419 protein-coding genes, 9 tRNA genes, 1 other RNA gene, 1 pseudogene and 2 riboswitches (2 of these 432 running past the window's edge) are annotated in these 450557 nt (G+C 71.7%); of the genes and pseudogenes, 179 read left to right on the forward strand and 251 right to left on the reverse strand.

What is annotated here, in order from left to right:
• The 6 genes in view from mutM to ACYVF4_RS01940 are tightly spaced (at most 56 nt apart) and all read right to left on the reverse strand, a layout consistent with a single transcriptional unit that may run on beyond the window.
• On the reverse strand, positions 1–670 hold the 5' portion of the coding sequence (gene mutM / locus ACYVF4_RS01915) for a bifunctional DNA-formamidopyrimidine glycosylase/DNA-(apurinic or apyrimidinic site) lyase (RefSeq protein WP_460719198.1). It extends 248 nt beyond the left edge of the window; the window shows 670 of its 918 coding nt (coding positions 1–670); it begins with the start codon at positions 668–670; the stop codon falls past the left edge of the window.
• Positions 663–1382 (reverse strand): ribonuclease III, encoded by a 720-nt coding sequence (gene rnc, locus ACYVF4_RS01920; protein WP_460719200.1) that lies wholly within the window; start codon positions 1380–1382, stop codon positions 663–665. The genes mutM and rnc overlap by 8 nt, the downstream gene beginning before the upstream one ends.
• Before the next feature lie 19 nt (positions 1383–1401).
• Positions 1402–1611, reverse strand: coding sequence for a 50S ribosomal protein L32 (gene rpmF, locus ACYVF4_RS01925; RefSeq protein ID WP_460719201.1), 210 nt, complete (start codon positions 1609–1611; stop codon positions 1402–1404).
• A 2-nt stretch (positions 1612–1613) separates the two neighbouring features.
• Positions 1614–2168, reverse strand: coding sequence for a YceD family protein (locus ACYVF4_RS01930; RefSeq protein WP_460720721.1), 555 nt, complete (start codon positions 2166–2168; stop codon positions 1614–1616).
• A 56-nt stretch (positions 2169–2224) separates the two neighbouring features.
• Positions 2225–2722: a pantetheine-phosphate adenylyltransferase gene (gene coaD, locus ACYVF4_RS01935; RefSeq protein WP_460719203.1), complete on the reverse strand. Its 498-nt coding sequence runs from the start codon at positions 2720–2722 to the stop codon at positions 2225–2227.
• A gap of 34 nt (positions 2723–2756) precedes the next feature.
• A complete protein-coding gene (locus ACYVF4_RS01940; protein ID WP_460719205.1) occupies positions 2757–4916 on the reverse strand; it encodes an ATP-dependent DNA helicase RecG in 2160 nt (719 codons plus the stop codon).
• A gap of 73 nt (positions 4917–4989) precedes the next feature.
• Between ACYVF4_RS01940 and ACYVF4_RS01945 the strand changes: the two genes are divergently transcribed.
• The gene (locus ACYVF4_RS01945; protein WP_460719207.1) at positions 4990–5586 is read left to right on the forward strand and encodes a 1-acyl-sn-glycerol-3-phosphate acyltransferase; all 597 of its coding nucleotides are present in this window, start codon (positions 4990–4992) and stop codon (positions 5584–5586) included.
• Positions 5583–6140 carry a 16S rRNA (guanine(966)-N(2))-methyltransferase RsmD gene (gene rsmD / locus ACYVF4_RS01950; RefSeq protein ID WP_460719209.1) on the forward strand — a complete coding sequence of 186 codons (558 nt, stop codon included), beginning with the start codon at positions 5583–5585 and terminating at the stop codon, positions 6138–6140. The genes ACYVF4_RS01945 and rsmD overlap by 4 nt, the downstream gene beginning before the upstream one ends.
• A gap of 3 nt (positions 6141–6143) precedes the next feature.
• Here the strand turns inward: rsmD and thiL are convergent, their stop codons facing one another.
• Positions 6144–7130 carry a thiamine-phosphate kinase gene (gene thiL, locus ACYVF4_RS01955; protein WP_460719211.1) on the reverse strand — a complete coding sequence of 329 codons (987 nt, stop codon included), beginning with the start codon at positions 7128–7130 and terminating at the stop codon, positions 6144–6146.
• Between the two features lie 53 nt (positions 7131–7183).
• Between thiL and ACYVF4_RS01960 the strand changes: the two genes are divergently transcribed.
• On the forward strand, positions 7184–7672 hold the full coding sequence (locus ACYVF4_RS01960) for a DUF3515 family protein (RefSeq protein WP_460719213.1): 489 nt from the start codon (positions 7184–7186) through the stop codon (positions 7670–7672).
• On the opposite strand, the gene ACYVF4_RS01965 is transcribed toward ACYVF4_RS01960, so the two are convergent.
• From ACYVF4_RS01965 to ACYVF4_RS01995, 7 genes are all read right to left on the reverse strand, one after another.
• Positions 7673–8764 carry a D-alanine--D-alanine ligase family protein gene (locus ACYVF4_RS01965; protein ID WP_460719215.1) on the reverse strand — a complete coding sequence of 364 codons (1092 nt, stop codon included), beginning with the start codon at positions 8762–8764 and terminating at the stop codon, positions 7673–7675.
• The gene (locus ACYVF4_RS01970; protein ID WP_460719216.1) at positions 8664–9809 is read right to left on the reverse strand and encodes an NAD(P)H-dependent glycerol-3-phosphate dehydrogenase; all 1146 of its coding nucleotides are present in this window, start codon (positions 9807–9809) and stop codon (positions 8664–8666) included. The genes ACYVF4_RS01965 and ACYVF4_RS01970 overlap by 101 nt, the downstream gene beginning before the upstream one ends.
• On the reverse strand, positions 9799–10569 hold the full coding sequence (locus ACYVF4_RS01975) for a lysophospholipid acyltransferase family protein (protein WP_460720723.1): 771 nt from the start codon (positions 10567–10569) through the stop codon (positions 9799–9801). The genes ACYVF4_RS01970 and ACYVF4_RS01975 overlap by 11 nt, the downstream gene beginning before the upstream one ends.
• Complete coding sequence (gene murA, locus ACYVF4_RS01980; RefSeq protein ID WP_460719218.1) at positions 10566–11954, reverse strand: UDP-N-acetylglucosamine 1-carboxyvinyltransferase; 1389 nt, start codon at positions 11952–11954, stop codon at positions 10566–10568. The genes ACYVF4_RS01975 and murA overlap by 4 nt, the downstream gene beginning before the upstream one ends.
• Positions 11955–12025: 71 nt before the next feature.
• Positions 12026–12622: a 3-isopropylmalate dehydratase small subunit gene (leuD, locus tag ACYVF4_RS01985; protein ID WP_460719220.1), complete on the reverse strand. Its 597-nt coding sequence runs from the start codon at positions 12620–12622 to the stop codon at positions 12026–12028.
• A gap of 1 nt (position 12623) precedes the next feature.
• Positions 12624–14102 (reverse strand): 3-isopropylmalate dehydratase large subunit, encoded by a 1479-nt coding sequence (gene leuC / locus ACYVF4_RS01990; RefSeq protein WP_460719222.1) that lies wholly within the window; start codon positions 14100–14102, stop codon positions 12624–12626.
• Positions 14103–14263: 161 nt separating this feature from the next.
• Positions 14264–15382: a TerC family protein gene (locus ACYVF4_RS01995; protein WP_460719224.1), complete on the reverse strand. Its 1119-nt coding sequence runs from the start codon at positions 15380–15382 to the stop codon at positions 14264–14266.
• A gap of 167 nt (positions 15383–15549) precedes the next feature.
• On the opposite strand from ACYVF4_RS01995, the gene ACYVF4_RS02000 reads away from it, so the two are divergent.
• Both ACYVF4_RS02000 and ACYVF4_RS02005 read left to right on the forward strand, forming a co-directional pair.
• The gene (locus ACYVF4_RS02000) at positions 15550–16104 is read left to right on the forward strand and encodes an RNA polymerase sigma factor (protein ID WP_460719226.1); all 555 of its coding nucleotides are present in this window, start codon (positions 15550–15552) and stop codon (positions 16102–16104) included.
• The gene (locus ACYVF4_RS02005) at positions 16101–17216 is read left to right on the forward strand and encodes a DUF4349 domain-containing protein (RefSeq protein ID WP_460719228.1); all 1116 of its coding nucleotides are present in this window, start codon (positions 16101–16103) and stop codon (positions 17214–17216) included. The genes ACYVF4_RS02000 and ACYVF4_RS02005 overlap by 4 nt, the downstream gene beginning before the upstream one ends.
• A gap of 49 nt (positions 17217–17265) precedes the next feature.
• Here ACYVF4_RS02005 and ACYVF4_RS02010 read toward each other — a convergent pair.
• Positions 17266–17341, reverse strand: a tRNA-Glu gene (locus ACYVF4_RS02010).
• A gap of 96 nt (positions 17342–17437) precedes the next feature.
• On the opposite strand from ACYVF4_RS02010, the gene ACYVF4_RS02015 reads away from it, so the two are divergent.
• The gene (locus ACYVF4_RS02015; protein WP_460719230.1) at positions 17438–18076 is read left to right on the forward strand and encodes an MBL fold metallo-hydrolase; all 639 of its coding nucleotides are present in this window, start codon (positions 17438–17440) and stop codon (positions 18074–18076) included.
• Between the two features lie 86 nt (positions 18077–18162).
• On the opposite strand, the gene ACYVF4_RS02020 is transcribed toward ACYVF4_RS02015, so the two are convergent.
• Genes ACYVF4_RS02020 through ACYVF4_RS02035 form a run of 4 tightly spaced genes read right to left on the reverse strand, consistent with a single transcriptional unit; the run spans position 18163 to position 22274 of the window.
• Complete coding sequence (locus ACYVF4_RS02020) at positions 18163–18432, reverse strand: HPr family phosphocarrier protein (RefSeq protein WP_460719232.1); 270 nt, start codon at positions 18430–18432, stop codon at positions 18163–18165.
• 25 nt (positions 18433–18457) lie between these two features.
• The gene (locus tag ACYVF4_RS02025) at positions 18458–20518 is read right to left on the reverse strand and encodes a PTS fructose transporter subunit IIABC (RefSeq protein WP_460719234.1); all 2061 of its coding nucleotides are present in this window, start codon (positions 20516–20518) and stop codon (positions 18458–18460) included.
• 32 nt (positions 20519–20550) lie between these two features.
• Positions 20551–21498: a 1-phosphofructokinase family hexose kinase gene (locus tag ACYVF4_RS02030; protein WP_460719236.1), complete on the reverse strand. Its 948-nt coding sequence runs from the start codon at positions 21496–21498 to the stop codon at positions 20551–20553.
• Positions 21495–22274 (reverse strand): DeoR/GlpR family DNA-binding transcription regulator, encoded by a 780-nt coding sequence (locus tag ACYVF4_RS02035; RefSeq protein WP_460720725.1) that lies wholly within the window; start codon positions 22272–22274, stop codon positions 21495–21497. Before ACYVF4_RS02035 ends, ACYVF4_RS02030 begins: the two co-directional genes overlap by 4 nt.
• Positions 22275–22371: 97 nt before the next feature.
• On the opposite strand from ACYVF4_RS02035, the gene ACYVF4_RS02040 reads away from it, so the two are divergent.
• On the forward strand, positions 22372–23280 hold the full coding sequence (locus ACYVF4_RS02040; RefSeq protein WP_460719238.1) for a phosphotransferase: 909 nt from the start codon (positions 22372–22374) through the stop codon (positions 23278–23280).
• 34 nt (positions 23281–23314) lie between these two features.
• Here ACYVF4_RS02040 and ACYVF4_RS02045 read toward each other — a convergent pair.
• The 7 genes from ACYVF4_RS02045 to ACYVF4_RS02075 all read right to left on the reverse strand — a co-directional run bounded on the left by ACYVF4_RS02045 (position 23315) and on the right by ACYVF4_RS02075 (position 31026).
• A tRNA-Gln gene (locus tag ACYVF4_RS02045) sits at positions 23315–23386 on the reverse strand.
• Positions 23387–23472: 86 nt separating this feature from the next.
• Complete coding sequence (gene gltX / locus ACYVF4_RS02050) at positions 23473–24984, reverse strand: glutamate--tRNA ligase (protein ID WP_460719240.1); 1512 nt, start codon at positions 24982–24984, stop codon at positions 23473–23475.
• A 10-nt stretch (positions 24985–24994) separates the two neighbouring features.
• Complete coding sequence (locus ACYVF4_RS02055; protein WP_460719242.1) at positions 24995–26323, reverse strand: MFS transporter; 1329 nt, start codon at positions 26321–26323, stop codon at positions 24995–24997.
• Positions 26324–26332: 9 nt separating this feature from the next.
• Positions 26333–27100, reverse strand: coding sequence for a fumarylacetoacetate hydrolase family protein (locus ACYVF4_RS02060; RefSeq protein WP_460719244.1), 768 nt, complete (start codon positions 27098–27100; stop codon positions 26333–26335).
• A 141-nt stretch (positions 27101–27241) separates the two neighbouring features.
• Complete coding sequence (locus ACYVF4_RS02065; protein ID WP_460719246.1) at positions 27242–28348, reverse strand: branched-chain amino acid aminotransferase; 1107 nt, start codon at positions 28346–28348, stop codon at positions 27242–27244.
• A 40-nt stretch (positions 28349–28388) separates the two neighbouring features.
• Positions 28389–29441, reverse strand: coding sequence for a 3-isopropylmalate dehydrogenase (locus tag ACYVF4_RS02070; protein WP_460719248.1), 1053 nt, complete (start codon positions 29439–29441; stop codon positions 28389–28391).
• Positions 29442–29478: 37 nt separating this feature from the next.
• Positions 29479–31026: an MFS transporter gene (locus ACYVF4_RS02075; protein ID WP_460719250.1), complete on the reverse strand. Its 1548-nt coding sequence runs from the start codon at positions 31024–31026 to the stop codon at positions 29479–29481.
• 76 nt (positions 31027–31102) lie between these two features.
• Here ACYVF4_RS02075 and ACYVF4_RS02080 point away from each other — a divergent pair, with 76 nt between their 5' ends.
• On the forward strand, positions 31103–31648 hold the full coding sequence (locus tag ACYVF4_RS02080; protein WP_460719252.1) for a TetR/AcrR family transcriptional regulator: 546 nt from the start codon (positions 31103–31105) through the stop codon (positions 31646–31648).
• Positions 31649–31651: 3 nt separating this feature from the next.
• On the opposite strand, the gene serA is transcribed toward ACYVF4_RS02080, so the two are convergent.
• From serA to ACYVF4_RS02100, 4 genes are all read right to left on the reverse strand, one after another.
• A complete protein-coding gene (gene serA / locus ACYVF4_RS02085; RefSeq protein WP_460719254.1) occupies positions 31652–33256 on the reverse strand; it encodes a phosphoglycerate dehydrogenase in 1605 nt (534 codons plus the stop codon).
• Between the two features lie 125 nt (positions 33257–33381).
• Positions 33382–33750: a bacitracin resistance protein gene (locus tag ACYVF4_RS02090; protein WP_460719256.1), complete on the reverse strand. Its 369-nt coding sequence runs from the start codon at positions 33748–33750 to the stop codon at positions 33382–33384.
• Positions 33747–34208 carry a DNA polymerase III subunit gamma/tau gene (locus ACYVF4_RS02095; protein WP_460719258.1) on the reverse strand — a complete coding sequence of 154 codons (462 nt, stop codon included), beginning with the start codon at positions 34206–34208 and terminating at the stop codon, positions 33747–33749. Before ACYVF4_RS02095 ends, ACYVF4_RS02090 begins: the two co-directional genes overlap by 4 nt.
• Before the next feature lie 67 nt (positions 34209–34275).
• Entirely contained in the window at positions 34276–34659 is a 384-nt protein-coding gene (locus tag ACYVF4_RS02100) for a hypothetical protein (RefSeq protein ID WP_460719260.1), read from the reverse strand.
• Positions 34660–34817: 158 nt separating this feature from the next.
• Between ACYVF4_RS02100 and ACYVF4_RS02105 the strand changes: the two genes are divergently transcribed.
• Positions 34818–38975: an nSTAND1 domain-containing NTPase gene (locus ACYVF4_RS02105; RefSeq protein ID WP_460719262.1), complete on the forward strand. Its 4158-nt coding sequence runs from the start codon at positions 34818–34820 to the stop codon at positions 38973–38975.
• 66 nt (positions 38976–39041) lie between these two features.
• Here the strand turns inward: ACYVF4_RS02105 and ACYVF4_RS02110 are convergent, their stop codons facing one another.
• Entirely contained in the window at positions 39042–39458 is a 417-nt protein-coding gene (locus ACYVF4_RS02110; protein WP_460719264.1) for a hypothetical protein, read from the reverse strand.
• Between the two features lie 125 nt (positions 39459–39583).
• Between ACYVF4_RS02110 and ACYVF4_RS02115 the strand changes: the two genes are divergently transcribed.
• Positions 39584–40978, forward strand: a complete 1395-nt coding sequence (locus ACYVF4_RS02115) for an NAD(P)-binding protein (protein ID WP_460719266.1) — start codon at positions 39584–39586, stop codon at positions 40976–40978.
• On the opposite strand, the gene ACYVF4_RS02120 is transcribed toward ACYVF4_RS02115, so the two are convergent.
• The 7 genes from ACYVF4_RS02120 to ACYVF4_RS02150 all read right to left on the reverse strand — a co-directional run bounded on the left by ACYVF4_RS02120 (position 40969) and on the right by ACYVF4_RS02150 (position 48761).
• A complete protein-coding gene (locus tag ACYVF4_RS02120; protein WP_460719268.1) occupies positions 40969–41172 on the reverse strand; it encodes a hypothetical protein in 204 nt (67 codons plus the stop codon). The two genes, ACYVF4_RS02115 and ACYVF4_RS02120, sit on opposite strands and share 10 nt — an antisense overlap.
• A 145-nt stretch (positions 41173–41317) precedes the next feature.
• Positions 41318–42343: a ketol-acid reductoisomerase gene (gene ilvC / locus ACYVF4_RS02125; protein WP_460719270.1), complete on the reverse strand. Its 1026-nt coding sequence runs from the start codon at positions 42341–42343 to the stop codon at positions 41318–41320.
• 111 nt (positions 42344–42454) lie between these two features.
• Entirely contained in the window at positions 42455–42964 is a 510-nt protein-coding gene (gene ilvN, locus ACYVF4_RS02130) for an acetolactate synthase small subunit (RefSeq protein WP_460719272.1), read from the reverse strand.
• Between the two features lie 3 nt (positions 42965–42967).
• Positions 42968–44773 carry an acetolactate synthase large subunit gene (locus ACYVF4_RS02135; protein ID WP_460719274.1) on the reverse strand — a complete coding sequence of 602 codons (1806 nt, stop codon included), beginning with the start codon at positions 44771–44773 and terminating at the stop codon, positions 42968–42970.
• Between the two features lie 44 nt (positions 44774–44817).
• Complete coding sequence (ilvD, locus tag ACYVF4_RS02140) at positions 44818–46524, reverse strand: dihydroxy-acid dehydratase (RefSeq protein ID WP_460719276.1); 1707 nt, start codon at positions 46522–46524, stop codon at positions 44818–44820.
• A gap of 9 nt (positions 46525–46533) precedes the next feature.
• Positions 46534–47328 carry a trehalose-phosphatase gene (gene otsB, locus ACYVF4_RS02145; protein ID WP_460719278.1) on the reverse strand — a complete coding sequence of 265 codons (795 nt, stop codon included), beginning with the start codon at positions 47326–47328 and terminating at the stop codon, positions 46534–46536.
• Positions 47325–48761, reverse strand: a complete 1437-nt coding sequence (locus ACYVF4_RS02150) for an alpha,alpha-trehalose-phosphate synthase (UDP-forming) (RefSeq protein WP_460719280.1) — start codon at positions 48759–48761, stop codon at positions 47325–47327. The genes otsB and ACYVF4_RS02150 overlap by 4 nt, the downstream gene beginning before the upstream one ends.
• Positions 48762–48852: 91 nt before the next feature.
• Between ACYVF4_RS02150 and ACYVF4_RS02155 the strand changes: the two genes are divergently transcribed.
• Positions 48853–49110 carry a hypothetical protein gene (locus ACYVF4_RS02155; protein WP_460719282.1) on the forward strand — a complete coding sequence of 86 codons (258 nt, stop codon included), beginning with the start codon at positions 48853–48855 and terminating at the stop codon, positions 49108–49110.
• Between the two features lies 1 nt (position 49111).
• Here the strand turns inward: ACYVF4_RS02155 and ACYVF4_RS02160 are convergent, their stop codons facing one another.
• From ACYVF4_RS02160 to ACYVF4_RS02175, 4 genes are read right to left on the reverse strand one after another with little or no spacing between them, the layout of a single operon-like run.
• The gene (locus ACYVF4_RS02160; protein WP_460719284.1) at positions 49112–50236 is read right to left on the reverse strand and encodes a PQQ-dependent sugar dehydrogenase; all 1125 of its coding nucleotides are present in this window, start codon (positions 50234–50236) and stop codon (positions 49112–49114) included.
• Positions 50237–50255: 19 nt separating this feature from the next.
• Positions 50256–51440 carry an acetyl-CoA C-acetyltransferase gene (locus tag ACYVF4_RS02165; protein WP_460719286.1) on the reverse strand — a complete coding sequence of 395 codons (1185 nt, stop codon included), beginning with the start codon at positions 51438–51440 and terminating at the stop codon, positions 50256–50258.
• Positions 51437–52105, reverse strand: a complete 669-nt coding sequence (locus tag ACYVF4_RS02170; protein ID WP_460719288.1) for a 3-oxoacid CoA-transferase subunit B — start codon at positions 52103–52105, stop codon at positions 51437–51439. Before ACYVF4_RS02170 ends, ACYVF4_RS02165 begins: the two co-directional genes overlap by 4 nt.
• A gap of 1 nt (position 52106) precedes the next feature.
• A complete protein-coding gene (locus ACYVF4_RS02175; protein ID WP_460719290.1) occupies positions 52107–52895 on the reverse strand; it encodes a CoA transferase subunit A in 789 nt (262 codons plus the stop codon).
• Positions 52896–53051: 156 nt separating this feature from the next.
• On the opposite strand from ACYVF4_RS02175, the gene ACYVF4_RS02180 reads away from it, so the two are divergent.
• Positions 53052–53837 (forward strand): IclR family transcriptional regulator, encoded by a 786-nt coding sequence (locus ACYVF4_RS02180; RefSeq protein ID WP_460719292.1) that lies wholly within the window; start codon positions 53052–53054, stop codon positions 53835–53837.
• Positions 53838–53850: 13 nt separating this feature from the next.
• Here the strand turns inward: ACYVF4_RS02180 and ACYVF4_RS02185 are convergent, their stop codons facing one another.
• The 10 genes from ACYVF4_RS02185 to ACYVF4_RS02230 form a co-directional block, all read right to left on the reverse strand.
• Entirely contained in the window at positions 53851–54777 is a 927-nt protein-coding gene (locus ACYVF4_RS02185; protein WP_460719294.1) for an alpha/beta fold hydrolase, read from the reverse strand.
• Positions 54774–55532, reverse strand: a complete 759-nt coding sequence (locus ACYVF4_RS02190; protein ID WP_460719296.1) for a 3-hydroxybutyrate dehydrogenase — start codon at positions 55530–55532, stop codon at positions 54774–54776. The genes ACYVF4_RS02185 and ACYVF4_RS02190 overlap by 4 nt, the downstream gene beginning before the upstream one ends.
• Entirely contained in the window at positions 55529–56227 is a 699-nt protein-coding gene (locus ACYVF4_RS02195) for a TetR/AcrR family transcriptional regulator (RefSeq protein ID WP_460719298.1), read from the reverse strand. The genes ACYVF4_RS02190 and ACYVF4_RS02195 overlap by 4 nt, the downstream gene beginning before the upstream one ends.
• The gene (locus ACYVF4_RS02200; protein WP_460719300.1) at positions 56211–57782 is read right to left on the reverse strand and encodes a class I adenylate-forming enzyme family protein; all 1572 of its coding nucleotides are present in this window, start codon (positions 57780–57782) and stop codon (positions 56211–56213) included. The genes ACYVF4_RS02195 and ACYVF4_RS02200 overlap by 17 nt, the downstream gene beginning before the upstream one ends.
• Positions 57779–58888 (reverse strand): branched-chain amino acid ABC transporter permease, encoded by a 1110-nt coding sequence (locus ACYVF4_RS02205; protein WP_460719302.1) that lies wholly within the window; start codon positions 58886–58888, stop codon positions 57779–57781. Before ACYVF4_RS02205 ends, ACYVF4_RS02200 begins: the two co-directional genes overlap by 4 nt.
• On the reverse strand, positions 58885–59760 hold the full coding sequence (locus tag ACYVF4_RS02210; RefSeq protein WP_460719304.1) for a branched-chain amino acid ABC transporter permease: 876 nt from the start codon (positions 59758–59760) through the stop codon (positions 58885–58887). The genes ACYVF4_RS02205 and ACYVF4_RS02210 overlap by 4 nt, the downstream gene beginning before the upstream one ends.
• On the reverse strand, positions 59757–60494 hold the full coding sequence (locus tag ACYVF4_RS02215; RefSeq protein WP_460719306.1) for an ABC transporter ATP-binding protein: 738 nt from the start codon (positions 60492–60494) through the stop codon (positions 59757–59759). Before ACYVF4_RS02215 ends, ACYVF4_RS02210 begins: the two co-directional genes overlap by 4 nt.
• Complete coding sequence (locus ACYVF4_RS02220) at positions 60491–61255, reverse strand: ABC transporter ATP-binding protein (RefSeq protein ID WP_460719308.1); 765 nt, start codon at positions 61253–61255, stop codon at positions 60491–60493. The genes ACYVF4_RS02215 and ACYVF4_RS02220 overlap by 4 nt, the downstream gene beginning before the upstream one ends.
• Positions 61256–61274: 19 nt before the next feature.
• Entirely contained in the window at positions 61275–62477 is a 1203-nt protein-coding gene (locus tag ACYVF4_RS02225; protein ID WP_460719310.1) for a substrate-binding domain-containing protein, read from the reverse strand.
• Positions 62478–62640: 163 nt separating this feature from the next.
• A tRNA-Lys gene (locus ACYVF4_RS02230) sits at positions 62641–62716 on the reverse strand.
• Between the two features lie 94 nt (positions 62717–62810).
• Here ACYVF4_RS02230 and ACYVF4_RS02235 point away from each other — a divergent pair.
• The 3 genes from ACYVF4_RS02235 (at position 62811) to ACYVF4_RS02245 (ending at position 64717) form a co-directional block, all read left to right on the forward strand.
• Positions 62811–63641, forward strand: a complete 831-nt coding sequence (locus ACYVF4_RS02235; RefSeq protein ID WP_460719312.1) for an inositol monophosphatase family protein — start codon at positions 62811–62813, stop codon at positions 63639–63641.
• Positions 63642–63660: 19 nt separating this feature from the next.
• Positions 63661–64242, forward strand: coding sequence for a hypothetical protein (locus ACYVF4_RS02240; protein ID WP_460719314.1), 582 nt, complete (start codon positions 63661–63663; stop codon positions 64240–64242).
• A gap of 307 nt (positions 64243–64549) precedes the next feature.
• Positions 64550–64717, forward strand: coding sequence for a hypothetical protein (locus tag ACYVF4_RS02245; RefSeq protein ID WP_460719316.1), 168 nt, complete (start codon positions 64550–64552; stop codon positions 64715–64717).
• Positions 64718–64721: 4 nt separating this feature from the next.
• Here the strand turns inward: ACYVF4_RS02245 and ACYVF4_RS02250 are convergent, their stop codons facing one another.
• Positions 64722–65063 (reverse strand): YciI family protein, encoded by a 342-nt coding sequence (locus ACYVF4_RS02250; protein WP_460719318.1) that lies wholly within the window; start codon positions 65061–65063, stop codon positions 64722–64724.
• 177 nt (positions 65064–65240) lie between these two features.
• Here ACYVF4_RS02250 and ACYVF4_RS02255 point away from each other — a divergent pair, with 177 nt between their 5' ends.
• Positions 65241–66530, forward strand: a complete 1290-nt coding sequence (locus ACYVF4_RS02255; protein ID WP_460719320.1) for a cytochrome P450 — start codon at positions 65241–65243, stop codon at positions 66528–66530.
• 21 nt (positions 66531–66551) lie between these two features.
• Here ACYVF4_RS02255 and ACYVF4_RS02260 read toward each other — a convergent pair whose 3' ends face one another.
• Complete coding sequence (locus ACYVF4_RS02260) at positions 66552–66812, reverse strand: hypothetical protein (RefSeq protein ID WP_460719322.1); 261 nt, start codon at positions 66810–66812, stop codon at positions 66552–66554.
• Between the two features lie 127 nt (positions 66813–66939).
• On the opposite strand from ACYVF4_RS02260, the gene ACYVF4_RS02265 reads away from it, so the two are divergent.
• On the forward strand, positions 66940–68373 hold the full coding sequence (locus ACYVF4_RS02265; protein ID WP_460719324.1) for an HNH endonuclease signature motif containing protein: 1434 nt from the start codon (positions 66940–66942) through the stop codon (positions 68371–68373).
• 222 nt (positions 68374–68595) lie between these two features.
• Here the strand turns inward: ACYVF4_RS02265 and ssrA are convergent.
• The 5 genes from ssrA to ACYVF4_RS02290 all read right to left on the reverse strand — a co-directional run bounded on the left by ssrA (position 68596) and on the right by ACYVF4_RS02290 (position 71945).
• Positions 68596–68965: a transfer-messenger RNA gene (gene ssrA, locus ACYVF4_RS02270) on the reverse strand.
• A gap of 153 nt (positions 68966–69118) precedes the next feature.
• Positions 69119–69904 carry an anti-sigma factor gene (locus tag ACYVF4_RS02275; protein ID WP_460719326.1) on the reverse strand — a complete coding sequence of 262 codons (786 nt, stop codon included), beginning with the start codon at positions 69902–69904 and terminating at the stop codon, positions 69119–69121.
• Positions 69891–70460 carry an RNA polymerase sigma factor gene (locus tag ACYVF4_RS02280; protein WP_460719328.1) on the reverse strand — a complete coding sequence of 190 codons (570 nt, stop codon included), beginning with the start codon at positions 70458–70460 and terminating at the stop codon, positions 69891–69893. The genes ACYVF4_RS02275 and ACYVF4_RS02280 overlap by 14 nt, the downstream gene beginning before the upstream one ends.
• A gap of 4 nt (positions 70461–70464) precedes the next feature.
• Complete coding sequence (locus ACYVF4_RS02285; protein WP_460719330.1) at positions 70465–71115, reverse strand: class F sortase; 651 nt, start codon at positions 71113–71115, stop codon at positions 70465–70467.
• Positions 71116–71123: 8 nt separating this feature from the next.
• Entirely contained in the window at positions 71124–71945 is an 822-nt protein-coding gene (locus tag ACYVF4_RS02290) for a DUF4397 domain-containing protein (protein ID WP_460719331.1), read from the reverse strand.
• A 130-nt stretch (positions 71946–72075) separates the two neighbouring features.
• Here ACYVF4_RS02290 and ACYVF4_RS02295 point away from each other — a divergent pair, with 130 nt between their 5' ends.
• The gene (locus ACYVF4_RS02295; protein ID WP_460719333.1) at positions 72076–72735 is read left to right on the forward strand and encodes an SIMPL domain-containing protein; all 660 of its coding nucleotides are present in this window, start codon (positions 72076–72078) and stop codon (positions 72733–72735) included.
• A gap of 17 nt (positions 72736–72752) precedes the next feature.
• Here ACYVF4_RS02295 and smpB read toward each other — a convergent pair whose 3' ends face one another.
• The 4 genes from smpB to prfB form a co-directional block, all read right to left on the reverse strand.
• Positions 72753–73229, reverse strand: a complete 477-nt coding sequence (gene smpB, locus ACYVF4_RS02300) for an SsrA-binding protein SmpB (RefSeq protein ID WP_460719335.1) — start codon at positions 73227–73229, stop codon at positions 72753–72755.
• An 82-nt stretch (positions 73230–73311) separates the two neighbouring features.
• Positions 73312–74226, reverse strand: coding sequence for a permease-like cell division protein FtsX (gene ftsX / locus ACYVF4_RS02305; protein ID WP_460719337.1), 915 nt, complete (start codon positions 74224–74226; stop codon positions 73312–73314).
• The gene (gene ftsE / locus ACYVF4_RS02310) at positions 74223–75260 is read right to left on the reverse strand and encodes a cell division ATP-binding protein FtsE (RefSeq protein ID WP_460719339.1); all 1038 of its coding nucleotides are present in this window, start codon (positions 75258–75260) and stop codon (positions 74223–74225) included. Before ftsE ends, ftsX begins: the two co-directional genes overlap by 4 nt.
• 76 nt (positions 75261–75336) lie before the next feature.
• The gene (prfB, locus tag ACYVF4_RS02315) at positions 75337–76446 is read right to left on the reverse strand and encodes a peptide chain release factor 2 (protein WP_460719341.1); all 1110 of its coding nucleotides are present in this window, start codon (positions 76444–76446) and stop codon (positions 75337–75339) included.
• Here prfB and ACYVF4_RS02320 point away from each other — a divergent pair.
• Positions 76445–77773 carry an MFS transporter gene (locus tag ACYVF4_RS02320; protein ID WP_460719343.1) on the forward strand — a complete coding sequence of 443 codons (1329 nt, stop codon included), beginning with the start codon at positions 76445–76447 and terminating at the stop codon, positions 77771–77773. The genes prfB and ACYVF4_RS02320 overlap by 2 nt on opposite strands.
• Before the next feature lie 15 nt (positions 77774–77788).
• On the opposite strand, the gene ACYVF4_RS02325 is transcribed toward ACYVF4_RS02320, so the two are convergent.
• Positions 77789–78166: a rhodanese-like domain-containing protein gene (locus ACYVF4_RS02325; protein WP_460719345.1), complete on the reverse strand. Its 378-nt coding sequence runs from the start codon at positions 78164–78166 to the stop codon at positions 77789–77791.
• A gap of 66 nt (positions 78167–78232) precedes the next feature.
• Here ACYVF4_RS02325 and trxA point away from each other — a divergent pair, with 66 nt between their 5' ends.
• Positions 78233–78613: a thioredoxin gene (gene trxA, locus ACYVF4_RS02330; RefSeq protein WP_460719347.1), complete on the forward strand. Its 381-nt coding sequence runs from the start codon at positions 78233–78235 to the stop codon at positions 78611–78613.
• An 87-nt stretch (positions 78614–78700) separates the two neighbouring features.
• On the opposite strand, the gene ACYVF4_RS02335 is transcribed toward trxA, so the two are convergent.
• From ACYVF4_RS02335 to ACYVF4_RS02365, 7 genes are read right to left on the reverse strand one after another with little or no spacing between them, the layout of a single operon-like run.
• Positions 78701–79159, reverse strand: coding sequence for a pilus assembly protein TadG-related protein (locus tag ACYVF4_RS02335; protein ID WP_460719349.1), 459 nt, complete (start codon positions 79157–79159; stop codon positions 78701–78703).
• Positions 79156–79617 carry a TadE family protein gene (locus tag ACYVF4_RS02340; protein ID WP_460719351.1) on the reverse strand — a complete coding sequence of 154 codons (462 nt, stop codon included), beginning with the start codon at positions 79615–79617 and terminating at the stop codon, positions 79156–79158. The genes ACYVF4_RS02335 and ACYVF4_RS02340 overlap by 4 nt, the downstream gene beginning before the upstream one ends.
• Positions 79592–79993, reverse strand: a complete 402-nt coding sequence (locus ACYVF4_RS02345) for a TadE/TadG family type IV pilus assembly protein (RefSeq protein WP_460719353.1) — start codon at positions 79991–79993, stop codon at positions 79592–79594. The genes ACYVF4_RS02340 and ACYVF4_RS02345 overlap by 26 nt, the downstream gene beginning before the upstream one ends.
• A gap of 11 nt (positions 79994–80004) precedes the next feature.
• Complete coding sequence (locus ACYVF4_RS02350) at positions 80005–80223, reverse strand: hypothetical protein (protein ID WP_460720727.1); 219 nt, start codon at positions 80221–80223, stop codon at positions 80005–80007.
• Between the two features lie 40 nt (positions 80224–80263).
• Positions 80264–81214: a type II secretion system F family protein gene (locus tag ACYVF4_RS02355; RefSeq protein ID WP_460719355.1), complete on the reverse strand. Its 951-nt coding sequence runs from the start codon at positions 81212–81214 to the stop codon at positions 80264–80266.
• Entirely contained in the window at positions 81211–82071 is an 861-nt protein-coding gene (locus ACYVF4_RS02360) for a type II secretion system F family protein (RefSeq protein WP_460719357.1), read from the reverse strand. The genes ACYVF4_RS02355 and ACYVF4_RS02360 overlap by 4 nt, the downstream gene beginning before the upstream one ends.
• The gene (locus ACYVF4_RS02365) at positions 82068–83180 is read right to left on the reverse strand and encodes a CpaF family protein (protein ID WP_460720729.1); all 1113 of its coding nucleotides are present in this window, start codon (positions 83178–83180) and stop codon (positions 82068–82070) included. The genes ACYVF4_RS02360 and ACYVF4_RS02365 overlap by 4 nt, the downstream gene beginning before the upstream one ends.
• Positions 83181–83378: 198 nt before the next feature.
• Here ACYVF4_RS02365 and ACYVF4_RS02370 point away from each other — a divergent pair, with 198 nt between their 5' ends.
• The 3 genes from ACYVF4_RS02370 to ACYVF4_RS02380 all read left to right on the forward strand — a co-directional run bounded on the left by ACYVF4_RS02370 (position 83379) and on the right by ACYVF4_RS02380 (position 84528).
• Complete coding sequence (locus tag ACYVF4_RS02370; protein ID WP_460719359.1) at positions 83379–83504, forward strand: hypothetical protein; 126 nt, start codon at positions 83379–83381, stop codon at positions 83502–83504.
• Between the two features lie 75 nt (positions 83505–83579).
• Positions 83580–83661 (forward strand) — tRNA-Leu (locus ACYVF4_RS02375).
• Positions 83662–83727: 66 nt separating this feature from the next.
• Positions 83728–84528, forward strand: coding sequence for a DedA family protein (locus ACYVF4_RS02380; RefSeq protein ID WP_460719361.1), 801 nt, complete (start codon positions 83728–83730; stop codon positions 84526–84528).
• A gap of 7 nt (positions 84529–84535) precedes the next feature.
• Here the strand turns inward: ACYVF4_RS02380 and ku are convergent, their stop codons facing one another.
• A complete protein-coding gene (gene ku, locus ACYVF4_RS02385; RefSeq protein ID WP_460719363.1) occupies positions 84536–85519 on the reverse strand; it encodes a non-homologous end joining protein Ku in 984 nt (327 codons plus the stop codon).
• A 76-nt stretch (positions 85520–85595) separates the two neighbouring features.
• On the opposite strand from ku, the gene ACYVF4_RS02390 reads away from it, so the two are divergent.
• Positions 85596–88139, forward strand: a complete 2544-nt coding sequence (locus tag ACYVF4_RS02390) for an ATP-dependent DNA ligase (protein WP_460719365.1) — start codon at positions 85596–85598, stop codon at positions 88137–88139.
• A 6-nt stretch (positions 88140–88145) separates the two neighbouring features.
• On the opposite strand, the gene ACYVF4_RS02395 is transcribed toward ACYVF4_RS02390, so the two are convergent.
• The 4 genes from ACYVF4_RS02395 to murI are packed head-to-tail and all read right to left on the reverse strand — an operon-like array spanning position 88146 to position 91268.
• Positions 88146–89057, reverse strand: coding sequence for a cation diffusion facilitator family transporter (locus tag ACYVF4_RS02395; RefSeq protein ID WP_460719367.1), 912 nt, complete (start codon positions 89055–89057; stop codon positions 88146–88148).
• Between the two features lie 14 nt (positions 89058–89071).
• Positions 89072–89683, reverse strand: coding sequence for an RdgB/HAM1 family non-canonical purine NTP pyrophosphatase (gene rdgB / locus ACYVF4_RS02400; protein WP_460719369.1), 612 nt, complete (start codon positions 89681–89683; stop codon positions 89072–89074).
• Positions 89683–90426, reverse strand: a complete 744-nt coding sequence (gene rph, locus ACYVF4_RS02405) for a ribonuclease PH (protein WP_460719371.1) — start codon at positions 90424–90426, stop codon at positions 89683–89685. Before rph ends, rdgB begins: the two co-directional genes overlap by 1 nt.
• Before the next feature lie 23 nt (positions 90427–90449).
• Positions 90450–91268, reverse strand: coding sequence for a glutamate racemase (gene murI / locus ACYVF4_RS02410; protein ID WP_460719373.1), 819 nt, complete (start codon positions 91266–91268; stop codon positions 90450–90452).
• Between the two features lie 56 nt (positions 91269–91324).
• Between murI and ACYVF4_RS02415 the strand changes: the two genes are divergently transcribed.
• Positions 91325–92653, forward strand: coding sequence for a nicotinate phosphoribosyltransferase (locus ACYVF4_RS02415; protein WP_460719375.1), 1329 nt, complete (start codon positions 91325–91327; stop codon positions 92651–92653).
• A 15-nt stretch (positions 92654–92668) separates the two neighbouring features.
• On the opposite strand, the gene ACYVF4_RS02420 is transcribed toward ACYVF4_RS02415, so the two are convergent.
• The 3 genes from ACYVF4_RS02420 to ACYVF4_RS02430 are packed head-to-tail and all read right to left on the reverse strand — an operon-like array spanning position 92669 to position 95533.
• Positions 92669–92935, reverse strand: coding sequence for a DUF3039 domain-containing protein (locus ACYVF4_RS02420; RefSeq protein WP_460719377.1), 267 nt, complete (start codon positions 92933–92935; stop codon positions 92669–92671).
• Between the two features lie 40 nt (positions 92936–92975).
• A complete protein-coding gene (locus ACYVF4_RS02425; RefSeq protein ID WP_460719379.1) occupies positions 92976–94544 on the reverse strand; it encodes a hypothetical protein in 1569 nt (522 codons plus the stop codon).
• On the reverse strand, positions 94520–95533 hold the full coding sequence (locus ACYVF4_RS02430) for an ABC transporter ATP-binding protein (RefSeq protein ID WP_460719381.1): 1014 nt from the start codon (positions 95531–95533) through the stop codon (positions 94520–94522). Before ACYVF4_RS02430 ends, ACYVF4_RS02425 begins: the two co-directional genes overlap by 25 nt.
• 191 nt (positions 95534–95724) lie before the next feature.
• Here ACYVF4_RS02430 and ACYVF4_RS02435 point away from each other — a divergent pair, with 191 nt between their 5' ends.
• The 3 genes from ACYVF4_RS02435 to ACYVF4_RS02445 are packed head-to-tail and all read left to right on the forward strand — an operon-like array spanning position 95725 to position 98811.
• Positions 95725–96417, forward strand: a complete 693-nt coding sequence (locus tag ACYVF4_RS02435; protein WP_460719383.1) for a phosphocholine cytidylyltransferase family protein — start codon at positions 95725–95727, stop codon at positions 96415–96417.
• 51 nt (positions 96418–96468) lie between these two features.
• Positions 96469–97434 (forward strand): hypothetical protein, encoded by a 966-nt coding sequence (locus ACYVF4_RS02440; RefSeq protein ID WP_460719385.1) that lies wholly within the window; start codon positions 96469–96471, stop codon positions 97432–97434.
• 9 nt (positions 97435–97443) lie between these two features.
• Positions 97444–98811: a maltokinase N-terminal cap-like domain-containing protein gene (locus ACYVF4_RS02445; RefSeq protein WP_460719386.1), complete on the forward strand. Its 1368-nt coding sequence runs from the start codon at positions 97444–97446 to the stop codon at positions 98809–98811.
• 10 nt (positions 98812–98821) lie between these two features.
• Here the strand turns inward: ACYVF4_RS02445 and ACYVF4_RS02450 are convergent, their stop codons facing one another.
• Complete coding sequence (locus tag ACYVF4_RS02450) at positions 98822–100120, reverse strand: CDP-glycerol glycerophosphotransferase family protein (RefSeq protein WP_460719388.1); 1299 nt, start codon at positions 100118–100120, stop codon at positions 98822–98824.
• A 111-nt stretch (positions 100121–100231) separates the two neighbouring features.
• On the opposite strand from ACYVF4_RS02450, the gene ACYVF4_RS02455 reads away from it, so the two are divergent.
• Positions 100232–101257, forward strand: a complete 1026-nt coding sequence (locus ACYVF4_RS02455; protein WP_460720731.1) for a glycosyltransferase — start codon at positions 100232–100234, stop codon at positions 101255–101257.
• A 9-nt stretch (positions 101258–101266) separates the two neighbouring features.
• On the opposite strand, the gene ACYVF4_RS02460 is transcribed toward ACYVF4_RS02455, so the two are convergent.
• Genes ACYVF4_RS02460 through ACYVF4_RS02470 form a run of 3 tightly spaced genes read right to left on the reverse strand, consistent with a single transcriptional unit; the run spans position 101267 to position 105645 of the window.
• Complete coding sequence (locus ACYVF4_RS02460) at positions 101267–102730, reverse strand: CDP-glycerol glycerophosphotransferase family protein (RefSeq protein WP_460719390.1); 1464 nt, start codon at positions 102728–102730, stop codon at positions 101267–101269.
• Entirely contained in the window at positions 102727–104010 is a 1284-nt protein-coding gene (locus tag ACYVF4_RS02465) for a CDP-glycerol glycerophosphotransferase family protein (RefSeq protein ID WP_460719392.1), read from the reverse strand. Before ACYVF4_RS02465 ends, ACYVF4_RS02460 begins: the two co-directional genes overlap by 4 nt.
• 42 nt (positions 104011–104052) lie before the next feature.
• A complete protein-coding gene (locus ACYVF4_RS02470) occupies positions 104053–105645 on the reverse strand; it encodes a S1C family serine protease (protein ID WP_460719394.1) in 1593 nt (530 codons plus the stop codon).
• 140 nt (positions 105646–105785) lie between these two features.
• On the opposite strand from ACYVF4_RS02470, the gene ACYVF4_RS02475 reads away from it, so the two are divergent.
• Complete coding sequence (locus tag ACYVF4_RS02475) at positions 105786–106985, forward strand: aminotransferase class I/II-fold pyridoxal phosphate-dependent enzyme (protein WP_460719396.1); 1200 nt, start codon at positions 105786–105788, stop codon at positions 106983–106985.
• Positions 106986–107039: 54 nt separating this feature from the next.
• Here ACYVF4_RS02475 and ACYVF4_RS02480 read toward each other — a convergent pair whose 3' ends face one another.
• Both ACYVF4_RS02480 and ACYVF4_RS02485 read right to left on the reverse strand, forming a co-directional pair.
• A complete protein-coding gene (locus ACYVF4_RS02480) occupies positions 107040–107852 on the reverse strand; it encodes a carbon-nitrogen hydrolase family protein (protein WP_460719397.1) in 813 nt (270 codons plus the stop codon).
• Positions 107849–108361 (reverse strand): DUF6328 family protein, encoded by a 513-nt coding sequence (locus tag ACYVF4_RS02485; RefSeq protein ID WP_460719399.1) that lies wholly within the window; start codon positions 108359–108361, stop codon positions 107849–107851. Before ACYVF4_RS02485 ends, ACYVF4_RS02480 begins: the two co-directional genes overlap by 4 nt.
• 93 nt (positions 108362–108454) lie before the next feature.
• Between ACYVF4_RS02485 and ACYVF4_RS02490 the strand changes: the two genes are divergently transcribed.
• Positions 108455–108528: transfer RNA gene (locus ACYVF4_RS02490), tRNA-Met, on the forward strand.
• 51 nt (positions 108529–108579) lie between these two features.
• On the opposite strand, the gene ACYVF4_RS02495 is transcribed toward ACYVF4_RS02490, so the two are convergent.
• Positions 108580–109047, reverse strand: coding sequence for a MarR family winged helix-turn-helix transcriptional regulator (locus ACYVF4_RS02495; RefSeq protein ID WP_460719401.1), 468 nt, complete (start codon positions 109045–109047; stop codon positions 108580–108582).
• Between the two features lie 84 nt (positions 109048–109131).
• On the opposite strand from ACYVF4_RS02495, the gene idi reads away from it, so the two are divergent.
• From idi to ACYVF4_RS02530, 7 genes are read left to right on the forward strand one after another with little or no spacing between them, the layout of a single operon-like run.
• Positions 109132–109683 (forward strand): isopentenyl-diphosphate Delta-isomerase, encoded by a 552-nt coding sequence (gene idi / locus ACYVF4_RS02500; protein ID WP_460719403.1) that lies wholly within the window; start codon positions 109132–109134, stop codon positions 109681–109683.
• A complete protein-coding gene (locus ACYVF4_RS02505; protein ID WP_460719405.1) occupies positions 109680–110735 on the forward strand; it encodes a polyprenyl synthetase family protein in 1056 nt (351 codons plus the stop codon). Before idi ends, ACYVF4_RS02505 begins: the two co-directional genes overlap by 4 nt.
• Positions 110732–111619 carry a squalene/phytoene synthase family protein gene (locus ACYVF4_RS02510; RefSeq protein WP_460719407.1) on the forward strand — a complete coding sequence of 296 codons (888 nt, stop codon included), beginning with the start codon at positions 110732–110734 and terminating at the stop codon, positions 111617–111619. Before ACYVF4_RS02505 ends, ACYVF4_RS02510 begins: the two co-directional genes overlap by 4 nt.
• The gene (gene crtI / locus ACYVF4_RS02515) at positions 111616–113190 is read left to right on the forward strand and encodes a phytoene desaturase family protein (RefSeq protein ID WP_460719409.1); all 1575 of its coding nucleotides are present in this window, start codon (positions 111616–111618) and stop codon (positions 113188–113190) included. Before ACYVF4_RS02510 ends, crtI begins: the two co-directional genes overlap by 4 nt.
• A gap of 2 nt (positions 113191–113192) precedes the next feature.
• The gene (locus tag ACYVF4_RS02520; protein ID WP_460719411.1) at positions 113193–113540 is read left to right on the forward strand and encodes a lycopene cyclase domain-containing protein; all 348 of its coding nucleotides are present in this window, start codon (positions 113193–113195) and stop codon (positions 113538–113540) included.
• Entirely contained in the window at positions 113537–113854 is a 318-nt protein-coding gene (locus ACYVF4_RS02525; protein ID WP_460719412.1) for a lycopene cyclase domain-containing protein, read from the forward strand. The genes ACYVF4_RS02520 and ACYVF4_RS02525 overlap by 4 nt, the downstream gene beginning before the upstream one ends.
• Positions 113851–114741: a prenyltransferase gene (locus tag ACYVF4_RS02530; protein ID WP_460719414.1), complete on the forward strand. Its 891-nt coding sequence runs from the start codon at positions 113851–113853 to the stop codon at positions 114739–114741. The genes ACYVF4_RS02525 and ACYVF4_RS02530 overlap by 4 nt, the downstream gene beginning before the upstream one ends.
• Positions 114742–114799: 58 nt before the next feature.
• Here the strand turns inward: ACYVF4_RS02530 and ACYVF4_RS02535 are convergent, their stop codons facing one another.
• Together ACYVF4_RS02535 and ACYVF4_RS02540 are read right to left on the reverse strand one after the other, a co-directional pair.
• The gene (locus tag ACYVF4_RS02535; RefSeq protein WP_460719416.1) at positions 114800–117736 is read right to left on the reverse strand and encodes a UPF0182 family membrane protein; all 2937 of its coding nucleotides are present in this window, start codon (positions 117734–117736) and stop codon (positions 114800–114802) included.
• 77 nt (positions 117737–117813) lie between these two features.
• Entirely contained in the window at positions 117814–118935 is a 1122-nt protein-coding gene (locus ACYVF4_RS02540) for a YlbL family protein (RefSeq protein WP_460719418.1), read from the reverse strand.
• Between the two features lie 191 nt (positions 118936–119126).
• On the opposite strand from ACYVF4_RS02540, the gene ACYVF4_RS02545 reads away from it, so the two are divergent.
• Positions 119127–120437, forward strand: coding sequence for a zinc-dependent metalloprotease (locus tag ACYVF4_RS02545; RefSeq protein WP_460720732.1), 1311 nt, complete (start codon positions 119127–119129; stop codon positions 120435–120437).
• A gap of 92 nt (positions 120438–120529) precedes the next feature.
• Positions 120530–121384: a hypothetical protein gene (locus ACYVF4_RS02550; protein WP_460719420.1), complete on the forward strand. Its 855-nt coding sequence runs from the start codon at positions 120530–120532 to the stop codon at positions 121382–121384.
• On the opposite strand, the gene ACYVF4_RS02555 is transcribed toward ACYVF4_RS02550, so the two are convergent.
• Both ACYVF4_RS02555 and nudC read right to left on the reverse strand, forming a co-directional pair.
• Positions 121266–122975: an ATP-dependent helicase gene (locus tag ACYVF4_RS02555; protein ID WP_460719422.1), complete on the reverse strand. Its 1710-nt coding sequence runs from the start codon at positions 122973–122975 to the stop codon at positions 121266–121268. The two genes, ACYVF4_RS02550 and ACYVF4_RS02555, sit on opposite strands and share 119 nt — an antisense overlap.
• A complete protein-coding gene (nudC, locus tag ACYVF4_RS02560) occupies positions 122972–123955 on the reverse strand; it encodes an NAD(+) diphosphatase (protein WP_460719424.1) in 984 nt (327 codons plus the stop codon). Before nudC ends, ACYVF4_RS02555 begins: the two co-directional genes overlap by 4 nt.
• Before the next feature lie 107 nt (positions 123956–124062).
• Between nudC and ACYVF4_RS02565 the strand changes: the two genes are divergently transcribed.
• On the forward strand, positions 124063–125298 hold the full coding sequence (locus ACYVF4_RS02565; protein WP_460719426.1) for a phosphotransferase: 1236 nt from the start codon (positions 124063–124065) through the stop codon (positions 125296–125298).
• Here ACYVF4_RS02565 and ACYVF4_RS02570 read toward each other — a convergent pair.
• Together ACYVF4_RS02570 and ACYVF4_RS02575 are read right to left on the reverse strand one after the other, a co-directional pair.
• A complete protein-coding gene (locus tag ACYVF4_RS02570) occupies positions 125220–128657 on the reverse strand; it encodes a UvrD-helicase domain-containing protein (protein ID WP_460719428.1) in 3438 nt (1145 codons plus the stop codon). The two genes, ACYVF4_RS02565 and ACYVF4_RS02570, sit on opposite strands and share 79 nt — an antisense overlap.
• A gap of 2 nt (positions 128658–128659) precedes the next feature.
• Positions 128660–131914, reverse strand: a complete 3255-nt coding sequence (locus tag ACYVF4_RS02575) for a PD-(D/E)XK nuclease family protein (RefSeq protein WP_460719430.1) — start codon at positions 131912–131914, stop codon at positions 128660–128662.
• 145 nt (positions 131915–132059) lie between these two features.
• Between ACYVF4_RS02575 and ACYVF4_RS02580 the strand changes: the two genes are divergently transcribed.
• Positions 132060–132284 (forward strand): DUF3107 domain-containing protein, encoded by a 225-nt coding sequence (locus ACYVF4_RS02580; RefSeq protein ID WP_460719432.1) that lies wholly within the window; start codon positions 132060–132062, stop codon positions 132282–132284.
• Positions 132285–132289: 5 nt separating this feature from the next.
• A complete protein-coding gene (locus ACYVF4_RS02585) occupies positions 132290–132580 on the forward strand; it encodes a hypothetical protein (protein WP_460719433.1) in 291 nt (96 codons plus the stop codon).
• Between the two features lie 13 nt (positions 132581–132593).
• Here ACYVF4_RS02585 and ACYVF4_RS02590 read toward each other — a convergent pair whose 3' ends face one another.
• On the reverse strand, positions 132594–133310 hold the full coding sequence (locus tag ACYVF4_RS02590) for a ferritin-like fold-containing protein (protein WP_460719435.1): 717 nt from the start codon (positions 133308–133310) through the stop codon (positions 132594–132596).
• A gap of 130 nt (positions 133311–133440) precedes the next feature.
• Here ACYVF4_RS02590 and ACYVF4_RS02595 point away from each other — a divergent pair, with 130 nt between their 5' ends.
• Positions 133441–134898: a DEAD/DEAH box helicase gene (locus ACYVF4_RS02595; protein WP_460719437.1), complete on the forward strand. Its 1458-nt coding sequence runs from the start codon at positions 133441–133443 to the stop codon at positions 134896–134898.
• A gap of 14 nt (positions 134899–134912) precedes the next feature.
• Here ACYVF4_RS02595 and ACYVF4_RS02600 read toward each other — a convergent pair whose 3' ends face one another.
• Positions 134913–135776: a PHP domain-containing protein gene (locus ACYVF4_RS02600; protein WP_460719439.1), complete on the reverse strand. Its 864-nt coding sequence runs from the start codon at positions 135774–135776 to the stop codon at positions 134913–134915.
• A 104-nt stretch (positions 135777–135880) separates the two neighbouring features.
• Here ACYVF4_RS02600 and ACYVF4_RS02605 point away from each other — a divergent pair, with 104 nt between their 5' ends.
• The 3 genes from ACYVF4_RS02605 to ACYVF4_RS02615 are packed head-to-tail and all read left to right on the forward strand — an operon-like array spanning position 135881 to position 140152.
• Entirely contained in the window at positions 135881–136900 is a 1020-nt protein-coding gene (locus ACYVF4_RS02605) for an endonuclease/exonuclease/phosphatase family protein (protein ID WP_460719441.1), read from the forward strand.
• 49 nt (positions 136901–136949) lie between these two features.
• On the forward strand, positions 136950–138365 hold the full coding sequence (locus ACYVF4_RS02610; protein WP_460719443.1) for an aminopeptidase P family protein: 1416 nt from the start codon (positions 136950–136952) through the stop codon (positions 138363–138365).
• Positions 138362–140152, forward strand: a complete 1791-nt coding sequence (locus ACYVF4_RS02615; RefSeq protein WP_460719445.1) for a gamma-glutamyltransferase family protein — start codon at positions 138362–138364, stop codon at positions 140150–140152. Before ACYVF4_RS02610 ends, ACYVF4_RS02615 begins: the two co-directional genes overlap by 4 nt.
• A 15-nt stretch (positions 140153–140167) precedes the next feature.
• On the opposite strand, the gene ACYVF4_RS02620 is transcribed toward ACYVF4_RS02615, so the two are convergent.
• Both ACYVF4_RS02620 and ACYVF4_RS02625 read right to left on the reverse strand, forming a co-directional pair.
• Complete coding sequence (locus ACYVF4_RS02620) at positions 140168–140812, reverse strand: alpha/beta hydrolase family protein (protein ID WP_460719447.1); 645 nt, start codon at positions 140810–140812, stop codon at positions 140168–140170.
• A gap of 98 nt (positions 140813–140910) precedes the next feature.
• On the reverse strand, positions 140911–141504 hold the full coding sequence (locus tag ACYVF4_RS02625; protein ID WP_460719449.1) for a YflT domain-containing protein: 594 nt from the start codon (positions 141502–141504) through the stop codon (positions 140911–140913).
• Positions 141505–141544: 40 nt separating this feature from the next.
• Here ACYVF4_RS02625 and ACYVF4_RS02630 point away from each other — a divergent pair, with 40 nt between their 5' ends.
• From ACYVF4_RS02630 to ACYVF4_RS02640, 3 genes are read left to right on the forward strand one after another with little or no spacing between them, the layout of a single operon-like run.
• The gene (locus ACYVF4_RS02630; RefSeq protein ID WP_460719451.1) at positions 141545–142828 is read left to right on the forward strand and encodes a magnesium transporter MgtE N-terminal domain-containing protein; all 1284 of its coding nucleotides are present in this window, start codon (positions 141545–141547) and stop codon (positions 142826–142828) included.
• The gene (locus ACYVF4_RS02635) at positions 142828–143388 is read left to right on the forward strand and encodes a DUF1003 domain-containing protein (RefSeq protein ID WP_460719453.1); all 561 of its coding nucleotides are present in this window, start codon (positions 142828–142830) and stop codon (positions 143386–143388) included. The genes ACYVF4_RS02630 and ACYVF4_RS02635 overlap by 1 nt, the downstream gene beginning before the upstream one ends.
• A complete protein-coding gene (locus tag ACYVF4_RS02640; RefSeq protein WP_460719455.1) occupies positions 143385–144521 on the forward strand; it encodes an Mrp/NBP35 family ATP-binding protein in 1137 nt (378 codons plus the stop codon). The genes ACYVF4_RS02635 and ACYVF4_RS02640 overlap by 4 nt, the downstream gene beginning before the upstream one ends.
• 513 nt (positions 144522–145034) lie before the next feature.
• On the opposite strand, the gene ACYVF4_RS02645 is transcribed toward ACYVF4_RS02640, so the two are convergent.
• Positions 145035–145433: a Sec-independent protein translocase family protein gene (locus tag ACYVF4_RS02645; protein WP_460719457.1), complete on the reverse strand. Its 399-nt coding sequence runs from the start codon at positions 145431–145433 to the stop codon at positions 145035–145037.
• A gap of 70 nt (positions 145434–145503) precedes the next feature.
• On the opposite strand from ACYVF4_RS02645, the gene ACYVF4_RS02650 reads away from it, so the two are divergent.
• Positions 145504–146139 carry an O-methyltransferase gene (locus ACYVF4_RS02650; RefSeq protein WP_460719459.1) on the forward strand — a complete coding sequence of 212 codons (636 nt, stop codon included), beginning with the start codon at positions 145504–145506 and terminating at the stop codon, positions 146137–146139.
• Positions 146140–146212: 73 nt separating this feature from the next.
• On the opposite strand, the gene ACYVF4_RS02655 is transcribed toward ACYVF4_RS02650, so the two are convergent.
• The 3 genes from ACYVF4_RS02655 to dapE all read right to left on the reverse strand — a co-directional run bounded on the left by ACYVF4_RS02655 (position 146213) and on the right by dapE (position 148778).
• Positions 146213–146386 (reverse strand): DUF3117 domain-containing protein, encoded by a 174-nt coding sequence (locus ACYVF4_RS02655; protein WP_076490128.1) that lies wholly within the window; start codon positions 146384–146386, stop codon positions 146213–146215.
• A gap of 98 nt (positions 146387–146484) precedes the next feature.
• A complete protein-coding gene (locus ACYVF4_RS02660; protein WP_460720734.1) occupies positions 146485–147594 on the reverse strand; it encodes a hypothetical protein in 1110 nt (369 codons plus the stop codon).
• Positions 147595–147707: 113 nt separating this feature from the next.
• Positions 147708–148778 carry a succinyl-diaminopimelate desuccinylase gene (dapE, locus tag ACYVF4_RS02665; RefSeq protein WP_460719462.1) on the reverse strand — a complete coding sequence of 357 codons (1071 nt, stop codon included), beginning with the start codon at positions 148776–148778 and terminating at the stop codon, positions 147708–147710.
• Positions 148779–148865: 87 nt separating this feature from the next.
• Between dapE and dapD the strand changes: the two genes are divergently transcribed.
• From dapD to ACYVF4_RS02685, 4 genes are all read left to right on the forward strand, one after another.
• Positions 148866–149822, forward strand: a complete 957-nt coding sequence (gene dapD, locus ACYVF4_RS02670) for a 2,3,4,5-tetrahydropyridine-2,6-dicarboxylate N-succinyltransferase (RefSeq protein WP_460719464.1) — start codon at positions 148866–148868, stop codon at positions 149820–149822.
• 43 nt (positions 149823–149865) lie between these two features.
• Positions 149866–150672, forward strand: coding sequence for a polyphosphate kinase 2 (gene ppk2 / locus ACYVF4_RS02675; protein ID WP_460719466.1), 807 nt, complete (start codon positions 149866–149868; stop codon positions 150670–150672).
• 77 nt (positions 150673–150749) lie between these two features.
• A complete protein-coding gene (locus ACYVF4_RS02680; RefSeq protein ID WP_460719467.1) occupies positions 150750–153143 on the forward strand; it encodes a GMC oxidoreductase in 2394 nt (797 codons plus the stop codon).
• Complete coding sequence (locus tag ACYVF4_RS02685) at positions 153140–154207, forward strand: esterase (protein WP_460719469.1); 1068 nt, start codon at positions 153140–153142, stop codon at positions 154205–154207. The genes ACYVF4_RS02680 and ACYVF4_RS02685 overlap by 4 nt, the downstream gene beginning before the upstream one ends.
• Positions 154208–154234: 27 nt before the next feature.
• Here ACYVF4_RS02685 and ACYVF4_RS02690 read toward each other — a convergent pair whose 3' ends face one another.
• The 8 genes from ACYVF4_RS02690 to ACYVF4_RS02725 all read right to left on the reverse strand — a co-directional run bounded on the left by ACYVF4_RS02690 (position 154235) and on the right by ACYVF4_RS02725 (position 162469).
• Positions 154235–155533, reverse strand: a complete 1299-nt coding sequence (locus tag ACYVF4_RS02690) for a citrate synthase (RefSeq protein WP_460719471.1) — start codon at positions 155531–155533, stop codon at positions 154235–154237.
• 199 nt (positions 155534–155732) lie between these two features.
• Positions 155733–156845 carry a succinyldiaminopimelate transaminase gene (gene dapC, locus ACYVF4_RS02695; protein WP_460719473.1) on the reverse strand — a complete coding sequence of 371 codons (1113 nt, stop codon included), beginning with the start codon at positions 156843–156845 and terminating at the stop codon, positions 155733–155735.
• Positions 156846–156864: 19 nt separating this feature from the next.
• Positions 156865–157185 (reverse strand): ferredoxin, encoded by a 321-nt coding sequence (gene fdxA / locus ACYVF4_RS02700; RefSeq protein ID WP_460719475.1) that lies wholly within the window; start codon positions 157183–157185, stop codon positions 156865–156867.
• A 10-nt stretch (positions 157186–157195) separates the two neighbouring features.
• Positions 157196–157600 (reverse strand): histidinol dehydrogenase, encoded by a 405-nt coding sequence (locus ACYVF4_RS02705; RefSeq protein ID WP_460719477.1) that lies wholly within the window; start codon positions 157598–157600, stop codon positions 157196–157198.
• Between the two features lie 22 nt (positions 157601–157622).
• Positions 157623–157937, reverse strand: coding sequence for an AzlD domain-containing protein (locus ACYVF4_RS02710; protein WP_460719479.1), 315 nt, complete (start codon positions 157935–157937; stop codon positions 157623–157625).
• The gene (locus ACYVF4_RS02715; RefSeq protein ID WP_460719481.1) at positions 157934–158674 is read right to left on the reverse strand and encodes an AzlC family ABC transporter permease; all 741 of its coding nucleotides are present in this window, start codon (positions 158672–158674) and stop codon (positions 157934–157936) included. Before ACYVF4_RS02715 ends, ACYVF4_RS02710 begins: the two co-directional genes overlap by 4 nt.
• Position 158675: 1 nt before the next feature.
• On the reverse strand, positions 158676–160589 hold the full coding sequence (gene typA, locus ACYVF4_RS02720; RefSeq protein WP_460719483.1) for a translational GTPase TypA: 1914 nt from the start codon (positions 160587–160589) through the stop codon (positions 158676–158678).
• An 83-nt stretch (positions 160590–160672) separates the two neighbouring features.
• The gene (locus tag ACYVF4_RS02725; RefSeq protein WP_460719485.1) at positions 160673–162469 is read right to left on the reverse strand and encodes a dipeptide ABC transporter ATP-binding protein; all 1797 of its coding nucleotides are present in this window, start codon (positions 162467–162469) and stop codon (positions 160673–160675) included.
• Between the two features lie 31 nt (positions 162470–162500).
• Between ACYVF4_RS02725 and ACYVF4_RS02730 the strand changes: the two genes are divergently transcribed.
• Entirely contained in the window at positions 162501–163109 is a 609-nt protein-coding gene (locus tag ACYVF4_RS02730) for a PH domain-containing protein (RefSeq protein ID WP_460719487.1), read from the forward strand.
• Between the two features lie 10 nt (positions 163110–163119).
• On the opposite strand, the gene ACYVF4_RS02735 is transcribed toward ACYVF4_RS02730, so the two are convergent.
• The 3 genes from ACYVF4_RS02735 to ACYVF4_RS02745 form a co-directional block, all read right to left on the reverse strand.
• Entirely contained in the window at positions 163120–164322 is a 1203-nt protein-coding gene (locus tag ACYVF4_RS02735) for an ABC transporter permease (RefSeq protein WP_460719488.1), read from the reverse strand.
• Positions 164323–165840 (reverse strand): ABC transporter permease, encoded by a 1518-nt coding sequence (locus tag ACYVF4_RS02740; protein ID WP_460719490.1) that lies wholly within the window; start codon positions 165838–165840, stop codon positions 164323–164325. It abuts the gene before it with no gap.
• Between the two features lie 163 nt (positions 165841–166003).
• Positions 166004–167845: an ABC transporter family substrate-binding protein gene (locus ACYVF4_RS02745; protein WP_460719492.1), complete on the reverse strand. Its 1842-nt coding sequence runs from the start codon at positions 167843–167845 to the stop codon at positions 166004–166006.
• A gap of 166 nt (positions 167846–168011) precedes the next feature.
• Here ACYVF4_RS02745 and ACYVF4_RS02750 point away from each other — a divergent pair, with 166 nt between their 5' ends.
• Both ACYVF4_RS02750 and ACYVF4_RS02755 read left to right on the forward strand, forming a co-directional pair.
• Positions 168012–168851: a CPBP family intramembrane glutamic endopeptidase gene (locus ACYVF4_RS02750; RefSeq protein ID WP_460719494.1), complete on the forward strand. Its 840-nt coding sequence runs from the start codon at positions 168012–168014 to the stop codon at positions 168849–168851.
• A 274-nt stretch (positions 168852–169125) separates the two neighbouring features.
• Positions 169126–170088 carry a hypothetical protein gene (locus ACYVF4_RS02755; RefSeq protein WP_460719496.1) on the forward strand — a complete coding sequence of 321 codons (963 nt, stop codon included), beginning with the start codon at positions 169126–169128 and terminating at the stop codon, positions 170086–170088.
• A gap of 146 nt (positions 170089–170234) precedes the next feature.
• Here ACYVF4_RS02755 and gcvP read toward each other — a convergent pair whose 3' ends face one another.
• From gcvP to ACYVF4_RS02775, 4 genes are all read right to left on the reverse strand, one after another.
• Positions 170235–173069, reverse strand: a complete 2835-nt coding sequence (gene gcvP, locus ACYVF4_RS02760) for an aminomethyl-transferring glycine dehydrogenase (RefSeq protein ID WP_460720736.1) — start codon at positions 173067–173069, stop codon at positions 170235–170237.
• Positions 173070–173137: 68 nt separating this feature from the next.
• Positions 173138–173521: a glycine cleavage system protein GcvH gene (gene gcvH / locus ACYVF4_RS02765; RefSeq protein WP_460719497.1), complete on the reverse strand. Its 384-nt coding sequence runs from the start codon at positions 173519–173521 to the stop codon at positions 173138–173140.
• The gene (gcvT, locus tag ACYVF4_RS02770) at positions 173518–174648 is read right to left on the reverse strand and encodes a glycine cleavage system aminomethyltransferase GcvT (RefSeq protein ID WP_460719498.1); all 1131 of its coding nucleotides are present in this window, start codon (positions 174646–174648) and stop codon (positions 173518–173520) included. Before gcvT ends, gcvH begins: the two co-directional genes overlap by 4 nt.
• A 43-nt stretch (positions 174649–174691) precedes the next feature.
• A riboswitch (glycine riboswitch) is annotated at positions 174692–174823 on the reverse strand.
• A riboswitch (glycine riboswitch) is annotated at positions 174824–174914 on the reverse strand.
• A gap of 55 nt (positions 174915–174969) precedes the next feature.
• Positions 174970–176145, reverse strand: a complete 1176-nt coding sequence (locus tag ACYVF4_RS02775; protein ID WP_460719499.1) for a MarP family serine protease — start codon at positions 176143–176145, stop codon at positions 174970–174972.
• Positions 176146–176264: 119 nt separating this feature from the next.
• Here ACYVF4_RS02775 and ACYVF4_RS02780 point away from each other — a divergent pair, with 119 nt between their 5' ends.
• From ACYVF4_RS02780 to ACYVF4_RS02805, 6 genes are read left to right on the forward strand one after another with little or no spacing between them, the layout of a single operon-like run.
• Complete coding sequence (locus ACYVF4_RS02780; RefSeq protein ID WP_460719501.1) at positions 176265–176984, forward strand: NUDIX hydrolase; 720 nt, start codon at positions 176265–176267, stop codon at positions 176982–176984.
• Between the two features lie 21 nt (positions 176985–177005).
• Positions 177006–178373: a quinolinate synthase NadA gene (gene nadA, locus ACYVF4_RS02785; protein WP_460719503.1), complete on the forward strand. Its 1368-nt coding sequence runs from the start codon at positions 177006–177008 to the stop codon at positions 178371–178373.
• Positions 178370–179983: an L-aspartate oxidase gene (gene nadB / locus ACYVF4_RS02790; protein WP_460719505.1), complete on the forward strand. Its 1614-nt coding sequence runs from the start codon at positions 178370–178372 to the stop codon at positions 179981–179983. The genes nadA and nadB overlap by 4 nt, the downstream gene beginning before the upstream one ends.
• Positions 179983–180858, forward strand: coding sequence for a carboxylating nicotinate-nucleotide diphosphorylase (nadC, locus tag ACYVF4_RS02795; RefSeq protein WP_460719507.1), 876 nt, complete (start codon positions 179983–179985; stop codon positions 180856–180858). The genes nadB and nadC overlap by 1 nt, the downstream gene beginning before the upstream one ends.
• Before the next feature lie 2 nt (positions 180859–180860).
• A complete protein-coding gene (locus ACYVF4_RS02800) occupies positions 180861–182006 on the forward strand; it encodes a cysteine desulfurase family protein (protein WP_460719509.1) in 1146 nt (381 codons plus the stop codon).
• Entirely contained in the window at positions 182003–182947 is a 945-nt protein-coding gene (locus tag ACYVF4_RS02805) for a glycosyltransferase family 2 protein (RefSeq protein WP_460719511.1), read from the forward strand. Before ACYVF4_RS02800 ends, ACYVF4_RS02805 begins: the two co-directional genes overlap by 4 nt.
• Positions 182948–182963: 16 nt before the next feature.
• On the opposite strand, the gene ACYVF4_RS02810 is transcribed toward ACYVF4_RS02805, so the two are convergent.
• The gene (locus ACYVF4_RS02810; RefSeq protein ID WP_460719513.1) at positions 182964–184877 is read right to left on the reverse strand and encodes an ABC transporter ATP-binding protein; all 1914 of its coding nucleotides are present in this window, start codon (positions 184875–184877) and stop codon (positions 182964–182966) included.
• A 121-nt stretch (positions 184878–184998) separates the two neighbouring features.
• Between ACYVF4_RS02810 and ACYVF4_RS02815 the strand changes: the two genes are divergently transcribed.
• Positions 184999–186525, forward strand: coding sequence for a DHA2 family efflux MFS transporter permease subunit (locus ACYVF4_RS02815; RefSeq protein ID WP_460719515.1), 1527 nt, complete (start codon positions 184999–185001; stop codon positions 186523–186525).
• Between the two features lie 30 nt (positions 186526–186555).
• Here ACYVF4_RS02815 and ACYVF4_RS02820 read toward each other — a convergent pair whose 3' ends face one another.
• Positions 186556–187398, reverse strand: coding sequence for a DNA-formamidopyrimidine glycosylase family protein (locus ACYVF4_RS02820; protein WP_460719516.1), 843 nt, complete (start codon positions 187396–187398; stop codon positions 186556–186558).
• Positions 187399–187713: 315 nt separating this feature from the next.
• Here ACYVF4_RS02820 and ACYVF4_RS02825 point away from each other — a divergent pair, with 315 nt between their 5' ends.
• Positions 187714–188262, forward strand: a complete 549-nt coding sequence (locus tag ACYVF4_RS02825) for a type 1 glutamine amidotransferase domain-containing protein (protein ID WP_460719518.1) — start codon at positions 187714–187716, stop codon at positions 188260–188262.
• Between the two features lie 71 nt (positions 188263–188333).
• The gene (locus ACYVF4_RS02830) at positions 188334–188645 is read left to right on the forward strand and encodes a DUF7882 family protein (protein ID WP_460719520.1); all 312 of its coding nucleotides are present in this window, start codon (positions 188334–188336) and stop codon (positions 188643–188645) included.
• 5 nt (positions 188646–188650) lie between these two features.
• Here ACYVF4_RS02830 and ACYVF4_RS02835 read toward each other — a convergent pair whose 3' ends face one another.
• Positions 188651–189097: a MarR family winged helix-turn-helix transcriptional regulator gene (locus ACYVF4_RS02835; protein WP_460719522.1), complete on the reverse strand. Its 447-nt coding sequence runs from the start codon at positions 189095–189097 to the stop codon at positions 188651–188653.
• A gap of 77 nt (positions 189098–189174) precedes the next feature.
• Positions 189175–190404, reverse strand: a complete 1230-nt coding sequence (locus ACYVF4_RS02840) for an MFS transporter (RefSeq protein ID WP_460719524.1) — start codon at positions 190402–190404, stop codon at positions 189175–189177.
• Between the two features lie 119 nt (positions 190405–190523).
• On the opposite strand from ACYVF4_RS02840, the gene ACYVF4_RS02845 reads away from it, so the two are divergent.
• Together ACYVF4_RS02845 and ACYVF4_RS02850 are read left to right on the forward strand one after the other, a co-directional pair.
• On the forward strand, positions 190524–191354 hold the full coding sequence (locus ACYVF4_RS02845) for an alpha/beta fold hydrolase (RefSeq protein ID WP_460719526.1): 831 nt from the start codon (positions 190524–190526) through the stop codon (positions 191352–191354).
• On the forward strand, positions 191351–192721 hold the full coding sequence (locus ACYVF4_RS02850) for a sensor domain-containing protein (RefSeq protein ID WP_460719528.1): 1371 nt from the start codon (positions 191351–191353) through the stop codon (positions 192719–192721). The genes ACYVF4_RS02845 and ACYVF4_RS02850 overlap by 4 nt, the downstream gene beginning before the upstream one ends.
• A gap of 13 nt (positions 192722–192734) precedes the next feature.
• On the opposite strand, the gene ACYVF4_RS02855 is transcribed toward ACYVF4_RS02850, so the two are convergent.
• From ACYVF4_RS02855 to ychF, 6 genes are all read right to left on the reverse strand, one after another.
• The gene (locus ACYVF4_RS02855) at positions 192735–193691 is read right to left on the reverse strand and encodes a helix-turn-helix domain-containing protein (protein WP_460719530.1); all 957 of its coding nucleotides are present in this window, start codon (positions 193689–193691) and stop codon (positions 192735–192737) included.
• A complete protein-coding gene (locus ACYVF4_RS02860) occupies positions 193688–193990 on the reverse strand; it encodes a DUF7882 family protein (RefSeq protein WP_460719532.1) in 303 nt (100 codons plus the stop codon). Before ACYVF4_RS02860 ends, ACYVF4_RS02855 begins: the two co-directional genes overlap by 4 nt.
• 231 nt (positions 193991–194221) lie before the next feature.
• Positions 194222–195193 carry a squalene cyclase gene (locus ACYVF4_RS02865; protein ID WP_460719534.1) on the reverse strand — a complete coding sequence of 324 codons (972 nt, stop codon included), beginning with the start codon at positions 195191–195193 and terminating at the stop codon, positions 194222–194224.
• A 38-nt stretch (positions 195194–195231) separates the two neighbouring features.
• A complete protein-coding gene (locus ACYVF4_RS02870; protein ID WP_460719536.1) occupies positions 195232–196122 on the reverse strand; it encodes an aldo/keto reductase in 891 nt (296 codons plus the stop codon).
• Positions 196123–196141: 19 nt separating this feature from the next.
• Positions 196142–196708 carry an alpha/beta fold hydrolase gene (locus ACYVF4_RS02875; RefSeq protein ID WP_460719538.1) on the reverse strand — a complete coding sequence of 189 codons (567 nt, stop codon included), beginning with the start codon at positions 196706–196708 and terminating at the stop codon, positions 196142–196144.
• 31 nt (positions 196709–196739) lie between these two features.
• Positions 196740–197813, reverse strand: a complete 1074-nt coding sequence (ychF, locus tag ACYVF4_RS02880; RefSeq protein WP_460719540.1) for a redox-regulated ATPase YchF — start codon at positions 197811–197813, stop codon at positions 196740–196742.
• A gap of 70 nt (positions 197814–197883) precedes the next feature.
• On the opposite strand from ychF, the gene ACYVF4_RS02885 reads away from it, so the two are divergent.
• The 3 genes from ACYVF4_RS02885 (at position 197884) to ACYVF4_RS02895 (ending at position 200587) form a co-directional block, all read left to right on the forward strand.
• Positions 197884–198540, forward strand: a complete 657-nt coding sequence (locus ACYVF4_RS02885; protein ID WP_460719542.1) for a methyltransferase domain-containing protein — start codon at positions 197884–197886, stop codon at positions 198538–198540.
• Positions 198541–198630: 90 nt separating this feature from the next.
• On the forward strand, positions 198631–199239 hold the full coding sequence (locus ACYVF4_RS02890; RefSeq protein ID WP_460719544.1) for an exonuclease domain-containing protein: 609 nt from the start codon (positions 198631–198633) through the stop codon (positions 199237–199239).
• Positions 199240–199288: 49 nt separating this feature from the next.
• On the forward strand, positions 199289–200587 hold the full coding sequence (locus ACYVF4_RS02895; RefSeq protein WP_460719546.1) for a DNA recombination protein RmuC: 1299 nt from the start codon (positions 199289–199291) through the stop codon (positions 200585–200587).
• 13 nt (positions 200588–200600) lie between these two features.
• On the opposite strand, the gene ACYVF4_RS02900 is transcribed toward ACYVF4_RS02895, so the two are convergent.
• From ACYVF4_RS02900 to ACYVF4_RS02910, 3 genes are all read right to left on the reverse strand, one after another.
• Positions 200601–200810 carry a UDP-N-acetylmuramyl pentapeptide phosphotransferase gene (locus ACYVF4_RS02900; RefSeq protein WP_460719548.1) on the reverse strand — a complete coding sequence of 70 codons (210 nt, stop codon included), beginning with the start codon at positions 200808–200810 and terminating at the stop codon, positions 200601–200603.
• A 124-nt stretch (positions 200811–200934) separates the two neighbouring features.
• Positions 200935–201924 carry a class II fructose-bisphosphatase gene (gene glpX, locus ACYVF4_RS02905; protein ID WP_460719550.1) on the reverse strand — a complete coding sequence of 330 codons (990 nt, stop codon included), beginning with the start codon at positions 201922–201924 and terminating at the stop codon, positions 200935–200937.
• A gap of 136 nt (positions 201925–202060) precedes the next feature.
• The gene (locus ACYVF4_RS02910; protein WP_460719552.1) at positions 202061–202270 is read right to left on the reverse strand and encodes a GntR family transcriptional regulator; all 210 of its coding nucleotides are present in this window, start codon (positions 202268–202270) and stop codon (positions 202061–202063) included.
• Positions 202271–202393: 123 nt separating this feature from the next.
• Here ACYVF4_RS02910 and fbaA point away from each other — a divergent pair, with 123 nt between their 5' ends.
• Both fbaA and ACYVF4_RS02920 read left to right on the forward strand, forming a co-directional pair.
• Entirely contained in the window at positions 202394–203425 is a 1032-nt protein-coding gene (fbaA, locus tag ACYVF4_RS02915) for a class II fructose-bisphosphate aldolase (protein ID WP_460719554.1), read from the forward strand.
• Between the two features lie 137 nt (positions 203426–203562).
• A complete protein-coding gene (locus tag ACYVF4_RS02920) occupies positions 203563–205080 on the forward strand; it encodes an HNH endonuclease signature motif containing protein (protein ID WP_460719556.1) in 1518 nt (505 codons plus the stop codon).
• Between the two features lie 95 nt (positions 205081–205175).
• Here ACYVF4_RS02920 and ACYVF4_RS02925 read toward each other — a convergent pair whose 3' ends face one another.
• The 3 genes from ACYVF4_RS02925 to ACYVF4_RS02935 are packed head-to-tail and all read right to left on the reverse strand — an operon-like array spanning position 205176 to position 207405.
• Positions 205176–205730 carry an MOSC domain-containing protein gene (locus tag ACYVF4_RS02925; protein ID WP_460719558.1) on the reverse strand — a complete coding sequence of 185 codons (555 nt, stop codon included), beginning with the start codon at positions 205728–205730 and terminating at the stop codon, positions 205176–205178.
• A gap of 32 nt (positions 205731–205762) precedes the next feature.
• A complete protein-coding gene (locus ACYVF4_RS02930) occupies positions 205763–206374 on the reverse strand; it encodes a DUF6264 family protein (protein WP_460719560.1) in 612 nt (203 codons plus the stop codon).
• The gene (locus tag ACYVF4_RS02935) at positions 206371–207405 is read right to left on the reverse strand and encodes a 4-hydroxy-3-methylbut-2-enyl diphosphate reductase (protein ID WP_460720738.1); all 1035 of its coding nucleotides are present in this window, start codon (positions 207403–207405) and stop codon (positions 206371–206373) included. The genes ACYVF4_RS02930 and ACYVF4_RS02935 overlap by 4 nt, the downstream gene beginning before the upstream one ends.
• A gap of 94 nt (positions 207406–207499) precedes the next feature.
• On the opposite strand from ACYVF4_RS02935, the gene xseA reads away from it, so the two are divergent.
• The 7 genes from xseA to ACYVF4_RS02970 are packed head-to-tail and all read left to right on the forward strand — an operon-like array spanning position 207500 to position 213972.
• Entirely contained in the window at positions 207500–208822 is a 1323-nt protein-coding gene (gene xseA, locus ACYVF4_RS02940; protein ID WP_460719562.1) for an exodeoxyribonuclease VII large subunit, read from the forward strand.
• A gap of 10 nt (positions 208823–208832) precedes the next feature.
• A complete protein-coding gene (locus ACYVF4_RS02945) occupies positions 208833–209066 on the forward strand; it encodes an exodeoxyribonuclease VII small subunit (RefSeq protein WP_460719564.1) in 234 nt (77 codons plus the stop codon).
• Positions 209066–209701, forward strand: a complete 636-nt coding sequence (locus ACYVF4_RS02950; RefSeq protein ID WP_460719566.1) for a DUF4245 family protein — start codon at positions 209066–209068, stop codon at positions 209699–209701. The genes ACYVF4_RS02945 and ACYVF4_RS02950 overlap by 1 nt, the downstream gene beginning before the upstream one ends.
• A gap of 44 nt (positions 209702–209745) precedes the next feature.
• A complete protein-coding gene (locus tag ACYVF4_RS02955) occupies positions 209746–210348 on the forward strand; it encodes a carbonic anhydrase (RefSeq protein ID WP_460720740.1) in 603 nt (200 codons plus the stop codon).
• Positions 210349–210385: 37 nt separating this feature from the next.
• A complete protein-coding gene (locus ACYVF4_RS02960) occupies positions 210386–211780 on the forward strand; it encodes a class II fumarate hydratase (RefSeq protein WP_460719568.1) in 1395 nt (464 codons plus the stop codon).
• A gap of 30 nt (positions 211781–211810) precedes the next feature.
• A complete protein-coding gene (locus ACYVF4_RS02965; RefSeq protein WP_460719570.1) occupies positions 211811–213319 on the forward strand; it encodes a sensor histidine kinase in 1509 nt (502 codons plus the stop codon).
• Positions 213316–213972, forward strand: coding sequence for a response regulator transcription factor (locus tag ACYVF4_RS02970; RefSeq protein WP_460719572.1), 657 nt, complete (start codon positions 213316–213318; stop codon positions 213970–213972). Before ACYVF4_RS02965 ends, ACYVF4_RS02970 begins: the two co-directional genes overlap by 4 nt.
• A 75-nt stretch (positions 213973–214047) precedes the next feature.
• On the opposite strand, the gene ACYVF4_RS02975 is transcribed toward ACYVF4_RS02970, so the two are convergent.
• The 4 genes from ACYVF4_RS02975 to ACYVF4_RS02990 form a co-directional block, all read right to left on the reverse strand.
• On the reverse strand, positions 214048–214758 hold the full coding sequence (locus ACYVF4_RS02975) for a hypothetical protein (protein ID WP_460719574.1): 711 nt from the start codon (positions 214756–214758) through the stop codon (positions 214048–214050).
• 126 nt (positions 214759–214884) lie between these two features.
• Positions 214885–216237, reverse strand: coding sequence for a PhoH family protein (locus ACYVF4_RS02980; RefSeq protein ID WP_460719576.1), 1353 nt, complete (start codon positions 216235–216237; stop codon positions 214885–214887).
• 188 nt (positions 216238–216425) lie between these two features.
• Positions 216426–217538 carry an aminotransferase class V-fold PLP-dependent enzyme gene (locus ACYVF4_RS02985; protein ID WP_460720742.1) on the reverse strand — a complete coding sequence of 371 codons (1113 nt, stop codon included), beginning with the start codon at positions 217536–217538 and terminating at the stop codon, positions 216426–216428.
• A gap of 61 nt (positions 217539–217599) precedes the next feature.
• Positions 217600–218385 carry an isoprenyl transferase gene (locus tag ACYVF4_RS02990; protein ID WP_460719578.1) on the reverse strand — a complete coding sequence of 262 codons (786 nt, stop codon included), beginning with the start codon at positions 218383–218385 and terminating at the stop codon, positions 217600–217602.
• A 112-nt stretch (positions 218386–218497) separates the two neighbouring features.
• On the opposite strand from ACYVF4_RS02990, the gene trhA reads away from it, so the two are divergent.
• The gene (gene trhA, locus ACYVF4_RS02995) at positions 218498–219223 is read left to right on the forward strand and encodes a PAQR family membrane homeostasis protein TrhA (protein WP_460719580.1); all 726 of its coding nucleotides are present in this window, start codon (positions 218498–218500) and stop codon (positions 219221–219223) included.
• Here the strand turns inward: trhA and ACYVF4_RS03000 are convergent.
• Positions 219208–219519: a hypothetical protein gene (locus ACYVF4_RS03000; protein ID WP_460719582.1), complete on the reverse strand. Its 312-nt coding sequence runs from the start codon at positions 219517–219519 to the stop codon at positions 219208–219210. The two genes, trhA and ACYVF4_RS03000, sit on opposite strands and share 16 nt — an antisense overlap.
• A 92-nt stretch (positions 219520–219611) precedes the next feature.
• Here ACYVF4_RS03000 and ACYVF4_RS03005 point away from each other — a divergent pair, with 92 nt between their 5' ends.
• Both ACYVF4_RS03005 and greA read left to right on the forward strand, forming a co-directional pair.
• On the forward strand, positions 219612–220004 hold the full coding sequence (locus tag ACYVF4_RS03005; RefSeq protein WP_460719584.1) for a DUF4307 domain-containing protein: 393 nt from the start codon (positions 219612–219614) through the stop codon (positions 220002–220004).
• Between the two features lie 83 nt (positions 220005–220087).
• Positions 220088–220579, forward strand: coding sequence for a transcription elongation factor GreA (gene greA / locus ACYVF4_RS03010; protein ID WP_460719586.1), 492 nt, complete (start codon positions 220088–220090; stop codon positions 220577–220579).
• Positions 220580–220582: 3 nt separating this feature from the next.
• Here greA and ilvA read toward each other — a convergent pair whose 3' ends face one another.
• Together ilvA and ACYVF4_RS03020 are read right to left on the reverse strand one after the other, a co-directional pair.
• Complete coding sequence (ilvA, locus tag ACYVF4_RS03015; RefSeq protein WP_460719587.1) at positions 220583–221839, reverse strand: threonine ammonia-lyase; 1257 nt, start codon at positions 221837–221839, stop codon at positions 220583–220585.
• The gene (locus ACYVF4_RS03020; RefSeq protein ID WP_460719589.1) at positions 221836–223029 is read right to left on the reverse strand and encodes an AI-2E family transporter; all 1194 of its coding nucleotides are present in this window, start codon (positions 223027–223029) and stop codon (positions 221836–221838) included. The genes ilvA and ACYVF4_RS03020 overlap by 4 nt, the downstream gene beginning before the upstream one ends.
• 93 nt (positions 223030–223122) lie before the next feature.
• Between ACYVF4_RS03020 and ACYVF4_RS03025 the strand changes: the two genes are divergently transcribed.
• The gene (locus ACYVF4_RS03025; RefSeq protein ID WP_460719591.1) at positions 223123–224352 is read left to right on the forward strand and encodes a winged helix-turn-helix domain-containing protein; all 1230 of its coding nucleotides are present in this window, start codon (positions 223123–223125) and stop codon (positions 224350–224352) included.
• Between the two features lie 32 nt (positions 224353–224384).
• On the forward strand, positions 224385–225284 hold the full coding sequence (locus ACYVF4_RS03030; protein WP_460719593.1) for a hypothetical protein: 900 nt from the start codon (positions 224385–224387) through the stop codon (positions 225282–225284).
• A gap of 11 nt (positions 225285–225295) precedes the next feature.
• Here ACYVF4_RS03030 and ACYVF4_RS03035 read toward each other — a convergent pair whose 3' ends face one another.
• The 11 genes from ACYVF4_RS03035 to ACYVF4_RS03085 form a co-directional block, all read right to left on the reverse strand.
• A complete protein-coding gene (locus ACYVF4_RS03035; protein ID WP_460719595.1) occupies positions 225296–226405 on the reverse strand; it encodes a DNA glycosylase AlkZ-like family protein in 1110 nt (369 codons plus the stop codon).
• 5 nt (positions 226406–226410) lie between these two features.
• Positions 226411–226977 (reverse strand): LemA family protein, encoded by a 567-nt coding sequence (locus tag ACYVF4_RS03040; RefSeq protein ID WP_460719597.1) that lies wholly within the window; start codon positions 226975–226977, stop codon positions 226411–226413.
• Between the two features lie 86 nt (positions 226978–227063).
• The gene (locus ACYVF4_RS03045) at positions 227064–228386 is read right to left on the reverse strand and encodes a D-arabinono-1,4-lactone oxidase (RefSeq protein ID WP_460719599.1); all 1323 of its coding nucleotides are present in this window, start codon (positions 228384–228386) and stop codon (positions 227064–227066) included.
• 104 nt (positions 228387–228490) lie between these two features.
• A tRNA-Leu gene (locus ACYVF4_RS03050) sits at positions 228491–228564 on the reverse strand.
• A gap of 27 nt (positions 228565–228591) precedes the next feature.
• A complete protein-coding gene (locus ACYVF4_RS03055; RefSeq protein WP_460720744.1) occupies positions 228592–230022 on the reverse strand; it encodes an NAD(P)/FAD-dependent oxidoreductase in 1431 nt (476 codons plus the stop codon).
• A 32-nt stretch (positions 230023–230054) separates the two neighbouring features.
• Positions 230055–231329 (reverse strand): S8 family peptidase, encoded by a 1275-nt coding sequence (locus ACYVF4_RS03060; RefSeq protein WP_460719601.1) that lies wholly within the window; start codon positions 231327–231329, stop codon positions 230055–230057.
• The gene (locus ACYVF4_RS03065; RefSeq protein ID WP_460719603.1) at positions 231326–231844 is read right to left on the reverse strand and encodes a DUF501 domain-containing protein; all 519 of its coding nucleotides are present in this window, start codon (positions 231842–231844) and stop codon (positions 231326–231328) included. Before ACYVF4_RS03065 ends, ACYVF4_RS03060 begins: the two co-directional genes overlap by 4 nt.
• 49 nt (positions 231845–231893) lie before the next feature.
• Positions 231894–232427, reverse strand: coding sequence for a septum formation initiator family protein (locus ACYVF4_RS03070; RefSeq protein WP_460719605.1), 534 nt, complete (start codon positions 232425–232427; stop codon positions 231894–231896).
• A 44-nt stretch (positions 232428–232471) separates the two neighbouring features.
• The gene (gene eno / locus ACYVF4_RS03075; RefSeq protein ID WP_460719607.1) at positions 232472–233752 is read right to left on the reverse strand and encodes a phosphopyruvate hydratase; all 1281 of its coding nucleotides are present in this window, start codon (positions 233750–233752) and stop codon (positions 232472–232474) included.
• Positions 233753–233846: 94 nt separating this feature from the next.
• A complete protein-coding gene (locus tag ACYVF4_RS03080) occupies positions 233847–234515 on the reverse strand; it encodes an O-methyltransferase (protein WP_460719609.1) in 669 nt (222 codons plus the stop codon).
• A 4-nt stretch (positions 234516–234519) separates the two neighbouring features.
• Positions 234520–235350, reverse strand: a complete 831-nt coding sequence (locus tag ACYVF4_RS03085; RefSeq protein WP_460719611.1) for an SGNH/GDSL hydrolase family protein — start codon at positions 235348–235350, stop codon at positions 234520–234522.
• A 108-nt stretch (positions 235351–235458) separates the two neighbouring features.
• Here ACYVF4_RS03085 and ACYVF4_RS03090 point away from each other — a divergent pair, with 108 nt between their 5' ends.
• Positions 235459–236703 (forward strand): APC family permease, encoded by a 1245-nt coding sequence (locus ACYVF4_RS03090; RefSeq protein WP_460719613.1) that lies wholly within the window; start codon positions 235459–235461, stop codon positions 236701–236703.
• A gap of 3 nt (positions 236704–236706) precedes the next feature.
• On the opposite strand, the gene hisS is transcribed toward ACYVF4_RS03090, so the two are convergent.
• The 3 genes from hisS to nhaA are packed head-to-tail and all read right to left on the reverse strand — an operon-like array spanning position 236707 to position 239799.
• Entirely contained in the window at positions 236707–237960 is a 1254-nt protein-coding gene (hisS, locus tag ACYVF4_RS03095; protein ID WP_460720746.1) for a histidine--tRNA ligase, read from the reverse strand.
• 31 nt (positions 237961–237991) lie between these two features.
• A complete protein-coding gene (locus ACYVF4_RS03100; RefSeq protein ID WP_460720748.1) occupies positions 237992–238615 on the reverse strand; it encodes a nucleoside triphosphate pyrophosphohydrolase in 624 nt (207 codons plus the stop codon).
• A 29-nt stretch (positions 238616–238644) separates the two neighbouring features.
• Complete coding sequence (gene nhaA / locus ACYVF4_RS03105) at positions 238645–239799, reverse strand: Na+/H+ antiporter NhaA (RefSeq protein ID WP_460719615.1); 1155 nt, start codon at positions 239797–239799, stop codon at positions 238645–238647.
• A 168-nt stretch (positions 239800–239967) separates the two neighbouring features.
• Between nhaA and ACYVF4_RS03110 the strand changes: the two genes are divergently transcribed.
• A complete protein-coding gene (locus ACYVF4_RS03110) occupies positions 239968–242658 on the forward strand; it encodes a phosphoenolpyruvate carboxylase (RefSeq protein WP_460719617.1) in 2691 nt (896 codons plus the stop codon).
• A gap of 6 nt (positions 242659–242664) precedes the next feature.
• On the opposite strand, the gene ACYVF4_RS03115 is transcribed toward ACYVF4_RS03110, so the two are convergent.
• Positions 242665–243264 carry a gamma carbonic anhydrase family protein gene (locus ACYVF4_RS03115; protein WP_460719619.1) on the reverse strand — a complete coding sequence of 200 codons (600 nt, stop codon included), beginning with the start codon at positions 243262–243264 and terminating at the stop codon, positions 242665–242667.
• 55 nt (positions 243265–243319) lie between these two features.
• Positions 243320–246943 (reverse strand): transcription-repair coupling factor, encoded by a 3624-nt coding sequence (gene mfd / locus ACYVF4_RS03120; protein WP_460719621.1) that lies wholly within the window; start codon positions 246941–246943, stop codon positions 243320–243322.
• 61 nt (positions 246944–247004) lie between these two features.
• Between mfd and ACYVF4_RS03125 the strand changes: the two genes are divergently transcribed.
• Positions 247005–247550: a hypothetical protein gene (locus tag ACYVF4_RS03125; protein WP_460719623.1), complete on the forward strand. Its 546-nt coding sequence runs from the start codon at positions 247005–247007 to the stop codon at positions 247548–247550.
• 4 nt (positions 247551–247554) lie between these two features.
• On the opposite strand, the gene pth is transcribed toward ACYVF4_RS03125, so the two are convergent.
• Together pth and ACYVF4_RS03135 are read right to left on the reverse strand one after the other, a co-directional pair.
• Positions 247555–248139: an aminoacyl-tRNA hydrolase gene (pth, locus tag ACYVF4_RS03130; RefSeq protein WP_460719625.1), complete on the reverse strand. Its 585-nt coding sequence runs from the start codon at positions 248137–248139 to the stop codon at positions 247555–247557.
• Between the two features lie 87 nt (positions 248140–248226).
• Positions 248227–248874: a 50S ribosomal protein L25/general stress protein Ctc gene (locus ACYVF4_RS03135; protein ID WP_460719627.1), complete on the reverse strand. Its 648-nt coding sequence runs from the start codon at positions 248872–248874 to the stop codon at positions 248227–248229.
• 218 nt (positions 248875–249092) lie between these two features.
• Between ACYVF4_RS03135 and ACYVF4_RS03140 the strand changes: the two genes are divergently transcribed.
• The gene (locus ACYVF4_RS03140) at positions 249093–249215 is read left to right on the forward strand and encodes a hypothetical protein (RefSeq protein WP_460719629.1); all 123 of its coding nucleotides are present in this window, start codon (positions 249093–249095) and stop codon (positions 249213–249215) included.
• A gap of 4 nt (positions 249216–249219) precedes the next feature.
• On the opposite strand, the gene ACYVF4_RS03145 is transcribed toward ACYVF4_RS03140, so the two are convergent.
• The 3 genes from ACYVF4_RS03145 to ACYVF4_RS03155 are packed head-to-tail and all read right to left on the reverse strand — an operon-like array spanning position 249220 to position 252444.
• A complete protein-coding gene (locus ACYVF4_RS03145) occupies positions 249220–250236 on the reverse strand; it encodes a zinc-binding dehydrogenase (RefSeq protein ID WP_460719631.1) in 1017 nt (338 codons plus the stop codon).
• 28 nt (positions 250237–250264) lie between these two features.
• On the reverse strand, positions 250265–251059 hold the full coding sequence (locus ACYVF4_RS03150) for an SDR family oxidoreductase (protein WP_460719633.1): 795 nt from the start codon (positions 251057–251059) through the stop codon (positions 250265–250267).
• Positions 251056–252444 (reverse strand): GntP family permease, encoded by a 1389-nt coding sequence (locus tag ACYVF4_RS03155; protein ID WP_460719635.1) that lies wholly within the window; start codon positions 252442–252444, stop codon positions 251056–251058. The genes ACYVF4_RS03150 and ACYVF4_RS03155 overlap by 4 nt, the downstream gene beginning before the upstream one ends.
• A gap of 195 nt (positions 252445–252639) precedes the next feature.
• On the opposite strand from ACYVF4_RS03155, the gene ACYVF4_RS03160 reads away from it, so the two are divergent.
• A complete protein-coding gene (locus tag ACYVF4_RS03160; protein ID WP_460719637.1) occupies positions 252640–253332 on the forward strand; it encodes a FadR/GntR family transcriptional regulator in 693 nt (230 codons plus the stop codon).
• Between the two features lie 6 nt (positions 253333–253338).
• On the opposite strand, the gene ACYVF4_RS03165 is transcribed toward ACYVF4_RS03160, so the two are convergent.
• The gene (locus tag ACYVF4_RS03165) at positions 253339–254766 is read right to left on the reverse strand and encodes a gluconokinase (RefSeq protein ID WP_460719639.1); all 1428 of its coding nucleotides are present in this window, start codon (positions 254764–254766) and stop codon (positions 253339–253341) included.
• Between the two features lie 107 nt (positions 254767–254873).
• Between ACYVF4_RS03165 and eda the strand changes: the two genes are divergently transcribed.
• On the forward strand, positions 254874–255521 hold the full coding sequence (gene eda, locus ACYVF4_RS03170; protein WP_460719641.1) for a bifunctional 4-hydroxy-2-oxoglutarate aldolase/2-dehydro-3-deoxy-phosphogluconate aldolase: 648 nt from the start codon (positions 254874–254876) through the stop codon (positions 255519–255521).
• Positions 255522–255635: 114 nt separating this feature from the next.
• The gene (gene gndA, locus ACYVF4_RS03175; protein ID WP_460719643.1) at positions 255636–257084 is read left to right on the forward strand and encodes an NADP-dependent phosphogluconate dehydrogenase; all 1449 of its coding nucleotides are present in this window, start codon (positions 255636–255638) and stop codon (positions 257082–257084) included.
• Between the two features lie 71 nt (positions 257085–257155).
• Here gndA and ACYVF4_RS03180 read toward each other — a convergent pair whose 3' ends face one another.
• The gene (locus ACYVF4_RS03180) at positions 257156–258070 is read right to left on the reverse strand and encodes a LysR family transcriptional regulator (RefSeq protein ID WP_460719645.1); all 915 of its coding nucleotides are present in this window, start codon (positions 258068–258070) and stop codon (positions 257156–257158) included.
• Positions 258071–258222: 152 nt separating this feature from the next.
• Here ACYVF4_RS03180 and ACYVF4_RS03185 point away from each other — a divergent pair, with 152 nt between their 5' ends.
• The 3 genes from ACYVF4_RS03185 to ACYVF4_RS03195 all read left to right on the forward strand — a co-directional run bounded on the left by ACYVF4_RS03185 (position 258223) and on the right by ACYVF4_RS03195 (position 264057).
• Positions 258223–261774, forward strand: coding sequence for a proline dehydrogenase family protein (locus tag ACYVF4_RS03185; RefSeq protein ID WP_460719647.1), 3552 nt, complete (start codon positions 258223–258225; stop codon positions 261772–261774).
• Between the two features lie 82 nt (positions 261775–261856).
• Positions 261857–262591: a response regulator transcription factor gene (locus ACYVF4_RS03190; protein WP_460719649.1), complete on the forward strand. Its 735-nt coding sequence runs from the start codon at positions 261857–261859 to the stop codon at positions 262589–262591.
• Positions 262588–264057: a sensor histidine kinase gene (locus ACYVF4_RS03195; RefSeq protein WP_460719651.1), complete on the forward strand. Its 1470-nt coding sequence runs from the start codon at positions 262588–262590 to the stop codon at positions 264055–264057. The genes ACYVF4_RS03190 and ACYVF4_RS03195 overlap by 4 nt, the downstream gene beginning before the upstream one ends.
• Here ACYVF4_RS03195 and ACYVF4_RS03200 read toward each other — a convergent pair.
• The 6 genes from ACYVF4_RS03200 to ACYVF4_RS03225 form a co-directional block, all read right to left on the reverse strand.
• Positions 264051–265616, reverse strand: coding sequence for an FAD-dependent oxidoreductase (locus ACYVF4_RS03200; RefSeq protein WP_460719653.1), 1566 nt, complete (start codon positions 265614–265616; stop codon positions 264051–264053). The genes ACYVF4_RS03195 and ACYVF4_RS03200 overlap by 7 nt on opposite strands.
• Positions 265617–265700: 84 nt before the next feature.
• The gene (locus ACYVF4_RS03205; RefSeq protein WP_460719655.1) at positions 265701–266564 is read right to left on the reverse strand and encodes an FAD:protein FMN transferase; all 864 of its coding nucleotides are present in this window, start codon (positions 266562–266564) and stop codon (positions 265701–265703) included.
• A 16-nt stretch (positions 266565–266580) separates the two neighbouring features.
• Positions 266581–267015, reverse strand: coding sequence for an FMN-binding protein (locus ACYVF4_RS03210; protein ID WP_460719657.1), 435 nt, complete (start codon positions 267013–267015; stop codon positions 266581–266583).
• Entirely contained in the window at positions 267012–268046 is a 1035-nt protein-coding gene (locus ACYVF4_RS03215) for a ribose-phosphate diphosphokinase (RefSeq protein WP_460719659.1), read from the reverse strand. The genes ACYVF4_RS03210 and ACYVF4_RS03215 overlap by 4 nt, the downstream gene beginning before the upstream one ends.
• Positions 268021–269490: a bifunctional UDP-N-acetylglucosamine diphosphorylase/glucosamine-1-phosphate N-acetyltransferase GlmU gene (gene glmU, locus ACYVF4_RS03220; protein ID WP_460719661.1), complete on the reverse strand. Its 1470-nt coding sequence runs from the start codon at positions 269488–269490 to the stop codon at positions 268021–268023. Before glmU ends, ACYVF4_RS03215 begins: the two co-directional genes overlap by 26 nt.
• Position 269491: 1 nt before the next feature.
• A tRNA-Gln gene (locus ACYVF4_RS03225) sits at positions 269492–269563 on the reverse strand.
• A gap of 101 nt (positions 269564–269664) precedes the next feature.
• Here ACYVF4_RS03225 and ACYVF4_RS03230 point away from each other — a divergent pair.
• On the forward strand, positions 269665–270195 hold the full coding sequence (locus ACYVF4_RS03230; RefSeq protein ID WP_460719663.1) for a MarR family winged helix-turn-helix transcriptional regulator: 531 nt from the start codon (positions 269665–269667) through the stop codon (positions 270193–270195).
• Here ACYVF4_RS03230 and ACYVF4_RS03235 read toward each other — a convergent pair.
• On the reverse strand, positions 270176–272011 hold the full coding sequence (locus ACYVF4_RS03235; RefSeq protein ID WP_460719665.1) for an ABC-F family ATP-binding cassette domain-containing protein: 1836 nt from the start codon (positions 272009–272011) through the stop codon (positions 270176–270178). The genes ACYVF4_RS03230 and ACYVF4_RS03235 overlap by 20 nt on opposite strands.
• Before the next feature lie 117 nt (positions 272012–272128).
• Between ACYVF4_RS03235 and ACYVF4_RS03240 the strand changes: the two genes are divergently transcribed.
• The 3 genes from ACYVF4_RS03240 to ACYVF4_RS03250 are packed head-to-tail and all read left to right on the forward strand — an operon-like array spanning position 272129 to position 274271.
• A complete protein-coding gene (locus ACYVF4_RS03240; protein WP_460719667.1) occupies positions 272129–273811 on the forward strand; it encodes an FAD-dependent oxidoreductase in 1683 nt (560 codons plus the stop codon).
• Positions 273808–274098 carry a metal-sensitive transcriptional regulator gene (locus ACYVF4_RS03245; RefSeq protein WP_460719669.1) on the forward strand — a complete coding sequence of 97 codons (291 nt, stop codon included), beginning with the start codon at positions 273808–273810 and terminating at the stop codon, positions 274096–274098. Before ACYVF4_RS03240 ends, ACYVF4_RS03245 begins: the two co-directional genes overlap by 4 nt.
• Positions 274099–274142: 44 nt before the next feature.
• Complete coding sequence (locus ACYVF4_RS03250) at positions 274143–274271, forward strand: hypothetical protein (protein WP_460719671.1); 129 nt, start codon at positions 274143–274145, stop codon at positions 274269–274271.
• 75 nt (positions 274272–274346) lie between these two features.
• On the opposite strand, the gene ACYVF4_RS03255 is transcribed toward ACYVF4_RS03250, so the two are convergent.
• From ACYVF4_RS03255 to ACYVF4_RS03280, 6 genes are all read right to left on the reverse strand, one after another.
• Positions 274347–275261: an ABC transporter substrate-binding protein gene (locus ACYVF4_RS03255; RefSeq protein ID WP_460719673.1), complete on the reverse strand. Its 915-nt coding sequence runs from the start codon at positions 275259–275261 to the stop codon at positions 274347–274349.
• Positions 275258–275968: an ABC transporter permease gene (locus ACYVF4_RS03260; RefSeq protein WP_460720750.1), complete on the reverse strand. Its 711-nt coding sequence runs from the start codon at positions 275966–275968 to the stop codon at positions 275258–275260. The genes ACYVF4_RS03255 and ACYVF4_RS03260 overlap by 4 nt, the downstream gene beginning before the upstream one ends.
• On the reverse strand, positions 275965–276633 hold the full coding sequence (locus ACYVF4_RS03265; protein ID WP_460719675.1) for an ABC transporter permease: 669 nt from the start codon (positions 276631–276633) through the stop codon (positions 275965–275967). Before ACYVF4_RS03265 ends, ACYVF4_RS03260 begins: the two co-directional genes overlap by 4 nt.
• Positions 276630–277457, reverse strand: a complete 828-nt coding sequence (locus tag ACYVF4_RS03270) for an ABC transporter ATP-binding protein (RefSeq protein WP_460719677.1) — start codon at positions 277455–277457, stop codon at positions 276630–276632. Before ACYVF4_RS03270 ends, ACYVF4_RS03265 begins: the two co-directional genes overlap by 4 nt.
• Positions 277458–277565: 108 nt before the next feature.
• Positions 277566–278915, reverse strand: a complete 1350-nt coding sequence (locus tag ACYVF4_RS03275) for a GNAT family N-acetyltransferase (protein WP_460719679.1) — start codon at positions 278913–278915, stop codon at positions 277566–277568.
• A 16-nt stretch (positions 278916–278931) separates the two neighbouring features.
• Positions 278932–279861: a 4-(cytidine 5'-diphospho)-2-C-methyl-D-erythritol kinase gene (locus tag ACYVF4_RS03280; RefSeq protein WP_460719681.1), complete on the reverse strand. Its 930-nt coding sequence runs from the start codon at positions 279859–279861 to the stop codon at positions 278932–278934.
• A gap of 159 nt (positions 279862–280020) precedes the next feature.
• On the opposite strand from ACYVF4_RS03280, the gene ACYVF4_RS03285 reads away from it, so the two are divergent.
• The gene (locus ACYVF4_RS03285) at positions 280021–281607 is read left to right on the forward strand and encodes a stealth conserved region 3 domain-containing protein (protein WP_460719683.1); all 1587 of its coding nucleotides are present in this window, start codon (positions 280021–280023) and stop codon (positions 281605–281607) included.
• Here the strand turns inward: ACYVF4_RS03285 and ACYVF4_RS03290 are convergent.
• On the reverse strand, positions 281555–282478 hold the full coding sequence (locus ACYVF4_RS03290; protein WP_460719684.1) for a phosphodiesterase: 924 nt from the start codon (positions 282476–282478) through the stop codon (positions 281555–281557). The genes ACYVF4_RS03285 and ACYVF4_RS03290 overlap by 53 nt on opposite strands.
• 116 nt (positions 282479–282594) lie before the next feature.
• Positions 282595–283440: a 16S rRNA (adenine(1518)-N(6)/adenine(1519)-N(6))-dimethyltransferase RsmA gene (gene rsmA / locus ACYVF4_RS03295; protein ID WP_460719686.1), complete on the reverse strand. Its 846-nt coding sequence runs from the start codon at positions 283438–283440 to the stop codon at positions 282595–282597.
• Positions 283441–283570: 130 nt separating this feature from the next.
• Between rsmA and ACYVF4_RS03300 the strand changes: the two genes are divergently transcribed.
• Positions 283571–284980, forward strand: coding sequence for a sugar porter family MFS transporter (locus tag ACYVF4_RS03300; protein WP_460719688.1), 1410 nt, complete (start codon positions 283571–283573; stop codon positions 284978–284980).
• Positions 284981–285041: 61 nt separating this feature from the next.
• Positions 285042–286349, forward strand: a complete 1308-nt coding sequence (locus tag ACYVF4_RS03305) for an MFS transporter (protein ID WP_460719690.1) — start codon at positions 285042–285044, stop codon at positions 286347–286349.
• Between the two features lie 39 nt (positions 286350–286388).
• Here ACYVF4_RS03305 and ACYVF4_RS03310 read toward each other — a convergent pair whose 3' ends face one another.
• The 3 genes from ACYVF4_RS03310 to rsmI all read right to left on the reverse strand — a co-directional run bounded on the left by ACYVF4_RS03310 (position 286389) and on the right by rsmI (position 289729).
• Positions 286389–287273 carry a TatD family hydrolase gene (locus ACYVF4_RS03310; RefSeq protein ID WP_460719692.1) on the reverse strand — a complete coding sequence of 295 codons (885 nt, stop codon included), beginning with the start codon at positions 287271–287273 and terminating at the stop codon, positions 286389–286391.
• A 4-nt stretch (positions 287274–287277) separates the two neighbouring features.
• Complete coding sequence (metG, locus tag ACYVF4_RS03315) at positions 287278–288855, reverse strand: methionine--tRNA ligase (RefSeq protein ID WP_460719694.1); 1578 nt, start codon at positions 288853–288855, stop codon at positions 287278–287280.
• A gap of 61 nt (positions 288856–288916) precedes the next feature.
• On the reverse strand, positions 288917–289729 hold the full coding sequence (gene rsmI, locus ACYVF4_RS03320; RefSeq protein WP_460719696.1) for a 16S rRNA (cytidine(1402)-2'-O)-methyltransferase: 813 nt from the start codon (positions 289727–289729) through the stop codon (positions 288917–288919).
• 138 nt (positions 289730–289867) lie between these two features.
• Here rsmI and ACYVF4_RS03325 point away from each other — a divergent pair, with 138 nt between their 5' ends.
• The gene (locus ACYVF4_RS03325) at positions 289868–290206 is read left to right on the forward strand and encodes a hypothetical protein (protein WP_460719698.1); all 339 of its coding nucleotides are present in this window, start codon (positions 289868–289870) and stop codon (positions 290204–290206) included.
• A gap of 8 nt (positions 290207–290214) precedes the next feature.
• Here ACYVF4_RS03325 and ACYVF4_RS03330 read toward each other — a convergent pair whose 3' ends face one another.
• The gene (locus ACYVF4_RS03330; RefSeq protein ID WP_460719700.1) at positions 290215–290739 is read right to left on the reverse strand and encodes a MarR family winged helix-turn-helix transcriptional regulator; all 525 of its coding nucleotides are present in this window, start codon (positions 290737–290739) and stop codon (positions 290215–290217) included.
• A gap of 134 nt (positions 290740–290873) precedes the next feature.
• Between ACYVF4_RS03330 and ACYVF4_RS03335 the strand changes: the two genes are divergently transcribed.
• A complete protein-coding gene (locus tag ACYVF4_RS03335) occupies positions 290874–292469 on the forward strand; it encodes a dolichyl-phosphate-mannose--protein mannosyltransferase (RefSeq protein ID WP_460719702.1) in 1596 nt (531 codons plus the stop codon).
• A gap of 7 nt (positions 292470–292476) precedes the next feature.
• On the opposite strand, the gene hemL is transcribed toward ACYVF4_RS03335, so the two are convergent.
• From hemL to hemE, 6 genes are read right to left on the reverse strand one after another with little or no spacing between them, the layout of a single operon-like run.
• Positions 292477–293826 carry a glutamate-1-semialdehyde 2,1-aminomutase gene (gene hemL / locus ACYVF4_RS03340; RefSeq protein ID WP_460719704.1) on the reverse strand — a complete coding sequence of 450 codons (1350 nt, stop codon included), beginning with the start codon at positions 293824–293826 and terminating at the stop codon, positions 292477–292479.
• Entirely contained in the window at positions 293823–294809 is a 987-nt protein-coding gene (gene hemB / locus ACYVF4_RS03345; protein ID WP_460719706.1) for a porphobilinogen synthase, read from the reverse strand. The genes hemL and hemB overlap by 4 nt, the downstream gene beginning before the upstream one ends.
• Entirely contained in the window at positions 294806–295762 is a 957-nt protein-coding gene (hemC, locus tag ACYVF4_RS03350) for a hydroxymethylbilane synthase (protein ID WP_460719708.1), read from the reverse strand. The genes hemB and hemC overlap by 4 nt, the downstream gene beginning before the upstream one ends.
• Positions 295759–296439 (reverse strand): hydrogen peroxide-dependent heme synthase, encoded by a 681-nt coding sequence (gene hemQ / locus ACYVF4_RS03355; protein WP_460719710.1) that lies wholly within the window; start codon positions 296437–296439, stop codon positions 295759–295761. Before hemQ ends, hemC begins: the two co-directional genes overlap by 4 nt.
• Entirely contained in the window at positions 296436–297713 is a 1278-nt protein-coding gene (locus ACYVF4_RS03360; protein ID WP_460719712.1) for a protoporphyrinogen/coproporphyrinogen oxidase, read from the reverse strand. Before ACYVF4_RS03360 ends, hemQ begins: the two co-directional genes overlap by 4 nt.
• Positions 297703–298758: a uroporphyrinogen decarboxylase gene (gene hemE, locus ACYVF4_RS03365; protein ID WP_460720752.1), complete on the reverse strand. Its 1056-nt coding sequence runs from the start codon at positions 298756–298758 to the stop codon at positions 297703–297705. The genes ACYVF4_RS03360 and hemE overlap by 11 nt, the downstream gene beginning before the upstream one ends.
• A 76-nt stretch (positions 298759–298834) precedes the next feature.
• Here hemE and ACYVF4_RS03370 point away from each other — a divergent pair, with 76 nt between their 5' ends.
• The gene (locus ACYVF4_RS03370; RefSeq protein WP_460719714.1) at positions 298835–300082 is read left to right on the forward strand and encodes a glutamyl-tRNA reductase; all 1248 of its coding nucleotides are present in this window, start codon (positions 298835–298837) and stop codon (positions 300080–300082) included.
• Between the two features lie 6 nt (positions 300083–300088).
• Here ACYVF4_RS03370 and ACYVF4_RS03375 read toward each other — a convergent pair whose 3' ends face one another.
• The 3 genes from ACYVF4_RS03375 to ACYVF4_RS03385 are packed head-to-tail and all read right to left on the reverse strand — an operon-like array spanning position 300089 to position 303406.
• Positions 300089–301957, reverse strand: a complete 1869-nt coding sequence (locus ACYVF4_RS03375; RefSeq protein WP_460719716.1) for a thioredoxin domain-containing protein — start codon at positions 301955–301957, stop codon at positions 300089–300091.
• Positions 301958–301985: 28 nt separating this feature from the next.
• Entirely contained in the window at positions 301986–302822 is an 837-nt protein-coding gene (locus ACYVF4_RS03380) for an aldo/keto reductase (RefSeq protein ID WP_460719718.1), read from the reverse strand.
• 2 nt (positions 302823–302824) lie between these two features.
• On the reverse strand, positions 302825–303406 hold the full coding sequence (locus ACYVF4_RS03385; RefSeq protein ID WP_460719720.1) for an ArsR/SmtB family transcription factor: 582 nt from the start codon (positions 303404–303406) through the stop codon (positions 302825–302827).
• A gap of 564 nt (positions 303407–303970) precedes the next feature.
• On the opposite strand from ACYVF4_RS03385, the gene hrpA reads away from it, so the two are divergent.
• The 3 genes from hrpA to ACYVF4_RS03400 all read left to right on the forward strand — a co-directional run bounded on the left by hrpA (position 303971) and on the right by ACYVF4_RS03400 (position 310393).
• The gene (gene hrpA / locus ACYVF4_RS03390) at positions 303971–307960 is read left to right on the forward strand and encodes an ATP-dependent RNA helicase HrpA (protein WP_460719722.1); all 3990 of its coding nucleotides are present in this window, start codon (positions 303971–303973) and stop codon (positions 307958–307960) included.
• Positions 307961–308021: 61 nt separating this feature from the next.
• On the forward strand, positions 308022–308963 hold the full coding sequence (locus ACYVF4_RS03395; protein ID WP_460719724.1) for a quinone oxidoreductase family protein: 942 nt from the start codon (positions 308022–308024) through the stop codon (positions 308961–308963).
• 104 nt (positions 308964–309067) lie between these two features.
• Positions 309068–310393 (forward strand): O-acetylhomoserine aminocarboxypropyltransferase/cysteine synthase family protein, encoded by a 1326-nt coding sequence (locus tag ACYVF4_RS03400; RefSeq protein WP_460719726.1) that lies wholly within the window; start codon positions 309068–309070, stop codon positions 310391–310393.
• A gap of 4 nt (positions 310394–310397) precedes the next feature.
• On the opposite strand, the gene ACYVF4_RS03405 is transcribed toward ACYVF4_RS03400, so the two are convergent.
• Complete coding sequence (locus ACYVF4_RS03405) at positions 310398–311726, reverse strand: M20/M25/M40 family metallo-hydrolase (protein ID WP_460719728.1); 1329 nt, start codon at positions 311724–311726, stop codon at positions 310398–310400.
• A 37-nt stretch (positions 311727–311763) separates the two neighbouring features.
• Here ACYVF4_RS03405 and ACYVF4_RS03410 point away from each other — a divergent pair, with 37 nt between their 5' ends.
• The 10 genes from ACYVF4_RS03410 to ACYVF4_RS03455 all read left to right on the forward strand — a co-directional run bounded on the left by ACYVF4_RS03410 (position 311764) and on the right by ACYVF4_RS03455 (position 322908).
• A complete protein-coding gene (locus tag ACYVF4_RS03410) occupies positions 311764–312747 on the forward strand; it encodes a Gfo/Idh/MocA family protein (RefSeq protein WP_460719730.1) in 984 nt (327 codons plus the stop codon).
• Position 312748: 1 nt separating this feature from the next.
• Complete coding sequence (locus tag ACYVF4_RS03415) at positions 312749–313603, forward strand: NYN domain-containing protein (protein ID WP_460719732.1); 855 nt, start codon at positions 312749–312751, stop codon at positions 313601–313603.
• A gap of 62 nt (positions 313604–313665) precedes the next feature.
• Positions 313666–314853: an ROK family transcriptional regulator gene (locus tag ACYVF4_RS03420; RefSeq protein WP_460719734.1), complete on the forward strand. Its 1188-nt coding sequence runs from the start codon at positions 313666–313668 to the stop codon at positions 314851–314853.
• A gap of 4 nt (positions 314854–314857) precedes the next feature.
• The gene (locus tag ACYVF4_RS03425) at positions 314858–315910 is read left to right on the forward strand and encodes a sugar ABC transporter substrate-binding protein (protein WP_460719736.1); all 1053 of its coding nucleotides are present in this window, start codon (positions 314858–314860) and stop codon (positions 315908–315910) included.
• 28 nt (positions 315911–315938) lie between these two features.
• Positions 315939–316907 carry an ATP-binding cassette domain-containing protein gene (locus tag ACYVF4_RS03430; RefSeq protein WP_460719738.1) on the forward strand — a complete coding sequence of 323 codons (969 nt, stop codon included), beginning with the start codon at positions 315939–315941 and terminating at the stop codon, positions 316905–316907.
• Positions 316904–318097 carry a sugar ABC transporter permease gene (locus ACYVF4_RS03435; protein WP_460719740.1) on the forward strand — a complete coding sequence of 398 codons (1194 nt, stop codon included), beginning with the start codon at positions 316904–316906 and terminating at the stop codon, positions 318095–318097. Before ACYVF4_RS03430 ends, ACYVF4_RS03435 begins: the two co-directional genes overlap by 4 nt.
• 156 nt (positions 318098–318253) lie before the next feature.
• Positions 318254–319345 (forward strand): substrate-binding domain-containing protein, encoded by a 1092-nt coding sequence (locus tag ACYVF4_RS03440; RefSeq protein ID WP_460719742.1) that lies wholly within the window; start codon positions 318254–318256, stop codon positions 319343–319345.
• Between the two features lie 76 nt (positions 319346–319421).
• The gene (locus ACYVF4_RS03445; protein WP_460719744.1) at positions 319422–320222 is read left to right on the forward strand and encodes an ATP-binding cassette domain-containing protein; all 801 of its coding nucleotides are present in this window, start codon (positions 319422–319424) and stop codon (positions 320220–320222) included.
• Entirely contained in the window at positions 320222–321487 is a 1266-nt protein-coding gene (locus ACYVF4_RS03450; RefSeq protein WP_460719746.1) for a sugar ABC transporter permease, read from the forward strand. The genes ACYVF4_RS03445 and ACYVF4_RS03450 overlap by 1 nt, the downstream gene beginning before the upstream one ends.
• Positions 321488–321651: 164 nt before the next feature.
• Entirely contained in the window at positions 321652–322908 is a 1257-nt protein-coding gene (locus ACYVF4_RS03455) for an endonuclease/exonuclease/phosphatase family protein (RefSeq protein ID WP_460719748.1), read from the forward strand.
• A gap of 71 nt (positions 322909–322979) precedes the next feature.
• Here the strand turns inward: ACYVF4_RS03455 and ACYVF4_RS03460 are convergent, their stop codons facing one another.
• Both ACYVF4_RS03460 and ACYVF4_RS03465 read right to left on the reverse strand, forming a co-directional pair.
• Positions 322980–325307: an HYR domain-containing protein gene (locus ACYVF4_RS03460; protein ID WP_460719750.1), complete on the reverse strand. Its 2328-nt coding sequence runs from the start codon at positions 325305–325307 to the stop codon at positions 322980–322982.
• A gap of 117 nt (positions 325308–325424) precedes the next feature.
• A complete protein-coding gene (locus tag ACYVF4_RS03465; RefSeq protein ID WP_460719752.1) occupies positions 325425–326954 on the reverse strand; it encodes an ATP-dependent DNA ligase in 1530 nt (509 codons plus the stop codon).
• A gap of 92 nt (positions 326955–327046) precedes the next feature.
• On the opposite strand from ACYVF4_RS03465, the gene ACYVF4_RS03470 reads away from it, so the two are divergent.
• Positions 327047–329977, forward strand: coding sequence for an aminotransferase (locus ACYVF4_RS03470; RefSeq protein WP_460719754.1), 2931 nt, complete (start codon positions 327047–327049; stop codon positions 329975–329977).
• Here ACYVF4_RS03470 and ACYVF4_RS03475 read toward each other — a convergent pair whose 3' ends face one another.
• Complete coding sequence (locus ACYVF4_RS03475; RefSeq protein ID WP_460719756.1) at positions 329978–330442, reverse strand: DUF3817 domain-containing protein; 465 nt, start codon at positions 330440–330442, stop codon at positions 329978–329980.
• Between the two features lie 91 nt (positions 330443–330533).
• Here ACYVF4_RS03475 and ACYVF4_RS03480 point away from each other — a divergent pair, with 91 nt between their 5' ends.
• Positions 330534–331643 carry a class I SAM-dependent methyltransferase gene (locus tag ACYVF4_RS03480; RefSeq protein WP_460719758.1) on the forward strand — a complete coding sequence of 370 codons (1110 nt, stop codon included), beginning with the start codon at positions 330534–330536 and terminating at the stop codon, positions 331641–331643.
• Between the two features lie 48 nt (positions 331644–331691).
• Here ACYVF4_RS03480 and ACYVF4_RS03485 read toward each other — a convergent pair whose 3' ends face one another.
• The 5 genes from ACYVF4_RS03485 to nrdH are packed head-to-tail and all read right to left on the reverse strand — an operon-like array spanning position 331692 to position 335735.
• Positions 331692–331841, reverse strand: coding sequence for a hypothetical protein (locus tag ACYVF4_RS03485; RefSeq protein WP_460719760.1), 150 nt, complete (start codon positions 331839–331841; stop codon positions 331692–331694).
• Between the two features lie 51 nt (positions 331842–331892).
• Positions 331893–332867 (reverse strand): class 1b ribonucleoside-diphosphate reductase subunit beta, encoded by a 975-nt coding sequence (gene nrdF, locus ACYVF4_RS03490; protein WP_460719762.1) that lies wholly within the window; start codon positions 332865–332867, stop codon positions 331893–331895.
• 32 nt (positions 332868–332899) lie between these two features.
• A complete protein-coding gene (gene nrdE / locus ACYVF4_RS03495; protein WP_460719764.1) occupies positions 332900–335053 on the reverse strand; it encodes a class 1b ribonucleoside-diphosphate reductase subunit alpha in 2154 nt (717 codons plus the stop codon).
• Entirely contained in the window at positions 335035–335496 is a 462-nt protein-coding gene (gene nrdI, locus ACYVF4_RS03500; protein WP_460719766.1) for a class Ib ribonucleoside-diphosphate reductase assembly flavoprotein NrdI, read from the reverse strand. The genes nrdE and nrdI overlap by 19 nt, the downstream gene beginning before the upstream one ends.
• A 5-nt stretch (positions 335497–335501) precedes the next feature.
• On the reverse strand, positions 335502–335735 hold the full coding sequence (gene nrdH, locus ACYVF4_RS03505) for a glutaredoxin-like protein NrdH (RefSeq protein ID WP_460719768.1): 234 nt from the start codon (positions 335733–335735) through the stop codon (positions 335502–335504).
• Positions 335736–336118: 383 nt separating this feature from the next.
• On the opposite strand from nrdH, the gene ACYVF4_RS03510 reads away from it, so the two are divergent.
• Positions 336119–337324 carry an MFS transporter gene (locus tag ACYVF4_RS03510; protein WP_460719770.1) on the forward strand — a complete coding sequence of 402 codons (1206 nt, stop codon included), beginning with the start codon at positions 336119–336121 and terminating at the stop codon, positions 337322–337324.
• A gap of 82 nt (positions 337325–337406) precedes the next feature.
• Here ACYVF4_RS03510 and ACYVF4_RS03515 read toward each other — a convergent pair whose 3' ends face one another.
• Entirely contained in the window at positions 337407–337829 is a 423-nt protein-coding gene (locus ACYVF4_RS03515) for a pilus assembly protein CpaE (protein ID WP_460719772.1), read from the reverse strand.
• A 54-nt stretch (positions 337830–337883) separates the two neighbouring features.
• On the opposite strand from ACYVF4_RS03515, the gene ACYVF4_RS03520 reads away from it, so the two are divergent.
• Both ACYVF4_RS03520 and ACYVF4_RS03525 read left to right on the forward strand, forming a co-directional pair.
• Positions 337884–338651 carry an alpha/beta fold hydrolase gene (locus ACYVF4_RS03520; RefSeq protein ID WP_460719774.1) on the forward strand — a complete coding sequence of 256 codons (768 nt, stop codon included), beginning with the start codon at positions 337884–337886 and terminating at the stop codon, positions 338649–338651.
• A 76-nt stretch (positions 338652–338727) separates the two neighbouring features.
• Entirely contained in the window at positions 338728–339519 is a 792-nt protein-coding gene (locus ACYVF4_RS03525; RefSeq protein ID WP_460719776.1) for a helix-turn-helix transcriptional regulator, read from the forward strand.
• Here ACYVF4_RS03525 and ACYVF4_RS03530 read toward each other — a convergent pair.
• Complete coding sequence (locus ACYVF4_RS03530) at positions 339482–339916, reverse strand: hypothetical protein (protein WP_460719778.1); 435 nt, start codon at positions 339914–339916, stop codon at positions 339482–339484. The genes ACYVF4_RS03525 and ACYVF4_RS03530 overlap by 38 nt on opposite strands.
• 132 nt (positions 339917–340048) lie before the next feature.
• On the opposite strand from ACYVF4_RS03530, the gene ACYVF4_RS03535 reads away from it, so the two are divergent.
• From ACYVF4_RS03535 to ACYVF4_RS03555, 5 genes are all read left to right on the forward strand, one after another.
• Entirely contained in the window at positions 340049–341245 is a 1197-nt protein-coding gene (locus ACYVF4_RS03535; RefSeq protein WP_460719780.1) for an acyl-CoA dehydrogenase family protein, read from the forward strand.
• Positions 341242–342513, forward strand: a complete 1272-nt coding sequence (locus tag ACYVF4_RS03540) for a DUF445 domain-containing protein (RefSeq protein ID WP_460719782.1) — start codon at positions 341242–341244, stop codon at positions 342511–342513. Before ACYVF4_RS03535 ends, ACYVF4_RS03540 begins: the two co-directional genes overlap by 4 nt.
• A 69-nt stretch (positions 342514–342582) precedes the next feature.
• Complete coding sequence (locus tag ACYVF4_RS03545; RefSeq protein WP_460719784.1) at positions 342583–342933, forward strand: gamma-glutamylcyclotransferase family protein; 351 nt, start codon at positions 342583–342585, stop codon at positions 342931–342933.
• An 83-nt stretch (positions 342934–343016) separates the two neighbouring features.
• A complete protein-coding gene (locus tag ACYVF4_RS03550; protein ID WP_460719786.1) occupies positions 343017–343910 on the forward strand; it encodes an arginase family protein in 894 nt (297 codons plus the stop codon).
• The gene (locus ACYVF4_RS03555; protein WP_460719788.1) at positions 343907–344377 is read left to right on the forward strand and encodes a SixA phosphatase family protein; all 471 of its coding nucleotides are present in this window, start codon (positions 343907–343909) and stop codon (positions 344375–344377) included. Before ACYVF4_RS03550 ends, ACYVF4_RS03555 begins: the two co-directional genes overlap by 4 nt.
• 190 nt (positions 344378–344567) lie before the next feature.
• On the opposite strand, the gene hutI is transcribed toward ACYVF4_RS03555, so the two are convergent.
• The 3 genes from hutI to hutH form a co-directional block, all read right to left on the reverse strand.
• Complete coding sequence (hutI, locus tag ACYVF4_RS03560) at positions 344568–345965, reverse strand: imidazolonepropionase (protein ID WP_460719790.1); 1398 nt, start codon at positions 345963–345965, stop codon at positions 344568–344570.
• Positions 345962–347593 carry a urocanate hydratase gene (gene hutU / locus ACYVF4_RS03565; protein WP_460720754.1) on the reverse strand — a complete coding sequence of 544 codons (1632 nt, stop codon included), beginning with the start codon at positions 347591–347593 and terminating at the stop codon, positions 345962–345964. Before hutU ends, hutI begins: the two co-directional genes overlap by 4 nt.
• 365 nt (positions 347594–347958) lie before the next feature.
• A complete protein-coding gene (gene hutH, locus ACYVF4_RS03570) occupies positions 347959–349536 on the reverse strand; it encodes a histidine ammonia-lyase (protein WP_460719791.1) in 1578 nt (525 codons plus the stop codon).
• A 61-nt stretch (positions 349537–349597) separates the two neighbouring features.
• On the opposite strand from hutH, the gene ACYVF4_RS03575 reads away from it, so the two are divergent.
• On the forward strand, positions 349598–350380 hold the full coding sequence (locus ACYVF4_RS03575) for an IclR family transcriptional regulator (RefSeq protein ID WP_460719793.1): 783 nt from the start codon (positions 349598–349600) through the stop codon (positions 350378–350380).
• 22 nt (positions 350381–350402) lie between these two features.
• Here the strand turns inward: ACYVF4_RS03575 and ACYVF4_RS03580 are convergent, their stop codons facing one another.
• The gene (locus ACYVF4_RS03580; protein WP_460719795.1) at positions 350403–350879 is read right to left on the reverse strand and encodes a YbaK/EbsC family protein; all 477 of its coding nucleotides are present in this window, start codon (positions 350877–350879) and stop codon (positions 350403–350405) included.
• 78 nt (positions 350880–350957) lie between these two features.
• On the opposite strand from ACYVF4_RS03580, the gene ACYVF4_RS03585 reads away from it, so the two are divergent.
• From ACYVF4_RS03585 to ACYVF4_RS03595, 3 genes are all read left to right on the forward strand, one after another.
• Positions 350958–352895 carry a heavy metal translocating P-type ATPase gene (locus ACYVF4_RS03585; RefSeq protein ID WP_460719797.1) on the forward strand — a complete coding sequence of 646 codons (1938 nt, stop codon included), beginning with the start codon at positions 350958–350960 and terminating at the stop codon, positions 352893–352895.
• Positions 352892–353968 carry a Glu/Leu/Phe/Val dehydrogenase family protein gene (locus ACYVF4_RS03590; protein ID WP_460719799.1) on the forward strand — a complete coding sequence of 359 codons (1077 nt, stop codon included), beginning with the start codon at positions 352892–352894 and terminating at the stop codon, positions 353966–353968. The genes ACYVF4_RS03585 and ACYVF4_RS03590 overlap by 4 nt, the downstream gene beginning before the upstream one ends.
• A 314-nt stretch (positions 353969–354282) precedes the next feature.
• The gene (locus tag ACYVF4_RS03595; protein ID WP_460719801.1) at positions 354283–355038 is read left to right on the forward strand and encodes a ZIP family metal transporter; all 756 of its coding nucleotides are present in this window, start codon (positions 354283–354285) and stop codon (positions 355036–355038) included.
• Positions 355039–355075: 37 nt separating this feature from the next.
• Here the strand turns inward: ACYVF4_RS03595 and ACYVF4_RS03600 are convergent.
• From ACYVF4_RS03600 to galU, 4 genes are all read right to left on the reverse strand, one after another.
• Positions 355076–355148: transfer RNA gene (locus ACYVF4_RS03600), tRNA-Ala, on the reverse strand.
• A 53-nt stretch (positions 355149–355201) separates the two neighbouring features.
• Positions 355202–356113 carry a large exoprotein gene (locus ACYVF4_RS03605; RefSeq protein WP_460719804.1) on the reverse strand — a complete coding sequence of 304 codons (912 nt, stop codon included), beginning with the start codon at positions 356111–356113 and terminating at the stop codon, positions 355202–355204.
• Positions 356114–356206: 93 nt separating this feature from the next.
• Entirely contained in the window at positions 356207–356836 is a 630-nt protein-coding gene (locus tag ACYVF4_RS03610; RefSeq protein ID WP_460719806.1) for a GNAT family N-acetyltransferase, read from the reverse strand.
• Positions 356837–356859: 23 nt separating this feature from the next.
• Positions 356860–357747, reverse strand: a complete 888-nt coding sequence (galU, locus tag ACYVF4_RS03615; RefSeq protein WP_460719808.1) for a UTP--glucose-1-phosphate uridylyltransferase GalU — start codon at positions 357745–357747, stop codon at positions 356860–356862.
• A gap of 66 nt (positions 357748–357813) precedes the next feature.
• Between galU and ACYVF4_RS03620 the strand changes: the two genes are divergently transcribed.
• From ACYVF4_RS03620 to mscL, 3 genes are read left to right on the forward strand one after another with little or no spacing between them, the layout of a single operon-like run.
• Positions 357814–358410 carry a 5-formyltetrahydrofolate cyclo-ligase gene (locus tag ACYVF4_RS03620; protein ID WP_460719810.1) on the forward strand — a complete coding sequence of 199 codons (597 nt, stop codon included), beginning with the start codon at positions 357814–357816 and terminating at the stop codon, positions 358408–358410.
• Positions 358411–358422: 12 nt separating this feature from the next.
• On the forward strand, positions 358423–358725 hold the full coding sequence (locus tag ACYVF4_RS03625) for an FmdB family zinc ribbon protein (RefSeq protein ID WP_460719812.1): 303 nt from the start codon (positions 358423–358425) through the stop codon (positions 358723–358725).
• Between the two features lie 22 nt (positions 358726–358747).
• Entirely contained in the window at positions 358748–359194 is a 447-nt protein-coding gene (gene mscL, locus ACYVF4_RS03630; protein WP_460719814.1) for a large conductance mechanosensitive channel protein MscL, read from the forward strand.
• A gap of 668 nt (positions 359195–359862) precedes the next feature.
• Here mscL and ACYVF4_RS03635 read toward each other — a convergent pair.
• Positions 359863–363594 carry an AAA family ATPase gene (locus ACYVF4_RS03635; protein WP_460720756.1) on the reverse strand — a complete coding sequence of 1244 codons (3732 nt, stop codon included), beginning with the start codon at positions 363592–363594 and terminating at the stop codon, positions 359863–359865.
• A gap of 164 nt (positions 363595–363758) precedes the next feature.
• Between ACYVF4_RS03635 and ACYVF4_RS03640 the strand changes: the two genes are divergently transcribed.
• Positions 363759–364316 (forward strand): methylated-DNA--[protein]-cysteine S-methyltransferase, encoded by a 558-nt coding sequence (locus ACYVF4_RS03640; protein WP_460719816.1) that lies wholly within the window; start codon positions 363759–363761, stop codon positions 364314–364316.
• A gap of 32 nt (positions 364317–364348) precedes the next feature.
• On the opposite strand, the gene ACYVF4_RS03645 is transcribed toward ACYVF4_RS03640, so the two are convergent.
• Positions 364349–365971, reverse strand: coding sequence for a solute symporter family protein (locus ACYVF4_RS03645; protein ID WP_460719818.1), 1623 nt, complete (start codon positions 365969–365971; stop codon positions 364349–364351).
• Positions 365968–366318: a DUF485 domain-containing protein gene (locus ACYVF4_RS03650; RefSeq protein ID WP_460719820.1), complete on the reverse strand. Its 351-nt coding sequence runs from the start codon at positions 366316–366318 to the stop codon at positions 365968–365970. Before ACYVF4_RS03650 ends, ACYVF4_RS03645 begins: the two co-directional genes overlap by 4 nt.
• Positions 366319–366448: 130 nt before the next feature.
• Between ACYVF4_RS03650 and ACYVF4_RS03655 the strand changes: the two genes are divergently transcribed.
• The 7 genes from ACYVF4_RS03655 (at position 366449) to ACYVF4_RS03685 (ending at position 372206) form a co-directional block, all read left to right on the forward strand.
• Entirely contained in the window at positions 366449–367300 is an 852-nt protein-coding gene (locus ACYVF4_RS03655) for a LuxR C-terminal-related transcriptional regulator (protein ID WP_460719822.1), read from the forward strand.
• 105 nt (positions 367301–367405) lie between these two features.
• Positions 367406–368011, forward strand: coding sequence for a DUF4956 domain-containing protein (locus tag ACYVF4_RS03660; RefSeq protein WP_460719824.1), 606 nt, complete (start codon positions 367406–367408; stop codon positions 368009–368011).
• Complete coding sequence (locus tag ACYVF4_RS03665; protein WP_460719826.1) at positions 368008–368841, forward strand: polyphosphate polymerase domain-containing protein; 834 nt, start codon at positions 368008–368010, stop codon at positions 368839–368841. The genes ACYVF4_RS03660 and ACYVF4_RS03665 overlap by 4 nt, the downstream gene beginning before the upstream one ends.
• Complete coding sequence (locus ACYVF4_RS03670; protein ID WP_460719828.1) at positions 368823–370595, forward strand: carbohydrate-binding domain-containing protein; 1773 nt, start codon at positions 368823–368825, stop codon at positions 370593–370595. The genes ACYVF4_RS03665 and ACYVF4_RS03670 overlap by 19 nt, the downstream gene beginning before the upstream one ends.
• A 95-nt stretch (positions 370596–370690) precedes the next feature.
• Positions 370691–371047: a histone-like nucleoid-structuring protein Lsr2 gene (locus tag ACYVF4_RS03675; protein ID WP_460719829.1), complete on the forward strand. Its 357-nt coding sequence runs from the start codon at positions 370691–370693 to the stop codon at positions 371045–371047.
• Between the two features lie 152 nt (positions 371048–371199).
• Positions 371200–371487: a Fe-S cluster assembly protein HesB gene (locus ACYVF4_RS03680; RefSeq protein WP_460719831.1), complete on the forward strand. Its 288-nt coding sequence runs from the start codon at positions 371200–371202 to the stop codon at positions 371485–371487.
• Positions 371488–371624: 137 nt separating this feature from the next.
• Positions 371625–372206: an ABC transporter substrate-binding protein gene (locus tag ACYVF4_RS03685; RefSeq protein WP_460719833.1), complete on the forward strand. Its 582-nt coding sequence runs from the start codon at positions 371625–371627 to the stop codon at positions 372204–372206.
• A gap of 380 nt (positions 372207–372586) precedes the next feature.
• On the opposite strand, the gene ACYVF4_RS03690 is transcribed toward ACYVF4_RS03685, so the two are convergent.
• On the reverse strand, positions 372587–373201 hold the full coding sequence (locus ACYVF4_RS03690; RefSeq protein WP_460719835.1) for a hypothetical protein: 615 nt from the start codon (positions 373199–373201) through the stop codon (positions 372587–372589).
• 112 nt (positions 373202–373313) lie between these two features.
• On the opposite strand from ACYVF4_RS03690, the gene ACYVF4_RS03695 reads away from it, so the two are divergent.
• Positions 373314–373493, forward strand: coding sequence for a helix-turn-helix domain-containing protein (locus ACYVF4_RS03695; RefSeq protein WP_376014082.1), 180 nt, complete (start codon positions 373314–373316; stop codon positions 373491–373493).
• Between the two features lie 77 nt (positions 373494–373570).
• Here ACYVF4_RS03695 and ACYVF4_RS03700 read toward each other — a convergent pair whose 3' ends face one another.
• Positions 373571–373894, reverse strand: coding sequence for a hypothetical protein (locus tag ACYVF4_RS03700; RefSeq protein ID WP_460719837.1), 324 nt, complete (start codon positions 373892–373894; stop codon positions 373571–373573).
• A gap of 295 nt (positions 373895–374189) precedes the next feature.
• Between ACYVF4_RS03700 and ACYVF4_RS03705 the strand changes: the two genes are divergently transcribed.
• The 8 genes from ACYVF4_RS03705 (at position 374190) to ACYVF4_RS03740 (ending at position 382633) form a co-directional block, all read left to right on the forward strand.
• Entirely contained in the window at positions 374190–375131 is a 942-nt protein-coding gene (locus ACYVF4_RS03705; protein ID WP_460719839.1) for a hypothetical protein, read from the forward strand.
• Between the two features lie 516 nt (positions 375132–375647).
• A complete protein-coding gene (locus ACYVF4_RS03710) occupies positions 375648–376433 on the forward strand; it encodes a hypothetical protein (RefSeq protein ID WP_460719841.1) in 786 nt (261 codons plus the stop codon).
• Positions 376434–376902: 469 nt separating this feature from the next.
• On the forward strand, positions 376903–377454 hold the full coding sequence (locus ACYVF4_RS03715) for a hypothetical protein (RefSeq protein WP_460719843.1): 552 nt from the start codon (positions 376903–376905) through the stop codon (positions 377452–377454).
• Between the two features lie 58 nt (positions 377455–377512).
• Positions 377513–378949, forward strand: a complete 1437-nt coding sequence (locus tag ACYVF4_RS03720) for a hypothetical protein (protein WP_460719845.1) — start codon at positions 377513–377515, stop codon at positions 378947–378949.
• A gap of 206 nt (positions 378950–379155) precedes the next feature.
• A complete protein-coding gene (locus ACYVF4_RS03725) occupies positions 379156–379944 on the forward strand; it encodes an ABC-three component system protein (protein ID WP_460719847.1) in 789 nt (262 codons plus the stop codon).
• Complete coding sequence (locus ACYVF4_RS03730) at positions 379937–380167, forward strand: ABC-three component system middle component 6 (RefSeq protein ID WP_460719849.1); 231 nt, start codon at positions 379937–379939, stop codon at positions 380165–380167. Before ACYVF4_RS03725 ends, ACYVF4_RS03730 begins: the two co-directional genes overlap by 8 nt.
• On the forward strand, positions 380167–381891 hold the full coding sequence (locus tag ACYVF4_RS03735; RefSeq protein ID WP_460719851.1) for a DUF2326 domain-containing protein: 1725 nt from the start codon (positions 380167–380169) through the stop codon (positions 381889–381891). The genes ACYVF4_RS03730 and ACYVF4_RS03735 overlap by 1 nt, the downstream gene beginning before the upstream one ends.
• A 196-nt stretch (positions 381892–382087) precedes the next feature.
• Entirely contained in the window at positions 382088–382633 is a 546-nt protein-coding gene (locus tag ACYVF4_RS03740) for a hypothetical protein (protein ID WP_460719853.1), read from the forward strand.
• Positions 382634–382804: 171 nt separating this feature from the next.
• On the opposite strand, the gene ACYVF4_RS03745 is transcribed toward ACYVF4_RS03740, so the two are convergent.
• The 10 genes from ACYVF4_RS03745 to ACYVF4_RS03790 all read right to left on the reverse strand — a co-directional run bounded on the left by ACYVF4_RS03745 (position 382805) and on the right by ACYVF4_RS03790 (position 401389).
• On the reverse strand, positions 382805–385543 hold the full coding sequence (locus ACYVF4_RS03745) for an AAA family ATPase (protein ID WP_460719855.1): 2739 nt from the start codon (positions 385541–385543) through the stop codon (positions 382805–382807).
• Between the two features lie 410 nt (positions 385544–385953).
• Complete coding sequence (locus tag ACYVF4_RS03750) at positions 385954–387339, reverse strand: DUF2130 domain-containing protein (RefSeq protein WP_460719857.1); 1386 nt, start codon at positions 387337–387339, stop codon at positions 385954–385956.
• A 93-nt stretch (positions 387340–387432) separates the two neighbouring features.
• A complete protein-coding gene (locus tag ACYVF4_RS03755; protein ID WP_460719859.1) occupies positions 387433–390582 on the reverse strand; it encodes a type I restriction endonuclease subunit R in 3150 nt (1049 codons plus the stop codon).
• Positions 390579–391292 (reverse strand): TIGR02391 family protein, encoded by a 714-nt coding sequence (locus ACYVF4_RS03760; protein WP_460719861.1) that lies wholly within the window; start codon positions 391290–391292, stop codon positions 390579–390581. The genes ACYVF4_RS03755 and ACYVF4_RS03760 overlap by 4 nt, the downstream gene beginning before the upstream one ends.
• Positions 391289–392452 carry a restriction endonuclease subunit S gene (locus tag ACYVF4_RS03765; RefSeq protein ID WP_460719863.1) on the reverse strand — a complete coding sequence of 388 codons (1164 nt, stop codon included), beginning with the start codon at positions 392450–392452 and terminating at the stop codon, positions 391289–391291. The genes ACYVF4_RS03760 and ACYVF4_RS03765 overlap by 4 nt, the downstream gene beginning before the upstream one ends.
• Positions 392449–394017 carry a class I SAM-dependent DNA methyltransferase gene (locus ACYVF4_RS03770; protein WP_460719865.1) on the reverse strand — a complete coding sequence of 523 codons (1569 nt, stop codon included), beginning with the start codon at positions 394015–394017 and terminating at the stop codon, positions 392449–392451. The genes ACYVF4_RS03765 and ACYVF4_RS03770 overlap by 4 nt, the downstream gene beginning before the upstream one ends.
• A 90-nt stretch (positions 394018–394107) precedes the next feature.
• The gene (locus ACYVF4_RS03775; RefSeq protein ID WP_460719867.1) at positions 394108–395949 is read right to left on the reverse strand and encodes an AAA family ATPase; all 1842 of its coding nucleotides are present in this window, start codon (positions 395947–395949) and stop codon (positions 394108–394110) included.
• Positions 395946–396848, reverse strand: coding sequence for a hypothetical protein (locus ACYVF4_RS03780; protein ID WP_460719869.1), 903 nt, complete (start codon positions 396846–396848; stop codon positions 395946–395948). The genes ACYVF4_RS03775 and ACYVF4_RS03780 overlap by 4 nt, the downstream gene beginning before the upstream one ends.
• Positions 396845–397858 carry a hypothetical protein gene (locus ACYVF4_RS03785; protein ID WP_460719871.1) on the reverse strand — a complete coding sequence of 338 codons (1014 nt, stop codon included), beginning with the start codon at positions 397856–397858 and terminating at the stop codon, positions 396845–396847. The genes ACYVF4_RS03780 and ACYVF4_RS03785 overlap by 4 nt, the downstream gene beginning before the upstream one ends.
• A 1368-nt stretch (positions 397859–399226) precedes the next feature.
• On the reverse strand, positions 399227–401389 hold the full coding sequence (locus tag ACYVF4_RS03790) for a GmrSD restriction endonuclease domain-containing protein (protein WP_460719873.1): 2163 nt from the start codon (positions 401387–401389) through the stop codon (positions 399227–399229).
• Between the two features lie 509 nt (positions 401390–401898).
• Between ACYVF4_RS03790 and ACYVF4_RS03795 the strand changes: the two genes are divergently transcribed.
• A complete protein-coding gene (locus ACYVF4_RS03795) occupies positions 401899–403035 on the forward strand; it encodes a tyrosine-type recombinase/integrase (protein ID WP_460719875.1) in 1137 nt (378 codons plus the stop codon).
• A gap of 210 nt (positions 403036–403245) precedes the next feature.
• Here ACYVF4_RS03795 and ACYVF4_RS03800 read toward each other — a convergent pair.
• Positions 403246–403317: transfer RNA gene (locus ACYVF4_RS03800), tRNA-Arg, on the reverse strand.
• Positions 403318–403665: 348 nt separating this feature from the next.
• Positions 403666–403980: a TraR/DksA family transcriptional regulator gene (locus ACYVF4_RS03805; RefSeq protein ID WP_460719877.1), complete on the reverse strand. Its 315-nt coding sequence runs from the start codon at positions 403978–403980 to the stop codon at positions 403666–403668.
• 155 nt (positions 403981–404135) lie between these two features.
• On the opposite strand from ACYVF4_RS03805, the gene ACYVF4_RS03810 reads away from it, so the two are divergent.
• Positions 404136–404498 carry a hypothetical protein gene (locus ACYVF4_RS03810; protein WP_460719879.1) on the forward strand — a complete coding sequence of 121 codons (363 nt, stop codon included), beginning with the start codon at positions 404136–404138 and terminating at the stop codon, positions 404496–404498.
• A gap of 69 nt (positions 404499–404567) precedes the next feature.
• Here the strand turns inward: ACYVF4_RS03810 and ACYVF4_RS03815 are convergent, their stop codons facing one another.
• Complete coding sequence (locus ACYVF4_RS03815) at positions 404568–405152, reverse strand: helix-turn-helix domain-containing protein (RefSeq protein ID WP_460719881.1); 585 nt, start codon at positions 405150–405152, stop codon at positions 404568–404570.
• 91 nt (positions 405153–405243) lie between these two features.
• Between ACYVF4_RS03815 and speB the strand changes: the two genes are divergently transcribed.
• The 4 genes from speB (at position 405244) to ACYVF4_RS03835 (ending at position 408735) form a co-directional block, all read left to right on the forward strand.
• Positions 405244–406209 (forward strand): agmatinase, encoded by a 966-nt coding sequence (gene speB / locus ACYVF4_RS03820; protein WP_460719883.1) that lies wholly within the window; start codon positions 405244–405246, stop codon positions 406207–406209.
• Positions 406210–406242: 33 nt separating this feature from the next.
• Positions 406243–406632, forward strand: a complete 390-nt coding sequence (locus tag ACYVF4_RS03825) for a YybH family protein (protein ID WP_460719885.1) — start codon at positions 406243–406245, stop codon at positions 406630–406632.
• 72 nt (positions 406633–406704) lie between these two features.
• A complete protein-coding gene (locus ACYVF4_RS03830; RefSeq protein WP_460719887.1) occupies positions 406705–408093 on the forward strand; it encodes a purine-cytosine permease family protein in 1389 nt (462 codons plus the stop codon).
• Positions 408094–408099: 6 nt separating this feature from the next.
• Positions 408100–408735, forward strand: a complete 636-nt coding sequence (locus tag ACYVF4_RS03835) for a cyclase family protein (protein WP_460719889.1) — start codon at positions 408100–408102, stop codon at positions 408733–408735.
• Between the two features lie 38 nt (positions 408736–408773).
• Here the strand turns inward: ACYVF4_RS03835 and ACYVF4_RS03840 are convergent, their stop codons facing one another.
• The 3 genes from ACYVF4_RS03840 to dinB all read right to left on the reverse strand — a co-directional run bounded on the left by ACYVF4_RS03840 (position 408774) and on the right by dinB (position 410740).
• Positions 408774–409079, reverse strand: a complete 306-nt coding sequence (locus tag ACYVF4_RS03840; RefSeq protein WP_460719891.1) for a helix-turn-helix domain-containing protein — start codon at positions 409077–409079, stop codon at positions 408774–408776.
• A 167-nt stretch (positions 409080–409246) separates the two neighbouring features.
• The gene (locus ACYVF4_RS03845; protein WP_460719893.1) at positions 409247–409411 is read right to left on the reverse strand and encodes a hypothetical protein; all 165 of its coding nucleotides are present in this window, start codon (positions 409409–409411) and stop codon (positions 409247–409249) included.
• Between the two features lie 132 nt (positions 409412–409543).
• Positions 409544–410740 (reverse strand): DNA polymerase IV, encoded by a 1197-nt coding sequence (gene dinB, locus ACYVF4_RS03850; protein WP_460719894.1) that lies wholly within the window; start codon positions 410738–410740, stop codon positions 409544–409546.
• Positions 410741–411111: 371 nt separating this feature from the next.
• Here dinB and ACYVF4_RS03855 point away from each other — a divergent pair, with 371 nt between their 5' ends.
• Complete coding sequence (locus ACYVF4_RS03855; RefSeq protein WP_460719896.1) at positions 411112–411894, forward strand: DUF2332 family protein; 783 nt, start codon at positions 411112–411114, stop codon at positions 411892–411894.
• A 23-nt stretch (positions 411895–411917) separates the two neighbouring features.
• On the opposite strand, the gene ACYVF4_RS03860 is transcribed toward ACYVF4_RS03855, so the two are convergent.
• Positions 411918–412541, reverse strand: coding sequence for a LysE family translocator (locus ACYVF4_RS03860; protein WP_460719898.1), 624 nt, complete (start codon positions 412539–412541; stop codon positions 411918–411920).
• A 97-nt stretch (positions 412542–412638) separates the two neighbouring features.
• Between ACYVF4_RS03860 and ACYVF4_RS03865 the strand changes: the two genes are divergently transcribed.
• Positions 412639–413100 (forward strand): Lrp/AsnC family transcriptional regulator, encoded by a 462-nt coding sequence (locus ACYVF4_RS03865; protein ID WP_460719900.1) that lies wholly within the window; start codon positions 412639–412641, stop codon positions 413098–413100.
• A gap of 86 nt (positions 413101–413186) precedes the next feature.
• Here the strand turns inward: ACYVF4_RS03865 and ACYVF4_RS03870 are convergent, their stop codons facing one another.
• Positions 413187–413768, reverse strand: a complete 582-nt coding sequence (locus tag ACYVF4_RS03870) for a hypothetical protein (protein WP_460719902.1) — start codon at positions 413766–413768, stop codon at positions 413187–413189.
• A gap of 244 nt (positions 413769–414012) precedes the next feature.
• Between ACYVF4_RS03870 and ACYVF4_RS03875 the strand changes: the two genes are divergently transcribed.
• Entirely contained in the window at positions 414013–414177 is a 165-nt protein-coding gene (locus ACYVF4_RS03875; protein WP_460719904.1) for a hypothetical protein, read from the forward strand.
• 11 nt (positions 414178–414188) lie between these two features.
• Complete coding sequence (locus ACYVF4_RS03880; protein ID WP_460719906.1) at positions 414189–414728, forward strand: GNAT family N-acetyltransferase; 540 nt, start codon at positions 414189–414191, stop codon at positions 414726–414728.
• 12 nt (positions 414729–414740) lie between these two features.
• Here ACYVF4_RS03880 and glsA read toward each other — a convergent pair whose 3' ends face one another.
• Positions 414741–415682, reverse strand: a complete 942-nt coding sequence (gene glsA / locus ACYVF4_RS03885) for a glutaminase A (protein WP_460719908.1) — start codon at positions 415680–415682, stop codon at positions 414741–414743.
• Between the two features lie 243 nt (positions 415683–415925).
• Here glsA and ACYVF4_RS03890 point away from each other — a divergent pair, with 243 nt between their 5' ends.
• Entirely contained in the window at positions 415926–417395 is a 1470-nt protein-coding gene (locus ACYVF4_RS03890) for an HNH endonuclease signature motif containing protein (protein WP_460719910.1), read from the forward strand.
• An 88-nt stretch (positions 417396–417483) separates the two neighbouring features.
• Here the strand turns inward: ACYVF4_RS03890 and ACYVF4_RS03895 are convergent, their stop codons facing one another.
• Positions 417484–418041, reverse strand: coding sequence for an SRPBCC family protein (locus tag ACYVF4_RS03895; protein WP_460719912.1), 558 nt, complete (start codon positions 418039–418041; stop codon positions 417484–417486).
• A 175-nt stretch (positions 418042–418216) separates the two neighbouring features.
• Here ACYVF4_RS03895 and ACYVF4_RS03900 point away from each other — a divergent pair, with 175 nt between their 5' ends.
• The gene (locus ACYVF4_RS03900) at positions 418217–418951 is read left to right on the forward strand and encodes a hemerythrin domain-containing protein (protein ID WP_460719914.1); all 735 of its coding nucleotides are present in this window, start codon (positions 418217–418219) and stop codon (positions 418949–418951) included.
• Between the two features lie 6 nt (positions 418952–418957).
• Here ACYVF4_RS03900 and ACYVF4_RS03905 read toward each other — a convergent pair whose 3' ends face one another.
• Entirely contained in the window at positions 418958–419359 is a 402-nt protein-coding gene (locus tag ACYVF4_RS03905) for a dihydrolipoamide dehydrogenase (RefSeq protein WP_460719916.1), read from the reverse strand.
• Positions 419360–419504: 145 nt separating this feature from the next.
• Between ACYVF4_RS03905 and ACYVF4_RS03910 the strand changes: the two genes are divergently transcribed.
• The 3 genes from ACYVF4_RS03910 to ACYVF4_RS03920 are packed head-to-tail and all read left to right on the forward strand — an operon-like array spanning position 419505 to position 422217.
• On the forward strand, positions 419505–420281 hold the full coding sequence (locus tag ACYVF4_RS03910; RefSeq protein WP_460719918.1) for an ABC transporter ATP-binding protein: 777 nt from the start codon (positions 419505–419507) through the stop codon (positions 420279–420281).
• Positions 420278–421579: an ABC transporter permease gene (locus tag ACYVF4_RS03915; RefSeq protein ID WP_460719920.1), complete on the forward strand. Its 1302-nt coding sequence runs from the start codon at positions 420278–420280 to the stop codon at positions 421577–421579. The genes ACYVF4_RS03910 and ACYVF4_RS03915 overlap by 4 nt, the downstream gene beginning before the upstream one ends.
• A gap of 17 nt (positions 421580–421596) precedes the next feature.
• A complete protein-coding gene (locus tag ACYVF4_RS03920) occupies positions 421597–422217 on the forward strand; it encodes a TetR/AcrR family transcriptional regulator (protein WP_460719922.1) in 621 nt (206 codons plus the stop codon).
• Positions 422218–422239: 22 nt separating this feature from the next.
• On the opposite strand, the gene ACYVF4_RS03925 is transcribed toward ACYVF4_RS03920, so the two are convergent.
• Entirely contained in the window at positions 422240–423151 is a 912-nt protein-coding gene (locus tag ACYVF4_RS03925) for a zinc-ribbon domain-containing protein (protein WP_460720758.1), read from the reverse strand.
• Positions 423152–423352: 201 nt separating this feature from the next.
• Here ACYVF4_RS03925 and ACYVF4_RS03930 point away from each other — a divergent pair, with 201 nt between their 5' ends.
• Positions 423353–424483 carry an acyl-CoA desaturase gene (locus tag ACYVF4_RS03930; protein ID WP_460719924.1) on the forward strand — a complete coding sequence of 377 codons (1131 nt, stop codon included), beginning with the start codon at positions 423353–423355 and terminating at the stop codon, positions 424481–424483.
• 87 nt (positions 424484–424570) lie between these two features.
• On the opposite strand, the gene ACYVF4_RS03935 is transcribed toward ACYVF4_RS03930, so the two are convergent.
• The 6 genes from ACYVF4_RS03935 to ACYVF4_RS03960 all read right to left on the reverse strand — a co-directional run bounded on the left by ACYVF4_RS03935 (position 424571) and on the right by ACYVF4_RS03960 (position 433600).
• Positions 424571–428209 (reverse strand): error-prone DNA polymerase, encoded by a 3639-nt coding sequence (locus ACYVF4_RS03935; RefSeq protein ID WP_460719926.1) that lies wholly within the window; start codon positions 428207–428209, stop codon positions 424571–424573.
• A complete protein-coding gene (locus ACYVF4_RS03940; RefSeq protein WP_460719928.1) occupies positions 428209–429924 on the reverse strand; it encodes a DNA polymerase Y family protein in 1716 nt (571 codons plus the stop codon). Before ACYVF4_RS03940 ends, ACYVF4_RS03935 begins: the two co-directional genes overlap by 1 nt.
• Positions 429924–430661 (reverse strand): hypothetical protein, encoded by a 738-nt coding sequence (locus ACYVF4_RS03945; protein ID WP_460719930.1) that lies wholly within the window; start codon positions 430659–430661, stop codon positions 429924–429926. Before ACYVF4_RS03945 ends, ACYVF4_RS03940 begins: the two co-directional genes overlap by 1 nt.
• 164 nt (positions 430662–430825) lie before the next feature.
• A complete protein-coding gene (locus ACYVF4_RS03950) occupies positions 430826–431323 on the reverse strand; it encodes an HNH endonuclease (protein ID WP_460719932.1) in 498 nt (165 codons plus the stop codon).
• Between the two features lie 348 nt (positions 431324–431671).
• Positions 431672–432586 (reverse strand): M23 family metallopeptidase, encoded by a 915-nt coding sequence (locus ACYVF4_RS03955; RefSeq protein WP_460719934.1) that lies wholly within the window; start codon positions 432584–432586, stop codon positions 431672–431674.
• A gap of 312 nt (positions 432587–432898) precedes the next feature.
• Positions 432899–433600, reverse strand: a complete 702-nt coding sequence (locus ACYVF4_RS03960) for a metal-dependent transcriptional regulator (protein ID WP_460719936.1) — start codon at positions 433598–433600, stop codon at positions 432899–432901.
• Between the two features lie 133 nt (positions 433601–433733).
• Here ACYVF4_RS03960 and serC point away from each other — a divergent pair, with 133 nt between their 5' ends.
• Positions 433734–434846 (forward strand): phosphoserine transaminase, encoded by a 1113-nt coding sequence (gene serC / locus ACYVF4_RS03965; protein WP_460719938.1) that lies wholly within the window; start codon positions 433734–433736, stop codon positions 434844–434846.
• 22 nt (positions 434847–434868) lie between these two features.
• On the opposite strand, the gene ACYVF4_RS03970 is transcribed toward serC, so the two are convergent.
• A complete protein-coding gene (locus ACYVF4_RS03970) occupies positions 434869–435357 on the reverse strand; it encodes a TetR/AcrR family transcriptional regulator (protein WP_460720760.1) in 489 nt (162 codons plus the stop codon).
• A 14-nt stretch (positions 435358–435371) separates the two neighbouring features.
• Between ACYVF4_RS03970 and ACYVF4_RS03975 the strand changes: the two are divergent.
• Positions 435372–435878: pseudogene (locus ACYVF4_RS03975) on the forward strand (fibronectin type III-like domain-contianing protein); the annotation flags it as partial.
• A 20-nt stretch (positions 435879–435898) separates the two neighbouring features.
• Here the strand turns inward: ACYVF4_RS03975 and ACYVF4_RS03980 are convergent.
• Both ACYVF4_RS03980 and ACYVF4_RS03985 read right to left on the reverse strand, forming a co-directional pair.
• A complete protein-coding gene (locus ACYVF4_RS03980; RefSeq protein WP_460719940.1) occupies positions 435899–436558 on the reverse strand; it encodes a DUF3027 domain-containing protein in 660 nt (219 codons plus the stop codon).
• Positions 436551–436934 carry a cold-shock protein gene (locus ACYVF4_RS03985; RefSeq protein WP_460719942.1) on the reverse strand — a complete coding sequence of 128 codons (384 nt, stop codon included), beginning with the start codon at positions 436932–436934 and terminating at the stop codon, positions 436551–436553. Before ACYVF4_RS03985 ends, ACYVF4_RS03980 begins: the two co-directional genes overlap by 8 nt.
• Before the next feature lie 129 nt (positions 436935–437063).
• Here ACYVF4_RS03985 and ACYVF4_RS03990 point away from each other — a divergent pair, with 129 nt between their 5' ends.
• Genes ACYVF4_RS03990 through ACYVF4_RS04000 form a run of 3 tightly spaced genes read left to right on the forward strand, consistent with a single transcriptional unit; the run spans position 437064 to position 440737 of the window.
• A complete protein-coding gene (locus ACYVF4_RS03990; protein WP_460719944.1) occupies positions 437064–437330 on the forward strand; it encodes a multidrug ABC transporter ATPase in 267 nt (88 codons plus the stop codon).
• On the forward strand, positions 437331–439052 hold the full coding sequence (locus tag ACYVF4_RS03995) for a helicase-associated domain-containing protein (protein ID WP_460719946.1): 1722 nt from the start codon (positions 437331–437333) through the stop codon (positions 439050–439052). It begins immediately after the preceding gene.
• A 32-nt stretch (positions 439053–439084) separates the two neighbouring features.
• On the forward strand, positions 439085–440737 hold the full coding sequence (locus ACYVF4_RS04000) for a DNA repair helicase XPB (protein WP_460719948.1): 1653 nt from the start codon (positions 439085–439087) through the stop codon (positions 440735–440737).
• A gap of 15 nt (positions 440738–440752) precedes the next feature.
• Here the strand turns inward: ACYVF4_RS04000 and ACYVF4_RS04005 are convergent, their stop codons facing one another.
• Complete coding sequence (locus ACYVF4_RS04005) at positions 440753–441181, reverse strand: hypothetical protein (RefSeq protein WP_460719950.1); 429 nt, start codon at positions 441179–441181, stop codon at positions 440753–440755.
• Between the two features lie 128 nt (positions 441182–441309).
• On the opposite strand from ACYVF4_RS04005, the gene ACYVF4_RS04010 reads away from it, so the two are divergent.
• Positions 441310–441861, forward strand: a complete 552-nt coding sequence (locus ACYVF4_RS04010) for a TetR/AcrR family transcriptional regulator (RefSeq protein WP_460719952.1) — start codon at positions 441310–441312, stop codon at positions 441859–441861.
• Positions 441862–441897: 36 nt separating this feature from the next.
• Here the strand turns inward: ACYVF4_RS04010 and ACYVF4_RS04015 are convergent, their stop codons facing one another.
• Complete coding sequence (locus ACYVF4_RS04015; protein WP_460719954.1) at positions 441898–443127, reverse strand: NAD(P)/FAD-dependent oxidoreductase; 1230 nt, start codon at positions 443125–443127, stop codon at positions 441898–441900.
• An 86-nt stretch (positions 443128–443213) separates the two neighbouring features.
• On the opposite strand from ACYVF4_RS04015, the gene ACYVF4_RS04020 reads away from it, so the two are divergent.
• The 4 genes from ACYVF4_RS04020 (at position 443214) to ACYVF4_RS04035 (ending at position 446833) form a co-directional block, all read left to right on the forward strand.
• On the forward strand, positions 443214–443870 hold the full coding sequence (locus ACYVF4_RS04020) for a helix-turn-helix transcriptional regulator (RefSeq protein WP_460719956.1): 657 nt from the start codon (positions 443214–443216) through the stop codon (positions 443868–443870).
• Positions 443871–443932: 62 nt separating this feature from the next.
• Positions 443933–444625 (forward strand): response regulator transcription factor, encoded by a 693-nt coding sequence (locus ACYVF4_RS04025; RefSeq protein ID WP_251450691.1) that lies wholly within the window; start codon positions 443933–443935, stop codon positions 444623–444625.
• Between the two features lie 93 nt (positions 444626–444718).
• On the forward strand, positions 444719–446404 hold the full coding sequence (locus tag ACYVF4_RS04030) for a sensor histidine kinase (protein ID WP_460719959.1): 1686 nt from the start codon (positions 444719–444721) through the stop codon (positions 446402–446404).
• A gap of 141 nt (positions 446405–446545) precedes the next feature.
• Positions 446546–446833: a WXG100 family type VII secretion target gene (locus ACYVF4_RS04035; protein ID WP_460719961.1), complete on the forward strand. Its 288-nt coding sequence runs from the start codon at positions 446546–446548 to the stop codon at positions 446831–446833.
• A 56-nt stretch (positions 446834–446889) separates the two neighbouring features.
• Here the strand turns inward: ACYVF4_RS04035 and groL are convergent, their stop codons facing one another.
• The 5 genes from groL to ACYVF4_RS04060 form a co-directional block, all read right to left on the reverse strand.
• The gene (gene groL, locus ACYVF4_RS04040) at positions 446890–448509 is read right to left on the reverse strand and encodes a chaperonin GroEL (protein WP_460719963.1); all 1620 of its coding nucleotides are present in this window, start codon (positions 448507–448509) and stop codon (positions 446890–446892) included.
• Positions 448510–448692: 183 nt separating this feature from the next.
• Positions 448693–448896 carry a cold-shock protein gene (locus tag ACYVF4_RS04045; RefSeq protein WP_460719964.1) on the reverse strand — a complete coding sequence of 68 codons (204 nt, stop codon included), beginning with the start codon at positions 448894–448896 and terminating at the stop codon, positions 448693–448695.
• A gap of 162 nt (positions 448897–449058) precedes the next feature.
• Positions 449059–449649 (reverse strand): LytR C-terminal domain-containing protein, encoded by a 591-nt coding sequence (locus ACYVF4_RS04050; protein ID WP_460719966.1) that lies wholly within the window; start codon positions 449647–449649, stop codon positions 449059–449061.
• A gap of 53 nt (positions 449650–449702) precedes the next feature.
• On the reverse strand, positions 449703–449948 hold the full coding sequence (locus ACYVF4_RS04055; RefSeq protein ID WP_460719968.1) for a DUF3263 domain-containing protein: 246 nt from the start codon (positions 449946–449948) through the stop codon (positions 449703–449705).
• A gap of 51 nt (positions 449949–449999) precedes the next feature.
• Positions 450000–450557, reverse strand: the 3' portion of a protein-coding gene (locus tag ACYVF4_RS04060; RefSeq protein ID WP_460719970.1) for a DUF2332 family protein. The gene runs 417 nt beyond the window's last position; 558 of the gene's 975 nt are visible here — the last part of the coding sequence; its start codon lies beyond the right edge, outside the window; it ends in the stop codon at positions 450000–450002.

Consider the following 450557-nt stretch of genomic DNA (forward strand, 5'->3'; position numbering starts at 1 on the left):
TCAGCGCACGCGTCGACAGCTCGCGCGCGGGCGTCTCGGGATGGATGCGGGCGGCCCACAGGGACTCGTCCGCGTAGATGTTCCCGATCCCGCTCACGACCCTCTGATCGAGCAGGACGCGCTTGACCGCAGAGTCCTTGCGGGCAAGGATCCGACGGAACGCGGCATCCGAGAAGGCGGGATCCAGCGGATCGCGTGCGATGTGCGCGACCTGCGCCGGGACGACGGGCGCCTCGGCGCCGAATCCGCCCGCGTGCCCGTCCGCGGTGGGGACGAGCTCGTCGATGGCCAGCGAGCCGAACGTCCGCTGGTCGGCGAAGACGACCGCGAGCTCGCCGTGGCCGGGGTGGGCGATGTCGAGCCGCACGCGTTCATGCCGTTCCGGTGGCGCGCCGGCGCTGCGCAGCAGCAGCTGCCCGCTCATGCCGAGGTGGCCGACGATGGCTTCCGGATGCCGTCCGCCCGGCTCGAGCGGCAGCCACAGGAACTTCCCGCGCCGCGCTGTGGCGTCGATGCGCCGACCGGTGACGCGCGCCTCGAAGTCGGCGGCGCCGCCGGGATGGCGCGTGATGCCGCGCTCGTCGTGGACCGTCGCGCCGACGATCAGGGCGCCGCGGACGGCGGGTTCGAGGCCGGCGCGGACGACCTCGACCTCGGGCAGCTCAGGCACGGCCGCTGAGTTCGCGCCACGCCTGCAGCGCCGCGGCCATCTCGGCCTGCTTCTTGCTGGTCCCGGTGCCCTGGGCGGTGGCGTCGCCGACGCGCACCGTCGCGGTGAAGACGCGGTCGTGGTCGGGGCCGGCCGCCGTCACCTCGTATGCCGGCGCGGCGTCGCCCCGGCGGGCGGCCAGCTCCTGCAGCGTGGTCTTGGGGTCGACGGCGGCGCCGACCCGCTCCGGGTCGTCCAGCAGCGGCTGGACCAGACGGAGGACGAGAGCGGCGGCGGCGTCGGGCCCGGCCGAGAGATAGGTGGCTCCGATCACCGCCTCCATCGTGTCGGCGAGGATCGAGTCCTTCTCGCGGCCGCGCGTGAGCTCTTCGCCGCGGCCCAGGCGCACGTGCGCGCCGAGGCCGATGCCCCGGGCGATCTGGGCCAGCGCCACGGTGGACACCACGCCCGCACGCCGCTTGGCCAGGACGCCCTCGTCGAGATCGGGGTGCGCGCGGTACAGGCGGACGGTGACCGCCTGTCCGAGGACGGAGTCCCCGAGGAACTCCAGCCGCTCGTTGTGGGGCGCGCCGCCGTGCTCGTACGCCCACGAGCGATGCGTGAGGGCGAGCGACAGAAGCTCGGGGTCGATGTCGACCCCGAGCTTCTGCGTGAGTTCGTGCGTCGCCGCGGACGCGTCGCCGCGGCGCGGCGCGGGAGTGACCCCGGTCACGATCCGCTGCCTGACCGGGTCAGACGTCGGCGACCTTGCGGCCCTTGTACTCCAGGAACAGCTCGGTGCCCTGCGAGTCGGTGACGACCTTCGCCTGGTGCGGGCGGCTGTAGACGACCTTGCCGTTCTCGACGGTCTTGACGAGCGCGGGGACCTCGGCCTTCCACTGCGCGCGGCGCGACCGGGTGTTCGAGCGCGAAACCTTCCGCTTCGGGGGGTTACCTGCCATGGCTAACTCTCTTCTGTCTTCTCGACGCCGGAGCGCGGCGCTTCGTCGTCGTGGTCTGGGGTGTAGTCCTGGAGCGCGGCCCACCGGGGATCGATGGTGTCGCTGTCAAGCGGACCGGTGCTCGCGGTCAGCCTCTCGCCCGTGGCCGGGTCCAGGCCGGGGCAATCCGGCTGACACACCGGCTGAAACGGAAGCGACAGGACGATCGCATCCCTGACGGGAGTTTCAAGATCCACGTGGTCGTCTTGAACCTCGAAGTCAGTTGCTTCCGAGCCAGGATACGCGAAAAGCTCCTGAAACTCGACTTCGACAGGCGCGGCGATGTCGATGAGGCACCGGCTGCACACTCCGCGGTAGCGGGTGTCCACGCTCGCCGACACGAGGATCCCCTCGTGCACGGACTCCAGCCGGACGTCGACGACGACCGGCTCGCCCGCCTCGACGGCGACCAGACCCTCACCCCACTTGTCGGGCGCGGGCGCCTCGATCGTGAGCTCTCGCATCTCGCCGGCACGATGCGAGATGTCGCGGATCTGCAGGGCGAACGGCCCCGTCACATGCTTTCTGACCACGATCACCCATCGTACCGTCGCCGGCGACGACGGCTCCGGACTCAGAGACCGCGCGCCCCGGTGTCCAGGAACCGCGCGACCGCCGGCGGCACGAAGGGGGCCACGTCGCCGCCGAGGGCCGCCACCTGCCGCACGAGCGAGCTCGAGACCATCGCATGGGCGGGGTCGGGCAGCAGGAACACCGTCTCGACGTGCGCGAGGTGCCGGTTCACGATCGCCATCGGCGTCTCGTAGGCGACGTCCACCTGCGAGCGGATCCCCTTGACCAGCACTCCCGCCCCGACGTCGGTGGCGTAGTCCACGAGCAGACCCACGCTCCACGAGGCGACGACCACCTCACCCTCGATGTCGCTCTCGGCGATCGACTGCTCCAGCAGCGCCAGCCGCTGCGCGATGGGGAGCATCGCCTCTTTGCCCGGGTTGTGGACCACCAGGACGTGCAACTGGTCGTAGAGGCCGGCCGCCCGGCGGATGACGTCGAGGTGCCCCAGCGTCGGCGGGTCGAAGGATCCGGGGACGACGGCGATCCGGCTGTTCACCCCGCCAGCCTAGCGGGATGCCGCATCCCGGCCGTCAGCTCTTGGCGAGAGCCGCGCGCTCCTGCATCCCCACCCGGCGCTCCAGCGCCGCCGCCAGCTCGGGGTGGCCGGTCAGGGTCGGGTCCTCGGCCAGGACGGCGTCTGCCGCCACGCGCGCGCGGGCGATCAGGTCGGCGTCGGCGACGACCCGCAGCAGCCGCAGCGACGAGCGGGCGCCCGATTGCGCGTCGCCCAGCACGTCGCCCTCGCCGCGCAGCGTCAGGTCGACCTCGGCCAGCGCGAACCCGTCCAGCGTCGCGGCCACGGCCTCCACGCGCTCGCGTGCGGGGGTCCCCTGGTCGGCTTCGGTGACCAGCAGGCACAACCCGGGCACGCCGCCGCGCCCCACGCGCCCGCGCAGCTGATGCAGCTGCGACACGCCGAACCGGTCGGCCTCGAGGATGACCATCGTCGAGGCGTTGGGGACGTCGACGCCGACCTCGATGACGGTCGTCGCCACCAGCACGTCGATCTCGCCGCGGGCGAAGGCCTGCATGACGGCGTCCTTGTGGTCGCCCGGCATCTTGCCGTGCAGGGTCTCCACGCGAAGGTCCGCAAAGGCGGGGTGGCGGCTCAGCAGGTCGGCGACCTGCACCACGCCCCAGCGGGTGCGCGTGGCGGCCGCGGCGTCCTCGATGAGCTCGTCGTCGGTGTCGTCCTTGCTCTGCGCCTCGGCGTCGATGGCCGGGCACACCACGAACACCTGGTGGCCGCCGGCCACCTCTTCGGCCGCCCGCTCCCACACCCGCGAGAACCACGCCGGCTTCTCGGCGAGGGGCGCCACGAACGTCTGGATGCCGGCGCGGCCCTCGGGCATGGTCCGGATGGTGGACACGTCGAGGTCCCCGAACACCGTCATCGCCACCGTCCGCGGGATGGGTGTGGCCGTCAGCACCAGCACGTGCGGCGAGGTGCCCTTCGCGCGCAGCCGCTCGCGCTGCTCGACACCGAAGCGGTGCTGCTCGTCCACCACCACGAGCCCCAGGTCGGCGAAGGTCGTGCTCTCGCTCAGCAGCGCGTGGGTGCCCACCACGATGAGCGCCTGGCCGGATGCCGCGCGCAGCGCCGCCTTGCGGCGCTCGGCCGCGGTCATCTGGCCGGTGAGCAGCGTCGGCATGAGCGCGGGAGCGAGCGCGGGCCCCAGCATCCGCGCGATGGAGCGCAGGTGCTGCGCGGCGAGCACCTCGGTCGGGGCGATGAGGGCGGACTGGCCGCCGCTCTGGGCGACCTGCAGCATCGCCCGCAGCGCCACCAGCGTCTTGCCCGAGCCGACCTCGCCCTGCACGAGCCGGTTCATCGGCCAGCCGCCCTGCAGGTCCCGCCCGATCTGGTCGCCGACGGCGACCTGATCCGGCGTCCGCTCGAAGGGGAGCGTCGCATCGAAGCCCGCGAGCAGCTCCCCCGGCGGGCGGGCGGTCGCCGACATCGCCCGGACGAACGCGCGCTGCTGGAGCAGCGCCGTCTGCAGCAGGAAGGCCTCGTGCATGCGCAGCGTGTCGCGCGCGGGCTCGACCTCGGCGATCGCCTGCGGGCGGTGGATCTGCTCGATCGCGGTGCGGGCCGGCAGCAGCCGCTCGCGCGCCCGCACCTCGGGCGGCAGCGGGTCGGGCACGTCGCCGAGGCCGTCGAGCACGAGATCGACGATCTTCCTGATCTGCCAGCTGGCGAGGGTGGACGTGGCGGGGTAGAGCGGGATCGGCACGGTCGCGTACGCGGCGGCGTTGACCTGCGCCTCGAGAACGTCGTCGAACAGCTCGTAGTCGGGGTGCGTGAGCTGGGCCGCGCCGCGGTACTCCCCGACCTTGCCGGCGAAGATGCCGCGGCGGCCGACGGTGAGCTCTCTCGCGCGCCAGGCCTGATTGAAGAACGTGAGCGACAGGAAGCCGGCGCCGTCGCCGATGACGACCTCGAGCAGCGAGCCGCGGCGGTTCTGCATGCGCCGCTCGGTCACCTTCACCACGTCCGCGACGATCGTGACGGGTTCACCGATCGGGAGCGAGGCGATGGGGGTCAGCTCGCCCCGCCGGGCGTAGCGCCGCGGGTAGTGGCTGAGCAGGTCGCCCACCGTCCGCAGGCCGAACGCGCGCTCCAGAGCCGATGCCGCCTTGCCGCCGACCGCGCCGTCCAGCCGCGAGTCGAGGGTGAAGGACGACATGCTGACGAGTCTAGGCATCGCCGCCGACAGCGCGTGCGGCCTTCGCCCAGCCGCGGGCGCGTACCGTGGGCCGGTGATCCGTTCTCTGCTCGCGCGCCTGTACTGGACCCTCAGCCGGTGGCGCCTGGTGACCTCGCCCGCCCCCACGCGCCCGACCGTGCTGATCGGTGCGCCCCACACGTCGAACTGGGACTTCGTGCTCATGCTCGCCATCTCGTGGCGGCTGGGAATCGACGTCCGCTGGCTCGGCAAGGACAGCCTCTTCCGCGGGTGGCGGGGTCCGGTCATGCGACGCCTCGGCGGCATCCCCGTCGATCGGCGGAACCCGCAGAGCGTCGTCGCCGACGTCGTCGCCCGGATCCGCGGCGGCGAGGTGTTCGGCCTGGTGGTGACGCCCGAGGGCACGCGCGGCTCGGGGTCGCACTGGAAGTCCGGCTTCTACCGCATCGCGCGGGACACCGGGATGCCGGTGACCCTCGGGTATGTCGACCGCACCACGATGACGACCGGTCTCGGCGTCACGCTCGATCTCACCGGCGACGTCGCGGCCGACATGGACCGCATCCGCGCGTTCTACGCCGACAAGGCGGGGCTCCGCCCCCACCTGCGCACCGAGCCGCGGCTGCGCGACGAGGACGGCACGTCGGCCGGGACTATCGTGAACCCGTGACGCGCATCATCTCGGGCCGGGCGGGATCGCTGACCCTCGAGGTCCCGGGCTCCGGGACGCGTCCGACGAGCGATCGGGTGCGGGAGTCCCTCTTCGGCGCCCTCGAGGCGGCGGACGCGATCGACGGATGCCGCGTCCTCGACCTGTTCGCCGGCTCCGGCGCGCTGGGGCTCGAGGCCCTCAGCCGGGGCGCCGCGAGCGTCGACCTCGTCGAGAAGGCGCCGCGGGCGGCCGCGGTGCTCGAGCGCAACGCCCGCAAGGTCGCCAGGTCGGTCGGCACGACGTCGGCTCGGGTCCACCGGGCGGGCGTCGAGCCGTGGCTGGCATCGGCCGGGGGCACCTACGACCTGGTGTTCCTGGATCCCCCCTACGACGTGGACGACGCCGCGCTCACGACGATCCTCACTCTGCTCGTCCCCCGCCTCGCCCCCGGGGCCCGGGTGGTGATCGAACGCGCCGGGCGCTCCCCCGCGCCCGCCCTTCCCGACGGTCTCGCGCACGTGCGTCACAAGCGCTACGGCGACACCGCGCTGTGGTGGGCGGAGCCCGTCTGAGCGCTACCCGCGGTCGGCGTTCCAGTCCCGGTACGGGTCCCATCCGGTGCGCCCGTCCCACGGGGCGCCGTCGACGAGGACCGGCACGTCGCCCCGGCTCCGGACGGAGCCGATGACGCGGAAGCCGTCCGGCAGCGTCGCCCCCACGGGGAACGTCGCCAGCAGCGCGTGATCCTCGCCCCCGGACAGCGCGGTCGCCGGATCGTCGCCGAGCCGGGCGCTGTCGAGGTCGATCGTCACCTCGGATGCCGAGGCCATGCGCGAGGCATCCAGCGCCAGGCCGTCCGACACGTCCATCAGCGCGGTGGCGCCGGCCGCCGCGGCCACCGGACCGAGGACGATCGGCGGAGACGGACGCAGCTGCGCGCGGACGGCGCCGGCGTCGGCGCCGAGGGACGCCGTGTCGACCGGCAGCGGATGGCCGGCGGCATCCGTGAATCTGTCGAAGAGCACCCCGAGCCCGCGCGCCGCCTGTCCGACGTCGCCCGCCACGGCCACGACCTGCCCGGGGCGGGCGCCGGAACGCAGGACGGGCTCCCGGCCGTCGAGCGAGCCCAGCGCGGTCACGGCGACGGTGAGGACGTCCGACACCGTCAGGTCGCCGCCCTCGACCGCGCAGCCGGGGGCGAGCTGCTCGCACGCGGCGCGCAACCCGTCGGCGACCGAAAGCACGAAGGACAGCCGCGTGTCCTCGGGAAGGGCCAGGGCCACCAGCAGCGCGGTCGGGCGCGCGCCCATCCCGGCGATGTCGGCGAGGTTGACAGCGGCGGACTTCCACCCGAGGTCGAACCCGCTCGTCCACGCCAGGCGGAAGTCCGGCCCGTGGACGAGGGTGTCGGTGGTGGCGACGACTCGGCCGTCGGGGGCGTCGAGCACGGCGGCGTCGTCGCCGGGTCCCACCGGGGCCGACGACGGGCCGAGCCGGCCGAGGACCGCCCGCAGGATCTCGGCCTCGGACAGGTCCCCCACGCGCGGGTCGTCATCGCTCACCCCCTTACCGTAGCCCGGCCGGACGGCGCGGCCGGCCGGGTTAGCCTGAGGGGGTGCCCGTCCCCGCCCGTCGCCTGACCGCCGCCCTCGTCGCCGCGGCACTGGCGACATCGCTCGCCGGATGCTCGTCGACGGTGGCGATGCAGCCCGCCCCGCAGGCCGAGGACCCGGCGTGCGCCGAGGTCGTCGTGCGGCTCCCCGACGCCGTGGACGGACAGGAGCGGCGCTGGACGGACGCGCAGGCCACCGGCGCGTGGGGCGACCCCGCCGCGGTGCTGCTGACGTGCGGCCTGGAGCCCCCCGGTCCCACCACCGATCGCTGCATCACGATCGGCGGCGTCGACTGGCTGGTGGACGAATCGGAGTCGCCGCGGTTCCGCCTGACGACCTATGGGCGGATGCCGGCGGCGCAGGTCTATCTCGACAACGAGGTCGTCTCGCCCAACGAGGTGCTCGACGCGCTCGCCGGAGCGGTCGGCACGCTGCCGCGCACGGGCGCGTGCACCGACCCCGAGGGCCTCGACGACGCCGCCGAAGGGTAGCTAGCCGGCCGAGCGCTTGAGTGCGGTGTCGATGAGGTCCGAGATGAGGTCCGGATAGGTCATCCCCGACGCGATCCAGCACGTGGGGAACATCGAGATCGGCGTGAAGCCGGGCATCGTGTTCACCTCGTTGACGTAGAACTCGCTGCCGGTGAAGAAGAAGTCCACGCGCGCGAGTCCCTCGCCGCCGACCGCCTCGAACGCGCGCACCGCGATCCGCTGCATCTCGGCGAGCTCGCCGTCGCCGAGGACGGCGGGGCACACGAGGTCGATCCCGGGGGCGCCGAGGTACTTCGCCTCGAAGTCGTAGAACTCCCGGCCGGTGATGACGATCTCGCCTGCCACGCTGACGCGCGGAAGGGCGCCGCCCGGGGACTCCAGCACGCCGCACTCGAGCTCGCGCCCGGTGATGGACTGCTCGATGAGGACGGTGCCGTCCTCGGCGAAGGCGACGTCGAGCGCCCCCTCCAGCTCGTCCCATGCCGAGACCTTCGACACACCGACGCTCGACCCGGCGCGGGCCGGCTTGACGAAGACGGGCAGGCCGAGCGCGCGCACCTGCGGCTCCCACAGCTCGCGGTCCCGGGTGCGGGTCGTCCGCGACAGGGTCACCCACGGCACGACCGGCACGCCCGCCGAGCGCAGCACGCTCTTGGTGGTGTGCTTGTCCATCCCGATGGCCGACATCAGCACTCCGGCGCCGGCATACGGGATGCCGAGCAGCTCGAGGAAGCCCTGGATGGTGCCGTCCTCGCCGAAGCGGCCGTGCAGGATGGGCAGCACGACATCCACGTCGCCGAGCGAGCGCTCGCCGTCGGCGTCCACGACGCGCAGCTCCCGCGACGCGGCCGATTCGGGCCAGCGGATGCGGGTGCCGTTGTCGGCGACCTCGGGCAGCTGCTCTGGGTCCAGGGCGAACTTGCCGGGGTCGTCGTCCTCGAGGACGTACGCGCCGTCGCGGGTGATGCCGATCGGGATCACCCGGAAGCGGTCACGGTCGATCGCCCGCAGCACCCCTCCCGCCGTTGCGGAGCTGATCGAGTGCTCGCTGGAGCGACCGCCAAAGAGCACCGCCACCGCCGGCCTGTCCATTCTGCGTCCTCTCCCCCTGCGGGGTGTCGTCGTCTGTCGTGAGGTGCGGCGCGATGTCGCGCGGGTTCATGGTGCCGTCCAGCACCATCTTCACCTGCTCGACGATGGGCATCTCCACGCCCACCTCGCGCGCCAGCTGCAGCACGGGCGCGACGGATGCGAGCCCCTCTGCGGTCTGGTTCATCTGCTTGACGACGTCGTCGAAGCGGTAGCCCTGACCGAGCAGGCGCCCGGCGGTGTTGTTGCGGCTGAGGGGCGACTGGCAGGTCGCGATGAGGTCGCCGAGCCCCGCGAGCCCCTGCAGGGTCTCGGGGTGCGCCCCCTGCGCGACGGCGAAGTCGGTCATCTCCACCAGTCCGCGGGTGATGATCGAGGCCTTGGTGTTCTCGCCGTACCCCACGCCGTCGACGATGCCGATCGCCACCGCGATGAGGTTCTTCAGCACGCCGCCGAACTCGGTGCCGATGACGTCGGTGTTCACGAAGCTGCGGAAGTAGCGGTTGCGGGCCCGCCGCGCCACGGCATCCGCGGTCTCCTGGCTGGTCGACGAGATGACGGCGGCGGTGGGCTGCTCGCGCGCGATCTCGAGCGCGAGGTTCGGTCCCGAGGCCACGGCGATGCGCGCTGGATCGCAGTGCAGCTCCTGCTCGATCACCTGGCTCATGCGCAGCCCCGTGCGGCGCTCGACGCCCTTCATGAGCGACACGATGGGGACGTCCGAGGATGCCACCAGGGGACGCACGGCCTTCAGGTTCTCGCGCAGCGACTGGCTGGGCACCGACAGGTACACCTGCTCGGCGCCGTCCAGCGCCTCGGACAGGTGGTGCGTGGCGCTCATCCCCCGCGGCAGGTTGATGCCGGGCAGGTATTCGCTGTTGCGCTTGGCCTCGCGGATCTCGTGGGCGAGCTCGGGGCGGCGCGCCCACATGATCACATCGGCGCCGCCGTCCGCGAGGATCTTGCCGAAGGTGGTCCCCCAGCTGCCGGCACCGAGCACGGCGACGCGCGGGAGCGGTGCGGGCCTGGCGTCGTATCTACGGCTCAAGGCGACCGGTCTCCTTCTGCCCGTGCTCGGCGGGGTTCCAGCGGGTTGCCGGCGCCGGCTCGCCGCGAAGGACCGCGAGCTCCGCCGCGATGGCTGCCATCACCTTGTCCGTCGCCTGCGACAGCACAGCGGGCTGCTGCCCGCGACCGGCGAACTCCGAAAGGTCGACGGGGTCGCCCACCGAGACCTGCACACGCTTGCGCAGCGGCCACACGCGCAGCTTGCCGTAGCGCGGCAGGATCTCTTGCACGCCCCAGTGGGCGAGGGGGATCACCGGGATGCCGCCGCTGAGGGCGAGCCGGACCGCACCGGTCTTGCCGCGCATCGGCCACAGCGCCGGGTCACGGGTGAGCGAGCCCTCGGGATACACGATGACGCCGCGGCCGTGCGCGACCAGCGTCTCGGAGGCCGCCATCGTCTGACGCGAGGACGACTGCGACGCGGCGCGCGCGACCGGGATCATGCCGGTTGCGCGCAGGATCGCGCCGAGCAGCGGGACGCGGAAGAGGCTCTCCTTCGCCATGAAGCGCGGAGCGCGTCCCATGCGCCACACCGCGACCGCGACGATGATCGGGTCGATCTCGCTGACGTGGTTGGGGGCGAGGATGAAGGCCCCCGAGCGCGGCAGCTTCTCGGCGCCGCGGACCTCGATGCGCGCGAGCAGCCCGGTGAGCGGGATGACGATGGCCGCGAGCGGCCAGAACAGGCTGGGGCGGGTCTTCTCCTGGGAAGCCCGCGGCCGGGAGGTCGCCACGCTCAGCCGATGACGTCGAAGTCGGCGCCGAGGGCGTCGAGCTTGGCGAAGAACTTCTCGTACCCGCGGCGGATGATGCCGACGTTGCGCACGATCGACTCCCCCTCCGCCGCCAGCGCGGCGATGACGTAGCTGTAGCCGCCGCGCAGGTCCGGGACCTCGACGTCGGCGCCGTGGAGCGGGGTGGGGCCGTTGATGACGGCCGCCTGCTCCAGCGCGCGCCGGGGCACGCGCCGATCGGCACTGGCGATGCCATCGGGGTGGACGACGATGTCAGCGCCCATCTGCACGAGCGCCGCGGTGAACCCCAGGCGGTTCTCGTACACGGTCTCGTGGACGACCGAGCGCCCCTCGGCCTGGGTGAGGGCGACGATGAGGGGCTGCTGCCAGTCGGTCATGAAGCCCGGGTGCACGTCGGTCTCGACCATGACGGGCTTGAGCGGCCCGCCGCGGCGGAACTGGATGCCGTCCTCGCGGACGTCGAACCATCCGCCGGCCTTGCGGAAGACGTTGAGGAAGGTCAGCATCTCCTGCTGCCGCGCTCCGCCGACGAAGATGTCGCCGTCGGTGGCCAGAGCGGCGCACGCCCAGGATGCCGCCTCGTTGCGGTCGAAGATGCAGCGGTGGTCGTAGCCGCGGAGCGTCTCGACCCCCTCGATCAGGATGACGCGGTTGGGCTCGTACGAGATGATCGCGCCCATCTTCTGCAGCACCGCGATGAGATCCATGATCTCGGGCTCGATCGCGGCGTTTCGCAGCTCCGTGGTGCCGCGGGCCTTCACCGCGGTCAGCAGCACCTGCTCGGTGGCGCCGACGCTCGGGTAGGGCAGGTCGATCCGGGCGCCGGTCAGCCCGTCGGGGGCGGTGATCCGGATGCCTTCGTAGGTCTTGTCGACGATCGCCCCGAACGCGCGCAGCGCATCCATGTGGAAGTTGATCGGACGGTCGCCGATGCGGCAGCCGCCGAGGTCGGGGATGAGCGCCTCGCCCAGCAGGTGCAGCAGCGGCCCGCAGAAGAGGATCGGGATGCGGGAGGCGCCGGCGTGGGCGTCGATCTCCTCGAAGTGCGCCGACACGGCGCCGCTCGGGTCGAAGACCATGCTCCCCGGCTCGTCGCCCTCGGTGACGAGTACGCCGTGCACCTCGAGCAGCGAACGGACGACCTGCACGTCGCTGATGTCGGGGACATCGCGCAGGGTGCTCGCCGTCTCGCCCAGGAGCGCGGCGACCATCGCCTTGGTGGCGAGGTTCTTCGCCCCCTTGACCTCGACGCGGCCGGTGAGCGGTCGCCCGCCCCGGATCCGCAGGGTCTCGCCCTTGACGTCCCTCTGGCTGGCCGAATCGGCCGGGTTCGCCGAGTCGGCGGGATCAACGCTGAGCAGCGACTTCATCCGGTGGACCTCACTTGTGTCATCGAGCGTGGCTGTCGATGCGCCGGCCGTCGATGGCCGTCGCATCCGGCTCAGCGGACGGGGAGCGTCCGCGGCCGCCACGCCTCGCGGCGCGCCTCGAACTGCGCGATGGATTCCTCGTTGCGCAGCGTGAGCCCGATGTCGTCGAGCCCTTCGAGAAGCCGCCACCTAGTGTAATCATCGATGTCGAAAGGCACCGTGAGGTCACCGAGGACGGCGGTGCGCGCCTCGAGGTCGACCGTCATGCTCACGCCGGGCTCCGCCTCGACGCGGGCCCACACGGCCTCGATGTCGGACTCCGACACGACCCCGGTGACGAGCCCCTGCTTGCCGGCGTTGCCGCGGAAGATGTCGGCGAACTTCGGGCTCAGCACGACCGCGAAGCCGTAGTCGCGCAGCGCCCAGACCGCGTGCTCGCGGCTGGAGCCGGTGCCGAAGTCGGGGCCTGCCACCAGGATGCTGGCCCCGGCGAACGCCGGCTGGTTCAGGACGAACTCCGGATCCTGCCGCCAGTTGGCGAACAGCGCGTCCTCGAAGCCGGTCTTGGTGACGCGCTTGAGGTAGACGGCGGGGATGATCTGGTCGGTGTCGACCGCGGAGCGCTTGAGCGGGGCGACGACGCCGGTGTGGGTGGTGAAGGCGTCCATGTCAGGCCTCCGCTCGGGCGCTGTGCGCGGTGATGTCCGCCGGGATGCCGGCATCCAGGTCGGCGGGGCTCGAGAGCGTGCCGCGCACCGCCGTGGCCGCGGCCACGAGGGGCGAGACGAGGTGGGTGCGACCGCCCTTGCCCTGGCGTCCTTCGAAGTTGCGGTTGGACGTGGACGCGCAGCGCTCCCCGGGAGCCAGCTGGTCGGGGTTCATCCCCAGGCACATCGAGCAGCCCGCGAAGCGCCATTCGGCGCCGAACTCCTCGAAGATCCTGTCGAGGCCCTCGGCCTCGGCCTCCAAACGCACGCGCGCCGAGCCCGGGACGACCATGACGCGGACGCCCTCCGCCTTGCGGCGGCCCTTGACGACCGACGCGAAGGCGCGCAGGTCCTCGATGCGGCTGTTGGTGCACGAGCCCATGAAGACGGCATCCACGGGGATCTGCTTCATGGGGGTGCCGGCGCGCAGGTCCATGTACTCCAGGGCGCGCTCGGCGGCGGCCCGCTCCCCCGGATCGGCGATGCCGGACGGATCCGGCACGGCGTCGCTCAGCGACACGCCCTGCCCGGGGTTGGTGCCCCACGTCACGAAGGGCTCGAGCTCGTCGGCGTCGAGGAAGACCCCGGCGTCGTAGACCGCGCCCTCGTCGGACGGGAGGGTCCGCCAGTACGCCACCGCGTCGTCCCAGTCCTGTCCCTCGGGGGCGTGCGGACGGCCCTTCAGGTAGGCGAACGTCGTCTCGTCGGGGGCGACCATGCCCGCGCGGGCGCCGGCCTCGATGGACATGTTGCACATCGTCATGCGCCCCTCCATCGACAGCGAGCGGATCGCGCTGCCGCGGAACTCCAGCACGTAGCCCTGGCCGCCGTTGGTGCCGATCTTGGCGATGACGGCGAGGATGATGTCCTTCGCCGTCACGCCGGGGCGCAGTTCGCCCTCGACGGTGATCGCCATGGTCTTGAAGGGCTTCAGCGGCAGCGTCTGGGTGGCCAGGACATGCTCGACCTCGCTGGTCCCGATCCCGAAGGCCATCGCGCCGAAGGCGCCGTGGGTCGAGGTGTGCGAGTCGCCGCACACGACGGTGATGCCGGGCATGGTCAGCCCGAGCTGAGGGCCGACCACGTGCACGATGCCCTGCTCGCGGTCGCCGAGCGAGTGCAGCCGCACGCCGAACTCGGCCGCGTTGCGCCGCAGTGTCTCGATCTGGGTGCGGCTGGTGGGGTCGGCGATCGGCTTGTCGATGTCGAGCGTCGGGGTGTTGTGATCCTCGGTGGCGATCGTGAGGTCGAGGCGGCGGACCGGACGGCCCTCGGCGCGCAGCCCGTCGAAGGCCTGGGGGCTGGTGACCTCGTGCACGAGGTGCAGATCGATGTAGATCAGGTCGGGCTGACCGTGCTCGCCCCTGACCACGACGTGGTCGTCCCACACCTTCTCGGCGAGGGTGCGGGGGCGATCGGGGATGCCGGCGGTGGTGCTCATTGCAGTCGTTCTCTCCTCGGAAGGGGACTGTGCCCGGTGGCTGTCGGCCCGCGACGGACTCCGCGACGAGTGAGGCCTAGAACGAGGACTCGCCGCGGCCGCTAAGGAGGAGGCCAGCGATCCGCACTCGCCCAGGGTAGCACCGCACGATCCGCGCGCCGTCAGCGGCGGTCGGGGCTCGGCGGCTGCTCGACGGTGGGGGGCGTGCCCTTCTCGTCGGCCACGACCGCCGCCGCCTCCTCGGCGCGCGAGGCCCCGGATCCGTCGGGGAGGGCGGGGCCACCGGCATCCGTCGTCGCTTCCGCCGCCCGCCGAGAAGAGACCAGGCTCGCGCCGGTGGCGACGATCATGGCGGCGACGATCACCGCGAGCGACACCCACGTCGAGATCTCGGGCGCCCACTCGACGTGCTCGCCGTTGTTGATGAACGGCAGCTCGTTGACGTGCAGCGCGTGGAAGAACAGCTTCACGCCGATGAAGGCCAGGATGAACGCGATGCCGTAGTGCAGGTACTTCAGGCGGTCCAGCAGGCCGCCGAGCAGGAAGTACAGCTGGCGCAGCCCCATGAGCGCGAAGAGGTTCGCGGTGAAGACGATGAACGGGCTCTGGGTGATGCCGAAGATCGCGGGGATGGAGTCGATCGCGAAGACCAGGTCGGTGAAGCCGATGGCGATGAAGACGAGGATCATCGGCGTCCACATCTTCTTGCCCGCGACGACCGTGCGCAGCTTCGAGCCGTCGTACTCGTCGCTGATGTCGATGAAGCGGCGGAGGAAGCGCACGATGCCGGTCTCGGCCTGGGCGTCGTCCTCGTGCTTGCCGGGGAAGGCCTGGCGCCACGCGGTGTAGACCAGGAACAGCCCGAAGAGGTAGAAGATCCAGCTGAAGTTCTCGATGAGGGTCGCCCCCAGCAGGATGAAGATCCCGCGCAGGACGAGCGCGATGATGATCCCCACCATCAGGACCTCCTGCTGATAGCGACGGGGCACGGCGAACTGGCTCATCAGCAGGACGAACACGAAGAGGTTGTCCACCGACAGGCTGTATTCGGTGAGCCAGCCGGCGATGAACTCGCCCATCGCGTCGGGGCTCGCCGTCACCCACAGCATCACGACCGAGAAGATCAGCGCGAGCGAGACGTAGAAGACGACCCACAGGGTCGCCTCTTTCATCGAGGGGATGTGCGGCCGCTTCAGGATGAGCAGCAGGTCGGCGACCAGGATGAGGCTCAGCACGACCAGCGCGCCGATCTGGAACCAGGCGGGGATCTCGAAGCCCACGGGAGCCTTTCGAAGAAGAAGGGGGAGGAACAACGAGGATACCCCGCTGGATGCCGGCATCCGAGGTCGCAGAACACGAGACGAAACGCTCCCCGGCGACACTCCTCCGGTGAGAGACAATGATCACACCCGCCGCGCGGAGGCGGTGGCGAGCCGGGGATGCGCCGATGAGCGAGGACGTGGTGGACGACGCCGAACTGGTGCGAAGCGCCGCCGGCGGCAGCGAGCACGCCTTCCGGACGCTGTACCGGGCATACGTGCGACCGGTCTACTGGATCGCGCACGGCCTCGTGGGAACGGCGTCGGACGCCGAGGACGTCACGCAGGAGACCTTCCTGGCGGCGTGGCGCAAGCTGCCGGATCTGGAGCTGGCCGGGGAGTCGCTGCTGCCGTGGCTCGCCACCATCTGCCGGTTCCAGGCCGCCAACCGCATCCGCCGGCTCGCCCGGGACCGCGTGCACACCGAGGCCGCCGCCGACGAGACCCTCCGCGACACCGTCGACGTCGAGCAGCAGGTGATCGCGGCGGACCTCGCCGCGCGCATCTTGCGGGAGGTGGGCCGGCTCAGCGAGCTCGACCGCGAGATCTTCCGGCTCTGCGCGACCGAGGGATATGCCTATCAGGCCGCCGCCGATGAGCTCGGGGTCGGCCACGCGGTGGTGCGCAATCGTCTCTCCCGGATCCGCACGCGGCTGCGGACGAGCGTGAAGGAGAGCACATGAACATCCAGCATCCCGTCGCCGGCGATCTTCCCCCGCTCGACGACGAACGCATCGAGGTCATCGAGCAGGAGCTGTTCGCCGGCATCGCGCGCGATCGTGCCGCGACCGCCGCGAGACGCCGGCGCCGCGGCACGTGGTGGGTCGCGGGCGGCGCCGCGGCAGCGGTCATCGCCGTCGCCGCCGTCATCGCGCCGAATCTCGGCGGCGTGCTCGGCGTCGCGGACGGCGCCGGCGGCAGCGCCGTGGCCCCCCAGTACGACTCCGGCGTCCCCGATGGATGGGCCGCCGACGGCGGGGCTGCGGACAGCAGCGGAGGCGGCGCGAGCGCTGAGTCCGGCGACGAGTCCGGCGGGGACCTCGACGGCGGCCGCGAGATGGTGACGACGGCTGCCGCGAGGCTGGTTGTGCCCGACGTTTCGGACGCGGCCCGCGAGATCGCGAAGGCCGCCGAGGCCCGGCAGGGCTACGTCGAGTCGATGAACGTGGACGTCTCGGTGCCCGACACGCGCGCCGGGACGGAGCCGGGCGTCATCACCGACGGGGACGCCGTCTACTACCCCTACGCGCCCGAGGGGGCTTGGATCACCGTGCGCGTGCCCTCGGCCGAGCTGTCGGGCCTGACCGACGAGCTGTCCGAGCTCGGCGAGGTCACCAGCTCGACGGTGAACCGCCAGGACGTCTCGGATCAGGCACGGGATCTGCGCGCCCGCATCGACGCCGCACAGGCGTCCGTGGACCGCCTGACGGCCCTCATGAAGGAGGCCGGGGACCTGTCCGACCTCATCGCCGCCGAGACCGCCCTCTCGGACCGGCAGGCGATGCTGGAGTCCTACCAGAGCGAGCTGGAGTGGCTCGAGCGGCAGGTCTCGATGTCGTCGCTGACGGTCACGCTGGTCCCGGACGTCGAGATCGCCGAGGCCGACCCCGCCGGCTTCGGCGACGGCCTCGCGGCGGGCTGGAACGGGCTGATCGCGACCCTCAACGGCATCGTCATCGCCCTCGGCTTCCTCCTGCCGTGGATCGTGGTCCTGGGGCTGATCGGCCTGGGCGCGTGGGCCCTCGTGCGGATCGTCCGCCGGCGTCGCAGCCGGCGGCGCGCCGAAGCCGGCTGATGCCCGGAAAAGCCGAAGAGCCGGTCCTTTCGGACCGGCTCTTCGGTGTTGGTGACCCCAGCGGGATTCGAACCCGCGTTACCGCCGTGAGAGGGCGGCGTACTAGGCCGCTATACGATGGGGCCGCTTACGCAACCGTTCGATTATGGCATGCGATTCCACACCCGCCAAATCGAGACGGGTGCTTGCCGCGCCGCCCGCGCCGGCGGTTGACTCGGCACATGCGAGTCACCAAATTCGAGCACGCGACCCTCACGCTGCAGGAAGCCGGCAAGACCCTCGTGGTCGATCCGGGATCGTTCACCGCGCCCCTGTCGGAGCTGGAGCAGGTCGTCGCGGTGGTCATCACCCACGAGCATCCGGACCACTGGACTCCCGACCACCTCGAGCGGATCCTGAAGAAGTTCCCCGACGCCCTCGTCTACGGTCCCGCCGGCGTGGTGGCGGCCGCGGGCGACATCGACGTGCACGAGGTCGCCCCCGGTGACGAGGTGATGGTCGAGCCCTTCCGGCTGGCGTTCTTCGGCGGCAGGCACGCGGTCATCCACGAGTCGATCCCCGTGATCGACAACGTCGGCGTGCTCGTCAACGACGCCTTCTACTACCCCGGCGACTCGTGCGCCGTGCCCGACGGCGTCGAGGTCAAGCTGCTGGCCGCCCCCGTCGGCGCTCCGTGGCTGAAGATCGGCGAGGCGATGGACTTCGTGCTCGCGGTCGCGCCCCGCCAGGCGTTCGGGACGCACGACATGACGCTGTCGCGCATCGGCCGCGACATGGGGCGCGCGCGCCTGTCCTGGGCCACCGAGCAGGGCGGTGGGGAGTTCCTCGCCCTCGATCCGGGCGACAGCACCGACGTGTGAGTCATCCGGCACCCGCGCGAAACGGCGGATGCTGCGGCTCGGGCCGCGGCATCCGCCGTTCTGGTTCGTCGCTCAGGCGACGCGGGTCACTCCGCGTCGAGGTCCGTCTCGAGCAGGGCGACCAGTTCGTCCAGCGCCTGCTCGGCACCCTCGCCCTCGGCCTTCAGGGTGACGACCGTGCCCTGCGAGGCGCCGAGTCCCATGAGGGACAGGATGCTGCCGGCGTTGAGGTCGGGACCGCCGTCGACGGCGATGGTCACGGGAACCGACTTCTCTTGCACCGCCTGCACGAACAGCTTCGCGGGCCGGGCGTGCAGACCCGAGCTGCTGGCGATGGTGGCTTTGCGTTCTGCCATGTCTACTCCTCGATTCTGGCGGACGTCATGCCGCGACGGCGGCGGGGATCGGCTCGTCGGCCGGGGTGGTGACCCGGCGCCGCGCGAAGCGCTTCAGCGCGACGACGACGAGGGCCGACACGACCGTACCCGCCGCCAGCGCGATCAGGAAACCCCAGACCGGGTTGATGGCGAAGAAGACGAAGATGCCGCCGTGGGGCGCCAGCGACTGCACGCCGAAGGCCATGCTGAGGGCTCCGGTCACCGCGCCGCCGACCATCGAGGCGGGGATCACGCGCAGCGGGTCGGCTGCGGCGAAGGGGATCGCGCCCTCGCTGATGAAGGCGGCGCCCAGCAGCCACGCGGCCTTGCCGTTCTCGCGCTCCACCGGGGTGAAGGCGCCGCGGGCCAGGACCGTCGAAGCCAGCGCCATCGCCAGCGGCGGGACCATGCCCGCCGCCATCACCGCAGCCATGATCAGGTACGGCGCGGCGTTGCCGGCCGATGCGGTGGCAAGCCCCGCGGTCGCGAAGGCGTAGGCGACCTTGTTGACCGGTCCGCCCAGGTCGAAGCACATCATGAGGCCGAGGATGATGCCGACGACGACGAGCCCCGAGGTGCCGGCCATGCCGTTGAGCCAGGCGGTGAGGCCCTCCATCAGCGACGCGATCGGACGGCCGAGGAAGAGGATCATGAGGCCCGACGCGACGATCGAGGCGAGGAGCGGGATGATCACCACCGGCATGAGGCCCCGCAGCCAGCGCGGCGCGGCGAGGCTCGAGAGCCACCACGCGACGACGCCCGCGAGCAGCCCGCCGACGATGCCGCCGATGAAGCCCGCGTTCATGAGGACCGCGACGGCGCCGGCGACGAAGCCGGGGGCGATGCCCGGGCGGTCGGCGATCGCGAAGGCGATGTACCCCGCGAGCGCGGCGACGAGGAAGCCCATCGACGTCGCCCCGATCATGAAGAACACCGAGCCGAGGTAGAGGCCGACGCTGCCCAGCAGCAGGTCCTCGCCACCGGCGGGCAGGTTCCACAGCGAGTTCTGGGTGATGATCGTCCCGGCGTTCTCGGTGACGTCATAGCCGCCGAGCAGGAAGCCGAGGGCGATCAGCAGACCGCCGCCGGCGACGAACGGGATCATGTAGCTGACGCCGGTGAGCAGGATCCGCTGGATGCGGCGACCGAACGACAGCGACTCGGCGGGCGCGGCCGCCGCTGCCGCCGCGGTGCCGGCCACACGGACCGCGTTCGGGTCCTGGGCGGCGGCCACCGCGTCGGCGACGAGCTTGTCGGGCTGCTCGATGCCGCGCTTGACGCCCGCGCGGATGACGGGCTTGCCGGCGAAGCGCTGCGGCTCGCGCACGTCGACGTCGGTGGCGAAGATGACGGCGTCGGCGTTGTCGATGACATCGCGCGGGAGCGCCTGATAGCCGCTGGAGCCCTGCGGCTCGACGACGACGTCCACGCCGTGCTTCTTGCCGGCGGCGACGAGGGCGTCGGCGGCCATGAAGGTGTGCGCGATCCCCGTGGCGCAGGCGGTCACCGCGACGATGCGCGCGGGACGGCCGTCGATGGTGAGGGCCGAGCCTGCGTCGGCGGCGGCCGGTGCGACGGCGGGCGCGGGCGCGGGGGCCGCGGCGGGGGCCTGCCCCTCGCCGATGGCGGCCTGGACGATCGCGACGACATCCTCGCGCGACTGCGCGGCGCGCAGGCCCGCGGTGAAGTCGTCCTGCATGAGGCTGCGGGCGAGCTTGGACAGCACGGCCAGGTGGGCCTCGGCCGCGCCCTCGGGCGCGGCGATGAGGAAGACGAGATCCGCCGGGCCGTCCGGTGCGCCGAACGCCACGCCGGGCGAGAGGCGGGCGAAGGCGAGCGAGGGCTGGGTGACGGCGGCGCTCTTGGCGTGCGGGATGGCGATGCCACCGGGCAGCCCCGTCTCGTCCTTCTGCTCGCGCGCCCACGCGTCGGCGGCCAGCGCCGCGCCGTCGGTCGCGCGGCCGGTCGCGGCGACGCGGTCGGCGAGAGCGCGGATGACGGCGGCTTTGTCGTCCCCGAGTCTCTCGTCGAGGCTGACGAGCTCCGTGGTGATGGTGTCGGACATGGTTACCTCCGTGGTGGTGGTGGGTGTGGGAATCAGTTCAGGCTGGTGACGGGGATCTCGGCGGTGGACAGGTCCCCGGGGCCTGGGGCCTGCGTGCCGGGGAGCGAGGCGGCGGCGGCGCCGTAGCGGATGGCGCTGACCAGCGCCCCTTCGGGGCCCTCCCCCGCCGCGTCGGCGATGAGGAAGCCCGCGAGGGAGCTGTCGCCGGCCCCCACGGTGCTGACGACCCGGATGGGCGGCGGAGCCGCGGACCACGCGCCCTCGGCATCGACGTACACCGCGCCCTGGGCCCCGAGGGTGACCAGGGCGGCGGCCACCCGGCCCGGGACCAGGTGCCGGGCGATCCGCAGCACGTCGTCGGCGAGGGGCGTCGCCGGGTCGAGTTCGATGCCGGACAGCTCGCTCAGCTCGTGCTCGTTCGGCTTGATGAGGTCGGGGGCGCCACCGGCGACGACGGCGCGCAGCGCCTCGCCCGAGGTGTCCACGGCGATACGCGGCGCGCCGGCGCCGAGAGCCGCCCGCACGGCGGCGATGACGTCGACGTAGAACCCCGCCGCGGCGCCGGGCGGCAGCGAGCCGGCGAGCACGAGCCACGTCGCGCCCCGGGCGGCGGCGACGGTGGCGGCGACGACGGCGGCGAGTTCGGCGTCGTCCAGGCGGGCGCCGGGCAGATTGATCTTGGTGGTGACGCCCGCCGGGTCGGTGAGGGTGAGGTTGGCGCGGACGTGACCGCGCACCGGCACCCGCACCGCGTCCACCCCGGCCGCGCGCAGCGCCCGCTCGAACGGGTCGTCGGCGGCCAGCGGCAGGACCGCGCGCGAGGGGACACCCGCACTCGAGACCACGCGGCTGACGTTGATGCCCTTGCCCCCGGCATCCTCCCTGGTCGACGTCGCCGCCTGCACCTCGCCCGGGCGCAGCGGCGAGGGCAGGACGACCGCTCGGTCGAGCGACGGATGGGCGGTGAGCGTGACGATCATGCGACCCACACCTCGACGTCGGCGTCGCGCAGGGCGGCCGACAGCTCGGCGTCGGGCTCGGCGTCGGTCACCAGCACGTCGATGTCGCCGAGGTCGGCGAAGGTGACCAGCAGCTCCCGGCCGAACTTCTCGCCGTCGGCGACGACGACCACGCGGCGCGCGGCGCGGACGATCGCCCGCTTCACGGCGGCTTCGTCGGGGTCCGGCGTGCTCAGACCGAACGTCGCCGAGAGGCCGTTGGCGCCGACGAAGGCGATGTCGGGGCGCAGCATGCCGATGCCGCGCACGGTCTCGGCGCCCACGGCGGCGGCGGTGGCCGGGCGGACCCGGCCGCCGATCACGGTCAGCGCGGTTCCCGGCGAGCCGGCGAGCTCGGCGGCGAGGCTCAGTGCGTGGGTGACGATCTCGATGTGGCCCGAGGCGAGCCGGGGCGCGAGCTGCTGGGCGACGGCGGCCGTGGTGGTGCCGCCGTCGAAGTACACCGACCCGCGGAAGCCCTCGCCCACCGCCTGGGCGGCCTGACGGCCGATGGCCGACTTGCCGGCGCCGTGAACGCCCCGACGTTCGGCGAGCGTGGGCTCCGTCGTCGACCCGCTGCCGGCGGGGACGGCGCCGCCGTGGACGCGGCGCAGGATGCCGGCGGTCTCGAGCTGATCCAGGTCGCGGCGGACGGTCTCTGTGGTCACGTCGAAGCGCTGGGCGAGATCGATGACGCTCACGCGGCCGTCGTCGCGCAGCCGCCGCTCGATGAGCTGCTGACGCTCCGCTGCGTACATTCGCACCCCTCCTTGGATTTCCCACACAGTACAACACATTCCCACACAAAACAACACTCTCGGCAGGAGGGTGCCGCGAGGCGGCTAGGGTTCGGGAATGGCCGACACACCCGCCGCCGACATCGACGTCGACGAGGCGACGGTGCGAAGGCTCCTTCGAGGGCATCCGGATGCCGTGCGCTCGGGTCTGCCGGACCTTCCCCTGGCGCCGGGTCCCGAAGGCTGGGACTGCTCGATGTGGCGCCTCGGCGACGATCTCGCCGTGCGGCTCCCCCGCCGCGCGGCCGCCGCGCAGCTCATCCGCCACGAGCAGCAGGTGCTCCCCGCGGTGGCGGAGCGGCTGGCACCCACCGGCGTCCAGGTGCCGTCACCGCTCGTTCACGGCGCGCCGACACCTGCCTTCCCCCATCCGTGGTCGGTGGTGCCGTGGATCCGGGGCGGCAGCGGCATCGCCGTCCCGCGCGCCCACCGCGACGCGTGGGCGGTGCCGCTGGCGGCCGCCCTGACCGCGCTCCACGTGCCCGCACGCGGAGACTTCCCCGTCAATCCGTTCCGCGGAGTCCCTCTGGCCGCTCGCGACGACGTCGTCGGCGGCCGACTCGCCCGCGCCGCGGCGTCCGGGCGGCTGTCCCGGGCGCAGGCGGCCGCCCTGTCAGGCGCCTGGCGGCACGGACTCCGCGAGCCGGCGTGGCCCGGCGCCCCGGTGTGGATCCACGGCGACGTGCATCCGGCGAACCTCGTCGCCGAACAGGGAGCGCTGCGCGGCCTGGTCGACTTCGGCGACGTGACCGCCGGCGATCCCGCGTACGACGTGGCCGCCGCCTGGATCGTGTTCGGTCCGCGGGGGCGCGCCGCATTCCTCGACGCGATGGCCGCCGACGCGGCGACCCGGATAAGGGCGCGGGCGTGGGCCGCGGCCGTCGCCGTCCTGCTGGCGGAACGCAGCGACGACGACCCGGCGTTCGCCGCGCTCGCGCGCGAGATCGTCACCGAGGTGCGGGAATGAGAAAACCCCCGGATTCCCGGGGGTTTTCTCGAAGCTGGGGTACCTGGACTCGAACCAAGAACAACTGAACCAGAATCAGCCGTGTTGCCAATTACACCATACCCCAAGGCGTTCAGCCGAAGCCGTGCCGAAGATCGAGTCTAATCGACCCGGCGCGCTCAGCCAAACCGGCCGGTCCGCCGGGCGCGGCGCTCAGCGCGCGGCGACCAGCGCCCCCAGGCGGCGGATCGTCTCGGCCTTGCCGAGCAGCTCCATGGATTCGAACAGCGGCGGCGACACCCGGCGGCCGCTGAGGGCGACCCGCAGCGGCCCGTAGGCGACGCGCGGCTTCAGCCCCAGGCCGTCGATCAGCGCGCTCGAGAGCGCCTCCTGGATCGCCGCCGTGCGGAATTCCGCCTCGGGGATCAGCTCGAGGGCGGACACCGAGGCGATGAGCACCTCGGACGCGTTCTCGGGCAGCGTCGCCACGGCGTCGTCGAGATAGACGACGTCGTCGGTGAAGAGGAAGCCGAGCATCCCCGTCACGTCGCCCAGCAGCTGCACGCGCTCCTGCACGAGCGGGGCGGATGCCGCGATGAGCCCGCGCTGCTCGGCGGTCGGCTCGTCGGCCACCAGGCCCGCCGCCGCGAGGTAGGGGACGATGCGCGCGGCGAAGTCGTCGGGCGCCAGCATCCGGATGTGGTCGCCGTTGATGGACTCGGCCTTCTTCTGGTCGAAGCGGGCCGGGTTCGGGTTCACGTCCGAGATGTCGAAGGCGGCGATGAGCTCGTCGAGCGAGAACACGTCCCGGTCCGCGCCGATGGCCCAGCCGAGCAGGGCGAGGTAGTTCAGCAGGCCCTCGCGGATGAAGCCCTTCTCGCGCTGGAGGAACAGGTCCGCCTTCGGGTCGCGCTTGGACAGCTTCTTGTTGCCGACCTCGCCGAGGACGAGCGGCATGTGGGCGAAGCGCGGGATGAAGGTCGTGACGCCGGCGTCGACGAGGGCCCGGTACAGCGCCAACTGCCGGGCGGTGGAGGGCATGAGGTCCTCGCCGCGGATGACGTGGGTGATGCCCATGAGCGCGTCGTCGACGGGGTTCACGAACGGGTACAGCGGCACTCCCCCGGCGCGCACGAGGACGAAGTCGGGGAAGGACCCGGCGGGGAAGGTGACTTCGCCGCGGATGAGGTCGACGTAGGTGAGGTCCTCGTCCGGCACGCGCAGCCGCCACGCGGGCTGGCGGCCCTCGGCGCGGAACGCGGCCTTCTGCTCCTCGGTGAGGTCGCGGTCGTAGTTGTCGTAGCCGAGCTGCTTGGCGCGGCCGTTGGCCTCGTTGCGCGCGTCGATCTCTTCGGCCGTGGAGTAGCTCTCGTACACGGCGCCGGCGGCGATCAGCTTGTCCAGGACCTCGCGGTAGACGTCGTGGCGCTGAGACTGCCGGTACGGGGCGTGCGGGCCGCCCTTCTCGACACCCTCGTCCCAATCGATCTCGAGCCACCGCAGCGCCTCGAGCAGCTGCTGGTAGCTCTCCTCGCTGTCGCGCGCGGCGTCGGTGTCCTCGATGCGGAACACGAGGGTGCCGCCGTGGTGCCGGGCGTAGGCCCAGTTGAACAGCACGGTGCGGATGAGACCCACGTGCGGCAGGCCGGTCGGCGAGGGGCAGAAGCGCACGCGCACGTCGGCGCCGGTCGCGGTGGTGGTGCGGGGATCGGGTGAAGCAGGCATCCGCACAAGTCTAGATGGCGGCGGGTGGCCCCGCCGGAGCCGCCGGCACCTGCGGGCCCGCCTCGGCGGCGGGCACGCGGCCGAGGGCGACCAGCGCCGCCGTGGCGATCACCGCGACGCCGACGACGAGCGCGAGCCCGCCGTAGCCGATCCAGGCCAGGACGAACCCCGACCCGATGGCTCCCACGGCGCCGACGAGACTCATCACCAGGTCGCTGAGCCCCTGCCGGCGCGTGCGGTGGTCCTCACCGGAGGCCTCGGTGAGCAGCGCCGAGCCGGCGACGGTGGTCGCGCTCCAGCCGAGTCCCAGCAGGATCAGCGCGACCGTCACTGCCGAGGTCGCGTCCTGCCCGAAGGATGCCGTCACGAGCGACGCCGCGAGGATCACCTGGCCGATGAGGATCACCGGCAGCCGCCCCAGGCGGTCGGCGAGGATGCCGAAGACGGGCGAGAGGGCGTACATCCCGGCGATGTGCAGGCTGATCGTGAGCCCGATGACCGTCAGCGACGCGCCCTGGTGCAGCAGGTGCACGGGGGTCATCGCCATGATCGACACCATGACGCCGTGGGCGGCGGCGATGGCGAAGACGGCGTAGCGGGCAGCCCGGGGTGAATCCGGCTTCGCGATGACGGATTCCTCGGACCGCGACGCGGCGACGACCCGCTGTGCCAGCAGCAGCGGGTCCGGCCGTAGCGCGGTGAGGAAGAGCAGGATGCCCAGCACCTGGGCGAGGGCGGTGATGAGATACGGCCCCGTGAGGGGCGGCATCCCCACGAGCCCGCCGAGCGCCTCACCCGGAGCGGTGAGATTCGGGCCGAGCACGGCGCCGACGGTCGTCGCCCACACCACCACCGACAGGTCGCGGCCGCGCGTGGCGTCGGTGGCGAGGTCGGCGGCGGCGAACCGCGTCTGCAGGTTCACCGCCTGCCCCGCCCCCACGAGCCCGAAGGCCGCCAGCAGCAACGGGAACGAGGACAGCCCCGCCGCGACGACGACCAGCACGACGCCGATCAGTGCGAGCGCCATGCCGGTCGCCAGCGACAGCCGCCGGCCGCGCCTGCGGGCGAAGGCGGCGAGCGGCACCGCGAGGAGCGCCGTGCCGAAGGTCACCGCCGCCGCGGCGAGCCCCGAGAACGCCTCGTCGCCGGACACCTCGGCGGCCAGGACCGCCCCGAGCGACACCGTGGCCCCGAACGCCAGGCCGCCCAGGACCTGGCCGGCCGACAGGATGCGGACGGTCCGCCGCTGGACGGCGGCGATGTCCGCGGGGCCGAGGCCCGCGGCATCCGTCGCCGAGCGCTCGCCGTCGGGTGATGACGGATGCCGGGGCTCGGGCACGGCGGTGCCTCAGGCGTTCCGGGCGGGGTTGCGGAGCGTGCCCAGGCCCGCGATCTCGACCTCGACGGTGTCGCCGGCGACGAAGGGGCCGACGCCCGCTGGAGTCCCCGTGAGGACCACGTCGCCCGGGAGCAGCGTGAAGGCCGCCGAGGCGTAGGCGATGATGTCGGCGAGCGGGAAGATCATGTCGCTGAGGGGCGCACGCTGACGGGTCTCGCCGTTGACGCGCGTCGTGAGGACGGCGTCCCCCGTCGGGTCGAACTCGGTCTCGATCGCGGGGCCGAGCGGGCAGAACGTGTCGAAGCCCTTCGCCCGCGCCCACTGCCCGTCGCTGCGCTGCAGGTCGCGGGCGGTGACGTCGTTGCCGATGGTGTACCCGAACACGTGGTCCAGCGCACGCTCGGCGGGGACATTCTTCGTCACCCGCCCGATGACCGCCGCGAGCTCCCCCTCGAAGTCCACGCGCTCGGACTGCGGCGGCAGCACGATGGCGTCGCCGGGGCCGATCACCGAGGTGTTCGGCTTGAAGAAGAGCATGGGAGCGGCCGGGACGTCGTTGCCGAGCTCGGCGGCGTGGTCGCGGTAGTTGCGGCCGACGCACACGACCTTCGAGCGCGGGATGACGGGGGCCAGCAGCGCGACGTCGGCGAGCGGGATGCGCTCCCCCGTGGTGTCGAACCCGGCGAACAGGGGGTCGCCGGCGAGGACCACCAGGTCGGTGTCGTCGACGATCCCGTAGGTGATGGCTCCGTTGTGGCTGAAACGCGCGATCCTCACCCGTTCACCCTAACGACCTCGCGCCGCCACGACCCTCCCCGACCGCGAGACTGCATCTCTGCGGCCAGACGGTGGTCCCAGACCACGGTCTCGGCATGGAGTTGCAGTCTCGCGGATGGGGAGGGGGGTTCGGGATGCCGCTCAGGCGTCGAGGCGGAGGAGCCAGTCGTGGCGGTCCTCGCGGCGGCCGTACTGGATGTCGGTGAGCTCCTCGCGCAGCGACAGCGCCAGCTCGCCCGTCGGCTGCTCGTCCAGGAAGTCCCGGCCCTTGAGGACGCCGATCGGGGTGACGACGGCGGCGGTGCCGCACGCGAAGACCTCGACGATGTCGCCCGAGGCCACGCCCGAGCGCCATTCCTCGAGCGAGACCGCGCGGCCCTCGATGGTGTGGCCGCGGTCCTTCGCCAGCTGAAGGATCGAGTCGCGCGTGATGCCCTCGAGGATCGACGGCGACTGGGGGGTGACGATCGTGCCGTCCTTGTACACGAAGATGACGTTCATGCCGCCGAGCTCTTCGACGTTGCGGTCCTGATCCAGGAACACGACCTGGTCGCAGCCGTTCTCGTACGCCTCGGACTGCGGCAGCAGGCTGGCGGCGTAGTTGCCGCCCGTCTTGGCCGCACCCGTGCCGCCCTTGCCGGCGCGCGCGTAGTCCTCGCTCAGCCAGATCGACACCGGCTTCACGCCGCCGGTGAAGTACGCACCGGCGGGCGAGGCGATGACGTAGTAGCCGACCTTCTTAGCCGGGCGGACGCCGAGGAACGCCTCTTTGGCGAACATGAAGGGACGCAGGTACAGGCTCTGGTCGGCGCCGGAGGGCACCCACTCGCCGTCCACTGCGATCAGCTCGCGCAGCGACTGGATGAAGTAGGGCACCGGGAGCTCGGGCAGCGCCAGCCGCCGCGCGGAGCGCTGCAGGCGGCGGCCGTTCTGGTCGGGCCGGAAGGTGTGGATGGAGCCGTCGGCGTGGCGGTAGGCCTTGATGCCCTCGAAGATCTCCTGGCCGTAGTGCAGGACCGCCGCGGCGGGATCCAGCGACAGCGGACCGTAAGGCTGCACGCGGGGGCGGTGCCAGCCTCCCTTGTCGGACCAGCACACGTCGACCATGTGGTCGGTGAAGTGCGTCCCGAATCCGGGCGCGGCGAGGATCTCGGCGCGACGCTCGGCGGAGGCGGCGTTGAGGTTTCGCGACACCTGGAACTCCAGCGGAGCGAGGCCGGTGTCGGGGTCGGAGTCGATCATCGTCATGTGTTCACGTCCTGGCTGATGTGCGGCGGCGAGGTCTAGGTTACGCCTGGAGCCGATCGCGGATCGCGTCACCGATCCGCGCGGTGCTGCGGTACGCGTCGCCGCGCTCGGCGATGTCCTGCTCGACGGCGCGGGTCACGCGGGCGGACTCCTCGGTGAGGCCGAGGTGGTCCAGCAGCAGGGCCACCGAGAGGATGGCGGCGGTGGGGTCGGCCTTCTGCTGCCCCGCGATGTCCGGCGCCGAGCCGTGCACGGGCTCGAACATCGACGGGAACGCGCCGTCCGGGTTGATGTTGCCCGACGCGGCGAGGCCGATGCCCCCGGTGACGGCGCCGGCGAGGTCGGTCAGGATGTCGCCGAAGAGGTTGTCGGTGACGATGACGTCGAAGCGCCCCGGGTCGGTCACGAGGTAGATGGTCGCGGCGTCGACGTGGATGTAGTCGACGGCGACGTCCGGGTGCTCGCGGGCCACCTCGTCGACGATGCGCTTCCACATTCCGCCGGCGTGGACGAGGACGTTCGTCTTGTGCACCAGGGTGAGCGAACGGCGCCGGCGCTCGGCGAGGGCGAAGGCGTAGCGCACCACGCGCTCGATGCCGTAGGCGGTGTTCACGGACGTCTCGTTGGCGACCTCGTGGGGCGTGCCGGTGCGGATGGACCCGCCGTTGCCGACGTACGGGCCCTCGGTCCCCTCTCGCACCACCACGAAGTCGATGTCGCCGGGATCGGCGAGCGGCCCCGCGGCGCCCGCATAGAGCTTCGAGGGCCGCAGGTTGACGTAGTGGTCGAGCGAGAACCGCAACTTCAGCAGCAGCCCCCGCTCGATGTTGGCGTCCTTGAGGCGCGGGTCGCCGGGCACGCCCCCGACGGCGCCCAGCAGGATCGCGTCGTGCGCGGCGATGGCCGACAGGTCGGCGTCGGTGAGGGTGTCGCCGGTCTCGAGGAACCGGGCGGCGCCGAGCGAGAAGCGCGTCGTGTCGAAGCGGACGTCGCTGCCGGCGGTGGCGGCGGCCAGGACCTTCTCGGCCTCGGCGATGACCTCGGGACCGATGCCGTCACCCGGGATGACGGCGAGCTTGACGACGCGCGACATCGCTCTCCTCGTGCTCGTGGGGGCGCGCCCGCGCGGCTCAGTGGTCGCGTGCGGGCGCGGTGCGGGACCCTCCCAGAGTAGTGGCCGCCACGACGCCCGCGAGGACGACCAGACCGGCGCCGAGCGCCGCGGTCACCCCGACCCCCTGGTCGAACGCCGTCGCGGCCGCGTCGCGGAGCGCCGCGCCGGTGACGGCATCCAGCCGCCCCGCCTCGTGCACGGCTCCCGCGAGCGTCTCGCGCGCCGCGGCGGCAGCGTCGCCCGGGATCCCGTCGGGGAGCTCGAGGCGCACCCGGTAGAGCGCGGTCAGGATGCCGCCGAGCACGGCGGTCCCGAGCACCGCCCCGAGTTCGTACGCCGTCTCGGACACGGCGCTTGCCGCCCCCGCCTTCGCCGGCGGCGCGCTCGAGAGCACGAGCTCGTTCGAGACGGTCTCGGCGATGCCGATCCCGACGCCCAGCGCGAGGAAGGCGACGACGAGCACCCACGTGGGCGAACCCGCCGCGGTCGCGGCGACCGTGGCGTACGCCGACGCGGACACCGCGAGGCCGGCCGGAACGAGGATCCGCGGCGGCAGGCGCCTGCTCAGCGGCACCACCGCGAGCCCCGCCAGGATCATCGCCACCAGGCCCGGGACGAGGGCCAGGCCCGCCTGCAGGGGCGACAGCCCCGCCACCAGCTGCAGGTGCTGCGCGACGAAGAAGAGGAAGCCGACGAGGGCGATGACGCTCAGCAGGTTCACCAGAAGGGCGCCGGTGAAGGTCCCGCGGGCGAACAGCGACATGTCCAGCATGGGCGTCGCGGCCCGACGCTGCCGGCGGACGAACAGAACGCCGAAGACCGCACCGGCGGCACCGAGCAGCAGCGGTATGACGCCGAATCCGTGGACGGCGGCCTCTTTGATCGCGAAGACGACGGGGACCATCGCGGCCATCGACAGCGCGATCCCCACGACGTCGACCGGTCCCGGAGCGGGATCCCGGCTCTCGGGCACGAGGATCGGCGCGAGCAGCAGGAGCGGGACGAGGACCGGCACGGACAGCAGGAAGACGCTCCCCCACGAGAAGTGCTCCAGCAGGATGCCGCCGACCACGGGGCCGAGGGCTGCTCCGGCCGAGAATCCCGCCGCCCAGATGGCCACGGCCAGGCGTCGCTGGTCCCGGTCGGTGAAGATGCTCCGCAGGAGCGAGAGCGTGGACGGCATGAGCATCGCCCCGAAGACCCCCATGCCGGCGCGGGCGGCCACGAGCCAGACCGCGGCGGGCGCGAAGGCGGCGGCCACCGACACCGCGGCGAATCCGGTCGCGCCGATGAGCAGCATCCGCCGTCTGCCGAAGCGGTCCCCGAGGGAGCCCATCGTCACCAGCAGACCCGCCAGCACGAGCGGGTACGCGTCGATGATCCACAGCTGCTCCGCGCTGGAAGGGGCGAGATCCAGGGCGATCGAGGGCAGCGCGAAGCTGAGCACGGTGTTGTCGACCGAGACCAGCAGCACGGGGAGCATCAGCACCGCCAGAGCCGCCCATCCGCGCCGGCCGACGCGACGCGGCATCGCCGTCGGCATCGCGATCGTCTGCTGCGCCATAGCGCGCCCCTTTCTTAACCGTCCAGCCGGTATAGTATCAGAGGCGCACCGATAGCTCCTCGCTACGATCGACGGCATGAGCAGACCTCCCCTGGCCCGCGAGAGAGTCCTCGACGCGTTCGAGGCGATCCTCATCGACGACGGCGAGCGGGCGGCGACCATGGATGCCATCGCGCGCGCGGCGGGGGTTTCCAAGGGCGGGCTGCTGTACCACTTCGGCGCGAAGGACGCCCTCGAGACCGCGCTCATCGAGCGCCTGGGCGCGCTGGTCGACGCCGACCTCGCCGCCATCGCCGCCGCCGACGAGGGGCCCGTGGCCTACTTCCTGCGGTCCAGCGCGATGGCCGGGGACGCGCTCGATCGCGCGCTGGTCGCGGTCTCGCGCCTCGCGCAGGGCGGGCGCGCCCCGGCGGTCGCCGCCCTCCGGGACATGCGGGAGCGCTGGAGCGCGGCGATCCGCCCGCACGTGTCGTCGGATGCCGCGCACGACCTGGTGATGCTCGTCAGCGACGGGCTCTACTACAACAGCACCCTCGACGCCGAGGGCGTGCCGGGGGTGGTCCCTACCGGCCGCGACATGGACGCCCTCATCGGGATGGTCCGGCGCGCGGCCGGCGGGTGAGTCTCAGGACTCGGTGATCTCGATCTGGCGGAAGAGATCCGCCTGGATGACCGAGCTGACCTGCTCGAGCAGCTCGTCGGGGACCGGCGAGTCCACCGTCAGCACCGACAGCGCCTGACCGCCGGCGTTGCGCCGCGCGATCTGCATCCCGGCGATGTTGATGCCCGCCTCGCCGAACTTCTGCCCGTAGACCGCGACGATGCCGGGGCGGTCGGTGTAGAGCATGACGATGTGGTGCTGCTCGATCGGCAGCTCGATGGCGTAGTCGTTGATGCCGACGAGCTTCTCGACCTGCTTGGTGCCCGTCAGCGTGCCCGACACCGACAGCTGCGAGCCGTCCGACAGCGCGCCGCGCAGGGTGATGAGGTTGCGGTACTCGTCGCTGACGTCGTCGACGATGAGGCGCACGTCCACTCCCCGCTGCTCGGCGAGCAGGGGCGCGTTGACGTACGAGACGGTCTCGCTGACGATGTTGGTGAAGACGCCCTTGAGTGCCGCGAGCTTCAGCACCGACACGTCGTAGCTGTTGAGCTCGCCGTGCACCTCGACGTCCAGGCTCGTCAGCGGCGAACGCGCCAGGGCGGCGAAGATCTGCCCCAGCTTCTCGACCAGCGGGATGCCGGGACGCACGTAGGGGTCGATGACGCCGCCGGCGACGTTGACCGCATCGGGGACGAGGTCGCCGCCGAGCGCGAGGCGGACCGAGTTGGCCACCGAGACGCCCGCCTTCTCCTGCGCCTCTTCGGTCGACGCGCCGAGGTGCGGGGTGACGACGACGTTGGGCAGGTCCAGCAGCGCACGCGCCGTGCCGCCCTCGGCGGGGGGCTCGCTGGTGAAGACGTCGAGGCCTGCCCCGGCGATCTCGCCAGAGACCAGGGCGTCGCGCAGCGCCTCTTCGTCGATGAGCCCGCCGCGGGCGACGTTGACGACGAAGGCCGACGGCTTCATGAGGCGGAACTGCTCGGCGCCGATCATGCCGGTGGTCTCGGGGGTCTTCGGCATGTGGATGGTCACGAAGTCGCTCTGCTCGAGCAGTTCGTCCAGCGTCACCAGCTGGACCCCCAGCTGCTGCGCACGGGCGCTGGTGACGTACGGGTCGTAGGCGACCACGCGCATATCGAAGGCCTGCAGCCGCGCGGCGATGAGCGCGCCGATGCGGCCGAGCCCGATGATGCCGACGGTCTTCTCGAACAGCTCGGTGCCGGTGTAGGCGCTGCGCTTCCACTGCCCGGCCGCGAGCGACGCGTGGGCGGCGGGGATGCGCCGCGCGAGGCTCAGGATGTGGCCGACGGTCAGCTCGGCGGCCGAGATGATGTTGGAGGTCGGGGCGTTGACGACCATGACGCCGGCGGTCGTGGCCGTCTTGATGTCGACGTTGTCCAGGCCCACGCCCGCGCGCGCGACCACCTTCAGCACCGGGGCCGCGGCGATGGCCTCGGCGTCGATCTTCGTCGCGGAGCGGATGAGCACCGCGTGGGCGTCGGCCAGGGCCGCCAGCAGCGCGGGGCGGTCGGTGCCGTCGACGTTGCGGACGTCGAAGTCGGGCCCCAGCGCGTCGATCGTGGCGGGAGAGAGCTCTTCGGCGATGAGGACGACAGGCTTCGTCACGGTGATTCCTTCGAGACGTGCGCGATCGCGCGGTGCAGAGGGATGCAGCGCCGCGCAGCGAGGGGGCGCGCGTGCATCAGCCTAGCGCGGGTCCCGGTGGGCGCCCGACCGTGTGACGCCGGGGGTCAGCCGATCAGCGCGGTGGTGTTGAGGGTCGCGTACGAGACCACGTCGAGCCAGAACACCGCCACGACGGCGAGCCCCGTCAGCATCAGCACCGCCAGGTGCGGCGCCGGCCGCCGGTATCCCAGCGCGAACGCGGCGGCCCACACGAGCATCGGGAAGACGGCGGCGAAGATCCACAGGAACCAGCCGAGCGCGTTGAGCGTCAGTCCCAGGTCCCCCGCCACACGGAGGGTCTCGGTGAGGTTGCCGACCGCGTTCCACACGGCGTAGGCGTAGAAGAGGCCGAAGGCGCCCGCGATCGCCGCGACCGCCCACGTGGCCGTGCGCCGGGCACGGGGGGTCGCGGCATCCGTCGTCGGCCCGGTCATCGCCCCACCGTCCCGATCATCACGAAGGGCCACGGCACGAGCATGACCGCGCCGGCGACGAGCCATGCGATCCGCACCCACGCCCGCGAGTCGCGGGTGAGCAGCAGCGTCGCGCCGAACCAGATCGGCGCCGCGAGCACGGCGAGCCAGAAGCTGCCCTGGAACATCACGTCCGCGACGAGGTACTGCGCCGCCCCCTGCAGGCGCAGCCCGCCGACGATCCAGCCGATGGCCCACAGCGCGTAGATGCCGCCGAGCACCCCCAGGGTGATGAGCAGCGCGCTGCCTATCGGCTCGCTGTCGCGCTCCGCGGGGGCGTCGTGGACAGAGGCCTCCGGCGCCGAGGGGATCCGCTCCGTCGGCGGACGCTCTCTTCGCGGGGGCGCCTCGCCGACCTCCAGCGTCGGATCCTCGTCGCCCGACCAGCTGAGCGCGTCGTCGTCCGGAGTGCTCCTCACGATCCCACCCTAGCGAGGAGAGCGAACGGGATGCCGGACCACGCCGTCCGGCATCCCGCCGGTCCCCTCACCGCGACGTCACGCAGCGCACACGCTCCGTCCCGTTCGGGGCGGCCACCACGGCGTGCTGCAGGCACCCCGCCGTCCACCCCACGACGGCGGCGGCCTCGCGCAGGAGGATCCGCTCCGCGCGATCGGCCGGCATGGCGGCGAAGCGCTGCGCGCGCTCGGCCTGCAGCCGCTCGATCTGGCGGTCGATGCGGTCGGCGGGACGGTCGGCGTCGACACCCGCAGGCACGGGCTGGACCTGCGCACCACGGGCGGCCGGCGCCGTGTCCGCGGCGGGGACGGCACCTGTCTGGCAGCCGACGATCACGAACGACAGCGCCGCAGCGCCGACCGTGGCGGCGATGACGCGGCGGGTGATGGTGTTGCGGTTCTCGGTGTCCATGACACCCTCCTTGGTCTGCGGCCCGTACCCCGGTGGCCCGGGCTGCATATCCACCGTCGCGCCGGCCGATACCCGCGGATCGCCGGACGATATCCGCGCGATATCCGCCGGTGACGGGACGTCTTGACGACGCGCGGGACCGCGCCCACACTTCCCTCATGACGGTCAGGGTTCTGGGGCCGATGGACGTCGACGCCGCGCTGGGTCCGCGGGAGCGGACGATGCTCGCCGCGCTCATCGTCCGCCGAGGTCAGGCTGTCGCCCCCGGGGAACTGGCCGAGGCGTGGTGGGGCGAGCAGGCCCCGCCGACGTGGGCGCAGCAGGTGCGCAATTCGATCGCGCGGATCCGGGCCCGGCTGGGCCGTGATGCGGTGGAGACGATCGGCACGCAGTACCGGCTCGGTCTGGATGCCGAGCAGATCGACGCCGTGCGCTTCGAGGCGCTCGTCGTCCGCGCGCGGGCCCACGCGGTGCAGGGCGACGACGACCGCGCGATCGATGCCTATCGGCGGGGGCTGGCGCTGTGGCGAGGCGCGGCGTATCCCGAGCTTGCCGAGTGGGAGCCCGGCGCAGTCGAGGCGGGCCGACTGCAGGAGGTGCGGCTGGCCGCCGAGGAGGAATTGCTGGACGCACGCCTGCGGGTGGGCGAGCACCGGACCGTGCTGCCCGAGGCGGAGCGCCTCGTCCGCGAAGACGCGCTTCGCGAAGACCGATGGGCCATCCTCGCCCTCGCCGCATACCGGTCGGATCGTCAGGCCGAAGCGCTCGGGGCGCTCCGCGCCGCACGCCGTCGGCTGGATGAGGAGCTCGGCATCGAACCCGGCGCGCGGCTGACCGCTCTCGAGAAGGCGATCCTGCGGCAGGACCCGGGACTCATGGCCCCGGAGCCGTCCGCGGCAGCGAGCATCGAATGCCCCTACCCGGGGCTGCGCCCCTTCGGACCCGAGGACGCGGAGCTCTTCTTCGGCCGCGACGACGACATCGACGCGGTGCTCGATCGCGTGCGGCCGGGCGAGATCGTCGTCGTCGCCGGCCCCTCCGGCACAGGCAAGTCCTCGCTCGTCCTCGCGGGAGTCGCTCCGCGCCTGATTGCGGCCGGCCGCGGGGTGGAGGTCGTACTGCCCGGCAGGGACGCTCCCTCGGACGTGCGGTCCGCCGCCGCCCGCGCTCGTGTGGTGATCGTCGACCAGGCCGAGGAGCTCCTCGCCCCGGGCGCGGTCGACGGCGAGGAGCTGGGACGGGCGTGCGCCGACGTCCTCGCCGACGGGACCGCGCTCGTGTTCACGGTGCGCTCCGATGGCCTGGACGCGCTTCGTGCGCTGCCGCGCATCGGCGACGCGGTGGGATGGGGGGTCCTCCTGCTCGGCCCGTTGTCGGCCGGGGGTTTTCGCGAGGCGATCGAGACTCCCGCCCGACTCTCGGGTCTGCGCGTCGAGGCCGGGCTGATCGAGCTGGCGCTGCGGGATCTCGGGGATCGGCGCGGCACGCTCCCCCACCTCTCCCACGTGATGCGCGAGACCTGGCGACGTCGCGAAGGCGGAGTGCTCACCGTGGACGGGTACGAGGCGTCGGGCGGAATCGCAGGCGCCATCGCGCAGTCCGCCGAGTCGGTCTATCGCTCACTCGACGCTGCGGAGCAGCAGCTGTGCCGCGCGCTCATGCTGCGTCTGGTCGCCCGCGGAGCGGACGGCGTCTCCACCCGCCGCCGTGTGGCGTCCGCTCCGCTGCTGGCAGACGCGGGGCGGCGGGCCCTGGTGGAACGCCTGGCACGCGCCCGGCTGCTGACGGTCGACGAATCGTCCGTGGTGGTCGCCCACGAGGCCGTCGCGACGGCCTGGCCTCGGCTGGACGGCTGGCTGGCGGAGGACGCCGATCACGGCCGGGTGGCGCGCGCGGTCGAGTCGGCCGCCGAGGCGTGGGATGCGGACGGACGGTCGGATGCCGATCTCTGGCGGGGCGCGCGACTGCACACGGCGCTCGCATGGCGCGCCCACGGCGCGCCGGATCTGACGGAGGTCGAAGCGGACTTCCTCGAGTCCTCGCGCGCCCTCGAGTCCGCGGATGCGGACGCACTTGCCGAGCGGGCCCGCCGCGACAGGAGGCAGAACCGCAGGCTCAGGTGGGCGCTGGGGGGCGCGGCGGGGCTTCTGGTCGTCTCTCTCGCCGCAGGCGTGGTCGCGGTCGGACGCTCCGTCGAGGCACGAGCCGCGGCCGAAGACGCGCGCGTGGAGGCTCTGGTGGCGACATCGCTGTCGCTGCGCGCCAGCGACCGGGCGGTCGCGGCCCTGCTGGCGGCCGAGGCCCATCGGCGCTGGCCGGATGACGGCCGGGTCCGCAGCGCCCTCTGGGGCATCGCAACGGGCTCGGACGGCCTGGTCCGCACGTGGGTGGGCGGGGACGACGATCTGGCCATGGCCCCGATCCCCGGAACGCGGGCCGCCGTCGTGGTGCGCGGCGACCCCCCTCGCGTCACCGTCGTGGACATGGACACCGGCGCCGTCGTCCGCGAGCTCGAGGCGGGTCTGCGTGCCGGCGAGACGCGGTGGGGACGCACGCTCGCCGTCAGCGAGGACGGCCGTACCGTCGTCGTGCAGACCCCCGCGTGGGCCGATCCCGGCGTTCCCGAATCGTGCTGTGTGAACGTGGTGGAGTTCGTCGACCTCGACAGCGGCGAGCGCCTCGCGGGATCGGACGCCTACGATGTGCGCACGACGGGAACAACCCTCATCAGCCCCGACGGCACGCACGCCTACGTCGGTCATCCGATCACCGGCGATCTGATGCGCTTCAGTGCTGCCGAGGTCGACGCGCGCGCTTCCTCACCGGCAGCGTTCGAGGATTACACCGGCGAGCCCGGTCGCTACGACGCCATCTCGTGGCTCGGCACGGGAGACATCGCCGTCGGTCGCGGGGACTCCCTGGCCGTCTACGACCCCGAGTCGCTCGAGATCCGGACGACACTCCACCTCGGCCAGGACCTCGCAGAGCATGCAATGTCGGCGTTGGGAGATCGCGAGCTGGTCGTGTCGGGAAGCGACGGCATCGCGCGCGTCGATGCCGTCACCGGGGACATCCTGTGGCGGGTTCCCTCCCCCGGGGGCGTGCCCTGCTTCTCGATCGCCGTGGAGAGGGAAGCCGGTGTGCTTCATTGCGCCCAGCTCGGGGTGATCCGGCATGTGTCCCTCGAGACCGGAGCAGTGGGCGGGTCGATGATGCGCCTCCAATCGGACACGGCCGGCGCCATGACGATTCTCGACGACAGCTCGGAGCTGTTCATCACCACCGGCTCGGCAGCGTCGCTGTGGCGGACGGATGGATCGGGTGCGGGGGCCCGGATGGTGGCGGCGGGCCGGGTTCCCGGCGACGACTTCGGACTCGATGACACCCACTTGGTCACCATGCGCGCGACGGACGACGGCGAGGAGTGGATGCTGTGGGATCTCGCGACTGACCGGTCCACCGGAGACTCCGCCGAGTATCTGGCCTGGCTCGACGATCGCCGGCTCGTGCGCTTCGATGACGGCAGTCCCCTCGCCATCGCCGACGCCCGCACCGGCGCGGGAACCGACGTGGACCGTCGACTCGCGGCACGGATCGCCGAGGACGACGGCTGGGCGATCGCCGCGCCGCCCGGTCCCGACGCGTTCGCCGTCCTGGAAGACGGTCTGGCACCCTTCGACCCCGCGACGGGCCAGCCGACGGGCAGGACGCTGCGTCCGCCGTGGGAATCGGGTTTCGGACTCAACAGCGTCACGCAGTCCGCGGACGGGACGCGAGCGGCCGTCACCTGGTTCAACATCGACGACCAGCGCACCCAGACGACGATCTTCGATCCGGCGACGGGCGTCATCGTCGCCGACGGATTCTTCCACTCGGAGGGGGCCCGCTACCTGCCCGACGGGGACCTGCTCGTCGTGAGCGACGACGCCCTCACCCGGCATGACCCGGACACGCTGGAGCCGGTCGGATCGCTGCCGAAGCCGTTCGGCGGCGGGACGACGATACAGGTCGCCGCAGACGGCCGGACCGTGATGGTGACCGGGTGGGACAACCGCGTGTCGCTTTACGACCTTGCCGCGGGCGTGATGCTCGGTGATCCCCTCGACACGACCTCGCCGATCATGGGCGGGGGCGCCCAGCTGTCGCATGACGGGCGACTGCTCGCCGCCGCCACCGACCGCGGCGTCGTCCTGTGGGATCTTGATCCGGCAGCCCAGGCCGAGGCCGCGTGCGCTGTTGCCGGTCGTGAGCTGACGGAAGTCGAATGGCAGACCTACTTCGGAGGGGAGCCGCAGCGACCCACCTGCGGTGCGTAACCGGCATCCCGCGCAGACGAGACCGCCGCCGGATCCCGGCGGCGGTCGTCGTTCCTGCCCTGCGCGTCAGCGCGCGATCAGCGGGTCGGGCACGACCAGCGGACCCGGCGCCTCGGCGTCGTCGCCGTCTGCCGCGCGGTCCATGCGGTCGGCGACCACGGGGGGCTTCGGCGTCGTCGCCTGCTGTCCCGCGGCGGCGCGGTCCATGCGGTCGGCCGTCATCGGCGTGACGGGCGAGTTCGCACGGGCTGCTGCCCGCTCCCGGGCGGCGTAGAGCTCGGCGAGCCCCTCCAGCCGCTCCTGCGCCGCGCGGTTTGCCCGCTCGACGTCGACGGCAGCGGGGACGCTGCCCTGGTCCACCGGCGGGACCGTGCCCGCCTGCGGCGTCTGGCAGCCGGACAGCCCCAGTGTCAGTCCGGCGGCGAGAGTGATGGCGGCGACCGAGACCATGCGACCCCGGGTTCCGCGTGCGATGGTGCTCATCGACGTGCTCCTTTTCATCGAGCCGAACCCCACATCCGGCTTCATCGACAAAGAGGTCGCTCCGCCGTCCCTGATACGCCGCGACCGCTCTTGACGAGGTCGGCTCCGGGGTCTGTGATGTGGACATGGCGGCTGTCGTCGATGTGGATGCCGACTACCTCGTCGTGGGCGCGGGAGCCATGGGCATGGCCTTCACCGACGCGCTCGTCCGCGCCTCCTCGGCGACCGTCGCGATCGTCGACTCCCGGCATGCGCCCGGCGGACACTGGCTGGAGGCGTATCCCTTCGTCCGGCTGCATCAGGCCTCCGCGTTCTACGGCGTCGCCTCGACGCGGCTGGGAGGCGGGCGGCTGCAGGTCTCGGGGCCCGAAGCCGGCCTGCACGAACGGGCGACCGGTCCGGAGGTCTGCGCGTACTACTCGGCGGTGATGCAGGATCTCGTCGCGACGGGACGGGTGACGTTCTTCCCGAGCTGCGATCGGATCGGACACGACGTCTTCCGCTCGCGGGTGAGCGGGCGGCTCCACCGGGCGAGGCGCGCCCGCGTCGTGGACGCGACGTACCTCTCCGGCCGGATCCCGGCCCGCACCCCGCCCCCGTTCGATGTCGAGCGCGGTGCGCGGGCGGTGCCCGTCGGCGATCTCGTGCACGTCGAGGGCGCGCCCGCACGGTATGTCATCGTCGGCGCGGGCAAGACGGCGATGGACGCCGTCGTCTGGGTGCTGCGGAACGGCGTCGCCCCGGACGCCGTCACGTGGGTGCGGCCGCGCGATCCGTGGGTGCTGAACCGCGCCGTCGTGCAGCCGGACCCCGCCGTCTTCCTGGCGATGGGCGCAGACACCCTGGAGGCGGCGAGCGAGGCGACCTCGGCGGACGAGCTGTTCCTGCGACTCGAGGAGCGCGGCGTGATGCGCCGGATCGACCCGTCGATCACACCGACGATGGCCAAGACGCCGACGCTGGCGGACTGGGAGCTGGACCTGCTCCGCCGTGTCGAGGACGTCGTGCGACGGGGCCGGCTGCGGGCCGTGCAGGCGACGAGGCTCCGATTCGACGACGGGGATGTCGCCGTCCCCGCCGGGAGCCTCATCGTCCACTGCGCGGCGGGCGGTCTGGCGTACCCGCCGCTCGTCCCCATCTGGCAGGCCGATGCGATCCGGCCGCGGCCCGTCCGCGTGGGGTTCCCGTGCCTCGGGGCCGCGCTGTGCGGCTACGTCGAGGCGACCCGCGCGACGGACGACGAGAAGAACGCGGTCTGCCGTCCATCGCCGTACGCGGACACGCCCACCGACTGGCTCCGGATGCAGATCATCGGGGCGGAGGCGTCGCGAGCGCTGGGCGGCGAGCCCGACGTCCGGGCGTGGGCGAACGAGACGTGGCTCAACCCGGCGCGCGTGCCCGCCGAACGTGCCGGCGACCCGGCCGTCGTGACGGCCGGGTCGCGGTTGCGCGCTGCTGCCGGGCCTGCCCGGGAGCGCATGGCGAGCCTCCTCGCGGCGTCGGGCGCCGCTCAGAGGTAGCGGGCTCGCGCCACCGGCCGCGCGGGCCGGAACCACAGACCCGCGCTCGGCCGGGCCTGGACCACCGGTCGCTCCGGAACGAGCGCCGCCCCGCGGTCTGCCAGCAGCCGGCGCGTCCGGTGCTCCTGCTCGAGCTCGGCCTGCCGCTGGCGATGCGTCGCGGCCGCGACCTGCAGCCACATCATGCCGTCCATCGTCATTCCCTTCCTCAGGTCGCCCCAGACGACCTTGCTGTTGAGGAGGTGCCGGCGATGCCGGTGATACCAAAAGGACCCCCGCTCCCTGGATGCGGGGAGCGGGGGTCGTGAAGCCGAGCTTGTGTGCTGGCTGCCTATCCGATCAGCGCGCCGCGCTTCCCTCGGTGTAGTCCTCGTCCTGCTGCTTCCATGCGAAGAGCGCGCGCAGGTCGCGGCCGACCTCCTCGATGGGGTGCTGGGCGGCCTTCGCGCGCAGCGCCTGGAATTCGGCGCCGCCGTTGTCCTGGTCGTCGATGAAGCGCTTGGCGAACGCACCCGACTGGATGTCGGCGAGCACGCCCTGCATGTTCTCCTTCACGCGCGGGTCGATGACGCGCGGGCCCGACACGTAGTCGCCGTACTCGGCGGTGTCCGACACGCTCCAGCGCTGCTTGGCGATGCCGCCCTCCCACATGAGGTCGACGATGAGCTTCAGCTCGTGCAGCACCTCGAAGTAGGCGATCTGGGGCTGGTAGCCCGCTTCGGTGAGGGTCTCGAAGCCGTACTGGATCAGCTGCGAGACGCCACCGCACAGCACGGCCTGCTCGCCGAACAGGTCGGTCTCGGTCTCTTCGGTGAAGGTCGTCTTGATGACGCCGGCACGCGTGCCGCCGATGGCCTTGGCGTAGGACTTCGCGAGGTCCCAGGCCTGACCCGAGGCGTCCTGCTCGACGGCGATGATGTCCGGGATGCCGCGACCGGCGACGTACTCGCGACGGACGGTGTGACCGGGGGCCTTGGGGGCGACGAGGATGACGTCGACGCCCTCGGGGGCCTGGATGTAGCCGAAGCGGATGTTGAATCCGTGGGCGAAGGCCAGCGTCTTGCCCGGAGCCAGCTTGTCCTTGATGGAGTCGTTGTAGATGCCGCGCTGGTGCTGGTCCGGCGCGAGGATCATGATGACGTCCGCCCACTCGGCGGCGTCGGCGACGGACTTGACCTCGAAGCCCTCCTCCTGGGCCTTGGCCGTCGACTTCGACCCGTCCTTGAGGGCGATGACGACCTGGACGCCCGAGTCGCGCAGGTTCTGGGCGTGGGCGTGGCCCTGCGAGCCGTAGCCGACGATCGCGACCTTCTTGCCCTGGATGAGCGAAAGGTCGGCGTCGTCGTCGTAGAAGATCTCAGCCATCTTCGTGTTTCTCCTTGATTGATTCCGGTCTGTGCGCGAGCGGAGCCCGCGGTGTCGGTCTGGTTCCGGTCGGTGAGCGAGCGAAGCGCGACGAAACGCTCTGGATGGGGGTCAGCCGCGCAGGACGCGCTCGGTGATGCTCTTGCCGCCGCGGCCGATGGCGAGCAGGCCCGACTGGGCCAGCTCCTTTATGCCGAACGGCTCGAGCGCCCGCAGGAAGGCCTCGACCTTGCCCTTGTCGCCGGTCGCCTCCACCACCAGCGCGTCGCCGGCGTAGTCCACGACGGACGCTCGGAAGAGGTTGACGACCTCGAGGACGTTCGAGCGCGTGGCGTTGTCCGCCCGCACCTTGATCAGCACGTGCTCGCGCTGCACGGATGCCGCGGGATCGAGCTCGACGATCTTGATGACGTTGACCAGCTTGTTCAGCTGCTTGGTCACCTGCTCCAGCGGCAGCTCGTCCACGTCGACGACGACCGTGATGCGGGACAGGCCCGGCACCTCGGTCACCCCCACCGCGAGCGACTCGATGTTGAAGCCGCGGCGGGCGAACAGTCCGGCGACCCGGGTCAGCAGACCCGGCTTGTCCTCGACGAGGAGGCTCAGCACGTGGCTCGACATGGCTCAGTCCTCCTGCTCGTCGAAGGCCGGCGAGTGGTCGCGGGCGTACTGGACGTAGCTGTTGCTGACCCCCTGGGGCACCATCGGCCACACCATGGCGTCGGCGCTGACGACGAAGTCGATCACCACGGGGCGGTCGTTCGTCTCGAGGGCGGTCTTGATCGCGGCATCCACGTCCTCTTCCTTCTCGACGCGCAGCGCCAGGCACCCGTAGGCCTCGGCGAGCTTGACGAAATCGGGGATGCGGATGGTGTCGTGCCCGGTGTTGAGGTCGGTGTGCGAGTAGCGGCCGTCGTAGAACAGCGTCTGCCACTGGCGCACCATGCCGAGCGAGGAGTTGTTGATGATCGCGACCTTGATCGGGATGTTGTTGATCGCGCAGGTGGCGAGCTCCTGATTGGTCATCTGGAAGCAGCCGTCGCCGTCGATCGCCCACACGTCGCGGTGCGGCTCGGCGACCTTGGCGCCCATCGCCGCCGGCACAGAGTAGCCCATCGTGCCCGCGCCGCCGGAGTTCAGCCACGCGTTGGGGCGCTCGTACTTGATGAACTGCGCCGCCCACATCTGGTGCTGGCCGACGCCCGCGGCGTACACGCCCTCGGGACCGGTGAGCTCGCCGATGCGGCTGATGACGTACTGCGGCGACATGAGACCGTCGCTGGTCGGGGCGTACCCCAGCGGGAACTCGGTCCGCAGGCCGTCGAGGTAGGACCACCACTCGGCGGTGTCCGCCGCGGCGCCCTCGGCGACGCCGCGGTAGGCCACGTCGAGGTCCACCAGCACGTCGCGCACGTCGCCCACGATCGGCACGTCCGCGGTGCGGATCTTCGAGATCTCGGCCGGGTCGATGTCGACGTGCACCACCTGGGCGTGCGGAGCGAACAGCGCCGCCTTGCCGGTGACGCGGTCGTCGAACCGGGCGCCGAGCGCGACGATCAGGTCGGCCTCCTGCAGCGCGAGGACCGCCGGCACCGTCCCGTGCATCCCCGGCATCCCGAGATGCTGCGGGTGGGAGTCGGGGAAGGCCCCCCGCGCCATGAGGGTCGTCACGACGGGCGCGCCCGTGGTCTCGGCGAGGGTCAGCAGCTCCGCCGACGCGCGGGCGCGGATGACACCGCCGCCGACGTACAGCACGGGCTTCTTCGCGTCGCGCAGCATCTGCGCTGCCGCGAGGATCTGCTTGCCGTGGGCCTTGGTGACCGGGCGGTAGCCGGGCAGGTCGACCTTCGGCGGCCAGACGAACGGGGCCTCGGCCTGCTGGGCGTCCTTGGTGATGTCCACCAGCACGGGACCCGGGCGGCCGGTCGAGGCGACCTCGAAGGCGGCCTTGATGGCGCCGGGGATGTCCTCGGCCCTCTTCACCAGGAACGAGTGCTTGGTGATCGGCATCGTGATGCCGACGATGTCCGCCTCCTGGAAGGCGTCGGTGCCCATGAGGTTCGAGAACACCTGGCCGGTGATGCACACCACCGGCACCGAGTCCATGTAGGCGTCGGCGATGGCGGTGACGAGGTTGGTCGCGCCGGGCCCGGACGTCGCGATCGCGACGCCGGTCCGCCCGGATGCCGCGGCGTAGCCCTCGGCGGCGTGACCGGCGCCCTGCTCGTGGCGGACCAGGATGTGACGGATCTCGGAGGTGTCCATCAGCGGGTCGTAGACCGGCAGGATCGCACCGCCGGGAAGACCGAACACGTCGGTCACCCCCAGCAGCTCGAGGGAGCGGACGACCGCCTGCGCACCCGTGAGCACGGGCGTCGAAGCGGTGCGGGCGGGAGGCCGGGGAACGGCCGTGGCGGTTTCGGCGGGCATGGTGTGGATCCTCGTGGAGTGGGAGGGGCTGTGTCGAAGTGCCGTCAGCCCGTCACCGCGCCCTGGGCTGCAGAGCGCACGAGACGGGAGTACTTGGCAAGGACGCCACGGGTATAGCGCGGGGGAAGGGGCTCCCAGCCGTCCCGGCGGGAGCTCAGCTCTGCCTCGTCGACGAGTAGGTCGAGAGAGCGAGCCGCGATATCGACCCGTATCAGATCACCATCGCGCACGAAGGCGATGGGACCTGCGTCCACCGCTTCGGGTGCTATGTGGCCGATGCACAGTCCGGTTGTGCCGCCTGAGAATCGACCGTCCGTCAAGAGTAGTACATCTTTTCCGAGGCCCGCGCCCTTGATGGCGGCCGTGATGGCCAGCATCTCGCGCATGCCGGGACCACCCTTCGGGCCCTCGTAGCGGATGACCACGACGTCGCCGGCGGTGATCTCGCCGGCCTCGAGCGCGTCCATCGCGGCGCGCTCGCGCTCGAACACGCGGGCGGGGCCCTCGAAGACGGCGGCGTCGAAGCCCGCGGTCTTGACCACGGCACCCTCGGGTGCGATCGAGCCGTGCAGGATCGTGATCCCACCGGTGGCGTGGATGGGGTCGTCGAAGCGGTGGATGACGTCGCCGTCCACCGGGTCCGGGTCGAGGTCGCGCAGGTTCTCGGCGAGGGTCTTGCCGGTGACCGTGAGCGCGTCGCCGTGCAGCAGGCCCTCGTCGAGCATCGCCTTCATGATGACGGGGATGCCGCCGTGCCGGTCGACGTCGTTCATGACGTACTTGCCGAACGGCTTCATGTCGGCCACGTGCGGGACCTTGTCGCCGATGCGGTTGAAGTCGTGCAGGTTCAGCTCGACGTCGGCCTCGCGCGCGATGGCCAGCAGGTGCAGGACGACGTTGGTCGAGCCGCCGAGGGCCATCGCCAGGGCGATGGCGTTCTCGAACGCCTCGGGTGTGAGGATGTCGCGCGTGGTGATCCCCTGGCGCAGCAGGTTGATCACGGCCTCGCCCGAGCGGTGGGCGAAGTAGTCGCGGCGACGATCGGCCGACGGCGGCGCGGCGGAGCCGGGAAGGCTGAGGCCGAGCGCCTCGGCCACCGAGGCCATCGTGTTGGCGGTGTACATGCCGCCGCAGGCTCCCTCGCCGGGCGCGAAGGCGCATTCGATGCGCTTGAGGTCCGCCTCGCTCATGCGTCCCGCGAGGCACGCTCCGACTCCCTCGAAGGAGTCCACGATGGTGATCTCCTTGCTGGTGCCGTCGCTGAGCTTGACCCAGCCGGGCGCGATCGACCCGGCGTAGAGGAAGACGCTCGACAGGTCGAGGCGCGCCGAGGCCATCAGCATCCCGGGGATCGACTTGTCGCAGCCGGCCAGCAGCACGGTCCCGTCCAGGCGCTCGGCCATGACGACCGTCTCGACGGAGTCGGCGATGACCTCGCGCGACACGAGCGAGAAGTGCATCCCCTCGTGCCCCATCGAGATGCCGTCCGAGACCGAGATCGTGCCGAACTGCAGCGGGTAGCCGCCGCCGGAGTGCACGCCCTCCTTCGCGCCCTGCGCGAGCCGGTCCAGGCTCAGGTTGCAGGGCGTGATCTCGTTCCAGCTCGAGGCGATGCCGATCTGCGGCTTGTCCCAGTCGTCGTCGCCCATCCCGACGCCGCGGAGCATGCCTCGCGACGTGGTGGCCTCGATGCCGTCGGTGATGACCCGACTGCGCGGTTTGATGTCGATGGAGTTATCCGGCTGGGGCATTCTCGAAGTCTATTCCCGTCGGCGCGCGCGCTCACGCGCGAGTGTCATGAGCAGGTCGGCGAAGGCGGGGATGTCGGCCACGATGACGGATGCCGCGGTCTCGCGGTCGCCCACATGCACGCCGACGTCGCCGTCGCCGAGGCTGCGCAGCGCGTCCTCGTCGGTGACGTCGTCGCCGGCGAAGAGCACCGCGTCCGCGCCGACCAGGTCGCGCAGCTGCGCCACCGCGCCGTCCTTGCCCTCGTGGCGGAAGGCGTACTCGACGATGTTGTGCCCCGTGCGGCGACGCCAGTGCGGCGCCTCGGCCGAGACGATCCGGTCGACGGCGTCGTAGGCGGCCTGCGCGGTCCCGGCATCCGCCCGCCGCGTGTGGACGCCGAACCCGAAGGACTTCGGCTCGATCCAGATCCCGGCCATGTCCGCCGTCGCCGCTTCGGCATGGGAGCGCAGCCGGTCGCGCTGGGCGACGTCGGCGGGGTCGTCGTCGACCGTGAGCGGCCCCTCCCCCGGCACCCACACCTCGGCGCCGTGGGATCCGGCCAGATGCACGGGCGAGTCGTCGTCGTGCTCGGCGATTTCGCGCAGATCGTGCAGGCTCCGGCCCGAGACCAGCGCGACGACGGTGCCGTCGACCGCCGTGAGCGCCTCGACCGCCTCGCGGGCCGCCGGCAGCATGCGGGCGTCCATCGGCTCGTCCTCGAGCGGCGAGAGCGTGCCGTCGAAGTCCAGCGCGACCAGCAGCCGGTCGGCGGCGGCGAGCCGCGACAGCGCCGCGCCCCACCCGGACGTGCTCGCGCCGCTCATGCGAACGTCCGCTGGACGGGAGCCTTGGCCTGCCGGGCCCGTTCGAGGGCGTCGAGGAAGCTCTGCGACCACCGCGCCACGTCGTTCTCGAGCACCTTGCGGCGCAGGGCCCGCATGCGTCGGCCCTGCTCCGCCGCGGGCATCTCGATCGCACGGACAATGGCGTCCTTCACTCCCCCGATGTCGTGCGGATTGATCCGCACCGCACTGGCGAGCTCGTCGGCCGCGCCCGCGAATTCGCTCAGCACGAGGACGCCGCGGTTGTCGGTGCGGGTGGCGACGTACTCCTTGGCGACCAGGTTCATGCCGTCACGGAGCGCGGTGACCAGCATCACGTCGGCCGCGAGGAACAGCGCCACCATCTCTTCGCGCGGATAGGACTGGTGGAGGTAGCGGATCGCGGTGTGGTCCATGGTGTCGAACTGCCCGTTGATGCGGCCGACGGTCAGCTCGATCTCGTCCCGCAGGTGCATGTAGGACTCCACGCGCTCGCGACTGGGACTGGCCACCTGGACCAGCGTGACGTCGCCGACGTTCACGCGGCCGTCCTCGAGCAGCTCGCCGAACGCCTTCATGCGGTGGCGGATGCCCTTGGTGTAGTCCAGCCGGTCGACCCCGAGCAGGATCTTCTTGGGATTGCCCAGACTCTCGCGGATCTCGGCGGCGCGGGCACGGATCTCGGGCCGGCCGGCGAGCTCGACGTAGCTGGCCGCGTCGATGGAGATCGGGAAGGCGCGGGCCAGGACGATCCGCTGCGTACCGTCCTCATGCGGCACGGTGATGCCGCTGGCCTTGGTGGTGTAGTGGTGCACGCGCCGGACCGCCCGCGCGAAGTTGCCGGCGTCCGCCACCCGCTGGAAGCCGATCACGTCTGCGCCGAGAAGTCCGTCCAGCACCTGCCGGCGCCACGGCAGCTGCGAGTACAGGCCGTATGCGGGGAACGGAATGTGGTGGAAGTAGCCGATGGTCAGATCGGGCCGCAGATCCCGCAGCATCTGCGGGACGAGCTGCAGCTGATAGTCCTGGACCCACACCGTGCCGCCCTCGGCCGCCGCCTCGGCCGCCGCCTCGGCGAACCGCCGGTTGACCCGGACGTACGACTCCCACCACACGCGGCGGTACCGCGGCGCGGCGATGACATCGTGATAGAGCGGCCAGATGGTGTCGTTCGAGAAGCCCTCGTAGTAGTTCTCGACCTCTTCGGCCGTCAGCGTCACCGGCACCAGGTGCGTGCCGTCGAAGTCGAACGGCTCGACGTCCAGGTCGGCGCGCCCGGCCCACCCGACCCACGCGCCGTCGGCGTCGCGCATGACCGGCTCCAGCGCGGTCACCAGACCCCCTGGGGAGCGCCGCCAGGCGTCCTCGCCGGTACCGCCGCTCACGTGGTCGACGGGCAGTCGATTGGCGACGACGACGAAGTCTGCCTGGGTCACAAGGCCTCCTGGGTGTGGTGTTTTGCCAGGCTAACAGCGCGCCTGTCAAGGCCCCGGCGGTTGACATCGACGGTTCGATAGCGTTGGGGGCATGCGCACGTACGTCTTCCGCACCGGCCTGTTCACCGCGATCACGAGCGGAGTGACGCTGTTCCGGGGTCTGCGCAGCGGCGAGTTCACGTGGCGCACGGCGCTGGCCTGGCTGAGCTGGGGCATCACCCTCGCGCTCGCGATCGGCGCGATCATCGATGCCCGCCGGGCGGCCCGCGGCGAGATCATGCCCGGCGACTCCGCCGCCCACGGCAAGGAGTCGGAGCTCGTCCAGAAGCGCCTCAAGAAGAAGCGCTGAGTCAGCCCGGCGGCAGCACCGCCGGGTCGACCGCGACGATCCGGTCGTCCCCCTCGGCGGGGTCCCCGCGGCCGTCGGTGTTCCCCGTCAGGATCCACAGCGCGCCGTCCGGCGCCGCGGCGACATCGCGGAGCCGGCCGAGCTCGCCCGCGAGGTGGTCGGCCGCGACCCCCGGGTCGTCCACGTCGACCGCCCGCAGCACGCGCCCGCGCAGATTCGCGATGTACAGCGTGTCGCCGAGGACCGCGATCCCCGAGGGGCTCGCGGTGTCGGTCGCCCACTCCTGCACCGGGTCGATGAACCCCTCGCCGCCGCCGGAGCCCTCCACCTCGGGCCAGCCGTAGTTGCCGCCGGCGACGATGACGTTGAGCTCGTCGAGCCGGTCCTGGCCGAACTCGCTGGCGAACATCCGCCCGTCGGCCGCCCACGCGACACCCTGCACATTGCGGTGTCCGAGGCTGTACACCGGTGAGTCCGGGAACGGGTTGTCCTCGGGGATGCCGCCCGCGGGCGTGAGCCGCAGGATCTTGCCCGCCAGCGAACCCGGGTCCTGCGCGGCGGCGGGGCTCCCGGCATCCCCCGTCGTGACGTACAGCATGCCGTCGGGGCCGAAGGCGAGGCGGCCGCCGTTGTGGGTCGACGCCCGGGGGATGCCGTCGATCACGGTGAGCGGGTCGGACAGAGTGAGCGCGCCGGGCTCGCCGCCGAGCACGTAGCGCCGGACGCGGTTCCCCTCCGCGACGCTGGAGTAGACGTACACCGCCGCACCGTCTGGCGACACCGCGAGGCCGAGGAGCCCGCCCTCGCCGCCGTGGACGACGTCGTCGACGACGGCGACCTCGCGCGGCTCGCCACCGGGCAGGAGCTCGAGGATGCGGCCGGTGTCGCGCTCCGAGACGAGCGCCGAGTCGCCCACCACCGCGATGGACCACGGGGCGTCGAGGCCCGTCACGACGTCGGCCGGCTCGGTGGGCAGCCCGGGCTCCGCGGACGGCGGGGTGGCGGCGACGGGGGGATCCGGGCTCGCCGAGGGCGCCGCGGGCGCCGCATCGCAGCCGGTGGCCGCGAGGGCCGTCGCGACGACGAGCAGGACGACGCGCGTGGTGCGCGTCGCCCTGCCCGTCATCGCCACGTCCGCCCCGGTGTCACCGGGTGAGGATGAGGGCGTCGCCCTGCCCGCCGCCGCCGCACAGGGCGACCGCGGCGGTGCCCGTACCCCGCCGGACGAGTTCGTGGACGGCGTGGACGACGAGACGGTTGCCCGAGGCCCCGATGGGGTGCCCGATCGCAATGCCTCCGCCGTGCGGGTTGACCACGTCGTCATCCAGGCCCAGCTCGGCCTGCGACCGTGCGACGACCGCGCCGAACGCCTCGTTGATCTCGACGACGTCGAGGTCGGCTGGCGCGATCCCCTGACGCCGGCACGCCTGCTCGATGGCCCGCGCCGGCTGCGCGTGCAGCGAGTTGTCGGGACCGGCGACCTGACCGGCGGCGCCGACGACGGCCAGCACGTCCCAGCCGCGCTCGTCGGCGTGGGAGCGGGTGGTGAGCACCACCGCCGAGGCGCCGTCCGAGATCTGCGAAGAGTTGCCGGCCGTGATGGACCCGCCCTTGGCGAAGGCAGGCCGGAGCCCCGCGAGGGTGTCGACGGTGGTGTCCGGCCGGACGCCCTCGTCGCGCGTGACCACGACCGCGTCGCCCTTGCGCTGCGGGATCTCGACGGGCACGATCTCGGCGTCGAAGACGCCCGCCTGCTGCGCCGCGGCGGCGCGCTGGTGCGAGCGTTCGGCGACCTCGTCCTGCACCTGCCGGGTCACGCCCAGTCGCTCGTTGTGCCGCTCGGTCGATGCGCCCATGCTCTCGGCGTCGTAGGCGTCGGTGAGGCCGTCGTAGGCCATGTGGTCCAGCACCTCGACCGAGCCGTATGTCCAGCCCTCGCGCGACCCCATGAGCAGGTGCGGCGCACGCGTCATCGACTCCATGCCGGCCGCGACAACGACGGTCGCGTCGCCGAGGCGCAGCATGCGGGCGGCGTCGATGACGGCGGTTAGTCCCGACAGGCACACCTTGTTGACGGATGCCGCGTGCACGTCCCAGCCGATGCCGGCGCCCACGGCGGCCTGGCGGGCGGGGTTCTGCCCCGCCCCCGCGGCGAGGACCTGGCCCACGAGCACCGCGTCGACGGCGTCGGCGGGGATGCCGCCGCGCTCGAGGGCTCCGCGGATCGCGGCTGACCCGAGCTGCACGGCGGTGAGGGCCGAGAGCTGGCCCTTCAACCGGCCCTGCGCGGTGCGGGCGGCGGCGACGATGACGACGTCGTCGTGGTTCATGACACCACCCTAAGCTCGTCGGCGCGCAGCGCGTCGGCCACTCGCAGGTCGGGCTCGGTCGCGGCGATCACCTCGTCGACCGTGACGCCGTCGGCGACCTCGACCAGGACGAGGCCGTCGGCGGTGACGTCGATGACGGCGAGGTCGGTGATGATGCGGTCGACCACGCCCTTGCCGGTGAGGGGCAGCGAGCACTCGCGGACGATCTTGGCCGAGCCGTCCTTGGCGACATGCTCCATCAGCACGATGACCTTCGCAGCCCCGTGGACGAGGTCCATCGCGCCGCCGGGGCCCTTCACCATCTTCCCCGGGATCATCCAGTTCGCGAGGTCCCCGCGCTCGGACACCTGCATGGCGCCGAGGATCGCCGCGTCGATCTTGCCGCCGCGGATCATGCCGAAGCTCAGCGCGGAATCGAAGAACGCCGCGCCGGCGAGCGTCGTGACGGTCTCTTTGCCCGCGTTGATGAGGTCGGGGTCGACGTCATGCTCAGCCGGGTACGGCCCGACGCCGAGGATGCCGTTCTCGGACTGCAGCACCACCGTCACGCCGTCGGGAACGTGGTTGGGGACGAGCGTGGGCAGCCCGATACCGAGGTTGACGTAGGCGCCGTCGGCGAGCTCGGCCGCGGCGCGCGCGGCCATCTGGGCACGGGTGAGGGCCATGTCAGGCTCCTTCCGGGGTCTGGACGGGCGCCTGGACGGTGCGCCGCTCGACCCGCTTCTCGATGTCGGTGCCCACCTCGACGATGCGGTGGACGTAGATGCCGGGCAGGTGGATGCTGTCGGGGTCGAGTTCGCCGGGCTCGACGAGCTCCTCGACCTGGGCGATGCACACGCGCCCGGCCATGGCCGCGAGCGGGTTGAAGTTGCGGGCCGCCTTGTTGAAGACGAGGTTGCCGTGGCGATCGCCGCGCAGCGCGTGGACGAGGGCGAAGTCGGTGACGATGGCCTCTTCGAGGACGTACTCGCGCTCCCCCGCGCCGAGGTCGAAGGTGCGGACGTCCTTGGCGGGCGACGCGACGGCGACCGAGCCGTCGGCGGCGTAGCGGCGCGGCAGCCCGCCTTCGGCGACCTGGGTGCCCACGCCCGTCTGCGTGAAGAAGCCCGCGATCCCCGAGCCGCCGGCGCGCAGCTTCTCGGCGAGCGTGCCCTGCGGGGTCAGCTCGAGCTCGAGCTCGCCCGACAGGAACTGCCGCTCGAACTCCTTGTTCTCGCCGACGTACGACGAGGTCATCTTGCGGATGCGCTTGGCCCGCAGCAGCACGCCGAGGCCCCAGTCGTCCACGCCGCAGTTGTTGCTCACGACGCTCAGGTCCGCGGTCCCCTGCGCCAGCAGCGCTTCGATCAGGGCGATGGGGTTGCCCGAGAGGCCGAAGCCGCCGACGGCGAGGCTCGCGCCGTCGGGGATGTCGGCGACGGCCTCGGCCGCCGTCGCCCAGGTCTTGTCGATCACGTGTGCTCCTTCGCTCGGCCCGCGCCGCGCCGAGAAGCTGCTCGGCGCACGATACTCCGATGTGTCTCGGGCGCTGAGGCGATTCTCGACCGCGGGGGGCGGCGGGCGCACGCGGCTGTTTGCCATGTGGCGCCCCGCGCGCGTAGTGTCCACATCGTGGACTTGAACGCGACAACGGTGCCGGGGACGCAGTCGGTCGCGCGCGCGGCGCGCCTGCTGCGGCTGGTGACGACGGCCGGTGACGAGGGGGCGTCGGTGGCCGACCTCGCCGCCCGCGCCGAGCTCACCCGCCCCACGGCGCATCGGCTGCTGGCCGCCCTGCGCGCCGAGGGTCTCGTCGACCAGGACGACGAGACGGGCAGATGGATGCCGGGGCCCGAGCTGTACCTCATGGGCACGGTCGCGGCATCCCGGTACGACGTGACCTCCGTCGCGCGCGACATCGTCCGCTCCCTGGCGGTGCGGACCGAGGAGAGCGCGTTCCTCTCGGTGCGCCGCGGTGACGAGACCGTCTGCCTGCTGCGCGAAGAGGGGAGCTTCCCCATCCGCTCGTTCGTGCTGTCAGAGGGGGTGCGCTTCCCCCTGGGCGTGGCGTCGGCGGGGCTCGCCATCCTCGCCTTCCTGCCTCCCCACGATGTGGACAACTACTTCGCCCGGCATCCCGAGCTCGAACAGCGGTGGGGGCGGCCGCACGGCGAGGCGAGGCTGCGCGCGCGGCTGCGCGAGACGCAGGAGCGCGGCTACGCGCTCAACCCCGGACTGATCGTCGAGGGCAGCTGGGGAATGGGCGCGGCGGTCTTCACGCGCGAAGGCCACCCGCAGTGGGCGCTGAGCCTCACCGGCGTGGAGTTCCGCTTCACGCCCGAGCGGGTGGCCGAGCTGGGGCGCACGCTCCTCGCGCACGCACACCAGCTGACCACCCGCATCGCCGCCGCCCGGTGAGTCCGCCGGTGGGTCAGCCCACGCTCGCCGCCGCGGCGGCGAGCTCCTCCCGCACCGCCGCCGCGACGACGTCCGCTCCCCCCGCCGACATCACGATCGTGTAGTGGTTGTACCCGTCAACCCGCTCGTGGCGGATCTCGGGATGCGACGCGAGCATGCGCGTCAGATGCGCAGGCGCGTACAGCCCCGGCGGCTCGTCCTGCAGTCCCCTCGGCACCGACAGGAACCGGGTCGGATGCCGCAGCCCGTCGAGGGCGGCGGGCAGGGCGTCGCCGGTGTTCATGTCCAGCGTGTCCTCGACCGTAGTGCGGTAGCTCGTCGCGGGCCGAAGCGAGCCGTCCCCGGCGTCGACGAGGTCGTAGCGCAGGTACTCTTCGAGCTCGGACGTCCACTGCCCGGCGAAGGCCGGATGCCGCTGCCAGAACGCCCGGTACTCCTCGGGGTCGGCGAAGCGCATGGACAGCCGCGCGGCGGTGGGACCGAGGATCCCGGCGACCAGCGCGTCGGCGTCGAGTCCCGCGGGGACGTCGAGCGGCAGCCCGCCGTCCACGAGCACGAGGCGCGTGACGCGGTCCCGATGCCGGTGGGCGAAGACCACCGAGACGAACCCGCCCATGGAGTGGCCCACCACGAGCGCCCGCGCCACGCCGAGGGCGTCGAGCACGGCGGCGAGGTCGTCGGCGTGCGCGGCCATCCCGGCGGGCCCCTGGACGCCGTTGCTGCGGCCCCGGCCGCGGAGGTCGGGGGCGATGACGCGGACGCCCGGCAGCCGTGCGGCGACGAACGGCCACGCCCGGTGCGAGGCGGTGACGCCGTGCACGAGCAGGACGGCGGGGTCGCCGGGCGACGCGGTCTCGGGCTCCCAGATGCCGACGCGCAGGTCTCCGCCGGCGACGGGCACGTCCGTCGTGCGGTAGCGGTGCGCTGCGGGACCGCTCATCGCGCCGTCCACCCGCCGTCCATCGTGTACGAGGCGCCGGTGACCATGCCCGCGGCATCCGAGGCCAGCCAGCCGGCGAGCGAGGCGACCTCATCCGGTTCGATGAGCCGCTTGATGGCCGTCTCGGTGAGCATGATCTTCTCGACGACCTCGCTCTCGGGGATGCCGTGGATGCGGGCCTGGTCGGCGATCTGCTTCTCGACCAGGGGCGTGCGGACGTAGGCGGGGTTGATGCAGTTGCTCGTGACGCCCCGCGGGCCGCCCTCGAGCGCGGTGACCTTCGAGAGCCCCTCGAGGCCGTGTTTGGCCGAGACGTAGGCGGATTTGAACGCCGAGGCGCGCAGCCCGTGAGCGCTCGAGACGTTGATGATCCGCCCCCACCCGCGCGCGTACATCGCCGGCAGCGCCGCCCGCACGAGCAGGAACGGCGACTCCAGCATGAGCCGCAGCAGCAGCCGGAACGTCTCGGGGTCGAACTCCTCGATGGGGCTCACGCGCTGGATGCCGGCGTTGTTGACGAGGATGTCGACGTCGAGGTCGACGCTCTCGAGCGCCGTCGTGTCCGACAGGTCCACCACCCACGCCTCGCCGCCGACGTCGGCGGCGGCGGCCTCGGCCGCCTCGGCCTGCAGGTCGGCGACGATCACCTGCGCGCCACGCCGGGCGAACTCGTGGGCGCAGGCCAGGCCGATGCCGCTGGCGCCGCCGGTTATCAGGGCGCGCCTGCCGGCGAGGTCGTGGGATCGTTCGGTCATGCGGGTCCTCCCGGAGCTGCAGGGTCGTGGGGTCGTGCCTGCCCGGGGGCGAGGGCGTTGTCGATGAGGCGTGCGAGGGAGTCGAAGACCCGGGGGTCGAGGCTCGCCGGCGGGCGGCCGTGGGCGTCGCGCTCCCACAGCAGGAAGCGCATGCCGATGAGCTCGCCCATGCCCATGAGCGCCCACGCGGTGGCCTCGGCGTCGAGGTCGGGATCGACGTCGCCGACCTGCTGCGCGGCGCGCAGTCCTGCCTCGTAGCCCTCGACGATGCGGGAGTAGTGCAGCCGCAGCACCTCGGGCGAGACGAACTCCGCCTCGCGGACGACGCGGTACAGCGCCGGGTGCTCGGCGGTGAAGCGGAAGAACCCCGCGAATCCGGCGCGCTCCGCCTCGAGCCGCGTGGCGGCTCCGGCCATGGCCTCGGACATCGAGTGCCGCACGCGCCTGTTGAGGTCGATCACGAGGGCCTCGAAAACGGACTGCTTGCTGTCGAAGTACAGGTAGAAGGTCCCGAGTCCGATGCCGGCGCGCTCGGTGATCTTCACGATCGACGCCTCGTGGTACCCCTGCTCGGCGAAGACCTCTTCGGCCGCCTCGAGCAGGCGGCGACGGGTCGCCTCGCCGCGCTTGGTGAGGGGGCGGCCGGTGGCCGGCGAGACGATGGCCTCGTCGCCGTCGTCAGCGGGAAGGCTCATGGCTCTCCTTGCTCATGATCGTCGTCGCCAGGGCGCGCAGCCGTGCGCGGGCGAGCTTGTCGATGGTGGACCTCGGCAGCGACGTCACGACGGCGACACGCGTGGGCACCTTGAAGCCGGCGAGATGGCGGCGGGCGTGGGCGGTCACCTCGTCGGCCGAGAGGGCGGCGCCGGCCACCGGCACGACGAAGGCGAAACCGCGCTCCCCCCACACCGCATCGGGGACGCCGACGACGGCGGCCTCGGCGATGAGGGGGTGACGGCGCAGGGCCTGCTCGACCTCGGCGGGCGCGACGTTCTCGCCGCCCGAGATGTAGATGTCCTTCAGCCGGTCGACGATGGTGTGGATGCCGTCGGCATCCCGGTGCGCGAGGTCCCCGGTGCGCAGCCACCCGCCCGCCCGCGCTGCGGCGGTCGCGATCGGATCGTCGAGGTAGCCGGCGAAGACGCTCGGTCCCCTCACCCACAGCTCGCCCGTCGCCTCGCCCTCGAGCGGCAGGCCGGTGTCGGGGTCGGCGAGCCGGACGGTGACGTGCGGATAGGGGCGGCCGACGGCGCCGGGCGCGCGGCGGCCGTCCTCGGGCGCGAGGTGGAGCACGTTCGGGCCGGCCTCGGTCAGGCCGTAGCCCTGCGTGAGGGCGACGCCTCTGCCGGCCCACGCGCGGCGGGTGTCCTCGCCGGCCGTGGCGCCGCCGACCAGCGCGATCCGCAGCGACGACAGGTCCGCGGCATCCCAGCCGGCCTCGCGCGTGAGCAGCTCGTATTGGGTGGGGACGCCCATCATCGCCGTGATGCCCCGGTCGGCGATCAGCTGCAGCGCGCGGCCGGGGTGGAACGAGCGCTCGAGGACCACGGTGGCCCCCGCCCACCACGCCAGCAGCGGCTGGCAGTTCCACGCCGCGACGTGGAACTGCGGCAGCATCGCCAGCACGACGTCGTCGGCGGTGAGGGGCAGCGCCTGCGAAAGCGCCAGGTTGTTCCAGAAGCAGTTGGCGTGGGTGAGGACGACGCCCTTGGGGGCGGCCTCGCTGCCCGAGGTGAAGATCACCAGCAGCGGGTCGTCGTCGCGGACGGGCCGCCGGTCGCGGGGCCGGGACGAGCGCGGGCAGTCCGCCTCGATCCCGGCGGTCCCGAGGGCCGCCACCGGCACCTCCGTCCGGCCCGCGGCCCGCAGGGCGTCGCGGGCGAGCGCGGCGTAGTCCTCTTCGACCAGCAGCAGGGCGGGGCCGAGCCGTGCGATCAGGGTGCCGAGCTCGGCGGGGGTCAGCCGCCACGACAGCGGCACGAACGCCGCACCGGCCAGCGCGCACGCGAAGAAGGCCACGACGTGATCGGTGGAGTTGCCCGAGACGGTCGCGAGCCGGTCGCCCGGACCATAGCCCGCCGCCCGCAGCCTGCCGGCCAGCGCCGACGCGCGCGCGGCCAGCGTCGCGTAGTCCACCCGCACGCCCCGGTCGTCGATGGCGATGCGCGCCGGCGAGACAGCCGCGCGGTCGGTGAGCCACCGGCCGATCGTGTGCGCGCCGTCGTCCGGACCGTCGTCCTCCCACCTCATGCGCGCGCGGCCTCGGGGGTCTCGGCCTCGGCGTCGTCCATCGCGTGGAGCGTCGTCCGCGTGCGCTCGCCTCTGCGGCGGCGCAGCCACGCGTCGATCGTCCCGGCGATGCCGCCGGGCAGGAACATCACGACCAGGATGAACAGAACGCCCAGCAGGAAGAGCGGCTCGGACAGCGGGATGCGCAGGACGTCGGGCAGGGCCGCGATCGCCTCGGATCCCGCGAGCACCGTCAGTCGCTGGTCGAGCAGGGTGTACAGCACGCCTCCCACGATGGCACCCCAGCGGAAGCCGACGCCACCGAGGACGACCATCACGAGGACCGTGATCGTCAGATCCGCCGAGACCGCCCGTGGCACGGTGCCGGACTGCAGCAGCATGTAGGCCACCCCGGCCAGCGACGCCAGCGCCGCGGCGATGACGAAGACGACCAGGCGCACGCGGTAGGGGCTGAGCCCGAGCACCCGCACCCGCTGCTCGTTCTCACGGGTCGCCCGCGCGAGGTGACCGAGGCGCGAGGAGTCGACCCACAGCGTCACGAGGTACACCACGACGAGCACCGTCAGGCACAGCCAGTAGAGGTTCCGCGTGTTGAGGACGCCGACGAGCTCCGCGGGCACCTGCGAGGTCTCGAGGCTCAGGCCCTCCTCGCCGCCGGTCACCCCGGAATTGCGTCGCACGAGCACCGACCCCGCCTGGGCGAAGGCGAGGGTCACCATCGCGAAGGGGATCCCCGAGACCCGCATCGCCACCGCCCCGGTGACCAGCGCGATCAGCATCCCGCCGACGAGTGCGACGAACACCCCCGGCCACATCGGCACGCCGAAGTGCTCGAGGGCGATCCCCAGCCCGTAGGCGCCGGCGCCGAAGTACAGCGCGTGGCCGAAGGACAGCATCCCGGCAGAGCCGAGCAGCAGGTTGTACGACAGCGCCAGCGCGGCGAACACCATGCACAGCGACAGCAGTGCGAGGGTGCCCGGCTGATACGTCGGGGTGGGCAGGATGCCGGGGAGTGACAGGTTCAGCAGCGGCAGCACCGCCATGAAGGCCACGAGCACCCCGCCGGCGGCCGTCGGCGCCCAGCGGGCGATGTCGGCGCGGTTCATGCCTTCCTCCCGAGAAGTCCGGACGGGCGCACCAGCAGCACGACCGCGAGCAGGATCACCACGATGAAGTCCCCCGTGCCGCCGAGATAGGTGTTCGCCACCTGCTGCAGCACCGCCACCAGCACCGAGGCGATGGCGGCGCCGGTGAGGGATCCGAGCCCGCCGACGACGGTGACGATGAAGGCGAAGATCAGCAGGGTGGCGCCCATGTGCGCCGAGACGTAGCTGGTGTAGTGCATCGCCATCACGCCGCCGATGCCGGCCGCCGCCCCGCCGATCGCGAAGACGAGGGTGAAGGATCGCCGCACGTCGATGCCGAGCGCCGTCACCATGGCGCGGTTCTCGACCCCGGCGCGGATGATCATGCCGTAACGGGTGCGCTTGAGGAACAGCACCAGGGCCGCGAGCACCACGAGGGCGACGGCGATCAGCACCCAGTACTTGTTCGGGATGCGGGCACCGAGGACGTTCGTGGTCTGCGTCAGCCACGGCGGCCCGGCGATCGTGAGGGCGTCGGTCCCCCACATCCCCTCGAACAGGGCCACCGCCGCGAGCGAGAGCCCGACCGTGACGAGCACCTGCTCGATGTGCCGCTCGTAGAGCGGGCGGATGAGGACGAGCTCGGTTGCGGTGGCGAAGATCGCCCCGACGAGGGCTCCGACCAGCAGCGAGATGAGGAAAGAGCCCCAGGATGCCGCGCCGAGCGATCGCGCGACGAACCAGCCCAGGAAGGCGCTCAGGGTGAGGAAGGCGCCGTGCGCGAAGTTCAGCACGTGCATGAGGCCGTAGATGAGACTCAGGCCGCTCGCGACGAGGAAGTACAGCGCTCCGAGGCCGACCCCGGTGACGAGGGTGAGGACGAGGGTGCTCATCGCGTCTCGCTTCCGTCGTGCGGCGCGGGCGTCTCGGCGTGGACCCCCAGCAGCCGCCGGGTCAGGTCGGGATCGTCGAGGATCTCGGCCGCCGGCCCGGTGTGCACGACGCGGCCGCCGCTGATGACGACGGCATCCCGGGCGAGCCGGCGCACGACGTCGAGGTTCTGCTCGACCAGCAGGATGGGGACGGTCCTGGCCGCCTCGGCGAGGGCGTCGGCGACCTCGCCGACGATCTTCGGGGCGAGCCCCTTCGTAGGCTCATCCACAAGCAGGAGCCGGTTGTCGTTGAGCAGGGCGCGGGCCACCGACACCATCTGCTGCTGCCCGCCCGAGAGCGTGCCGGCGGGCTGGTCCTTGCGGGCGACGAGGTCCGGGAAGAGGTCCGCCACGAACTGCCGGCGCGGCTCCTTCTGCCGCTCGGCGAGGGCCAGGTTCTCGGCGACGGTCAGCTTGGCGAAGACCTCGCGGTCCTCGGGCACGTAGCCGACGCCGCGCTGCACGATCCGGTGCGTGGACAGGTGGTCGATCCGCTCGCCGGCGAGCCGGACCTCGCCGCGCCGGTGGATGAGCCCCAGGATGCCGCGGAGGGTCGAGGTCTTCCCGACGCCGTTGCGGCCGAGGACGGCGGTGACGCCGCTGGCCGGCACCGAGAAGGTGACCTCCTCGACGACCTGCTGCCCTGCGATGGAGCACCCGAGTCCCGTGACCTCGAGGATCGGCGCGCCGCTCATGCCGCCGTCCCCAGGTACGCGCTCTGCACGGTGGGGTCGGCCATCACGGCCTGCGGGGTGTCGTAGGCGATGATCGTGCCGAAGTACATCACGGCGACCTTGTCGACGAGCCCCATGAGGACGTCGATGTGGTGCTCGACCATGAGGACCGTGCACCCCTTCTCGCGCTGCAGGTCGCGGATGTTGGCCACGAGCCCGGGGACATCCCCCGAGCCGACGCCGGCCATCGGCTCGTCCAGCAGAACCAGCGAGGAGTCCGTGGCCAGCAGCACGGCGATCTCGAGCTTGCGCTTGTCGCCGTGCGAGATGTCGCCCGCGAGCGCCTCTGCCTTGTGGCCGAGCCCGACCGCCTCGAGCGTCTCGCGCGCACGCCGGGTGGCGGCATCCGTCGATCGGGGGAAGCGCAGCAGCGAGGCCGAGCCGCCGAGGGCCACCTGCGCGGCGATGCGCGCGTTCTCGAGCACGCTGACCCGCGGGAAGAGGCTCGAGGTCTGGAAGGTGCGGCCCAGCCCCGCCCGCGCCCGCGCCGCCACGGAGTGCTCGGTGACGTCCTCGCCGTCGATCAGCACGCGGCCGGACGTGGGCGCCAGCAGTCCCGAGACGACGTTGAAGAGCGTCGTCTTGCCGGCGCCGTTGGGTCCGATCACACCGACGAGGGAACCCGCGGCGACATCGAGGGCGACGTCCTTCAGGATGGTCGCGCCGCCGATCTGCAGGCCGAGGCCTTCGACGCGGAGCGCGGACGGGGCGGAGCTGTTCATGCGGTGACGCGCTCCCGGCTCACGGCGCCTCGGCGGGCGCGACCTCGTCGGCGTCCACCGTGTCGACCAGTTCGGGGACGAAGGTGTCGCCGTCGGCGACGAGGCGCACCTGGTACATCTGCTGCAGCAGGGCGTGGTCGCTCTCGCGGACCGTCATCGTCCCCTTCGGTCCCTCGAACTCGTAGCCCTCGAGCGCGTCGACCATCGCCTCGACGTCGCCGTCGCCCTCTTCGATCGCGTGCACGATCATGAGCGCGGCGTTGAAGCCGTCGGGGCTGAAGAGGTCGGGGGTGCCGCCGGCGGCTTCGATCGCCTCGATCATGGCGGCGTCGACCTCGCCGTCGGACGCCCCGGGGAAGTAGTGGTTCAAGAAGCTGATCTTCTCGGATGCCTCGCCGTAGGCCCCGAAGGTCGCGGCGTCGCCGAGCCCGGTGACGACGGGCACGTCGTCCATGACGCCCTGCTGGCTCATCGCCTGCCACATCGCGCCCGAGGTCGCCCCCGCCCACGCGACGAAGACCAGGTCGGGGTCCCCGGCGAGCACCTGCTGGGCGAAGGGTGTGAACTCGGTGACGTCCTCGGCGACGAGCACCGAGTCCACCGTCGCGCCCTCGGCGCCGAGGATCGCGTCGACGGCGGCGAGGTTCCCCTGGCCGAAGGCGGTGTCCTGCGCGAAGACGGTGATCTTCTTGCCCTCGATGTCGTCGAGGAAGGTTCCCGCGGTCGCGACGTCCTGCGCGCTCTGGCGGCCGGAGCGGAACGTGTAGTCGTTGATGCCGGTCAGTCCGTCGGCGGCGGCGGGCCCCGAGATGTAGAGGACCTTGTTCTGCTCGGCCTGCTCGGCGACCGCCAGCGCGACCCCCGAGGACGCGGTGCCGGCGATGATGCTGACCCCTGAGCCGATGAGCTCCTTCACGGCGGTGACGGCCTTGTCGGGGTCGCCGGCGTCGTCACGGTACTCGACCGTGATCGCGGTGCCGTCGACCTCGCCGGTGCCGTCGGTGGCGTAGTCGAGGCCCGCCTTGAAGGCATCCAGGTACTGCTTGCCGTACCCGGCGAGCGGGCCGGACTCGCTCGTGACGATGCCCACCGTGACCTCGGCCGGGCCCTCGGCGTCGTCGCCACCCGAACCGGCGCCGCCGGCCTGCGGCGCGCAGGCCGCCAGGACGAGGGCTGCGCCGGTGGCCACCGAGCCCAGGAGGATCTTCTTCGTAACCCGCATTCGCGTGCCTTTCGCCATTGGAAGGAAGCCCGGAGGCTAAACCTGAAAACCGATTCAGGTATCCGTAATCTACGAAGGCTATGCGGGCGAAGTCAAGCGGCGGCGCGCGCGGACGCTCGAAAACGCGAGAAGGCGGCCCCGTCCGGGACCGCCTTCTCGACTGTGGTGCACCCCCAGGGACTTGAACCCTGAACCCACTGATTAAGAGTCAGTTGCTCTGCCGATTGAGCTAGAGGTGCGTGATCCGCGACGTGGCGAACCGAGGGTCAACACTAGCATCACGATCGCCGTTACCTGAAATCGGGACGCCCGCGCGCGGTTTATCCTTGAGGGGTGTCCTCCCCCCGTGCAGCCGTCGAGTTCGACGCGCCCTATGACCGGGACCTGACGGCCGACCTCGAGCTGGCGCTCGCCCTGGCGGATGCCGCGGACGCGGCATCCATGTCACGCTTCGACGCGAGCGATCTGGACGTGCAGACCAAGGCCGACGCGTCGTTCGTCACCGAGGCCGATCTCGCCACCGAGCGCGCGATCCGCGACCTGCTCACGCGGGAGCGGCCGGCGGACGCCGTGTTCGGCGAGGAGTACGGGGTGACCGGTGAGTCGGCCCGGCAGTGGGTCATCGACCCGATCGACGGGACGTCCAACTACCTCAAGGGCATCCCGATGTGGGCGACGCTCATCGCGCTCCTGATCGACGGCGTCCCCCGCGTCGGCGTCGTCAGCCAGCCCGCCCTCGGCCGCCGATGGTGGGGCGCCACGGGTCTCGGCGCCTGGACGGCCTCGGATGCCGGCGGACCTCGCCGCCTGGCCGTGTCGCGCGTGGACGACCTCGCTCGGTCGAGCGTGAGCTTTCAGAGCATCGCGCAGTGGGACGAGGCGGGCAGGACCGACGCGCTGCTGCGACTGACCCGGGCGGTGTGGCGCGACCGCGGCTACGGAGACGCCTGGCCGTACATGCTGCTGGCCGAGGGACGGCTGGAGCTCGTAGCCGAGTTCGATGTCAAGGAGTACGACATCGCCGCCCACGTGCCCATCGTCCTCGAGGCGGGCGGACGCTTCACGTCCTTCGACGGTGACGACACCCTCTCGGCCCGATCCTCGCTCGCCACCAACGGCGTGCTGCACGACGCCTTCCTCGACCTGGTACACGCCACCGACTGACCCCGCACGGAGCCTCTCGATGACATTCCCCCGCCGCCGTCACGGCGCCGCACTCGCCCTGCTGGCCGGCGTCCTCGCCGTCTCGGCCTGCTCCGCACCCGCGGACCCGCAGACCCAGCCCGAGCCGACCACCACCCCGGTGCCGGTGGACACGCCCGTCGCCACTCCCGGCGGCACGCCGGCTGCCGAGCCCGCCGGGGATCCGACGTGCGAGACGATCATCCCCGCCGACATGGTGGCCGAGTTCGCATCCATCGGCTGGACGGTGCAGGAGCAGCCGTTCTACGCGGGCGACGTCGAGCTCAGCGACGGGATCCTGTGCGTCTGGGCGGACTTCGAGGGCCCAGCCGGCGATCACCTGCAGATGTTCGGCTGGTCCGAGATCTCGGATGAGGATGCCGCCGCGGCGCAGAAGTCGCTCGAAGCCCAGGGCTGGCTGCGCGAAGAGGACGCCGAGGGCGTCTACATCACCGAGAACCCCGACACGACGATCGCCACCGACGACGAGGGGTACGGCCTGACCTACCTGTTCGCCGAGGGCACCGTCACCCAGGCCGACACCAAGCAGGGGCTCGTCCTCATCGAGTGGCCTCCGCGCTGAGCTCCGCCGAGGGCGAGGCTGATCTTTACCACCCGCTTGGATTCGCTGAGGTGAAGTTGCGGGAATACCGCTACGGATAAGAAGCTTGCGCGGCTAGTCTCCCGTTTTGAGAGCACAGGAAGCTCTCAGGAAACTGAGACTGGGGAGATTGCCTTGCGCAGAAGCAAGACGATCGGCGCTGCCCCGGCGCGCGCGCGGCGGTACACGGCGGGCGGCGAAGCGACAACCCCCTCCGTCGCCGATCGCGGTCACCATACGCTCGACAACCGCAGGGCGCCTCAGCTCCGCACCACTCGAAAGGAATCCTATGGACAGCACGCCCATCCCGCCGCTCTCTCCGGAAGAAGAGGGGAACCCCGCGAGCGACCTGAAGACCGACGTCATCAAGGACGTCGAGCGAGAGCACACGATCACCTCGGACGTCGTCGGTCCGCGCGCGGAAGACATCCCGGACGAGAAGTCGGATCAGGGCTGAGGGGTCACGCCACGGGGTCGAACTGGAACTCCCGCAGCTCCTGCGGGCAGCGGCACGCCCGGGCGATCCTCGCGGCCCACTCGACGGCATCCTGTCGTGTGGGCAGCTCAAGCACGGTGTAGCCGCCGTTCGGAACCTCAGCATCGTCATAGCCGCCGTCGCGGACCCCGCCGTCCTCGGCGACCGTCACGACGCCGACACCTTCATTGATGCCACCGCCGAAGACATAGACGCCGGCGCGCTGGGCGTCGCGGATCACGTCGTGGGCGGCCTCTGCGACCGCCGGGAGCTCGTCGTCCGAGACGTCCATCGCAAAGCTCGGGAACGAGATCAGGTACTTCGTCATCGCGGTCCTTTCCGACGTGTCCCATCGTTAGCACACTCTGCCCGTTAGCACACTCTGCCCGTTAGCACACTCTGCCCGTTAGCACACTCGGCTCGATAGCACACTCGGCTCGATAGCACACTCGGCGGCAGAGGGAACCCCCTGTCCCGAGCGGAGCGTCCTTGACAGCGTGGAGGCATGCCCCACCCGCTGACGGATCAATCCCTGTCCATCCTGACCCGAGGCTACGACTTCAGCGCGCACATGTGGCAGCAGGCGCGAGCGGGCGCGAGGGCGGTGCCGATGCGACTGCTCGGTCACGACGCGCTTCTCGTCCGCGGCGTGGAGGGCGTCGACGTGTTCTACGACGACTCCCGCATCGCACGGCACGGCGCCATGCCCGCGTTCATCCAGGAGACGCTGTTCGGACACGCCTCGATCCACAGTCTCGACGGCGCCGAGCACCGGCATCGCAAGGCCGAGTTCGTGGACGTCCTGTACGACGACGCGCAGGTGGCGCGGCTCGCGCCCCTTCTCGAATACGAGTGGCGCAGCGAACTCGACGAATGGGTCGGCGGCGGCGAGCGGTCCGCCTATGACGCGGCCGTGGGCGCGCTGGGACGCGCGATCCTGCGGTGGGCGGGCATCCCGGGGACTGCGGCGGCGAAGACCAGGTGGGCGGCCCGGCTCGCGCAGATCGTCGACGGGTTCGGCGCGCCGTACTCCCCCGCCTTCGTTCTGGCGCAGCTCAACCGGCTCTGGTCGGATCGCCATGCCACCGCGCTGATCGACGCCGTCCGCGAGGGAGTGCTCGACCCCGCGCCCGGCACCGCCCTGCACGCGTGGGCGACGTACCGCGACCTCCGCGGCGATCTGCTGCTGTCGCGCACGGCCGGCGTCGAACTGCAGAACAGCGTCCGCCCGATGATCGCCGTCGCGCGCTTCGTGGCCTTCGCCGCGAAGGAGCTGCACGATCATCCGCAGTGGCGCGACCGGATCGCCGCCGAGTCCGCGGCGACGGGCGCCCTGGTCGACAACCCCGCCGCGATCGCGTTCGCGCAAGAGATCAGGCGGACGGCCCCCTTCGTCCCGATGCTGCCCGGAAAGACCATCGCCGCGGTGGAGCTGGACGGCGAACGGGTGGATGCCGGGGAGCGGGTCGTCCTCGACATCCTGGCCACGAACACCGACCCGCTCGCGTGGGACGACCCCGAGGTCTTCCGGCCCGAGCGCTTCGAAGGCGTGTCGGACTACGAGGCCCTGCGCGCCTTCGTCCCCCACGGGGGCGCCGATGTGAGGACGGGCCATCGCTGCCCGGGCGAGAAGCTCGCGATCGCCGGGCTCGCGGCGGGGGTCGCCGCCCTGAGCGATCCCCGCGTGACGATCCTCGGATCCGGTCTCGAGGTGAACCGGCGGCGGCTGCCGACCAAGCCGGCATCGGGCGGACGCGTCCGATCCTCGACGGCGGCGCGCTGCCCGTTCCACTGAGGGATCGGGCGCGGACAGCCGTCACGCCGGGATGAAGAGGTTGCCCACAAGGAGCGGGACGTTGAACGCGGTGGCGGCACCGCCGGCATCCGCCCCTGCCATGAGCGGCGTGATCAGCAGACTTGCGGCGATCAAAGGGGCCGACGTGACGCCCAGCCCGAATGCCGTCCATGCCAGCGCGCTGATCCGCGATCGGTCGCGCGCGATCCGCGGGCCGAGCTGCCGGTCCAGAGTGAAGCCGATCGCGACGCCCAGAATGATGCCCAGCGCGTAGTAGATCATCGTTCCCACCTCCGCGGTGTGGGGTTCCACGCTAGGCGGCGACGCGAGCGCGATGCCGGGTCGTTGGTCCCACGAGGGCTCTACGTCTGTTCGAAGGAATGTCCGAGGCCCTGCGCATACTGGATCCATGACCGATCCCGCCCCCGACGAAGCCGCTGCGACAGCGGTGACGCGTCTGGGTGAGATCGTGCCCGAGGTCGTCGACATCCGCCGGCAGATCGCGGCGCTGCAGGCGCGCGAGGCGAGCGTGCTGGCTCGCGCGTCGGCCGTGGCCGCAGAGTGGGCGGATGCCGGTGCCACGGTGTCGGACGCGGACCTCGCCCACCGGACGGTGGCGGCGGAGCTCGGCGCCGCGCTGCGGGTGTCGGACCGCACGGTGCAGCGTCAGCTGCACGAGGCGGAGCGGCTCGTCGGCGGCTTCCCGAAGACGATGGCGTCCCTCGCCGCCGGCGGCATCTCGATGGCCCACGCCCGCATCATCGTCGAAGCCGGCGAACGCATCGTGCGGGACGAGCTGAGGGCGGAGTACGAGGACACCGTCCTCCCCTACGCCGAGGCCGAGTCCGCGTCGCGGCTGCGCCCGGTCGCCCGCCGCCGCGCCCAGTGGTTCCTCGAAGAGACCGTCCGCACCCGGCACCGGGTCGCCGCCCGCTCCCGGAACGTCATCGTGTTCGATCTCGACGACGCCATGTCCGAGGTGCGCGCCGTGGTGCCCAGCGTCCTCGCCCACGGCATCCATGACCGTCTCACCACCATGGCACGCGACGTCGTGGATGCCCAGGCGCAGGCGATCCGCGACGCCAAGGTCGCCGCGGCCGCCGCCGAGAGCGACGCCCGCCGCGCCGTCGGCGACACCCTCGCGTTCGACGCCGACGAGATCCAGCGGCTGACCGACGCCGCGAAGCAGGCGCGGGCCGTCGTGGACGACCTCGTCGCCGCGCGACGGTCGATGAACGCCGTCCGCGCGGACCTGCTGGCCGATCTGCTTCTGGCCGGCGACCCCCTCGCCCACGTCGGCACCCGCGAGACCGGACTGGCCGCCATCCACGCCACCGTCCAGGTGACCGTCCCCGTCCTCAGCCTCATCGACTCCCCCCTCGACGACCCGTTCGACGCGACCAGCCTCGCCGGATACGGCCCCATCGACCCCGACAGCGCCAAAGAGCTCGCCGCCGGCGCCCCCGGATGGGAACGGATCCTCACCCACCCCGTCTCGGGCAGCGTTCTCGCCGTGGACCGCTACCAGCCGAGCGAGAAGATGCGGCGGCACCTGCGCATCCGCGACCAGCACTGCCGATTCCCCGGATGCCGCAACCCCGCCGCACGCAGTGATCTCGACCACACCGTCGACCACGCCAAAGGCGGGGCAACAGCCCACACGAACCTCGCCCACCTCTGCCGGCGACACCACACCCTGAAACACCACACGCCGTGGACCGTCGTGCAGCAGCGCGGTGGGGTCCTGGAGTGGACGAGCCCCACCGGCCGCGTCTACCCCGACCATCCGGTATCCGGCGTGCAGTTCGCCACCGACGCCGAGTTCGACCCCGCACCGTTCTGACCACCGGTCGTCGGGCGTGCGTTTCGTCTCGCTTCGCTCGCTCAACGACCGGGTCGGGGCGACAGGGTGCGCCGTCTCGCTTCGCTCGCTCAACGACCGGGGGTCGGGGCGACGGGCGGGCGTTTCGTCTCGCTGCGCTCGCTCAACGACCGAAACGAGACGAGGCCCCGACCGCCGTGCGTGTGCACGATGGTCGGAGCCTCGAATCCCTGTGACAGCGGTTGGTGGAGATGGGGGGAATCGAACCCCCGTCCATTGCTGAATCTCTGCGGTTTCTCCGGGCGCAGTCTGTACGAGCGTTCTACTCGGCCCCGACCTTTGTCACAGACACCTAAGTCGACAGGCCCAGTCTGGAAAGAGTCCCGCGCGGCGTCCAGACGCCACCGCGCAGCTAGATCCCTAGATGACGCCAGGACCCGTGTCGGGATCACACACGGACTGACGGACTATCGGGCTCGCTTAGGCAGCGAGGGCGAAGTCGGACTGCTTCTTTTCGGCAGTTATTGGTTTGCAGGGGGCGTTCACGAGATAACCCTGCATCCTCGGCCCGCTTCACGCAGATAGGCAGGCAATGTCGAAACCGATCATCCCCTGGACCTCGAATCGAGGTTGTTCCTTCTTGCGAAGGGCCGCTGTCACACTGTGGAGTTGCCAAGCCGGATGCCGCTGCATCCGAGCACATCAGGATACAACGGATGCCGGCGCGCCGCCATTCCCGGCAGGCGTCGGCGCGCCGGGAAGGTGCTCAGGCGAAGTCGAGCTCGCCCCGGACGATCGAGTCGCCGGAGTGGGTCGGGTCGCCGTCCTCGGGCTCCTGCGAGATGTCGACCAGGACGTAGTCGCGGATGTCGACATCCTCGGGCACGGCGAACTCGCCCTCGGTGCCCTCGAGGATTCCCAGGCTCACGATCGCCGTGGCGTCGGCGGTGATGAGCCACACCTCCCGGTAGCCGGTGCCGGCCTCATCGTCCTCGAGCTCGACGCGGACGACCTTCTCGCCGTCCTCACCCTCGACGACGACCGCCGAGCCCTCGGCACCCGGATGGTCGGGGAAGGCGGCCAGGTTCGCCGAGGCGACCTGCACCACCTGCGCCGGCCGGATGAGCGCCCACGTCCCGACGACGGCGAGGACGACAGCGGCGCTGGCGGCGAGGGCGAGCATCAGCCGGGACAGCCGGGGGCCCGCCCCGCCGCCACGCGGGGCCGCGCGATTCCCCGCGGCGGCCGGCGCCGCGTCCGCGGCGGTCGGCGCGGCCACGGGAGAGCCGGGCACGGCGGTGACCGGCATCCGCCTGTCGTCGACCGGAACAGTGGGCGCGGCGATCTCGGCGGCGATGCGGTCCCACACTCGCTGCGGCGGGGCCTCGAGGCCGCCCATGCCTACGGTGGACTTTCCGACGAGCACCGTCCGGCGCAGTTCGGACAGCTCGAGCGCGCACTCGGGGCAGGCGGCGAGATGTGCCGTGTCGGCGTCGCTCGCGGGCTCGCCCAGAGCGACCAGAGCGATCTGCTCGGGGTCAAGGTGCGACATGGCTCACCTCCAATCGGCTCCTCAGTCGGCTCAGACTTCTACGTATATGGCTTTTCACGGTTCCGAGCGGCATGCCGAGCCGGTCGGAGATCTGCTGATGTGTCAGATCGTCGTAGAACGCCAGCCGGACGACGTTCCGCGCATCCGGTTCCAGTCTCTCCACTTCGTCCGCCATCAGCAGCCGGTCGGCGAGATCGATGTCCGAATGGACCAGTTCGTCGCCCGCGGTGCGCTGCAGCTCTTCCTGCAGAGCCTTCACCTTGGCGCGAGCCTCGTGCGTGTCCGCGATCCGCCGGCGGGTGATCGCCACGAGCCACGTCGACAGCTTCGCCTTCGCAGGATCGTACGACGTCCGCGACGTCCAGGCCGACACGAAGACCTTCTGCGTGACGTCCTCGGCATCGCCCCGGTCGCCCAGCGACCGCAGCGCGAGGGTGAAGACCAGGGGCGACCACCGCCGGTAGACCGCCGCGAGTGCACGCTCGTCACCTGCGCGGAACCGCTCCGCGATCTCGGCCTCGTCGGGTTCTTCCACGAGTGCCTCTCCCCTCGTCATCACGTCAGTCATCGCCGGAACCGGCCGGCGATGCGACGGCGACGACGTTGTCGGCGTACCGACCGGTCGCGCTGTCGAACTCTCCGCCACACGTGATCAGGATCAGTTTGTCGGTGCCCGAACGCGCGAACACGTCATTGACGGGAAGGTCCGCCTTGGGGTAGTACGTCACCGAGTCCACCGTGTAGCGATGAGTCGTCCCGGCCTCGTCGACCACCGTGACCTCGTCTCCGCCGCCGAGCTCCCGCAGCCGCGCGAGCGGACCGATCGGGTAGTCGGGCGCATCCACGTGAGCCGAGATGACCACGTTGCCGTCGGGGCTGGACGGGTCCGCCCCGAAGCGGTACCACCCCCCGACCGCAGGGTCCTCGTTCAGCTCCATGAATCCGCCTTCCTCGACGCCGACGGGGGTCACCGGGATGTCGACCGAGATCGCCGGCACGGCGAGCCGGACCGGAGGCACGGACCGTCGTGGCGGCGCTGGTGTCGCCGCCACGACGGGCACATCGACCGACGCGGTCGGTCGTGGCGCCGCGCTGGCCGAAGCCGCGCGGTCCGTGGTCGCGGGTGCGGTCTCGGGCTGACCTCCGCACCCGGACAGGGCGAAGACGACCACCCCGGCCAGGAGTACCGGGATGATCGTCTTCGCCGACATGTGGGCGATCAGCGGTTCGCGCGGGCCCGGGCGAGGACCGCACCGGTGGTGCCGGCGGCGGCGAGCAGGGCGAAGGCACCCACGAGCAGGAGCGCCTGCATCATGGCGTCGCGCTCGGCGAGCTGGCCGCCGGTGCCGGAGTTCACGCCCTCGGGAGCCGAATGCAGGCCCTCGATGGTCTGGACGGCGATGTCGAGGTTCTCGTCCTCGAGGCTGCCCCACGCGTAGACGATCGTCAGCACCCCCTCCTGGACGTCGACGGGAGCCGGACCGATGACCGGGTCGGTGGTGCCGGCGGCGGCCACCGAGGCGTCCACGGTGCCGGCGGCGAGGTCGAGCGAGGCCTCATCCGGGTTCGCCAGTCCCTCGATCACGGGGCTGCCGCCGGCGAGCACGTCGACGGCAGGAGCCGCGGCGGTGTGCCGGACGGTGAGACGGCCCTCACCGGCCGCGGTCTCGGAGATGTCGTTCACGAAGGGCGTGACGGTCGGCTCGCCGGCCTCGTCGAGGTGCGCCACTGCGGTGTAGCTGGTGTTCGCCTCGAGGGTGACCGTCAGGGGGCCGAGGACCGGCGCGCTGTCGTCGGTCGCGTCGGGCGCGGTGAGGGCTACCTCGTAGTCGCCCGCGGCCAGGTCGAGGGGGCCTGCGAGATCGCCCGGCTGGAAGTCGTCGAGGGTCAGCTCGCCGTTGACGTAGACGTCGACGGGGGTGTCGGGGATGCCGTGCAGCACGTACAGGTCGGCGGTGGTCTCCGAGATGGCGTGGGCCGGGGTGATCAGGCCGAGAGCGGCGACAGCGCCGACGACCACGCCCGTCATGGTCTTTCGCATGATGTTCCTCCAGTTCGAGGCGACCGTGCGTCGCCCGTCGGATGGGTATTCCGGGACCCCCGCCTATTTGGATGCACCCGAATGCACATCGACCGATCCGGATGCCGGCTCCCCGGCGTACCATCACGGCATGAGCGACGTCGTCATCACCGTCCGCGGACAGCACGAGACCACGCGGACGCCCGAGCGCGCCGTCGCCCACGCGAGCGTCGCCGCCGACGGCCGGGACCGCGGCGAGGTCGTCGCCCGCGTCTCGGCGCTCGCCCGCGCGGTCCAGGACGACCTCGCCGCCCGGCAGGAGGCCGGCGCGGTCCTGGAGTGGTCGAGCCAGCGGATGGCGGTGTGGTCGGACAGGCCGTGGAACGCCGAGGGCAAGCGCCTGCCGCTCGTCCACCACGCGTCAGTCGACGTGACCGCCACGTTCGGCGACGTGTCAGAGCTGTCGTCGTGGACGAACTCGGTGATCGAGCACGACGGCGTCCGCCTCAGCCACATCCAATGGCAGCTCACGCCCGACACCCGCGCGCGCGTCGAGCAGGACGTCGCCGCCGCGGCGGTGTCGGTGGCCGTCGCGCGCGCCACCGCGTACGCCCGGGCCCTCGGCCTCGGCTCGGTCGTGCCGCTCGAGGTCGCGGACACCGGTCTGCTGTCGGCGCCGGATCAGCCGCGACCCGAGCGGATGTTCGCGCGGATGGCGGCCGACACCATGGGCGGCGGGCCCGAGATACGGCTGGAGCCCGAGGACATCGTGGTCACGGCATCCGTCGAAGCGCGCTTCGCCGCGCACTGACTCGCGTCAGCGCCGCGTCAGTCGCCCATGCGGTTGCGCGTGCGCATCGCCCGCTCGGCCTCGCGCTTGTCCTGCCGCTCGCGCAGCGTCTGGCGCTTGTCGTACTCGGCCTTGCCCTTGGCGACGGCGATCTCGACCTTCGCCCGGCCGTCCGAGAAGTACAGCTTCAGCGGGACGAGGGTGTAGCCGCCGGCTGAGATGGCGTGGCTGAGCTTGACGATCTCGTCCTTGTGCAGCAGCAGTTTGCGCACGCGCTTGGCTGAGTGGTTGGTCCAGTGGCCCTGCGAGTACTCGGGGATGTGCACGGCGTCCAGGAACGCCTCGCCGCCGTCGATGTAGGCGTAGCCGTCGCTGAGGTTCGCCCGGCCCTGACGCAGGGACTTCACCTCGGTGCCGGTGAGCACCAGGCCCGCCTCGTACGTCTTCTCGATGTTGTACTCGTGGCGCGCCCGACGGTTGGTCGCGATGACCTTCTCGCCGCGTTCCCGGGGCATGGCTCTTCTCCTCGTTCGCGCTCGCGCGCCGACATCATGGCCGCGCGGGGCGCACGGCAGCCTGTCAGTCTAACCCGTCCGATCAGGCCCGCAGCCAGCGGCGGATCGCGAACCCTGCCGACAGCGCCGCCAGCAGCGCCCCGATGCCGATGAGCACCGGGATCACCAGCCACGCATCGTCGATGCCCACCCACGTCGTGACGAACTCCACGCGACGCCGCAGATAGCCGTCCACACCGAAGTGGATGCCGGCGATCACGGCCCCGCTGGCGAGCAGGGAGCCGAGCAGGGCGGCGAAGACGCCCTCGAGGATGAACGGGGTCTGGATGAACCGGTTCGACGCGCCCACCAGCCGCATGATGCCGATCTCGCGCCGCCGCGCGTACGCGGACAGCCGGATCGTCGTGGCGATCAGCAGGACGGCGGCGATGAGCATCAGCACCGCGATCCCCACCGCGATGTACGTTCCCACGGTCAAGGCCGAGAACAGCGGTTCGAGATACTGCAGCTGGTCCTCGACGCTCTCGATGCCCTGCGTCCCGCTGAAGGCCTCGATGATGACGTCGGCCTGCCGCTGATCGATCAGGTTGATCCGGAACGTCTCGGGCAGCTGATCGGGCGTGATGACGCTGGCGTAGTCCTCGCCGAGCAGGTCGATGACGTTCTGGTACGCCTCCTCCTGATCCTCGAAGCGCACGTCGCGGATGAGGGGTGCCAGCGCCGGTCCCGCCAGCTTCGCCTCGACCTCGGCGAGCTGCTCGGGGGTCGCCGCCCCGTCGGTGCACGTGGGCTCCTGCGAGATCTCGGTGCACATGAACACCGCCACCTGCGCGCGGTCGACCCAGTAGTCGCGCATCGTGCCGATCTGCATCTGCATGAGGATGGCCGCGCCCACGAACGTGAGCGACACGAACGTCACCAGCACGACCGAGATGACCATCGACGCATTGCGACGGAGCCCGGTGAACGCTTCACCGAGGATGAGCCCGACCCTCACGACGTGGGCCCGACTTCGTGATCGGGTTCGCCGTCGCCGAGTCCCAGCCGGTCGGCCAGTCCCAGCTCCGAGACCTCGACCTCGGCGATGTCCGCGATCGGCAGCGGCTGGGTGGGCGCCTTCACGATCGGGGGCGTCACGACCGGGGCAGGCGCCGTCTCGGTCGGGGTCTGCGGGGTGGCGCCGGCGGTCTGGATCGTGGCGCCGGCGTCGTCGGCGGGCGACGCGGCAGAGTGGGCATCGGATGCCGCGGCCAGGGCGACCTCGCGCTGCACCTCGAGCACCGCCGTCAGCGCCGCGACCGCGGCGGCGCCGCGCGCGGGCTCGGGGGCGAGGCTCGGCAGTCCGGACGTGTCGCCGTAGCCGCCGTGCCGTTCGTCGCGGACGAGCTCTCCGCCGCGCAGCTCGATGACGCGGCGCTGCATCTGGTCGACGAAGCCCTTCTCGTGGGTGGCCATGACGACGGTGGTGCCGCCGGCGTTGATCCGCGCGAGCAGCTGCATGATGTCCACCGACGTGGCGGGGTCGAGGTTGCCCGTGGGCTCGTCGGCGAGCAGGACCTGCGGGCGGTTGACCAGGGCGCGGGCGATCGCGACGCGCTGCTGCTCACCGCCGGACAGCTCGTGCGGCAGGCGCTTCTCCTTGCCGTCCAGGCCCACGAGGGCGAGGACCTCGGGCACCGCCTGGCGGATGAAGGGCCGAGAGGACCCGATCACCTGCAGCGTGAAGGCGACGTTCTGGAAGACCGTCTTGTTCGGCAGCAGCCGGAAGTCCTGGAACACCGCCCCGATGTGGCGCCGGAAATACGGCACCTTCCGGTTGGACAGCGTCCGCAGGTCCCGGCCGAGGACGACCACGCGGCCGTCCGTGGGGGTCTCCTCGCGCAGGATGAGGCGCAGGCACGACGACTTCCCCGAGCCGGAGGCGCCGACGAGGAAGACGAACTCGCCGCGCACCACCTCGAAGTCCACCTGGTGGAGGGCCGGATGGGCGGTGCCGCGGAAGCGTTTCGTGACGTTCTCGAACCGGATCATGGCTCAGCCAGCCTAAGCGCGCTCGCGCCGGGGATGTTCCGCGACACCCGCGGGCCCGGCATCCGGTGTCAGGCGATCAGTCGTCGTCCTTGCGCTTGCGCCAGCGGATGCCGGCCGCGATGAAGCCGTCCAGATCGCCGTCGAAGACGGTGGCGGGGTTGCCGACCTCGTGGCCGGTGCGCAGGTCCTTCACCAGCTGCTGGCCGTACAGGAAGTACGAGCGCATCTGGTCGCCCCAGCTCGCGGTGATGACACCGGCGAGCTCCTTCTTCTTGGCCGCCTCCTCTTCGCGCTTGAGCAGCAGCAGGCGGGTCTGGAGGACCCGCATCGCGGCGGCGCGGTTCTGGATCTGCGACTTCTCGTTCTGCATCGAGACGACGATGCCGGTCGGAAGGTGGGTCAGGCGCACCGCCGAGTCGGTCGTGTTCACCGACTGGCCGCCCGGGCCCGAGGAGCGGAAGACGTCCACGCGCAGGTCGTTCTCGGGGATCTCGACCTCGACGGCCTCTTCCATGACGGGGATGACCTCGACCGCCGCGAAGCTCGTCTGACGCTTGTCGGCCGAGCCGAAGGGGCTGATGCGCGCGAGGCGGTGCGTGCCGGCCTCGACCGACAGGGTGCCGTAGGCGTAGGGGGCGTCGACCTCGAAGGTGGCGGACTTGATGCCCGCGCCCTCGGCGTACGAGGTGTCCATCACCTTGACGGGGTACTTGTGACGCTCGGCCCAGCGCAGGTACATGCGCAGCAGCATCTCGGCGAAGTCGGTGGCGTCGTCGCCGCCCGCGCCCGAGCGGATCGTGACGACGGCGGAGCGCTCGTCGAACTCGCCGTCCAGGAGCGTCTGCACCTCGAGCTGCCCGATGACGTCCTCGAGCTCGGCGAGCTCCTTGCGGGCCTCGTCGGCGGAGTCCTCGTCCTCCATCTCGACGGCGAGCTCCACGAGCACCTCGAGGTCGTCGAGTCGCTGCTCGATCTCGGCGATGCGCTTGTACTCGGCCTGCCGGTGGCTGAGGGCGCTGGTGACCTTCTGCGCCTTCTCGACGTCGTCCCAGAGGTCGGGGGCACCGGCCTCTTCGCTGAGGCGGGCGATCTCGGCCTGAAGCGCGTCGACGTCCACCACCGCCTGGATGTCGGAGAAGGTGGAACGCAGGGCCTGGATGTCGGCGGAAAGATCGAGCTCGAGCATGACACTCCAGACTAACGTGGATGCGGTGGCCGACCGCTCCCTTCGCGCTCGGGACGTGCTGTGGGGTTTCGGCCCGATGGTCTACGCCCCCACCGTGCTGTTCGCCCTCGGCGAGGGCGCGGTCATCCCGCTGATCCCCGTCATCGCCGCGCGGCTCGGCGCCGACGTGGCGACGGCCGCGCTCGTGGCCTCGGCACTCGTGGTCGGCCAGCTGGCCGGCAATCTTCCCGCCGGGTGGGCCGTCGCCCGGCTCGGCGAGCGGTTCACGATGGCCGGCGCCGGGATCCTGGCCCTCGCGGGCGTGGCCGGGATGGCGCTGGCGCCCGTCCTCGGCGTCCTCGCGATCTCGGTGTTCGTCATCGGGTTCAGCGCGGCCGGCTTCGGCCTGGCGCGCCACTCGTTCATGACCACGCGCGTCCCGCCGGCCTTCCGCGCCCGGGCGCTGTCGCTGCTGGGCGGCTCGTTCCGGCTGGGGATGTTCGTCGGGCCGTTCGTCGCCGCCGCGCTGCTTTTCGCGTTCGGGGTCGAATCCGCCGCAATCTGGTTCTTCGGCGTGTGCCTCATCGCCACCGTCGTCCTCGTCCTCGCCGGCCCCGACCCCGAGGCCGCCGCCGCGGCGCAGGACGCGCGCCGGGCGCCTGCGTCGCCGGGCTCCCCCGCGGCCGACGAGACCCTCGCCGAAGACACCGGCGAGCCGGTCACCGGCTCGGTGCGGACCGTCGGGCGGGCGGGGGTGTTCGCCACCATGCGCCGCCACCGCGGCGTGCTCGCGCGGCTCGGCGTGGCCGCGGCATCCCTGTCCGCCGTGCGCTCGGCGCGGCAGGTGGTGCTTCCGCTGTGGGGCGTGTCCATCGGGCTCGACGCGCAGACCATCGCCCTCGTCGTCGGGATCTCGGGGGCGATCGACTTCGCCCTGTTCTACGCCAGCGGCCAGGTGATGGACCGCTTCGGCCGGCTGTGGGCCGCACTGCCGGCGATGCTCCTGATGGGCGCCGGCTTCGCGGCGCTGTCGGTCACGCACGACCTCGATCAGTCGGCGATGTGGTTCGCGATGTTCGCGGCCGTGCTCGGCGTGGGCAACGGGCTGTCCAGCGGTATCCTGCTGACCCTCGGCGCCGACGTCGCCCCCAAGGACGACCCCGCGCCGTTCCTCGGCTCGTGGCGGACGCTCACCGACGCGGGCGGCGCCGCGGCGCCGCTGGTGGTCTCGGCCGTCGCCGCCGCCTTCTCGCTGTCGGTCGCGGCAGGCGTCATGGGCGCGGTCGCCCTGCTGGGCGCCGGGGCGTTCCTGCGCTGGGTGCCCCGGTTCGTGCCGGGTCGCGAGTGATCGGGGCGCGGGCGATCAGTCCTTGACGATCGGCAGCCCGGTCGCCGCCGCGGCGCGGTCGATGCCACCGGCATCCGTGACGTCGTCGAAGCCGGCCGCCTCCATGATCTGGACGGCCTGGGCCGAGCGGTTGCCGCTGCGGCAGTAGACGACGTACTCGCCCTCGGGGTCGAACTGCGCGATGTCGGATTCGAAGCTGCCCGATTGCAGGTTGACGTTCACGGCGCCGTCGAGGTGGCCCGAGGCGTACTCCATGTCGGTGCGCACGTCCACGACCACGGTCCGCTCGGTGACCTCGATCCGCGCCGCCGCGGGGGCCGAGGAGCAGGACGCCAGCCCCAGGCCGAGGGCGGCGAGAACGGCGACGGAGGCGAGAGCGGAGCGGATGCGCATGGGGGCCTTTCGGGAAGGAGGAGGCGAACGATGCCCCACTATACCCCCTGGGGTATAGTGGATGCCATGAGCACCCGTGAGATCACCATCGACAACATCGCCCAGACCATCGAAGACGGCGACATCGTGCTGCTGGACTTCTGGGCGGCATGGTGCGGACCGTGCCGCGCCTTCGGCCCGGTCTTCGAGAAGGCGTCCGAGGCGCACGACGACATCGTCTTCGGCAAGATCGACACCGAGGCGCAGCAGCAGCTCGCCGCCGGGTTCCGGATCACGTCGATCCCGACCCTCATGGCGTTCCGCGAGGGCGTGCTCGTCTTCTCGCAGCCCGGCGCCCTCGCCGCACCGCAGCTCGAGCAGGTCATCGACGCCGTGAAGGGCCTGGACATGACCGACGTGCACGCGCAGGTCGCCGCGGCGAAGGCCGAGCAGGCCGCCCAGGCGTGAGCGGACACCTGAGCTCCGACTCGGGCTCCGCGCCGAACACGCTCGGGTTCCCCGAGGCGCGGCAGCGCATCGAGGTGTAGTCACCGCTCAGCGCAGGGCGGTGCGGCTCGTCGCGGTGGACTGCAGCGGCACGCCGTCCGGGACGAAGAGCGTCAGCACCGGGGGCCGCCACGCGGTGGCGACGGTCACACGGGCGGACACGCCGTCGGGCGTCCCCGCCGCCGTGAGGCGGACGGCGGGGTCGATCGACTCCACCAGCAGGCCCGCCTGCGCACGCACGCCCACGTCGTCGAGGCGTGCAACCGGCGCCCCGCCCGAGACCGTGAGGGTGAACGAGTCCGCGGCGGCGAGGGCCGCGGCATCCGCCACCGAGTCGAGACGCTTCTGCGCGAGGTACAGGCTCGTCGCATCCACGCACACGAGCACCGCGACCAGGGCGAGAGCCGCGTAGCCGAGGGTGAGGATGAGCACGCTGCCGTCCTCGTCGTCCCGCGTGGTCGCCGCGCGGAGGCGGCCACGGACGATCCGCCGGATGCCGGGCGTCACGGCGCGCTCCAGAACCGCGACACCCGCTGCACGGCCGTCGCCTCGATCGGCACCGCGACGGCGCGCTCCCACCCCAGGACCTCGGGCACCAGGGGAAGGCGGACGCGTGAGGACACCGTCACCGTCAGGGTCGCCCCGGCTGCGGGGCACGGCGTCCCTGCCGGGCGGCACTCGAGCTGCACGCCGACCGCCGCCGGATCGAGCCCGTACTGGGCGACGACGGAGTCCACGACGCGATTGGAACGCTCGCGCGCGTCCGAGGCGCCGCTGGAGGTCGCGATGGTGCGGGCGAGGTGGCGGGCGCCCGCCTCGGCCCCGAGGGCCTGCCCCTGGACGATCCCCAGGACGGTGACGAGGTAGACCAGCGGAACCAGCAGGATCAGCCCGACGAGGATGAACTCCAGCGCTGCCGAGCCCCGGTCATCGCCCGGTTCACTCCAGTGTCTCGCGGGGGGCATAGGCACTCACCTCCAGCGCGCGGGGCACACCGAGCAGACCGACGAGGGGCAGCGTGGTGCGCACGGTCACCTCGACCGCGGGCGCGCCCAGACGGTCGGTGAGACCCGCGCGCACGTCTCGCGCGTAGTCGCCGCCGACGGTCCGCGCGATGATCTGCCGCGTCCGCTCGGCGCCCTCGGCGGGCGTGGTGTCGGCGAGCGCGCCGTGGAACGCCCCGTCCACGGCGGCATCGTGCACCACGTTGCGGATGTAGACGGCCAGGCCGAGCTGCAGCACCCCCAGGGTGAGGACGGTCAGCAGCAGGCCGACGAGCACGAACTCCACCGCCGCCGAACCGCGGTCATCCGCACCCCCGCGGGCGGTGCGCACCGGCATCCGCCTCACACTCAGAAGCCCGAGACGCGACTGATCGCCTGCTCGAAGAGCCCCGCCAGCGCGGGACCTGCCAGCGCCCAGATCACCACGACGAGCCCCGCCGTCATGAGGGTGATGAGCACCCATCCCGGCACATCGCCGCGCTCGTCGGCGGCGAGGTCGCCGATCTCGTACCGGCACCGGCGGACCAGCCGTCCCACCGCGGTGCGGATCACTCTCGTCACTGCCATCGGGTTCGCTGTCATCGCAGTTTCCTTCCGTGAGTTTCGGTCAGCCGACGCCCAGTCGCAGCATGAAGATCCCGGGGAACACCGCGAACAGCACGCTGAGGGGCAGGATGAGGAAGACCAGGGGTACGAGCATGTAGATCTCGCGGCGGCCCGCGCCCTCGATGAGCGCGCGCTTGGCCGCCTCGCGCGCATCGCCGGCCTGACTGTGCAGCACGTGGGCGAGCGGAGCGCCGCGTTCGATCGCCGCCACGAGCTGATCGACCGTCCGCGCCAGGGCGGGGATCTCGAGGTCTGCGCCCAGCCGCGTCAGCGCGTCGGGCAGCGGGGAGCCGGTGCCGACGGCCACGACCACGCCGCGGATCTCGGCGGTCAGCTCGCCCGCGCCGACCTCGCTGACACGACGCAGCGAATCAAGGATCCCCTCGCCGGCCGACAGGCACAGCGCGAGGAACTCCAGGACCGTGGGCAGCTCCTCCTCGATCCGGCCGATGCGGGCACGAGCGGCGCGCGTGAGCAGCATGTCGCACCCGGCGACACCGGCGACTCCCCCGACCAGCGGCAGCAGCCACACCGTCGCGGGCGATCCCGTCGTCACCGCCAGGACCACGGATGCGACGCCGCCTGTCACGACGCCGAGCAGCGCCCACGCGAGCTGCCGCGCACGGAAGGCCTCGGCCGTCTCGTCGCGGCCCGCCTGCCGCAGGCGCCGCTGCACCGCGGCCGACCCCGACAGCAGCGACCCGCCGCGCGCGAGCAGCCCTCGGACGGCATCCCGGACGTCCAGCGGTCCGAAGCCGGCCGGGCGGATCAGCGAGGTCCCCGCCGGGTCGGTGATGTCGCGGATGTAGGGGGCGATCCGCCGCGACAGCGACGGCGCCCACCACCGCGGCGCGAGGGACACCAGCAGCGCCACGCCGACCGCCAGCGACGTCCCGAGAACGACGGCGAGGGCAGCGGCGTCCAGTCCCCCGGCCGGTTCCAGCGCGCTCACCCGAACCACCGCCGCGGCTCCGGCAGCCGACCCAGCCGCAGCATCACGCGGAAGGCGACCACGGACACCGCCGCGCCCCCGACGACGAGCGCCGCACCCTCGGGCGTCGAGTAGGCGCTCGCACCCTCGGGGCGCAGCGCGAGGAGCGCGAGGATCACCCACGGCGCCGACACGCCGAGGACCGCGGCGCCGCGGATCCACGACTGCCGCGCCTCGACCTCGGCCCGCAGCATCGCGTCGGCGCGCACCGAGGTCGCCAGCGCCCGCAGCACGGGGGTGAGCTCGGTTCCGCCGACCTGCCGCGCCATCCGCAGCGTCTCGACGATGCGGTCGGCGACCGGGTCGGCGAGCCGGTCCTTGAGCGCGCGGATGCTCGAATCGAAATGCCCGGATGCCGCGACATCGCGGCCGAACGCGGCGAACGGCGGTCGCAGCTCGGCGGGCGCCGACGCGCCGAGGGCGGCCACGGCATCCGGCAGGGACATGCCCGCGCGCACCGAGGCGATGAGCAGGTCGCACACGTCGGGCCACAGTCCGCGCCGCCGCCGCTGCAGCCGCGACGCGCGCGCACGCAGCCACGCGAAGGGAGCGGCCGCAGCGGCGATCCCCGCGAGGACCGCCAGCGCGGTGACCGTCGTCACGAGCCACGCCGACGCCGCGACGACGATCCCGGCGGCGACGGCCAGCGCGACCACGGTGCGCCCGCGCACCCGGGAGAGCCCCGCTGCGGCGAGCAGCCGCGACAGGCGCGAGGCGGCCTCGACGGGTCGGGGCCGACGCGGGTCGACGGGCCAGAGCCACGGCGAGACTGCCAGCAGGATGCCGGCGGCCAGCGTCGCGCCCCACAGATACGTCACGGCCGGCCCGCCCGGTAGAGCGTGCGGGCGGTCACCGCCGCCCCGTCGACCCCGTCGGGCTCGACGATCTCGGCGACGCGGCGGAATCCGGACGCCGTCCGCTCGCAGTGCACCACGAGATCCACCGAAGACGCCACGGCGGGCAGGACGAAGCCGGCGTCGATGTTGCGGCCGGCCAGGAGCGGCAGCGCCGCGAGCTTGCCGAGCGCCTCGCGTGCCGAGTTGGCGTGGATCGTCGCGGCGCCCGGCACGCCGGTATTGAGGGCGAGGAGCAGGTCCAGCGCCTCGGCGTCGCGCACCTCGCCGACCACGAGGCGGTCGGGACGCATGCGCAGCGCCTCTTTCACGAGGCGCCGCAGCGACACCTCCCCGGTGCCCTCCAGGCTCGGCTGACGCCCCTGCAGCGCGACGAGGTCCGGCGCGGCCACCGCCAGCTCGAAGGTCTCCTCGACGGTCACCACGCGGTGATCCGGCGGCGCGGCGGCGATGAGCGCCGCGAGCATCGTGGTCTTCCCGGCATGGGTGGCGCCCGAGACCAGGATGCTGCGCCCGCCGGCCATCGCGTCGGCGAGCAGCCGCGCGACGTCGGCGGGAAGGGAGCCCGCGGCCACCAGCCGCTCCAGGTCGCGGAAGGCCGGCAGGAACTTCCGGACGTTGACCGCCCAGTGCCGGCGGGTGATGTCGGGGATGACGACGTGCAGACGACTGCCGTCGGGGAGCGAGGCGTCGACGAAGGGCTGACTCAGGTCGACGCGGCGGCCCGTCGCGTGCAGCATCCGCTCGACGAGATCCCGGACGGCCGACTCGCTCAGTGTCAGCGGCAGCCGCTCGGACACCCCGGCGCGGGCGACGAAGATACGGTCCGGGGCGTTTATCCAGAGCTCCTCGACGGTGGGATCGTCGAGGTAGGCCTGCAGGGGTCCGTAGCCGGCCACCGCAGCGAGCACCTCGCGCACGCACGCCGACTCGTCGTCGACGGGCGCCAGACCCCGCGCCAGGGCGTAGTCGTTGTGGCGGCGCACCTCGGCACGGGCGATGTGGGCGGCGAGCTCCGGATCCCGCGCGGGATCGGCTCCCTCCCCCCGCAGCCGCTCGCGGACGCGCTCCACGACGGCGACCGTCGCCGCGTCGTCGAAGGCGCGGGGCGCGGCGACGGACGCGCGGGAGGCGGCGGGCGGGGTCACCCGAGCATCCTCGCAAGAGCGGACCGCGCGGCCCGCAAGTTATCCACAGCCGTTCGCGTTCGCCGTAGATTCCTAGAACCGCTCGACCGATGCCGCATTCCGGCGACCAGGAGGACAATCGAAATGGCCCGCGACACCAACAAGTACGGCTTCGGCAAGTTCCTGCTCGACGTGATCCTGACTCTCATCACCGGAGGCCTGTGGCTGATCTGGATCTTCGTGCGCGAGATTCGGGGCCTCCGGAAGTAGACATGGAATCAGCGATCTGACCGCGGCGCCGTCCCCGATCGCAGGTTGCGTGGACACGTAGAATCGACTCACCTCGCGGGAGTGGTGAAATCGGCAGACACGCAGGATTTAGGTTCCTGTGCCTTCGGGCGTGTGGGTTCAAGTCCCACCTTCCGCACGGTGCGTCGCCGTTTCCGGACGCGTCATCCGCAAAGAAGCCCACGACCGACGGGAACCGCCGCCCTTGCAGTCCATAGCCCTCATCCCCTGGCTCGACCCCGCCGCGATCATCGCCGCCGCCGGCCCGTGGGCGCTGCTGGTGGTGTGCTTCATCGTCTTCGCCGAGACCGGCCTGCTGGTCGGCTTCCTGCTGCCCGGCGACACCCTGCTGATCATGGCGGGGCTGCTCTCGCACCCCATCGCCGATGCCCCGAACGGCGTCTTCGGCGTGAGCGCGTGGATCGTGGCGCTCCTCATCGGCCTGTCCGCCTTCGTCGGCGGCGAGGTCGGTTACCTCATCGGCCACAAGGGCGGCCCCGCCGTGTTCGAGCGCAAGGAATCCGGCGTCTTCAGCCGCCGTAACGTCGAGCGCACGAACGCCTTCTTCGAGCGCTACGGGGGCCTCACGATCATCCTCGCGCGCTTCGTGCCGATCGTGCGCACCTTCGCCCCCGTCGCCGCCGGCGTCGGCCACATGCCGTGGCGCCGCTACAGCCTCTACAACTTCATCGGCGCGGTCATCTGGGGCTTTGGGCTCACCATGATCGGCTACGGCATCGGGTTCATCCCCTTCGTCGGCGAGTTCGTCGCCGAATACATCGACGTCATCCTGCTGGCCGCCGTGGCGGGCACGGTCATCTTCGTGGTGTGGCACTACTTCGCCGAGCGCCGCAAGGCGCGCAAGGCCGAAGCAGCCGGCGAGGACGTCGTCACCGACGCGATCGAGGCACGCCAGCTCGTCCTCGACCCCGAGGTCCTCGAGCGCGGCGCACAGCACCCCGCGCCGCGCGAGGACGGCGGCGAGCGCCGCCCCGACCAGGGCTGAGCGGGCGCTACGAGGCCTTCGCGGTCTTCTTCTTCGCGGCGGGCTTGTCGGCCGTCGACTTCTTCGCGGCCGGCTTGCTCGTGCTCTTGGCGGCGGGCTTCTTCTCGGTCGTGGAACTCTTGGGCTTGTCGTTCTTCGCGGATGCCGCACCCCCGGCATCCGTCACAGAGTCGCCCTTGCCGGAGCCGCCGGACCCCGCTCGCGCCGCGCGGGAACGCTCGACGCTGGCGCGGAGCGCCGCCATCAGGTCGATGACCTCGCCGCCGTGCTCCGCCTCCTCCTGCTCGCCGAAGGTCTCGGCGGTGTCGACCGCGTCGCCCTTCTCGAGCTTGGCCTCGATGAGGGTGCGGAGCTCCTGCTGGTACTCGTCGGCGAACTCCGACGGGTCGAAGTCGCTCGCGAAGCTCTCGACGAGCGAGGCCGACAGCTCCAGCTCCTTCGCCGAGATGCGCACCGGCTCGTCCAACGACGGGAAGGCGGCCTCGCGGACCTCGTCGGCCCACAGCAGCGTCTGCAGCACGAGGACATCCCCCCGCACGCGCAGCGCGGCCAGCCGCGTCTTCTGGCGCAGCGAGAACCGTACGATCGCCGTCCGGTCGGTCTGCTCGAGCGTCTTGCGAAGCAGCACGTACGCCTTCGGCGAGGCCGAGTCGGGTTCGAGGTAGTACGCCCGGTCGAGCGTCAGCAGGTCCACCTGGTCGCTGGGGACGAACTCCACGACATCGATCTCGCGGCTGCGCTCGGCCGGCAGCGACGCGAGGTCCTCCTTCGTCAGCACGACCGTCTTCTCACCGTCGTCGTACGCCCGGTCGATGTCGCTGTACGGGACGACTTCGCCGTCGATCTCGCAGATGCGCTGGTAGCGGATGCGCCCGCCGTCCGCGCTGTGCACCTGGTGCAGCGGCACGTCGTGATCCTCGGTCGCGGAGTACACCTTCACCGGCACGTTCACGAGCCCGAAGGTCAGCGCGCCCTTCCAGATCGCCCTCATCACACCAGTACACACCTGTCACAGCATCCGCGGCTACCCCGGTGCCCGCGGGCGCCGCGCACGGCAGGATGGGCGGATGGGCTCCGCGCGCGCGAAAGGATCGGCCGATCAGCTCGTGAGCGTCGGCGGCCGCCGCCTGCGGGTCACCAATCTCGACAAGGTGATGTATCCGGCCACCGGCACCACCAAGGGCGAGGTGATCGAGTACTACACCCGCATCGCACCCGTGCTCCTGCCCCACATCGCCGGCCGCCCCGTCACCCGCAAGCGCTGGGTCGAGGGCGTCGGCACCGACGACCATCCCGAACCGGTCTTCTTCGCCAAGGACCTCGAGCCGGGCGCGCCGGCGTGGGTGCCCCGGATGCCGATCCCGCACTCGAGCGGTACGAAGCACTATCCGCTCGTCGAGGACGTCGCCACCCTCGTCTACCTCGCCCAGGTCGCCAGCCTCGAGCTGCACGTGCCCCAGTGGCGCTTCACCGCCGGTGGCGAGCGCGGCGACGCCGATCGCCTGGTGCTGGACCTCGACCCCGGTCCCGGCACGGGCCTCGCCGAGTGCGCGGTCGTGGCGGAGTGGGCCCGGACGATCCTCAGCGACATGGGGCTGGAGCCGTTCCCGGTCACGAGCGGCAGCAAGGGCATCCACCTCTACGCCGCGCTCCCGCCTGGCCACTCCAGCGAGCAGGCGAGCGCCCTCGCGAAGGAGCTCGCGCGCGCCATCGAAGCCGATCATCCCGACCTGGTCGTCAGCAGCATGAAGAAGACCGAGCGTGCCGGGCGCGTCCTCATCGACTGGAGCCAGAACAACGGCGCCAAGACGACGATCGCGCCATACTCGCTGCGCGGCCGGTCGCACCCCGCCGTCGCCGCCCCCCGCACGTGGCAGGAACTTGCTGACCCCGGGCTTCGCCACCTCACCTTCGACGAGGTGCTCGGGCGCGCGGCATCCGGAGACCCCCTCGCCGCACTCGGCGAAGCCGCGGCGGCGGGATCACGTGACGCGGACGGGCCCCTCGCGCCGTACATCGCCAAGCGCAGTGCGGCCCGGACCCCCGAGCCGGTGCCCGAGCACCCGGCCGCGGACGCGCCCGCCGGGGACGCCCCGATCTTCGTCATCCAGGAGCACCACGCCAGCCGCCTGCACTGGGACTTCCGGCTCGAACGGGACGGCGTGCTCGTCAGCTGGGCCGTCCCCCGCGGGGTCCCGCCGACCCCGCGGCGCAACAGCCTCGCGATCATGACCGAGGACCACCCGATGAGCTACGCCACGTTCGAGGGGACCATCCCGGCGGGCGAATACGGCGGAGGGACGGTCACGATCTGGGATGCCGGACACTACGAACTCGAGAAGTGGCGCGACGACGAGGTCATCGCGACCCTTGAGGGCCGGCCCGGCGGCCCCCTCGGCCGCGTCCGGCTCGCGCTCATCCGCACGGCCGGCGAAGGCGAGAAGTCCTCGTGGCTGCTGCACCGCATGAAGACGGATGCCGCCGGCCGCCCTCAGCCCGACGCCGCCCCCGTCGTCCCCCACCCTCCCTCCCCCCGGTCGCTGAGCGAGCGCAGCGAGACAAGGCGCACCCCCTCCCCTCCCCGGTCGCTGAGCGAGCGCAGCGAGACGAAGCGCACCCCGCCCTCCGGCACCACGCGCCCCATGCTCGCCACCGCTGCCACGCCGGCGCTCGCGCGGATCGCGGCGGAGCGCTGGGCGCGCACCGACGGCGGAACGTGGGCGGAGGCGAAGTGGGACGGCATCCGCGCCATCGGGGTGTGGGACGGCGCGCGCCTGCGCCTGTTCGCGCGCAGCGGCAACGAGCTCACCCACCGCTACCCCGAGCTCACGGCCACCGACGTCGGGTTCGGCGAAACCCCGGCGGTCATCGACGGCGAGCTCGTCGCGCTCGAACCCGACGGCAGGCCGAGCTTCCCGCTGCTGCAGACCCGCATGAACCTCGAGCGGCCGGCCGACATCGCGCGCGAGGCCGCGCGCACGCCCGTGCGCTACTACCTCTTCGACATTCTCGCGCGCGGCGACCGGGACCTCACGGCGCTGCCGCTGCGCGAACGCCGCGAGGAGCTCGAGCGCCTGGCCGCCGCGACGGTCCCCGCGGTGTCGCTGCCGCCGGTCTTCGACGACCTCGACGCCGCGCTCGAGACCAGCGAGCGGCTGCGGCTGGAGGGGGTGGTCGTGAAGGATCCCGCCGGGCGCTACGAGAGCGGGCGGCGCTCCGAGTCGTGGCTGAAGGTCAAGCACACCCGCACCCAGGAGGTGGTGATCGCGGGCATGCGGCCGGGCCGCGGCGGGCGCGCCGGGACGTTCGGTTCGCTGCTGGTCGGCATCCCGGATGCCGAGGGGACGCTCCGCTACGCCGGCCGGGTGGGGACGGGCTTCAGCGACCGCGCGCTGACCGCCCTGCAGCAGGCCCTGGCTCCCCTGCGCACCGACCGCTCGCCCCTCGCCGACGTGCCGTCGCTCGACGCGCGGGACGCCGTGTGGGTCCGCCCCGAGCTGGTCGGCGAGGTGGAGTTCGCGGAGTTCACTCCAGGCAGCATCCTGCGTCACGCGCGCTGGCGGGGCCTGCGCCCGGACAAGACGCCCGACGAGGTCGTCCGCGAGTCCTGAGACCCCTCACGCGTGGGCGTCGTGCTCCACGTGGCCCGCGGGCTCGAGCTGGAAGGTCGAGTGCTCGACGTCGAAGTGGTCCGACAGGCAGTTCTGCAGACGACTCAGGATGCCGGCGGCCCGGCCGTCCGCGAGCGCAGCGTCCTCGACGACGACGTGCGCGGTGAACACCGGCGCGCCTCGCGTCAGCTGCCACACGTGGACGTCGTGGGCGGCGACGACGCCGGGCGTGGCGAGGATGTGCTCGCGGATCTCGCGCACGTGCGTTCCCGCCGGCGCGGATTCGGTCAGCACCGAGGCGACCTCGCGCAGCAGCACCAGCGCGCGCGGCACGATCATCGCCGCGATGAGCAGCGAGGCGATCGCATCGGCCGGCATCCAGCCGCTGACGAGGATCACGACCGCCGCGACGATCACCGCGATCGACCCGAGCAGGTCGCCGAGCACCTCGAGGTACGCACCGCGGACGTTGATGCTCCGCCGCTGCGCGGCGCTCAGCAGCCACAGCGAGATCGCGTTGGCGACGAGCCCGACGACGGCGACGACGAGCATCGGACCGCCCGCGACGTCGGCTCCGGCCGGGTCGACGAGCCGGCCGACGGACTCGGCGGCCACCCACACCGACAGCGCGACGAGGATGACCGCGTTCACGAGGGCCCCGAACACCTCGGCCCGCTGATAGCCGAAGGTGCGCCGGTCATTCGCCGGCCGCGCGGCCACGACGCTCGCCACCAGCGCGACGACGAGCGCGGCGGTGTCGGCGAACATGTGCGCGGCGTCGGCGAGGAGCGCCAGCGAGCCGGTGAACACCGCCCCGATCACCTGCACGACCATGACCGTGGCGGTCAGGACCAGGGATGCCGTCAGCAGCCGCCGGTTGTCGGCGCCGCGGATCCCGCGCGGGGCGTGGTCGTGCATGCGACCAGGGTAGGTCAGAGACCCTCGAGCAGGGGGGCGAGCGCGGCGAACGCGCGGGCGCGATGGGACTCGGCGTTCTTCTCCCTCGCGGAGAACTCGGCGACGGTGCGCTCGGTCCCCTCGGGGATGAAGACGGGGTCGTAGCCGAAGCCGCCCTCCCCGGCCGGGGCGTGGGCGAGGCGTCCCGGCCACACCCCCTCGACGACGTCCTCGCGGGAGGCGTCGCCGGGGACGACGAGCGCGATGGTCGAGACGAATCGCGCCGTGCGGTTCGGATCGGCGATGTCGGAGAGCTGATCCAGCAGCAGAGCCACGTTCGCGCCGGCATCCTTCGCGTGTCCCGCCCAGTAGGCGGAGAAGACCCCGGGTGCACCTCCCAGGACGTCCACGCAGATGCCCGAGTCGTCGGCGAGCGCCGGAAGGCCGGTGTGGGCGGCCGCTGCCCGCGCCTTGATGAGCGCGTTCTCGGCGAAGGTCACGCCGTCCTCGACGGGCTCGGGGCCGTCGTACGAGATCACCTGCAGGTCGGGGCGGACCTCGGTGACGATCGCCTGGAACTCCTCGACCTTGTGGGGGTTGTGGGTGGCCAGGACGATCTGGGCGATCCCGGCGACGACCTCGGCCATCACTCCCCCTCTGCGGCGAGCGCGGCGACCTGGTGCTCGCGCAGGGTCGCGCAGCCGGCGACCCCGAGCTCCAGCAGCGCGTCGAGTTCGCGCTTGTCGAAGGGGGCGCCCTCCGCGGTCCCCTGCACCTCGACGAAGAGCCCCCGCCCGGTGACGACGATGTTCATGTCGGTCTCGGCGCGCACGTCCTCGACGTAGGCGAGGTCGAGCATCGGCTCGCCGTCGATGATCCCCACCGACACCGCCGCGACCGAGTCGAACAGCACGTCCGCCTTCTGCGCGATGAACTTCTTGCGCCGTCCCCACTCGATCGCGTCGGCGAGGGCGACGTAGGCGCCCGTGATCGCGGCGGTGCGGGTGCCGCCGTCGGCCTGCAGCACGTCGCAGTCGATGACGATGGTGTTCTCGCCGAGTGCCTTGGTGTCCACGACCGCGCGGAGGGCGCGGCCGATGAGCCGCGAGATCTCGTGGGTGCGCCCGCCGATCCTGCCCTTCATGCTCTCGCGGTCGTTGCGCGAGTTGGTCGCGCGGGGAAGCATGGCGTACTCCGCCGTGACCCACCCTTTGCCCTTGCCGGTCAGCCAGCGCGGGACGCCGTTGGTGAACGAGGCGGTGCACAGCACCTTGGTGCCGCCGAACGAGATGAGCGCCGATCCCTCGGCGTGGGCGCTCCAGCCCCGCTCGATCGTGACGGTGCGGAGCTCGTCGGCGGTGCGGCCGTCGGCACGGGCGGTGTCGGTCATGGGTCTCCTGTCGGGGTGCGGTCTCAGCGGGGAAGGTCGATGGCGCCGGTCTGGACGAGGCGGACCGTGCTCACCTCGCGTCCCATGAGCCGGTGGGCGAGATCGAGGAAGTCCTCGGCGGAGTCGCCGGTGGCTTCGTACACGTGGGTGGGGACGGCGCCGGGTCCGGCCAGCAGATCCCGCGAGACGAGCTGCCGGTAGACGTCCTTGGCCGTCTCGGTGTCGCTCGAGACGAGGCTGACGTCGGGTCCCATGACGTAGCTGATCGCCCCCTCGAGGAACGGGTAGTGCGTGCAGCCGAGGACGAGCGTGTCCACGCCGGCATCCCGCAGCGGCGCGAGGTACTCCTCGGCGACGGCGAGCACCTCGGGCGTGTCGGTCACGCCGCGCTCGACGAACTCCACGAAGCGCGGGCACGCCTGCGCGAAGACCGTCAGCCGCTCGTTCACGCCCAGCATGTCCTGGTACACCCCCGACCCGATGGTGCCCGCGGTGCCGATCACGCCGATCCGGCCGTTGCGGGTCGTCGAGATGGCGGTGCGGACGGCGGGGCCGATCACCTCGACCACCGGCACGTCGTAGCGCTCCCGCGCGTCGCGCAGCATGGCCGCCGAGGCGGTGTTGCACGCGATGACGAGCATCTTCACGCCCTCGTCGATGAGGGTGTCGAGCACCTCCAGCGCGTAGCGGCGGACGTCGGCGATGGGCTTGGGGCCGTACGGCGAGCGCGCCGTGTCGCCGATGTAGAGCAGGGACTCGCGCGGCAGCAGCGAGGACACCGCACGCGCGACGGTCAGACCGCCCACACCCGAGTCGAAGATTCCGATGGGCGCATCCTTCACGATCGACCAGCCTACGCCAGGGCGTGCCGGCACCCCGCGGCGTTTAGGCTTGCCCCATGACGGCCCGCAGTTCCGCCCTGCTCACCGATCGCTACGAGTTGACGATGCTCGACGCGGCCCTGCGGGACGGCACCGCGCACCGGCGATGCGTCTTCGAGCTGTTCGGGCGCCGCCTGCCCGGCGCCCGCCGCTTCGGGGTCGTCGCCGGCACGGGGCGCCTGCTGTCCCTGCTGAGCGACTTCCGCTTCGGCGACGACGAGCTGCGCTTCCTGCGTGACGAGCGGGTGGTGGATGCCGAGACCCTGGCCTACCTCGAGGACTACCGCTTCACCGGGTCGATCACCGGCTATCGCGAGGGCGAGCTGTACTTCCCGGGCTCGCCGATCCTCACCGTCGAGGGCACCTTCGCCGAGGCGGTGGTGCTGGAGACCCTCGCACTGTCGGTGCTGAACCACGACTCCGCCGTCGCGACCGCCGCCGCGCGCATGAGCGTCGCCGCCGGCGACCGCCCGCTGGCCGAGATGGGCTCGCGGCGCGCCGGCGAGTCCTCGGCGGTCGCCGCCGCCCGCGCCGCCTTCATCGCCGGGTTCACCTCGACCAGCAACCTCGAGGCGGGCCGCACGTGGGGCATCCCGACGATGGGGACCGCCGCGCATTCGTGGACGCTCCTGCACGACAGCGAGGAGGACGCCTTCCGCGCCCAGGTCGAGGCCCTCGGCACCGGCACGACGCTGCTGGTGGACACCTACGACATCCGCCGCGGCGTCGAGACGGCCGTCCGCGTCGCCGGCACCTCGCTGGGCGGGGTGCGCATCGACTCCGGAGACCTGCCGACGGTGGCCGCCGAGGTGCGGGCGCTGCTGGACGAGCTGGGCGCGACGTCGACGCGCATCACCGTGACGAGCGACCTGGACGAGTTCGCGATCGCCTCACTGGCGGCATCCCCCGTCGACGCGTACGGCGTCGGCACGTCGGTCGTCACCGGATCCGGCGCGCCCACGGCCGGCATGGTGTACAAGCTCGTGGCGCGTCAGGATTCCGGCGGCGGCTGGGTCGGCGTGGCGAAGGCCTCGACCGACAAGGGCTCCAAGGGCGGGCGCAAGGCGGCGTTCCGGTCCCTCGAGCACGGCACCGCCGTCGCCGAGACCGTCGTCGTCGCCGACGGCTTCGAAGACCTCGGCACGGCGGCCGACCACCCGGACGCCCGTGCCCTGCAGGTGGCGCTCGTCGAGGGCGGCGAGGCGGATGCCGGGGCGACCGGCCCGGCGGGCGTGCAGGCGGCCCGCGCCCACCATTCGCGGGTGCGCGAGGAGCTGCCCGTGCGGGCGCTGGCGCTCAGCCGGTCGGACCCGGCGATCCCCACCGTCTTCCGCGACGCGGGCTGACGGGCGCCGCTGCGCTCAGCCGCCGAGCGACTGGTAGATCTCCTTGCACGTGGGGCACACCGGGAACTTCTCGGGATCGCGGCCCGGAGTCCACTTCTTGCCGCACAGCGCGCGCACCGGCTTGCCGGTGATGGCCGACTCGAGGATCTTCTCCTTCTTCACGTAGTGCGAGAAGCGCTCGTGATCTCCGGGCTCGATGTTCTCTTCGCGGATGAGCTCTTCGAGCTCTCGGTCGAGGGTGGCCAGGCCGCCCTGATCCGGGCTGTCGAGGGGGGTGCTCATGGAGTGACAGTGTAGTCGCGCGCCGCCCACGGCGGTCGGGTCACGTGGACTCGGCGAACTCCATCAGCCGCCCGCCGCGACGCTCGAAGACGAGCGACCCGACCGCCAGGCCCGCCACGAGCACGCCGGCGCCCGCGACGACACCGGCCCACAGCGCGTCCTCGGCGGCGGCGATGTCGACGGTGACGGCGCGCCAGCTGAGCCAGATCGCCGGAGCGGCCGTCGCGATCGCGCCCGCCAGGACCAGGGCCTGGGCGATGCCGCCCGACGAGCCGGTGCGCTGCGGCTGCTGGAACGGGCTCTCGCCCGGGCGCGAGACGGCGTACGGGGCGAGGGCCGAAGAGATGCTCGACAGGCCCAGCCCCGCGAAGAACAGCGCGGTGCACACACCCGCGAGCGCCGGAAGCAGCGCCCACCGGCCGTGCAGCGAGATGGCGACGGGGATCGCCACGGCCAGGAGCGGCACGCCGATGAGGATCACCGGGACGAGGCGGCCCAGCCGGTCCGAGATGCCGCGCACGCCGCCGGCGATGTGCATCCACACCGCCGTGGAGTCGTACGCGAGGTCGTTGTGCGGCAGCCAGCCGAGGAACAGCGCGGCGAAGGGAACCGGGACGAGCACGACGAGTTCCAGCGGGACCCCGGCGATGAGGAGCGGGACCATCGTGACGGCCGCGGCCACCGGGATCACCAGGACGTTGGCGATGTAGCGCCGGTCCTGGAACCAGTAGAGCAGGCTCCGTGCCGCGATCGCTCCGCCGGGGGTCCCCGGCGCGACGGCGAACCACCCGAGCCCCGCACGCTCGCGGGCCACCACGGGCCGATCCGCGGTCGTGAGGACGCGGTGGACCAGCCACACCCACAGCGCACCCAGGACGGCGACCGTGCCGAGGGCGACCAGCAGCGCCAGTCCCGCATCCGGCGATCCCATCCCCTCGAGGGCCGGATACGCCCACGCGGCACCGAGGGGGGTGAGGGCGAGCAGGTCCACCGCTTCGACCAGCTGGGTCGGGACGGACCCGCCCCACTCCAGCGACGACAGGAACACACCCACGGGCACCACCACGACGACGACCGCCAGGACGAACAGCCCCGACAGCTCTCGCGAGCGCCTGCCGGACAGCACCATGGCCGCCAGGATCATGCACACCCGGGCGAGAAGGACGCACGTCAGGATGCCGAGGATCACCCCCGTCGCGACCGGCACCGTCGCCGCACCGAGGGCGGTCCACGTCACGCCCGCGCTGACGGCGAGCGCTGTGAGGGCCGCCACCGGCACGCTCACGAAGCCCGCGACCACCAGCAGGAGCGCCAGCCGGCGCGGCGGCACGCCCAGCAGCCGGAATCGCCGCGGGTCCATCGGGTCCGCCGCTCCGCCCATGAGCGGCGCGAGGGCGAAGCCGAGGGTGACCGCGGAGCCGGCGAACACCACCACCGCCAAGGCGACCATGGGCGTGTCGTCGCGCAGCGACAGCAGCGCCCAGCATCCCGAGACGATCGCCAACGCGAGGAAGGTGAGGCCGATGACGACGCGCGTGACGTGAGCGGCACCGCCGCGCAGGGCGCCGAGCAGCAGCGCGACCCTCAGTCCGAGAACGTGTGCAGCCACTCCAGGCCCTCCACGTCGCTGAGGCCGCCCGCGAGCTGAACGAAACGCTGCTCCAGCGTGAGCTCGCCGCGCACCTCGTCGACGGTCCCCTCGGCGAGGACCTGACCGGCGACGATCACCGCCACGCGCGTGCAGACGCGCTCGACGAGGTCCATGCCGTGGCTCGAGAGGAGGACGGTGCCGCCGTGGGCGACGTAGGTGGCCAGGATGTCGAGGATGACCGCGCTCGAGACCGGGTCGACGGCTTCGAACGGCTCGTCGAGCACCAGCAGCCTCGGAGAGTGGATGAGCGCGCCGGCGAGCATCACCTTCTTCAGCATGCCCGCGGAGTAGTCCGACACGACGCGGCCGAGCGCCTCGGTCAGATCGAAGGCGCGCGCGAGATCGACGGTGCGAGCCTCGACGACGGCCGGCGAGAGGCCCCGCAGCACGCCGTAGTAGTGCAGCAGCTGACGCCCGGTGAGACGGTCGAACGTCTGCAGCCGGTCGGGCAGGACGCCCATCATGCGCTTGGCCGCGAGCGGGCGCGCGATGGCGTCGACGCCCGCGACGGTGATGCTGCCGTGATCGGGTCGCAGGAGGCCCGCGATCATGGACAGCGTCGTCGTCTTGCCCGCGCCGTTGGGTCCGACGAGGCCGTAGAAGATGCCCGCCGGCACCGTCAGGTCGACCTCTTCGACCGCGCGCGAACCGCCGAAGCTCTTGGTGACCGCCCTCAGCTGCAGGACGGGCGCGCTCAGGTCCGGCTCGATGGGCGGGAAGGAGTCCGGCAGCCGGCCCACCTCGTCATCCGCACGCGGCTCCGGCGGCGCGTCGGCCGCCGCGGCGGGGTTCTGCGGCAGGGGCGGGCGCGGGGGCACGTCGAGTTCGGAGGGCAGCGGCGGCGGCGGGCCGGGGTGATCGGGCAGGCGCACGACGCGGGGGCTCGCCAGCGCGCCGTCCGGCTCGGCCGGGTCGGCTTCGTGGGGAACCGGAAGCGACGCTGTCACCGCACCAACGTATCAAGCGCCCGCCGCGGGCACCGGTAGCGAATCCGGCGCATCGGCCGCTTTATCACGAACAGGCAACGGTCGTCCAGCTTCCTGCGGGTTCCCAGGCGGGATCGCTAGCATGTCCCCCGGCACGAAGGGGTGTCTGTTCGGTGAACCGACGATTAACCACGCACTCCAGGAGCAACACTGTGACTCTTCAGACCGTCATCCTCGCGGCCGGCATGGGCTCGCGACTCGGCCGAAGCCTGCCCAAGCCGCTCACGCAGCTGAGCGACGGTCGCAGCATCATGCAGCAGCAGCACGACAACATCCGTGCGGCGTTCGGCACCGACGCGAAGATCACCACCGTGGTCGGCTACCGTGCCGAGACGATCGTCGAGGCCTTCCCCGACGTGGACTACGTCTACAACGACCGGTACGACCAGACCAACACGTCCAAGAGCCTCGTCCGCGCCCTCACCACCACCGGTCGCGCGGGCGTGCTGTGGATGAACGGCGACGTCGTCTTCGACCCGCGGGTCCTCGGCCGGGCCATCGCGCTCATCGAGCAGGACCACTCCTTCGTGACCGTCAACACCGCGAAGGTCAGCGACGAAGAGGTCAAGTACACCGTCACCGAGGCCGGTCACATCGACGAGCTGTCCAAGACCGTCAGCGGCGGCATCGGCGAGGCCGTGGGCATCAACTACATCTCGTCGCGGGACAAGAAGGCCTTCATCCGCCAGCTGCAGCGCGTGGACGACCAGGACTATTTCGAGCGCGGTCTCGAGCTCGCCATCGCCGAGGACGGCGTGCGCATCCTTCCCCTCGACATCTCGGACCTCTACGCCGTCGAGGTCGACTTCGCCGAGGACCTGGAACGCGCGAACCAGTTCGTGTGACGTTCGTCAACCCCGGAGGCGCGATCAGCTCGCGATCCTAGGATCGGCGGGATGACCGACAAGGTTCACCGGATCCACTCCCTGCCCGGGGACGCCCCCTGGCAGGGCGGCCTTCCGCCCGCAGGCTCGGTCGAGCACCCCGCGCTCGTCCGCGTCCTCGACCGCGTGCTGGCGATCCAGCGCCCCGTGGTGGTGGCGCACCTGCGCAGCATCCGCCTGCGCCATCCGCACGCCGACCCGCAGACCATCATCCGGATCCTCGACCGGCGCTACCTCGCCGCCGTCACCGCCGGCGGCGCCGCGGTCGGCGCAACCGCCGTCGTGCCGGGGATCGGCACCGGCATCACCCTGGCGCTCGGCGGCGTGGAGACCGTCGGCTTCCTCGAGGCGACGACGCTGTTCGCCCAGTCCGTCGCCGAGGTCCACGGCATCCCCGTGGCCGACCCCGACCGCGCCCGCGCGCTCGTGCTGACCCTCATGCTCGGCAAGGAGGGCGTCGACCTCGTGGGCCAGCTCGCGCGCCAGGCGTCCGGCCAAGGGCAGACCCGCGACCGGTACTGGGGAGAGCTCGTCACGAAGTCGCTCCCCCGCGCCGCCGTGGGACCGCTCGTGGATCGGCTGAAGACGGCGTTCATCCGGCAGTTCGCCGCGCAGGGCGGCGCGTCGCTGCTCGGAAAGGCCCTGCCCTTCGGCGTCGGCGCCGCCGTGGGCGGCGCCGGCAACCACATCCTGGGGCGCCGGGTGCTCGTCGCCTCGCGCCGCGCCTTCGGGCCGGCTCCGGCGGCCCTGCCACCCGATCTCGAACCGCGCCCTGGCGCGCTGCGGCTCGAGTCGGCCGCCGCCGTCGGCATCCGACGCGCCGGCGAGGCGGTGGGCGGAGCCATCGCCGAAACGGCCCGCCGCACCGGCGCAGGCGTGGGCCGCGTCCTCGGGCGAGGGCGCGGACGGCGCGAATCCGGGGACGAGGATCCGCAAACGCTTGCAGATGTCCTCGACACCGACCGGGCGCGGCCATAGTCTCACTGCATGGACGACACGCTGGGGTGCGTCGCGGCATGGATGCCCCGACAGCGCTGGTACGCCGGCAAGGGCCGCCTCCCCTCCCTGCGTCTCGTGGCGTCATGGTCGATGGACTCCCCCGGTCATCCGGGGGCGCGCGTGCGCACGCTGCTGCTGTCCGACGAGAGCGTGCTTCCGCACGTGCTCTACCAGGTGCCCGTCGTCGAACGCGACACCGTCGCGGTGACGGCATCTCCCGACGACGTGATCGGGAGCCCGCGCCCGGGCGCGACGCTGGTGGACGGACCGTCCGACCCCGCCTACACGAGCGCTCTCGCACGCCTCGTGACCGTCGGCGGTGCCGTCGGCGACGTCGCGGCCGGCGCCGTCGGACGCCCGCTCGACCCGGCCACGTCATCCGGTCGCCGCGAGGCCGCAGTGCTGCGCGGCGAGCAGTCCAACACCTCCGTGGTGTTCCGCGGCGGCGAACGCGGGTTCATCTGCAAGATCTACCGGCAGGTCAACAGCGGCCTCAATCCCGACATCGAGCTGTCGGCGGCCCTCTCGGGCGCGGGGTCGCGGTACGTTCCCGCCGTCGTCGGCGCCGTCGAGGGCGCATGGACCGACGAGGACGGCCGGCCCGTCACCGGGTCGCTCGCCTTCGCCCAGGAGTTCCTGCCCGACGTCGAGGACGCCTGGCGCGTCGCCCTGGCCTCGGCGGCGGTCGGTGTGGACTTCTCGCGCGAAGCGCGCGAGCTCGGCGCGGCGACCGCCCACGTGCACGACTCGCTGGCCAGGCTCTTCCCGACGCGCGAGGCGACCGCCGCCGATCGCGCGGCCACCGTGGGCGCGTGGGCGCGCAGGCTGGCCATCGCCATCGCCGAGGTGCCCTCGATCGCAGACCTGCGCGAGCAGATCGAGTCGGTCTACGAGGTCGCAGAGGAGGTCGCCTGGCCGCACCTCCAGCGCATCCACGGCGACTACCACCTGGGTCAGGTGCTGCACGTGCCGAACCGCGGCTGGGTTCTGCTGGACTTCGAGGGAGAACCCCTGCGTCCGATGCCGGAGCGCACGCAGCCCGACCTGGCGCTGCGAGACGTCGCGGGGATGCTGCGGTCCTTCGACTACGTCGCCGGCTCCCTGCGGCTCGATGACCCCGAGCGGGCGGCCGACCTGCCGCAGCGCTGGGCGCGGGCCGCCCGGGACGCCTTCGTCGAGGGCTACGCCGACGAAGCAGGCGAGGACATCGACGACGTCGGCGCTCTGCTGGCCGCGCTCGAGCTGGACAAGGCGGTGTACGAGAGCATCTACGAGTCGCGCAACCGGGCGACGTGGGTGTCGATCCCGCTGCGCGCGATCGAGCGCCTCGTCGTGCGCCACGAGAGCCTCACCTGACGCGCGGCGATCACAGCACCGGCGTGTCCATACCCGTCTCGTCGAGCTCCGCCTCGTCGGTGTCCGGCTCGTCCGGATCCTCGGACAGCGCGCGATCGTGCCACTGGTCCCAGCGGTCCATGAGCGTGGCGATGGCGCCCTCGAACCGCGCCGTGGCAGACCCCGGCGCGGTGTCGCCGAAGTAGTGCCGCACCCACGAGTCCAGCCGCGACACGGCGTCCGGATCGGACAGCACGCGGTCGACCTCGTCGACGATGTGCGGCGCGCGCGACGCGGTCAGCCATTCGCACGCCGACAGATAGCCGTGCGTGTCGATGAGGGCCGCCCGGTCGGCCGGGCGCGTGATGAGCAGCGGCCTGTCGGCGGCCAGCCGGTCGTACACCATCGCCGAGATGTCCACGATCGCGACGTCGGCGGCGGCGAGCTGCCACCCGAGCTCGGGGCCGTGGTCGTAGACGTGCTGCGCGGCGGGGTCGGCGGCGTTGGCCGCCTCGATCGCCGAGACGATCCGCCGATGCGCCGCCCCGTACGCGCGGTCGACGACCCCCGACCGCGGATGCGGGCGGTACAGCACCCGGTGCCTGCCGGTGGCCAGCAGCGCGGTCACCAGCGCCTCGCCGTGGGTGGCGATGGAGCCGTAGTGGGCGCTGGGGCGGTCACCCTCCCACGTGGGCGCGTACAGCACGACGGTGCGCTCGTCCGGGGTGTAGGGCAGCGCGCCCGAGTAGTGGTCGGCCTGCGGGCGGCCGATGGCGATCGTACGCGCATCCAGGTCGTAGTCCCACAGCACCCGCCCGAGGCGCTCCCGGGCGGCGTCGCCGGCGATCAGGGCGTAGTCGTAGGCCTTGAACTGGTTGGTGGTCATGTACATCTTGTCGGACTCGCCGTGGTTGATGAACACGTGCCAGCGGCGGCCGTAGCGGAACATCTGGAAGTTCCGCGTGTTCTGGTTGACGTAGAGGACGACGCGGATGTCCTGGGTCTGCAGGAAGTTCTCGACATCGCGGACGGTCGGCGCGAACGCCACCGGCAGCGCACCGTCATCCAGCAGGGCGCGGGCGCCGGTGGCGTTGCGGCTGAGGACGACGACCGGCCACCGCGATGACAGCGCGGCCAGCGGCTTGTACCACTGGCGCATCTGGTACATGTTCACGGCGCCGTCGGCGAAGTACACCGCGATCCTGAAGTGCGACGGGGGGTGCGGCGCGCCGGCTGCGAGCGTCCGGCGCACATCGATGACGGCGGCGCGACCGGCGACCGCCTTCCGGATCAGCGTGACAGCCTTCCGCGCGTCCGAGACGATGCCCATCCCTCCAGCCTACCGAGGGGTCCCCATGACATGATCGGGTGCGTGCCAGAGCCCGATCGTCCCCGCCGTCGCGCGCCCGCGCTCCCCGCGGACGCCGGGGTGACGTACGTGATGCCGGTGCTCAACGAGCGGGAGCACCTGCGCACGGCCGTCGCCTCGGTCCTGGGCCAGGAGCTCAACGGTCCCGCCGAGCTGATCCTCGCGCTGGGACCGTCCACGGACGGCACGACAGAGCTCGCACGCGCTCTGGCCGCGCAGGACGAGCGCATCACGCTGGTCGACAACCCGGCCGCCGACATCCCGGTGGGACTCAATCTCGCCATCCGCGCCGGACGCCACCCGGTCGTCGTCCGCGTGGACGCGCACTCGGAGCTCGAGCCGCAGTACACCCGGGACGCGCTGCGGATCCTGCGCGAGACCGGCGCCGCCAACGTCGGAGGGCTCATGCGCGCCGACGGGCGCACGCCTTTCCAGCGCGCCGTGGCCCGCGCCTACAACTCTCCCGCCGGCCTGGGCGGCGGGGCGTACCACGGCGGCGCCGAGGCCGGCGAGGCCGAGTCCGCGTATCTGGGCGTCGTCCATCGGGCGGTGCTCGACGAGGTGGGCGGATTCGATGAGTCCATCCGGCGCGGCGAGGACTGGGAGCTGAACCTGCGCATCCGCCGGGCGGGGTACCTGGTCTGGTTCGACCCTGCGCTGTCGGTGACGTACTGGCCCCGTGACAGCTGGCCGCGCCTGGGTCGCCAGTTCTTCGCGACGGGACGCTGGCGGGGGGAGCTGGTGCGGCGATTCGGCCGCGGGAACTCGCTCCGCTTCTTCGCCCCGCCGCTGCTGGTGATCGATCTCGTGCTGGCCGTGGTCGTCGCCGTGATGCAGGCGACGGGTGTCTTCGCGCCGGGGTGGTCGGCCGCAGCATCCGTGGTCTACCTGCCGGTGGCCGCGTACGTGCTGCTCGTCGTGGCCATCGCCGCGGGCCCCGGCGGCGGCGCGTCGCTGCGCGACAGGCTGTGGACGATGGCGGTGCTGCCGACGATGCACCTGTCGTGGGGCACGGGGTTCCTCATCGGCGTCGTCCGCGGCGCGCACGGCACCGTCGACACCTCGCGGCTCGGCAGCCGCAACACCCCGCTCCCCTGAGCGTGGCCGTCAGCCGGCGCTGACGAACCCCTGGTCCAGGATGCGGGCGACGACGCGCTCGGCCGCGGCGCCGTCCTCACGCGCGTTGAATCGGGCCCGCCACCGCTCGTACGCCGCCGCGTGCCGCGCCGGATCGGCGGCGAGTGCCGCGACGAGGTCCTGCTGGCTGCGCACGACCGGCCCCGGGGCGTGGGCGACGAGGTCGAAGTAGAACCCTCGGAGCTCGCCCCGGTAGTGCTCGAGGTCGGGCACCAGGAAGTACATCGGCTTGCCGGTGACCGAGAAGTCGAACATCACCGAGGAATAGTCGGTGATCAGGGCGTCCGCCGCCAGCAGCAGCTGTGACGTGTCGGGGTAGCCGGTGACGTCGACGACGCGCGGACCGGCGCTGTCCCGGCCGGGAAGGAGGGTCCGCGAGTGCCCGCGCACGAGCACCACGGCGTCGGCGGCGGCGGCGAGCGCCGCGGGATCGACGAAGTCGACCATCTCGGTCCGGTCGTCCCGCCACGTGGGCGCGTACAGCAGCACCCGCTCACCGGGGGCGATGCCCAGCGCCTCGCGCACCGCCGCGCCGTCACCGGTGACGAGGACGTCGTTGCGGGGGTAGCCCTCGACCCATACCGGGCGACGGGCGAAGGCGTAGGCCCGGCGCAGGATGCCCGCCGCGTACGGGTTCTGGGCCAGCAGCACGTTCCATCGCCGCGACTCCTTGATCACCGCCGCCCAGCGCCGCGGCGCGAACCCCGGGCGGTGAAGCGCCAGCCGCTTCAGCGGCGTCCCGTGCCACGTCTGCAGCACGACCTGCCCGGGACGGCGGACGAACCGACGCCGCAGCCAGTCGTTGACCACGAGCAGGCGCGCCGCGCCCCGCGCCTGCCACCACTGCGGGCTGCCCTCGACGACGGCGACGGCGCCGTCGGGGACCTCGACCGACAGGTCCACCACGCTCCAGTACCGCGTGACGCCGGGCGCCCTGCGGGCGAGCTCGCGATCGATCGCCAGCGGATTGCAGCCGGCGATGCGCCCGTAGAAGCTCTCGAAGAACACCGCGTTCTCGAGACCCGAGACACCGGCCGCGTAGCGGCGCTCGAGAGCGTCCTGACCGTACCCGGCGTCGTAGGCGGGGTCGACCGGCGGCCCGACGTGAACCACGCCGTCGCGCACCTCGGCCCGCAGCGTCCCGAGCTGCTGGAGCGGCACGTCCTCGCAGGCGGCGTCGCCGGCCCCCCCGTCCTCACCCGCGACGACCTCGATGCGGTACTCCCCGCTCGGCAGCGGCAGCTCGGGTCCGCCCCACCGCGCGGCGCGCAGCGGCACGACCGCGCGCCAACCGTCGTCCTGCCCGCTGACCTCGCCCGTCACCCGCGCGCGGGCTCCGGTCAGGGCCACGGATGCCGGCGGCACGCCCGGCCCGGTCAGCTCGAGGGTCGCCGGACCCGCCGATGCCTCGGACGAGAAGCGGGCCTGGATCATGTGTCTCCCCTCGATGCCCCACGGCGGGGATCCCGGCGCTCGAGCCGGGCTCGGATGGCACGGTACACCCTCGCGGCGTTGCCGCCGTCGCGGTAGGCGTGGACGCGGGCGCTCAGGTCCGCGGCGCGCCGCAGGCGGGTCTCGCGCTCGGCGGGATCGGCCAGCAGGCGCTCCAGCTGCCCGGCGGCGCCGTCCCACGACGCCGCGGCATCCGGGGCGATGTCGGAGTACCGCCCGTAGAACCCCCGGCGCAGGGCGTAGTCGGTCACGTCTGGCGCCAGGAACACGACGGGGAGCGGAACGAGCGCGGAGTCGAAGACGAGCGAGGAGTAGTCGGTGACCAGGGCGTCCAGGCCCGGCAGCAGCGGCGTGACGTCGCGGACGACGTCGGAGCCGAGGTGCCGCACACGGCCGGTGGGCTCGGGCTCGCGATACTCCCCCGCGCCGAGCGGGTGGGACCGGATGAGCAGCACCGCGTCGGCCTGCTCGAGGACCCCCCGCAGCCGCTGCCACTGGGCGGCGGTCGGGACGGCCGGGTCGGGCTCGCCGTCCCGCCACGTCGGCGCGTAGAGCACGAGCTGTGTCCCCTCGCCGATCTCGCCCACGGCGGCCTGCAGGAGCCGCCTGGCGGCGCGGCGCCGCTGGTCGGGACGGCCGGCGGAGAGCACGTCGACGCGCGGCTCACCGGTGACGGGCACCTGGGAGTCCGCGAGGCCGAACGCCGATTCCAGGCGCCCCCGCACCAGGTGCGAGGCTGCGGGGATCAGGCCGATGCGGCGCGTGGCCCCGCGGTAGAGCGTCGCCATCAGCCGGTCCGCGATGCCTCCCCCCAGGAGCGTCCGCAGCCGGGAGGGAAGCCGCACCGTCGCCGGGGAGTCCAGCCCGATCCGCTTGAGCGGGATCCCGTGCCACAGCTGCACGACGAACGCGCCGGACACGGCGTAGCGGTTGGCGTCGCCGAAGCCGTGCGTGACGACGACGACCGCCGCCCGGGCCGTCCGCCACCAGCCCCGCAGCGAAGAGCGTCGCACCGACGGGATGCCGTGGGCTGCGGCATCCGCCTGCTCGCGGTCGTCGGCGGCGAGCCACACCGCGCGCACGCCGTGGGACTCGGCTTCGCGCCACAGGGCCAGGGCGCCGTCGGCGACGCCCACCGCGCAGCCGAAGACCCATTCGTCGCGCGTGCGCGGGATCAGCGCGGTGCCGATCCGTCCCGCCGTGTACAGCGGGATCGCGGCGATCTTCCGCGCGTTGCCCGCGCCGAACGAGAAGGACGCCACCCGGCGAGCCTATCGCGCGGGTGGCGTCCTGCTCCTGACGGGTCAGCCCGCGAGTTCGCCCAGCGTGACCTCGGCCTCGAGGGTGCGGCCGTCCCGGACGTAGGTGACCGTCGCGTCGCTGCCCGCGGCCGCGGCGCGCACCTGCGCGGTGAGGTCGACGGAGTCGGTGATGGGGATGCCGTTGAAGCCGGTGACGATGTCACCCACCTGCAGCCCGCCCTCGGCGGCCGCGCCGCCCTGGGTGAGCTCGGCGATGTAGGCGCCCGTGATCGAGGTGCCCTCGACGTATGCCGCGGACTGCACGCTGGCACCGAGCAGCCCGTGAGTGGCAGAGCCGGTCTCGATGATCTCGTCGGTGATGCGCTGGACGATCGTCGAGGGGATGGCGAAGCCGACCCCGATGGAGCCCGCCTGCCCCGACGAGCCCCCGGCCGACGCGATCGCGACGTTGATCCCGATCAGCTCGCCGGCGGCGTCGACGAGCGCGCCGCCGGAGTTGCCCGGGTTGATCGCCGCGTCGGTCTGGATGACGGCGATCTTGATGGACTCCGAGGACTGCGAGCCCTGCTGCCCCTGGCCGAAGTCGAAGAAGAACGGCGGGGTCTGCTCCTGCGAGCCGTCCCCTCCCCCGTCCTCGCCGCCGCCGTTGTCGGGCGCGGCCGCCGAGGCGATCTCGATCGAGCGGTTGAGGGCGCTGACGATCCCGGTCGTCACGGTGTTCGCCAGGCCGAGCGGAGCGCCCACCGCGACGGTCTCGTCGCCGACGTTCAGCGACCCGGAGTCGCCGAACTCGATCGGGGTGAGGCCCTCGGCATCCTTCAGCTTGATGACCGCCAGGTCGTAGGTGGGGTCGGTTCCCACCACCTCGGCGTCGTAGACGGCGCCGTCCGAGGTGGTGACGCGGATCGCGGCGTCGCCGGTGGCGCCGTCGAGGGTGACGACGTGGGTGTTGGTGACGACGTAGCCGTCCGAGCTCAGGACGACGCCGGATCCCGTGCCGCTGCCGCTGCCGCCGCTCGCGGCGACCGTGACGACGCTGGGGACGACCTTCGCGGCGATGGCGGTGGTCTGGGTGACCGAGCCGTCATCGTTGACCGTGACGGTGGCGGGGCCGGATGCCGGGGCCGACGCCGAGGTCGAGAAGAGGGTGACGCCGGCGTAGGCGCCCCCGAGGCCGGCGGTGCCGCCGACGAGGGCCGCGGCCACCAGCAGGGCGGCGACCTTGCCGGCGCCGGTCTTGCGCTCACGCGCCGCGGGCGCGGCGGGCGCCCCGTCGTCCAGGGGGACGGTGGGCTGGGTGTGGTGGGCGTGCGGGTCGGCGGGGTGGTCGGCCGCGTGTCCGAAGGCGCTGTGCGCGCCGGCGGGGGCGGTCTGCCCGGCGGCGGGCGCCGCTCCCGGGGCGGTCCAGCCGGCGGGCGGGGCGTAGGCGGCACCGGCCGGGTAGCCGCTGGGCGGACCGGGGCGGGCCGGGGCGCCGTCGGCGGGCACGGCCCACGAGCCGGTCGGGGGCGCCGGCGGCGCGGGGGGCGCGGGCGGCGCGGGCGGCACCGACTCGGCCGCGCCGGAGTCCGGGCCGGGGGCCGGGGCCGGCTCGACGTTGTCGTTCTCGGGGCGCTCGCCCGGGGTGTCGCTCATATTGCTCCTTCTTCCGACCGCTGTCCGCTGCCGGGCACGGGGTCCTCGACGGGTGTACACACTGTGCCGCGGCATCCTGTGTGTTTCTTATGCCGAGGTTGAGTCCGGTCTATGGGATCGGAATGGGTAGCCTCGGTGCCATGCGACACATTCCCGGAGGGTGGCGCCGCGCGGCGGCGGGAGCGGGGCTCGTCGGCGAAGACGGCACCGTCCGCTCGACCATCTTCGCCGAGATGTCGGCCCTCGCGGTCCGAACCGGCGCGATCAACCTCGGTCAGGGCTTCCCCGACGAGGACGGGCCCCGCGTCGTCCTCGACGCCGCACGCGAGGCCATCGCGGCGGGGGCGAATCAGTACCCGCCGGGCCGCGGCATCCCCCAGCTCCGCCAGGCGATCGCCGACCACCAGCGCCGGTTCTACGGACTGGAGCTCGACCCCGACACCGAGGTGCTCGTGACGGCCGGTGCGACCGAGGCGCTCGCGGCGACGCTGCTGGGGCTCATCGAGGGCCCGGACGACGAGGTCGTCGTCTTCGAGCCCTTCTACGACGCCTACGCCGCCCTCGTGGCGCTCGCCGGCGCCCGGCTGGTCACGGTGCCGCTGCGCCGGCCCGACTTCCAGCCGGATCCCGAGGAGCTCGCCGAGGCAGTGAGCGACCGCACGCGGATCATCCTGGTCAACGACCCGCACAATCCCACCGGCACCGTCTTCAGCGCCGAGGTCCGCGCCGAGCTGGTGCGCCTGGCCGACCGGCACGATGCCATCCTCGTGACCGACGAGGTCTACGAGCACCTCGTGTTCGACGGCGCGCACGTGCCGCTGGCGACGCTGCCGGGGGCGGCCGAGCGCACCGTGAGCATCTCGTCGGCGGGCAAGACGTTCTCGACAACGGGGTGGAAGATCGGCTGGCTCACGGCGCGGCCCGAGCTGGTGGAGGCGGTGCTGGCGGTCAAGCAGTTCCTCACCTACGTCAACGGCAGCCCGTTCCAGCCCGCGATCGCCGCGGGCCTGGCGCTCGGCGACGACTTCTACGACGGCGCGGCGGCAGCGCTCCGCCACAAGCGGGATGTGCTGGGCGCGGGGCTGCGCGCCGCCGGGTTCGCCGTCTCGACGCCGGCGGGGTCGTACTTCACCGTGGCGGATGCCGCACCCCTGGGCGCCGCGGACGCGCACGAGTTCTGCCTGAGCCTGCCCGAGCGCGCCGGCGTGGTCGCCGTGCCGCTGACGGCGTTCGTGACGCCGGAGCACCGCCCGCAGTACGCCGGCCTCGTGCGCTTCGCCGCCTGCAAGCGCCTGGACGTCCTCGACGAGGCGGCGCGCCGTCTGGCGGCGCTTCGCTGAGCAGTCCGGCGGTCCGGCTCCGTCCCCCGCTCCGGCTCCGTCCCCCGCTCCGGCTCAGTCCGCCGGCACCACCCGGAAGCGGCGCAGCCGCAGGGCGGGGTTGACCCGCCGCACCCGGGCGACGGCACCCAGATCGAGATGGGCCACCGCCACGTCGGTCGCGGTGCCGACCGCGGCGATCTCGACCCCCTGGGGATCGACGATCATCGACGCACCCACCCCGAGGGGCGGCGGGTGATCGGCGGCGGCGATGAAGACGGTGTTCTCGATCGCGCGGGCGTGCAGCAGCGTCCGCCAGTGGTGCTCCTTGAGCGGACCCCGCACCCACTCCGCCGGGACCAGCACGACATCGGCGCCGGCGTCCACGAGGGTGCGCGCGACTTCGGGGAAGCGCACGTCGTAGCACGTCATGAGGCCGAACCGCAGGCCGCGGTGCTCGAACGTCTGCGGCTCGGCGATCGCGCCCGGCTCGATCCAGTCCGATTCCCGCTGGCCGAAGGCGTCGTAGAGGTGCAGCTTGCGGTAGACGGCGAGGACGCCGTGCTCGCCGACGGCGACGACGGCGTTGCGCACGCGGTGGCCGTCGGCCCCCCGCTCGACCATCCCCGCGACGATGACGACGCCGTGCTCGGCCGCGAGTCCGGCGAGCCGGGCGGTGAAGGGCCCCTCGAGGTCCTCGGCGTGCTCGGCGAGCGAGGAGTCGAACGGGTCGACGAAGTAGCTGGAGTACTCGGGCAGCACGACGACCACGGCGCCGCGGGCCGCGGCACCCGAGACCAGCTCCGCGATCGTCTCGAGGTTGGCGGCGGCGTCGGCCGCGGGGGCGAACTGCGCCACCCCCACCGCGAGGGTGTCGGCCGCCGTCACCGCTCGCCCCGTGCGCGCCTGCGCGCTCGCACCACGAGCGGGGCGACCACCCACGCCGCCGCGATCACCACGGCCAGGGCCGCGAGCGCCGTCCACGCGGCCTGATCGCCGACGACGACGTCGAAGACGAAGGCGACCACGCCGACCAGCAGCAGCGACACGGTGAGCAGCGCCGTCAGCAGCGCCGCGTGACCGTAGGCGACCACCTGCAGCTTCGCGCGCTGACGGAACAGCACGCGGTGAAGCGCCACGGGCGCCAGCGCGATCACGGCACTCAGCGCGGACAGCACCACCAGCACGAGGTAGACGAACCGCTGGCTGGGGTTGAGGTCGGCGAACGCCGGCTGGAAGGCCAGTGCCAGCAGGAAGCCGGTGAGGATCTGGGTGCCGGTCTGCAGGACGCGCAGCTCCTGCAGCACCTCGCTCCAGTTGCGGTCCGCGCGCTCCTCGGGGGTCTCGTCCCGGCCTTTCGTGCCGCCGGTGGCGTTGCGCTCTCGGGGGGATGCCATGCCCACATCCTGGCCGCCGGCCGCGCGACCGGCAAGCGCGCGCGGGGCCGATTCGCGACCTCGCAGAACCCGTGCTAGGCTTTCCTCTTGTGCCGCGGGGTGGAGCAGCTCGGTAGCTCGCTGGGCTCATAACCCAGAGGTCGCAGGTTCAAATCCTGTCCCCGCAACGAATGAAGAAGGCGTCCCGCTCGGGACGCCTTCTTCTTTTTCCCGCCGTGCTACCGCGTCACGGCATCGCTGAGCTCGCCCAGGAACCGCGCGAGGAGCCCGAGCTCCGCATCCGAATACGTCTCGGCGACCCCCCGCATCGCCTGCAGCCGCTCGCCGAAGTACGAGAAGAACGTCTGCCTCGACAGCGGCGTCAGCACGATGATGCGCGCCCGCCGGTCGTGCGGGTGCGGACGCCGCTCGACGTGGCCCGAGGCGGTCAGCCGGTCGAGCAGCTTGGTGGTGGACGCGCTGGAGATCCGCAGATGCGCCGCCACGTCGTGGGGGCTGACAGACTGACCTTGCTGCTCCCGCATGATGAGCATGCGCAGGGCCGACAGATCGGAGGCGTTCATGGACATGTCGTCCTTCATGTCGCCGTTCATGCGGTCCATCGCGTCGCTGAAGGCGCGGACGGCGTACAGCACGTCCAGCACAGCACGCTCGTGGTCGGTGCGAGGCTGCCACGGTCCGGTCATTGTGGACACCACCCCCGCGACACTTGTATCATCGACCGCACGCCGATCGCTAACTAAACTAGCGAATTGACAGGGAGTCCCGACATGACCGATGCCGACCAGGTTGTCCTCCTCGATGACGAAGGCCGGGCGATCGGAACAGCGCCCAAGAGCAGCGTCCACGGGACCGACACCGCCCTGCACCTCGCCTTCTCGTGCCACGTCCTCAACTCCGACGGCGAGGTGCTGGTCACCCGTCGCGCCCTCGACAAGAAGACGTGGCCCGGGGTCTGGACCAACTCCTTCTGCGGGCACCCGCGACCCGCGGAGCCGGTCATGGCCGCCGTCCACCGCCGCGCCGACTTCGAACTGGGGCTGACGCTGCGCGACGTGGAGCTCGCCCTCCCCCTCTTCCGCTACCGCGCGACCGACGCCACCGGCATCGTCGAGCACGAGGTGTGCCCGGTCTACATCGCGCGCACCGACGAGCAGCCCACGCTCAACCCGCTCGAGGTCGTCGACGCCCGCTGGGTCGACCCGCTCGAGCTCGCGGCGTCGCTGCGCTCCACCCCCTGGGCCTTCAGCCCGTGGCTCGTGCTCCAGGCGCAGCAACTCCACCTCTTCGACGACGTGGCCGAGCGCCGCCGCGCCTCATGATCCCCCGAACAGCCCGCCCCGACCTCGACGAGGTGATCGAGGCGGCGATCCAGCGCATCCGCGTCCGCGCCGACGGCCTCGGCGAAGGGTTCGCCGCCCTCACCGACGCCGTGGGCCGCGCCGCCCGCGGCGGCAAGCGCTTCCGTCCGGTACTGGTGTGCGAGGCGTTCGAGGCCTTCGGCGGCCACCCAGGCGACACCCGCGCCGTCCATCAGGTCGCCGCGGCGTTCGAGCTGCTGCACGCGGCGTTCGTCGTCCACGACGACGTCATCGACCACGACACCATGCGCCGCGGCATCCCGAACGTCGCGGGCGAGTTCCGCCTGCGCGCCCGGGGCCTGGGGGCGGATGCCGAGGGCATGGCGCTCCTGGGCGACGCCGCCGCGATCCTCGCCGGCGACCTGCTGCTGCACGAGTCGCTGCGGATCGTCGCACTGGCCGACATCCCCGCCGCCGCCCGCGCGCACGTCCTTCAGCTGCTCGACGACGCCGTGTACGTCTCGGCGGCGGGCGAACTGGCCGACGTCGAGAACAGCATCGTGGACCGCGACGCCGACGCCACCGACCTGCTGGCCACCGCCTTCAACAAGACCGGCGTCTACTCCTTCCGCGCTCCGCTCGTGGCCGGTGCCGTGATCGCCGGGGCCGGCGAGGACGAGCTGGCCGAGCTCGGCCGGTCGGCGGACCGGCTGGGTCTGGCGTTCCAGCTGGTGGACGACCTCATCGGCGCGTTCGGCAGCGCCGAGCAGGCCGGCCGGGAGTCCGGCGGCGACCTGCGGGAGTCCAAGCGCACGCCGCTGGTCGCCCTCGCCCGACGCACCCCGGCGTGGCCCCGCGTCGGATCCGCGCTCGCCGTCGCCCACACCGGACCCATCGCCGTGCGCGAAGCCCAGCGCGCGCTCGAGGACAGCGGGGCGCGCCTGCAGCTGCGGGACATGGTCGATCAGACTCTCGACGAGGTGCGCCGCGCCGCCTCGTCCGGCAGCCTCCCCGCCCCCGCCGGAGCCCTGCTGCACACCCTCGCCGACGGCATCCAGGAGCGCGTGCCGTGACGGGCGCGACGCACCGCGACGGCGACGCGACCGGGCTCGCGCTCTACGACGCCGTCGCGCAGGACGCCGCCGAGACCGTCATCGCCCGCTACTCCACCTCGTTCAACCTCGCGTGCCGTCTGCTGGGCCCGAGACCGCGCCCGCACGTGCGCGCGGTGTACGCCCTGGTGCGCGTGGCCGACGAGGTGGTCGACGGCCCCGCCGCCGCCGCGGGACTCGGCGCCGAGGCGCTGCGCGAGGTCCTCGACGCGCTCGAGGACGAGACGCTCGCCGCGGTCGGACGCGGCTTCAGCGCCAACCTCGTCGTCCACGCCTTCGCCCGCACGGCCCGCGAATGCGGCATCGGCGACGACCTCATCCGGCCCTTCTTCGCCTCGATGCGCACCGACCTGTCCACGGCGTCCCACGACGACGCCTCGCACGACGCCTACGTGTACGGCTCGGCCGAGGTCGTGGGGCTCATGTGCCTGCAGGTGTTCGTCAACGCCGGCTCCCGGCATCCGGAGCAGGCCCCGCCCGCCCTCGTCGACGGCGCCCGGCGCCTGGGCGCGGCGTTCCAGGACGTCAACTTCCTGAGGGACCTCGACCACGACGCCGCCGCGCTCGGCCGCGACTACCTGGGCCTCGGCGACGGCCGGGTGACCCGCGCGCAGGTGCTCGATCGCATCGATGCCGATCTCGCCGCCGCAGCGGCCGTCGTCCCCGACCTGCCCGCGGACTGCCGCCGGGCAGTCACCGCCGCGCACGACCTGTTCGCCGAGCTGTCCGCCCGGCTCCGGCGGCCGCGCCGGGCGGGCGTCCGCGTCCGCGTCCCCGACCCCGTCAAGGCGCGGCTGGCAGCCCGCGCCGCCCTCGGCTTCGCCCCCAGAGAGGTCCGCCCGTGAGAAAAGCGCCCACCCCGCCCGGATCCGCGGTCATCGTCGGCGGCGGCATCGCCGGCCTCGCCACCGCCGCCCTGCTGGCCGAGGACGGCTGGCGGGTGACGCTGTGCGAGGCGCGCGAGGATCTCGGCGGCCGCGCCGGCTCGTGGGAGGCGGACGGGTTCCGCTTCGACACCGGACCCAGCTGGTACCTCATGCCCGAGGTGTTCGACCACTTCTTCCGGCTGCTCGGCACGACCGCCGAGGCCGAGCTCGACCTCGTCCCGCTGGATCCCGCCTACCGGGTCTACGGGCAGCCGGGCGCCCACGAGAACCCCGGCGCGATCGACATCCGCTCGGGCCGGCGCGAGGCCGTCGAGCTGTTCGAGGGCATCGAGCCCGGCGCCGGCGCGAAGCTGGACGCCTACCTGGACTCCGCCGCCGACGCGTACGACCTCGCCGTCACGCGCTTCCTCTACGACACCTACGAGACCACCGCCGGGCTGCGCGACCCCGCACTCCTGCGCCGCGTGCCGCAGCTGGCGCCGCTGCTGACCCGCACGCTGTCCTCGTACATCGACAAGCGCTTCGCCGATCCGCGCCTGCGTCAGATCCTCGGCTACCCGGCCGTGTTCCTCGGCGGGTCGCCCTTCGGCGTCCCGAGCCTGTACCACCTGATGAGCCACCTCGACCTCGACGACGGCGTCCTGTATCCGCAGGGCGGGTTCACCGAGATCATCGCCGCGATCGAACGGCTCGCCCGCGCGCGCGGCGTGGTCATCCACACCGACGCAGAGGTCGCCGAGATCCGCACGAAGGATGCCGTGGCCACCGGCATCCGCCTGGTGGACGGTCGCACGTTCGACGCGGACCTGGTCGTCTCGACCGCCGATCTGCACCACACCGAGACGGCGCTCCTGCCGCGCGAGCTGCAGACCTATCCCGAGCCGTGGTGGGACGACAAGACCCCGAGCCCCGGGGCGCTGCTGCTGCTGCTCGGCGTCGAGGGGAAGCTGCCCCAGCTCGCCCACCACACGCTGCTGTTCGCGGAGGACTGGCGGACGAACTTCGACGACATCTTCGGCGAGGACCCCCGCATCCCCACCCCCGCCTCGCTGTACGTGTGCCGCCCCAGCGCCACCGACCCGTCGGTCGCGCCCGCCGGCCACGAGAACCTGTTCGTCCTGGTCCCGATCCCCGCCGACCCGCACATCGGGCACGGCGGCGTCGACGGGGACGGCGACCCCGCCGTCGAGACGGCGGCCGACGCTGTCATCGCCCAGATCGCGACGTGGTGCGGCATCCCCGACCTCGCCGATCGCATCGTCGTCCGGCGCACGATCGCCCCCGGCGACTTCGCCGCGGACCTGCACTCGTGGCGCGGGAACTCCCTGGGCCTGGCGCACACCCTCGCCCAGAGCGCGATCTTCCGGCCGCGCAACGCCTCGCGGAAGGTGCGGGGGCTGGCGTACGCGGGCACCTCCAGCCTGCCCGGGATCGGTCTGCCGATGTGCCTCATCTCGGCGGAGCTCGTGCTCAAGCGGCTGCGCGGGGATCGCTCGGCCGGTCCGGTGGCCGAGCCGGCGAAGGTGTGAGGATGCCGGGACTGTACCTCGCCGCGATCCTGGTGTCGGCCGCGGGCATCGCCACCCTCGACGCCCGCTTCCGCCTCGCCGCCTTCCGCGCACCCCGTGCGACGCTGTGGGCGGTGCTCATCGGCGTGGCGTTCTTCCTGGTGTGGGATGCCGCCGGCATCCTCACCGGGGCGTTCTTCAAGGGCGAGAGCCCGCTCTTCCTGGGCATCGACCTCGCCCCCGAGCTGCCGCTCGAGGAGCCGGTGTTCCTGGCCTTCCTCTGCTACCTCGCGCTCGTCGTTTACGGCGCGGCCACCCGCGTCCTCGACCGGCGCGACTCCCCCGCCGCCGAGCAGAGGACGGGCGCGTGACCTACACCCTGGTGAACCTGCCCTTCCTGGCCGTCACCGCCGTCGTCGTCCTCGCCACACTCCGGCATCCGAACTTCGGCCGTCGCATGGCGGCATCGGCGATCGTGGCAGCGGTGCTGTTCGTCCTCACGGCCGTGTTCGACTCGATCATGATCGGGTCCGACCTGGTGCGGTATCCGGAAGAGAACAACAGCGGCCTGCGCATCGGCCTGGCACCCGTCGAGGACTTCGCCTACGCGCTGTGCGCCGCATTCGGGGTCCCCGCCGTCCTGACGCTGGTGACCGCGCGGCGCCGCGAGCGGCAGTCGTCGTGAGCACGGCGCCGCTGACGGCCGGCCGCGTGCTGCGGGAGCTGTTCGTCTCCTCGCGCCCGGTCTCGTGGATCAACACCGCCTACCCGTTCGCCGCGGCCTACGTGCTCACGACCCGCGAGATCGACGTCGTGCTCGTGGTGGGGACGCTGTTCTTCCTCGTGCCCTACAACCTGGCGATGTACGGCATCAACGACGTGTTCGACTACGAATCCGACCTGCGCAACCCCCGCAAGGGCGGCGCGCACGGCGCCGTGCTGGACCGGCGCATGCACGCCGTCACGCTGTGGGCTGCCGCGCTGACGTGCCTGCCGTTCGTGGCGTTCCTCGTCGCGGCGGGCTCGCCGCTGTCGTGGCTCGTGCTCGCGGCGAGCCTGTTCTTCGTCGTCTTCTACTCCGCGCCGCCGCTCCGGCTGAAGGAGCGGCCGTTCGCCGACTCCGTCACCAGCAGCATCCACTTCTTCTCGCCGGCGGTGTACGCGCTCGTGCTCGCCGGCGCGGTGTGGACGTGGCAGCTGGTGGTCCTGCTCGTCGCGTTCGCGCTGTGGGGCGTCGCCTCGCACGCCTTCGGGGCCGTGCAGGACGTCGTCGCCGACCGCGAGGCGGGGATCTCGTCGATCGCCACCGCCCGCGGCGCCCGCTGGACGGTGCGGTTCGCGTTCGCGTGCTACGCCGCGGCGGGGGTCACGGTGCTGTTCACCGCGTGGCCGGGGCCGCTCGCCGCGCTCGCAGCCCTCCCCTACCTCGCGGCGGTCTGGCCCTACCGCTCGGTGAGCGACGAGACCGCGCACACCGCCACGCGCGGGTGGCAGTGGTTCCTGTGGCTGAACCAGTTCGCCGGCTTCGTCGTGACGATGCTCCTCATCTGGTACGCCCTCACCACGCAGTGAGGCCGACGCACGAGGACCCCGGCGCCGCAGCTCCGGGGTCCTCGTGCGTGAGGGGGGGTCAGCCGTTCGCGGCGCCCTCGTCGCTCAGCTCGAGCAGGCGGTCGATCGCGTCGGTGAGGCGCTCATCGGCCTCGCCGTACGCCGTCCAGTCGCCGTCCTGCAGCGCCGCGTCGCGGTCGAGCATCGCCTGGCGCGCCTCTTCGAGCGCGGCCTGGTAGTCGTCCAGCGGCACCGTCGGCTGCTCGGGATCGGTCGGCTCGGCGGGGTCGGTCGGCTGGCCGGGGTCGGTCGGGATCGGCGCCGGATCGACCTCGCCGTCACCGGCGTTCGCCCCCGAGTCGCCGCCGAACAGCTCGTCGAGCGCCTGGTCGAGGGTGTCCTCGAAGGCGATGTTGTCGCCGAAGGCCACCAGCACCTTCCGCAGGGTCGGCAGCTGGGTTCCCTGCGACGCCTGCACGAAGACGGGCTGGACGTAGAGCAGTCCGCCGCCGACGGGCAGGGTCAGCAGGTTGCCGTTGAGGACCTCGGACTGCCCCTGCTGCAGGATGTTGATCTGCGACGAGACGGCCGTGTCGGAGTCGAAGCGGTTCTGCACCTGTCCGGGACCGGGGACCGTCGTCTCGGCCGACACCTCCAGCATGCGGAGCTTGCCGTAGTCCTCGGCCTTCGTGCCCGCCTCGCTTCCGGCGTTGGAGTCCACCGCGAGGTAGCCCATGAGCACGTTGCGGCTGGCCGTCCCCGCCTCGGACGACGGGATGAAGGTGGTGAACATCGAGTAGGACGGCTGGTCCTGCCCCGGCATCTGCATCGTCAGGTAGTACGGCGGCTGCAGGCGCGCGTCGGTCTGCGGGTCGTTGGGGGTGGCCCACGCGTTGTCCCGCTGGAAGAACGCCCGCGCGTCGTCGACGTGGTAGACGCCCAGCAGCGCCCGCTGGATCTTGAACAGGTCCGTCGGGTAGCGCACGTGGCTCATCAGGTCAGCGGACATCTCGCTGATCGGCTCGAGCGTGGACGGGTAGATCTTCTGCCACGCCTGCAGCAGCGGATCCTCCTCGTCCCACGCGTACAGCGTCACCGACCCGTCGTACGCGTCGACGGTGGCCTTGACGGAGTTGCGCACGTAGTTGATGTCGTCGAGCGTGAAGCGCGGCGCGGTGTTGTTGGAGTCCGCGATCGCCTGCTGCAGGCTCACCGTCGTGGAGTAGGGGTAGTTCGCACTGAGGGTGTAGCCGTCGACGATCCACACGATGCGGCCGTCCACGACGCTCGGATACGGGTCGCTGTCCAGCTCGAGGTAGGGCGCGACCTTCTGCACGCGTAGCGCCGGATCGCGGTCGTAGAGGATCTGCGACTCCTCGTTCACCGAGTCCGAGAACAGGATCTGCTCGGACTGGAACTTCAGGGCGTAGATCAGGCGGTTGAAGACGTTGCCGATGCTCGGGCCGCCGTCGCCCTCGAACGTCGTGCGCGTCTCGTTCGCCCCCTCGGGCCCCGACGGGTAGTCCAGCTCGATCGGCTCGGTCCCCTCGGGCGCCCCGACGATCGAGTACGGCGGCGAGAACTCGCCGAAGTACACCCGCGGCTGGAAGTCCTCCTGGTCCGAGAGGAAGCCGGCCGCCGGGATGCCGCGCTCGAGGAAGACGGGGTTGCCGTCGTCGGTGCGCTCGTTGCCCGCCGCGGCGACGATGCCGTAGCCGTGCGTGTAAACCAGGGTGTTGTTCTGCCAGTTCGAGGCGGCGCCCAGCTGGTCGACGTTGAGCTCGCGCACCGACACGATGGTGTCCTGCGACTGCCCGTCGATCTCGTATCGGTCTACGTCCAGCGGATCCTGGAACTGGTAGTACGCGCGGTACTGCTCGATCTGGCGGACGGTCGGGCCGATGATGGCGGGGTCCATGATGCGGATGGATGCCGTCGTCTCGGCATCCGCGCGCAGCTGGCCCTCGGCGGCATCGGTCTCGGCGGTGAAGTCGCTCTTCTCGAGGCCGTCGATGCCGTACGCGGCCTTGGTCATGTCGAGGTTGCGCTGGTAGTACTCCGCCTCGAGGGACAGCTGGTTCGGCTGGACCTGGAAGGTGCGGACCACCCACGGGTAGCCGACGCCCACGACGATCGCCGAGACCACCAGCAGCGCCGTGGCGATGAGCGGGTAGCGCCAGCGGCCGATCACGGCCGTGACGAAGAACAGGATCGCCACGAGCACCGCGACGATCGCGAGCACCGTCTGGCCGGGGATCACGGCGTTGGCCTCGGTGTAGCCGGGGCCGGTGATGCGGCCCATGCCGCCGGGCTCGACCATCGTGCGATAGCGGTCGAGCCAGATGCTCGCACCCTGCACCAGCAGGTACAGGCCCGCCAGCACCGCCAGCTGGATGCGCGCCGACTTCGAGATGCGCAGCTCCCGCTGGCCCACCCGCACCGAGCCGTAGAGGTAGGACACCGCCGCGGTGACGAGCAGGCACACCAGCAGCACGGCCGAGACGAAGCCGAGCAGGGCGCTGTAGAACGGCATCCCGAACAGGTAGAAGCCGGTGTCGAGCCCGAACTCGGGGTCGACGTCCGAGGTGGCGACCCCGTTGATCCACAGCCACGTGGTCTCCCACTGCGCCGAGGCCGAGAAGCCGGCGAAGAAGCCGAAGAAGACCGGGATCCCCCACATCGCCAGGCGTCGCAGCGGCTCGACGACCTCCTGGTAGCGGTCCAGCTGCGAGCTCAGGCGCGCGTAGACCGGGCGCAGCCGGTACGCGAGCTGGATGGCCAGCCACACCGGGACGGCCATGCCGAGGAACCCGACGGCGAACATCGCGGTGCGCGCGATCCACTGCGTGACCAGGACCGAGTCGAAGCCGAGCTGCTCGAACCACAGCCATTCGGAATAGAGGTTGGCGAAGACGAAGAAGGCCACCACGAGAGCGGCGATGACCGCCAGCGAGATCGCGATGACGCGGCGGGCGGGCGAAGGTGTGGCCGGGGTCGGCGCCGAGGTCGTGGTCACCGTTCCATCCTAGGCGGCGGCAGCGACCGCCCCTCCGCTCGGCGGCTGGGCGTCAGCCGAGACCTCAAGCCCCGCTGTCAGGACGTGCAGGTCGCCAGACCCGACGTGTCGCCGCCGGTCGAGACCGCGTCGAGCACCTCCAGCGCGTCGTCGAGGGTCTCGACCGAGAACACCCGCAGATCCCCCGGGACGTGCCCGACGACCTCGTCGCAGTTCTCCTGGGGTGCCAGGAACCACGTCGCCCCGGCATCCACCGCACCCCACATCTTCTGACGGATGCCGCCGATCGGGCCCACCTCGCCCGTGCCGCTGATGGTCCCGGTGCCCGCGATCCGCTCGCCGCCGGTCAGCTCGCCGGGGGTCAGGACGTCCACGAGACCGAGGGCGAACATCATGCCCGCCGACGGTCCGCCGACGTTGTCGAGCTGGATCGTGACGTCGAAGGGGAACTCGTAGTCGGTCATCAGCGTGATGCCCAGCAGCAGCGTCTCTTCGCCGTCGATCTCGGTGCGGCGCGGCGTCACGTCGACCTCGCGCTCGTCGCCGCCGCGCTGCACGGTGAGCGAGACGGGGTCGCCGCCGCCGTCGTTGACGATCTTGCGCAGCGAGTCGGCGTCGCGGACCGCGTCGCCCTGCGCGGCGACGATGACGTCGCCCTCCTGCAGGATCCCCGTCGCGGCGGAGTCGTCCAGCAGCGAGTACACCGTCAGGTGGGGCGAGACCTCGTAGCCGAGCTCGGTGAGGGCGGCCGCCGTGGCCTCCTTCTGGGAGTCGACCATGAGCGCGGAGCTCTCCTCGCTGCGCTCCTCGGCGGTCTGCCCCTCGGGGAAGACGGTGTCGATGGGCATGACCGCGCGGCTGGGGTCGAACCAGGCCAGCGAGAGCTCGAACCACGACGGCGTGCGCTCGCGGTTGCCGACCACCTGCACCGTCAGCAGGTCCAGCGCGCCGCTGGTGGCGTGGGTCTCGGCGCCGTCGACCGAGATGAGCGGCACCTCGGTGCCGTCCGCCGTCTCGGCGGCGCCCAGGGTGTTGTAGACGGGCCCCGGCCGCTGGATGACGTACGACGTGGGCAGGAAGGTCAGCACGAGCAGGACGATCATGGCGGCCGACAGCGCCCAGATCCCCGCGGACATGGCGCGGTTCATGGGCCGCCGCGGCGGCGCGGACACTCGGGGGTTCTCGTCGAACAGCGCCACGGGGACCTTTCTCGCCTGGTCGTTCGCGACCGGCGTAAGAGGTTCGAGGACCTGCCGGGCAGTGCGATGATTCTCGCCACTAGCGTAGAACGACAGCGCCCCGACCCGGCTGAAAGGCGGCTGAAGTGACCGACGAGGACCGTCCCGACGACCAGCGTCCCGAGAACGACTTCCAGGAGCTCCTGCGCAGGATGCTCGGCGGCGCCGCCGGCGACATCGACCCCGAGGCGCTGTCGCGCCTGTCGGGCATGCAGATCGACCCCGCCATGATGCAGACCGTCATGCGCCACCTGCAGGGCGCGTTCTCGGGCACGGACGACGGGATCTCGTGGGAGATGGCCGAGCGTCAGGCGCTGCACATCGCCAACCAGGACGGGCAGGGGGTCACCGCCGGCCAGCGCACCGACCTGGATCAGGCCTTCGCCCTGGCGGGGCTGTGGCTGAGCGAGGCGACGACGATCTCGGAGCTCGCGACGACGCCCGCGCCCCTCACCCGCGGCGGCTGGGTCTCGGCGACCCTGCCGGTGTGGCAGGAGCTGGCGGAGCCGGTGGCCACCAGCATCGCCGACGCCATGACGCGCAGCCTCAGCGAGCAGGCGCCCGAGGAGATGCAGGACATCGTCCAGGGCGCCGGCAGGCTCATGCGCACCGTCGGCGGCTCGCTGTTCGCCTCGCAGCTCGGCCAGGTGGTGGGCGAGCTGTCCAAGGAGGTTCTGAGCGGCGGGGACGTCGGCATCCCCCTCATGCCCGACGGGCAGGCCGCCGTCCTGCCGCAGAACTTCGCCGGGCTCGGTCAGGAGCTCGAGATCCCCGACGACCAGCTCGCGCTCTACATCGCCGCGCGCGAGCTCGCCCACGCCCGGCTGTTCCGGCACGCCCGGTGGCTGCGGCTGCACGTCATCTCGCAGGTGACCGAGTTCGCCCGCGGCCTGCACGTGGACACCGAGGCCCTCGAGGACCTCGCGTCGCGGTTCGACCCCTCGGACCCCGGCGAGCTGCGCCGCGCGCTCGAGAGCGGCGCCCTGCTGCCGGCGCGGACCGAGGCGCAGGAGCTCGCGCTGTCGCGCCTCGAGAACCTGCTGGCGACCGTCGAGGGCTGGGTCGACGTCGTGACCGCCGACGCCACCGGACGCCTGCCGTCCGCGGAGAGGATCGCCGAGGTGGTGCGCCGCCGGCGCGCCGTCGGCGGGCCCGCCGAGCGCGCCCTCGGGTCCCTCGTCGGCCTCGAGCTGCGGCCGCGACGGATGCGCGAGGCCGCCCGCATGTGGCGCGCGGTCACCGACGCCGTCGGCGTCGCCGCCCGCGACGCCCTGTGGGACTACCCCGACCTCATGCCCACGGCGGACGACATCGACGACCCGAGTGCGCTGGTCGCCCGGCTGCAGGCCCACGCCCGCGGCGAGCGGGTCGCCGGCGACGAGATGGACGAGGCCCTCGAACGGCTCCTGTCCGGCGAGGACCGGCCCGACGAGGGTTCCCCCGAGGACCACCGCCCCGTGTGACCTCTCCTCCCCAGCCGCCCTTTTCGCGGCCGGGGAGGCCGCGCCTGTGGACAAGCCCGGCGCGCCGACGACCCGGCCGCGAGGATCGACGCATGCTGCGCCTGGACCCCGCCCACCCTCCGCTCTGGCGATCCGAGGACTGCGTGCAGTTCGGCGTCGACGCGCGGGCTCGCGTGGAAGCACCCGCCGCCTGGCAGGAACGGTGGCTCACCGCGCTCGAGTCCGGCGCCGCCCCCGCCGACCTGGTCGCCCTGTCCCGGGCCGACGGCATCGACGACGCGCGGGCGCAGCGCTTCCTCGACCAGCTCGACCCCGTCCTGCTGCGGAGCACGCAGGGCGCCCGGCGCGTCGTGGTGGAGCTCCCCGCGGATGTCCCCGGCGCCGCGGCGGACGCCCTCGTCCGGGCGCTGCAGGACGCCGGACTCGCCGTCGGCATCGACGTCCCCGGCACCTCTGCCGCCGGCATCCCGGCCGTCCGCGCAGACGGCGACCGTCCCGTGACCGTCGTCGTCGCCCACCACGTGGTGGACCCCCGGCGCGCCGCCGCCCTCATGGCCGGCGACGCGGTGCACCTGCCGATCCTCCTGCATCCGGGGGGCATCGAGATCGGGCCGCGCGTCGAGCCCGGCCGGACGGCGTGCCTGGCGTGCCTGGCCGCACGCCGCCGGGACCTGGATCCGGCGTGGCCGCTGATGGTCGCCCAGCTGCTGGGTCGCCCCGCACCCACCGTGGCGGCCTCCCGGGCGGCCGAAGCGGGACTGGTCGCCGCCGCCCTGGTCAGGGCGGATGCCTCGACCGCCCGCGAGCCCCGGACGCGATCGGTGCTGCTCAGCGACGACGCGCTGCGCCGCCGGACCCGCTGGCACCGGCCGCACGCAGCGTGCGGGTGCCGATCTCTCGCAGGAACCGGGACGGCTGACGTCCCCGAGGGCCCCGCGCCCAGCTGAGCCACAGCGTGCGCGCGGCCCGCGTGACGCCGACGTACGCGAGGCGGCGCTCCTCGTCGACCTGCTCGAAGGTGGTGGCGTACGAGATGGGCAGCAGCCCCTCGGCCAGGCCCACCAGGTGGACGTGGTCCCACTCCAGGCCCTTGGCCGCGTGCAGCGTCGAGAGGGTGACCGTCCGGCGCGCGGGCTCGTCGTGGGTGCGCGCGCGGGCGGTGAGCTCGTCGGTGAAGGCGCGCAGCGTCGTCCCGGGCTCGGCCTCCTCGGCGAGGCGCAGAATGGCCGCGCGCGCCTCCCACGCATCGCGCAGGGCGCCGCCGGCCGCCGGCGGCTCGTCGGTGAGCCCGAGCGAGCGCAGCACGTCGCGCACCGCGTCCACCAGTCCCTGCGCCAGCGGCGCGACCGATGCACCCCGCAGGGCCATGACGGCCTGGCGCACCTCGGGGAGGTCGAAGAAGCGCTTGCCCCCGAGCACCGTGGTCGCGATGCCGGCCTCGGCGAGCGCCCCCGTCAGCTCCGCCGACTGCGCGTGGGAGCGGTACAGCACCGCGATCTGCCGGGGATCGACCCCCTCCCCGATGAGCCCCGCGATGCGGCGTGCCACGGCGCGCGCCTCGTCGGCGTCGTCGTCGTGGTCGCTGAGGACCGGCATCTCGCCCGCCGCATCCCGCGCGGGCACGAGGTGCAGCGCTCCCGCGCGATCGCGCATGAGCTCATTGGCGACGTCGAGGATGGGTCCGTCCGAGCGGTAGCTCGTCTCGAGGCGGACGACGCGTGCGTCCTCCCACCGGCGGGCGAAGTCCAGCAGGTAGCCGGCGTCCGCACCGGCGAACGAGTAGACGGTCTGACTCGCGTCGCCGACGACGCACAGGTCGCGGCGGTCGCCGAGCCACAGCTCCAGCAGCCGGTGCTGCAGCGGCGAGACGTCCTGGAACTCGTCGACGGTGAAGTGGCGGTACTGCTCGTGGACGGCTCGCGCGACCTTGGGCTCCGCCTCGAGCATGCCCGCGCACGCCAGGAGCACGTCCTCGAAGTCCAGCTGCCGGCGCTCGTCCTTGAGCTTCTCGTACGCCCGCTGCAGCGCGACCACACGGTCGATCCCCAGCCGCCCGACGCCGTGCGGGCGGGCCGCGGCGTAGTCCTCGATGCTGCGCATCGAGACCTTGCGCCATTCGATCTCGGATGCCAGATCCCGCAGGGTGGGCAGGTCGGGGTCGATGCCGATGCCGTCGGCCGCGTGCGCGAGCAGCCGCACCTTGTTGTCGACGATGGCGGGCATGGTGTCCCCCGCGAGGGTCGGCCAGAAGTAGTTCAGCTGCGCCAGGGCGGCCGCATGGAACGTGCGGGCGGAGACCCCCTCGACGCCGAGCGCGCGAAGCCGGCCCCGCATCTCGCCCGCCGCCTTCGCGGTGAAGGTGACCGCCATCACGCGGCCGGGCGAGTACGCACCGGTGTCGACGCCGTGCGCGATCCGGTGGGTGATGACCCGCGTCTTGCCGGTGCCGGCGCCCGCCAGCACCGCGACGGGACCCCGCAGCGCCGCCGCGGCCTCGCGCTGCTGCTCGTCCAGGCCCGCCAGGGCGTCCGCGTTCATGCGCGCTCCCCCGTGCGCGCCGAGACGCCGCGAGGCGTCGAGGCGACCCACTCGCTGATGAGGCGATGGGCGATGGAGGCAGGGCCCGGGAGGGTCGCGGCCCCCGTCCCGCCGAGGGCGTCCGCGAGCTCGTCGCGCGTGAACCACCGCACCTCGACGATCTCGTCGCCGTCCGCGCGCGCCGCCCGGTCGTCGCGTGCGGCGGCGAGGAAGCCCACCATCAGCGAGCGCGGGTACGGCCACGCCTGAGACCCGCGGTAGCGGACATCGGTCACCTCGACGCCGGCCTCCTCGGCCACCTCGCGGCGCACGGCGGACTCCAGGGACTCCCCCGCCTCGACGAATCCCGCGAAGCACGAGTAGCGATCGGCGCCCCACAGCGCGTTCGAGCCCAGCAGCAGCCGATCCCGCGCCGCGCTCTCGACGGCGACGATGACGGCCGGGTCGGTCCGCGGGAAGTGCTGGCGTCCGCAGTCCGGGCATCGCCGCGACCAGCCCGCCTCGATGACCGCGGTGCGGGCGCCGCACGCGGGGCAGTGCGGCGCCTCGCGCAGCCATCGGCCGAGACTGACCGCCGTGACGAAGGCCGCGGCGTCGGCCTCCGTCAGCGCACCGGCCGCCGCGCGCAGACTCTGCCACCGAGGGGTGTCTTCCGCACCCGCAGGCGCGTCGTCGGGCAGCACCGCCACCAGCAGCGCCGCCCTGTCCCGGTCCCGTCCGAGGAAAGCCCAGTGGACGTCGTCGCCCTGCGCCGCCGCGTCGTCAGCCGTCGTCCAGTCCAGTCCGCCGTCGTCGCGGAGCGGCGCGGCGTCGCCCGAGACGAGCAGCACGCGCGTGCCCGCCGCCTCGCGCAGCCGCTCCACCAGACCCGGCCCGGCGCGCTCGTCCGCGGCGCGATCCAGCGCCTCGGGCGGCGCATCGGCACCGGGCTGCGAAACGGCGTCCCCGGTGAGGTGAGACGACGGTTCGAGGGGCGGCATCGGGGTCCTCCGCGGGTCGGGAGCGTGGGCGGGCAGGGGTCGCGGCGGCTGATCGGGCCAGGGCGTGGCGCGGCGCCGCGCGCTCGCCCGCGACCTACCCTGGGCTCATGGCACGCTCTCCCCTCACTCTAGCCGCGGCCGTCACCTCGGCCCTTCCGCGGGTCGGCGTCGTGGGTGCCGGGGCTCTCACCGAAGGCTCGAGCGGACGCTACGACTCCGCCATCGCCGATCTCGACGACGGCCGCCGCGTCGTCGTGCGCGCTCCCGTCGACAACGACGCAGCCCAGGAGCTGGCCGCCCAGTCGCGCGCCCTGCGCGCCCTGACCCCGGGCGTGCGCAACCTGCTGCCCTTCCGCGCTCCCGAGCTGCTCGGCGAGGCCGCCCTCCGCGACGGTCGCGTCACGGTGGTGGACTTCCTGCCCGGCTACCGGGTGGATGCCGCCCATCTGCCCCCCGGGCGGGGCGCCGCGACCTCGCTCGGGGCTGCGCTGGCAGCGCTCCACGCTCTGCCGGCCTCGGTGGTCCGCGCCGAAGGTCTGCCCGTCCGCTCGCCCGAGCAGATCCGGGCCGACGCCGCACGGCTGGCCGATCGCGCGGCGGCGACGGGCAGCGTGCCGGCGGCGCTCATCGTGCGCTGGCGGCGTGCGATGGACGAGGGGTCACTGTGGCGCTTCGAGTCCTCGGTCGTCCTCGGGGGGGCGACCGCGGCGGCGTTCCTCTTCGAGGACGTCCACGACGTGCCCCGGGTGACGGGCCTGCTCGACTGGCACGGTCTCAGCGTCGGCGACCCCGCCGTGGATCTGCAGTGGCTCGCCTCGGCGCCGGACGCCGCCGACGACGTCTTCGCGGCGTACGTGGGCGCGAGCGACCGCGCGCCCGACGCCGCGGTGCGCGAGCGCGCGCGGCTGTACGCCGAGCTCGAGTTCGCCCGATGGCTCGTGCACGGCCACGACGAGGGCCGGGAGGACATCGTCCACGACGCCACCGCGCTGCTGGAGTCGCTGTCGAGCTCGGTGCGCGGCCTGGACTTCGGCGCGGGCGCCGGAGCCGACGTCGACGACGCCATCGCGCTCCTCGGGCGCGTGCCCGGCGGCGCGTCCCACGCCGACACCTCGATGCAGACCGATGCCTACGACCCGGGTGTCCTGGGCGAGTGGGTGGGCGACGACGGCGAGACCGGCCCCGTCGACGTGGCGGACCCGCCCGCGCAGGCGTCCGAGCCGACGCCGAGCGTGCCGCGACTGCACGACCCCGAGACGATCCCTCAGGGCGACGACGAGCTCGAGGCCGAGCGCGCCTCGCGCGCCGCGTTCCAGCGCTGGACGAGCTCCGCCTCGGAGTAGACGCGGTCGGAGCGGATCACCAGGTCGTCCGAGACGTAGTACAGCGCGACGTCGATGCGGTCCAGCGGCACCCCGTGCCGCTTGTGGTACGCGACGCGGTACAGCGCCAGCTGCAGCATCCGCTCGTCCTTCTCGCCGTCGTCGGCGGGCGGGCGCCCGGTCTTCCAGTCGACGATCTCGATGCGCCCGCCGCGATCGGCGCGGCGGTAGACGGCATCCAGCTTGCACACCACGTTGACGAGGCCCGCCGCCCCCTGCAGCGCGACGTCGATCTCGGTCTCCACCTCGATCGGCTGCAGCCCGGCCCATTCCGACGACAGGAAGATCCCGGTCAGACGCGCCATCTCGGCGGCGTCGGCCAGGGCGGATTCGCTGTCGGCCTGCTCGTCGTCGCTCTCCCACAGTCCGTCGTCGAGCGACGCCGCGCGGCCCACGAGCCCCGAGCGCTGCTCGACCCACGCGTGGAACAGCGTGCCGATGCGGGTCTGGCGGTAGGGCCGCTCGGGCAGCGGCCGCAGGATCGCGCGGACGGTGCCGTCGAAGTCCTCGACGAAGTCCTTGAAGCGGGATGCCGCCACCCGCGAGGGCGGAGCACCCGGCGCGGGCGCGGACCGGGCCGCCCGCTCGCGCAGCAGCAGGTCCAGCTCCTCGGTCGGCCGTGTTCGCGCGGGCCCGGCCAGGGCCGCGCGGACCTCGTCCGCGGCACGCCGGACGTCCGCGGAGCGGCCGCCCAGCGGATCGAGGGGCCACCGCAGGGTCGCCCCGGCGCGGTCCGCGTACGGGTTCTCGTCCCCCTCGTCGACCTCGATCGGGTCCAGGCCGAGCGCCTCGATGATCTGATCCAGGTACGGGCTCGGCCGGCGGGGTTCGCGCTGGCCGCCCCACCGGGAGCCCGTCAGCAGCAGGTCGCCGCGCGCGCGGGTCACCGCGACGTACGCCAGCCGACGCTCCTCGGCCTCTTGGTGCTCGCGATTGGCGGCCTTGAAGTCGCCGATCGCCTTCTGCAGTCCGCGGCGGTCGCCGGGGTCGCGAGGATCCCACCGCAGCGACGGCAGCGCGTCGCGGTCCCCGCGGAACCGGTAGGGCACGACGCCGTAGCCCAGCCAGCCGAGGGTCGTGCGCGGGCGCTTGGGCAGCTCGTCGGCGACCATCCGCACCACGGCCACCGCATCCCATTCCAGGCCCTTGGACCCGTGGATCGTCAGCAGCTGCACCACTCCGGGCTCGGGCGGCTCGGGGCGGGGCATCAGCTCGTCGGTCTCTTCGGCGTGGTCGAGCCACGCCAGCAGGCTCGAGACGGAGCCGCGCTCGTCCGAGGCCAGGAACCCCCGCACCTCGTCGACGAAGGACCGCAGCTGCGCCGACGCCAGCCGGGCGGGGCCGCGCGTCTCGTTCGCGGCGAGCTCGATGTCCAGGCGGAGCTCGAGCTCGATCTGGCGGATGAGCTCGGGGATGGGATGGCCGACGAGTCCGCGCAGCCGCTCGAAGACGGCGCCGGCCTCTTTGATGCGGCGCACCCCCTCGGCGCTGAACTGCTCGAGCAGCCGGTAGCCCGCCGGCAGCGCCCGGACGACGTCGACGGCGTCGACGATCGACACCTGCTCATCGGACCCGACCGAGACCCGCAGCCGCCGGATGAGGTCCTCGGGCAGCCGCGAGAAGGACACGTCGCGCTCGGCCAGCGTCCGGGCGAGGTCGTGCAGAGCCGCCATGTCGGCGACCCCGACGCTGAACCGCGGGCCGACGAGCAGCCGGATGAGGCTGGAGCCCTGACCCGGGTCGCTGATGACACGCAGCGCCGCCACGACGTCCACGACCTCGGGGGTGGACAGCAGGCCGCCGAGCCCCAGGATGCGGTGCGGGATGCCGCGCGCGGCCAGGGCGTCGGCGAAGACCGACATGTGCCGTTTCGCCCGGAACAGGATCGCCCCGCTGTGCGGCGTGCCGGCGGCGGCTACGGCGTGGTCCCGCCGCACCCGCGCGAACCAGTCCGCCACGGCGGCCGCCTCGTCGTCGATGGTCGGCGCGAAGACGCGATCCACCCGCCCCTCGCCTGCGCCCGGGCGCGGGGCCAGCGGCGAGACGTCGGCGTCGACCCCGCCGATGAGCGCGTTGGCGGCGTCGAGGACCGTGCGGTTGTTCCGCCAGCTGACGCTGAGGGCGTAGCGGCGGCACGGCGTCCGGCGGGCGAAGTCCCGCGCGAAGGCGCGGAGGTTGTCGGCGCTGGCGCCCCGCCAGCCGTAGATCGACTGGTGCGGGTCGCCGACGGCCATGACGGCGGTGTCGTGGAAGACGGCGGCCAGGAGCTCGGTCTGGATGACCGAGGTGTCCTGGTACTCGTCGAGCAGGACCACACGGTACTGCGCCTGCAGCTCGGCGGCCACGTCGGCGGAGCCGGTCACGATCTCGAGCGCGCCGGCGACCTGGTCGGCGAAATCCAGCGCGGAGCGCGCCTGCTTCGCGCGCGCGTACTCGCGGACGAGGTCGGCGAGGACGGGCAGGCCCCCCATCGCCGCGTGGAACTTCTCGATGTCGCCGGGGTTCGCGAGGGCGGGATTTGTCAGCGGCTCCAGCGCGGCGGCCATGTCGCGCCCGAAGGCGGCGAGCTCGTCCAGATCCACCCGGTTGTCCAGCACCTCACCGGCCAGGCGCTGGACCGCGTCGACGACCGTGGCGAAGCGGTCCTCGCGCGCAGCCAGCCGCTCGTCCACCGCCGACACCACGACGCGCCGGGCGGTCAGCCACGAACCGGACTGGCTGAGGAGCGTCGCCTCGGCATCACGCCCGATGCGCGCGGCGTGCTCGCGGACGATCGCGTCGGCGAAGGCGTTGTAGGTCGAGACGCGGGGACGCAGCAGCAGGTCCTCGCCCGAGTCGGCGTCGGCGGGGGCGGCCGCCCCGCACTGCAGGGCGAGGCGGTCCAGCTGCCCGTGCAGCGCGGCGGTGCGCGCCCGCTCCGGCTGCGCCCTCACGTGCTCCCACAGGGTCGACAGCTCGCCCGAGGCCGCGAGCGCCGGCACATGCTCGAGCAGACCGCGACGGGCGTACTCGCCGACCCGGGCCAGTCGCGCGCCGATGCGCTCGCCGAGCTCTCCGGCGGCCTTGCGGGTGAAGGTCAGCCCCAGCACCTCGTCGCGCCGCACGTGGCCGTTGGCGACCAGCCACACCACGCGGCCGGCCATCGTCTCGGTCTTGCCGCTGCCCGCGCCCGCGATGACGAGCGCCGGATCGGGGGACGCCTCGATGACGGCGCGCTGATCGGCGGTGGGCTCGGGCAGCCCCAACGCCGCGGCCAGCGCGGAGGCCGACAGCGGGCTGGCGGTGGGCCACACGGACCCGGTGGTGGTTTCGAGCTGCATGGTCACGCCGAGCTCACCGCCTTGACGGTGTGCAGGCGGCACACCGCGAACCGGTCGTCGGTGCAGTGGGCGTCGATGTTCGCCACGAACGTGGACGAGGCCATCCCCCGGGCGTCGTCGGCCAGCCGGCGCAGGAACGCCGACTTCTCGGCATCCTGCATGGGGGGCTGATGCGCGATGCGGTAGTGGGTGCCCTTGAGGGTCTTCGACAGCACGAGCAGACGGGCGCCGGCGTTGACGGCGCCGTCGACGCCCGGGATCATGCCGTGGGTCACCGCGAGCTGATAGGCGGCCAGCTGCGCGTCCTCGCGCACCTTCTCGGCTGAGACGCGGGCTTCGGAGCGGCCGGTCTTGAGGTCGATCACGACGACGCGCTCGGCGTCCGCCGCGGCCTCCGGCACGTCCTCTCCCCTGCCCGGCGGATAGACCTCGACGCGGTCGATCGAACCGCTGAGGACGGCGTGCGGTCCGGTCAGGGGGCTCTCGCCGTCCACCGGCACCACGGCGGGACCGGCGGGGTCGTCGGCCAGGGTCACCGCCAGGCGGAAGCGCGCCTCGGCGCCCACCGGCGTGCCTCCTTCGGAGTGCACCCGGCGCAGGTAGACGTGCAGCCGGCCGACGAGGGTGTCGGCCCACGAGCGCTCCTGACGCTCCAGCCACGCCGCCTCGAACTCCAACTCGCCCCAGCGCTCCTCCACGACGCGGCGGAGGGCGGCGAGCTCGCCGTCGGGCGCGGCCTCCATGGCGGCGTGCAGGATGGTGCCGAGTCCGGATGAGAACGACGACGTGTCGCCCCCGAGGGCGCGCACCGCCCAGTCCAGGGGGCACGCCTCGAATCCCTCCAGCCGCGAGGGCGACACCCGCACGGGCGCGCGTTCCAGGTCGTGCAGCGGGGCGGTGCTCGAGGGCGGCGTCACGCCGAACCACGAGTCGGGGTGCGCGCCGGCGACGCCGGCGTCGGCGAGGAGGGCGAGCTGGCCGGCCGCATGGGCGCGCGCGGCGGCATCCTGATCCGTCGTGAGCGTGCGGCGGTGCCGGGCGACCAGGCCCCGGAGCGTGAAGGGGTGCCCGGCCGTCTCGGGGATCGTCGCCGGCTCCGGGAGGTAGGTCAGCAGCGGGCTGGGAGTGAGGTCGTCGTCGGCGACCGCCGTCACCACCACGCGCGACCGCGCGCGGGAGATCGCCCGCACGAACAGCCGCAGCTCCTCGTGAAGGGCCGCCCGGCGGCGGTCGAGGATGGCGGTCTCGTGCACGGGACCGCCGCCGCGGTGGGCCTCGACCGCGTCGGCGAGCCGCCACGTGTCCAGCAGACCGCCCCGCAGGCGCGTGTTCGGCCACACGCCTTCTTGGACGCCGGCGATCACGACCGCCTCGAACTGGGTTCCCAGCGCCGCCGCCGGCGTGAGCAGCGTCACCGCGCCGGCGCGTTCGGGCGCGGTGAGCATGTCCTCGGGCACCTCGCTGTCCAGGATCTCGCGGATGAAAGGCAGCGGGCCCTCGTCGGGAGCGCGCTCGACCGACCGCTTCGCCGCGCCGAACAGCGCCACGAGCGCATCCAGGGCGCGCGTGGCGTCCTCGGCGCCCGCGCCCCCGTCAGCCGCGCGCCGGGACCACGCCTGCTCGAGCCCCGAGCGCTCCCAGACGCGCCACAGCAGCTCGTGGATGGTGGCGCCCCGCCGCCCGTCGGCGTGCAGCGAGGCGAGCGTCCCGGCGAGGCGCTCGGCACGGCGGGCCTCGGCGGAATCGACCAGCGCCAGCGTCGCGGGTGCGCTCAGCGCCTCGGCCAGCAACTCCCTGGCCGGCCGTGACCCGCCCGCCGCGAGCTCCTCGATCCGCAGCCGCGCCCGCAGTCGCCGCAGCCCCACCGCGTCCAGTCCCCCGTACGGGCTGAGGAGCGCCTCTGCCAGCGCGTCGGGGTCGCGGTCGTCCGGTTCGGCGAGGCCGAGCCGGACGATCCCGACGAGGTCGCGCACGACGCCCTCGCGACCGAGGGGGCGGGGCACGCTCGCCGCGCGTGTCGGCACCTCGCGGGTGGCGAGCTCGGCCTCGAGCTGAGCGACCTGCCGGGTGTCGTGCGCGATGACGGCCAGGTCGTCCCACGCGATGCCCTCGAGCACATGCCATTCGCGCAGCGTCCGGGCGATCGCGTCGACCTCGGCGAAGGGCGAGTCCGCCACGACCGCCGCCACCGCGCCGTCGTCCGCCGCACCGTCGTCCGCCGCGTCGGGCCCGGGCGGCCGACGGTGGTCCACCCGGCCGGCCGCCCCGATCGCCGCGGTCACGGTCCGCGTGAGCCGGGTGAGGGAAGGTCCGGCCCGGTGCGGGCAGTCCAGCACGTGGACGGCACCGCCGAGAGCGCGGACGACATCGTCGAACAGCTCGGGGCCGGCGCCCCGGAACGCCCCCGATCCGATGTCGGGGTCGCCGAAGGCCACGACGGCGATGCCCCGCCGCCGCGCGGCGCGGAGCAGCGCCACGCCGCCGCGCGTCAGCTCCTGCGCGTCGTCCACCAGCAGCACCCGCAGATCCGCGACGGGGCCGATGCGGTCGCGGCCGGCGCTCTCGAGCAGGCTCGCCGCCTCGTGGACGAGCTGCGCCGGATCCCGGTGCGCCGCCCGCATGCGCGCGAGGGCGTAGTCGTAGTCGCGCAGGAACGAGGCCACCGCCGCCCACGTCGGGCTGCCCTGGGACTCGGCCAGCCGGCCGAGCTCGTCGTGCCCGAGCCCGAGTTCGGCGCACTGCGCCGCGAAGGCGCGCACCTCCGCGCGGAAGGCGCGTGCGGCCCGGACCGGCGGGGCCAGGGTCTCGGGCCAGCGATCCCCCCGCGACGCCGCGTCCTCCTCGTCGCCGGCGAGCAGCTCGGCGATGATCCGGTCCTGATCGCCCGCGGTCAGCAGGCGCGGAACCTCGGCGCGGTCGGCCACGGCCGCCGCGCGCACGATCTGGAAGGTGAAGGATGCCGTCGACCGCGCGAGCGGCCCGGGGGTGGCCAGATCGAGCCCGGCGGCGAGCCGGTCCCGCATGGCGGTCGCGGTCTGCCGCGTGGGGGTGAGGACCAGCAGCTCATCGGGACGCACCGCCCCGGTCCCGGCGGCCCGCGCACCGCCGAGGAGGCGGGCCACCCGGCGGATGAGCGTCGCGGTCTTGCCCGTGCCGGGAGCCCCCAGCACGACGCCGGAATCCGCGGCGTCCAGCTCGACGACCGCTCGCTGGGCGGCATCCGGCCGGAACTGCTCGCGGACACTGCTCGGGGACACCCCCCGACGCTATCGCGCCGCGCGGACATGCCCCGTCCGGCTCGTTCGCCGACAGCGTGCGCCGGCCCGGCCGGTGCCGGGCGGGCCGTGTCGTAGAGTTGCCATGCGCCGGGCACCGGCGACACAGCGCGAGAAAGGCAGTCACGTGGAGATCCGCATCGGCATCGCGAACACCGGACGCGAGCTCAGCTTCGAGACGAACGAGCCCGCGGCGGCGGTGAAGAAGTCGATCGCCGACGCCCTCGACGCCGGCGCCAGCCACGTCACCTTCGCCGACGCGAAGGGCAACTCCTACATCGTGCCGACCACGGGCCTGGCCTACGTCGAGCTCGGCACCGAGGAATCGCGCCGCGTCGGCTTCGTCGCCTGACCGACATGCAGATCCTGCTGGCCTTCATCGCCGGCGCCGCCATCGGCGCCGGGGTGCACTTCCTCGTCGCGGACCGCGCCTCGCGCGGCGTGGTGCTGGCGCCGATGATCGGCGCCGTAGCCGCGGGAGCGGCGTGGGGGATCCTCACCTGGTCGGGGGTCGGCATCGACACCCCCTGGCCGTGGCTCGCCGCGATCGTGGTGCCCGCGGCGGTCACCTATCCGGCGATCGTCGTGCTGTCCCGCGCGCGGGGCGCGCACGACGCCCGCGAGATGGCGCGGCTCGGCATCGGCTGAGCCGCCGGCCGCCTCAGGCGGCGAGCCCCATCGCGTCCATCCGGCGCGAGTGCGCCGCCATCAGCTCGGTGAACACCGGCTCGACCTTCGCCTCGTCGGCCACCCGCAGCTGACCCGGGCGAAGGGCCGCGCGCGCGATGAGCAGCGTGTCTCCGACCAGCCGCCTGCCCCACATCGCCAGGAGCGAGCGCCATTCGGCGTCGCTGGCGATCGTGTCCTGGATGATGTCGACGATCGCCTGACGGTCGTCGTCGGCGCGCAGGATGCGCTCCACCCGCCGCCCGGTGTCCCCGTAGCTCGCGGCGAGCGCCAGGTAGAAGTCGTCGAGCATCCCGGCGATGATGTGCACCGACAGCATCGTCTCGTGCGGACGGACGCCGTGGGTCGCACGGCGGAAGGCGTCCAGGGGCTCACGGAATGGCAGCATCAGCGCCGTGGGGTCGTCGCCCCGCTCGCGGATGAGCGCCACCAGCTCCTCGTGCTTGGTGAGGGCGGCGCCGGCCGCCCGCGAGAGCGACTCCTTCTGCGCGAGCTCGGGCGTCGAGGCGATCAGCTCGCTGAGCGTCTCGAAGAAGCCCAGCTGCAGGTACGCCGCCTGGCCGAGGAAGGTGTCGATGTCCGGCGCGAGCTCCTCGAAGTCCACGCGCTGGGCGTCGCCGAAGTCCCCGCGGGAGCGCAGGGTCAGGGACCGATCACGACGCGCACGGCGCTGCCAGAACCACCTCACCACGGCCCCTAGCCTACGGCCGGGTATCCTGGAACGCGTCCCGGCGTCGGACCGGGACCCCGCGCCTGCGGAACAGTGAGGGCGTGGACCGACTCGCGGCCCCTCGCCGCCTCACTTCGAACAGGTACATATCGTGACGACCTTCGCCGAACTCGGCGTGGACCAGGACATCGTCGACGCCCTCGCCGCCAAGGGCATCGTGGACGCGTTCCCGATTCAGGAGCAGACCATCCCGCTGGGCCTTCCCGGGCAGGACATCATCGGCCAGGCCAAGACCGGCACCGGCAAGACCTTCGGCTTCGGCATCCCCGTCGTCCAGCGCCTCGGGCTCGACCCGGCGCCGGGCGTGAAGGCCCTCATCGTGGTCCCCACGCGCGAGCTGGCCGTCCAGGTCTACGAGGACATGGACATGCTGACCTCGAACCGCTCCACGAGCGTCGTGGCCATCTACGGCGGCAAGGCCTACGAGGGCCAGATCGACCAGCTCAAGGCCGGCGCCCAGATCGTGGTCGGCACGCCCGGCCGCCTGATCGACCTCAGCAACCAGCGCCTGCTCGACCTCTCGGAGGCGACCGAGGTGGTCCTGGACGAGGCCGACAAGATGCTCGACCTCGGCTTCCTCGCCGACATCGAGAAGATCTTCTCGAAGGTCCCCGCCGTCCGCCACACGCAGCTGTTCTCGGCGACCATGCCCGGCCCCATCGTCGCCCTCGCGCGCCGCTTCATGTCCAACCCCATCCACATGCGCGCCAGCGACCCGGACGAGGGACTGACCCAGGCCAACATCCGCCACCTCGTCTACCGCGCCCACGCGCTGGACAAGGACGAGGTGATCGCCCGCATCCTGCAGGCCGAGGGTCGCGGCAAGAGCGTGATCTTCACGCGCACCAAGCGCGCCGCCCAGAAGCTCGTCGACGAGCTCGGCGACCGCGGCTTCAACGCCGCGGCGGTGCACGGCGACATGAGCCAGGAGTCGCGCGAGCGCTCGATGGCCGCCTTCAAGGCCGGCAAGCGCGACGTGCTCATCGCCACCGACGTCGCCGCGCGCGGCATCGACGTCAACGACGTCACCCACGTCATCAACCACACGATCCCCGACGACGAGAAGACCTACCTGCACCGCGCCGGCCGCACCGGCCGCGCCGGCAAAACCGGTATCGCCGTCACGTTCGTGGACTGGGACGACCTGCACAAGTGGGCGCTCATCAACCGGGCGCTGGAGTTCGGGCAGCCCGAGCCGGTCGAGACCTACTCCTCCAGCCCGCACCTGTACACCGACCTCGACATCCCCGCCGGCACCAAGGGCCGGATCGCCACGGCGCCGCGCACGCAGGCGGACAAGACGACGGATGCCGGCGGCCGGGCCGACCGGGAGCCCCGCGCCGAGGGCGCAGAGGGCGCCCCCCGGCGCCGCCGCCGGCGCCGGTCGAACGGCGCCGCGCAGGTGCCCGCCGAGCACGGCGCCGCTGCTCCCGCGGACGCGCCCGACGGCGCGGGCACGCACGACGGCGGCGGCAAGGAGCACCACGACGGCCGCCCGGCTCCCCGCCGGCGCCGGCGCCGCGGTCCCCGCAGCACGCCGGCCGCCTGAGGCCGGGCTGCCGCTCAGGGGTGGACGGGAGCGCTTCCCGTCCCCCTGGCCAGCAGTCGCTCGACCATGTCGTCGGCGGTGGTGTTCTCACCCGGCTGGTTGGGCTTGCCGAGCCCGTGGTAGTCGCTGGAGCCGGTGACGATCAGGTCCCGCTCGCGGCAGAGGTCGGCGAGCACCCGGCGCGCGGGCGCGAGGTTCTCGCGGTGACCCAGTTCGAAGCCGGCGAGGCCGGCCGACACCATCCGCTCGGTCAAGGGCTCGGGCATGAGGCCGGCCCGGCCTGCCGGGTGGGCGATGATCGGCACTCCCCCCGCGGCGACGACGAGTTCGACCGCCGTCACCGGATCCGGCGCGTACAGCGCGACGTAGTAGTCCCCGCGCGGGCTGAGGATGCCCGAGAACGCCTCGGCGCGGTCCTGTACCAGTCCCCGGGCGATGAGCGCATCGGCGATGTGCGGACGGCCGACCGTCGCCCCGTCGCTGGTCTGGGCGAGGATGTCCTCCCACCCGAGGTCGTAGTCCCGCGCGATGCGGTCGGCCATGAGCCGCGCCCGGTCCAGCCGCGACGAGCGGATGCGCTCGGTCATCGCGCGCAGTCCCGCGTGGTCGGGGTCGATGAGGTACGCCAGGACATGGACGCTGCGCCACTCGTGGCGCGCCGACAGCTCCATGCCGGGGATCAGCGTCATCCCCAGGGACGTCGCCGCCTCGGCCGCCTCCGCCCAGCCGCCGGTGGTGTCGTGGTCGGTGAGGGCGACCGTGCGCAGGCCGTGGCGGTGCGCGGCGGCCATCACCTGCGCGGGGGCCTCGGTGCCGTCCGAGTGCGTCGAGTGCAGGTGCAGGTCGCTCGGCCCCTGGAAGCGACGCGATGCCTGCATGATCCGAGCGTATCGCCGCTGCGCGCCGGCGGGCACGGGCGGACATGCGCGCTGCGGCATGTCCGCTGACCGATCTCCCAGCCTGCTGTCATAGAGTCGCGGTCGTGCTTCGCCTGCTGGGGGCCCTCACGGCCGTGGTCTGCGCGTTCGGAGCCGCAGTGCTGACCCTCCCGGGCATGTTCCGCGTCGAGCAGCTGTGGCCGATCGCGCAGCTGGTGTCGTTCCGCGGAGTCCTGGTCGCCGTCTTCGCCGCCGCCGCGGTCCTCGCGCTGCTGCTGTCCCTCATCCGCCCGGTGCGCACCTTCGCGCTGATCCTCGCCGTGATCGCGGGGGTCGCCGCCGCCGGCAACACCGTCGTGATGGCCACCCGGGGACTCGGCACCGAGAGCCTGCCGGCCAAGACCGATTCCAGCATCCGGGTCATGACGTGGAACACCGCGGGCGAGGCGACCTCGCCCGACACCGTCGCCCGCATCGCCGTGGCGATGGACGCCGACATCGTCACCCTGCCCGAGACCACGATCGAGACCGGCGAGCGGGTCGCCATCGCGATGCGCGACCTCGGCAGCCCCATGTGGGCGCACTACGCCGACTATCCCTCGACCCAGTGGGATGCCGGATCCACGACGCTGCTCATCTCTCCCGACCTCGGCGACTACGCGGTCATCGAGGCTTCCGCCGACGGATCCTCCAACACCTCGACCGTGCCCAGCGCCGTGGCCATGCCGACCGACGGCGACGGGCCGATCGTCGTCGCCGCGCACGCGGTCGCCCCGCGGCAGGCGTACATGTCCTACTGGCGCAGCGACCTGCAGTGGCTCGCGGACCAGTGCGCCGACGAGAACGTCATCCTCGCCGGCGACTTCAACGCCACCCTCGACCACATGACCGGGCTCGGTGTCGACGGCGGCACGCTGGGACTCTGCCACGACGCGGCCTCCGAGACCGGCAACGGCGCGGTGGGGACGTGGACCACGGAGCTGCCGGCCCTCGCCGGCGCCCCGATCGACCACATCATGGCCTCGACGCACTGGAAGCCGACCGGCTCGCTGGTGCTGCGCTCGCTCGACGGCTCCGGCAGCGACCACCGTCCGCTGATCGTCCAGCTCGAGCCCGTCGGCTGAGCGGGCGGGCCCCCGGCCGCCCGTCGGCGGTGCATGCGAGACTGGTCGGATGACCACCACAGGCGATGGCGACACGATCGCGCAGTCCACCTCGGAGCGCCCGACGACCTCCACCAACCGGCGTCAGCCGTACGGGCAGGGCTTCCTCGACACGATCTCGACCGGCTGGGCCGAACGGCCCGACGCCCTCCCCCCGCAGCGCGAGCAGGCCCCCTACGCCGCCGCGCGACGCCGCGCCGTCTCGGCGCGCTTCCCCGGGGCGCGCCTGGTCGTCCCCGCCGGCAGCGCGAAGCAGCGCAGCAACGACACCGACTACCCCTTCCGCGCGCACTCGGCCTTCGCGCACCTGACCGGGTGGGCCGCGGACGCCGAGCCCGGCGCTGTGCTCGTCTTCGAGCCGCGCGAGGGCGGGCACGACGTGACCCTGTACTTCCGCGAGCGCGCCGACCGCACGAGCTCCGAGTTCTACTCCAACGCCGCGATCGGCGAATTCTGGATCGGGCCCCGCCCCTCGCTCGACGGTGTCGCAGCCGACCTCGGCATCGCCACCGCCCACCTCGACCGCTTCGCCGCGGGCGACGACGATCTCGTCGTCGACGAGGACGCCGAACTCACGCGCGTGGTGTCCGAGCTGCGCCTCGTCAAGGACGACTACGAGATCGCCCAGATGCGCCGGGCCGTCAAGGCGACCGCCGCAGGCTTCGACGACGTCGTGCGCGACCTCGACCGCGTCATCGCCCACCCCCGCGGCGAGCGCATCGTCGAGGGCGTGTTCCACACCCGCGCCCGCAGCGACGGCAACACCGTCGGCTACGACACGATCGCCGCCTCGGGCCCGCACGCCTGCTACCTGCACTGGACCCGCAACGACGGCGCGGTCGTCCCCGGCGACCTCATCCTCATCGACGCCGGCGTCGAGGTCGACAGCCTGCACACCGCCGACATCACCCGCACGCTGCCGGTCAGCGGCCGCTTCACCGACGTGCAGCGGCGCGTGTACGAGACGGTCCGCGAGGCGGCCGACGCCGCGCTGGCCGCGGCGCGGGTCGGCGTGCCCTTCCGCACGATCCACGACGCCGCCATGCAGGTCATCGCCGCGCGCGTCGCCGAGTGGGGTCTGCTGCCGGTCACCGCCGAAGAGGCGCTGGACGCCGATCGCGGCGGCCACCACCGCCGCTACATGGTGCACGGCACGAGCCACCACCTCGGCATCGACGTCCACGACTGCGCGCAGGCGAGGCGCGAGATGTACTACGACGGGCTGCTCGAGCCGGGCATGGTGTTCACGATCGAGCCGGGACTGTACTTCCAGATCGACGACCTCACCGTCCCCGAGGAGTACCGCGGCATCGGCGTGCGCATCGAGGACGACATCCTCATGACCGCCGACGGCCCGGTGAACCTCTCGGCCGGCATCCCGCGGACCGCCGACGAGGTCGAAGCCTGGATAGCCCGGCTGTCGTGACGTTCACGCCGCCCGCGTCCTTCACGACGCGCCCGACCCTGACCGGCACGTTCGGCATGGCCGCCTCGACGCACTGGATCGCCACCGCCGCCGCGCAGGCCATGCTCGAGCGCGGTGGCAACGCCTTCGACGCCGCGGTGGCGGGGGGCTTCGTCCTGCACGTGGTCGAGCCGCACCTGAACGGGCCCGGCGGCGACCTCGTCGGCGTCTTCGCCACCGCCGCCGACCCCGGCACACCTGTGGTCCTCATGGGACAGGGCCCGGCGCCGGCGGGCGCGACGATCGCGCACTTCCGCGCCGAGGGCCTGGATCTCGTCCCCGGCGCGGGGGCCCTGGCCGCCGCCGTGCCCGGCGCGGTGGACGCGTGGCTGCTGCTGCTGCGCGACCACGGCACCCTCGAGCTGGCCGAGGTGCTGGCTCCGGCCATCGGCTACGCGCGCGACGGCGCCCCGCTCCTGCCGACGACGGTGGCGACGATCGAACGGGTCGCGGATCTGTTCCGCCACCACTGGCCCGCGTCCGCGGACCTGTGGCTGCCGGACGGCGACGTCCCCGCCCCCGGCGACCTGCACCGCAACCCCGCCTACGCCGCCGTTCTCGAGGGCCTGATCGGCGCGGGCCTCGAGGCGCCCGACCGCGCGGGCCGCATCGAGGCGGCGCGCATGGAGTGGGCGACGGGGCTCGTCGCCCACTCGGCCGCCGCGGCCGCCGGCATCCCGCACCGTCATTCGTCGGGCACCGATCACGCCGGGGTGATCACGGCCGAGGACTTCGCGGCCTTCCGCGCCGGGTACGAGCACGCCGCCACGACGACCTTCCGCGGCCACGTCGTCGCCAAGGCGGGCGCGTGGTGCCAGGGTCCGCTGCTGCTCGAGGCGCTGCGGATCCTCGAGCCGCTGTCGGACGAGGAGCTGGACGCGTCGACCGAACGCGGTGCGCACACCCTCATCGAGACGCTGAAGCTCGTCCTCGCCGATCGCGATGCCCACTTCGGCGAGGATTTCGACGTCGCCCGGCTGCTGGCGGACGACGTCATCGAAGCGCGGCGCGCGCAGCTGACCGACTCTGCCTCGCACCAGTGGCGCCCCGCGGACCTGCCGGGACGCGCGACCTTCCGCCCGCCGTTGCGGCGCAGCGCCGACGACGCCGTCGCCTTCGCGGGGGCGGGCGAGCCGACGGTGTCCAAGGCCGGGGACACGCGCGGCGACACATGCCACATCGACGTCGTCGACCGCTGGGGCAACATCGTCGCGGTGACACCCTCCGGCGGCTGGCTGCAGTCCTCGCCGGTGATCCCCGAGCTCGGCTTCTGCCTGGGCACGCGGCTGCAGATGACGTGGCTGGACGAGGGATCGCCGTCGGCGCTCCGCCCCGGCGCGCGGCCGAGGACGACCCTCAGCCCCACCCTCGTCCTGCAGGACGGGGCGGCCGTCATGGCGCTCGGCACCCCCGGCGGGGATCAGCAGGATCAGTGGCAGCTGCCGATGCTGCTGCGGATGCTCGCCGGCGGGTACACCGCACAGCAGGCGGTGGACGCCCCGACCGTGCACACCACGGCGCTCGTGGACTCGTTCTGGCCCCGCACGTGGGAGCCCGCGGGCGTCGTCGTCGAGGACCGGCTGGGCGAGGACGTCATCGCGGGCCTGCAGCGCCGCGGCCACGACGTCGTGCGCGCCGGCGACTGGCGCCTCGGCCGGCTGTCGGCCGTGGGGATCGACCGCGCGCGCGGGCAGGTGTGGGCGGCAGCGAATCCGCGGGGCATGCAGGGCTACGCCGCCGGGCGCTGAGCCGCGCCGCGGGCCTCATACGTGGGCGCGCACCCACTCCGCGACGATCGGCGCGAGCCTCGCGCCGATCTCGTCGGCGGGGCGACGGCGACCTGCGACCTCGAACGAATGGCCGGCGTCGGCGATCCAGCGGATGCCGGCGTCCCGGCACGTCGCGACGGCGTCGACGAGCTGCTCGTGGGGGTCGACGAACGGGTCGCGGGTGCCTTCGACGAACAGCTGCGGCGTGACGACGTCGGGCAGGTGCGCCGCCCGGATCTTGTCGGGGCGGCCCGGCGGATGCAGCGGATACCCGAGGTAGACCAGACCGGCCGGGGCGATCTCGCCCGCGGCCGCGGCCATCGACGCCATCCGCCCGCCGTAGGACTTCCCGGCGGCGAACCACGGGACGCCGGCCGGAACGGCCACCGCGTCGGCCACCGCCCGCCACGTGCGGACCGCGTGGGCGGCCGGTCCCGGCATCCGTCTGCCGGCGGCGCGGTACGGGAAGTCGAAGCGCACGGTCGAGACGCCCTCGCTGCGCAGTCCCCCTGCCAATCCGGCGAGGAAGGGGTGCTCGTGACCGGCGCCGGCGCCGTGGGCCAGCACCACGAGCGCCCACGGCTGCGGGGCGTGCTCGACGAGGACCGGCACGCGGACCTCGCCCGAGGGAAGCGGCACCGCGACACTCGAGGCATCGGGGGCGCTCACGGCCGGGGCTCGCTCACCGGGTGGAGCTCGCTCACGAGCGACCGGTCACCGCAGGTCACGGCGACAGGTCACGGGGCGGCGGGGCCGTCGGAGTCGGGCCGAGGCGCGGGCGCCTCGGGCTCGACCCGCTCGCCGTACCGCGGCGGCTCGGCGGGAACGGCCGGGCGGGTCGCGGGCTCGGGCGCCGCGGGGGCGGCGGTCCCGAGGATCTCGCGGGCGCGGTGCAGGTTCGCGGCCGACACGGTGACCTCGTAGTGATCGGCGGCCACCTGGGTGATCGAGGCGAAGTCGCGGCGACGACGGACGATCGTGTAGGTGACCAGGCTCATCAGCATCCCGATAGCGATGCCGACGAACAGCACGCCCACGAACGCCTGGATGGGCACCGTCGGCGAGCCGAGGACCAGGATCGCCGAGAACAGCATGCCCAGCAGCAGGCCGTTGACCGCGCCGGAGCGCGCGGCCGAGGCGTAGCCGAGGCGCCCCGTCACGCGCTCGATGGAACGCAGCCCCTGGCCGACGATGGCGATGTCGCGGGCGGGGACGTCGCCGGCGATGAGCGCGGACACCGCCTTCTGCGCGCCCTCGTATGTCGGGTAGCCGGCGACGGTCTGCCCGACCTCGTCCTTGCCCTGCGGGAAGCGTGCCCCCATCATGCTCATGCTCCCCATCCTCCCACGCTCCCCGGTCTACGCTGGGTGGGTGAGCACGCAGAGGGTTTTCGTCGCGCGCCTGACCGGCTGCACGGTCTTCGACCCGTCCGGCGACCGCGTGGGCAAGGTCCGCGACGTCGTCGTGATCTACCGCAAGGACGATCCCCCGCGCGTGGTCGGACTCGTCGTCGAGATCCCCGGCCGCCGCCACGTCTTCCTCTCGATCGGACGGGTGACCTCCATCGCCACCGGCCAGGTCATCACGACCGGCCTCATCAACGTGCGCCGGTTCGAGCAGCGCGGCGGCGAGGTGCGCGTCATGGCCGAGATGCTCGGGCGCAAGGTGTTCCTGCGCGACGGGTCGGGTCACGCCGTCATCGAGGACGTCGCCATCGAGCGCAACCGGCTGGGCGAATGGGATGTGGGGCAGCTGTTCCTGCGGCGGCCCAAGACCAGCGCCTCGCCGTTCGCGAAGGGGCCGACCACGTTCGCCTCGTGGGCAGACGTCCGCGAGCAGCAGACCCCCGGCGAGGCGCAGTCGGCCGAGCAGCTGGTGGCCACCTACTCCGAGCTCAAGCCCGCCGACCTCGCCAACACGCTGCTGGACCTGCCCGAGGAGCGCCTGCTCGAGGTCGCCGAAGAGCTGCCCGACGACCGGCTGGCCGACGCCCTCGAAGAGATGCCCGAGGACGAGCAGATCCACATCCTCGAACAGCTCGGCGACGAGCGCGCCGCCGACATCCTCGACGCCATGGAGCCCGACGACGCCGCGGACCTGCTCGGGCAGCTCCCCGAAGGGCGTCTGGAGCAGCTGCTGGAGCTCATGGAGCCCGAAGAGGCCGAAGACGTCCGCGAGCTGCTGAAGTACGGCCCAGACACCGCGGGCGGCCTCATGACGAGCGAGCCCATCATCCTGCCGGCGGACGCCACGGTCGCCGAAGCGCTCGCCCTCATCCGCCGCCACGAACTGCATCCGGCCCTCGCCGCCTCGGTGTTCGTGACGCTGCCGCCCTACGAGACCCCCACCGGGCGCCTGCTCGGCACCGTGCACTTCCAGCGGATGCTGCGCTATCCGCCGCACGAGCGCATCGGGGCGATCATCGACGACAGCGTCGAACCGCTCGCGGTCACCGCCAGCGCCGCCGAGGTCGCGCGCCTGCTGGCCAGCTACGACCTCGTCTCGGTGCCGGTCATCGACCAGGCCCACCGCCTCGTCGGGGCGGTGTCGGTCGACGACGTGCTGGACTACCTGCTGCCCGACGACTGGCGCTCGCAGGATGCCGAGCCCCGCCCCGCCGCGGCGGCGCGCTCCGGACGACAGGGGGTGCGCTGATGGCGCGCCGCAAGACCCGCGTCGCCGCGCTGGACGCCCCCCGAGGCCGCGGGGGCGTGCTCGCGCCGCGGCCCCCGCAGCCCTCGCGCGACCGGTTCGGGCGCTTCACCGAATGGATCGCGCGCAACATGGGAACCCCGGCGTTCCTGCTGGGGCTGACGCTGTTCTGCGCCGGCTGGATCGCGTGGAACACCCTCGCGCCGGCGGCGTGGCGCTTCGACTCGCAGGAGTTCGGCTTCACCGCCCTGACGCTGGTGCTGTCGCTGCAGGCGTCGTACGCCGCCCCCCTCATCCTGCTCGCGCAGAACCGTCAGGACGACCGCGACCGCGTGCAGATCGAGCAGGACCGCCAGCGCGCCGAGCGCAACCTCGCCGACACCGAGTACCTCGCCCGCGAGATCGTGGCCCTGCGCATGGCGATCAGCGAGTACCGCAGCGACGTCATCACCAAGGACGTGCTGCGCGGCGAGCTCAAGCAGCTGCTCGAGACGATCGACGCCGACCCGGATGCCGCGCCCGCCGCCGGCGGCGGCGAGCCGCCGCGGAGGCCCGCACCGTGAGCCTGGCCGATCGGGTCCGCTCCGCGGTGGGCGCGGTGACGGACCCCGAGCTGCGGCGCCCACTCGCCGACCTCGACATGCTGCGCGACATCGACGTCGAGGACGGCGTCGCCCACGTGGGCATCGCCCTCACGATCGTCGGCTGCCCGGCATCGGACCGCATCTCGCGAGAGGTCACCGCGGCCGCGGCATCCGTCGAGGGGATCTCGGACGTCGAACTGAGCGTCGGGGTGATGACCCCCGACGAGCGGCGGGCGCTCACCGAGAAGCTCCGTGACGGGCGCGCCGCGCGCGAGATGCCGTTCGGCCCCGACACGCTCACGCGCATCATCGCCGTCACCAGCGGCAAGGGCGGCGTGGGCAAGTCCACCGTCACCGCGAACCTCGCCGTCGCCCTCGCCGAGCGGGGCCTCGCCGTCGGGCTCATCGACGCCGACGTCCACGGGTTCTCGATCCCGGCGCTGCTGGGCCTCGTCGGACCCGACGGCGCGGTGCCGCAGCCCACCCGCATCGACGACCTGATGCTGCCGCCGGTCGCGCACGGCGTGAAGACCATCTCGATCGGGATGTTCCTGCAGCGCCGCGACGGCGACGGGCCGCTCGGAGCCGTCGCGTGGCGGGGGCCGATGCTGCACCGGACGGTGCAGCAGTTCCTCACCGACGTCTACTTCGGCGACCTCGACGTGCTGCTGCTGGACATGCCGCCGGGCACCGGCGACGTCGCCATCTCGGTTGGCCAGCTGCTCCCCCACGCCGACGTCCTCGTCGTCACGACGCCGCAGGCGGCGGCCGCCGACGTCGCGGTCCGCAGCGGCCTGGTCGCCCGGCAGACCGGCCAGCGCGTCATCGGCGTCGTCGAGAACATGGCGCCCCTCACCCTGCCCGACGGGACCGTCCTCGACCTCTTCGGCGCCGGTGGCGGAGCGGACGTCGCCGCCGCCCTCGGCGACGACGTGCCGCTGCTGGCCTCGATCCCCCTGAGCCCCGCCCTGCGCCAGGACGCCGATGCCGGCATCCCGGCCGTCGTCGCCCACCCCGACGACGCCGCGTCCGCCGCGGTGCGCGAGCTCGCCGCGGCCGTCGCCGGCCCGCGCGGCCTGTCCGGCCGCGCGCTGCCGATGCGCCCGGTGTAGCCGGCCGGGCGGCGGCCGTTGACGGCATCCGTCGCCACCGCCGCCGGAAACCGCAGACGGCGTCAACTCGCGCGGGTCGCGGCGGCCGTGCTGACCGCATCCGTCGCTACCGCCGCCGGAAACCGCAAACGGCGTCCACTCGCGCGTCCACATCACGTGATCCGGACGCGGTTGCAGCCGTCGCCTCCGCCAACCGCACGCCGCGCCCACCCCACGAAGCCCGGCGCCCAAAGATGACCGCATCCGTCGCTACCGCCGCCGGTAACCGCAGACAGCGTCAACCCCGCCGGGGTCGCGGCGCCCGAGATGACCGCATCCGTCGCTACCGCCGTCGATAACCGCAGACAGCGTCAACCCCGCCGGGGTCGCAGCGCCCGAGATGACCGCATCCGTCGCTACCGCCGCCGGTCACCGCAGATGGAGTCAACTCGCGCGGCCACATCACGTGATCCGGACGCAGGGGCAAGAGGGAAGGGGGCAGGGAGGCGAGGCACGGGCGCCCGAGGCCGGCGGCTAGGTCGCCTCGGAGTCGAAGGGGGGCGGGTCTCCGGGCAGGCGGGCGGCGGCGGGACCCGCGAAGGGCGACGCGACCGGGGCGGCCATGGCCGTGGACGCCGCCGCGGCGGTCTTGGCCGCCCGCACCGTCGGGACGGGGGCGTCGTCGAGGAGCGCCTCCTTGATGATGCGGCGGGGGTCGTAGCGGCGGGGATCGAGCGTGCGCCAGTCGACGTCGTCGAAGTCCTCGCCCATCTCGTCCTTCACGCGCGTCTTCGCGCTGGAAACCCAGTCACGGGCGCGCTTGGTGAACGTCGCCAGCGACTCAGCGTAACGCGGAAGACGCTCGGGCCCGACGATGAGCGCTGCGATGACGCCGATGAGCAGCAGCTTCTCGATCGTCAAGCCGAAGAACATGTGTTCAGGTTACCGCCGCGCCGTCGGGGTCTCGCACCGGGCGGCGCGTAGGCTGGCCGCCGGAGGAAACATGCCCGAGCACGACGCCAATCATCGATTCGCCGCAGAGGCGACGATCGAGCCCGAGCACATCGTCCGCGCGCGGGCGCACGCGCTCGAGGTCGGCGCGGCTCCGATCAGCCCCGAGGTGGGCGCGCAGTGCGCCGTCATCGCCGCCGTCGCCAAGGCGCTCAACATCGTCGAGATCGGCACCGGCGCCGGTGTCTCCGGGCTGTGGCTGCTGCACGGCTCGCCGCGCGCCACGCTCACCACGATCGACACCGAGCCCGAGAACCTCGCCATGGCGCGCCGGGCCTTCTCGGAGGCCCGCATCCCCCCGGCTCGCGCCCGGTTCATCACCGGGCGGGCATCGGATGTCCTCCCCCGCATGAACGAGGCCTCGTACGACATCGTGCTGGTGGATGCAGATCCCGACGGCGTCATCGAGTACGTCGAGCACGGGCTTCGCCTGGTCCGCGCGGGCGGCACGGTCCTCGTGCCCCGGGTGCTCGGCGCGGGCGCCGTCTCGGACCCGGTGCGCCGGGACCCGGTGACCACCGCCTACCGCTCGCTCATCCAGGAGACCCAGGCCTCCCCGGCGGTCATCGGCGCCCTGTCGATCGTCGGCGAGGGACTCCTGCAGCTCACCACGGTCGCCGGCGACTGAGCACCGCCGCCGGCCCGCCGGCGGCATGAGAAAGGCCGGTCCGAGGACCGGCCTTTCCGCGGGACGATAGAACTCAGGCGGCGCCCACCACACCGCCAAGGACGTCGTAGAGCTCCTTGGCTTCCGCGTCGTTCACCGACACGACCAGACGGCCGCCGCCTTCCAGCGGCACCCGCACGATGATGAGGCGACCCTCCTTCACTGCCTCCATCGGCCCGTCTCCGGTTCGCGGCTTCATGGCTGCCATTGCGGCTCCTTTACGTAGAGGGTCAGCCTGTCAAGTTTATCCCGCGCCCCGGACGGGGAATAATCCGCGCCGCGCCGGTCCCCCGCGGGCGCGGGCGATCACGGGATCTGCCAGTACGTGTTCCCGAGGGCGTACATGTTGTAGATCCACCACCACTGACCCACCAGGCACAGCGCCAGCACGCCGACCCGCCACGCGCGCGACCGCGGGACGGCCAGCGCACCCCACAGCGGGGACAGCGGCACGAGCAGCCGGAAGATGCTCGACTGCGGGAAGAAGACCGCCAGCAGATACACCGCATAGGACGCCGCCCACAGCCGGATCTCGGGCCCTGTCCGCCGCACGGCCGAGGAACGCCACAGCGTCGCGCCGAAAGCGGCGACCACCGCGATCAGCGCGATCACCCCCAGCGCCTCGGGGAGCCCCCACAAACGGAACCACATCGCGGCGGCCTGGAAGAACCCGGCGAAGGGCACGAACTCCTCGCCCGCGCCGACCCAGCCGCGACGCCACGCCAGCTCGGTCTCGAGGTAGGCGCCGGGCTCGCCGGTGACGAGGCCGGCGATGACCTGCCACGAGAAGCCGACGGCCGCGGCCAGCAGCCCGCTCGCGACGATGTGCACGATGTCTCGGGCAGGCAGCGGGTCCCGGCGGCGGACGACCCAGCGGAACACGCCGTAGAGCGCCAGGAACAGCGCGAAGGCCAGCACGCCCGGACGCGTGTAGCCCATGAGCGGCACGAGCAGGTAGAGCCACGCGAACCGCCGCCGGATCACCGCCCACAGCGCGAGGAACAGCATCAGCAGGAAGAGGGACTCGGCATAGCCGACCTGAAAGAGCGCCGCCAGCGGACCCGACGCGAAGAAGGCCACCGCCCACAGCGCCGCCGGCTCGTCGAGCCGCCGCCGCAGCATCCGGTGCAGCACGACGGATGCCGCGAAGCCGGCGACGAGCGACACCGCCACCGCCCCCGCGAGCCACGATCCGAGGACCGCCCCGAGCGCTGCGGAGAGGTAGGGGTAGACGGGCATGAAGGCCCACTGGTTCTCGGCCACGACGCCGCCCTCGCCGCGGGGCAGGTCGACGGGGTACCCCGCCCACGCGATGTAGCCGTACCACTGGGCATCCCAGCCGCCGGCGAGCGCGGCGAGGTCGGCGTCCGGCCCGAAGCGCGACGAGGGGCCCGAAAGGGATGCCGCCAGCAGCATGAACCCGGTGGTGACGACCCGCGCCGCGAGGTAGATCGCGAGGATCCGCAGCCACACCGGCCACGTCCCCGGCGCGCGCCACCGCGCGACGGGGCGGGTGGCGGGGGGCGGGGTCAGCTCAGCCACGCGCGGAGTCCGCGCTCGACGACGTCGATCTGGTCCAGCGGCACGCGCTCGTGGTCGTGGTGCGCGAGCGAGGGGTCACCAGGGCCGTAGTTGACGGCGGGGACGCCCATCGCGCTGAAGCGGGCGACGTCGGTCCAGCCGTACTTCGGCCGGGGCTCCGCCCCCACCGCGGCGACGAACTCCCGCGCGAGCGGGGCGTCCAGGCCCGGCCGCGCGCCGGCGGCGCGGTCGACGATCTCGACGTCGAAGCCGTCGAAGACCGCGCGCACGTGGCGCTCCGCCTCGTCGAGATCGCGGCTGGGCGCGAACCGGTAGTTGACCTCGACGGTGCAGGCGTCGGGGATGACGTTGCCGGCCACCCCGCCCGAGATGCGGACGGCGTTCAGGCCCTCCCGGTACTCCAGCCCGTCGACCACGATCTCGCGCGGACGGTACTCGGCGAGGCGGGCGAGCACCGGCGCGGCCTTGTGGATGGCGTTCTCGCCCATCCACGCGCGGGCGCTGTGGGACCGCACGCCCGTCGTCCGCACGAGTGCGCGCAGGTTGCCGTTGCAGCCGCCCTCGACCTGGCCGTTGGACGGCTCGCCGAGGATGGCGAAGTCGCCGGCGAACAGATCGGGACGCGCGGCCGCCAGCCGGGTGAGGCCGTTGAGGTCTGCATCCACTTCTTCGTGGTCGTACCACATCCACGTGATGTCGACCCTCGGCGAGACGAGCTCGGCGGCGAGCTTGAGCTGGACGGCGACACCCGCCTTCATGTCGACGGTGCCGCGGCCCCACAGGTAGGCCCGGCCGTCCTCGACCTCGTCGCGCGTGGGGACGTTGTCGTTGATCGGCACGGTGTCGATGTGCCCGGCGATGACGACCCGCTGCGCGCGCCCGAGCTCGGTGCGGGCGACGATGGTGTCCCCGTCGCGGTGCACGTGCAGGTGCGGCAGCGCGGTGATCGCGGCCTCGATCGCGTCGGCGAGGGGGGTCTCGTCCCCCGAGACGCTGGGGATGTCGCAGATCGTGCGGGTGAGCTCCACGGCGGACACGGACAGATCGAGCACCGGCATCCCCCGAGTCTACTGACGACGACGACGCCCGGCCGGAGCGAGCATCCGCCGATCGGGACCGGCCGGCCGCTTCGCTACCCTGGAGGGATGAGCGACGAGCGGTGGGTGTGGGGCATCGGACTGGCGAGCGTGCGGGAGGACGGCACGGTCCTGGATACGTGGTTCCCCGAGCTGAGCGAGGGGCGGATCCCGCTCGGATTCGACCAGGCCAAGCCCCCGGCCCATCTGGAGCAGCTCGCCGTCGACGACCCGCGCCGCGGCGTCCGGGTGGAGGTGGTGACCGTCGAGGCCGACCTCGCCGCGCCGCCCGCCGGCACGTCGGACGCGTACCTGCGGCTGCACGCGCTGTCGCTGCGCCTGGCGGAGCCGAACACCGTCAACCTCGACGGCGTCTTCGGGCACCTGCCCAACGTCGCGTGGACGAATGCCGGTCCCGTCCACCCCGACGACCTGACGCGCCTGCGCCCGCTGCTGCAGCGCGACGGCATCCAGGTGCAGGGGCTGGACAAGTTCCCGCGCCTGCTCGACTACGTCACTCCCCCGGGCGTGCGCATCGCCGACGCCTCGCGCGTGCGGCTGGGGGCCTACCTCTCGCCGGGCACGACCGTCATGCACGAGGGGTTCGTCAACTTCAACGCCGGCACGCTCGGGGCCAGCATGGTCGAGGGCCGCATCTCGCAGGGCGTCGTCGTCGGCGACGGCAGCGACATCGGCGGCGGCGCCTCGATCATGGGCACCCTCTCGGGCGGCGGCAGCCACCGCGTGTCGATCGGGGCCCGGACGCTGCTGGGGGCCAACGCCGGGATCGGCATCTCGCTGGGCGACGACTGCGTCGTCGAAGCGGGCCTGTACGTCACGGCGGGCTCGAAGATCGTGCTGGCCGACCAGGCTCCCCTCGCCGACGGCTCGCGCCCGAGCGTAAAGGGCGCAGAGCTGTCGGGGCGCGACGGCATCCTGTTCCGCCGCAACTCCCTCACCGGCGCCGTCGAGGCCGTCTCGCGCACCGGCGCGGGCGTCACCCTGAACGAGGCGCTGCACGCCTAGAGTGGGCTCGGGCGACGCAGGGGCGGCGCGAGGGGGTGCTCGGATGGCGAAGCGGCTCGCGAAGGACTTCTACGAGCGGGAGCTGCAGCTGCTGCAGGCCCGGCTGGTCGACATGCAGGCGTGGGTGCAAGCCAGCGGCGCGCGCATCGTCGTCATCTTCGAGGGCAGGGATGCCGCCGGCAAGGGCTCCACGATCAAGCGGGTGTCGGAATACCTCAACCCCCGCGTCACCCGCATCGTCGCACTGCCCGCACCCACCGAGCGCGAGCGCACCCAGTGGTACTTCCAGCGCTACGTCTCGCACCTGCCGGCGGCCGGAGAGATCGTCCTGATGGACCGGTCCTGGTACAACCGCGCCGGCGTGGAGCACGTGATGGGGTACTGCACGAACGCGGAGTACCACCGGTTCCTCCACCAGGCGCCGATCTTCGAGCGCATGCTCGTCGAGGACGGCATCCTGCTGCTGAAGTACTGGTTCAGCGTGTCCGACGTCGAGCAGGAGAAGCGCTTCCGCTCGCGCGCGCAGGACCCCATGCGCCGCTGGAAGCTCAGCCCCAACGACGTCGTCTCGATCACGAAGTGGCAGGACTACTCGCGGGCGAAGGACACGATGTTCGTCCACACCGACATCCCCGAGGCCCGCTGGTACGAGGTCGACAACGAGGACAAGCGGCGCGGCCGGCTCAACATGATCGCCCACCTGCTCGAAACCGTCCCATGGCAGGCCGTCGAGCGGCCCGAGGTGGTCATCCCGCCGCGTCCCGCCGACGGCGGCTACGAGCGTCCGCCGCGCGAGCTCACCACGCGGGTGCCCGACTACGCCGCCGGCCGGCTGCAGGCGGGCGGCTGAGTCCGGCGGGCACTCCCGCCGCGGGGCGCGCGGTGCCATAATGTGCGCGTCAGGTCCTCATCCGAAGGGGGCGGCAGGTGGACGCGGACGCCGTGGAGCACGTCGACGCGCTCGTGGTGGGAAGCGGCTTCGGCGGCTCGGTGGCCGCGTACCGCCTCGCCGAGGGCGGCCGGTCGGTCGTCGTGATGGAGCGCGGCCGTCCTTACCCGCCGGGGTCGTTCGCCCGCACGCCGAGCGAGTTCAGCGCGAACTTCTGGTCGCCCGCCGACGCGCTGTACGGACTGTTCGAGACGTGGAGCTTCCGGGGCCTCGAGGGCGTCGTCTCGAGCGGCCTGGGCGGCGGCTCGCTGATCTACGCCAACGTGATGCTGCGCAAGGATCCGGAGTGGTTCGTCCACGACTCCCCGCTCCCCGGCGGCGGCTACGAGAACTGGCCCATCTCGCGCGAGGACCTCGACCCGCACTACGACAACGTCGAACGGATGCTGGGCGCCACGCCCTATCCGTACACCGACACGGCGAAGACGGTCGCGTTCGAGGAGGCGTCGCACCGCGCGGGCCTTCGCACCTTCCGCCCGCCGCTGGCGGTCTCGTTCGCGCCCGAGCGCGAGGGACGCCCGTCCATCCGCCTCGTGCCCACGCCCGCGTTCGGCAACATCCACGGCTCCGAGCGGTTCACGTGCATGCTGTGCGGCGAGTGCGACATCGGCTGCAACTACGGCGCGAAGAACACCCTCGACCACACCTACCTGTCGGCGGCTGCGCACGCCGGCGCCGACATCCGGACCCTGCACGAGGTCAAGGGATTCCGCCGCGTCGATGACGCGTGGGAGGTGCGCTACCGGGTGCACGATCCCGCGGCGGCCACGAGCGCGGACCGCGTCATCGTCGCGACGACCCTCGTGCTGGCGGCCGGCACGTTCGGCTCGACGTACCTGCTGCTGAAGAACCGCGCGTCGCTCCCGGGTCTCAGCACGGCGGTCGGCACGCGGTTCTGCGGCAACGGCGACCTGCTCGGCTTCCTCTTCAACGCGCGCGAGAGCATCGAGCGGACGGCGCGGGCGCGCTCGCTGGTCAGCAGCCGCGGCCCGGTCATCACCAGCTCCATCCGCGTCGGCGACCGGGTCGACGGCGACGACTCCGACGCGAAGGGGCGCGGCTACTACGTTCAGGATGCCGGTTATCCCGGCTTCCTGAACTGGCTCATGGAGCTCAGCCAGGTGAGATCGGTCATCTCCCGCAGCACCCGGGTCGCCGTGCGCATGCTGGCCGCCCGCCTGTTCGGCGACGCGGGCTCCAACGTGTCGCGGGACCTCGCCGCGGCGATCGGCAAGGTGTCGCTGTCGTCCTCGTCGATGCCGGTGCTGGGGATGGGGCGCGACCTGCCCGACGGCATGATGTACCTCGATCGCGGCCGGCTGCAGATCGACTGGACGACGGCGACATCGCTGGAGTACTTCGGGCACATGCGCGCCACGATGGCCCGCATCGCCGACGAGCTGGGCGCCGACTACGCCGACAACCCGCTGTGGTGGGCCAAGCGGGTCATCACCGTCCACCCGCTGGGCGGGGCGCCCATGGGGCGGCATCCGTACGAGGGGGTCGTGGACGGGTGGGGCCGGGTCTTCGGCGTCGACGGCCTGTACGTCCTGGACGGCTCGGCCATGCCCGGACCCACCGGCCCGAACCCCGCGCTGACCATCGCCGCCTTCGCCGACCGCGCCATCGAACGTCTGCTGCAGGAGCCGATCCGGCCACGGGTGCGCCGTGCGCGCCCCGCTCCGCCTTCGGAAGGACCCGTCATGACCGACCGCATCCCCGACCCGGACGCCACCACCGTGCGGTTCACCGAGCAGATGAAGGGCTTCGTCGCCCTGGGGCGCCGCGACCCGCACGACGCGTTCGAGGATGCCCGCATCCTGGATGAGAAGTTCATGTTCGAGCTCACCATCCAGACCGCCGACATCGACGCGTTCGTCGCCGATCCCGCCCACGCGGGCACGGCGACCGGCTACGTCGAGGCCGACATCCTGGGCGGACGGGCGGAGGTGGATCGCGGCTGGTTCCACCTGTTCATCCAGCCCGGCGACAACGCCGACCGCCGGATGGTGTACCGGCTGTGGATCACCCCCGATTCCGGGCAGCCCTTCACCGTGCTGGGTGTGAAGGAGGTCCACGACGACCCGGGCTTCGACCTGTGGGACGACACCACCACGCTGTACGTGCAGCTGCTGGACGGGCACGTGCCGCCGCCCGAGACCGGCGAGCGGGGGGAGCTGCATCCGTCCGACGATCAGACGGTCGTCGGCGCGGGGGTGCTGCGCATCAAGCCGCTGGACTTCGCCCGGCAGATGACGACGTTCCGCACGACCGGCCCGGGAGGAGCGGCGGCGATCGGCGCGTTCGGCTCGCTCTTCCTCGGGCAGCTGTGGGACGCCTACGCGGGCCTGGCCGTGACGGAGCGACGATGACGACGGCGCCGCCGGCCGCCCGCTGGACCCGCCCGGGTACGCGCGGTCAGGACACCGAGTTCATCCCGTTCGCCGCCGACGATGGCGTGCCTCTCCTCATGCTGCATGTCACGCGGCCGGGCGCCGAGACGCCGCGGGGTCCGGTGATGCTCGTCCACGGAGCCGGCGTGCGCGCCGAGATCTTCCGGCCGCCGCTGGAGCACACGCTCGTGGATGCGCTGCTGGACGACGGATTCGACGTGTGGCTGCTGAACTGGCGCGCCTCGATCGACCTGCGCCCGGTGGCGTGGACGCTCGACGACGCCGCCGCGTACGACTATCCGGCGGCGGTGCGGCTCGTCCTCTCGCGCACCGGCGCGGCCACGCTCAAGGCCTTCGTCCACTGCCAGGGATCGACGTCCTTCATGATCTCAGCCATCTCGGGCCTGATCCCCGAGGTGACGACCATCGTCACGAACGCCGTCTCGCTGCACACCGTGCTTCCCCCCTGGTCGGCGGTGAAGATCCGCGTGCTCTCCCCCGCCGTGCGCCACTTCAGCCCGACGTTGTCGCCGAAGTGGGGCTACAAGACCGAGGGCAGGTTCTCGCGTGCGCTTCGCACCGCGGTCACCCTCACGCACCCGGAATGCCGGAACCCGGTGTGCGCGATGGTCAGCTTCACCTACGGCGCCGGCCACCCCGCCCTGTGGGCGCACCGCAACATCGACCGCGCCACGCACGACTGGCTCGCCGGGGAGTTCGCCGGGTCCCCGATGACGTTCTTCGCCCAGATGCGCGACTGCGTGCGCGTGGGGCACCTCGTCCCCGCCGGCGAGGTCCCGCGAATCGCGCCCGACCTGCTCGCCGAGCCGAAGACCGACGCCCGGTTCGTCTTCCTCGCGGGGGCGGACAACCGCTGCTTCCTCGCCGAGGGGCAACGGCGGTCCTTCGCGCACTTCGACGCGCTCGCGCCGGGCCGCCACGTCCACCACGAGTTCGCCGGATACGGGCACCTCGACGTCATCTTCGGCGCGAACGCGTGGCGCGACACCCACCCCGTCATCGTCGACGAGCTGCGCCGGTAGACGCGGCGACGCTCGGCGGTCTGCGGCTCAGTCCGCGACGGGGTAGTCCCGGGCGACCGCTCCGGTGTACAGCTGCTGGGGGCGGCCGATCTTCGTCTGCGGGTCGGACTGCATCTCGCGCCAGTGCGCGAGCCAGCCCGGCAGGCGGCCGATGGCGAACAGCACGGTGAACATGCGGGTCGGGAAGCCCATGGCCTTGTAGATCACGCCGGTGTAGAAGTCGACGTTGGGGTACAGCCGGCGCTCGCGGAAGTAGTCGTCGTTGAGGGCGATCTCTTCGAGCTGCTTGGCGAGGTCCAGCAGCGGGTCGCTCACACCGAGCGCCTCGAGCACCTCGTCCGCGGACTCCTTGACGAGCTTCGCGCGCGGGTCGTAGTTCTTGTAGACGCGGTGCCCGAAGCCCATGAGCTTGACGCCGTCCTCTTTGTTCTTCACCCGCTCGACGAAGCGCTCGACGCTCTCGCCCGAGTCCTGGATGCGGGCGAGCATCGACAGCACCGCCTCGTTCGCGCCGCCGTGCAACGGGCCGTAGAGCGCGTTGATCCCGGCCGAGATCGACGAGAACTGGTTCGCGCCGGTCGAGCCGACCAGCCGCACCGTCGAGGTCGAGGCGTTCTGCTCGTGGTCCTCGTGCAGGATCAGCAGGCGCTCCAGCGCACGGGTCATCACGGGGTTGATGTCGTAGAGCTCGCTGAGGACGCCGAAGTTGAGCTTGAGGAAGTTGTCGACGAAGCTCAGCGAGTTGTCCGGGTAGAGGAAGGCCTGGCCGATGCTCTTCTTGTGGGCGTATGCCGCGATCACCGGCAGCTTCGCCAGCATCCGGATGGTGTTGAGCTCGACGTGCTCGGGGTTGTTGGGGTCCGACTCGTTCTCGTAATAGGTCGACAGCGCGGCGGTGGCCGACGACAGCACCGACATCGGGTGCGCGGTGTGCGGCAGCGCCGAGAAGAAGCGCTTGAGATCCTCGTGCAGCAGCGTATGACGGCGGATGCGGTCATCGAAGGCCGCGAGCTCGTCGGCGGTCGGCAGCTCGCCGTAGATCAGCAGCCACGCCACCTCGAGGTAGCTGGAGTGCTTCGCGAGCTGCTCGATCGGGTAGCCGCGGTACCGCAGGATGCCCTTGTCGCCGTCGATGAACGTGATCGCCGACTTCGTCGCCGAGGTGTTCACGAACCCGTAGTCGACGGTGGTGAAGCCGGTCTGGCGGGTGAGGGTCGAGATGTCGACGCTCGGGATGCCGTCCGTGCCGCGAAGCACCGGGAATTCGGCCGTCTTGCCTCCGACGGTGAGGGTGGCCTTCTCGTCCTGGGTGCCCGCGTCGCTCACGGCGCCTCCTCGCGATGTCTGATCGGTCCGGGGTGGTCCGCCTCGCGATGCAGCTTCGGCGCCGTCTGCGAGCCGGGTGCGGGGGCCGGTCACGCCGCGCCGCCGCTCGTACAGCCTACTGGCCGCAGAGGACCACTGCCGACATCACCAAAGCACGGCGTGATCCGGTGGAGGAATCCTCTGCACGAACCGTGCTCGGTCAGCCGGCGTGCGCCCGCAGCCGTGCGGCGGCCGCGGCGATCCGCTCGTCCGTCGCCGTCAGCGACAGCCGGATGTGCTGCGGGTGGTGCGGGCCGTAGAAGTGACCGGGTCCGGCGAGGATGCCGAGATCGGCGAGCCGGGCGACCGACTCCCACGCGTCCCGCCCCTCGGTCGCCCACAGGTACAGCCCCGCCTCGCTGCGGTCGATCCGGAAGCCCGCGGCCTCGACGGCCGGACGCAGCAGATCGCGGCGGCGGCGGTAGAGCTCCTTCTGCGCGGCGACGTGCGCGTCGTCGGCGAGCGCCACCGCCATGGCCGCCTGCACGGGAGCGGGGAGCATGAGGCCGAGGTGCTTGCGCGCGCGCAGGAGCGACGCGACGACCTCGCGATCCCCCGCGAGGAACGCGGCGCGGTAGCCGGCGAGGTTCGACTGCTTGCTGAGGGAGTACACCGACAGGATGCCGCGGACCTCGCCCCCGGTGACCTCGGGGTCCAGCGCCGACGGGATCGGCCGGCGGTCCCACGGCGCGTCCCAGCCGAGCTCGGCGTAGCACTCGTCCGACGCCAGCACCGCCCCCAGCTCCTGCGCCCGCAGGGCCGCGCGACGAAGCGACGCGGCATCCCACACCCGCCCATCGGGGTTGCCGGGAGAGTTGATCCACACCAGCCGGGTGCCCTCCGGCCACTCGGACGGATCGTCCGAGGCGAGCGGGGTCGCCCCGACGAGGGTCGCCCCGACCTCGTAGGTGGGGTAGGCCGCGCGCGGGTGGACGACGACGTCCCCGGCGCCGAGACCCAGCAGCAGCGGCAGCAGGGCGACGAGCTCCTTCGACCCGACGGTCGGGAGCACCTGGTCCCTGTCCAGCCCGGGAACCCCCCGACGCCGCGCGTACCAGTCCACGATCGCCTGCCGCAGCGCCGGCGTGCCGACGGTCTGCGGATAGGCGTGGGCGTCGGTGGCCTCGCGCAGGGCGTCGGCCACGACGGCCGGCGTGGCGTCCACGGGCGAGCCGATCGACAGGTCGACGATGCCGTCCGGGTGCGAGCGGGCGCGCTCGGCGTAGGGCGCCACCGCGTCCCACGGGTACTCGGCGAGGTCGCGGACTCCCATCAGGCGCGCTCGCGCCCGGTCACGGAGCCTGCGGGGGCAGTTCGGCGATGATCGGGTGGTCCTTGTGGATCACCCCGACCTTGGCGGCGCCGCCGGGCGAGCCGATGTCGTCGAAGAACTCCACGTTGGCCTTGTAGTAGTCCTGCCACTCGTCGGGCAGGTCGTCCTCGTAGTAGATCGCCTCGACGGGGCACACCGGCTCGCACGCCCCGCAGTCCACGCACTCGTCGGGGTGGATGTACAGCGACCGGTCGCCCTCGTAGATGCAGTCCACGGGACACTCGTCGATGCAGGCGCGGTCCTTGACGTCCACGCAGGGAAGGGCGATCACGTACGTCACGCGAGCCAGTCTAGTTGTCCGCGCGCGTCCCGTCGGCGGCGCGCGCGGCGGGCGCGTTCTGGATGACGATGCGGTCCGGCCAGGCCACCACGAGGGCGACGAGGATCGGCAGCGCGATCGTCCACACGACACCGAGCCCAGACTGCGGCACCACGATCGACCCGCCCGGGCCCCGCCCCGAGAACAGCAGGGTCGAGGCCATCATGCCCAGTCCCGTCGCCAGCGCCGCCCAGCGGTCGGCGGTCAGCAGCCGCACCGCCAGCAGCAGGGCCGCCGAGCCGATGACGGCCAGCACGAGGCCCAGGGGCAGCCAGCCCAGCCGGTAGGCGTGGGCGATGGTGCCCGCTGCGCCGTAGACCGTGCCGACCAGCAGTGCGACGGCCCAGGTTCCCACCCGCGCCCATGAGGATCCCACCGCGACAGTCTACGTGGCAGGCTCAGGCCGCCCAGCCCCACAGCCGCAGCAGGGCCGCCGTGCCGGCCGCGGCGACCACGACCACGAGGAACGGCGCGCGCAGGAGCAGGAGCCCCGCCGCCACCAGCACCGCCGGCACGCGGGCGTCGACGACCACGTGCTGCCCGGCGGCGAGCGTCTGCACCGCCACGAGCGCGGCCAGCAGCGCCACCGTCAGCAGGTCGGCGATGCGCGCGGGCCTGGGCGCCTCGAGCCAGCGCGGCGGCACGAGGTAGCCGAGCGTCTTCAGCGCCACGCAGATGATCGAGGCGACCAGCACCGCGGTCCACAGGGTCACGGCAGTCCCTCCCGCTCGGGGACGTCGGCGGGCTCGGGCGGCGGCAGCTCGTCGCGGCCGAGCCAGTTCGCCCACCCGACCACCACCGCCACGACCGCGGCGACCAGGACGGGAAGCCCCGGCATGAGCACGGGAGTGAGGATCGTCGCCACCACCGCGGCGGCGATGCCGACCACGATCGGCTGCCGCCGCCGAAGACGCGGCCACAGCAGCGCCAGGAAGGCGGCCGCGGCCGCGGCATCCAGCCCGTAGGCACGGATGTCGCCCAGGACGTCGCCGAGGAGGGCGCCGGCGAGCGTGGAGAGATTCCAACCCACCCAGATCCCGATGCCGGTGACCCAGAAGCCGACGGTGCGTGCGCGGGCGACGGGCTGGGCGAGCGAGACCGCCGTCGACTCGTCGATCGTGAAGTGCGCCGCCGCGGCGCGGCGGAGGGCCCCGCCGCCGATCACCCGCGACATGCTCACGCCGTAGGCGACGTTGCGGATGCCGAGCAGCGACGCCGAGGCGATCGCCGCGGGGGCCGCGGCCACTCCCCCGGCGCCGATGACGCCGACGAAGGCGAACTGCGAGCCGCCGGTGAACATCAGCAGGCTCAGCACGCAGGCCTGCCAGACGTCCAGGCCCGATGCCACCGCCAGCGCACCGAACGACACGCCGTAGGCGCTGGTGGCCAGGGCGACGCCCAGGCCCTCGCGCGCAGCCCGGCGGGTGTGGTCGTCCCCGGCCGCGCTCACGTCAGGCGTTGGCGTCCTGCCGCTTGAGGCGGCTGGCCGCGCGCCCGCGCTCGGTGGCGTCGAGGATCACCTTGCGGATGCGGACCTTCTCGGGAGTCACCTCGACGCATTCGTCGTCGCGCGCGAACTCCAGGCTCTCTTCCAGCGACAGCTGCCGCGGCGGGGTGAGGCGCTCCAGCTCGTCGGCGGTGGACGAGCGCATGTTCGTCAGCTTCTTCTCTTTGGTGATGTTGACGTCCATGTCGTCCGCGCGGGTGTTCTCGCCGACGACCATGCCCTCGTACACCTCTTCGGTGGGCTGGACGAAGAAGCTCATGCGCTCCTGCAGCGCCATCATCGCGAAGGGCGTGACCACGCCCGCACGGTCGGCGACGATCGAGCCGTTCTGACGCGCGACGATGTGCCCGGCCCAGTCGTCGTAGCCGTGCGAGATCGCGTTGGCGATGCCGGTGCCGCGGGTGATCGAGAGGAACTCCGTGCGGAAGCCGATGAGGCCGCGCGAGGGCACGATGAACTCCATGCGCACCCAGCCGGTGCCGTGGTTGACCATCGTCTCCATGCGGCCCTTGCGCGCGGCCATCAGCTGGGTGATGGCGCCGAGGTACTCCTCGGGGGCGTCGATCGTCAGGTGCTCGAAGGGCTCCTGGACCTGACCGTTCTCGCCCTTGCGCGTGACGACCTGCGGCTTGCCGACGGTCAGCTCGAAGCCCTCGCGACGCATGTTCTCGACGAGGATGGCGAGGGCGAGCTCACCGCGGCCCTGCACCTCCCACGCATCCGGGCGGCCGATGTCGACGACCTTCAGCGAGACGTTGCCGATGAGCTCGCGGTCCAGGCGGTCCTTCACCATGCGCGCGGTGACCTTGTGGCCTTTGACCTTGCCGACCAGCGGCGAGGTGTTGGTGCCGATCGTCATCGAGATCGCCGGGTCGTCGACGGTGATCGCCGGAAGCGGGCGGACGTCCTCGGGGTCGGCGATCGTCTCGCCGATCGTGATCTCCTCGATGCCGGCGATCGCGACGATGTCGCCCGGGCCCGCCGACTCCGCGGGGTAGCGCTCGAGGGCGCGGGTCTTCAGCAGCTCCGTGATGCGGGCGTTCGAGTGCGAGCCGTCATGACGGACCCACGCGACGGTCTGGCCCTTCTTGAGCGTGCCGTTGAAGATGCGCAGCAGCGCGAGACGGCCGAGGAACGGGCTGGAGTCGAGGTTGGTGACCCACGCCTGCAGCGGCGCCTCGTCGTCGTAGGACGGCGCCGGAACGTGCTCGAGGATCGCGGCGAACAGCGGCTCGAGGTCGTCGTTGTCGGGCAGCTCGCCGTTGGCGGGACGGGTGCGCGACGCGGCGCCGGCACGGCCGGACGCGTAGACGACGGGGACGTCCAGCAGGGCGTCGATGTCGAGGTCGGGGATGTCCTCGTGCAGGTCCGAGGCGAGCCCGAGCAGCAGGTCGTGGGCCTCCTCCTCGACCTCGGCGATGCGGGCGTCCGGGCGATCGGTCTTGTTGACCAGCAGGATCACCGGGAGCTTGGCCTCGAGGGCCTTGCGCAGCACGAACCGCGTCTGCGGGAGCGGGCCCTCCGAGGCGTCGACGAGCAGGACGACCCCGTCGACCATGGACAGGCCGCGCTCGACCTCGCCGCCGAAGTCGGCGTGACCGGGGGTGTCGATGACGTTGATCGTCACCGGCTGGTCGGTGTGGGCGCCGTTGTAGGTGATGGCGGTGTTCTTCGCCAGGATCGTGATGCCCTTCTCACGCTCCAGGTCGTTGGAGTCCATCGCCCGCTCTTCGACGTGCGCGTGCTCGCCGAACGAGCCGGTCTGGCGGAGCATCGCGTCCACGAGCGTCGTCTTGCCGTGGTCGACGTGCGCGACGATCGCGACGTTGCGGAGGTCCGGACGGAGGGCGCGCGACATGTGAGGGTCCTTGCGATTTCGGGGAGCGGCCCGGAATCGGGCCCACCCAGTGTAACCGGGTGAGCCCGCGCCCGCCGTTCCGGTCAGTCCGCGGGGGCGCCTGCCGACTGCAGCAGAGCCGCGCGGGCCTCGCGGCGCACGCGCTGCTCGTCGGGGTCCGGGACCGGGACCGCGGCGATGAGCCGCTGGGTGTAGGGGTCCTTCGCGCCGCGGAGGATCTCGTCGCGCGTGCCGGTCTCGACCAGCCGCCCGTGGTGCATCACCGAGATGCGGTGGGCGAGGATGTCGACGACCGCCAGGTCGTGGCTGATGAACAGGCAGGCGAACTGCAGCTGGGCCTGCAGGTCCTGCAGCAGATCCAGGAAGCGCGCCTGCACCGAGACGTCCAGCGCCGAGGTGGGCTCGTCCGCGATGAGCAGCTCGGGCGCGAGCGCGAGCGCCCGGGCGATCCCGACGCGCTGACGCTGACCGCCCGACAGCTCATGCGGGAAGCGGTTGCGGTACGACGCCGGCAGCTCGACCTGGTCGAGGAGCTTCTCGACGCGGCGGTCCAGCTGCTGGCCCTTCGCCTCGCCCGACAGCAGCAGCGGCTCCCCGATGGACTGGCCGATCGGCATCCGGGGGTTCAGCGAGGAAGCCGGGTCCTGGAAGACGATGCCGGTGCGGCGGCGGATCGCGAAGAGCTCCTTCTGCGAGGCGTGCGAGATGTCGGTGCCCACCGTGGTGAGCTTCCCCTCGGCGATCGGCAGCAGGCCGATCGCGGCACGGCCGATGGTGGTCTTGCCCGAACCCGACTCGCCGACCAGGCCCATGATCTCGCCGGGGAAGATCTGCAGGTCGATGTGCTCGGCGGCGCGGAAGGCCGGGATGCGACCCCGCTTGGGGTAGTCGATCGCGACATCCTCGAAGGACAGCACCGGCGTCCGGGTGTCCACCGCGGCTGCCGTCTGGCTCGCCCGCTCGCGCACGGCGGCGATCACCGGTACCGAGGAGGTGTCCGTCTCGACCTGCTCGCCGAGATCGGTCGCCGGCGACTCCTCGAGGACGCCCAGGCCCAGGTGCGGCACCGAGGCCAGCAGCTGCTGGGTGTACGGGTGCTGCGGGTCGTGGAAGATCGCGTCGACCGTGCCGGATTCGACCACCTCACCGTTCTTCATGACCATGATGCGGTCGGCGAGGTCGGCCACGACGCCCATGTCGTGGGTGATGAGGATGATCGCCGAGTCCAGGCGCTTGTGCAGGTTGCGCAGCAGATCGAGGATCTCGGCCTGGACGGTCACGTCCAGGGCCGTCGTCGGCTCGTCGGCGATGAGCAGCAGCGGGTCGCACGAGATCGACTGGGCGATCATGGCGCGCTGGCGCTGACCCCCCGACAGCTGATGCGGGTACTTGTGGAACGACTGCTCGGGGTTCGGCATCTCGACCAGGCGCAGCAGCTCGATCGCGCGATCCTTGGCCTCGGACGGGGCGAGCCCGCGGTCGTGCGAGCGCAGCGCCTCCATGATCTGGAAGCCGACGGTGTAGACCGGGTTCAGTGCCGTCATCGGCTCCTGGAAGATCACCGCGATGTCGTTGCCGCGCAGCGTCCGCAGCGTCGCGTCGTCGACGCCGCGCAGCTCGCGGCCCTGCAGCTTGATCGATCCGGTGACGCGGGCGTTGTCGGGCAGCAGGCCCAGCAGCGCCATGGACGACGTCGACTTGCCCGAGCCGGACTCGCCGACGATGGCGAGCACCTCGCCACGGCCGATCCGGTAGTTCATGTCGATGGCGGCGGGGTAGAACTCCCCCTCCACCCAGAAGTCGACGTTCAGGTGCTCGACCTTGAGGATGGTGTCAGGGTCCGCGTCTCGCAGCGCCTTCCGGCTGGTGTGGTCAGTCATGGGAGAAATCCGATCTGAGAAACTTGGGGTCATGTCTTTCCAGGAGGTCCACTACCGGCCGGTGTTCGGCCGGGTGCTCGCTGTCGTGACCGTGGGGGTGTGCGCGTTCGGAGTCATCGCGCTGTTCTGGGGGGATGCCGCGTCCGCCGTCCGCTACGCCTGGCCGATCGTGCTGGTGGCCGTGCTCGCGTGGGCGCTGTTCTGGCGACCCGAGCTGCGCGTCCAGGAGCACGGGATCACGGTCGTGAACGTCCTGCGCACCCACTTCGTGCCGTGGCCGGCCGTCCGTGAGATCGAGACGCGCTACGCCCTGACGCTGGTGACCTCGCGCGAGCGCATCCAGGTGTGGGCGACGCCCGCCCCGGGACGCCATCGCACGCTGGGCCTGGCCGGCAAGGACTTCGACGGCATCGGCGCCACCGCGCGGGGTGAGCACGATTCGCTGCGTCCCAGCGACGCGCTCACCACGCCCAGCGGCAATCTGGCCCAGGTGATCCGCGGCCGGTGGGAGCGCCTGCGCGACGCCGGGCTCCTCGCTGCGGGCGAGGATCCCGACGCGCAGACGACCACGTGGCACACGGCCACCGCGGCGGCCGTCGTCGCCCTGGCGGCGGCGACCGCTGCGGGTCTCCTGGTCTGAGCCGATCACGTCAGCGGCCCGGTGCGCCCGGGTCCCGGTCGTCGCCCGGCCCCTTGGGACGCGGATCGTCGTACTCGACCACGTCACCGGTATAGGCCGTCTGCCCGCCGACGGTGACCGTGGCGGCATCCGTCGAGGGCAGGGTGTCCACCCCAGCGGCGGTCTTGCCCTTGGCGCGGCCCGCGCGGGCCATGGCACGTTCGCTGGGCATCTTCTTCTGACGCGGGTCGAACGCATCGCGCAGACCGTCGCCGATGAAATTGACGCACAGCGCGATGGCGATGATGAAGATGCCGGGCCACCAGAACAGCCACGGGCGCGTGGAGAACGCGGCCTGGTTGTCCGACACGATCTTGCCGAGCGAGGTGTCCGGGTTCTGCACGCCGAAGCCGAGGAAGCTCAGCGCCGATTCCAGCAGGATCGCCCCGGCCATCAGCAGCGTCGCGTTCACGACGATGACGCCGACGGCGTTGGGCAGGATGTGGCGGAAGATGATGCGGCGGTCACGCGCACCCGAGACGCGGGCGGCGTCGACGAACTCGCGCTCGCGCAGGGTCAGGAACTCCCCGCGCACCAGACGCGCCATCGTGGTCCATGCGAACAGGCCGATGACGACGCCGAGGACGGCCGCGCCGAGGTTGCCGAGCATGTTGCCGAGCACCGCGCCGATCACGATCAGCGGGATCGTGATGATGACGTCGGTGAAGCGCATCAGGATCGAGTCGGTCAGCTTGCGGTAGTAGCCCGCCAGCGCGCCGATGACCACGCCGATGATCGTCGAGACGACGCCGGCGATGACCATGACCATGAGGGACTGCTGCGCCCCGCGCATGACGACCGCGAAGATGTCGCGGCCGACCTCGTCCTGGCCGAACGGGTGCTCCCCCCAGCGGATGCCGGGTCCGCCGAGGAACTCGGGGATGATGCTGAGCGTCGGCACGCCGTTGTCGATCTTCGGCGGGATCTGCGACCACGTGTACTGCCACCAGCCGGGGATGCGGATCCCCCACAGGTTCACGCCCACGGACGTGAAGGACAGCAGCACGATGAACGCGAGGACGATCATCGAGGTGACCGCGCCGAGGTGGCGGAAGAAGCGCCGGCGGACGATCTGCCCCTGGCTGAGACCCTCGGTCTCGCGCTGCTCGATCGAGATCTCGGTCTTGGCCTCGGCCTCGCGGGTGTCGGGTTCTTGAGTGGCGGAGGTGCTCACTTAGCTCACCTTGATTCGGGGGTCGAGGGCCACGTACACGAGGTCCGCGATCAGGTTGAACAGCACCGCGAGGGTGCCGGTGACCAGGAAGAAGGCCATCACGGGGTTCGGGTCGGCCACGCCGAGGGCGCTGACGAACAGCCGGCCCATGCCGGTCCAGCCGAAGACGGTCTCGGTGACGACCGCGCCGCCGACGACCGCGCCCACGTCGAACGCGATGATCGTGGTGATCGGGATGAGGGCGTTGCGGAAGGCGTGGCGCACCACGACCGTCCGCTGGGTCAGGCCCTTGGCCCGGGCGGTGCGGATGTAGTCCTGGTTCATCACCTCGAGCAGGCTCGCGCGCGAGTAGCGCGTGTAGCCGGCGAACGAGATGAGGATGATGGCGATCGTCGGCAGCATCAGGTGCGTGTAGAGGTCGATGCCCTGCACCCAGAAGTTGCCGCCGAGGTTCGGGGTCGACGCGCCCACGGTGGCGATCGGCCGACCGCGGATCCGGCTGGAGTTGGCGTAGATCGCCCAGTACGACATGTACTTGTCCAGCGCGATGAGACCGGCCGTCAGCACGCCGACGATGATCGTCGTGCGGATGACGGGGCCGCGGTCGGGGGCTCCGATGAACCAGCCGATGGCGCCGCACACGACGATCGTCGCGAGCGCGAGCCCGATGAAGAACCACAGCGTCATCCCGTTGAGGATGTAGGTCATCATCGGGAAGTACAGCGCGATGCCGAGGGCGGCGACCCCGAGCGATCCGTAGAGCGCCTTGCGGTTGTGCAAACCGGTCGAGATCGCGGTCACGCCGACGGCGATGCCGATGGCGAGCGCGGCGAAGACGACGATGCCGATGCTCGGGTCGGCGAACCACCGGGTGACCGAGAGGTAGGTCAGCACAGCGGCGGTGGCGAGGGTGCCGACGCCGAACACGATGAGCCGCCGCTTGACCGAGCCCGCGAGCAGCGACATCCACAGGACGCCGCTGATGAGCGAGACGACGACGATGACCGGTACCGCGATGGTCGGATTCGCCAGCCACCCGTTCAGCTGGATCGCGCCGTACTGCTTCAGCAGCACCGCGACCCAGAAGATGGGCAGCGAGAAGAACAGGAACGAGATCAGCGTGACGGTGTAGTCGAAGCCGCTGTACTGACGCAGCGCCGAGACGATGCCGACGGTGATGCCCAGCACGATCGCGACCACGGTGGCGATCGTCACGAGCGTCAGCGTCGACGTCAGTGCGTTCGCCAGCAGCGCGTTCACGGGCTGGTTCTGGATGCTGATGCCGAAGTCGCCGCGGAAGATGCCGCCCAGCCACAGGAAGTAGCGCAGCGGTGCGGGGACGTCGAGGTTGAGAAGCCGCGTGCGCGCTTCCATGAGCTCCGCCTTGTTCGGAGCGTTGGACTGCCGGAGTTCCTCGAGGGGGTCGCCCGAGACGGAAACCAGCAAGTACATCAAGAAGGTCGCGGCGAAGAGCACGAAGACCGATGCGATCAGTCGCCGGATGATGAATGAAGCCATGGTGTGGCAGCCTGCCTGTCGATGAGCCAGACGGCGCCCAGCGCCCTGGGTGAAGCGCTGCGCCGCTGAGGGGAAGTCTCATGGAGGAGGGTGCAGGTCCCTGTGAGACCTGCACCCCCCGTTCCGGTTGCGTCGGGGTTCTCCGAACGCTACCGGCTGTGACTTACTCCTCGGTACCGGCGTCCGTCACTTCCCAGTCCCACGCGTTCCAGAAGATGGTCGGCGCGAGGATCGACGGGTCGATGTTGGTGACACGGTCGCTGAAGGCGGTGACCTCGGGGAACTGGAAGATGGTGACTCCGTAGAAGTCCTCCCACAGGATCTTGTCCATCTCCTGCTGCAGCTCGATCTGACGGGCGGCGTCGTACTCGACGTTCAGCTCGGCGATGATCTCGTCGACACGCTCGTTCGAGTAGTAGTTCAGGTTGTTGATACCACCGGTCACGAACGTGGGCAGCGAGTTGGTCACACCCAGGCTGGTCGACTGCCAGCCGAACAGCGAGGCGTCGTAGGCGCCGGGGGTGCCCAGCAGGCCGCCCCAGTCCTCCGAACCGCAGTCGGTGACCTTGAAGCCGGCCTCGTTGGCCGACTGCTGGATGAGCGCGAACTCGTTGACGCGGCGCGGGTTGTTCGAGGCGTACAGGATGCAGACCTCGGTGTTGGTCACACCCGACTCCTCGAGCAGCTGGCGAGCGCCCTCGATGTCGACCTCGGCGTAGTCGGCCGAGCCGTTGTTCGCGGCCGACTCGTCGTAGCCCTCGGCACCCGGGACGAACAGCTGCGAGTCACGCAGGATCGCGTCGTCGCCGATGATCGGCTTGATCAGCGTGTCGACGATCTCCTGACGAGGGATCGTCTTCATGAACGCCTCGCGGACCTGCGGGTTCGAGAAGATGTTCTCGGGGTTGCGGCCCTGGTCGAACTGCAGGTCGACGTGCTCGTACGTGCCGCCGACACCGGTGTTCACCGTGATGCCGTCGATGTTCTCGAGCGCCGTGGTGATGTCCGCGGTCGCCTGCGGCTGGATGATGTCCACCTCGCCGTTCTCGAGAGCCTGGACGGCCGCGAGCGGGTCGGGGATGAACCGGATGACGATCTCCTCGATGTTCGGGGAGTTCTCGCCGGCGTACTCCGGGTTCGCCGTCAGGGTCACGAACTGGTCAGCCTGGTAGTCGCTGATCATGTACGGGCCGCTGGCGGTGACGAGCTCGAGGTCGTCGGGCATCGACGTGAAGTTGAAGCCGCTGTTCCAGAAAGCCGAGATCGGGGCCAGAGCCGCGGCATCCTCGTTCTGGATGGCGTCGAGGACGGCCTGCTTGGCCTCTTCGTTGTCCTCGATGTCCAGCGACTTCTTCGCGATGATGTGCGCGGGCAGCGGCGACGGGAACGACAGCTCCCAGTCGACGAACGGCGCGTCGTACGTCATCGTGATCGAGCGGCCGTCTTCGCTGACCTCGGGGGTCTCCGAGACCAGGCCGAGGCCGGACTCGGGGGTGGCGCCGGAGTCGAAGTAGACGATGTCCTGCGGGAACGCGTCGGTGAACTCACCGGTCTCGGGGTCGGTGAACTCGCCCGGGTCGAAGTCCGGGGTGTCCAGGGCGCGCGACAGGGCGGCCCAGTTCAGGAGCAGGTCGGCGGCGTCGACCGGGGTGCCGTCGGACCAGTTCACGCCCTCGTTGACGGTGTAGGTCACCGTCAGGGGGTCTTCGCTGACCAGCTCGTACGTGCCGAACGAGGTGTTCTTCACGAGCTCGGGCGTGTTGTTGTAATAGTTGAAGCCGTCCAACACCAGGTAGTTGATGTTGTTGTTGGCGGTGGCGTTACCGAACGACGTGTTGCCGTTCATCGAGTAGAACGCCTGGTTCCACGCTGCTGTGATCGACGAGCCCTCGACGAGCCCCGAGTCGTCGCCGCCGTTGTTGGTGTCAGAGCCACCCGCAGCGCAACCGGAGATCACGAGTGCGCCGACTGCGGTGACTCCCACCGCAGCCAGAATGCGCTTCATTCTCACTATTCCTCCTGTGCAAGGTTGTGCGCGCACGAGACGCTGTTTGCATCCCGGCGCGCGGATAGACACACCCTAAGCACGCCCGTGATGGATGGTCAAAAGGCCAAACGAAAACGTTACATAGCCTTAACTCAGCGCGGACGGCATGTGACAATCTGACAAGATGACGACCGATTCAGGCGCTGCGCATGTGAGGGTCTCCACCACGCGGACATGGTGGGAGGTCGGCCTCGTGCTGGCCGTGACCGTGGGCCAGAGCGCCCTGTACTCCCTCCTGTCGTTCGTGCGCTCGGTGCTGCGCGCGCTCGAGGAGCAGTCGCGCATCGCCGATCAGCAGGCCCGGCTCAACCCCACACGAGACTCCGCCGCGGTGTGGGACGCGGTGTACCAGCTGCTCGACATCGTCTTCGCGCTCGCGCTGGTCGCGCTCGTGATCTACCTGCTGTGGGAGCCGGGCACCCACGCGCTGCGCCGCATCGGGCTCGATCTGTCGCGCTTCGGCTCGGACCTCGGCCGCGGCATCCTTCTCGTGCTCGTCATCGGCGTGCCGGGGCTGGGCCTGTATGTGGCAGGGCGGATGCTGGGGGTCACGGTCACCGTCGTCGCCTCGCCCCTCGACGCGGCGTGGTACACGGTGCCGCTGCTGCTGCTCTCGGCGCTGCGGGCGGGCCTCGTCGAGGAGGTCATCCTGCTCGGCTACCTGTTCGACCGGCTGCGGCGCGTGGGGTGGTCGTGGTGGACGATCATCCTGGCGACGGCGGGGCTGCGCGCGGCGTACCACGCGTACCAGGGCGTCGGATCGATCATCGGCAACTTCGTGATGGGGGTCGTCTTCGGCTGGTGCTACCGCCGCTGGGGCCGCGTCATGCCCCTCGTGATCGCGCACACCGTCATCGACATCGTCGCCTTCGTCGGCTACCCCCTGGCCACCGCGCTGTGGCCGGGCGTCTTCGCTCCCGCTCCCACCCCCTCCGTCACCCCCACCCCCTCGCCGACCCCCTGACCCCCGCGCGCCCGCGCGCGCCCGCCCGCCCGCGGCGCGCGGGCCGCGCCGCCCCGGGCCGCCCACCACGACCGCGAGACTGCATCTCCATGCCGAGACCTCGACTCCAGACCACGGTCTCGGCATGGAGATGCAGTCTCGGGTGGGCGATAGACTCGCCGGCGCGTGGCCGCACGCAGCGACGGCTCCTGCACAAGGGCGCGCCAGGCGGGGTTTCTGCACAGAGGGCGGCGACCTGCCCGCATGCACGGCTGGTGACGGCGAGAGTGGGCGGATGCCGGACACTGTCGACGTCGCCATCCGCACCGCACCGCTTCCTCTGTTCCGCTCACGCGATATCGGCCACGTCGACCGCGGCGTTCGTCGCGGGGAGCTCGTTCCCGTGTGCCGGGGCGTCTACGCGTCTGCCGCCGAGTGGGCACTCCTTCCCCCGTGGGACAAGTACCTCGCACGCGTTCACGCCGTGGCGATGATCCGGCCGGGAGCCCTCTTCGCCCTGGAATCCGCGGCAGCGCTACAGGGGTTGCCGGTGTTCCGCGATCCGGGACCGGTGCACGTCATATCGAACGACACCTCGACGTCGCGGCTGACGGGAGCCGTCCTCTTGCACTCCGCCGCCGTGCCTCGCGAGACAGTGCGTCGCGGTGGGATGTTGATGACGACCGCGGCTGAAACAACGGTGGACCTCGCGCGCCACCGGCATGAGGTCGTCGGCTTGTCGGCGGCCGACGCCGCCCTGCGACTCGATCCGAGGTTGACCGTCGAGGTCCTCGTCGCGTTGAACGAGAGCCGGGCCAGCTCCAGGGGACGCCGGCGGGCGAGGTGGGCCCTGAATCGCTCCGATGGAAAGGCCGAGTCGACGCTGGAGTCCGTGAGCCGAGCTGCCATCGAATGGCTGGGGTTTCCCGAACCTGTGCTCCAGCGCTCCTTCGCCACGTCCGAGGACGTGCGGGACCGCTCCGACTTCTGGTGGCCGGACCAGCGGACCGTCGGGGAGGCCGACGGCGACATCAAGTACGACGGCACTCACGGTGACCCGCTTGAGCGCCTCCGCGCGCGACGCGAGAGGGATGCGCGCCTGCGCTCGTGGGCACGCTCGATCACGCACTGGGCGTGGTCCGATGTCAGCGATCCCGACCAGCTCGGGTCGATCCTCGACGGCGTCCACCTGCCCCGTGTCCGCCCGGAGGACGGTGAGCGGCTGCACTCACTGCGCCGCCTCCTCGCCCGCAGGTGATCGACGCTCCCGTCCCCGGCCGGCGCGACGCGCCCCGACCGCGAGACTGCATCTCCGTCCCGAGCCGGTGGTGTGATCCCACGGTTTCGGTATAGAGATGCAGTCTCGCGGTCGGAGAACGTCGACGCGGGGGCGGGGCCGGCGGGCTAGGCGAAGGCCTCGATCGGGGGGCAGGCGCACACGAGGTTGCGGTCGCCGTAGGCCTGGTCGATGCGGCGCACCGGCGGCCAGTACTTCGTACGCACCAGGGAGCGGACGGGGTAGACCGCGGTCTCGCGCGGGTACGGGTGCGTCCACTCCCCCTCGATGACGGATGCCGCGGTGTGCGGCGCGTTCACCAGCGGGTTGTCGTCGGCCGGCCACTGCCCGGCGGCCACCGCGTCGGCTTCGGCGCGGATCGCGATCATCGCCTCGATGAAGCGCTCGATCTCGCCCAGGTCCTCGGACTCCGTCGGCTCGACCATGAGGGTCCCCGCGACCGGGAACGACATCGTCGGGGCGTGGAACCCGTAGTCGATGAGGCGCTTGGCGACGTCGTCGACGGTGATCCCGGTCTGCTCGCGCAGCGGGCGCAGGTCGAGGATGCACTCGTGCGCGACGAGCCCGCCCTCGCCGGCGTACAGCACCGGGTAGTGGTCCTTCAGCCGGAACGCGATGTAGTTGGCCGCGAGCACCGCCGCCGCCGTCGCCTGCCGCAGGCCCTCGAGGCCCATCATGCGCACGTACGCCCACGAGATGGGCAGGATGCCGGCCGAGCCGTGCGGCGCGGCGGACACCGGTCCCCCATCGAACACGCCGCCGGCGTGGTCCTTGCGCTGCGACAGCGGGTGCGACGGCAGGTGCGGGGCGAGGTGGGCCTTGGCCGCGACGGGGCCGACTCCCGGCCCGCCGCCGCCGTGCGGGATCGCGAACGTCTTGTGCAGGTTCAGGTGCGACACGTCCCCGCCGAGGTCGCCGAAGCGGGCGTAGCCCAGCAGGGCGTTGAGGTTCGCGCCGTCGACGTACACCTGGCCGCCGGCGTCGTGCACCGCCTGGGTGATCTCGAGCACATCGTGCTCGTACACCCCGTGGGTCGAGGGGTAGGTGATCATCAGCGCGGCCAGCGTCGAGGCGTGCGCGGCGATCTTGGCCCGCAGGTCGTCCAGGTCGACGTTGCCGGCCTCGTCGCACGCGACGACGACGACCTTCATGCCCGCCAGCACCGCCGAGGCGGCGTTGGTGCCGTGCGCCGACGACGGGATGAGGCACACCGTGCGCTCGAGGTCGCCGTTGGCGCGGTGGTAGCCGCGGATGGCGAGGAGTCCGGCGAGCTCGCCCTGGGATCCGGCGTTGGGCTGCAGCGACACCGCGTCGTACCCGGTCACCTCGGCCAGCCACACCTCGAGCTGCTCGATCATCGCGAGGTACCCGTGGACGTCGGCCTCGGGGGCGAACGGGTGCACGCGCGAGAACTCCGGCCACGACACCGCCGCCATCTCGGTGGCCGCGTTCAGCTTCATCGTGCACGACCCGAGCGGGATCATGCCGCGGTCCAGCGCATAGTCGCGGTCGGCGAGCTGCTTGAGGTAGCGCATCATCGCCGTCTCGGAGCGGTGCGACGTGAATACCGGGTGGGTGAGGTAGTCGTCCTCGCGCCGCAGCGAGGCGGGGACGCCGGCCAGAGCGGATGCCGCGGCGAAGGGCACCGCGCGCTCGCCCTGGTCTCCGCCGCCCAGGACCTCGGCCTCGGGCAGCCCGAACGCCCACGCCACCGCGGCGAGGTCCTCGGCCGTCGTGGTCTCGTCGACGGACACGCCGACCGTGCCTTCGCCGGCCCAGAACAGCTGGTACCCGCGCTCGCGGGCGCGGTCGATGATCCGGCGGGCGGGCCCGGGGACGGACACCCGGAGCGTGTCGAAGAAGGAGTCGGTGTGCAGCGACAGGCCGTAGGCGCGCAGCCGCTCGGCGAGCGCCTCGGCCTTCTTCGAGACGTCGGTCGCGATCGCGCGCAGCCCGTCTGGGCCGTGGTAGACGGCGTACATCGCGGCCATCACGGCCAGCAGCACCTGCGCGGTGCAGATGTTCGAGGTCGCCCTCTCGCGGCGGATGTGCTGCTCGCGGGTCTGCAGCGACAGCCGGTAGGCGGGGTGCTGGTCGGCGTCCTGCGAGACGCCGACCAGGCGCCCGGGCAGCTGCCGCTCCAGTCCCTGACGCACCGCCATGTAGCCGGCGTGCGGGCCGCCGAAGCCGAGCGGGACGCCGAAGCGCTGCGTCGTGCCGACGGCGACGTCCGCGCCGAACGACCCCGGCGAGCGCAGCAGCGTGAGGGCGAGCAGGTCGGCGGCGACGACGGCGAGGCCGCTGGCGACGTGAGCGGCGTCGACGACGCCGGACGGGTCCCACACCTCGCCGGACGCGCCGGGGTACTGCACGAAGACGCCGAACAGCTCGTCGGGCAGGGTCGCCCCGCGGGCGAGGTCGAGCGTGACGAGCTCGATGCCGACCGCCGCCGCGCGGTGGGCGAGCAGCGCCTTGGTCTGCGGCAGGGCGTCGGCGTCGACGACGAAGACGTTCGAGGCCGCCTTCGACGCGCGCCGGGCCACCAGCATCCCCTCGACGACGGCGGTGGACTCGTCGAGCATCGAGGCGTTCGCGGTCGCGAGCCCCGTCAGGTCGGTCACCATCGTCTGGAAGTTGATGAGCGCTTCGAGGCGTCCCTGCGAGATCTCGGGCTGGTAGGGCGTGTAGGCGGTGTACCACGACGGGTTCTCGAGGACGTTCCGCGTGATGACCGACGGCGTGAACGTGTCGTAGTAGCCCAGCCCGATCATGGGACGGGCGGTGCGGTTCTGCGACGCGAGCATCCGCAGCTCGGCGAGCGCCTCGGCCTCGGTCGCGGCATCCGGGATGTCGCTCGTCGAGCGCGGTGCCACCTGAATGGATGCCGGCACGGCGCGCCGCACGAGGGCGTCGACGTCGTCGTAGCCGAGGGCGTCGAGCATGACGCGCTGGGCGCTGTCGTCCAGGCCGATGTGACGGGCGGCGAAGGCGCCCGTGTCCGAAGCGGAGCTCACGCGTCGCCGCCGGTGAGCTCGAGGTAGGCCGCGCGGTCCATGAGGCCCTCGACGGCGGCGGGGTCGACGGTGATCTTCACCAGCCACCCGGCGCCGAACGGGTCGGCGTTGACCAGCGACGGGTCGTCGACGACGGCGTCGTTGGCCTCGGCGACGTCGCCGGTCAGCGGCGCGTACAGCTCGCCGACGGACTTCGTCGACTCGATCTCGCCGCACACCTCGCCGGCGGTGACGGCCGAGCCTGCGGCCGGCAGCTCGACGTACACGACGTCGCCCAGCTTCTCGGCGGCGTAGTCGGTGATGCCGACGGTCGCCGTGTCGCCGTCGAGGGCGACCCACTCGTGCTCGGCGGTGTACTTGAGGCTGTCGAGATCGGTCATTTCTTCCTCCGGTAGAAGGGCAGGGCGGTCACGGTGGCGGCGATGCGGGTGCCCCGCACGTCGAGGTACAGGGTGGTTCCGGGGGCGGATGCCGTCGGCACGACGAACGCCATGGCGATGGGGTGCCCGAGGGTCGGGCTGAGGGCGCCGCTGGTGACCTCGCCGACGCGCAGCGCGTCCGGGCCGTCGCCCTCGTACACGTCGTAGCCGGCGCGTCCCGCCCGCCGCCCCTCGGCGACGAGCCCGACCAGGACGGGGGCGCCCGACAGGTCGCGCTCGTCGAGCCCGTTCTTGCCGACGAAGTCGTCCTTGTCGGCGGCCACGACGCGGCCGAGGCCCGCCTGGGCGGGCGCGATGTCGCGCGAGAGCTCGTGGCCGTAGAGCGGCATCCCCGCCTCGAGGCGCAGCGTGTCGCGCGCGGCGAGACCGGCCGGCACGAGCCCGAACGGCCCGCCGGCGGCGAGCAGGGCATCCCACAGCTGGGCGGCGCGGTCGACCGGGACGAGCAGCTCGAATCCGTCCTCGCCGGTGTAGCCGGTGCGGCACACCAGGATCCCGGCGCCGTCGAGGCTCATCGCGGTGGTGGCGTAGTAGGGCACGTCCGCGAGCGGCCGCCCGGCCGCTTCCAGCCCGGGCACCGCCTCGAGGATCGCGCGGGCGTTCGGGCCCTGGACGGCGAGAAGACCGTAGTCGTCCGAGACGTCCTGCACCTGCACGTCCTCGCCGCCGTGGAGGGCCACGCGCTCGGCGAGGGCCTCGGCGACCGCGTCGCGGTTGCCGGCGTTGGCGATGACGAGGAAGCGCTCATCGGCGAGGCGGTAGACGATGACGTCGTCGACGATGCCGCCGTCGGCGGTGAGGACGAGCGAGTACTTCGCCTTGCCGTCGGCGAGGGTGGACAGCCGGCCGGCGAGGGCGAAGTCGAGGAAGTCCGCGGCGCCCGGGCCGGTGACGTCGAACTCGGCCATGTGCGAGATGTCGAACAGGCCCGCGGCCTCGCGGACGGCCTTGTGCTCGGCCAGGTCCGAGGAGTAGCGGACGGGCATCAGCCAGCCGCCGAAGTCGGTGAACGAGGCGCCGAGCGCCTCGTGGCGCTCACGCAGCGGCGTGGAGCGGGGGTCTGACATGAGTTCTCCCGTCGGTCGGGCAGACGCCGGCCGGCGTCCGTCGAACTCCCCCTCTGTCATGGGCCTGAGAGTTTCGCATCGGATCCCGTTCGTCAAGGGATGCCGGTGGTTTCACCGTCGGCGGATGCGGCACGGCCCACGAGGGCGCGCGCTCGACATCGCTCTTCAGAGTGGCCCGAACGCTGCGGTACGCGTACCTGAGAGATTGGCGGGGAGGCTTGCTCCTTCGGTGCCCGGCGAGGCCGGGGCTCTCCCGCAGAGGTCATAGGGCCGTGTGTCAAGTTGTGGGGCCAGCATACCGGCTGCCGCCGGCGCGACGTGTCAGCCGGTGCACGCGCCCGTCGACACCGGGTCCTCGTACGCGTCGGCCTGGGCCAGGACCGGCAGCAGCTCGGTCGTCGTCATGGCGTAGCCGAGCTCGCTGCCGTCGTCGGCGCGGGCGAAGACGACCCCCGCCACCTCGCCCTGCTCCGACAGCAGGGGGCCGCCGGAGTTGCCCGGCACGACGCGGGCCTGCAGCGCGTAGATCTCGCGGCTGGCCGACGCGTCGCCGTAGATGTCCGGCACCGGTGCGGGATTGACCGAGAGCACACGCGCCGCGCCGCTGGCGAACGGGCCGCCGTACGGGTAGCCCTGCACGACCGCGGCGTCCCCCGCCTCAAGCGGTGGGATGACGGCGAGGGCCGCGGCATCCAGTCCGTCGATCTCGATGACGGCAAGGTCGTCGACGGGGTCGAAGTAGACCACCCGTCCTTCCCGCGCCTCGCGGCCGGGGAACTCGACGACGGGGGTGTCGACGCCGGCGACGACGTGGGCGTTGGTGACGACCAGGCCCGGCGCGGCCACGAACCCGCTGCCGGTCGAGCTCGTCCCGCAGGCGTAGGCGACTCCCGAGATCCGCCCCACCGACGCCGCCGCCGCCTGGAGTCCGGGCGAGTCCAGGGCCACCTGCGGAAGGGGTCCCTGCTCGACCTGCGGCCCGAGCAGCCCGCCGAGGGTCGGCAGCCCCTCGTCGAGGACGGCCGCGCGCAGCTGGGCGAGGGTGGTCTGCACCGGCCGAGGGGTGAGGGCGTCGATCGTCCGCAGCACCGCGGACGACCCGAGCGCGGGCGCGACGACCGGCATGCCTGTGGCCACCAGCCCCTGCCCGACGAAGGATGCCGCGAGCGCGGCGATGACCGCGCCCGCCGCCCCGCCGAGGACGCGCTCGAAGCCCCGCAGCGGCGTGCGGTCGACGCCGCGGCGCAGCGCCATCCCGACCGCGGAGCCGAGCCCCGTCCCGAGGGCCAGCAGCAGCACGGTCCCGCCGATGACCACCAGCGGACGCCACTGCTGCGTGGGAAGGGCGTCGTTTGCGAGGGGGATCACCCACAGAGCCGCCAGCGCCCCGCCGATGAGGCCCACGAGCGAGCCGAGACTGGCCAGCAGACCGCGCTGCAGACCGCCGATCAGAGCCACCACGAGCACGACGATCAGGATGATGTCGACGACCTGCACTCCGGCTCCTTCCGACGTCGCCACCCTAGAGGGCGGGACTGTGAGTCGACCCGAAGCGTCATCGTGTTGCACTTCAGGTCACCCTGACACTAATATCGGTGGCGAGAGTTAGAGTCACCATGACACAAACAAGCCCCGCCCCGGTCGATCACCTCGCCGGCACCGACGACGCCACCCGCGTCGCGGTCTCGACGGTGATCTTCTCGCTGCGTCGCGACGCGTCCTCCGACCGCTCCGAGCTCACCCTGCCGCTCGTGCGCCGCACGCGGGACCCGCACGAGGGCCAGTGGGCCCTCCCCGGCGGCTGGCTCGACATCCGCGAGAGCCTGGATGCCGCGGCATCCCGCACCCTCGCCGAGACGACGGGACTCGAGCCCAGCTACCTCGAGCAGCTGTACGCCTTCGGGGCGGTGGAGCGCTCCACCACGCGCGTCGTCTCGATCGTCTACTGGGCGCTCCTCCGCGCCGACGAGGCCGCGGCGGCGCTCGCCGAAGAGAACGTCGCGTGGTTCGACGCCACCGCGCTCCCCCGCCTGGCGTTCGATCACAACGACATCGTCGACTACGCCCTGTGGCGCCTGCGCAACAAGGCCGGCTACAGCCGGATCGCGCACGGGCTGCTCGCCGACGAGTTCACGCTCGCAGAGCTCCGGGAGGTCTACGAGTCGATCCTCGGACGCCGCCTTGACCCGGCGAACTTCCGCCGGCAGGCCGAGAACTCCGGCACCCTCATCCCCACCGACCGCTTTCGCACGGGCAGCCACCGCCCGGCGAGGCTGTACCGCTACGACCAGGACGTCGAGCTCGCCGAGCGCGGGCCGCTCGGGTCGCGCCACTGAAACACCCGAAAGAAGAACCCCATGTCCGCCGTCACCGTCCCCGTCACCCCGCAGCCCGGCCTCATCGACCCGTCCGTCGACCACGCCATCCAGGCGATCGTCCGCGGGGCCTCCCCCGTCGAGACGTGCAACACCGACCTCGCCGCGGGGCCCTGGAACTTCGACTCCCGTCCCGGCTACGGCCCCGGCTCGTCCATGGGCGACGTGATCCCCACGGGCGCGCCGCGGCAGGGCGAGCTGCCGCGCGAGTACCGCGAGGCCACCGACGCCGAGCTGGACGAGCGCATCCGCGCCGCCAAGCAGACCCTCGGCGACCGCGTCGTGGTGCTCGGCCACTTCTACCAGCGCGAAGAGGTCGTCCGGCACGCGGACTACGTGGGCGACTCGTTCCAGCTCGCCGGCGCCGCCAAGGCCCACCCCGAGGCCGAGGCGATCGTCTTCTGCGGCGTGCACTTCATGGCCGAGACCGCCGACCTGCTGTCCCAGCCCGAGCAGGCGGTCATCCTGCCCAACCTCGCTGCCGGCTGCTCGATGGCCGACATGGCCGACATCGACCAGGTCGAGGACTGCTGGGAGCAGCTCGAGGACGTCTACGGGGACATGACGGCGACGGATGCCGAGGGCAGGGTCCCCGTGATCCCGGTGACGTACATGAACTCCTCGGCCGCGATCAAGGGCTTCGTCGGGCGGCACGGCGGCATCGTCTGCACGTCCTCGAACGCCCGCACCGTCCTGGAGTGGGCGTTCGAGCGCGGCCGGCGCGTGCTCTTCTTCCCCGACCAGCACCTGGGCCGCAACACCGCCAAGGCGATGGGCGTGCCCCTCGAGCAGATGCCGATGTGGAACCCCCGTCGCCCGCTCGGCGGCTCCGACGCGGGCGCACTGCAGGGTGCCCGCGTCATCCTGTGGCACGGCTTCTGCTCGGTGCACCGCCGGTTCAGCGTCGACCAGATCACCGCCGCGCGCGCCGCGCACCCCGGCGTCCGCGTCATCGTGCACCCCGAGTGCCCCATGGAAGTCGTCGACGCCGCCGACGAGTCCGGCTCGACCGACTACATCCGCAAGGCGATCGAGGGGGCCGCCGAGCCGTCGACCTTCGCCATCGGGACCGAGATCAACCTCGTCCAGCGCCTGGCCGCCCAGCATCCGCAGCACACGATCTTCTGCCTCGACCCGGTCGTCTGCCCGTGCTCGACGATGTACCGGATCCACCCCGGGTACCTCGCGTGGGTGCTGGAGTCGCTCGTGGCGGGCGAGGTCGTCAACCGCATCACCGTCCCCGCCGACGTCGCGGAGCCTGCGCGCATCGCCCTCGAGCGGATGCTGGCGGCCAAGCCCCCCGCCGGCCGTCTGGAGCCGGGCGGCACGCCCGCCCCGGTCCGCGCATGACGATCCGCACGGGCGTCGAGCCCGGCGTGCACGCGGTGGTCGTGGGGAGCGGGATCGCCGGGCTCACCGTCGCCCTGCACGCCCGCCGCCGGGGATGCCGCGTCACGCTCGTGACCAAGGACGTGCTCGAGCACGCCAACACGAGGTACGCGCAGGGCGGGATCGCGGGCGTCATGTTCGACGACGACAGCGCCGCGGCGCACGTGCACGACACGCTCGTCGCCGGTGCCGGCCTGGCCGATCCGGCCGCCGTCCAGGTGCTCGTCGACGAGGGTCCCGCGCGCATCCGCGAGCTCATCGACGCCGGGGTCGCCTTCGACACCGCCGCCGACGGCTCGTTCGTGAAGGGTCTCGAGGCCGCGCACTCCTACCCCCGCATCCTGCACGCCGGCGGGGACGCCACCGGGACGGCGATCGAGCGGGCGCTGGTGGCCCGGCTGCGCGCGAGCGGCGCCGAGGTCGTCGAGCACGCCTTCCTGCTCGACGTCGTGCTCGAGGACGGACGGGCGGCCGGCGTCGACCTGCTCGTCGGCGAGGACGCCTCGACCCCCGGGCGGCGCACCCGGGTGAGCGCCGACGCGGTCGTCCTCGCCTCGGGCGGAGCCGGCGAGCTGTACGCGTTCTCGACCAACCCCGAGGTGGCCACCGGCGACGGCATCGCCGCGGCGCTGCGCGCGGGCGCCCCGGTGGCCGACCTGGAGTTCTTCCAGTTCCACCCGACCATCGTGGCCATCGGCGAGCCGTTCCTCATCTCCGAGGCGGTGCGGGGCGAGGGCGCGGTCCTGCGTGACGAGCACGGGCATCGGTTCGCCCTCGACGACCACCCCGACGGCGAGCTGGCCCCGCGGGACGTCGTCGCCCGCTCGATCGCGCGGGCGATGGCCCGGCAGGGCGGACGCCCCGTCGTCCTGGACGCCACAGCCCTGCACTCCGACGACCCGGCCGAGCGGGCCCGGTTCCTCGCCGCGCGCTTCCCGACGATCGAGGCGGCGCTGCGCGACCGCGGCGTGGACTGGGCCCGCCACCCGGTGCCGGTCACCCCCGCCGCCCACTACCTGATGGGCGGGGTCGTCACCGACCTCGTCGGCCGCACCGGCATCCCCGGCCTCTACGCCGTGGGCGAGGTCGCCTGCACGGGCGTGCACGGCGCCAATCGCCTGGCGTCGAACTCGCTGCTCGAGGGCGCGGTGTTCGGGGCACGCGCCGGCGACGCCATCGCGGCGGACCACGCGTCGGGGCGATGGCCGGATGCCGTCCTGCGGCGCGGCGCCACTCCCCCGGTCGTCGTCGCACACGGCCTCGGGGGCGAGGCGTCTGCGACGCCCTTCTCGCGCGGGGCGCTGCAGCACCTGATGTGGACGCACGCCGGACTCGTCCGCGACGAGGCGGGGCTGGCCCGCGCGGCGACGCAGCTGACCGCGTGGCTCGCCGAGCCGCGGCGGCCCGTCACCGAGGCGGACCACGAGGACCAGAACCTGCTGCTCGTGGCGGCGCACCTGGTCGCCGCCGCCCGCGCCCGGCCCCGATCGGCCGGAGCGCATCACCGCTCGGATGCCGCGGACGCGGCATCCGGCATCGCCCACCCCGTCATCGAGAAGGGAGCCGCCTGATGCTCACCCGTGCCACCATCGACCGCGTCGTCGCCGCCGCCCTCGAAGAGGACGCGCCCTGGGGCGACATCACCGCCGAGACCCTCATCCCCGCCGACGCCCGCGCACGCGCGCAGCTGGTCGCGCGCGTGGCCGGCGTCTTCAGCGGCGGCGACGTCTTCGCCGCCGCGTTCCGTCTGACCGACCCCGCGATCGTCGTCGAGCTCGCGAGCGCGGACGGCGCGGACTTCGCGGCGGGCGACGTCCTCGCGGTCGTCGAGGGCCCCGCACGCGCGGTGCTCACCGCCGAGCGAGTGGCCCTGAACTTCGCCCAGCGGATGTCGGGCATCGCGACCCTCACCGCCCGCTACGTCGCCGAGGTCGCCCACACCGGCGCCCGCATCGCCGACACGCGCAAGACCACGCCGGGCCTGCGGGCCTTCGAGCGGCACGCCGTCGCGTGCGGCGGCGGCCACAACCACCGGTACTCGCTGTCGGACGCCGTCATGGCCAAGGACAACCATCTCGCCGTCCTCGCCCAGCGCGGCATGTCGGTGACCGCGGCGCTGCAGGGCGCGATCGCGCGTCTGCCCCACACCACCCACGTCGAGGTCGAGGTCGACCGCCTCGACCAGCTCGACGCGGTCCTGGCCGCGGGCGTGGGCACGATCATGCTCGACAACTTCACCCTCGAGGACCTGCGTGACGGTGTCGCCCGCATCGGCGGCCGGGCGATCGTCGAGGCGTCCGGCGGGGTGTCGGCGGACACCGTGCGCGCGATCGCCGAAACCGGCGTCGACGTCATCTCGGTGGGCGCGCTGACGCACTCGGCCCCGGCGCTCGACCTCGGCCTGGACATCCGCATCGACGATTCCCGCGTGCCCGTGGCGCCCTGACCGTGCTGTACCTCGACAACGCCGCGACGACCCCGACCCGCCCCGAGGTGCTCGAGGCGATGGCGCCCCTGCTGACCCGGACGTTCGGCAATCCGTCCAGCCACCACACCGTGGGCGAGCAGGCCGCCGCCCACCTTGACGACGCGCGTCGGCGGATCGCCGCCGTCCTCGGACTGCGCGCCGGCGAGGTCGTCCTCACCTCGGGCGGCACCGAGGCGAACAACCTCGCCGTCAAGGGCGTCGTCATCGCCCGACTGCTCGAGGGGCATCCCGCGAGCCTGGTCACCTCGCCGATCGAGCACGAGTCGGTGCTCGCCTCGGCGGACTACCTCTCCCGCGCCCACGGCGTGCGCATCGACCGGGTCCCCGTCGACGAGCGTGCGCGCATCGCTCCGGATGCCGTGGCCGCCGCGATCCGCGACGACACGGCCCTCGTCAGCCTCGGGTACGCCAACAACGAGGTCGGCACCGTGCAGGACGTCGCGGCGATCGCCGCGGTCGCCCGCGCACGCGGCGTGCCCGTCCACATCGATGCCGTGCAGGCCGCCGGGTGGCTGCCGCTGTCGGTCCGAGAGCTGGGCGTGGACGCCCTCACCGTCGCCGGCCACAAGATCGGGGCGCCCAAGGGCACCGGCGTCCTCGGGATCCGCGGCCGCGTGCCGCTCGAGCCGCTGCTGCACGGCGGCGGCCAGGAGCGCGGACGCCGCAGCGGCACGGAGGATGTCGCGGGGGCCGTCGGCCTCGCCGTCGCGCTGGAGCTGGCGGAGGCCGAGCGAGAGGAGGCCGCGCGCCGCGTGGGCGCCCTGTGCGAGGCCTTCATCGCCCGCGTCCTCGCCGCCGTGCCCGAGGCCCGGCTGACCGGGGACGAGGTGCACCGCCTTCCCGGCACGGCGAGCTTCACCTTCGCCGGGACGAGCGGCGAGGCGGTGCTGCTCGAGCTCGAGCGCCGCGGGGTGGTCTCTTCCAGCGGGTCGGCGTGCGCCGCCGGCAGCGACGAGCCCTCCCACGTCCTGCTCGCGATGGGGGTGGACCCCGACATCGCACGGACCGCGGTGCGCTTCACCCTGCCGCGATCGCTCGCCGCACCCCTGGACGACGTCGCCGACGCGGTCGCCGCCGCCGTGGCGGCAGTACGATCGGGCGGGTGAGCCCCGAGCCCGTCGTCACCGTCATCATCCCGGGCAACGACGTCGCGCCGTGGGCGGCCGAGGCACTGGAGTCGCTGCGCGCCCAGACCTTCGCGGCGTGGACCGCGATCCTCGTCGACGACGGCTCCCGCGACGCCACCGGCGACATCTTCGCGGCCGCCGCCCGCGCCGACACCCGCTTCCGCGTCGTCACGCACCCCGAGCGCCGGGGGCTCGGCGCGGCCCGCAACACCGCGCTCGAGCTCGTGCAGACCCCGTACGTGGGGTTCCTCGACGCGGACGACCGGATGCGGCCCGCCGCACTGGAGCGCCTGCTGGCGGCCCTCGGCGAATCCGGCAGCGAGGTCGCGGCGGGCGCCTACGTGCGGCTGCGGCCCGACGGCGACGGCGGCTACGAGCCGGGCGAGGTGCAGCACTGGGTCGCCGCGGCCACGGATCCGCCCCGGCGCCGGACGACGCTCGCCGCCCACCCCGCCATCTCGGGCAACATCGTGGCGTGGTCCAAGGTCAGCCGGACCGAGCTGTGGCGTCGCGAGCAGCTGCGGTTCCCCGTCGGGAAGGCCTACGAGGACCAGGTCGTCGCGCAGCGCCTCTACGTCGCCGCACGCGGCATCGACACGATCCCCGACGTCGTCGTGGAATGGCGCGAGCGCGCCGACGGCTCTTCGATCACCCAGCACCGCGAACGGCTCGACGTCCTGAAGGACTACCTCGAGGCCCTCGACGGCGGGATCGAGGTGCTCCGCGGCGCCGGTCTGGACGATGCCGTTCGGGCACGTGTCGCGCTCATCCTGCGCCTGGACCTGCCGCCGCTCATCGAGATCGCGCGGGAGCACCGCGACCCCGCCTACCGGCACGCCCTCGGCGTGTTCGTCCGCGCCCTGGCCGGGCGGTGGGGGGCGGCCGTCGAAGAGCCCGTCGCCGAGGCCCTGCGATGGTGAGCGGGATGCCGGCGGCTCAGCCCGCGGCCCGCTCCGCCGCCTCTTCGGCGTGCAGGATGCGGGATGCCGCCAGCTGCTCGGCGGCGAGGTCTGCGTAGAGCCCGCCCGCCGCGACGAGGTCCGCGTGCGTCCCGGACTCCACGATGCGGCCCGCCTCGACCACGTGGATGACGTCGGCGGTGATCACCGTCGACAGCCGGTGGGCGACGGTGATCGTCGTGCGGCCGCGGGCCGCGGCATCCAGCGCCTCTTGTACGACCCGCTCGCTGACGGTGTCCAGCGCCGAGGTCGCCTCGTCCAGCAGCAGCACCGGCGGGTCCTTCAGCAGGACGCGCGCGATCGCTATCCGCTGCTTCTCGCCGCCCGACAAGCGGTAGCCGCGCTCGCCCACGACGGTGTCGTAGCCGCGCTCGAATCCCGCGATCACGTGGTGGATGTTCGCGGCGCGGCACGCGGCCTCGAGGTCGGCGTCGGTGGCGTCGGGCTTGGCGTAGCGCAGGTTCTCGGCGATCGTGGCGTGGAAGAGGTAGGTCTCCTGCGACACGATCCCGATGTGGTCGATGATCGACTCCTGCCGCAGGCGCCGGACATCGGCCCCGGCGAACAGCACCTGACCGGACTCCGCCTCGTACATGCGCGGCGTGAGATACAGCACGGTGGTCTTGCCCGCCCCGGACGGCCCGACGAAGGCGACGTGCTGTCCCGGGTCGACCGTGAAGGCCACGCCGTCGAGCGTCGGGCGGGCCGAGGGCGCGGCATCCGGGTAGCGGAACACGACATCGCGGAACTCGATGCGCCCCACGGGGCCGGGAGCCTCGGCGACGTCGATCGCATCGGCCGCGTCGCGGACGGCCGGGACGAGGTCGAGGTACTCGAAGATGCGGGCGAACAGCGCCGCCGAGGTCTGCAGGTCCAGTGCCACCCGCATGAGTCCCATGAGGGGCATGAGCAGCCGCGCCTGCACGGTCGTGAACGCCACGATGGTCCCGGCGGTGATCGAATCCGCGCCGCCGGCGACGAGGTATCCGGCGACGAGGTAGATGATGGCCGGGACGCTGGCCATCATCACCTGGACCACCGCGAAGAAGCCCTGGCCGCTCATCGCCCGGCGCACCTGCAGCCGCACCTGGTTGACGTTCTCGGCTCCGTAGCGGGCGGACTCGGTGCGCTGCCGGTTGAACGACTTCGACAGCAGGATGCCCGAGACGCTCAGGGTCTCCTGCGTGATGGAGGTCAGCTCCGAGAGGGACTCCTGGGTCTCGCCGGCGATGCGGGCCCGGATCTGCCCGACCCGCCGCTGGACGATGACGAGGAAGGGCATCATGATCACCGCGATGATCGTCAGCCGCCAGTCGATGATGATCATCGCCACCAGCGACGCCGCCACGGTGACGGCGTTGCCGAGGATGCTCGTGACGGTGTTGGTGAGGACCCCCGAGACCCCGCCCACGTCGTTCTGCAGGCGGGACTGGATGACACCGGTCTTGGTGCGGGTGAAGAAGCCGAGCTCCATCGACTGCAGGTGCTCGAACAGCCGGACGCGCAGGTCGCCGGTGACGCGGTTGCCGACGGTTGCCGTCAGCCACGTCTGCAGGACGCCCAGGACCGCCGACAGCAGGAAGAGCCCGATCATGGCGGCCACGAGCACGCCGAGCAGGTCGAGTCGCGGGCCCCCGCCCTGCAGCGGGAACAGGGCGTCGTCGAACACGCGCTGCACGATGAGCGGCGGGATCACCGCGGTCGCCGCGGCGGCGACGACAAGCAGGCCGGTCACCGCGATGCGGCCGCGGTAGGGGCGGAACAGGGCGATCACCCGGCGACCGAGCTGCGGGATCTTCGGGGCGGCGGCGTTCATCCGCCGCTGCGCCTCGATGTCGACGCCGCGGAATCCCGCGCCCCCGCCCGGGTGCCCCCCGCGCCCCATGCTCATGGTGGCCAAGCCTAATCTCGCGCCGGATGCCCGGGATCGGGAATGCACTGTCGGACCCCGCCGTTATCCTGGAGGCTTGCCGTCCGGGGGGACGGCGCCGTTCGAATGCGAGGAGTACGCGATGGCTGCGACCGAGACCCAGGCGACTCCCGACACCGGCAGCGGCTCCGCCCCGAAGGGCATCGGCCTCTCGTCCGACGAGAACCGGGTCATCTGGCTGCTGCTGGCCGCCGCCTTCGTGGCGATTCTCAACGAGACCACGATGGGCGTCGCGATCCCCCACCTCATCCACGACCTCGATGTCACGGCGCTGGCCGCCCAGTGGCTGACCACCGCCTTCATGCTCACGATGGCCGTCGTCATCCCGATCACCGGCTTCCTGCTGCGCCGCTTCACGACGCGCCAGATGTTCATCGCGGCGATGAGCCTGTTCTCGCTCGGCACGCTCATCGCGCTGCTCTCCCCCGGCTTCCCGCTCCTGGTCGTCGCCCGGGTCGTGCAGGCGTCGGGCACCGCGATCATGATGCCGCTGCTGATGACGACGATCATGAACCTCGTGCCGGGCCACTCCCGGGGGCGCATGATGGGGCGCGTCAGCGTCGTCATCTCGCTCGCACCCGCGATCGGCCCCACCATGTCGGGCTTCCTGCTGGACACCGCGGGCTGGCGCGCGATCTTCGCCGTCGTCCTGCCGATCGCGCTGGTGTCGCTGCTGGTCGGCGCGAAGTGGATCCACAACCTCGGCGACACCACGCGCGCCCCCATCGACGTGCTGTCGGTGATCCTGTCCGCCTTCGGCTTCGGCGGCCTGGTCTACGGGCTCAGCCAGATCGGCGGCGCGTCGGGTCACGGCGGCGGGTCCTCGGCGGCGGACGCCGCGGCGGGCGCCGCCTCGACGGCCTCGCTCATCGTCTCGCTGTCGGTGGCGGCGGTCGCGCTGGCCCTCTTCGTGTGGCGGCAGCTGCGGCTGCAGAAGGTGGATGACGCCCTGCTGGATCTGCGGGTGTTCCGCTCGCGCAACTTCTCGCTCGCGATCACCCAGATGACCCTGCTGTCCGTGGCGTTCTTCGGCGCGATCACGGTGATCCCGCTGTACATGCAGTACGTGCTGCAGGTCTCGGCGCTCGAGACCGGGCTCGTCGTGCTCCCCGGGGCGCTCGTCATGGGTTTCGCCGGTCCCGTCATCGGTCGCATCTACGACCGCTTCGGCACGCAGGTGCTCCTCATCCCGGGCGCGATCATCGCCTCGGCGCTGCTGTGGGCGTTCACCACCTTCGGCCCGGCGACCCCGGTGTGGGTCATCGCGATCGCCCAGACGGTGCTGTCCCTGGGGCTGGCGATGTCCTTCACCCCGCTGTTCACGGCGTCCCTGGCCTCGCTCGAGCCGAAGTTCTACTCCTACGGCTCGGCGGTGGTCGGGACGGCGCAGCAGGTGGCAGGTGCCGCCGGCATCGCCCTTCTCATCACGATCTACTCCGCGGTGTCTGCAGACGCCGCGGCGGGCGGCGCCGAAGAGATCGCGGCGCTCGCCGCCGGGACCCGCGCGGCGTTCCTCGTGGCGGCAATCGTGTCGCTGCCGCTGATCGTCGGCGCGTTCCTGATCCGCAAGCCCGCGGACCAGCCGGCGGGCATGCCCGCGGCGCACTGACCGAGGCCCGCGCCGGGGGCGGACGCGACGTCAGTCCTCGAGCGGCACGCCGCCGGTCTGGCAGCCGGGGCAGTACTGGCCCGCGCCCTTGGTCCCCGGGATGTCGCGGATCTCGGTGCCGCATACCGGGCACGCCTGGCCGGTGCGCCCGTGCACGCGCATCGACGCGACCTTCGCGGCCTTGAGCTCTGCCGGCGGGATGCCGCGCCGCGCGTCCAGGGCGCCGATGAGCACGCCGCGCACGGTGTCGAACAGGCGGTCCTTCTCGACCTCGTCGAGCGCGGCCGCGTGGTCGAGCGGCGACAGGCGCGCGGTGTGGAGGATCTCGTCGGAGTAGGCGCCGCCGACCCCCGCGAAGGAGTCCTGTTCGGTGAGCAGGGCCTTCAGTCGCTTGCGGCGGCCGTCGACGGCGCGGGCGAAGTCCTCGCGCGTGTACGCCGGCCCCATCGGATCGGGGCCGAGCCCCGCGACCGCGGCGACCTCGAGCGGGTCGTCCACCCACGACAGCCCCACCGACAGCCAGTCGCCGGCGTCGGTGAGCTCGAGCGTCGACCCGTCGTCGAGGCCGATGCTGGCGACGACCGGGGCACTCCCGTCGTCGACGGGGTCCGCTGCTACCGACGCGGCATCCGTCACCCTCGCCCAGCCGGCGCGGCCGAACGAGATCACGACGCTGCCGTCGTCGACCTCGAGATCGAGGTGCTTGCCGTACCGGGAGACGCCGGTGACGCGCGCGCCGACCAGATCGCGGGGGCGGCGCTCACGCGACTTCCACACCCGGAACTCGGCGAAGTCGAGCGACGCGATGCGCCGTCCGGTCAGCCGCGTGTCCAGGTGCTCGGCGAGCACCTGGACTTCGGGCGACTCGGGCACGGCGCCTCGCGTCGGTCGGTGGGACGGCTCAGTTGCCGCCGCAGCAGCCGCCGCCGCAGCACGAGCCGGCGGTCTCTTCCGCGACGAGCAGGTTCTTCTCGTCCGGAACGGGCTGCAGGGTGGGGGTGGAGTTGTTCGACGTCATGCCGACCATCGTAACGCCCGCGGTGGCGTGCGATCGGCGGGCGGATGCCGGTAGCCGACCATCCCGCGGCGTGCAACCCCTCGTTGCCGCCGCGCCGCGCTTCGTACCGTGGGTCGTGCGCGGCAGATCGCTCCGCGCGAGCATCCGGACACGAGAGAGAGGACACCGGCATGACCGATCTGAACGGCACGTCCGTCGCCTTCCTGCTGATGGACGGCTACGAGGACAGCGAACTGACGTCGCCGTGGCAGGCGGTGACCGACGCCGGGGCGACGGCGACGCTCGTCTCCCCCGCCACCGGCGAGGTGACCGGAAAGAAGGGGCATCGTCAGGCGGTGGACCAGGCGGTCGGGAGCGCCGACGCCGACTCGTTCGACGCGCTGGTCCTGCCGGGCGGCGTCGTCAACGCCGATCACCTGCGGATGGACGAGGCGTCGGTGGCCTTCGCGCGGGATTTCTTCGCGCAGCACAAGCCGGTGGCCGTCATCTGCCACGGCGCCTGGATCCTCATCGAAGCGGGAGTCGTCGAGGGCCGGACCCTCACCAGCTACCCGAGCCTGCGGACCGACCTCGTCAACGCCGGCGCGACGTGGGTGGACGAAGAGGTGGTGGTCGATGCCGGCCTCGTCTCGAGCCGCCGCCCCGACGACCTGCCCGCCTTCAACGCCAAGGTCATCGAAGAGATCGCCGAGGGCCCCCACGCCCACCAGACCGCGTGACGGCATCCGTCGACTGATTAGGCGGGCTTACTTGATTTAGTAAGCCCGCCTCGTCGTTCTACGTTTCGCAGGTGGGCAAACTCGTTTACGGCAATGATGCTCGGTCGCTCGATATCGACGACCGCGTGCTGGCTCACCTGCGGCTGGTCTTCATGAACAAGCTGCGGCGGCTCGAGCCGTTCATGTTCCACTACCCCGATCCTCCCGGCATCCGGACGCTGTGGATCCACCCCGCCGTGCCGATCGTGTTCCACTTCTACGGCTCACGGACGCCGCGCATCAACCGCGCGTGGGTGAACGCGCTCATGCTCGAGGCGGCCGGGCCGCACGGGCTTCGCATCGTGCCCGAGCCTGAGGACGACGCCTCGGCCGCCTCGCAGTAGCCGGCTCAGGTGCACTCGCGGTCGACGGCGTCGGTGATGAGCTCGAGGAAATGCACGACCTCGGCGACGGTCTCGCCGCTGAGCTTCGAGGCCAGCCGCCGCACCTGCGCCGTCAGCGGATCGAAGTCGTCGGGATCGGCCGAGCGATCCAGGGGCCGCACGAACTTGCTCCGGCCGTCGTCCGGGTTGCGCTCGAAGACGATGAGGCCGCCCGTCCGCAGGCGGTCGAGGATCGTCGTCATCGACGCGGTGGAGACCCCGACGTGCTCGGCCACCATCGTGGGGGTGACGTCGAGCCCCGCATCCGAGCTCTCGTAGACGTACCGCATGGCCGCGCGCGCCGTCTCGCTGGGGCCGCATTCGGTCTGCCGCCGCCGGGCCAGCCGGGCCTCGGCCAGCCGCAGCTGCTCCACCGCGCGCGCGGCATCGGTCGTTGTCGCCGTCTGTGCCATGCCGCTCCTTCGGTCTGCGAGCAGTGTAGGCCGCGCGGCGCAGCGCTCACCCCCCTTGCCCGGAACCGGGCGGACGGCTACGGCGCAGGATGAGGGATGCCGGTCGGCACCCGCCGCGCGACGAGGGCGCCGCCGGCGGCCGCTGCCGCGGCCAGTGCCAGCAGCACGGCGACCGTGGCGGTCAGGCTCACCGCGCCCAGCCACCCGGCCAGCGGATACGTGACCAGGAAGCAGGCGTGCGAGAGCGCGAACTGGGCGGTGTAGACCAGGTGGCGGTTCGCCGGCGTCGACGCCTCTGCCAGCAGCCGCGCCGACGGCGTGGCGATCAGCGACGTTCCGGCGCCGAGGACGCCCCAGGCGGCGAGGACCGGCCACCACACCAGGGCTCCCCCCTCGATCGCCGCGGTCGCCGCGAACGCGCCCGCGAGGCCGGCGACTACCGCGAGTCCGCCCGCCCGCATCACGGGGATCACGCCGAACCGGTCCACCAGCTGCGGGATCACCAGCGCCGCGACGAGCGATCCGCCGCCGAACGCGGCGAGGGTGAGCGCGAGCGCGGTGTCATCCCGCGCGAGCAGCACCTTGACGTAGACGACACTGTTCACGAGAACGAGAGCGGTCGCGGCCGCGACGACGACGTTGGCCAGCAGCAGGAAGCGCAGGGTCGGGGCGGCGGCGAAGACGCGCACGCCGACCGTGACCCGCCGCCAGAACGTCTCGGTGCGCGGCTGATCGGCCCGGGCGGGGAGCCGGGCGATGAGCACCAGCAGCGCGGATGCCGCGAACCCGGCCGCCGTGCCGACGAACAGGGTGCTGTAGCCGACGACCGTCAGCAGCGCAGCGGCGACCATCGGGCTGAGCACCGCCTCGAGGTCGTACGCCAGGCGGGACAGCGCGAGCGCGCGGGTGTACTCGGCGGGCTCGGGGAGGAGGGCGGGGATGAGCGCCTGGAACGCGGGCGTGAAGGTCGCCGACGCCGCCTGCAGCACGAAGACGAGCAGGTAGATCTGCCACACCTCGCCCACCAAAGGCAGGAACAGCGCGATGGACAGCCGGACCAGGTCCGCCCCGATGAGCACAGCCTTCGTGGGAAGGCGCTCCACGAGCGCGGCGATCAGCGGCGCGACGCCGACGTACGCCACCATCTTGATCGTCAGGGCCGTCCCGAGCACGGCTCCGGCGGCATCCCCGGCGATGTCGAAGGCGAGCAGGCCCAGCGCCACGGTCAGCAGCCCGGTGCCGACGAGCGCGATGACCTGCGCGCCGAACAGCGCCCGGTAGGCGGGATTGCGAAGCACTCGCAGCACCCCCAGATGATAGGCCGTTTCGGGTGTCTCGCCGCGCACGCGGCGTGTGCACAGCCTCTACCGTCTACGCTCATGTCAAGCGCTCACGATCTCGCCGCGCCCGACCCGTAGGAGCGCGCATGACCTCGTCCGGACACCCGACCCCGTCGGATGCCTCAGACCCGCTGCGCCGCAACAACGTCACCGTCCACGGCAACCCCGAGGGCCGAGCGATGATGTTCGCCCACGGCTTCGGCTGCGACCAGGCGGTGTGGCGCCTCGTGGCCCCGGCGTTCGCCGAGACCCACCGGCTCATCCTGTTCGACCACGTCGGGTCGGGCGGGTCCGACGCCACGGCGTACCACCCGGGCAAGTACGACTCTCTGGACGGTTACGCCGAGGACGTCCTCGAGATCATGGCCGCCCTCGACCTCGAGGACGTCGTCTTCGTCGGTCACTCCGTGAGCGCGATGATCGGCGTCCTCGCCGCCAACCGCGCACCGGCCCGCTTCGGTGCCCTCGTGCTGGTGAGTCCCTCCCCTCGATTCGTCAACGACGCCGAGTACAGCGGCGGTTTCGAGCTCGCCGACATCATGGCGCTGCTCGACTCGCTCGATGCCAACTACTTCGGGTGGTCGCAGGAGTTCGCCCCCATCATCATGGGCACGCCCGGTCGACCCGAGCTCGGCGCGACCCTCGCCGACAGCTTCTGCCGCGTCGATCCCGCGATCGCCCGCCACTTCGCCCGCGTCACCTTCCTCTCGGACAACCGCGGCGACCTTCCCTTCGTCTCGGTGCCCACCCTCGTGCTGCAATGCCGCGTGGACGCGATCGCCCCGCTCGTCGTCGGCGACTTCGTCCACGCGTCGATCCCCGGCAGCCGCCTGTCCGTGCTCGCGGCGACCGGCCACGTGCCGATCCTGTCCGCGCCCGACGCGGTCGTCGCCGAGATCCGCGGATTCGCGGCATGACCGCCGACTGGTTCGATCTCGCCCCCTGCGGCCTCGTCTCGACCTCGGCCGACGGCATCCTGCTCGAGGCGAACGCCACCTTCCTGGAGTGGACCGGCCACACCCGCGAGGTGATCGGCGGGGCCTTCGTCGACCTGCTCGACCCGGGCAGCCGGCTGTTCTTCGAGACGCGCCACAGCCAGGCGCTCCTGCTGACCGGCCGGGTGGACGAGGCCGCGCTGACGGTCCGCGCCGCCGACGGCACCGGCATCCCGGTTCTGGTCAATTCGGTGAGGGATGCCGATACCGGCCTCGTGCGCACGGCGCTCTTCAACGCCACCGAGCGCATCCGCTACGAACGCGAGCTCGTCCAGGCGCGGCGCGCGGCGGAGTCCTCGGAGTCGCGCGTGCGCGTCCTGCAGGAGGTGTCGACGACCTTCGGACTGACCGCGAGCGAGTCCGATGCCGCCGAGGCCTTCGCCTCGGTCGCGCAGGGCGCGTTCGCGGCGAGGGACGCCGCGGTGCTGCTGTTCGATGGGCGCGGCGACCTGGAGCTCGTCGGCGGATCCAACCCCCTCGAGGGCAAGGTGCCGCCGATCCTCACCCTTCGCCACACGCCCCGCGTGGTCGTGGTCGACGAGGTGTCGGCGCGGACCGAATACCCGGCACTGGCGGCCGGCATGCGCGAGACGCGCCTGGCGGCGATCAGCGTCACCCCGCTGCTGTACGAGCAGGAGCGCCTCGGCGTCCTCGCCTGCTTCTTCTCGAGGGAGCGCGAGTTCGACGACCAGTTCTTCGACCTGCAGCAGGCCCTCGGTCGTCAGGCGTCGCAGACGCTGGTGCGTCTGCGGTTCCAGAAGCGGCTGGCCTTCCTCGCCCTGCACGATCAGCTCACCGGCGTGGGCAACCGCCAGCTGCTCGAGCAGAGCCTCGAGTCCGCGATCGACGACGCCGCGAGCCAGGGACGCCCACTCGCCGTGCTGTTCCTCGACGTCGACGATTTCAAGAGCATCAACGACCGTTTCGGCCACGCCGCGGGCGATCAGGTCCTCGTCGAGGTCTCCAAGCGCCTGACCGGCGGCGTGCGCTCGGGCGACCTCGTCGGCCGCATCGGCGGCGACGAGTTCGTCGCGGTGTGCGCCGATGCCGACGAAGACGCGGCCCGGACGATCGCCGAGCGGATCCTCACGATGACGCAGGAGCCGATCGCCGTGGACGGCGCCCTCATCTCGCCGTCGGTCAGCGTCGGCGTCGCGCTCTACCGGCCGGGGGTCGACGGCCGGCCGGATGCGGAGCACCTGCTCACGCGCGCCGACGGCGCGATGTACGAATCCAAGGGCTCGGGCAAGAACCGCGTCACCGTCGAGCGGCTCATCGACAGCCTCTGACGGCACTCGGGCGTCAGCGGCGGAGGGTGACGGAGGGCTTCTCGCCGAACAGCTCGGCGTACTGGGCGGCGAACCTGCTGGCGCTGACGAACCCCCAGCGCGCGGCGATCTCGGCCACCGAGTGCTCACCCACGTGCGCCTGCAGCAGGTCGTCGCGCGCGTGGATGAGGCGGACCCGCCGCACGTACTCCAGGGGCGTGGCCTGCAGCTCGCGGCGGAAGCTGTTCTGGAGTGCGCGCACCGACAGCCTCGCCGCGGCAGCGATCTGCTGGACGGTCAGGGGCTGATCGGCATGGTCCTCGATGTACGTCCGGGCGCGGCGGACCGCCGAAGACAGCGCGGCATCGGAGGGACGTCTGCCGGCGTGCAGCACGTCCACCGGGAAGGTCGCCAGTGCCCCGGCGACGAGCGACTCCATCGTCACCGCGCGTGCGAGGTCGTTGTGGAACACCTCGGGCACCTGCGTGCTCCGCCACGCGTAGGACATGGTCCGAAGCCAATGCTGACGGAGCTCGGGTGAGACCGCCGCCGTGCGCGTCACATCGATACGGGCGTCATCCACGCCGAGGTGAGCGGACACCGCCCGCCCGAGGACGGCGGTGTCGATGTTGGCCGTGAGCACGTCGAGTTCCTCCGAGCTCGAGGACCCCTCCCCCGGGCGGAAGACGAACGGCTGGGAGGTGTCCACGTCTTCGCCGCGTGACTTCGCGGAATAGCGCCCTCCCAGCAGCAGCGCGTGCGCGGCGACGTCGTGGAAGTCCACCGCGATGTCGATGCGGGAGCTGATCTTGAACCGGACGAGAGAGATGCCGTCCACGCCCCGCACCGTCTGCTCGTAGGCGAACGGCCGTCGCGACTCGCGAAGCGACACCCGCGGGTAGACCCGGCGGGCGAACGCTTCGGCCTCGCCGAGGTCGCTCGTCCGGAAGGACTCAGCGCGCGGCGACGACCTGTCAGAGCCCCCGCTCACGAGTCCGTCGGCTCGGGCATGACGTACAGCCCGCCCGTGGAGTTCGCCGCGCGGAGCATCTCCTCGATCCAGCGGTGGTTGATCTCGTGGCGCCCCCGGATCTGGAACCGGTAGACCAGGCGAGCGCCGGGGTGGATCCAGATCGAGGTCCGGCCTCCGCCCTCATAGGTGTCGTGCGCCCACGTGAGATGGAAGGGCTCGCCCCGGCGGAGCTTCTGGTTGATGACGATCTGCAGGTGCGCCAGGGTGCGCTCTTCGATCTCGAGCGTCACCACTCCCCCGTATGTCAACCGCCCCATACGAGCAACTCCGTTCCCGACGTTGCTACAGGATGCGCCCCGCCGCCCCGTCCGACGGAATCGCTCGTCGCGACCGGCCGTCGAGCGCACCGAATGCACATCCAGCGTCATCTGTCACCTCCTCCGACCGCAGACCGTCCCCCATCCGACCGCGCGAGTGAAGGGGGTTGACATCCGGGCGTGTAGCCCTCTCGGGGTCAGGACCTGCGGCGCAGCTCGCTCCTCGCGGCGTCACCGGCCGGCATCGTCCCACCAGTCCAGCACGCGGGTGCCGAAGAGCGTCAGCCACTTCGACGGCTCACCCTCGGCGACGTCGACGGGGAACCACAGCCGCCCGCGGAGCGGGGTCGTCTGCAGCCACGTGCCGTCCGGCCGGCGGGTTCGGCGCACGAGGTCGATGGCCTCTGCGAGGCGCGGATCCGGCCGCCGCCCGTCGTGCAGCGACGCGTCGCGGAAGTAGTCGAGCGCGAACAGGGCGCTGTACCGGTGCCGGTTGGGGTAGACGAAGCGCGTGACGAAATCACCGACCAGCTCTCCGGTCGACGCGCGGTACATGAGCCGGCGCTCCAGCAGGTACTCCTCGCCGAGCCGACGCGTCACCGCCAGGCTCGGGTCCTTCGTCAGCTGCTCGTACTGCAGCATCCCGCGCAGAGCATTGAGCGTCGAGTGGAAAGACGACCGGACGGAGTCGCCCTCTTCGGCCTCGCAGTTCCACCCGCCGTCCTCGAGGCGGTGCTCGGGGAACCATGCCGCCAGCGCCGCCACGCCCGCTCCCAGCCAGGCGCCGGTGGCGAGCGTGTAGGAATTGATGCAGACGTCGACCTCTCCGCCCCAGTAGGGCAGGTCGCCGTAGTCCCAGCGGCTGTTCCGGTCGAGGCGCTCTGCGGTGTCGCCGAGGACCGCGGCATCCAGCCCCCACTCGCGCAGGTCGCGGAGCACCCAGGTCGTGGCCGTCCACGGCTGCCCCGGCTGCTGCGCCTCGTCGCTGCCGAAGAAGCCCGCGGGAAAGAACGATCCGCCCGCCCACTGGCCGTCGGCATCCTGCTCCGCCAGCAGCGCGGCGCCGAATCCCTGCGTCGCCACGAGCGCGCGCGTGCGCTGCCAGACCTCGTCCGGCTCGTTCAGCAGGTCGCGCTGGACCTGCCAGCGCAGCGCCGGGTCGGAGTCCAGCAGCCAGGATCGCAGGTCATCGGTGAGCGGCATGCCCAGACGCTAGCGCGCCGTTCCGACACCCGCGAGCCTCACTCGAAGATGCCGACGGACTCCGACAGTCGCACGACCTCATCCGCGGTGAGCTCCAGCTCCGCTGCCTTGGCCGAATCGACGATGGATGCCGCGCGGCGGGCCCCGGGGATGGGGATGACGGTGTCGGCGAGCGCGAGCTCCCACGCCAGGACGACCTGCTGGGGGCTGACGTCGTGCGCCTCGGCGACGTCGCCGAAGGCCGAGAAGCGGGTGCCCACGTCGCGGGCACCGCCGCCCGTGCCGCCCAGCGGGCTCCACGGCAGGAACGCGATCCCGCGCTTCGCGCAGAACCGCAGCTCGTCGATGCTGCCCGGATGCCGCGGCGAGAACTCGTTCTGGACGCTGGCGATGTTGCCCTCGCCGAGCACCTCGATCGCGATCTCGATCTCTTCGACGCTCGCGTTGGAGATGCCGACGGCGCGGACCAGCCCGTCCGCCTGCAGCCCGGCGAGATCCTTCATGATGTCGCCGTAGATGCGCCAGCGGTCGGGACGGTGGTACTGGTACAGGTCGATCTGCTCGACGCCGAGGATCTCGAGGGACTTCTCGACCGCCGAGCGCAGGTACTGCGCCGATCCGTCCCGGCCCCACGTCTCACCCTCGCCGCGGGTGATGCCGCCCTTCGTCGTGACGAGGATCTGCGAGGAGTCGCCGTCCCACGTGCGCAGGGCTTCGGCGACGATGCGCTCGTTGTGCCCCATCTCGTTCCAGGCCGGGGCGTAGATGTCGGCGGTGTCGATGAGGGTGACGCCGGCGTCCAGTGCGGCGTGGACGGTGGCCACGGCCTCGGCGGGCGTCGGGATCTGCCGGTCGTTGTTCATCGACAGCGGCATGGCGCCGAGGCCGATCGCCGAGACCCGGCGTCCTGCGAGGGTGCGCTGCTTCACGGTTCGTCTCGTTTCGGGGTCAGTCCCAGTCGAGGTATTCCTCGATGATGACGGCGGTCTCGATGGGGTGGGTGAGGGGGAAGTAGTGGCCGGCGCCCTCGAGCTCCTTGACGCTGGCGCGATCGGGGGCCGTGGCCTGCAGCGACGCGCCTGCCGCAGCCGGTGTCACCTCGTCGTCGGCGCCCTGCACGATCAGGACGGGGACGACGGGGGCCAGGGCGACGTCGGCGTCCTCGACGCCGAGCAGCAGCAGGCCGTTGGCCCGATCGGCGTGCGCCAGCACGGTCGCGCGCGCCACCGTCCCGCCGAAGCCGTGGCCGCCGATCCACGAACGGTCGATGCCGAGGTGGTCCATGACGGCGGTGACGTCCTCCGCGCGCTGCTCCAGGGTCGCGTCGGCCCCGGCTCTGTGGCCGATGCGCACCACGTGAAACCCCGCCTCTTCGGCGAGGTAGTGCCCGACGACGCCGAGCGCATCACGGCCCTCGCCCGGCTCGGGGATCAGGATCAGCTTGATCGGGCCTTCGCCCTCGTCGACGAACGGGATCGCGCGGCCCTCGGGCTCGAAGATCTGGATGTCAGGCATGCGGGTCCTTCCGGATGGGCGTCGTGCGGGCTCAGACGTTGAAGCGGAACTCGACGACGTCGCCGTCCTGCATGACGTAGTCCTTGCCCTCGAGGCGAGCCTTGCCCTTGGCGCGCGCCTCGGCGACCGAGCCCAGCGCGACGAGGTCGTCGAACGAGATGACCTCGGCCTTGATGAAGCCCTTCTCGAAGTCGGTGTGGATCACCCCGGCCGCCTGCGGAGCCTTCCAGCCCTTGCCGATGGTCCAGGCGCGGGCCTCCTTCGGCCCCGCGGTCAGATAGGTCTGCAGGCCGAGCGTGTCGAAGCCGATCCGCGCCAGCTGGTCCAGCCCCGACTCCTCCTGGCCGGTCGAGGCCAGCAGCTCCGCGGCGTCCTCGGGGTCGAGGTCGATGAGCTCGGACTCGATCTTCGCGTCGAGGAACACCGCCTGGGCCGGCGCCACCAGGGCGGCCAGCTCGGCCTTGCGCCCGGCATCCGTCAAGACCGCCTCGTCGACGTTGAAGACGAAGATGAAGGGCTTGGCCGTCAGCAGGCCGAGCTCCTTGATCGGCGCGAGGTCGATGCCCGACGCCGACAGCAGGATGCCGCGCTCGAGGGCGTCCTTCGCCTCGACGGCGGCGGCGAGCACCGAGGGATCGAGCTTTTTGCCCTTGACCTCTTTCTCGTAGCGCGTGATGGCCTTCTCGAGGGTCTGCAGGTCGGCCAGCTGCAGCTCGGCGTTGATGGTCTCCATGTCGCTGCGCGGGTTCACCGCGCCGTCGACGTGGACGACGTCGTCGTCGCTGAAGCCGCGGACCACCTGGGCGATGGCGTCGGCCTCACGGATGTTGGCGAGGAACTGGTTGCCCAGGCCCTCGCCCTCGCTCGCGCCGCGGACGATGCCGGCGATGTCGACGAAGGACACCGCGGCGGGCAGGATGCGCTCGGAGTGGAAGATGTCCGCGAGCTTCTGCAGGCGCGGGTCGGGAAGGTTCACGACCCCCACGTTCGGCTCGATCGTCGCGAACGGGTAGTTCGCCGCGAGAACCTGGTTCTTGGTGAGGGCGTTGAAGAGGGTCGACTTGCCGACGTTCGGGAGTCCGACGATTCCGATGGTGAGAGCCACGGGGCTCAAGTCTACGTGCGGCCGGCGACCCCCTCTCCCGCGACCGACGGGGCGGGAGCATACTGTGGCCGTGGACGACTGCTGTGCGCCACGCACCCCGGAGGGGTACGACGACGTGTTCGATGCCCGCTTCGCGCGTCGACTCGCGCGCCGCTACGAACGGCGCGGGCCCACGCGTCCCGCCCGGCGCATCATCGAGTTCGCCGAGTCGGTGGGCCTGACCGGCGCCACGGTGCTCGAAGTCGGCGGCGGGATCGGCGACATCCAGCTGGAGCTGCTGCGCCGCGGTGCCGCGCGCACGGTGAATCTGGAGCTGTCGGGTCAGTACGAGTCCGAGGCGGGGCGGCTCATCGACGGCGCCGGGGTGAGCGGCAGGGTGACCCGGATGCAGGGGGTCGACGTCGCCGTGGATCCCGCCGCGGTCGGCGCCGCCGACATCGTCGTCCTCAACCGGGTGGTGTGCTGCTACCCCGACTACGACCGGCTGCTGACGGGAGCGGCCTCGCTCGCCCGCCGCGCCGTGGTGTTCAGCCATCCGCCCCGCACGGTGCTCGCCCGGGCGTTCGCCCGGGTGGGCAACGCCGAGATGAGCATGACCGGCCGCGCCTTCCGCGGGTATCTGCACCCTCCGGCGGCGATGATCGCCGCGCTCGAGCGCAACGGGCTGGCCACCACCTTCCGGCGTCGCGCCGGACTGTGGACGGTGGTGGGCGCCCAGCGCGGCTGACGGCACCGCCCGATCGGCCCCGCTGCCGCGTCGCCGCCCTGCACGGCGCGCCTCCGCGCGTCCCGGGGCGGTGCGGGCGAGGGTGGAGCCGTGGCCCTGGACTTCACCGCGATCGACTTCGAGACGGCGAACTCCAGCAACGCCTCGGCCTGCGCGGTCGGACTCGTCCGCGTCCGCGACGGCGAAGTCGTCGCCACCGACGGCTGGCTGATCCGGCCGCCCTCAGGCCACGACCGGTTCTTCGAGCTCAACACGCGCATCCACGGCATCTGCGCCGCGGACGTCGCCGGAGCGAAGGGGTGGACCGAGCAGCTGGACGACCTCGTCGCGTTCGCGGGGTCGGACGTGCTGGTCGCCCACAACGCCGGCTTCGACATGGCGGTCCTGAAGAAGGCGTCCGAGGCGACCGGGGACGAGTGCCCGCCGTACCGCTACGCGTGCAGTCTGCAGGCGGCGCGGCGAGTGTACGCGCTGGAGTCCTACCGGCTTCCGTTCGTCGCCGCCGAGGCGGGCTTCGGCGCGTTCGCCCACCACAACGCCACCGCCGACGCCCTCGCGTGCGCGCACGTCATGATCGACATCGCCCGCCGGCTCGGGGCGACCGATGTCGACGCGCTGGCGGATGCCCTCGGCATCCGTGTCTCGCAGATCGCCGTCGCCGAGGCGCCGGTGTCATTCTTCCCCGCCGCCGTGGCCTGACCCGAGCCCGCGGGAACCCGATGTCGGAGGGGTGGTGCAGGCTCCTGCCATGGACGCACTGACCGTCGCATTCGTCATCATCGGGTCGCTCGTGCTCGGGGCGCTGGCCGGGTGGGCGGCGGGCCTCGCCCGCGGAGCCGCGCGGACGACGCGCGAGCACGCCGACCTGCGCGCGCAGCTGGCCTCCGTCACGGCTGCCCGCGAGGGTGTCCAGGCGCAGCTGGATCACCAGCAGGTGCTGTACCGCGAACTCGCCGCGCAGAGCCGGGCGGACCAGGCCGCTCGTGAGGAGCGGGAGAGACGCGAGCAGACCGTGCTGCGGGCGCTTTCGCCGGTGCAGCAGACGCTCGAGGCGATGCAGGCCAAGGTCGACGACCTCGAGCGCGATCGGACCCGGCAGTACTCCACGCTCGCCGAGCAGCTGCGGCGCGCGCACGAGAGCGACGAGGCGCTGCGGGCGACCACCGAGTCGCTCGCGGGCGCGCTGCGCTCGGGCAGCACCCGCGGCGTCTGGGGCGAGACCCAGCTGCGCCGCGTCGTCGAGGCGGCCGGCCTCACCCGCCACGTCGACTTCGACCTGCAGTCCTCGATCCGATCGGATACCGGGGTCGGCCGCCCCGACATGATCATCCGCCTGCCCGGCGACAAGGCGATCGCCGTCGACGCGAAGGTGCCGCTGGACGCGTACCTCGAGGCCAGCGCCATCGCCCCGACCGCACAGGGCGCCGACGCGGCGCGGCGGCAGCTGCTGCTGGACCGGCACGTGAAGGCCGTGCGGGCGCACGTGGACGCGCTGGCGAAGAAGGCGTACTGGTCGGGGCTGACCGCGAGCCCCGAGTTCGTGATCTGCTTCGTGCCCAGCGAGTCGCTGCTGTCGTCGGCGCTCGATGCGGATCCGTCGCTGCTGGACTACGCCTTCGGCAGGCGCGTCGCGCTGGCCTCGCCCGTGAACCTGTGGGCGGTGCTGAAGACGGTGGCGTTCACGTGGACCCAGCAGGACGTGTCGCAAGAGGCCCGCGCGCTGTTCGAGCTGGGCACGCAGCTCTACGAGCGCCTGGGCACCCTCGCCGGCCACGCCGACGACATGCGCCGAGCCATCGAGCGAACCGTCGACAGCTACAACAAGCTGGTCGGCTCGCTCGAGTCGCGCGTCCTCGCCACCGCGCGCCGGTTCCCGGGGATCGACCAGACGCGGCTGGACGCGCTCGCCGAGCCGGCGTCGATCGACACGGTGCCGAGGCGGCTGACAGCGCCCGAGCTGCTCGAGGTGGAGCGCGACGACGACGAGGCGAACGCCCCGGTGACGGCCGACCTCGACGAGGTGCGGGCACGGCTCTCCGAGGCGTGACGGGCGGTGCGGGTCAGGCGCCGCCGGGGACGAAACTGAGCAGCGAGATGACGGCGACCGAGACGCCGACGAAGGCCCCGATCATCCACCACGGGCTGAGCTCGTGACCCTCGTCACGGCGGACCCGCAGCAGCACGTCGGGGCGGCGTGCGGGGTCGGTGGCGTCGGCCACCACGGCGATGGCACCGGTCTGCGGTGAAGTTCCGCTCAACTGTGCGGACATCACAACCCCCTTGGGCTCGGAACGACGACAAGCATCTCCGTTGACACCGCCACCAATTGTGCCAGAGAACCCTGGGAGGCCGGGTTACGGCGCGGTCACGATACCGCGCGGGGGCGACCGGCGATCACAGCCACTTCGAGACGAGGTGCTCCGACGAGATGCGACGGAGCGTCCCCGAGGCGCCGCGGATCACAACGCTCTCGGTGTAGACATACCCGCCTTCGCGGCGGACGCCCTTGACGAGCTCGCCGTTGGTGACGCCGGTGGCGACGAAGATCGTGTTGTTCCCGGTCACCAGCTCGTCGGCTTCGTAGACGTGACCGTCGACCTTCAGCCCGGCATCCGAGCCCTTCTGCTTCTCGTCGTCGTCGCGCGGCCACAGCCGTCCCTGGATGTGGCCGCCAAGCGCCTTGACGGCGCACGCGGTGACGATGCCCTCGGGGCTGCCGCCGATGCCGACGCACATGTCGGTGCGGGCGTTGTGCCGGGCGGCGTTGATGCCGCCGGCGACGTCGCCGTCGCTCATCAGGCGCGTGCCGGCGCCCGCCTCGCGGATGTCGTTGATGAGCTGCTCGTGCCGGGGGCGGTTGAGCACCGACACGACGATCTCGTCGACCGGCTTGCCCAGCGCCTTGGCCAGCCGGCGGATGTTCTCGCCGATCGGCAGCCGGATGTCGACGACCCCGACGCCGGCGGGGCCGGTGACGAGCTTGTCCATGTAGAACACGCTGGATGCCTCGAGCATGGTGCCCTGATCCGAGACGGCGATGACCGACAGCGCGTTGTTGCGCCCCTCGGCCGTCAGCGTCGTGCCGTCGATCGGATCCACGGCGACGTCGGCGCGAGGGCCGCGGCCGTTGCCGACCCGCTCGCCGTTGAAGAGCATGGGCGCTTCGTCCTTCTCGCCCTCGCCGATGACGATCGTGCCGTCGAAGTTGACGGTGGTGAAGAACGCGCGCATCGCATCCACGGCGGCGCCGTCGGCGGCCTCCTTGGCTCCGCGGCCGATGAACGGCACGGCGCGGATCGCTGCCGCTTCGGTGGCCCGCACCAGTTCGAGAGCGAGGTTTCGATCGGGATGCAGCGGGCTCATGTCCGCGGTCAGACTCACCATGCGTTCACCTTATCCATCCAAGGGGGTTCGAACCGGGCCTTCGACGCCGAGGGGCGTGAAGGTTTGGCGATTCTTTCGCTATCGCCAAACCCCACGCCCCGTGCGTCATGCGGCGCCGGAAGAGCAGCGCCGTCGATCAGGCGTCAGGCCGCCGCCGTCGCGAGCGCCCACACGATGCCCGACGCCGCGAAGCCGGCGAGGCCGAGCACCGTCGTGACCGGCTGACGTCGTAGGTCGCACCGATCTCGGCCTCGCTCGGCAGCGCCGAGCCGGCTTCGAGGTCACCGCCGATGATGCGGTCCAGCAGCGCATCGGCGACCTCGGTGACGAGGGACTTGCGGGGCATGGCGGCCCTCCTCCGGCGGCGCGCGATCGACCGTAGCCTAGCCGAGGGGCGTCATGCGGCCGCGCAGACGAGACCGTCCTCGATACACTCCCAGAGTCACGACACCCCCTCGAAGGAGCTTTTATGCCCGTCGCCACCCCCGAGCAGTACGCCGACATGCTGGACCGCGCCAAGGCCGGCGGCTTCGCGTACCCCGCGATCAACGTCTCGAGCTCGCAGACCATCAACGCCGTCCTGCAGGGCCTGACCGAGGCCGGCTCCGACGGCATCCTCCAGGTCACCACCGGCGGCGCCGACTACTTCGCCGGCCACACCGTCAAGGCGCGCGCCGCCGGCGCCCTGGCCTTCGCGAAGTTCGCCACCGAGGTGGCCAAGAACTACCCGATCACGGTGGCGCTGCACACCGACCACTGCCCCAAAGAGGCGCTCCCCGGCTTCGTGATGCCGCTCATCGAGGCATCCGAGGAAGAGGTCAAGGCCGGCCGCAACCCGATCTTCCAGTCGCACATGTGGGACGGCTCGGCCGTGCCGCTGGATGAGAACATCCAGATCGCCAAGGACCTGCTCCCCCGCCTGAAGAACATCAACGCGATCCTCGAGGTCGAGATCGGCGTCGTCGGCGGCGAAGAGGACGGCGTCAAGCACGAGGGCTCCAACGACGCCCTCTACACCACCGTCGCCGACGTCACGAAGGCCGTCGAGGCGCTCGGTCTCGGCGAGAACGGGCGGTACATCTCGGCGCTCACCTTCGGCAACGTGCACGGCGTGTACAAGCCCGGCAACGTGAAGCTGCGTCCGGAGCTGCTCGGCGAGATCCAGGAGGGCATCGCCTCGCAGTTCGGCACCGGCCCGAAGCCGCTCGACCTCGTCTTCCACGGTGGCAGCGGCTCGACCGACGAAGAGATCGCCCTGGCCGTCGCCAACGGCGTGGTCAAGATGAACATCGACACCGACACGCAGTACGCCTTCACCCGCTCGATCGCCGGCTTCATGTTCGCCAACTACGACGGCGTGCTGAAGGTCGACGGCGAGGTGGGCAACAAGAAGGCCTACGACCCTCGCGCGTGGGGCAAGGTCGCCGAGTCGGCGATGGCTGCTCGCGTGGTCGAGGCCACGCGCCAGCTGGGCTCGCACGGCAAGAGCCTCGCCGCCTGAGACTGCTCGTCCCGGAACGCCTCGACCCCCAGGGGCCGGGGCGTTCCCCCTTTTCGTTATGCTTTCGTGACATTGAGGATCGGTGGATGCTATCGAATCTCTCTTCGAACGTCGGAGGCCCCTCGGATAATCGCAGCATGACCTTCTTCGCAGACCTGCATGAGGCGCTCGATGCGCTCGAAGCATTGGTCGGCGGGGATATCGACGCCGCCAAGGTCCCGGCCGCAGTGAACGGACTTTCGGATCTGGACGTCGAACGGGTGATCCGCGCGGCGACGGTGCTGGTGCAGAGGGCGGAGTGCGTGCGCATCGCGGGGTCGGGCGCCGTCGCCGCCCGGTCGAGCCGGGATGCCGGCCACGGAGGCATGGCGCAGAAACGAGGCCACCGCAACGCGGTCTCCCTCATCCAGGACCTCACCGGCACCACCCGCACCGACGCCATCAAGCAGGTGCGACTCGGCGAATCCCTGCTCGCGGCCACCCTGCCGCCCGAGGATCCGGCGCCCGACGCGGGCCCGAGCGGCGAGCCGGGTAGTGCAGATCCGGCGGACGGCGACGATAGGGCGCCGGTCCGGCCGTGGGACGCGGAGCTGTCGTCGGCCCTGGTCACCGGAGCGGTCTCGAAGGACCAGTTGGCCGCCATCCGTCGCGGGCTCGGATGTCCGCCGCCCCTCGCCGACGGCGACGACGACCCGGATGCCGGTGAGGCGTGGCGACTGGCAGCAGAGCGTCTGCTCGACGAAGCGACGCAGCGCACCGTCGAGGAGATCGAGCGGGCAGCGCGGTCGATCCGCGACCTTCTCGACCCCGCGGGCGCCGCCGAGCGGTTCGCGGAGCGATACGGCAAGCGGTCCTACCGGATGTACACGGGCGAGGACGGGCTGCGACGGGGCTTGTTCGTCTTCGACGACGAGGCGGCCGCGTGGGTGCAGACGCTGATCGACACGGCCCTTCGACCCCGTCGCGGCGGCCCCCGTTTCGTCGATGCCGAGGACGCCGCCCGCGCACAGCAGCTGGCCGCGGACCCGCGGACCAACGATCAGCTCGCGTACGACCTGCTGATCGATGTGCTGCGAGCCGGAAGCCTCGCCGATGCGGCGACCGTCTTCGGTACCCGTCAGGCGGGCCTTCGCATCGTCACCACCCGGAGTGCGCTGGACGCCGACGAGGCCGGGCAGCCGGCGGTCGCGCTCATCGAGGACGACGGCAGCGCCCTGCCCGCCTGGCTGGCGGCGGCGACGGCGTGCGACACCGGGGCCACCTCATGCACCGTCGACGCCTCGGGGAATCCGCTGGACGTCGGCCGCGAACAGCGCCTGTTCACGCCGAAGCAGCGCATCGCCCTCGCGGTGCGCGACGGCGGATGCCGCTGGACGGGCTGCGACCGCCCGGCGTCGTACTGCGAGGCGCATCACTGCGACACGTGGGCCGACGGCGGGCGCACCGACATCGATCGCGGGATCCTGCTCTGCAGGTTCCACCACATGAACCTGCATCAGACGAAGAGCCGGATCACGAGGGACGGGACCGGCGACTTCGTCCTGCACCCGCCGCCCGGCGGCGGTCGCCCGAGCGTGCTCGCCGAGCGGCTGGTACGAAGGTACGCCTTCGGCGACCTGCAGCCGCCGCCGGCGCGCTACCGTCCGGCGGCGTAGCGGAACCGGCGCGGCCGGGCAGCGGCGAAGACCCATGCCGAGCCGCGGTGGCGAACGACGCCGGGCCGAGTCGTGGAGAAGAAGAGCGGCTACGGCTACGGAGCCCTGTAGATCTCGATGATCGTGGGCGCGCCGGCGGGGCGCTCCAGCACGGTGATCTCGTCGCCGGCGCGGACCGACCCCGTCCGCACGACCCGCAGATACGGACCCAGGCGCCGCGCGTCCGAGAAGCGCCGCACCCACCCCTTCTGGTCGGCTCCCCCGACCCAGCGGGCGAAGGTGCCGCACGGGGTGCGCGGCATCGTCACCTCGACCTCGACGCGATCGCCGATCCGCCAGCGCTCGCCGATGACCGAGGAGTTGACGTCGATGCCCTCGGTGCGCAGGTTCTCGCCGAACCAGCCCGGGGGCAGATCCCGCCCGAGCTCGCCCTGCCAGTAATCGGCATCCTCCTGCGCATAGGCATACAAGGCCTTGTCGAGGCCGCCATGGTGCCGGCGGTCGGCCTGCACGTCGCCGTGCGCGCCGAACCGCATGATCTTCACCGCCCCGTCCAGCGGACCCTTGTCGATCGCGGTCACGCCGATCGAGGCCGAACCCCGGTCCGGTCGCAGCTGCCGGACGGCGCAGACGGCGAGAAGGCGGGGCATCCCGCAATCCTAGAGCGCGCGGCGCGGGCGGCTCAGCCGCCCAGGACGCTGTCCTGAAGCGCCTGCCACACAGCCGGGTCGGACCACAGCGGGACGGCCATGAGGGTGCCTGCCGCGAACGTGACGACCGCGCCGCCGACGAGCGGGATCCACCACGTCAGCCGTCCGCGGCGAAGGCTGGCCACCGACACCAGCAGCGTGAGGATCCATCCGAGAGCGAGCAGCACGCTGGCGCCGACCGCCCACGGGCGGGCAGCGGCCGGATCCGAGAGCTCCGCCTGGACGCCCAGCAGGTCGAGCATCGTCTCGGCGTACTGCGTGTAGTCGATGAACGACGGGATCGAGCCGATCACCGTCACGAACCCGTACGCGAGCAGGCCGATCGTCACGAAGCGGTCGATCGCCCGAGCCCGCGGCGAGCGCGCACGCCCGCGTACCCCACCGACGGCATCCGTCGAACCCGTCGCCGCCACCGGCGCGTCGGCGGCGACCTCGGCCGGAGCCTGCCCCGTCTCGAGGGCCGTCGTCACCTCGGGCTGGCGGATGCGGGCGCGCTGCTCCTCGGGAGTGGCGTACTCGCCGTACTGGGGGCGCGGGCGAGGAGCCGGGTCGGGCGCCGGCCGGCCGAGGTCGGACTCGCTCATGCCGGACCCGACGTCACCCGGCCGCCGCGGCGCGCCTCGGCATCCTGTCGCAGCTCCTTGGGGAGCGAGAACATCAGGTCCTCCTCGGCGGTGCGCACCTCTTCGACGTCGCCGAAGCCGGCGTCGCGCAGGTCGTCCAGCACCTGCTGCACCAGCACCTCGGGCACGGACGCGCCGCTGGTCACGCCCACCGTCTCGACGCCCTCGAGCCACGCCTGCTCGATCTCGTCTGCGTAGTCCACGCGATACGCGGCCTTGGCGCCGTACTCCAGCGCCACCTCGACCAGCCGCACGCTGTTGGACGAGTTCGCCGAGCCGACGACGATCACGAGGTCGGCATCCTTCGCGACCTTCTTGATGGCCACCTGGCGGTTCTGGGTGGCGTAGCAGATGTCGTCCGAGGGCGGGTCCTGCAGCTGCGGGAAGCGCTCGCGAAGCCGCCGCACCGTCTCCATGGTCTCGTCGACCGACAGGGTCGTCTGCGACAGCCACACGACCTTGGACGGGTCGCGAACCTCGACCGTCGCCGCCTCGTCCGGGGAGTTCACGATCGTGACGTGGTCGGGCGCCTCGCCGGCGGTCCCCTCCACCTCCTCGTGCCACTCGTGGCCGATGAGCAGGATCTCGAAGTCGTCACGGGCGAAGCGCACCGCCTCGCGGTGGACCTTCGTCACCAGGGGGCACGTCGCGTCGATGGCCTGCAGATGACGATCCGCGGCGGCGTTCACGACCGCCGGCGAGACGCCGTGCGCGCTGAAGACGACGTGCGCGCCCTCGGGAACCTCATCGACCTCGTCGACGAAGATGGCGCCGCGCTCCTCGAGCTCGGACACGACATGGATGTTGTGCACGATCTGCTTGCGCACGTACACCGGCGCGCCGAAGCGCTCCAGAGCCTTCTCGACGGCGATGACGGCACGGTCCACCCCCGCGCAGTAGCCGCGGGGGGCGGCCAGCAGCACCCTCTTGTGTCCGGGCACCGGGATATCCTGAAGGCGCTCGCGCCGCCGCGGCACGCGGGGCACGGGCATTCGGACGGCCGGGTTCGCTGTGGTTGCGCTCACCGTTCGATTCTACGGGCGGGGTCTGGACACGGCCTCGACGCCCGCGCCGCTCAGGAGGACCATGACGACGTTCGAACCGGTCGCCGTGCCCGGCGAAGCGCCCCCGGCCGACTCCGTGCGCCCCCGCGATTCCACCGCGCAGGCCCCGACGTCGGTCGCCCGCCTGAACGACACCATCCGCGGTTTTCTGCAGACGTGGGGGTCGGTGTGGGTCGAGGGCGAGCTCACCTCGTGGAACCTGCGCGGCGGGAACGTCTTCGGCCGCCTCAAGGACCTCGCCACCGACGCGACGATCACCTTCCGGATCTGGTCGTCAACGCGCGAGCGACTGCCCGCGGACCTCAAGGTCGGCGACCACGTTGTCGCGTGCGTCAAGGCCGACTACTTCGTCCGGACCGGCGACCTCACCTTCGCCGTCTCGGCAATGAAGCACATGGGGCTCGGCGACCAGCTCGAGAAGCTCGAGCGGCTCCGCGCGACGCTGCGGGCCGAGGGCCTGTTCGACCCCGCACGCAAGAAGCCGCTGCCGTTCCTCCCCCACTGCATCGGCCTCATCACCGGCGAACGATCGGATGCCGAGAAGGACGTCCACCGCAACGCCGAGCTGCGCTGGCCGCACGTGCGCTTCCGCACCCGGTACGCCGCCGTGCAGGGCGACCGGTGCGTGCCCGAGACGATCGCCGCGCTCCAGGCCCTCGACGCCGACCCCGAGGTGGACGTCATCGTCATCGCCCGCGGCGGCGGGGACCCGCAGACCCTGCTCGGATTCAGCGACGAACGGCTGGTGCGCGCCGTCGCCGCCGCGCACACGCCGGTGGTCAGCGCCATCGGCCACGAGAACGACCGTCCCCTGCTCGACGATGTCGCCGATCTACGCGCCTCCACACCCACGGATGCCGCCAAGCGCGTGGTCCCCGATGTCGCCGAGCAGCGCGCCCTGGTGTCTCAGCTGCGCTCGCGGCTCACCGGCCGGCTCACCCAGCGGATCGGGCACGACATCGCGCAGCTGGAGCAGCTGCGCTCGCGACCGGTGCTCCGCGACCCCGCGTCGATGTTCACCGCGCGCGCCCACGAGGTGCACCTGCTCGCCGCGCGCGGACGGGACCGGGTGGACCGTGCGGTCGAGGCGCAGTCTCGCCGGATGGCGGAGCTGACGGCGACGCTGCGTGCCCTGTCCCCCGCATCCACTCTCGCCCGCGGCTACGCCATCGCGCACCTGGCCGGCGGAGCGATCGTGCGCGACGCCGCGCAGGCGCCGGCGGGCGCCGCGGTGACGGTGACCGTGGCACGCGGATCCTTCGCGGCCCGGTCCGAGGGCGAGGTCCCCGAGGACGCCCCGTCCCCGGACGTCGCGACGGCGGGGGCGACCCCGCGCGAGAACTAGGATGGAGCCCATGACCGAGCAGCGCGAGCCCGCCCGCGAGGTGGACGGTCTGTCCTACGAGCAGGCGCGGGACGAACTCGTCCGCGTCGTCGCCGAACTCGAGCAGGGGTCCCCGACGCTGGAGCACTCCCTGGCGCTGTGGGAACGCGGCGAGGCCCTCGCCGCCCGCTGCGAGCAGTGGCTCGTGGGCGCCAAGCGCCGCCTGGACGAAGCCCGCGCCGGGACCGGCGGAAGCGGGTCGTGATGGCCCGCCCGCCCCGCGTCGTCGCCGAGCTCGGCCGCCCCGAGACACCCGACGAGACCGCGGCCCGCAAGGCCGAGGCCTCGCGCATCTATCGCTCGAGCCAGACGGTCCGCGGACTGGTCGCGGCCCTCATCGCCACCATCGGCGTGCTCATCGTCATGGTCTTCGCCGTCCCCCGCGGGACGCCGCCCGAGCGCGAGCCCATCGACGTCGCCGCCGTAGCCGCCGATGTGTCCGAGGCGCAGGACCGCACCCTCGTCGTCCCGGACGCACCCTCGGAGTGGCTCGTCAACGCCGCGAGCGTCACCGGCGACGGCATCCGCGCGTGGACCATCGTGTACGTCCCCGAGACCGGATTCCTGCGCGTCGCGCAGGGCTTCGACGCAGACGAGTCCTGGCCCACCCGCGAACTCGGCGGAGCGGCCATCGCCGACACGGTCGAGATCGGCGGCGTGGTGTGGGACCGCTACGACATCCGTGACCCCGGGCGCGCGGGCAACGTCACCGGAGCCCTCGCCGCCCCTGCCGGCGAGGACATCGTGATGGTGTACGGCACGTCGCCCGCGGAAGACCTCGAAGAGGCGGCGGCTGCGGTCGCCGATGACATCCTGGCCCTGCGAGAGGAGCAGCCGTGAGCGACACCGACACCGCCCCCACCCCCGACAAGGTCTGGCACGAGATGCGCCGCGGCAACGAGCGCTTCGTCGCCGGCGAACCGCGTCACCCGCGACAGGACGTCGAGCGGCGCGCGGAGCTGGCGACCGGGCAGAAGCCGCGGGCGGCTCTGTTCGGCTGCTCGGACTCGCGGCTGGCCGCCGAGATCATCTTCGACAAGGGCCTCGGCGACCTGTTCGTCGTCCGCAACGCCGGTCAGGTCGTGTCGGACTCCGTCATCGGCAGCCTGGAGTACGCCGTCGCCGTGCTCGGCGTGCCGCTCATCGTCGTCCTCGGCCACGACGCGTGCGGCGCCGTGAACGCCGCCATCGACAGCACCGGGGCCGACGCCCCCGCACTGCCCGCCCACATCTGGCGGCAGATCGCGCCCATCGTGCCCGCCGTCCGCCGCGTGATCCGCGAGGGCGAGCCCGGCGCTCCGGTCGACGCCGAGCGGGTCGGACAGGAGCACCTGCGCGACACCGTCGCCGAGCTGCTGCGCTCGTCCGAGCTCATGAGCGAAGCGGTCGCCGAGGGGCGCCTGGCGATCGTCGGCGCCAACTACCGGCTCGCCGAGGGCACCGCCGTCCCGGGCGTCGCCGTCGGCCTGTCCGACGCCCACGACTAGCACGAACCGAACGATTCGACACCGGAGGAACAACGACGTGACCGACACCGAATACCGCATCGAGCACGACACCATGGGCGAGGTGCGGGTCCCCGCATCCGCTCTCTACAGCGCGCAGACCCAGCGCGCCGTCGAGAACTTCCCCATCTCGGGGACGGGTCTGGAGTCGACGCAGATCGCGGCACTCGCGCGCATCAAGAAGGCCGCCGCGCTGGCGAACAAGGAGCTCGGCGTGCTGGACGCGGGGATCGCCGATGCGATCGCCGCCGCGGCCGACGAGGTCATCACCGGCGTCCACGACGCGCACTTCCCGGTCGACACGTACCAGACCGGCAGCGGGACGTCCTCGAACATGAACATGAACGAGGTGCTGGCCACCCTCGCCACGCGCCACCTCGGCTCGCCCGTTCACCCGAACGACCACGTCAACGCCTCGCAGTCCTCGAACGACGTGTTCCCGACCTCGGTGCACATCGCCGTCACGCAGGCGCTGATCGACGACCTCATCCCCGCTCTCGACCACCTGGCGGTCGCCCTCGAGGGCAAGGCCGAGCTGTGGAAGGACGTCGTGAAGTCGGGGCGCACCCACCTCATGGACGCCACCCCCGTCACCCTGGGCCAGGAGTTCGGCGGCTACGCCCGCCAGATGCGCCTGGGCATCGAGCGCGTGCAGTCCGCGATCCCGCGCGTGGGCGAGGTTCCGCTGGGCGGCACCGCGGTGGGCACGGGCATCAACACCCCCGCGGGCTTCCCGCAGAAGGTCATCGCGCTGCTCGCCGAAGACACCGAGCTGCCGATCACCGAGGCCAAGGACCACTTCGAGGCGCAGGCCAACCGCGACGGCCTCGTCGAGGCCTCGGGGGCCCTGCGCACCATCGCCGTCTCGCTCACCAAGATCAACAACGACCTGCGCTGGATGGGCTCGGGACCGAACACCGGCCTCGGCGAGCTGCACATCCCGGACCTGCAGCCGGGATCCTCGATCATGCCCGGGAAGGTCAACCCGGTCGTCCCCGAGGCCACGCTCATGGTGTGCGCCCGCGTCATCGGCAACGACGCCACCGTGGCATGGGCGGGGGCATCGGGATCGTTCGAGCTCAACGTGGCCATCCCCGTCATGGGCACGGCGCTGCTGGAGTCGATCCGCCTGCTCTCCAACGCCATGCGGGTCCTCGCCGACAAGACCATCGACGGGCTCGAGGCGAACGTCGAGCGCGCCGCCGCCTACGCCGGCATGTCGCCCTCGATCGTCACCCCGCTGAACAAGCTCATCGGCTACGAGGCGGCGGCCAAGATCGCCAAGCACTCCGTCGCGAAGGGGATCACCGTCCGCGAGGCCGTGCTGGATCTCGGCTACGTCGACCGCGGCGAACTCACGATCGAGCAGCTCGACGAGAAGCTCGACCTGCTCTCGATGACCCACCCGGGCTGAGAAGGGCCCCGGCCGGGCGATAATCGGGGGGTGGCCTCCACCCCCCGATTGCTCACCGCGCGCGCCCGCATCCTGGGCGCGATCCTCGCGGTGGCGTGCATGGGGCTGGCGATCGTGGGGAGCGTGACGTTCCTGGTGCAGCGCGAGCGCGTGGTCTCCGAGGTCCGATCCCGGCTGGACAGCCAGGTGGAGCGGCTGCAGACCGTGGCGGGCCTGGACGGCGGCGCCGCGGACGTGGGCCCGGGCGACAGCGCGGAAGACTTCGTCCCGCAGTCCTACACCTCGGTCGAGGGCTACCTGCGCGACGCGGTCGCCCGCCTCGTCCCGGGCCGCAACGAGGCCTCGGTGGCGATCCTCGACGGGGTCGCCCGCTTCCGTCCGACCACGCTGTCGGGCTTCGACATCGCCGACGACGTCGCCCTCGTGGACCGGGCGTGGGCCGAGACGATCGCCGCCGGCCAGACAGTGCGCGGCACGGCGGCGGGCGAGGGCGGATCCCTCATGTACATCGCCGTCCCCGTCGCCGTCGAGGGCGATCCCCGCCAGGGCGTCTACGTCCGCGCGATCGACCTGGACGCCGAGCTGCAGCCGGTGACGGCCGCCATGGCGACCTACTCGCTGGCCGCCGCCGCGGTCCTGGTCGCGATCGGCGTGGTCGGGTGGTTCGTCACCGGCAGGCTGCTCTCGCCCATCCGGGACCTGCGCGAGACCGCCGACGCGATCACGATCGCCGATCTCTCCCCCCGGCTCCGCGCGCAGGGCTCGGACGACATCGCCGACCTCACCCGCACCGTCAACTCGATGCTCGACCGCCTCGAGGGGTCGGTGGACGGCCAGCGTCAGCTTCTCGACGACGTCCGCCACGAGCTGAAGACCCCGATCACGATCGTCCGCGGTCACCTCGAGCTGATGGACCCCCGCGACCCGACGGACGTCACCGCCGCCCGCGAGATCGGGATCGCCGAGCTTGACCGCATGACCCGCCTCGTCGAGGACATCGACCTGCTCGCCGCCGCCGAAGGCGACGCCTACACGATGACGGCCGTCGACACCGCCGCGCTCACCGCGCGCGTCGGCGAGCTCGTCGCCGTCATCCCGGGGCACACCTGGACAATGGAGTCGCATGCCGGCGGCGAGGTGGTCGGCGACGGCGACCGCCTGCTCCAGGCGTGGCTGCAGCTGGCCGACAACGCCGCGAAGTACACCCCCGAGGGCTCCCCCATCGAGATCGGCAGCACGGCGGATGCCGACGGTGTGCGCCTGTGGGTGCGCGATCACGGACCGGGGATCCCGCCCTCGGCCCGCCACCGCATCTTCCGCCGCTTCGACCGCTACAACATCAAGCGCGAGGTAGGCGGCTCGGGGCTGGGCCTTGCGATCGTGGACGCCATCGCCAAGGCGCACAACGGCGCGTGCGACGTCGGCGACACCCCCGGTGGGGGCGCGACCTTCAGCATCCGTCTGCCCTCTGCCAGGGCGGCCCTGCCGTCGCCGGTGCGGGCAGGCGACGTGGTTCTGCAACGAGAGGCGGCCGAGTGACCAGGATCCTCATCATCGAAGACGAGTCCCGCATCGCCTCGTTCGTCAGCCGGGGCCTCGAGAGCGCCGGCTACGAGACCCACACCGTCGAAGACGGCGCCGAGGGGCTCGACGTCGCGCTGCGCGGCGAGAGCGATCTCGTCCTGCTCGACGTGGGGCTGCCGACGATGGACGGCTTCGAGGTGCTGCGCGAGCTGCGCGCCCGCGGCAGCGTCGTCCCGGTCATCATGCTCACGGCACGGTCGAGCACGCGCGACACCGTCGAGGGGCTGGATGCCGGAGCCAACGACTACATGCCCAAGCCCTTCACGTTCGATGAGCTGCTGGCGCGCGTGCGGTCCCGGCTGCGCGAGACGAGCGCGCTGCCGAGCGTGGCGATCACCCATGGCGACGTGGTGCTGGACGTCCTGGCCCGCCGCGCGACGGTGGCGGGCCGTGAAGTGGAGCTGTCCACGCGGGAGTTCGCCCTGGCCGAGCAGTTTCTGCGCAACCCCGGCCGGGTGCTCAGCCGCGAGGTGTTGCTCAGTCGTGTGTGGGGCCTCGACTTCGACCCGGGCTCCAACGTCGTCGACGTCTACGTGCGCTACCTGCGCGGCAAGCTCGGCGCCGCACACATCGTCACGGTCCGCGGCGCCGGCTACCGCTGGGAGTGACGCGGCGCGCACGAAGAAGCCCCCGGTGCTGGGGGACACCGGGGGCCGTGACGGTCGGCGGGGGAACCGACCTCATCAATCGCGCTGGTCTGGGGAATCGCGCGATTGGTTTCTCTTCTCGCCGACGCCGGCGGGGGGACCGGCTTGGTCGGCGCGAGGACCCGTCCGAGGGACGGGTGCTGGGGAATCCTTGCCGGCTCCGCCTGCCGCGGCATGCGGCGGCGGACCGGGGTGCGAGGGCTTGGCCTGGCCGGGCGAGGACTTCGCCTGGAACGTCGACTCGTCCGACGACGGTGCGACCAGGCGGCCGGACCCGTCGTCGACGGTGCCCGACGCGGGCGGAGCAGCCGGGACGGGGGCGCCGGCGGCCGGGGCGTCCTTCAGCGGGGTGGGAAGGCTGCCGGCCGCGGGGGCCGGCACAGTCTCGGGAACGGGGCGCTGCGCCGCACGCCCGGCGAGACGGTCTGCGGCGGCGCGAGCGGCCTCGGGAAGGGTGGCGCGGTCACGGGCGGCCGACATCGCGGGCGTGGTGCCGGGCGCAGCCTCGTCGTCGCCCGGAACGGCGTCGGGGGCCGGCACGCGACCGGCCGGCAGCACAGCGGGCGGCGGCGCGGCATCCGAGACCGGCGAGCCGGCCGCAGGCAGTTCGATCGTGGGCACGCCGACGGGCACACCGGGCGAGTCGGCCAGGACGACGGAGTGCCCGGCGGCGACGAGCCCCAGCACGGCGACGCTCGCGAGCGCGGTCGACGCTCCGCCGATGGCGAATCGTCTGCGGGTGTCCAACGTCGTCCTTTCCGGGCAGGAGGTTGCCTCGCGCGCCAGGCGCGACACCTATGGTCCCAGAATCACCGCACCGGCGCACGACTGCGGGGATGAGACTCTTCTCATCCCCGCAGTCGTGACGGCAGATCAGGCCAGCTCGCCGGCCTCCAGCAGATCGGTCACCAGGGCGGCGATGGCCGAGCGCTCCGAGCGGGTGAGCGTGACGTGGCCGAACAGCCCGTGGCCCTTGAGCGTCTCGATCACCGAGGCGACGCCGTCGTGGCGGCCGACCCGCAGGTTGTCCCGCTGACCGACGTCGTGGGTGAGCACCACGCGGGAGTTCTGCCCCATGCGGCTGAGCACCGTCAGCAGCACGTTGCGCTCGAGCGACTGCGCCTCGTCGACGATGACGAAGGCGTCGTGCAGCGAACGCCCGCGGATGTGGGTGAGCGGCATGACCTCCAGCATCCCCCTGGCCACCACCTCTTCCAGCACGTTGCCGCTGACGACGGAGCCGAGCGTGTCGAACACCGCCTGGCCCCACGGGTTCATCTTCTCGGCCTGGTCGCCGGGCAGGTAGCCGAGCTCCTGACCGCCGACCGCGAACAGCGGCCGGAAGACGATGATCTTCTTCTGCTGCTGGCGCTCGAGCACCGCCTCGAGACCCGCGCACAGCGCGAGCGCCGACTTGCCGGTGCCGGCGCGGCCGCCGAGCGACACGATGCCGACCTCGGGGTCCAGGAGCAGATCGATCGCGATCCGCTGCTCGGCCGAGCGCCCGTGCAGGCCGAAGACCTCGCGGTCGCCCCGCACCAGGCGGTAGCCGCCGTCGCCGGTCACGCGCCCCAGCGCCGAGCCGCGCTCGGAGTGGATGATCAGGCCCGTGTTCACCGGCAGGCCGACCACCTCGTCGCTGACCCCCACCTCGGTCTCGTACAGGTCGCTGATGTCGTCCCCCGAGAGGTCGATGGCAGCGATGCCCGTCCATCCCGAGTCGATCGCCTGCTCGGCGAGGTACTCCTCGGCGCTGAGGCCGATGGAGGCCGCCTTGACGCGCATCGGCAGGTCCTTCGAGACCACCGTGACGTCCTGGCCCTCCTGGGCCAGGTGCATCGCGACGGCGAGGATGCGGGTGTCGTTGTCGCCCAGGCGCATCCCCTCGGGGAGCACGGACGGGTCGGTGTTGGACAGTTCGACGCGGAGGGTGCCCTCGGTGCCCACGGGCACCGGGAAGTCGAGCCGGCCGTGCTCCACCCGCATCTCGTCGAGGTGTCGCAGGGCCTGGCGGGCGAAGTAGCCGATCTCGGGGTCGTGACGCTTCTTCTCGAGCTCGGTGATCACCACCACGGGGATGACGATGCTGTGCTCGGCGAAGCGGAAGAACGCCCGCGGATCGCTCAGCAGCACAGAGGTGTCCAGAACGTACGTGCGCAGATCGGTGTCGAGGTCATCCCCCTCGACCTCGACGATGCGCTGATCGTGTGATGCTCGTGTGGTCATGACCCACTCCCCGCCCCCGGGTGGTTCACCCGGCAAATCACGAGTCGACCAGGGTCACGAGTCGCGATCCGTGAGGCCGACTCGAACGGGCTCCGTGCCCGTTGGGAGAAACGTACGACCGCAGGCACGGGGCGCGGGATTCCGACACGCGGCGAGTCGGTTACGCCCTTGTGAACATCAGCGCAGCATCACCACACGCGCGCGGCGGAGAACTCGGCGACGGCGTCGCCGAGCAGGCGGATCGTGTCGGCTCCGGTGCCCACGTGCGGCGAGACGCGGATGAGCCCGGAGCGCGCGGTGACGGTCAGCCCGTGGTTGGCCAGCGAGGCTGCCAGCGGCGCGGCATCCTGCGGCGCGGGCGCGAGGGTGATGATCCCGGCGCGCCGGGCGGGGTCGCGCGGGGTGAGCACGGGGACGCCGTAGCGGTCGGCGATGAAGACGACGTCCTGCGTCCGGGCGGCCAGCTCGGCCTCGACGACGGGCACGCCGACGGCCGAGATCTCTTCGAGGGCGGTGGCCAGGCGCGCCGCCGCGAGGGCGTCCGGCCACGACACCGTGAACGCCCGCGCCGAGGGCGACGGCAGCGGCACGACGTCCACCGGCAGGTCGCCGTCGGCGCCCGCGAAACCCGACAGGACGGGGGCGAGGCGCTCCAGCGCCCGCTCGCCGAACCACGCGAAACCGGTGCCGCGGCCGGCGCGCAGCCACTTGTAGCCGTTGCCGCAGACGACGTCGGCGGCGGCGTAGTCGGCGTCGACCACGCCGAAGCCCTGGATCGCGTCGACGATCAGCAGCCGGTCGCCGATGACCTCGCGCAGGGCGGTGAGGTCGGCGCGATAGCCGGTCCTGAAGTCCACGAGGCTGACCGCCACGGCCCGGGTGTCCTCGGTGAGGTGCTCGCGGACGAGGTCCGGCGTCACCATGCCGTCCGAGGGCTCCATCCACTGCACCTGCATCGAACCGAGCGCGTCGGCGGCGCGGGCGGCGGTCACGGTGAGGCTGGGGAACTCGCCGCGCGAGACCAGCAGTCCCCCGGCCATGCCGTAGAGCGCCTGCATGAGGCCGTGGGTCGTGGACGGCTGCAGCACGACCTGGTCGGCCGGTGCGCCCACAAGTCCCGCCACCAGCTCGCGGGCCCGCTCGATGTGCGAGCCGACGAGGTCGATGCTCGAGCGCCGGCCGGACCCAAGCAGCTCGGTGTCCGCGCCGGCCTCGGCGCGCACGCTCGGCGACAGCGGGCCGAAGGCCGCCCAGTCCAGATACCCCGGCTCCGCGTCGAACGAGGCGACCAGGGACTCCATATCCGCCACCGTCACATTCTGGCAGAAGCGGCGCGCCGCGGGCTCGGGCCGCCGGGGATCGTCAGCTGCCGTAGCGGCGGTCGCGCGAGGCGTAGTCGCGCATCGCCCGCAGGAAGTCGACCTCGCGGAGGTCGGGCCCGAGAGCTTCGACGAAGTAGAACTCCGAGTGCGCGCTCTGCCACAGCAGGAAGTCGCTGAGCCGCTGCTCGCCCGACGTGCGGATGACGAGGTCGGGATCGGGCTGTCCGCCGGTGTACAGGTGCTCCCCGATCTGCTCCGGGGTCAGGTCGGCCGCCAGCTCCTCGAGGGAGCCGCCCAGCCCGCCGTGCTGGGAGATGATGCTGCGCACCGCGTCGACGATCTCGCTGCGGCCGCCGTAGCCGACGGCGAGGTTCACGTGCAGCCCGGTGTGCGAAGCGGTGCGCTCCTCGGCCTCGGCGAGGACGCGGGCGAGCTTCTCGGGCAGGAGGTCCGCGCGGCCGACGTGCTTCACGCGCCAGTCCCGCTCGTGGGAGAGCTCGTCGGCGAGCTCGGCGATGATCTCGATGAGGTCGGCGAGCTCCCGCGAATCCCGCTTGCGGACGTTGTCGGTCGACAGCAGGTAGAGCGACACGACCTGCACGCCGATGTCGTCGCACCAGCGCAGGAACTCCCTCATCTTGGCGGCGCCGGCGCGGTGACCGTGCGCGGCGGAGTCGTACCCCAGCTGGCGGGCCCACCGCCGGTTGCCGTCGATCATCATCGCGACGTGATGAGGCACGTCCTCGGGCCGCAGGCGCCGGCGGAGCCGGTTGATGTACAGGCGGTAGAGAGGCCCCTTGCCCTCGTTCGACGACGCGTGCACCACACGCTTACGCTACCGGTCCCGCCGCGCGACGCCACACGTGATACTCAGTCCCAGGTCCGCTGGAACTCGGTATGTGCGCGCGGGGGCATGCGGCGGGATCTACGCTGTGAGGATGACCCGACGCCGCGCGCACTCCTCCCCCGACGTGCCGAGCCTGCCGCTCATGCAGGCCGCGGACGTGGACGCAGCCGTCGACATCCGTCCCACCTGGCGCGGCTGGATCCACGCGGCGACCTTCCCCGTGGCCATCGCCGCGGGCATCGTGCTGATGGTGCTCGCCGACGGCGCCGCCGCCAAGACCGCGTCGGCGGTGTTCATGGCCACCTCACTGCTGCTGTTCGGCAACTCCGCCCTGTACCACCGCTTCGACTGGAGCCCGCGGGTCAAGACGATCCTGAAGCGGATCGACCACGCGAACATCCTGCTGCTGATCGCGGGGACGTACACGCCGATCGCGGTGCTCGCCCTGCCGAGCGAGAAGGGGATGCTGCTGCTCGCCCTCGTCTGGGGCGGTGCGGTCCTCGGCATCCTCTTCCGCGTGTTCTGGATCCACGCGCCCCGTTGGCTGTACGTCGCGCTGTACCTGCTGCTGGGCTGGGCCGCGGTGATGTACCTGGTGGACCTGCTGCAGGCCAACGTGGCGATGATGGTGCTGGTGTGCGTGGGCGGCCTGCTGTACACCGCCGGCGCGGTCGTCTACGCGATGAAGCGGCCGAACCCGTGGCCGGGCCATTTCGGCTTCCACGAGATCTTCCACGTGTGCACGGTCCTGGCGTTCCTGTGCCACTGGACGGCGTGCCTGCTCATCGCGATCGAACCCGCCTACAACGGCGGCTGAGGCCGGCCGCCGGCGTCGTCCTCGGGTGCGGACGCGTCCTTCCCGGATGCCGCGTCCTCCGCGGCGGAGCGCTCCTCGGCGGCGCGCTGCTCGGCATCGAGCTCCTCGGCGAGGTCGGCGCGCACGCGCCCGCGACGGATCCGGCGGAGCATGTCGGCGACCAGCAGCACGACGGCGAGGGCGACGAAGACGATCGCGGCGAATCCCCACACCCCCGGAGTGACGAGGTCGGGATCGACCGTCGGGGTCGGCGTGGGCGTCGCCGCGGCGGCGACAACAGAGACAGCGTGATGCATCGGGGATCCTCGCAGAGCGTAGCCTGGAGCTCCAGCCTAATGTTCGACACCGAGCGCCCACGACGGATGAAGCCTTGGACCAGACCCGCCCGATGACCACCGCCCAGATGCTCGACGAGCGCTACGGCCGTGTCCGCTCGCGGCGCACGCGCTGGCTCCAGGGGGCGGCCATCGCGGTGGGGGCCGCGGTCGTGGGGGTCGTGGGCTGGTCCATCGTCTCGGCGTCGTTCGACACCGTGGACGTCGACACCACCGGCTTCGAGGTGATCGACGAGCACTCGGTGGAGCTGCGATTCCAGTTCTCGGGTCCGCGCGGCAGGTCGATCGCGTGCGCCCTCGAGGCGCAGGACACCGAGCACGGCGTCGTGGGCTGGCGGGTCGTGGAGTACCCGGCCGATGACGCCCCCGCGCGGGCCTTCCGGGAGCGCATCCCCACCACGGCCGAGGCCACGACCGGTTTGGCCGCGTCCTGCTGGGTGACGTAGGCTGTTCCGAAAGAATTCCCGTGACGCCCCGGCCGACGCCGGGGCGTTTCGAACATCCGGACCCCCTACCGAAGGAGTCAGACGTGTCCAACGATGCCCAGGTGACCTTCCTCACGCAGGACGCATACGACCGTCTCGCCGCGGAGCTCGAGCACCTCTCCACCACCGGCCGCGAAGAGATCGCCAAGCGCATCGAGGCGGCGCGCGAAGAGGGCGACCTCAAAGAGAACGGCGGCTACCACGCAGCCAAGGACGAGCAGGGCAAGCAGGAGGCGCGCATCCGCACGCTCCAGGCGCTGCTGAAGTCGGCGAAGGTGGGCGACGCGCCCGAGAGCACCGGCACCGTCGAGCCCGGGACCGTCGTGACGGCGGTCATCGCCGGCGGCGAAGAGGTCTTCCTTCTGGGCAACCGCGAGATCGCGGCCAACAGCGAGCTCGACGTCTACAGCGAGGCATCGCCGCTGGGCGTGGCGATCCTGGGCCGCAAAGAGGGCGACAAGACGTCGTACACCGCCCCCAACGGCCGCGAGATCTCGGTCGAGATCGTCAAGGTCGAGACCTACGCCGGCCAGTAGCAGCTAGTCCGGCACGACGGTCGGGGTGTACCCGGCCTCTTCGAGCACGGCGATGACGTGGGCGCGGTGCTCCTCGCCGCGCGTCTCGACGCTCAGCTGCAGGATGACCTCGCTGATCTGCAGGCCCTGTCCGTGGCGGGTGTGCAGGACCTCGATGACGTTCGCACCCGCGTGCGCCAGCAGCTCGGACACCCGGGCCAGCTGCCCGGGACGGTCCGGCAGCGGGATCTGCAGCGTCATGTAGCGCCCGGATGCCGCGAGCCCGTGCGCGACGACACGCTGCAGCAGGAGGGGGTCGATGTTGCCGCCCGAGAGCACGGCGACGGTGGGGCCGGTCGCGGTGATCTTGCCGGCCAGGATCGCCGCGACACCCACGGCCCCCGCCGGCTCGACGACCTGCTTGGCCCGCTCCAGCAACACCAGCAGCGCGCGGGCGATGTCGTCGTCCGAGACGGTGACGACCTCGTCGACGAGATCACGGATGATCTCGAACGGCAGGTCGCCCGGCCGCGCCACGGCGATGCCGTCGGCGATGGTCGGCCGCGTCTCGACCTCGCGGGGCGTGCCCGCCTCGAGCGAGGACGGATAGGCGGCGGCATTCTCGGCCTGGACGCCGATGATGCGCACCTCGCGGCCCTGCTCGCGCGCACGCGCTTTGGCGGCGGCCGCGACGCCGGCGATCAGGCCGCCGCCGCCGATGCCGAGCACGATCGTGTCGGCCTCGGGCAGCTCGTCCATGATCTCGAGCCCCAGCGTGCCCTGCCCGGCGATGATGTCGGGGTGGTCGAAGGGGTGGATGAACACCGCGCCGGTGCGTTCGGCGAACTCCGCGGCCAGCCGCAGCGGCGTCTCGACGGTCGCACCCTCGAGCACGACGTCGGCGCCGTAGCCGCGGGTGGCCAGGAGCTTGGGCACCGGCACCCCGAGGGGCATGAAGATCGTCGCACGGATGCCGAGGGCCTTGGCCGCCAGCGCGACACCCTGGGCGTGATTGCCCGCCGAGGCGGCGACCACGCCGCGCGCACGCTCTTCCGCGGTGAGGCGCGAGAGCCGGTAGGTGGCGCCGCGGATCTTGAACGATCCGGTGCGCTGCAGGTTCTCGAGCTTGAGGTGCACGGGGGCGCCCAGCACGTCCGAGAGGTACTGCGACCGGTCGAGCGGGGTCGCGGCGATCACGCCCGCCAGCGTCCGGGCGGCGTCCTCGACGTCGGCGAGACTCGGGATGGCCGACGAGGCCACGGGTGACGTATCGGTGCTCACGCGGGTGTTCTCCTGGGGCGCGGGACGGTCGACCAGATGTAGTCGCCGGTGGGCGGCGGCGCGCCGCTGCGGGACGAGGTGTCGCCGAGGCTGACGGCGAAGACGTTGACGAAGGCGGCGAGGGGCACGGCGAACAGGGCACCGGGGATGCCGGCGATGAGCGCGCCGCCGGCGACCACCAGCACGACCGCGAGGGGGTGCACCTTCACCGCGGACCCCATGAGGATCGGCTGCAGCACGTGACCTTCGAGCTGCTGCACCCCGAGGACCACCACGAGCATCCACAGGGCGATCCAGGGCCCGTTGTAGACCAGCGCGAGGAAGACGGCGATGGCGCCGGTCACCACCGCACCGACGATGGGGATGAAAGCGCCGAGGAAGACCAGGACGGCGACCGGGATGGCCAGCGGCACGCCCAGCAGGAAGGCGCCCAGGCCGATGCCGACGGCGTCGATGGTCGCCACCAGCAGCTGCGTCCGGGCGTAGTTGACCACGGTCCCCCACCCTGCCCGCGCGGCGCGGTCGAGGGACGGCCGGGCGGTCCGCGGGAAGAGCCGCATCGTCCACCGCCAGATGCCCGCACCGTCGGCGAGGAGCGTCAGCAGGATGAACAGCGCCAGCAGGGCGCCCGTGGCGACGTGGCCGATCGTCGTGCCGATCGCGAGCGCGCCCGACAGCAGCAACTCGGCCTGCTGCCGGATGAGCTCCCACGCCTGGCTCAGCAGGTCGTCGATCTGCGCCGCCGTGAGGTGCAGGGGGCCTTGGATGAGGTAGTCGCGGAACTCCCCCACGGCCTCCACGGTGCGATCGGTCACCGACGCCCACTGGCGGGTGATCTGCCACACCACGAGCCACAGCAGTCCCGTGACGACGGCGAGGGTCGCGAGCACCGCCACGACGATCGCGATCCATCGCGGGACCCGTTTGCGCAGCATCCACTCGAAGCCCGGCCACAGCAGCGCCGTGACCAGGATGGCGACCAGGAGCGGGATCACCAGCAGCTTCAGCTGGATGATGAGCCAGATGGCCACCGCCGCGGCCGCCGCGACCACCAGCAGTCGCCACGAGTAGGCCGTCGCGATCCGCAGCCCCCGGGGGACGGTGGCGCCGATCTCGGAGGTGACGACGCGGCTGCGATCCCGGAGCGCGTCGAGCAGCGATCCGCGAGGCTTGTCGTCGGTGCCGCTCATCCCGCAAGTCTAAGCGCGGGTCATTCCGCGTCGTTCATGAGCCCGGGGCCCCGCCGCGGCGCGATGTCGGCGCGGGTCGTTAGGCTGTCGCGGGTGAGGATCGCCGCCGACGGGACGCCGACACTGAGCGCCGCCGAGGCCCGCCGCACGGCCCTGGCCGCGCAGGGGTTCGCGCGGCCGCGACCCGCCGTCGCCGGCACGCGGCAGCTGAACGGCGCCCTCGCGCGCATGGCGACGCTGCAGATCGACTCGGTCAACGTCTTCGCGCGGTCGCACTACCTGCCGCTGTTCTCGAGGCTCGGCGCGTACGACACCGCACTGCTGGATCGCCTGCTGTTCACCCGACGCCCCCCGTACGTCGAGTACTGGGCCCACGTGGCGGCGTTCATCCCGGCCGCGGACTGGCCGCTCTTCCGGTTCCGCATGGCCGACAACCGCGCGCGCTACGGCACGGCGCCCGACGGGTGGTTCCAGACGCATTCGGCGACGGTCGAGGCGGTCACGGCCGAGCTCGCCGAGCGCGGGCCGCTGCGCCCGTCGGAGTTCGAGCAGGCCGCACCTCGCGCCGGACGCGGACCGTGGTGGGACTGGGACGACGTCAAGAACGCCCTGGAGTACCTGTGGCTCTTCGGCGAGGTCGCGATCGACGGCCGACGCGGGTTCGAGCGCCGGTACGCGCTCGCCCAGGACGTCATCCCCGCCGCCGCGCTCGCCCGGAGCATCCCGCGAGAGGACGCGATCCGCGAACTCGTTGCCCGGGCGTCGCGGGCGTACGGGGTGGCGACCGAATCGGACCTGGCCGACTACTGGCGGCTGAAGGACCGCGGCGCGGTGCGGGCGGCGCTTCGGGATCTCGTCGACGCGGGCGAGCTGCTGCCGGTCGCGGTGCAGGGGTGGGCGCGCGCGGGCCGGCCGCTGCGGGCCTACCTGCACCGGGATGCCGTGATCCCCCGCCGCCTGGACGCGCAGGCGATCCTCACCCCGTTCGACCCGGTGGTGTGGTTCCGCGACCGCGCCGAACGCCTGTTCGACTTCGAGTACCGCATCGAGATCTACACCCCCGCCGCCCAGCGGCGGTTCGGCTACTACTCCCTGCCGGTGCTGATCGGCGACGACCTCGTCGGCCGCGTCGACCTCAAGGCCGACCGCGCGGCCGGCACGCTCCTTGTCCAGTCGGCGTGGTGGGAGCACGGTCGTCCGGCCGACGCGAGTGCACGCCTGGCCGACGAGCTGCGGCTCGCGGCGGCGTGGCAGGGGCTCGAACGCATCTCGGTCGGGCGCCGCGGGAACGCCGCCGACGACCTGGCCGACGTCCTCCCCTGAGCGGGCCGCCACGAGGCGACTACCGTGGACGGGTGAGACCTCGCACCCGCCTGATCGCCGCCGTCGTCGCGGTGGTGCTCGCCGTCGCCGGCATCGCGGCGGTCGTCGTGGCCACCGCCCGGCCGGACGCGGAGAATGTCGCGCAGTCCTACCTCGACGCCCTGACGGCGGGCGACCCCGCCGCGGCAGCCCGGCTCGTGGCGGTCGGGGACGAGGACCGCGATCGCCTCGTCGCCCGTCACGACGGCGCCCGGCCGATGCCCGGACCGGCGCGCGTGGGCGAGGTCGACCTGGACGGCGACCGCGGCCGCGCCGAGTACTCCGGACCCGGCGGGGACGGCATCCTGGATCTCGTCCGCGCGGACGCCGGGTGGCAGGTGTCCGCCGGATCCCTCGCCTCGGTGAGGGCGACGGTCGACCTCGGCGACAGCGTGCGGATCGGCGCGGAGCGGCTCGCGGCCGGCAGCGCGACCCCGCTGCTGCCGGGCGGGTACGTCGTCCGCGCCGCCGCACCCGACGTGCTCGTGGGCGAGGTCCGCGCGGAGCTGTCCCCCGGCGACACCGCCGACGTGGCGGTGGACGCCTCTTTCGCCCCGCGGGCTCTGACGCTCGCGCAGGAGCAGCTGGACGCCTATGCCGGCGCGTGCGCCTCGCCCGCCGATCGCGTGCCGCCGCAGTGCGGCCTGCTGATCCCGTGGGCGGCGGACCTCGACACCCTGGAGTCGATCGCGTTCCGCATCGAACGGCATCCCCGCCTGCAGATCTCGGAGGACGGCGCGTCGTTCGCCGCGCGCGGCGGCGTGATCGTGGCGACCGCGACCGGCATCACCGGCGCGGGAGAGCCTGCCTCGGTCACCTACCGCACCGACGACTGGACGCTGCGGGGTTCGGTCGCCGTCCGCGGCGACGAGATGGCGCTCGCGGTGCGGTGACGCCGCCGGCGTCACTCCCCGTCGCCGGACCACCCGGGCGGGGCCTGCAGCTCCAGCCCCAGCCATGCGGCGAGCTCGCCGATCTCGGCGGCGACGGCCCGGCGGACGGCGGCGTCGAACGGCACGTCCTCGTGGATGGCGGCGACCCGCAGGACTCCGGCCTTCCGGTCGGCGCGGGCGTCGAGCTTGCCGATGAACCGGTCGCCGTGCAGGATCGGCAGCGCGAAGTAGCCCCAGCGCCGCGACGCCGCCGGCTTGTACATCTCGAGCACGTACTCGAAGCCGAAGATCCGCTGCAGCCGATCGCGGTCGAACACCAGCCGGTCGAAGGGCGAGAGCAGTGCCGTCCGGGGCCGGAACGCGTCGAGCGCCGCCAGGGCGCCGGCATCCACCCGCCACACTCCGTCGACCCCTTCGACGACGGCCTGCTCGCCGACCGCACCCACCCCGAGCGGTTCGACCGGCTGGGCCGCCGCCTTCTCGCGGGCGATGCCCGCCGCCGCGAGCCGGCGCTCGGCGAGCTCCCTCGCGGCGTCCGCCTCGGACACCTCGGCCAGGTCCGCCGGGTAGACGCGCTCCGCGACGTCGAACACGCGGCCCTTCGCGTCCCGCGAGGACACCGCGACCTCTCCGGTCATGACGAGGATCTCGAGCAGCTGCAGGACGTTGCGCTCGTTCGTCCAGCCCGTCGAGCGCCACGCCACCTGCGAGGTGTCGGGGATCTCGGCTGCCCGCAGCGGACCCTCGGCGCGGAGCCGCGCCAGGACGTCCGCGCGGAAGCGGTCGTTCGCGGCGAGCCAGCGGCGGGCCTGCTCCGACTGCGGGCGCCGGGCCATCTCGTGCCGCAGCAGGGGAAGATCCGTCATGGGGCGGTAGAAGCCGCCCCACTCGAACACCGCGCGGTCGCCCTCGACGAGCCGCGTCAGGTCAGCGGGCTGATACGGCCAGCCCAGGCGCGACCACAGGATGAGGTCGGCACTGGGGGCGACGGCCGCCGTCGGCTCGATGTCGACCACCGTGAGCGCGTCGATCGTCTCGACGATCCCGCCGGGCCGATCGGCCGTGAGCAGCTGCGCGGTCACCGCCAGTCGGCGGGCGTCGCGCGCTGTCAGGCGGATCACGCGGGTCAGAACTGCACGCGGGGCGGCTCCGAGATCGCTGCGCCGTCGACGACCTCGAAGAACTCCCGCTCGTGGAAGCCGAGGTTGCGGGCGAAGAGGTTGTTGGGGAACACCTTGATCTTGGTGTTCAGCTCGCGAACGCCGCCGTTGTAGAACCGGCGCGACGCCTGGATCTTGTCCTCGGTGTCCACGATCGACTGCTGCAGCTGCAGGAAGTTCTGGCTGGCCTGCAGCTGGGGGTAGGCCTCGGCCACCGCGAACAGGGACTTCAGCGCCCGCTGCATGTGGCCCTCGGCGACACCCGCGGCGGCGGGCGTCTCGGCGGTGATCGTCTCGGCGCGGGCCCGCGTGACGTTCTCGAAGACCGCCTTCTCGTGCGCGGCGTAGCCCTTGACCGCCTCGATGAGGTTCGGCAGCAGATCCGCCCGGCGCTTGAGCTGGACGGTGATGTCACTCCACGCCTCGTCGACGCGCACGTTCAGCTGGACCAGGGAGTTGTACGTCGCCCACAGGTAGATGCCGGCGATGACGGCGAGCGCCACCACGATGAGGACGGGGATCAGCCATTCCATTGCCACGTGCTCCGTTCGCGTTCGGCCCGACCTCATCCTAGCCGCGGGGATTCGCGCGCACGGAGCGGTCCGTGATCTCTCAGCCGTTACCCACCGAGGACGCGCTCGAGGTGGGCGTTGGCGAACACGCGTCCCGGGTCGAGCCGGTCCCGTACGGCGGCGAAGTCGTCGAAGCGCGGGTACAGGGGCCGCAGCGCGGCGGCGTCCAGACCGTGGTGCTTGGCCCAATGGGGCCGGCCGTCGTGGGCGAGGAGCACCTCTTCGACGGCATCGAAATACGCGGTGGGATCCTCGCGGACGTAGCGGTGCACGGCGATGTAGCCGCTCTCGCGCTCGAACGCCGGCGACAGCCACCGGTCGTCGGCGGCGGCGAAGCGCACCTCGACGGGGAACGAGATCCGCCACCGCCGACGGGAGATGAGCGCCCGGATCTCGTCGAGGGCGGGTCCGACCCGGTCGGCCGGCAGGGCGTACTCCATCTCGCTGAACCTCACGCCCCGATGCGAGGCGAACACCCGCGGGGAGTCGTCGGTGAACTCCCGGTCCCCCCAGATCCTCACCGCGGTGCGGGCGATGACCGGCGCTGCCGCCGGCATCCGCCCCGCCACCTCGCACGCGGCGCGGTACAGCACGGTCCCCACGAGGACGTCGTCGAGGTAGCGGGCGGCCCGCGGGAGCGGATGCCGTGGCGCGTCGCCGGGAAGACGCGTGCGGGTCTTCGTCATCGCGCGGTCGGTGTGCGGGAACCAGAAGAACTCGAAGTGATCGGCACCGCGGGCGCGCTCGGCGAGCGCCGACCGGACCTGCCCGAGCGGCTCGGGAAGCTCGAGGGAGTGCAGCACGAACGCGGGCACGCACTGCAGGGTCACCTCGGCCAGCACCCCCAGCGCCCCGAGGCTCAGCGCGACGGCCGGCAGCAGGTCGGCGTGCGTCTGGTCGTCGACGCGCAGCAGCTCGCCCTCGGCGGTGACGAGGGCGACCCCGGCGACCTGCGTGGCGAGGGACCCGAAGCGGATGCCGGTGCCGTGGGTCCCCGTCGAGACGGCGCCGGCGACGGTCTGCTCGTCGATGTCGCTGAGGTTCTCCATGGCCAGGCCGAAGGGCGCCAGGAGCGCCGGGACGAGGTGCAGCGGCGTTCCCGCGAGCAGGGTCGCCCGAGAGCGCTCGCGGTCCACCGACACGAGGCCGACGAGCCGCCCGAGGTCCACGAGGATGTCGGGTGCGACGGCGATTCCGGAGTGGCTGTGGCCGGAGCCGACGGCTTTCACCCGGCGGCCGGCGCGGGACGCGGCGGCGACGATGCGGCGGAGCTCTTCGACCGTGCCGGGGCTCTCGCGGCGCCGCGGGAGGACCGACTGCGAACCCGACCAGTTCCGCCACGGCTGCCCACGCCCACGCGATGCGGTCATGTCCTGCGGCGGGCCCTTCGTCGACGGTCGGTCCGCCCCACAGCGTACTCCGGCCCGCGCCGGGGACGCCGGAGGGCGGCGTCCGAAGACACCGCCCTCTGGTGTACCCCCGCCGGGATTCGAACCCGGACTGGAGCGGGTTTAAGCCGCCTGCCTCTGCCGGTTGGGCTACGGGGGCCCGGTACCCGGACCCACCACGCTACCGTCAGCGAGTGGCGGCAGCCGCCTTGGCCTTGTCCGCCTCGACCTTCTCGGGCTGGTCGGCCTTCTTGCCCTGCTCGCGCGGCTCGGCCGGCGGCGTGACCGCGGGCTGGGCCGGCCGCGGGCGTGCGGCGAACTCCTCGAAGACGTAGCGCGGGTTCTGAACCGTCTCGAGGTTGACGATGTCACGGCCGAGCCACACGTTGTGCCACCAGCCCCACAGCACGCGCCACTTGCGCTCCCACGTAGGCATCGCCAGACCGTGGTAGCCGCGGTGCGCGAGCCAGGCGATGAAGCCCTTCAGCGCGATCTTGCCGGACTGGAAGACGCCGTTGTACAGACCCAGGCCCGCGACGGCGCCGAGGTTCTCGTGGACGTAGTCCTTGGGGAGCTCGCCGCGCAGCACGGCGATGATGTTCTTGGCCAGCAGCTTGCCCTGGCGGACGGCGTGCTGGGCGTTGGGGACGCAGTACCCGCCGACGCCGCCGCCGGTCAGGTCGGGAACGGCCGAGACGTCGCCGGCCGCCCACGCGCCCTCGACGACCTCGTCCTCGGAGCCGACCCGCAGGTCGGCGCGCGTGCGGATGCGGCCGCGCTCCTCGACGGGCAGATCGCTGCCGCGCACGACGGTGGGGTTGGCCATGACGCCCGCGGTCCAGATGATGAGGTCGGACGGGATGGTCTCACCGGTGGACAGCTCGACGTCGCCGTCGACGGCCCCGGTGACCTGCGTGTCCAGGTGCACGTTGGCGCCGCGCGTGGCGAGGTCCTTCAGCACCCACTCGCTGGTCTTGAGGGACACTTCGGGCATGATGCGGCCCATCGCCTCGATGAGGTGGAAGTGGGTGTCCTCGAAGCGCAGCTGCGGGTAGAACTTCAGCAGCGACGAGGCCAGCGAGCGCAGCTCGGCGAAGACCTCGATGCCCGCGAAGCCGCCGCCGACGACGACGACGGTCAGCAGGCGGTCCCGCTCGGGCCCGGCCGGCAGCGTCGAGGCCTTGTCGAAGTTCGACATCAGGCGGTCGCGGATCGCGACGGCCTCTTCGATGGTCTTCAGGCCGATGGCGTTGTCGGCGATGCCCGGGATCGGGAAGGTGCGCGAGACGGCACCCGCGGTCACGACGATCTGGTCGTACTCGAGGGTGTACGGCTCACCCGCCGTCGGCGTGATGGTCGCGGTGCGGGTGGCGTGCGAGATGCCGGTGACCTTCGCGGCGATCACGTTGGTCCGCTTCAGGTGCCGACGCAGCGCCACGACCGAGTGGCGAGCCTCGATGGAGCCTGCGGCCACCTCGGGGAGGAACGGCTGGTAGGTCATGTACGGAAGCGGGTCGACGACGGTCACCTCGGCTTCGCCCTTGCGCAGCGACTTCTCGAGCTTCCATGCGGTGTAGAAGCCCGCATAGCCACCACCGACGATGAGGATTCTGGGCACGGTGTTCATCACGTGGGGAGATACTTCCTGTGTCAGCGGCTCGGCGTGCGGGACGCCAATCGGATGCGTCGGACAGCAGCGGTGACGCCGAGCCCGACCAGTATAGCGGTGACCGTGACGACCACGAGCGGCACGGTGCCGTACAGCAGGGTGTCCTGCGTGGGCAGCAGCGGCGAGGCCGCGCGCTCGACGGTGTCCGCGGGGGGCAGGGGCTCGACCTCGACGGGCTGGACGGTGGGCTGCGGCTGCGGTTCGCTCTGCGCCCGGCGGTAGATGCGGATCCAGTCCGACAGGCTTCCCATGGGGTTCGCCGAGACGAGCGGCACGGCGTCTCCCACGGCGGCAGCGGCATCCACGAGCCCGTAGCCGTACAGCGGGTCGGGCACGCCGCGCTGCGCCGGTGCGGGGGTGGCGGTGCGGATGATGCGGTTGATGACGTTCGCCGCGTCCAGCTCCGGATGGGCCGCGCGCACCAGGGCGGCCACCCCGGCCACGATGGGCGCTGCGCCGCTCGTGCCGTTCCAGCGCACCAGCCGGCCGTCGGCGGACACCCCCACGAGCTCCTCGCTGGGCGCGGAGACCCCGATCGTGATCCCCTGGGTGGACGCCTCGATGCTCGCCCGCCGCTGCGGGTCGACGCCCGCGACCGTGAGCACGCCCGGGATCGTGGCGGGGGCGCCGACGCGCGTGGTGCCGCTCCCCCGGTTGCCGGCGGCGACGACGACGACGACGTCGTTGTCGAACGCGTACGTGAACGCCTCGTCCCAGCTGGTGTCCCAGTCGGGGGTGTTGGTCGTCAGCGACAGGTTGATGACATCGGCGCCGTTGTCGACCGACCAGATGATGGCCTCGGCGATCTGCTCCGAGAACGGCACCGGCGAGACGGTCCCGAAACCCACCGACACCGCCAGCAGCTCCGCTTGGGGCGCGACGCCGATCATGCCCTCGCCGGGTCCGGTGCCCCGCCCCGCGGCGAGCGAGGCCACCCAGCTGCCGTGGTTGGCGTCGACGGCGCCCACCGGCATCCGGCCGTCGGGCGAGCCGACCTGCGAGACGTCCGTGCCGCCGACGACCGCGCCGTCGAACTCGGCCGGCCCGCGGCCGATGCCGGTGTCGATCACGGCGATGCGCACGCCGGCGCCGCGGGTGACCTCCCACGCGTCGGCGATGCCGTACTCCTCGAGCCAGTACTCCGCAGCGCGGACCGGATCCTCGTCCTTCTCGGGCTCGGGCGTCGCGGCGGCGGCCGGGGACGCCAGGGCGAGGACGACGGCCACCGCGGCCGCCACCGCCGGCGCGAGCCTCATCCGGCCGTCCCGGGCTCGGCGCACGTGCAGCGCTCGGGCGACCACGCCCCCCGCGCGAGGGCCAGATCGCCGATGGGGTTCACCCCGGGACCGGCGGCCAGAGCGTGCGCGGCGAGCGCGTGCAGGCACTTCACGCGCGTGGGCATCCCGCCCGCCGAGATGCCGTCGACCTCGGGGACGTCGCCGAACCCGGCCCGGTCGGCCAGGTAGGCCTCGTGCGCCGTGCGGTAGCCGGCCGCGATGTCGGCGTCCTCTTCGAGGAGCTCGGTGAACTCCCGCATCACCTGCGTGGCCTCGAGGGCGGACATCGCCGCCGTCGCACCGGGATGGGTCAGGTAGTAGAAGGTGGGAAACGGCGTGCCGTCCGCCAGGCGCGGAGCCGTCGCGGCCACCGTCGGGTTGCCGCACACGCAGCGGGCGGCGATACCCACCACGTCCCGCGCGGGGCGGCCGAGCTGCTGACGCAGCACGGCGAGATCGGCGTCGGACACGGCGTCGAAGGGCGGGGTGCTCACCCGGCAAGGGTAGTGCCGCAGGCTGTGACGGCCCTGCATCGCGGCGGGGTCACCCCGAGGGCGTCGGCGTGGGGGCCGGCGTCGGATCGGGGACGCCGACGGTGACCTCGACCGCCTGCGTCGCCAGTCCCGCCTCGGTCACCGAGCGCACGAGCTGGCCCATCCAGTCCGTGCGGGTGGCCTGGACGTCCTCGCTCACGGCGGCGAGGTCCTGGGGCACGCGCTCGGGCGGCAGGTCGTTGTCGACGAGATAGACCACTTCGCCCGGCCGCACGTAGTACAGCCGCTCGCGCGCCTGCGTGGTGATGTAGGCGGGATCCCGCCACCGGTCGCGCTGGGATTCCAGGTCGGCGACCTCGTCCCGCGTGAGCTGCACGCTCTCTTCGAGCGCGGCGAGCTGCTGGCGCTGGCCGACATAGGTGCCGACGGTCGGGACGAGCACGAGGGCGGCGAGGACGACGAGCCCCAGCATGATCATCATGAAACCCGACAGACGGATGCCGCCCAGCCACGCCCGCGCATCGACGGGGCCCCGCCGCGTGGGGCCGGAACGCCGAGAGGGGGGAACAGGACTCTTGGCCATGCTCCCCCCTCTCGTGTCGGTCCGTGACCGCCCGGAGGCGATCGTCAGCTGCTGAAGCGCGGGAAGGCGGCGCGGCCGATGAACGTCGCGGCGTCGCCGAGCTCCTCTTCGATGCGCAGAAGCTGATTGTATTTCGCCACGCGCTCGCTGCGGGCGGGCGCGCCGCTCTTGATCTGACCCGCACCGGTCGCCACGGCGAGGTCCGCGATCGTGGTGTCCTCGGTCTCGCCGGAGCGGTGCGAGAGCATCGCGGTGTAGCCGGCGCGGTGGGCCATGTCGACGGCATCCAGGGTCTCGCTGAGCGTGCCGATCTGGTTGACCTTCACCAGGAGCGAGTTGGCCACGCCGCGCTTGATGCCGTCGGCCAGACGCTGCGGGTTCGTCACGAACAGGTCGTCGCCGACGAGCTGCGTCTTGGTGCCGAGGGCGTCGGTGAGCGCCTTCCAGTTGTCCCAGTCGTCCTCGGCGAGGGCGTCCTCGATGGTGACGATCGGGTAGTCGTTCACCAGGCCCACGTAGTACTCGGTGAGCTCGGCGGCGGTCCAGTCCTTGTTGTCCAGGCGGTACACGCCGTCGTTGAAGAACTCCGTGGCGGCGACGTCCAGGCCCAGGGCGATCTGGCTGCCGGGGGTGAAGCCGGCCTTCTCGATGGCGCGGACGAGGAAGTCCAGGCCCTCGCGGTTGCTGGGCAGGTCGGGGGCGAAGCCGCCCTCGTCGCCGAGGCCCGTGGCGAAGCCGGCGGCCTTCAGCTCGCCCTTGAGGACGTGATAGACCTCGGTGCCCCAGCGCAGCGACTCGGCGAAGGAGTCCGCGCCGATGGGGGCGAGGAAGAACTCCTGCATGTCGATGCCGTTGTCGGCGTGCTCGCCGCCGTTGATGACGTTGAACAGCGGCACCGGCAGCACGTGGGCGTTGGGGCCGCCCAGGTAGCGGAACAGCGGCAGGTCGGCGCTGTCGGCGGCGGCCTTGGCCACCGCCAGGCTGACGCCCAGGATCGCGTTCGCGCCGCAGCGCGACTTGTTCTCGGTGCCGTCGGTCTCGAGGAGGATCTCGTCGATGACGCGCTGCTCGCTGGCGTCGACGCCCTCGATGGCCGGGCCCAGCTCGTCGATGACGGCGGCGACGGCCTTCAGGACGCCCTTGCCGCCGTAGCGGCTCTTGTCGCCGTCGCGCAGCTCGTACGCCTCGAAGGCGCCCGTCGATGCGCCCGAGGGGACGGCGGCGCGCTGGACGATCCCGTCGTCGAGCAGCACCTCCACCTCGACGGTCGGGTTGCCGCGCGAGTCCAGGATCTCGCGTGCGCCTACAGCCTCGATCAATGCCACAGGATGCTCCTTGCTTGTGGAGGGGGGTTCGAAGGGAGCTTCGTCGGTCCGTGAAGAGTCTAGTGATGACGGATGCCGGCGCCACCGGCATCCGTCATACGAGGCGCGCGATGGCGATGCCGTCGTAGCCCTTGCGGTCGAGCGTCTGCAGCGCCGTGGCGTCGAACCGGGGGTCGCGGCCCAGCATCTCGAGCCCGCGCTGGGTGCCGATGACATCGGAGCGCTCGGTCGCGGGGTTGGCGACCTCTCCCCCGCGGCCGATGTTGTCGATGACGACGACGGTGCCGCGGTGGCCGAGGCGGGCGGCCCAGTCCAGGTAGACGGTGTTGGACTCCTTGTCGGCGTCGATGAAGACCAGATCGAACGGCTCGCCGCCCTCGAGCGTCGGCAGGACGTCGGCGGCCCGCCCGCGGCGGATCTCGACGCGGTCGGCCACGCCCGCCCGGCGCAGATTGGCCAGTGCCACCTCGGCGTTTCGCGGCTCGGCCTCGATCGTCACGACGCGCCCGTCGTCGGGGACGGCGCGGGCCAGCCAGATCGTCGAATACCCGCCGAGAGTGCCGATCTCGAGCACCCGGCGCGCGCCGCTGATGAGGGCGAGCAGGTGCAGCAGCTTCCCGTTGACCGGGGCCACCTCGATCGCCGGCAGCCCCGCGGCGTTCTGGTCCGCCACCGCCTGCTCGAGGGCGTCGTCGTGTCCGACGAGGGTCTCGGTGAGGTACGCGTCGACGCGGCGGGCGAGCGTCGGATCAGGATCGGCCATGGCTTCAGCCAACAAGGCGCTCCGCGGCCGCGTCAAGCCCGCCGTCGGCGCGTTCGCCGCGGGCGGCGGCGACCACGGCGGGCAGCAGCGCCTCGGCGGTGCGCCGGTAGCCGAGGGCGCTCGGATGGAACCGGTCCAGGCTGAACATCTCGTCGGGGCGGGCCGCGAACTGCTCGCCGACCGCGTCGCGCAGCGACACCGGGCGGGCCCCGGCGCGCAGGGCCACGGCCGCCTGCGCCGCGGCGAGCTGCCGCGACATCCGCGCCCCGAGGGTCCGCAGCGGCTGCGGAACCGCGCGCAGCGCCCCGAGGTCGGGGCACGTGCCCACCACGACCTCGACCCCTATGCCGCGCAGCCGCTCCACCGCCTCTCGCAGCAGGCCGGCGGCCGCCGCGGTGGGCACGCGATGGGTGACGTCGTTGCCGCCGACGACGACGACCGCCACGTCCGGGCGGTAGTCCGCCGGCAGCGCGTCCAGCTGGGCCGCCAGGCCCGCGGACTCCGCCCCCACCACCGCGGCGGTGCGCAGCCGCACGGGGCGGTGGCAGCGCCGGGCCAGCCCCTTGGACAGCCGCCCGCCGAGGGTGTCCTTCGGGCGCGGAGCCCCGAGACCCGCGGCGATGGAGTCACCCACCAGCAGCAGGTCCAGCGGCTCGCCGCCCAGCGCCGGCCGCCACACGCGGTCGGCGTCGGGGGCGAGCTCGCCCAGCGGCTTGCCGATCCGCCGGCGGGCCAGCGCGGCCTGGCGCCGCAGCACCTCGCGAAGGAGGGCCGCGCCGCCGGCGAAGAGGCCGCCGATGCCCGCGACGGCCAGGACGAGTCGAGGCGCGCGCATGCGGCGATTCGATCGGATGCCGGTGAACGCCGCGTAGCGCGACGGTGACGCCCCACGGCGAAAGGCCGGCGGCGCGCCCCCGTCATCGCGGCGCGCTAGGGTTCGGCCGTGACCACCCCCTCTCTCGCCCGTCGGCTCGGCCTCGGCGACGCCGTGTTCATCGGCCTCGGCTCGATGATCGGCGCCGGCGTGTTCGCGGCGTTCGCCCCGGCGGCCGCGGCGGCGGGGACGGGCCTGCTGGTCGGCCTGGCGCTGGCGGCGATCGTCGCCTTCGGCAACGCCACCTCATCTGCGCAGCTGGCCGCGGCCCACCCCACGTCGGGCGGGACGTACGCCTACGGGCGGGCGGAGCTCGGGCCGTGGTGGGGGTTCGCCGCCGGATGGGGCTTCGTCATCGGCAAGACCGCCAGCTGCGCGGCGATGGCGCTGACCTTCGCCGCCTACGCCGCCCCGGCCGGGTGGGAGCGCCCGGTGGCGGTGGCCGCCGTCGCCGCCCTCGTCACCGTCAACTGCTTCGGGGTGACTCGCACCGCTGCGCTCACGCGCGCGATCGTGGTCGTGGTGCTGGCGGGCCTCGCCGTGGCCGTGGCCGCCATGGGGGCCGCGCCCCGGGCCGACCTCGGAGCCGTCTCGTCGCTGTGGAGCGGCGGCGCGTACGGCGTGCTCCAGTCCGCCGGCCTGCTGTTCTTCGCCTTCGCCGGCTACGCCCGCATCGCCACCATGGGCGAGGAGGTGCGCGAGCCGGCGCGCACGATCCCGCGCGCGATCGTGCTGGCCTTCCTCGGGGCGGTCGTGGTGTACGCCGTCGTCGGCGTGTCGGTGCTGACGACGCTCGGCCCGGCCGCGACGGCGGCCTCGACGGCGCCGGTGGCCGACGCCGTGGCCGCCTCGGGCTGGGCGTGGGCCGAGCCCGTCGTGCGGGTGGCGGCGTCGGCCGCGGCGCTCGGCGCCCTGCTTGCGCTCATCGCCGGCATCGGGCGGACGAGCTTCGCCATGGCCCGCGAGGGCGATCTGCCGCGGGTGCTCGCCGCGGTCCACCCGCGGTGGCGCGTGCCCCACCGCGCCGAGATCGCGGTCGGGCTGGTGGTGGTGATCCTGGTGTCGCTGGTGGATCTGCGCGGTGCGATCGGGTTCTCGTCGTTCGGGGTGCTCGGGTACTACCTCGTGGCGAACATCGCCGCATGGCGGCAGAGCGGCGACGCGCGCCGCTACCCGCGCGCCCTGCAGGCCGTCGGAGCGATCGGGTGCGCCGTGCTGGCCGTCACGCTGCCGTGGCAGAGCGTCGCCGCCGGCGCGGCCGTGATCGCCGTCGGCCTGGTCTACCGCGCCGTCAGGCTGCGGCGGACGGCGTGAGCCTCACGCGAGCGGCTTGATCTCGAGGTCTTCGCGCGCCGCGCCGGCCGACACGGTGGCGAAGGCCCCGTAGCCGTCCGCGGCCGAGCGCTCCAGCAGGGCCTTGAGGTTCTTCGTGCGCTGCTCCAGCCGCACCCGGTAGCCCTCGCCCACCAGCCGCGCCTTGAGCGCGAGCAGCTCGTCCACCCGCACATCGCGCTCGTGGACCAGGACGACCGCCGACGCCGCGGACGCGGCATCCTGCTGGATGAGCTCGACGATGCGCTCGAAGCCGATCGAGAACCCCACCGCCGGGACGTCCTGCCCGAGGAAGCGGCCGATCATGCCGTCGTAGCGGCCGCCGCCGCCCAGCGAATACGGCACCGAGGGGTGGGCGAGCTCGAAGATCGTGCCGGTGTAGTAGCCCATCCCCCGCACGAGGAACGGGTCGAAGACGAGCGGCGGCGCTCCCCCGTCGCGCGAGGCGGACACGGCCTGCCCGATCCCCGCGAGGTGGGACACCACGTCGTCGGGCACGCCGTCCGGCAGCGCCGCGCGGATCGAGGCGTCGCCGAACGGCGCGCCCCCCGCCTCGGGGCGGGCGAGGAAGGCCTCGAGCGCGGCGACGGCCGCCTGATCGGCACCGCGGCCGGCGAGTTCGGCGACGACGCCCTCGGGGCCGACCTTGTCGAGCTTGTCGATCGTGATGAGGACTCCCGGTCGCTCCTCCTCGGCGAAGCCGAAGCGTCCCAGCATCCAGTCCAGCACGCGCCGGTCGTTGACGCGGACACTCGCGTCGTCCAGCCCCAGCGCGTCGACGGCGTCGAGGGTCGCCACGATCAGCTCGGCCTCCGCGCGCGCCGAGGCGTCGCCGATGATGTCGATGTCGCACTGCACGAACTGGCGGTAGCGGCCCTTCTGCGGGCGCTCGGCGCGCCACACCGGCGCCATCTGCACCGCCCGGAAGACCGGCGGAAGGGCGGCGCGGTTCGTGGCGTAGAACCGCGCGAGCGGCACCGTCAGGTCGTAGCGCAGGCCCAGGTCGGTCAGCGCCGAGGGGTCCTCGGCGGCCGCGCGGATCGCGTCGGCATCCAGCCCCCGCTTGAGGATGTTGTAGGCGAGCTTCTCGTTGTCGCCGCCGATCCCCGCGTGCAGCCGGCCGTGCTCCTCCATGACGGGCGTCTCGATCTCGTCGAACCCGTGCGCGCGGTAGCGCTCGCGGATGACGGCGAGGACGCGCTCGCGGCGGGCCTTGTCGGCGGGCAGGAAGTCGCGCATGCCGCGCGGCGGGTTCACGGGGGGCACCGGATCAGTCTTCCAGATCCGCATCCCCGCGCTCGGCGGCCTCGGCCGCGCGCACGTCCTGCTGCAATGTGCGCAACCGCTCCCGCAGCGCCCGTTCGGCGTCCCACCCGTGCGCGCGCGCCGCGGCGGCGAGGGCGAGGAGCGCCTCGCCCAGCTCGGCCTCGGAGGACGGCGCCCCGTCGGCGGCGGGTGCGGCGACGCCGACCTGGCCCGCCTTGCCCAGCAGCTTCTGGGCGAGGGCGAGGGACGGCATCCGCTCGCTGACCCCGTCCAGGACGCTCGTGCGAGCGTGCTTCTCGGCGGCCTTCGCGGCGTTCCAGTGGACGAGCACCTCTTCCGGCGTGCGGGCGACCTCGCCGGCGAACACGTGCGGATGCCGGCGGATCATCTTCTCGCTCAACCCCCGCGCCACGTCGTCGATGCCGAACGGCGCCTCGGGGTCGCGCGAGGCGATCTCGGCGTGGAACAGCACCTGCCACAGCAGGTCCCCAAGCTCCTCGCGCAGCTCGTCGCGGGTTCCCGCCTCGACGGCGTCGATGAGCTCCGCCGCCTCCTCCTCGAGGTAGGGCACGAGCGCGCGGTGGTCGATCTGCTGCGTCCACACGCACCGGTCGCGGACGGCACGCATGACCTCGGCGGCCTCGCGCAGCGGATCGGTCACTGCATCGCCGCCTCGAGGCGGCGGTAGTGCCACGCGCGCCACGAGACCAGGGCGGCGGCGAGGGCCAGCGAGATCGTCGATCCCGCCAGCACGCCGAGCGTCGCCTCGTCGCGCACGAGATCCTGACCGGCGAAGGCGAGCTCGCTCAGCAGCAGCGACACGGTGAAGCCGATGCCGCCGAGGGCGCCGGCCGCCAGCAGGTCGGTGAAGGCCAGATGGGGCGTCCCGCCGCCGCGGTTGCCGATCCGCAGCGAGAGCCAGCCGAAGAGCGAGATGCCGACGATCTTGCCGACCGGCAGCGCGACGACGATGCCCCAGAAGGCGGGCGAGAGCTGGGCGGGCGAGACCTGCGGGATCACTACGAGCGCAGCCGAGAAGGCGAACAGCGGCAGCACGAGGGCGTTCACCCACGGCTCCAGCACGTGACGGGTTCGCAGGGCCGGCTGCTGGCTCATCGCCAGGCCGAGGGCGACACCGGCGATGGTCGCGTGGACGCCCGACAGGTAGGTCAGCGCCCACGCCAGGATGCCGATGACGATGAGGGCGACCGTGATCGGCACGCGACCGCCGGTGTCGAGCTTGCGGCTGAGGAAGCCGAAGAGCACCACCAGCAGCGCCGCACCGCCGAGCATGGCGTAGTTCACGTCGGTGGTGAACAGCACGGCGATGAAGACGATGCCGACGATGTCGTCGAGGATCGCCAGCGCGAGGAGGAACACCCGCAGCGCCGGCGGCAGGCCGCGGCCGAAGACGGCGAGCACGCCGAGCGCGAAGGCGATGTCGGTCGCCGTGGGGATCGGCCAGCCGTCGGCGGCGTCGGTGCCCCACGCCAAGGCGAGGAAGAGCGCGATCGGCACGAGAACGCCGCCGGCGGCGGCGATGGCCGGCTGGATCGCCTTCTTGGCGGAGTTGAGCTGACCGTTGGTCAGCTCGAACTGCAGCTCGACGGCGACGACGAAGAAGAACAGCGCCAGCAGGCCGTCCTTGATCCAGTGCGACACCGACAGTTCGAATACGCCCGGGATGCCGAGATAGGTGTGCATGAGATCGTCGACGCCGCCGCCGAGGGGCGAATTGGCGACGATCAGGCCGAGGGCCGCAGCCGTCAGCAGGACGATGGCGGGGAAGCGCGCAGAGCGGAACAGGGACATGCGGTCCTTCCGTGTGTTCGGGGATCGTGCGGGCCGCAGCCCGCCGCCGACCAGACTTCCCGGCACACCGATCCACGAGTCTAGTGGGCCCACCTGAGCAGACCCCGCATGAGTCGATCGATGACACCCGGCACGTCGGCGCGGCCCGGCGGCGATACCGTGGAACCTATGCGTGAACCCACCCGAACCGAAGCGATCGATCTCGTGGGACGATTCGAGGCCGGCCAGGAGATCCCGGAGCGGATGCGCGCCGACGTCCGCATGCTCGGGTCGCTGCTCGGACGCGTCCTGCGCGAGAGCGGATCCCCCGGCCTGTTCGAGGACGTCGAGCGCCTGCGGGTGGCGACGATCCAGGCCTACACCGACGCCACTCCGGCCGCCGTGGAGCGCGCCGAGGCGATCGCGAACTCCTTCTCGGTGTCCCGCGCCGACGAGGTCGCGCGGGCCTTCACCGCCTACTTCCACCTGGTGAACCTCGCCGAGGAGCACCAGCGCGTGCGCATCCTGCGCGAGCGCGACGGCCGCCCCGGCCGCGAGGAGGCCACGGACTCGGTGGCGGCGGCCTTCCTGAAGCTGTCGGCCGAGGTCGGCGACGACACCGCCCTGGCCCGCCTGCAGTCGCTGCGGTTCCACCCCGTCTTCACCGCCCACCCCACCGAGGCGCGCCGCCGTGCGGTGTCCTCGAGCGTGCGGCGCCTGTCGACCCTGCTCGAGGAGCACGATGCGTCGCTGCGAGGCGGCGCGGACGAGCGCCGCGCCGAGCGCCGCATGCTCGAAGAGATCGACACGCTGTGGCGCACCGCTCCGCTGCGCGCCGAGAAGCCCACCCCCACGGACGAGGTGCGCGCGGTGATGGGGGTCTTCGACGAGACCCTGTACACCGCCATCCCCCACGTCTACCGGCGTATCGACGACGCCCTCCAGGGGCCGGCGGCCGGCAGCCGCGCGCCCGTGGTGCGGCCCTTCGTGCGCATCGGCTCGTGGGTGGGCGGCGACCGGGACGGCAACCCCTTCGTCACGGCATCCGTCACCCGCAAGGCCGCGAAGATCGCCAGCGAGCACGTGCTGCTGGGCCTCGAGGCCAGCGCCAACCGCATCGGGCGCACCCTCACCCTGGATGCCGCGTCCACCCCGCCGAGCCCGGCCCTGCTCTCGCTGTGGCATTCGCTGCGCGCCGCCGACGAGGACGCCGCGGACGAGATCGCCAAGCGCTCCCCCAACGAGCCGCACCGCCGCATCCTGCTGCTCATCGCGCGCAAGATCGCCGCGACGCGCACCCGCGACGCCGACCGCTCGTACCGCTCGCCCGACGAACTGCTGGCGGACCTGCGCACCGTGCAGGAATCGCTGACGGCAGCGGGAGCACCGCGTCACGCCTACGGGCACCTGCAGCAGCTGCTGTGGCAGGTGGAGACCTACGGCTTCCACCTGACCGAGCTGGAGGTCCGCCAGCACTCCGCCGTGCACGCCAAGGTGCTGGCCGAGCTCGACGAGCTCGCGCGCACGGGATCCGGTCAGCGCAGCGAGCTGGTCGACGAGGTCCTGGACGTCTTCCGCTCCGTCGCCTTCCTGCAGGAGCGCTACGGCCCCCGGGCCGCCGGCCGCTACATCGTGTCGTTCACGCGGTCGGCGGAGGATCTCGCCGCCGTCCACCGCCTGGCCGCCTACGCCGCAGGCCCCGGCGGGACCCCTCCGGTCCTGGACGTCATCCCCCTGTTCGAGACGTTCGCGGACCTGCAGGCCGCCCCCGACATCCTCGCCGAGATCGTCCGCCACCCCGCCTTCGCCGACCGCCTGGAGCAGACCGGCCGCCGGCTCGAGGTCATGCTCGGCTACTCCGACAGCTCGAAGGACGTCGGCCCGGTCGCCGCCAACCTCGCGCTGTACACCGCGCAGGCGAAGATCTCGCAGTGGGCGCGCTCCGAGGGCATCGAGCTCACGCTCTTCCACGGCCGCGGCGGCGCCCTCGGCCGCGGTGGCGGGCCGGCCAACTCCGCCATCCTCGCCCAGCCGCCGCACTCGGTGGACGGCAGGTTCAAGCTCACCGAGCAGGGCGAGGTGATCTTCGCCCGCTACGGCGACCCCGCCATCGCGATGCGCCACATCGATCAGGTCGCCGCCGCCGTGCTGCTGGCCTCGGCGCCCTCGATCGAGGAGCGGAACTCGGCCGCGGCCGAGCGGTTCTCGCGGGTCGCCCAGGTGATGGACACCGCCTCGCGGGAGCGGTTCTTCTCGCTCGTGAAGGCCCCGGGCTTCGCGCCCTGGTTCGCCCAGGTGACCCCCATGGAAGAGATCGGCCTGCTCGCCCTCGGTTCGCGGCCCGCCCGCCGCGGCCTGTCGGTGGAGTCGCTCGAGGACCTGCGGGCGATCCCGTGGGTCTTCGCGTGGACGCAGGCGCGCATCAACCTCGCGGGCTGGTTCGGCCTGGGGACCGCCCTGGACGCGGTGGGCGACGAGGAGCTGCTGCGCGAGGCCTACGCCGAGTGGCCGCTGTTCCGCACGATGATCGACAACGTCGCGATGAGCCTCGCCAAGGCCGACTCGCGCATCGCCCGCCGGTACCTGCTGCTGGGCGACCGCGACGACCTCGCCGAGCTCGTCATGGGCGAGATGGAGATCACGCGCGACTGGGTCGTCCGCCTCACCGGCGGCACGCAGCTGCTGGGCAACAAGCCCGTGCTGCAGCGCGCGGTGAAGATGCGGAGCCCGTACGTCGACGCCCTGTCGCTGCTGCAGCTGCGCGCGCTCCGGGCGCTCCGCGACGCCGCCCGCGACAGGCAGGAGCCGGACCCGGAGCAGCAGCGCCTGCTGCTGCTGTCGGTGAGCGGCGTGGCTGCGGGTCTTCAGAACACCGGCTGAGGGCTATCAGTCCACGCGACGGTCGTGCTGGTGCCGGGCGAGGCTGCGCCCGTAGCGCTCGGTGAGCTGCACCATCAGATCGGGCGTGGAGCGGTCCAGCCCGAACACGTAGCCGGGGAAGTCCAGCTCGCGCTGGGCCGCCCCGATCTCGTCGTGGCGGTCCGGCGAGAGGATCTGCGGCGGCTCGCCGATGGCGACCCACCCGATCGGCACCACGGTGTCCTCGGCGAGCGTGGTGCGCAGGTGCACGACGGCGTTGATGCGCACCTCGCTGCGGGCGCCGATGCGCGCGCCGTTGAAGACGCGCGTCCCGGTGGCCAGGAACACTTCGTCGCCGATGACGGCGCCCGAGATGCTCGCCATCGGCCCGACGAGAACATGATCGCCGATGTGGACGGGGTTCGTCGCGGTCGCCCGGATGAGGGCGTTCTCCATCACGATGACGTTCTCGCCGAGGGTGATCGCGCCGCCCTCGGCGGTGATCACCGCGCCGTGCAGCACCTGGCAGTCGGGGCCGATCTCGACGTCGCCGCTGACGACGGCGGTCTCGGCGACGACGGCGGTCGGATGGATGCGGGGGGCTGCCCCCACGTGCTCGAATCGCATGCGGCCTCCTGACGGTGCCGTCAGCGTATCGGCCCGCCCGGCGCCGGGCGAGACGTCAGTCCGTGTCAGCGGCCTTCTTCTCGGGCCATAGCTGGTCCAGCAGGTCCGCGACCCACCGGATGAGGTCGGCGTCCGAGACCGGCTCCCCACCCGCCGTGGGCAGCGGCACCACGAGGGCGTCGCCGCCGGCCAGCAGCTTCGCCTTCGGGTACAGCCGCTGCACCCGCACGCGCATCGAGTCGGGCAGGTGCGCGGGCGCGATGCGCAGGTTCGGTCCCATCGCCACGACGTCGGCCAGGCCCGCGTGCGCGGCGCGGCGACGCAGCCGCGCGACCGCGATGAGCCCCTCCACCTCGTCCGGCTCCTGACCGTAGCGGTCCCGCAGCTCCTCGAGCACGAGGTCGATCGCGTCGTCCTTCGCCGTGACGGATGCCGCGGCCGACAGCTTCTGGTAGGCCTCGAGCCGCAGCCGCTCGCTGTCGATGTAGGCCTCGGGGATGCGGGCCTGCACCGGCAGTTCCAGCCGGAGCTCGGTGGGCCCCTCGGTGTCTTCGCCGCGGAAGGCCGAGACGGCCTCGCCGATCATGCGCAGGTAGAGGTCGAAGCCCACCCCGGCGATGTGACCGGCCTGCTCGGCGCCCAGCAGGTTGCCGGCGCCGCGCAGCTCCAGGTCCTTGAGGGCGACCTGCATGCCGCTGCCCAGATCGTTGTTGACCGCGATGGTCTCGAGGCGGTCGGCGGCGGTCTCGGACAGCGGCTTGTTCTCGTCGTACAGGAAGTAGGCGTAGGCGCGCTCGCGCGCCCGGCCCACGCGGCCGCGCAGCTGGTGCAGCTGGGACAGCCCGTACTTGTCGGCACGGTCGATGATGATCGTGTTGGCGTTGGCGATGTCCAGACCGGTCTCGATGATCGTCGTCGAGACGAGGACGTCGGCGCGCCGCTCCCAGAAGTCGTCGACGACCTGCTCGAGCTGATGCTCGCCCATCTGCCCGTGGGCGACGGCGACCCGCGCCTCGGGCACGAGCTCGGCGAGGTGGGCGGCCACCCGCTGGATCGACTGCACGCGGTTGTGGACGTAGAACACCTGGCCCTCGCGCAGGAGCTCGCGGCGGATCGCGGCGGCGATCTGCTTGTCGTTGCGCGGACCGACGAACGACAGAATGGGATGCCGGTCCTCGGGGGGCGTCTGCAGCGTCGACATCTCGCGGATGCCGGTGACGGCCATCTCGAGGGTGCGGGGAATCGGGGTCGCGCTCATCGCCAGGATGTCCACGTTGGTCTTGAGCTTTTTCAGCGCGTCCTTGTGCTCGACGCCGAAGCGCTGCTCCTCGTCGATGATCATGAGGCCGAGATCCTTGAACAGGACCTTCTCGGTCAGGATGCGGTGCGTGCCGATCACCATGTCGACGGTGCCGTCGGCGAGGCCTGCCACGGTCTCTTTGGCCTGCTTGTCGGTCTGGAAGCGCGAGAGCGGCTTGACCTTCACGGGGAAGCCGGCGAAGCGCTCGGTGAACGTCTCGAGGTGCTGCTTGACCAGCAGGGTCGTCGGGACGAGCATCGCCACCTGCTTGCCGTCCTGGATCGCCTTGAACGCCGCGCGGACGGCGACCTCGGTCTTGCCGAACCCGACGTCGCCGGACAGCAGCCGGTCCATGGGGATCGGCTTCTCCATGTCGGCCTTGATCTCGTCGATCGTCTGCAGCTGGTCGGGCGTCTCGGCGAAGGGGAAGGCCTCCTCCAGTTCCCGCTGCCACGGCGAGTCCGGCCCGAACGCGTGCCCCTTCGCCGACATGCGGGCCGAGTAGAGCTTCACCAGCTCCACCGCGATGTCGCGCACCGCCTTGCGCGCCCTGCCCTTGGCCTGCGCCCAGTCGCTGCCACCCATCTTCGACAGCGCGGGCGCCTCGCCGCCGACGTAGCGCGAGAGCAGGTCGAGCTGGTCGGTGGGGACGAACAGCTTGTCGCCGGGGTAGCCGCGCTTGCTGGGCGCGTACTCGAGCACGAGGTACTCCCGGGCGCTCTTGACGGCGTTGCGGCCGCCGCTGGAGACCTCGCGCTGGGTGAGCTCGACGAAACGGCCGATGCCGTGCGTGGCGTGGACGACGAAGTCGCCGGGCTTGAGCTGCAGCGGGTCGACGACGTTGCGTCGCCGCGAGGCGAGCTTCTTCACCACGCGCTGGTCGCCGCCGATCGTGCGGCCGTAGAACTCCGCCTCGGTGAGGACGGCGAGCTTGGCCTCGTCGCTTTCGAACCCGCGCTCCAGCGTCGAGACGACGAGGTGCGCGACGCCGGGCTCGGGCGCCTCGGCGAGGTCCTCGACGCGGCGCGCGGCGATCCCGCGCTCGGCCAGGACGTCGCCGGCACGCTCGACGAGCCCTGCGCCCGAGGCTGCCACCACGACGCGCCAGCCGTCGCGCAGAAGCGCCCCGACGTGCTCGGTGGCGCCGTCGACGTTGCCGTGGAAAGACGGCACGCCGGCCCCCTGGACGCGCACGGCGGCCGAGGACTCGAGGGCGACGTCGATGTCGATGAGGCCCTCGGCAGTGGCATCCGCCGCACCGGAGTCGAACGCGCTGAGCGTCCACCACGCGTCCCCGCGCTCCCCCGCGACCTCGCGCAACCGCGACAGCGTCACGAAGTCACCCGATGCGAGGTCGGCGCTCGCGGCCGACGTGTCCACGGGGGTGGCGGCGCCGGCGGTCGCGGCGTTCCACGCCGCCTCGAGGAATTCCCGGTTCGTCTCGCCGAGGGTCAGCGCGCGCGTGACGCAGCGCTCGGGATCGACGAGGGCGACCGCGCCGCCGCCGGGCAGGTAGTCCACCAGCGTCACCAGCCGGTCGACCACCACCGGCAGAAGCGACTCCATCCCCTCGACGGGGATGCCCTGCGACATCTTCTCGAGCATGCCGCCGAGGCCCGGCAGCCGGTCCCCGAGCGCCCCGGCGCGCCGGCGGACGTCGTCGGTGAGCAGCAGCTCGCGCCCGGCCAGCAGCACGACCTCGCCGATCCCGCCGGGCAGCGACCGCTGGTCGGCGACCGAGAACGCGCGGATCTGGTCCACCTCGTCGCCGAAGAACTCGATGCGGTAGGGATGGGCCGCCGTCGGCGGGAAGACATCCAGGATGCCGCCGCGCACGGCGAACTCGCCCCGGCGGGACACCATGTCCACGCGGTGGTAGGCCAGGGTTACGAGGGTGGCCACGACGTCGGCGAGCTCGTGCCCGCGCGCGCCCTCGGCCAGCCGCAGCGGCGGATGATCGGCGAGCCCCGGCGCCAGCGGCTGGATGGCCGCGCGCACCGACGCGGTGATCACCAGCGGATCCTCACCGGTCCAGCCGGCGATCTCGTGGAGCACCTCGAGCCGGCGCCCCACCGTCTCGGCCGACGGGCTGAGGCGCTCGTGGGGCAGGGTCTCCCACGCCGGGAAGTGCAGCACACGGGCACGCGGCATCAGCGCGGCCAGCGCCGGCCCGAGCGCCTCGGCACGCCGGCCCGTGGGCGCGACCGCCAGCAGGGCGGGTGGGCGGCCGCCCGCCGAGCGACGGGCCACGAGCGCCGCCAGCAGCGGCGCGTCGAGCCCTTCGACGAGCGAGAAGTCGGCGTCCACCGACGACGAGCCCACCGCCTCCCGGAATGAGTCAGCCTGCTCGAGGGCGCGCACGATCCCGGGAACTGTCACCGAAGAAGTCTACGGCGCGTGCCCGACACGGCCGCCGGGCACGCGTGCCTAGGATGATGCCGTGAGCGATCCGTCCGAGCAGCGCCCCGCGCCCGCACCCGGCTGGGCGCCGCCCGCCGGTGCCCCCTTCGGGCCGGGCGCCGCCGCTGCGGGCACGCCCGCACGCTATGCGCCGCCCGTCCTGCCGCCGGGGCGCGTGACGCACGTGCCCGCGCCGCCGCGCGGACCCGCGCTCGGCATCGTCGCGCTCGTCGTCGCCGTCGCCGCCGTCGCCGGTGCGAGCCTCGTCGGGGCGTGGGCGGCCTTCCGCATCGGCATGGGCGCCGGCGCCGAGATCGCGATGCGGCCGATGGGGGCGGACTTCGACTGGTCCGTGCTGTCGCCGGTGCGCGAACACGTCCTCACCGCGGAGCTCGCCTTCTGGGCGGGGACGCTGCTGGGTCTGTGGGCGCTCGTGCAGGGGATCGTCGCGATCATCCGCGGCCGCGGGCGCGGCCTGGCCATCGCCGCCGTCGTCCTCGCCGCGACCGGCCCCGTCGTGTTCTTCCTCGCGGTGCAGGCGACCCTCGCCGCCGGGCTCGCCGCCGGGGGCAGCATCGGCGGCTGACCCGTCAGTCGCGCGGGGCGTGATGACGCTGCTGCGCGGCGAGCAGGCCCTCGTCGATCAGCTGCTCGACGGCATCCGCGGCATCGGACAGCAGGTTCGGCAGCGTCTGACGCTCCGTCGACCCGAACGGGTCGAGCACCCAGTCGGCGGCGTCCTGACGGCCCGGGGGGCGGCCGATGCCGACCCGCACCCGCGGGAAGTCGGGCGTGCCGAGGGCCTTGGCCACGTCGCGCACGCCGTTGTGGCCGCCGTGTCCGCCCCCGGTCTTGAGCTTGAGGGTGTCGAAAGGGATGTCCAGCTCGTCGTGGACGATGACGACCCGCTCGGGATCCACGCCGTAGAACCGGGCGAGGGCGGCGACCGGACCACCCGAGACGTTCATGAAGGAGTTGGGCTTGGCCAGCACGATCTTCGCCGCGCCGGGACGCAGCCACGTCTCGGCGACCCGCGCATTGCCCTTGTGCGCCTTGAAGGTCTCGCCGCGGCGGGACGCGAGCTCGTCCACGACCAGCTGGCCGACGTTGTGCCGGGTCTGCTCGTAGCGGGGGCCGGGGTTCCCCAGGCCCACCACCAGCCACGTCTCGGGCATGGCGTCCTCTCTCTGCGCGCGGCGCGCGCGTGTGAGAAGGACGAGGGGATGCGGCATCCGCACCCCCTCGTCCGATCCGGCGAAGTCTTACTCGGCGGCCTCTTCGGCAGCCTCGTCGCCCTCGCCGGCGGCCTCTTCGGCAGCCTCGTCGCCCTCGGCCTCATCGGCGTTGTCCTCGGGCAGCTCCTCGACGGCGGGCACCGAGACGGCCACGACGAGGGTCTCGCCGTCGGTGACCAGCGAGGTGCCCTTGGGCAGCGTCAGGTCGGCGGCGGTGATGTGGGCACCCTCTTCGAGGCCCTCGACCGACACCTCGATGGTCTCGGGGATGTGCAGCGCCTCGGCCTCGACCGTGACGGTCGTGGAGTCGAGGGTGGCGATGGTGCCGGCGAAGGGCTCCCCGGTCACGACGACGGGAACGTCGACCTGGACCTTCTCGCCCTTCTTGACCACGAGCAGGTCGATGTGCTCGATGATCTGGTGCACCGGGTCCTTCTGCACGTCCTTGACGAGCGTGAGCTGCGAGGCGCCCTCGATGTCGAGCTCGAGCACCGCGTTGGCGCGACGGATCAGCAGCGCGGTCTGGTGACCGGGCAGGGCGACGTGCACCGGGTCGGTGCCGTGGCCGTAGATGACGGCGGGGATCTTGCCGGCCGCGCGAAGACGGCGGGCGAAGCCCTTGCCGAAGTTCGAGCGGACCTCGGCCTGGACCTTGGTGTCGACGTCCTGAGACATGTGTTCTCCTCACGGGCGCACGGGCCCGTTCTTCGATCGGGCGCGGGGCCCGGGGTATGGGGTCTGGATTCGACTCGAACGCGAGCGCGTGAGGAACCGTGAGCCTGCACACCCCCGTCGATCACGGATGCTGCGCAGGTCCTGACGGGCCGGACGCGGCATCCCTCGCCGAAGTACAGTGGTCGAGTCTACCAGCGACACCGGTACGATGAGGACCTATGGAATACGGCTTCTTCTCGCACGTCCTGCTCTGGCTCATCGGCGCGATGGCACTCGCGGGCGCCGCGCTGACCGCCGGCGCGTTCTGGTCGATGGGACGCCAGGGCTACCGCAAGGACTGACCGGTCAGGCCGGGTCCGGCCACACCGCCACGACCACTTTGCCCGAGGCCTCGGAGTCCCGCGCGACGGCGAAGGCGCGCGCGACGTCGCCGGCGTCGATCACGTGCGTGATGATCCGCTCGAACTCCGGATGCCGGGCGAGCAGCTCGACGGCCTGATCGATCTCGTCGCGGAAGCGGAACGTCCCCACGTACGCGACCTCTTTGGCGACGAACGGGGCGAGGTTCACCGGGCGGGCCTCGTCGGGCATCATCCCCACCTGCACCACCACACCCGCCGGGCGCACCGCCCGCAGCGCCGTCGAGACCGAGGCGGCCACACCCGAGCACTCCAGCACGACGTCGAACACCCCCGCCTCGACATCCTGGGCGGATACGTCGACCGTGGCGACGGCGCCGACCTCGCGCGCCCGCGCGAGCGGTCCCGGCAGCACGTCGGTGGCGGTCACCTCGGCGCCCCCCGCGACGGCGGCCGCGACCGCGAGCAGACCGATGGGGCCCGAGCCGGTCACCAGCACGCGGCGTCCCGCCACGTCGCCGGCCTTGCCGAGGGCGTGCAGCGCCACCGCGAGCGGCTCGGCGAGCACCGCGCGGCGGACGGGGAGCTCCGGCGGCAGCACGCGGACCGCCGAGCGCTCGACCAGCATCCGCTCGCGAAGCGCCCCCTGGGTGTGGGGCCACGTCGAGGCGCTCCCGAGGTAGGCGCCGCCGGGCCACAGGTGCGGCTCGTCGGGGAAGCGCGGGTCGGGCGCGCCGAACGTCGCCGGATGCACGGTGACCGGGGTGCCCGGCGGCCACTGGCCCGCGGGATCGTGGTCGATGCGCCCCGACAGCTCATGGCCGGGGATCAGCGGCTCGCGCACCACGAACGCGCCGTTGGCGCCGTGGAAGTAGTAGTGCAGGTCCGAGCCGCAGATGCCGATGTAGTCCACGCGGATCCGCACCTGCCCCTCGGCGGGCTCCGGGGCGGGGACCTCGCGGACGACAAGGGTCTCGGGGGCGTCGATGAAGGCTGCGCGCATGACGGGGAGTCCGTTCGGGATCGGCGGGTCACACGACGGCGGTCATGCCGCCGTCGACGAAGAGGTTCTGGCCCGAGACGAAGCTCGACGCGTCCGAGGCGAGGAACAGCAGCGCGCCGTCGAGCTCGGCGAAGTCGCCCCAGCGCCCCGCGGGGGTGCGGGCGGTGAGCCAGCCGGTGAAGGCGTCGTCCTCGACGAGGTCGCGGTTCATCTCGGTGGCGAAATAGCCCGGCGACAGCGCGTTGACCTGGATGCCGTGGCGGGCGAGGTCGGCGGCCATCCCGCGGGTGAGCTGGGCCACGCCCCCCTTCGAGGCGGAATAGGGCGCGATCGTCTGCCGGGCCAGCGCGGACTGCACCGAGGCGACGTTGACGATCTTGCCCGAGCCCCGCTCGATCATCGCCGGGGCGACGAAGCGCGAGACGTAGAAGACCCCCGAGAGGTTCGCGGCGATGACGTCGTCCCAGTCCGACACCGCGAACTCCGCGAACGGGGCGCGGCGTTGGACGCCCGCGTTGTTGACGAGGATGTCGGGCGTGCCGTGCTCGGCGAGCATGGCGGTCACGCCGCGCTCGACGGCGGCGGCGTCGGTGACGTCGAACGCGACCGCGGCCGCGGGCCGGCCCGAGAGCTCCGCCGCCTCGGCTCGCGTGGCCTCGACCGCCGCCGTGTCCCGGCCGTGCACGACGATGCGTGCGCCGGCGCGGGCGAGGGCGAGGGCGAGGGACCGGCCGAGGCCACGGGAGCTTCCCGTGACGAAGGCCAGCCGGTCCGACACATCGAACAGCGAGGAGGGGGCGGAGCCCTCGGGCCGGGGGGTCACAGCAGCGAGCCCACGCCGAAGACGACCAGCACGAGCAGGAACGCCAGCACCGACTCGATGGTCTGCTGCACGGTCCAGGTCTTCAGCGTGGTCTTGACGTCCATCCCCATGAGGCGGCCGACGAGCCAGAAGCCCGAGTCGTTGACGTGACCGGCGAACACCGACCCGGCCGCGGTGGCCAGCGTGATGGCCGCGATCTGCAGCGGGTTGAAGTCGCCCGCCGTCACCGCGGGGGCCGCCAGGCCCGCCGCGGTCACCAGGGCGACCGTGGCCGAGCCCTGCGCGAGGCGGATGACGACGGCGATGATGTAGGCCGCGAAGATGATCGGCAGGCCGAGATCGCTGAGGGACTCCGCGAGGGCCTCGCCGATGCCCGAGGCGCGCAGGACCGCGCCGAACATGCCGCCGGCCCCGGTGATGAGGATGACCGAGGCGACCGGGCCGAGGGCCGAGTCGACGATCTTCTCGAGGGCCGTGCCGTTCTCGCCGCGGCGGAAGCCGAGCACGAACGTGGCCACCACGACGGTGATGAGCAGCGCCACCGCCGAGTTGCCGACGAGCACCAGCGCCTGGACCCACACGTCGTCGGCGGACACCGCACCGGCGGCGGCCAGGGTGGTGAGGCCGGTGTTGAGCAAGATGAGGAACATCGGCAGCAGCAGCAGCGCGATGATCGTCCCGGGCTTGGGCGGGTTGACCGGCTGGTCGTCGTCGATCGACCCGAACAGGGCGGGCACCGGCAGGTGGATGCGCGAGGCGACGAACTTCCCCCACAGATAACCCGAGACGTACCAGACCGGGAACGCGATGATGAGGCCCACGAGGAGCACGATGCCCAGGTTCGCGCCGTACAGGTCGCTGGCGGTGACGGGTCCGGGGTGCGGGGGCAGGAAGACGTGCATGACCGAGAACGCGGCGGCGGCGGGGATGCCGAACAGCAGCACGTTATTCTTGGACACGCGACGGGCCACGGCGAAGATGATCGGCAGCATCATGACCAGGCCGGCGTCGAAGAACATCGGGAAGCCGAGGATCAGCGACGCGATGCCGAGCGCGAACGGCGCCCGCTTCTCGCCGAAGATCTGCACGAAGCGGTCGGCGAGGGCCTTGGCGCCGCCGGAGTGCTCGATCAGCCTGCCCAGCATCGCCCCGAGCGCCACCAGCAGGGCGACGGTTCCCAGGGTCCCTCCGAAGCCGCCCGTGAGGGTCGACGCGATCGCCCCGATCGGGACGCCGGCCACGAGCGCGGTGAGCAGCGAGACGATGATCAGGGTGAGGAACGCGTGCACCTTGAACACGATGATCATCAGCAGGATGAGCGCGATGGCTCCTGCCGCGATTCCGAGGAGCGGCGCTGTTCCCAGCGTCTGCGTCCAATCTTCCATCTGGATCTCCATTGACAATCAGGTGCGGGAGCCGCCGCGAAGGGCCGCTGCTCCCGCCGTAGGATTCGATCGTCCGCGAGAGCATTCTGCGCGGACTCGGTGAATCCTCACACAATGATCGTATCTTTGACAAGTTGTCGTCATACTTTTAATACGACGCCGTCGTCGTCGTCCGCACAGTCGCAGGGAGCCCCCATGGCGCAGGCATCGCACGGATCCGTGCTCGACGATCTGGGCGCCCGCATCGCCGGCGGCGACGTCGCCCCGGGCACGGTGCTGACCCTCGCCGGCCTCGAAGAGGACTACGGCGTCTCGCGCACCGTCATCCGCGAGGCCGTGCGCGTGCTCGAGGCGATGGGGATGCTGCTCTCACGGCGCCGCGTCGGGATCACCGTGCGCGACGTCTCGCACTGGAGCGCTCTGGATCCGCGGCTGATCGGCTGGCAGCTCGCGGGTCCGCGCCGGGGCCAGCAGCTGATCGTGGTCACCGAGCTGCGCGCGGCCATCGAGCCGGTCGCGGCGCGCCTGAGCGCGCAGCGCGCCAGCGACGTCCAGCGCGCGGAGATCCTGCGACTGGCCATGCGGCTCGAGGAGCTGGGGCACGCCGGCAAGGGCGACACCGACGAGTACCTGGCGGCTGACATCGCCTTCCACGACCTGATCCTCGACTCCAGCGGGAACCTGATGCTGGCGGCGGTGAAGTCACCCATCGCCACCGTCATCGCCGGCCGCCAGCACCACGGCCTCACCCCCGGCGTCCCCGAGGACGAGGCCCTCCACAACCATGTCGAGACGGCACGCGCGATCGCCCGGGGCGATGCCGAGGCGGCCGAGCACCACACGCGCCGCTACGTCGACGCGGTGCTGGGCGAGCTCCGCGAGCTGTAGGCCCGCTCAGCCGGCAGGCTCGGTCCGGGTGTAGTGGTCCAGGTAGCGCGCGAATCCCTCGTCGTACTGGGCTCGCCGCTCGGCGCGCGGGCGGACGATCTGCGGCCGGTCCTCTTCCAGAGCGGGATGCCGGTCGTCGAGGCCCGCCGAGCGCAGCCCCATCCGCAGCGCGCCGACGACCGAGCTGTGCTGCCGCGCAGAGGTCTCCATCTCGGTGCCGAACACATCGACCACCAGCTGGGTCCAGAAGGGCGAGGACAGCACTCCCCCGGACAGGACGATCCGGTGCGGGGCGCCGTTGAGCGCGGTGAGCTCTTTGAAGCAGTGGAACAGCGAATAGGCCACGCCCTCGAGCACCGCCTGGTACATGTCGGCCCTGGTGTGCTCGGGCTCGAGCTCGAGCAGTCCGCCGCGGCGCTGATCCTGCCATCCCGGGCTGCGCTCGCCGAACAGGAACGGCAGGAACACCGGGGTGCGCAGGCGATCAGCCGACATCAGCGGCTCGATCTCGCTGTAGTCCGCGGCCTGCCCGAAGAACCTCTCGCGCGCCCAGTCGACGCAGTTGCCGCACCCCGAGGTCGCGGCGCCGCTGAGCGGGCCCGTCGGCGAGCGGTACGACCACGTGCTGAGCGTCGGCGAGAACGACGGATGCCGCGTCGAGAAACGCAGCGCTCCGCTCGTCCCCATCGAGAACGTCATGTCGCCCGGCTCGGTGGCCAGGTCCCCCACCTGGCTCAGGCCGCCATCGGGTCCGGGCGTGAGGACCGGGATGCCGGCGGGGACGCCGAGCAGGACCGCGGCCTCGGGCAGGAGCGGCGCGGTCGCCGTGGGCGGCACCAGTCGCGGCAGCCTGAGGCCGCCGAGACCGAAGCGGTCGATGACCTCGTGATCCCAGTCACCCGAGAAGGCGTTGAGCAGCCCGGTGCCCGAGGCCAGGGAGGCGTTCGTCCAGGCCGCACCGGTGAGCCGTGCGAAATTCAGCGTGGGCTGATCCATCATCAGCAGCCCGTCCGGCGACAGGCCGCGCTCGCGCAGCAGCAGGAGCTTGAAGAGCGGGTAGACGGCGTTGACCATGCATCCGGTCCGCTCGTAGAACCACCACGTGAACTCGTCGTCGGCGCGCAGCTGCGCGCACAGGTCCTGCGCGCCGGTGTAGGGCCACTCGCGGACGGGGGTGACCGCCGTCAGATCCTCGCGGCACAGCGCGAGACCGTGCCAGGTGCCGCTGAGGACGATCATTCCCACCGGGCGCCCCGCTGCGACTTCGCGACCGAGCGCCATCATCTGGGTGTACACGGCGTCGCCGTCCCGCACGGCGGCGTCGGGCCCCGGCACCTCGAACCGGCGCGCGCGCACCGAGGCGAGCCCGGTGTCGGTGTCGAACAGCATCGCCTTGGCCGAGGTCGTGCTGGCCTCGAGTGCGAGGAGGATCATGCGGGCAGCCCCATCTTCGTCAGTCGCGTGCCGCGGGCACATCATTGTCGAGCCCAATGATATGATCTTTTCGGCCTCGCGGTGCAGCGAGTCCGGAAAGCGATGACGTGAACGAGATCCTCGACCTGTTCGGCCCCCACCGGATCATCCCGGTCGTCACGGCGCACAGCGCTCAGGAGGGAGTCGGCATCTCGGCGGCCCTCGCCGCCGGCGGCCTGCCGGTGGCCGAGATCACCTTCCGTACTCCCGCCGCCGCCGATGCGATCGCCGCGGCCTCCGCGCTGCCCGGCATGCTCGTCGGGGCCGGGACGGTCATCCGCCCCGAGCAGGTGGACGCCGCGGTCGCCGCCGGTGCGGACTTCATCGTCTCGCCCGGGACGAGTCAGGCCGTGATCGCCCGCTGCCGCGCACACGGCATCCCCGTCCTGCCGGGCGCCGTCACGGCGACCGAGATCCAGGCGGCGCTGGAGGCCGGCGCCGAGGTCGTGAAGTTCTTCCCCGCCGAGGCGTCGGGGGGCGCGGCGGCGCTCCGGGCGCTGACCGCGCCCTTCGGCGACGTGGGATTCCTGCCCACGGGCGGCATCGGACCGCAGAACATGGCCGACTACCTCGAGATCGGGCAGGTGCTCGCGATCGGCGGTTCATGGATGCTGCCGGCCGATGCCGTCCGCGAGGGCGACTGGGACCGCGTGGCGGCGTTGACGCAAGAGGGCGTCACACGGGCGGGGGCTGTGCAACGCGGAGCGCTACGCTAGCCCGCGAGGGTCCGCCCTCACAAACCCGCGGCCCGTCCGGTGAGCCTCCCGCCCTCACCCCGTAATACGGACCGGCCAGAATCATGGCGGAGAGACTTGACGACAGGAGTGCGTGTGACCGAGGCAGTGGCGAATATCGGTGTGGTGGGGCTTGCGGTGATGGGGTCGAATCTGGCCCGTAATCTGGCGTCGCGGGAGGGCAACACGGTGGCGGTGTTCAACCGTTCCCGGTCCAAGACCGATGAGCTGGTGGCCGCGCATCCCGAGGCGGGGTTCGTGGCCTCGTTCGACTACGAGGGTTTCGCGGCGTCGCTGCAGCGGCCGCGGACCGCGGTGATCATGGTCAAGGCCGGCACGCCCACGGATCTGGTGATCGAGTCGCTGATGGGCGTGTTCGAACCGGGCGACATCATCGTCGACGGTGGGAACGCGTTGTTCACCGACACCATCCGCCGCGAGAAGGCGGTGCGCGAGACCGGGATCAACTTCGTCGGGATGGGCGTGTCCGGGGGTGAGGAGGGCGCCCTGCGGGGTCCCTCGCTGATGCCCGGCGGGTCCGACGAGTCGTGGGTGACGCTGGGCCCGATCCTGCGCTCGATCGCCGCGGTCGCCGAGGGCGAGCCGTGCGTGACCCATGTCGGCCACGACGGCGCCGGCCACTTCGTGAAGATGGTCCACAACGGCATCGAGTACGCCGACATGCAGCTGATCGCCGAAGCGTACGACCTGATCCGCAAGGCCACCGGCAAGACCCCCGCCGAGATCGCCGACGTGTTCGCGGACTGGAACCGCGGCGAGCTGGAGTCCTACCTGATCGAGATCACCGCCGAAGTCCTCCGCCAGGACGACGCCGCCACCGGGCTGCCCCTGGTCGACGTCATCGTCGACCAGGCCGGCGCGAAGGGCACCGGCGCGTGGACGGTGCAGACCGCGCTGAACCTCGGCGTGCCCGTCTCGGGCATCGCCGAAGCCACCTTCGCCCGGTCGCTGTCCTCACACCCCGCCCAGCGCGCCGCCTCCCGCACCCTCCCCGGCCCCGACCAGACCCTCACCGTCGACGACGTCGACGGGTTCATCGAGGACGTCCGCCTGGCCCTGTACGCCTCGAAGATCGTCGCGTACTCCCAGGGCTTCGACGAGATCCGCGCCGGCGCGACCGAGTACGACTGGAACATCGACCTCGGCGCGGTCTCGAAGATCTGGCGCGGCGGCTGCATCATCCGCGCCCAGTTCCTCAACCGCATCGCCGACGCCTACCAGGACACCCCCGACCTGCCCGTCCTGCTCACCGCCCCCTACTTCGTCGAAGCCCTCGGCCGAGCCCAGGACGCCTGGCGCCGCATCGTCCGCCTCGCCGCGGACTCCGGCATCCCCGCCCCCGCGTTCTCGTCTTCGCTGTCCTACTACGACGGCCTCCGCGCCGAACGCCTCCCCGCCGCCCTCATCCAGGGCCAACGGGACTACTTCGGCGCCCACACCTACCGCCGCACCGACAAACCCGGCACCTTCCACACCCAATGGTCCGGCGACCGCACCGAGATCGAAGCCGAAGACACCCACTGACCCCACCCACGCGCAGACGCCGGGCGGGTCCCTCACGGGGCCCGCCCGGCGTCATGTCCGCCAGCTCGGCATCAGTCGAAGCTGAGCTCGGCGGCGACCTCGGCCAGCGCCGCCCGCACCGCGCGCAGCGACGGATGCCCGCCCTGCGAGGCGCGCGCGGCGGTGAAGATCGTCCGGTGCGGCTCGCCCTCGAGGGCTACCAGCCGCAGCCGCGCCACCGCCCCGGCGTGGACCAGCCCCGGCAGCAGCCCCACGGCGTTGCCGGACTCGATCATCCGCAGGTGCGCCTGCAGGTCCGCCGTCTCGTAGCGGACGTCCGGCTCGAACCCGGCCAGCCGGCACGTCTGCTCGGCCCAGTGCCGCGTCGCCGCCCCCTGCGGCTCCATCACCCACGGCAGGTCGGCGAGATCGCCGATGCCGCCGGCCTCGTCGAAGCGGGGATCGCCGGTTCCCGCCGGCGGAAGCCCCAGGCGGATCGGATCGCGCGCGAGCGGCTCGCGATCGAGCCCCGCGAAGTGCCGCGCGGAGTGCCCCGGGTACTGCTCGGCCACGACCAGGTCGAACCCGCGCGCCCACGTCTCGCGCAGCGCCGCTCCGGGCTCGTACTGGACGACCTCGACCCGCAGGCCCGGGCTGCTCTCGCGCAGGCGCCGCAGCACCGCCGGCATGAGGGCGAGCATCGCCGTCTGGAAGACCGCGACGCGGATCGTGCCGACCACCTCGTCGCGGATGCGGTGCAGCGCAGCCTCGGCGCGCTCGAGCCCCGCCATGAGCTCCTCGGTCTCGGCGACGAGCGCCTCGCCGGCGGCGGTCAGCTCGAGCGTCCGGCCGGCCCGCCGCAGGAGCGGCACACCCGCCTCACGTTCCAGGATGCCGAGCTGCTGGGACACCGCGGAGGGGGTGTAGTTGCGCGCTTCGGCGACGGCGGCGATGGTCCCGCGCGCGTGCAGCTCCCACAGCAGCCGCAGCCGTTTCAGATCGAGCATGGACGCTGCTCCCCTCGGATCCGATTCATCAGTTCTGCTACACGATATGGGAAAGATACCTTCGCTGTACTTTACGCTTCGGCGTTGTCACACTGAGCTTCAGCATCGCGGGTGACCCGCCCGCCCCCTCTCCCCGACCACGGAAGCCGCCCATGACGAACACGCGCCCCCAGGCCCTCGCGAACAACGCCGTCCAGCTCGTGCAGAAGTGGGTGCGCGAAGCCGCGGAGTATCCCGCCGACGCGTCGGCCGAGCGGCTCGCCGGCGTCCTGCGGGACCCGAACGGGCTGGACTTCACGGTCGGCTTCGTCGACGGCGTCGTCCGCCCGGAGGACCTCGATGCCGCCGCCCGCAAGCTGTCAGAACTGGTGGCCCTCACGCCCGCCTTCCTGCCGCTGCCGCTGCGCGCGGCGATCGCCGCCGGCGGCGCCTTCGCCAAGCCGCTGCCGGGGGTGGTCGTGCCCATCGCGCGGCGCGTGCTGCGGCAGATGGTGAGCCACCTCATCATCGACGCCAGCGACACCAAGCTCGGCGCGTCGATCGCGAAGCTCAAGCGCGACGGCGTGCGCCTGAACATCAACCTGCTCGGCGAGGCGATCCTCGGCGAGCACGAGGCCGGTCGGCGCCTCGAGGGCACCCACCGCCTGCTCGCGCGCCCGGATGTCGACTACGTCTCGATCAAGGTGTCGGCCACCGTTGCCCCGCACAACCACTGGGCGTTCGACGAGGCCGTCGCCCACATCCAGGAGCAGCTCCTGCCGCTGTTCGCGCGCGCGAACGCCGAGAGCCCCAAGAAGTTCATCAACCTCGACATGGAGGAGTACAAGGACCTGGACCTGACGCTCGCCGTCTTCACCGGCATCCTGGATCGACCCGAGTTCCTCGGCCTCGAGGCGGGCATCGTGCTGCAGGCGTACCTGCCCGACGCGCTCGGGGCGATGATGCGCCTGCAGGAGTGGTCGGCGGCACGCGTCGCCCGCGGCGGCGCGCCCATCAAGGTCCGGGTCGTCAAGGGCGCGAACCTGCCGATGGAGCACGTGGATGCGGCCCTCCGCGGCTGGCCGGTGGCCACGTGGGGGACGAAGCAGGACTCCGACACCAGCTACAAGGCCGTCCTCGACTACGCCCTGACCGCGGAGCGCGTCGCGAACGTGCGCGTGGGGGTCGCCGGGCACAATCTCTTCGACATCGCGCTGGCGTGGCTGCTGGCGACGGAGCGCGGCGCGCAGCAGAGCATCGAGTTCGAGATGCTGCTGGGCATGGCCACCGGCCAGGCCGAGGCGGTCCGCCGCGAGGTCGGCTCGCTCCTGCTCTACACCCCGGTGGTCCACCCCGAGGAGTTCGACGTCGCGATCGCGTACCTGATCCGCCGGCTCGAAGAGGGTGCCAGCAGCGAGAACTTCATGTCCGCCGTCTTCGAGCTGGACTCCAGCGCCGAGCTGTTCGAGCGCGAGAAGGAGCGCTTCCTCGCCTCGCTCGGCGATCTCGAGGACATCACCGGCGACGGCACCGTCGAGACCTACCGCGTGCCCGCCCCGAACCGCCGGCAGGATCGCCGCGACCACGACGAGGACGGCGCCCCCGCCCGCGTCGAGGCGAAGGTCGCCGCGGGCCGCACCGGCGGCTTCGAGAACACCCCCGACAGCGACCCGGATCTTCCGGGCAACCGGGCATGGGGCCGCGGGATCGCCGAGCGCATGGTCGGCTCGACCCTCGGCGCGAATGCCGTGGCCGCCGCCCGCATCGAGGACCGGCAGAGCCTGGACGCGGCCGTCGAGCGCGGCCTCGCCGCCGCCGAGAAGTGGCAGGCGCTCGGTGCCGACGAGCGGGCCCGCATCCTCTACCGGGCCGGCGAGCGCCTCGAGGCCCGCCGCGCGGACCTGCTCGAGGTGATGGGCTCGGAGTGCGGCAAGACGCTCGACCAGGGCGACCCCGAGGTGTCCGAGGCCATCGACTTCGCCAACTACTACGCCATGCTCGGCCAGCAGCTGCAGAGCGTGGAGGGCGCGACCGCCCAGCCGACCAAGCTCGTCGCGGTGATCCCGCCGTGGAACTTCCCCGTGGCGATCCCCGCCGGCGGCGCGCTCGCCGGTCTCGCCTCGGGAGCGTCCGTCATCATCAAGCCCGCCGCGAGCTCGGCCCGCTCGGGCGCCGTGATGGTCGAGGCGCTGTGGGAGGCGGGTGTCCCCCGGGACGTCCTGCAGCTGGTGCAGTTCGGCGACCGCGAGCTCGGCTCGGCGCTCGTGGCGGACCCGCGCGTGGACCGCCTCATCCTCACCGGCGCGTACGAGACCGCCGAGAGCTTCCGGGAGCTCCGCCAGGACCTGCCGATCCTCGCCGAGACCAGCGGCAAGAACGCCATCATCGTCACGCCGAACGCCGACCTCGACCTCGCCGCGCGCGACGTCGCCCAGTCCGCGTTCGGGCACGCGGGCCAGAAGTGCTCGGCGTCGTCGCTGGTGATCCTCGTGGGCTCGGTCGCGACCTCCAAGCGGTTCCGCGGACAGCTCCTGGATGCCGTCCGCTCGCTGAAGGTCGGGACGCCCGAGCACCTCGAGACCCAGATGGGCCCGATCATGACGGCTCCGTCGGGCAAGCTGCTGCGCGGGCTGACCGAGCTGGGCGCCGGCGAGAGCTGGCTCCTCGCTCCGCGGGAGCTGCCCAGCGACAGCCCGCTGGCCACGGACCGCGCCGGCGGGCACCGCCTGTGGAGCCCCGGCGTGCGCGACGGCGTGCGCCGCGGGTCGGAGTACCACCTCACCGAGTACTTCGGCCCGATCCTCGGCATCATGACGGCCGAGACGCTGGACGAGGCGATCGACATCGTCAACGAGATCGACTACGGCCTCACCAGCGGCCTGCACTCCCTCGACCGCGACGAGCTGCGCGTGTGGCTGGAGCGCGTCCAGGCGGGGAACCTGTACGTCAACCGCGGGATCACCGGCGCGATCGTGCGGCGCCAGCCGTTCGGCGGGTGGAAGCGCTCGGCGATCGGCGCGGGCACCAAGGCAGGCGGGCCGAACTACCTGCACGGGCTGGTCGACTGGACCGACGCCCCCGTCGCCGGCGAGGCGCGGGCGCCGCACGCCCGCGCGGCCGGCCTGCTGGCCGCCGCCGAGCGCGCGGGGCTGGACAGCGCCGATCTCGCGTGGCTGCGCGGGGCGCTGGGCTCGGATGCCGCGGCGTGGGACGAGGAGTTCGGCACGGCCCGCGACGTGTCGCAGCTGGGTGTCGAGCGCAACGTCTTCCGCTACCTGCCCGTCCCGGTGGTGGTGCGCGCGGCCGCCGACGCGCCCGTCCACCACGTCGTCCGCGCGGTGGCCGCCGGGCTCGCCGCCGGGGCGCGCCCCGTCGTCAGCACCCCGATCGCGCTGCCGGCGCCCATAGCCGACGCGCTCTCGCGCGCGGGCGTCGAGGTCCGCTACGAGGACGCCGCGGCGTGGGAGGCGCACGTCGCCGCCCTCGCCGCCCAGGACGGGCCCCACGCCAGCGCGCGCGTTCGGGTCGTGGCCGGCGCCTCCCGGGCGGACGAGGTGACGGCGGTGTACGCCGCGGCGAACGGCAAGCCCGACATCGCCGTGTACGGCGGTCCCGTGGTCTCTGCGGGCCGCGTCGAGATGCTGCCGCACCTGCACGAGCAGGCGGTCTCGATCACGGCGCACCGCTTCGGCACGCCCAACGCGCTCTCGGACGGCATCATCTGATCCGCGGGGGAACGGTCCGATTCACAGCGGGCGCATAGGCCACGCCATAGCAACCGCATAGGAACGCCTTCACAATGGGCGCATGACCGTTCCCCGCGCGACCTCCGACCTCACCCGCGTCGACGGCACCGCACCGCGCGTGCTCGTGGTCGACGACGAGCAGATGCTCACCGATCTGCTCTCGATGGCGCTGCGGATGGAGGGGTGGGAGGTCCAGACGGCCGGCTCCGGCTTCGAGGCGCTGCAGGCGGCGCGCGAGTTCGCCCCCGACGCCCTGGTGCTCGACATCATGATGCCGGACCTCGACGGCATGGCGGTGCTCCAGCGGCTGCGTCAGTCCGGCGACGACGTCCCGGTCCTGTTCCTCACGGCGAAGGACTCCGTCGGCGACCGGGTCGCCGGGCTGACCGCGGGCGGCGACGACTACGTCACCAAGCCCTTCAGCCTCGAAGAGGTCGTCGCCCGCCTGCGGGGGCTCATGCGCCGCGCGGGCACGGCGCTGGCCGCCGGCACGGAGCCGATCCTGCGCGTCGGAGATCTGAGCCTCAACGAGGACAGCCACGAGGTCGAGCGCGACGGCGCCCCGATCGAGCTGACGGCGACGGAGTTCGAGCTGCTGCGCTACCTCATGCGCAACCCGCGCCGCGTGGTGTCCAAGGCGCAGATCCTCGACCGGGTGTGGAACTACGACTTCGGCGGCCGGTCCAGCGTCGTGGAGCTCTACATCTCGTACCTGCGCAAGAAGATCGACCAGGGCCGCGAGCCGCTCATCCACACCGTCCGCGGGGTCGGCTACATGATCAAGGCGCCGCAGTGACGAGCCTCACCCCGTCGCGTCGGTGGAGTCTGCAGACGCGTCTGATGGTGACCGTCATCGGGATGGTCGCCCTCATCCTGACCCTGGTGGGCGTGGCCACCGGCGCCCTGCTCGGGAACATCCTCGACACGAACCTCAACGCCCGGCTGTTCTCGGCGGCGAGCTCGCTGCGGGTGACCCCGTCCCAGACGGCCGCGGACGTGCTGAGCGCGGGCCGCCAGCCCGAGGGGTTCCTCTTCGTCATGCAGACCCCGTCGGGCCTGTCGGGCGCGTACGTCACCGGCGACGGGACCGTCGAAGAGCTCACCGGCAGCCAGATCGGCGAGGTCCTCTACCAGGCCGACCCCCGCCGCGCCTCGACCGTGAGCATCGAGGGCGTGGGCGACTACCGCGTGCTGCTGAGCGGCTCCTCGTCGGGAACCTTCATCCTGGCGGGCCTGCCCACCTCCGAGGTGACGGGGGTGGTCGGGCAGATCCTCATCACGGTGGCCCTCGTCACCGCCGGCGGCCTGCTGCTTCTGGGGGTGGCGATCGCAGTCGTCATCCGCCGGAGCCTCAGGCCGCTGCGGTCGGTGGCCGACACCGCCGAACGGGTGGCGGCGACGCCGATGTCCCAGGGCGCCGTCACGATCGCCGAGCGCGTGCCGACCGAGCAGGCCGACGAGTCCACCGAGATCGGCCGCGTCGGGCACGCGCTCAACACGCTGCTCGACCACGTCGACGCGTCCCTCGCGGCCCGCCAGCGCAACGAGGACCTGATGCGGCGGTTCGTGGCCGATGCCAGCCACGAGCTGCGCACTCCCCTGGCGTCGATCCGGGGATACTCCGAGCTGTCGCTGCGCGATCCGTCGCTGAGCGAGACCACCGGCTCCGCGCTCGAGCGCATCCAGGCGCAGTCCCTGCGCATGACCGCCCTCGTCGAGGATCTGCTGCTGCTGGCGCGGCTCGACGAGGGCCAGGAGCTCGTGGTGGGCAGCGTCGATCTGACGCAGCTGGCGGTCGAGGCCGTCGCCGACGCGCGACCTGCGGGCCCCGACCACACGTGGCGGCTGGACGTGGAACCGGAGCCCGTCGTCGTCGCCGGCGACACGGGGCGGCTCACCCAGGTGGTGGCGAACCTGCTCGCCAACGCCCGCACCCACACCCCGGCCGGCACGACCGTGACCGTCCGCGTCGCTCGCCGGGGCAACTGGGCCGAGCTCAGCGTCCACGACGACGGCCCCGGCGTCGAGGACGGCATCCGGGATCAGCTGTTCGACCGCTTCGCGCGGGCCGACCGCTCACGGGCGCGCAAGACCGGCGGCACGGGCCTCGGCCTGTCGATCGCGCGGGCCATCGTCCAGGCCCACGGCGGCGAGCTCGACGTGCAGAGCCGCCCGGGCGACACGTCGTTCACGATGCGGCTGCCCGCGCGCCCCCAGGACCCGGCGCTGCCGGCGACGATCGGCGCGGGCGCGGCTCAGTAACCCGAGAACGCGTCGGTCGTGATCGACCGGGCACGCTCGAGCGCCGGCGCGAGATCGGCGATGAGTCCCGGCGGGCCCGAGATGTAGGCGTGGCGGGCGGCGATGTCGGGAACCACCCGCAGGAGCCCCTCGGCATCCAGCCGCACCCCGCGCGCCCAGCGCCAGTGCGGCGGCAGGTCGGCGGGCTCCGTGCGGGTGAAGACGATGACCGGCACCCCCGAGGCGGCGATGTCCTCGCGGAACACCAGCTCCTCGGGCTCGGAGGCGACGTACACCAGGACGATGTCACGGTCCTCGCCGGCCGCGGTCAGGTGGCGCAGCTGAGACACGAACGGCGTCACGCCGATCCCCGCCGCGACCATGAGCACGGGGGCGGCGGCGCGCGTGGGCAGCAGGAAGTCGCCCCACACGCCGGTCACCGCCAGGTCGGTGCCCGCCGTCACCTGCGCGAGGGCCTTCTTGTACGAGCTCAGCGGCTTCTTGCTGGGCGCCTCCCGGAAGGCCACGACCACGCGCGGCAGATCCTCGGGCGCCGAGGCGATGCTGAACTCCCGACGCGTTCCGCGCGCGTCGGGGTGCCGGTGGGGCACGTCCAGCTCCAGGTACTGCCCCGGGACGAAGGCGAGGCGCCGGTGCGCGCGGAACGTCAGCTGACGGACGGTGGGCGAGAGCTGGTCGCGGGATTCGAGGGTGAGGGCGACCGCGGAGCGGACCGAGAACGCGAAGGCGACGAGGTTCCCCACCAGCAGCGCGCGCTCCTGGCCGAGGCTGACCTCGCCGATGAGGATCGGCCACCCCGCCAGCACTCCCACGACGGCGGCGACGGTGAGCTGCTGCCAGCGTCGCGGCGGCAGGGTGAGCGGCTCCGAGAGCATGAAGGCGCCGAGGAACAGGTAGGGCGAGGACAGCAGCACCGGCCAGAGGATCGCGGCCAGCTCGACCGGCTGACCGGCCGCCTCGTACTGCGACGACACGCGCACGACGCCGACGCCCACGGCGACCACGAGGAAGACGGCGACCAGCCGCAGCTTCTCGGTGCGCCACAGCACCGCCAGCCCCAGCAGGACGACGGGCACGGCGAGGACCGGGGTCCCCACCCACCACGACGAGGCGCCGAGGGCGGGGACGGCCACCGCGAGCAGCGTGAGCACCGTCGCCCCCACCGCGGCGGGGTTGAAGATGTGGCGGCCGCGCCACGCCAGGATGTACTTCGACAGCGACGCCACCGCCGCCGCCAGGGCGATGCCCGCCAGGGCTACGGGCTCGAGCGTCGGGCGGAGCACGAACAGCAGGATGTGGGCGGTGATGAGCGAGGACTCCAGCCGCCAGTGCAGGTGCAGCACCCGCTGCGCGGCGGCATCGACGGCCACGCACACCGCCGCCATCACCGCCAGCGTGACGACGAGCTCGAGCGGGGTGGGCGCCACCGCGCCGAACAGGCTCGCGACGAAGGCGACCAGGGCCAGGGCGGCGAGCGACAGGTACACCAGCCGGTACATCGAGACCCGCCCGAGGACGGCGAACACGCGGCTCCACGCCGCCGTCAGGGTGCTCAGCATCGGGGCTCGCAGGGCTCGGCGGAACGGATCCTCACCCCGCCACGCTATCGCGCCGGGCGTCGGCCCGGCCGACGCGGCGACCGCTCAGCCCGAGGTGAACAGCTCCGCCTCGCACCCCGGGGACCACTCCACGCGCCCATCGGTGAGCATGCGCACCCACCCCGTCCCCCACGCCGCGGCGAGCTCCGGCCCGCCGTCGAAGAAGAGGGCGGTGGCCACGGCATCCGCGTGCAGCGCATCGGCACCCACCGCCCACGTCGCCGCGATGCGGCGCACGGGCTCGCCGGTGCGGGCGTCCAGGACGTGGTGCAGGCCGTCGCCCCATGCCCGGCGCGTCGTCGCCGAGGCGCAGAGCGCCGCATCCGCCACCGTCCACACCCCGATCGCCCGCCGGGGGTCGAACGGGTGCTCCAGGCCGATGCGCTGGGCGGCGCCGCGGACGGCGATGTCGCCGCCGGCGTCCACCACCAGGTCGCGGTGCGCGGCCAGGGCGCGGGTGACGCGGTCGACGAGGGCGCCCTTGCCCGCCGCGCCGACGTCGATGAGGGCGGGCCGGTCGAGCGACATCAGGCCGTTCTCGAGCCGGATGCCGCTCCCCTCCGCCACCGGCGCGGGCCGGGCTCCGCGGTCGGCGAGGGAGTACTCCGCGTCGTAGCCGCGGGCGGCGAGGGCGTCGCCGACGAGCGGCGTGACCGCGCCGCCGGTCGCCTCGGCGAGCGCGTCGTAGACGGCGGCGAGCGCGGCGGCGTCCGCCGGCGCGCGCACCGATCCGGCGCCGTCGGCGAGGGCGTGCACGAGCGAATCGGGGCGGAACCGCGACCAGGCGCGGTCGAACTCGTCGATCTCGGCGGACACCCGCCGGCGCTCGGACGCCGACAGCGGCTCCGCCGTCTCGATCGACCACACGGTGCCGATGGCCTCGAACCGCCACCCCGCGGGGCGTGTCATCGCGACCTGCCGCGGGTCACTCGGCCGCGTCGGCCTTGATCGCCTCGAGCGCCTGCATGAAGCCGCCGCTGGTGAGCGAGGACCCGGCGACGCGCGTCACGGCGATCTCGTCGAGGTCCCGGCCGACGACCTCGTCGCTGATCCCGCCGATGAACCGGCCCTGGTACTGCTCGGACTCGGGGCGCTGCGGGTCGCCGGTCACCTCGACCGCCGTCACCACGTCGGACTCCAGCGTCACGGTCACGCTGATCGTCTCGACCGTCTCGGGCGTGGCGTACGAGCCCTCGGCGGTGTAGGTCCCGTCGGCGTACGGCCCGGTCGTCTCGGCGGCGGCTTGCCCCGCGGGCTCCCCCGCCGACGCGCCGCCGCACGCGGTCAGCGCGAGGGCACCGGCGACGCCGGCGAACGCGGCAGAGGCGCGCAGGGCGTCGCGCGCGGCCGGCGCGATCACGCCGCGCCGTCGAACATGCTCGTGACCGAGCCGTCCTCGAACACCTCGTGGATGGCGCGGGCCAGCAGCGGTGCGATCGGCAGGATCGTCAGCGTCGGGAACCGCTTGGACTCCGGCAGCGGAATGGTGTCGGTGACGACGACCTCGTCGATGGCGGCGCTCTGCAGGCGCTCGGCGGCGGGATCGCTGAAGATCGGGTGGGTGGCTGCCACGATCACCTTGACGGCGCCGTTGGCCTTCAGCGCCTCAGCGGCCTTGACGATGGTTCCGCCGGTGTCGATCATGTCGTCCACGAGCAGGCACACCCGGCCGCTGACGTCACCGACGATCTCGTTGACGGTGACCTGGTTCGCCACGTTCGGGTCCCGGCGCTTGTGGATGATCGCCAGCGGGGCGCCCAGGCTGTCCGACCACGTGTCGGCCACGCGCACGCGGCCGGTGTCGGGCGAGACGACGGTGAGCTTCTCGCGGTCCTCGGCGCTCATCGTGCGCTCGAAGTACTCCAGCAGCACGGGCTTGGCGAACAAGTGGTCGACGGGGCCGTCGAAGAACCCCTGGATCTGCGCGGCGTGCAGGTCCACGCTCATGACACGGTCGGCCCCGGCCGTCTTCAGCAGGTCGGCGACCAGTCGCGCGCTGATGGGCTCGCGACCGCGGCCCTTCTTGTCCTGGCGCGAGTACGGGTAGTACGGCGCGACGACGGTGATGCGCTTGGCCGACGCGCGCTTGGCGGCGTCGAGCATGATGAGGGTCTCCATCAGCCACTCGTTGACCGGCGGCCCGAAGCTCTGGATGAGGAAGAAGTCGCACCCGCGGATGGACACCTGGAAGCGCGTGAGGATCTCGCCCGACGCGAACGTGCGGTACTCGGTGGGGACGAGCTCGGTGCCGAGGGCCGAGGCGACGTCCGCGGCGAGCTCCGGGTGGGAGCTCCCCCGTGCGACCACGAGCCGCTTCTTGGTCTTGGCCACCAGGCCCGGGGCGATGTCGTTCGCCCGGTCGAGTTCAACGGTCTTCTTCTTGCGACCCATCGTCCGCTTCCTGTGCGGACCGAGCCCGAGCGGCCGCTTCCGCGGCCGCGGTGCCCGGTCGGTTGTCCTCGACCCATCCCGCGACGTTCCGCTGGGGGGCCACACTCATTGCCAGGGCGCCGGCGGGGACATCCTTGCGGATGACCGCACCCGCTCCGGTCTTCGCGCCGTCTCCGATCCTAACGGGCGCCACGAAGACGTTATGCGAGCCGGTGTGCACCTCGTCCCCGATGACGGTGGGGTGCTTGGCGATGTCGTCGTAGTTGGCGGTGATGGCCCCGGCGCCCAGATTCACGCCGCGGCCGATCGTGGTGTCGCCGACGTACGACAGGTGCGGCACCTTGCTCCGCTCGCCGATGCGGCTGTTCTTGGTCTCGACGAAGGTGCCGATCTTGCCGTCCGCGCCGAGCTCGGTGCCCGGGCGCAGGTACGCGAACGGCCCGACGCTCGCGCCGGCCCCGATGACGGCGAGCGTCGCGTCGCTGCGGCGCACCGTGGCGCCGGCGCCGACCTCGCAGTCCACGAGGCTGGTGTCCGGGCCGATCGTGGCGCCCTCGGCGATCGTCGTCGCCCGCAGGATGTGCGTGTTCGGCAGCACGGTGACATCCGGCGCGAGCGTCGCGGTCACGTCGATCCAGGTGGTGGCGGGGTCCATGATCGTGGCTCCGGCCAGCTGCCACCGGCGGACCGTGCGGGCGTTGAGCAGTCTCGCCGCCTCGGCCAGCTGCACGCGGTCGTTGACGCCGAGGGCGGCCGCGGCATCCGGAGCACTCGAGGCGGCGACGGTGAGCGACGACGAGCGCAGCAGCGCCACGATGTCGGTGAGGTACTTCTCGCCCTGGGCGTTGGCCGTGCCGACGCGGGCGAGGTGCTCGCGCGCGGCCTGGGCGTCGAAGACGTACACCCCGGCGTTGATCTCGGTGACGGCCACCTCGTCGTCGGTGGCGTCCTTGTGCTCGACGATGCGCGCCACGAGCCCCGCCTCGTCGCGGATGACGCGGCCGTAGCCGGTGGCGTCGTCCACGGTGGCGCTCAGCACGGTCGCCGCGGCGCGCTCTGCGCGGTGGGCGCGCAGCAGGTCGGCCAAGGTGGCCGCCTCGAGCAGCGGCACGTCGCCGCTGAGGACCAGCACCTCGCCGGCGTGGCCGGCGAGGGCGTCCAGGGCCAGTTCGACCGCACGACCCGTGCCCGGGACGTCGTCCTGATCCACCAGCAGCGCGTCCGGCATCGTCTCGGCGACGGCGTCGGCGACCAGGTCCCGCTCGTGCCGCACGACGACGGCGGTGCGCGCCGGGCCGAGCGCCGCAGCGGTGTCGAGCACGTGCCCGAGGAGCGCCCGTCCGCCGATCGGGTGCAGCACCTTCGGCAGTGCGGATTTCATCCGCGTGCCCTGGCCTGCCGCCAGCACGATGACCGCCAGGCGCGGGTCGGTGTTCTCGCTCATGCTCCGCCGCCAGGACTCGAACCTGGACCTCACAGCTCCAAAGGCTGTCGTGCTGCCATTACACCACGGCGGACCGCGGCCGCCTCGGGCGCCGCCCGTCAAGTCTGCCAGGCCCCGGCGGCGCGCCGGTGCCAGTCTTCCCGCAGACGTTCAGGCGCGCACGATAATGAGGGCATGACGCACGAAACCGACGAGGTCGATCGCATCGTCGGGGCGTGGGGCGCCCAGCGCCCCGATCTGGACTTCTCGCCGCTGGAGGTGCTCTCGCGCGTCGACCGCCTCTCACGCCATCTCGACCGCGCCCGCCGCGACGCCTTCCGCCGCAGCGAGCTCGAGCCGTGGGAGTGGGACGTGCTGTCGGCCCTGCGTCGTGCGGGCGAGCCGTTCCAGCTGAGCCCCAAGCAGCTGCTGCAGCAGACCCTGGTCTCGAGCGGCACCATGACCAACCGCATCGACCGGCTCGTGGGCCGGCGCCTCGTGCGGCGCGAGGCCGACCCCGCCGACGGCCGCAGCGTCCTGGTCACCCTCACCGAGGAGGGGAGGGTGAGGGTGGATGCCGCCATCACGCGCCTGGTCGACGCCGAGGCGCTGCTGCTGGACGCCCTGTCCCGCGCCGATCGCGAGCGCCTGGCCTCGCTGCTGCGAAAGCTCAGCCTGGGCTTCGACCAGTCGCCCCGCGCGGGGCTCAGCCCATCCGCTCCGTGAGGGCGAACCACGCCGCCTCGACGTCGTCGCGCTCGGCCTCGAGGCCCTGGATGCGGGTCATCTCGGCGCCGAGACCGACGTAGTCGGACTGGTCGTGGTCGGCCAGGGCCGTCCGCGAGGCCGAGATCTGGCTCTCGAGCTTCTCGAGCCGGCGCTCCAGTGCGGCGAGCTCCTTCTGCGCCGCGCGCAGCTCGGCGCCGGCCAGGCCCGACGGCGCCGGCGACGCGGTGCCGGATGCCGCGCCGGCGGGCGGCGTGCCGGCCGCGTCGTCCCGCTCCTGGACGGAGCGGGCGCGCAGGCGCAGGTACTCGTCGACGCCGCCGGGCAGGTGCCGCAGGTGCCCCCCGAGGATCGCGAACTGCTGGTCGGTGACCCGCTCGAGGAAGTAGCGGTCGTGCGAGACGACGATGAGCGTCCCCGGCCACGTGTCCAGCAGGTCCTCCATAGCCGCGAGCATGTCGGTGTCGAGGTCGTTGGTCGGCTCGTCGAGGATCAGCACGTTCGGCTGCTCGAGCAGGATGAGCAGCAGCTGGAGCCGCCGCTTCTGGCCGCCCGAGAGGTCCTTGACCGGCGTGGACAGCTGGGCGCTCGCGAAGCCCATGCGCTCCAGCAGCTGGCCGGGGGTGAGCTCCTGCGCCTTCGAGCCGGCACCGAAGCTGTACGTGGTGCGAAGGCGAGAGATCACCACGCGCACCGGGTCGTCCAGGTGCTCTTCCAGCTCGTCCAGTCGCTGGGTGAGGGTGGCGACCTTCACCGTCTTGCCGCGCTTGACGCGACCCGTCGTGGCCTCGACGTCGCCGGCGACGAGCCCGAGCAGCGTCGACTTGCCCGCCCCGTTGACCCCGAGGATGCCCGTGCGCTCGCCCGGCGCGATGCGCCACTCGACGTCGCGCAGGACCTCTCTGCTGCCGGCGCCGTCCGGAGCCGGGTAGGCGACCGAGACGTCGATCAGGTCGACGACGTCCTTGCCCAGGCGCGACACGGCCAGGGAGCGCAGCGTCACCGCGTCGCGGATCTCGGGGACGTCGGCGATGAGCTCGTTGGCGGCGTCGATGCGGAACTTGGGCTTGGACGTCCGCGCGGGCGCGCCGCGCCGCAGCCACGCCAGCTCTTTGCGCGCGAGGTTCTGCCGGCGCTGCTCGATGACCGCCGCCTGCCGGTCGCGCTCGACCCGCTGCAGGATGTAGGCGGCGTACCCGCCCTCGAACGGCTCGACGATGCGGTCGTGCACCTCCCACGTGCGGGTGCAGACCTCGTCGAGGAACCAGCGGTCGTGGGTCACCACCAGCAGCCCGCCGGACGTCGCCGACCACCGCCGCTTGAGGTGGTCGGCCAGCCACGCGATCGCCTCGACGTCGAGGTGGTTCGTCGGCTCGTCGAGGAAGAGCACGTCGTGGTCGCCCACGAGCAGGGCCGCCAGCGCCACGCGGCGCCGCTGCCCGCCGGACAGGTCGCGCACCGGCGCCTGCCACGGGATGTCGCCGAGCAGGCCCGCGATGACGTCCCGCGTGCGCGCGTCCCCGGCCCACTCGTGCTCGGGGGCCTCACCCACCACCGAGCGCGCGACCGTCAGCGTGTCGTCGAGCACGTCCGCCTGGTCGAGGACGCCCACCTGCACGCCGCCGCGGACCGTGACGCGTCCGCCGTCGGGCTGCAGCCTGCCCGCGAGCATGGCCAGCAGGCTCGACTTGCCGTCGCCGTTGCGGCCGACGATGCCGATGCGGTCGCCCTCGTCGATCCCCAGCGACACCGAGTCGAAGACGACGCGGGTGGGGAACTCCAGATGCAGGGCTTCGGCCCCCAGAAGATGTGCCATGTCCCCTCCAGGCTAGGCGAGGCGGGCGGGCCACGACGCCGAGTTGACATCCGGATACCCCCGGGGGTATCTTTGTGTCATCGACGTGATACCCCTCAGGGTATCGGAAGGAGCAGCATGCGCATCATCATCGTTGGCGGTGTCGCGGCCGGCATGAGTGCCGCCGCACGCGCCCGACGTCACGACGAGTCCGCCGAAATCATCGTGCTCGAGCGGGGTCCCGAGGTCTCGTTCGCCAACTGCGGACTGCCGTACCACCTCAGCGGTGAGATCGCCGATGCCGAGTCGCTGCTGCTGCACACTCCCGCGTCGCTGCGCGCCGCGCTGAACCTCGACGTCCGCACCGGGCACGAGGTCACCGCCATCGACACCGCCGCGCGCACCGTCTCGGTGCGCTCCTCCTCGGGCGAGCAGACGCTCGCCTACGACGCCCTCGTGCTCGCTCCGGGCGCGTCGGCCCTCATTCCCCCGCTGCCGGGCATCGGCTCTCCCCGCGTGCGGACGCTCCGGTCCGTCTCCGACGCGACGACCCTGCGTGAGCGGGTCGACGCCGGAGCGCGCCGCGCGGTCGTGCTCGGTGGCGGGTTCATCGGCCTCGAGGCCGCCGAGGCGCTGCGCCACGCCGGTCTCGAGGTCGCCATCGTCGAGCTCGCCCCCCACGTGCTGCCGCCGCTCGAGCGGGAGCTGGCGACCCTCGTCACCGAGGAGCTGCAGGGGCTCGGCATCGCCGTCCACGACGGCGTCGGCGCCGAGAGCGTCGAGCAGGGCGTCGGCGAGGACCACGTCGTCCTCGCCGACGGCACGCGGCTGGCCGCCGACATCATCGTGATGTCGGTCGGCGTCCGCCCCGACACCGGCTTCGTCCAGGATGCCGGCATCGAGACCGTCCGCGGCGCGATCGTCGTCGACGACCGGGGCCGCACGTCGGCCGAGGGCGTGTGGGCCGCGGGCGACGCGACCGCGAGTGTGGACGCCGTCACCGGCGCCGTCCGCCCCGTGGCGCTCGCCGGTCCCGCCAACCGTGCCGGCCGGCTCATCGCCGACGACATCTTCGGCGCCGGCAGCGGCCGCCAGATCATCCGGCCGCTCGGCACCGCGATCGTCCGCATCGGCGGCCTCACCGCCGCGATGACGGGAGCCAACCGCGGGGCGCTGGATGCCGCGGGCATCTCGTACCGGACGCTGCACCTGCACCCCAACCAGCACGCCGGCTACTTCCCCGGCGCCGCGCCGATGCACCTCATGGTGCACATCGGCGAGGACGGGCGCCTGCTGGGCGCGCAGGCCGTGGGCACCGAGGGCGTCGACAAGCGCATCGACGTGCTGGCCACCGCGCTGCGTGCCGGGTTCGCCGCGACCGACCTCATCGATCTGGACCTCGCCTACTCGCCGCCCTACGGCCAGGCCAAGGACGCGGTCAACCTCGTGGGCATGGTCGCCGAGAACGTCCTCACCGGCCGCCTGAGCCTGTGGTACGCCGACGAGGCGGAATCCCTCGGTGACAGCGCGCTGATCCTGGATGTGCGCACCGCCAAGGAGTTCGCCACCGGCCACCTGCCGGGCGCGCTGAACATCCCGCACACCGAGCTGCGCGTACGCATCGACGAGGCCCGCGAGGCCGCCGCGGGTCGCCCCGTGCGCGTCATGTGCGCGGCGGGCGTCCGCGCCAACATCGCCCACCGGATCCTCGTGGGTGCGGGCATGGACTCGTCGTCGCTGTCGGGCGGCATCCAGACCCTGCGCCACTGGTACGGTGCCGACATCGAGCGGATCCTGGCCACGGAAGGAGCCTTCGCATGATGATCACCGGAACCCCCGAGGAGCAGGCCGCGGCGCGCAAGCGCATCATCAACCGGCTGCGGCGCGCCCAGGGCCAGCTGACCGGCGTGATCGCGGCGGTCGAGGCGGGCGGCTCGTGCCGCGACGTCGTGACGCAGCTCGCGGCCGTGACGAGCGCCCTGGATCGCGCCGGCTTCGCCATCATCTCGTCGGCGATGCGGGACTGCGTCGTCGACCCGCAGGCCACCGAGGCCGCCGAGGGACTGACCGCCGAGGAGCTCGAGAAGCTCTTCCTGTCCCTCGCCTGAACCACCCCACCACACACACCGAACCCACGAAGGAGATCGTCCCCATGTGTCAGCGCATCACCTGCACCGTCTGCGGCAAGGCCACCTGGGCCGGCTGCGGCCAGCACGTCGAAGAGGCCCTCGCGGGCGTCCCCGAGGCAGCACGCTGCCAGGGCCACCCCGACCAGGTCTGACCCGCCCCGCGGTCCATGCCGCACACGAAGATGCCCGCCCCCTCGGGGGCGGGCATCTTGTCGTGCGGGCGCGGATCAGACCAGGCCGTTGTCCTCGAGCCAGGCCGAGGCGATGTCCGCCGAGGACATCTGGTCGACGGTACTCTGGACGTTCAGCGCCACGAGGCCCTCGGGGGTGAGGGCGGCGCTGACGGCGTTGATGACGTCGGCGATCTCGTCGGCGACGTCGCTGCTCACCAGCGGGATGACGTTCGAAGCGAGGAAGAGCCCTTCCGGGTCGTCCAGGACCACGAGGTCCTCGGTCTCGATGCGCGGGTCGGCGGTGTAGACGTTGGCGATGTCGACGGTGCCGGCCACGAGGTCCTCGACGGTGGTCTCACCGGTCGCCGAGAACTCCACCTCGACGCCGTACGTGTCGGCCAGGCCCGAGGGCCCGTAGGGCCGCTCGGCGAGCTCGGGCGGGCCGCCGAGGGTCAGCGGGCCGTCGACGTCGGCGAGGTCGTCGATGCTCTCGAGCCCGTTCTCTTCGGCGAAGGCCGCCGTGACGGTGTAGGAGTCCTGGTCGCTGGCCTCGGACGCGTCGAGCACCGTGAGCCCCTCGGGGAGCGCCTCGGCGAGGGCGGCCTCGACGTCCTCGGGGGTGCGCGCCTCGGTGTCGGGCTCGAAGTACTGCAGCAGGTTGCCGCTGTACTCGGGGAACAGGGTGATCTCGCCGCTCTCGATGACGGGGATGTAGGCGTCGCGCTGGCCGATCTGGAACTGCCGCTCCACCTCGAACCCGGCGTTCTCGAGCGCCTGGGCGTAGATCTCGGCGACGATCTCGTTGGAGTAGTACGCCTGCGAGCCGACGACGATGGCCTCGGAGGATCCGGCGTCGCCGGTGTCCTCCTCCTCGAGCGGGTTGCTCGAGGCGCAGCCCGCGAGGACGAGGGCGGCTGCGGCGGCGAGACCCGCCGCGGCGTAGAGACGTGTGCAATGCGCTGTGGTCATGATGCGATTCTCTCTTCTCTGACGGGTGCGGGGGTCGATGCGGCGCGCAGCGCTCGCGGGACGGCCGCGCGCTGCGCCCAGCCGAGCAGGGCGTCCAGGACCAGGGCGAGGACGGCGACGAGGATCGCGCCGCCGAGGACCTGGTCGAAGCGGCGCAGCGGAAGCCCCTGGATGATCGGGAATCCGAGGCCGCCGAGGTTGACGTACGCGGCGATGGTCACCGTCGCCACCACCTGGAGGACGGCCGAGCGGATGCCGCCCACCAGGAGCGGCAGGCCGAGGGGCACCTCGACGCGCCACAGCACCTGCCACCGCGTCATGCCCATGGCCGTGGCCGCGTCGATGACGCGCCGGTCGATGGCCTCGAGGCCCGTGTAGGCGCCCGCGAGGAGCGGGGGGATCGCCAGCAGCACGAACGTGATGGTGGCCGCCTCGGGCCGGCGCAGGACGCCGAGCAGCAGCACCAGCAGCACCAGCAGCCCGAAGGACGGGATGGCGCGGGCGGCCCCCGACACGGCCACCGCGACCTCGCGCCCCCGGCCGGTGTGGCCGATCGCCCACCCGGCCGGGATCGCGATGAGCGCCGCGATCGCCACCGACAGCGCGGTGTACCAGAGGTGCTGGGCGAGGAGGGTCGGCAGCGCGTACTGCCCCTCGAGCCGCTCGGGCGAGAAGATCCAGGCCAGGGAGTCCAGGATGAGGTTCATGCGGCCGCCGCCCGGGTCCTGCGCGACGGCGAACTGCGGCGTGTCCACGGCATGAGCGCGCGGCCGGCGAGCACCAGCATCCCGTCGATGACGAGGGCGAGCAGGACCACCACGACGATCCCGCCGAGGACCTCGGGGACGATCCGCCGCTGCAGCCCGTTGGTGAACAGGTAGCCGAGGTTGGTGACGCCGACGAGGATGCCGACGGTCGCCAGTGAGATGGTGCTGACCGCCGTGACCCGCAGCCCGGCCAGGATGACCGGCCCGGCCAGCGGCAGCTCGACGGCGAAGAACCGCCGGCGCCCGCCGAAGCCGACGGCGGTCGCCGCCCGGCGGACGTGGTCGTCGACGGAGTCCAGGCCGTCGGCGACCGCGCGGACCATGATGGCGACGGCGTAGATGGTGAGGGCGACGACCAGGTTCGTCTCGCTGAGCGCGCTGTAGCCGACGACGGTCGGCAGCAGGATCAGCAGGGCCAGCGACGGGATCGTGTACAGCAGCCCGGTGACGGTGATGATCCAGCCCCGCAGCAGCCGGTAGCGCCACGCCACCCAACCGAGAGGCAGCGACAGCGCGAACCCCGCGACGATCGCCAGCGCGCTCTGGCGCAGGTGGACGAGGGTGAGCCCGCCGATCAGGTCGAGGTTGTCGAGGATCCAGTTCACGCGCCGGCGCCCTCGTCGACGAGAGAGCCCTGCGCACGGCCCTCGCCGTCGACGACGATCGTGCCGTGGGGGGTCTGCCGCAGCCGCAACGCGCGCTTGCCCTTGTGGGCGCCGATGAAGCTGGCGACGAAGTCGGTGGCCGGGTCCTCGATGATCTCGTCCGGCGTGCCGATCTGCGCGGCGCGCGCCCCGCGCTCCAGGATCACCACCTGGTCGCCCAGCAGGAAGGCCTCGTCGATGTCGTGGGTGACGAACACGATCGTCTTGCCGATCTCGCGCTGCAGGCGCAGCAGCTCCTGCTGCAGCTCGGCGCGGACGATGGGGTCGACGGCGCCGAACGGCTCGTCCATCAGCAGGATGTTGGGGTCGGCGGCGAGTCCTCGCGCGACGCCGACACGCTGCTGCTGACCGCCCGAGAGCTGGTGCGGGTAGCGCTCGGCCATGCCGCGGTCCAGCCCCACGGTGTCCATGAGCTCGAGCGCCCGGGCCCGCGCCTCGCGCGGGGGCCTGCCCTGCAGCACCGGCACCGTGGCGATGTTGTCGACGACCGTGAAATGGGGCATCAGGCCGGAGTTCTGCATGACGTAGCCGATGCTGCGGCGCAGCTGCACCGGGTCGCGCCGGGCGATGTCCTCGCCGTCGATCGTGATCGAGCCGGACGTCGGGTCGACCATGCGGTTGATCATGCGCAGCAGCGTCGTCTTGCCCGAGCCCGACGACCCCACCAGCACCGTCGTGCGGTGCGGCGGAATGACGAGGCTGAAGTCCTCGACGGCGAGCGTGCCGTCCGGGAACTGCTTGGACACGGCGCGGAACTCGATCACGGGTGGGCTCCCCTCATCGGCTTCACGGTAGCGGACCCCGGGGACGCCCCGGCGATCACGGCGGGATATTGCACCCGCCCGCCGGCGGGCGCTACCCTGACCCGCCGGTCAGTACCAGAAGCTCAGGCGCGGCGACGTGTGCCAGCCGAACACCCGCGCGGCCGGCTCCGGGTCGGACGCGCGGACGCGGCCGGCCGCAGCGAGCGTCGCCACCGACACTCCCCCGAGCGAGATCGCCGCGAGCTCGGCCACGCCGAGGGTGAGGGTCGAGCCCGCCCCGGCGGCATCCGGTGTCACCCGCTCGATGCTCGCCCGCCCGTCGGTGTCGGCCTCGAGCAGGTAGCTGCCCGACGCGAGCCCGAGCGGGTCGCCGACCTCGAGCCGGATGCGTCCCGGCGCGCCGAACCGCCGCTGCGACAGGGCGCGGGGGATGTCGAGGATCCGGACGTACTGGTGGTCGGCGACGGTGATGGTCGCCGCGCGCTGGTCCGAGATCATCCACCACAGCGGCTCGTCGATCGAGAGCTGGTGGGCGTGCACCTCGCCGACGAGGTCGAGCTCGACGAAGAAGCGCCACAGCGCGGCATAGGCGTCATCGCCGTCGGCGACGAGGTACTCCACCGTCACGGTGGACTTCGTGAAGTCGTCGTCGTTGCCCTTGACGGTGTACAGCGCGAGACCCCGCACCTCGCCTGCCTCGTCGGCGTACTGGATCGCGCGGACGTCGCCGGCGTCCTTCATGTCGGGCCGAGTGCGGGCGAAGGCGTCCCAATGGCCGGCGGGCACGTCGATCTCGCCCGCGGTGCGCAGCCGCACGCCGTCGTGGACGGCGGGGATGAGCGCGCGCAGCCGCTCGCGCGGGATGAAGTCGACGCGGCCCGGCGCGGCGGGCCCGATCCACGACGCGCGCTTGACGTCGAGGGTCCAGGATGCCGCGGCGGCGGCGGGAGCGAACCCGTAGCGGCCGTAGAGGGTCGACTCGCTCACCGTGAGCATCGCCATCGGAGCACCCGCAGCGGCCGCCGCGCGCAGCTCGCCCTCGAGCATCGCCCGGGCGATCCCCCGGCGGCGGTGGGTGGGGGCGACCGTCACGGCCGAGATGGCGCACGAGGGGATGCCGGCCTCGCCGGGCAGGGTCAGCTCGCCGATCCACGACGCGATCGTGCCCACGGGCATCTCGGGCACCGGTCCGGTGGGGTCGAACACCCCGGTCGCGCGGCGGTAGCCGCTGCGCTCCCGGATGGCGGCGAGCTGCTCGGGCGAGCGTTCGCCGTCGAGGAACCCGCGCGCCACCGCCTGCAGCCACGGATCGAAGGATGCCGGCTCCCGCACGTCGACGCGGCGGTAGTCAAGCCCGTGCGCGGCCAGCCGTTCGGACGAGGTGTCGTCGAGGGCGTGGGCCAGCCAGGCCGCGCGCGAGGCGCCGTCGGCCGTGAGGGCGGCGGAGTCGGTGGTCATCGGGGTTCCTCTCGCTTCACGGATGCCGCACGCGGGCGCCCGGCACCGGTCCGTGGACGTGCAGCGCGGTGTGACCGGCCGCGGACAGCGTCACCTGCAGGTCGAGGGCGCCGGCCTGGTCCGCGCACAGGAACGCCAGGGTCGGGCCCGATCCCGAGACGAACCCGGCGAGCGCTCCGGCGTCGCTTCCCAGGTCGAGCACGGTCTGCAGCTCGGGCCGCAGCGACACCGCCGCGGCCTGCAGGTCGTTGCGCGTACAGGCGGCGAGGGCGACCGCGTCGCCGGCGCGCAGGGCCTGCAGGACGCCGGGGTCGACCTCGGGCGCGCGGCGGGCGGGGGCGATGTCGGGCCGGGCGCGCAGGCGGTCCAGGTGCGCGTACACCTCGGGCGTCGAGAGCCCGTCGCCGCGGGTCACCACGACCCACTCGAACCGGCCCTGCGCGAGGGCGGGGCTCAGCTGGTCGCCGCGGCCGGTGCCGACGGCGGTGCCGCCCATCAGCGCGAAGGGCACGTCCGCGCCGAGCTTGGCGGCCAGGCGCTGCAGCTCGGCGGCCCCCAGGTCGGCCCCCCACAGCGCGTCGCACGCGACGAGGGCGGCCGCGGCATCCGCAGACCCGCCGCCCATGCCGCCGGCGACCGGCACCGTCTTGACGATGTCGAGGTGGACGCCGCCGACGTGCCCGATGCGCTGGGCGACCAGGCGCGCGGCGCGCAGCGCGAGGTTGCGGTCGTCGGTGGGGACCCCCGAGACGTCGACCTTGCCGGTGACCGAGAGGGTGAAGTCCACCGCGGGCTCGGCCCACACGTCCTCGTACAGCGACACCGCCTGGTAGGCCGACGCGACGTCGTGGTAGCCGTCGTCCTGCGCGTCGCCGACCTCGAAGAAGACGTTGAGCTTGCCGGGGGCCCGCACATGGACCCGGTCGCCGACGAGCGAGGGGATCACCGGCCCTCGCCCCGCTCCTGCGGCTCGGCGACGGCGGGGCGGCAGCACGGGAGGACGGTCATCCCCCGAGGCTATCGCCCGGGTAACCGCCCTGTAACAGTCCCGGCGTACTCTGGAGTGTTCACCGGCGGCACCGTGCGGCCGGGAAAGGAGGGTGCCGTGACCGTTCTGTCCGCTCTGCCGCCGCAGCAGAATCCCGGGACCGCCCTGCTCGAGCGCTCCGACATCGCCCTGGTGGGCGGCATCCTCCATCTGGTGCACGACACCGTGAGCCCCGAAGAGGCGCGGACGACCGATCTGCTGCTGGTCGCCCGCACCCTCGAAGACGCCGGGGTCCCCTTCCTGCTGATCCGTCACGATCGCACGGTCCCCGCCCTCGTGGTCGACGTCGCCGACCGTCCCGCCGCCGTCGCCGCGCTCGCCGGCGCCTGCGCCGAGCACCCGCTGTACGTCAAGGCCAAGCGCCGCGCCGCGGTGCTCGCCTCGGATGCCGACCCCGACGGCACCGGTCCCGCACTCCTGCGCTACTTCACGCCGCGCGTCACCCCCGGCGGGCACGTCCGCTACGGCGCGTCGATGGGCGCGCGCGTGGAGTTCTGGAGCGTCGGCGACGCCGTCGTCGAGGCTCCTGCCGCCAACGCGCTGCTGCGCCGCACGACCGCCGCGGCGGACCTGGCCTACACCGAGGTGGAGCGCTACGGCCGCACGTGGCGGACCATCGAGGGCATGTTCGATCCCCAGCCGGACGAGTTCACGGGCGAGGTCGACCTCGTCTTCTCGTGGGTCGACGGGTCGTCCAGCGAGTTCCAGCGGCAGCGCGCCGCACAGATGGCCGAGTACGTCGTCGGCGAGGGTGACGACGGGCCCGCCCGCTACCGTCACGTCGACGAGCTGCGCTACGCGCTGCGCAGCGTCCACATGTACGCCCCGTGGGTGCGGCGCATCTTCATCGCCACCGACTCCCCCGCGCCGGCGTGGCTGGCCGATCACCCGAAGGTCACGATCGTCCGCAGCGAGGAGTTCTTCGCCGACCCGGGCGTGCTGCCCACGCACAACTCCCACGCCGTCGAGGCGCAGCTGCACCGCATCCCCGGCATCGCCGAGCACTTCCTGTACTCCAACGACGACATGTTCTTCGGGCGCCTGGTCGAGCCGGAGCTGTTCTTCACCGCGGCGGGCGTGACGAAGTTCGTCGAGTGCGGCGTGCGGATCGGCCCGGGTGCGCCGGCCGCGCACCGCAGCGGCCACGACAACGGGCTGCGCGTGAACCGCGCGCTCCTGCGCGACCGCTTCGGACGCAGCATCGTGCGCGACCTCGAGCACTGCGCGGCTCCGCTGCGACGCAGCGTGATGGCCGAGCTCGAGGCCGCCTTCCCCGACGACTTCGCCCGCACCGCGGCATCCCGCTTCCGAAGCGCCGGCGACATCTCGGTCACCAACAGCCTTTACCACTACTACGCCCTGATGACGGGACAGGCGGTGACGACCCGGCGCCCGCGCGTGGAGTACATCCAGACGACCCTGGCGGCGTCGCTGCGCCGCATGGAGCGGCTGACGACCCGCACCGACGTGGACATGTTCTGCCTCAACGACGGCGGCGAGTCCGAGGTGCCCGAGGAGCTGCGCGTGCGGGCGCTGAAGTCCGCCCTCGAGCGGATGTTCCCGGTGCGCGCGCCGTGGGAGAAGGCCGAGCTCAGCGCAGCAGAGCGATCGGCTCGGTCGGTGCATCCCGCCGGCGGTCGCTGACCGCGCGTACGCCGGCGTCGGCGAGGCGGCGTCGCGCCTCGCGGGCGTCGATGTGCTCCAGCGTGTGCGGGGCGTCGACGGGCACCACCGAGTGCACCACGGTGTCGGCGTAGACGTGCACGAGGTTGAACGCCTGCGCGCCGTCCTGCGGGCGGGTGCCGCCGGTGGGGACCGTCAGATCCTGCGCGTAGCACGTGGACGACGCGACCGAGACCGGGATGCCGGCGAACGTGGCGAACGTGGAATAGTGCAGGTGGCCGGCGATGATGGCGCGCACGTCCGTGCCGCGCAGCACGTCGGCGAACGCCCGCTGCTGATGCAGCTCGACGCTGGCCGCCAGCGGCAGCACGCTCGGCACCGGCGGGTGGTGCATCGCCAGCACCGTGCCGAGAGGGGCGGGCGTGGACAGCTCCCCCCGCAGCCACTCCCGCTGGGCGGGGGTCACCTCGCCGTGGTGGTGGCCGGGGACGGACGTGTCCAGCGTGATGAGGCGCAGTCCGTCCAGCTCGTCGACCCGGTCGACGGGGGCGGTGGGGTCCGCCGCGGGCTCGTCCCACAGCGCCCGCCGGAACGCGGTGCGGTCGTCGTGGTTGCCCATGACCCACACCAGCCGGGTGCCCAGGCGCGCGGCGACGGGCTCGACGCGGTCGCGCAGCGCCGCGTAGGCCTCGGGCTCGCCGAGGTCGGCGAGGTCACCGGTGAAGACGAGGGCATCGGGGCGGATGCCGGTGGCCTCGATCGCCGCCAGCGCCCGCTCCAGGCGTTCGGCGCCGTCGATGAGGTCGAACAGTCGAGATCCGCCGCCGCGCAGGTGGGTGTCGCTGACATGCAGCAGGACCCGTTCGGGGGCCGGGTGTTCGGGGGTGCGCACGAGCTCGCCTCCTCGCCTCGCGGTCGAGACGAGGCACCCGAAATGTTACCGGCGTGTTTCGTACCCGAGGGCCGCGACGCGGTGAACGATGCCCGAACGATGCCTGACGATCGTCCTCACGGGGCGGTCGCGGCCACCCGGACGAAGTCGTCGATGCGCAGCTCCTCGCCGCGCGCGGTGGGGGCCACCCCGGCCGCCTCGAGCACGCGGGACGCCTCGGCCGCCGTGCCGCCGAGGACCCCGGCCAGCGCCTGCCGCAGCATCTTGCGTCGCTGCTGGAAGGCGGCATCCACGATGGCGAACGTGCGACGGCGAAGCGTCTCGTCGCCCCTCGGCTGCGGATCGCGCCGGAAGCCGACCAGCACGCTGTCGACGTTCGGCACCGGCCAGAACACCTGACGCGAGACCACGCCCGCCAGGCGCCACGGCCCGTACCAGGCGGCCTTGACGCTCGGCGCGCCGTACACCTTCGACCCGGGCGGGGCCGCCAGGCGCTCCCCGACCTCGGCCTGCACCATCACGACTCCGCGCTGGAGCCCCGGGAATGTCTCGAGGAAGTGCAGCAGCACCGGGACGCTGACGTTGTAGGGCAGGTTCGCCACCAGGACCGTCGGCTCGCCGGGAAGGTCGGTGACGCGCAGCGCGTCGGCGTCGACGACGGTGAGCGCCCCGGCCTCGACGCCGTGGGCGGCCGCGGTCGCCGGCAGCCGCTCGGCGAGCCGGCGGTCGATCTCGACGGCGGTGACGACGGCGCCCGTCTCGAGGATCGCCAGGGTCAGCGACCCCAGACCCGGACCCACCTCGACGACGCGCTCGCCCGGGAGGACGCCGGCGACCTGGACGATCTTGCGGACGGTGTTGGCGTCGACGACGAAGTTCTGCCCGAGCTTCTTGGTGGGGGTGACGTCCAGTTCGGCGGCGAGGGCGCGGATCTCGGAGGCGCCGAGCAGGGTCACGGGCATGGGTTTCAGCGTAGCCGCGGCGGCCTGGGCCCATCGACGGCGCGCTGGCTTGACACCCCCGTCGGGCGCCGACAGGGTGAAGGGTCGAGCACGCGCCGCTCGAGAACCATCCCGGATCGAGGAGGACCCGTTGAGCGCACCGACTTCGAACGCCGACGTCTCTGTACCGCTGGCCCGCGTCATCCTCGTCGCCGCGACGGCAGCCCTGGGCGGCTTCCTGTTCGGTTTCGACACCGCCGTCATCAACGGCGCCGTCGGGGCGATCGGCGACCAGTTCGGCGTGGGCGACTTCCTGCTGGGCTTCTCGGTCGCCTCGGCCCTCATCGGCTGCGCGATCGGCGCGTGGTTCGCCGGGCGCATCGCCGACCGGTACGGCCGCATCCGCGTCATGGTGATCGCGGCGGTCCTGTTCATCATCAGCGCCCTCGGCTGCGGTTTCGCCTTCGGGATCTGGGATCTGTCCTTCTGGCGGATCGTCGGCGGCCTGGGCGTCGGCGCCGCCTCGGTGATCGCGCCGGCCTACATCGCCGAGGTCGCTCCCCCCGCCTACCGCGGCCGGCTGGGCTCGCTTCAGCAGATGGCGATCGTCATCGGCATCTTCGTCGCCCTGCTGACCGACGCCGCGATCGTCGCCGCCGCCGGCAGCGCCGTCAACGCGTGGCTGTTCGGCCTCGAGGCGTGGCGCTGGATGTTCCTGTCCGAACTCATCCCCGCCCTGCTCTACGGCCTGCTCGCGCTGACGATCCCCGAGTCGCCGCGCTACCTCATCGCCAAGGGCGAGATGACCCGGGCGCGCGACGTCCTCACCCGCTACGTCGGCGGCGACGTCGAGAAGACCACGACCGACATCATCCGCACCGTCGAGGGCAAGCCCGACCGCCCCCGCTTCCGCATCCTGCGGGGATCGAGCTTCGGCCTGCTGCCCATCGTGTGGGTCGGCATCGGATTGTCGGTGCTGCAGCAGTTCACCGGCATCAACGTGATCTTCTACTACTCCACCGTGCTGTGGCAGGCGGTCGGCTTCACCGAGCAGGACGCCCTGACGATCACCGTCATCACCTCGGTGACCAACATCGCCACCACCGTCGTGGCGATCCTGCTCATCGACCGCGTCGGGCGCCGGCCCCTGCTGCTGGTGGGCGCCATCGGCCAGTTCCTGTGCCTGGGGACCCTCGCCTTCATCTTCGCCAACGCCACCGTCGTCGACGGCCAGCCCGTGCTCGAGGGTGCCGCCGGCACGACCGCGCTCATCGCGGCGAACCTGTACGTCGTGTTCTTCGGCGCCTCGTGGGGTCCGGTGGTGTGGGTGCTGCTGGGCGAGATGTTCAGCAACAAGATCCGCGCCGTGGCCCTCTCGGTCGCCGCGGCCGCGCAGTGGGCCGCCAACTTCGTGATCTCGACCACCTTCCCCGCCCTGGCCTCGGTGGGGCTCGGACTCGCCTACGGCGTGTACACGTTCTTCGCCTTCACCGCGATCTTCTTCGTCCTGCGGTTCGTCCGCGAGACGAAGGGCGCGACGCTGGAGTCGATGCGCGACTGATCCGGCATCCGCGGACCGCCCCGCTTCTTGTCGTGGGGGCGGGCGGTCCTAGGATTGCCTGATGCCCTCGCTCGGTCAGCTCATCGCCCCGCGGCGCCTCGGCACCGACTTCCGCTGGCTGCTGGCCTCGTCGTGGACGAGCAACATCGGCGACGGCATCGCGCTGGCCGCCTCGCCGCTGCTGATCGCGTCGCTGACCCCGTCGCCGCTGCTGGTCGCGGCGGGCGCGATGATGCAGTTCCTGCCGTGGCTGCTGTTCGGGCTGCTGGCCGGAGCCGTCGCCGACCACCACGACCGCCGCCGGCTGGTGATGCTCGCCAACGGCGTCCGCGCCGTGGTGGTGCTGGCCCTGTGCGTCTTCCTGCTGACGGGGCACGCGACGGTGTGGCTCGTGCTGGCGACGGCGTTCCTGTACGGCACCGCCGAAGTCTTCGCCGACTCCGCCGGCAGCACGCTGCTGCCGATGCTCGTGCGGCCCGCCGATCTCGGCGTCGGCAACGCGCGGATGCAGGCGGGCCACCTCGTCGCCAACCAGCTGGCCGGCCCGCCCCTGGGCGCGTTCCTGTTCGCGCTCGGATCGTTCTGGCCGTTCCTGCTGCAGGTGCTCTGCGTGTCGCTGGCCGTGCTCCTGATCTCGCGCATCGCCCGCACTCCCGCGCCGTCGGGCGAGGGCGGGCGCCCGAGGGAGTCCAAGGCCGCCGCGGTGCGCGAAGGACTGCGGTGGCTGCGGGGCAACGCGCCGGTGCGCACCCTCATCGTCATCATCCTCGTCTTCAACGTCACGTGGGCGGCCCCCTGGGGGGTCCTCGTGCTGTACGCGACCGAGCGGCTGCAGATGGGGGCCGTCGGCTACGGCGCCCTGACGACGGCGTCGGCGCTAGGCGGCATGATCGCGATCCTCGTCTTCGGCCGGCTCGAGAAGGGGGTGTCGTTCGCGACGCTCATGCGCGTGTGCCTGTCGCTCGAGGTGCTCATGCACCTCGCGTTCGCCCTCACGACGGTCGCGTGGGCGGCGTTCGTGATCATGTTCGGCTTCGGTCTGTACGCCTTCATCTGGGCGACGATCTCGACGACGGTGCGCCAGCGCCTGGTGCCCATGGAGCTGCAGGGGCGCATCGCCTCGGTCAACATGGTGGGCGTCTTCGGCGGCCTGGTGATCGGGCAGTTCCTCGGCGGCATCCTCGCCCAGCTCTACGGACTGACCGCGCCGTGGTGGTTCGCCTTCGCCGGGTCCGCGCTCACCCTCGCGCTGGTGTGGCGCTCGATCTCGCACATCGCCGCCGCCCGGCCGGTGCTGGATGCGGACGCGGCCGAGCAGATCGCCGCGGACGGCGAACCCGGTGACGGCGGGCGACCGCTGCGGGACTGACGCCCGCGGCGACCGGGGCCGCGGGCACCGGCGTCCGGATCAGCTGTCGAAGTCCCCGTAGACGGCGAGGGTGTTGGCGGCGACCTGTGCGCACAGCTCGTCGAGATCGGCGCCGAGCTCGGTGGCGATGAAGCGCAGCGTCACCGGGATCAGGTAGGGCGCGTTCGGACGCCCGCGGTGCGGCGTCGGCGTCAGGAACGGCGCGTCGGTCTCGACCAGGATGCGCTCGCGCGGTGTGACGGCCAGGGCGTCCCGCAGGTTCTGCGCGTTCTTGAAGGTGACGTTGCCGGCGAAGGACAGGTAGTACCCGCGCTCGGCGGCGATCCGCGCCATGTGCTCGTCCCCCGAGAAGCAGTGGAACACCGTGCGATCCGGGGCGCCGACGCGCTCGAGGGTCTCGAGGACGGCGTCGTGGGCGTCCCGGTCGTGGATCTGCATCGCCAGGGCGTGCGTCTTGGCGAGGGCGATGTGCGCCTCGAAGCTCTCGTGCTGCGCCGGCAGGCCGTCCGCGTCGGTGCGGAAGAAGTCCAGCCCGGTCTCGCCGATCGCCCGCACGCGCGGCTGCGCGGCGAGGGAGTCGATGACGGCGATCGCCTCGTCCAGGCGCCCCGCCGCGGCGTACAGCGGCGCCTCGTTCGGGTGGATTGCGACGGCGGCGAGGACACGCGGATGCGCTTGGGCGGCCCACGCCGACCAGCGGCTGGACTCGATGTCGCCGCCCGCCTGCACCACCCCGGCCACGCCGACGGCGGCGGCGCGGTCCAGCTGCTCGACGAGCGAGAGCGGCTCGTCGCCGTCCTCGATCTCAAGGTGGGCGTGGTTGTCGTAGACCGCGACGGCGAGGGGCTCGGGAGCTGCGGGCCACCGGACGTCTCCGCGCCCGTCCTGCGAGCGGGTGCGGACGTACTGCGACGGGTCGGTCATCGGGTCAGGCGGGCTGCTCGACACGCGGGAACAGCGGTGCGAGCGTCTCGACGACCGCTCCCGCCGGCAGCTGCCCCCACGTCCCCGCCTCGCGGATCGGCTGGTCCTCGAGGGCGCCGAGCGCCGTCTGAACCCCGAGTGCCTGCCACAGCTTCGCGGTGGCCTGCGGCATCACCGGCGACAGCAGCACCGCGAGGGCCCGCAGGCCTTCGGCGGCGGTGTACAGCACCGTCCCCAGGCGCTCGCGCTGCGCGTCGTCCTTGGCGAGGGCCCACGGCTCGTTCTCGGTGATGTAGCCGTTGAGCTCGTCGACGATCGTCCACACCGCCGAGATGGCCTCGTCGATGCGGAAGCGCTCGATGGCGGCATCCGCGGCCGACGCGGCATCGGCGACGGTGCGCTGGATAGCGAGGTCCGCCTCGGTCGGCGAGACGGATGCCGGGACCACCCCGTCGAAGTAGCGCTGGATCATCGCGATCGTGCGCGAGGCGAGGTTCCCGAAGCCGTTGGCGAGCTCGGCCTGGTAGCGGGCGGACAGGTCCTCCCACGAGAAGGAGCCGTCATGGCCGAAGGCGATCGCCGACAGGAAGTAGAACCGGTAGGCGTCCGAGCCGAACACGTCGGTGATCTCGGTGGGGGCGATGCCGGTGAGCTTGGACTTCGACATCTTCTCGCCGCCGACCAGCAGCCAGCCGTGCGCGAACACCCCGCGGGGCGCCTCGACGCCGGCGGCCATCAACATCGCCGGCCAGATGACCGCGTGGAAGCGCAGGATGTCCTTGCCCACGACGTGGTACGCCGGCCAGCGCCGGGCGAACTGCTCGGGGTCGGTGCCGTAGCCGATGGCCGTGGCGTAGTTCAGCAGCGCGTCGACCCACACGTAGATGACGTGCGACTCGTCCCACGGCACCTTGATGCCCCAGTCGAACGTCGAGCGCGAGATCGACAGGTCCTTCAGGCCGTTCTTCACGAACGACACGACCTCGTTGCGTGCCGAGTCGGGGCGGATGAAGTCGGGCACCGTGCGGTACAGCTCGAGCAGCCGGTCCTGGAACTCGCTCAGCTTGAAGAAGTAGTTCTTCTCCTGCAGCAGCTCCAGCGGCTTGGAGTGGATCGCGCAGACCTTCAGGCCCTCGAAGGGCCCGGTGCCGTCCACGATCTCGGCCTCGGTCTTGAACTCCTCGCAGCCCACGCAGTACAGCGCCTCGAACTCGCCGGCGTAGATGTATCCGCGGTCGTGGATGGCCTGCACGAACTCGCGCACGCGCTCCTCGTGTCGCGGCTGCGTCGTGCGGATGAAGTCGTCGTTGCGGACGTCGAGGGTCTCCAGCACCGGGAACCACGACTCGCTGACCAGCTTGTCGACCCATTCCTGGGGCGTCGCGCCGTTGGCGGCGGCCGCGCGCAGCATCTTCTGGCCGTGCTCGTCGGTGCCCGTCAGCATCCACGTGTCGTCGCCGGACTGGCGGTGCCAGCGGGCGAGCGTGTCCACCGCCACGGTCGTGTAGCCGTGGCCGATGTGGGGTACGTCGCTGGGGTAGTAGATCGGCGTCGTGATGTAGAAGGAGCGGCCGGAAGTCACCAGGTGATTCTAGTTCGGCCGCGCGGGGCCCCTCGCCGTGTGACGGCGGCGCCCGGGCACCTCACGAGCCGAGCGTCTGCTGGTAGAGCTCGCGCGCGGAGTGGCCGGTGTGGCCGGCGACCTCGGCGGCGGCATCCTTGCGCCTGGCGCCCTGGTCGACGAGCTGCCGCACCTGGGCGACGGCGTCGGCGAGCGGCACCCGCCGCGCCTCGGCGCCGGCGACGACGACCACGATCTCGCCGCGCACCCGGTCGGCGGCCCACTCCCCCAGCTCGGCCAGCGTGCCGCGGGCGACCTCTTCGTGCAGCTTCGTCAGCTCGCGGCACACCGCCGCACGGCGCCCGGGGCCGAACGCCTCGGCCATCGCGGCCAGCGTGTCGGCCAGGCGCGTGGGCGACTCGAAGAACACCATGGTGCGCGGCTCGGCGGCGAGCTCTGTCAGGGCGCTGCGGCGCTCGCCGGGCTTCCGCGGCAGGAACCCCTCGAACGTGAAGCGGTCGGTGGGAAGGGCCGAGACCGCGAGGGCGGTCAGCACCGCGCTCGGACCCGGCAGCGCGGTCACCTGCACGCCGGCCGCCGCCGCGGCGGCGACGACGCCGTATCCGGGGTCGCTCACCGTCGGCATGCCGGCGTCGCTCAGGAGCACGACGTCCTGCTCGCGCGCGAGCTCGGCGAGCTCGGCGGCGCGGTCCTTCTCGTTGTGGTCGTGCAGGGCCATCAGCCGCGGCCGGTTGTCGATCCCGAGCCCGGCGAGCAGACGCTGCGTCGTGCGGGTGTCCTCGGCGGCGACGACCGCGGCGTCCTGCAGCGTCTGGATCAGACGGCGCGAGGCGTCGCCGAGGTTGCCGATGGGCGTGGCGGCGAGGATCAGCACATCTGCCAGCCTAGGCGAGCACCACGCGTGCGCTACAGCTATCAGAACCTCGGCGATCCGTCAATGGCCGACTTCTCGTCACGCCGCCGCATAGAACGGGGGAGCACGTTTTTCCGAAAGAACCTGGAGAACTTCACCATGGCGATGACGGCGACCCTGCACGACACGTCCCTGACCTCGGTCCTCAGCGGCATCCGCTGGGACCGCACGGAGCGCGGCGTCCTGGTGGGCCGCGACGGCTCGACCGCCGCCGGCCGCATCCAGAAGGTCGCGGGGGGCTACGTCGCCATCGACGCCCGCGGTGCGGGAGTGGGTCGCTTCGACACGCTGCGCGAGGCGAAGTCCGCGCTCACCGGCATCCGTCGCCCGCGCCGGGGACTCGGCGAGGCCGCCGAGCGCACCGCCTTCGCCGTGGCCACGGTGGCCGGCGCGGTCACGTCGGCGCTGGCCCTGACCGCCGCCGTGCTGTTCGTCTGACCGCCGCCTCACGCCGTGGGGACGGTCGCGTCATCCGCGCGCTCGATGTCATCCGCGCGCTCGATGGCCAGCTGCAGCCGCTCGAGGCATGCGGTGACGGTGCGGATGTCGTCGGCATCCATCTCGATGACCGCCTCGAGCATGCGCTCGTGCATGGCGCCGAGCGTGCGGCGGACGTCCTCGTGCGCCGTCTCGGTGGGGGCGACGGTGATGCTGCGCCGATCGCGCGGATGCGGGGCGCGGCGGACGTGACCCGACCGCTCGAGCCGGTCGATCATCGCGGTCATCGACGCCGTCGTGACGCCGAGGATGCGGGTGAGCTCCGACGGGGTGACGCTGCGGCCCTCGGACTCGGCGCGCACCAGATGGCGCAGCGCCGCCAGGTCGTTGTCGCCCATCGCCATCGACGCCCGTGTGCGCTGCCGCATCTGCTGCTCCGCGACGCGGTAGCGGCGGAACGCCTGCAGCAGCGACACCGCGCGCCGGCGCTGGGCGTCCACGCCCGTGCCGTACCAGTAGCCGCTGTCTTCCACAGGCGCATACTAGTCCGGGCCGCCGCAGGGGCTCTCATCGGATGCCGGCGGCACACGTCGCCCGTCGCCCGCTGCCCCCGCAGCGTCGCCGCATGCCCGCGAAACGCCGCGGGCCCGGACCGTAGGCTGATCGGGTGACCGTCGCGACCGAACCGCTCGTCCCGCAGACGCGGCTGTCGGTGTACGAACGCTGGCGCGCGCGCCTGGCCGCGGACGACCGCGCACGTCGCCTGTACGACTGGCTGGGACCAGCGGTGGTGGTGCTGGTGGCGGCGGCGCTGCGGCTGTTCAACCTGGCCCATCCGCACGACCTGATGTACCAGTTCGACGAGACGTTCTACGTCAAGGACGCCTGGAGCCTGTCGCAGCTGGGATACGAAGGCGCGTGGCCCGAGGGCGCGAACGAGCGCTTCCTCGCCGGGGACTACAACGTGTTCACGGCCGATCCGGCCTTCGTCGTCCATCCTCCGCTGGGCAAGTGGATCATCGCGCTCGGGATGCTGGCCTTCGGCCCCGAGACCGGCTGGGGGTGGCGCGTGACCACCGCCCTCCTCGGCGCGGCCACGGTGCTGGTGCTCATCCTGCTCGCGCGGCGGCTGACCGGCTCCGCCGACGCCGCTCTCATCGCGGGCGGGCTGCTGGCCATCGACGGCCTGGCGATCTCGATGAGCCGGGTAGCGCTGCTGGACACCGCCCTGACGTTCTTCGTGCTGCTGGCGTTCCTGTTCGTCGCGCTGGATCGGGAGCGCACCGCGCAGCGCGTCGTACGCGGCGTCGCGGCCCGCGCCGGCACAGGGGGCCCGCCGAACTGGGGCCCGGTGCTGTGGAACCGGCCGTGGATCCTCGCCGCCGGGGTGAGCCTCGGCGCCGCGTCCGGGGTGAAGTGGTCGGGTGCGTGGGTGCTCGCCGGCCTCGGGGTCTACCTCGTCGTCACCGACGCGCTCGCGCGCCGGCGGGCGGGCGTCGTGCTCTGGCCGACGGATGCCGTCCGCCAGGGCGCGGCGACCTTCGTGCTGCTCGTCCCGATCGCGGTGGTGGTGTACGTCGTGTCGTGGACGGGCTGGCTCGTCACCGACGGCGGCTATGGGCGGCACGCCGCCGACGCGTCACCGGCGACCGGCTTCTGGTCGTGGGTGCCTCTGCCGCTGCAGAGCCTGTGGCTGCACCACCAGACGATGTACGCCTCGGCGGCCAACATCACCTCCGAGCACGCCTATGCCAGCCCCGCGTGGCAGTGGCCGCTGCTGCTGCGCCCGACGGGGGTCTACTTCGCCCAGGACGCGCTCGGCGAGAACGGCTGCGAGTTCGCCAACGGCTGCTCGCGGGCGATCGCCAGCATGCCCAACCCGCTGCTGTGGTATGCCGGGATGGCCGCGGTGGTCTACCTGCTCTGCCGGTTCATCGTCGCGCGCGACGCCCGCCACGCCCTCGTGCTCACCGGCGTCGCGGTCACCTACGGGCCGTGGCTGCTGTACCCGGACCGCACGATCTTCCAGTTCTACACCGTGCTGATGCTGCCCTTCGTGGTGCTGGCGGTCGTCTTCGCGCTGCGTGACATCGCCGGTCCCCGGCACGCCGAGGACCACCGCCGGCTCACCGGTCAGCGTCTGGTGTGGGTGTTCCTCGGGGTGGTCGTCCTGCTGTCGGCGTTCTGGTACCCGGTCGTCACGGCGCTGACTGTGCCGTACGACTTCTGGCACGCCCACATCTGGATGCCCGGCTGGGCGTAGCCGGCCGCTACGCGGGCGCCGTGGCGGATGCCGCGGCGCGCGCGGCGCGCGGCAGGGCGTCGAGCACGACACCCAGGGCGTCGTCGTCGTGCGCCGCGGTGAGGAACCACGCCTCGAATACGCTCGGCGGCAGCGAGACCCCCGCCCCGAGCATCGCGTGGAAGAAGGGCGGGTAACGCCACGCGTCCTGATCGCGCGCGTCGTCGTAGGTGCGCACGGCGCCCTCGCGGAACGCGACCGAGAACAGGCTCCCGGCCCGCGAGATCACGTGCGGGACGCCCTCGGCCTCGAGCGCGCGCGCGAGCGCCTCGCGGACGACGGCGGCCGCGGCATCCACCCGGCGATACACCTCGGCGTCGGCCAGCTGCAGGGTCGCGATGCCGGCGGCCACGGCCAGCGGATTGCCGCTGAGGGTTCCGGCCTGGTACACCGGCCCGAGGGGGGCCAGCAGCTCCATGAGGTCGGCGCGGCCGCCGATCCCGGCCAGGGGCATGCCGCCGCCGATGACCTTGCCGAAGGTGACAAGATCGGGGATCCAGTCGCCCTCGGCCGCGCCCGCGACGACGCCGCCGCGCTCCAGGCCCCACCAGCCGGCAGGGCCCACGCGGAAGCCGGTGAGCACCTCGTCGACGATGAGGAGCGCACCGTGCGCGTGCGCCTCGTCGTGCAGGAAGCGGTTGAAGCCGGTGTCGGGGACGAGCACGCCGGCGTTGGCGCCGGCGGCCTCGGTGATGATCGCCGCGATGCGGCCCGGGTGGGCGGCGAACGCGGCGCGGACGGCGTCGCGGTCGTTGTAGGGCAGCACGAGGGTGAGGGCGGCGATGTCGGCCGGCACCCCTGCCGACCCCGGAAGCCCGAGCGTCGCGACGCCCGAGCCGGACTCGGCGAGCAGCCCGTCGGAGTGGCCGTGGTAGTGGCCGGCGAACTTGACGATCACGTCGCGCGAGGTCGCGCCGCGCGCGATCCGGATCGCGGTCATGGTCGCCTCGGTGCCGGTGGACACCATGCGCAGCCGCTCGATCCCCCGCACGCCTTCGATCGTCAGCCGGTCGATGACGGCTTCGGCGAGCTCGGTCTCGGGGGGCGTGGACGCCCCGAACGACAGGCCGTTCGCCGCCGCGCGCTGCACCGCCTCGACGACCCCCGGGTGGGCGTGGCCGAGGAGCGCCGGGCCCCACGACGCCACGAGGTCGACGTACTCGCGGCCGGTGACATCCCGCACACGGGGACCCGAGGCCCCGACGATCGACAGCGGCGTCCCGCCCACCGAGCCGAACGCGCGGACGGGCGAATTGACCCCTCCGGGGATGACGGCGCGGGCGCGGGCGGCGGCGAGGTCGTTGGTGAGCACGGTCATGCGCGGGCGATCCTTTCGGCGACCTCGATCGCCCAGTAGGTGAGCACGGCGTCGGCGCCGGCGCGGACGATGCCGACGAGGGACTCGTCGATCGCGCGCTCGCGGTCGATCCAGCCATGGGCGGCGGCGGCCTCGATCATGGCGTACTCGCCGCTGACCTGGTACGCCCACACCGGCACGGGGCTCGTCGCGGCGGCGTCGGCGAGGACGTCGAGGTAGCTCATGGCGGGCTTGACCATCACGATGTCCGCGCCCTCGGCCACGTCGAGGGCGACCTCGCGGGCGCCCTCGCGCCGGTTGGCGGGGTCGAGCTGATACGTGCGGCGGTCGCCCTGCAGCGAGGACTGCACGGCTTCGCGGAAGGGGCCGTAGAACGCCGAGGCGTACTTCGCGGCATAGGCCAGCAGCGCCACGTCGCCGTAGCCGGCGTCGTCCAGCGCCGCCCGGACCACCGCGGTCTGGCCGTCCATCATCCCCGACAGTCCGAGCAGCTGCGATCCCGACGCCGCCTGAGCGAGCGCCATGTCACGGTACCGCTCGAGGGTGGCGTCGTTGTCGACGCGGCCGGCCTCGTCCAGCACGCCGCAGTGGCCGTGGTCGGTGAACTCGTCCAGGCACAGGTCCGTCTGCACGACGAGGTCGCCGCCGACCTCGGCCGCGGCGATCTCGGTGGCGACGTTCAGGATGCCGTCGGCCGCGGTCGCGCCGCTGCCGGCGGCGTCCTTGTGCTCGGGGACGCCGAACAGCATGACGCCGCCGATGCCGGCGGCCGCGGCACGATGCAGCTCCGCCTTGAGGGTCTCGAGGGAATGCTGGACGACCCCCGGCATGGAGCCGATCGGGATCGCCGCCTCGGCCCCCTCGCGCACGAACATCGGCAGGACGAGCTGTCCGGCATCCAGCCGGGTCTCCCGCGTCAGCCGCCGCCACGCGGGCGCCGCGCGCAGCCGGCGGGCGCGGACGGCGGGGAAGGATGCGGTCATCGCTCGGTCTCCTTCTGCGGGGCGCTGTGGTGCCGGGCGGCGGACGAGGCGCCGAGCGGTGCCAGGTCGGCGGCGCCGGCGGCCAGCAGCTCCTCGGCGACGCGTTCGGCGAGCTCGAGCGCGGAGTCGTCGTCGAGGACCGCCGCGTGCGAGCTGGTCAGGCGCGCGCTGCCGTCGACGCGGTAGACGCGCGCGGTGAGGAAGAGCATGCCGTCCTCGACGAATCCGCGGGCGCCGACAGGGGCGGCGCAGCCTGCTTCGAGGCGGGCGAGGACGCCGCGCTCGGCGTCGGCGGCCAGGCGCGTGGCGGCGTGGTCGATGCGCGCGGCGAGCCGCTCGTCGCCGGTGCGCGTCTCGACGGCGAGCGCGCCCTGCGCCGGCGCGGTCGGCCAGCGGTCGAGGTCGAAGTACTCGGTGACGGCGTCGGTGCGGCCCAGGCGCGCGAGCCCCGCCGCGGCCAGCACGACGGCGTCCAGGCGCCGGTCCTCGTCGGCGGCGCCGACGCGGGCCAGGCGCGTGTCGATGTTGCCGCGGATGTCGACGAGCTCGAGGTCGGGGCGGCGGGCGGCGAGCTGCGCGCGGCGGCGCGGCGACCCGGTCCCGACGCGGGCTCCCTCGGGCAGCTCGTCGAGGGTCAGGCCGTCCCGCGCGCACAGCGCGTCGCGCGCGTCGGCGCGCTGCGGCACGGCCGCGATCGACAGCCCGGGGATCGGGGCGGTCGGCAGGTCCTTGAAGGAGTGCACGACGGCATCCACCTCGCCCGCCAGCAGCGCGTCGCGCAGGGCCGCGGCGAACACGCCGGCACCGCCGAGCGAGGCCAGCGACTCGGTGGTGCGATCCCCTTCGGACTGGATGATGACGAGCTCGCCGCCGAGCGCTTCGGCGACGGTGCCCGCCTGCGCGGTGGCCAGCGCGCTGCCGCGCGTGCCGATCCGCAACCCTCGCTCGGTCACCGCAGCACCTCGGCGACCTCGCCGGCGGGAATGAGGCGGCCGGTGAAGAACGGCACCTCTTCGCGCACGTGGCGGCGGGCCTCGGTGGCGCGCAGATAGCGCATCAGGTCGACCAGCTCCACCGGGTCGGCAGCTTCGAGGGCCAGCAGCCACTCGTAGTCGCCGAGGGCGAAGCTCGCGACGGTGTTGGACTGCACCTGCGGGTAGTCCCGGCCCTTCAGGCCGTGCTCGCGCAGCATCTCGCCGCGCTCCTCGGCCGGCAGCACGTACCACTCGTAGCTGCGGACGAACGGGTACACCGTCACCCATTCCTTGGGGGGCAGTCCGCGCGAGAAGGCGGGGGCGTGGTCGCGGCTGAACTCCGCCTCGCGGTGCACGCCCATGGCGTTCCACGTCGGCAGCAGGGGCGCGAGCTCGCGCGAGCGGCGGAGGGCCCGCAGGTCCGCCTGCAGGCCGTCGGCGGTGTGCCCGGTGAGCCACAGCAGCAGGTCGGCGTCGGCGCGCAGGCCCGACACGTCGTAAATGCCGCGCAGGCTGGGCACGTCCGCGACGACATCGGCGAGGGGTGCCGCGGCCCCGGGCTCGGCGGCGTGCGGGTCGCGGCGCAGCACGGCGAAGAGGGTGAAGTGGTCGACGGGGCGCGTCTCGTCAGGTGCGGCGGCGGCGTTGTGGGTCACGGTTCCATCCTCTCCCGTCCGGCGGCGGCCGGACTCTCCGGTGACGTCCCGAGAAGTTCCCGGGCGGTTCGTTCGGCGTGGGCCACGACGGCGGCGAGCCCCGTGCCGGCGGCGGTCTCGCCGACGGTGCGGTTCCCCCCGGCCGGCTGCCGTTCGGCGCGGCGCCAGCTCACCGAAACGGCATCCTCGATCTCGACGATCGGCACGCGCAGCAGTTCGCCGAGGTCGCGGGCGGCCAGGGCGAGCGCGTCCTCGGGCTCGCCGTCGTACGACAGCCTGACGGCGTGACGGCCGGCGAAGGCCTCGGCGACCCACTCCCACTTCGCGGTGAGGTGGGTGAGCGCGCGGGCGGCGACCCGGGGGGCGTCGCCGGCGACCAGGATGCCGGTGCCGCGGGGTGCGCGGTCGAGGCCCGGCGCGTCGAGGATCAGGGTGACGAGGGTGAGCACGCGGCCGGGCACCGAACCCGGGTCCGGCATTGCCCGCACGACCTCGCCGCGCACCGTGGCGCCGTCGACGACGAGCGCGCCGGCGTCGACGCGCGAGATCTCGGCGCCGGTCTCGATGCGGACGCCCGCGCGCTCGGCGTCGGCGGCGAGGGCGGCGGCGAGGCGGTTCATTCCGCCGCGGATGCCGGCGACCTGACTGCCGGCGGGCGCCGAGGCCCGCAGCGCGGCGACGGCGGCCGACAGCGACCCGTGCTCGAGGACGCGGGCGCGCAGGCCCGGCACGGCGGTGTCGACGGGGACGACGTCGGCGTCGGCGGAGTGGACGCCGCGGACGACGGGCCCGACGAGGCCGTCGACGACCCCGGCCCCCATGCGGGCGCGGACGAGGGCGCCGAGGGACTCGGCATCCTGCCCCACCTCGGCCGGCAGCAGCGGGTCGAGCCGCGCGCGGAGGGACGCGGCCCTGCCGATCACGCGGGCGACGTCGCGGGCGGCGGGATCGGCCGGGATGCCGAGGATGCCCGTGGCCGGCAGGGGCACGGCAGTGCCGTCCGCCCCGTGGAGCCACGCGGGCACGGGGGCGGGCGCGACGATGTCGTCCGCGAGTCCGAGTTCGCCCGCCAGCGCAGCGATGGTGCCGCCGCGCGTGGCGAAGGACTCCGCGGCGGCGTCGAGGTCCACTCCCCCGACGCGGATCGCGCTCACCTGGCCGCCGGGCGCGCCCGCGCGGTCGAAGACCCGCACGCGGCGTCCGGCGAGCGCGAGCCGGCGGGCGAGGACGAGCCCGCCGACGCCCGCGCCCGCGATGAGGACCTCAGAGGCCATGCACGAGGTCCACGATGCGGGTGAGGACGTCCGGGTCGGTCTCGGGCGGCACGCCGTGGCCGAGGTTGACGATGTGGGCGGGTGCCTCGGCGCCGCGCTCGACGACGTCGCGCACGTGACGCTCGATGAGCGGCCACGGCGCCGTGAGGAAGGCGGCGTCGATGTTGCCCTGCAGCGGCACCGTGCCGCCCAGGCGCCGGTTGGCCTCGTCCAGCGGCAGGCGCCAGTCGACCCCGACGACGTCGGCGCCGATGCCGGGGAGGACGTCGAGGACGTCGCCGAGGCCGAGCCCGAAGTGGATGCGGGGCACGTCCAGCCCCCGCAGGCTGTCGAACGCGCGGCGGGAGTGGGGGCTGACGCGGCGCACGTAGTCTTCCCGCGAGAGCGACCCCGCCCACGAGTCGAACAGCTGCACGACGCTGGCGCCGGCGAGCACCTGCGCCTTGAGGAACGCGCCGGTGACGTCGGCGCACCAGTTCAGCAGCGCCGCCCACGTCTGCGGGTCGGTGCGCATGAGCGCGCGCGTGCGCAGCTGGTCCTTCGAGGGACCGCCCTCGACCAGGTAGCTGGCGAGGGTGTACGGCGCCCCGCCGAAGCCGATGACGGGGCGGTCGCCGAGTTCGCGGGCGACGATCGCGACCGCCTCGGCGATGGGCGCGAGCGCCTCGGGCTCGAGGGGGCGAAGGCGAAGGACATCGGATGCCGTGCGCACGGGCTCGGCGACGACCGGGCCGCGGCCGGGGACGATCGTCACGTCGACGCCGGCGAGGAGCACGGGCACGACGATGTCGCTGAAGAACACCGCGGCGTCCACCCCGTGGCGGCGGACGGGCTGGAGCGTGATCTCGGCGGCCAGCGCGGGGTCCAGGCACGCGTCGAGCATGTCGATCCCGGCACGGGATGCGCGGTATTCGGGCAGCGAGCGTCCGGCCTGGCGCATGAACCACACCGGCAGCGTCTCGGGGCGGTCGCCGCGCGCGGCGCGGACGAGCGGGGAGGAGGTCGTGCGTCCCTGCGAGAGCGGGTGGTCGGCAGGAAGGGCGATCAGGGTCGAAGGCACGCGTCAAGGCTACGCGGCCCGCCTCGGTGAAGCTCTCGGGAACGACGGGTAGAATCTTCCGGTGCTCTTCTGTCTGTCGGCGAACCATCGGAACACCGAGTTCGATGTGCTCGATCGCGTGTCGCGGAGCGCCGACGCCAGTGCCGAGGGGCTCGTCGACGGGAACGACTTCGTCCGCGGCGCCGTCGTCCTGGCCACCTGCAACCGCTTCGAGGCGTACCTCGAGGTGGACGAGCCCGTCGCCGGCGGCGAGGCCCTCGCCCGCGAGGCCGTGCTCGGCGCGCTCGGCCCCCTCCCCGACGAGGACGTCGAAGCCCTCCGCTCGTCTGCGGTCGCGCTCTCGGGCGACGACGTGATCCGCCACCTGTTCGCCGTCAGCTCGGGCCTGGAGTCGATGGTGCTCGGCGAGGACGAGATCACCGGTCAGGTGCAGCGCGCACTCGCTTCGGCCCGTGCCCGCGGGACGACCACGCCGCTTCTGGAGCAGGCGTTCCAGCGTGCCGCGCACACGACGCGCGAGGTGCGGGCCACGTCGGACCTGGGCGCCGCGGGGCGCTCCCTCGCCCGCATCGCCCTGGACATGATCGACTCGCGCGTCACCGAGTGGTCGACCGTGCGGGTGCTGCTGGTCGGCACCGGCCAGTACGCCGCCACGACGATCGCCGCCCTGCAGGCGCGGGGCGCGCTCGACATCACCGTGTTCTCGTCGACGGGGCGCGCCGAGCGCTTCGCCGCCCGCTACGGCATCCGCGCCGCCGCGGATCTTCGCACCGCGATGGTGGACGCCGACGTCGTCATCACCTGCACCGCGCGCTACGTCGTCACGGCGGACGAGGTCCCCGACCACCGTCCGCGCCTGGTCATCGACCTGGGCCTTCCGCGCAACGTCGACCCGGCGGTCGCCGAGGTCCCCGGCGTCGAGCTCATCGACCTGGAGCTCATCGGCCGGCACGCCGCGCTCCCCGAGCTCGGCGGGCACGGCGCGCACGAGGTCGTCGGCTCGCGTGCGGCGACGTTCGCCGCCGAGCGGGATGCCGCCCCCGCCGTCGTCGCGGTGCGCGGTCACATCCAGGGTGTGCTCGAGCGCGAGCTCGCCCGCGTCCGCGGGACCGACACCGCCGCCGAGCAGACGCGCGCCGCCCTGCGGCACCTGGCGGGCGTGCTGTCGCACACGCCGTCCGTGCGTGCCCGGGAGTTCGCCGCGGCGGGCCGGCTGGCCGAGTACGAGGCGGCCCTCGAGACGGTCTTCGGCGTCGAGGTCGCACGGCCTGCGGCCGACGCGACAGACCTGCCGCGCGCCGCCGGCTGAACGGCGTCAGCTGCGCGACAGCGCCGCCGGGTCGGTGGTCGGCAGCAGGCACGCGAAGTCGCGGCAGTCGTAGGCTGTCGCCTCACCGCCGACGGCGGATTTGCCTGCGAGCAGGCCGAAGCCGGCATCCGTCCACTCCCCCGCCTGCGCGTCGGTGACCTGCACGACGACGTCGGCGGCGACCTCGCCGAGGGAGCGGTGGAGCGCGGACGTCGGGCTCTCGGCCACCACCACGACTTGCCGGGGCGCCCGCGCCAGCGAGGCGGCGACCCGCAGCAGCGTGCCGTAGCCGAGAGGCTGCGCGAGCGCGGCGGGGATCCACCGCCGGACGATGCGTTCGGCGACCCGGCGGTAGCGTTCGGGCCCGCCGAGCTGCCACAGCGTCAGGGCGGCGTCCGCCAGTGCCGCGGGGCCGCTGGGTTCGTCGGCGTCCGAGGCGGATGCCGGCGCGCGAACCCCCTGCGCGCTCAGCACGGGGTCGCCGCCCGTGGGCGGGCGGAGGTCGTCGTCGCCGGTCAGGCAGCGGTCGACGAGGTCGCGGGCCCGCAAGGCGTGCGACACCTCGCCGGTGGCGGCGGCGAGGGCGAGGAGTCCCGTCGCGAGCTGTCCGTGGTCGGCGAGCGTGGCGCGCGCGTCCGAGCGCGCGCCCTCGAGCGAGGCGCGCCGCAGGGTGCCGTCGGCGTCGACGTTGGCCGCGAGCACCGCGTCGGCGGCGCGTGCGGCGGCGGCGATCCATTCGGGGCGGGTGAAGCGGATGCCGGCGCGGCAGAGCGCGCCGATCGCGAGCCCGTTCCAGCCGCTGACGACTTTGCCGTCGACGGCGGGCGGGTCGAGCTCGGCGCGCGCCGCGGCGTCCCGGCGGTAGTAGCCGCCTTCGCTGCGGGCGCCGTCGATGATCGATTCGGAGTCCTGCGCCGAGGCGAAGCCGCCGGCGGGCGTGGCGAGGGTGCGGGTCAGGAACCAGGCGACGCCGTCGGCCAGGTGCGCGGTGTCTAGGCCGGCGCGGGGGCGGGTCGCGGTGAGGACGTCGAGCAGCTGGGCGTTGTCGGTGAGCATCCGCTCGTAGTGCGGAATCGTCCAGTCGCGCCGGGTGGCGTAGCGGAAGAAGCCTCCTTCGACCCCGTCGCGGAGGGGGGACCTGCTCATCGCGGCGATGGCGCGGTCGCTGACGTCGGCTGCTTCCGGGGCGAGGTCTGTCACGAGCGGATGCTGCAGGAACCGCAGCGCAGTGGCGACGGGGAACTTGGGGGCGGCGGAGCCGGGCGTGCCGAAGCCGCCGTGCTCGGGGTCTTCGAGCGCGGCGAGGGTGCGGGCGGCGGCGGCGAGGGTCGCGGCATCCGGGATCGGTTCGACTGTGTCGGCGACGGGGTCCTGCTGCAGGTCGGCGAGTGCGGCGGCGACGGCCGATGCGGTGGCGTCGACGTCGGCGCGTCGGGTGGTCCAGGCGGCGCTGACGGCGTCGAGCACCTGCGCGAACGAGGGCATGCCGGCGCGGGGTTCGGGTGGGAAGTAGGTGCCGGCGAAGAAGGGGTGGCCGTCGGGGGTGGTGAAGACGGTGAGTGGCCAGCCGAGGGATCGCGTGAACGCTGCGGCGGCGGCCATGTAGGCGGAGTCGACGTCCGGGTGTTCTTCGCGGTCGACCTTGATCGCGACGAAGCCGGCGGCGAGGGTGCCGGCGATGGCGGGGTCTTGGAAGGATTCCCGTGCCATGACATGGCACCAGTGGCAGGTGGAGTAGCCGATGGAGACCATGACGGGGACGTCACGGCGTCTCGCCTCGTCGAAGGCCGCCTGTTCCCACGGGTGCCAGGGGACCGGGTTGGTCGCGTGGGCGCGCAGGTAGGGGCTGGTCGACGAGGCGAGACGCTCGTTCACGGCCGGTGGGTGTGCCGGTGGACGGGGGTCAGTTGACCTCGTCGGGGTGGGCGCTGACGCGGCCGGAGCCGTCGCCCGGGTCCATGGCGTCGATGCCGGCGATCTGGTCGGCGGTGAGCTCGAAGTCGAGGACGTCGAGGTTCTCTTGCAGGCGTTCGCGGCGCACCGACTTCGGGAAGACGATGAAGCCCTTCTGCAGGTGCCAGCGGATGACGACCTGCGCGGGGGTCTTGCCGTGGGCGGCGGCCGCGTCTGCGACGGGTGCGGCGCCGAACAGGTCGTACTTGCCCTGTCCGAGCGGTCCCCACGATTCGATGGCGACGTCGTGTGCGGCGGCCCAGTCGGTGATGTCGCGCTGCTGGTAGGCGGGGTGCAGTTCGATCTGGTTGACGGCGGGGGTGACGCCGGTCTCGGCGACGATGCGGTCGAGGTGGGGGACGAGGTGGTTCGAGACGCCGATGCTGCGGGTGAAGCCGGCGGCGCGGATCTCGATCATCTTCTGCCACGCGTGGACGTAGTTGTCGTTGGCGGGGGTGGGCCAGTGCACGAGGTAGAGGTCGACGTGCTCGAGGCCGAGCCGCTCGAGGCTCTCGGCGATGGCCTTGTGGGGCTCGTCGCCGTCGTGGCGGTCGTTCCAGAGCTTGGTGGTGATGTAGAGGTCTTCGCGGGGGATGCCGCTGGCGGCGATGGCGGCGCCGACGCCCTCTTCGTTGCCGTAGATGGCGGCGGTGTCGATGTGGCGGTAGCCGAGTTCGAGGGCTTCGCTGACGGCGCGCTCGGCGTCGTCGGCGGGGACCTTGAACACGCCGTAGCCGAGCTGAGGGATGCGATGACCGTCGTTGAGGGTCACAGTGGGGATGCTCATCCTCACAGCCTATGCACCGGGAAGAGCCCCTGGTCGGGATCGGGCGCCTCGGGGGTGTCGGTCTGCCGTCCGCGGTTGCCGCGCCGGATGGCCCGGCCGGGACCCTTCACGGGAACCGTCGCCCACAGCGGCGGGTGCGCGAGCGGGTCGTGGTCCTGCTTGGTGTCGGGGTTCCAGCCGACGGCGCGGATGCTCTTCTCGCGGATCTCCTCGATCGCGTCGTCGAGCAGGTCGAGGGCGCCGGCGGCGAGGCGGTACCACCGCCAGCTCAGGTCGGCGCGGACGTCGACGAGCCCCGCGTCGCGGAGCAGTCGCAGGTGCTTAGAGACCGCCGTGCGGCTGATGTGGAACTCCTTGCCGATCACTTCGGCGAGCTGCCCGGACGTGTGCTCGCCGCTCGCGACGATGTCCACGAGGCGGCGGCGCACCGGCTCGGCGAGCGCCTCGAACGGGTGCATGCCCCTCCGCAGAACATGCGTCAGGTCCCACTCGTCGTCGTCTTCGGCGGTTTCGTCGTCGTCGTTTTCGGCCGCCTCGTCGTCGTCGCCCTTCTCGTCGTGGTCGCGGAACCCCTCGAAGCGCATGCGAGGACAGTACGACCGGCGCAGTCGGCCCGTCTGGGCGGCCGACCCGTCGTGGAAAGCCTGCCCGCCCGCCCTTCCTGGGGAGGACACGTCGCCCCGCCGACTCGCGCCATCGAGAACTTTCGACATCTTCTCGTTTCGCCATTGAACTTCACGCTCACGCGCTCAGCCCCTACCCCCACCCCCACCCCCAACCCCACCCACACCCCATACCCAGCCCCACCCCCATCCCCGCACAAGCGTTGGCATGTGAGCGTGAAGTTCATCGGCGCGGGAGCGCACGAGAGGAGGGGGTGTGTGAGCGCGAAGTGCATCGGTTGCACCCCGACACCGCCGACGCAGTGGCGCCGGCCGTAGACGGTCACGTGTGAGCGTGAAGTTCATCGGCGCCACCGCAACACGGTCGACACAGAAGCGCCGGACGTAGGCGGTCCCGTGTGAGCGTGAAGGTCATCGGCGCGTGCCCGACACCACCGCCCCGTGTCGTGTGAGCGCGAAGTTCAATAGCGAATAGAGAAAGTCTCGAAAGTCGTTGATCGGCTCGCGCCCATAGGATGGAAGGCTATGTCCGCGCGCGAACCCGTCATCTCGTACCCGGCCGAGCTGCCTGTCAGCGCGGCGCGGGAGGAGATCGCGCACGCCATCCGCGACAACCAGGTCGTCATCGTCGCCGGCGCGACGGGCTCGGGCAAGACGACGCAGCTTCCGAAGATCTGCCTCGAGCTCGGCCGCACCCGCATCGCCCACACCCAGCCGCGGCGAATCGCCGCCCGCACCATCGCCGAGCGCATCGCCGAGGAACTGCAGGTTCCGCTCGGGTCGACCGTCGGATACAAGGTCCGATTCACCGACCAGGTCTCGGACGAGACCCGCGTCGCGCTGATGACCGACGGGATCCTGCTCAACGAGATCCACCGCGACCGACTGCTGCGCCGCTACGACACGATCATCGTCGACGAAGCGCACGAACGCTCTCTCAACGTCGACTTCCTGCTCGGCTACCTGCGCCGCATCCTCCCCCGCCGACCCGACCTCAAGGTCATCATCACCTCGGCGACCATCGACCCCGAGAGCTTCGCGCGGCACTTCGCCGCGCCACCGGCCGATCCGGCGGGCGAGCCCGCGCGGGCGCCGGTGATCGAGGTGTCCGGCCGCACCTACCCCGTCGAGATCCGATACCGTCCGGCGGCCGGCGACAGCGACACGGCCGGCGCCAGCCCCAAGGCCAGCACCAGCGACGCCAGCGCCAGCCGTCCCGCCAGCAACACGACCAGCACCGCCGACACGGCCGACGGCGGCGACGATGTCGACGCTCTGCTCCGCGCCCTGCGCGAACTCGACCGTGAACCCCCCGGCGACGTCCTGGTGTTCCTCCCCGGCGAAGCCGAGATCCGCGACGCGATGGATGCCGTCCGCGGCATGTACGCGAAGGACACATCTCCGACCGAGGTCCTTCCGCTCTACGGCCGCCTCAGCGCCGCCGAGCAGCACCGCGTCTTCGAGCGGAGCACCATCGCCGGCGTCCGCCGCCGCGTCATCCTCGCCACGAACGTCGCCGAGACGAGCCTCACCGTCCCCGGCATCCGGTACGTCGTCGACAGCGGCACCGCCCGCATCTCGCGCTGGTCGGCGCGCAGCAAGATCCAGCGCCTGCCGATCGAGGCGATCTCGCAGGCCTCCGCGCAGCAGCGGTCCGGGCGCGCGGGCCGCACCGCGCCCGGCATCGCCATCCGGCTGTACTCCGAAGAGGACTTCACCCGCCGCGACGAATACACCGAGCCCGAGATCCTGCGCACGAGCCTCGCCTCGGTCATCCTGCAGATGCTCGCGCTCGGGTTCGGCGACATCACCGCCTTCCCCTTCCTCACTCCCCCGGACTCCCGCGGCGTCAAAGCCGCCTTCGACCTGCTCGTCGAACTCGGCGCCGTCACACTCGCCCCCGGCCGGGACGCCGGCGCACGCCTCACCCCGGTCGGCCGCGACATCGCGCGGCTGCCGATCGACCCGCGCTTCGCCCGCATGCTGATCGAAGCCTCCCGCACCGGCGTGCAGCGCGAACTCCTCGCGATCGTCGCGGGACTCTCGATCCAAGACGTCCGCGAGCGCCCCGAGGAGCGCCGCGAAGAAGCCGACCGCTTCCACGCCCGCTTCACCGACCCCACGAGCGACTTCCTCACCCTGCTGAACCTCTGGAACCACCTGCAGGAGCAGCAGACCGAACTGGGCTCGAGCGCCTTCCGGCGCATGTGCCGCACCGAGCACCTCAACTACGTGCGGGTGCGCGAATGGGCCGACGTCCACCGCCAGCTCAGCGCCCTCGTCAAGGCCCCGAAGCGGCGCGGACCCGCCGAAACCGCCGACCCCGACGCCGTCCACCGCGCGATCCTGTCCGGACTGCTCTCCCACATCGGACTGCGCGACGAGCGCACGAACCGCCCCGCCGACAGCGGCCGCGGCGAGCGCCGCACCGCCGACCGGCGCGGCGCGGAGTACCTCGGCGCCCGCGGCACGCGCTTCGCGATCTTCCCCGGCTCGGGCCTGAAGAAGAAGCAGCCGAGCGCGGTCATGGCCGCCGAGCTCGTCGAGACCAGCCGCCTCTTCGCCCGCACCGTCGCCGCCATCGACCCCGAATGGGCCGAACCGCTCGCGGGCGACCTCGCCAAACGCCGTCTCAGCGAGCCGCACTGGTCCAAGACCGCCGGCGCGGCATCCGCCTACGAGAAGGTCACCCTCTTCGGCGTCGACATCATCCCGCGTCGCCGGGTCCAGCTCGCCCGGTTCGACCGCCCGCTCGCCCGCGAACTGTTCCTGCGGCACGCGCTGGTCGAGGGCGAATGGGACGTCGACCACCTCGACAAGCGACTCACGGCGTTCGAGCGGCGGAACCTCGAACTGCGTCGCCGGCTCGAGAAGATCGAGGAGCGCGAACGCCGCCGCGACATCCTCGTCGCCGGCGAAGCCGTCTACGCCTTCTACGACACCCGCATCCCCCGCGACGTCTTCGACGTGCGGTCCTTCGAGGCGTGGTGGCGCGACGCGAGCACGCGCACCCCGAAGCTCCTCGACATGAGCGAGGCCGACCTGCTCGACGACGCCGCACGCAGCGACGAACGCGACTTCCCCGCGCGGTGGCGCCAGGGCGACCAGGTGCTGTCGCTGGCCTACCGGTTCGAGCCCGGCGCCCACGACGACGGCGTCACCGTCGTCGTGCCGCTGGCGCTGCTGGCGCAGCTGCGCCCCGACGGCTTCGACTGGCAGGTCCCCGGAATGCGGCACGAGCTCATCGCGGGACTGCTCAAGGCGCTGCCTAAGAGCATCCGGCGCTCGGTCGTCCCCGCCGCCGACTGGGCGTCGCGGTTCGCCGACGACCTCGCCGACGCCGGCCCCGAAACACACGACGGGATGCCGCCGGCGTCGCTGCGCGACGCGCTCGCCGCCCGCATCCAGCGCGTCGCCCACCAGCCGGTCACGGCCGCCGACTTCGACATGGAGCGTGTGCCCGGGCACCTGCAGATGTCCTTCCGTGCCGTGGACGCGCGCGGGCGCGTCGTCGGGTCCGACCGCGACCTCGCCGCACTGCAGGCCCGGCTCGCCGACCGGGCACGGCAGTCCGTCGCGACCTCCCTCGAACGCTCCGCCCAGGGCGGCCCGCGCCCCGCAGCGCAGCGGCCGGTCGATCAGCCCGCCGTGGCCGAGCGCACCGGCCTGACGGAATGGTCGTTCGGCGACCTGCCCGACGTCGTCGACACGCGGGTGGCCGGGGGCGTCGTCCGCGGCTATCCGGCGATCGTCGACGAGGGCTCGTCGGTGGCCGTGCGCATCGAGACGACGGCGGCCGCCGCCCAGTCCGCCACCCGCGCGGGTGTCCGGCGGCTGATGCTGCTCGCCGTGCCGTCGCCGACGGCATACGTCCTCGAGCACCTCACCAGCGCCGAGAAGCTCGCCCTCGCCGCCTCGCCCTATCCGTCGGCCAAAGCCCTCATCGAGGACTGCCGCCTCGCCGTCGCCGACGCCGTCCTCGACCGCACCGCCGCCGGTCCCGTGCGCACGCGCGCGGACTTCGAGCGCGTCCGCGACGCGTTCTCGCAGACGGTCGTCGACGAGCTGTTCGCCGCGGTGTCGCTCACCGCCCGCATCCTGACCCTCTCGCGCGAGGTCGAGCGGGCGATGAAGGGGCAGAACTCGCTCACCCTGCTCGGTTCGCTCGGCGACGTCCGCTCCCAGCTGTCCGCCCTGCTGCCGCCGGGCTTCGTGTCGCGGACCGGCCTCGCCCGCCTCTCGCACCTGCCCCGCTACCTGCAGGCGGCCCTCGAGCGGGTCCGCGGGCTCGCCGACAACCCCGGCCGCGACCGGCAGCGGCAGACCGAGTTCGAGCGGGCGGCGTCGGCGTACGCCGAAGCGGGCGGCACGCTGCCGCTGCCGGCCGACGCCGCGCCTGCCCTCGAGCGCACGCGCTGGCTGCTCGAGGAGTTCCGCGTCAGCCTGTTCGCCCAGCATCTCGGCACCGCCGAGCCGGTGTCGGCGCAGCGGATCGGCAAGGCGCTGCGCGACTGACCCGAACAACCCGCGGCCCCCGTCGGGAATACCCTCGCCCGCCCGCGGAGTTCGCCCCGGTATGACCGCTGCGATCGCGTACACCGAGTTCGGCGCCCCCGAGGTCCTCCACCTCATCGACATCGACGTGGCCCCGCCGGGCCCCGGCGAGGTGACGGTGCGCGTCGAGGCCGCCGGCGTCAATCCCATCGACGCGAAGCTGCGCTCCGGCATCCGCCCGTCGGCGCCGATCGTCGAACCCCGCCGCCTGGGTCTCGACGGCGCGGGCGTCGTCACCGCGATCGGCGAGGACGTCGACGGCGTGCGCGTCGCCCAGCCCGCCGTCTTCTTCGGCGCCCCCGGCGCGTACGCGGCCGAAATCACGCTGCCCGCGGCCAAGGTGCTGCCCCGGCCCGCCGCGGTGGACGCCCGCACCGGCGCCGCCCTCGGCATCCCCGTCGGGACCGCCTACCAGACCCTCCGCTCCCTCTCCGTCGGCCAGGACGACACGCTGCTGCTGCACGCCGGATCCGGCGCGGTCGGCCAGGCCGCCATCCAGCTCGCGGTGCTGTGGGGCGCGCGGGTGATCGCCACCACGTCCCCGGGGCGCGCCGACCACGTGGCCGCGCTCGGGGCCGAGCCCGTGCCCTACGGCGAGGGCCTTGCAGACCGCGTCCGCGCGCTCGCGCCCGGCGGCATCACCGTCGCGATCGACGCCGCCGGCACCGACGAGGCCCTCCACACGTCGCTCGAGCTCGTCGCCGACCGCACCCGCATCGCGACGCTGGTGAGGGGGCGGGATGCCGCGGGCCTCGGCATCCGTGCCTTCAGCGGCGGCAGCCCCCAGCCGTTGACGCCGCGCGAAGAGGGCTGGCGCGCCGGGTCCCTGCCGGTGGTGCTGGCGCTGCTGGCCGCGGGCCGGTTCGAGGTCGAGCTCGGACCGTCGCTGCCCCTCGCCGAGGCCGCCGAGGCGCACCGCCTGGTCGAGGCGGGGACGCGCGGGAAGATCACGCTCGTCCCCTGACGTGCGCCAGACGCGCCCCGCAGCCGCACCACACGCGCGCCGCGGGCGCAACAGTACGACACACGATCTCCGCGTGGGGCCGCTCCGGCTCGACAATGGTTCGCATGCCCGAGGTGCTCCTGACCCACTCCGCGCGCGCCTTCGCCACGGCGCAGGTGCAGGCCGGCTTCGACGTCGCCTCGGCCGAGAACACCGCCGTCCCGCCCATCCACCAGTCGAACGCGTTCGAGTTCGGGTCGCTGCGCGAAGCGCGCGAGCTGTTCGCGCTGCGCCGCGAGGGCAACATCTACAGCCGCGCGGCGAACCCCACCGTGCTCGTCTTCGAGCGGCGCATCGCCGCGCTCGAGGGCGGCATCGCCGCCGCCGGCGTCGCGTCGGGCCAGGCGGCGGTCGCCGTCGCGCTCCTTGCGCTCGCCAAGCAGGGCGAGCACATCGTCGCGGCGCGCCAGCTCTACGGCGGCACCGTCGACCTGCTCGGCGACACCTTCTCGGACTGGGGCATCGAGGTCACCTTCGTCGACCAGGACGACCTGGACGCGTGGCGGGCGGCGATCCGCCCGACCACGCGCGCGCTGTTCGCCGAGTCGATCACGAACCCGATCGCCCAGGTGCTCGACGTGCAGGCCGTCGCCGACGTCGCCCACGCCGCCGGCATCCCCCTCGTCATCGACGCCACGGTCGCCACCCCCTACCTGCAGCGGGCGAAGGACTTCGGCGCCGACATCGTCGTGCACTCGGCCACCAAGTTCCTCGGCGGCCACGGCACGTCCCTCGGCGGGGTCGTCGTGGACCTCGGCACCTTCGACTTCAGCGCCGAGCCCGAGCGCTGGCCGCAGCTGAGCGAGCCCTACACGCGCGTGCACGGCGGCAGCCTGCTGGAGCGATGCGCCGAGACGGGCTCGGCGTACATCAGCCTGGTCAAGACCAAGTACGTCCACGACCTCGGCCCGTCGCTGTCGGCGTTCAACGCATTCCAGCTGCTGCAGGGCGTCGAGACCCTGGACCTGCGGATGAACCGGCACAGCGCGAACGCGCTCGACGTCGCCCGCTTCCTCGATGCGCACAGCGCGGTCGCCGCCGTCCACCACCCCGGGCTCGCCGCGAGCCCCTGGCACTCGCTCGCCGAGTCGTACCTGCCGCGCGGCGCGGGCTCGGTCTTCTCGTTCGACCTGCCCTCGACCGGCGACACCGAGTCGGATTTCGACCGCGTCGAGGCGTTCATCTCGCGCCTTCGCGTGGTGCGCCTGGTCGCCAACATCGGCGACGCCCGCAGCCTCGTCGCCCACCCCGCCTCGATGACCCACAGCCACATGACGCCGGCGCAGCTGACCGAGGCGGGCATCGGCTGGACGACGGTGCGGCTGTCGATCGGTCTCGAGGATGCCGGGGACGTCGCCGCCGATCTCGGCGAGGCCCTCGCCGACCTGTGACGGCTCAGGCGCTCTCGAGCAGCGTCCGGTAGAACCCGATCCCCCGCTCCCACACCCCGACGCGGATGCGCTCGTCGGCCGCGTGCAGCGCGTCGCGCTCGGCGCGCGTCAGGTGGAACGGCGTGAACCGGTACACGTTCGGGCTCAGGGCGCAGAACCAGCGGCTGTCGCTCGCACCCAGCTGAAGGTACGGCGTCGTGACGATGTCCGCGCCGAGGGCGTCCGCGACCGCCCGCGCCACCCGGCGCCACGGCTCGCCGCGCCAGGGCGACGCCGGTGAGGGCTCGGATCCGTGGCGCACGTCGACCTCGATGAGCGGGTCGGCGATGACCCGCCGCACGCGGGCGGTGGCCGACTCGACGGTGTCCCCGGGCAGCAGCCGGATGTTCACGGCCGCCGTCGCGCGCGCGGCCAGGACGTTCTCGCCCGGGGCGCCCTCGAGCTCGGTGACGACGGCGGTGGTGCGGACGGTCGCGTTCAGCTCGGGTCCGAGCCGGGCCATCACCGCCGCGATCAGCGGGCCGGTCACCGCGACCGCCGAGAACAGGGCGCCCAGCGGCTGCCGCGCGTGGGGCGCCAGGGTCGCGAGCATCGCGCGCACCGGCGGCGAGAGCCGGGGGCGGAACGGCCGCCGCTGCAGGCGCACGACCGCGCGCGCCAGCCGCGCGGTCGCCGGCAGCCGCGGCGGCGTCGAGGCGTGACCGCCGGCCTCGGCGACGCTCAGCCGCAGCGTCATGACGCCGCGTTCGGCCACGCCCACCATCGCCGTCGGCACGCCGACGCCCGGCACCGCCCCGTCGACGACCGCGCCGCCCTCGTCCAGCACGAGCGACGGCCGCACGCCGCGCCCGCGCAGCAGGTCGACGATCGCGCGGGCGCCGCCGCCGGCGGTCTCCTCGTTGTGCCCGAACGCCAGGTAGACGTCCCGCGCGGGGGCGAATCCCTCGGCGACCAGGGCCTCGACGGCCTCGAGGATCGCCACCAGCGCCCCCTTGTCGTCGATCGCGCCGCGGGCGTGGACCTCGGCATCCGGACCCTCGCCGACGAGGGTGGCGTCGAACGGCGGATGCCGCCAATCGGCCTCGACGACCGGCACGACGTCCATGTGCGCCATGAGGACGGTCGGCTCCCCCGCCCGACGGCCGGGCCAGCGCAGCAGCAGCGAGTGCTCCGCGACGACCTCGCGCTCGAGGGCGCCGTGCACGGCGGGATACAGGCGCTCGAGCGCCGCACGGAACTCCTCGAAGCGTCCGGCGTCCATGCGGGATTCGTCGGCGTACGAGACCGTGGGGATGCGCAGCAGCTCCCGGAACCTCTCGAGCGGGGTCGGCATCCCCCGAGCGTATCCATCCGGTCGCTACGCTCGGATGGTGACCGGATTGAGATGGGGCATCCTCGGCCCCGGCGGCATCGCCCGCGCCTTCGCCAGCGACCTGCGAACCGCGGGCCTCGACCTCGTGGCGGTGGGGTCGCGCCGGCGTGAGACGGCGGACGCCTTCGCCGCGGACTTCGACGTCGCCCGCGCCCACGGCGGGTACGAGCAGCTGGTCGCGGATCCCGACGTCGACATCGTCTACATCGCCACCCCGCATCCCGCGCACGCCGACAACGCCGTCCTCGCCCTCGAGGCCGGCAAGCACGTGCTCGTCGAGAAGCCCTTCACCCTCACCGGCGCCGAGGCCGACCGGGTCCGCGACGCCGCCCGGGCGGCGGGGCTGCTGGCGATGGAGGCGATGTGGACGCGCTACCTGCCCCACATGCGCCGGGTCCGCGAGCTCCTCCGAGACGGTGCGCTGGGCGACGTCCGGGCGGTCACCGCCGACCACACCCAGCGCCTGCCGAGCGACCCCGCCCACCGCCTGAACGCCCTCGAGCTCGGCGGCGGGGCGCTGCTGGACCTCGGCATCTACCCGCTGTCGTTCGCGTGGGACGTCCTCGGCGCGCCCGAGCGGGTCGCCGCGACCGGGCGCCTGGGCGAGACCGGCGCCGACACCGAGGTGGCGACGATGCTCACCCACGCCGGCGGCGCCGTCTCGACGTCGCTGTCGTCCTCGCGCGCGGCCGGCCCGAACACCGCGCACGTCATCGGCACCGAGGCCCGCATCGATATCGACCGCGTGTGGTACTCGGCCACCTCGTTCCGCCTGACGGCGCCCGACGGCGTCGTCCTCGAGGAGTTCCGCTCCGACATCGACGGCCGCGGGATGCAGTTCCAGGCCCTCGCCGCCGAAGAGGCGGTGACCTCGGGCCGCCTCGACAGCGACCTGCTGCCGCTGGACGAGTCGGTGGCGATCATGCACCTGATGGACGACATCCGCGCCCAGATCGGCGTCACCTACCCCGGAGAGCACTGACATGCCCGACCTGCAGGACGCCCGCGTGGCGGTCTACCTCGACTTCGACAACATCGTCATGAGCTGGTACGACCGCGTGCACGGCAAGAGCTCGTACATGCGCGACCGCCAGAAGATGTCCGACGACGAGTTCGCCGAGAACCTCACCGCCGCCCGCGTGGACGTCGGCGCGATCATCGACTACGCCGCCTCGTTCGGCACGCTGGTGCTCACGCGGGCGTACGCCGACTGGTCCTCGCCCGTCAACGCCAAGTACCGGGATCAGCTCGTGGCGCGCGCGGTGGACCTCGTGCAGCTCTTCCCGGCCGCTGCCTATGCCAAGAACGGCGCCGACATCCGCCTGGCCGTCGACACCGTCGAGGACATGTTCCGCCTGCCCGACCTCACCCACGTCGTGATCGTCGCCGGTGACTCGGACTACGTCCCCCTCGCCCAGCGGTGCCGTCGCCTCGGCCGCGTCGTGGTCGGCGTGGGTGTCGCCGGTTCGACGGCGAAGTCCCTCGCCGCCGCGTGCGATCAGTTCGACTCCTACGACTCGCTGCCGGGCGTCAGCGTGCCGCAGGCAGACAAGACGGCGACGGATGCCGCGACCCGGCGCACGCGCAAGGCCAAGCCCGCGACGGATCCTGTGGCGGACCTTCTCGAGCGGGCCCTGCGGCTCGAGACCGAGCGCACCGACGACGAGTGGGTGCACGCCTCGGCGCTGAAGAGCCTGCTCAAGCGCATGGATCCCTCGTTCAGCGAGAAGGCCCTCGGGTACCGCAGCTTCACCGACTACATCGCCGCGCACACCAAGGTCGCCGAGCTGAAGGAGGACGGCAACGTCCGCCTGGTGCGCCTGGCGCCCGCGCCCTGACGCCCGACCCTGACCACCGCCGCGCCGGATCCTCCGGCGGGGCCGTCGGGTACAGTGTGCTCGTGGCACGCCGTGGAGTCCCGCCCGGCTCGCAGTCGTCCCTGCGAGAGGCCAATCGCGCGCGCGTCGTGGACTCCCTCAAGCGCCACGGGCGCCTGACGCAGATCGAGCTGGCCGGCAGCACGGGGCTGTCGCCGGCGACGGTGTCGAACATCGTCAAGGAGCTCACCGCCACCGGCATCCTGCACACCTCCGTGACCTCCCGCAGCGGCCGGCGCGCCACGCTCGTCTCGCTTGCGCGGCAGGTGGGGCTCGTCGCCGGCGTGCACTTCAGCTCGCGGCAGCTGCGCATCGCGGTCGCCGACGCCACCCGAACGATCGTGTCGCAGACCACCCTGCCGCTCGCCCTCGACCACCGCGCCGACGCGGAGCTGGAGCGCCTGACGCTGCTGCTCAGCGACATGATGGAGTCCCTCGGCGGCAGCGTCGCCGACCTGCTGGCCGTCGGGCTCGCCGTCCCCGCCCCGGTCGACCCCCGCACCGGCATGGTGTCCACCACGGGGCTCCTTCGCGGCTGGGAGGGCGTCGACATCGCCCAGAGCCTGACGCTGCGCATCGCCCGTCCGGTCTTCGTCGACAGCGAGGCCAACCTCGGCGGACTCGCCGAGGCCCGCGAGGGCGCCGCGCGCGACGCTGCGTCGGCGGTGTTCCTGCGCATCGGGCACACCATCAGCGCGGGTCTCGTGGTCGGCGGCGACCTCTTCCGCGGCGTCAACGGCAAGGCGGGTCAGATCGGCCACGTCACCATCGACGAGAACGGCCCCATCTGCCGGTGCAGCAACCGCGGGTGCCTCGAGACGTTCGCCGGAGCGCCGGCGCTGCTGTCGCTCTTCCCGCCCAGCGAGGGGATGCAGCGGCTGAGCGACCTGCTGGGCGCGGCCGAGGCCGGTGACGGCAGCGCGCGCCGGGTGATCGCCGACGCCGGTCGCCACATCGGCATCGCGACGGCGAGCCTGTGCAACCTGTTCGACCCCGAGCTCATCGTCGTCGGCGGCGAGCTGGGCGAGGCGGGCGAGATCCTGATGGCGCCCATGCGGCACTCCCTCGAACGCTCCGCGCTCCCCTCGACGGCCGGGCTTCCCGAGATCGTGGGGGCCTCGTTCGCCGAGTGGGCCGAGGTGCGCGGCGCGATCGCGATCGCCCTGGACCACGTGACCGTCGACGCCGGCGCCGTGCCGATCACGGCGTAGCCGCATGCGCCGGACCTCGCGAGCCCTCGGCGCGCTCACCGTCGCCGCGGCGACGCTGCTCGCCGGCTGCAGCGCGCCCGGCGAGCAGTCCGAGGGGACGATCGCGCTGCTGCTGCCCGACATCAAGACCGCGCGGTACGAGACCTTCGACCGTCCCTTCTTCGAGGCGCGCATCGCCGAACTCGGCGATATCGACGTGCTCTACTCCAACGCCGACCAGGACGCCGCCGAGCAGCAGCGGCAGGCCGAGTCCGCCCTCGCCGCCGGCACCGACGTGCTCGTCCTCGATCCCGTCGACGCGCGCGCGGCGGTCAGCATCGTCGGGGCCGCGAACGCCCAGGGCGTTCCCGTGGTCTCGTACGACCGGCTGATCGCCGGCGGCGACCTGGCCTACTACGTCTCGTTCGACAACGAGAAGGTCGGGCGGCTGCAGGCGCAGGCGTTCGTCGACGCCGTCGAGGATTCCGCCGGTCCCGGTGCCGGGATCATCATGGTCAACGGGTCGCCGACGGACTCCAACGCCGCCCTCTTCCGCTCCGGCGCCCGCGAGGTCATCGACGCCTCGAGCCTGCGCGTCCTCGCCGAGTACGCCACGCCGGACTGGAGTCCCGACAAGGCGCAGGACTGGGTGGCGGGTCAGATCGCGCAGTTCGGCAGTGAGATCGCCGGAGTGTACGCCGCCAACGACGGCACCGCCAGCGGCGCGGTCGCGGCGCTGAAGTCCGCCGACGCCTCGCCGTGGCCGATCGTCACGGGGCAGGACGCGGAGCTCTCGGCGATCCAGCGCCTGCTCACCGGCGACCAGTACATGACGGTGTACAAGGCGATCAAGCCCCAGGCGGAGCTGGCCGCCGAGGTCGCGGTCGCCCTGATGCGCGGCGACGAGGTCACGGCGCCCCTCGAGATCGAGGGGACGCCGGCGACGCTGCTCGATCCCGTCGCCGTCACCGTCGACGACATCGCCGCCACGGTCATCGCCGACGGGTTCTGGCGCGTCGAGGACATCTGCACCGCCGCGTACGCCGAAGCGTGCCGGGCCGCGGGGCTCGGCTCGTGAGCGTGGGCCCGGCTGGTAGCCTGCCGCGGTGACGAAGCAGCCGGATGCCGCGCCGCGGGGTCGCCGCGCACGCGACCGCGTGCTCACGATGCGCGGCATCGGCAAGCGCTTCGGCGCCGTCAAGGCGCTCACCGACGTCGACTTCTGGGTCAACGAAGGCGAGGTGGTCGCCCTCATCGGCGACAACGGCGCGGGCAAGTCCACGCTCGTGAAGGTGCTCGCGGGGGTGCACCCGCAGGATGCCGGGACCATCGAGTTCGACGGCGAAGAGGTCGAGATCCACGACCCCGCCGACGCGCAGGAGCTCGGCATCGCCACCGTCTTCCAGGACCTCGCGCTGTGCGACAACCTCGACGTCGTCGGCAACCTGTGGCTCGGGCAGGAGCTCGTCACCGGCGGCCGCCTCGACGAGGTCGAGATGGAGGAGCGGACCTGGATGCTGCTGCGCGAGCTGTCGGCGAAGATCCCGTCCGTGCGGGTGCCGGTCGCGTCGCTGTCGGGCGGTCAGCGCCAGACCGTCGCGATCGCCCGCTCGCTCGTCGGCGACCCGCGCGTGGTGATCCTCGACGAGCCGACCGCCGCCCTCGGCGTCGCGCAGACCGCCGAAGTGCTCGGGCTCATCGAGCGACTGCGCGAGCGCGGACACGGCGTCGTGCTGATCAGCCACAACATGGCCGACGTCATGGCCGTCGCCGACCGGGTCGTCGTCCTGCGGCTCGGGCGCAACAACGGCGTGTTCAACGTCGTGGACGTCACGAGCGAGACCCTCATCTCGGCCATCACCGGCGCCGTCGACCACGGCGCCGCCGCCCGTGCCAGAGAGACGGCATCGCTGGGGACGGCATCGCTCGGGACGGCGACCCGCGACATCCCGACGACCCGCGGCGTCCCGACGGCGCCGCCAGCCACCGTGCCGCCGACGACCGGCGGCGGGCGCGTCATTCCCCTGCCCCGGACCGGTCCCCGGCGCGCCGGCGACGGCGAGGAGGAGCGATGACCACCGGCCGGCTGACCCAGCTGACGGAGTCCTTCGTCGAGCGCGTGCGAGGCGGCGACCTCGGCTCGCTCCCCGTGATCGTCGGCCTCGTCCTCATCTGGACGGTGTTCCAGACGCTCAACCCCGTGTTCCTCTCGAGCACGAACCTCGTCAACCTCACGATGCAGTGCGCGGCGATCGGGACGATCGCGCTTGGGATCGTGCTCGTGCTCCTCGTCGGCGAGATCGACCTGTCGGTGGGCTCGGTCTCGGGCCTGGCCGCCGCGGTGCTCGCCGTCGGCTTCGTGCAGCTGCAGTGGCATCCGCTGCTGGCCTTGGCGGTCGCGCTGGCCTCGGGCGCCCTCGTGGGGTTGCTCTACGGCTTCCTGTACACGCGGTTCGGCGTGCCGAGCTTCGTCATCACCCTCGCGGGGCTCCTCGGGTTCCTCGGCCTGCAGCTGTGGGTGCTCGGCGACACCGGGTCGATCAACCTTCCCTTCGACTCCTGGATCGTGCTGTTCGCCCAGCAGCTGTTCCTGCCGGCGTGGGCGTCCTACGTCCTGGCCGTCGCCGCCGCCGGCGGGTACGCGTGGTCGCGGCTGTCGCGGGCCCGGCAGCGGGCACGCGCGAACCTCGTCAGCCAGGGCACCGTCGAGATTGCGGTGCGCGCGGGGGTCCTCGCCGCGTTCCTCCTCGTGTCGGCGTGGTATCTGAACCTCTCGCGCGGCGTCGGGGTGATGTTCCTGTTCTTCCTCGCCCTCGTCGTGGCGATGGACCTCGCCCTCACCCGCACCCGGTGGGGCCGGGCGGTGTACGCGGTGGGCGGCTCGGTCGAGGCGACGCGGCGTGCCGGCATCCGTGTGGATCGCATCTTCATCTCGGTGTTCGTGCTGTGCTCGACGCTCGCCGCGGTGGGCGGGATCCTCGCGGCCTCGCGGCTGGCGGCGGCCAACCAGAGCTCCGGCGCCGCCGACACGAACCTCAACGCGATCGCCGCGGCGGTCATCGGCGGCGCGAGCCTGTTCGGCGGGCGCGGCACGGCGTACTCGGCGCTGCTGGGGATCGTGGTGATCCAGTCGATCTCGTCCGGGCTGACGCTCATGAACCTGGACTCGTCGGTCCGCTACATGGTCACGGGGGTCGTCCTGGTGCTCGCCGTCATCGTCGACGCCCTGTCGCGTCGCACGCGGACCGCATCGGGCCGGGCATAGAGCGGCTTCTTTCAAGACCTTAACTCAAATCCCGCGTTGCCAAAGCGTTACGTTCAAGTCTTGACGCCAAGGCCGGGACTCGTCAGGATCGTCATCAGCGCAACGCGATCACGGTCGATGGCCGCGCTTTCTACCTTCGATGACGAAAGGCGAATGATGAAGAAGACTTCACTCCTCGCCGCGGTCGCCCTGGGCGGCGCCGCGGCGGTCCTGCTGGCTGGCTGTGCCGGCTCCGGCGGGGGCACCACCTCCGGCGGCGACGGCGGCGACGGCGGTAACGGCGGCGAGACCGCCGGGCGCGCGTGCGTGATCCTGCCCGACGCGGCCTCGTCGCCGCGCTGGGAGAACTTCGACCGCAAGTACCTCGAAGAGGGCCTCACCGAGGCCGGCTTCGAGGTCGACATCCAGAACGCCCAGGGCGACGTCAACAAGTACTCCACCATCGCCGACCAGCAGCTCACGCAGGGCTGCGGCGTCATGCTGCTGGTGGACTACCAGGGTGCCGCCGAGGCGGTCGCGGCGAAGGCCAAGAACGAGGGCATCCCGGTCATCGCCTACGACCGGCCGTTCTCGGGCGCCGACTACTACGTCTCGTTCGACAACGTCGAGGTGGGCCGCCTCGAGGGCCAGACGGTGCTCGACGGCCTCGAGGCCGCCGGCAAGGACCCGGCCGAGGCGGTCGTGGTCTACATGGGCGGCGACCCGACCGACGGCAACGCGGCGATGTTCAAGCAGGGCGCCGTCGAGGTCATGGAGGCCGCGGGCATCTCGCCGGCCGCCGAGCCTCCGGGGGTGTGGGACCAGGCCAAGTCGCAGACCAACTTCGAGCAGGCGCTGACCTCGCTCGACGGCAAGGTCGACGGCGTGTGGGTGGCCAACGACACCAACGCCGCGGGCGTCATCAAGGTGCTGCAGGACAACAACCTCGAAGGCGTCGCGGTCTCGGGCCAGGACGCCAACGTCGCGGGTCTGCAGAACATCCTGCTCGGCTGGCAGACCGCCACGGTCTACAAGCCGGTTGCCGATGAGGCCGCCGCCGCCGTCGAGACCGCCGTGGCGCTGCTCAACGGCGAAGAGCCGTCGACGGATGCCGAGCTCGAGGACGGCACGCCCTACATCCAGGTCACCCCGATCCTGGTCGGACCCGAAGAGGTCAAGGACGTCATCGCCGCCGGCGACGCCTCGTACGACGAGGTCTGCACCGCCGACGTGATGGCCGCGTGCGAGGAGTTCGGGGTCACCCCGTAACACCTGCCGACGAGGGCGCCCCGCCCGCGGGCGGGGCGCCCTTTCCCCCTGTCGACATCATCGCGAGGAAGCGAGCATGCCCGTAGCCACTGCAGCAGAGCCGATCATCGAACTGATCGGCGTCAAGAAATCCTTCGGCCCGGTGACGGTCCTCAAGGGCGTGGACCTGAAGGTCCGCCCCGGCAAGGTCACCGCGCTGGTCGGCGACAACGGAGCGGGCAAGTCCACGCTCATCAAGGGACTCGCCGGCGTCCAGCCCTACGACAGCGGCGAGGTCCGCGTCGACGGCACCCATCGCGATCTCACCACCCCGCGCGAGGCGGCGGGACTGGGCATCGAGGTCGTCTACCAGGACCTCGCCCTGTGCGACAACCTCGACATCGTCCAGAACATGTTCCTCGGGCGCGAGGAGCTCTCAGCGGGCACCTTCGACGAGGGCCGCATGGAGCGCGAGGCGTCGGACACCCTGCGATCCCTCTCGGTGCGGACAGTGAAGTCCGTGCGGCAGAAGGTGTCGAGCCTGTCCGGCGGTCAGCGCCAGACCGTCGCGATCGCCCGCGCCGTGCTGAAGAAGGCGCGCGTGGTCATCCTCGACGAGCCGACCGCGGCCCTGGGCGTCGCCCAGACCGAGCAGGTGCTGAACCTCGTCCGGCGCCTGGCCGACCAGGGTGTGGCGGTGGTGCTGATCAGCCACAACCTCGCCGATGTCTTCGCCGTCGCGGACGACATCGCGGTGCTGTACCTCGGGCAGATGGTCGCGCAGATCCCGACCACCGACACCACGCGCGATGACGTCGTGGGCTACATCACCGGCACCAAGACGCCGTCGGGCGTCGTCATCCAGGACACGTCCACGATCCGCACCGAGGGGGCATGATGGCCACGGCACGTACCGAAGCGGCACCGGATCCGGTGGCCAGCGACCTGATCGGCAGCGGTGTCGAGGGCGGGCTCGTCGACCAGGTGAAGGCCTGGTGGCAGCGCGTCCGCAGCGGCGACATGGGAGCCCTGCCGGCAATCGGCGGACTCGTCGTCCTCGGCATCCTGTTCTCGATCCTCAGCCCGTTCTTCCTGACCGAGCGCAACTTCGCCAACCTGCTCAACCAGGCCGCGACCCTCGTCGTGCTGGGCATGGCGCTGGTGTTCGTGCTGCTGCTGGGCGAGATCGACCTGTCCGCCGGCGTCACCGGCGGCGTGGGCATGGCCCTGTTCGTCGTCCTGAACGCCCAGTTCGGGATCGCGTGGCCGGTCGCGCTGCTGCTCGGCTTCGGGTTCGGCTTCTTGATCGGCGCCCTCATAGGCTTCTTCGTCGCGAGAGTCGGCATCCCATCATTCGTGGTGACACTGGGTCTGTTCCTGGGCCTGCAGGGCCTCGCCCTCGTCATCATCGGACCGGGCGGCCTGTTCCGTGTCGAGGTGCCCGAGCTCATCGCCCTGCAGAACGGCAACCTGCCCGTGTGGGCCGGCTGGGCGCTGCTGGTGATCATGCTCGCGATCTCGGCGGGCACGTCCTTCTGGGACCGCGCGCGCCGCGCCCGGGCGGGCGTTCCCAACCGCGCGATCTCGCTGGTGTGGATCAAGCTCGCCGTCATCGCCGTCATCGGCGGAACCGTGGTGTTCATCCTCAACCAGGACCGCGGCCAGTCGGTCAACGCGGTGCAGGGTGTGCCGAACGTCGTCCCGATCGTGCTGCTCATCCTGTGGATCGGCACGTTCGTGCTGGACCGCACGAAGTTCGGCCGCTACATCTACGCCATCGGCGGCAACGCCGAGGCCGCGCGCCGGTCGGGTGTGAAGGTGCGCTGGATCAAGTGGTGGGCGTTCGTCATCTGCTCGAGCCTGGCGGTGTTCTCGGCGCTGCTGAGCGTCTCGCGCGTGGGGTCGGTCGACGCCACCGTCGGCCGTGACATCGTCCTGTCGGGCGTCGCGGCGGCCGTCGTCGGCGGTGTCAGCCTGTTCGGCGGCCGCGGCCGCCTGATGCACGCGGCGATCGGTGCGCTCGTGATCGCGGTGATCACCAACGGCCTGGGTCTGCTGAACCTGCCCGCGGGCATCAACCTGCTCGTCACCGGCGGCGTGCTGATCCTCGCGGCGACCGTCGACGCCCTGTCGCGGCTGCGGTCGGGCAACGTCAGAACCTAGCCGGGACACATGCGCGGACGGCGCGGGCGGACTCCGGTCCCCCGCGCCGTTCGCGTGTGCGGCGGGTGCGGGCGGATGAGAGATCGATGAGGTGTCACCGCCCGTTCTTCCGCGGGTCACCCGGCCTGCCTAGCGTGAGGGGGTTCCCCCACGAAGGGGTATCGATGTCCCGTCCGGTGCGCGGCGCCCTCGCCGTCACGACCACCCTCACCCTGCTCTGCGCCGGTGCCGTCGGCACGGCCTCGGCCGCGCCCGCCGATGCCGTCGCGGTGAAGCGCGCGGCGAGCGAGCCGCTGCGCGTGGCCACGTACAACCTGTCGCTCAACCGCAACGCCGAAGGCCAGCTCGTGAGCGACCTGTCGACCCCCGACAACGCGCAGGCGCGGACGGTCGCCGAGGTGATCCAGCGCACCGCGCCCGACGTCGTCCTGCTCAACGAGTTCGACTACGTCGAGGGCGGCGAGGCGGTCGACCTGTTTGGTCAGAACTATCTCGAGGTCTCGCAGAACGGCGCATCGCCCGCCGAGTACCCGTACGCCTTCGTGGCGCCCTCGAACACCGGCATCCCGAGCGGTTTCGACCTGAACAACGACGGCGTGGTCAGCGGCGGGGACGACGCGTTCGGCTTCGGGATGTTCCCCGGCCAGTACGGCATGGTGGTGCTCTCGAAGCACCCGATCCTCACCGACGAGGTGCGCACGTTCCAGAACTTCCTGTGGAAGGACATGCCGGGCGCGCTGCTGCCGGATGACCCCACGACGGATGCCGCCGCGGACTGGTACTCGCCCGAAGAGCTCGAGGTCGTGCGGCTGTCGAGCAAGTCCCACTGGGACGTGCCGGTCGCCGTCGGCGGCCGCGCGATCCGCGTGCTCGCCTCGCACCCGACGCCGCCGACGTTCGACGGACCCGAGGACCGCAACGGCCGCCGCAACCACGACGAGATCCGCTTCTGGGCCGACTACGTCACGCCCGGCAAGGGCCGCTACATCTACGACGACCAGGGCGGCACGGGCGGCCTCTCGCCGTCGCAGTCCTTCGTCATCGCCGGCGACCAGAACGCCGACCCGCTCGACGGCGATTCGGTGGATGCCGCCATCGACCAGCTGCTCGGCAGCCCGCGCATCGTCGACCCGCTGCCGGCGTCGGCGGGCGCCGTCGAGGCCGCCGAGCTGCAGGGCGGCGCGAATGCGGTGCACCGCGGCGACCCCGCCTACGACACCGCGGACTTCGCCGACACCGCCCCCGGCAACCTGCGCGCCGACTACGTGCTGCCCTCCCGCAAGCTCACGGTGCGGGATGCCGGAGTCTTCTGGCCGGTGCAGGCCGACCCGCTGTCGTCGCTGACGGGTGTGTTCCCGTTCCCGAGCAGCGACCACCGCCTGGTGTGGGTCGACCTCGACATCTCGCGCGCCGGCCGCTGACGCGGCGTTCGCCGACGAGGCATGAAAGAGGGGCCCGGGCCTTGCGGCCCGGGCCCCTCTGCTGTGCGGCGCTACTTCGTCAGCTGGAAGTCAGCGCTGATCGAGCCACCATCAGCGACCGTAAGCGTTACGCGGAAGCAGCTGCCGGCCCTGTCTTTCGGCGTCGCCCAGTTCTGAATGAACTGACCGCCGTTGTTCGGGTCGTAACGAAGCTCCGTCTTTCCGGTCGTGAGGAACTGCGTGTCGTCGGACTTCGGTGCATCGGCCGAGCACTTGATACCGATGGCGGTGAAGGATGCACCGATGGCGCTGACGGCGCTCAACTCAAGGCTGTCGTCAGATGACGCGAACACCTCGAACTTCAGCGGCACCGTCGACCCCGCTTTGACCAGGTTGAGTGTCCCGGTCGGGTCGATCGGACGGTGGAATCCCGGTAGACGCCACCGGACTGTGTAGGTTCGTTCGACCTGGGTGGTGTTCCCCCGCGTGTCGCTTGCGACCGCGGTCATCGTCTGCGAACCCACACCGCTGTCGTACCCCGTGATAGAGCACGGCCGCGAACCGTCGACGAGGTCGGTGGCGGTGCACGTTCCTTGGGCAGGAACCTGCCCGACGGGATAGCTTGCGCCCTGCGCGGGTCCCCCCACCCATTGGATGCTGGGTCCCGTGGTGTCCACCACCGTCACCGTGAAGGACCCGGTGCCGATGTTCGTCGAGGAGTCCGTGACAGAGCACTGCACGGTGGTCGGGCCAAGGGGGAAAGTGGAACCTGCGGCGGGGACGCATGTCGGCGTCAGCGGGCCGTCGACGACATCCGTCGCGGTCGCCTCGAAGGACACTGTGGCACCCGACGGGCTGGTAGCCTCCCTCGTCATGCTGGCCGGAACCGTCACTGCGGGCGGGGTCGTGTCCTCCACCGTGACCACGAATTCCGCCTCGTTCTCGTTACCGGCGTTGTCGACGGCCACGCACGAGACCGGAGTCGGCCCGAGGGGGAATACCGAGCCGGCCGCGGGAGTGCACCGGACGGAGACGTCGCCGTCGACCAGGTCCGACGCCGTCGCGGTGAACGGCACGGCGGTACCTGTGGGGCCGGTGGCTTCTGCGGTGATCGGAGACGGCACCGTGATCTCCGGGCCGGTCGTGTCCACCACCGTCACGTCGAAGCTGTCCGTAGTGCTGTTACCACGGGAGTCTTGCGCCGCGCACGTCACCGTCGTCGAACCCAGCGCGAACGTCGCCCCGGATGCCGGATTGCACGTCACAGGACGATCGCCATCGACCGCGTCGAACGCGGTCGCCTCGAAGACGACCGAGGCGCCGTCAGGGCCGGTGGCCTCCTCCTCCATATTGGCTGGGACAACGAGGTTCGGCGCGGAGGTGTCCGAGATCGTCACGGTGAACGTCGACGAACCCGTGAGGCCTGCGCCGTCGGTCGCTGAGCAGGTGACCGTCGTCTGGCCGATATCGAAGGCGCTACCCGACGCGGGCGAGCAGGTCACAGCGGGGCTGCCCCACACCGCGTCCGTGGCGGTCGGATCGGTCCACGTCACCACTGTCTGCGGGCCTGAAGCCTCGAATCCGATGTCGGTCATGGGGCCGACCGCCGGCGGGGTCGTGTCCTGCACGGTCACCGTGAAATCGGCGGACCCCGTGTTGCCGGCGGCGTCTGTGGCGGAACACGCGACCGTCGTGGTTCCCAGACTGAACACCGATCCGGAGGCGGGGTCGCACGTCACCGCAGGGCTCGCCGGCGCGGTCTCGTCGGTCGCGGTGGCGACGTAAGTTACGACAGCGCCGCTCGCCCCGGTGGCCTCCTCGACGACCGCTCCTGGCACGGTCACAACCGGGGCGGTCCTGTCGACCGGCGGTGGCGGCGTCGTGCAGGCGGTGGGGGTTCCCCACCGCACCGTCAGTGTACGGTCGGGTGTGACCGCACCTCCGGCGTTGTTCTGTCCGCTTGCGGAGAACTTCACGGTGCCGCTCCCGCTGGCGCTCTTGCTCGGAAGCGTGACGGTGGCGCGCGCCGAGTCTGCACTCGTGTACTGCCCGGGTTGCTGGGACTGCCAATCGGGCTCGAGCAGGATCGACGCATCGCTGTACGCCACGGTCATCCCCTCCTGCGCAACGTGCGTGAAGGTGACCGTCTCTCCGTTCCGGAACACGTTGTTGTTCGTCTGCGTATCGCTGGGATTGCCGTTGCGGGTGGCTCTGATCAGGACGCTGAAGGAAACTGCTCGATCGGTACACGCCTGGATGGTCACATCGTTGTCGCTGAACGCGACGCCATCGCCCGCCAGTGTGATGTTGTCGGCGACGGCGGCGGTTGCACCCCCCATCACCAGTGCGGCGGCCGCGGCGAGCGCGATCGCGGTTTTGGGCATGCGAAAGAGACCCATGAGCCAACTCCCCAGTTGTCACCCGGTCGCGATCCCAGCGACGCGACTCGGTTGGGCTCACAGTAGCGGTCCAGGAACCGTTTGCACCACAACATTTCTGCGGCGCGTCGCCCGGAATCACGCGCCGCGCAGCAGCGCGCGCAGTGCCCCGATCTCGTCGGCCTCGAGCGGCGACTTGTCGGGCCGGTAACCCTTCACCCGCGCGAACCGCAGCGCGACACCGCCGGGATACCGCGTCGAGCGCTGCACGCCGTCGATCGCGATCTCGACGACCGTCTCGGGGCGAACATGCACCGCGCCCGCGGTGCGATGGGTCTCGAGGGTGGGGAAGTGCGCGGTCTGCCACCGCAGCGTCTCGTCGGTAAGTCCTTTGAAGGTCTTGCCGACCATCACGAACCCGCCGGGTGGGCCGAACGCGCCGTCTGGGTCCCGGGCTCCGAGATGCAGATTCGACAGCATCCCCTGGCGTCTTCCCGACCCCCATTCGACCGCGAGGACGACGAGGTCGAAGGTCAGCACGGGCTTCACCTTGAGCCAGCTCTTCCCCCGCCGCCCTGCCGCGTAGGGCGAATCGAGCGCCTTGACCATGACGCCCTCGTGCCCGGCGGCGAGCGCTTCGCGCGAGTGTCGCTCGGCGGCATCCGGATCGTCTGTGACGAGACCGGGGATCCGGTGGGCGCCTGCCGCCTCGTCGAGCGCGGCGAGCCGGGTGCCGAGCGGTTCATCGAGCAGATCCTGCCCGTCGAGATGCAGGACGTCGAAGAACCAGGGGCGCAGCAGCACAGCGGCGTCGGCCTCGGACCCGAACCGCGCCATCGTGTCCTGGAACGGCCGCGGACCCCCGTCCTCGTCCAGCGACAGCGTCTCGCCGTCGAGGATCACGCTGCGCGCCGGCAGCGCCAGCGTGACCGCGACGATCTCGGGGACGCGCGCCGTGATGTCGGCGAGGTTCCGCGTATAGACGCCGACGTCCGAGCCGTCGCGGTGGACCTGCACTCGCGCGCCGTCGAGCTTGTACTCCACGGATGCCGGCCCCTCGAGCCCCGCCATCGCCTCGGCCACCGAGCTCGCCGTCGAGGCGAGCATGGGCAGCACGGGACGCCCGACCTCGAGCCCGACCGCCGTCAGCGCGCCCGGCTCACCGTGGAGCGCGATGCGCGCGGTCTCGCCCAGGTCGCCGCGGAGCATCGCCGCGCGCCGCACGTCGGCCAGGCTCCGCCCGGCGGCGTGTGCGATGGCGTCGAGCAGGACGCCCTCGAGGGCGCCGGTGCGGAGCTCGCCGAGGATGACCCGCCGCAGCAGATCCCACTCCCCCGGCGTCGCCGCCGCGGCGAGCGCGGCGAGTTCGCGCGACCGCGCTCCCGCCGATCCCGCACCTTCGGCCGCGGCCAGCCGGTCGAATGCAGCATCCACTCGGCCGATCGTCAGCGACGGCGCCGCGGCGTGCGAGATGTCGACGGCCGACAGCGTGCGCCAGCCGATGCCGATCCGACCCTGCCGGGGCCGGGCGATGAGCATCCCCACCGCCGGGACCACGTCGTCGGGTTCCAGTCGCGCCAGCAGCTGGGCGAGCGCGTCGACTTTGGCGCGCCGCGACGACGTGGTGGCCACGGCCTCGACCGTGGCGAGCAGCTCGCTCAGCAGCATCCGTGAATTCTGCCACCGTCCACCGACACCGGGGCCCGCCGTCCCCGGTAGCCTCGTCCCAGTCCCCCGCCCGCGTGCCCGAGAGGCGCCCCATGAGCGACACCTCGCCCCCCGCCGCGCTCGTCCAGCCGGCGCCGCCGCCGATCGACGCGGACACCGCCGCCCGCATCGCGCGCGACGGCTGGGGTGTCGACGCGACCGCCCGCACGCTCGGCAGCCACCAGGACCGCAACTTCGCCCTCGAACGCCCCGGCTCGCCCACGCTGCTGCTGAAGATCGCCAACCCCAGCGTCACCGCCGCGGAGCTCGAGGCGCAGTCGGCAGCCGCCGCCCGCATCGCCGAGCGCACCGGACTCCGCGCCCCGCGCGCGCTGCCCACCGCCGACGGCGCGACCACGCGCCCCGTCACGGTCGCGGGCGTGACGATGCACGCGCGCGTGCTGGAGTTCCTCGAGGGCGACACGTTGTCGGGCTACCTCTCGCCCGAGGTGTGCCGCCGGCTCGGCCGGATGGCCGCCCAGGTGGCGCATGCGCTCGCCGATGTCGACGCGCCGGCCGCCGAGCGCGAGCACCAGTGGGACCTGCGCCACGCGCCCGCGGTCCTGGACGGACTGCTCCCCCACCTCGCCGACGCGGCCCGGCGCGACCATCTCGCGCACACGGCTCGCCAGGCGTGGGATGCCGTGTCCGTCGTCGCCGACGAGCTGCCGGTCCAGTTCATCCACGGCGACCTCACCGACGACAACGTCGTCACCGCCGATCCCGTCGGCCGGGTCCCCGACGGCGTCATCGACCTCGGTGACCTCAACCGCACGTGGACCGTCGGCGAACTCGCGATCACCGTGTCGTCGGTGCTGCACCACCCGGGCGCGGGCTGGACGAGCGCCGCCGAGGTCATCCGCGCCTACGACCGCGAACGCCCGCTGACGGATGCCGAGTCCCGCGCGCTCTGGCCCCTCGTCGTCGTGCGCGCGGTCACCCTGGTCGCCAGCGCGCACCACGTGCTCGGCACCGATCCGGGCAACGCCTACGCCGCCGAGAACCTCGCCCACGAGCAGGCGATCCTCGACCACGCCACCGCGCTGCCCCTCGACGTCGCCACGGCGTTCGTGCGTCACGCGGTCGGGCACGCGGTCGACGAGCCGTCGCTTCCGGCGGGCGAACGGATGCTGGACGCCGACGTCGTCACGGTCGACCTGTCGGCGACGAGCCCTGGGTTCGATGCCGCCTTCCGTATCGGCTTGCAGGCCGGCGCACGGTGGCTCGCGGCATCCGTCGAGGAGGACCTCTTCACCGGAGCGCTCCGGGCGACGGGCGGCGGCGTCGCGGCCCGGTTCGGGGAGGCGCGGCTGTCCCGATCCCGTCCGGGCGATCCGGACGAGCCGGTGAACGTCGCGCTCGGGGTTCAGGTGCGCTTTGCCGAACCGACCGCGCTTCGCGCGCCCTGGGCGGGCGAGGTCGTCCGCACGGAATCCGGCCTACGTCTGCGGGGCGCCGACGTCGACCTCGTCCTCGTCCTCGATCTCGACGGCGACGGCGACGGCGACGACACGTCGCAGGCCCGCCGCGTCGAGCCCGGCGACACCCTCGCCACGGCATCCGGCGCCGTCTGGATCCAGGCGGTCCGCCCCGGCGCGACGGTGCCGCGGTTCGTGCCCCACTCGCTCGCCGTCGCCTGGCGGAGCGTCGTCGCCGACCCGTCCCCGCTGATCCCGGGGCTCGCCGCGGCACCCGCCGTGCCGGACGCGCGGGCGCTGCAGCGGCGGCGCGACGCGGCGATCGCCGACGTGCAGGAGCACTACTACGACGACCCGCCCGTGATGGTCCGGGGTTGGCGGGAGCACCTGATCGACGCCGACGGGCGGATCTACCTCGACACCCTCAACAACGTCACCTCGGTCGGCCACGCGCACCCGCGGCTCGTCGATGCGGTGAGCCGTCAGTGGAGCCTGCTCAACACCAACTCCCGCTTCCACTACCCGGGCATCGTGGAGTTCTCGGAGCGACTGGCTGCCTTGCTGCCCGCGCCGCTGGACACCGTCTTCCTCGTCAACAGCGGTTCCGAGGCGGTGGACCTGGCGCTACGGCTCGGCCAGGTGTGGTCCGGCCGGACCGACGTGCTCGCGGTCCGCGAGGCGTATCACGGGTGGACCTACCTGACCGACGCGGTGTCGACGTCGATCGCCGACAACCCCGCCGCGCTCGAGACGCGGCCGGCGTGGGTGCACACCGTCGCCGCGCCGCACCCGTACCGCGGCGAGCACGCCGACGACCCGGCCGCCTACGCGCGGGATGCCGTCGCCGAGGTCGAGCGGCTCGCCGCCGCCGGCACGCCGGTCGGGGCATTCGTCGCCGAGAGCATCTTCGGCAACGCCGGCGGCGTCTTCCTGCCCGACGGCTACCTCGACGCCGTGTACTCCGCCGTGCGCGCGCACGGCGGGCTGGCGATCGCCGACGAGGTGCAGGTCGGCTACGGGCGGCTCGGCGAGTGGTTCTGGGGTTTCCAGCAGCAGGGCGTCGTGCCCGACGTCGTGGCCGTCGCCAAGGCGATGGGCAACGGGCATCCCCTCGGCGCCGTCATCACCACGCGCGAGATCGCGGCCCGCTACCGCGACGGCGGGTACTTCTTCTCCTCGGCCGGGGGCAGCCCCGTCTCGTGCGCCGCGGGACTCGCGGTCCTCGACATCATCCGCGACGAGAGGCTCGACGACAACGCCCGCCGCGTCGGCGGGCGGCTGCGCGAGCGTCTGCTCGAGCTCGGCCGACGGCATCCGATTCTCGCCGCCGTGCACGGCGCGGGGTTCTATCTGGGGCCCGAGTTCGTCCGGGATCGCGAGACGTGGGAGCCCGCCACGGCCGAGACCGCCGCGATCTGCCGGCGTCTGCGGGAACTCGGCGTGATCGCCCAGCCCACCGGCGACCACCAGAACATCCTGAAGATCAAGCCGCCGATGTGCTTCGACGACGACAGCGCCGACCTGCTCGTCGCGGCGCTGGAGCGGGTGCTGTCCGAGGGCTGGTGATCAGTCGCGGCCGCCGGGCGGCCCGAGGATCAGCAGCACGACGAAGAGGGTCGCCACCGCCGCGACGATGAGGAGCGCCAGCACCCACGGCCGCCGCAGGAACCAGCGCATCAGCCGGTCGTGCCACGCCGAATCACGCGGGTCGGCGGTCTGCTCCAGCCGCCACAGGCCGCGCAGGCGCCCGGTGCGCTGCAGCCAGAGCTCGGTCGGGACCGTCGCGTACGGGATCACCGCGCTCGCGATGGCGAGAGCCGCCGGACCCGCACCCCAGCGCTGGTTCTTCGCCACCAGGATCGCCGTCGCACCATAGGCGAGGAAGACGAACCCGTGGATGCCGCCGCCCACGGTCACCGCGATCGCGAGGTCGGCGGTCGCCCGCAGGATGAGGCCGGCGATCAGCAGCGTCCACGAGACGGCCTCGGCGATCGCGAGCGTGCGGAGCAGGACGAAGGGCGTGCGGAACACCGGTCTCCTCGGGTGGGTGGGGGGTGATTCCAGCCTACGTCGACGCAGGCGGGCCGCCGGGCGAACGCGGATGCGGGGCTAGCGTGGTGAGGTGGACTTCCCCTTCGATGCGCTGCGGCGCCGGCCCGACGTCGAAGCGCCGGACCTCGTGGCCGTCGACGCCGCGGACCGGCTGATCCTCGACCTCTCGCGCGAGGCGCGCGCGGGCGTCCCCGCCGAAGGCCTCGCCGTCATCGGCGACGCGTACGGCGCGCTGACCCTCGCAGCGTCCGCCGACGCCGGCGGGCCCGTGCGCGTGCACCAGGACTCGCTGCTCGGCGAACGCGCGCTCGCACGCAACGCCGAAGACCTCGGGATGCCGTCGGCCGCCGTCCCGCTCCCCCTTGACGCCGAAGTCGTCCGGGGCGCGCGCATCGTGCTGCTGAGGCTGCCGCGGTCGCTCGATGCGCTCGCCGACATCGCCGGGCTGATCGCGGCGCACGCGGATCCGGCCGTGCAGGTCTTCGCGGGCGGCCGGCTGAAGCACATGACCCCGGCGATGAACGACGTGGTGCGCCGCGTCTTCGCCCGCGTGGACGTCAGCCACGCCCGGCAGAAGTCCCGGGTGCTGATCGCGACCGGTCCCCACGACGGCGCGGATCCCGAGCCACGCCGCGCCGCGCACGACGGACTCATCGTGTGCGCGTACGGCGGGGCGTTCGCCGGGACCGGGATCGACATCGGCACCCGCGTCCTGCTCGAGCACCTGCCTTCCTCGATCGCCCCGGACCTGCCGGCTGTGGACCTCGCGTGCGGCACGGGTGTCGTCGCCGCGACGCTGGCGCTGCGGCATCCGGGGCTGCGTGTGCACGCGACCGACGTGTCGGCCGCGGCGGTGGCGTCGGCGCGCGCGACCGCCGCCGCCAACGGCGTCGCCGATCGGGTCAGCGTGGTGCGGGACGACGCGGCGTCGTCGCTGCCGGACGGGTCCGCGCGGTTCGTGGCGCTGAATCCGCCGTTCCACTCCGGCGCGGCCGTGCACGAGGGTCTCGCCCCGGCGCTGTTCGCCGATGCCGCGCGCGTGCTCGTGCCCGGTGGCGAGCTGTGGACGGTGTGGAACTCGCACCTGCGCTACCGCTCCGCGCTCGAGCGCCTGGTGGGCCCGACGCGTCAGGTGGCGCGGAACGCGAAGTTCACCGTGACGGCATCGACCCGCCGCTGACCGCCGAGGCGATGCGCGGGCGGTCGGCAGCGGGCCGGTGTCGCGGTGTCAGTCAGAACCCGACGTCGGCGCCGTCGCGGCATCCGTCGTCGTGGTCGTCGGGATCGTGGTGTCCAGCGTCGACGGGTCGTCGCTGTTCGCCTTGAACGGGTTGGTCTGCTGCTTGCCTTTGCGCTCAGACCCGGTTATGTCGGTCATAGGAGGGCCCCCTCGTCGTCCTGGCGTCAGGATACGCGCGCGGTGTTCGGCTCAGAAGTCCCAGTCGTCGTCCTCGGTGGCCTCGGCCTTGCCGATGACGTAGGACGAGCCCGATCCGCTGAAGAAGTCGTGGTTCTCGTCGGCGTTGGGCGACAGCGCCGACAGGATGGCGGGGTTCACGTCGGTGACGCTCGACGGGAACATCGCCTCGTAGCCGAGGTTCATCAGGGCCTTGTTGGCGTTGTAGTGCAGGAACTTCTTGACGTCCTCGGTGAGGCCGACGCCGTCGTAGAGGTCCTGCGTGTACTGCACCTCGTTGTCGTAGAGCTCGTACAGCAGCGAGAAGGTGTAGTCCTTCAGGTCCTGCCGCTTGGCCTCGTCGACCTTCTCGAGCCCCTTCTGGAACTTGTAGCCGATGTAGTACCCGTGCACGGCCTCGTCGCGGATGATGAGGCGGATCAGGTCGGCGGTGTTGGTGAGCTTCGCGCGGCTCGACCAGTGCATCGGCAGGTAAAAGCCCGAATAGAAGAGGAACGACTCCAGCAGCGTCGAGGCGACCTTGCGCTTGAGGGGCTCGTCGCCGCGGTAGTACTCCATGACGATCTGCGCCTTGCGCTGCAGGTTCTCGTTCTCGACCGACCAGCGGAACGCCTCGTCGATCTCCTTCGTCGAGCACAGCGTCGAGAAGATCGACGAGTAGCTCTTGGCGTGCACCGACTCCATGAACGCGATGTTGGTGTACACCGCCTCTTCGTGCGGGGTGATCGCGTCCGGGATCAGCGACACCGCACCGACGGTGCCCTGGATGGTGTCCAGCAGGGTCAGGCCCGTGAATACCCGCATCGTGAGGGTCTGCTCCTCGGGTGTGAGCGTGTTCCACGACTGGATGTCGTTGGACAGCGGCACCTTCTCGGGCAGCCAGAAGTTGTTCACGAGGCGGTTCCACACCTCGAGGTCCTTGTCGTCCTGGATGCGGTTCCAGTTGATCGCCTGGACCTGGTTCAGCAGTTGCAGCTTCTCAGCCATTGCTCTTTCCTTAAAAATCCCTGATCAGACTGTCAAAGCATGCACGAGACGCACTCGGTCATGTCCGTGCCCTCGAGCGCCAGCTGCCGCAGGCGGATGTAGTAGATGGTCTTGATGCCCTTCTTCCAGGCGTAGATCTGAGCCTTGTTGATGTCGCGCGTGGTGACGGTGTCCTTGAAGAACAGCGTCAGCGACAGGCCCTGGTCCACGTGCTGCGTGGCGACGGCGTACGTGTCGATGACCTTCTCGTAGCCGATCTCGTAGGCGTCCTGGTAGTACTCCAGGTTCTCGTTCGTCATGAACGGAGCCGGGTAGTAGACGCGGCCGAGCTTGCCTTCCTTGCGGATCTCGATCTTCGACGCGATCGGGTGGATCGAGCTCGTCGAGTTGTTGATGTACGAGATCGAGCCGGTCGGCGGCACCGCCTGCAGGTTCTGGTTGTAGATGCCGTGCTGCTGGATGCTGGCCTTCAGCTCGCGCCAGTCCTCCTGCGTCGGGATGTGGATGCCGGCGAACAGCTCCTTGACCTTCTCGGTCTGCGGCTCCCACGCCTGCTCGGTGTACTTGTCGAAGAACTCCCCCGACGCGTAGGTCGAGTCGGCGAAGCCCTCGAAGGCCTGGCCGCGCTCCTTGGCGAGCAGGTTCGAGGCGCGCAGCGCGTGGAACACCACCGTGTAGAAGTAGATGTTCGTGAAGTCCAGGCCCTCTTCCGAGCCGTAGTGGATGTGCTCGCGCGCGAGGTAGCCGTGCAGGTTCATCTGGCCGAGGCCGATGGCGTGCGAGCGGTCGTTGCCGTCCTCGATCGAGCGGACCGAGCGGATGTGGCTCTGGTCGCTGACCGCGGTGAGCGCGCGGATCGCGGTCTCGACGGTGGCACCGAGGTCGCCGCCGTCCATCGCCAGGGCGATGTTCATCGACCCGAGGTTGCACGAGATGTCCTTGCCGACCTGGTTGTACGAGAGGTCCTCGTTGTAGGTGGTCGGGGTGTTGACCTGCAGGATCTCGGAGCACAGGTTGGACATGTTGATCCGGCCCTTGATCGGGTTGGCCTTGTTCACCGTGTCCTCGAACATGATGTACGGGTAGCCCGACTCGAACTGGATCTCGGCGAGGGTCTGGAAGAACTCGCGCGCGTTGATCTTGGTCTTCTTGATGCGCGGGTCGTCGACCATCTCGCGGTACTTCTCGGTGACCGAGATGTCGCCGAAGGGCACGCCGTAGACGCGCTCGACGTCGTACGGCGAGAAGAGGTACATGTCCTCACCGTTCTTGGCGAGTTCGAAGGTGATGTCGGGGATCACCACGCCCAGCGACAGCGTCTTGATGCGGATCTTCTCGTCGGCGTTCTCGCGCTTGGTGTCGAGGAACCGCATGATGTCCGGGTGGTGGGCGTTGAGGTAGACCGCACCCGCGCCCTGGCGGGCACCCAGCTGGTTGGCGTAGCTGAAGCTGTCTTCGAGCAGCTTCATCACGGGGATGATGCCGCTGGACTGGTTCTCGATCTGCTTGATCGGGGCACCCGACTCGCGGATGTTCGACAGCAGCAGCGCCACGCCGCCGCCGCGCTTGGACAGCTGCAGCGCGGAGTTGATGCCGCGGGCGATCGACTCCATGTTGTCTTCGATGCGCAGCAGGAAGCAGGACACGAGCTCGCCGCGCTGGGCCTTGCCGGTGTTGAGGAAGGTGGGGGTCGCCGGCTGGAAGCGACCCGAGATGATCTCGTCGACGAGCTGCTCGGCGAGCGTCTCATCCCCGTCGGCCAGGCCGAGGGCGGTCATGACGACGCGGTCCTCGAAGCGCTCGAGGTAGCGCTTGCCGTCGAAGGTCTTCAGCGTGTAGCTCGTGTAGTACTTGAACGCCCCGAGGAACGTCTCGAAGCGGAACTTCTTGCCGTACGCGCGGTCGTTGAGCTTCTGGATGAACTCGAACGAGTACTTCTCGATGACGGCCGGTTCGTAGTACTGCTTCTCGACCAGGTAGTCCAGGCGCTCCTTGAGGGAGTGGAAGAAGACCGTGTTCTGGTTGACGTGCTGCAGGAAGTACTCCCGCGCGGCGCGCTTGTCGGCGCCGAACTGGATCTTCCCGTCCGCGTCGTACAGGTTCAGCATCGCGTTGAGGGCGTGGTAGTCCATTCCCTCGAACCGCGCCTCGGTCTTGAAGTCCGTCGTCACTGCAGATTCCACCATCGATCCATTCCCTCGCGGACGCGAGCTACGTCTTCGGGCGTGCCGAAAAGTTCTAGCCGGTACAAGTGCGGCACGCGGCACTTGCGGCTGATGATGTCGCCGGCGAGACAGAAGTGCTCGCCGAAGTTGGTGTTCCCCGCCGAGATCACTCCGCGGATGAGGCTGCGGTTTCGCTCGTCGTTGAGGAACCGGATCACCTGTTTGGGAACGGCGCCCTTCTCGACTCCCCGGCCCTGGCCCCCGCCGTAGGTGGGGGTGACGAGAAGGTAGGGCTCGTCGACCACGAGGTCCGGATCCGTCGAGAGCAACGGGATCCGGACCGCCCGTACACCGAGCTTCTCGACGAAGCGCGCGGTGTTGCCCGAGACGCTCGAGAAGTAGACCAGCAGCGGGGTCGCGGTCCGACCGTCGGCGACCGCGTGCTCAGCACTCGCGGTCGCCATCGGAATCACGCGAGACGAGAAGCGAGCTCGTCGATCTTGTCGGGACGGAAACCCGACCAGTGGTCCTCATCGGTGATGACGACCGGCGCCTGCAGGTAGCCCAGCGCCTTCACCTGCTCGAGCGCGGCGGGGTCCTCGGACAGGTCGAGCACGTTGTACTCGATCCCCTTCGAGTCGAGCGCGCGGTAGGTCGCGTTGCACTGAACGCAGGCTGGCTTCGTGTAGACAGTGATCGTCATTTCGATCCGTCTCTCCCCTCACATCCGATGATTCCGGCTGAACCCCCAACCGGGAGTCCCAATACTACATATGGGTGCCGACACTGGATAGCACCACAAGGGATAGTAGTTACATTCGTGTAGTTTTCCACCGCCGTCCCCAGGTTCACCACAGGTTCTCCACCGTTGCATCCACAGAATCCAACGCTCGCCGCGGCCCGGAAAATCCCGTCTTCCCGCGGTGGTTGCGACCGGATCACGTGATCTGTCCACAGGGGGAAGGCTAGGACGCACCCCCGACACCGGAGCCGCCTGTGGAGAGCGTCTCCGGCGTGTCGCGGCATCCGTCAGCGCACTCTGCCGCCCCGCCGCTCACCGGGCGCCGCTGCCGGTAGCGTGGAGCGGTGGCGGGCTATCGGGATCTTCTGCGCACTCCGGGCGTCGGGCGCATCATGGCCGCGCAGCTGACGGCGCGCTTCCCCAACGGGATGACGAGCCTGGCGGTGCTCCTGCACATCGAGCAGAACACCGGCTCGTACGGCGCCGCCGGCCTGGTCCTGGCGGCCACGTCGGTCGGCCAGGCCATCGCGGGGCCCGTGACCAGCCGCTGGATGGGCGTGTGGGGCATGCGCAAGGTGCTCGCGACCACACTGGTGATCTGCGCCGCCGCGATCGCGACGCTCGCGCTGGTCGAGATGGTGCTCCCCGCCTACATGGCGCTGGGTCTGATCGCGGGACTCTCGACGCCGCCGGTGCAGTCGGCCGTGCGGACGATCTACCCGAAGATGGTGAACTCCCGCCAGCTCACTCCGCTGTTCTCGCTGGACGCCTCGCTGCAGGAGATCATCTGGATCGCAGCCCCCGTCCTCATCACCTTCGTCGCCACCCAGATCGGCACGGTCGAAGCGCTGCTGGTGGTCGTGGCGATCCTCGTCGGCGGCGGCACGTGGTTCATCGCGTCGCCCGAGGTCGGCCGGGTCCGCATCCCCCGCAGCCGCCGCCGCCTGGGCCGGGTGCTCACCAACCCGCCGGTGGTGCTGGCGACGGTGATCGGCTTCCTGCTGGTCGGGGCGTGCGCGGCCGTCGAGGCGGGCGTGGTCGCGACGTTCGGCCACGAGGGGCTCGAGGCCGGGATCGTCCTGGCGGTGTTCGCAATCGGCAGCCTCGCCGGCGGCCTGTCCTTCGGCCATATCCCCATCGGGCCCTGGGCGATGGCTCGGCGCCTCGCGATCGTGACGATCGGGCTGAGCGCGGCGATCGTGTCGCTGGACGTCTGGTGGCTGGGCGGCACGCTCATCGTCGCCGGCATCGGGATCGCCCCGGCGCTCGCGGTGCTGTTCGCCATGACCTCTGTGAGCGTGAAGTTCAGCGAGACGGCGGAAGCATACGGCTGGATCGGCACGGGCCAGCTCATCGGCGCCGCCGCCGGATCCGCGGTCGCCGGATTCCTCATCGACGGCGTCGGCGCCACCGGCGCCTACATCGCCGCGGCCGCCTTCGCGGCGGCGGGCACGATCGTCGCGGCGGTCTTCGTGCGCGGCTTCCCCGACCTGCGCCACCGCGACCCGTCGCCGATGCCCGACACCGAGCCGGTGCACACCATCACCTGACCCACCACATCACGTGATCCGAACCAGGGCCTGACCGAGCCCCGACCCCCGGCCCACCACATCACGTGATCCGGCCGCGGATTCAGGCGATGCGCCGCAGCAGCTCCAGCACCGCCATCGCGTAGGCGTCGGCGGGCTCGGGGTGCTCGAACACGAGCGTCTCGTCGGGCTGGCCCTCGCGCCCGCGCAGGTGGATCTCGACCTCGTGCGTGTCCGCGAGACGCCGCAGCGCCCGGAACGACCCGCGCAGCAGCTCGCGCAGCTGGTGCTCGTGCGGCAGCCACAGCGCGTCCTCGAGCGCGACCGAATCCAGCGCCCACTCGGTCGTGCCGTTGAACGCAAGGATCCGCCCGGTCGGATACTCCCGCGGCTCGATCGTCATCTCGCTCACCGTGAAGACGTCGGCCTCGAACTCGGGTTCGTCGAGCTGGAACCGGTCGCCCGAAACCGGGTGCCAGATCAGCCCGGCATCCCGAAGCGCCTGTGCCATCTCGGTCGAGATCATGCACACCATCATTCCCCGGATGCCGGCACCCGGGGCCGTCCGTAGGCTGAAGTCATGGCGACCCCCGTTCAGCTGCCCCGCGCGTCGTGGGGTGACCCCGATTCTCCCCGCCGCGCACTCCTGGTCCACGGCCTGGGTTCGAACGGAGCCCTGATGTGGCGGTACGGCGTGCACCTCGCCGACGCCGGCTGGCGGGCCGACGCGGTGGACCTCCGCGGCCACGGCACGGCGCCCCGCACCCTCGACTACCGCATCGCCGCGTACGCCGCCGACCTCGGCGCCTGCCGGACCGACGGCGGGTGGGACCTCGTGATCGGGCACTCGCTGGGCGCCGCCGCGTCGACGGTGGCCGCGGCATCCGATCGATCATGGACGCGGCGGCTCGTGCTGATCGACCCGGCGCTGCACCTGCTCCCCCGCGACCGCGGCGTCGTGCGGCGCAGCCAGGCGGCCGCCTTCGCCGACCCGACGGTGCGCGCGGTGCGCGCCGAGCACCCCGACTGGCACGAGCAGGACGTCGAGCTGAAAGCCCTGTCGGCGCAGCAGGCGAGCCGCTGGGCGGTCGAGCAGACCAGCGAGCAGAACCCGGAGTGGGATGTGCGGGATGCTGCCTCCCGCCTGACCGTGCCGACCCACATCATCGGGTCCGACCCGAAGGTGTACTCGATCTTCACCGGCGCCCTCGCGGACGAGGTGCTGCAGAACCAGGCGATCACGATGTCGATCGTCGCCCGCGCCGGCCATTCGCCGCACCGCGACCGTCCCGAAGAGACCCTCGCCGTCCTCGACGCGGCGCTGGCGGCGTTCCCCGCGCACCGCTGAGCGCACGCCGCACCGAAGGTGGTGCGTGTCGGCGCGCGAAGGGCTATCCTCCCGTTGCAGGGGCTGGGGGGGGTCCATGGACGCGATGGGGACGTGGTTGACGGTGGCCGCGGACGTGCTCGCCGAGCCGGATCCGGCCGAGGCGACCGCGATGCTCACGCGACAGCTCGTCGCGACGACGCATGCCGGGCTGGTGTCGCGCATCACGCTCGACGCGGCCGATCCGGACCGCATCGACATCTCGGTGTCGGGGGTGATGTACCACCCCGGCCCGGAGCTGTGGCCGACTGCGGCGCAGGTGCGCCGGCATCCGATCGCCCGATATCGCACGCAGATGCGCGATGACTCCCCCGTGCTCATGACGCAGGTCATGGATGCCGGCTGGAAGCTCGACCCGGGCAGCGAAGAGCTCATGCGCGATCTGCGCCTCACCGACCAGCAGCTGTCGATCCCGGTGTGCTGCGGCGGCGAGTACGACGGGTGGGTCCTCATCGCCGAAGACCGCTTCGCGCACGGCGAGGCGGACGAGGCGCGCACGATCCAGCGTCTGCTGGTCGGGCTCGACGGTCACATCCGCGTCCTCGCCCGCCTGTGCGCGTCGGCGCCCGTCACCGCCGCGCCCGCTCTCACCCCCCGCGAGAGCGTGATCCTCGCGCTGACCGCCGAAGGGTGCACGGCCGAGGCGATGGCCCGGCGCCTCGGCATCTCACCCCGGACCGTTCACAAGCACCAGGAGCACCTCTACCGCAAGCTGGGTGCATGCGACCGGCTGACGGCCGTCCTCGAGGCCCAGCAGAGAGGTCTGCTGGGCCTCGATCGCCCCAGTGCGGCTACTCCTCCCCCGCGCACTCCGCGAGACGCTCCATGAGGTCGGCGCCGAGCGCTTCGAAGTCCGCCTCGGTCAGGTAGCTGAACGGCTTCGCCATTTTGCCGGCGTTGTACAGCGCGCCCCCGCCGACGATGGCGCGGGTGTGGATGAGCGGCTCCTGCTCGAGACCGCTGTCGGCCATGAACGTCTCGACGGCGTCATCGGCGACGTAGCCGCACTCCATCTGCAGATCCTCGGGAATGAGATACCGCGCCCCCAGGTCGCTCAGCGGCACCCACGGGGTTCCGCCCGCCAGGTGGTGCTCGTAGGCGGCGGCCGCCCACTCGTCCTTGAAGCAGTGGTGCGCCCACGCGGCCGACCCCGACAGCGTGAGTGCGATCGCCGCGGCTGCCGAGACTCCCCCGATACCGAACAGGCGACGTCGTGACATGGTCATGGATTCCCCCTCCGAAGCGCCCGTCGCCCCCGCGGCGACGAACACACCACAGATTCGTCCGATCGGATGCGGCGGACAATACGCAGTCGTGCGTATGCCGCCGCCCGCGCCGGTGCGCGCGACAATGGAGCGATGACCCCGTTCGACGCTTCGACGCACCTGCCCGACGAGCTGATCGACCGCATCCGGTCGCGAGCGGCCGCCCACGACCGGGACAACACCTTTCCCGACGACGACCTGGCCGACCTGCGGGATGCCGGCTACCTCGCGATCCTCGCTCCGCGCGAACTCGGCGGGGCGGGGCTGAGCCTGGCCGAGGCTTCGGTGCTGCAGCAGCGACTGGCGGGCGCAGCGCCCGCGACCGCGCTCGCGGTGAACATGCACCTGGTGTGGACCGGAGTGGCGAAGGTGCTCGCCGATCGCGGCGACGACGCGCTGCACTTCGTCCACCAGGGTGCCGCCGCCGGCGAGCTCTTCGCCTTCGGGATCAGCGAGGCCGGCAACGACCTGGTCCTGTTCGGCAGCGACACCGGGGCCGTGCCCAGACCCGACGGCGGGTACGCCTTCACCGGGACCAAGATCTTCACCTCCCTCGCCCCCGCGTGGACCCAGCTCGGCCTGCACGGGCTGGACACCACCTCGCCCGACGCCCCGAAGCTGGTCTTCGCGTTCATCCCCCGGTCGGATGCCGTGACCACCCGCGACGACTGGGACACCGTGGGCATGCGGGCTACGCAGTCTCGGACGACCCTGCTGACGGATGCCGTCGCCCCCGCCGACCGCGTGGTGCGGCGGCTGGATCCCGGCCCCAACCCGGACCCGCTGATCTTCGGCATCTTCAGCGTCTTCGAGATCCTGCTCGCCTCGGTCTACACCGGCATCGCCCGCCGCGCCCTCGACCTCGCCGTCGAGACGGCGGGACGGCGCACCTCGAAGAAGACCGGTCTGCCCTACAGCCACGACCCCGACATCCGCTGGCGGATCGCCGACATGGCCCTCGCCTACGACGCTCTCGTGCCGCAGATCGCGGCGCTGGCGGGCGACGTCGACGACCGGGTCGATCACGGGCCCCGCTGGTTCTCGCTGCTGAGCGGACTCAAGCACCGCGCGGTCGTCGCGGCGAAGGCGATCGTCGACGACGCGATGCTCGTCTCCGGTGGGTCGTCGTACTTCGCCTCGAGCGAGCTCGGCAGGCTCTACCGCGACGTCCTCGCCGGGCAGTTCCACCCCTCCGACCCGGAGTCGGCGCACTCGACGGTCGCGACCGCGTGGCTGGGCCCGGTCCCCGCCCCGGGCTCTACCCCCGACCCCGCGCCGGGCCGGCCGTGACCCGCACGCCCACCGCCCTGCTGAGCCCCGCCGACCAAGAGCGTCGCCGGGGCCTGCAGGTGATGAAGGGCGTGGCGCTCGGCGCACTGCTGTTCATGGCGGCGGTGTTCGCCGTCTCGTTCTCTCTGCAGCAGACCCTGCCCTGGGCGGCATACGTGCGTGCGGCGGCCGAAGGCGGCATGGTGGGCGCGCTGGCGGACTGGTTCGCGGTGACGGCGCTGTTCCGGCATCCGTTGGGCATACCGGTGCCGCACACCGCGATCATCCCGCGGCGCAAGGACGAGATCGGCCGGAACCTCGGCGAGTTCGTCGAAACCGAGTTCCTGCGCGGCGACGTGGTGCGCGCCAAGCTCGAGGCGACCCCGGTCGCCGCCCGCGTCGGCGCGTGGCTGGCGATCCCGGCGAGCGCCGAGCGGGTCGTCGCCGAGGGGTCGGCCGTCGCCGGCGGCGTGCTGCGCGCCCTCAGCGACGACGACGTGCGCGACATCATCGAGGGCCTCGCCCGCGAGCACCTCATCGATCCGGAATGGGGTCCGCCGATCGGCGCGTGGCTCGCCCGCATCCTGGACTCCCACGCCCACCACGGGGCGGTCGACCTGGCGCTCGAGACCGTCGGCGCGTGGCTGGCGGCCAACCGCGCGTCGTTCACCGGCGTGGTCTCGCGGCGCCTGCCGGCGTGGATGCCGAACGTCGCCGCCCGGCTGATCGACGACACCGTGTACACCGAGGCGGTCCGCTTCGTGGCTGCCGTCCGCGCCGACCCCGGCCATCCGGCGCGCGCCGCGATCGACGGGTACCTCGATCGTCTCGCGGTGAACCTGCAGGAGGATCCCGCCACGATCGCGCGGTTCGAAGAGGCCAAGATCGCGCTGTTCGACAGCCCGCGCGTGCGCGAACTCGCCGGGTCCGCCTGGAACACCGCCAAGACGGGTCTGCTGGCCGCGCTCGAGGATCCCGGCAGCCCGCTGCGGCGGCGCGCGGTGACGGCGGTGGGCGAGATCGCCGAGCGACTCATGACGGATGCCGGGCTGCAGCGCCGCGTCGAGGGCTGGGTGTCCGATGCCGCGGTGTTCCTCGTGGAGCGCTACCGGCACGACATCGCCTCGATCATCGTGGACACCGTCGAGCGGTGGGATCCCGAGGAGACGACCGAGAAGATCGAGCTGATGGTCGGCCGCGACCTTCAGTACATCCGCCTCAACGGCACCATCGTCGGCTCGCTCGCCGGGGTCGTCATATACGCCGTCGCGCACGCTTTGCTCGGATAACGCCGAGGCCGGCGACATACGGCGAATTCTTCTCGCGTCCGCGACAGTCGCGGGCGTAGCCTGAGCGTCGTGGGTGGGGACTCCGAGGCGACGCTGCTGTTCAGCTATGGCACTCTCCGCTATCCGGACGTGCAGCGATCGACGCTGGGACGCGTCGTCGACGCCGAGGACGACGTGCTGCCCGGGTACACCATCGACTACGCCGAGGCCGAGGACCACCGCGACAACGACGACGCGACGCCGACCGTGCTGCCCGTGGTGCGCGAGACCGGCAGCCCCCGCGACAAGGTCGTCGGACGCGTGCTGCACCTCGACGACGACGAGCTGGACGCGTGCGACGAGTACCAGGTGTCGCTGTACCGCCGAGTGCGCGTGCGACTCGCCAGCGGCCGGGAGGCGTGGGTCTACGTCGACGGGTGAGGTCGCGCGTGCGGCGCGCGTGTGGCGCGCGGCGTGGTGACGAGGCGTGGTGACGGAGCGGCGCCCGCGATAGCGTCGGGGACGTGACGCTCTCGCACGACGACCTGTGGCCGCGCGCCGGCGACTGGCCCCCTCTCGCCGACGGCGAGCCCGCAGACGCGGTGCTCGTGGGGGTGCCGGCGTGGCGCACGTCGCTGACGCCGACCGGAGCGCACGCCACCCCGGCCGCGGTCCGCGAGGCCCTGCGCCGCTACAGCCCCGCCCTGATCGGTCCGCCCGCGATCGACCTCGCGGCCGAGCTGCGCATCGTCGACGGGGGCGACGTCTCGGACCCGGACGGACCCGACGGCGAGCAGCGCGTCATCGACCGCGTCGCCGAGCTCCGTGTCCGTGCCGGCCTCGTCGTCGCGCTCGGCGGCGACAATTCGATCACCTCCGCCGTCGCCCGCGGGGCCGGGGCCACGGGGCTCGTGACGCTCGACGCCCACTTCGACCTGCGCGACGGCATCTCGAACGGCTCCCCCGTGCGGCGGCTGGTGGACGACGGCGTCATCGATCCGGCGCGGATCGTGCAGCTCGGGATCGCGGACTTCGCCAACTCGGCCGCCTACGCCGGCCGCGCGCACGACCTCGGGATCACGGTCGTCACCCTCGACGCGCTCCGCGGCCGGGATGCGTCCGCGGTCGCCGCCGACGCCCTCGCGATCGCCGGAGCCGGCGGCGGACCCGTGCACGTGGACATCGATGTGGACGTGTGCGATCGATCCGTCGCGCCGGGGTGCCCGGCATCCGTGCCCGGGGGTCTCGCCGCGCACGAGCTGCGATCGCTCGTGCGGGCCCTGGCCGCGGATGCGCGCGTGCGCTCGGCCGACATCGTCGAGGTCGACGCCACCGCCGACGCCCCCGACAGGCGGACGGTGCGGCTGGCGGCGCTGTGCGTCCTGGAACTGCTGGCCGGAAGGGTGGCGTCGCGATGATCGAGCTGGTGCTGGTGCGGCATGCGAAGTCCGACTGGGGGGACCCGGGGCTCGATGACCACGACCGGCCGCTGAACGACCGCGGGCGCCGTGACGCGCCGCGGATGGCGGCGCGGCTGGCCGAGGCCGGGGCCCGGCCCGAGGTGATCCTGTCGAGCTCGGCGCTGCGGGCGCGGACGACGGCCGAGGCCTTCGCCGAGCGCCTGCGGCGCGAGGTGACGGTGGAGCCGGCGCTCTACGGCGCAAGCGCGGGCACCCTGCTGACGCACGCGTCGGCGGCGGGGTCGGCATCCGTCCTCGTCGTCGCCCACGACCCCGGCATGAGCGTGCTGGCCGGCCGCCTCTCGCGCGACCGCATCGAGCACATGCCGACGTGCGCGGTCGCGGTGTTCCGGTGGGACGAGGACGACTGGGCCGTCGTCGACGCCGTCGACCCGGCCGACTGGAGCTTCGACACGCCCCGCTGAGGCGGGTTCCCGGCGGTCGGGCGCGGGTCGCCGTGCAGAACTCCACGGATCCGGGCGGTGCCGCCGGCGGCGCCCCTGGATTTCCGGGCTTCTCGGGCCAGGCGGGGCGCCGCGGCCGCCGGATCCGTGGAGTCCTGAACGCCCGCGCGGCGAGACGCGCGGCGAGACGCGCGGCGAGACCGGCCCCGCGTCAGGCCTCGACGCCGGCGGCGAAGACCCGGTCGACGAGCGGGACGCCGGGCCGGTAGGCCAGGTGCACGCGGCTCGGAGCCCGCAGCACCACCAGGTCGGCGCGCCTGCCGGGGGCGATGACGCCGACGTCGTCGCGGCGCAGCGCGCGGGCGCCGCCCGCGGTGGCCGCCCAGACCGCCTCGGCGGGGGTCAGTCCCATCTCGCGGACGGCCAGGGCGATGACGAACGGCATCGAGCTGGTGAAGCTCGACCCCGGGTTGCAGTCGCTGGCGAGCGCGACGGTCACACCGGCATCCACCAGCCTTCGCGCGTCGGGGTACGGCTGCCGTGTGCTGAACTCCACGCCCGGCAGCAGCGTGGCAACCGTGTCGGATGCCGCCAGCGCGGCGACGTCGGCGTCGTCGAGGTAGGTGCAGTGGTCGACGGATGCCGCGCCCAGCGCGACCGCGAGCCGCACGCCCTCGCCGGGTCCGAGCTGGTTGCCGTGCACGCGCGGCAGCAGGCCGCGGGCGATCCCCGCTTCCAGGACGCGGCGGGACTGCGCGGGGGTGAACGCTCCGCGCTCGCAGAACACGTCGATCCAGCGGGAGTGCGGCGCGCACGCGTCCAGCATCGGCCCGCACACGAGGTCGACGTAGGCGTCCGGATCCCCGGCGAACTCGTCCGGCACGACGTGCGCGCCGAGGAACGTCACCTCGTCCGTCACCTCGGCCGCGAGCGCGGCGGCGCGCTGCTCGTCGGCGACCGTGAGGCCGTACCCGGTCTTCACCTCGAACGTCGTCGTGCCCTGAGCCCGCAGTTCGGCGGCGAAGCCGGCGAGCCGCTCGCGCAGGGCATCGGTCGAGGCGGCGCGGGTCGCGGCGACCGTCCGCCGTATGCCGCCGGCGGCATAGGGGGTGCCGCTCATCCGCGCCTCGAACTCGTCGGCCCGGTCACCCCCGAAGACGAGGTGGGTGTGGCTGTCGACGAACCCGGGGACGACGGCGGCGCCCCCGACGCTCACGACCCGCACGTCCGGCATCCGCCACTCGTCGTCGCGACCCTCGCCGCCCTCACCCTCGCCACCCACCCGCGAGACTGCATCTCTGTCCCGAGACCGCGGTCCTGCACCACCGTCTCGTCGCGGAGATGCAGTCTCGCGGTCGGAGGTGGGGCCTGCGGCCGCGGTGCCGGCGACGGCGCCCGCGTCCACCGGCGGGATGCGGCCCGACCCGGCGCGCGCACCCCCGCCACCACGCGCCGCGTGCAGGCCCGCCGACGACGGACCGACCCACGCGATGCGGCCGCCGACGATGAGCACGGCGGCGTCGCGGAGCGTCCCGCAGGGGTCGCCCGCGGCGGGGATGTTCGTGGTCAGCTCGCCGATGTCGGTGATCAGCAGCGGTCGGTCGGTCACAGCATCGGCACCTTCAGCCCGCGCTCGCGCGCGACCTCGCGGGCACGTTCGTACCCGGCATCCACGTGTCGCATGACGCCGGTTCCGGGGTCGTTGACGAGCACGCGCGCGAGCTTATCGGCCGCCAGCGCCGTGCCGTCTGCGACGGTGACCTGCCCGGCGTGGATCGAGCGGCCGATGCCGACGCCGCCGCCGTGGTGGATCGACACCCATGAGGCACCCGAGGCGGTGTTCAGCAGCGCGTTCAGCAGCGGCCAGTCGGCGATCGCGTCCGAGCCGTCGGCCATCGCCTCGGTCTCACGGTACGGCGAGGCGACGGATCCCGCGTCGAGGTGGTCGCGGCCGATCACGATGGGGCCGGACAGTTCGCCCGAGGCCACCATCTCGTTGAACTTCAGGCCCGCGAGGTGGCGCTCCTGGTAGCCGAGCCAGCAGATGCGCGCCGGCAGCCCCTCGAAGTGCACGGCGTCGCCGGCCTTGTCGAGCCACCGCACGAGCCCGGCGTTGTCGGGGAAGAGCGCCTTCACCGCCGCATCCGTCTTGCGGATGTCCTCGGGGTCGCCCGACAGCGCCACCCACCGGAACGGCCCGCGGCCCTCGGCGAACTGCGGCCGGATGTACGCCGGCACGAACCCGGGGAACTCGAACGCCCGCTCGCACCCGCCGAGCTTCGCCTCGGCCCGCAGCGAGTTGCCGTAGTCGAAGACCTCGGCCCCGGCATCCTGGAACCCCACCATCGCCGCGACGTGCGCCGCCATCGACGCCCGCGCGCGCTGCGTGAACCCCTCGGGGTCGGCGGCCGCGGCATCCTTCCACTCCTCGAACGCGACCCCGATGGGCAGGTACGCCAGCGGATCATGTGCGCTCGTCTGGTCGGTGACGATATCGATCGGGATGCCGCGGCGAAGAAGCTCCGGGAAGACCTCGGCGGCGTTGCCCACCACCCCGACCGACCGCGCCTCGCCGGCCGACCGGGCCGCGATCACGCGGGCGACCGCGGTGTCCAGGTCGGCGGAGTACTCGTCGAGGTACCCGTGCTCGACGCGGCGGCGAAGGCGCGACTCGTCGACGTCGACGATGAGCACCGCTCCGCCGTTCAGGGTGACGGCGAGCGGCTGCGCGCCGCCCATGCCGCCGCAGCCGGCGGTGAGGGTGAGGGTGCCGGCGAGGTCGTCCCGGCCGAGGCTGCGGGCGACCGCCGCGAAGGTCTCGTACGTCCCCTGCAGGATGCCCTGCGTGCCGATGTAGATCCACGACCCGGCCGTCATCTGCCCGTACATCGTCAGGCCCAGGTGCTCGAGCCGGCGGAACTCGGGCCACGTCGCCCAGTCGCCCACCAGGTTGGAGTTGGCGATGAGGACCCGCGGCGCCCACTCGTGCGTGCGGAAGACGCCGACGGGCTTTCCGGACTGCACGAGCAGCGTCTCGTCGGGTTCGAGCTCGTCGAGCGTGCGGATGATCGCGTCGTAGGCCTGCCACGACCGGGCCGCGCGGCCGGTTCCGCCGTAGACGACGAGGTCTTCGGGATGCTCGGCGACCTCAGGGTCGAGGTTGTTCATGAGCATGCGCTTGGCGGCCTCGGCGCCCCAGCTCTTCGCCGTGCGCTCCGCGCCCCGCGGCGCCCGGATGTCGCGCGCTTCGTCTCGTCGCTGCGCTCCTCGCTCAGCGTCCGAAACCTGGGCCGCGTCCGATCCCCCGGTCGCTGAGCGAGCGGAGCGAGACGAAGCGTCCGCCTCTCCCCCGGTCGCTGAGCGAGCGGAGCGAGACGAAGCCTCCGCCCCTCCCCCGGTCGCTGAGCGAGCGAAGCGAGACGAAGCGTCCGCCGCGTCCGAAACCCCGGTCGCTGAGCGAGCGGAGCGAGACGAAGCGTCCGCCGCGTCCGATCCCCCGGTCGCTGAGCGAGCGGAGCGAGACGAAGCGTCCGCCGCGTCCGATCCCCCGGTCGCTGAGCGAGCGGAGCGAGACGAAGCGTCCCCGGTCATCACGTCAACGGTCACTGCTGTCCTCCTTCGTGTGCGGCGTCGCCGCCGAAAACTCCTGCGGCCTCGACCAGCGCGCCCGAGAGGACGAGCTCGGTGACCGCCTCGATGTCGGGCGAGACGAACCGGTCGTGGCCGGCGTCGCCCGCGCGTCCGACGGCGGCGCGCACGGCGCCGGTCGCCGGTCCCGGGCGAAGCGGCGCCCGCAGGTCCAGCGCGCGGGACGCGGTCAGCACCTCGATCGCGAGCACGCGGGCCAGCCCATCGACGGCGCGCCGCAGCTTGCGCGCGGCCGCCCATCCCATCGACACGTGGTCCTCCTGCATGGCGCTGGACGGGATCGAATCGACGGATGCCGGCACCGCGAGCCGTTTCAGCTCCGACACGATCCCGGCGGCCGCGTACTGCGCGATCATGAGCCCCGAGTCCACGCCGGCCTCGTGCGCGAGGAACGGCGGCAGGCCGTGGCTGCGGGCGACGTCGAGGGCCCGGTCGGTGCGGCGCTCGGCGATCGAGGCGACGTCGGCGACGGCGATCGCGAGGAAGTCCAGCACGTACGCCACGGGCGCCCCGTGGAAGTTGCCGTTCGATTCCACGCGCCCGTCCGGGGTGATGACCGGGTTGTCGACGGCGGCGGCGAGCTCGCGTCCGGCGATGGTCGCGGCGTGGTCGAGGGTGTCGCGGGCGGCGCCGTGCACCTGGGGCGCACACCGCAGCGAATAGGCGTCCTGGACGCGGGTGCAGACGGCGGGGTCGCGATGGCTGGCGACGATGTCGGATGCCGCGAGCAGCACCCGCAGGTTCGCCGCCGATCGCCCCTGGCCGACCTGCGGCCGCAGGCGCATGAGGTCCTCGGCGAACACCGCGTCGGTGCCCAGCTGGGACTCGATCGACATGGCCGCGGCGATGTCGGCGGTGTCGAGCAGGATCGTCAGATCATGAAGCGCCAGCACCAGCATCCCGAGCATGCCGTCGGTGCCGTTGATGAGGGCGAGGCCTTCCTTCTCTTCCAGAACGAGCGGGCGGATGCCGGCGGCCTCGAGTGCCGCGGCGGCATCGGTCTCGGCGCCGTGGGCATCCACGACCCGCCCTTCGCCCATGGCGGCCAGCGCGACGTGCGAGAGCGGGGCGAGGTCACCGGAGCATCCGAGTGAACCGTATTCGCGCACGAGCGGGGTGATGCCGGCGTTCAGCATGGCGGCGTAGGTCTCGACGACGACGGGCCGGACGCCCGTGCGCCCGGTCGCAAGGGTCTGCAGGCGCAGCAACTGCAGCGCGCGGACGACCTCGCGCTCGACCGGCTGGCCGGTCCCGGCGGCGTGCGAGCGGATGAGGCTCGCCTGCAGCTGCCGGCGGCGGTCGGGGGCGATGAAGGTGGTGGCGAGCGCGCCGAAGCCGGTCGAGATGCCGTAGTGGGGCTGCGGGTCCTCGGCGAGGTCCTCGACGAGCGCGCGCGTGCGGGCGACGCGCTCGAGTGCCGCCGCGTCCACCTGGATCCGGGCGTCGTGGCGCGCGACGGCTACCACGTCGTCGGGCCGGAGGGGTGCTGCGCCGACGACGACGGTGTCGGCGCGGGGTGGGGCGATCGTCATGTTCCGATCCCACACCCGGCGGGTTCCGCGCGACAGGGCGGCATGGCATCCTGTGTCTGGGATGACAGACAAACGGGCTTCAGAGGATCCCCGCCCGCAGGTGCCGGCGGCGGACCAGACGCTGCGCATCCTGTCGTTCCTCGCGCGGCAACGGGGTCCGGTGGCGGCGGGGACGATCGCGGCGAGCCTCGGCATCCCCCGATCGAGCGTGTACCACCTGCTCGGCGCGCTGTCCGACCACGGCTTCGTCGTGCACGTGCCCGCCGAGCGGCGGTGGGGTCTCGGCCACGCGGCGTTCGAGCTGGCGGGCGGCTACGCCCGGCAGGAGCCCCTCGCCCGCCTCGGCCGCCCGCTCATCGCGGCGCTCGCCGACCGCACCGGCGAGAGCGCGCACCTGGCCGTCCTCACCGGCCGCGACGTGCTCTACATCGTCGAGGAGCGCGCACCGCGGCGCCCGGCCCTCGTCAGCGACGTCGGCGTGCGCCTGCCCGCGCACCTGACGGCGACGGGCCGCGCGATGCTGGCGGCAATGCCCCGCGAGCAGGTGCGGGCGCAGTATCCGGATGCCGCGGCCTTCGCCGACCGCACCGGCCGGGGTCCTCGCAGGCCCGGCGAGCTGCGCGACGTGCTGCGCCAGGCGCGGGCGCGCGGCTATGCGCTCGAGGATGGCGAGGTGAGCCTCGGACTCCGCTCGATCGGGGTCGCGGTGACCGATCACGCGGGCTGGCCGGCGGCGGCGATCGCGGTCACGTGGCCCGAGGACGCACCCCGTCAGCCCGAGGATCTGCTGCCCGCCGTCCACGAGGCCGCCGAGACTCTGGCCCACCGCATCGGCCGCCGCTGACCGGGCGGCGCAGGCCGTCCCCTCAGTCGACCTTCTCGACCCGTCCGCCGGTCAGCCGCACGAGCTCGTCGAAGGTCAGCGGAAATACCGTGTGCGGCGTGCCGCCTGCGGCCCAGATCTCGTCGTAGCCCGCGAGGTCGGCGTCGACGACGGTGGTGAGCGGGGCCGGATGCCCGGTAGGGGCGACGCCGCCGATCGCCTGCCCCGTCGCCTGCCGCACCTCGTCGGCGCTCGCACGCCGGATCGGTCCGCGTCCGAGCCGCGCGGCGAGCGCGGCGGTGTCGACGCGGTGCGCGCCGCTGGTCATCACCAGCAGCGGCTCGTCGTCCGAGACGAACACCAGGCTGTTGGCGATCGCACCGACCTCGACGCCGAGCGCCGCTGCGGCGAGCGCGGCGGTCGCGGCGGCGTCGGGCAGCACGACGATGTCGCCGGTGATGCCGACGGCGCGCAGGCTGTCGTGGACGGCACGGCTTCGGGAAGGCAGGTGCGAGGTCACGCCCCCAGGATAGAAGCGCCTCGCACGACGGGACCAATGGCCGTGGCGATCACCGCATCGCCGCGCCAGGCTCGAGCGGTGAGCAGGACCCGCCGCACCGTCACCCGCTACCCCGCGATCGTCACCACCGCCCTCGTCGGCATCGTCGTGATCGCCCTGAGCCTGGCCGGCATGCCGTCGACCGCGCGCTGGGTGTCCACGGCGTATGTCTCGGTGTTCATCGTGTGGGTGCTCGTCGGCATGGTCCGCGATGTGCTGCGCGGGCACGTGGGGCTCGACATCCTCGCCGTCGTCGCGATGGCGGCCACCCTCGCGGTCGGCGAGTACGTCGCCGCGCTCATCATCGTCCTGATGCTCAGCGGCGGCCAGGCGCTGGAATCCGCGGCCGGCCGCCGGGCGAAGCGCGAGCTCACGGCGCTGCTCGACCGCTCGCCGCGCACCGCGCATGTGCTCCACAGAGCGGATGCCGTCGGCCCCGGCCGCAGCGACGGCACCGTCACCGACATCCCGGTCGACGACGTCGAGGTGGGCGATGTGCTGCTGGTGAGGCCGTCCGAGATCGTGCCGGTCGACGGCGTCCTGCTGGATGAGCGGGCGTCCTTCGACGAGTCGTCGCTGACGGGCGAGAGCATGCCGGTCTCGCATGCGGCGGACGACGAGGTGCTCTCGGGCGCGATCAACGGGTCGCGGGCGGTGCGGATCCGCGCGCTGCGGCGCAGCGGCGACAGCCAGTACCAGCAGCTCGTGGCGCTCGTGCGCCAGGCGCAGGACTCCCAGGCGCCGGTGGTGCGCCTCGCCGACCGGTTCGCGATCCCGTTCACGGCGGTCTCTCTCGTGATCGCCGGCGCGGCGTGGGGCCTCTCGGGCGACCCGGCCCGCTTCGCCGAGGTGCTCGTGCTCGCCACCCCCTGTCCGCTGCTGATCGCCGCGCCCGTGGCGTTCCTCGGCGGACTGTCGCGAACGGCGAAGGCGGGTGTCATCGTCAAGGGCGGCGCGGTCATCGAGCAGCTGGCGCGGGCGCGGTCCGCGGCGTTCGACAAGACGGGCACGCTCACCGAGGGACGCCCCGACCTCGTCGACGTCCGGCCGGCGGCGGGCGTGGAGGCCCGCGAGCTGCTGACGCTGGCGGCGTCTGCCGAGCAGTACTCCAGCCACGTGCTGGCCGACGGCATCCGTCGCGCCGCGCTGGATCGCGGCATCGTGCTGCGCCCCGCCGCCGAGGCGCGCGAGGTCGCCACCAACGGCGTCACCGCCCTCATCGACGGCCGCACGGTCGTCGTCGGCAAGCCCGCGTACGTCGCCGCGATCGATTCCGCCACCCCGACCGAGTCCCTCGAGTCCGGGCAGGCCGCCGCGTACGTCGCCGTCGACGGCCGGTTCGCCGGCACGCTGGTCCTCGCCGACGACCCGCGCCCCGAGGCGGCCGAGGTCGTCGCGTGGCTGCGCACCCACGGCGTCGAGCGCGTGGCGATGCTGACCGGTGACGCGGCACCCACCGCGCGGTCCATCGCCGCCGAGATCGGCATCGACGAGGTGCACGCCGAGCTGCTGCCGCCCGAGAAGGTGCAGCTGGCGGGCAGCTTCCAGCCGGGCCCGGTGCTGATGGTGGGCGACGGCGTCAACGACGCCCCGGTGCTCGCCGCCGCCGACATCGGGGTGGCGATGGGCGCGAAGGGTGCGACCGCCGCCGGCGACGCCGCCGACGCCGTGGTGCTGCAGGACTCCCTCACCCCGCTCGTCGAGGCGATCGCGATCAGCCGGCACACCCTGTCGGTGGCGTTCACGGCGATCTGGATCGGCATCGGCCTGAGTCTCGGCCTCATGCTCGTCGCCGCCGCCGGCTACATCCCGGCCGTGGCGGGTGCGCTCACGCAGGAGCTGGTCGACCTCGCCGCGATCCTCTACGCCCTTCGCGCGCTCCGCGGTCCCACTGGGGCACAATGGTCACGGATGCCGCAAAGCCGCGGCATCCGCAGCGCAGTGCCCACAAGGCCGCTCGAAGGAAGAACGCGATGACGCACACCCTGCCCCTGCCCGATTTCGCCCACGAACGCGTGGAGGTGATCACGGGACGGCGGAGCGGTCTGTTCATCGCCGTCGCGCTGCACTCCTCGGTTCTCGGCTCCGCCCTGGGCGGTGCCCGCCTGTGGACCTACCCGCACTGGAGCGACGCCCTCGGCGACGCGCTGCGCCTGTCGGCGGCGATGACGCTCAAGAACGCCGCGGCGGGACTGGATGCCGGCGGCGGCAAGTCCGTCATCGCCCGGCCCGCGGGCGAAGAGCTCGACGCCGAGCGCCGCCGCGCCGCCTTCCTCGACCTCGGCGACGCCGTGGAGTCGCTGCACGGCCTGTACCGCACCGCCGAGGATGTCGGCTCGACCACCGAGGACATGCTCGTCGTCAGCGAGCGCACCGAGCACGTCGTGGGACTGCCCGACGCCGTCGGCGGCTCGGGTGAGCCCGCGGGCCCCACGAGCCTGGGAGTGTACGAGTCGCTGCGGGCGACCCTCGAGCGGGTGACGGATGCCGCCGACCCCCGCGACCGCCGGATCACCGTGTCGGGTCTCGGGCAGGTCGGCAGCCGCCTCGCAGTGCGCCTGGCCGCCGAGGGCGCGAAGCTCACCGTCACCGACGTCAACCCCGCCAAGCGACGCCTCGCCGAGGAGCTCGGCGCGACGTGGGTGGAGCCGGGCACCGAGCACCTGGTCCCCGCCGACGTCTTCGTCCCCGCCGGCATCGGCGGCGTGCTCGACGACGAGGTCATCGACGCACTCGCCGCCCGCGCGGTGTGCGGCCCGGCGAACAACCCGCTGGCAGACCACAGCGGCGCCGACCGGCTGGCCGCGCGCGGCATCCTGTACGCCCCCGACTTCGTCGTGAACGCGGGCGGTGTCATCTACCTCGACCTGGAGGCGAAGAAGATGGGCACCCGCGCCGAGATCATGGACCGCGTCGCCGGCATCGGCGCCACCGTCCGCCGCATCTTCGACGAGGCCGAAGCCGCCGGGGTCACGCCGCTCGCCGCGGCGGAGCGCCTGGCCGCCGAGCGCCTCACCAGCGGCGGCCGCCGCCCCGCACTCGCCGGCTGAGCCGGCCGCGCGCCGGGCCGCCGGCGGGGCGCCGGGATCCGGCCGCCCTCGCCTTCCCTCCCGCGGCTTCCGCGTGCAGAACTCCACCGATCCCGACGGCGCGACCCCGCACACGCCGGCAACGCCCGCAATGCCGCGGCGTGCGGCATCCGCCCCGCCCCTGCGGGCCCGGATCGGTGGAGTTCTGACCGCCGTCGAGCTCGCACCCGGCTCGCACCCCGTGGAGTCCTGGGCGCCTGTCGAGCTCGCCCCGCGTGGAGTTCCGACCGGCGTCGAACTCGGGATCAGCGGGCCGCAGACTCTAGAGTGCGGACATGGGGCTGTGGCTGGCCGCGCTGAGCGGCCTGATCGCCGGAGGGTCGCTGCTGGGCGGAGCGGCGGTGGCGTGGTTCGTGACGATCCCGCGGAAGGTCGTCGCGGCGATCATGGCCGTCGGCGCGGGCGTGCTTATCGCGACGCTCGCGTTCGAGCTCGTCGAAGAGGCGGCGTCAGACGGGGGGCTCGTGCCGACGGTGTCGGGGTTCCTCGGCGGAGCCGTGCTGTACGTCGTCGCCGACCGGCTGGTCTCGCGCCCGCACCGGCAGACGAAGGCGCCCGCGAACATCGTCGCGCGGCGCGGCGCCGGCGGCCTTGCCGGAGGCTCCGGACTGGCGATCGCCCTGGGTGCCCTGATCGACGGCATCCCGGAATCCATCGTCATGGGACTCTCGGTGCTGCAGGGCGGGCTCAGCCTGCCGATCGTCGCCGCCGTCGCGATCAGCAACATCCCCGAGGGCCTCGGCTCGACCGCCGAGCTCAAGCGCGGCGGCACGCGGGCGCGCACGGTCTTCCTGCTGTGGTCGGGCATCGCGGTGGTGACGGTCGTCGCGGCCGTCGTCGGCTACCTCGCGCTGCAGACCGCACCGGCAGAGCTCGTCGCGGTCATCATGACGGTCGCCGCCGGCGGTCTGCTGGCCATGGTCGCGAACACGATGATCCCCGAGGCGTTCGAGCGCGAGCACGGCATGACCGGGCTCTGGGCGACGATGGGGTTCCTCGGCGCGTTCGTCCTGCACCAGCTGCAGGGCTGAAACGAGAAACGGCGCCCACAAGGGGCGCCGATTTTCGTGGACCTGAGGGGATTCGAACCCCTGACCTCTTCATTGCGAACGAAGCGCGCTACCAACTGCGCCACAGGCCCGTGAACCTCAGCAACACTATCACGGCCCGGCGGCCGCCCCGATCACGGGCGGGTCACTGGCCGGCTGCGCGGCGGGCCAGCAGGCGCCGGACGTGGTCCTCGATCTCGGCGTCGTCGACGTAGCCCATGCGCGCGAATTCCGACGACGGCGATGCCGACGTGGCGGCGACCCGCGCGGTGCGCGCGACGTCGATCGACGGCGGGCGCTGCTCCTCGGCGCGCTGGCGCATCGCCTCGTCGAAGGCGGCCTGCCGCAGCGCCTCGTGGGCTGCGGAGGCGTCGAGCACGGCGGCTGCACGAGAGCCGGCGGATGCCGTGAGCGGGCGCGGCAGCTCGCGGGGCTGCCAGCCGCGGGCCGGGGTCTCGAGGGCGACGTCCTGCACGTCGGTCGCGACGGGCGCGGCGGCGGCCTGCCGGCCGGCGACCCGGATGCGGGCGGCTTCGCGCGCGCCGACGGCGGCCATCTGGCGCAGGCCCAGGCCGGCGACGACCGCGACGGCGACCCCCGACCAGAGCACGGCCTGCGAGCCGGTGGCGACGACGAGCCAGCCGCCCCATGCGGCGACGACGACGCTCGCGAGCCCGACGACCGACAGCACGAGGCGCGTGCGCCGGCGGGCGCGGGCGCGGCGGGCTTCGGGCCGCGCGCGTGCGGCCGCGCGCTCGAGGCGTGCGGTCTCGAGGTCGATGCGGGCCTGCTCGAGGGCGGCGGCTTCGCGTTCGGCGGTGGCCTGACGGGCCAATCGCTGCTGGGCGTAGGCGGTGCGGGCGTTCAGCTCGAGGCGGACCTCGGCGGGCGCCTCGCTCGTCTCGGCGAGGACGCGCAGGGCCTGGTTCAGCCGGACGGCGTTGCGCTCGGCGGCGTCGAACTGGCGGCGGCTGTTGATGGACGGCAGCAGGTACACCAGCCACAGCAGCGTCGCGACGAGCACGATCACTCCCCCGCCCAGTACCTGCTCACCCATGCGGTCCACGGTAGGGGACGCTCATGTCGCGACCCGGCAACCGCAGGCGTGTCGCGCCCACGGAATCCGAAACAGCGGGTATGTCGCGCGGGCCTACGCCGGCAGCCGGTCGGCCGGCGGCACGGTGGCGGCGCCCCGCGGCACCTGACCCGACACCCACCGCTGCAGCACCCCGTCCGGCACCTCTTCGGTGGTCAGCGCGAAGGCGTAGTGGTCGCGCCAGTCCCCGTCGATGTGGATGAAGCGGCGCCGCAGCCCCTCGTAGCGGAAGCCCAGCTTCTCGACCACGCGCAGGCTCGCCTGATTCTCGGGACGGATGCAGATCTCCATGCGGTGCAGCCGCAGCTCCTGGAAGCACACGTCCGTGGCCAGCGCCACCGACGTCGGGGTGATGCCGCGCCCGGCGAACCGCTCGCTCACCCAGTAGCCGATGGTCGCCGACGCGAGGGACCCGCGCGCGATCCCCCACACGTTGAGCTGCCCGGCGACCTCGCCGTCGTACTCCATGACGAAGGGGACGCCGGCGCCGTCGCGGTACTGCTGCAGCAGCCGGCGGATGCCGAGCCTCATGTCGAACGACACCGCGCCGTCGGGGCTCGTGGCCTCCCACGGGCGCAGCCAGCCGCGGTTGGTCAGCAGCTCGTGCTGCAGCTGGCGCGCGTCGCGCTGACGCACGAGCCGGATGGCGATCGCCCCGTGGCGACGCGGAATGCTCAGATCCACGTCGACCCCCTTGAACGGGCGGCTCAGAGCTTCGCCGCGAATTCCTTGAACCAGGGACGCAGGTCGGGACCGAGGTCTTCACGGTCGGCCGCGAGCTGCACGATGGCCTTGATGTAGTCCACCCTATCGCCGGTGTCGTAGCGGCGTCCGCGGAAGACGACGCCGTAGACGCCGGGTCCCTCGGGGTCGGACGCCATCTCTTCGAGCGCGTCGGTCAGCTGGATCTCGCCGCCCTTGCCGGGCTCGGTGCGCTCGAGGATCTCGAACACCGACGGGTCGAGCACGTAGCGGCCGATGATGGCGAGGTTCGAGGGGGCGTCCTCGCGCGACGGCTTCTCGACGAGGCCGGTGACCTTGACGACGTCCTCGGTGTCGGTGGGCTCGACGGTGGCGACGCCGTAGAGGTGGATGTGGTCGGGGTCGACCTCCATCAGGGCGATGACGGTGGCGCCGCGCTTGTCGTACTCCGACAGCATCGTCGTCAGCAGCGGGTCGCGCTCGTCGATCAGGTCGTCGCCGAGCAGCACCGCGAACGGGTGATCGCCGACGTGGGCGCGGGCGCGCAGCACCGCGTGCCCGAGGCCCTTCGGCTCGCCCTGGCGCACGAAGTGGATGTCGGCGAGGTCGCTCGAGCGCTGCACCTTGGCGAGCTTGTCGTCATCGCCCTTCTTGCGCAGGTTCGACTCCAGCTCGGGCACCGAGTCGAAGTGGTTCGACAGGTTGTTCTTGTTGCGCCCGATGATGATCAGGACGTCCTCGATGCCGGCGGCCGTCGCCTCTTCGACCACGTACTGGATGGCGGGCTTGTCCACGACCGGCAGCATCTCTTTGGGCATGGCCTTGGTCGCGGGCAGGAATCGGGTGCCGAGTCCCGCGGCGGGGATGACGGCCTTGAAGGGCTTGTGAGGCATAGGCGGAAGTCTACTGAGGCCACCCGACAGGACGGTGACCATCGCCGTCCCGCCTAGAATCGGGGCATGTCCGACGCGATCGCCGATGCCAAGCGCGCTTTGCGCGCGGAGCTGCGCGAGCGCCGGCAGCGGCTCGGCGAAGCCGCCCGCGATGCCGCGGCCGACGGCATCCGTCATCAGCTCGACGCGCTCGTGGAGCGCCTCGGCGCCCGTTCGATCTCGTGCTTCCTGTCGACGCCGACCGAGCCCGGCACACGGCAGTTCGTGACGGATGCCGTGGCCCGCGGCATCCGGGTTCTCTTGCCGATCACGCGTGCCGACGGGCTATTGGACTGGACCGTCGCCGGTCCCGACCTGGACGTCACCGAGGGGCTCTTCGGCGTGCCGGAGCCGGTCGGCGAGGTGCTCGGGCCGATCGCACTGGACGACGTGGACCTGCTGATCATCCCCGCCGCGGCCGTCTCGCACGACGGGATGCGGCTGGGCTGGGGGCGTGGCTACTTCGACAAGACGCTCGGCTCGATGGAGCATTGCCCGCCGGTGTACGCGGTCGTGTTCGACGACGAGCTGATCGACGCCGTCCCCCGTGATGTGCACGACCAGCCCGTCACCGGCGTCGTGACCCCCACCCGAACCCTCACCCTCGCGCCCGCCGCGCACTGAAAGAGACCCCGAATGCCCACCTACGCCTACGCCTGCAAGCAGTGCGGCCACCGCTTCGACGCCGTGCAGTCCTTCGCCGAGCCCGCGCTCACCGAGTGCCCGGAATGCCAGGGTCCGCTGCGCAAGGAGTACGGCTCGATCGGCGTGACCTTCAACGGCTCCGGGTTCTACCGCACCGACTCGCGGACGACCGGCGGCGGGGCGAAGGACGCGGGTTCGAGTTCGAAGGACTCTGGCGGATTGTCGTCGTCTACGGCAGGATCGGCGGGCGGGGGCAGTTCGTCCTCGACGTCCACGACGAAGACGCCGGCCTGAGCCGGCAGGGGAGCAGCTCGCCATGATCCAGGGTTTCAAGGAGTTCATCCTTCGCGGCAACGTCATCGACCTCGCGGTCGCGGTGGTCATCGGCGCGGCGTTCACGGCGATCGTGAACGCACTGGTCGAGGGCCTCATCAATCCGCTGATCGGCGCGATCTTCCAGGTCGGCGACCTGTCGAACTGGGTCATCTCGATCCCGACGCTGACCGGTGCGACCTCGAACATCCTCATCGGGTCGATCCTGGGCGCGGTGATCCAGTTCCTCGCCGTCGCCGCGATCGTGTACTTCGTCTTCGTGTTCCCGATGAACCGGTTCAAGGCGCGCGCCGAGGCGAAGGCCGGTGTCGACAAGGCCGCCGACGAGCCGCCGCTGCCGACCGAGCAGGAGCTGCTGATCCAGATCCGCGACGCCCTCCAGGCCCAGGGCGGCGCCCCCGGCCCGCTGCCCGGCACCCCCCGCGTCTGACGCCGGGCGCGGCTGACCCCGGCCGGCGGCGCGCCGGGCCTGCGCGCCGGCGCGCCGGGCGTCACGCTGGCCCGTGCGCCCAGCATCCGTCGCCTTCTTCTGGTGCCAGATCACGTGATCCGTACGAGATCACCCGCTAGGTACCGGAAACGACGGGTGATCTCGTGCACATCACGTGATCCGGTCGCGTCGGGGACGAGCGCGCGCCTCGAGTGGATGCTGGAGCGTCGACGACGCAGGAGCCCCTGACTCCCGGCATCCGTCGCTTTTCTCGTACCAGATCACGTGATCCATACGAGATCACCCGCTATGTACCGGAAACGACGGGTGATCTCGTGCACATCACGTGATCCGTGCAAGTAGAGCAGAGCGCGCGACGCACGGCGACGCCGGCGACGCCGGCGACGCGCGCGACGTACACCCCGACGCCGTCACCTCACCAGTGCGGGGGGACGTCGCGGCGCAGGCGCGCGTCGTTCGGCCCAGAATCGCCGGATGCCGGTGGCCCGGCGTCCGCGTCCCGCGCCGTGTCGGCGGGCACGGGTTCGGGCGTCGTCCCGGGCGCGGGCGTCAGCCGAGCGCGGCGTGAGCCGGCGACTCGCTCGATCCGCTGCCGGCCACCGGACCCCGAAGGCTCCGCAACCCCAGAAGACCCCGAAGCCCCACCCTCACTCGACGACATCGATGGGCTGCGTCTCGCCGTCCTCGAGGCCGGCCTCGGGGGGCACGCCGAGCAGTCCGGCGATGCGGGCCGCGACGGCGCCGGGGTCGCTGTACAGGTCGAAGGAGTGCACGCGCACGTAGTGCCAGCCCAGGCGCCGCAGGATCTGCGGGCGCAGGCGCAGGGATTCGCGCAGCGACTCGCCGATCGTCTCGGGGTCGCTCTCGACGACGACGGCCTTTCCGCCGTACTGCGCGACGAGCGGCAGGAGTCCCCGGTAGTGCACGTCGACGGCGACGCCGCGGCGGCGGAGCTCCCGGGCGAGGGCGAGGGTCAGCGGGTCGGCGAGGTCTTCGAGGCGGGCCTCGCGCGCGCGGGCGGCGATGCTGCCGAGGATCGACATCAGGGTCGCCGCGCCGTGCTCGAGGCGCCCGTCGTCGAAGGCGGACGGCCGGATCGAGGACACGATCACCATCGACCGGCGCGCGCGGGTCATGCCGACGGTCAGCAGCCGCTCGCCGTCGGGCGTGGACAGGTCGCCGAAGTCGCTCAGCACGCGGCCGTGGCGGGTGAGGCCGAAGCCGAGGGCGAAGATGACGCGGTCGCGGCTTTCGGCGACCGACTCCTCGAGGGTCAGCACGGCGAAGGGCTCGGCGGTGTCGCGCGAGACGAAGTCGGCGACGTCCGAGCGGCCGGCGAACGCGGCTTCGACGGCGGCGCGGATGCGGTGGGCGTGCTTGGCGCTGGCGGTCACGACCATCAGCGACTCGGTGCCGCGGTTGATCGCGTGCTCGACCACCAGGGTCACCACGCGCTGCACCTCGGCGTCGGGGCTCTCGACGGCGCCGCTGACGGGGTCGGGCACGCCGGTTCCGCCCTCGACGTAGTCGACGCTCAGGCTGCCGCGCCCCAGGTACGACCCGGCCCACGGCAGCGACACGAGCTCGCCGCCGTAGAAGGCGTCGTTGACGAGCTCGGCGAGGTCCTCTCCCCCGGCGCGGTAGCTGCGGGTGAGGGTCTCGACGGGCAGCAGCTCGGCGAGCCGCTCGAAGACGCTGACCGCGTCGTAGGGCACCTCGTCGTCCTCGTCGGCGGGCGCGGGCACGCCCGCGGCGACGCGGAACGGCGTCGGCTTCTGCGTCACGGGGTCGCCGAACCCGACGACCTGGCGCGCACGGCGCAGCGTCGGCAGGACTTCGGCGAGGCAGACCGCCGCGGCATCCGCGAGGATCACGACGTCGAACAGCGGCGAGTCGGGGATCAGCGGCACGTCGTACGGCGAGGCCAGCCACACCGGCGCGAGAGTGCGCAGCAGGGTCGGGGCGACGGCGGCGATCTGGCCGGCGTCGTCGACGCCCTCTTTCAGTGCGGTCCGCAGCGCCTGGGCCTCGTGCTCGTGGTCGACGATGCCGATCCGCCACTGCTTGGCCAGCTGGGCGGCCAGAAGGGGGCCGGATGCCGCGGCATGCGCCTCGTCCACCAGACGGAAGTCGCGCTCGAGGCGGTCGACCACCGAGGTGTTGGCCCCGAGCAGGGCACGGTCGGCGCGCAGCAGGTGCTCGAGCGCGGACTGCCACCACGCGAACTCGAGTTCGCCGGCCACGGCGTCCTCGGGGACGTGGCGGATCGAGAGTTCGGCCAGGAGCGGTTCCAGGCCGAGCGCGGCGAGATCGGTACGAAGCGCCGCGCGCTCGCGCAGGTTCTCGAAGACGGCGGAGTCGGCGGCAAGCCCTGCGAGGGTGCGGACGAGCTGGGCGACGGGGAGCGTCGCGAGCTTGTCGGCGCCGGTGCGGCCGAGGACGGCATCCAGGTCCGCGAGCTCCGACTCGACGCGATGGCACGCGACCTGCACGTCCGCGAGGCCCAGCGGCAGTTCGGGGGCGACGCCGGCGTCGACGTAGCGCTGCCATTCGGTGCGCTGGTGCTGCACGCGCAGCAGGGCCTCGTGCATGTCCGAGATGTGGACGCCGGGGCGGACGTACTCCTTCGACAGGCGTCGCAGCCGGCGGCGGTTCGCGCCGGACATGCTCGCGGAGTCGCGCCGGGGCCCGTGCGCCTGGATGAGCTCGCCGAGGGGCCGCTCGAACACGGTGATGCTGAAGCGGTCGAGCGAATCCCGGATGCCCTGCAGCAGGGTGACGTATTCGCTCAGCTCGTGGATGGTGTGGAAGGGGCGCATGCGCGTCTGCGCGATGAGCTCGTACCCGCGCTCGAGCAGCGTCGGCACGTCGGCGCGGTGCAGCTTGCCGGCGAGGGCGTGGGCGCGGCGGGCGTCCTCGGTGGTCGAGAACGACACGCCGTACCAGGGCGAGTCGTCGGGCCCGAAGCGGAACTCCCCCAGTCGCGCCGCGGTGCGCAGCTTCTCGGCCGCCTGCCCGCGGACGCCGGCGAGGCGCTCGAGGGTGCGGACGTCGAAGCGGGCGGCGGTCTGCGGCGGCTGCGGCGCGGTGGTCAGCTGCGACAGCGAGCGCAGGATCTCGAGCACCGACACCCCGAGCCGCTCGTGGGGCACGGTGACGGCGCCGCGGTAGTCGCGCAGCACGTTCCGCAGCCTGACGAGCGCGTCGTCGACCTCGGCGACCTTCGGCGTCTCGGCCTTCTCGTTGCGGCCGATCGCGCGGATGAGGTCGCGCTGCACGTGGCGCGGCGAGACGGCAAGGCCCGGCAGGCCGATGCCGGCCAGGCGGTGGCGCACGCCCTCGAGGGTGGAGCGGCGGGTGCTGACGACGAGCACGCGCTTGCCGTCGCGGACGAGCTGCCCGACGGCGTTGATGATCGTCTGGGTGCCGCCGGTTCCCGGCAGGGTGTGGACGAGCAGCGACTGGCCGGCGGCGATGCGGGCGAGCACGCGCTCCTGCTCGGCGTCGGCGTCCAGCAGCAGCGTGTCGGCGGCGGGCGGGCGCTCGTCGGGGCTGAGGGCGGGGGCGGGCGCGCGGCGGATCGTGAAGGCCTCGCGGTCGTCGTGGTGCCCGGCGAGGGCGTTCAGCACGGGGTGGTCGAGGTTCGCGGCATCCCGCGCCATCGTCGCCCCGACGTCGGTGAAGCTCGACACCAGCAGGCGCGGCTGCACCGAGTAGGTCTCGACGCCGGCGGTGAGGGCGCGCAGGCGGTCGATGACCGGCTGCGGCTTGAACACCCCGCCCTCGTAGGCGAGGGCTGCGAGGCCGGCGGCGTCGAGGTCGATGCCGAGGTGGGTGCGCAGGGCGCGGACGAGTTCGGGGTTCACGATGAACGCGCGCCCCTGCAGCTTCAGCTCGAAGTCGGCGTGGTGCCGCCGGATCGCGAGGGGCCGCAGCAGCACGGGTGCGGTGCACCGGATGCCGCCGACCTGCCACGAGGCGAGTCCGACGGCCAGGTGCACGGGCTCCAGGCCCCGGGCCGTGCGCATCTCGACGTTCTTGGCCGTGATGCGCTCCGCGGCCAGCCGGGCGTTGCGCAGCGCGACCTCGTCGCGGAAGAGGTTGGACAGCAGCGTCGAGCGGCCGGTGATGAACTGCGGCAGGCTGCCGGGGTGGGCGTTGGTGATCTCGATGGCTGCGTCGTGGGTGTCCGAGAAATGAAGAAGCGTCGACCGGCCGCCGAGCGCCGCGGTCTGCAGCCGCAGCCGGTCGCGTTCGGGTTCGGCGACGTGGGTGACGACCGTGCCGGGCTCTGCCAGCCCCAGATCACCCGGCGTCACGTCGACGACGCCCTCTGCGTCGGACACGACGTTGCCTTCTGCTCGCCACACGTCACACAGGGTATGCGGGCGGGTTGACGCAACCCTGCAAGCTCCCCGAGTTTCGCGGTATTGCCGACACGCCGGATGATCAGCCGTTCCTCCCCGGGCCCCGACCCGCGCCCTGTTCTCCACAGCCCGCGACCCCGCGACCGCCGGGCGCGAAGGGGCGCCAGGATAGTCGCATGACCGCTCCGGCCCGCTTCCTCGTCCACCCCTCGCCCGTCGGCGACATCCTGATCGTGACGGATGCCGGTCGCCTGGTGTCGCTGCATCCCGTCACGGACGTCGACGCCGAGGTCGCCGCGCTCGGCGCGTGGCTCGGGCATCCGCTGGTGCCGGCCGACGACGACCCGCTCGCGGAGCGCGCCGCGGACGAACTGGACGAGTACTTCGACGGCGAGCGGATGCAGTTCGACCTGCCGCTGGATCTCGACCGGGTCCGCGGGTTCACGCGGGCGGCGCTCGAGGCGGTGCGCGACATCCCGTACGGCGAGACCGCCGCGTACGGCGAGGTCGCCGTCATGGCGGGCGTCCCCCGCGCGGCGCGCGCAGTGGGGACGGCATGCCGCACGACGCCGTTCTCGGTCGTCATCCCGGTGCACCGGGTCGTCCGCGCCGACGGCTCGATCGGCGAGTACGGCGGCCGCAGCGACATCAAGCGCTTTCTCGTCGACCTCGAGCGCCGGGTGCTCGCCGCGCGCGGCACGGATGCAGACCGAGAGCGCCGCGCGGAGGACTGAACCCCCGCGCGGCGCCCTGACTGCCGTCGGCTCTAGTGGTGCGTCGCCTTCTCGGCGCCGTAGCCGGTGAGCGAGCGGACCTCCATCTCGGCCGCCTTGCGGCGGTCCTCCTGCTTTCGCGAGACCACCGATCCGAGCCAGCCCAGGAAGAACCCGAGCGGGATCGAGACGATGCCGGGGTTGCTGAGCGGCCAGATCGCGGCCCCGGTGTCCTTGAAGACGCTGGTGGGCGTCCCCCAGAAGACCGGCGACAGCAGGATGAGGATGACGGCTGCGGCAAGCCCGCCGTACATGCTCCACACCGCGCCGCGCGTGGTGAACCGGCGCCAGAACAGCGAGTAGATGATCGTCGGCAGGTTCGCCGACGCGGCGACGGCGAAGGCGAGCGCGACGAGGAACGCCACGTTCTGCCCCTGCACGCCGATGCCGCCGAGGATCGCGAGGATGCCGATGACGATCACCGTGCGGCGGGCGACCTTGACCTCGCCGTCCGGCGGGACGTTGCCCTTCTTCACGACGTTGGCGTAGATGTCGTGGGCGAACGACGCCGCGGCCGTGATGGTGAGGCCGGCGACGACCGCGAGGATCGTCGCGAACGCGACCGCCGAGATGAAGCCGAGGAGCACCGGTCCGCCGAGGGCGAGGGCCAGCAGCGGCGCGGCGGAGTTGACGCCGCCGGGCGCGGCCTTGATCGTCTCGGAGCCCACGAGCGCCGCAGCGCCGTAGCCGAGCACCAGGGTCAGCAGGTAGAACAGCCCGATCAGCCAGATCGCCCACACCACCGAGCGACGCGCCTCTTTGGCGGTCGGGACGGTGTAGAAGCGCATCAGCACGTGCGGCAGGCCCGCGGTGCCGAGCACAAGGGCGATGGCGAGCGAGATGAAGTCCAGCGGGTTCGCGCCGTACTGCAGGCCCGGACCGAGGATTGCGTCCTGCGGGTCGGTGACCGAGGCGGCGACGGCCGACTCGAGCAGGCCGTTCAGGCTGAAGCCGTGCAGGGCGAGCACCCAGATGGTCATCGCCAGCGCGCCGCCGATGAGCAGGAAGGCCTTGACGATCTGCACCCACGTGGTGCCCTTCATGCCGCCGATCAGCACATAGACGATCATCAGGACGCCGACGACGGCGACGACGATGGACTGCCCGATCTGCTCGGTGATGCCCAGCAGCAGCGACACCAGGCCGCCGGCGCCCGCCATCTGCGCCAGCAGATAGAAGAAGCACACCGCCAGCGTCGTGATGGCCGCGGCCATGCGGACCGGCCGCTCCTTCAGGCGGAAGGCCAGCACGTCGGCCATCGTGAACTTGCCGGTGTTGCGCATGAGCTCGGCCACCAGCAGCAGGGCGACGAGCCACGCGACGAGGAAGCCGATGGAGTAGAGGAATCCGTCGTAGCCGTTGATGGCGATCGCGCCGACGATGCCCAGGAACGAGGCCGCCGACAGGTAGTCGCCCGAGATGGCGAAGCCGTTCTGCGGTCCGGTGAACGAGCGGCCGGCGGCGTAGTAGTCGGCGGCGGACTTGTTGTTGCGGCTGGCGCGGATGACGATGAACAGCGTCACCGCGACGAACGCGCCGAAGATCGAGATGTTGAGGACGGGGTTGTTCTCCACGGTCTGGACGGCGGCGTGCACGGCACCGAAGACGTCGTTCATGCGCGGGCCTCCTGCGCTTCGAGCTCGTCGCGGATCTCTTCGCTGATCGGGTCGAGCGTGCGGTTGGCGAACCAGACGTAGGTCATGGTGATCGCGAAGGTGGTGACGAACTGGCCGAGGCCCAGCAGCAGGCCCACGGTGATGTCACCCCACACCCGCTCGGCCATGAAGTCGCGCGCAAACGACGACAGCAGGACGTAGGCGAAGTACCAGACGAGGAACCCGATCGCCATCGGGAAGACGAATCCCCGGTGGCGGCGCTTCAATTCGCTGAAGCGGGGCGATTCCTCGACGGCGACGTAGTCGACGTCGCCCGGTGGAGCAGTGTCGATCCGGGGATCGGTCATGTGGCCTCCTTGCCTCATGGGAGCGCTTCTTCGCGCGGTATCAGCGGGGCTCGGCATCCCGGCGCCCGGTGGTATGGTCGACGCTACGAAAAGCGGCGAGGATGCCGTCACCCCCGGAAGTAGGTAGTGCGTGGACGCGCGACCCGGCCAGAGCGACGAAGACCGTGCCGTCGCGCGCGCGGTCGCAGAGCTCGCCCGTCGCACCCGCTTCCCCATCGCGTTCGGCGGTCTCGCCCAGAAGGACGCCATCCACGTCACCTCGATCGTCGGAGCACGCACCCGCAGCCTGGACGGCCTGGTCGTCGCCGCGACCCGCGGCCTCGGCGGTCGCGCGTACGTCGAGAAGCGGCCGCGGCTCGCGCTGGACTACCGCACGTCCCGCTCGATCACCCACGACTACGACGGGCAGGTGCTGTCCGAGGGCATCGCGACGCTGTTCGCCGTGCCGGTGATGGTCGCCGGGCGCCCCCGCGGCGTCCTGTACTGCGGGTCGTGGGCGCAGTCGGGCATCAGCGACCTGCTCGCGCGCCCGGCGATGGCTGTCGCCGACGAGCTCGCCCACGAGCTGCGCGTCGCCGAAGAGGTGCGCCGGCGGATGGCCGCCGCCCCTCCCCCGCAGACCGAGCTCGCCCCCGCCCTGCAAGAGGAGCTGCGGGCGAGCTTCGCCGAGCTGCGCTCGATCGCCTCGAGCGTCACCGACTCGTCCGTCCGCGACCGCATCGCCAAGCTCGAGCGGCGCCTGGCGGCGCTGTCAGAGCCAGAGCGGATGCCGGCGATCGACCTCGACGTCAAGCTCTCGCCCCGCGAGACCGACGTGCTGGCGTGCGCCGCGCTCGGCTCGACGAACGCCGAGATCGCCGCCGCCCTCGATCTCAAAGAGGGAACGGTCAAGAGCTACCTGCAGTCGGCGATGGCCAAGCTCGACGCCTCGACCCGGCACGCCGCCGTGGCGAAGGCGCGTCGCGCCGGCATCCTGCCGTAGAGATTCCTCCCGTCGACATTCCTCGCTCAGCCAGGGCGCGGGCATAGGCGGCGCATAGCGTCGGTCGGTCCAATGGTGACTCCACCATCGACCGGAAGACGTCTCATGACCACCACCGCCTTTCTGCTGATCGGCATCGATCTCGCCGCCGCCGCGATCCTCGCGCTCGGCCTCTACTACCGTCGGCATCACCGTCGCGATCTCGTCGTCGCCTTCCTGGGCGTCAACGTCGGGGTGATGGCCGTCGCGGCGGTCCTCGGCATCGCCGAGGTCGCCCTCGGTCTCGGGCTCGGGCTCTTCGGGGTGCTGTCGATCATCCGGCTGCGCTCGTCCGAGATCTCGCAGCGCGAGGTCGCCTACTACTTCGCCGCCCTCGCGATCGGCCTCATCTGCGGGCTGCCGACCGCCGACCCGTGGCCGGTCGCGCTGCTGGTCGCTCTGGTGCTCGCGGTCCTGTGGATCGCCGACCACCCGCGCATGCTCCCCCGCAGCCGCCATCAGTCGGTGCGGCTCGATCGCGCGATCGTCGACGAGACCGCGCTGCGCGCCGAGCTCGAACAGCGCCTGGGGGCCGTGGTCACTTCGCTCACCGTGCAGGACCTCGATCTGGTCAACGACACCACGCTCGTCGACGTCCGCTACCGCGCGGGCGCCGCGGACGCGCAGCCGGCGGGGCGGCGGGCCACGGCACCCGTCGGGGGTGTCCGGTGAGCGCCGTCGACCGGTTCGACCCGGTGACCCTCGACGACCTCGTCGCCGAGGCTGCACTGCTCACCCGCGTCGACCGCAAGTACGTCGTCGAGCGGGGCCGCGTCGCGCGGATCCTCGACAGCCTGGATGCCGGCACGCGCGTGCTCGAGATCGACGGCGCGCGGCGGTTCGCGTACGCGTCGGTGTACTTCGACACGCCGGACCTGCTGAGCTTCCGCATGGCGGCGCAGCCGCGTCGGCGGCGGTTCAAGCTGCGCACCCGCAGCTACCTCGACACCGGGGCGGCGTTCCTCGAGATCAAGACGCGCGGCGCCCGCGGCACCACCGTCAAGGAGCGCGACGTCTACGACCCGGGGCAGGCCGACCGGCTGACCGACGACGCCCGCCGCGAGGTCGCCGGCGCGCTCGGCGCCATCGGCGTTCCGGAGCGCCGTGCCGACGACCTGCGGGCGACGCTCGTCACCCGCTACCGCCGCGCGACGCTGCTCGCCCCCGACGGCGTCGGGCGCGCCACGGTCGACACCGATCTGGCGTGGGACGAGCCGGATGCCGGCGGCTTCACGCTGCCGCACCTGGCGATCGTCGAGACCAAGTCCGGGCCCGTCGCCTCGAGCGTCGACCGGGCACTGTGGCGGGCGGGGATCCGTCCCGCCACGGTCAGCAAGTACGCCACGGGCCTTGCAGCCCTGCATCCGGAACTCCCCCGCAACCGCTGGGCGCGCCTGCTGCGCGGCCCGTTCGCGCCCGACCGGCGCGAGCTTCACAACTCTTCATCCACCCCCATCACCCATGCCCTGACCGAGGAGGCATCATGCTCCGCCGCCGCGTGACCCGACCCCTGCCCCGCCGCATCGCGCTGGCGGGCGTTCCCTTCGCCGTGACCGCCGTCGTGCTCGCCGGCTGCGCCGCGCAGTCCGCCGACGCCGCGTCGACGACCTCGACGACCGGGTCCGCCACCGGCAGCGCCGCTGCGACGGTCGTCGTCGACTCCGACCTGCAGGCCGAGGCGGTGCTCGCCGCGAACGCCGACGTCACGACGGTGAACGACGACGAGTGGTCCGAGGCGGACGCCGAGGACGTGTCGCTGACCGGCCGGTCCGCGTCCAGCGACTCCGACGCGGTCGACATCGACGGCTCCACCGTCACCGTCACCGGCGCCGGCGTGTTCCGCCTGAGCGGCACCCTCGACGGGCAGGTCGTGGTCGCCGCGCCCGACGACGCGCAGGTCGTGCTGATCCTCGACGACGCCGACATCGCGGCATCCGACCGACCGGCGATCACCGTGCAGACCGCCGACGACGTCGCGATCGTGCTGGCCGACGGCAGTTCGAACACCGTGTCGGATGCCGGTTCGTACGCCGACGACGCCGACGCGAACGCCGCGATCTACAGCGACGCCGACCTGACGATCTCGGGGACGGGCGCGCTGGCGGTGTCGGGCAACGGCAACGACGGCATCGCCTCGACCGACGACCTCGTGGTGCTGTCGGGCGAGGTCTCGGTGACCGCCGCCGATGACGGCCTGCGCGGCAAGGACTCGCTGACGATCGGCGGGGGCACCGTCACCGTCGACGCGGGTGGCGATGCGCTGAAGAGCGACCAGGATGCCGACGCGACGCAGGGCTTCATCCATGTCGCCGGGGGCGCGGTGTCGCTCACGAGCGGCGACGACGGGCTGGCCGCCGCGACTGACATCATCGTCACCGGCGGCACTCTCGACGTTGCGGCGGGCGCGTCGGGCGGCGCGGATGCCGGCGCCAAGGGCCTCACGGCCGGCGCCGTCATCGCGCTGGACGGCGGCGAGATCACCGCCAGGGCGGCGGACGACGCCGTGCACTCCGACGGGTCCGTCGGGGTCGGCGGCGTGAGCGTCACCGTGGATGCCGGCGACGACGGCGTGCACGCCGAGCAGGTGCTCGAGATCCGCGACGGATCGGTGACGGTCACGTCGTCCGTCGAGGGGCTCGAGGCGGCGGACATCGCCATCTCGGGCGGCGAGGTCGACGTCACCGCGAGCGACGACGGCATGAATGCCGCGAGCGGCACCGCGTCGACCGAGGGCGCGCAGACCGGGCCCGGCGGCGGTGGGGGCGGGATGGCAGACACCGGCGAGACGATCGCGATCTCGGGCGGCACCGTGCGGGTGACCGGCGCCGGCGACGGGCTGGACTCCAACGGCAGCATCTCGATCACGGGCGGCGTCGTCACCGTGACAGGCCCTGCGGGCGGCGGCGAGGGCGCGATCGATGCCAACGGCGCGGTCACCGTCGACGGCGGCACGCTGGCCGTCGCCGGCGGCGCGACCGGCACGGTGTCGGGGTCGCAGGCGTTCGTCACGGCGGCGGTCACCGGTTCGGCCGGCGACACGATCGAGGTGACGGATGCTGCCGGCGCGGTCGTCGTGAGCTTCACCGCCGATGCATCCTTCACGAACGTCATCGTGAGCGACGCCGCCCTGTCCGCCGGCACGTCGTACACGGTGTCGGTGGCCGGGGGTTCGTCGGCGACCGTGACGGCCGCGGATTCGGTGGCCGGCAGCATGGGCGGCGGCGGAATGGGCGGGCCCGGCGGCGGCCGACCATAGCAATTGCGGCCCGGCGCGGTCGCAAATTCTAGGAAAGGTCGCGGGCGAACGGATATATCGTTCGCCCGCGACTCTTTGCGCGTATTGTTTTCGCCATGGCTCGCAGAATCGTGCATCAACTCGTCGATGATCTCGACGGATCCGTCCTTGAAGTCGGCGAAGGAGAGACCGTCACTTTCTCTCTCGACGGCACCGCTTATGAGATCGATCTGACCACCGCTCACGCGTCGGAATTGCGGGACGCTCTGGCGCCCTATATCGACGTGGCACGGTCGGTTTCGGCCGGTCGCGGCGGCGGTTCGCCCGCGGCCTCTGCGGGGCGCAAGCGTCGCCGCAGTGGCCAGCAGGATTACAGCGCCGTGCGCGAATGGGCGAAGTCGAACGGCTATACCGTTTCGGAGCGAGGCCGGGTGCCGGCGGCCGTTCTTGAGGCGTATGAGGCCGCCCACTGATCCAGTCCTGACGCTATTGCGGTGATTTTCCGTCGCCGCCGAAACCTCCGTATCCGGTGGGAATCGGCGGCGATGGTGTGTTCGCGGTTGCGTGGCGGCGTGATTCTCGGAATCGTGGCCGACTCGCACGACCGAACCGGAAAGGAATCCGCATGCTCACGCTGACCCAGACCGCTGCCGAGGCTGTGAAGTCGATCGTCTCCAACGTTCCCCAGGCCGAGCCCGACGGCGGCATCCGCATCCGCGACACGGGTGAGCCGGCGACCGGCTTCGAGCTGACTGTCGCGCCGACTCCCGAGCCCGAGGACACCGTGGTCGTCACCGACGGCGCGCGCGTCTTTCTCGACGGCCCCGCCGCGCAGGCACTGGATGACCGGGTGCTGGATGCCGAGCTCGTCGGCGACGGCTCGGTGCGCTTCGCGCTCGCGACGCAGTCCTGAGCTTTCCGAAAGGCCGGTCCCCGTCCGCGGGGACCGGCCTTTCGCATGCCCGGGGCGCCGCATGGTAACTCTGCGTCTCTGATCCTGAAACCCCCTGCAGCGGGCGTGACACGCTCCCCTAGCGTCGGGGGTTCCATATGGTGCTTGCCTTCCTCGCCAGGCTGGCCAGCCCCGAAAGGAAACTCCCCATCATGTTGCAGCGAAGCAAAGCCACGGCCGCCGGTGTCGCGATCGTCCTCGCGTCCGCGTTCGGCATCATCCCTGCCACCGCCGCGTCCGCGGCACCGCCGGTGTCTGCGCCGGCGGCGATGCACCAGATCACCGGCACCCAGCTGAATGTCACCGGCGAAGGATTCGTCGGCACGATCAGCGATCTCACGGTGCAGGTCGTCGAGGGGACCCTGGAGCTCACCGGAACGATCGAGGGTGTGCTGAACGGCGTGGAGATCGCGCCGACGTCGTTCACAACGGTGATCCAGGACCTCAACGCGAGCGGCTCTTGCCGCATCCTCGATCTGGACCTCGGCCCGCTCGACCTCGACCTGTTGGGCCTGGTGGTCAACCTCGACGAGGTGAACCTCGACATCACTGCCGTGACGGGTTCGGGCAAGCTGCTCGGCAACCTGCTGTGCGCAGTGACGGGCCTGTTCGACCGCGGCGGCCCGCTCACCACGATCGGCAGCCTGCTGAACCGCCTGCTCACCGGCCTCGGCCTCTGAGCGCTCCCCCTCGAATGGCCGGCCCCTGCGGGGCCGGTCATTCGACATTTGGTGTCCTCTGATGCCCCTGGAGGGACTCGAACACGTTTTGAGCGTTCTGCATGGCAACGTCAGACAGCAACTTCCGCGGAATTACGCGAGTTTTCGAGTTCCCTGCGACATCCAGCGACGTCCGAAAACAGCTAGCAGCGAATGGAATGCGGCCAAAATGCGGGCAGGACTTGCCAGTCCTGGAGCCGTCCTCAGGCCAATCTCAGAACTGAATGCGGCCAAGCTGGTTCTGGCGGCTAGCTGAAATGCGTCATCTTGGGCACTCTGCGGGTGGAGGCGAGGTGCGCTTTGCAAAGTGCTCAAATGAGGTTTAACGCCACCCGATGGTGTCAGCGACCGATCGAAGGCCCCGATGAACCTGGGCGGACGTCAGGTCCGGTGAACTGCTCGCGGAGCTGCTGCTCGCGAGCCTGAACGAGGACCTCCCGACCGGTGGCCTCGTCGACAAGACCCGCAACGCGGGCGCGATTGATCATGCGCGTCGCGGTGCTGACGCTGACGCCGAGCTGCTCCGAGACGAGCTTGAGCGGACCGTCGTTGATGACCGAGGCGAGCCGGTAGAGCCTGACCGCCTCACGCAGGTTCTGTTCCTCGGAGCGCGACTCGTCCGCCCGCAGTCGCGCCAGGTACTGTCCGTAGGTCTCCGGCTCGGATAAATCACCGTCGATGCGGACAACGCGAGCCGCGGCCCACTTGACGATGGCCTGCACTCGGAGGTCGCGCAACAGCGTTGTGGTCACCTCATCGCCCTGGCCGCTCCGATCCACTCGAATCGACTCAGCCGCGGCCCGCCGCAGCGTCGGGTCGTACACGACGTGCGCCCGCACGGCGCCCGGAATGTCAGGAAGGCCAGTTACGACGGCGACCCACGAGCGTGGAACGTGAATGCCGTCGCCGGCGTCGATGATCTCGTCGTCGATCAGTTCGATCGAGAGTTCAGGCATGCTGCGAGTTTCCCAGTTTCGGGAATCGCGAGCAAGTGATGACATCGGCCACTCACGGGTGTACAGTGCGTGAGCAAGTGATGACATCTACCAACCAGCGGAGGAGAAGGTCATGAACTCATCGCCGAATTCGCTTGCCCTGACGATGAAGGATGCCGCGAAGCTCGTCGGCGTCGACTACCGCACGATCAAGCTCGGCATCGAGAGCGGGACCATCCCCACGGTCCAGCTGGGCCAGCGCAGAATGATCCCCCGCGTGCCGCTGCTGCGCGCCTTCGGCGTCGACGCCTGAGCGACCGGTTATGACGATTCCGCAACGCGAAACCACGGCTCGTTCCCCGGCATCCGAGATGTCAGGCCTGAAGTGGACTACTGGCCTGCCTTGTCCTCGTAGTAAGCCTTGCTGAACTCGACCACCTCAGGATGGTCGCCGAACATGTCTCGCTTGAATCCGTACTTCTGGAAGAAGGCCGTCTTCTCTTCCTCAGTCTCGAACCGCTCCTCCGTGCGGTTGCCGGGCGTTCTGGTGTTCTCCTTCCCATCGAAAAAGCGGCTGCTCAGACCCTCCCGGTACTTCACGGGAGTGCCATTGTGGATGTAAAAGCCGGATGCTACTCCGTTCATCTCACTATCGGACCGCGCGCCGTCATATTCGCCGTCGTTCAACGCTTTCAGAATGTCCGCGATTCCCATCCGACCCCTCCCAATATCCTGCCTCGATACGTCGTTCCTGGGCTTGAGTGCGGGTGCACGTCAGTCCTGGTGAGATAGCGTAACCGCACGGCACCGGGGCGAGGAAGGGTGCCTTCTGCGCCGCACCGATCCCTCCGCGGGAATTGCTCGCAGGTGGGGCCATCCGGGCAAGGCGGATCGAACGTGGACGGCCCCGAATGCGTAGCCAGTTGCACGCGCGATCCACCTGACCGCGCGCTCGAACTCAACCGTGTCGGTTGCATCGTGCGATGAGCACGGTGCCAGGATCGTCAGAGTGACCACTGCCTCGTTCGATCGATGGGTTCCCTTTCACGCCTATTCGATGGCACTGACGCGTTTCCGACACGACTTCACAACGCTCAATGACTACTACTGGGGTGCAGCAGCGTCGATCAGTGCAGTCGGAGGCAAGCTTCGCCATCTTGACGACGACGATGACTTCCGATCGCAGCTCGGGCTCACGAGTGCACGATTCAAGAAGCCGCTCGGACACGCGAGTTCAGTCTTCGAGAAGCAGGTTCGGAGCGGCGAGGCCTGGCATCGGCGTGCGGTGCTCGTCATGCTCGCATCCGCGCTCGAGCGCTATCTGGCCACGGTTACATCGCTCGCAGTGGCATCGAATCCGACGTTGAGCCGCGCCCCGCACCTTCTCGACGGGCTCGCGCTAATGAAGTACGAGGTGCAGACCGTCACTCACGATGTGGTTGAAGTCGTCAAGGGTAGCTGGAGCTCCCGGGCCGCCGCCTTCGCCCGGCTCTTTGGATCCAACTCATCGCTCGACGGCGCAATCTCGGCATTTGAACGGATGCGCGCCGACCGCAATACAATCGCGCACTCGTTCGCTGCCCAGTCGGCGGCCGATGTGCTGTCCCCACACGCGATGCTGCTTGTCGGTGCCGGACGCACGTCGAGTGCATATGGCGAGGTCTCCGTTTCGGAGAAGCGCCTCGTGAAGCTGTTCAACTCTGTGCACGCGGTCGTTGAGGCGATCGACCGGCAGTTGATGGCCGAACAGATCGGCAGCTATGAGGTTGCAGCTCTCTACCTCGAGTGGGAGCGCGACCCTGTCTCGTTCGAAAAGGCGTGCGGTAAGGAACTGTGGGACAAAGGCCGGTCGAAGGAACGTAATGCCAAGCGATTCCTCACCTTCGCGCTCGGCTCGGGCGTCACCGTGGACTACGTGCGATCGATCGACAAATACCTACTTGCGTTGTGACGATCCTCAAACGGGCAATGAGCGGTAACGGCACCGTCGCGGGCGACGCGCGGCCGACGGCGCCCCTCCTGTTGTCCGTAGGGAAATGCCAAAGACGTCGCGTGTCGCCGAGCGCCGGGTTCTTTTGTCCTGCGGTGATCGCCCCGGACCGTATCGATGATCGTTCGGCCGGCCTTGCACGGGGTCCCTTTGGTCGCGTACGCCAATAGTTTCAGGGAACTGGGCGTGAGCCATTCCGGAGTCCAACGGCTATGCGTTCAGCCGCTACTACTTCTGATCGTTTGGTTTAGCTGTGAGAGGGTCCACGGACGAAGGGGTCGCTACGGCGCTCGACGCGGGCGGTAGGTGCCGGTGCCAGCCGCGCCGCATGTCGTCTCCCCCTTCCAGAGGATGGGTTAGTCGGACTGGGCATCAGCCCAGGGATCAAGGAGTCGTCCGGCGTGCGCCGTTCGACCCGTCCCTTTAACACTGGCTCCGCGTCGGCGTCTCGCCGTCCCGGCACGCTACCTTCGAGTCGTGTTCGTCAACGATCCGGATCACCCCAGCTTCAGTAACCATCCCGAGGACAGCGAAAGTGTCTGGCGCTATATGGATCTCGCCCGTTACCTCTCACTGCTCCAGACGTCCGCGCTGCACTTCGCCCGTTCCGACCAGATGAGCGACCGGTGGGAAGGTGCAATTGGCCAACTCAACGTCGAACGCCGATCCGCACTGTACGGGGAAGATTTCGCGGCCATGTACGCCAACTCCGGCCTGAAGCGGGCGAACATTATGCGGTTGATCCACATGAACTGTTGGCACCTTTCCGAAGTCGAATCCGCAGCGATGTGGGACATCTATCAGCGAGAAGGACGCGGAGTCGCTTTGAAGTCCAACTGGGGCCTGCTCAAAGGGAGCATCACCAGTAACCGGTCGGTGTACGGCGCAAAGGTCGAGTACGTGGACTACCGCTCAACCCTCATCCCCGAGGGAATCGTCTTCGACGCGTTCCTGCATAAGCGAGAGAGTTTCAGCCACGAGCGCGAGGTGCGTCTCGTAATGTTGGCTGGTGGCGACGACGATGAGTTAGGTGACGAACTCGACGATAGGAACGATGAGGAGAGCGACGAGGGCCGACCGCTGACCTCGGTGGATGAGCCGGTAATCCCGGTAAGCGTGGACCTACCAACCCTTGTGGAGCGCGTGTACGTCGCGCCCGATGCTCCCTCGTGGATCACCGAAGTCGTCGAGGCAGTGACGCGACAGTACGGCCTGGCGTATCCCGTCCAACAGTCAGACCTCGCGTCCGACCCAATCGAGTAGGTACTCACGGTTTGCAGCTCGGCGTCCGGATCTCGGCGCCAACTGAGACAGCGGAGCTCCGTTTGAAGCTTGTGCCCCCGTAACCCCCTACGCACCTTAACTCGACTGGCACCCCCGATCTATTACTCCTGCTCTCTTCGATAGATTGCTGCGCCTCAACTGAAACGAGTCGAGCGGGATCCCGATTCGGGCATCGCCCGATGAAGGCACCACGAGTACGCCGCCAAACCGGTTCGTTGCCATCCCTAATCGGGCACTGCCCGAAGAGAGCAGGTTGAGCGCAGGCGAATACGGCGTGCGTTGGACAATCCTGTAACGGGCAATGCCCCGGGGAGGGGCGACGGCGCGCGACTAGAGGCATCTCCGCAAGGGCCACCTTCCACAATCGAGGGTGGAGGCAACGGAGGCAGTCGTTACGAGGCTCTCCGTGGCTCAGGCGAATGTCGCCACCCGGCAGTAGCTTTGGCCCGTGGAGATAGTGAATGCAGTTATCGCGGCGCTCGGTATCGGCGTCACTGTCCTCATCGCTTGGGCCTCGACGCGTACGACGCGTGCTCGGCGACGCGCCGAGGAGGCCCAGCTTGCCCTGAAGCTCCTCGAGGCCAATCTGGCAAGCGAACACCGAACGGATCAGGATCGGTTGATGGAAGCGCGTCTTGTGAACACCGCACGGTTGGCGACCACCGAGTTCACCAGGCTGATGCTCGATGATGGACCGCGGTGGTGGTCGGTCGTTCCTGTCGCCACCTATGGCGTGCTGCTCTTGGTGATGTCTTGGGTCACGCCCAGTTCCGGAGCGGCGGCGATCTTTGTGGCGATTGGCATCGGATGCTTCGTCTATATCGTCGTCGCGGTGTGGCTCAAGAACCGACGTGCGCGGCGGCTCAAGGAAGCCGGCATTCACGTCCCGAGTATCCGCGAGTTGCTCGACGCGGAGCGCCGCGACTGGTCGAATATCTTGGCCGCGCGCCGCGCACGACGAGTCGATCCTCAGGGGCCGAAGGATGGAGTGCCACGCTAACCCGTCCGTCGCGATCCACATACACGCAGCGACCGTAATGCCGGCCGAAGGAAGGTTCGTGTCTGATTCGGAGTTCCAGTTCCCGTCTCCGAACTACTCAACCTTTACGCAGGCAGTCCGGCGATATCGCCCCTCGCAGTTGCTCCCGTTACTTGCTTCGATGTCTGCACGGGTCGACCCGAACTTCCACGGTTATGCGGACATTCGAGCGTTCCCACCTTGGGCTGCAGCAGCCATCGCGCGCGAATCTCTCGTCCGAGGAAACGAGTTTCGCAACGACGACGCAACCGCCGAGGACATCCGACGCCTGGCTCGTTTGCACCACACGGTATTCGAGGAGCCGTCCAAGCCAACCCTCTCTGCCGTGATCGGGCCGCTGATCCACGAGCAGATGTGGTGGCAGATCGGGCTCTTCGAGGAATGGACAAGGGCCGTCAACCTCTTCGAGGACACCTCGTTTGGAGATGTCTACCCATGGGCGGATGTGATCGGGCTATCAATCTCCGAGGCAATACGCGCCGCGTTCGTCATCGGGCAGGATGTAAACGCCAACGGCGGACGATGGGACCCTGGCCGGCTCGACCTCATCTACGCCGATCCGCGAATGCAACCTCACATCCCGCGCCAACACGTCCAGCAACTGGCTCGATACCTGACTGCACCAGTTGCCGAGTTGCGCCGGCAAGGCAAGGCCTACGACGAACGACCCGACCGAGACCCAGACCTCGAGAAGTATCCGCTGAACCCCCTTATGCGATACCCGCTCGTCGACCTCGGCGTCGTTGGCACCTGGGCGCCGGTCGGACCGCTCGTGTGGCGTGTGCTGCTTCCGTCCACGCTCTACGCGGAAGGCGTCGCGATCTGGGGAAGCTCGTTCACACGATCCCTTGGAAGCCGATATCAGAACTACATAGGTGAGCTACTCCGCAACGTCGCTCCCCGGCTACTCCCAGAGATCTCGTACGGAAAGGGCGGGGGAAGTCTCAGCGTGGACTGGATCTGGGTGACGGACCAAGCGATTGTTCTCGTCGAGTGCAAGTCAGCAGGGCTGGGAATCGATGCTCGAGCCGGAGGTGGTAAGTTCTCCGAACTTATCGACCGCTACCTCGTGAAGGGACGGCGCCAGATCGATACGACCGCGGAACAAATCCGCCTCCAAACTCCAGGGTTCGAGAGCATCCCGAACGACCGACGCGTAGTGGGACTCGTGGTTACTAGCGAGCCCTTCCATTTCGCAAACGCGCACCTCGACGAGTTCGGGCAGAAGGGGAAAACCCCCTCAATGGTCGTGTCAGCCCGTGAGCTGGAGCAACTCACGAGCTACGACCCGGACGATGCGATAGGCCTGCTCCTCGAGGTATTCGATGACGAAGAGCGGCGCACCTGGAATCTAGAGCAAGCGCTCCGCAGCCGACCGTCCGGCAAACACCCCGCGGAGTTGCGGGCGTGGCAGCGAATCCGCCCTGCTTGGCCGAATGGCGCGAGCGGATCGTGAGCCGAGACGCTCTGCCGCCATAGGCCAGGCGGCGGGACCTGCCGTGGCCGATCGCTAAACGGGCACTGCTCGAGAGGGGTACACGCCACCGATACGGCAGCCAGATGGGGGCGCATCGACACCGTAAGCGGATGGTCGCCATTTCGTGAGCTGACGACGCGTCGTGCCATCGAGGGGAGCGCGACAGTGCCCGATACTGTGAATCCATGGCTCCAACCTCTCTGCGGGATCGCGTTCCGCCCGCGCAGGAGAAGGTGGTCATCGCCCGGAGTGGAAACAAGTGCGCGTACCCGGGGTGTGCCCTGAACTTGACCATCGACCCGAAGGCTGGCGGCGACCGCCCCAAGGCGACCGGCAAGGTCGCCCACATCGCTGCGGCCAGCCCGGGTGGTCCGCGCTACGACCCGCAGATGACGTCGGAGGAGCGAGGCTCCGCCGAGAATCTGATCTATCTGTGTGGTCCGCATCATGACGCCGTCGATACGCAGCTGGAGTACCACACTCGTGCGTTCCTCCTGGAGACCAAACGCGCGCACGAGGCGGCGGTGGAACGTGCTGTGCGGAGCGCCCTGGGCGAGGTGACGTACGAGGAGCTCACCGTGGTGTGCACGGTCATCGCCAACCAGCCCACCCCGCCTCAGCAGCTCGGCGTGGAACTCGCGTTGCCTCTTCAGGAAAAGATCGATCTGAACAAGCTCGGCCCGACCTCTGTGCAGCGAATCACAGACGGTCTGTCCCAGGCCGCTCGAGTGGAGGACTTCATCGGCTTCCAGAATTCCGTCAAACCGGCGTTCGGACGCAGCTTGGTCGCGAGGTTCAAGAGCGACTACTACGCGGCGCGAGCCGAGAACCTCGCGCCGGACGGCGTCTTCGATTACCTCGTGGAAACGGCGATCGAGCACGCCGGCCCCCGAGACACCCCACAGGTACGGGCGGCGGCCCTGGCCGTCATCGCCTACCTCTTCGAGATCTGCGAGATCTTCGAACGTGAGTGAGTTCTTCCCCGACAAGTTCACGCCGTTGGAGCGCACGGTTGTCGGCGAGGCAGCCGCGCTGCTGGCGCTGCTCGCAGACCGAAGCATGAGTGTCGGTCAGCTCTACGTCGAACGCCGTCAGTCGGCGGTCGCGTCGACGTACGACACCTTCGTCGCCGCGTTGACCTTGCTGTACGGGGCGGGCGCGCTCCACTACCAGGACCAGATGGTGAGGGCCAGCTAGTGTTCATCCGCCTGAGCGTGAACCAGGAGGACGTCAAGCCCATCAACTTCCAGCCGGGCTTCAACGCGATCGTCGCCGAGCGCGCACACGACTCGACCGATCAGGACAGCCGTAATGCGCGGGGCAAGTCGACGATGCTCATGCTGATGAACTACGTCCTCGCGGGCAGTCTGCACAAGAGCCTGCGTCCTCTCGCCGACGACGGCTGGGAGGTCACGCTGACGCTCGAGATGTTCGGGGGCACCGTCGCAGCCACGCGGTCCCTGGCCAGCGGCCGGCGGCTCACGATTGCCGCCCAGGGGCCGGCGCGGGAGATGATCACCCCGTGGCTGACCGAAGGTGAGATCACCCTCGAGAACTGGAAGTCGCTACTCGGCCTCGCGCTGTTCCGTCTCGAGCCGGCCGCGGAGGACAAGGGCGGGGGACTGTCAGTTCGAACCCTGCTGTCGTACGTGATCCGGACCGACACGCCCCGCGATCCGTTCAAGGTCATCCCGCAGCAGGGCGCGACCAGCAGCCGCGAGCACGTCGCGTTCCTCCTCGGCCTTGACTGGCAGGTGATTGACGACCTTGCCAACGTCAAGAAGGGCCTCGAGCAGCTGAAGGTCATCACCGCAGCGACCAAGGAAAGCCTCGTCACCTCGCTTCGCCCAGAGGAGGAACTCGCACTCGAGCGTGCCGCACTCAAGAACGAGGCGGACGAGTGGCGCGAACGAATCTCGGGATTCCGCATCCTGGAGGACCCCAACTCTCTCGTCGCACGCGCGGACGACCTGACAGCGGAGATCAGCCGCCTCCGCGATGCAGCTGTCGTCGATCGACGGATGCGCGATCTTTACGTAGCCTCGCTCACCGACTCGACAGACGTCGAAGATGAATCCGTATCAGTCGAGGATCTGTTCGCCGCGGCCGGAGTGATCCTCGCGGAAGGCTTCAAGCGCCAGGTCAGCGAGGTCCGGGACTTTCATGCGACGCTGCTCGCCAACCGCCGCCAGTTCCTCAACGGCGAGATAGAGACCCTCGACGCGCGCATCCAGACACGCGCGGAGGAGCTCAGCCGCCTCGACGAGCAGCGCGACGCCGCGCTCCGCACACTCGATGCCGGCGGCGCGCTCGACGAGCTGAATGCGATGCGCGGCGAGCTCAGTGACATCGAAGCGCGTATGGCCGCGCTGGATCTGCAAATCGAACAATCACGTGAGCTCGTGACCCGCCGCGAAGAGCTGAAACTCGTGCAGTCCACGAAGAGGAGCGAAGCCACCCGCGATCTCACGACGTCGCGCGAAAAGCTCGATCGGATCAGCGATCGCTTCAGCCAGAAGATGCGACAGCTCTACGGCAAGGACGCCGCGCTCACGGTGTCCGTCGATGACGCCGGATACAACTTCACCATCAGCGCATCCGGGGCGGGAAGCACGGGTGTTGATCGGATGATCCTGTTCTGCTTCGATCTCACGCTGCTCGAAGAAGGCATCATCACCAACCACCATCCCGACTTCCTCGTGCACGACTCATCCGTTTTCGATGGCGTCGATCCGCGTCAGCGCGCAGGAGCCCTCCAGTTCGCACAGGCCATGGTGGAGTCAAGGGGCGGCCAGTACATCTGCACGATCAACAGCAACGACGTTCCGGACGAGGTCCTCGACCAGGAGTGGTTCAAGACCGGCGTCGTTCGCACGATCCTCGACACGGAAACCGGAGGCCTGCTCGGCAGAGAGTTCTAATCCCCGGCCACGCGGACTCGGTCGAGTGTGTTCGGGTCGATAGGCGGAATGCTCCTGGCGTGACGAGCACGCACGCCAGGGTCGCGGGTGGGTCGGTCCATGGGTCCGAGCGGCGGTCAAGGCGCCCCCGTGACGCGAACTTGCATTCCTTTGACTGTTGCGGAAAGAACGTCAGACTCGCGAGTAGCGTGAGGGCATGCCTGAGCAACCGCGCGCACTCGAGGATCATTGGCGGCGTATCCCCAACGAGACGGTCCTTGAGCTGGGGAAGATCACGGTACTGGCGGGAGCGATCGAGGGAATCATCTTCAGTGTCGCGAGCTGGCTTGGTCCTGGGATCCACGGCATCGCGGACCCGGGAAGACGGGGAGTATCACAGGTACGCGCAGCACTGGCTCGTCCCGGCGTCGCTCGAGCGTTCTCAGACGCTATACGCCTTGAGGACTCGGCTCGCTGGCAACGGTGGCTCGTTGATGCCCGAGATGCGCTTGAGGCGAGGAACGCCATGATTCATGCGCGGATGATCTATGTCTGGGAGGGCGACGAGCGAGTTCAGTATGCGCGTACGTCTCGAGACGGCCTCAAATCTCCGCGCTCGATCGCCGAGATTGCCGAGGTGCGACAAGGGCTAGAGCACGTCGTTGAAGAAGGCGACGCGCTTCGTCTCATCGCGATCGTCCATGAAGTGCGCGACGGACGTCGAGCAGAAGCTCAGCCGTTAGCTGAGCAGGACGAGTACTGAGCTGAGTGGAGTGCGTTCCGCTGCAGATCCGCCGGGACTGCATCGGGCGATTGAGGGTCGTTCGTAGCGACAAGCGACGAGATGCTGTGAGCGAGGCCCAAACCCGCGCTGATTGCGCCCGAGTAGCCCGCGCGTGACCTTCCTCGTTGGGCGTCCGACTATCGAGCGCCTCTACATTCCCATCCCGCGCCCCGCACTCGGCACCCCAACCACCGGCGCCGTAGCCATCGCCGCCTCGCGGTTCCGCGCCGCGCGCCGCACCTCGGCCTGGGCAGCGCGCACAGCATCCTGCATCGTCAACTCCGGAGTGCCGCGCTGCATCGAATCGGCGAGGCACTCGCGGGCCGCGGCATCCGTCCGCGCCACGACGATCGCGACGTTATGCGCCCGCCCGCGCGTGAGGCCTACGTAGAGTCCCGCGGCATCCACATCCGGACCGACCACCGACGCATCGGCGGTGTCGCCTTGCACGCCGTGCACGGTGGAGGCGTAGGCGAGCTGCAGGTGCTCGCGCGCGTACTCGGTGGTCACACGCGCCACCTCGCCGCTATCGCCTACAGAGACAAGAGACAGGTACTCGTTGCGGATGCCGCGCACAATCCACTGCGCGCGATTCTCGACTCCCGTGAGCCGGTCGTTGCGACGAGTCTGGACGGTGTCGCCGACGAGGATGCGCTGCGGCCCGATTCCCCACGCGGCGACGCGTACGTCGAGCTCGCCCTGATCGACTCGCCGCTGCTGGATGGCCTCGTTGATCGCATCCGCCTCAGCATTCGTCCCAGAGACGAGCGTCACCCGCTTGCCGCGTGCGTGCCAGTCGAAGTACGCCTCGATCATCCGCTCATGCGCCGCTTCGTGATGATCGACCCGAGCGACGTGACCGCGTTCGGCAAGCTCGCCCGCAACCACCAGTGCACGCCCGCGATCACCCGCATCCCGGAGCCGCAGTGTGAGCGCCGCGTAGTCGGGATCGCGGAACCGGTGCACCGTGTCGAGCTCGACCGCAGCGTTCGCGTGCCGGATCGCAGAACCCATCGCGCCCGGGTGTCCGACCGGCAACGCCTGATGCGTGTCACCCACGAACGCCAGCCCGACACCCTGCTCGATCGCGAGCTCCACGAGGACGTTCGCCGTCTGCAGGTCGACCATGCCGGCTTCGTCGACGACGATCCGATCGCGAGAACGCAGCACGTACCGGGTTGGTCCGCCGTATACGGCGCCCGTGCTGGGATCGACGTCTCCCACTCGAAGCCTGGTCCACACCTTCGCGCCGGCTTCGTCGGTGCCCCATCGGTAGCCATGGTCCGAAAGCAAGGCATGAATGCTGGATGCCGCGGCCCCGACCTCGCGAGACGCCACCGATGCCGCTTTTCGGGTGGGAGTGACAACGAGCATCCGTCGCCGTTGCGACGTGAGCGCCGCGAACGCAGCGCGCAGCATCGTCGTCTTGCCCGCGCCGGCGGGGCCGGTCACCGTCACGAGCCCGTCGGTGCCGGCGAGGGCGCACGCGGCAACGCTTTGCGACGCATCCAGCGCCGAGAAATTTTCGTTCGGTGCGAGCTGGCGCAACTCGCCCGGCAGCAGGGAGCGCCCCGGTCGGGCGAGCACGTCCAAGCGGCCGGCGAGACGCACCTTGGCGCGTACGGTCTCGGTCGCCATGAACGCCTTGACGTGCGCCGGCGGCTCCGCAACGAGCCGATAGACGGAATGCGTGGCACGCACCGTGATCTCGGCGATCACGTCATCGAGCCGGTCGCGCTCCGCAACGACTCCCGTGCGCGAGAGCGCTCGTATCGCGCCGGCGCGGATGTCGAACACGCTGAACCTGCCGCCGCATGAGGTGGAGCGTTCGTCCGCGTCAACGACTGCCTTTGCAGCGAGCAGATCCACGTTGAGCGCAGACGGGTCTGTTGCGGCGAGTGGAACGGGTGCGCGCGTCGCGGTCAGGCTCGGATCGATCGCTGCGATCTCGTCGCGAACGCGCGCCTCCCACGACGCCTCATCGAGATCGGCCGGCTTGTTCGGACGCGACACCGCCCACGCGCGCCGATCGATCTGCTGCAGCACCTCCACGCTCGGCGCAGATCCCCGGTGCGCCGCCGACCACTCCGCGATCAGGCGCGCGCGGTTGCTTTCGATCTGCGCCGACCGGCGCGAGACGGGCCGGACGGCACCGGCGAGTTCGGCGATCTCGCCAGTGTCGTCGAGCGTGTAGCCGTGCCGGGCGAGCGCGGCGATCCAGGCCGGATCGGTGCGGGCGGCGAGCTCGCCTTCGGCGTTGACAACGGTGTGCAGTTTCATCGCGACGCGCGAGTCGAGGTTCGACCACTTGCCGTCTGCACCGCGCACCTTGATGTTGAGCCACAGGTGACGGTGGATGTGCGGGTCGAGTGCGCGCGAGCGACGGTGCTGCAGCTCGACGGCTTCGATGCGCGTGATCGCCTCGCGAATGAGTCCGCCGTGCCCGCGGCGTGCGTTCAGTTCGGTTTGCCAGATGAGCAGGATGCGGTCCCGCAACCGGTCTTGGAGGGCTTCGAACTCGGCTGCGAGTTCGGGATGGAGCAGCGCGGCGATACTGTACGACTTCGGGTGGTTGAGCGTACCGTCGAGCAGCAGGTCAGCGTCGGGGCTCAGGCGCTGGTGGCCGCGCTCCTCCCCCGTGACCGGGTCGTGTCCGGTGAGCCAGACGCGAAGGCCGCCAGCCGTAAGTTGGTCAGTCGTCATGACGCCGTTGTCGACGATGAACCGAGAGACGGTTGAATCGGATGCTGCGCCGTACGCCTCAAGCGCTTCGGCGCCCGTCGGGTAGGGCATGTGGGCGTCGCACGTGCCCTCGAGCGCGTACGAGATCGCCTGCCGGACCCCGCGGGATTCGACGCCTCTCTTCCATCGCTCCAGGCCTCCGCGCATGGCGCCAGAGTAGGCTAGGTTTTCGCTGTTATCCAGGGATTTTTCTGAGTTGAAGGTAGCTGTAGCAAAGCGGCTTCAAACGGCGTCGTCCACCTTGGGTGCCTGCGTGCATCGCCGTTGTGGCGCATTCGGCCTGGAGGCGAGAATCGGGATCGGGTGTGAGTGGCCGGGTCTGGCATCTGGTGTCTTGTGGCGGTCGCCCATCAGGCACTCGTGCCACGCGTTGCGCGGCGGGCCGATGAAGACCGCCTTCGCCGGGTACTGCGCGTGCACGGGCCGAAATCCGGGCGTCAACGACCGCAATGCGGAGGCGACGTACCCGCCTGACTACAGCGACGCCATCACAAGCTCTTACATGGGCGGTGCCCCTCGGCCGCGGAGGACCGAGGGGCACTGGCGGTGGACGTTGGTCAGGCGGCTTCAGCCGCGCGAGGAGACTCGACTTCGGCGAACTTCTGCTTCATCGTCTCGTTGCCGCGTGTGAGCTTCTTGACGGTGAGGGCCGTCGCCTTGTCATTGGCGAGGCGGAGGTTGTTGCCCGAGCTGAGCAGACCCTCCTTCACCTTCTGAAGGCGCTCGATCGCCTTGTCGATGTCATCGATGGCGGTGTCGAACTTGCGCTTGGCGAGGTCGTAGTTGCGCCCGAACGCCGCCTTGAAGTCTTCGAGTTCGGACTCGAAGCTCGTGATGTCGATGTTCTGCTTCTTGATCTGCTCGAGCTCAGCCTTGACCACGACGGTCTTCTGGGCGGCACCGCGGAGCAGGGCGATGATGGCGAGGAAGAACTGCGGCCGGACGACGAACATCTTCGGGTACTCGTGCGAGACGTCGGTGATGCCGGTGTACAGCTCGGAATCCTCTTCGAGCATCGACACGAGCACGGCGTACTCGCAGCCCTTCTCGCGGCGGTCCCTATCGAGCTTCGCGAAGAAATCGATGTTCTTCTTCTTCTTGGTCGACGTCGCGTCGGCCTCGTTCTTCATGTCGAACATGATCGAGATGTACTCGACCCCGTCTTCGCTGAAGTCGCGGAAGATGTAGTCGCCCTTAGTGCCAGTGGAGATGTCGTTGTCCTTGCCGAACTCGGCGCTCGGAAACGCCATCGCCCGGACGCGGTTGAACTCGGTCTCACAGTGTTGTTCGAGCGACTCACCCAGCAGCTTTACCGACTGCCGCGCCTTGAAATCGCGGTACTGCTCGACCTGCTGCTGCAGGAGCGCGACCTCCTTGGAGTGCGACTCCTTGAGCGCCGACTCCTTGACCTGCTGTTCGGCAGCCTGGAGAACGATCTTGCTCTCAGCGGCGGAAAGCTTCTGCTGCACCTCCGAGACCGCCTTGGTGAGCGCCAGCTCTTGACTGGTGCTGGCCTTGTCGATCTCGCCGCGCAGCCGCAGGATCTCGGCGTCCTTCTCAGCCGCCGCCTTCTGCGCGTCATCAGCAGCCTTCGCGATTGCGAGCTGCTGCGCGGTGTCCGCGCCTTGGATCGCGGCCTTGAGACGCTCGATCTGCGCGTCCCTGGCGCCGAGAGCCTTCTGGGAATCCTCGGCTGCCTGGGCGATAGCGAGCGCCTGGACGTTCCCGGCCCCCGCGATCTCGTTCTTCAGGCGCAGAATCTCAGCGTCCTTCTTCGCGGCAGCCTCCTGCGCTTGCTGGGCGACTTTCGCCTCAGCGAGCTCGATCTCGGTCTTCATGGCTTTGCCGGCCTCGGCGAGCCGGGCGTGGAGTTCCTTCTCGAACTCCGTCGTGCGCACCTGCTGCACGAGGCTGGCGTACTCGGCCTCGTCGATGGTGAACACGGTCCCGCAGTGTGGGCACTTGATCTCGTTCAATGGCTACCTCCTTCCTGTGTCACATAGGTCAATCCGGCGTGACCAGGAGGATGCAAAGCCTCAGAAGGAGAATTCCTCGTCGTCGGCGGCGAAGATCTCGGCCTGCTCGATGACCAGCTCGATCGCCTCAAGCTCCGCGTCGGGCGGGTAATCGTAGCGGACGAGGATGCGGCGGACGGCCGAGCGCATCTTGGCCCGCACGCTCTCCTTAACATCCCAGTCGATTGTCCAGTTGTCCCGAATGGTTCGAACCAGGTCGCGGGCGATCGCTTTCAGTGTCTCGTCACCCAGTCCGGTGACGGCCGACTCGTTCTGCGCGACGGCGTCGTAGAAGGCGATCTCGTCCTCGCGGAGGCCGAGGGCCGCATGCCGCTGCATGTCGTCACGCATCTGCTTGGCAAGCGTGACTAGTTCGGCAATGATCTGCGCCGAGGTGAGCGATCGGTTGTTGTACCGGTTGACCGCCTCGTCGAGCATCGCGGAGAACTTGCGCGTCTGTACGACATTGCTGCGTTTGATCGTCCGGATGCGGTCGTCGAGCAGGCGGCGGAGCAGTCCGATCTGCAGGTTCGGCTTGTCCTTGTCCGCCAGGCCGTCAAGGAATTCGTCCGAGAGGATCGACAGTTCGGGGGTCTCGACGCCGGCGAGCTGGTAGATGTCGATCACTTGGTCGCCCGACACGGCCTCATTGACGAGTTGCCCGATCGCCGTGTCGACATCGACAGCGCCAGATCCGCTGCGACCTGATCCGGGATCGAGGACCTTCAGAATCGCGGCGCGCACATCGATGAAGAGACGAACGTCGTCGCGGATGGCGGCGGCCTCGTCCCGCGCCCCGCAGAGCGCGAAGGCCTTGGCGAGGGCCAGCACCTGGTCGTTGTAACGTTTGGTTCGATCAGGATCGGCCATCACGAAGTCGAGTACCTTCGCGTACTGCGCGAGGCGGTCGGACGCCGGCAAGTCCGGGGATGAGTCGAACGTGACGCTGTGTACCAGCGCAGTCACGATGTCGTGCTTCTCCAGCATCACAGCGACCATCTCGTCGATCGGTACACCGGCCTGATCCCGGTCGGACGGCGAGTACACCTTGAGCGCCTCTTGCAGGCTGGCGTACACGCCGATCAGGTCGACGATGAGGCCGCCGGGCTTGTCGCGAAAGGTTCGGTTGACGCGGGCGATGGCCTGCATGAGCCCTGCACCCTGCATCGTCTTGTCGACGTACATCGTGTGCATGGCGGGCGCGTCGAAACCGGTGAGCCACATGTCGCGGACGATGACGAGTTCCAGTTCGTCGTCGGGGTTCTTCGCGCGGAGCTGGATCTCCTTGCGCGCTGCCTTGTCGTGCAGATGCGGCTGGAACTCCTGCGGGTCGGAAGCGGAACCAGTCATGACGACCTTGATCTTGCCCGTACGGTGGTCATCGGTCTGCCACTCGGGACGCAGCGCGACGATCTTCTCGTAGAGCTTGACCGCGATGCGGCGGCTCATTGCGACGATCATGCCCTTGCCGATGAGCGACTCGCGCCGCTTCTCCCAGTGCTCGACGATCTCACGGGCGACGAGATCGAGGCGTTCTTCCGCGCCAACTATCGCTTCGAGCCGAGCCCACCGCGACATAGCCGCCGACGCGGCGGTCTCTTCGACCTGCTCGGTGATCTCGTCTGCGAGGCGATCGAGTTCCCCGTAAGCGGAGACGCTTAGTCCGACCTTGACGAGCCGGGGCTCGTAGAAGATCTTGACCGTCGCACCGTCCTCGACCGCTCGAGTCAGGTCGTAGATGTCGATGTAGTCGCCGAACACGGCGCGGGTCGACTTGTCGGTGGTTTCGATGGGCGTGCCGGTGAACCCTAGGCAGGTGGCACCGGGGAGCGCGTCCCGCATGTGCTTCGCGAGCCCAGACTTTAGCCGACCCTCGGTATCAAGTGTCTCGCTGAACCCGTACTGCGAGCGATGGGCCTCGTCTGCGACGACGATGACGTTCCGCCGGTCGGTGAGCACGGGGTTGGTGTCGCCCCGCTCTTCGGGTGCGAACTTCTGAAGGGTCGTGAAGATGATCCCGCCGGATGCCCGGGTGAGCAGCTCGCGCAGGTGGGCACGGTTCTCCGCCTGCACGGGCTTCTCAGGCAGGATCGTGGCGGGTGAAAATGTCTCGCCGAAGAGCTGATCGTCGAGGTCGTTCCGGTCGGTGATGAAGACGAGCGTTGGGTTCTCCATCCGCGGATCATGCATGATCTTGGCGGCGAAGAAGACCATCTCGAAGCTCTTGCCCGACCCCTGGGTATGCCAGACGACACCGCCGCGCTTGTCGCCCGCGGGACTCGCCGCCTTGACGGTCGACTCGACGGCCGTGTTCACGGCCCAGTACTGGTGGTATTTCGCAACGCGCTTGATGAGCGATCGCATCGGCTGGCCGGTCGCCTGGTCGGTAACCGTCTCGTCGCTAAAGACGACGAAGTTCCGCAGGATGTCGAGGAACCGTTCGGGTTCGAAAACACCCCGGATGAGCACTTCGAGCGAGGGTCGGTCGGTAACGACATCCCGACCATCAATCGTCTTCCAGGGTGCGTAGTGCTCGAACGCGCCGGTGAAGGAACTCATCGCGGCGCTGGGAACGCCATCGGAGATGACAGTGACGGCGTTGAAGTCGAAGATCGGCGCGATGTCGTGCCGATATGTCTGGATCTGGTTCCAGGCGCCCTTCATGTCGGCGTTCTCGTCGGCGGCGTTCTTCAGCTCGAACAGCGCGAGCGGCATGCCGTTCACGAAGACCACGACATCGGGGCGGCGGTTCTTGCCGTCCTTGGTCACGGTGAACTGGTTGACCGCGACCCAGTCGTTCATTTCGGGCCTGTCGAAGTCGATCAGCTTCACACGAACAGTGCGCACGTGTCCGTCCGCCCCGCGATGCTCGACCGGCACACCACCGATGAGGAGCTGGTGGATGCGGTAGTTCTCGTCGATCGGGTTCTGCGACTCCGGGCGCAGGAGGCGCTTGATCGCCTGGTCGATCACGGTGTTCTCGATGTACGCGTTGAGCCCACGCACCGTCGGCAGCAGCCGGTCGATGAGGATGACGTCGGCAAACGAGTCGCGAAGCTGGGGCCCGTCGCCTCCAGGCGAGATTCTCGGCCCGTGGAGTGTCTGGTAGCCGAGGTCGGCGAGCCACTCCAGGGCGGCTTGCTCGACGACGGATTCGTTGAAGCTGCTCATGATCCCTTCTCGACCTGCGCATCATCGACCCAGCGGGCGAGCACGCTGAGCGCCGCGAGATACTCCAGCGCGGTCTGCTCGTCGATGTCCTTCGGGTCCTGGTGATTGAACGGGTTGCGGATGCCCGCGTAGATGCCTTCCGCCAGCGCCATCGCGCCGCGCTGCAGCGACCTGTACGTGTCGCTTCCGTCCGGCGGCCGCCGTCGCAGCCGTTCCTTCCCAGACACCGCGGCGTAAATGCTGAATGCCTGCTTGAACAGGTCGGTCTCACTCACGTCGCGGCGGCCAACCTTGTTCTGGGTCGCCGCGTTGACCTTCTTTGCCGCGTCCTCGACCGCAGAGCGGTAATGGCCCGACTGCCACAGAGACCGCGCGCCGCTCCAAACCCAAGGATGCAACTGGGCCGCAGAAATCGTGGGCGCACTATCACCGAGCCTCTCGCTCAGCTCGTCTTGACGTTTCAACGCAGCGATACCGCGGCTTGCACAATCGCGCAGATGCCCCCACGGCTCGAATTCGCGAAGCTTCGGTGACCGCTGATCGGCACGAGCCCGCCACCCGGGAAGGACTCTGTCGAGAATCTGCTCGACAACGTGCGCGCGCTCGGCAACAATCTCGTCTTCCTCTCGCTGGTACATCCCGCCTGTCCCGGCGGCATGGACGAATGCTTCGAGTTCCTGGATCGCCCATGCAATGTCGAGGGTGCTCACGCCGCCTCCTCAACGGAAAAACGAACCCGACCCGATACAAGTGCCGGAAGCAGCACATCACGGAGTGCAGCCAATCGATCGTTCTCGGTAGCGAGCAGGGCGGCACGGCGTTCTAAGGCGAGGAGGTCGTGCTCGAGGTCACCCATTCTCGTGTCGCTCGGAACGAGAACTTGGAAGTTTCCGAGGCGAGTCGGGCTGAGCTCAGTCTGTCCCGTGCTGCCCTCACCCAAGGCTTCGATATCGGGCTGAAGCGCGAGCAGCACGTACCCCAGCGTTACGGGTCCAACCTCTGCAGGGTCAGGCCTCACCACTGTGATGTGGCTATCGACGAAGATTGATCCCTCGTGCCATCGCGCAACCCGCCCAAGAGTGCCGACGCCCGTCGAGTTGACCAAGATGTCGCCACTCGACGCCTTCTTCGCAGGCGCCACCACCCTGTCCTGGGTTCGTCGTGCCAGCGCCAGCGACGCCCATCCGTCACGGATGCACTTCTGGTTGAGTACGAGTGGGGCGGCAAGATCATGGTCGGTGTACTTGGGTGTCATGCCGCGAGCAATGCTCGCAGTGACGGCATTGAGCGGACGTCGAACTCCACCGCTGGCAAGCGCTTCGGAGACGAGCGCTGCCCCCAGGCTTCGCAAGATTCTGCGCTGCCGTTGGTTCGATTCGATCTTGTCGTCGAGGGCTCCAAGGGTCGCAGCAATTGCCCGCTGCTCAGGGAGAGCCGGCAGGTTGATCTTGAACGACGCGAGCGAGTCGTGCTGTACACGCTGGCGGCCCGAGCTGCCGTTCATACTCGCGATGGCGTGATCGCGCACTGCCGGTGAGGTGAAAAGGTAGTACGCGTAGGTCGAGTCGGAGAGGCCATCCCGACCTCGGATGACAATGAACTCTGTCGAACCAAAAGCAGGACCGCTGTCTCCACTCGGTGCGCGGAAGATCGCTGTCTTGCCGTTCTCCAGGGACGGCGTAATGCGGGCCATGAGGACGTCCCCGTCGCGAAACTTCATCCCGCCGGTGTACGGCTTCGTAGTATTTGACACCACGTCTCTCGTGAACGGCTGAAGCGCGGCCATGTCCACGAACGGTGCTTCCGTGCCGCGAGGCAGGTAGACCGTCGGGTTGAGCAGGAACGCCTCACCAAGGGTCATGGTCGTCATAGGGCGATGGCCCCCAGACGGGAACGGACCTCATCCTCGAGTTCGTGCCCACGATCGAACTCGGCGAAGAGTTCGGTAGTGAGTCGCGCGACTTTGTCCGAGATCGGCTCGTCGTCCAATTCTGCTTCTTCAGTTCCGACGTACCGGCCGGGCGTGAGAACGAAACTGTGGCTCGCGATGTCGTCAATTGTCGCGACTTTCGCGAACCCGACGACATCCTCAAACCCACCGTCGTGGTTGCGCCATGCGTGGTAAGCGCCGGCGATCTGCTGGATGTCGTCGTCACTCAGCTCGCGGAGACGCCGGTTCACCATGGCGCCAAGCTTGCGCGCGTCGATGAACAGCACTTCACCCTTTCGTGCACGGTGCTGCGCGTTGCCCCCACGATCGCGGCTGACGAACCAAAGGCTGACCGGGATGCCGGTGTTGAGGAAGAGCTTGTCAGGCATCGCCACGATGCAGTCGACGAGGTCGGCCTCGATGAGCTTGCGACGAATCTCGCCCTCGCCACTTGTCTTCGAGCTGAGCGAGCCGTTCGCCAGAACGAAGCCGGCGGTCCCTCGCGGACTGAGGTGATGAATGAAGTGCTGCACCCACGCAAAATTCGCGTTGCCCTCGGGCGGAGTGCCGTACTTCCAGCGGGGATCGTCGGCGAGCTTCGCATTCCACCACTCGCTCACGTTGAACGGCGGGTTGGCGAGCACGAAGTCCGCGCGGAGGTCCGGGTGGAGGTCCTGGGTGAACGAGTCGGCCGACTTGTCCCCGAGGTCGGCGTCGATGCCGCGCAGGGCAAGGTTCATCTTCGCGAGCTTCCAGGTGGTCGCAGTGAACTCCTGCCCGTAAACGGAGATGTCATTGCGCTTGCCACCGTGCGCCTTCACGAACTCGGCCGACTGCACGAACATGCCGCCCGAGCCGCACGCCGGGTCGTAGACGCGGCCGTGGAACGGCTCCAGCATCTCGACAAGAGTCTTGACGACCGAGCGCGGCGTGTAGAACGCCCCTGCATCTTTGCCGGTCTCCTTGCCGGCGAACTGCCCGAGGAAGTACTCGTACACGCGGCCGAGCACGTCATCGGAGCCGTGGTCGTCAGTCTGGGTGAAGCCGATCGAGCCGATGATGTCGACCAGTTGGCCGAGGCGACCCTTGTCGAGGTCTTCACGGCCGTAGTTGCGCGGTAGCACCCCGCGGAGTTTCGGATTCTCGCGCTCGATGAGATCCATCGCATTGTCGATGGACTCGCCGATCTCGGGCTGCTTGGCGGATTTCTGGATGACCCCCCACCGCGCGGCAGCGGGAACCCAGAACACCGAGTGGCTCGTGTACTCGTCGCGGTCCTCGACGAGGCGCTCCGCCTGCTCGGGCTTGAGCCCGTCGGCGATTAGTTCGGCCTCGATCTCCTTTCGCCTGCCCTCGAACCGGTCGGAAATGTACTTGAGGAACACCAGGCCGAGCACGACGTGTTTGTACTCGCTCGGCTCCTGGTTTCCTCGTAGGGCGTCGGCGGCATCCCAGAGCTTCTGCTCCAGAGTCTTGGTCTCGGTCTTGCGTGCAACTCGTGCCATGCGGCGCCTCCCTTCTTGCCTCTTGTCGTTGCCTGTCGGCCCAACACCAAGACCAATCCGGCTTGGCGGGGTCGGTGTAAAGAGCGGCGCCTACTCGATCTTCGCGGCCTTGGCGCGGCGCTTCTTGACTGCCGCAGAGAGGATCGCGTGCTCCTCCTCGGTTGCCTGGTCGAAGAAGTTCTCGGGCCACTCCTCGATGCCGCCATACTCATTCTGCTGGACGAGGTCGTAGGTGGTCGCCCCGTTGACACGCTTGGCGAAGTAGATCCCAATCGTGTCCTGCAGGTTGTCCTTCTCGTCTTCGGCGACGCGCCGCCGCAGCCGCGAGATCAGGTACTCGCTATGTGTCTCGACGATCAGGTGCCGTCCGCTCTCCGCAATCGCCAGCAGGAAGTCAGCCAAACGCTGCTGCACCTTGGGGTTAAGGTGCAGCTCAGGCTGCTCGATGAGAAGAAGAGAGCCGACAGGGGCCTGAACACACATGACGATGACCGGCAACAGCTGACTGACACCAGTCCCGACGCTGGTCAGATCGAGGTCACCTTGCACGTCTGCCTGTCGCACCTGCATCTGGATGCCAAATCGACCCTGGTCGGAGACGGAGAAGCTCTCGCCAATGTCGAGGAACTTGGCCCAGCGGCTCACCGCCGTCATAAGTTGGATCGGGCGGCGCGGTGTCTTGATAACGCCGTCGTCATCAGGCGTTGGGACACCGACCTTCCGGTCGCCGTGCCGTTGGAGCACGGAGGCGGTGAACTCACCCTTCGAGCCGACATAAGTGTCGTCGCCCTCGGGCGAGTCGGGGTAGGCAGCACGGGGTTCTTCGCGGAGCGGCCCCAGGTACCGAATCCCTGCCTCGAGGAACGAGGACGCGAGATTCGACGCCCTACCGAGGTCGTCCAGGCGGTGAGGGAAGGGGACTTCTCCGGTGACCCCGCTCTTGGTGAGTTCGCTCACGATGGAATCACTGAAGGTCTCGGAGGACGCAATGTTTAGGTCGATCTTGGAGCGCGTCTCTGGAGCCTTTGAACTGAGTTCGAAGCGAACGGCGTCGGAGTACTCGATTTTGGCCTTGCTCGCGGACGCATGAATGCTAAGGAGGTCACGACTGACTTCCTCGATCGCGTCGACCACGGAGAAGAGGTCGTGCTCGATCTCCTCCCGCTCGTGAATGGAACGCCGCAGGAGCATGTCGCGCCACGTCTCGAAGAGAACCTCGGCCCTCGGGCGCATCACTGACGCGTCCTGCGGGAAGCCGCCCGTAACCAGGATGTCCACGATCTCAAGCAGATTCCCGTTAGCCCCGGAGAATTGTCCCGTGAAGTAGTGCGGGATCGAAACCGTGTCATCGTCGTCATCAAGTGGAATGAGGCTCTCGGCGTCGTCGTCGGCGATTGCGAGCACCCAAGCCCGGTCCAGACGTGGGCCAGTCCTCGGCAGCGTGCCACGGTCCTCGGGTTTCAGGTCGACGTTCAGACGTTCGATCTTGGCGATTCCCTTCTGCTGGGACGACTCGCCGAGTTTGACCTCCCACGACAGTGTCGCAAGCACTGGCGCTTGCTGCGCAGCCGTCGGAGGTCTGCTATCCCGGTACATGCCCCGTGGCGCCTGAATCTCGAAGTCGGCGCCAAGGATCAGCGGCTCATCGTCGCTTCCGGGTCCCCGATACTTCACCTCAGAGACCGTGCCGAGGCGGACGCCACGGCCATTGAGCGGGTACAGGTACCCAGTGGACCCGGATGCCTGACTCGCAGCTCGAATACTCTGGAGAAGCGTGCTCTTGCCGGCGCTGTTCGCACCGACGATCACGGTCAGCGGGCGAAGCTCAACCTCGGCGTTGCGCACGGACTTGAAGTTCTGCAAACGCCAGCGGCGAAGGGTGATACCTCGTCGCGTGGCGAAAACGCGGCGCTCGATAAGTGGATTACTCATGAGTAGACCTCTCGGTGCTGGGTGACGCGCACACTGGCGGAGACAAGGCTTACTTGAATGAGGCGTCCGTCGCGCGTGCGAGCGGCGCGCGCCTCGATCGGGCCCCTGACATCGGTGGATCGTCCGAGGAGCCAAAGCGCGGAATGTCCGGAGGCTGCTGTCGCCTCTACCTGGAGCTTATGCAAGTGTTCGAGACGAGGATGGGAGGGGAGGGGCGCAGCTGGTTCGTCGGTTGTGTCGGCCAGCTTCCAGAGCAGTCGGAGTGAATTGTAGAGGCCCACCGACCGATAGGCGGCCACGAGGTTGGCGTCCAGGGCAATGTCAACCAACCATCCGGGAACTCGCGCTGTGCCGCGCTCCACACGTTCGACCACTTCAACCACGAACTCCTCGAATGCGGCAATCTCCGTGTCTGTCGAGGGGGCCCGGAGCGCGCTCGGGTCGATAGATGTAACCGGCTCGCCGTCGATAAGTTCTCGGGTGCAGTCTGCAGTGAGCCGTTGCAGACGTTTCAGTTCCTCGAGCTTGAAGTTCCAGCGAGGGTCGCCGCGCCCGATTACGGGCGGGCCAGCAACCGGGCGATCGATGGCTTCTTCGGCGCGAAGCGCGATGAGCGTCGTCAGCAAGCTTGGTTCCACCCGGCCAACACGGCGATCAAGTTGAACGACCCAGGCGTAGCCGAAGATGTCGGACTCGGCGAGGAGGTCGTATGTGCGGCCGATCTCGTTTCCCGAGAGGAGGAGGTCCGTGCTCGAGCCGAATTCGATGTCGGGGCTCAAGAGCGTCACCGTTAGCGACTGGGTCGCGTCGTCGAAGTCAGTAACAAGGACCAATGCGGACGGCGTATCGCGGTCCATCGCCACTGCGCGGTAGATGCCGCCGATCTCGATGCCGTTCATGCTGCACCTCCTCCTGCCTTGATGATCACGAGTGTCTGAAGACGTCCGAACACATACCCAACGACCTCCTCACTCTGCGAGGTGAGTTCGTCGCGAACCTTGGAGTATGCGGACTCCTTGTACTTCGCTGCTGTGGGACGGCTCACGCCGAGGCGGCGTGCGATGTCACCGTCAGAGTCTCCGACCCACTTGCCCGCGAGCAGCGTGGCTTCCTCGTGGGTCAGCGTCGTGATCAGTCGTTCAGTGATTTCGTTTGCCATTGTCAGATCGCTTGGGTCGAGTTCGCCGGACCGGTCTTGAGTCCCGGCGTCATCGGTAACAAACTCTGCTGTTGAGAAGACTGTCAACGACTCGTCAAGAATTTTCCTGAGATCGAGTTCCTCGACCTCGCCAACGGCTGTGCAAACGAGGCTCAGTGCGCCTGAAAGCGTCTCTGTCGTCCAGATCGCGCTAGCACGCTCCGTTCCGTTGCCAGGAAGCCGCGGCAGCGCCGCAAGCGACGCGGTGAGTCGCCGCGAGTACGGCGAGGCCTCCGCCGTCGAGCCGGCAAGACGCCAGGACCGTGGCTTCTTTCCGACCTGCTCAAACGGCGGCGCGCTGAGGACTTCGAGAGCACGGTCGAAAAGGTTGTCGACTGCAGTCCGTTGGCGACGGTCGATCAGGGTCATTCTCACTTGGCGGTAAATCAGGGCGCGGGCATGGCCGAAGTCGTTCGCCACGTCGCAGATGTAGTCGGCCTGACCTTTGGCCAGCATGCGTTCTACGACATCCTGAATGAGGTCGTCGATGGCGTCGTTGTCCCAGGATGCGGAGCGCGCGTAGATGGAAGGGCTGTAGCGACGAGCAAGGCGGGGGGCCGCGGTCTGGATCTCTTTGAGCCAGAGCGGACCGATACCGTCACGCTCGTGTTCCTCGATCAGCGCGCGGAGATCGCCGGAACTCACATCGCCAGGGTCGACCTCCTCGTCGAGATCAGCCTGGGGATCACCGAGGACTACTTCGTCTGCCATCGCGCCGTCTTGACTGCGTCGACAGTGCTCTGATCGTCCTCGTTGCATAGCCGGTGCGACTCATCGAGGGCGTCCTTCGGAACCGGGAGAGGTCGAGAGACAACGATGTTGCCGTCCTCACTGAGCCAGCATCTCGGCCAGTCGTGCCGGTGACTATGCGCGGGGTTGGGAACCTCCACGCGGTAGTTCTTCGACGTGCGGGCGAAGACGTACGCGATCGCGCCCGAACCTGGCCAGTGGCGGAGGATGACAGGTCGCTTGTCGTTGGGCTTCTGCGGCGCGAACCCGACAATCTTCTCTGCCTGCTCGAACCAAGCTTCGCCCTCTGGCGGCCCCATGTTGAGAAGTGCCGCAAGGTCCGCGAGACCGATCCCCACTGTTATCCCCCGTCACCGAAGCAGAGCTCGGCCGTCCTGCGCCGATGCGACTGCGATCAGATTAGCCAGTCCGCGACGTTTGGCGTGATGCAGGGCTTGAAGAGCACGGCGTGGGCGGGCCGCTCCTGCCTGTTGCCATGCCAATGGCTCGACGGAACCGTGTCGTTCGCGTGCCGCCCCTCCAGCACATCGCCGCCCACCGGTCCGACCTGGAAGTGCCCATGCGCGCCGGCCCCCAATCTGCTCCGCTGCTCGGTCTTTCACGCGAAAGTCCTCCAGGGTATAGCAGGCGACACCGCGGGGCGGCGAGGTCTTGTCGCCGATATCCCCCAGCGGCCAGACGTCACACCCACGACGCCGCCTTGCGATGCTCACCAATAACGCTACCGAGCGGAGAGCCAGATCATTGGCGAACGCGCTGGCACTTGGCGGCCCATCCCGCCGGCACTGTCCGGGCTCGCGCCGCGCACTGCGCCCCGCGGATCTTCATCCTCCCTAAGCCAGGCGATGATGCGGCTCTCTCCTTTGGGTTTGACGCGAGCTGACTGCGTCTCACGAAGTTTCCCAAGCCGAGAGACGTGTCCTTCGCCGCTGGCGACTTGATCGGGCATCGATCCGAATGGTCGACAGACGCCTTGGTCTCGCACCCCTAGAAAGCATTGGCGGCGACCCGATCAACGCTTCGAGCGGAAGACTTCATCTCCGAAGGCGCGAACGAAATAGTGCACGAGCTCCCGAGCGGTCTCTCGGTCGAACTGGTAGGTCTGCGTGACGTGACGTTTTCCATTCGATACCGAGTCGGTCGACCCAAATGATGCGAGCTGCACCAGATAGGAGCCCTCTCCATCGTCGACAAGTTGGGCTGAGCATACAACTCGAGTGGGATGCACGCGCGAGGCGAGATCGCCCGGTTCGATTCGCTCTACTCGTGCCATCAGTCTCCAATCTTTAGGTCACGCCTGGGCGCGCCAGCTTTCCGTCTTGGCCTCCATCACGGACGCTCATCGGCGTCCCCAACGATCTCGTCGATGTCCGGATTCTCCTCGTCGTCCCCGAGGCTCGCTAGGTAGTCAGCACGCACGTCCGTCAGTCGACGATCTGTGCCCGCAATACCCCAGAACCACCACCCGTTGACGGCACCCTTACCTGAATAGGCGACTCCGGCGGCAGCCGAGGGCGTGTCGTACGCCGTGTCGCCGATGTGCAGACGCCCGTCCTTCGATACCACGGCGGTCATTCCAGCGCGGGCCTGCTGTCGGGGGACGAGCTCAGTTCCGGTCGTCAACCACCCAGCATCCACGAGCTGTGCGATATCGACGCTTGCCCGTGTGACGGGCGGCGGGGGCGGGACCTCCATTCCCACGTGGCCGGGCGGCGCTGGCCACACCGTGAGGATCTGCTCAATCATCTGCTTGGTACGCGCAGCGATCGCCCGCTCGTCCCACGCGCGGTCAGCTGCTAGCGCCAACGCTTGCTTCGTGATGAGCACGTCATCCGATGCTAAGAAGTGGGCACGCTTTTGCTCCCACGCTCCGTTCGAGACACGACTGTTGAGGGCCTGAGTGACGATCGTAAGATTGCCAAGTTGCTGCACTCGCCGGTCACGGTCGCGCTCTTCGTCCTCACTCAGCTCGGCTGCCCAATGGGCTCGCCACTTCTGTGGCATGAGATGCTCGATGGTCGCCTTGTTGCGGACGATCGGCCCCATCGCGAGCGGGTTGGCGCCGGGGAAGCCACGCTTGGCGTCTTCTAGCGCCTCCAAGACCATTCGCACTCGACTGCGCCGATATTGGCCGTAGATGTTCGCATCAGAGAGCGCCACTCGCACCTCGTCATCACCCGGCCAGTACCCGACTGCGGTGTGGTTCGAAACAAGAAAATGCTCGACAGCGTCAGCGAGTTGGTTCTTGGGTCGACGGCTGATCAGCCGCAGCATGTCGACGAGGAACCTATTGGATCCCTGCGAGGGCGCCTTGACGAGCGCTCGACGTACGAACCAGCTCTCGAGGAGCTCGAGGATGCGCGAGCGGTCCGCATCCGAAACGTCAGCCTGTTCTGGCTCATCCAGCCAGATCAAGAGTGGACGGCTGATCTCCGAATCGAGTGTTCCGACGCGATAGCTGAAAAGCTGCGCCCGATCGAGAGGGCCATTCGGATTCTCGGACCCCTCGATGATCGCTCGGTACCTATCCGCGGCCATCTTGATCTGCGGAAGGAGCGCTGCCACGTCCTTCTCGACCGTGTTGACGTAATGCTTGAACTGAGTGAAAACCTCGCGAATGGGGAAGTCTGTCAGCGTGCGCGCGGTGAGCCATTGCCAGAGGAACAGCGAAGCCCGCGGGTTCTTGATGCGACCCGACGTGACCTCGGTCTCCCACCAAGGTGTCTCGAAGTCGGCCCAATAGGCGAGGTAATCCCTTTCGGCCCCGGCAGCGTCGACCTGCTGGAAGATGAAGTTCTTGATGAGGTCGGCGGCCGATAAGGGTGTGCCGCGCGCGTTCAGGGTCTCGAAGATCGCCTGAGCGTCCTCATTGGAATCCAGGCGGATGCTAGCAATTTCCAGCCGGCCGGTGACGGCACCAACCAGAAGCGATGCTTTCTGCTCGGCGTCATCTTGCCCGAGCCACATATCGATCGCCTCGGAGAAGTAGTGGTGGGCGTCGCGCAGACGGGATGCCGGAAGCGTGGAATAGGAGATCGGCGACGGTGCCGACATGACAGCGCCAAACGATGCCCGGTCGCGGTTGGTCGGCCAGAGCTTGAAGCGATCCTCTTCCGCCTTCCGAAAGCTCTTCGGATTCTCGACGAGCGGGAGAATTTGGTCTGCATAGTCGCCTAAACCACGCCGTTCCAACTGCGCGTGAAGAGCATCAAGCAGCAGCTGAAGAGTGGTCAGGCGCTGCTGTCCATCGATGATGTTCCAGGTCGGCAAAGCACCAAGCCGAGAGGGGACCTGCTGGATCACGATCGCGCCGAGAAAGTGGGTCGCATCCTGATTGTGACCCTCAATAACGTCGATCAGGCGAGCTATATCTTCCCAGAGCGGCTCCCACTGCTCCTGCTGCGACCACACGTATGGGCGCTGAAACAATGGGACCATCAGCCGCGTTGGGTTGTAGAACACGTCCTGCGGCTTCACGACCTCGGTCTTCACTCGAGGGGCTCCTTTGAGAGTGATGCGATGTCAGGCGGAGATGTTTGCGCCAACCGGCGCTCGGTCAGACTATCGAGATTGACGACGCTTGAGATCAGGGCTAACCGTCGTGGGCGCCAGCTCGAACTGTCATCGATCGAGGCGCGTGAAGACCCATGTCGGCCGGAGTCGTTCGAACCTGCCGTGGCGAGCCGCCACGACTCCACTCTGGGACATTCCCTCGACATCCAGCAAAGTCAGCGATTGGGCCGGGCGTAGTGCTCGACGACGAACGCTGCTAAGCGACGCGCCAGCGCGGAGTCTGCAAGGAGTGAGCGGCGAGAACGGTAGCTGGGCGCGATCGCTAGACTCTCGGCGTCGGAGGGAGGTGATCTACTCCCCCACCAACGACACTTCGCGACGTTCGCCAGCCTTGCCCTGCATCCCGTCTCAGCGACGTTGACGCAGTCGTTTCGATGTCCGACACTGGCCCGATACTGACCATCGAGCCGGCGTGAGCGGAGGTCGAGATGGGCACCATCACCCCGTACGAAACGGCGAAGGGCCGCCGCTACCGCGTGCGCTATCGCAAGCCAGATCACACCGAGACGCAGAAGCGCGGCTTCACGACGATGCGTGAAGCGCAGCTCTATCTCTCCATGGTCACGTTGTCCAAGTCGAAGGGCGAGTACATCGACCCGTCGTCTTCGCGGGTTCCGGTGCGGATGTTCGCCGACAGTTGGCTGCGTTCGAAGCAGCCGCCGATGTCGAAGCCGTCTTACTACACGACACTCGAGCAGTCGTGGCGAAATCACGTCGCTCCGATGTGGGCAGACAGGGAGATCTGGTCGATCCGGCGATCCGAAGTCCAGGATTGGGTGTCAGAGCTCGCAACGCAGAAGTCGCGCACGGTCGTTCTTCGCGCACTGGGAGTCCTTGCCGGCATCCTCGATGTCGCCATCGACGATCGACGCCTGACGAACAACCCGGCTCGCCACATTCGCAACCTCCCTCGCAACGGTCCGGGCAAGCGCCGCGTCTACCTCTCGCACGACCAGGTAGCGACGCTGGCCGCGTGCTCGGCGCATCCGACGATGGTCCTCACGCTGGCGTACACAGGCCTGCGCTGGGGCGAGGCGACGGGATTGCGCGTGCGCAGCGTGAACCGGCTACGTCGCCGCTTCGTCATCGAGGAGAACGCGGTCATGATTGCCTACGAGATCCACGTCGGCACGCCCAAGACGCACGAGCGGCGCTCGGTCCCTTACCCGCCGCGGCTCGCTCCGATGATCGAGGAGGCCTGCGCAGGCAAGGGTCCGGAAGGGCTGCTCTTCGGCGACGGGGTCAATCACATGCGCAACTCGGGCAGCCAAGGCTGGTTCGCGAATGCGGTGAAGCGCGCGCAGGCGGTCGATCCGTCGATTCCGCGGCTGACGCCGCACGACCTCCGGCATACCGCCGCATCGCTCGCGATCAGCTCGGGCGCGAATGTGAAGGCCGTGCAGCGGATGCTCGGGCATGCCTCGGCAGCGATGACTCTCGACACCTACGCCGATCTCTTCGACGACGATTTGGATGCCGTCGCGCAGCGGCTGAATGACGCTATGCCGCTCGTCGCCCTGCCGGCGGGTCCGCAGATCCGCTATGCCCGGCCGCAGCGGCCATAGAGCACATTGCTCAGTTTTCGAGCGAGGCACATCGCGCCCGAGCCGCTCGATTTTGGCGCTCTGAGACGTCAAACGACGCTCCACGAAGGGCGTTGTTGGCGCCTCGAATCTGCTCCCGGAGTTCGAGAATGCGGCCAAAAAGCGGCCAAGAACGGGTGCTCACTCGGTCGGCCTGGAGAGAAATTCCTGGTCAGAAGCGAAAAAGCCCGGTGCCCCTGGAGGGACTCGAACCCCCAACCCTCTCCTTAGGACGGAGCTGCTCTTCCATTGAGCTACAGAGGCCGGCGGCATCAGTCTACCGACGGCCGACGCTTCGCCCGTCGACCCAACGCTTCATCGTGGGGGCCCGCTCAACCGCGGATCAGCAGCTACGAGAACGCCAGGTACCGCGCCGTCGTACCGCGAAAACCGCCCGCCGCAGCGCGGAAGGACAAGCTCGAGGGCGACGCCACACCCGGCGGCTTCTGAACGAGCCGGCGGTGCACGATGCCACGCTCTCCGCGGGGTCGGAACAGTTCCCCCGTTCGCGCCCACGCCCGGGCGCTTGCAGCCGCTGCCATCGCGCGCCGGCTCTGCGCCTCGCGGACTCCCCCGAGGGGCGGCAGCGTCGGGATGGCGAACGGCTTGCGGTTACGCGGCGTCAGCATGGCTCTGACAGTCAATACAGGCGGCCGCATACGGCAGCGCCTCCAGCCGGGCCGGGGCGATCGGGCGGCCGCAGCGGGTGCACCAGCCGTAGGTGCCGCGCGTGATGCGGTTGAGCGCCGCGGTGATCTGCTCGATCGCGGCGCGGTGGGCGAGGGCTGTCTGGTACGCGATCGGATCGACCGCCGGAAGGGCGTAGGGCTTCAGCGCTTCGGCCGCAGCAAGTCGCTCCTCGAGCTGACGCTCGAGTGACCGCTGCACCTGTGCGAGCGAGTCGGTGTCGGGGGTGGTGATGGACATGGTTCCTCCGGAAAAAGAGAAACGCGCCGCAGATGCGACGCGCTGGGTGGGTGTGAAGTCCCGCTTCTACAGGAAGCGGTTCACGGGGGCGCGGCGCGTGAGGTGGGGGTCAGAAAGACACCACCCATCACGTAGCGCCGGGGCGGGAGCACCTCGTGTCGGGCACCCGCGATGTCGGCCGCAGCGGTCACCACGGACGCGTCGAAAAGACGCGCGACGCGGAAACGACGGACCAATTCGGACATGGCCATCACCATAGCCCGCTTTACAGAAAAGGCAAGTCGACGAGACTTCTCTGCCTTTTCCGTCACGAATTGACTTTCCCCTGGACCGGGCTATGGTCAGGGGTTCACCCGCCAGCCAACGAGGGGAAGCGAGTCGTCATGGCAAGAAAGTCACCTACCGCGCGCGACGGAAAAAAGGTCGCGCAGTCCACGCTCAAAGAAAAGCGCGCCGAAAAGCGCGCGAGCGCGGAAAATCGAGCGTTCATCAAGCCGCGCAAGGGCGCGTCCGGCTGACGAACGACGCGGGCTCCTTGGCCGAGGAGCCCGCGGGCCCGGCCGCCGGCATCCGTCACATCGCAACGATCACGCCGAGCCGCTCCAGGGCGCGGGGACGATGACCCACAGCACCGTCGCCGGTTCTCCCCCGGCGACCTGCCATGTGTGGGGCTCGCGGCCCGGAAAGGTGAGCGCGTCGCCGGGCGAGAGCTCGACGGTGCGGTCGGCGAAGCGGACGGTCAGGCGGCCGGCGATGACGTGCAGCACCTCGACGTCGCAGTTGATCGTGTAGAGGTCCGAGCCGCCGTGCGCGTCGGGCTGCAGCTCGGACCGCAGCAGCTGCACGCGGTTCTCGCTGCGCGGCGACAGCAGCCGCTCGTCGGCGTGCACTCCCCCGAGGTTGATGCGAGGCGCGTCGGCGAGCACGACGTGCTGGATCTCGGGCTCGGTGAAGAGCGCCCCGACCGGCAGCGACAGCACCTGGCACAGCTGCACGAGGGTGGCGACACTCGGCGACGTCTCGTCGCGCTCGACCCGGCTGAGAAAGCCCTTCGACAGCCCCGTCGTCTCGGCGAGCTGGCCGAGCGACAGGCCCTGCAGCGTGCGCGCGGCGCGCAGACGTGCGCCGATCGGGGTCGCGTTCGGGTCGGCATCCGGATGGATCGCGCGCACGTCGTTCCTCTCACCTTGCACTTGACGACGCGGGCCACCCCGCGTACCTTCGCTCGTACAGTTGCTTATAACGTACCGAAGGTTGTCAAATATGCAACACGATGACGTGAACGGATCCGGCAGCACTCCGGTCGGGCCGGTGGACGCGAGTGTCGTGCCGCGCTTCGCCGGCATCGCGACGTTCGCGCGCCTGCCGCGGCTGGACGAGGTCGGGCACGCCGACATCGCCATCGTGGGCGTTCCGTTCGACAGCGGCGTCAGCTACCGGCCGGGCGCCCGCTTCGGGCCGGCGCACGTGCGCGAGGCGTCGCGCCTGCTGCGCCCCTACAACCCCGCGCAGGACGTCTTTCCCTTCGGCTCGCAGCAGGTGTCGGATGCCGGCGACCTCATCGGCAACCCGTTCGACATCGCCGCCGCCGTGTCCGAGATCGAAGCCGGCGCCCGCGCGCTGCGCGGCCGCGCCGACCGGCTCGTCGTCATCGGCGGCGACCACACGATCGCCCTCCCCCTGCTGCGAGCGGTCAGCGCCGAGCACGGGCCGGTCGCCGTCCTGCACTTCGACGCGCACCTCGACACGTGGGACACCTACTTCGGCGCCCCGACGACCCACGGCACACCGTTCCGACGGGCGTCGGAAGAGGGACTCATCGATCTGACAGCCAGCATGCACGTCGGCATCCGTGGCCCCCTCTATGCCAAGAGCGACCTCGAGGACGACGAGCGGCTCGGGTTCGCGATCGTCTCGAGCGAGTTCGTCGAAGAGCAGGGCGTCGAGGCGGCGGTCGAGCGCATCCGCGCGCGCGTCGGCGACAAGCCGCTCTACATCTCCATCGACATCGACGTGCTCGACCCCGCCCACGCCCCCGGCACCGGAACCCCCGAGGCCGGCGGACTCACCAGCCGCGAACTGCTGCGGATGCTGCGCGCCCTGACAGACCTGCGGATCGTCGGCGCCGACGTCGTCGAGGTCGCCCCCGCGTACGACCACGCCCAGCTGACCGCCGTCGCGGCAAGCCACGTCGTCTACGAGCTCGTGAGCGCGATGGCGCCGCGGTAACGGCATCCGCTCATCACTTCGAAGGAGAAGCACATGACCACCCCCGACCCGGCAGCCGTCGAACGAGCGGCCCTCGCGATCGTCGACGCGTTCGCGGCCACCGACACCGGCCGCTACTTCGCCGGCTTCGCCCCCGACGCGACCTTCGTCTTTCACACCGAACCCGCGCGCCTCGACGACCGCGCCGCCTACGAGCGGCTGTGGCAGGGGTGGGTCGACAGCGGCTGGTCCGTCACGTCGTGCACGTCGTCCGACCGCAAGGTGCAGGTGTTCGACGGCGCCGCCGTCTTCACCCACACCGTCGACACCTCGGTCGCCACCGCCGACGGCCCGGAGTCCTACCGCGAGCGCGAAACCATCGTGTTCGCCGTCGACGGCGACGACCTGGTCGCGGTGCACGAGCACCTGTCGCCCCTCACCTGACCCGGACCTCCCACGCACCGGCACTCACCCGCATCCCGCACCACCCGCATCCCGTATAGAAGGAGCACGACGATGTCGCTCTACACCCGCCTCGAGCAGCGACTCGAAGCCCAATCCGACGACGCCGGACCCATCCGCGGCACCTACACGACCGGGCGCCTGCTGATGATCTGGCTGGCCGCGAACCTGGTCGTGACGACCCTGCTGACCGGCACCCTGTTCATCCCCGACGTGCCCTACGGGCTCGTGCTGCTGCTGATCGTCGCGGGCACCGTCATCGGCGCCGCCGTGCTCGTCGCCGTCGGCACGATCGGGCAGCGGACGGGCCTGCCGACCATGGCGCTCACCCGCGGACCCTTCGGCACCCGCGGCAGCCTGCTGCCGGTCGCCGCGAACGTCCTCATCCTCATGGGCTGGAGTTGGGTGCAGGCGATGCTCGCCGGCATCGCGCTGGATTACATCGTCGCGAGCCTGACCGGCTTCTCGAGCCCGGTGATCTTCGCGGTGCTGTGCCAGACGATCGTGGTGATCCTCGCGATCTTCGGCCACGCCGGCGTCGCCCGCGTCGAGCCGTGGTTCGCCGCGGTCATCCTCGCCATCGCCGCGTACATCTTCATCGTCGCGTTCGTGTCGTACAGCCCGGCCGAGTTCTCGGCCATCACCCCCACCGCCGAGCCCTTCTACTCCCCCGGCCTGGTGTTCGACGTGGTGCTCGCCACCGCCATCTCGTGGACGGTGCTCTCGGCCGACTTCAACCGCCTGGCCCGCAACGCCCGCGCGAGCGTCGTCGGCTCGGGCGTCGGCTACACCCTGTCGACCGTCATCTCGATGTCGCTCGGTGCCACCGCGATGGGCTACGTGATCCTCAGCGGCGGCGAGGCGATCCCCTTCGACCCGGTGACGATCATCGCGCCGTTCGGCTGGGTGTTCGGCGTCGCGATCTTCCTGTCGGTGATGGCCACCAACACCATGGTCGTCTACGGCATGGTCACCACGGTGGTCAACGCCCTGCCCGGCAAGCACGTGAAGTTCTTGCCGACGGCGCTCGTGCTCGGCGTCATCTCGATCATCGGGTCGACGTTCTTCGGTCTGCTGAACCAGTTCACGACGTTCCTCGTGACGATCGGGGCGCTGTTCGCGCCGATCTTCGCGATCATGATCGTCGACTACTACCTGGTCAAGCGCGGATCCTACGACCACGACATCCTCAAGCCCCGCGGCGGCCGCTACTGGTACACCGGCGGCGTCAACTGGATCGCGATCGCCGCGTGGGCCGTCGGCGCGACCCTCGCCTACGTGTGGGCGTACGTGTGGCCGCTGCCGTTCGGGTCGACCGCTCCGGCGTTCGTCATTACCTTCATGCTCTACCTGCTGGTGTCGCTGCCGACCCGGTCGAAGGCGCCGGCGTTCGTGGGAAACCTCGCCGACGAGCCCACGCGCGTCCGCTCCGCGAGGGTGTGACGACGGATGCTGCGAGACCTCAGCCATCCGATACGCGACGGCATGCTCGTCTACCCGGGTGACCCCGCGGTGGCGATCGGCCCCGCGCTGACGCTGGCCGCCGACGGCGTGGCGGTCGGGCGGATCGACATGGGCTCGCACACCGGGACCCACGTCGACGCCCCCGCGCACACGGTCGCCGGCGGGCGGACCATGGCGGACGTCACCCTCGACGAACTCGTGGGCGACGCGCTGCTGGTCCGGGTGGGTGGCCTCGACGACGGGCAGCAGTACGGGTGGGACGCCGTGGCCGCCGGCGACGGCATCCCGGATGTCGTCCCGCCCATCGTGATCATCGACACCGGGTGGGCGCAGTGGTTCGGGTCCGACCGGGCGCTGCGGCATCCGTTCCTGGATCCGGCGGCGGCGCGGGAGCTGTGGGCGCGCGGCATGCGCGTGCTCGCGGTCGACACCCTGAGCCCGGACGCGACCGCAACGGACGGCGGATTCCCGGTGCACGACGTCGTGCTCGGCGGCGACGGGCTGATCGTCGAGAACGTGCGCGGGCTCGAGGGGCTGCCTTCGCGGCTGCGGGTGGGGTTCTTCCCGCTGCGGCTCGAGGGCGACGGCGCGCCGGTGCGAGGGGTCGCGTTTCTGGACTGAGGTGCTGGGTTTAGTGCGGGTGCGTGGTGCCCGAGACCTCAGGCAACCTGAACACGGCGATCACCCGCCACGTATTCGACGGCGAGATCACCACCGACCGCTTCGAGGTATTTCCGAATCGTCCCGATGCGGGCATTGTCAAGATCGCCGTGCTCGATCTTCGATACCTGCCGTTGCCCGACGCCGATGCGCTTAGCCAGCTCAGCCTGAGTCAGACCCCGCTGCTCACGCAGTTCACGTAGGCGGTAAGCACGAACCTCGGAAAGCATCCGAGCCTTGTATGCGTCGACGCGCTCACGGTCGACGGGGTGATCGGCGACAAAGTCCTCCGGCGAGGCAGCCATCGCACTCACTCTCCCTTCTCATCTCTCAGATTCTTCACGTGTACGTCGAACAGGTCGTCGGCTATAGGGATGTTCTTCTTGTACCAGCGGTTCCAGTTGCCTGCCTTGTCGCCCGCGACAAGCATGATCGCCAGGGTCTAACCTGCAATCCCCCCTACACAGGACCTTCAGTGCGGGTGCGTGTGGTCGGCGGTGTCGGGCTCGGCGCGGGCGACGTCGGCGACCTCTTCCTCAGGTCGCGGGGCGACGTTCTCGTCGACTTCGAGCTCGGGGATCGTCGGCTCGCCGGGCTCGGGCACGTGCGGCGTCGCGTGTGCACTCGGCGTGGTCATGGCGCTCCCCTCGACGGCTTGGGGGAAGCGTAACCGGGTTGGGCGGGCGGGGCCATGGGGTCTGTTCGGGGCAGGGTCCGTTCGGGGCGGGATCCGTTCGGGGCGGGGTCGCGGGCGTGCGGGTTTGCGCGGTCACTCGTGCTCGGGCAGCACCGGCGTCGACCAGCCGGGGTCGCGGCCGAGCTGCGCGGCGCGCGCGACGGACGCGGAGCCGAACCGGTCGCGGACCTTGTCGAGCACGGTGTCCAGGCGCGAGCCATCGTCCCAGTCGATCGGGAGTTCGGGCTGGATGCTGTCCACCCGGCCGAGTCCGGTGAACGAGAGGCCGATAAGGGTGATGCCCCGCGCGGTGATCTCGGGCTGGGCGGCGACGAGCAGCGCCCGCGCGACGTCGAGCAGGACGGTCGTCCGGTCCGTCGGCATCCGCACGCTGTGAGATCGCGTGACCTTGACGAAGTCGCCGAATCTCAGGCGCAGGACGACCGTGCGGCAGACGCGGTCGCCGTCGCGCAGGCGGCGCGCGAGGCGGTCGACGATCTGGGTGAGGATGACGTCGAGCTCGTCGGGGGTGCGCGGGCGGGTGCCGAGGGCGCGCTGCGATCCGATGGAGCCGCGTCGACGGGTGGTGTCGACCGGGCGCGGGTCGCGCAGGCGCGCGAGGGCGTGCAGGTGCGCGCCGGCGGCCCGGCCGAGCAGTCGCTCGGCGGTGGCCTCTTCGAGCTCGGCGAGCTGGCCGACGGTGCGGATGCCGAGGCCGTGGAGCTTCTCGGCGGTCTTCGCGCCGACGCCCCAGAGGCGTTCGACGGGCAGCGGATGCAGGAACCGCTGCTCGTCCTCGGGCTGGACGACGAGCAGCCCGTCGGGTTTGCTGACGGCGCTGGCGACCTTCGCGAGGAACTTCGTGCGCGCGACGCCGACCGAGATCGCGAGTCCCGCCTCGGCGCGGACCCGCCGGCGCAGGGCGACGGCGATCTGCTCGGGGGTGCCGGCGATGCGGCGGAGCCCTCCGACCTCGAGGAACGCCTCGTCGATCGAGAGGCCCTCGACGAGCGGGGTCGTGTCGCGGAAGATCGCGAAGACGTGCTTGCTGGCTTGCGAGTACGCCTCCATGCGGGGTGGCACGACGATGGCATCCGGGCAGAGTTCGCGTGCCTGCCGGCCACCCATCGCCGTGCGGACACCGCGGGCCTTCGCCTCGTAGCTCGCGGCGAGGACGACTCCCCCGCCGACGATGACCGGGCGGCCCTTCAGCTCGGGCGCGTCGCGCTGTTCGACCGAGGCGTAGAAGGCGTCGAGGTCGGCGTGCAGCACGGTCGCCTCGCCCCGCATGCCGGCCTCCTCTCGCTGACCGGATCGTCGCATGAGCTTCGGACATCGGGCGGGGTCGGGTGGGTGGGCGGGGGCGGGCGGGGTCGGGCGGGCGGGGTCAGGCGGGCGGGTTCGGCCGGGTGTCGCAGGCTGCGGGTAGCGTGCAGGGATGGATGACGCGGTCGCCGAGCTGTACCGCCGATTCGCGCGCGTCGAGGCCGCCGGCGAGTCCGCGATCTATGCCGAGTGGGCGGAGGGTGTCGCGCGCGACGGCGAGCTGTCGCAGCTGATCGGGGCGCTGCCGGGCATCAAGCGGCAGCCGAACCTCGTTCGCCGCCGCGCGCTTCGCGAGGGCGCCGGTCGGATCCTACGAGAAGTTCCGCACGTGGCTGGTGCCGCGGTGGAGCGCGGTCGAGCCGATCATCCGGGCGCGTGCGACGCAGACGAACGAGGCCGGGCGCTGCGCCGTGCTGCTGCCGGTGCTCGGCCGGTTGCAGGGCGAGCTCGCGCTCATCGAGGCCGGTGCGTCCGCCGGGCTGGTGCTCTATCCGGACCGCTACAGCTACCGCTACCGCGTCGACGGCCGGCCGGATGTCATCGCGCTCGATCCCCCGTCCGGTCCCAGCCGCGTCGTGCTGCCCTGCGCGATCGACGAGGCGAGCCTGCCGTCGCGCCTGCCCACCGTGGTGTGGCGCGCGGGGGTCGACCTCTCCCCGATCGACGTGACGGATGCCGGTGCGGTGCGCTGGCTCGAAACCCTCGTGTGGCCGGAGCACGACGCCCGACGCGAGCGGCTGCGCGAAGCCGTGGCGATCGCGGCGGCCGAGAAGGCCCGTCTGATTCGGGGGCATCTGCTGGACGGCATCCCGAAGCTGATCGACGAGGCGCCCCGCGGGGCGCACGTCGTGGTGTTCCACAATGCCGTACTCAACTACCTGCCCGCGGAGGAGCGGCGGGCGTTCGCGGAGCTGATGGCGGCGCATCCCGAGGTCACCTGGATCAGCAACGAGGGTCCGGGCGTGCTGCCCGAGGTCGACGCGCAGCTGAGCGTGGACCCGACCGGCTCGAGCATCGTCGCCGTGAACGGGCGCGCGGTGGGGCTCGCGGGACCGCACGGGCAGAGGTACCGGGGGGGCGTGAGGGGGCGGGGTGGGTGCGAGAGAGCGCGGCTGTGAGGCGGCGGGGCCGACGGCCGGGTTTACGCGATCTCGAGGATGCGCCCGGCGATGAGCGCCGTGCCGATGAGGGTCATGGCGACGCCGGCGAGCTTGGTGACCACGACCGTCGCGGTCGGGCGAGCCGGCAGGACGCGGCGGGCGAGGACGCCGACGACCGAGTAGACCACGGCGCAGTTGAACAGGTGCAGCCCGCCGAGGACGAGCATCTGCGCCGAGGCGGGCCAGCCGTCCGGGCTCGCGAACTGCGGCAGCAGGGCGAGCAGCAGCAGCAGGCCTTTGGGGTTGATGCCGCTGACGCCCGCTCCGCGCAGGAACTGCCCGAGCGGGCTGCCGCCGACCGGGCGTTCGCCGGCCTCGACCTGAGCGGCCGGGGTGAAGAGAGTGGTGAGTCCCAGATACAGCAGGTAGGCGGCGCCGGCGAAGGTGAGCACCGTCAGCGCGACCGGAAACTTCGTGACCAGGGCGCCCGCACCGACGGCGACGGCGCTGACGACGATGGCGTAGCCGGCCAGCATCCCGGCGATCGAGGGGAAGACCGATCGCGCGCGCAGACCGGCGGCGATCGCGTACGCCCAGTCGGCGCCGGGGGTGAGGGCGAGCAGCGCCGCGACCACCCAGAACTGGCCCGCCAGCGTCACATCCATGCGGATTCCCTTCGACGCGGTGAATCTACGGGGATTCGCGCGAAATGTGCTTCGCACTTTCGAACCCTCGCCGCCCTCGTGCGGAATAATGTGGCGCATGGACGCCCTCAATCGCACAATCCTTGCGCTCCTGCAGGAGGACGGCCGGATGAGCACGACCGACCTGGCCTCGCGCGTGGGGCTCAGCCTGTCAGCGTGCCACCGCCGGGTGAAGGATCTCGAGCAGTCCGGGGCGATCCAGCGCTACCGCGCGGTGATCTCACCCGAGGCGGTCGGGCTGGACTTCGAGGCGCTCGTGTTCGTGACGATGGGGCACACCGGCCTCGAGACGATCGCCGCCTTCGAGAAGGCGGTCGAAGCAATGCCGAACATCGTCACCGCGCAGCGCCTGTTCGGCGAGCCGGACTACATCCTGCGGGTGCTGAGCACCGACATCACCACCTACCAGCAGCTGTACGACACGCAACTGAGCGCGCTGCCGGGCGTGCAGCGCCTCACGTCCACGCTCGTCATGAAGCGGATCGGCGTGGACGAACTGGTGCCCGTCGACGCGGGGTGAGGGGTTGAAGAGCTGGTTGACCGGACTCGTCGCGGCGTCTGGTCGCGGTGGCGGTGGCGAGCGGGCGACAGCGACCTTCAGCGCCGTCAGCCGGATGACGCCGACGTCGTCCCCTGCCGTTTCTGCCTCGCGCGAGCGCTCAACCACCTCGCCAGTCTGACGATCGCCGAGACGATGATCGTCAGGGCGCCACTGACGAAGAGCACCGTGTAGGTCAGCACCAGAGCCGTGCCCCACGTCGGGGTCACTTCCATGACGGGGAACGCCACAATCATCGCGACGAAGCTCAGCACGAGCTGCAACACTCCCCAGAACATGCCGTTGGTCGCGAGATGCCGGATGCCGCCGGTCGTCCTCGCACCCTGGAAAGGCACCCGGGATTCTGTCATCTCGACATCGATCAGAGGATGACGAACGCGGAAGGACACCGGTTCCGCGATCACCAGGTCCGCCGCGAAGACCCGTCGTCCGCCGATGGGCGCCGGCCGGAACAGGAGCCGATTCTCACCCTCCCGCTCGAAGGCGCCGAGGTACACGGGCTCGTCGTCGACAGCGAGAACTTCGAGGATGGGTGACCCGAACTGGAACACGATGGGCCGGTCACCGTCGAAGTTCCGGGTCGACACATCGGCACGACCGCTGGACCACATCTGCAGGGACACCTGCATGGGCCATCCGGGTGGCGCAGCGATTCCCTGTGCCCGCGGGGCGGACCCAGCGGGTAGCGGATGCAGGGGACGGACGCCGAGGAAGTACGACAACCGGCGCTTCGGATGGGTCGCGCGGTGGATCGCGATAGGGACGGCGATCGTCGCCAGAAGACCGATCACGGCGAGAACGACGTCGTCCATGCCTCATGATGACGCGGGCTGCGGCGCGAGTGCTAGGGGCATGCTGCGGGCGGTGTCGGACGTGGCTGCACGCGTGGCGCTCAGCCTGTCGGCGTGCCGCCGCCGGGCGAGGGACCCGGAGCAGTCCATCGCGATCCGGCGCTACGGCGCGGTGGTCCCTCGCGAGGCGGCCCGGCTAGAATTCGAGGCCCTCGTCTTCGTGACGATGGGGCACACCGAGCAGTAGCCGGAGGAACGATGAGCTTCTCGATGCGGACCGCGCGGCTCGTCCTCGAGCCGCTCTCGGCGGTGGATCGCGACGCCTTCGTCGCCTACCGCCGGCAGCCCGAGGTGGCGCAGTACCAGTCGTGGTCCGCCGACTACAGCGCTGACGACGCCGACGATCTTCTCGCCGACCAGCCCTCGCGAATCGCGCCGGGCACGGGCGAGTGGCTGCAGATCGCGGTGCGGGACGCGGCATCCGGCGAGCTGCTCGGCGACCTCGCCGTGCACTCCCTCGCCGATCAGCCCGACACCTACGAAGTGGGCGTGACGCTCGCACCCGCCGCCCGCGGTCGCGGGGTGGCGACCGAGGCTCTCGGCGCCCTCGTCGACCGACTCTTCACAGAGCATCGAGCCCACAGGGTCCTCGCGACCTCGGACGCCCGCAACGACGCGGTCGCACGGCTTCTGATCCGCCTGGGATTCCGGCGCGAGGGCCGCAACGTCGACGCCGACTGGTTCAAGGGCGAGTGGACGACCCTCGACACGTGGGCGATCCTGGCCCGCGAGCGCTGACCGAGTCGGTGTTCACTCCCCCGGCACGCTGCCGAAGACGTGCAGGTCGAGGCGGCGACTGAGCTCCTCGCTGATCAGGCGGCCGCGGACGCTCGTGCCCTCGTCGTCCAGCGGCGGACTGATCACTGCGGCGCCGAGCCGGTACGGTACCGCGAGCACGAGGGCGCCCGAGACGCTGGACTTCGCGGGCACGCCGACGCTCCGCATCCATCTGCCCGACCCGTCGTAGACGCCGCAGGTCGCCATCACCGAGACGACATCGCGCGCGACGGCGCTCGAGATCACCCGGTCGCCCGTGACGGGGTTCACTCCGCCGAACGCGAGCGTCGCGCCCATGACGGCCAGCGCCTCGGCATCGATCAGCACGGCGCACGCGCGCGCATAGACGGCGACCGCGTCGTCGGCGCTGACGTGCAGCGTGTCCTCGGCGCGCATCAAATGCGCGAGGGCATGGTTGCGGTCGCCGAGCAGGTGCTCGTCCTCGGCGACCTCTTCGTCGACGTCGAGGCTGCGCCCGGCGAACGCCGAGAGGCCCGCGAGGATGCGCGCGTTGCGCTCGTCGACGGTGTCGCCATCGACGAGGGATGCCGTCAGCAGCGCACCCGCGTTCACCATCGGGTTCGGGGGGCGGCCGGTGCCGCTCTCGAGCTTGATCGCGTCGAACGCCTCACCGGACGGCTCGATCCCGATGCGGTCGAGCGCCTCGCCGTCGGTGTCGGCGAGCGCGAGGGCGAAGAGGAACGGCTTGACCGCCGACTGGATGCTCAGGCGCACGTCCGCGCTCGTCGAGCGGGCGCTCTCGCCGTCGGGACCGACGACCGCGATCGCACACAGGTCCGGGTCGGCGTTCGCCAGTGACGGGATGCTGGTGTTCAGACTGCCCGCGCGCTCGTGAAGGACGTCCTGGCGCAGGGTGTCGAGGTCGAGCGAACGCAGGTCGTCGCTGAGCGTCATGGGTACAGCGTGGCACGGGGCGTGGGTGGAGGGGGCGGGATGGGGGTTTCGGGGGGTTTCGGGGGTTTCGGGGGGTTCGGGGGGTTTCGGGGGGCGGATTCGGGCTCTCGGCGGCGCGTCCTCTCCTCCCCAGGCGCCGGATTTGTGTGGGTTCGGGCGGATGTGTCGAGAATGTGTGGATAAGTCGCTTGATCTGGGATTCTGGAGTCTGGAATGTCGGAGGTCCCCGGCAGAATCGGGGGTATGCAGAACCTGACCGACGCTCTCGAGAGCATCGCCGACACCCTCCATGAGGTGGTCGCCGACGCGTTCCGTGAAGGGGTGCTGCGGGCGGTGTCCGAAGAGGAGCTGCTGGCGGTGATGGTCACCGCGGGGCGGGTGATGCGGTCGGCCGAGGCGATGCTGATCGACGCGGTCGCGCAGGCCGACGCGCGGGGCGATCACGCGGAGTCGGTGACGGTTCGGGCCGGATGCCGGTCGCTGTCCGAGCTGGTGCAGCGGGCGACGAGGGTGTCGAAGCGGACCGCGGCGGACGTGGTCACCGCGGCCCGCGCGGTCACGCAGCGGACGTCGGTGTCGTTGGGCGAGGTGCTGCCGGCGGATTACCCCGCGATGCGGGACGCCGTCGCCGACAGCGTCGTCGGGGTCGACGGGGTGGTCGCCGTCGCCGGCACCCTCCGTGCCCACGCCGGCGGCTGGCCTGGCGGGATCGCCGGAGTGCTCGCCGCGGACACCGAACTGGCGCTGTCGGCGCGGGGTGCGGGTGGGGACGGGGCGCCGCCGGCGTGCGCCGAGGATCTGCGGGCGCAAGCTCACATCTGGGCGCTGTACCTCGACCAGGACGGGCAGGAACCCCGCGAGGCCCGCGCCGCCCGCAAACGCGGATACACCCTCGGGGTCGCCCGGGACGGGCTGGTGCCGCTGCGCGGGAACCTGCTGCCCGAGGTCGCCGCGCAACTCCAGCTCGCGTTCGACAGCATCCTCAATCCCAAACTCGAGGGTCCCGCCGTTCCCGGCGCCGGTCGTGGTCCCCGGTTCGCCGAGGTCGGCGAGCAAGGCGGGGATGGTGAAGACCAGGCGTGGGATCCGGACGGGCTGCACCCGGAGGAGGCGGATCTGCGGACGCGGGCGCAGAAGCAGCACGATGCGTTCGCGACGATCCTCACCGTCGCCGCCGCGTCCGGCACCCTCCCCACCCTCGGCGGCGCGGCGCCCACCCTCGTCGTGTCGGTGCGCGAAGAAGACCTGGTGAACGAGCAGGGCGCGGCACACCTGGACGGGGTCACCGAACCCGTCCCGATCAGCGTCGCCCGTCACATCGGCTGCACCGGCACCCTCACCCGCGTCACCCTCGGCGCCGGCGGCCGCATCGTCTCGCTCACCACCCACGACCGGGTGTTCACCCACCACCAGCGCAAGGCCATCGCCCTGCGAGACGGCGGCTGCGTCATCCCCGGCTGCCACATCCCGGCATCCTGGTGCGAGATCCACCACGTCACCGAACACTCCCGCGGCGGACCCACCCACACCGACAACGGCGTGCTGCTCTGCTGGCACCACCACCGCACCCTCGACACCAGCGGCTGGCGCATCCGCATGACCGCCGGGACCCCCGAGATCCGCGGCCCCGCCCGCTGGGACCCCCACCAGAAGTGGCGGGCAGTGACGAAGTCGCCGACGCGGCGACACGACATCCTCGCCCGGCGGTCATGACGGGGCGCCGAACCGTGCTCTCCGCTCGCCCGCGTGGCGCCCGCATGGCGGGCCGCCAATCGATCCCGCCCGGGCGGACCTACCTTCCCTACACCGGCTCCGGCGCGGCGTGCCGATTGCGCCACAGGCCGTCCTCGCGCTGGCGCGCGGCCAGCAGGCGGTTCAGGCGGCGGAAGTCCTGCGCGAGGATCCCATGCGTCGCCCAGTCCGGCATCCACCCCAGCTGCCAGCGCAGCGACCCATCGAGGACCCCGAAATAGTCGGCCCGGATGCCGGTGCTCGCGCCCCGCGGATCGCACGCGTACTCGACCCGCGAGTTCCACGGCGACGACGACAGCCACACCGCCCGGCGGTTGTCGTCCAGCGCCTCGAGCTCGTCGATGAAGTGGATGCGGAAAGGTCCGATGCGATCCGTCGCCCGCCACCGCGTTCCGACGACCGCGGCGCCGTCGCCGATCTGGTCGCGGAACACCACCGCCGGCGCGAAGTCGTGCCACTTCGTCGGGTCCCGCAGGTACGGGAACACCCTCTCGACGGGGTGGTGCACCGTCGTCTCGACGAGCACCCGGCGCTCCCAGCGGGCGGCGCCGAGACCCGCCCCGCGCCCGTCCGCGAGCACGCGCACGCGCACGTCGGCGGCGGCCATGGACCGTCGACCCGAATCGCGCTCCCCACGAGCGTTGATGCCCACGATCCGAAGCGTAGAACCGCGCGAACACCGCGGCAAGAGCGCCCGCGCGCCGGGGTGCTGTGCACGCGCGACGACCGGAGTAGCATGCGCGCCAAGGGGGCACATCCACCGATCGGACTGGGGTATCGAGATGGCCGTCAAGCTTCCGTCGTCGGGCGGTCGACCCGCACCGGACGCGTCCGGCTGCGACACGTCGGGCCTCATCCTGGTGCACCGCATCTTCCGCTGGCTGTACCGCGAACTGCCCCTCCTCGTCCGCGCCGTCGGCCCCGGCGACACCGCCCGCGCGGCCATCGTCGGCGACTACGCCCACCTCGACTTCTTCGCCCTCCACCTGCACCACGAGACCGAAGACACCGTGCTGTGGGACCGACTCGAACAGCGCGACCCCGCCTGCAGCATCCATGTCGGCCTGATGCGCACCCAGCACGCCGAAGTGGCCCGGATGCTGAGTGATATCGAACCGCAGCTGCAGCCGTGGGCGACCACCGCCGACCCCGCCCTCGGCGACCGCTTCGCCACCGACATCGAGCACCTGCGCGACGTGCTGCTGGTCCACCTCGGCCGGGAAGAAGAGGACATCATGCCCGTCGCCGGCGCCGTCCTCTCGCAGGCGGAATGGGACGAACTCGAAGCCCACACGCGCGCGACGCTCATGGCCCGCCGCAAGGAGTTCTCGCGCGACATCATGTCGCTGCAGCTCGGCCTGCTGCTGGCGAGCATCCCCGAGACCGATCGCGACGCGTGGTTCCGCGCGAACGTCCCCGTCCCGATCCGCGTCCTCTACCTGCTGCTCATGAAGCGGCGCTACGACCGCGCGATGCTCGAGCTCTACCCCGACGGAGCCGTCCCCGCGATGGTGTGACCGCGTTCAGAACGGCGACACCGCGAAAGCCTCGATCGCCTCGCACCCCTCGGGGATGTACGCGTCCCCGATCGCCCCGGCACTGAACCCGCCGCCCAGCGAGATCTCGTCGCCGACCTGATACTCGTCGTCGCGCCACACGAGTGTGTCGCCGTCCCGCCACGCGGCATCCCCCGCCGGGAACACCGGCAGCGCCGTCGCATCCGCGTTGCGGACGACCACGCACCCGTCGACGAGGGCGACCTCGCCGATGAGCAGGGCGTCCATCCCCGCGCTCGGCCGCGGATACACCGCCAGCGGGCCGGATGCCGGCACCTCGCCACCGCCGACCGGCCCGCCCGCGCACCCGGCGAGCGCGACCGCGCACAGCGCCACCAGCGCCCCCGCGACCACTCCCCGGACCGTCATGCCGCCATGGTAGCCACCGCCCCGGCGCGAAAGCAGCGCCAGTGCGGCCCCATCTCATAGCGATCACACTCGTAGCGGCCACTCAGTTTCCTGCATCCGCTGTCGTTTATTCTGCAGTCACTGCAAATTCTATGACAGGAGCACGATGTCCGAGTCCGATGGCCGCGCGGTGCCGACCGGCGCTGCGCGCCCCCCGTCCACACCCGTCCTGCGCGCGGTGGCTCTGAGCCGCACCTACGGCCGCGGCCCCACCGCCTTCCACGCGCTGCGGAACGTCGGCCTGAGCGTCGACCGCGCAGAGTCGCTCGCGATCGTCGGCAAGTCGGGCTCCGGCAAGTCGACCCTCATGCACCTGCTCGCCCTGCTCGACCGCCCCTCGAGCGGCCGGATCGATATCAACGGCCAGGATGCCGCCGCCCTGCGCACCCGCGAGGTGAACGCCCTGCGCAACGCGACGTTCGGGTTCGTCTTCCAGCAGTTCTTCCTCACGGCCGGCCAGTCGGTTTTCGACAACGTCGCGCTGCCGCTCGTCATCGCCGGAGTCCCCCGCCGCGAGCGCCGCACCCGCACGATGGCCGCACTGGATGCCCTCGGCATCGCCGACAAGGCCGCCAACCGGGCGACCGACCTCTCGGGCGGTCAGAAGCAGCGCGTCGTCATCGCCCGCGCACTCGTCGGCGAACCCGACGTCATCTTCGCCGACGAACCGACCGGCAACCTCGACTCCGCCACCGGCGCCCAGGTGGAGGACATCCTCTTCCGCCTGCAGCGCGACCGCGGCATCACCCTGGTGGTCGTCACGCACGATCCCGACCTCGCTGCGCGCTGCGACCGCGCCGTCACGATCGCGGACGGGCGCATCACGTCGGACACCCCCGCCTTCCCCCTCGTCACCGCCGCCCAGGAAGGACTGGCCCGATGAAGACCTCCGACGTCGTCCGCGCCGCAACCCGCAACGCCTTCCGCAGCAGACTGCGGACCACCCTCACCGTCCTCAGCCTGTTCGTCGGCGCCTTCACCCTCACCCTGACCACCGCGCTCGGCGCCGGCGTCAACGACTACGTCGAGCGCCAGGTCGCCACCCTCAGCACCGGCGACATCCTGCTCGTGAGCCCGGCGGCCGGCGTCGACAGCGGCGACGGACCCAACGAGTACGACCCCGAGGGCAGGCAGCAGGCCGGCGCCGGCAACCCCCTCGCATCGGGCACCCTGCTCGACAGCGATGACATCGACGCGATCGGCGACATCGACGGTGTCACCCGCGTCGAGGCGGTCAGCCAGATCCAGGTCGACTGGATCGCACGGTCGGGAACGTCATCCGCCGACCGCTTCGAACTGGACGTGAACCCGACATCGTCGATCGGTCGCAGCGACCTGGTCGCCGGGGCGCAGCTCGACCCCGGATCACGCGACGCCGAGATCGTCATCCCCGAGGACTATGTCGCCGCGCTCGGCCTCTCGTCGCCCGAGGACGCCGTCGGACAGCGCGTCGTGCTCGGCTTCACCGACGCCGGCCGCGCCGACCGGCAGCTCGAGGCGACGATCGTGGGGGTCGCCCGCGAGAGCCTCTTCGCCGCCGGCGCCGGCGCGAACGCGGCGCTCGTCGACGAGGTGTCCGACGCCCAGGCCGTTCCCGGACAGCCGCAGGCATGGCCGATCGCCGTGGCGACGATCGCGGGCACCGGCGACGAGGGCGAGGTCACCGCCTCCGACATCGAGGCCGTCAAGGGCGAGCTCACCGACCTCGACCTCGCGGGCCAGACCGTCGAAGACCAGCTCGGCGTCGTGCAGACCGTCATCACCGGAATCATCGGAGTGCTGAGCGCCTTCGCGGTCGTGGCGCTGGTCGCGGCATCCTTCGGCATCGTCAACACGCTGCTCATGAGCGTGCAGGAGCGCACCCGCGAGATCGGGCTCATGAAGGCGATGGGGATGTCGAACGGGCGGGTGTTCGGGCTCTTCAGCCTCGAGGCTGTCATCATCGGACTGCTCGGATCGGCACTCGGCGCGGTCGCGGCGATCGCGGTCGGCTCGCTCATCTCGGCCGCCGCCGCGCAGACGATCCTCACCGGCCTTCCCGGGCTGCAGATCCTGCTGTTCGAACCCGCGACGGTGATCACCGTGATCGTCGTCATCATGCTCGTCGCGTTCGTGTCGGGAGTCCTCCCCGCCCGCCGCGCCGCACGCCAGGACCCCATCGAGTCGCTACGGTACGAGTGACCCGAGGAGCGCAGATCATGTCGGCCACCCCGCCCGCCCGCCGCCGCGACGCCGTCGCCAAGAAGGCCGCCATTGAGGCGGCCGCGGTCGACCTCGTCCTCGAGAGCGGCTACGACGCGGTCACGGTCGACATGATCTGCGCCCGCGCGGGAGTGAGCCCGCGCACCTTCTTCAACCACTTCAAGACGAAGGATGCCGCCCTCCTCGGCACCGACGGACCCACCGTCGACGAACGCGCCGCCCGCGAGTTCATCGTCTCGACCGGCCCGCTCCTGGTCGAGGCCGTCCAGCTCATCCGCATCGATCCGGGGCTCGCCGAAGCCGACCCCGCCCTGGTCGCGCGCCGCATCCGCGCCGTGGGCACCAACCCCGTCCTCATGGCACGCCAGATGGAGCGGCTCTCGGCCATCGAGGCCGACCTCGGCCAGATCATCACCCTGCGGCTGCGCCAGCAGTACCCCGCAGAGGACGAGACCGCGCTCGGCGCGCAGGCGGTCGTCATCACCCACATGCTCGCCGGGGTGATGCGCTTCATCGGCCAGTCCTGGGCCGCACAGGTCGAGCGCGGTGAGCTGCCGGTGCTCGATCCGCCGCGGATCCGCGAACAGCTGACCGCCGCCATCGGCAAGCTCGCTTAGCCACAGCCCTCACCACACGCCCTCACCCCACGTAGGCATCGACCAGGAGCGGCCCCCGGATCTCACGGAACCTCTCGAGCAGCATCCCGAGAGTCTTGCCGTTCCACGCCGACGCCCGCAGGTCGTACGGCCCGAGCGGCGAGAGCTTCGCCGTGCGGATGCGGACCACCTCCCAGCCCGCCGCGCGGAGTGCGCGATCCTTCCGCTCGTCGGCATCCTGCCGCTTGCCGACGTGCTCGAGGCCGTGACGGCCGGTGCTGTCGTACTCGACGGCGATCCGCAGCTCGGGCAGCAGGAAGTCCGGCCACACCTCGAGGTGGTCGAAGAACGGCCGCGCCACCCGCACGGCGTTGAGCCCCGGAGTCACGGCGAGCGCACCGAACAGATCGGCCCGCACCTGAGCTTCGACAGCGGATGCCGGGCGCGGCGCGCACTCGCTCACGAACGGCTCGCCGGCGGCCAAGGCGGGGGTCTTCGGGCACAGCCTGGTCGGCGGCGCCGGCCGCTTCGCGCGGCGCGGCGGGGTCGGAGGCCGCGCGACCTTGCCGAGCACGATCGGCGTGGACGGCCGGTGCGGGACCGCCGCGTCCGGCACCGCGACCCGGGCCGCGGGCGCCCGCACCGCACGCCCCGTCGCAAGGTCCGTGCACTCCGGACACCACGCCGACCGCCGCCGCTCCCGGCCGGGCCGCGAGCGCTGCTCGGTCGGCGTCGCGACGAACAGGTGCCCGGCCTCGCACTGCCACAGCAGCAGAACGTCGGCCGCCGGCGGGATCTGGGTCAGCACGATCCCGGCGTTGAGGTCCGGGTGGTACTGCCGGATCAGCGCCGGAAACGCCGCCCACGCCTCACGGTACGTCCCCACCTCGTACGGCACGTCCCGGCCGCGCGAGAACTGCCGCCGCGCCCACCAGTCCTGCACCCGCTCCGCCATGGCGAGCACGGTACCCGGGACCACCCCCACGGCAGCCTGCGGGCACGGACGGACACGCCCAACCGCACACCCCCCACCCGGCAACCTGCGACACAGGGCCTGTGCATCCCCTGGGCATACCCGCCCCGGCATCCGCCCTCACGTAGGCTCGGCCGCAGGCGTCCGTGAGGCTCGCCGACCATCCAGTCTGGCTTTCGGGTCGTGCTGCCGACCCGAGGAGCGAATATCACTTCTGCCGCCGTTTCCACGCTCGGACCGATCCGCCAGACGTACGCCTCGAGCGAGACGTTCCCGCCGATCGCCCGCGCCTACACGCAGGTGTCGCAGGTGGCGAAAGAGACCGGACTCCTCGCCCGCACCCCGTGGTTCTACGCGATGGTGGGCGGCGCGATCGCACTGGGCCTCGGCGGCGCCGTCACCGGATTCATCCTGCTCGGCGACAGCTGGTTCCAGCTGCTGATCGCCGCGGCCTTCGGCGTCCTGATGACGCAGGCCGCGTTCGTCGCCCATGAAGCCGCGCACCGCCAGATCCTCGCCACCGGACCCGCCAACGACCGCCTCGCGCGCGTCCTCGCCGCCGGCGTCGTCGGCATCAGCTACTCATGGTGGGACTCCAAGCACTCCCGCCACCACGCCAACCCCAACCGCGTCGGCCGCGACCCCGACATCGAGGTCGACACCATCTCGTTCCTCGACGAGGACGCCGCTCAGGCCCGAGGCCTCCGCCGCCTGATCACGCGCAAGCAGGGGTGGCTGTTCTTCCCGCTGCTGACCCTCGAGGGCATCAATCTGCACTACCTGGGCATCAAGCACCTGGTCACCACGAAGGACAAGGTCCCCGGCCGCTGGCTCGAACTCGCCCTCATCGCCCTGCGACTGTCGGCGTTCCTCGTTCCGGTGTTCCTGCTCCTGCCCCTCGGCATGGCGTTCGCGTTCATGGGAGTCCAGCTCGCCGTCTTCGGCCTGTACATGGGGGCCTCCTTCGCCCCCAACCACAAGGGCATGGCGATCATCGCCCCCAACGCCCGCCTCGACTTCTTCAGCAAGCAGGTGCGCACCTCGCGCAACATCCGCGGCGGCTGGTGGGCGACGTGGCTCATGGGCGGACTCAACTACCAGATCGAGCACCACCTGTTCCCGAGCATGGCGCGCCCCCACCTCGCCAAGGCCCGCGAGATCGTCCGCGACTACTGCGACTCGCTCGGCGTGCCCTACACCGAGACCAGCCTGCTGCGCTCGTACGCGATCGTCATCGACTACCTCAACCGCGTCGGCCTCGCCGCCCGCGACCCCTTCGACTGCCCGATGGCGGCGCAGTACCGCCGCGCCTGAAGCGCCGCGCCTGAACCGCGGCGCCTGAACCGCGGCGCCTGAACCGTCGCGTGTGAACCGCGGCGCGGGTCCCGCGGCGCCGGGCCGTCACCGGAAGTCCCGGGACTGGTGCTGCACCCCCACCCGCAGGTCGTCGAACCGGTCCGCGACGAGGTTGGTCACGCCCTCGACCGAGCGCTCCAGCATCCCGCGCACGATGAGGGCGGGCGCGTCGCGCACGATGCGGCGGTAGCGGTTCCAGACCCCGACCGAGCAGATGACGTTGACCAGGCCGTGCTCGTCCTCGAGGTTGACGAAGGTGATCCCGGATGCCGTCGCCGGCCGCTGCCGATGCGTCACGAGCCCCGCGACCTCGACCCGCCGCCCGCTCTCGTGGCGACGCAGCTCACTCGAGGTCAGCACGCCCCGGGCATCCAGCGCGGAACGGTAGTGCGTCAGCGGGTGATCGTCGGTGGAGATGCCGGTCGCCCACAGGTCGGCCGCCAGCACCTCGTACGACGACGGGTCGGTGAACAGCGGCGGCTGCACCGACACCATCGAATCCGGCAGGTACTGCGCGCGATCCTGGGCCGCCGATCCCGCCAGCCAGATCCCCTCGCGCCGCGACAGGCCGAGGCACTCGAACGCCCCCGCCGTCGACAGCGCCTCGAGCTGCGCGGTCGTCAGGTCGGTGCGGCGCACGAGATCGCGGAGGTCCCGGAACTCCCCCTCCGCCTCGCGCGCCGCCACGATGCGCTGGGCGACGACTTGCCCGATGCCCTTGACGCCGGCAAGGCCCAGGCGCACCGCGAACCGGCCGTCGCGGCGGTGCGCGGCGGACTCGTCCGGCTCGGCGGGATCGAAGAGCCCGACCGGCGGCTGGTGGCGGGCGGTGCAGGAGTCGAGGCCGGTGGGGGCGGGGCGTTTCGTCTCGGTCGCTTCGCTCCCTCGCTCAACGTCCGGGGGGTTGCCGGGGGCCGCGGGGCGTTTCGTCTCGGTCGCTTCGCTCCCTCGCTCAACGACCGGGGGGTTGCCGGGGGCGGGGCGTTTCGTCTCGGTCGCTTCGCTCCCTCGCTCAACGTCCGTGGGGTTGCCGCTGCCGGGCGTTGAGCGAGCGAAGCGAGACGAAACGTCCGGGGCCACGGGCTCGAGCACCGCCTCCACCCCCGAGGCGTGCAGGTCGGGGCGGCGCACCTCGACACCGTGGCGACGGGCATCCCCCACCAGCGTCGCCGGAGAGTAGAACCCCATCGGCTGCGCCCGCAGCAGCCCCGCCAGGAACGCCGCCGGATAGTGCAGCTTGATCCACGACGACGCGTACACCAGCAGTCCGAACGACAGCGAGTGGGACTCGGCGAAACCGAAGTTCGCGAACGCCTGGATCTTGGCGTAGATCGCATCCGCCTCGGCACCCACGAGCCCGTTGCCGGCCATCCCCTCGTACAGCTTCTCGCGCAGCGACTCGATGCGCTCCACCCCGCGTTTCGACCCCATCGCACGCCGCAGCAGGTCGGCATCCTCACCCGTGCACTCCCCCACCGCCATCGCCATCTGCATCAGCTGCTCCTGGAACACCGGCACCCCGAGGGTCCGCTCCAGCACCGGCACGAGCTTCGGGTGGGCGTACGTGACCTTCTCGTGCCCGAGCTTGCGCCGCACGAACGGATGCACCGCCCCGCCCTGGATGGGTCCCGGCCGGATGAGGGCGATCTCGATCACCAGGTCGTAGAACCGCCGCGGCTGCAGCCGCGGCAGCAGCCCCATCTGCGCCCGCGACTCGACCTGGAACACCCCGATCGAATCCGCGCGGCACAGCATGTCGTACACCGCCTTCTCCTCTTTCGGCAGCGTCGACAGCTCCCACTCCTCACCCGTCGCGGCGCGGATCAGGTCGAAGCAGTACTGCAGGGCCGCCAGCATCCCGAGCCCGAGCAGATCGAACTTCACCAGCCCCATCCAGGCCGCGTCGTCCTTGTCCCACTGGATGACCGTGCGGTCCTGCATCCGCGCATGCTCGATGGGGACGACCTCGCCGACGGGCCGATCGGTGAGCACCATGCCGCCGGAGTGGATGCCGAGGTGCCGCGGCGCCTTCAGCAGCTCGGACGCGAACTCGATCACCCGATCGGGGATGTCGTGATCGGCGCCGGCAGAACCCGGTGATCGAGTAGCCGACGCAGTCGGCGTACCGAGATCCCCCCACCGCTCGACCTGCTTCGACCACGCGTCCTGCTGGCCGGGCGAATGCCCGAGCGCCTTCGCCATGTCGCGGATGGCGTTCTTCGGCCGGTACTGGATGACGTTCGCCACCTGCGCCGCCCGCTCGCGACCGTACGTCTGGTACACCCACTGGATGATCTCTTCGCGCCGGTCGGAGTCGAAGTCCACGTCGATGTCGGGCTCCTCGTCGCGCAGGCTCGACAGGAACCGCTCGAACGGCAGGTCGTAGGCGATCGCGTCGACGGCGGTGATGTCCAGCAGGTAGCAGATGGCGCTGTTGGCCGCCGACCCCCTGCCTTGGCACAGGATGCCGCGCCGCCGCGCCTCTTGCACGATGCCGTGCACGATGAGGAAGTAGCCGGGGAAGTCCTTCAGCTCGATGACCCCGAGCTCCTTCTCGATGCGCGCGCGGTTCTCGTCCGACAGGTCGGGATACTTCCGCGGCACCGCCTGCCACACCAGGTGCCGCAGCCACGACATCGGCGTGTGCCCGTCTGGCACCCGCTGCCGCGGCAGCGCCGGCTTGGCGCGCCGCAGCGGGAACGCCAGCTCGTCGGCGAGGGTCACCGTCCTGGCGACGGCGTCCGGATGCCGGGCGAACCGCTCCGCCATCTCGGCGCCCGAGCGCAGGTGCGCTCCGGCGTGCGACGGCAGCCAGCCGTCCAGCTCGTCCAAACCCCGATTGGCGCGGACGGCGGCGACCGCCGCCGCCAGCAGCTGCCGGTCGGGGACTGCGTAGTGGACGTTGTTGGTGGCCAGCAGCGGCAGCCCCCGCTCCCGGGCGAGACCGGCGAGGACGTCGTTGTCGCGCGTGTCCCGCGGGTTGCCGTGGTCCATCAGCTCCACGTGCACCGCGTCCGGCCCGAACAGGTCGACCAGCCGGTCGAGCTCACGCGCGGCACCGCCTGCCCCCTCGGCGGCGAGCGCACGGCGCACGGCGCCCTTGCGGCATCCGGTCAGCACCGCCCAGTGTTCCCGGCCCTGGTCGGCGAGCTCGCCGAGGTCGTACACCGGCCGGCCCTTCTCGCTGCCGGCGAGCTGGGCGTGGGTGAGCGCGGCGGCCAGGCGGTGATAGCCCTCTTCGCCGCGGGCGAGGACGAGCAGGTGGGAGCCGACGGGATCCGCCTCGCCGTTCTGTGGGCCGGGGAGCTCAAGGGACAGCTCGGCGCCGAACACCGTCTTCAGCTGCAGCGTCTCGGCCGCCTCGGCGAAGCGCACGATGCCGTAGAAGCCGTCGTGATCGGTGATCGCCAGGGCGTGCAGCCCCAGCCGCTCGGCCTCTTCGGCGAGGTCCTCGGGCGAGGACGCGCCGTCCAGGAACGAGAACGACGAGTGCGCATGCAGCTCGGCGTACGGCACGGCGTCCGCCGGCCGCGGGATCTCGGGCGCGACGTAGGGCCCCCGCTTGTGCGACCACGCGGGACTGTCGCCGCCGTCGGCACCCGCGGGCGGACCGCCCGGCCGCCGCCGGTCGCTGAGCACCCGCTCCATCTCGGACCACGTCACGCCCGGATTGTCGAAGCCCATCAGTCGTACACCGCCTCGGCGCTCCACGCCGCGTCCTCGCACACCAGCAGCCACGCGGTGCCCTCGGCGTCCACGACCTGGAAGCGATGCGCGCGCCGCGAGCGCACGGCATCCCACCCCCGTTCGACGATCGGCCACGGCCCCGCCCACGCGTCGATGCCCAGCCGCTTCTCACCCACCGCCAGCTGCGCGGGGACCGCCGACAGCGTGCCGCGGTCGTCGACGTCGACGGCGTAGCCGCCGAGCGAGGTGACCTCGACCGGCCGGTTCGGGGTAAACACCGTCGCCGGCAGCGGATCGGGAAGGCTCCCCGGCCACGGCCGCCCGCGCTCGGCGGCGAGCCCCTGCCGCCCCTTCTCGTGCCGATCGCCCCACGGCACGAGCACCTGCCGCTCGGCCAGCCACCGCCCGCCGCCGATGTCGGGGGTCAGCACGCCCCGGTGCCCGAGCATCGCCTGCACGCGCGACAGGGCGTGGTGCACGCGCTCCTCGGGACCCGAGCCGAAGATCGCGGGAGCGTGATGGGATGCCGCGTCCACCGCCTCGGGAGAGATCCGCACGAGCGACACCCCGCTGCGCAGCGCCGTGGCCTCTTCGGCCAGCTGCCAGCGCACCCGGTCGACCACGGCGGACGCGTCGAACGACGCCGGATGCAGCCACACCCGTTCGCTGCGCTCGCCCCGGTCGCCGGTGAGCTCGACCCGCAGCTCGGTGCACACCAGGTCCTCGGCGCCCAGGCGCGCGATGAACTCCTCGGCGGCGATGCGCATGCCGAACGCGATCTGGTCGGCGAGCTCGAGCGGCGGCTCGAACGCCACCTCGCGGTGGAGCTCGGGCGGCGGCGTGCGGGGACGCACCGGCTGCGAGTCGCGGCCGGCCGCCAGCGCATGCACCCGCACCCCGTGCTCGCCGAACCGCTCGCGGACGCGCTCGGGATCCATCGCGGCGAACCCGCCGAGGGTCTGCACGCCCAGCCGCGCCAGCAGGCTCACGAGGTCCCCGCGCCCCGCCGCCGCCCCGCGCCCCGCCGCCGCACCGCCGCGAGCCGAACCGCCGCCTGACCCACCCCCGGAACCCCCGAATCCCGCACCCCCGAGCATCGAGGAGTCCTCGAGCACCGAGACCGGCAGGGGCGCGAGGAATCCCGCCGAGGCCCCCGCGGGCACGACGAACACGGGATCGGCGGGCGAGGTGGCCGCCACCGCCGCCTGCTCGGCGGTGAAGGGGCCGTCGGCGACGGCCGCGCGCATGGGCGGATTTCCGGGCCCGGGCAGTCCGTCGGCGGCGAGCGCCTCGACGAGGTGCCGGGCGGCGAGCTCCTCGCCGCCGTAGTAGCGGGCCGGCCCCCGCGCGCGCAGCGCGCACAGCCCCGGCCGCACCAGCTGCACCCCCGGCGCCTGCTCCTCGATGCGCGCGATCACCGGCGCGAACGCCCGCTGGTCCCGCGCGTCGTCGGCGGGGATCACCGTCAGCCGCGGACACCGCGCCTGCGCGTCGCGCCGCCGCTGCCCGCGCCGGACGCCTTCTGCCCGCGCCGCCGCCGAGCACGACACCACGATGTTGCCGGACAGGACCGCCACCGGCCGCGAAGGATCGGCCACGGCGCCGCGCTCGCGCAGGAACGCCGTCACCGGCCAGTCCGGGAACCACAGGACGAGACTGCGCTCCACCGCCCCCGGCGGAGCGGAACCCGGCGTGGGCTGCCGGCGCACCATCAGCCGGCCGCCCTCGCCGGCAGCGGGTACAGCTGCGGCTGCCCGGTCGCCGGCGCCGCCGTCACCGCGCCGTCCGGCCCCGGCAGGAGCACTCGCGCCCGCCGCGGATGCGGCCACCGCCGGCTCGCCGACGACACCGTCACCGCGCGCTCCTGCAGATAGCCGTGCCCGCGGCCGAGCCCCTGCCACTGCGGGGCGTCCACCGACAGCACCGCCTCTGCCTGCGGCCACGGCCCGTCCACCAGCAGCACCGCCCCGCGGTCCCGCAGCCGCGCGGCCAGGCGCGCCGTCTCGCCGTCGGGGACCCGCCCCCGGGGACGCACCGCGACGACGGTGAGCACCTCGGCGATCGTCGCGGTCACCGCCAGCCACCGGGGACCGGGCTCGGGGATGAGGACGAGCCGCGACAGGTCGATCCCGAGACCCGCCGCCGCCTCGACCCCGAGCTGCGGCATCCCCACCGCACCGCACCACGCACCGGACTGCGACGGCAGGGCGAGCAGCCCCAGCAGCAGCGACATCGTCCCGCTCCCCCGGCCGGCCCCCGCCGACCCCGACAGCGAGTACGCGGCACCGGGACGCAGGCCGCCGCCCGGCAACAGGGACGCGAGGGCGGGGACGACCGGCAGCACCGGCTCGTTGAGCCGCCGGCCCTGCACCCGCTCGAGCTGGGCGCGGAGCCGCCGGACCTCATCGGTCGTGGTGCGCTGCGTCACCTGCTGCATGGCCGCCCTCATCCCGACATCGTAGAACGCATGTTCTACTGTTTCAACGTCGGATCAGACGTTACGCCGGGCCTCGGACATCGAAAGCGCCGAGAACCGCACAGGATGTTCGATCATCGAACCATCTCGCGGATCGACGGCGGATCGGATCTCGATCGCGCGGGATCAGGTCCCGATCAGGCGGCGAGCGCCAGGTACGGCTCCCACCGGGGGTCGCCGCGCTCGGTGCCGCGCACCGTCCACTGCGCGCCGCGCGGCGGCCGCGGGGTGATCCGCAACTCCCAGTTCATCTCCTGCGGCGTGCGGTCGCCCTTGACGTTGTTGCAGCGCAGGCAGCACGCCACGAGGTTCTCCCACGAGTCCCCGCCGCCCCGCGACCGCGGCAGCACGTGGTCGATCGTCGAAGCCGCCTTGCCGCAGTACGCGCAGCGGTGCGCGTCGCGACGCAGCACGCCGCGGCGGGTGACCGGCACGTGACGCACGCCCGGCACCCGCACGTAGCGGGTCAGGACGATCACCGCCGGACGGTCGTAGGTGTGTCTGGTGCCCCAGACCGGTTCGCCCTCGATGCGTTCGATCACGGTGGCCTTGTCGTTCATCACGAGCACCAGGGCCCTCTTGAACGACACCACGGCGAGCGGCTCGTATCCGGCGTTCAGCACCAGTGTGCGCATTCCTCATCCTCTCGAACGGCCGGGACGGCTTCCCGGTGATTCGACGTTCGACGCGGGGTCGAGGACGAAGGGCATGAAAAAAGGCGCTGTCTACAGACAGCGCCTCGGCGCGTGCGGCAGGCCGCAGCATCCGCTCGTGCAATGCCGAAGGACGTGGCGCCCGAGCGCATCCATGGTTCGGATGCGTGGTGTGCTTCCCATCGGCTTCCTCCGCTCTCGATCAAGCGTCGGTCTCAGGGTAATGCACGACGACACGCCCGGGGCGTTCGCCCTCTGAACGCCGGGTGGCGTGTCGACGAATGAAGCGGATGCCGGCAGTGCCGGCATCCGCTTCGAAAGATGTCGTGATCAGCCGGCGTTGTTGACCAGCCAGGCCCACGGGTCGACGACTCCGCCGTTGATGTGGGTCTCGAAGTGCACGTGGCACGCGGTCGAGCTGCCGGTGCTGCCGACGACGCCGATCTGCTGGCCGGCCGAGACCGCCTGTCCCGACTGCACGAGGCGGCTTCCGTAGGTCATGTGGGCGTAGAGGGTGTTGACCTGCTGACCGCCGATGACGTGGTCGATGGTGACCGCGACGCCGTAGCCGCCGTAGCCCTCGGACGAGATGCGCACGACGCCGTCGGCGGCGGCGTAGAGCGGCTGACCGCAGGGGGCGAGTAGGTCGACACCCTGGTGGTAGCCGGAATCCCACAGGCCGCGGCCCTTGGTGAAGTTGGTGAGCGGCCAGCGGACGTTGCCGCTGCCGGGAGCCACCGACATCGCGGTGACGTCGACCTGGGCACCGGTCGAGGCCGCCGCGGCGGCGGCTGCCGCGGCGCGGGCGCGCTCGGCGGCGGCCTTCGCGGCGGCCTCCTTGGCCTTCTTGTCGTCGATCTCTTTCTGCGTCGTGGCCGAGTAGCTCTCGCGCGCGAGCTCGGTGCGCTCGGCGTCCGAGGCCACGACCAGCGACTGCGCGTCGTCCAGGGCGACCTGCTGCAGCGTCATCGCCGCGCCGGCATCCTCGCCGCTGGTGCGGAAGGCGCCGTAGGCGGGCAGGGCGACCGTGGCGATGAGTCCGCCGACCATCGTCAGCGTCGCGAGGGTCTTCAGCGGCTTGACGACGCGCTTGACCACCGGCCGGCCGGCCGGGCGGGCGACGGGCGCGGCCTCGCGCACGGCGACGGCCGGAGCCGGCCGGGGTGCGGGGGCGCGTCGTGCGCGGCGGGTGAGACCCGTGTCGGTCGGAATGCCGTCTGCGGGCGTGTGGTTCTGATCAGCCAAACTATCCTCCGGCGCCTCGAAATGCGCCGGGGCGCTGGCTCGTCGGCACTCGATGTTCGGGGCACGTTGTGCGAGGTCACCACCCCGACGACGAGCCAACGAGGCTTTCAGGGGGGCGGTCCGGTCGGCGGGCTTCCACCTGTCGGACTCGTCGAGGCTACCCGAATGTAACGAATAAGTCACGCTGTTCCTCCTGGCAGATCCCTGGACGAGTCGCAAGGGGGTTGTGCAGGAGAGGACGATCGGGAAGAACCGAGGGCGGGGAACCGCGCAGAACCGCGATGAATCAGGCGGGCGTATCGGGGCGGCGGATCAGGCGGGCGCGTCGACGAGGAAGATGTGCGAGGCGATCTCGACCGGCAGCTCCAGCCCCTCGTCCTGGCCCTCCATGTGCACCAGGACGTACCCCTCGTTGTAGCGGTAGTCGCCCCGCGCGCCCGGCATGACGCCGGCGGCCTTCAGCTGCTGCAGCAGCTCCGGATCCACCTGCGCGGGCTCGGCCAGGCGTCGCACGGTGCCCGAGATCGGACCGCCCGCGGCGTTGAGCTTCTTCACCAGGCCGATGACGCCCTGCTCGAACTGATTGGCCGGCACGTCGCCCAGCTGGTCCAGGCCCGGGATCGGGTTGCCGTAGGGCGACTCCGTCGGGTGGCCGAGCAGCTCGACCAGACGGCGCTCCACCTGCTCGCTCATCACGTGCTCCCAGCGGCAGGCCTCGTCGTGGACGTAGGCCCAATCGAGCCCGATGACGTCCGAGAGCAGGCGCTCGGCCAGGCGGTGCTTGCGCATGACGTCCACGGCCTTCTGGCGACCGGCATCCGTCAATCGCAGGCTGCGGTCGTCCGAGACGACCACGAGGCCGTCGCGCTCCATGCGACCCACCGTCTGCGACACCGTGGGGCCGGAGTGGCCCAGCCGCTCCGAGATGCGCGCCCGCAGGGGGATGATGTTCTCCTCCTCGAGCTCGAGGATGGTGCGCAGATACATCTCGGTGGTGTCGATCAGGTCGGTCATCGGGGTTTCCTCGCTGGTGAAGAGTGCCTTCCAGCCTATCCAATGCCCTCGGCGCGACCGCCGCCCGCCCGCCCGGGGGTCACGCGCTGACACACGCCCCGGCGAGCCCCTCGCCCCTCTCTAGAATCGACCCATGTCACACGTCGTGCTGCCCCGTGAACTGCTGCCCACCGACGGACGATTCGGCTGCGGCCCCTCGAAGGTCCGCGCCGCCCAGCTCGAGGCCCTGCTCGGCCCCGGCGCGGCGCTGCTGGGCACCTCGCACCGCCAGGTTCCGGTGAAGAACCTCGTCGGCAGCGTGCGCGAGCACCTCTCGCAGCTGTTCCGCCTGTCCGACGGCTACGAGATCATCCTGGGCAACGGCGGCTCGACGGCGTTCTGGGATGCCGCGGCCTTCGGCCTCATCGAACGGCGCAGCCAGAACCTCGTCTTCGGCGAGTTCGGCGGCAAGTTCGCCGCGGCCGCGGCCGCGCCCTGGCTCGAGGCGCCGGACGTCCGCAAGGCGACGCCCGGCACCCGCGCGGTCGCCGAGGCGATCCCGGGCGTGGACGTCTACGCCTACCCGCACAACGAGACGTCGACGGGCGTGGCCGCTCCGATCGAGCGCGTGGCCGGCGACGCCGGCGCGCTGACGGTCATCGACGCCACGAGCGCCGCCGGCGGCATCGACTTCGACGTCGCCCAGGCCGACGTGTACTACTTCGCCCCGCAGAAGAACCTCGGCTCGGACGGCGGCCTGTGGTTCGCCGCGATGTCGCCCGCGGCCATCGGGCGCATCGAGCGCATCGCCGCCTCGGACCGCTACATCCCCGAGTTCCTCAGCCTGAAGAACGCCGTGGACAACTCGCGCCTGAACCAGACGCTGAACACCCCGGCGCTGGCGACGCTGTTCCTGCTGGACGAGCAGCTGTCGTGGATCCTCGGCAACGGCGGGCTGACGTGGGCCGACGCCCGCACCCGCGAGTCCTCGGGAGCCCTCTACGCGTGGGCCGAGGCCTCGAGCGTGGCGACCCCCTTCGTCGCCGACCCCGCAGACCGCTCCCCCGTGGTCGTCACGATCGACTTCGACGACTCGGTGGACGCCGCGGCCGTGGCCAAGAGCCTGCGGGCCAACGGCATCGTCGACACCGAGCCCTACCGCAAGCTCGGCCGCAACCAGCTGCGGATCGCGACGTTCGTCTCGATCGAGCCGGACGACGTCCGCCAGCTCATCCGCAGCATCGACTACACGCTCGAGAACATCTGACGCACGCGGCGCCGGTCGCCGTTCAGGCCAGCGGTGACGGCGCCGCGTCGATCACCGAGTCGACGATCGCCTCGATGGCGAACTCCGACGCGCGCGCCAGGTCGACCTTGCCCGGGTCGAGCAGCCACTGCAGCTGCAGACCGTCCATGACGGCCAGGATGCCGGCCGAGGCGAGGTCGATCGTCTCGGGTGCGGTGATGCCGCGTTCGGCGCACACGACGCGGAAGGCCTGGGCCACCTCGCCGCGCAGCGTCTCGTAGCGCTTCTGGAAGAACGTCCGCCCCGGGTGGTCGTCGGTGACCGACTCGGCCGACAGCACGACGTAGGCCTGCACGATGCCGGCGCGGTGGGCGTTGACGATCGCCGTCCGCACCTCGAGCAGCAGCTGATCCTTCGAGCCGAAGTGATGCAGGATGCCGGCGTGGGTCATGCCCACCTGATCGGCGATCTCTTGCAGGGTGCCGCCGGCGAACCCCTTGCTGCCGAAGATCTCGACCGCGGCATCCAGGATGTCGCGCCTGCGCGCCCATCTCGTTCGCGCGGCACGTCGGCCAGCAGCCGACCTATTACAACCAGATCCGGGGGCAGCACGGCGACCGCTACGCGGACCTCACGCAGAGCCCGGCGCACGCCTTCGGGGAGGGGCTGTCGTACACGACCGTCGTCTACGACGGGCTGCAGGTGGACGACGCCGAGCTCGAGACGACGGGGACCGTCCGCGCCCGGGTGCGAGTGACAAACACCGGCGCGCGGCCCACCCGCGAAACCGTGCAGGTCTATGTGCGCGATCAGGTGACCTCGGTCAGCTGGGCGGACAAGGAGCTCAAGGCCTACCGGCTCGTGGACCTGGAGCCGGGCCAGTCGCGCGTCGTGCAGCTCGAGCTGCCGGTGTCGGACTGCTCGCTCGCCGACGCGCGGGGCACCCGCCGGGTCGAGCCGGGCGACTTCGAGCTGCTGGTGGGACCGTCGTCGCGCGACGAGGTGCTGCAGGCCGCGACGTTCTCGGCCAGGGCCGCCGCGTCGCGGCCCTGACGCCGCCGGCGGCGGCTGCCTCAGTCGTCGTCGTCGTCGTCGTCGGACTCGTCGTCGTCATCGTCGTCGTCGGACTCGTCGTCGTCATCGTCGTCGTCGGACTCGTCGTCGTCATCGTCGTCGTCGGACTCTTCGTCATCATCGTCGTCGTCAGACTCTTCGTCACCATCGTCGTCGTCAGACTCGTCGTCGACCTCGTCGTCGGCGAGCTCGTCGATGTCGACCCCGTCGACGTCTCCGGCGTGCAGGATCGGCGAGCCGTCGGCGTCGAAGTCGCCCTCGTCCAGGTCGTCGACGTCGTCGAGCGCATCCTCGGACTCGTCGTCCTCCGCCTCGTCGTCGCCCTCGCCGGACTCGTCGGCCGCGGCCGCCTGCGCCGCCTGGTATTCCGCGAGCCGTTCGGCCCACGGCACCCACTCCGGGGCCACCAGCGCGCCGTCACCCGGCAGGAGCTCGACCTCGAGCACGGTGGGCTGCTCGCCCTCGACGCGCGCGAGGCTGACCGTCCAGTACCAGCCGGGGTAGCCGCCGAGGCGGTTCTCGAACCGCAGCGAGACGACGCCGTCGTCCTCGAGGCGGTAGCCGGCCGGCATCCCGATCGTGGCCTCGGGGGTGATCTCGCGCAGCGCCGACAGCGCCGTGTCGCGCGCGTCGAGCAGGGCGGGATCGGGCTCAGGCATCGAGTTCATCGGCGACCTTGCGCAGCACGGCGGCCACCTTCTTGGCGTGCGCGCCGCCGGGGTAGCGACCGCGGCGAAGGTCGCCGCCGATGCCGTCGAGCAGCTTCACGAGGTCCTCGACGATGATCGCCATGTCGTCGGCGGGCTTGCGCGCGCGCTTGGCCAGGCTCACCGGAGCCTCGAGCACTCGCACCGACAGCGCCTGCGGGCCGCGCTTGCCGTCGGCCACACCGAATTCAAGCCGCGTGCCGGGCTTGGGTGCGGGGGCGCCGGCGGGCAGGGCGGTGGCGTGCAGGAAGACGTCCTGACCGTCCTCGGCGGTGATGAAGCCGAAGCCCTTCTCCTCGTCGTAGAACCTGACCTTGCCGGTGGGCATGCGGAAACCTCGCTGTGGACGGGCCCGCGGATCGGCGGGCATGACGGAACGGAGGAAAGTGTTCGACCCCCGTCCCCAGACTACGCCAGGTGCCGGTGCAGCACCGGCTCAGCAGATAGGCTGAGGCGGATGAGCACGCGCACCCCGGGCGAAGACGTTCCGATCCGCCCCGTCGACCGCCTTCTGGCGTTCATGTCGCTGGGCCTGCTCGTGCTGTCGATCATCGCGTTCTTCGCGATCATGATCGGCTCGTCGGCGGGCGCCGACATGCAGTCCGGAGTGTGGCCGGCGGTCGGCATCCTGGTCTACATCGCGCCGATCGTCGCCTTCGCGCTGCTGCTGACCGTCCTCATCATGAGTCTCGTGCGCAGGTCCCGGGCGAACCGAGGAGACTGAGTGGCGTCCGACGAGCGCACACTCGCGACGTGGCTGTCCGGCCGCGACGCGGCCGAGCTCGCCGAGACCCTCGCCCTGCGCGGCGTCTCGCCGGCCGCCCCGTGGCAGGACTTCTTCGACGCAGCCGAGGCGCTGCTGGACGCCTCATCCGTCGACCGCGCCCTGACCGGGCTGCCGCGCCCGCTGCTCGTCGCCCTCGTGACGGATGCCGCCGCCCCCGCGTCCGCGTCCCTGCAGCGCCGCGCGCTCGCGGGTGAGGACGGCCGCCCGTACGCCGCCGTCCGCGCCCGCGCCGAGGCGCTGCGCGCCGCCGACCCCGCCGCCTTCGACCCCCTCGCCGCGGCGCCGGAGCCCGAGCCGTCGACCCCCGCGCAGGCGGCGGCCGCCGCCGAGCGGATCTTCACCACGTCGGGCGCCCTGACCGACGTGCTGCTGGCCGCCCGCACGGCTCCCCTGTCGCGCACCGGCTCGGGCACCGTCAGCGCCGTCGACCGCAAGCGCCTCGTCGAGGCGGGCGTCGTCGACGACGCCGACCAGCTCGAGCTTCTCGTCGCCCTCGCCGAACGGGCGGGTCTGGTCGTCGGCGGCGACCGGGACTGGGCCGTCACCGAGGCGGCGAGCGCGTGGCTGGAGTCCTCGACGATCGACCGGTGGAGGATCGTCGCCCGCGGCTTCCGCACGACGCTGCCCGTCGGCGTCCGCGACGGCGACGGCTGGCTGCCGCCCCGGCTGTGGCCGGACGTCCACCCGCTCGACGCCGACTGGCCGGCGCGCGCGGCACGGCTGCGCCGCCTCGCCGAGGCGTGGGGCCTCATCGGTCCCGACGGGGACGAGCCGGCGTGGGCGCGCGGCCTGCGAGAGGGCGCCGACCCCGACGTCGCCGCCCTCGCCGAGCACCTGCCCGCCGAGATCGACCGCGTCTACCTGCAGGCGGACCTGAGCGCCATCGCCCCCGGGCCCCTCGCCCCCGCCCTCGATCTGCGGCTGCGGCGCATGGCACTGCGGGAATCGCGGGCGCAGGCTTCGACGTACCGGTTCTCGCCGGCCTCGCTGACGGCGGGCATGACCGCCGGCGAGACGGCGGAAGGCATCCGCGCGTTCCTGGCGGAGCTCTCGCTCACCGGCATCCCCCAGCCGCTGGACTACCTCATCACCAGCACCGCCGAGCGCCACGGGCGTGTGCGGGTGCAGACGGACGCGGCATCCGGATTCACCCGCGTGGACAGCGACGAGCCCGGCATGATCGACGCCGTCGCCGTCGACCAGGCACTCCGCCCGCTCGGGCTCGTCGACGAGGACGGCGGCCTGGTCACCCGCGTCGCCCGTGACGCGGTGTACTGGGCGCTCGCCGACGCGCGCTACCCCGTCGTGGTCCTGGGCGACGACGGCGCACCCGCCTCGGTGCACCGCCGCCCGTCCGCCGGGACGCCCGGCGACCCGTCGGCAGATCCGGCAGGAGCCTACGCACGCCTGGTCGGCGCGCTGCGGTCGGGTCAGCGCGACGCCGGCGACGACGCCTGGCTGCTGCGCGAGCTCGAGCAGGCGGTCCGGGCGCGCAGCGAACTCGTCGTGGCGGTGCGGATGCCGGACGGCGGCGAGCGCGCGTTCACGCTCGAGGTCACCGGGCTCGGCGGCGGCCGCCTGCGCGGCCGGGACCGCGCGGCCGACATCGAGCGCACCCTGCCGGTCTCGAGCATCGTCAGCGTCCGCCCCGCGGCCTGAGGCTCGCCTGAGCCCCGGTAGACTGGCACGTTATGGCTGACGGCCCCCTCATCGTCCAGAGCGACCGCACGGTGCTGCTCGAGGTCGCGCACCCGCTTGCCGAGAACGCGCGCCACGAGCTCGCCGTGTTCGCCGAGCTCGAGCGCGCGCCGGAGCACATCCACACGTACCGCATCACGCGGCTGGGCCTGTGGAACGCCCGTGCCGCCGGTCACGACGCCGAGGACATGCTGGCCACCCTCGACCGCTACTCCCGCTTCCCGGTGCCGCCGTCGGTGTCGATCGACATCCGCGAGACCGTCGGCCGCTACGGCCGGCTGGTGATCGAGCGCGACGAGGTCGACGGCGAGAGCGCGCTCGTGCTGCGCTCGACCGACCAGGCGGTGCTGTCCGAGGTCTCGCGCAACAAGCGCATCCAGCCCCTGCTGATCAGCCACCCCTCCCCCGACACGTTCGTCGTCGACGCGTGGGCGCGCGGCCACATCAAGCAGGAGCTGCTGAAGATCGGCTGGCCCGCGGAGGACCTCGCCGGCTACACCCCCGGGACCCCGCATCCGATCGACCTCGCCGAGGACGGCGGGTTCAGCCTGCGTCCCTACCAGCGGCAAGCGGTGGACGTCTTCGCCGAGGGCGGCTCAGGCGTCGTGGTGCTCCCGTGCGGCGCGGGCAAGACCCTCGTGGGCGCCGGCGCGATGGCCGAGACGAAGACCACGACCCTCATCCTGGTCACCAACACCGTCAGCGCCCGCCAGTGGCGCGACGAGCTGCTGCGACGCACGTCGTTGACTGCCGAGGAGATCGGCGAGTACTCCGGCCAGATGAAAGAGGTCAAGCCGGTCACGATCGCGACGTACCAGATCCTCACCGCGAAGCGGAAGGGACAGTACGCCCACCTCGCGCTGCTGGACGCCCTGGACTGGGGGCTCATCGTCTACGACGAGGTGCACCTGCTGCCGGCGCCGGTGTTCAAGCTGACCGCCGACCTGCAGGCGCGCCGCCGGCTGGGCCTGACGGCCACGCTGGTGCGCGAGGACGGCCGCGAGGGCGACGTCTTCAGCCTGATCGGCCCCAAGCGCTTCGACGCCCCGTGGAAGGAGATCGAGGCCCAGGGCTTCATCTCGCCCGCCGTCTGCTACGAGGTGCGCGTGGACCTGCCCGCCGACGACCGGCTGGAGTACGCCGCCGCCGCGGACGAGGAGCGCTACCGGCTGGCTGCGACCGCCCCGGCGAAGATCGACGTCGTGCGGCGCCTCGTCGAGCGCCACGAAGGCGAGCGCATCCTCATCATCGGCCAGTACCTCGACCAGATCGACGTGCTCGCCGAGGCCCTCGGCGCGCCCAAGATCACGGGTCAGACCCCGGTCGACGAGCGCTCCGAGCTGTACCAGGCGTTCCGCGAGGGCTCCATCTCGGTCCTCGTGGTCTCGAAGGTCGCGAACTTCTCGATCGACCTGCCCGAAGCCTCGGTCGCCATCCAGGTGTCGGGATCGTTCGGCTCGCGTCAGGAAGAGGCCCAGCGCCTCGGCCGGCTGCTGCGCCCCAAGCAGTCCGGTCACACCGCGAGCTTCTACACCCTCATCGCCCGCGACACCGTGGATCAGGACTTCGCGCAGAACCGCCAGCGCTTCCTCGCCGAGCAGGGCTACGCGTACACCATCCTGGATGCCGACGGCATCGCCGCCTGAGTCCGGACGCGCCGCTCACCCGCCGCTGACAGCGCCCACGGTCGAGGCGATCGCGACTCCCAGCGTGCCGAAGAAGACCACCGGCGCGAAGAAGGCGTGGAACACGACCCGGCCGGGCAACTGGCCGGCGACCAGCGCCCTGATCGCGACCGCGTACCCGCTCATCCCCGCGCCCGTCTCGCCGCGCACGCGTCTGCCGCGATCGAGCAGCACGAGGTCCCCGAACGGGATCCCCACCAGCAGCACCGCCAGCGCCGCCCATGCCCACCACGCGACGCCGGTGAGGACGAACATCGCCCACGGCGTGAGGTAGAGGACCATCAGGGTGATGTGCGAGACGACGCGTCCCGCATCCGCGCCGCGGGCGTGACGGACCCACCCGGCCAGCAGCAGGATGCCGACGCCCGCCTGAATCCCCCACGCCCCCAGCACCACGTATCCCATGCGCTCAGAGTACTACGTTCGTAGTACCACTGCACTATGAAAGTAGTACTGCCCACTATGAAAGTAGTACTGCCCACTATGAAAGTAGTGCTGTGCACTATGAACGTAGTGCCTTGTAGGCTCGGACTGTGACGTCCACGCGGGAACGAGCGCTCGATGCCGCGGTCACCCTCGTCGGCACGCAGGGCATCCGTGCACTGACCCATGCGCGGGTGGATGAGGCGGCAGGTCTGCCCCGCGGATCGACGTCCAACCACTTCCGCACCCGCGCCGCCCTGCTCGAGGGGCTGTCCGCGTGGATCGCAGAGAGCGAGACCCGCGATCTGGCCGGCGCGCTGGCCGAGCCGTTCGACGGCGTCGAGGGCTTCATCGACGTGTGGACGCGCGCGGTCGAACTCCTGACCGGCCCCCACGCCGTGCGCACACGCGCCCGGTACGCCCTCTTCCTCGAGGCGGCGACCGACCCGGACCTGTTCGCTCCCCTGCACGCGCAGCGCGCGGGCATGGCCGCGTGGGCTTGCGGGCTGCTGGTCGAGCTCGGGGCGCAGCATCCCGACGCCGCCCTGCCGGCCTTCATGGCATTCGGCGACGGCATCATCCTGCATCGCCTCACCGTCGACCCGCACGCGCCGGTGCGCGACGCGGTGGCCGTCGCCCTCCGCGGCTGCCTGTCGGCCTGACGCAGACGCCGCGCGGCACCGGCGTCTGCGCCGGCGTCATCCCGAGGCGGTGAGCAGGTCGCGCAGCGGCACTCCCGGATCCCGCAGCCGCTCGGCGTCGAGGGCTTGACCCGACCGGATGAGCGCCTGCACATCCTTGTTGACGTCCCACACGTTGACGTTCATGCCCGCGACCACCCGGCCGCCGTCGACCCAGAACGCGATGAACTCGCGCGCACCGACGTCGCCGCGCACCACCACCTCGGCGTCGGCCATGAGCGGCGCATAGCCCGAGAGCTCCATGCCCAGATCGAACTGGTCGGTGTAGAAGTACGGGATGGCGTCGAGGGATGCCGACATCCCGAGCATCGCGCGCGCAGCCACCCTGCCCGACGTGCGGGCGTTCGCCCAGTGCTCGCTGCGCAGGTGCCGCGAGATCACGGGGTGGAAGGCGTTGGCGACGTCGCCTGCGGCGAAGACATCGGGCGCGCTCGTGCGCAGGGAAGCGTCCGTGAGCACGCCGTTGAGGATCTCGAGCCCCGCTGCTTCGGCGAGCGCGGTGTCGGGAACGGCGCCCACGCCGACGAGGACGAGGTCGGCGGGAACCAGGTCGCCGTCGGCGACGACGCCCTCCACGTGGTCCGTCCCGACGATGCGGTCGACGCCGACCGACGTTCGCAGATCGACGCCGTGGTCCAGGTGCAGGCGCCGGAAGACCTCGCCCATCTCGTCGCCGAGGGCGGGGGCGAGCGGCACCGCGGAGCGCTCGAGGACGGTGACCTCGTTGCCGAGACCCCGCGCGGTCGCCGCGACCTCCATGCCGATCCAGCCCGCGCCGATGACGACGAGGCGCAGACCGCCGGCACGCAGCTTCGCGGCGAGCGCATCGGAGTCGTCGAGGGTGCGCAGCGTCACCACGGCCGGCAGATCATGGCCGGGCAGGGGAAGCGGGCGCGGCTGCGCACCGGTCGCCAGCAGCACCGCGTCGTAATCCAGCCGGGTCCCGTCTGCCAGGTCCACGGCGTGGGCCACCGGATCCAGTGCGGTCGCGGGGACGCCGGTGCGGACCTCGATACCCTGCCCGTCATACCAGTCCGCCGGATGGAGCAGGACGGCATCCGCCCCCTCCGAGCCGGCCAGGTAGCCCTTCGACAGCGGCGGTCGCTGGTAAGGCGGATGCTGTTCGGCGGCGACGACGGTGACGCCGCCGTCGAAGCCCTCCTTGCGCAGCGTCGCGGCGGCCGTGCCGGCGGCAAGGCCCCCACCGATGATCAGGATGCGGCGCATGGCGACCCCTCTCGCTCGAGATGCCACCGACAGTAGGCGTGAGGGTTTCTTCTGTCAAGATCCTTGATGTTAGATAGGCTGGCCGCGTGAGCACCCTCCTCCCCGACCGCGCCGACGCGGTCAGCGCGCTCGGCGACCCCCAGCGACTGCGCCTGTACCGCCTGGCCGCGGAGCGCGGCATCACCCGGGACGACGCCGCCGAGGCCCTCGGCGTCCCCCGGAGCACGGCGGCCTTCCACCTCGAGCGTCTGGTGGAGGCGGGCCTTGTGAGCGTGGAGTTCATCCGCCCGTCGGGGCGCACCGGCCCCGGTGCCGGACGCCCGGCCAAGCGGTACCGAGCCGATGCATCCGAGCTGTCGGTGACGATCCCGGAACGCCACTACGAACTCGCCGGCAGCCTGCTCGCCGCAGCCGTGGAGGAGTCCGAGGCGGACGGCATCCCGGTCCGGGAGGCCCTCGCCGCGCAGGCCTTCGCGGCGGGCGCCGCCATCGGCGGCGGCTGCGCGGGGCTCGAGGATGCGCTCGTCGCTTGCGGGTACTCGCCACGCGAGACGGCATCCGGCGGTGTGATCCTCGACAACTGCCCGTTCCACGCCCTGGCCACCCGCCACACCGACCTGATCTGCGGGGCCAACCTGCACCTCGCGCGCGGCCTCGCCGCCGCCACCGGCGACGAGCGCACTCCGGTGCTGGCGCCTGCCGACGGACGATGCTGCGTCGAGATCCGAGCCGGCGAGCGCTGAGCGATCCCGCCTCTCCGAGCGATATCCAGACAGCGCATCACATGCGTGGCCATAATGAGGGCATGACCGCACCTCGCATTCTCGTCGTGGACGACGAGCCGAACATCCGCGACCTGCTCATCACGAGCCTCCGTTTCGCGGGGTTCCAGGTCCGCGCCGTCTCGAACGGGGCCCAGACGATCTCGGCTGTCCTCGAAGAGGAACCGGACCTGATCGTGCTGGACGTCATGCTCCCCGACATGAACGGCTTCAGCGTCACCAAGCGCCTGCGCGGCGCCGGCTACACCGCGCCGATCCTCTTCCTCACGGCCAAGGACGAGACCGAGGACAAGATCACCGGCCTCAACGCCGGCGGCGACGACTACGTCACCAAGCCCTTCAGCCTGGACGAGATCGTCGCGCGCATCCAGGCGATCCTGCGCCGCACGATGCAGGCCGACGAGGAGTCCGTGATCCGCGCGGGCGAGCTGACGATGGACCAGGACACCCACGACGTGCAGGTGGGAGACGTCTCGATCGACCTCAGCCCCACCGAATTCAAGCTGCTGCGCTACCTCATGCTCAACCCCAACCGCGTGCTGTCGAAGGCGCAGATCCTCGATCACGTGTGGGAGTACGACTTCAACGGGGATGCCGGCATCGTCGAGAGCTACATCTCGTACCTGCGCCGCAAGATCGATCCGCACTCGTCCGAGCCGCTCATCCAGACCAAGCGCGGGTTCGGCTACATGCTGAAGGCCGGCAAGACCGCCTAGGCGGGCACGCCGAGGGGGTCCGTCCTGGCGCACAAGAACGACGCGATCACCGGCTGGTGGCGCAGCATCAGCCTGCGCGCCAAGGTCACCGGTGTGGCCGTCGCCGTCCTCGCCCTCGGCCTGCTCGCCGCCGGCATCGGCACGACGGCGTTCCTCGGCGGCGCCCTCACCGCCAACGTCGAGCGCAATCTGCAGGACGTCGCGCGGACCGACGTCGCCTCGCAGCAGTTCGAGATGGTCGTCGCGGACGGTCGAATCGACCCTCAACCCATCGATCGGGCCCCCGAGACCGACTACTTCGTCGTGGTCTACGACCCGGCCGAGCCCTACGAGCCGCTCGCGGTGGCCGGCGGCCGCGGCGCCGCCGAACCCGACTTCCCGGACTCCTTCCCCCTCGACGTCGCCCTGGCGCGCGAGCTGCAGGTGATCTCGCTCGCCAGCGCCGACGGCGAGGCCCAGTACCGGGCGACCGTGACGGTGCAAGAGACCGTGAGCGGCGGCATCCTGTACACCCAGCTGGTGGCGGCGCCGCTGTCGGGGGTCAACCGCACGATCGGGACCTACCTGGGGATCTACAGCATCATCGCCGTCGTCACCATCGTGGTCGGCGCCCTCGCCACGCGGCTGCTGGTGACCCTCGCCTTCCGCAGCCTCGCGCAGGTCGAGACGACGGCGATGTCGATCGCCGCCGGCGACTTCAGCACCCGCATGACCGACATCGCCCCCGGCACCGAGGTCGGCAAGCTCAAGTCCGCCATCAACGCCATGCTCGGCAGGGTGGATGCCGCGATCTCGCAGCGGGATGCCACGGTGCAGCAGATGCGGCGCTTCATCGGCGACGCCAGCCACGAGCTGCGGACGCCGCTGGTCACCGTCCGCGGCTACGCCGAGCTCTACCGCATGGGCGCCATCCGCGGTGAGGAGGACATCACGCAGTCGATGGAGCGGATCGAGAAGGAGGCGATCCGGATGGGCCTGCTCGTCGAGGACCTGCTCTCGCTCGCCCGCCTCGACGAGCGCCGCGACGTCATGATCACGCCCGTCGACCTGCGGCCCGTCGCGCGCGATGCGGCCCTCGACGTCCGCGCCACCGCCCCCGCGCGCACGGTCACGGTCATCGACACCACCGCCCTGCCCCCGGTGCCCGACCTGCCGCAGCGGCTGTCGCTGGACGAGCCGGCGCGCAAGCGCCCGGGCACGCAGACCTCGGCGATCGCGCGGGCAAACCTGTCGCTCGGGATGCTGCGCCGTCGCCCGCGGGGCGCTCCGGGCGCGCCCGCTGCCGCCGAGGCGGCTTCGGCCGAGCCGGCGGCGACGCCCGCCGCCCTCGAGGCAGGCACGACGGCGGAGCCGGTGGTGCTCGGCGACGAGAACCGCATCCGCCAGGTGGTGGCCAATCTGCTCGGCAACGCCAAGCGCTTCACCGCCGACGACTCCCCCATCGAGCTGCGGGTCGGCGTCGACCGCACCCGGCGGATGGGGTGGATCGAGATCGTCGACCACGGCGAGGGCGTCCCCGACCAGATCAAGGAGAAGATCTTCCAGCGGTTCTGGCGCGCCGACACCTCGCGCACCCGCGAGACCGGCGGCTCGGGTCTGGGATTGTCGATCGTGGCGTCGATCGTCGAGGCGCTCCACGGCAGTGTGAGCGTCGTCGACACCCCCGGGGGCGGGGCGACCTTCCGCGTCTCGCTGCCGTTGGCTGAGCCGGGAGACCTCGAGCAGCATCGCCACCTCGAGACCCAGCCGCTGCGGCCGGTGTCACCGCCCTCGGCCTGACCTCTCCTGCACAGGGCGCGGCGCGGGGCGGTTCTCTCCCCGGATGCCGTCTTCCGGCGCGCGCGCCGGGTGCGGGTCGTAGCGTGGCCGGACACGCGGGAGGCGGCATCCGGGCCCTTCCCCGAACAGAAGGGAACCGCCATGGCCGTCTTCTCCGTCGACAGCGACGCCGTCCTCGCCGCCACCGGATCGGTGCGCGGCACGATCGACCGGCTGCAGGCCGAGACGCAGTCGATGATGGCGCAGCTGACCCACCTGCAGTCGACGTGGACCGGCGGTGCGTCCGGCGCGTTCCACGGCGCGGTCGAGCAGTGGCGGGCCACGCAGCGCCAGGTCGAGGAATCGCTCGCCGGCATCAACCACGCCCTGGCCACAGCCGGCCGGCAGTACGCCGAGGCCGAGATGGCGAGCATGAGCCTGTTCCGCTGACACGACGAAGGGGGCCCCGACCGAAGTCGGGGCCCCCTCATGTCACGCGGGCGGACTCAGAAGTCCATGCCGCCCGTCGGGTCGGCCGGAGCGGCCGCAGCCTTCTCGGGCTTGTCGGCGACGACGGCCTCGGTGGTGAGGAACAGGCCGGCGATCGACGCGGCGTTCTGCAGCGCCGAGCGGGTGACCTTGGCCGGGTCGATGATGCCCTGCGCGAACAGGTCACCGTACTCGCCGGTCGCGGCGTTCAGGCCGTGGCCGGCCGGCAGTTCCGAGACCTTGTTCGCCACGACGCCCGGCTCGAGGCCGGCGTTCAGGGCGATCTGCTTCAGCGGAGCCTCGATCGCGACGCGGACGATGTTGGCGCCGGTGGCCTCGTCACCGGTGAGGGTGAGGGCATCCAGAGCCTGCTTGCCCGACTGGATCAGCGCGACGCCGCCACCGGGGACGATGCCCTCCTCGACGGCCGCCTTCGCGTTGCGGACGGCGTCCTCGATGCGGTGCTTGCGCTCCTTGAGCTCGACCTCGGTGGCCGCGCCCGCCTTGATGACGGCCACGCCGCCGGCGAGCTTGGCGAGGCGCTCCTGCAGCTTCTCGCGGTCGTAGTCGCTGTCGGTGTTCTCGATCTCGCGACGGATCTGGGTCACGCGACCCTCGATGAGCGCGGCGTCACCGGCGCCCTCGACGATGGTGGTCTCGTCCTTGGTGATGATGACCTTGCGCGCACGGCCGAGCAGGTCGAGGGTGGCGTTCTCGAGCTTGAGACCGACCTCCTCGGTGATGACCTGGCCGCCGGTGAGGATCGCGATGTCCTGCAGCTGGGCCTTGCGGCGGTCGCCGAAGCCGGGGGCCTTGACGGCGGCCGACTTGAAGATGCCGCGGATCTTGTTCAGCACCAGGGTCGCCAGCGCCTCGCCCTCGACGTCCTCGGCGATGATCAGGAGCTCCTTGCCGTCCTGGATCACCTTGTCGACGATCGGCAGCAGATCCTTGATGTTCGAGATCTTCTGGTTCGCGATCAGGATGTAGGGGTCCTCGAAGACCGCCTCCTGACGCTCCGGGTCGGTGACGAAGTAGGGGTTCAGGTAGCCCTTGTCGAAGCGCATGCCCTCGGTGAGCTCGAGCTCGGTGCCGAAGGTCTGCGACTCCTCGACGGTGACGACGCCCTCCTTGCCCACCTTGTCGATGGCCTCGGCGATGAGCGCGCCGATCTCGGGGTCAGCGGCCGAGATCGAGGCGGTCGCAGCGATCTGCTCCTTGGACTCGACCTCCTTGGCGCCCTCGAGCAGCTGGTCGGTGATGGCCTTGACGGCCTTCTCGATGCCGCGCTTGAGCGAGATGGGGTCGGCGCCGGCCGCGACGTTGCGCAGGCCTTCGCGCACGAGCGCCTGGGCGAGGACGGTGGCCGTCGTGGTGCCGTCGCCGGCGACGTCATCGGTCTTCTTGGCGACCTCCTTGACGAGCTCCGCGCCGATCTTCTCGTACGGGTCGTCCAGCTCGATCTCCTTGGCGATCGAGACACCGTCGTTCGTGATGGTGGGAGCGCCCCACTTCTTCTCGAGCACGACGTTGCGACCGCGGGGGCCCAGGGTCACCTTGACGGCGTCGGCCAGGATGTTCAGGCCGCGCTCGAGGCCACGGCGGGCCTCCTCATCGAAAGCGATGATCTTTGCCATGTGTGTGTCGTCCCTCCCGGACGTTGGCTTTCGGACTTAGCACTCAGTCAGATCGAGTGCTAACACATTCTGGCACTCGCCCCTGGGGAGTGCAAGCCGCGACGTCCGCCGCCCCGCACGCGACAAGCGGGACGCCCGGCTGGGCGTCCCGCTCGTGTGGTCCCGCGGGGGTGTGCGGCGGTGTCAGGCGACGATCCGGACGGACTCGGCCTGAGGTCCCTTCTGGCCGGTGCCGACGGTGAACTCCACCGCCTGCCCCTCCTCGAGGACGCGGAAGCCGGTCATGTCGATGTTCGAGTAGTGCACGAACACGTCACGGCCGTCCGTCACGGTGATGAAGCCATACCCCTTCTCGGCGTTGAACCACTTGACGGTGCCCTGGGTCATGCGAATCTCCTGTTGCTGTGTGTCTGCCGCCATCGTAAACAGCGCCATCGCGCCGATCCGGCCCGGACGGCAACTGTTGACACGCCGTTTACGGGGGCGAAACACGCGGCCGCGAACGGCGCCGATCCGGCGGCCATCTGGGCGACGGGAGGGGCTTGCGGCTCAGCCTTCGGGAGTGCTCGACGGCTCGGCAGGGGGCCCGGCATCCGTGCGATCGAGACCCAGGACGATCGTCAGCTGGGACGACTCGGGGTCGGCGGGCTGGTAGACGTCGCTCTGCTCGACCAGCGCGCCGCCGATCGCCTCGGCGAGGCCGGCGGCGGCGGCTTCGTCGGCCGCCTCGAGGTAGTACACCGTCGTCTCGGCGAAGTCGTCGCGTCCCGCTTCGCTGGCCAGCACCGAATCGGCGTTCCAGCCGGCGGCGACCACCACGTCCTTGGTCTGGGTGGCCAGGCCCTGCTGGGCGGTGGCGTTGAGGATCAGGACCGAGTACGAGGTGTCCACGACCGGCTCGACCCCGGGCGTCGGCAGGGCTGTCACGGCGGGGTCAGCCGCCGGGAACAGCTCGATGCGGCCCGAGGCGATCAGCGTGCCGAACACCCCGACGACCGTCAGCACGATCGTCGCGCCCACGGCCCACAGGAACACCACCCAGCCGTGCATGTGCGGCTGTTCGGCGCGATGGGCGCCGATCCGACCGCCGTCCTCGGGGAGGTCGTCGAAACGATCCCGGGGGAAGGTCGAGTTCCGCACGGGTCGATGTTACCGTCCGGCCACCTGCACGCAGGGCACCGTCGGCCGCTCGTTCATCGCGCGGCCGTGCGGATGCCGGGCCGCCGGCCGAGGTCGTCCCGCTGGCGGCGGAGCCGGCCCATGAGCAGCGGGTCGTACTGCTGCGCCGACGCGCTGTCGATCAGCCTGCCGAGCAGCTGGTAGTACCGGGCGGGCGACAGCTGCAGCTGTTCGCGGATCGCCTCCTCCTTGGCCGGGACGTGCGAGAACCAGGCGGCTTCGAAGTCGAGCAGGGCGCGGTCACGGTCGGTCAGGGGCACCCGAACACGCTAACGCCGCGGCGCCCGACGGCCGCGGAGCCACCCCGGCGCTCAGCCGATCCAGTCCACGCGGGCGCCGAGCGGGTCCACCGCGGCGACCGGGCGCCCGTCGAAGCCGAGCACGAAGCCGTCCCACCGCGCGGGGTCCAGCGGTGGCCGCCACGCGTCGTGGAGCGCCGGCGGGTCGATCGTCACCCAGTGCCCGCCGGCGGTGACGATCCTCGCGAGCGCCGCGAGCAGGCGCTCGCGACCGGCGCGCGGGATGTGCGGCAGCACGCCCGGGGTCGTGACGACGAGCGTCGCTCCCGCGGGGGCGACGGCCGCGGCATCCGCCAGCACGGCCGGATCCGACGCGTCCCCCCGGAACATCGCGGGCGGGTCGGCCGCCGCGACGTCCAGCGCCGCGGCGATGCGGGCACGGCGACCCTCCTCACCCGGCCACACGAGCGCCTCGAGGAACGCGCGGTCGCCCTCGTCCCCCGCATCGAGGGGCTGCAGGTCGATGCCGCCGCGCCACACCACCTCGGGCAGCCGCACGAGCGGGGAGCCGGTGAGCCGGCTGTGCAGGACGACGCCCGAGGCGCCGCCCGCAGGGTCCCGCGAAGGTCC

Source organism: Microbacterium aureliae, from assembly GCF_054780155.1.

What these genes read in the sequence shown, in the direction of transcription:
- ACYVF4_RS02225 (WP_460719310.1), bottom strand. Translation starts at nt 62,477, where the DNA reads ATGCGGGTTACGAAGAAGATCCTCCTGGGCTCGGTGGCCACCGGCGCA.
- ACYVF4_RS02860 (WP_460719532.1), bottom strand. Translation starts at nt 193,990, where the DNA reads ATGGGGCGGTTGACATACGGGGGAGTGGTGACGCTCGAGATCGAAGAG.
- ACYVF4_RS03455 (WP_460719748.1), top strand. Translation starts at nt 321,652, where the DNA reads ATGTCCCGTCCGGTGCGCGGCGCCCTCGCCGTCACGACCACCCTCACC.
- nrdH (WP_460719768.1), bottom strand. Translation starts at nt 335,735, where the DNA reads ATGACGATCACTGTCTACACGAAGCCAGCCTGCGTTCAGTGCAACGCG.
- ACYVF4_RS03160 (WP_460719637.1), top strand. Translation starts at nt 252,640, where the DNA reads ATGGCGCAGGCATCGCACGGATCCGTGCTCGACGATCTGGGCGCCCGC.
- ACYVF4_RS02285 (WP_460719330.1), bottom strand. Translation starts at nt 71,115, where the DNA reads ATGTCGGCGAAGACGATCATCCCGGTACTCCTGGCCGGGGTGGTCGTC.
- ACYVF4_RS02445 (WP_460719386.1), top strand. Translation starts at nt 97,444, where the DNA reads ATGGACGACACGCTGGGGTGCGTCGCGGCATGGATGCCCCGACAGCGC.
- ACYVF4_RS03140 (WP_460719629.1), top strand. Translation starts at nt 249,093, where the DNA reads ATGGAATACGGCTTCTTCTCGCACGTCCTGCTCTGGCTCATCGGCGCG.
- nadB (WP_460719505.1), top strand. Translation starts at nt 178,370, where the DNA reads ATGACGATCCGCACGGGCGTCGAGCCCGGCGTGCACGCGGTGGTCGTG.
- ACYVF4_RS02475 (WP_460719396.1), top strand. Translation starts at nt 105,786, where the DNA reads ATGCGACACATTCCCGGAGGGTGGCGCCGCGCGGCGGCGGGAGCGGGG.
- ppk2 (WP_460719466.1), top strand. Translation starts at nt 149,866, where the DNA reads ATGGCGAAGCGGCTCGCGAAGGACTTCTACGAGCGGGAGCTGCAGCTG.
- ilvD (WP_460719276.1), bottom strand. Translation starts at nt 46,524, where the DNA reads ATGCCCCAGCCGGATAACTCCATCGACATCAAACCGCGCAGTCGGGTC.
- ACYVF4_RS02660 (WP_460720734.1), bottom strand. Translation starts at nt 147,594, where the DNA reads ATGCTGCTGGCGGCATCCCTTTCGGGCCCCTCGTCGCGCTTCGGGCCG.
- smpB (WP_460719335.1), bottom strand. Translation starts at nt 73,229, where the DNA reads ATGCCCCGGGAACGCGGCGAGAAGGTCATCGCGACCAACCGTCGGGCG.
- ACYVF4_RS03795 (WP_460719875.1), top strand. Translation starts at nt 401,899, where the DNA reads ATGGGCACCATCACCCCGTACGAAACGGCGAAGGGCCGCCGCTACCGC.
- ACYVF4_RS02945 (WP_460719564.1), top strand. Translation starts at nt 208,833, where the DNA reads ATGACCGAGCAGCGCGAGCCCGCCCGCGAGGTGGACGGTCTGTCCTAC.
- ACYVF4_RS02090 (WP_460719256.1), bottom strand. Translation starts at nt 33,750, where the DNA reads ATGACCGGGCCGACGACGGATGCCGCGACCCCCCGTGCCCGGCGCACG.
- ACYVF4_RS02040 (WP_460719238.1), top strand. Translation starts at nt 22,372, where the DNA reads ATGGCCGACACACCCGCCGCCGACATCGACGTCGACGAGGCGACGGTG.
- ACYVF4_RS02155 (WP_460719282.1), top strand. Translation starts at nt 48,853, where the DNA reads ATGCGCACGTACGTCTTCCGCACCGGCCTGTTCACCGCGATCACGAGC.
- ACYVF4_RS02550 (WP_460719420.1), top strand. Translation starts at nt 120,530, where the DNA reads ATGCTGCGCCTGGACCCCGCCCACCCTCCGCTCTGGCGATCCGAGGAC.
- ACYVF4_RS02210 (WP_460719304.1), bottom strand. Translation starts at nt 59,760, where the DNA reads ATGAGCACCCTCGTCCTCACCCTCGTCACCGGGGTCGGCCTCGGAGCG.
- ACYVF4_RS03325 (WP_460719698.1), top strand. Translation starts at nt 289,868, where the DNA reads ATGGCGATGACGGCGACCCTGCACGACACGTCCCTGACCTCGGTCCTC.
- ACYVF4_RS02865 (WP_460719534.1), bottom strand. Translation starts at nt 195,193, where the DNA reads ATGCCGCTCACCGATGACCTGCGATCCTGGCTGCTGGACTCCGACCCG.
- ACYVF4_RS03515 (WP_460719772.1), bottom strand. Translation starts at nt 337,829, where the DNA reads ATGATCTCGACCGAGATGGCACAGGCGCTTCGGGATGCCGGGCTGATC.
- ACYVF4_RS03745 (WP_460719855.1), bottom strand. Translation starts at nt 385,543, where the DNA reads ATGCGCGGAGGCCTGGAGCGATGGAAGAGAGGCGTCGAATCCCGCGGG.
- ACYVF4_RS03020 (WP_460719589.1), bottom strand. Translation starts at nt 223,029, where the DNA reads ATGAGCGGCACCGACGACAAGCCTCGCGGATCGCTGCTCGACGCGCTC.
- ACYVF4_RS02450 (WP_460719388.1), bottom strand. Translation starts at nt 100,120, where the DNA reads ATGGGCATCGTCTCGGACGCGCGGAAGGCTGTCACGCTGATCCGGAAG.
- ACYVF4_RS02075 (WP_460719250.1), bottom strand. Translation starts at nt 31,026, where the DNA reads ATGGCGCAGCAGACGATCGCGATGCCGACGGCGATGCCGCGTCGCGTC.
- ACYVF4_RS02250 (WP_460719318.1), bottom strand. Translation starts at nt 65,063, where the DNA reads ATGACGAAGTACCTGATCTCGTTCCCGAGCTTTGCGATGGACGTCTCG.
- ACYVF4_RS02545 (WP_460720732.1), top strand. Translation starts at nt 119,127, where the DNA reads ATGCTCGGCGGCGCCGCCGGCGACATCGACCCCGAGGCGCTGTCGCGC.
- ACYVF4_RS03435 (WP_460719740.1), top strand. Translation starts at nt 316,904, where the DNA reads ATGACCACCGGCCGGCTGACCCAGCTGACGGAGTCCTTCGTCGAGCGC.
- ACYVF4_RS03400 (WP_460719726.1), top strand. Translation starts at nt 309,068, where the DNA reads ATGCCCGAGGTGCTCCTGACCCACTCCGCGCGCGCCTTCGCCACGGCG.
- ACYVF4_RS03770 (WP_460719865.1), bottom strand. Translation starts at nt 394,017, where the DNA reads ATGGCACGAGTTGCACGCAAGACCGAGACCAAGACTCTGGAGCAGAAG.
- ACYVF4_RS02065 (WP_460719246.1), bottom strand. Translation starts at nt 28,348, where the DNA reads ATGACGATGATCGACTCCGACCCCGACACCGGCCTCGCTCCGCTGGAG.
- ACYVF4_RS02420 (WP_460719377.1), bottom strand. Translation starts at nt 92,935, where the DNA reads ATGAGCACCCCCCTCGACAGCCCGGATCAGGGCGGCCTGGCCACCCTC.
- ACYVF4_RS02635 (WP_460719453.1), top strand. Translation starts at nt 142,828, where the DNA reads ATGGCGCGCCGCAAGACCCGCGTCGCCGCGCTGGACGCCCCCCGAGGC.
- ACYVF4_RS03115 (WP_460719619.1), bottom strand. Translation starts at nt 243,264, where the DNA reads ATGCGATTCGAGCACGTGGGGGCAGCCCCCCGCATCCATCCGACCGCC.
- ilvC (WP_460719270.1), bottom strand. Translation starts at nt 42,343, where the DNA reads ATGGCTGAGATCTTCTACGACGACGACGCCGACCTTTCGCTCATCCAG.
- nadA (WP_460719503.1), top strand. Translation starts at nt 177,006, where the DNA reads ATGTCCGCCGTCACCGTCCCCGTCACCCCGCAGCCCGGCCTCATCGAC.
- ACYVF4_RS03900 (WP_460719914.1), top strand. Translation starts at nt 418,217, where the DNA reads ATGGCCGTCAAGCTTCCGTCGTCGGGCGGTCGACCCGCACCGGACGCG.
- ACYVF4_RS02215 (WP_460719306.1), bottom strand. Translation starts at nt 60,494, where the DNA reads ATGAGCGGCGCGCCGATCCTCGAGGTCACGGGACTCGGGTGCTCCATC.
- ACYVF4_RS03415 (WP_460719732.1), top strand. Translation starts at nt 312,749, where the DNA reads ATGCCCGACCTGCAGGACGCCCGCGTGGCGGTCTACCTCGACTTCGAC.
- ACYVF4_RS02120 (WP_460719268.1), bottom strand. Translation starts at nt 41,172, where the DNA reads ATGGACGGCATGATGTGGCTGCAGGTCGCGGCCGCGACGCATCGCCAG.
- ACYVF4_RS03385 (WP_460719720.1), bottom strand. Translation starts at nt 303,406, where the DNA reads ATGCGCTTCGAGGGGTTCCGCGACCACGACGAGAAGGGCGACGACGAC.
- ACYVF4_RS02650 (WP_460719459.1), top strand. Translation starts at nt 145,504, where the DNA reads ATGCCCGAGCACGACGCCAATCATCGATTCGCCGCAGAGGCGACGATC.
- ACYVF4_RS03870 (WP_460719902.1), bottom strand. Translation starts at nt 413,768, where the DNA reads ATGCAGGTGTCCCTGCAGATGTGGTCCAGCGGTCGTGCCGATGTGTCG.
- ACYVF4_RS03530 (WP_460719778.1), bottom strand. Translation starts at nt 339,916, where the DNA reads ATGACCATGTCACGACGTCGCCTGTTCGGTATCGGGGGAGTCTCGGCA.
- rpmF (WP_460719201.1), bottom strand. Translation starts at nt 1,611, where the DNA reads ATGGCAGGTAACCCCCCGAAGCGGAAGGTTTCGCGCTCGAACACCCGG.
- ACYVF4_RS03935 (WP_460719926.1), bottom strand. Translation starts at nt 428,209, where the DNA reads ATGGGCTTCGACAATCCGGGCGTGACGTGGTCCGAGATGGAGCGGGTG.
- ACYVF4_RS02610 (WP_460719443.1), top strand. Translation starts at nt 136,950, where the DNA reads ATGACCACCACAGGCGATGGCGACACGATCGCGCAGTCCACCTCGGAG.
- ACYVF4_RS03040 (WP_460719597.1), bottom strand. Translation starts at nt 226,977, where the DNA reads ATGGAATGGCTGATCCCCGTCCTCATCGTGGTGGCGCTCGCCGTCATC.
- ACYVF4_RS03445 (WP_460719744.1), top strand. Translation starts at nt 319,422, where the DNA reads ATGCCCGTAGCCACTGCAGCAGAGCCGATCATCGAACTGATCGGCGTC.
- glsA (WP_460719908.1), bottom strand. Translation starts at nt 415,682, where the DNA reads ATGACGCTCAGCGACGACCTGCGTTCGCTCGACCTCGACACCCTGCGC.
- ACYVF4_RS02020 (WP_460719232.1), bottom strand. Translation starts at nt 18,432, where the DNA reads ATGGCAGAACGCAAAGCCACCATCGCCAGCAGCTCGGGTCTGCACGCC.
- ACYVF4_RS03405 (WP_460719728.1), bottom strand. Translation starts at nt 311,726, where the DNA reads ATGCCGACCCCGCTCGAGAGGTTCCGGGAGCTGCTGCGCATCCCCACG.
- ACYVF4_RS03575 (WP_460719793.1), top strand. Translation starts at nt 349,598, where the DNA reads ATGACAGACAAACGGGCTTCAGAGGATCCCCGCCCGCAGGTGCCGGCG.
- ACYVF4_RS03380 (WP_460719718.1), bottom strand. Translation starts at nt 302,822, where the DNA reads ATGAGCATCCCCACTGTGACCCTCAACGACGGTCATCGCATCCCTCAG.
- ACYVF4_RS02730 (WP_460719487.1), top strand. Translation starts at nt 162,501, where the DNA reads ATGTCTTTCCAGGAGGTCCACTACCGGCCGGTGTTCGGCCGGGTGCTC.
- ACYVF4_RS03680 (WP_460719831.1), top strand. Translation starts at nt 371,200, where the DNA reads ATGCTCACGCTGACCCAGACCGCTGCCGAGGCTGTGAAGTCGATCGTC.
- rsmA (WP_460719686.1), bottom strand. Translation starts at nt 283,440, where the DNA reads ATGCCCGTGACCCTGCTCGGCGCCTCCGAGATCCGCGCCCTCGCCGCC.
- ACYVF4_RS02265 (WP_460719324.1), top strand. Translation starts at nt 66,940, where the DNA reads ATGACCGATCCCGCCCCCGACGAAGCCGCTGCGACAGCGGTGACGCGT.
- ACYVF4_RS03155 (WP_460719635.1), bottom strand. Translation starts at nt 252,444, where the DNA reads ATGGAAGATTGGACGCAGACGCTGGGAACAGCGCCGCTCCTCGGAATC.
- serC (WP_460719938.1), top strand. Translation starts at nt 433,734, where the DNA reads ATGTCACACGTCGTGCTGCCCCGTGAACTGCTGCCCACCGACGGACGA.
- ACYVF4_RS03670 (WP_460719828.1), top strand. Translation starts at nt 368,823, where the DNA reads ATGCTCCGCCGCCGCGTGACCCGACCCCTGCCCCGCCGCATCGCGCTG.
- ACYVF4_RS02625 (WP_460719449.1), bottom strand. Translation starts at nt 141,504, where the DNA reads ATGAGCATGATGGGGGCACGCTTCCCGCAGGGCAAGGACGAGGTCGGG.
- ACYVF4_RS02725 (WP_460719485.1), bottom strand. Translation starts at nt 162,469, where the DNA reads ATGACTGACCACACCAGCCGGAAGGCGCTGCGAGACGCGGACCCTGAC.
- ACYVF4_RS02950 (WP_460719566.1), top strand. Translation starts at nt 209,066, where the DNA reads ATGGCCCGCCCGCCCCGCGTCGTCGCCGAGCTCGGCCGCCCCGAGACA.
- ACYVF4_RS03945 (WP_460719930.1), bottom strand. Translation starts at nt 430,661, where the DNA reads ATGAGGGCGGCCATGCAGCAGGTGACGCAGCGCACCACGACCGATGAG.
- ACYVF4_RS03865 (WP_460719900.1), top strand. Translation starts at nt 412,639, where the DNA reads ATGGACGCCCTCAATCGCACAATCCTTGCGCTCCTGCAGGAGGACGGC.
- hemB (WP_460719706.1), bottom strand. Translation starts at nt 294,809, where the DNA reads ATGACCGCATCCTTCCCCGCCGTCCGCGCCCGCCGGCTGCGCGCGGCG.
- ACYVF4_RS02345 (WP_460719353.1), bottom strand. Translation starts at nt 79,993, where the DNA reads ATGCCGGTGCGCACCGCCCGCGGGGGTGCGGATGACCGCGGTTCGGCG.
- ACYVF4_RS02245 (WP_460719316.1), top strand. Translation starts at nt 64,550, where the DNA reads ATGGACAGCACGCCCATCCCGCCGCTCTCTCCGGAAGAAGAGGGGAAC.
- ACYVF4_RS02035 (WP_460720725.1), bottom strand. Translation starts at nt 22,274, where the DNA reads ATGTACGCAGCGGAGCGTCAGCAGCTCATCGAGCGGCGGCTGCGCGAC.
- ACYVF4_RS02170 (WP_460719288.1), bottom strand. Translation starts at nt 52,105, where the DNA reads ATGGCCCTCACCCGTGCCCAGATGGCCGCGCGCGCCGCGGCCGAGCTC.
- nrdE (WP_460719764.1), bottom strand. Translation starts at nt 335,053, where the DNA reads ATGGTGGAATCTGCAGTGACGACGGACTTCAAGACCGAGGCGCGGTTC.
- ACYVF4_RS03085 (WP_460719611.1), bottom strand. Translation starts at nt 235,350, where the DNA reads ATGCGCGCGCCTCGACTCGTCCTGGCCGTCGCGGGCATCGGCGGCCTC.
- ACYVF4_RS03460 (WP_460719750.1), bottom strand. Translation starts at nt 325,307, where the DNA reads ATGGGTCTCTTTCGCATGCCCAAAACCGCGATCGCGCTCGCCGCGGCC.
- ACYVF4_RS02275 (WP_460719326.1), bottom strand. Translation starts at nt 69,904, where the DNA reads ATGTCGCACCTTGACCCCGAGCAGATCGCTCTGGTCGCTCTGGGCGAG.
- ACYVF4_RS03950 (WP_460719932.1), bottom strand. Translation starts at nt 431,323, where the DNA reads ATGCGCACACTGGTGCTGAACGCCGGATACGAGCCGCTCGCCGTGGTG.
- ACYVF4_RS02135 (WP_460719274.1), bottom strand. Translation starts at nt 44,773, where the DNA reads ATGCCCGCCGAAACCGCCACGGCCGTTCCCCGGCCTCCCGCCCGCACC.
- ACYVF4_RS02455 (WP_460720731.1), top strand. Translation starts at nt 100,232, where the DNA reads ATGCCGGTGCTCAACGAGCGGGAGCACCTGCGCACGGCCGTCGCCTCG.
- ACYVF4_RS02740 (WP_460719490.1), bottom strand. Translation starts at nt 165,840, where the DNA reads ATGGCTTCATTCATCATCCGGCGACTGATCGCATCGGTCTTCGTGCTC.
- ACYVF4_RS03685 (WP_460719833.1), top strand. Translation starts at nt 371,625, where the DNA reads ATGGTGCTTGCCTTCCTCGCCAGGCTGGCCAGCCCCGAAAGGAAACTC.
- hisS (WP_460720746.1), bottom strand. Translation starts at nt 237,960, where the DNA reads ATGCGCGACTTCCTGCCCGCCGACAAGGCCCGCCGCGAGCGCGTCCTC.
- ACYVF4_RS02320 (WP_460719343.1), top strand. Translation starts at nt 76,445, where the DNA reads ATGACACTCCAGACTAACGTGGATGCGGTGGCCGACCGCTCCCTTCGC.
- ACYVF4_RS02205 (WP_460719302.1), bottom strand. Translation starts at nt 58,888, where the DNA reads ATGAACCGCGCCGACATCGCCCGCTGGGCGCCGACGGCCGCCGGCGGG.
- murA (WP_460719218.1), bottom strand. Translation starts at nt 11,954, where the DNA reads ATGAAGTCGCTGCTCAGCGTTGATCCCGCCGACTCGGCGAACCCGGCC.
- ACYVF4_RS03470 (WP_460719754.1), top strand. Translation starts at nt 327,047, where the DNA reads ATGAGCGACACCTCGCCCCCCGCCGCGCTCGTCCAGCCGGCGCCGCCG.
- ACYVF4_RS03660 (WP_460719824.1), top strand. Translation starts at nt 367,406, where the DNA reads ATGACCACCACCGCCTTTCTGCTGATCGGCATCGATCTCGCCGCCGCC.
- ACYVF4_RS04025 (WP_251450691.1), top strand. Translation starts at nt 443,933, where the DNA reads ATGACCGCACCTCGCATTCTCGTCGTGGACGACGAGCCGAACATCCGC.
- dinB (WP_460719894.1), bottom strand. Translation starts at nt 410,740, where the DNA reads ATGCGGGGCGAGGCGACCGTGCTGCACGCCGACCTCGACGCCTTCTAC.
- ACYVF4_RS03830 (WP_460719887.1), top strand. Translation starts at nt 406,705, where the DNA reads ATGTCGCTCTACACCCGCCTCGAGCAGCGACTCGAAGCCCAATCCGAC.
- ACYVF4_RS02005 (WP_460719228.1), top strand. Translation starts at nt 16,101, where the DNA reads ATGAACATCCAGCATCCCGTCGCCGGCGATCTTCCCCCGCTCGACGAC.
- leuD (WP_460719220.1), bottom strand. Translation starts at nt 12,622, where the DNA reads ATGGACGCCTTCACCACCCACACCGGCGTCGTCGCCCCGCTCAAGCGC.
- ACYVF4_RS02750 (WP_460719494.1), top strand. Translation starts at nt 168,012, where the DNA reads ATGACGACCGATTCAGGCGCTGCGCATGTGAGGGTCTCCACCACGCGG.
- ACYVF4_RS03185 (WP_460719647.1), top strand. Translation starts at nt 258,223, where the DNA reads ATGACGAACACGCGCCCCCAGGCCCTCGCGAACAACGCCGTCCAGCTC.
- rdgB (WP_460719369.1), bottom strand. Translation starts at nt 89,683, where the DNA reads ATGGCCGAGGTCGTCGCCGGGATCGCCCAGATCGTCCTGGCCACCCAC.
- ACYVF4_RS02930 (WP_460719560.1), bottom strand. Translation starts at nt 206,374, where the DNA reads ATGAGCGAGTCCGACCTCGGCCGGCCGGCGCCCGACCCGGCTCCTCGC.
- ftsE (WP_460719339.1), bottom strand. Translation starts at nt 75,260, where the DNA reads ATGATCCGGTTCGAGAACGTCACGAAACGCTTCCGCGGCACCGCCCAT.
- ACYVF4_RS03785 (WP_460719871.1), bottom strand. Translation starts at nt 397,858, where the DNA reads ATGGCAGACGAAGTAGTCCTCGGTGATCCCCAGGCTGATCTCGACGAG.
- ACYVF4_RS03555 (WP_460719788.1), top strand. Translation starts at nt 343,907, where the DNA reads ATGATCGAGCTGGTGCTGGTGCGGCATGCGAAGTCCGACTGGGGGGAC.
- gcvT (WP_460719498.1), bottom strand. Translation starts at nt 174,648, where the DNA reads ATGTCAGACCCCCGCTCCACGCCGCTGCGTGAGCGCCACGAGGCGCTC.
- ACYVF4_RS02295 (WP_460719333.1), top strand. Translation starts at nt 72,076, where the DNA reads ATGAGCGACGTCGTCATCACCGTCCGCGGACAGCACGAGACCACGCGG.
- ACYVF4_RS02220 (WP_460719308.1), bottom strand. Translation starts at nt 61,255, where the DNA reads ATGAACAGCTCCGCCCCGTCCGCGCTCCGCGTCGAAGGCCTCGGCCTG.
- ACYVF4_RS02115 (WP_460719266.1), top strand. Translation starts at nt 39,584, where the DNA reads ATGGCGGCTGTCGTCGATGTGGATGCCGACTACCTCGTCGTGGGCGCG.
- ACYVF4_RS03650 (WP_460719820.1), bottom strand. Translation starts at nt 366,318, where the DNA reads ATGACCGATCCCCGGATCGACACTGCTCCACCGGGCGACGTCGACTAC.
- ACYVF4_RS02390 (WP_460719365.1), top strand. Translation starts at nt 85,596, where the DNA reads ATGGGCTCCGCGCGCGCGAAAGGATCGGCCGATCAGCTCGTGAGCGTC.
- ACYVF4_RS02825 (WP_460719518.1), top strand. Translation starts at nt 187,714, where the DNA reads ATGACCGATCTGAACGGCACGTCCGTCGCCTTCCTGCTGATGGACGGC.
- ACYVF4_RS02440 (WP_460719385.1), top strand. Translation starts at nt 96,469, where the DNA reads ATGACCGACAAGGTTCACCGGATCCACTCCCTGCCCGGGGACGCCCCC.
- ACYVF4_RS02105 (WP_460719262.1), top strand. Translation starts at nt 34,818, where the DNA reads ATGACGGTCAGGGTTCTGGGGCCGATGGACGTCGACGCCGCGCTGGGT.
- ACYVF4_RS02980 (WP_460719576.1), bottom strand. Translation starts at nt 216,237, where the DNA reads ATGACCACACGAGCATCACACGATCAGCGCATCGTCGAGGTCGAGGGG.
- fbaA (WP_460719554.1), top strand. Translation starts at nt 202,394, where the DNA reads ATGCCCGTCGCCACCCCCGAGCAGTACGCCGACATGCTGGACCGCGCC.
- ACYVF4_RS01965 (WP_460719215.1), bottom strand. Translation starts at nt 8,764, where the DNA reads ATGGACAGGCCGGCGGTGGCGGTGCTCTTTGGCGGTCGCTCCAGCGAG.
- ACYVF4_RS03675 (WP_460719829.1), top strand. Translation starts at nt 370,691, where the DNA reads ATGGCTCGCAGAATCGTGCATCAACTCGTCGATGATCTCGACGGATCC.
- ACYVF4_RS03520 (WP_460719774.1), top strand. Translation starts at nt 337,884, where the DNA reads ATGGCGACCCCCGTTCAGCTGCCCCGCGCGTCGTGGGGTGACCCCGAT.
- ACYVF4_RS03940 (WP_460719928.1), bottom strand. Translation starts at nt 429,924, where the DNA reads ATGGTGCGCCGGCAGCCCACGCCGGGTTCCGCTCCGCCGGGGGCGGTG.
- dapE (WP_460719462.1), bottom strand. Translation starts at nt 148,778, where the DNA reads ATGCCGGTGCTCGATCTGTCCGTGTCCGCCGTGGAGCTCACCCGCACG.
- ACYVF4_RS02100 (WP_460719260.1), bottom strand. Translation starts at nt 34,659, where the DNA reads ATGGACACCGAGAACCGCAACACCATCACCCGCCGCGTCATCGCCGCC.
- ACYVF4_RS03620 (WP_460719810.1), top strand. Translation starts at nt 357,814, where the DNA reads ATGTCCGACGCGATCGCCGATGCCAAGCGCGCTTTGCGCGCGGAGCTG.
- ku (WP_460719363.1), bottom strand. Translation starts at nt 85,519, where the DNA reads ATGAGGGCGATCTGGAAGGGCGCGCTGACCTTCGGGCTCGTGAACGTG.
- ACYVF4_RS03605 (WP_460719804.1), bottom strand. Translation starts at nt 356,113, where the DNA reads ATGGGTGAGCAGGTACTGGGCGGGGGAGTGATCGTGCTCGTCGCGACG.
- ACYVF4_RS03070 (WP_460719605.1), bottom strand. Translation starts at nt 232,427, where the DNA reads ATGGCCAAGAGTCCTGTTCCCCCCTCTCGGCGTTCCGGCCCCACGCGG.
- ACYVF4_RS03695 (WP_376014082.1), top strand. Translation starts at nt 373,314, where the DNA reads ATGAACTCATCGCCGAATTCGCTTGCCCTGACGATGAAGGATGCCGCG.
- ACYVF4_RS03275 (WP_460719679.1), bottom strand. Translation starts at nt 278,915, where the DNA reads ATGACCACCGACTCCGCCGCCCTCACGGCCGACGGCGCCTCGCGCGCG.
- ACYVF4_RS03440 (WP_460719742.1), top strand. Translation starts at nt 318,254, where the DNA reads ATGAAGAAGACTTCACTCCTCGCCGCGGTCGCCCTGGGCGGCGCCGCG.
- ACYVF4_RS02200 (WP_460719300.1), bottom strand. Translation starts at nt 57,782, where the DNA reads ATGAGGTGGGAGGACGACGGTCCGGACGACGGCGCGCACACGATCGGC.
- gltX (WP_460719240.1), bottom strand. Translation starts at nt 24,984, where the DNA reads ATGCCTGCTTCACCCGATCCCCGCACCACCACCGCGACCGGCGCCGAC.
- ACYVF4_RS02935 (WP_460720738.1), bottom strand. Translation starts at nt 207,405, where the DNA reads ATGCCCGTGCCCCGCGTGCCGCGGCGGCGCGAGCGCCTTCAGGATATC.
- ACYVF4_RS02460 (WP_460719390.1), bottom strand. Translation starts at nt 102,730, where the DNA reads ATGATCCAGGCCCGCTTCTCGTCCGAGGCATCGGCGGGTCCGGCGACC.
- ACYVF4_RS04015 (WP_460719954.1), bottom strand. Translation starts at nt 443,127, where the DNA reads ATGCGCCGCATCCTGATCATCGGTGGGGGCCTTGCCGCCGGCACGGCC.
- ACYVF4_RS03840 (WP_460719891.1), bottom strand. Translation starts at nt 409,079, where the DNA reads ATGGCTGCCTCGCCGGAGGACTTTGTCGCCGATCACCCCGTCGACCGT.
- ACYVF4_RS03235 (WP_460719665.1), bottom strand. Translation starts at nt 272,011, where the DNA reads ATGGCACATCTTCTGGGGGCCGAAGCCCTGCATCTGGAGTTCCCCACC.
- ACYVF4_RS02685 (WP_460719469.1), top strand. Translation starts at nt 153,140, where the DNA reads ATGACGACGGCGCCGCCGGCCGCCCGCTGGACCCGCCCGGGTACGCGC.
- ACYVF4_RS02955 (WP_460720740.1), top strand. Translation starts at nt 209,746, where the DNA reads ATGCGCCGCGGCAACGAGCGCTTCGTCGCCGGCGAACCGCGTCACCCG.
- ACYVF4_RS03245 (WP_460719669.1), top strand. Translation starts at nt 273,808, where the DNA reads ATGATGATCACCGGAACCCCCGAGGAGCAGGCCGCGGCGCGCAAGCGC.
- ACYVF4_RS03985 (WP_460719942.1), bottom strand. Translation starts at nt 436,934, where the DNA reads ATGCCCACCGGCAAGGTCAGGTTCTACGACGAGGAGAAGGGCTTCGGC.
- hrpA (WP_460719722.1), top strand. Translation starts at nt 303,971, where the DNA reads ATGTCCGCGCGCGAACCCGTCATCTCGTACCCGGCCGAGCTGCCTGTC.
- ACYVF4_RS03625 (WP_460719812.1), top strand. Translation starts at nt 358,423, where the DNA reads ATGCCCACCTACGCCTACGCCTGCAAGCAGTGCGGCCACCGCTTCGAC.
- ACYVF4_RS02185 (WP_460719294.1), bottom strand. Translation starts at nt 54,777, where the DNA reads ATGAGCGGTCCCGCAGCGCACCGCTACCGCACGACGGACGTGCCCGTC.
- ACYVF4_RS03725 (WP_460719847.1), top strand. Translation starts at nt 379,156, where the DNA reads ATGGCTCCAACCTCTCTGCGGGATCGCGTTCCGCCCGCGCAGGAGAAG.
- ACYVF4_RS02925 (WP_460719558.1), bottom strand. Translation starts at nt 205,730, where the DNA reads ATGCCCCGCCTTCTCGCCGTCTGCGCCGTCCGGCAGCTGCGACCGGAC.
- ACYVF4_RS03980 (WP_460719940.1), bottom strand. Translation starts at nt 436,558, where the DNA reads ATGCCTGAGCCCGATCCCGCCCTGCTCGACGCGCGCGACACGGCGCTG.
- dapD (WP_460719464.1), top strand. Translation starts at nt 148,866, where the DNA reads ATGAGCGACGAGCGGTGGGTGTGGGGCATCGGACTGGCGAGCGTGCGG.
- ACYVF4_RS02875 (WP_460719538.1), bottom strand. Translation starts at nt 196,708, where the DNA reads ATGCCTGACATCCAGATCTTCGAGCCCGAGGGCCGCGCGATCCCGTTC.
- ACYVF4_RS02350 (WP_460720727.1), bottom strand. Translation starts at nt 80,223, where the DNA reads ATGGCAGTGACGAGAGTGATCCGCACCGCGGTGGGACGGCTGGTCCGC.
- ACYVF4_RS02835 (WP_460719522.1), bottom strand. Translation starts at nt 189,097, where the DNA reads ATGGCACAGACGGCGACAACGACCGATGCCGCGCGCGCGGTGGAGCAG.
- ACYVF4_RS02570 (WP_460719428.1), bottom strand. Translation starts at nt 128,657, where the DNA reads ATGCAGCTCGAAACCACCACCGGGTCCGTGTGGCCCACCGCCAGCCCG.
- ACYVF4_RS02505 (WP_460719405.1), top strand. Translation starts at nt 109,680, where the DNA reads ATGATCCCCCGAACAGCCCGCCCCGACCTCGACGAGGTGATCGAGGCG.
- ACYVF4_RS03360 (WP_460719712.1), bottom strand. Translation starts at nt 297,713, where the DNA reads ATGGCCTCTGAGGTCCTCATCGCGGGCGCGGGCGTCGGCGGGCTCGTC.
- ACYVF4_RS02485 (WP_460719399.1), bottom strand. Translation starts at nt 108,361, where the DNA reads ATGGCATCCCCCCGAGAGCGCAACGCCACCGGCGGCACGAAAGGCCGG.
- ACYVF4_RS02585 (WP_460719433.1), top strand. Translation starts at nt 132,290, where the DNA reads ATGCAGATCCTGCTGGCCTTCATCGCCGGCGCCGCCATCGGCGCCGGG.
- idi (WP_460719403.1), top strand. Translation starts at nt 109,132, where the DNA reads ATGACCGATGCCGACCAGGTTGTCCTCCTCGATGACGAAGGCCGGGCG.
- mscL (WP_460719814.1), top strand. Translation starts at nt 358,748, where the DNA reads ATGATCCAGGGTTTCAAGGAGTTCATCCTTCGCGGCAACGTCATCGAC.
- ACYVF4_RS03700 (WP_460719837.1), bottom strand. Translation starts at nt 373,894, where the DNA reads ATGGGAATCGCGGACATTCTGAAAGCGTTGAACGACGGCGAATATGAC.
- ACYVF4_RS03165 (WP_460719639.1), bottom strand. Translation starts at nt 254,766, where the DNA reads ATGATCCTCCTCGCACTCGAGGCCAGCACGACCTCGGCCAAGGCGATG.
- ACYVF4_RS03190 (WP_460719649.1), top strand. Translation starts at nt 261,857, where the DNA reads ATGACCGTTCCCCGCGCGACCTCCGACCTCACCCGCGTCGACGGCACC.
- rph (WP_460719371.1), bottom strand. Translation starts at nt 90,426, where the DNA reads ATGACCGACACCGCCCGTGCCGACGGCCGCACCGCCGACGAGCTCCGC.
- trhA (WP_460719580.1), top strand. Translation starts at nt 218,498, where the DNA reads ATGACCCGACGCCGCGCGCACTCCTCCCCCGACGTGCCGAGCCTGCCG.
- ACYVF4_RS02160 (WP_460719284.1), bottom strand. Translation starts at nt 50,236, where the DNA reads ATGACGGGCAGGGCGACGCGCACCACGCGCGTCGTCCTGCTCGTCGTC.
- ACYVF4_RS03135 (WP_460719627.1), bottom strand. Translation starts at nt 248,874, where the DNA reads ATGTCTCAGGACGTCGACACCAAGGTCCAGGCCGAGGTCCGCTCGAAC.
- ACYVF4_RS03535 (WP_460719780.1), top strand. Translation starts at nt 340,049, where the DNA reads ATGACCCCGTTCGACGCTTCGACGCACCTGCCCGACGAGCTGATCGAC.
- ACYVF4_RS03890 (WP_460719910.1), top strand. Translation starts at nt 415,926, where the DNA reads ATGCAGAACCTGACCGACGCTCTCGAGAGCATCGCCGACACCCTCCAT.
- ACYVF4_RS03740 (WP_460719853.1), top strand. Translation starts at nt 382,088, where the DNA reads ATGCCTGAGCAACCGCGCGCACTCGAGGATCATTGGCGGCGTATCCCC.
- ACYVF4_RS03525 (WP_460719776.1), top strand. Translation starts at nt 338,728, where the DNA reads ATGGACGCGATGGGGACGTGGTTGACGGTGGCCGCGGACGTGCTCGCC.
- ACYVF4_RS03590 (WP_460719799.1), top strand. Translation starts at nt 352,892, where the DNA reads ATGACGCACACCCTGCCCCTGCCCGATTTCGCCCACGAACGCGTGGAG.
- ACYVF4_RS02555 (WP_460719422.1), bottom strand. Translation starts at nt 122,975, where the DNA reads ATGAACGCGGACGCCCTGGCGGGCCTGGACGAGCAGCAGCGCGAGGCC.
- ACYVF4_RS03765 (WP_460719863.1), bottom strand. Translation starts at nt 392,452, where the DNA reads ATGACGACCATGACCCTTGGTGAGGCGTTCCTGCTCAACCCGACGGTC.
- ACYVF4_RS02240 (WP_460719314.1), top strand. Translation starts at nt 63,661, where the DNA reads ATGACATTCCCCCGCCGCCGTCACGGCGCCGCACTCGCCCTGCTGGCC.
- ACYVF4_RS04000 (WP_460719948.1), top strand. Translation starts at nt 439,085, where the DNA reads ATGGCTGACGGCCCCCTCATCGTCCAGAGCGACCGCACGGTGCTGCTC.
- ACYVF4_RS03835 (WP_460719889.1), top strand. Translation starts at nt 408,100, where the DNA reads ATGCTGCGAGACCTCAGCCATCCGATACGCGACGGCATGCTCGTCTAC.
- ACYVF4_RS03100 (WP_460720748.1), bottom strand. Translation starts at nt 238,615, where the DNA reads ATGCGTGCCGTCCGCGACCGGTGCGTGTGGACGCAGCAGATCGACCAC.
- ACYVF4_RS03920 (WP_460719922.1), top strand. Translation starts at nt 421,597, where the DNA reads ATGTCGGCCACCCCGCCCGCCCGCCGCCGCGACGCCGTCGCCAAGAAG.
- ACYVF4_RS03110 (WP_460719617.1), top strand. Translation starts at nt 239,968, where the DNA reads ATGCGTGAACCCACCCGAACCGAAGCGATCGATCTCGTGGGACGATTC.
- ACYVF4_RS02415 (WP_460719375.1), top strand. Translation starts at nt 91,325, where the DNA reads ATGACGGCCCGCAGTTCCGCCCTGCTCACCGATCGCTACGAGTTGACG.
- ACYVF4_RS03000 (WP_460719582.1), bottom strand. Translation starts at nt 219,519, where the DNA reads ATGCATCACGCTGTCTCTGTTGTCGCCGCCGCGGCGACGCCCACGCCG.
- ACYVF4_RS03910 (WP_460719918.1), top strand. Translation starts at nt 419,505, where the DNA reads ATGTCCGAGTCCGATGGCCGCGCGGTGCCGACCGGCGCTGCGCGCCCC.
- ACYVF4_RS04045 (WP_460719964.1), bottom strand. Translation starts at nt 448,896, where the DNA reads ATGACCCAGGGCACCGTCAAGTGGTTCAACGCCGAGAAGGGGTATGGC.
- ACYVF4_RS02255 (WP_460719320.1), top strand. Translation starts at nt 65,241, where the DNA reads ATGCCCCACCCGCTGACGGATCAATCCCTGTCCATCCTGACCCGAGGC.
- hutH (WP_460719791.1), bottom strand. Translation starts at nt 349,536, where the DNA reads ATGACGATCGCCCCACCCCGCGCCGACACCGTCGTCGTCGGCGCAGCA.
- ACYVF4_RS03200 (WP_460719653.1), bottom strand. Translation starts at nt 265,616, where the DNA reads ATGCTGAGCACCCTGACGGCGGCGTGGAGCCGCGTGTTCGCCGTCCTC.
- ACYVF4_RS02025 (WP_460719234.1), bottom strand. Translation starts at nt 20,518, where the DNA reads ATGTCCGACACCATCACCACGGAGCTCGTCAGCCTCGACGAGAGACTC.
- ACYVF4_RS02395 (WP_460719367.1), bottom strand. Translation starts at nt 89,057, where the DNA reads ATGCACGACCACGCCCCGCGCGGGATCCGCGGCGCCGACAACCGGCGG.
- ACYVF4_RS03640 (WP_460719816.1), top strand. Translation starts at nt 363,759, where the DNA reads ATGACCGCTCCGGCCCGCTTCCTCGTCCACCCCTCGCCCGTCGGCGAC.
- ACYVF4_RS03395 (WP_460719724.1), top strand. Translation starts at nt 308,022, where the DNA reads ATGACCGCTGCGATCGCGTACACCGAGTTCGGCGCCCCCGAGGTCCTC.
- ACYVF4_RS02520 (WP_460719411.1), top strand. Translation starts at nt 113,193, where the DNA reads ATGCCGGGACTGTACCTCGCCGCGATCCTGGTGTCGGCCGCGGGCATC.
- ACYVF4_RS02815 (WP_460719515.1), top strand. Translation starts at nt 184,999, where the DNA reads ATGGCTGCGACCGAGACCCAGGCGACTCCCGACACCGGCAGCGGCTCC.
- ACYVF4_RS03880 (WP_460719906.1), top strand. Translation starts at nt 414,189, where the DNA reads ATGAGCTTCTCGATGCGGACCGCGCGGCTCGTCCTCGAGCCGCTCTCG.
- nhaA (WP_460719615.1), bottom strand. Translation starts at nt 239,799, where the DNA reads ATGTCCCTGTTCCGCTCTGCGCGCTTCCCCGCCATCGTCCTGCTGACG.
- ACYVF4_RS03755 (WP_460719859.1), bottom strand. Translation starts at nt 390,582, where the DNA reads ATGAGCAGCTTCAACGAATCCGTCGTCGAGCAAGCCGCCCTGGAGTGG.
- groL (WP_460719963.1), bottom strand. Translation starts at nt 448,509, where the DNA reads ATGGCAAAGATCATCGCTTTCGATGAGGAGGCCCGCCGTGGCCTCGAG.
- galU (WP_460719808.1), bottom strand. Translation starts at nt 357,747, where the DNA reads ATGCCTCACAAGCCCTTCAAGGCCGTCATCCCCGCCGCGGGACTCGGC.
- ACYVF4_RS02850 (WP_460719528.1), top strand. Translation starts at nt 191,351, where the DNA reads ATGACCGCCGACTGGTTCGATCTCGCCCCCTGCGGCCTCGTCTCGACC.
- speB (WP_460719883.1), top strand. Translation starts at nt 405,244, where the DNA reads ATGCAACACGATGACGTGAACGGATCCGGCAGCACTCCGGTCGGGCCG.
- ACYVF4_RS04005 (WP_460719950.1), bottom strand. Translation starts at nt 441,181, where the DNA reads ATGGGATACGTGGTGCTGGGGGCGTGGGGGATTCAGGCGGGCGTCGGC.
- gcvH (WP_460719497.1), bottom strand. Translation starts at nt 173,521, where the DNA reads ATGACCGATCTCGACAGCCTCAAGTACACCGCCGAGCACGAGTGGGTC.
- ACYVF4_RS02655 (WP_076490128.1), bottom strand. Translation starts at nt 146,386, where the DNA reads ATGGCAGCCATGAAGCCGCGAACCGGAGACGGGCCGATGGAGGCAGTG.
- ACYVF4_RS04035 (WP_460719961.1), top strand. Translation starts at nt 446,546, where the DNA reads ATGGCCGTCTTCTCCGTCGACAGCGACGCCGTCCTCGCCGCCACCGGA.
- ACYVF4_RS02370 (WP_460719359.1), top strand. Translation starts at nt 83,379, where the DNA reads ATGGCCCGCGACACCAACAAGTACGGCTTCGGCAAGTTCCTGCTCGAC.
- ACYVF4_RS02910 (WP_460719552.1), bottom strand. Translation starts at nt 202,270, where the DNA reads ATGCCCCGCAAGTCCCTCGTCACCGAGGTCGCCGATGCGCTGCTGGAC.
- ACYVF4_RS03960 (WP_460719936.1), bottom strand. Translation starts at nt 433,600, where the DNA reads ATGACCGACCTGATCGACACCACCGAGATGTATCTGCGCACCATCCTC.
- glmU (WP_460719661.1), bottom strand. Translation starts at nt 269,490, where the DNA reads ATGAGCGAGAACACCGACCCGCGCCTGGCGGTCATCGTGCTGGCGGCA.
- otsB (WP_460719278.1), bottom strand. Translation starts at nt 47,328, where the DNA reads ATGAGCGGCGCGAGCACGTCCGGGTGGGGCGCGGCGCTGTCGCGGCTC.
- ACYVF4_RS02600 (WP_460719439.1), bottom strand. Translation starts at nt 135,776, where the DNA reads ATGCAGGCATCGCGTCGCTTCCAGGGGCCGAGCGACCTGCACCTGCAC.
- ACYVF4_RS02900 (WP_460719548.1), bottom strand. Translation starts at nt 200,810, where the DNA reads ATGTCCGCACAGTTGAGCGGAACTTCACCGCAGACCGGTGCCATCGCC.
- ACYVF4_RS02845 (WP_460719526.1), top strand. Translation starts at nt 190,524, where the DNA reads ATGACCTCGTCCGGACACCCGACCCCGTCGGATGCCTCAGACCCGCTG.
- ACYVF4_RS03645 (WP_460719818.1), bottom strand. Translation starts at nt 365,971, where the DNA reads ATGAACGACGTCTTCGGTGCCGTGCACGCCGCCGTCCAGACCGTGGAG.
- ACYVF4_RS03240 (WP_460719667.1), top strand. Translation starts at nt 272,129, where the DNA reads ATGCGCATCATCATCGTTGGCGGTGTCGCGGCCGGCATGAGTGCCGCC.
- ACYVF4_RS03905 (WP_460719916.1), bottom strand. Translation starts at nt 419,359, where the DNA reads ATGACGGTCCGGGGAGTGGTCGCGGGGGCGCTGGTGGCGCTGTGCGCG.
- ACYVF4_RS03775 (WP_460719867.1), bottom strand. Translation starts at nt 395,949, where the DNA reads ATGAGTAATCCACTTATCGAGCGCCGCGTTTTCGCCACGCGACGAGGT.
- ACYVF4_RS02895 (WP_460719546.1), top strand. Translation starts at nt 199,289, where the DNA reads ATGGACGCACTGACCGTCGCATTCGTCATCATCGGGTCGCTCGTGCTC.
- ACYVF4_RS02000 (WP_460719226.1), top strand. Translation starts at nt 15,550, where the DNA reads ATGAGCGAGGACGTGGTGGACGACGCCGAACTGGTGCGAAGCGCCGCC.
- nadC (WP_460719507.1), top strand. Translation starts at nt 179,983, where the DNA reads ATGCTCACCCGTGCCACCATCGACCGCGTCGTCGCCGCCGCCCTCGAA.
- ACYVF4_RS03485 (WP_460719760.1), bottom strand. Translation starts at nt 331,841, where the DNA reads ATGACCGACATAACCGGGTCTGAGCGCAAAGGCAAGCAGCAGACCAAC.
- ACYVF4_RS03215 (WP_460719659.1), bottom strand. Translation starts at nt 268,046, where the DNA reads ATGGGTCGCAAGAAGAAGACCGTTGAACTCGACCGGGCGAACGACATC.
- ACYVF4_RS02745 (WP_460719492.1), bottom strand. Translation starts at nt 167,845, where the DNA reads ATGAAGCGCATTCTGGCTGCGGTGGGAGTCACCGCAGTCGGCGCACTC.
- ACYVF4_RS03780 (WP_460719869.1), bottom strand. Translation starts at nt 396,848, where the DNA reads ATGAACGGCATCGAGATCGGCGGCATCTACCGCGCAGTGGCGATGGAC.
- ACYVF4_RS02340 (WP_460719351.1), bottom strand. Translation starts at nt 79,617, where the DNA reads ATGCCCCCCGCGAGACACTGGAGTGAACCGGGCGATGACCGGGGCTCG.
- ACYVF4_RS02165 (WP_460719286.1), bottom strand. Translation starts at nt 51,440, where the DNA reads ATGAACCACGACGACGTCGTCATCGTCGCCGCCGCCCGCACCGCGCAG.
- ACYVF4_RS03845 (WP_460719893.1), bottom strand. Translation starts at nt 409,411, where the DNA reads ATGACCACGCCGAGTGCACACGCGACGCCGCACGTGCCCGAGCCCGGC.
- ACYVF4_RS03825 (WP_460719885.1), top strand. Translation starts at nt 406,243, where the DNA reads ATGACCACCCCCGACCCGGCAGCCGTCGAACGAGCGGCCCTCGCGATC.
- ACYVF4_RS03005 (WP_460719584.1), top strand. Translation starts at nt 219,612, where the DNA reads ATGACCACCGCCCAGATGCTCGACGAGCGCTACGGCCGTGTCCGCTCG.
- ilvN (WP_460719272.1), bottom strand. Translation starts at nt 42,964, where the DNA reads ATGTCGAGCCACGTGCTGAGCCTCCTCGTCGAGGACAAGCCGGGTCTG.
- nudC (WP_460719424.1), bottom strand. Translation starts at nt 123,955, where the DNA reads ATGCCGCCCCTCGAACCGTCGTCTCACCTCACCGGGGACGCCGTTTCG.
- ACYVF4_RS02810 (WP_460719513.1), bottom strand. Translation starts at nt 184,877, where the DNA reads ATGAGCATGGGGCGCGGGGGGCACCCGGGCGGGGGCGCGGGATTCCGC.
- ACYVF4_RS03305 (WP_460719690.1), top strand. Translation starts at nt 285,042, where the DNA reads ATGCCCTCGCTCGGTCAGCTCATCGCCCCGCGGCGCCTCGGCACCGAC.
- dapC (WP_460719473.1), bottom strand. Translation starts at nt 156,845, where the DNA reads ATGGGAGTCCGCGACCTCGCCGAGTACCCGTGGGACGCGGTGGCGCCC.
- typA (WP_460719483.1), bottom strand. Translation starts at nt 160,589, where the DNA reads ATGTCGCGCGCCCTCCGTCCGGACCTCCGCAACGTCGCGATCGTCGCG.
- hemL (WP_460719704.1), bottom strand. Translation starts at nt 293,826, where the DNA reads ATGACCGTGCTCACCAACGACCTCGCCGCCGCCCGCGCCCGCGCCGTC.
- ACYVF4_RS03925 (WP_460720758.1), bottom strand. Translation starts at nt 423,151, where the DNA reads ATGGCGGAGCGGGTGCAGGACTGGTGGGCGCGGCGGCAGTTCTCGCGC.
- ACYVF4_RS02080 (WP_460719252.1), top strand. Translation starts at nt 31,103, where the DNA reads ATGAGCAGACCTCCCCTGGCCCGCGAGAGAGTCCTCGACGCGTTCGAG.
- ACYVF4_RS03080 (WP_460719609.1), bottom strand. Translation starts at nt 234,515, where the DNA reads ATGGCCGATCCTGATCCGACGCTCGCCCGCCGCGTCGACGCGTACCTC.
- ACYVF4_RS02755 (WP_460719496.1), top strand. Translation starts at nt 169,126, where the DNA reads ATGCCGGACACTGTCGACGTCGCCATCCGCACCGCACCGCTTCCTCTG.
- ACYVF4_RS02070 (WP_460719248.1), bottom strand. Translation starts at nt 29,441, where the DNA reads ATGTCGCGCGTCGTCAAGCTCGCCGTCATCCCGGGTGACGGCATCGGT.
- ACYVF4_RS03990 (WP_460719944.1), top strand. Translation starts at nt 437,064, where the DNA reads ATGAGCACGCGCACCCCGGGCGAAGACGTTCCGATCCGCCCCGTCGAC.
- ACYVF4_RS02280 (WP_460719328.1), bottom strand. Translation starts at nt 70,460, where the DNA reads ATGACGAGGGGAGAGGCACTCGTGGAAGAACCCGACGAGGCCGAGATC.
- ACYVF4_RS03250 (WP_460719671.1), top strand. Translation starts at nt 274,143, where the DNA reads ATGTGTCAGCGCATCACCTGCACCGTCTGCGGCAAGGCCACCTGGGCC.
- ACYVF4_RS02190 (WP_460719296.1), bottom strand. Translation starts at nt 55,532, where the DNA reads ATGACCGAACGATCCCACGACCTCGCCGGCAGGCGCGCCCTGATAACC.
- ACYVF4_RS02985 (WP_460720742.1), bottom strand. Translation starts at nt 217,538, where the DNA reads ATGGAGTCCCTGGTCGCCTCGTTCGACGCGGAGCCGGGGTATCTGGAC.
- trxA (WP_460719347.1), top strand. Translation starts at nt 78,233, where the DNA reads ATGAGCACCCGTGAGATCACCATCGACAACATCGCCCAGACCATCGAA.
- ACYVF4_RS02495 (WP_460719401.1), bottom strand. Translation starts at nt 109,047, where the DNA reads ATGACCGGACCGTGGCAGCCTCGCACCGACCACGAGCGTGCTGTGCTG.
- nrdF (WP_460719762.1), bottom strand. Translation starts at nt 332,867, where the DNA reads ATGGCTGAGAAGCTGCAACTGCTGAACCAGGTCCAGGCGATCAACTGG.
- ACYVF4_RS02325 (WP_460719345.1), bottom strand. Translation starts at nt 78,166, where the DNA reads ATGCGCATCCGCTCCGCTCTCGCCTCCGTCGCCGTTCTCGCCGCCCTC.
- ACYVF4_RS03690 (WP_460719835.1), bottom strand. Translation starts at nt 373,201, where the DNA reads ATGCCTGAACTCTCGATCGAACTGATCGACGACGAGATCATCGACGCC.
- ACYVF4_RS03060 (WP_460719601.1), bottom strand. Translation starts at nt 231,329, where the DNA reads ATGAGGCTCGCGCCGGCGGTGGCGGCCGCGGTGGCCGTCGTCCTCGCC.
- ACYVF4_RS03595 (WP_460719801.1), top strand. Translation starts at nt 354,283, where the DNA reads ATGGGGCTGTGGCTGGCCGCGCTGAGCGGCCTGATCGCCGGAGGGTCG.
- ACYVF4_RS03915 (WP_460719920.1), top strand. Translation starts at nt 420,278, where the DNA reads ATGAAGACCTCCGACGTCGTCCGCGCCGCAACCCGCAACGCCTTCCGC.
- ACYVF4_RS03805 (WP_460719877.1), bottom strand. Translation starts at nt 403,980, where the DNA reads ATGTCCATCACCACCCCCGACACCGACTCGCTCGCACAGGTGCAGCGG.
- ACYVF4_RS02780 (WP_460719501.1), top strand. Translation starts at nt 176,265, where the DNA reads ATGACACAAACAAGCCCCGCCCCGGTCGATCACCTCGCCGGCACCGAC.
- ACYVF4_RS03465 (WP_460719752.1), bottom strand. Translation starts at nt 326,954, where the DNA reads ATGCTGCTGAGCGAGCTGCTCGCCACGGTCGAGGCCGTGGCCACCACG.
- ACYVF4_RS02470 (WP_460719394.1), bottom strand. Translation starts at nt 105,645, where the DNA reads ATGAGCGACACCCCGGGCGAGCGCCCCGAGAACGACAACGTCGAGCCG.
- ACYVF4_RS03230 (WP_460719663.1), top strand. Translation starts at nt 269,665, where the DNA reads ATGACGCACGAAACCGACGAGGTCGATCGCATCGTCGGGGCGTGGGGC.
- ACYVF4_RS02110 (WP_460719264.1), bottom strand. Translation starts at nt 39,458, where the DNA reads ATGAGCACCATCGCACGCGGAACCCGGGGTCGCATGGTCTCGGTCGCC.
- ACYVF4_RS03860 (WP_460719898.1), bottom strand. Translation starts at nt 412,541, where the DNA reads ATGGATGTGACGCTGGCGGGCCAGTTCTGGGTGGTCGCGGCGCTGCTC.
- ACYVF4_RS03895 (WP_460719912.1), bottom strand. Translation starts at nt 418,041, where the DNA reads ATGGCCGCCGCCGACGTGCGCGTGCGCGTGCTCGCGGACGGGCGCGGG.
- ACYVF4_RS03145 (WP_460719631.1), bottom strand. Translation starts at nt 250,236, where the DNA reads ATGCGCGCAGCCTTCATCGACGCCCCCGAGACCCTTGTCGTCCGCGAG.
- ACYVF4_RS03205 (WP_460719655.1), bottom strand. Translation starts at nt 266,564, where the DNA reads ATGACACGCCCCGCGGGGTGGCGGTTCGAGGCCATCGGCACCGTGTGG.
- ACYVF4_RS02290 (WP_460719331.1), bottom strand. Translation starts at nt 71,945, where the DNA reads ATGCGAAAGACCATGACGGGCGTGGTCGTCGGCGCTGTCGCCGCTCTC.
- ACYVF4_RS03045 (WP_460719599.1), bottom strand. Translation starts at nt 228,386, where the DNA reads ATGACCGCATCGCGTGGGCGTGGGCAGCCGTGGCGGAACTGGTCGGGT.
- prfB (WP_460719341.1), bottom strand. Translation starts at nt 76,446, where the DNA reads ATGCTCGAGCTCGATCTTTCCGCCGACATCCAGGCCCTGCGTTCCACC.
- glpX (WP_460719550.1), bottom strand. Translation starts at nt 201,924, where the DNA reads ATGGTGAGTCTGACCGCGGACATGAGCCCGCTGCATCCCGATCGAAAC.
- ACYVF4_RS03260 (WP_460720750.1), bottom strand. Translation starts at nt 275,968, where the DNA reads ATGAACCTCATCCTGGACTCCCTGGCCTGGATCTTCTCGCCCGAGCGG.
- ACYVF4_RS02565 (WP_460719426.1), top strand. Translation starts at nt 124,063, where the DNA reads ATGGCACGCTCTCCCCTCACTCTAGCCGCGGCCGTCACCTCGGCCCTT.
- ACYVF4_RS01940 (WP_460719205.1), bottom strand. Translation starts at nt 4,916, where the DNA reads ATGTCGTCCTTCACCCTCGACTCGCGGCTGGACGGCGCGGTCGGCGGC.
- nrdI (WP_460719766.1), bottom strand. Translation starts at nt 335,496, where the DNA reads ATGGCGACCGCGAGTGCTGAGCACGCGGTCGCCGACGGTCGGACCGCG.
- ACYVF4_RS03180 (WP_460719645.1), bottom strand. Translation starts at nt 258,070, where the DNA reads ATGCTCGATCTGAAACGGCTGCGGCTGCTGTGGGAGCTGCACGCGCGC.
- ACYVF4_RS03310 (WP_460719692.1), bottom strand. Translation starts at nt 287,273, where the DNA reads ATGACCGACCCGTCGCAGTACGTCCGCACCCGCTCGCAGGACGGGCGC.
- pth (WP_460719625.1), bottom strand. Translation starts at nt 248,139, where the DNA reads ATGCCCGAGACGTGGCTGGTGGTGGGCCTGGGGAACCCCGGCCCCCGC.
- ACYVF4_RS02920 (WP_460719556.1), top strand. Translation starts at nt 203,563, where the DNA reads ATGACCTTCTTCGCAGACCTGCATGAGGCGCTCGATGCGCTCGAAGCA.
- xseA (WP_460719562.1), top strand. Translation starts at nt 207,500, where the DNA reads ATGACGACGTTCGAACCGGTCGCCGTGCCCGGCGAAGCGCCCCCGGCC.
- ACYVF4_RS03255 (WP_460719673.1), bottom strand. Translation starts at nt 275,261, where the DNA reads ATGACCACAGCGCATTGCACACGTCTCTACGCCGCGGCGGGTCTCGCC.
- ACYVF4_RS02260 (WP_460719322.1), bottom strand. Translation starts at nt 66,812, where the DNA reads ATGATCTACTACGCGCTGGGCATCATTCTGGGCGTCGCGATCGGCTTC.
- leuC (WP_460719222.1), bottom strand. Translation starts at nt 14,102, where the DNA reads ATGAGCACCACCGCCGGCATCCCCGATCGCCCCCGCACCCTCGCCGAG.
- ACYVF4_RS02645 (WP_460719457.1), bottom strand. Translation starts at nt 145,433, where the DNA reads ATGTTCTTCGGCTTGACGATCGAGAAGCTGCTGCTCATCGGCGTCATC.
- ACYVF4_RS02195 (WP_460719298.1), bottom strand. Translation starts at nt 56,227, where the DNA reads ATGAGCCTTCCCGCTGACGACGGCGACGAGGCCATCGTCTCGCCGGCC.
- ACYVF4_RS02015 (WP_460719230.1), top strand. Translation starts at nt 17,438, where the DNA reads ATGCGAGTCACCAAATTCGAGCACGCGACCCTCACGCTGCAGGAAGCC.
- ACYVF4_RS02030 (WP_460719236.1), bottom strand. Translation starts at nt 21,498, where the DNA reads ATGATCGTCACGCTCACCGCCCATCCGTCGCTCGACCGAGCGGTCGTC.
- ACYVF4_RS03450 (WP_460719746.1), top strand. Translation starts at nt 320,222, where the DNA reads ATGGCCACGGCACGTACCGAAGCGGCACCGGATCCGGTGGCCAGCGAC.
- ACYVF4_RS03425 (WP_460719736.1), top strand. Translation starts at nt 314,858, where the DNA reads ATGCGCCGGACCTCGCGAGCCCTCGGCGCGCTCACCGTCGCCGCGGCG.
- gcvP (WP_460720736.1), bottom strand. Translation starts at nt 173,069, where the DNA reads ATGCTCGACGCCCTCGGCTACGACGACGTCGACGCCCTCGTGCGGCGC.